Here is a 446,465-nt window from a genome sequence, read left to right as displayed (position 1 = left end):
AGGCGCAGATCGAGACGGTGGGGGTGGTGAGGGTTGCGGAACCGATCGCGGCCTGAGTGGGTGGACGCGGCGGAACTCGCCGACGTCCCGGACGACGAGGTGCTTCCGGCGGTGTCGACGTCGTCGGCGGCGTTCGCTGCGATCCTCGACGACCTCGTGCGCGTGGTGGGGGAGGCGGAGTCGTCGGAGGAGGATGCGCTGCCGGGGGCGGGCTTCGAGACCGCGGTTTCGGCTTCGGCTTCAGCTGGATCTTCGCCCACGCCTGCGCCTTCGGCGGCGCCTGAGCTTCCGCCCGAACTGGACGAGCGACTTCGCCAGGCGGCCGCCGAGCGGGCCGAGGCCACCTCGACCGCCGCGGCGACGATCCCTCTCGCGCCCGCCGCACCGCAGCCTCCCGCACGGCTGCGCGGCCGGGGTGACCTCACGCTCGTCGTCGGCCTCGGCGCGGACGCGGTCGCCGCCTCCAGGGTCCTCGCCGCCTCCACGGGCGACGCCGAGGTCCGGCCAGGTGGATGCTCGCACGCCGCAGCCCCGCGCATCGACGACCGCCGCGACGCCCTCCGCGCCCGCGCGGACGGCGTGCGCAGGGAGCGCCCGATCATCGCGGCCTTCGGCCTGGAGCGCGGTGCGGCCGACGTCGCAGCGCTCGCCGAGTCGCTCGCGGGCATCGCCCCCGACCAGGTCTGGGTGGCCGTCGACGCCTCCCGCAAGACGGAGGACACCGCATCCTGGGTGGCAGCAGTGGATGCGGTACTCGCGGTCGACGGCGTCGCGGCAACCGGTGCGGCGTTCACCGCGACCCCCGGAACGGTCGCGGCTCTCGGCTTCCCCGTCCTGTGGCTGGACGACGCGCCCCGCTAGGCTGAAGCAATGCTGGTATTGACGCGCAAGGTCGGGGAGCGGGTGCTCATCGGCGACGACATCGTCGTGACCATCCTGGATGCGCGCGGCGATGGAATCCGCATCGGCATCGACGCTCCGCGCGGGGTGCGCATCCAGCGCGACGAAGTGATCCGCGCCATCACCGAGGCGAACAAGCAGGCCACGGAGTCCGCGGCGAGCACCGACGACCCAGAGGCCGTCATCAAACGCTCCCTCGGGCTCGACTGACCTGGCGATGAGCGTCATCAGGACGGAGCGCGGCCTCGACAGGCTCGTCAACTTCTCCGACGCCACAGTCGCCATCGCGATCACGCTGCTGATCCTGCCGCTCGTCGACGCGTCCAGCGACGTCGGCCACCAGACGGTGGCCGAATTCGTCGGCCATCACTCCGGGGCGCTCATCGGCTTCGCGATCTCGTTCGTCGTGATCGCGCGGTTCTGGATCATCCACCACCGCCTGTTCGAGTGGGTGCAGGACTACTCGGTGCCGATGATCTGGGCCAACTTCCTCTGGCTCGTCTCCATCGTCTTCATCCCGTTCGCCACCAACCTGCTCGCCGAGAGCGACAGCGGCCGCGGCGACGTGGATGCGGTGTACATCGGCAACATGATCGTCGCGAGCCTCGCGACGCTGGCGATCGAGGTGACGCTGAAACGCAACCCGGAGCTGCTGCGCGAGGACGCACGGAACAACATCGACCTGCTGCACGGAATCTCCGCCCCCATCCTGCTGGCCGTGGCGCTGGTGCTCGCGGTGCTGTTCCCGCACATCGGGATGTGGTGGGTGCTGCTGCTGTTCCTCAGCCGCCCGCTCGACGCGCTGCTCACGCGGCTGTTCCGCCGGGGTTCACAGGGCACGGCCTGAGGGCTACGGTCGTGGGGACAGAGTCAGGAGAACCGATGCGCCCCAAGTTTGTGATCATCCTGGTGATCGCCGGAATCGCCTACGTCCTCGGCGCGCGCGCCGGGCGTGAGCGCTACGAGCAGATCACCACGGCTTTCAGCTCGTTCTGGAACGACCCGTCCGTGAAGAAGGCCCGTGGCGAGGCCAAGAAGAACGCCGACAAGGCGCGCAAGCTCGCCGCCAAGAAGCTCCGCTAGCGCGACAGCACTCGTGCGAAAAGTGCGGTCGCCAAGGCGCGCACCGCACTTTTCGCACGAATCGCGCGCCGGTCAGCGGTCGCGTTCGGTGTAGTCGCCCTGCTCCTCCTCTGCGGGAGTCTCGGGGGTCTCTTCGGTGTCGGTGTAGCTGCCCTTGGTCTCGGTCTCAGGGCCGACGCCGTCCGCCTCGGTGTACTGGCCGTGGACCGTGCGCTCGACGGGGCCTTCTCCGTCGACCTCGGTGTACGTGCCTTCGAGGTCGTCGCGGTCGGGCTCGCGCTCTGCCTGCTCGTTCGTGCTCATCGTGGCTCCTTCCGCCGCCGGCCGAGCAGACCTCGCTCGCCGTCGGCACGCTGTCGTGAGGCAGAGCCTACGCCCGCCGTGGATGCGCGGCTAGGGAGGCGGGGCGCACGTTCGTGCAGTGGCGAACCGGCGCCGGTGGCCGGATGCGCGTCAGTCCCGGGTGTTGGCGACGGCCGCACGCACGACGCCCGCGAACACCCTCCGCCACCGCAGTCGCACGAACCCGGCAGACCGCAGCGAGCCTGTCGCGCGCTGCACACTCTGCGCCGCGCCGCCCGGCCCGAACACCCCCACCGGCAGCCGTCGCCGGGTGAACACGTCGGCGAGCACGAGCACGCCGCCCGGCGCGAGCACGCGGGCGCATTCCGCGAGCCCCGCATCCTGATCCCGCCAGTGGCTGAAGGATGCCGAGCTCATCACCACGTCGAACGACGCATCCGGATGCGGCAGCCGCTCCGCCGCTGCGACCTCGAACCGCATTCGGGGATCGGTGCGCGCCGCCTCAGCGACCGCGATCATCTCCGTCGCAGGGTCCACACCCACCAGTTCCCGCAGCTCCGGACGGAGGCCTGCCAGCGCCCGCACCAGCGCCCCGGTGCCGCAGCCCACATCCAGCACGCGCGCCTCTCGTGGCGTCTCTCCGGCAGCGAGCACGGCGACGCGACGCACGATCTCACCGTGCAGTATCCCGCGCGGGCCGCGCTCATATCCGGAGGCGCGGTGCCCGTACGCGGAGACGTGCCGCTCGTCGTGACTGCTCACCTCTGCAGGCTAGCCCTCGCCGAGCGCGCGCGGCACCGACCATGCACGAACGGTAGACGACAAAACCTCACCCGGAGTAGTGTTCGCCCGTCACCAACGATGGGGCGGGCACGATGACCGATAGCACGCACGACACCGACGGGAACAAGCCGAGGCCCAACCACGTCCTCGAGTTGCGCATCCACGGGATCAAGAACACGCCCCCGGCGGAGATGCTCGGCATCGACAAAGCCGACCTGCGGCTGTACCAGGGCGACGAGAACGGCGGCTTCTGGATCGCCACCCGGCTCCCGGACCCCGACCCGGACGACGACACCCCCGACCCGGCCATCCCGCCACCGGATGTGCGCCGCGAAGCGTACTCGTGGGGCGCGATGGCGCGGTGCGGCGGGGGAGCGCTCGTCATCATCGGCCAGTTCTTCGTGCAGCTCGCCTGGTTGCTGCTGCTCCCGTTCGGGCTGACGAACAGCGCGTATTGGACCAGGACCATCCCGAACCAGAACGCGGGAGGGGAGTGGCGCGGCGGCGTCGGCGTGACCTCGCTGCGGGTGTTCGCCCTTGGCCTGACCCTGCTGTATGTCTGCGCGCTCGGGTCGGTGAGCCTCGACCTGATCGGCACCCAGTGCCTCGGCGGCGCCGCGTGCCCCGCGCTGCCGTCCGGCGTCCTCGATTTCCTCACCTCCGGCTTCCTGGCCGAGCGCGGACGGCAGCTCGCCGTGCTCTCGCTGTTGCCGATCGCGGGCGTCGTCGTGCTCTACCTCGTCTCGCACAGCGCGCGCCTCCGGTACGAGGCGGGCATCTTCAACACGGTGCGCCGGATGCGGAACGCCGACAGCCCGAAGCGCGCCACCGAGCGTCGGCCGCTGAGCGTCGAAGGGTTCTGGCAGCAGTCCCGCGTCGGCTCGCCGACAGAATGGCTGCACCTCTCCGGTGCGTTCTTCCTGATCGCGCTGCTGCTGGTCTGGGATCGCGTGTTCGCCGGTCTCCCCGGCTGCGGTCAGCTGCAGTCGTTCGGGCCCAGTGGATGCGCGGCCCACCTCTTCGGCACCGACCGCGGCCTCTGGTACTTCTCGGTCGCCGGCGTCGTCGCGGCGGCGGGCATCGTCTGGGTGGTGGTCCGCATCGTGCGCTCCTCCGACACGATCAACCACTCGGGCGAGGGACTGGCCGCGTTCCTCCGGGACGAGCAGCGCCGCCGGGAATCGGTCGCCGCCGTCACGCTCGCCGTCTCCGTGGTGCTGTACCTGTTCGTCGGCGTCGTCCTGTTCCTCAACGGCGCGTATCACCGGTCACCGTCGTTCGCGTTCCTCGGCCTGGTGTCGGCGCCGTCGATCATCCTGGGGGTGCTGGTCGCCATCTGCATCTCGGCACTCGGCTGGCGCAGGGGGGTGCCGCATCTCCTGTCGATCGTCATCATGGCGGTGGCGGGCATCGCCTTCCTGATCGGGGTGTCGATGAACCCGGCGGTGCTCGGCGGCCACCCTGGCGCGTTCCAATGGTTGTTCTACACGGTCGCCGGGGTTGGCGTGGTGGTGCAGCTCGTGCTCGTGGCGGTGTGGCCGCGCGTGCACGGCACCCGCGAGCGGTTCCGCACGGAGGGCTGGGCGGGCATGGGGCCCGGCGTGTGGATGCTGCTGTCGCTGGGGGCGGCGATGATCCTGTCGACACTGCTCGTGCTCGGCGTTCAGAGCTGGCTCGGCAGCGGCACCCCGGCCTGTGGATGCGCCGCACCGGTCGGACGGCCGCTCGACGCCCCGATCGCGTACAGCAACTTCGGCGACGTCCTTCCGATGATCGCCGTGCTGCTGCTCCTGTTCGTCGCCGGCATCGTGGTGCTCCGGATGCTCTGGGTCCCGAAGCTCACCACCCCGCCGACGCCGGGCGGCACCCGCCCGCTGCTCGAACCGGTGGACGAGTACAAGGACGGCGTCATCGAGCGAGGCAGGACCACCGACCGGCTCGCCATGAAGATGCTGCGCGCCCGCCGGTTCGCCGCGCTCTTCCACCGCGGGGAGCCCATCCTGGGTGTGCTCGCCGGGTTGCTGGCCGTGGGGTTCGTGGCGGCGCTCGCCGTGTCGAAGACCCAGTTCTTCGCCTGGATCGACGGGTTCGTCGCCCCGGCGCTCGGCCTGATCGCGGTCAGCGCCGTGGTGGCCATCGCCGAGAACGCGATCACCACGAAGGAGCGCCCGATCGGGGTGATGTGGGACCTGATGTGCTTCCTTCCGCGCGCCGGGCATCCGTTCGGCCCGCCCTGCTACGCCGAGCGCGTCGTGCCCGAACTGCGCGACCGCGTGGTCGACTGGCTCACCCACGACCTGAAACCGCCGCCAGGGCTGAGCGTCGCCGAGCAGCTGGCGTGGAAGGAGAAGCAGGAGGAGGACGCGCTCGGCCACGACCGGCCGTACCGCGTCGTCCTGAGCGCGCACAGTCTCGGCGCGGTGCTGGCGGTGTCGTGCCTGTTCACGCTGCGGCCCGACCAGCAGGATGCGCTCCGCAACGTCGGCCTGCTCACTTACGGCACCCAGTTGCGCACCTACTTCGGCCGCTTCTTCCCCGAGCTGTTCGGGCCGGGCCCGCTCGGGACGCCGACACAGCTCACACCGTCGCTGCGGCGTGCGGACCCCTGGTTCACCCAGGTCCAGGCGGACCACGGCGGCACCGACGTCCCGCCTCCGCCGTCCGACACCACCGACCCGACCCTGGTCGGCCTGCTCACGCAGCCGGACGGCGAGATCGCCTGGTTCAACCTCTGGCGCCGCACCGACTACCTGGGATTCCCTGTCTACAGCCATCGCCCGAACCCGGTCGACGGCGGCGCCGACGAGTTCGGCCCTCCCCGCTATCTCGTCAAGGTCGCCACCCACCCCGACTACCAGTCCACCCCGCAGTACGCCTCCAACCTCGCCCGCATCATCGCGCTCCTCTCCCGGTCCTCCCGTCCCTGATTGTCAGGAGACTCAAGGGATGCAGGAAAACCTAGTGTTGTAAGGTATTGCCAGGCAAGGGAAGCACCGTTCGAAGGAGAATCATGGTTGTCCGCGTGTCCGAATTGAGCACTGAAGAGAAGGCCGCGCTCACGAGCGGCAAGAGTTTTTGGGAGACGGAGGGCGTCGAACGCGCCGGCATCCCGTCGATCTACCTCACCGACGGCCCGCACGGGGTGCGCAAGCAGCGTGAGGGCGGCGACCACCTCGGCATCGGCGACAGCGTCCCGGCCACCTGCTTCCCTCCGGCCGTCGCACTCGGCTCCTCCTGGGACGCTGACCTGCTCGAACGGGTCGGCGCCGCACTCGGCGCGGAGGCGAAGGCGGAGGGCGTCGGCGTGCTCCTCGGCCCCGGCATCAACATCAAGCGGTCGCCCCTCTGCGGCCGCAACTTCGAGTACCTCTCGGAGGACCCCATCCTGAGCGGTCGTCTCGGCGCCGCCCTGGTGAACGGTCTGCAGTCGCAGGGCGTCGGCGGCTCGCTCAAGCACTTCGCGGCCAACAACCAGGAGACCGACCGGATGCGCGTCAGCTCCGACATCGACGAGCGCCCGCTGCGCGAGATCTACCTCCGCGGCTTCCAGCACGTCGTCACGCACGCCAAGCCGTGGACGGTCATGTGCTCGTACAACCGCATCAACGGCGTCTACGCCAGCGAAGACCCGTGGCTGCTCACCAGCGTGCTCCGCGACGAGTGGGGCTTCGACGGCGTCGTCGTCTCCGACTGGGGCGCGGTCAACAACCGGGTGGATGCGCTGGTCGCCGGCCTCGACCTGGAGATGCCGTCGAGCAACGGGGTCACCGACGCCCAGCTCGTCGCCGCCGTGAAGGACGGCTCGCTCGACGAGTCCGTGCTCGATACGGCCGCCGAGCGCGTCATCGACCTGGTGCAGAGGGCGCTCGACGGCGCGGACGCCTCCGCGACCTACGATCGGGATGCGCACCACGCCCTGGCCCGCGAGGTGGCCGCTCGCAGCGTCGTCCTGCTCAAGAACGACGGCGCGCTCCCGCTCTCCGCCGCCTCCGGTCGTCGCATCGCGGTGATCGGCGAGTTCGCCCGCACCCCGCGCTACCAGGGCGCTGGCTCGTCGCAGATCGTCCCGACGAAGCTCGACAACGCGCTGGACGAGCTCACGGCGCTCGCGGGCGATGCCACGGTGACCTTCTCAGCCGGTTACACACTCGGCTCTGACGGCGACGCCGCCGAACTCACCTCCGAGGCCGTCGCGGCCGCGCAGGCGGCGGACGACGTGGTCGTCTTCCTCGGCCTGCCCGGAGAGGACGAGTCGGAAGGCTTCGACCGTGAACACCTCGAACTGCCCGCCGCGCAGACCGCCCTCCTGGAGGCGGTCGTCGCGACCGGCGCCCGCGTCACGGTCGTGCTGTCCAACGGCGGCGTCGTGCGCGTCTCCGGCTGGGCGGACAGGGTGGCCGCGATCGTCGAGGGCTGGCTGCTCGGCCAGGCGGGCGGCGGTGCGATCGCCGACGTGCTGTTGGGTGTCGTGAACCCGTCCGGCCGCCTGGCGGAGAGCATCCCGCTGCGGTTGGAGGACACGGCGTCGTACCTCAACTTCCCCGGGGAGCACGGGCACGTCCGCTACGGCGAGGGCCTGTTCGTCGGCTACCGCGACTTCGACGCCAGGGAGGCGGCCGTCAGCTTCCCGTTCGGCCACGGCCTCTCGTACACCTCGTTCGCGTTCTCCGGCCTCGCGGTCGAGGCCGACGAGGACGGCATCTCGGTGTCCGTCGATGTCGCCAACACCGGCGACAGGGACGGCCGCGAGGTCGTGCAGGTCTACGTGGCTGTGCCCGGTAGCGCCGTCCAGCGCCCGGTGCGCGAGCTCAAGGGCTTCGCGAACGTGGCCGTCGCCGCCGGTTCGACCGAGCGGGCGACCGTGCGCATCCCGAACGAGGATCTCTCCTACTACGACATCGCGCAGCAGCGCTGGGTGGTCGAGTCCGGCGAGTACGAGGTGACGGTCGGCGCGTCGTCGCGTGACCTGCGCGGTACAGCGTCGGTCTCGCTCGCGGGCGACGCCGGTCTGCCGCTGCTCGCGTTCGACTCGACGGTCGGCGAGTGGCTGGCCCACCCGGTCGGCGGCCAGATCCTGATGGGGGCGCTCGCGCAGGCCGGTGGCGGCGGAGCGGTCGCCGGAATGCTCGACGACCCTGCGATGCGCCGCATGGCGGAGTCGATGCCGCTGAACAGGGTGGCCGCGTTCCCCGGAAGCCCGGTGACGGCCGAACAGCTCCACCAGCTGGTCGAGGCGGCCAACGCCGCCACCCTCGCGGCGGTGCCCGCGTAACGTACACCGCGGTCACAGCGGTCTGAACCCCCTTGCGAGAGCGAGGGGGTTCGGCGTTTGCTGGGGCGGAAGGCAGCGAGAGGAGCACAGGATGAGCGACACCAGCGGACTTCCCAACACCGACGACGAGGGTGTGCCGAAGGACAACGATCCGGAGCGCTTCGAGGAGACGAGCGACCGCGACGCCGACCGCGGCGGTCAGGCCGAGCCCGACCCGACGACAGGCTCGGACGCATCCGGAGGGACGGACGGCGCAGAGCCGCCGCCCGCCGAGTTCGACCCTGCGCAGAAGCCGTCCAACCCCGACCTGGTCGACACCTCGGAGGCGCCGGACTGAGGAGAGTCCCGCTGGCCCCCGACCGGGTCAGCGGGGCAGGCGGGTCCACCGCTGGATGCACACCGCACCCACCACACCGACGGCCGCAGCGACCAGCGCGGTGACGAACACGACGCCGACGCCCAGCGGGCTCAGTCCGGTGTCTGAGGCGAACGTGCTGCGGGTCGCCGCGAGCGCGAGCGCGACGGAGAACAGCACGAGCAGGAAGCTGGCGAGGTAGCCGGCGATCGCGTCGGTGCGCGCGCGGAACCGGATGCTGCGGTCGCTCATCGGGCCAGCAGCCCGTCCACGATGTCGGCGATGTTCGTGCCGTACTCGTCAGCGCGCCTCGCCAGTTCGGCGTATGCCTCCCGCGAGACGCCGACCAGCTCGTCTCCGTGCCGGGAGGTGGTGACCCGCAGCCGCCGGGGCACGGGAAGCTGCAGGAGGCGCTGCTCCCGCAGGAACGCCAGGTTGTCCGCCACGACGATGCCCATGCCGCCGTCGCGCCTCTCCAGCACGACGCGCCCGCGGTCGGCGGCGTCGGCGAGCTCCGGGTAGCGCATCCCGCACATTTGCAGCACCTCGGCGACGGGAAGGAACTCCGGCAGCTTGTCGAGGTATTCCTGCAGGACGACGGCCCGCAGCCGCCGTTGCCCGCGCTTGGCGCGGCCACGCACGCCGCTCAGGCCGCTCGCGCCTCCGACCAGGGTCAGGTGCCGTCCTGCCGTTTCGTTCGCATCCATCGGTCAGAGCCCGAGCGGCGCGAGCGTGGAGATCAGCAGCTTGCCGTAGAGCGCGTCCAGCACGGCCAGGCTGCCGAGGAACGCGGCCATGAGCACGATCCCTGCGACGGCGCTCACCACCACGATCGAGACCAGTGGATGCAGCCCTCGCGGCGCGCGGACGTCGTCGAGCATGGACATGGTCGGCCTCCCTCAGTGGACGGGATCGCGGGTGGGGCCCGACCGGCCCCACCCGCGGATGGGCGCCGTCACACCCGGTTCGGGCACCCACGAGAGACCGCTGAGGCGAGCACCTCGCGCGATGGGATGTCTCTCACAGAAGGAGACGGCGTTCCCCGCGAATCCTGACGCGGGACAGCCAGGAAATATCAGTCGGGACGCGTCCGGCGTCGGTTGGGTGTCGCTCAGGCGCCGGTCAGGGTCGCGGCTGGCGGGAGACGACCATCCACGCTGTACCCGTCGCCAGCCCGGCGATGCAGAACACGACGCCCGTGACGAGCACCGGCGACCCGCCGTTGACGCGGGGGAGCACCAGCCCGAGCACGAAAGCGATGACGCCGATGTTGAGCAGCACGGCCGACACCCACCCCAGGGTTGTACGCAGCGTCGCCTTCACGCTCGTATCGTAAGCCAGGACGGCGCGTTCAGGCCTCGCCCTGGTTGCCTGTCGCGCCCGGCGCCGGCTCGAGTGCCTCATTGATGAGGGAGGCGACCAGCATCTTCCAGTCCGACCCCTCGTGCAGCGTCTCGATGTGCCCGGGCGGGATCGCCCCGAACACGGGCTCGTGCTCCTCCCCCTCCCGCGACACCCGGATGAGGACCCCGAGTTCTGCGTGGGAGTCATCGAGTACGACCCATCGCCCCGGAGCCTGCTTCTCCACGTGGAAGATGCGGCTGCGATACGGGAATCGCACACTGGACATTTCGAGTTCGCTGGCGGACATTGCGTGCCCCTCTCATCGGATGCCTCAGGCAGCATCCAACGCCCGCACGGCCCGCGGCGCAAGAGTTTTCTGTCGCGGTCGTATGTTGGACCCATGATCAGCAGTGTCCACAACCTCGACGAAGCCATCGCCGCCATCGCCGAGCACTGGCAACCGCACAGGCTCACGAGCGTCAACGACTACGACGTGAAGGTCGTGAAACTGCTCGGCGAGTTCGTCTGGCACACCCACCCGGACACCGACGAACTGTTCCTCGTGCTCTCGGGCAGGCTGACCATCCAGCTGCGAGACGGGGATGTGCACCTCGGCCCGAACGACGTGTTCGTCGTCCCGCGCGGCGTCGAGCACTGCCCGCTCGCGGAGGAGGAGGTGCGCGCTGTGCTGTTCGAGCCGAAAGGGACCGTGAACACCGGGGATGCGCCTGGCGAGCGGACGAGCGCGCTGCGGGAGCTTCCCGAGGTTCTTCCCGGGTTCCCGGGCTCCCGGCCGGCGCGTAGCCGCTAGCTCTGAGGGTCGTACCCGAACTCGCGCAACTCCTGCGAGCAGCGGCAGCCGGTCGCGATCTTCCTCGCCCACTCGACGGCGTCCTCGCGCGTCGGCAGCTCCAGCACGGTGAACCCTCCGTCCAGCTGGCTGCCCGGATAGATCTCGGTGCTCACCGATCCGTCGGCGGACACGAGGACGGGGGCGACGGACTCGTCGATCCCTCCGCCGAAGACATAGACGCCGGCGGCCTTGGCCTCCTCGATCACGGCGTGGGATTCGGCGACGACCACCGGGAACTCTTCTGCGGTGAGCTGCATCGCTTCGCTGGGGAAGGAGATGAGGTATTTGGTCATGCCTCGATGGTCCGCCGTCTGCGCCGCGACGGCAAGAGGGCGTCGGACGGTGAGCGACCCGACCTCAGAGTATTGCGTCGAGGTTCCGCAGCAGCCCGGCCGGGTCGTCGTATACCGCGAACGCGCCGGCCTCGGCCAGCTCCCCAGCGCCGACGCCGCCGCTGAGCACGCCGACAGACCGCAGGTGCGCTCGTGCCGCGGCCGTCAGATCCCAGACCGAGTCGCCGACCATGATCGCGTCCGACGGCGTGGCGCCCGCCCGCTCGAGCGCCACCTCCAGGATGCCGGGGTCCGGCTTGGCCGTTTCGACGTCGTCGGCGGAGGTGGTGGCGTGGATCGCATCCGGAGCGTCGATGACGTCGAGGAGCATGGCCAGTTCGTCTTCGGGCGCTGAGGTGGCCAGCACGACGGCGATGCCGCGCGACGCGACGGCACGCAGCAGCTCCGGAACGCGGTCGAAGGCGCGAAGCCGCGGCGCGAGTTCCCGGTAGTAGCGGGAGTGCAGCTCAGACGCGTCGCTCATCCACTGCTCGTCGTGGTCGCCGGCGACCGAGCGGAGCAGGCGGTCGGAGTCCTGGCCGATGGCCCGGTGGATGCGCCACGCATCCGTCGGAGAGCCCAGCTCGGCGAGTGCACGCTGCCACGCGTCCACGTGCAGGAAGTTGGAGTCGACGAGCGTCCCGTCGATGTCGAACAGCACAGCGCTGACGGTCACTTCGGCAGCCTTTCTCTGGCGGTGCGCAGCCGTTTCTGCAGTCCGGGGACCGCGTCGGTGGGGAGTGCGTCGAGGTCGAACCACTCGACGGCTTCGCTCTCGTCGCTGACGGCGGTGGGCGCATCCCGGGGGGCTTCGGCGGCGAACAGCAGGTCGAGGTGGATGTCGCACACGCCGAACCGTTCGCCGAGCTGCTGCGCCTGCAGGTCGACGGCGTCGGACGAGAGCATCCGGAACGACCGCAGCCCGCTCTCCTCGGTCACTTCGCGGGCGGCGGCCGCCGCGATGTCGGCGTCCTCTGGCTCCAAGTGCCCGCCGAACTGCACCCAGAACCGCCCCTTGCGATGGAACGCGAGCAGCACGCCCGTGCGCGCGGGATCGAACACGGCGCAACTCGCGGTGACGTGCACGGGGCCCCCCTTGAACAGCAGTTCCTCGCCACTCCGGATGCGTTCGGAGACCGAGTCGAACAGGGCGCGCTCCGGGCGTCCGAACCACGGCGGCGCCGTCCTGAAAAACGTGGTGGCGATCGAGCTGTCCACGGTCCTCCTCGATGGCGGCGGTTCCGGTTACCTGCGACTCATTCGAGGGTAGCGCTCCGCGCACCCGGCGGGCAGGGGACAACTCCGCCGCCCGACGCGACGGGGGTTGAAATCGCGCGACGGGCGGCGGAGCCGCGGCGCCCGGACGACGCCGACCCGACGCTACGATCACACCCGCCCTGGAACCATCCCATTGACACGTGCGCGAGAAGTAGGTACCCGTCACCTATCCACAGCCCCGCGCTATCGACCGCGAGATGCCAGTAACTGTCGCGAAACGCCCGGGAATCCGCGCAGTTACTGGTGTTTCGCGGCCGGGCGGCGCCAGACCGTGAGGGGACGGCCGTCGATGTGCACGCCGGTGCGCGCGGGCGTGAACCCGCAGCGGGTCGCGACGGCCTCGCTCGCGGCGTTGCCGTCGAGCGTGCTCAACCACACGGCGGGCTCCCCCTGCGCATCGAGCCAGGCGATCAGCGCGGTGACCGTGGCCGTGACCAGGCCGCGGCCGCGGCCCTCCGGCTTGAGCGCGTAGAACACCTCGAAGCCGTCCTCGCCACGTCCGAAGCCGGCCGTCCCGAGCGGCACACCGCGCTCCTCCAGCACATACCGGATGCCCGTCCCCGCCTCCGCGCGCGCCACGTTCGCGACGGCGCGGGCCCGGGCCTGGGCCTCGGTGAGGTCGGCCGGGTACAGGGTCCAGGTCGGCACGTCCGGCACTCGGGCGAGCTCCAGCTCGATCGTCCAGTCGCTCGGTTCCAGTCGTCGCAGCACCACATCGCTGCGCGACCCCACTTCAAGAACCCCCGGGAATCTATCCACAGCCTCAAACTATCGACCGCGAGATGCCAGTAACTGTCGCGAAACGCCCGGGAATCCGCGCAGTTACTGGCATCTCGGCGTCAGGCGGGGCCAGGCAGGTCAGTCCGCGGCTCAGACCCGGGAGAGCGTGGGCACGGTGGCGACGGCGCGGGTGCGCGCGGAGTCGTAGGCGCCGAGGATGATGCCGAGCACATCGATGCCCTCCTTCTGGGTCTGGAGGGGGCGCGTGCCGTTCAGGATGCTGTCCGCGAAGTGCCCGAGCTCCTCGCCGAACTGGTCGACGGGCTCGAGTTCGAGGACCACGGGGTCGTGGCCGCGCAGGTGGTAGCTGAGCGTGGTTCCGTCGCTGGTCAGGCTGCCGAGCGAGCCGACGGCGGAGAAGCGCTCCGTGCTGTCCGCCGCGTCGTACGCCCAGCTGGTGACGACCGTTCCGAGCACGCCGTTGTCGAACCGGACGATCACCGTGGCCGAGTCCTCGCCCTCCATGAACGTGAGCCGGTGCGTGGCGAGCATCGCCGTCACCTCGACCGGAGCGCCGCCCGCGAGGTGCAGCAGGAGGTAGGTGGGGTGGTATCCGGTGTCGATGAGCTCGCCGCCGCCGCTGGTGGAGGCGTGGGCGCGCCATCCCATCGTCGACGGGTCGAAGTCGTTGTAAAAGCTGTCCGTCGTGCGCACTTCGAACACCTGGCCGAGCGTTCCGGACTCGATCAACTCCTTCGCCTTCGCGACGGCGGGGAGGAACAGCTGGTTGTGCGCGCACATCAGGGTGACGCCAGCCTCCTCGACTGCTGCGGAGACCTCGGCGGCCTCCTCGGGGGTGAGGCAGAGCGGCTTCTTGCACAGGATGTGCTTGCCGGCGCGGGCGGCGGCGACGATCGCGTCTTTGTGGAGGTGGTGGGGCAGGCAGATGTCGACGGCGTCGATGTCGGCGTCGGCGAGCATCTCCCGGTAGTCGGCATAGATGACGGCGCCGGTGTCGCCCGCGCGCGCTTCCGCGCTCGCGCGCACGGGGTCGGCGACCGCGGCGAACGTGATCGTGCCCGGGTTGAGCGCGTAGCCCGCGACGTGGGCGCCGGCGATGCCGCCCGCCCCGATCAGGCCGATGCGGACGGTGGAGGTGGGGGTGGATGCGTTGGAGGTCATGAGTGTCTTTCTGGGTGGAGACGAGGAAGAAGGGTGTGCGGAGGGGTCGCCGAAACGCCCCGAACAGGATGCGCCGGTCGCGTCAGGCGCCGACGCGTGCCGCGCGCGCAGCGACCGGCACGGCCGCGCCGCTCGCCGCCGACGCGTTCGACGCGGCGACGATCCTGGTCAGCGCGAGCGCGTGGTCCAGGTTCTCGTCGGCCGTCGTGCCGGTGCGGATGCGCTGCACCCACTCCGCGAGCGCGCCGTCCAGTGCATCCGGGACCGGAAGCTCGCTCCAGGCTCCGCCGCTCTCGCTGACGAGCAGCTTCTCGCCGCCGAACCCGTACAGCGCGACACCCTCTGTGCCGCGCAGTTCAATCGTGAACTGCCCGGGCGCCGACGCGACGCTCGCCTCGAACACGCCGAGCGCTCCGCCGGGGAACTCGGCCGTCACGACCGCGTTGTCCTCCACCGGATGCCCGGTGACCGACCCGTAGACCGCGCTGACCGACAGCGGCTCCGCGCGGTGGAACAGCCGGGTGAGGTATGCAGGGTGGCAGCCGAGGTCGGTCAGCGCTCCGCCGATCGCCTCCTGCGGGTTGCCGAACCGGTCGGGCAGCCAGCCGGCCACCCAGCCGTCGTGCGCGAGCCGCACGCGTGAGTACGTGAGCGTGCCGAGCGTGCCGGAGTCGATGAGCGCGTTCAGCGCCTGCGTGTACCCGTCGTAGAGGCGGGGCAGCGAGACGACGAGCGCGACGCCAGCGTCCGCGGCTGCGGCGACGATGTCCTCCGCCTCGTCGGCGGTGGGGGCGAGCACCTTCTCGGTGAAGACGTGCTTGCCCGCGGCGATGGCGCGCAGCATGACGTCGTGGTGCTGGTCGGTGGAGGTGGTGATGGTCACCGCATCCAGAGTGTCGCGGGCGAGCAGTTCGTCGAGGTCGGCGACGAACTCGACGCCGAACGACTCGGCCGCAGCTCTGCCGCGCTCCTCGTCGTCGTCCCAGACGGCGACGAGGGTGGTGTCCGGATGCTTCTGTGCCGCTTCTGCGTAGTCTCCGGCGTGCACGTGCCAGAAGCCGATCGCGGCGACGGTGAGGGGTTGGGGCATTGCAGTAGGCCTCCCTGCCTGTATTCGTTGCGCGCGAACACGACAAGCCTAGCCAGTTCGGCCCGCCGCTCGTCAACTTTTGCCGTATCCCGAGCGTAAGTCGGGGACGGCGGCTCGCCGGGCGCGTTCACGGAGCGTTCAGACTGCGGTGGTGGGATGTGGTGTGTGAAGACGCGAATCGCGGAGTACCCGCGGCCGGACCACTTCCTCGTGCACATCAGCGACACCCACCTCCTGGCCGGAGGTGGGAAACTCTACGACTCGGTCGACAGCGCGCAGCATCTTCGATCTCTGCTCGCCGAGCTGGAGGCGTCCGGAGGGCGTCCGGAGGCGATCGTCTTCACCGGCGACATCGCCGACAAGGGGCAACCGGATGCGTACTCCGCCGTCCGCGAGATCGTCGACCCTGTCGCCGCACGGCTCGGCGCCCGCGTGGTCTGGGTGATGGGCAACCACGACGAGCGCGGGGCGTTCCGCTTCGGGCTCCGCGACGAGCTTCCCGCCGGGGAGCCGGTCGACGACGTGTTCTGGTTCGGGGGTCTGCGGGTGATCGCCCTTGACACGTCCGTTCCCGGCCACCACTACGGCGAGGTGACGGACGCCCAGCTCGACTGGCTCGCCGCCGAGCTCGCGTCCCCTGCACCGGAGGGCACGATCCTCGCCATGCACCACCCGCCCGTCCCAAGCGTGCTCGACCTGGCCGTGTCCGTGGAGCTGCGCGACCAGTCCGGGCTGGCGGAGGTGCTCGACGGCAGCGACGTCAGGAGCATCCTGGCCGGACACCTGCACTACTCGTCGATGGCCACCTTCGCTGGCATCCCGGTGTCCGTCGCCTCGGCCAGCTGCTACACCCAAGACCTCAACGTGCCCGTCGGCGGCACCCGCGGCAGGGACGGCGCCCGCGCCTTCAACCTGGTGCACGTCTACCCGACGACGGTGCTGCACTCGGTGGTGCCGCTCGGCAGCTTCCCCGCCCTCGACTACATCGACCCGGAGGAGAGCGCCCGCCGCCTCGCCGACGACGGCATTCGCATCCCGCCCCGGCTGGTGGATTCGGCCGGTCGCCGCGACGAGACGCCGACCACGCCCATCCGGGTCATGGCCTGACCCGGACCGTCAGGCGTCGGTTCCCTCGCCGCGCTCGGTGCGCTCCCACGGCGCAGGGAACGGGAAGTACCGCTCCAGGAAGTCGGTGACCGTCCGCGTCCGCTCCTCTACGCTGATCTCCGGTTTGGAGCCGTCGTTGAGGCAGAACATGTCCTGGTCGCGGCGCTTGAGCAGCCGCCGCATCTTCTCGGCCGCCTCGTGCAGCGTCGTCTCGATGTACTGCACGCGCGCCTGCGTCTGCACCACCGCTCGCCCGCTCATCAGCGCGTAGTAGTGGTAGAGCGAGTTGGTCACGGAGATGTCGGTCGCCGACCGGAACGGGCTCGCCGCCGTGCGCGCGAAGTCCTCGGGGAACTCCCGCTCCATCTCGTTGAGCACGCTGACCCGTAGTGGAGCGGCGCAGTGTTCGAGGTGCCGGGTGGTGACGGCGCCGAAGCGCTCGTACAGCAGTCGTCGGTTGACGCGCGCGGCGTTCTCGAACCCGCTGCGCGCCGGATCGCTCTCGCCGAGACCGATCCGCGTGCCCGCTTCGACGAACTTCGTCACACCTCCTGGCGAGAAGAACAGGTCAGGCGAGATCGGCCGCCCGATGAACATGTCGTCATTGGAATATAAGAAGTGCTCGGCGATGCCGGGGATGTGGTGCAGCTGGCTCTCGACGGCGTGCGAGTTGTGCGTCGGCAGCGCGGAGGTGTCCGGGAAGAAGTCCTCGCTGCGCATGATGTGCACGCTCGGATGAGGTGCGAGCCACTCCGGGAGGGGCGAGTCGGTGGCGATGTAGATGTTGCGCACCCACGGCGCGAACATGTGCACGCTCCGCATCGCGTACTTCAGTTCGTCGATCTGGCGATAGCGCGCTTCGTTGTCGTCGCCGTCCCCGACCACGTACGACGCCTGCTTCTTCGCCCGCTGCCGCTGGAACTCGGCGCTCGACCCGTCGACCCAGGAGAACACGATGTCGATGTCGAACGCGATGTCGCTCGCCAGCGGGTCGAACATGTGCTCCAGCGTGCGCCAGGTGCGACCGTAGAGTTCGACGGACGCCTCGATCGCCTCGTTGCGAGGGAGGCGGGTGCGCATCAGCGCGTTGGGCATCGGCGCTTCGATCTCTTCGTCGCCGAAGCGCCAGAATTCGAGCTGCATGGCGGTCTCCGCGCCGTAGCGCAGCCGACCGATCGGTTCGAGTCGCGGCCGGTAGACCCGCAGCACGGACGCCTTCCTGCTCGACAGCCGGCCGTCGGCGATCAGGGCGTCCACACCATCCACGTCGACAGGGCGCGCATAGAACGGCTCATCGGCGAAGGCGGTCGCGAGCGCGGCGGTGATCTCCTTGCGGCGTCGGCGGTCGACGGCGATCACGCGCCGGTCGTCGTCACCGCGCACCAGCAGGTGCTCGATGCCCGCCGCATCCAGTGCATCCCGGACGGCAAGGAGGTCTTCGACCATCGACTCGCGGGGTGTGAACGGTCCGGAGATCAGGGTGAGAACACCCTTTCGCATCACGATGTCGTCGCGTCGAAGGGCCGGGATGCTCGTGAGTGATTCGCCGGAGACGACGACGGGTTCTGGCTGGTCGGACAGGGCTGGAGACGGGTGTTCTGCCATATGAGGCCCACTCTATGTCGTCCAGCGGGAAGTTCCAGTGCCGGTGCTCACGGAGTCGGCGACACATTGCATGCATATCGGGATCCGGTGCCGCCGTCAATCCCCCTGACGTGGAAGCTTGTTCCGGTGTTCGATAGTGGACAATGGCAACATGGGAAAACTGGTCTATGGCTCCGGACAGGAGTACGACCTCGACGATCGCGTGCTGAGTCACGTCAAACTCGCCATCGTGGCGAAGCTTCGTCGGCACAAGCTTTCTCCTCAACTGGGATGTGCCCGTCGAGCAAGGCTCCGGACGCGTCTCGCTCTGGATCAGCCGCGAGGTGCCGCTGTCCTTCCAGTTCAGCGGCAGCCGTCCGCCCGCGATCAACCCGCAGTGGCTCGAAGCGCTCATGCACACCTCGCAGCGCACGGGCGGCATGGTCGTGATGACCGAGGACACGGTCGAGCAGCACCTGCCCGGCTGACACCCCGGCCGGCGCCCCGGCTGACGCGGGCCGCGCGCTCTGTCAGTCGCGGATGGCGCGCAACGCCTTCTCGGCGTCCCTGAGCGCCGATTGCGCCTCCTTGATCCGTCGCCGCAGCTCTCGTTCGGCGGCACGGGACTCGGTGAGTTCGTCCTGCGTGCGTTCGAGCCGGCGGGCGAGCGCATCCCGTTCGGCTTCGAGGTCGGTGCGCCTGTCCACCTCCTCGTCGAGTTCGTCGTCCAGGGCATCGGCGTCGATGCGGGCGCGTTGAAGCGCTTTCTCCGCCGTCCGGAGGCGGCGCTCGCGCTCCCGGCGCTCGCTCGGCGACTCGGCGGCCTCCTCCGGTGCGGCAGTGGATGCGCCGCCAGTGGATGCGCGGCCGCCAGTGGAGGCGCGGGGCGCCGCCTTCGCCGACGCCCGAGGCCGGAGCGCGCCCGAAGCCCCCTCCACGTCAATGGGCAGCGCCACCGCGTCGGACACATCGACCTGATCCACCCCCGTCGACTCCAGCGACCGCACCAGCAGCCCGCTGCGCACCGCGGCCGCGGCCGCAGCGTCGATGACCGCGGCCTGCAGGGTGTCCTCGACCTCGCGGAGCACAGCGGCGCTCGCGCCGTCCGTGCTGCGCGTCGCGCTCTGCAGCAGCCGCTGCCGCTCGCCCGTCAGTTCGCGGATGGCCGTGCGGTCCCGTTCGGCGAAGGCCGCGCGCATCCTGTCGCCGACAGTCAGGATGGCGTCGACCACGTCCGGATGTTCGCGCACGAGCGTGTTCACCGCTGCGGCGGCCGCAGAGGGCTTCCGCAATCCGCGGATCTCGGCCGAGAGCGGTTTGTCTGCTCGGGCGGCCGCAGCGTTGCGCGACGCCGTGAACTCGGCGGCGGGCAGCGCGTAGAGCTCATCGGCCACCTCGCGCAGGTCCATGCCGTGAGTGTACGACGCCGCCGGTCGCGGGGTCAGGTGTGTCGCCGTGAGTGGTGTCGCGGTCGGTGGTGTCGCGGTCAGTGGTTGCGGAGTGCGCTGATCAATTCCTGCTTGGTCTTCCTGGAGTACCCGCTGAGTCCGAGTTCTTTGGCGCGCTTCTTGAGGTCGGGCACCGTCCAGTCGTCGTACGACCCGGACTCCCCACCCTTCCGGCCGACCGACGATCGTCCGCGCGCGGCGGCGGCGTTGGAGATGCGTGCCGACTTCTCCTTCGAGTTGCCCTCCTTGCGGAGTTCTTCGTACAGTTTCTGATCTTTCAGTTCCGGCTCGCTGCGTCCTGGCATCGACGGCTCCTTCCGTTCGCCGCGAAGGGTACGCCGCGTGCCGCGAGCGCGCTACCGGGCGTCCGTCGTCTTCGCTCGCACCTGGGCGAGCAGCATCGCGGCCACGGTGTCGAACGCGGACACGTCGCCGGTGGAGCGGCTGAGGAGCACCGCGCCCTCCGACGCGGCGAGCAGCAGTGTCGCGTACTGCTCGGCGTCGGCGGGCGCGAGTCCGCCTCGCTGCAGCAGCGCGGCGAGGTGATCGCGCCAGGTCTGGAACGCCGCGGCCGTCCTGGCGCGCAGCTCCTTCGAGTCGGTGTCGACGGTCACGGCGACGAGCGCGCATCCTGCCGCGAAGCCCGAGTGGGTCAGCAGCAGCCGCCAGGAGTCCAGGAACAGCTCGGCGACGCGCTCAGCCGACTCGCCGGCACGCCGGTCGAGCAGCGCGACGGCGTTGTCCGCCGAGCGGTCGATCGCCGCCGCGACGAGTTCGTCTTTGCCGCCGGGGAAGTGGTGGTAGATCGAGCCGCGCGGCGTCTCGGTGAGGTCGATGACCCCGGCGAACGAGGTTCCGGCGAGTCCGCGGGTGGCGAGCAGCCTGATCGCCCCGTCGACCATCCTGGTGCGCACATCAGCGGCCACGCTTGCCTCCCTCTCTTGACTATGACGACCGTCATAATCTATCGTCTATGCATACCATCATAATTTCGTGAGGAGCATCCCATGCCCATGATCGACGTCTACGCTCCGGCCGACCTCTTCCCCGCAGACGCGGACGAGCAGCTCGGCACCGAACTCACCCACGCCGTGCTCCGGGCGGAAGGCGTCGCTCAGCCCGGCCCGTTCCACCTCGACAACACCGCGGCGTTCATCCACCGGCTCCCCGCGACAGCCATCTCGACGGCGAACGCGCCGTCTGCCCGCACGGTGCGCATCCAGATCATCACCCCGCCCGGCTCGCTGAACCGCGACGGGCAGAAGCAGATCGTGCGCGAGGCGACGGAGATCGCCGCGCGCTTCGCCGGGGACGAGACGCAGTCTGCGCGCACCTGGGTCATCCTGCAGGAGGCCGCCGAGGGCGGCTGGGGCCTCGCCGGCACCGCGTTCGGCGTCGAGGAGTTCACCGCGCTCGCGAAGGCCGCGGCCGCCGCGCGCGCCTGACGCACCGGCGCGCCCAACCCCTGACGCCTTCCCGGGCGCCCAAAGACATCGAGTGGTCCCGAATTGCCGTGCGTCCCGAGCGCACGCGGCAATTCGGGACCACTCGTTTGCACGCACGCGGCAATTCGGGACCTCTCGTTCCGGGCGCACGCGGCGCCCCCGACAGCGAAGGGCCCCGGATGCACGCATCCGGGGCCCTTGGACGTTCGAGACGTTCTACACGGAACGTCGACCGCTGATCATGCGTACCAACCACACGATGATGGCGAACACCAGGAGGATGATTCCCACCCAGAGCAGCCAGTTGAGGGCCGACACGAATCCGCCGGTGAACAGGAGCACGATCGCAATGATCGCGATCACGATGAGCAAAATGTTCATTTTCCGTTACCTGCTTTCTTTATGCGGTCGACCATGACGACGACCGGCGCCCACAGTAGACCGGGGAAAGCAGAGTGTCGAGTCCCTCCGGCGAACTAAGCGCGCGGAGCCCGCGACGCCTTCACCGCAGCGAAGTACGCGGATGCGGGCTTCAGCCAGATGAGGATCGTGGCGACGATTGCCGCGATCACCTGCACGCCGCCGATGAAGAACACGCCCGCCAGGTTCAGCAGCGAGATCACGGTGAGGATCGTCAGGATGATGCGCGCCCAGTTGCGGCCACGACGCATGAAGACCGCGAACAGCACGAACACGAGCGCCCAGAAGATCAGGGTGACGATCGCCCAGACGATGCCGAACGTGATCGCGGCATCGGTGAGCGTCTTCGGGTCGAGGTTCCCGTTGGTCTGCGACCTGCTCAAGCTGTCGGTGATCTGCTGCTGGATGGCGACACGGTTGACGGACACCGAGATGGCGGTCACGATGCCGCTGATGACGCTGAGGACCGCCGCTGCGATGTAGAGCCAGAACGCGATCGTGATCTGCGACGGGGGCTCGGTCGGCGCTGCGACAGGGGCTGCCGGTGTCGCCGCGTAGGCGGGGAAGCCACCGGATGCGGCCGCGGACGGGTATCCGGGAGCCTCGGTGGGCGCGCCGTAAGCCGGGGGAACGGGCGCGGCAGGCGCTGCGGGTTCTGCTGCGGCCGGCGGCTCGGTCGGCTCGACCGGCGGAACGGGCGGGGCCGGCGGGACGGGGGGAACGGCCCCTCCGGCGTCCGGCACAGGGGGAACATTGCTGCCGGTCGGCTGCTCCGGCTTGCTGTCGTCGTTGGGAATAGTCATGCCGCGACCATACTGCGGCGCAGACCGCCCTGACTACTCTCTGGGAGGCGCGGCGTCATCCAGTGCGCCGAGAGCTGCGGTCGCCGGGCCTTCGAGCACCGTGCCGTCCGGCGCGAACCGGGAGCCGTGCAGCGGGCAGTCCCAGGACAGCTCCGCGTCGTTCCACCGCACGATCCCGCCCAGGTGGGTGCACACGGCGGAGAGCGCGCAGGTCACGCCGTCCACCGTCGACGCCGCCACCGGAGATGCGCCCCGATGACCCACGACCCCCGTCCCCTCGGCGGGCGGGGGCGCATCCACTGGCAGTTCTCGGCCGGTCTCCGCGCCTGCCCAGCTGGTCGCTGCCGCCGCGCCCACCCCGGCGTTGAATGCCACGCCGGCGCCGATGTCGATCGGATGCGTGACCCGGTGATGCAGCACGCGCGCCCATTCCAGGGTCTCGCCGGTGAGGTCCGCGGTGAGGCTGAGGGCGGCGGCCACCGCGTTGGTCATGCCCCACTTGTTGTATCCGGTCGCGAGGAACAGGCGACCGCGTCCGCGGGGAAGCCAGCCGACGAACGGCACCCGGTTGGCCGAGCGGTAGTCCTGTGCCGCCCACCAGTGCGTGCGCTCCGCGCCGGGGAACGTCGTCTCCGCCCAGGCCGTCAGCTCGGCGATGCGCTCGGCGGGGGAGTCCGCGCGTCCGGTGACGTGCCCGTTGCCTCCGACCAGGAGGAGCTCGCCGTCCGGGATGCTCGCCGTCCTGAGCGATCGGGTCGGCGCGTCGGCGGAGAGGTACATGCCGCGCGGCAGGTCTCCCGGCGTCCGGAAGGCCGTGACGTACGAGCGCACAGGCTCGGTCTTGGCGAAGTACAGTCCGCGGTCGAGGATGGGCGTTCCGCTCGCCAGCACGACGGTGCCGGCACGCGTGGTGCCGGAGGTGCTCGTCACCACCGCCGGCGCCCCGGCGGACACGGCCGACACCCGCTCGCCCTCCACGATCACACCGCCGAGCGCTCTGACGTCGGCCGCGAGGGCGGCGAGCAGCGGCATCGGGTCGAGTTGCGCCTGCGCGGGCAGCCGGAGCGCGCCCTCGACGGCGAAGGGCAGCTCGCCCCCACGCTCCACCGTCACTCCCAGCCCGGCGACGCGCGCGGCGGCGAGCTCCGCCTCCAGGCGGTCACTCCCATCCAGTGTCGTGGCATAGGTGTACGCGTCGCGCACCTCGTACGGGATGCTCCGCTCGTCCAGGTAGTCGAGCAGCCAGCCCTGCCCGGCCGCGTTGCCGTCGACGTAGGCGCAGAGCACCCGGTCGGTGGAGTGGCGGCGGATCTGCGACAGCGTCGTGCCGTGCAGCAGGCTGAGCTTGCCTGTCGTGTTGCCCGTCGTCACCGCACCGACGGTGCGGGCTTCGAGGACGGCGACGCGCATCCCGTGCCTGGCGAGCAGGAGCGCCGTCGTGAGGCCGGTGAGCCCGGCGCCGACGATCACGGTGTCGTATGCGGTGTCCGGGGTGAACGGATCGGTGGCGATCGGCGTCGCGCGATCATTCCAGAGGTCGTGCCACAGGGAGATCATGCCGGGCCTCCGGCCACTCAGTTGAGCGAGTCGAAGTCGAACCAGAAGGCGTCGTCGTCGTCTCCGCCGCCGTCGCCCGGGTCACGGGGGATGGTGGCCGTCTCGATCCTGACTTTCGTCTGACTGGTGACGAACACCTCGCTCGGCGGCCTGCTCGACTGCGTGATCTGCACGAAGTCTCCCTCCGCCCTGCTGGCCTCGACGACTTTGGTTTTCAGCTCCTCCACGGGGGCGCGGTCGACGAAGGTGAACCGGAGGTCGTCGATGTAGACGTGGAACACCTGCATACCCACTCCCGTATCCTTTGCTGTCTCGTCGCGATAGTACGCGGCCATCCAGGATGCGCCAGTGCATCGGGAGAAGTTTCGAAATCGGCGGGCTAGCATGAGCCTCCGTGAGCACGCCACACCCCGCCGAGAACGCCGTCGACCCCGACCCTGCCATCGTCGCCCGCCTCCGCGCGGCCGGCTGCGTCTTCGCCGAGGACGAGGCCAGGCTGATCGCCGAGGCGGCGTCCAGCCCGGCCGAGCTGGAGGAGCTGATCGCCCAGCGCGTCTCCGGCCTGCCGTTGGAGCCACTGATCGGCTGGGCGGAGTTCTGCGGGCTGCGCATCCGGGTAGCGCCCGGCGTCTTCGTTCCCCGGCATCGCACCGAGTTTTTGGTCGAACAGGCGGTGGGTCTCTGCCCACCGGATGCGGTGGTGCTGGACCTCTGCTGCGGCGCCGGCGCGATCGGGGCGGCCATCGCATCCAGGGTCGGCGACGGGGTGGAGCTGGTGGCGTGCGACATCGAACCGGCGGCCGTGCGCTGCGCCAGGGAGAACATCGAGCCGCGGGGGAGTGTCTACGAGGGCGACCTCTACGACGCGCTCCCCTCCTCCCTGCGCGGCCGCGTCGACGTGCTCGCGGTGAACGCGCCGTACGTTCCGACGGACGCGATAGCGCTGATGCCTCCGGAGGCCCGGCTGTACGAACCGGCCGTAGCGCTCGACGGCGGCGGAGACGGGCTGGAGGTGCAGCGCCGCGTCGCTGCGGGGGCGACCGAGTGGCTGGCGCCGGGCGGATCGCTGCTGATCGAGACGAGCGGGGAGCAGGCGGCGCGGACGGCCGAGCTGTTCGAGACGGCCGGGCTGCGCGTGCGGGTCGCGACCTCGGACGAGTACGACACGACCGTCGTGATCGCCACCGCGGGGTGAACACCGCGGGGTGACCGCCGCTGCGTGACCGCGCACCCCGTTGATGTCTAGCCCGGCTAGGCATATTGTGTGCCGCATGACGTCGACGTCCACCCGCACCGCGCACACCACCTCAGCAGTCGGCCGCCCAGCAGGTTCCGACCGAGTTCGTCAGGTCGCCGTGCTCGTCGGTGCGGTCGTCGCTCTCGCCGGGGCATTCGTCGGTTCCGGTGCGGCGGGTGGGACCCCCATCGCGCAGGCGGCGGGCGGAGCGCTCAGCGCCGACGCGACGATGCTCTCCCCGGCAAGCCCGGCGTTCGCCATCTGGACCGTGATCTACCTCGGCCTGCTCGGCTACGCGATCTGGCAGGCGTTCCCCTCCCAGGCCGCCCGGCCCAGACAGCGCAGCATCGGCTACTGGATGCTCGCCTCGCTCCTCCTCAACGCCGCCTGGATCCTCAGCGTCCAGTTCGGGATGCTCGCCCTCTCGGCGGTGCTCATCGCGGCGTTGCTCGCTGTGCTGATCGTGGCGTTCGTGCTGGTGCAGCGCATCCCTGGCGGGTCGATGGCGGACGCGATCCTGTTCGACGGGACCGTCGGTCTCTACCTCGGCTGGGTGATGGTGGCGACGATCGCCAACGTCACCAGCCTGCTCGTCGTCGCCGGGTTCGACGGCTTCGGCTGGAGCCCACACGCCTGGGGCATCGCGCTGGTGGTGGTCGCCGCCATCCTGGGTGCGGCCCTCGCGATCTGGGATAGGGGACGGCTGACCCCGGCCATCGCGAGCGCGTGGGGACTCGCCTGGATCGGGGTGTCCCGGCTGACCGGGACGCTCGTGTCCGCGCCGGTCGCCATCACGGCCATCGCGGCGGCGGTGCTGCTGTTGATGATCGCGGTGGCGGTGCGGGTCGGCGGGCGCGGCCGGACGGTCGCCCGGTCCTGATCGGCTCGGTCCTGGTCGGCGCGGTCCTGATCCGCTAGATCCTGATCCACCCCGCGGCGAGCGACACGATCGCCGCGACCGCCAGCAGCACCGCGATCACGCACAGCACCGCCTCGAACGGACGGAACACGCGCAGCGCGCGCTCGCGCCGGGCGGCGACGAACAGCAGCGTGCCCGGCGCATAGATGATGAACGTCAGCAGCAGATAGCCCGGCCCGGCCGCGACGATGAGGAACAGCGAGTAGACGGTCGCGATGATCGCCACCGTCAGGCCGCGGCGGCTCCGCCCGCCGGGGTCGTCGCCCGCGCCGGTCTCCAGCTTGAGCGCGTACCCGGCCGTCAGCACATATGGGATGAGCGCAAGCGAGCTGCACAGGCTCAGCATGAACTGGAAGGCGTTCTCCGAGAACAGGGTCACCACGAGCAGCGCCTGAACCAGCAGCGTCGTCAGCACCAGAGCCGCCACCGGCACCCCACGCGTGCTGACCTTCGCGAGGAACCTCGGCGCATCCTCGTTGCTGGCCGTGCTGAAAAGCACCTCAGACGCCATCAGCGTCCATGACAGGTATGCGCCGAGCACGGAGACGACGAGGCCGACGCTGATCAGCGTGTACCCCCACGGCCCGACGATCACCTGCAGCACGCTCGCGACCGACGGCTCCCGCATCCCGCCGATCTCCGCCCGCGGAGCCACCCCGAACGACAGCACGGTGATCAGGACGAACAGGCAGAGCACGCTGACGAACCCGAGCAGGGTCGCCCGGCCGACGTCGCGCCGGCTCTTGGCATACCGGGAGTAGACGGACGCGCCCTCGACACCGAGGAACACGAACACCGTCAGCAGCATCGTCTGCTGGATCTGCCCGAACAGCGAGGACACGTCCGGGCTGCCCGTGCCCCACAGGTTGAGCGTGAAGGTGTGCCAGTTGAAGCCGACGGCGATCACGATCACCAGGAACATCACCAGCGGCACCACCTTGGCGACGGCGACGATCGTGTTGATGAACGCCGCCTGCGGCACCCCGCGCCTGATTAGCAGGAAAAACCCCCACACGCCGACGGTCGACACAGCGACCGCGAGGACCGTGTTCCCCGCCCCGAAAGCCGGGAACAGGGCGCCGATGGTCGACCCGATCAGGACCCAGTATGTGACGTTCCCTGCGCATCCACTGGCCCAGTAGCCGAACGCGGAGAAGAACCCGACGTAGTCGCCGAACCCGGCCTTCGCGTACGCGTAGATCCCGGAGTCGAGCGCCGGCTTGCGCACGGCGAGCCGCTGGAACACGAACACCAGGGTGAGCATCCCCGCCCCGGCGATCACCCACGCGACGATCGCCCCGACCACGCCTGTCGCCTCGGCGAACGTGCCGGGAAGAGAGAACACGCCCGCCCCGACCATCGACCCCACAACCATGCCGGCGAGGACGAGAACGGGGAGCTTGCGCGTTTGAGTCACGTGCATACATATTACGTTTCCTTTCCGGGTGCGGCCGTCGCGGCCATCGCGGCCGTCACGGCGGCCGTAGGCTGGGGCGATGGGCGGAGTGGTGATCGGGTTCGCGATCATCGCGTTCGTGATCGCCGTCGGCTACGTCGTGGGGCGCGTCGGGATCGGCGGGCCGAACGCCGCGTTCGTGCTCAACCGCATCGCATTCTTCGTCACCAACCCGGCGCTGCTGTTCGTCACCCTGGCGCACGCCGACCTCGACGTCGTGTTCTCCGCGCAGGTGGTCGTGTCCGGGGTGGCGGCGATCGTGTCGGTGGGACTGTTCGTGCTGCTCTCGCGGCTGTTCTTTCGGCGTCCGGTGGCGGAGACCACCATCGGCGCACTCGGGGCGGGCTACGTCAACGCCAACAACATCGGCTTGCCAGTCGCGGTGTATGTGCTGGGCAGCGCCTCCTTCGTGGCGCCCGTGCTGCTGTTGCAGCTGATCGTGTTCGCCCCCATCGCGCTCACCGTGCTCGACGCGACGTCGCGCGGCTCGGTGTCCGTTCGCTCGATCCTCACGCAGCCGATCCGCAACCCGATGATCATCGCCTCGGTGCTGGGCATCCTGGTCGACATCTCAGGCGTCAAACTGCCGGATGCGGTCTACCAGCCGTTCGTGCTGCTCGGCGGCGCGGCGGTGCCCCTGGTGCTGATGGCGTTCGGGATGTCGCTGCACGGCTCCCGGCCGCTGCACGCCGACCACGGCCGCGTCGAGATCCTCACGGCCTCGGTGATCAAGGCGGCCGTGATGCCGCTCGTCGCGTTCCTCGTCGCGTGGCTCGGGTTCGGGATGCACGGCCACGCGCTGTTCGCGGCGGTGGCGCTCGCCGCGCTCCCGACCGCGCAGAACGTGTACAACTTCGCCGCCAGGTACGAGCGCGGGATGCCGGTCGCGCGCGACATCGTGCTGCTCACGACGCTGTTCGCGGTGCCGGCGCTGCTGCTCATCGCGGCGCTGCTCGCGCCGTAGTTCCACGTTCTGTCAGCGGAAGACGTCGACGACCGCGAGCACCGCTCGTGCAATCGCTGACGTGGTCCGCTCGAACCAGAGTCGAATCGTCCATCGTCCGGGCTTCGACATCATGGACTGATTGTCTCGCGAAGATCCAGAACGCTGCCGAATCCGTCGTCAGTCGGCGCCGCGGTCGAGCGAGTGCAGGTAGTCGGCGTTGCCGCGGATCGCGGCCTCGTAGCGCAGCAGGTCTTCGGTGCGGATGTGGTCGACCGCCAGTTCCATCAGCTCGGCGACGGCCGCGTCGCTGCGGCCGGCCGCGTGCAGCGACAGCGCGTGCCACATGCGCACCGATTCCGACTTCGCGTACAGCGCGAGCGCCTGGTCGAGCGCCGCGAGCGACTCGTCGAACCGGTCCAGGTTGCGGAGCGTGCTGCCGTACTGCAGCAGGCAGCGGCGGAGCGTGTCTCCGGTGAGTCCCGCATCCATCGCCTGCTCGTAGTAGCCGAGCGCCGTTTCCTCCTCGCCCGCGGTGTCGTACGATCCGCCCACGTCGTAGAGCACGTACGCGTTGCCCGGATGCTCGGTGAGCACCTCCAGGAAGGCGTCGATGGTCGGCTGCATGTTCTGCCGGTCGCGGCTGTCGAAGATGTCGCGCAGGCGCTGCTCGAGGTGCGGGGTGACGTGGGCGACCATCCGAGGTTCCTGTCGTGTCGGGTTGAGGCCACGATACCCGCGGGATGCGCGGCCGTGGTCAGCCGCGCGCGAGCAGTCGCAGAAGCGGCAGCGGCACCCGCTCGACCGGCAACGCCAGCACGAGCGCCCGCCCGTAGTGCTCCTTGCGCCCGGCAGTCGTGCCGAGGAACCGGTGCAGTTGCTGCTCGACCGGCCGCAGCCGCTGGGCCGGCTGCTGCTGGAACGTCCGGAACAGCCGCAGGTCGCCCTCGCTGTCCAGCACGTCCTCCACCCCTCCGACGCCGAGCGCACGGATCAACTCCCCCTCCAGGTCGGGGCGGCAGACCTGGATGTCGGCGTCCAGCATCCCCGCGCCGTGAAAGAAGCGCACCTCCCCGGCATCGCACAGGCCGCGCAGCGCGATCCGCATTCCCGCAGGCCCGAGCAGTGCCACGAACCTCCGGATGCTCATGGCGCCACCCATCGGAAGCACGCCGATCCCTTCCCCGGCCAGCTCGCGGCCGTGCAACTCGGCCAGTGCTTCGACGGCGGCGCGGTCGCTCGCGCCCTCGACCAGGATCGCCGCCTCGACGTCCGCAGCGGAAGCGGTCGGCGGGAGGGCGCCGCCGGACACCCAGTCCGCGACGGCGTGCTCGAACGCGCGCACCCCGGCGGTGCGGAGGCAGGCCTCGGAGGGCCGGACGCTCGACGGCTCCGTCACCCAGCCATTCTGGCACCGGAGGGCCGCCGCGTCTCGGGTCGCGCATCCACCCCCTTCCCATCGGGGGCGCAGCGCGTACGGTGCGTGGAACAGACACCACGGAGGTTCAACCGATGAAAGCGATTATTTTCCTGGCAGGCGCAGCGGTCGGCTTCGTGCTCGGCTCGCGCTCCGGGCGCAAGACGTACGACACCCTCAAGCGCCAAGTGAGCGGCATCACCCATTCCGAGCCGGTCCGCCAGGTGGCGGACGACCTGCGCGACCTGGCAGACAAGGCGGCCTCGGAGGTCGGCAACAAGGTCAGCGACGCCGTCGGAACCGCGAGCAGCAAGATCGACGACATCACCGGCAAGAGCGGGAACGGCAGCAGCACCACCGCCCAGTAGTCCGTTCGGTCACGCCCCCTGCGGCGGTTCGGTGAGCAACCCGACCCGCTCCGCGAGGTAGCCGTCGAACGCGACGACCGCATCCGGTGTCGTCGCGTTCCAGCGCACCAGCGCCGTCCCGTCGCGCAGGAACAGGGGGCCGATGGATGCGCGCAGGCTCGCCGCTTCCAGGTCGATGACCGTGGCGTCGTAGTTGACGGTCTCGCCGTCCGTGAAGTGCCCGCGCTGGGCCGCCGCCCGGTACGCCCGCCTGGTCTCGGCCGACTGGGACTGGTACGCAGGCCGGCCCGGCTCGGTGGCGCGGGTGATCGCGCCTGTCGCGCGCAGAACGCCGTCCGTGCCGAGCAGGAGGACGCCGATCCGCCACACCCGGCCGAGCGGACGGAGCACGGGCTCCCGCGTGATCAGCAGCTTCTTGTGGCGGGGAACGAACTCGGCGACGGCCTCATCGCGTGCGTGCGCCCCCTGGAGCCGCTGCACCGCGTCGGCGAGCAACGACCGGATGCGCGCAACGGCGGCGGCGTCAGCGGTGGCGGCGTCGTCGGCAGAGTCGTCGCGTGCGTCGCTGGGCTGGTCCACGGAACGAGGATACCGAGCGCGGCAGCGTCAGACTGTCAGCACGGGCGCGTCCGGTCCCGCCGCCGCCTCCGACGTCAGCGGCACAGGCTCGGCCACAGCCTCCTGCCGGATCGAGAACGAGTTGTCGTCCCTGATCAGCAGCAGTTCCACGCCCTGCTCGTGCCGCAGCACCACGAGGGCCGACCCGTCGGATTCGAGGACGCGCTCCACCTGGCGCAGGAAGATACGCGCCATCTCGTCGCTGACCGCGAAGTCGCGGCCGAGCGCGTGGACGATGTAGCGGGGCGCGGTCGGCTCACGCTTGTCGAGATGTGTCTCGGTGCGGAAGCGGTCGCAAGCGCGCTGGTCGTCGTGAGAGATCGACATCTTTTCCTCCTCCGTGGTCGGGACTCGAACGGTAGACCGGTCCTTGCGCTCGCTGTAGGGGTTGCGCGACGGTCGTGCTCATGCATCGCGCGCACGAGGCCGGGGCGGCGCAAGAATAGGGTCATGAAGACTTTCACGCTTCCGAACACCACCATCGAAACCTCGAACATCATCCTCGGCCTCATGCGGATCACCCCGCTGGACGACGAGCAGATCCGCACCCTGGTGCGCTCGGCCCGGGATGCGGGGATCACCATGTTCGACCACGCCGACATCTACGGGGATGAACGGCACGGCTGCGAGCGCCGGTTCGGCGACGCGGGCGCGATCCCGGCCTCGGAGCGCGAGCAGGTGCAGATCCAGTCGAAGGTGGGCATCAGGGACGGCTTCTTCGACTTCTCCCGCGAGCACATCGTGAACACGGTCGACGAGTCGCTGTCCGCCCTGAAGACCGATTACCTCGACCTGCTGCTGCTGCACCGCCCCGACACCCTGGTGGAGCCCGACGAGGTGGCGTCGGCGTTCGACGAGTTGTTCGAGTCGGGCAAGGTCCGCAACTTCGGCGTCTCCAACCAGACGCCTGGCCAGATCGAGCTGCTGAAGCGCTCCGTTCGTCAGCCGATCGTGGTCAACCAGGTGCAGCTGAGCATCACCCACTCGCCGCTCATCGCGCAGGGGATCGCGGCGAACATGGCGTCGCTCGACCAGTCCATCGACCGCGACAACGGCATCCTGGATTACAGCCGCCTCAACGACATCACCCTGCAGGCCTGGTCGCCGTTCCAGAAGGGCTTCTTCGACGGTGTCTTCCTCGGAGACCGCGAGCAGTACCCGGAGCTGAACGACGTCATCGACACGCTGGCCGCGAAGTACGACGTGCAGCCCGCAGCCGTCGCCGTCGCCTGGATCACCCGGCACCCCGCGAACATGCAGGTCGTCCTCGGCACCACCAACCTGCACCACCTGCTCGACTCCGCCGCCGGCAGCGACATCCCCCTCACCCGCGAGGAGTGGTACCGCCTATTTACCACCGCCGGGCACATCCTGCCCTAGTCCCCACACTGGGCTCGATGGCTCGGGAGGGCTCGCGCTCGCTGTCGGGGGCGTGGGAGGATCGGGGCGTGACCGGGCGAACGATGCTTCTGGACAGTGCCTCCCTCTATTTCCGCGGGTTCTACGGGGTGCCGGATACGGTGCGCGCGCCGGACGGCACGCCCGTGAACGCGGTGCGCGGGTTCCTCGACATCATCGCCAAGCTGGTCACCGACTTCGGGCCGGACGAGCTGGTGGCGTGCTGGGACGACGACTGGCGTCCCCGCTGGCGCGTCGACCTCATCCCGAGCTACAAGGCGCACCGGGTGGCGCGGGAGGTGCCGGGCGGCGTCGACGTCGAGGAGACACCGGAGGCGCTGGTGCTGCAGGTTCCGATCATCCGGAAGGTGCTCGGTGCCATCGGCATCCCGATCGTCGGGGCGGCGCAGCACGAGGCGGACGACGTGATCGGCACGCTCGCGACCGGGCAGAAGCACCCCGTGGACGTGGTCACCGGCGACCGCGACCTGTTCCAGCTCGTCGACGACGCCGCAGATGTGCGGGTCATCTACACGGCGCGTGGCATGAGCAACCTGGAGACGCTGACCGAGGAGGTCGTCGTCGGCAAGTACGGCGTGCGGCCGCAGCAGTACGCCGACTTCGCCGTGATGCGCGGCGACAGCTCGGACGGGCTGCCCGGTGTGGCCGGGATCGGCGAGAAGACCGCGACCGCGCTGCTCACCGAGTACGGCGACCTCGACGGCATCCTGGCCGCCGCCGCCGACCCGGCGAGCACCATGAAAGCTCCCATGCGCGCCAGGTTCGAGGCGGCCGCCGCCTACCTGGAGGTCGCGCCGCGCGTCGTCGAGGTCGTGCGCGATCTCGACCTTTCCACCGTGGATGCGCGCCTCCCGTCGCCGGACGCCGAGCAGCTCTCCGCCCTGTCGGAGAAGTGGGGTCTCGGGGGTTCTCTCGACCGCATCCTGGCGGCTCTCAAGAACGACCGCTAGGCTCATATGCAGTGGCCGGCGATCTTCTGGCCGTTTCTTCGCAGCGATCCGCTGCCGAACGGATGATCTCCGCACCACCTCCGCCCCGCCAGCGTCCGCGCCGCACCAGCCGCACGACCGCATCCAGGGGCCCACAATCTCGCGTGCACCCTCGACGGGTCCGCGCATCACCGTCCGCGTCACTGGCGCGGTCGACGGGTCGCATCGCGTGGCCCGCAACACGAATAAAGGAATGACGATATGGCCACCGGCACCGTCAAATGGTTCAACTCCGAAAAGGGATTCGGCTTCATCGCCCCCGATGACGGCACGAAGGATGTGTTCGCGCACCACAGCGCGATCGTCGGCGGCGACGCCGGACACCGCAACCTCGAAGAGAACCAGAAGGTCGAATTCGAGACCACCCAGGGCCCCAAGGGTCCGCAGGCCGAGAACATCCGCGCCCTCTAAGACGTTCGCGGGCAGGTCGGCTCCGGCCTTCCTGCCCGTCGTCTACTGCTCGCCCGGCTGCCAGCGCCACAGCTCGCGCTGGGCGAGCAGTGCCAGTTCGCGGAGTACGTCGAGATCCGTCTCCGACTCCGCAGGGTCACGCGCCGTCCGCCCGAAGACGCAGATCGCGCCGATGCGCGTGCCGTCTGGCGCCTCCACGGGGTATCCCGCGTAGAAGCGCAGGTGCGCAGGTCCCGTCACCATCGCGTTCTCCGAGAACCGTGGATCCTGTTCCGCGTTCGGCACGACCATGCCGTCGTCGGTGGCGATCGTGTAGATGCACACCGACTCCTCCAGCGGGAACTCCGTCAGCTGCGTCCCGCTCGACGAGAGATGCCACTGCTTCTCGTCGTCGAGCACCGAGAACAGCGCGATGTCCGACTGCAGCGTGCGGCGGGCGGTGCCGATCAGGCCGTCGAGTCGCGCATCCGGGCCCCGCTCGTACAGCCGGAGGCGGTTGATCGCCTCCACCCGGTCGACGGCGGGCGCCGGCCGGACGGCGGTGACGACCTCGGCGAGGCCTGGCCCGATCTCGTCAGCGATCTGCCGCGCCCAGAAGAGGTAATCCGCCGGCGTGCGGTGACTGGCGTTCACGTTGTGCGGCGGGGCGCCCAGCGGGATGAAGACGGTCAGGTCGGTGCTCGCACACACGGCGGCGGCGCGCGCGTTGAGGTCCGTCGCGCTGCGCTGCACGATGTCGCCGTATTCGTTGTCGTACGGGCGCACCGACCGGATCGGCTGCGAGCCCAGCCAGACGACGGTCGTGTCCGGCTGCGCCTGCGACCGAATGCGGTCGAGCACCGCGCGCATCCTGCGCTCCCACCGTTCGCCGGCGACCCTGTGCAGGGCGTCGGTCATGGTCACGCTGACGACGATCGCGGAGTAGCGGGTCAGGTCGGCGCGGTCGAGCATCGCGCCCACCGTGCGCACGCCGACGTCGGTGTCGGGGAGCACGTCGACCACGACGCCGCGGCCGGTGGTCGCGGCGACGGCGCGTGCGAGCGCGCCGGGCAGTGCGAGGTCGTGGCTGCCGACGCCCCAGCCGGCGGCCGGTCCCGAACCGACGATGAGCATCCGGATGCTGTCGCGTCCCGCCGCGTAGGCCTGCGGCGCGTCCTTCGGCCGGATCGTCCCTGACCGGGCGGAGGCGACGCGCAGCAACCACAGCCGCGACGCCAGGTTGCGGAGCGGAGACGGGAGGGAGTCGACCTGCACTCTTCGACGGTAGACCGCAAATGCACGTGATTCGACTCGTTCGCCCGGCGACACGCGCTCGCCCCGCGTGTCGCCGGGATCGAGGAGGGTTCGGCTGCGCGGATGCGCACCCGGTGCGACTCAGAGCGCGGTCGGGAGCCTGTCGATCGTCTGCGACCAGCCGCTCCGGCAGTCGATGCCGTTCCAGTACGCCGCCTGCTCGTCGGTGAGGTGCTGCGGCAGTTCCTGGTGGAGCCGCAACTCGGTGCGTCCATCGCCGGTGGAGGTGAACTCGACCGTCACGCGCGGCACGTCGACCTGGTCGCGGTGCGCCGCATCCGGTGGCAGTTCCGGCCATCCATCGACCGCTCCCCAGTCAAACACGATCCGCTCGCTGGGCACGAGCTCCCGGTAGACCCCGCCGGTCAGGTAGCTCGTGGTCTCGTCGACGTTCATGCGCTGACGCCAGGCGCCACCGACTCTCGCATCGACCTCGATCGGCTCGTCGACCTGGCCGTTCCCGCTGAAGAACCAGCCGAGCCTGTCCGGATCCGTCCAGGCGCGGTAGACGCGCTCCGGCGTGCTGTCCAGCGTTCTGATGATGGTGAAACCGTGTGCGCTGTCGTCCGTCTCGCTCATCGTCGCCCTCCGTCGTGGTCCTGTCCGATCCGAACACCGGATGCGCACTGCGTCAAGACCCGTGCTGTCGTGCAGCCCGAGTCGATAGGGTGAACGCTGACCCCCCTCTCGACCAGGAAGGCCACCTCGTGTCCGATCTCCGCCCGATCGCCGCAGCACCCAGCATCCTCCGCACCTCGTTCTGGCTCTGGATCGCGAGCGCCGCCGTGACGTTCCTGGCCGGGATCGTCGGCGTGATCTTCGCCGTGCAGGCCGGGGCGACCGGGTCGTCGGCGACCGCGGTGCTGGCCGGGTCCGTGGTCGGCGCCATCATCGGGGCAGGGCTCAGGATCGTGATCGCGTTCTTCCTGGTGAAGGGCGTCAACTGGGCGAGGATCATCCTCACGATCTTCGGCGGCCTGACCGTACTCACGTCGCTGTCATCGCTTTTCACCGGCGACCTGCTCGGGATCCTGGTCCTCGCGCTCACCGTCGCGGCCGGGATCACGATGTGGTCTCCCGCCGCGAGCGCGTATCTGCGCCGCCGGTACTGAGGCTGCGAACAGCTTCAGAAAACGTTTCGTCACGAATCGCGACCTGACCGGTCTCTCTCTGTGAGCTCGCTTGGGGGAGTTTGCTCCTGACCATTCGGGTGGTCAGGAAGGACCGGTGCATCGGGCGACGGTCCTTCTTCGGGGCGTCGATCCGTGTGCGGGCCGGCGCCCCGTCCTTCGTCGGGTGTCAGCAGCGGATCCACTGCCGTAGTCGTTAAGTCTTCGTGTCGCCGGAGGTTGTGCGCGGCCGCGTCGATCAGCGCGAAGACGTGGGCGTCGTGATCGTCGCCCACCCACGGACAGATCACGCACTCGGCGTAGAACTGGCCGGACACGTCTGCCACGGTCGCCATGGTCTCGGTCTCCACCTGGTCGAGCTGCACTCGGCACCTTCTCTCTGCGTTCGGTGAGGAGAGTCGGCGCGGCGTGATTCATGACTCGCTTTCGGCGTCATATTCCACGTAATTGCGAGTCTTCCACATGTCGGCGATCGAAGGGGAAGACGATCATGTCCCATACGACGAGTGGTATCGAGAGCGTGTCCTTCTACATGGAGCGCGCGCTCCGGATCCGCGCGAGAGAGGCATACCGTCGCACGGGGGCGGCAGAAGACAACCCGACCTGGTCGAGTTTCGTCGCGGCGGCCGTGCTCACCGAGGTGGAGCGACGCGAGGCGCTCTACAACGACGGCGGGCCGTTCTGCGGAACAGAGGAGCCGCTGCGGCCCGGCCGCTCCAGGGGGCGCCGCCCTGCGGTGGACTGACAGCCCCCGGGCGGTGGAATCGAGGCGGGGCCGTCACAAGTACGCCGTCTGCGCGTCTCTGAGATGGACGGGCGCAGTACGGCGCCCTCTTCATTCTTCAGGGGTGGCTCCACCCCTCAACCGACGGGACCAGCCCATGCTCACCGAGTCTTCCCCCATCGATCCCGTCGTCCCGCACGTCGAGCGGATCATCGCACCCTCCACGGGCAACGTCGTCCTGATCGGATGCGAGTGCCCGCTCGGCCGCGACCACACGTATGCCGACTGGCTGGCGCGGTTCGGCCGCGCCATGCCCGCCGCGCCCTGACCGCCAGCGCCCGCAGCGCCAGGAGCCGACCTGGTCGTCATCGAGCCGCCCACGCTCAATCGCGCACTGCACACTCATGTAACCCATAGCGGATTCGGGGGCCATTCTCCGGCCGCGTAATCTTCTGCGAAGAATCGCCTGGAACCGTGAGGTTCAGGAGGTTCAGACATGAGAACGACAGAGCAGGATCGTGCACCAGGTCGAAGAACGGCGGGGGTGCCCCTGGGTGCAGGCAGCTGGAGAAGCTGGCGCATCCTGCACAGGAGTGCCACATTCTCGATGCTCGGAACGGCGGCGGCGGTCGCACTGCTCGTGGGAATCAGCGGCCCAGTCCTTTCACCCGTGACCGCAACGGCACGGTCGGCGACGTCAACCGTCCCAGCCACCGGTTCGGAGCCCACGACCGGGCGGCCCCGCGACCAGGCTCTGACAGGTTCTCGCGACACCCCAGGCGGTCGGGGTGCTCCTGGTCGGCACATTGACGGTCCATCAGGCGGATCCGCGGTGGTCGCCGGTGACGGAGGAAGGCGGTGAGCGTCAGTGGCGCGGCCCCACGTGAGCGCGTCGGGAACCGTCGCATCGTCGCTCGGGGCCCCGCTCTCGCTGCGATTGCGTTCGGAGCGCTGGTGACGGCCGCGCTCGCCCTGGTGAGCGCACCGAGCCCCCTCGTGTTCGATGTCCCGTTCATCGCCCATCTGAGCGGTCTGCTCGCCGGCTACGGCGTCGCCGTCATGGTCGCCTTGATGGCGCGCGTTCCAGCGCTCGAATACGGGGTCGGTGCCGATCGTCTCGCTCGCTGGCACGGCCGCGGCGGCCGCCTGATCCTGGTGCTCATCCTCGTGCACGCGGTGTGCGCGATCGTGGCGTGGGCCGAGCTGCAGAGCGAAAACGCGCTCGACGCAACCTGGCAGGTGTTGCAGTTCCCCTGGTTGATCGCTGCCACGGCAGGCACGGTGTTGTTTATGGTCATCGGGGCGGTCTCCGCCCGCGCGGCACGGCAGCGCCTCTCCTACGAAACCTGGCATCTCATCCATCTCTGCACGTATGTGGCGATCGGCCTGTCATTCGCTCACGAGCTGGCCGGCCCCGACCTGGCGGGGCTCCCTGCCGTCCAGGTCTTCTGGAGCCTGCTCTACACGATCAGCTTCGGGCTGCTGCTCCGCTATCGGGTGTTGCACCCGCTGCTCCAGGCGTTGAGGCACCGACTTCGGGTCGATTCCGTGGTGCGAGAAGCGCCCGGTGTGACGAGCATCATCATCCGTGGTCGCCATCTGGACGAGCTCGAGGCGGAACCCGGACAGTTCTTCCGCTGGAGATTCCTCACCTCGACCACCTGGCGGACGGCGAACCCGTTCTCCCTCTCGGCGCCGGCGAGCGACCGCTTTCTCCGGCTGACCGTCAAATCCGTTGGCACGACGACAGCGGCCATCCAATCCCTCCAACCAGGAACCCGTGTGCTGGCCGAGGGACCGTACGGGGCCATGACCGCGCGCCGCACGAGCGGGCGCGGCGTTCTTCTCGTCGCCGGCGGAGTCGGCATCACGCCGATGCGCTCGCTCTTCGAGACGCTTCCCGTGCACGAGGCCGGCCTGACCCTCCTCTACCGGGCGTCGTCGGATGACGAGATCCTGTTTCGTGACGAACTCGACGCACTGGCCGTCCACCGCGGAGCGCATGTCGTCTATGTGGTCGGTCGTTCGTCGAATCCGGCGACCGCGATCACGCCGGAATCTCTCACAGCCGCGGCGCCCGGCTTGCCCGATCGAGACGTCTACATCTGCGCGTCGCCGCGCTTCTCTACAGCCGTGAGGACCACCCTCGCCGCTGCGGGTGTTCCGCGGGGGCGCATCCACCAGGAGGACTTCGCCTTCTGAGCCGAACGTCTCGGTGCCCGCGCGTTAAACGCAGGGCTAAATCGCGCCGTTTTCTCCGCACCGGCGATGTGGCGCATTCACCCGAAATACGCTCGAGTCGTCGAGTTCGGGCTCCGGCAGGGGCGGCCCCAGCCCGATGTCGGGTACAGGGCGGGCGGGAGGAATTCGGGTCCTCCCGCCGGCCATTCCCGCCGAATTCTCACGGCCGGCTCGGAGCTGTGAACGCTCCATACGCAGGTGGGCAACCGACCCGTCAGAGGGCATCGGACGCTCACCCCATTCTGTGAGGACCTCCCCCAAAACTGAGTATTCGTTGTATTCGGACGATTCTTCGGGCACAGAGCGTCACGATCCGGGGTCTTGCCGGTCTCTTGGGCGAAACGTGCGCATCCGCGACATGAGGCTTACCCGTTCTCTGTCGTTCCCGAATCGAATCCGCGTGCGGTTCACCCTTCTCAACCCGAACCCATGAGAGGCCCGATACCCATGGCCCGAACAGCCACGTCCCGGCGACCCGGCGCGCGCCACCGCGCGCCCGGCCGCGCCGCCGTCGGCGCTCGCCGTGTCGGCGGATTCGTCGCGTTCGTCACCGCCGCCGCCGTCGTCCTGTCGTCGCTCACCCTCCTGGCACCGGTCACGACCGCCGAAGCCACCGTGCCCGGCACTCCGGGCGTCGCGCAGCCCGGAACGACGGTGTCCAACGAGGACTTCGAGAACAACCCCGCTGCCGCCGCCGTCAACTACTCCACCTATTCGGGCACGACTCCGGCGGGCGAGACGTACACCGGCTCCCCGAAGTGGATCAACGGGGCCCGCTGCAACGGCGTCATCCTCGACTACGCGAACGCCACCACGCCTGCCTGGGCGCAGTCGGGCAGTTCGGCGGCGGACTCCGGCACGAACGGCCGGTGCGCCGATTTCTCCGGGGTCGAGAGCTATCAGTTCCTCCGGATGCTCGCGCTCGCCATGGGGCAGCAGTTCACGCCGGGCTCCCCCACCACCGACCATGTCGTGAGTTCGTACACCGAGTGCCCGTCGAGTTCCACTGGCGGCGGCACGTGCGACACCCTGCCGACCGGCTCCGCCGTCTCGACGGGTTCCGTCATGTTCAAGACGGTCCAGCCGCTGGCGACCATTCCCGGCCACTATTACGTCTTCGGCGTCAACACCGCGTACATGAACTGCTCGAACGGCCCGGCGTACGACCCCGGATACCAGTTCGCGACGGTCGACCCCGTCACCCAGGCCGTGACGAACATCGGCAAGCCGCTCGATGGCTGCCAGGCCACGACCGATCCGAACGTGACGGCGTACACGCAGAGCGTCACCAGTGCTGTCGGCGGTGTGTTCGGGACCGTCACCAAGACGGTGAACATCGACTCGATGACGACCAACCAGGCGTTCCAGGCAACTGGAACCAGCATGGGCCTGGAGATGTACAACACGAACGGCGCGACGTACGGCAACGACGGCGCGTTCGACAACGTGCGCCTCGTGGATGTGACGCCGCAGATCGATAAGGCGTTCAGCCCGGCGCTGATCGCGCCCGGCCAGACCTCGCAGGTCACCCTCACGGTGACGAACACCGCCGAGCTGGATGCGAAGAACGACTGGTCCATCACGGACACTCTGCCCGCCGGTGTCGTCGTCGCGCCCACTCCCGCGGTCGGCGGCACGTGCGCCCAGGTGACCGGTGCGGCGTTCGTGCGTACGGCGGTGGCGGGGACGGGCGTCTTCTCTGCCGCCGGGGGCGATCTCGCCGCCGGTCAGACATCGTGCACCCTCACGTTCTCCGTCACGGCGGCGGTCGAGGGCTCGTACACGAACGGCCCTGGCAACATCGTCTCCAACCTGAACCCTCCGGCGAATGCCGTCCTCGTGGTCCGCGCACCGCGCATCAGCCTGACCAAGGCGCTGGGGGCACCCCGCGAAGCGACCGGTGATCAGTTCACCGTGGCGCTCAAGACGGGCGGCGCATCCGGGACGACGGTCAACAGCATCGCCAATTCGACGACGTCGGGCAGCGGATCGACGGTGACGGCGGGCTCCGGCACGACCGGCACAGTCGTGGCCACGACCGGCACCCCGTACACGCTCACCGAAGCGGCCTCGGGGTCGACGTCGCTGGCGAACTACACGGCGACGATCACCTGCACCGACAGCTTCGGGCTGCAGACCGGCCTGCCGAACGGCGCGGCGTACGACCCGACGAACCCGCCCGCCATCACCCCGGTGGTCGGCGCGAACATCGCCTGCGTCGTGACGAACACGGCGAAGCCGATCATGTCGTGGAACAAGGTCGTCGACAAGGGTGCCGGAACGACGGTGAACCCGGGTGACACGCTGCGGTACACCGTCTCGATCAACGCCGGATCGGTGGCGAACCCGTCGTTCTCCGCCTTCGACGACCTGACGAACGTCGTGAACAACGCCACCTTCAACACCGGGTCGATCGTGATCACCCCGGCCGGGACAGGCGTGGCGAGCTACGACCCCGCCACCAAGCACCTCACCTGGACGGGACCGGTAGCGGCGAACACGACCGTGACGATTTCATACACGGTCACCGTGAACGCCGGCGCGTTCGGGCAGCTGAAGAACGCGTTCATCGACAAGTCGGTGGTCAACCCGATCGGCGCGAGCCTGCAGTGGCGGAAGATCGACGCGACCGCGGCGAAGAACGTGCTCTCCGGCGCCGCGTGGACGCTGACTCCGGTCAACGTGGCCGGTCAGCCCACCGGCGTTGCTGTGCCGGTCACGGACTGCGTGAGCTCGCCGTGCACAGGCGCGGACACCAACCCGGCCGGGGGGCTGTTCGTGATGAAGGGCCTGACCCCGGGCACCTACCAGCTGGTGGAGACGAAAGCGCCCGTCGGGTACGTGTTGAACGCCACCCCGATCTCCGTCACCGTCTCGGCCACGACTCAGACCACCGTCCTGGCGGATGTCGTGAACCAGCAGGCGGCGCCGATCGTGCTGCCGCTGACCGGCGGGTTGGGTACAGACGTGATCACCTACTGGGCGCTCTCGCTCCTGGCGGCCGCAGCGGTCCTTCTGGGCTGGCAACTGCGTCGGCGAATCCGGATTCGGCGGCAGCAATGACGTCGACCGCGCACCGGGGCGGAGGTCCGTGACTTCGCCCAGACACCCCCTCATCCCCCAACATCCCCACTTCATCACCCGAAAAGCACCAAGACAGGAAACATCACAATGAACACCAACTCTCGCTCGCCCCGCTTGAGGCGGCTGGCTGCCGTCGTCGGCGTCGGCGCACTCGCCCTGCTGGGAGTGGCGGCCTTCGCCGGTCCCGCGAACGCGGACACCACTGGCGGAAACGTCCCGGCCGGCCCGTACAACCTGACGATCACGAAACTGCAGAACCCGACGACCGGCGGCACCGCGACCGGTGACAACGGAAGCCAGCAGACCCCTCCGGCCGGTGCCACTCCGATCGCGGGGGTGGTGTTCAACATCGCGCCGGTGAACGGCGTCGACCTGACCACTCCCGCCGGTTGGACCACGGCGGCCGGGCTGACCGTGAACAGCAGCGGCGCGGTCGTCAACGGAGCCACGACATACACGACGGGCACGGCCACTGCGTTGCCGGCGACGAGCGCGACGGGTGTCACCACATACTCGACGTCCACGCCGAGTGTGTATGAGGTGACGGAGATCAGCGGCCCCGCGGGTGTTCAGCTCGGCGCACCGTTCCTGGTGACCCTGCCGCTGCCGCAGAGCAACAACTGGCTGACCAACGTGTACGTCTACCCGAAGAACACGGTGCAGAACGCGCCGGTGAAGACGGTCAACGACTCGGGCGCGAATGGTGTCGGGTCGACGATCACCTGGTCGATCGCTTCCACCGTGCCGAACCAGGCGGCGGGCAACCCGATCACCGGGTATACGATCACGGATGCTCTGGATGCGCGCCTCACTGCGCCGGCTGGATCTGCGGTGACGGTGACGGCGAAAACCTCGACGGGCTCCACCCTGACGATTCCGGCGGCTGACTACACGGTCACCGTCTCGGGTCAGACGGTGTCGGTGGTCTTCACCGCTGCAGGGCTGACCTTGCTGAACGCGAACCCGTCCGCTGTCATCACGGTGGGTATCCCGACCGTGGTGAACTCGGACGGCAACGGCACGATCCCCAACACGGCGAGCCAGCTCATCAACACGCAAGACGGGAAGTCGACCACGACGCCGACGAACACGGCGAACGACACGTGGGGCAACGTGACGCTGCACAAGGTCGACCCGAATGGGACCGCTCTCGCGGGTGCGCAGTTCCAGGTGTTCACCTCGCTGGCGAATGCCCAGAGCCTGACCAGCCCTGTCTCGGTCAGTGGCGCCACCACGTTCACCTCTGACGCTTCGGGCAACGTCGCGATCAACGGTCTGAAGGCGCAGAACAACGGAACCGGCGCCAACCTGACCTACTACATCGTTGAGACCAAGGCCCCGGCCGGGTACACGATCGCGACCGCGTTCCAGCAGTCGACCGGCGGCTACGCCGAGACCGTCGCCCCGGGCACTGCAGCGAACGCGACCGTCACGGTCACCGACCCGCAGGTCTCCCCGATCGCGCTCCCGTTGACGGGTTCCACCGGGACCGCGATCTTCATCGGTGGCGGGATCACCCTGGCGGCCGCTGCCATCGCCGTCGCGCTCCTGCTGGTTCGCCGCCGCCGTGCCGAGGCCGGCCTCGCCGTGCTGGACCAGCCGGCCGAGGTCTAACGATCACCACCCGGATTCAGGGTGGTGGGAGCGCACGCACCGGCTCCCACCACCCTGATCCTCTTCTTCCCCTGGAGCAGCCAGCATGACCACCCGCCGAAGCACGACCAACCCGACCGGCCCGGCCGCACCGCGCCGGCGGTGGCGGCTGTCTGCGTTGTCGATGGTGGTCGCCGTGGTGTGTCTGCTCGGTATCGGCGTCGCGCTGTACCCGGCGACCGCATCCTGGTTCAGTGCTGTTCAGGAAGCGCAGCAGGTCGCCCAATACGGCAACGACGTCAAAGTCATCGGACCGGCCAGTCGCGCCCAGGCGCTGAAACAGGCGCAGGCATACAACTCCCTCCTGGAGAGCGGTGCCGAGGTCAAGGCGAACGAGCGCATCCCGGTCGACACCGGTGCGACGCTCCCCTCCGGGTTCGACTACAACCAGCTGCTGGCAGCCAACCCGTACGGGCTGATGGGGCGCATCGTGATCCCCTCGATCAACGTCGACCTGCCCATCCTGCACGGCACCAGCGATGCCACCCTCACCGAGGGCGTCGGCCACCTGGAGGGCACCTCGCTGCCGATCGGAGGGGCAGGCACCCACGCCGTCCTGGCCGGTCACCGCGGCCTGGCCTCTGCCACCCTGTTCACGAATCTCGACAAAGTCGTCGACGGTGACACGTTCACCATCTATGTGTTCGGGGAAGCCCTCACCTACAAGGTCTTCGACATCAAAGTCGTCGACCCCGACCAGACCAAGACCCTGAATCCCGTGCCTGGCAAAGACCTCGTCACCCTCGTCACCTGCACGCCGATCGGCATCAACAGCCAGCGCATCCTGGTCACCGCCGAACGCATCCTGCCCACGCCCGCGTCTGCGGTCGCCGGGGCCGACAAGGCGCCCGCCGGGCCGGGCTTCCCCTGGTGGGCCCTCGAAATCGGAGGGACGATCCTCGCCGCCTCCGCATACGTCTGGTGGTCGGGCCGACCGGTCACTCCGCGTCGCAAGCGCGCCCATGCGCGCGCCCGTCGGATCCCGGTTGCCGGGCGGGTGGGGGTGTCCGATGCGTGACCGTCGCCGCGCCTCCCGAGCCATCCGGATCTCAATCGCGGGGCTCCTCGCCGCCGTCGCGGTCGTCGCTGGAGCCTGGACGGTGTCCACCTACGTCACCCAGCAGAGCTACCCCAAAGACATGCGCGGCACCCCCGTTCTGCTCCCGCAGCCGTCCAAGTCGGTGCAGGAACGAACTGATGCGGTGTCCTCCGCGAACGGCCTGAAACTCCGCGTCCCCTCGACCGGGCTGACCGTGCCGGTCGGAGCGTTGAACGAGGTCGATGGGGTCATCGACCCGCCGGGGTTCTCGTCTGCCTACCTCGTCCGGAACTTCGGGGCCACCCTGTCCACCCGCTCACAGCGGGACGGTGTTCGTCGTCATGCACTCCTGCCGAGGCGGAGCGGTCTGCCCGGGCAACTACCTCATCGACGTGGCCGCAGGCGCCGTCCGCCCTCACGCCCGGCGCCGACGTCTACGTCGGCGGGCTCCACTACCGCGTCACCGGATCGCAGAAGGTCTACAAACCCGACGTCCACGCCACGGCGGACATCTGGGCCAACGCGCCCGGTCGGCTCGTGCTCCTCACCTGCCTCCAGGTGCCCACACAGTCGGAGTCCACCGACAACATGGTCATCACGGCGCAACTCGGTTCGGGTGACCGACGGATCCACCGCCTCGATCAGCAGCGGCCAGTCCGCAGGTGCACCCGCGACGCGCCAGACCCGTACCTCCGAGCCGACGCCGGGCAGCTGCGGCTGCAACAGTCCGGCCGACCTCGCGGTCGGGCGGTGCCACTCGCCGCTGACCGTCTCGCCGTCCGCGGTGCGCACGGTGAGGGTGAACGTGTCGACGCGGCCGTCTTCGAGGGTCGAAACCGTGCGGTGCCCGACGGTGCCCATCCCGAGTTGGATGCGCCCGGCGGAATCGGCCCAGCGCTGACGAGCGATGGCGCGCAGGCGGCCGTCGGCGATGGCGCCGGCGTAGGCGAACCAGAGCGCGAGGAGGAGCCCGGCGACCATCACCGTGAACAGCAGCGAGAACCACCAGCCTGGCGTCTGCTGGGTCCAAAGCAGGACGATCCCTGCCGCCCCGACGATGGAGGCGACGAGCAGCAGCACTAGCAATGTCGTGACGGTCGCGGGGCGCATCCGGCCACGGAGGGGGAGCTCGGCGGGTGCCGCAGGCTCACCCCATCCGTCGAGAAGGCGGACCACCTGTCCTGTCGACGGTGCGGTCGGGTTCGCCATGCGGCAACGCTACCCGACGCGCGCTGCCGCGAAACGCCGTGGCCCGTTCGCGGTTCTCCCGTCATGGCCGAGGCCGGATAGAGTCTTTGATATCGGTGGGTTGCGTCTGGCGACAACGGCCGGCAACCCACCGCCTTCTTCGGCTCAGACGATCGCCGCAGCCGCCAGCCACACCGCCACGCCGGCGAGGACCAGCAGCCCGACGTTGATCCCGAGCTTGCTCGACTCCCCGCGGCGCACGTGCACGACGATCCCGCCGACCTGCACGAGCACCAGCCCGACGGCGGAGACGACGGTCAGCCACGGGGCGATGCCGGTCAGCGCGGGCAGGATGAGGCCCAGAGCGCCCAGGATCTCGACCAGGCCGATGAGTTTCACCGATGGCGATCCGAAGTCCTCGACGTAGGCCATGCCGGCGGCCTGCAGCTGCGCCTTCGGCCGCGCCACCTTGATGATCCCGGCGGCCAGGTAGACGAGGGCGAGCAGTCCGGCGACGATCCAGTACGCGACGATCACAGTGGTGTCTCTCTTTCGGGATGGCAATGGTTACGATGAGTAAGTAACCACATGATCAGTCATCGGGCGATCGCGTGCAAAAGGCACACCCGTGTGCGTGACGAACAGGAGGCGGCGGGGTGAGCGAATACGAAGACTCCTGCGGCGGCGGCCACGACGGAGGAAAAGCAGTCAGGGACGTCCTCGATCGGATCGGCGACAAGTGGTCTCTGCTGGTGATCGGCACGCTCAAAGACGGCCGGATGCGCTTCACCGAGTTGCAGCGCCACATCCCGGGCGTCTCCCAGCGGATGCTGACGCTCACCCTCCGCCAGTTGGAACGGGATGGCCTCATCTCGCGCACGGTTTACGCCGAGGTCCCGCCCCGCGTCGAATACGAGCTGACCGGGATGGGGTCCACTCTCATCGCGTCAGCCCTCGCTCTGGCCACCTGGGCCATCGAGCACTACCCGACCATCGAGGCGAGCCGTGCCGGCTATGACGCGCGAGCCAAGCGTGCCACGCAAGCCGCGCACGTCCCCGCCTAGCGGAGTCCCCCAACCAAACGAGTGGTCCCGAATTGCCGCGCGCGCACACGCCCCACGGCAATTCGGGACCACTGGTTTGTGCGCAGCGACGCATTCGTTATAAATCAAGCTTGTACAGTCAAGTTTGAATATGTTACGTTCGCCTAGCTAGTCCAATGACGGACTCGGCCAAGGAAGGAACCTGGATCCCCGTGACTATTCTTCTTGACAGGAGCGTGCGCCGCCGCGCCGCCGGCATCGCCGGGCTGCTCGCCGCCCTCCTCACCCTCAGCGCCTGTGCGCAGACCTCTGGCGCCGCCACGGAGCCCACCGGCGGCGGCAAGGGCGTCGTCGTCGACAAGGCGACCTGCGACCGCAACAAGGCCGCAGGCACCATCACCTACATCTCCGGCTACGGATACTCCGCCAGCGCCGGCCAGATGGATGTGTTCCTCGCGAAAGAGCTCGGCTACTTCGACGCCCTCTGCCTCGATGTCGAGATCAACGCATCCGGTGCCAATGGGCAGCAGCTCGTCGCCTCCGGGCAGGCGCAGTTCACAGCGCTCGGCTCGGCCTCCGACGTGATGCTCGCCGCAGCGAACAGCCACAACCTCACCGCCGTCGCCACCTACGGCGACACCTCGCCGTTCTCGATCTTCGCCAACGAGAAGGTCAAGAGTCTCAAGGATCTGGAGGGCAAGAAGCTCGGCTACTTCATCAACATGACGCCGATCGCCTCCGCCATGCTCGATAAGGCCGGGGTCGACGTGTCCAAGGTCGAACTGGTCAAGATGACCAACTACGACCCCACCGTCGTCACCCGCGGACAGGTCGACGCCATCGTCGGGTACGCCTCCAACCAGCCGGAGAAGCTGAAGTCGCTGGGGCTGCCGTTCAACCAGTTCGTGCCCGCCGACTACGACATCAAGGGCACATACAACGTGATGGAGGCCAACTCGACCTTCCTCAAAAAGAACCGCGCCGTCGTCTCCGACTTCATGCGCGCCGACCTCAAGGCCCTCAACTACTGTCTCGAGAACAGCGACAAGTGCGTCGACCTGATCAGCGAGCTGGCAGCCAAGAACAACCAGGGCTCCGCTTTCCCGAAGGACCAGCAGGCGCGCACCTGGGGCGTCGAGTCCGGCTGGGTGAAGAACAGCACCGTCGGAGCCCCCGGCGTGCAGACCGCCGCCGAGTGGCAGGCCGAGCACGAGCTGGTCAAGAAGTACGGCAACGTCAGCAGCATCCCGCCGCTCACGGACATGATGGACACGAAGCTCGTCGCCGACCTCTACAGCGGTGACACGCTCACCTGGCCGGGAAAGTAGGCCGGCCATGTCAACGACCACCCCCACCGCAACGCGCGCGGGCGTTCAGATCGCCGGAGTCTCGAAGAGCTTCGGCGCGGAGGGCGAGCGCACGCTGGTCCTCGACGACGTGTCCCTCTCCATCGGGATGGGCGAGTTCGTCTCGGTCATCGGCCCCAGTGGATGCGGAAAGTCGACGCTGCTCAAGGTCGTCGCCGGTCTCCTGGACGCCGACGAGGGCTCCGTCACGGTCGACGGCGAGACCGTCCTGTCGGCCACCAAGGACAAGCTGATCGGGCTCGTGCCCCAGTCGCCCGCGCTGCTGCCGTGGCGGACCGTGCTCGACAACGTCAAGCTGCCGACGCGGATCAACCGCAAGGCGAACACTGGACGCACGCTCCGCGACCCTGCCGAGCTCCTCACCTCGTTCGGGCTCGGCCACGCGATCGACAAGTTCCCGTCGCAGTTGTCCGGCGGAATGCAGCAGCGCGCCGCCATCGCCCGCACGTTCGTCTTCGACCCGAGTGTCCTGCTGATGGACGAGCCGTTCTCGGCGCTCGACGAGATGAACCGCGACCAGCAGCGGCTCGGCCTGCTCGAGTTCTGGCAGTCCAACCGCAAGGCCGTGCTGTTCGTCACCCACTCGGTGCCGGAGGCGATCATGCTGTCCGACCGGATCGTGGTGATGGCCGCGCATCCAGGCCGGGTGCACGAGGTGATCGACGTGAACCTGCCGAGGCCGAGGACGGCCGACGCATACGCGACGGACGAGTTCCGCGACCTCGAGGGGCGCGTGCGCTCGTCCCTCCAGAGTGTGATGGAGAAGAAGCATGTCTGAGTCCGGCACGATGGGCGCCTCCACGATGCCCGCCGCAGGGGTCGCCCGCAGCAATGGAGGCCCGGCCCGGCCCGGCCTACTCACGAAGGTGCGCTGGAAGCTGTGGGTGCCGACCGTGATCACCTTCGTGATCGCGGCAGCGCTGTGGCAGCTCGTCGCCCTCGCGAACCCGTACGTCATCCCGACACTGGATGCGATCTGGGGCAGCCTGATCGGCGATGCGGGGATGTACTGGTCCAACCTGCTCGTCACCGCGCAAGAAGTGGTGATCGGCGCCGCCGCCGGCATCATCGCGGGCTTCCTGCTCGCGGTGGTGATGGCGGAGTTCCAGCTGATCGAGCGGGCCGTGATGCCCCTGGTGGTCGTGGTCATGGTGACCCCGATCGTCGCCATCGCCCCTGCGCTGGTCGTCGCGTTCGGCTTCGGCATGACGCCGAAGTACATCGTGACCGGCCTGGTCGTGTTCTTCCCGATGCTGGTCAACTCGCTCGCCGGACTCCGCGACGTGGATGTGCGCGCGCTCGACGTGATGCGCACGCTGCACGCCAGCAAGTGGGAGATCTTCCGCGACCTGCGCTTCCCCGGCAGCATGCCGTACTTCTTCGCAGGGCTCCGCATCGCCCTCCCGCTCGCGATCGTCGGTGCCGCGGTCGCCGAGTTCGTCGCGGCCGGTCAGCAGGCGGGCCTCGGCTCGCTGGTGACCATCTCCGCAGCGCAGGCGAACCTGCCGGTCACCTGGGCCAGCATCGCCCTGCTGTGCGTGATGGGCGTGGTGCTGGTGTCGGCCCTGGCGCTCGTCCGCAAGAAGGTCCTGTGGTGGAGCGACGGTGAGATCGTCGGTCGCTGACCGGCTCTCGCGCGCATCCACCTGTCGTATCCGTAATCCCGTTGTGAAAGGTAACACCCCATGAAACAGCTCCGCTTCGGCCTGTTCGAGAACGCGCAGACCAACGACTCCGGCACCGCCACCTGGCGATACCCGGAGAACCAGCGCCACCTCTTCGACACGCTCGGATACTGGCGCGAGATCTCGGCGATCTGCGAGGACGCGAAGCTCGACTTCATGTTCCTGGCGGACGCGTGGGGCTGGGCGGACGTCAACGGCAGCCGTCCGGACATCTGCTCCGTCGAGGGGCTGGACCTTCCGCGACTCGACCCGGCGATCGTCGCGGCGGCCGTCCTCCCGCAGACCGAGAACCTCGGCCTCGTGCTGACCGGCTCCACCCTGCTGGAGCAGCCGTACTCGTTCGCCCGCCGCATGGCGAGCCTCGACCACCTCTCCGGAGGCCGCGTCGGCTGGAACGTCGTCACCACCGGAACCGCCGAGACGGCCGTCGAAGCGTTCGGCGTGCCGATGGTCCCGCACGACGAGCGCTACCGGATGGCCGACGACTTCATGGAGGTCGTCTACAAGCTGTGGGAGGGCGCCTGGGAGCCCGGCGCCCTGGAGAAGGACAAGCTGGGACGCTACGCCGACCCGGCCAAGGTGCACCGCATCTCGCACGACGGCCCGTACTTCCGGTCGCACGGCTACGGCAACACGTCGTACTCGCCGCAGGGCACGCCCGTGCTGTTCCAGGCGGGCACGTCGCCGGCCGGACGCCAGTTCGGCGGACGCCACGGCGAGTGCATCTTCCTCGGCGGCGGCACGGTCGAGAAGCTCGCAGAGAATGTGCGGCTGATCCGAGCGGAGGCGGTCGCGAACGGCCGTGCGCCCGACTCGATCAAACTGATGTCCGCGTTCGCGTGCGTCATCGGCGCGACCACCGACGAGGCGCACCGCAAGTACCAGGAGATCCTCGACTCGCAGCGTCCCGAGGTGGCGGTCGCGTCGTACGCCTGGTTCACTGGCCTCGACCTCTCGTCCTACGACCCGTCGACCCCGATGACCGACCTGCACACCGAGCTGTCGCAGACCCAGGTCTCGCGGTTCGCCGGCCTCACCGTCGGCGACGTGCTGAAGGACTGGCACGAGCACGGCGTTGGGGTGAAACCGTACGTCGGAACGGCCGAGGAGATCGCCGACCAGCTCTGCGCGCTCGCCGACGGCGCCGATCTCGACGGCTTCCTCCTCACCCCCGTGGTGCAGCCGGGCTCGACCATCGACTTCGTCGAGCAGGTCCTCCCGATCCTGCGCCGCCGCGGCGTCGCGGCCTCCGAGTACACCGCTCCGACCCTCCGCGAACGCCTCCTCGGCGGCGACGCGGCGACCCTCCCGTCCGACCACCCCGGCGCCGGTTTCCGCACCCTCGCCCCGGTCGGCTGACCGAGGCCGTCGGCATGGGTGTCGTGTGCGTCGTCGGCAGCGCCAATGTCGACAGGATGGTGCGGGTCGACCGCTACCCCGAGCTCGGTGAGACCGTGCTCGGGGAGGCGATCGGCCTGCATCCAGGCGGTAAAGGCTTCAACCAGGCCGTCGCCGCCCAGCGCTCCGGAGCAGTCACGCGGTTCTGCGGCCAGGTCGGCGACGATGGCGACGGTGCGTTCCTGCTGGATGCGCTGCATCGCGCAGGACTCGACGGCGGCGGCCTGCTGGTGTCACGCTCGCAGCCGACCGGATCGGCGCACGTCGCCGTGCTGCCAGGCTCTGGAAACAGCATCGTCGTCGCGCAGGGCGCCAACGGGACGCTGAGCCCGGAGGCCGCGACCGCGGCCGTCGACGCTGCGGCCGCCACGGTCGCCGGGGTGGACGTGGTGCTGGTGCAGCTCGAGATCCCCGCCGACGCGGCAGAGGCGGCGCTCGCCGCCGGGCGCCGGGCCGGTGCGCTGACGATCCTCAACGCGGCGCCGACCGAGGGGATGACTGCCGGGCTGCTGGGCGTCGCCGACATCGTGGTGGTCAACGAGACCGAGGCCGCCGCGCTCGGCGGAGCAGAACGCATCCTGAGTGCGGGCCCTGCTGCGGTGATCGTTACACTCGGCAGTCGCGGCGCGGTCTGGCTGCACCGCACGGACGGCACGCTCGACGTGGACGCGTTCCTGGTGGACGCGGTCGACACGACAGGATCGGGCGACGCGTTCTGCGGGGCGCTGGCTGCTGCGCTCAGCTCCGGCTCGGACATCCTGTCGGCGATGCTCCGCGCCTCCGCCGCCGGGGCGATCGTCGCGACGGCGCTCGGCGCTCAGACCGAACTGCTGTCACCGGATGCGATCGACCGGCTGGTGAGCGCCCGCTGAGGCTGCCCTATAACGAGTTTCAGGATTTCACGCAGAGTGGCGTCACGGATGGCTGACGGCGGGGTCTCACACCCTGTCAGTTCTTTCAGCTTTCCGGGGGATTCCTTTGCGGTTCGTCACCATTCCTGTCGCCATGCTCGCGGCACTCATCGTCGTCTTCGCCCCGTTGTCCGCGGCCGCCGCGCAGCCCTCCGCTGCCGCCGTGCATCCTGCAGCGGCAAACATCGCGAGGTGTCCGTCCGATCTTCTGATGCTCATCGTGGGCTGTGTAGCAACGCTTGCGGGCGTCGCCGCCGTGGTCTTTCGTGACGCAGTCGCGAAACGCAATCGGGAGAACATCGAGGCGAAGTTCGGGCCGAACTATCCTGCCGTAAAGCGGTCCTCGCCCGCGATGATGGCGTGGCTGGGCTGTCTACTTGCGTTTCTCGGATTGTTTCTCGTCGCGAAGTCAATATTCGGTTGGTAGGTGCAAACGCGGGGTCCGGCGGCGACGCTGTTGCATTCGGTCCGGCAATGATCGGGGTCGGTCCGGCGATCAGAGGCGGCGCGCGGGGACGCTCGATCACGCACCTCGCGTCGTATGCGGACTGGGGCGACCAGGACTTCGAAACAACCGGGTGGTCGTCGCCGGTCGGCTATACCGGTCCGCCGAGCGGAGATTCACTACGTGCGGAACACAATTACCGAGTGGTAGAGGTGGCGTCACTTGAGTTGCAACTTGGAGGAGCGCCTGACCTGAGCGAGATCCCCGGGGATCGACTGATCCGGAACTGGGGACTGCCCGCAGCCTCGAACAAGCCGCACTGGCCTGACTCAGTAGGCTGACGACGTGTCCGAACAATTTCCCATCGAATCGCGAACCCCGAGTGCCGCCCGACCCCGGATCGGGTTCGCCGTCGCGTCGATCGTTTTGGGCATCGCCTCGCTGCTGCTCGTGTGGGTCTTCGTGCTGGGGCTCCTCTTGGCGATCACGGCCGTCATCTTCGGGATTCTGGGCATTCGGCAATCGCGAGGACTGGCCGTCGCCGGGCTCGCAACCGGCGGGCTCTCCCTGGTCGTCGGGCTCGCTGTGCTCGTCTCCGTGCTGATCGCGTCAGCCCCGTAAGCGCTACACGCCCTATTCGGCGTCGGACGACACCTCGGCCGCAGCATCTACGGCAGCATCCACTGCCGCCTCCCCCGCGAACACGTACTCCCCGGCGATGAGGCGCTCGCGCAGGTCGCGCGCCCACTGCTGCTCGCCGCGCAACCGGATCGTGGACAGCTCGAAGATCTCGCGCACGTAGCGCGGAGTGGTGGACGAGCGGGCCGTGTCTTCGATGTTGTACGCGTTGGTGAGCGCGATGGCGTCGATCTTGGTGATGCGGTGATCGAGCGCCTCGATCACCTCTTGGCGGCTGAGGACGTGCATGAACGACGCGATCACCATCACCGGTTTCGTGTCGAACACTTCGACGTTCCAGAGGGCGCTGCGGAACATCCGGAGGAATTCGACCTCGCCTTCCGGGGTGATCCGGTAGGTGGTGCGGGCCGGGCGTTTGCCGTCGGACTCCGTTCCGCTCTCCTGCACGTAGCCGTCGTTTTCGAGGGAGCGCAGCGCGTTGTAGATGGAGCCGGGTTGCACGTTGGCCCATTCGTCGACGTGCCAGGTCATCAGTTCTCGGCGGAGGAAGTATCCGTGCACCGGCTGGAACTGGTGGACGGCTCCGAGGACGACGAGCCGGGTGGTGGACGACATGGTCCACAGCCTAAAGCACCGTCTGCGGTCCACGCCTTGTTTGCATGATCAAATCTGCATAGAATTTCCGGATATAGACAAAGTTGACTAATCGGGTCAACGACGACCAAAAGGATCAGCGATATGTCCAGCCAGCAGAACCTGCAGGATGCACCGCCCACCGTCGCGCTGCGGCGCGCGTTCTCCGTCTTCCCGACCGGCGTCGTCGCGATCGGGGCGGTCATCGACGACCGCCCGGTCGGGATGGCCGTGAACTCCTTCACCTCCATCTCGCTCGAACCGGCGCTCGTCGCCGTCAGCGTCGCCCGCACCTCCAGCACCTGGCCGGTCCTCGCCACCAGCAGCAGGCTCGGGATGAGCGTGCTCGGCTCGCATCACGAGGTGCTCTGCCGCCAACTCTCGGCGCGCATCCCGGATCGTTTCGAGGGCGCGGAATGGCATGAGGGCGAGAGCGGCGCCGTGCTCATCGACGGCGCGGCGCTCTGGCTGGAGTGCGAGGTGCGGGCGTCGTTCGACGGCGGCGACCACGAGATCATCCTGCTGGAGGTCGTGAACGCGGAGGCGTTCCCTGAGGTGGCGCCGCTGGTGTTCCACCAGAGCAGGTACCGCGACCTGCCGGCCCAGGTCTGAGCATCCGGATGCGGTTCGGCGGGCTCGTCGTCGCCGGGGACGGCCGGGGCAGGCACCTGGGCTTCCCGACGGCGAACATCGCGAGGGCACGGGACGGGGTCCTCCCGCCGGACGGCGTGTACGCCTGCCTCGTGCGGTTCCCGCCTTCCACCGTCGCGCACGGCGCGACCGTGAGCATCGGCGACAACCCGACGTTCGGCGACGTGGCCGAGACGCGGGCCGAGGCGTACATCCACGACCTCGACGCCGACCTCTACGGCCGCCGGATCGAGGTGGAAGTCGTGCAGCGCCTGCGCGACATGGAGCGCTTCGACGACCTCGACTCCCTGATCAGCGGCACGGCGGACGACGTGCTCCGCTCGCGAGCGGTGCTCGCTGGGCTCGCGGTGCTCGCCCACCCCGCGACCGGCGTCGCGTAACGCGCGAATCACGAACGAGTGGTCCCGAATTGCCGTGCGGGATGCGCCGGCACGGCAATTCGGGACCACTCGTTGGCGTCGCGGGCTAGGCGGCCGCCGCCACCGACTCCACCACGCGCCCGTCCACCACGGTGATCAGCTCGTCCAGGGCCGCGCTGTGGCCGAGGTCGTGCGTGACCAGCAGCGTCGCGGTGTCCCGCTCCCGGCTGAGGCGCGCGATCAGGTCCATGATCGCCGCCCCGCGCTCCTGGTCGAGGGCGCTCGTCGGCTCGTCCACCAGCAGCACGCGCGGGTCGCGCACCAGCGCGCGGGCGATGGCGACGCGCTGCCGCTGACCGCCGGAGAGCTGCGCGGGCCGCCGGTCGGCCTGGTCGATCAGCCCGACGGCGTCGAGGAGTTCGTCCACCCGGGCGCGCACCGAGCGGCGCAGGCCGCGCGAGCGCGGGTCGCCGAGCTCGCCCATCACCTGCAGCTGCTCGCGGGCGGTCAGGGACGGCAGCAGGTTCGACTGCTGGAACACGATGCCGATGCTGTTGCGGCGGAGAGCCGTCGCCTCCGTGCGGGACAGCCCGGCCGCATCCACGTCGTCGATGAGCACGCGGCCGGAGTCCGGGCGGATGAGCGTGCCGGCGATGGCCAGGATGCTCGACTTGCCTGAACCGGACGGGCCGGTGATCCCGGTGACGCGACCGGCCTGGCCGGTGATGCTGACCGCATCCACCGCTGTCACGCGGGAGGCGCCGTCAGGGAAGGTGAGGGTGACGTTGTCGAGGGTGATCATCTGTTGCTCCCGAGGGCTGTGAGGGGGTCCGCCGACGTGACGGTCCGGAGGGCGACCGCTGCACCGGCCAGGCCGAGCACCGCCATGGCGGCGGCGGGCACGATGGTCGTGAGCGGGCTGATCAGGAAGGGCAGCGCTCCGCCGGCGAGGGCGCCGAGGCCGACGACGACGGCGAGACCGATACCGATGCCGATGACGAGCACCACCAGGGCTTGCCCGAGGGCGTCGAGCACGAGCGATTTCGTCGTCGCGCCGAGCGCCTTCAGCACGGCGATGTCGCCGGAGCGCTGCATGGTCCAGACGGTGAAGAAGGCTCCGACGACGAGCGCCGAGATCCCGAACAGCATGACGACCATGAGGGCGAGCGAGCCGATCTCCGACTTGAAGGTCTCCAGCGCGGTGAGGCTCGACAGCGGTGCGAGCGCCGCCGTGCCCGTCTTCGCAGCGACCGCATCCCAGTCGGGATCGCCGGTGACGGCCAGCACCACGGCCGAGCCGTTCCCGCCGAGCCGCTTGTCCGCGGCTGTCGCGGCAGCCGGTGTCATGGCGATGACGGGGCTGTGGCTGTACCAGACGTCGCCGCCGACCGAGGCGACCCGGTAGGCGGTCCCCGCGATGGTCACGCTGTCGCCGGCCTTCGCGCCCAGGTTCTTCGCCGCACCGGCCGACAGCCCGATCTCGTCGTCCGACGACGGCACCATGCGGCTGATCTGCGAGTCCGCACCGGCGGGCATCCCGAACAGTGCGGCGCCGGACGTCGTGCCGTCGAACTGGGCGCGGGCCTGCTGGATGCCGACGGGAAGCGCCTCCTTCACCCCCGGCGCGTTCTGCCAGGCGCTCACCGTCTCCGGCGACAGCTCCGATTCGGAGAAGCTGGCCGAGGAGCCCTTCTCCTGCTGCAGCACGAGCCGGTTGCCTGGCAGGTCGAGCACCGCCGAGACGTTCTGGAACGCCAGACCGCCGGTCAGGCCGGCCAGAAAGCCGACGAGAATGGTGATGAGCGCGACGACGGCGCCGATCAGGATGAAGCGGCCACGCGCGAAGCGCAGGTCACGCCATGCGACGAACACGATGATTCCTTTCCGTTCCGGAGGAGTCTCCGGGCACTCATCCAGCCTCCTTTTCTCTGCGTCGCCGGTCATCGCCAAGGCTGTGGATGTTGCGCTCGAACTTTCGATGGATGCCCGGGAGGGCTCCGGGTCCGTACGCTGGAACGGACATGCCGCACAACACCCTCACCCCCGTCTTCGTCGGGCTGCGCACGGGCCTCCACCTGCTGGTGGTCGGCCTGCTGGCGCTCGTGCTGGTGCGGGTGTTCATCGTCGGGGGCCCGACGCTGCCGCTGTCGCTCCTGCTCACCGCGGCCTTTGCCGTCGTCTACGCGCTCGTCGGGTTCATGCGCTTCGTGCCGGAGCGACGCCGGGCGGCCGCCGGAGCGGTCTGGATCGCCGGGTTGTCCGTCATCTGGATCGGCCTGATCGTCCTGGTGCCGGAAGCCGCGTACCTCGTCTTCCCGATGTTCTTCCTCTACCTGCACGTGCTGCACGGTCTGCTCGGTCCCGCGGCGGTCGTCGCCGCGACCGGCGTGGCGATCGTGGCACTCGGAATGCACAGCGGCTTCACCATCGGTGGCGTGATCGGCCCCATCGTGGGCGCGGCCGTCGCCCTCCTGATCGGGCTCGGCTACCGGGCGCTCGCCCGCGAGGCCGTGGAGCGCGAAGCACTGCTCGCCGAACTCGTCGCCACCAGAGACCGCCTGGCCGAGAGCGAGCGCGAACAGGGGATGCTCGCCGAGCGTTCCCGGCTCGCCCGCGAGATCCACGACACGGTCGCCCAGGGCCTGTCGAGCATCCAACTGTTGCTGCACGCCGCCGAGCGCGCGGACGGCGACCGCCCGGGAGCCGAGTATGTGCGGCTCGCGCGCGAGACCGCCGCAGACGGGCTCGCCGACACCCGCCGGTTCATCCGGGAGCTGGCCCCGCCGTGGCTGGACGACGGTCTGGGCCAGGCGCTCGCCCGGCTGGGGGAGCAGCAGCAGGCCACAGACGGCGAGCTCCGGGTGGAGGTCGAGGCGTCCCAGACGGGGCATCTTCCGATGGCCGTGCAGACCGCTCTCCTGCGGATCGCGCAGGGCGCGCTGGCGAACGTGGTCCAGCACGCGAACGCGACGGTCGCGCGGATCGTGCTCGACGCGACGGACGGTCAGGTGACGCTCACCGTGTCGGACGACGGGGTCGGTTTCGCGCCGGAACTCGTCGGCGCGCGGGCGGCGGGCTCCGACTCGTTCGGGCTGAGGGCCATCGCGGAACGGGTGGAGCAACTCGGCGGCGACCTCGTGGTGGACAGTGCACCGGGCAGAGGGACCACACTGACGGTCACCATCCGGTTGGAGGAACAATGATCAGGGTCGTGATCGCCGACGACCATCCCGTCGTGCGCGCGGGCATCCGGGCGCTCCTGGACGCCGAAGACGACATCCAGGTGATCGGCGAGGCAGCGACACCGGATGAGGCGGTCGCCCTCGCAGAGTCGGCTGCGCCGGAGCTCGTGCTGATGGACCTGCAGTTCGCCGGAGGGTCGAGCGGCGCGGATGCGACCAGGCGCATCCGGGCGCTGGACGCCGCGCCGTACGTCCTCGTGCTCACCAACTACGACACCGACGGCGACATCCTCGGCGCTGTCGAGGCCGGCGCCAGCGGCTACCTGCTGAAGGACGCGCCGCCCGGAGACCTGATCGCGGCCATCCGGAGTGCTGCGGCGGGGGAGAGCGCGCTGGCCCCGGCTATCGCCGGACGGCTGATGGAACGTCTGCGGTCGCCGATGGTGAGCCTGTCCGCGCGCGAGATCGAGGTGCTCCAGCTGGTCGCGGACGGCGCGTCGAACGCCGAGATCGCGCGACGCCTCCATGTCACCGACGCCACGGTCAAGTCGCATCTGGTGCACGTCTTCTCCAAGCTCGGCGTCGCCTCGCGCACCGCGGCGGTGTCCACGGCGCGCTCCCTCGGCGTGCTGCGCTGAGCGTCCGCTGCGCGAGGGCTAGTCAGAACAGCGCACGGCGTCTACCGTCCGACACATGGATGCGATCCCCACCGACTTCTCGGCCCTCCGTGCCCTTTTCATCAACACCACGCTGACCCGGTCGCCGGAGGTCAGCCACACCCAGCGCCTGATCGACGTGAGTGCGGACATCATGGTCAAGCAGGGCGTGAGCGTCGACATGTTCCGCTCGGTGGACCACCCCATCGCGACCGGTGTATACCCGGACATGCGCGAGCACGGCTGGGCGGAGGACGCCTGGCCGGACCTGTTCCCGCGGGTCATGGATGCCGACATCCTGGTCGTCGCAGGACCGATCTGGCTGGGCGACAACAGCAGCGAGACCAAGAAGGTCATCGAACGCCTCTACGCCCTCTCGGGCGAACTGAACGAGCACGGCCAGTCGCTCTTCTATGGCAAGGCGGGTGGATGCCTGATCACCGGGAACGAGGACGGCATCAAGCACTGCGCCTCCAACATCCTCTACAGCCTCCAGCACATCGGGTACAGCATCCCGCCCGCGGCCGACGCCGGCTGGATCGGCGAGGCGGGCCCTGGCCCCAGCTACGGCGACGAGCTCGAGGACGGCACGCGCGTCGGCTACGACAACGACTTCACCAACCGCAACACCACCTTCGCCGCCTGGAACCTGATGCACCTCGCCTCGATGCTGAAGGCGGCGGGCGGGTTCCCCGCCTACGGCAACCAGCGCGGGGAGTGGGACGCGGGCGCGCGGACCGCGTTCGAGAACCCGGAGTACCGGTCGTAGTCCACAGGGTCGTCCGGAACGCCGCCACAGCGAGGGCGTGAGCAGCCCGTAGACGCGGGCCCCGCCGGCCTGCTATCGTCCTCAACGTCCCGTGACACGCCTGAGGAGGTGACACCCATGAACGCAGTTCACAGATGGTGCTCCCCCTCCGCCTCACGGTAGGGCGACCGACGCAGGTGTCGCCGGGAGCGCCGAAGACGGCTCTCTCGAAAGGCACCACCATGCACTTCATTTCTGACACCTTCTCCTCGTCCTCCTCCGCTCCCGGTGCGGTCGTCGAGCGCGAGTTCATCCTGGATGCGGTCCCCGGCGTGCTCTGGACGCCCGCCTCCCTCACCGGCCCGGCGCCGCTCGTGCTGATGGGGCACGGCGGCGGCCTGCACAAGAAGGCGGAGGGCCTGGTCGCGCGCGCCGTGCACCTGGCCGAGACCTACGGGTTCATCGTCGCGAGCATCGACGCGCCCGGCCACGGCGACCGGCCGCGGTCGGCAGAGGACCAGCGATGGGTCACGGCGATGTTGCAGGCGCGGGATGCCGGCGAGTCGATCGCGCCGATCGTCGCCGAGTTCAACGCCTCGCTGGTCGAGCGCGCCGTGCCAGAGTGGCAGGCGGCATTGGATGCGCTGCAGACCCTCCCCGAGATCGGCGTCGGCGGGCCGGTCGGTTTCGGCGGGATGACGCTCGCGTCCGCCATCGGCATCACGCTGACGGCCGTCGATCCCCGGATCGCCGCCGGAGTGTTCGGGGGCGTGCTCGTCTATCCGGCGCTGATGGCGGCGGCGCAGCAGGTCACGGTCCCCGTGCACTTCCTGCTGCCGCTGGACGACGCCGAGATCGACCGCGCCTCCGGGTTCGCCCTGTTCGACGCTTTCGGGTCGCAGGACAAGTCGCTGCAGACGACGCCGGGCGGCCACCACGAGGTGCCGTGGCACGTGGTGGAGGACACGGAACGCTTCTACGCGCGGCAGTTCACGAACGACGCCGGTTAACGAACGATGCGGAGGAGTAAGCTTCCCCCGCATTTCCAATATATAACACACCAGGGGGCTTGCCACAAGCCCCCTGGTCGGGCGGAGAATCGTCCATCGTGACTCTCTCGACCTCTGCCTTCGCCCTTCCCGAACGTCTCGCCGCCAAGCGCGACGCGCACCTGATCGCCCGCGACGAGGAACAGTTCGCCGCCATCGCCGTGAGCCTCGACGAGCAGATCGCCGACCTGGAGCAGCGCCTCGCCGCCGAACGCCTCGCCCCCGTCGGCGAGGGGCAGGCCGCCCTGGATCGCGACATCGAGATCCACCGGCTGACCGCCAGGCTGCGGGCACTGCGCCGATTCACGCTCGACCTCTGCCTCGGGCGCATCGTCGCCGACGACGGTTCGGAGCCGGTGTACATCGGCCGCCTCAGCCTGTCGGACAGCTCCGGCCGCCGCCTGCTCATCGACTGGCGCGCACCCGCCGCCGAGCCGTTCTTCGCGGCGACGCACGCGCATCCACAGGGCTTGGCGAGCCGCCGCCGCTACCGCTGGACCCGCGGCCGGGTCAGCGACTATTGGGACGAGGTCTTCACCGAGGACGGCCTGCTCGACGAGGCGGCGCTCGACGACCAGTCGGCGTTCATCGCCAGTCTCGGCAGCAGCCGGTCGCCCAGGATGCGCGACGTGCTCAGCACCATCCAGTCCGACCAGGATGCGATCATCCGGGCGGGGTCGCGGGGCGCCCTGGTGGTCGACGGCGGCCCCGGCACGGGTAAAACCGTCGTCGCGCTGCACCGGGCGGCCTACCTGCTCTACTCCGACCCGCGCATCTCCCGCGGCGACGACGGTGTGCTGTTCGTCGGACCGAGCCAGGGCTACCTCGCCTACGTCGACGATGTGCTGCCGAGTCTCGGCGAGGAGAGCGTGCAGATCTGCACCCTCCGAGACCTGGTCGGCGAGGGGGCGACGGCGGCGCAGGAGACCGACCGGCGGGTGGCGGCGCTCAAGTCGTCCTCCGCCCTCGTGCAGGCGGTGGAGGCGGCCGTGCGGTACTACGAGACGCCCCCATCCACTGGGCTGACGGTGGAGACGCCGTGGGCGGATGTGCGGCTGAGCGCCGCAGAGTGGGCGGAGGCCTTCGACACCCCCGACCCCGGCACGGCGCACAACGACGCGCGCGACCTGGTCTGGGAGGCGCTGCTCGACATCCTGATCGACCGGTTCGACGAGGAGGAGGTGCCCCCGCACCTGCTGCGGAAGGCGCTGCTTCAGAACGAGGATCTGACCAGGACGTTCGCGAAGGCCTGGCCGGTGCTCGACCCGGTGGGCGTGGTCGGCGATCTCTGGTCGGTGCCCGCCTACTTGCGGCTCTGCGCCCCCTGGCTCACTCCCGAGCAGGTGTCGCTGCTGCAGCGACAGGATGCGCGCGCCTGGACGGTCTCCGACCTGCCATACCTGGATGCGGCCCGCCAGCGCATCGGCGACCCGGAGGCGTCGAAGCGCGCGCGCCGACGGGCGGCCACCCTCGCTGCCGAGCGGGAGCAGATGGCGAAGGTCATCGACGACCTCATCGCGTCCGACGACTCGGAGATGCTGGTGATGTCGATGCTGCGCCGGCCGGACGCCCAGAACAGCCTGATCGACGAGGCCGCCCTGCCGAGCGCCGACCCCGACCTGTTGGCCGGCCCGTTCGCGCACATCATCGTGGACGAGGCCCAGGAACTGTCCGACGCCGAGTGGGACATGCTGCTGCGGCGCTGCCCGTCCCGCAGCTTCACGATCGTGGGCGACCGCGCCCAGGCCAGGCACGGCTTCACCGAGACCTGGCACGACCGCCTCGACCGGATCGGGCTGCCGCACGCGGAGCAGACGTCGCTGACGATCAACTACCGCACCCCGGAGGAGGTGATGGCGGAGGCCGAGCCGATCATCCGGGCTGTGCTGCCCGACGCGAACGTGCCCACCTCCATCCGGAGCAGCGGGGTGCCCGTGCAGCACGGCGCCGTGGCCGACCTGCAGCCGATCCTGGATGCGTGGCTCGCTGAGCACGAGGAGGGAGAGGGAATCGGCTGCGTGATCGGGGCGGAGCCGGACGGTGCCGGGTTGTTCGCGCCGTCCCCACGCATCCGGTATGTGACGCCGGAGCTGTCGAAGGGTCTCGAGTTCGACCTCGTGGTGCTGCTCGACCCGGAGGCGTACGGCACCGGGATCGAGGGGGCTGTGGACCACTACGTGGCGATGACGAGGGCGACGCAGCGGTTGGTGGTGCTCACGACGGACTAGCGGATCGTCGGGTCGCTCGACTGACGGATGACGAGGGTGGGGCGGAGCAGGATCTGCTGGGGAGCGAGCTGGGCGTCGCCCTGCACGCGCCGGAGCAACAGCTCGGCGGAGAGCCTGCCGAGCTGATACTTGGGCGGCGAGATCGCGGTGAGCGGCACGTCCGCGATGTCCGCATACTCGTTGTCGTAGGAGACGATCGCCAGATCGTGCGGCACGCGCACGCCAGCACGCCGGGCGGCGGCGAGCAGCAGGATCGCCTCCCTGTCGCCGAAACAGAGCACGCCGGTGACGCCATCTTCCCGGAGACGCGCGATGCACTGGTCGGCGCGTTCGGCCGTCCACTCGTCGCGGGCGGCCCCGTCGACCGATCCGACGAGCCCCAAGTCTTCGATCGCGCGATGGAAGCCCGACTCGATCGGACCTGCCGCCGGACCGAGGCTGCGGCGGACGGCGAGCGCGATCCGCGTGTGCCCGAGCCCGTGCAGGTGGCGCACGGCGTCGTACGCGCCGCCCTCGTGGTCCGTGCAGACGTGAAAGGTGTCGTCGGCCGGCCCAGCGCCGGCGAGGCGGCGCTCGACCATGACGGCGGGAACGGGAAGCTGCTCCAACCGGGCGAGTTCTGCGCGGGCGTTCTCGGCTCCGTCCTCCAGCAAGGGAACGTAGAGCAGCCCATCGATTCCCGCCGCGAGCAGACCCGCGAGCGCGTCGCGCTCGATGTCGGGATCGTACTGGGAGTTGGCGAAGACCAGTCGTGCGCCGTTCTCCGCGAGCACCTCTTCGATGCCCTGGATGATCGGCGGGAAGTACCACGTGGTGTCCGGCACGAGCACACCGATGACGGCGCGCGCAGGCGTTCGACTCATCGACTCCGCCACATACGTGCCGGAACCCTGGCGGCGCACGATGAGGCCGGCTGCCTCGAGTTCGTCGAACGCGTGGCGCACCGTCGTCAGCGAGCAACCCGTCTCGGTGGCGACCTCGCGCAACGTTGGGATCTTCGTTCCAGGAGGCCAGGTGGTGTCGAGGATGCGGCGGCGGAGCTCGCCGATCAGCCGCTGGTACTTGAGCTCCCGCGGGGCGCCGGCGAAGCTGAGCGCCGCGGCGGATCGGGCGCCGCGTCGCGCGCCGGTCGACGAGGATGTCACGCGCTCACCCCGAGCAGTCCCGGGTTCACGGTTCCGCGGAGAGGGCGGCCGTCGAGGAACCGGCGGATCTCGGAGACGGCGAACTCGCCGAGCGTCCGCAGTTCGGTCCCGCTCGCTCCGGCGATGTGCGGCGTGATGAAGACGTTGCCGAGCGTGAGCAGCGAGTGGTCTGCGGGCAGCGGCTCCGGATCGGTGACATCGAGCACGGCATCGATTCTGCCCGTCGAGCACTCGCGGGTGAGGGCGGCGGTGTCGACGAGGGCGCCGCGGGCCGTGTTCACCAGCACCGCGCCGTCCCGGAGCGAGGCGAGCATCCGGCTGTCCACCATGCCGGTCGTCTCCGGCAGCAGGGGCGCATGGAGGGTGACGAGGTCGCTGCGTTCGAAGAGCGCATCCATCGTCGTCAGCTCGGCGCCGATGGAGGCGGCGTCCGCTTCGCTCAGGTACGGGTCGGCGACCAGCACGGTGTTGCGGCCGCGCACGAGCTCCGCGATCACGAGGCGGCCTATGCGCGAGGCTCCGACGACGCCGATCACGCGATCGATCCCTCCGGTGTCCGGATCGGTCGTGTTGTCGAGCGGGGTGCCCTGTCGGTAGTCGGCCGCCAGGCGGAAGCCGCGCTTCAGCGCGAGCCGGATGACACTCACGGTGTATTCGGCGACAGGCTCGGCGTTCGCGGTCCCCGCCGACGAGACCGCGATGCCACGCTGCGTCAGCTCGGGGGAGATCAGCCATTTGACCGAACCCGCGGCGTGGAACACCCCGACGAGCCCGGGGGCGGCGGCAAGCTGCTCCGGTCCGAGCCTGGGCGCACCCCACCCTGTCAGCAGAAGGTCGAGCGAGCCGAGAAGGGCAGGGTCGGGAACGGCGAGGTCCCCGTGGCTCAAATCGACCACGTCGGCGAGTTCGCTCAGCTCGGTCCGGAGGTCGTCGGGCAAGACGTGAGGGAGCACGTCGTCGCGCATGACGATGCCCACCGATGGCCGGGGGCCGCCTGCCCAGGTCGAGGGGGCTGTCCCGGTCGGTTGTGTGAGTGACATTGTTACTTTCCGGCTCCGAGGGTCATGCCGTCGATGATGCGACGCGCGAGGAAGACGTAGGCGATGATCATCGGGACGACCACGATGGCGATCCCAGCGAACATGCCCGCCCAGTCCGCACCCGAGTACTGCATCGTCTGAAGGAAGTTGTAGAGCGCGAGCGGGAGGGTCTGCAGCGCGTGATCCTGGATGAAGACGAGCGCGAAGAACGTCTCTCCCCAGTGCTGGATGACGTTGAGGATGATGAGCGTGATGACCCCGGACCGCGCGAGCGGGAACATGATGCGCCAGTAGACGTACCACGGCGTCGCGCCGTCCAGGCTGGCGGCCTCCTCGATCTCGACGGGGAGGGAGCGGAAGAACGCGGTGAGGAAGAAGACGCCGAACGGCATCGACGTGGCGGTGTAGAGCAGCCAGAGCCCCCACAGGCTGTTCACCAGGCCGAGGCTGTTCATGACCGAGTAGAGCGGGAGGAAGATCGCGAAGCTGGGAACGCCGAGACCCATCGCGAAGAGGGCAGTCAGAGTGCCGCTCGCCCGGCTGGTGAGCCTGGTCAGCGCATATGCAGCCGGGGCGGCCAGCAGCACGGTCGCGAGCGCCGTGCCGATCACCAGCACGACGGAGTTGACCGTGGCCTGGGCGAAGTCGCCGCTGCTCCACGCTCGCGCGAAGTTGTCCAGGTGCAGCGCGCTCGGGAGCGCCCACGGGGTGGCGAGAATCGACTTGGTGTCCTTGAGCGACGAGACGAGGATCCAGATCACGATCGCGCCGTTGAAGGCGACGAGGAGCCAGACGATCGGAGATCCGATCGCACGCTGCAGACGAGAGGTGGTGCGGGCGGGGCCGCGGCGGGCGCGGGCCGGTTTCACTGTCAGGGAGGTCATGGGTTTCCTTTCGTGCGCCCGGTTCAGAACTCGATCGGGTCGCGGCGCATCAGGCGGCGGATACCCACCACCAGCAGCGCGACGAGTGCGAGGATCACGACGGAGCTGGCGGCCGAGCTGCCGTAGGCAGGCACGCCGCCTGTCGGGTACGCGGAGGCGTATGCGAACATCGCGGACGTCCAGGTGTTGATCGGAGGAAGCGACCCGCTCGCGCCGGCCATGGCGAGGATGAACTCGAAGGTCTTGACTGCGTTGATCGTCCACAGCACAGAGCAGACCCCGACCACATCCCAGGAGAGGGGCAGGGTCACGTTCCGGAAGACCTGCCAGGCGTTCGCACCTGCGAGTGCACAATCCTCATAGAAGTAGGCGGGGATGCGGTCGACGGCCGCCATCAGGATTGTCGTGTAGAAGCCGGTGCTCGTCCACATGATTCCGATGAGGATCATCGTGAACTGGTTGTCGCTCGCCAGCCACTGCGGTGGATACGCGACCCCCATCGCCCGCAGCATCGTGTTGACGAGACCGTCGGACTGGAACAGGAAGCCCCAGAGGATGGAGAGCACCAGCGCCGGCACGATCGTCGGGAAGAAGATCACCGCCCTGGCGAACTTCTTCCCCGGCAGTTCCCGGAGCAGGATCATCAGCAGAAAGCTCACGGCGAACGTGCCGACGCCTCCGACCACCAGAAGCAGGAGCATGTTCCCGAACGATTGCAGGAACACCGGATCTTCGAACAGGCGGGTGTAGTTGTCGAAGCCCACCCAGTGCATCGGGCCGCCGCCCGCCCACTTGTTGAGGCTGATGACGAACGTGCCGACGAGCGGAGCCAGCAGGAAGATCACGTAGAGCAGCAGCGCCGGAGCGACGAAGGGGAGGAATAGCCGGTTCCTGCTCCGCTCGAAGGAACTGCCCCGGCGGCGCGAGGTCATCGCGCCGCCGGAGGAGGATGTGGAGATCAGGCGGGGTGCGTCGGTGACAGTCACTGGTTGCGCTTCCAGTAGTCCACCGACTGCATGGTCACCTGGTCGATGAAGTCGGAGGCGCTGAGCTTGCCGGTGAGGAGCTTGTCGTTGAGAGGCTGGAACACCTTCGTGTTCCAGTCGGCGTAGTCGTTCGCGACGCTGTCCGTTGAGTTGTAGAGCACAGTGGCGTCGGCGAGGATCTTCGCGGGGTCCTTCATCGCCGGGGCGACCTCCACATCCGGGCGCGCGACGAGGGTTTTGGAGACCTGTGCGTAGTTCTCGATCTGCTTCTTGCCATACATGAATGCGATGAACTTCTTGGCCGCATCCTGGTGCTTACTCTTGGACGGCACCACCCAGCCAGCGATGTCGGCGATGGCCTGGTGGGCGCCCGTGTACCCGTTGTTCGGGAACGCCGCCGCTGCGAAGTCGAATCCTGCGTCGGCGTATGGCGCCACCTCCTGCGGCAGCCAAGATCCCATGAAGAGGAACTGGGCGGAATTGGCCGCCCATTTCTGCTGTCCGGCGGGGAATTTGGAGGCGTCGAAGCCGGGGAGGAGCGCGCCGCTCTTCTGGAGCTCGGCGACCTGCTGGGCTGCCTTCAGATAGCCGGGCTTGCTCCACGTCTTGCCCGTCTTGTCGCCCGCCGCCTTGTTGAACGCGCCGGCGCCGAGCTTGCTGACGACGAGCGAGGAGTACCAGAACTCGTTGTAGGTGGGGATGTCGCCGTCGAGTGCGATGGGGGTCGCTCCCGCGGCCTTCTGCTCGTCGAGGTAGGACGTGAAACCGTCCCAGGTCGCCAGGTCGTCCGCGGTGGGGTGCGTCTTCGCGGCGTTGTACCAGAGGGCGTAGTTGGTGACCGTGAACGGGATGATGTCGGCCTTGCCGTCGAACGTGCCGAGCTTGCGGTACTTCTCGGGGATCAGTTCGCCGACGGTCTTCGTCTCGCCGGGGACCTTACTGTCGTAGACGTCACTTAGATCGGCGGCGCCGTCGACGGGGACCATGATGGACTGCACGTTCGCCGTCGGTTGATCCACCAGGTCGGCGGCGGGCGTTCCGGTGAGCGTCGGCTGGAGCTTCTTGAGCACCTGTCGGCCCTGCCACTGCACGTTCACGGTGACGCCGGACTGCTTCTCGAATTCGTCGATCGACTGCTGAAGCGCCTTGGCGGGGGCTTCGTTCTGCTGCCACATCGACCAGTACGTGAAGCTGTCGCTGCTGCTTCCGGCCGATGAGCCGGATGAGCAGGCGGTGAGGGCTGTGCCGGTCAGGGCGATGGCCACCACTGCGGTGGTGGCGCGGCCCAGGAGGCGGTGTGATCTCCGCTGCATGTCAGGTCCTATCTTCGTCGTTAGGGGCGGGGGAGTTCCCGGTGAAGGCGTGAACTTCGGCGAGCCTACGAGCACAAAAAGGAACCAATAAAGACACACTTCACGGACATTCTCGCGCGTTCTGCCGCACGGCTGTGTCACGGTAACGTCCCCAGGAAACAACACCGGATTCCCGACCTCAAGGACACCCGCCATGCCCCTCGCGTTTTCCACCCTCGGCTGCCCGCACGCCTCCCTCGACCAGGTACTCGACCTCGCCGACGTTTTCGGCGCACGCGGGGTCGAGCTCCGGGTGGAGCCGGACGGCCCGATCGACCTCGCGCTGAGCAGGGCGGAACGCGCGCGCATCGCCGAGGCGTGTGCGAGCAGAAACGTGGTCGTGCTCGCCGTCGCCTCCTACCTCCGGGTGTGCTCACCGGTCCAGGACGACCGCGCGTTCCACGTATCGCTCGAGGAGCACCTCCGGCTGGCGGCCGACCTCGGCGCGCACACAGTGCGGCTCTTCCCCGGTGCGGGCGACGCGACAGCGGATGCGGACGAGCGGGCGATCCGCCGACTCGCCGGTGCCGTCCCAGCGGCCGCCGCGCTGGAGGTCGGGCTGGCGCTGGAGACGCACGACTCGCATCCACGGGGCGCGGACATCGCCCGGATTCTCTCCGGGCTCGACGAGGCGGCGCCCGGTCACGGGGTCGGCGCGATCTGGGATGTGCTCCACCCGTGGCGCGCCGGCGAGTCCCCGCGGGAGACCCTGACCGCCATCGAACCGTGGCTCGCGTACGTGCAGGTCAAGGACGCGCGATCGGGTCTGGACGGCGAGCTCACCCTGATCGGCGACGGCGACCTTCCGCTCGGTGAGATCGCCGCATCGCTCGACGGCCGCCCCGAGCTGTGGTGGTCGCTCGAATGGGAGAAGGCCTGGCATCCGGAGTTGCCTGACTTGCCGGAGGCCTGGGCGTCGCTGCTCGCGTGGCACGCGTCGCGCTGAGCAGCGCCCGCGAAGTTGTTCTTTATTGTGCCTCTCGGCGTCGTGCAGGCTCGCTGCAGCGATGGCCGCACGGTCACCGGGGACGTAGCCGATGGAGGCCAGCCATGCGAGACGACACCCAGCCGTTCGGTGCGGGGTTCACCCGACGACAGGTCGTGCAGGGTGCAGGCGCGCTCTCGGTGCTCATCGCTCTGAGCGCCGCACGCCCTGCCCCTGCGTCCGCGACCGGGTTGTCGGCGGCGGCGATTCCGACCGCTGACGACTTCTCGTCGGTGCGCGAGAACTGGTCGCGGTTGACGACCGGCGCTCCGTTCGACGCGGGCGATCCGGCATTCCGCCCGGCGCTCGACACCCTCTCGGCCGCCGCTGCCGCTGCCCTGGCCGGTCTCGACCGGTCGCCGGGGAGGGCGGCCCTCTTCCCCGATCTGCCGCTCGGTGCGAAGTCCGCCAATGTCACGTCGAGCTTCGGCCGGCTGAAAGACCTGGCGGTCGCGGTGGTCACGCCCGGCACCGCGTACTCGGGCGATCAGGCCATCGTCGCCGACGTGGCCTCCGGACTCGACTTCCTCGTGGCCGGTGCGTACAGCGCTGCCGCGGGCGACACCGGTGCGATGCACGGATACGACAACTGGTGGGACTGGCAGATCGGCTCACCGCAGCGGCTCGAAGACATCGCGGTGCTCCTCCATGACAGCCTGACGGCGGCCCAGCTCCAGAGCTACTGTGCGGCGATCGACTACTTCGTCGCGGATGCGGCTGTGCAGCAGGCGGTCGCCGGACCGCATCCATCGACCGGCGCCAACCGCCTCGACATGTGCAGGGTCCGCATCGTGCGCGGCGCCCTCGGAGACGACGCGACGGCCATCCAGCAGGCGGTCGCCGAGATCGCGCCGACGCTGGCGATCGTGGCTGCCGGCGACGGCCTCTACGCCGACTACTCCTGGATCCAGCACACGGCCGCGGGCGTCGGGGTGCCGTACACAGGCACATACGGCGAGGTCTGGCTCAAAGACCTCGCGCTCCTCGTCACCGTGCTGAGCGGATCGCCGTGGGCGATCGCCGCCCCAGGAATCCAGACGGTCTACGAGGCTGCCGTGCACGGCTTCGCGCCGTTCATCTACGACGGCGTCATGCTCGACTCCGTGCGAGGACGCGCGATCGCCCGTCCGGGAGAGCGCGGGTGGGACGACGGCATCGCGGCGGCGACCGACCTGATCATGTTGTCGCAGGCGACCGCTGACGACGCCACGCGCCTCCGACTCGCGTCGGCGGCCAAGGGCTGGCTGACCCGCACCCCGCGGCCGGTGGGCGACACCGGGTCGATCGTGAAGATCAGCCTGGCGTCGGCGCTGCTGGCGGACAGCTCGATCCCGGCTGCTCCGGAGCCGTCCGGTCACACCCTGTTCGCCGCGATGGACAGAGCGGTGCACAGACGGCCAGGATGGGCGTTCTCGGTCTCCCTCGCCTCCGAACGAACGGCATACTACGAGAACGGCGGAGGGGACAACCTCCGCGGTTGGCACACCGGCGACGGATTCACCGCCATCCATCTCACCGGCGACCCTGACCACTACGACAACGGCTTCTGGCCGACCGTCGATCCGTACCGGCTGCCGGGCACCACCGCGTCGCGACTCCCCCTCGCCGACGGGCAGGGCGGCACGTACGCGAACGTGAATCCATCGTCGAGCTGGGCCGGCGGAGTCACCGACGGACGGTATGCGGCGCTCGGGCAGGAACTCGTCGGCCCGTTCAGCACCCTCCGCGCGCGCACCTCCTGGTTCTGCCTGGACGACGCCATCGTCTGCGTCGGCTCGGGCATCACGGCGAAGGACGGCGCCGAAGTCGCAACCGTTGTCGACAACCGCATCCTCGACCTCGGCCACGACCACACGGTGCGCGTGAACGGTCACGCTGTCGCGGACAGCGGGTCGACCGGAGTGGCGTCCGCGCGCTGGGCCAGCATCCAGGGGCACTCGGCATACGTGTTCCCTGGTGGTGCGCCGCTGACCGTTCTCCGCGAGAGCCGCCACGGTGCATGGTCCGACATCGACGACACAGCTGCCGCACGCCTCGTGCCGCCCGTCGACCGCGACTACGCGACCCTCTCTCTGGTCCACGGCACGGACCCGGCCGACGCCTCGTATTGCTACCTGTTGATGCCGGGCGCGAGCGATCGCGCTGCGGCTGTGCGGGCGGCGCAGCCGCACTGGATGCGCACGCTCGCCGCCTCGGCGACAGCCCACGGCATCCAGGTGCCGTCGCTCGGGTTCACGGCGGTGAACTTCTGGACGGTAGGCTCCGCCGGCGCGCTCACCACCTCGGCCCCCGCGAGCGTCCTCATCCGAGAGGACGCCCGCGCGCGCACCGCCACCGTTGTGGTGTCCGATCCCACCCGCCACGTCACCGGGCTCGTCCTCGACTGGAACAGGCCCGTCCGCTCCGTCGTCAACGCACCATCGTCGGTGGTCGCGACGCAGACCGGTCGGCGACTGCGACTGACCTTCGGCGATCTCACCGGTCTGGCCGGCGCCTCGCAGACGATCACGGTGAGGCTTGCGTGAGCGTGCGACCCAACATCGTCCTGATCCTCAGCGACGATCAGGGCGCCTGGGCACTCGGTAGCGCGGGAAATGACGAGATCAGGACGCCGGTGCTCGACCGGCTGGCGGACGAGGGGGCAAGGCTCGAGAACTTCTTCTGCGTCTCACCGGTCTGCTCACCGGCGCGCGCGAGCCTGCTCACCGGCACGATCCCGTCGCGGCACGGCGTCCACGACTACCTGGACGGCCCGCACGTGGGACCGGACAGTGCCGACTATCTCGAGCTGCCGACCGTCACGGATGCGCTCGCTGCCGCCGGCTACCGGTTGGGGCTCTCCGGCAAGTGGCATCTGGGGGCGAGCGACCGTCCGCGTCGCGGCTTCGAACACTGGTTCGCGCTCGAGGGCGGAGGGTCGAGTTACTCCGAGGCGACGATGTACCGCGGGACGACGCGCGCGCCGGTCACCGGCTATCTCACCGATGTCATCGCCGACGACGCCATCGAGTTCGTGACGGGAGCTGCGGCAGGCGATGACCCGTTCTTCGCGGCGGTGAACTTCACGGCGCCGCACAAGCCGTTCGCCGGGCAGCATCCCGCCGAGTTCGAGGAGCTCTACACCGACTGCGCGTTCCTGAGCTGCCCGCAGCTGGAGCCGCATCCCTGGACCCCGATGGTCGACGGCGTGCCGATCGGGGGCGAGGCCGACCCGCGCGCTGCACTGATCGGCTACTTCGCCGCGGTGAGTGCGATGGATGCGGCGATCGGCCGGATCCTTGCCGCGCTCGACGACGCAGGCGCGACCGAGCACACCATCGTCGTCTTCCTGAGCGACAACGGCTTTAATTGCGGACATCACGGCATCTGGGGAAAGGGGAACGGGACGTTCCCGCAGAACATGTTCGACACCTCGGTGAAGGTGCCGGCGATCTTCCGCCACCCCGGCACGATCCCCGCAGGCACCGTGCTGCCCGCCCTGCTCTCCGGCTACGACCTGGCCGCCACTCTGCTCGCGCTCGTCGGACTCGATCCCGGCCCCTTCGAGGACGGACCGGGAAGGAGCTTCGCCCCGCTTCTCACGGGTAGTCAGAGTGACGGGCGGGAACGTCCCGTCGTGGTGTTCGACGAGTACGGACCCGTGCGAATGATCCGCACGGCCGACTGGAAGTATGTCCACCGGCATCCGCTCGGGCCGCACGAGCTGTATGACCTCGCACACGATCCGGAGGAGCGGGAGAACCTCGTCGAGCATCCCGAGCATGCCGCAACGCTGGCGGCACTGCGCGGCGAACTCCACCGCTGGTTCACCGAGCACGCGACGCCGTTCGCCGATGGCGCCGCGCTACCGGTCGTCGGGGCCGGCCAGCTCACGAAGCTCGGCGCTGATCCGCTCGGTGCGTTCGCCGGTCCTGGCTGGGATCACTGAGCGCAGGTCGGAGCGTGCGTCCTGCCGGACCAGGCGTTCGAGACCGGCACTGAAGTGGTTGACTCGTCTCGGCGGTCGTCGCCCGGGTCGGAGGAAGAGCATGGGTAGTGAGCTGGAGGGCCGGCGGGTCCTGGTGACGGGGGCCGCACGCGGACTCGGTCGGGCGATCGCGGTCGCGTGCGCGCAGGCCGGAGCGGATGTGGCGCTCGGTGTGCGCGACGAGAACGGCGTCTCCGGGCTGGTCGCCGAGATCGAGGCGATCGGCCGGAGGGCGCTGCCCGTGCGGATGGACGTGACCGATCTCGCGCAGAGCTACGCGGCGATCGACCGTGCCATCGCGGAGTTCGGCGGGCTGGACGTGCTCGTCAACAACGCGGGAGGCGGCGTCCCCGACCGGCCCATCGAGGAGTACACGGCCGACATCTTCGACTCCCTGATCGACCTGAACGTCAAGTCGACGTTCTTCCTCAGCCAGTACGCCGGCGCGCACTTCATCGCGAACGGTGGCGGCGCCATCGTGAACATGGGATCCCAGGCCGGAACCGTCGCGCTCCCGGGAGAGGCGGTGTACTGCTTGAGCAAGGCGGCCGTCTCGCAGCTGACCAAGAGCTTCGCGGTGGAGTGGGGCGTGAAGGGCGTGCGGGTCAACTGCGTCGCCCCCACGTTCATCCGCACGGACGGCACGGAGGAGATGCTGGCCGATCCGGAGTTCGAGGCGGACGTGATCGACCGGATCGCCGCGCTGCACCGCATCGGTGAGCCGCGGGAGGTGGCGGACGCGGTGGTGTTCCTCGCCTCCGACGCCGCCTCGCTGATCACCGGCCAGACCCTCCACGTCGACGGAGGCTGGACGGCGCGATGACCGACGCACTCCGTACGATGCTCGGGATCGACGTCCCGGTGTTCCTCGGGCCGTTCGGCGGGCTGTCCTCTGTCGAGCTGACCGCCACGGTGAGTGAGCTCGGCGGCCTCGGCGGCTTCGGGCTCTACGGCTACGACGCCGAACGCATCGAGCGGACGGCCGCCGAGCTGCGACAAAGGACGGCGCGACCGTTCGCGTTCAACCTGTGGCTCCCGCACGAGGAATCGGGGGAGGGCGGGGAGACGGACGCGGCGTTCGCTGCAGCAGTGGATGCGCTGCGCCCGATCTTCGAGGAGCTCGGCCTGGACGTGCCCGCCCAACCCGACCGCTACCTTCCGTCGTTCGACGAGCAGCTCGCGGCGGCGCTCGCCGCAGCGCCCGCAGCCGTCAGCTTCGTGTTCGGCGTCCCATCCTCCGCGGTGGTGGACGCGGCGCACGCTCGCGGGATCGCCGTGATCGGCACGGCGACGACGGTCGACGAGGCTGTCGCGCTGGAGGGCGGCGGCGTCGACGCCGTGGTCGCGACCGGGATGGAGGCGGCCGGGCATCGCGTCTCGTTCCTGCGCGCCTCCGAGGAGTCGCTGGTGGGAACGTTCGCGCTCATCCCGCAAACAGTGGATGCGGTGGGCGTGCCGGTGATCGCGGCCGGCGGCATCGCGGACGGTCGCGGCGTCGCGGCGGCCTTCGCGCTGGGCGCCTCCGGTGTGCAGGTCGGCACGGCGTTCCTGGCGACCACGCAGTCCGCGGCGACGGACTCGCACCGGCGCGCCATCGCGTCGACGCCCGCCGAACGCACCGTCCTGACCCGCGCGATGAGCGGACGCCTGGCGCGTGGTGCAGCCAACCGCGCGATCCGCGAGATCGAGGCGGCGGGGGCGATCGCGCCGTTCCCGGTGCAGAACTGGCTCACCGGCCGCTTCCGTGCTGAGGCCGGTCGCCTCGGCCTCGGCGACCTCCAGTCGCTCTGGCTCGGCCAGGCCGCGCCCCTCACACGCCATACCGACGCCAGCGCCGTCTTCGCCGACCTCGCCGCCGGCCTACCCCCTGAACCCCAGTTTTAGCGGCAATGACCCTGGGCTCGACGGCTGCTCAGACCAGGCGGTCGCGGGGCTGGATCGAGAAGAGCGTGCGGAGCGCGTCCGCGAGGCTGGGGAACGTGCCGAGCTGACGGTCGGCCCAGTCCCAGAGCAGGAAGCCCGCGGCGGTGCGCCACACACGTCCGGCGACGAGGAACGTCTCGTGCAGCTGGATGTCCCAGCGCCCCTCCCCGGCGTCGACGATGTCGAAAGCTTCTGTGTACGTCATTGGTCCACCTCCTGGTTCGTTCAGCGCACGCTACGCGCCGTCGGTGACATCCAGGCAAAGAGAAGGCGACATTTGTCCGCCGCTTCCGGCGGCGGCTGTGCAAAACTGGGCCTGCTGTGCAGGAAATCCGCCGAGGAGGCCCGCAATGCCGAAGAAGTCCAAGCTGGAGAAGACCGCGTCCGACGCGCTGAAGCGAGCGGAAGAGGCGCTCGCCGACGCGAAACAGGCCGCGAAGAAGGTCGACAAGAAGGCGAGGAAGAAGGCCGACGAGCTCGCCGCGGAGTTCCAGCGCCTGCGCAAGAAGTCGCCGGTCAAGAAGTCGCCGGTCAAGAAGTCGGCGGTTCCGAAGAAGTCGTCGTCCGCGGTGAAGCAGGCGGACGTGAAGAAGTTGGCGGCGAAGAAGTCGTCTGCGGCGACGAAGAAGCCGACTGCCGTGAAGCCGTCTGCCGTGAAGAGCCCGGATGCGACGAAGACTCCCGCGAAAAAGGCGGAGGTCGCGAAGTCTTCCGGGGTGAAGGCGGGTGCGAAGAAGTCTGCCGTGGCGGGGCCCACCGTGACGCAGGTCGCCGTGAAGCCTGCTGTGGTCCCTGCAGCCGCCAAACCCGCCGCGAAGCCCGCCGCGAAGGCACCGGCCGCGAAGCGTCCCACGGCCAAGGCGCCCACCAAACGTCCCGCCGCGAAACGCACCACCGCCGCCAAGCGCACCACCCCAACACCCCCTGTCGCCACCGTCACTCCCGCTCCCGCCGCCGAGGTCCTCGCCGATCTCACGGTGATCGAGTTGCGACGCCGTGCGCGTGGCCGCGTCGTCGGCTATTCGGCGATGTCCAAGGCGCGGCTCGTCGAGGCGTTGTCGGGGGTGAGCTGAGCGTCGTTCACCTCCCGGCTACTCCGAGCGGCTAGTTTCTGGTCTCCTCGACTTTCCGAACGGGAGTGACACGTGACCGAAGCTCGCACGGGCATCCTGGACCGCGGCGGCTTCGCTGCGGAGCCTCGCACCTTGCTGGATGTTCTGCGCGCGACCGCGTCAGCGCATCCGGATGCGTCGGCGCTGGAGGACGGCCGCGGCGCGCTCAGCTATCGCGAGCTGATGGCCGCCGTGGTGCGGGTGGCGGCGCGGCTGACGCTGTCGGGCGTGCAGCGCGGCGACCGGGTGGGGATCCGGCTGGCGTCCGGCACCAGGGAGCTGTACATCTCGATCCTCGCGGTCATCGCAGCCGGTGCCGCCTACGTCCCCGTCGACGCCGACGACCCGGAGGAGCGCGCCGAACTGGTCTTCGGTGAGGCGGGGGTCCGCGGCATCATCACCGGCGACGCCGAGTACGTTCCGAGCGAGCCCGCGGCCGAGAGCGTCCCTGCACCAACGTCCCCGGACGTGCCCGCCCAGCTTTTCGCGGGCGCCCCCGCGCATCCCAGCACCTCCACCACCCCGATCATCTCCGCCCCCACCCCCGCCGACGACGCGTGGATCATCTTCACCTCCGGGTCCACCGGCACGCCGAAGGGCGTCGCCGTCAGTCACCGGTCGGCCGCGGCTTTCGTGGATGCGGAGGCCAGGCTGTTCCTGCAGGACGAGCCGATCGGCCCTGGCGACCGCGTGCTGGCCGGACTCTCCGTCGCGTTCGACGCCTCCTGCGAGGAGATGTGGCTGGCCTGGCGGCACGGCGCCTGCCTGGTGCCCGCTCCGCGGTCGCTGGTGCGCAGCGGCATGGACCTCGGGCCGTGGCTGATCACGCGCGGCATCACCATCGTCTCCACCGTGCCGACGCTCGCGGCGCTCTGGCCGGCCGAGTCGCTGGAGAACGTCCGCCTGCTCATCTTCGGCGGTGAGGCGTGCCCGCCGGAGCTGGTCGACCGGCTCGCGGTCGAGGGGCGCGAGGTCTGGAACACCTACGGTCCGACCGAGGCGACCGTCGTCGCCTGCGGTTCGCTGCTGACACCGGGGGAGCCCGTGCGCATCGGGTTGCCGCTCGACGGCTGGGACTTGGCCGTGGTCGACGGCGACGGGCAGCCTGTGGGCGACGGCGAGGTGGGCGAGCTCATCATCGGCGGCGTCGGGCTGGCCCGCTACCTCGACCCGGCCAAGGATGCGGAGAAGTACGCGCCGTTCCCGACGCTCGGCTGGGAGCGGGCGTATCGCAGCGGTGACCTCGTGCGCTTCGACACAGCGGGGCTGCTGTTCCAGGGCAGGGCGGACGACCAGGTGAAGGTCGGCGGCCGCCGCATCGAGCTCGGCGAGATCGAGTCGGCGCTGCAGCAGCTTCCCGGCGTGTCCGCGGCGGCGGTCGCCGTGCGGACGACGGAGGCGGGCAACAAGATCCTGGTCGGCTACCTGTCGGCGGTCGACCACGCCGCATTCGATCGCGCCGCGGCGCTCGCCAGGCTGCGCGAGGAACTGCCGGCGGCCCTCATTCCGGTGCTCGCCGTGCTCGCCGAACTGCCGACGCGCACGTCCGGCAAGGTGGACAAAGCCGCCTTGCCGTGGCCGCTCCCGGCGGGAGACGCCCCGGGCGGGCTCGGCAGCCTCGGCGACGGTGCGACCGGCGAGACCGGCGATGCCGACGCAGCCGCGGCCGCCGCCCTCCGCGACCTCGCCGCCGACTGGCAGGCGGTGCTCGGCCTCCCCGTCACCGACCAGGCGGACAACTTCTTCGACCTCGGCGGCGGCTCGCTGTCCGCGGCGCAGCTGGTCACCCGCATCCGGGAGCGCGACCCGGAGTTCACCGTCGCCGACATCTACGCGCACCCGCGGCTCGGTGCGATGGCCGCCGAACTCGCGGCGCGTGCCTCCGGCGCGCACGAGAGTGTCGCCTCCACCCACGCCGTGCCGCCGACCCCCGCCAGGATGCAGTGGCTGCAGACGGTGCTCGGCGTTCCACTGTTCGTGCTCAGCGGGGTGCGCTGGCTGCTCTACGCGCTCACCGCCGCTGAGATTCTGCGCGGGTTCGACGGCTTCGGGTTCCTTCCGGCGACGAACTGGTGGGTGCTGATCGTCGGACTCCTGGTCTTCGTCACGCCGTTCGGCCGGATGGCCGTCTCCGTGGTCTGCGCCCGGTTGCTGCTCTCCGGCGTGCGCGCCGGAGACTACCCGCGCGGCGGCGGCGTACATCTGCGGCTCTGGCTCGCGGAGCAGGTCGCCCACCAGGTGGGCGCGGTCAGCCTCGCCGGTGCGCCGTGGATCTCGTACTACGCCAGAGCGCTCGGCGCCCGCATCGGACCGAACGTCGACCTGCACGCCCTTCCGCCGGTCACCGGGATGCTCCGCATCGGCGACGGCGCGGCCATCGAACCGGAGGTGGACCTCTCCGGCTACTGGATCGACGGCGACCTGCTGCGGATCGGCGCCGTGCGGATCGGCGCGAACAGCACCGTCGGCGCGCGGAGCACGCTGCTGCCGGGAACGCGCATCGGCAAGAACGCGCAGATCGCCCCCGGATCGTCCGTCTTCGGCCGGGTGCGATCCGGTGAGCGCTGGGCGGGCTCCCCCGCCGTGCGGGTGGGCGCGAGCGAGCCGTGGTGGGAGCCGGAGCGGCCTCCGCTGCGCAAGCGCTGGCTGGTCGCGTACGCGGTCGGCGGCGTGGTGGTAGCCCTGCTGCCGATCGTCGCGTTCGCCGCCGGCGGCGTGATCGTCGCCCTCGCCATGGCCGGGTCCGCCTCCCTCGGCGACGCGGCGCTGCGCGCGCTGGCCGCCGTCGTCCCTGCGACGCTGGTCGCCGGGGTGGTGCTGGCCGGACTGGTCCTGGTGATCGTCCGGCTGCTCGGTCTCGCTCTGAAGGAGGGTGTCTTCCCGGTGCGCAGCGTGGTCGGCTGGGGCGTCTGGGCGACCGAGCGCGTGCTCGACCTCGCCAGGACGCTGCTCTTCCCGCTCTACGCCTCGCTGTTCACCCCCGTCTGGCTCCGGATGCTCGGGGCCGACATCGGCAAGGACGTCGAGGCCTCCACGGTGCTGCTGATCCCGGCGATGACGCGGGTCAGAGACGGCGCGTTCCTCGCCGACGACACGCTCGTCGCTTCGTACGAGCTCGGCGGAGGCCGGGTGAGGGTGGCGCGCTCGGACATCGGAGCGCGGGCGTTCCTCGGCAACTCCGGCATGGCCGCTCCCGGCCACCGGGTGCCCAAGGACGGCCTGGTCGCCGTGCTCTCTGCTGCGCCGCGCAAGTCCAAGCCCGGCTCGTCGTGGCTCGGCTCCCCGCCCGTGCGGCTGCGGCGCACGGCGGCGAGCGGCGACGTGAACCGTACATACAGCCCGTCGACCTGGCTGCGCATCGCCCGCGCGCTCTGGGAACTGTGCAGGATCGTGCCGGTGTTCGTCACCTGCATCATCGGGCTCGGCGTGCTGTTCACGCTGATGGCTCTGGCTGCCGCGTGGGGCGTGTGGGCGGCGGTGCTGCTGAGCGGCGTGGTGATGCTGGTCGCCGGTGCGGTGGCCGCCGGCGTGAGCACGGTGGCCAAGTGGGCGCTGGTGCAGCGCATCCCGGTGGCCGAGCATCCGCTGTGGTCGTCATTCGTGTGGCGGAGCGAGGTGTCGGACGCGTTCGTCGAGATGGTCGCGGCGCCGTGGTTCGCGCAGGCGGCGTCCGGGACCCCGGCGCTGGTGTGGTGGCTGCGCAGCCTGGGGGCGCGGATCGGCCGCGGGGTGTGGTGCGAGAGCTACTGGCTGCCGGAGGCCGACCTCGTGCGGCTGGGCGACGCATCCACTGTGAATCGGGGCTGCGTGGTGCAAACGCACCTGTTCCATGATCGAATCATGAGCATGGACACCGTGACCCTGGAGACCGGGGGGACCCTCGGGCCGCACAGCGTCATCCTGCCGGCGGCCAGGATCGGGGCGCACGCGACCGTCGGTCCCGCGTCGCTCGTGATGCGCGGAGAGCTCGTCCCCGACCGGAGCCGCTGGAGCGGCAACCCGATCGGCCCGTGGCGCGAGGTCAAGGTCGCCGACTACCACGCGACGGTCTCGTGAGAGCCGCGGCAGGCTCCCGGGGGGTCGGCGACGACTACCTCCCGCACTCCGGCGACGGCGGATACGGGGTCGACCTGTACGACCTCGACCTGCGCTACCGCGTGGCCACCAACCGGCTGGATGCGCGGGCGGTCATCACCGCGACGGCCACCCAGGAGCTCGCATCGTTCAGCCTCGACCTGGTGCGGCTGAAGGCGGGGAAGGTCACCGTCGACGGCGGGCGGCGCACCCGCTTCCGCCAGGCGGCGTCGAAGCTGGTGGTCACGCCGGAGCGGCCGATCGCCGAGGGCGCGACGTTCACGGTGGACGTGGAGTATGCCGGGGCGCCAGCGCCGCGCCGCAGCCCGTGGGGGCAGGTCGGCTGGGAGGAGTTGACGGACGGCGTGATCGTCGCCGCGCAGCCGTCCGGTGCACCCACCTGGTTCCCGTGCAACGACCACCCGTCCGACAAGGCGCGGTACCGCATCCGGGTGTCGGCCGAGCAGTCGTACGCTGTCGTCGCGACCGGCGAGCTGACCGGCAGGAGCGTGTCGTCCGGGCGGGCGACGTGGACGTACGAGTGCGACGTCCCCACCGCCACCTACCTCGCCACCGTGCAGATCGGTCGCTACCTGCGCCGGGAGTCGCCGACCCCGGATGGTGTGATCGGCTTCGCGTATCCGGCCGAGCTGGAGCAGCGGGTCGCCGCCGACTTCGCGCAACTCCCGGCGATGGTCGGCTACTTCTCCGAGGTCTTCGGACCGTACCCGTTCGACGCATACACCGTGATCGTCACCGCCGACGAGCTGGAGATCCCGCTGGAGGCGCAGGCGTCGGCGATCTTCGGGGCCAACCACGCCGACGGCCACGGCGGCTCGGAGCGTCTCATCGCGCACGAACTGGCGCACCAGTGGTTCGGCAACAGCGTCGGACTGGCGGCGTGGAAGCACATCTGGCTCAACGAGGGGTTCGCCTGCTACGCGGAGTGGCTGTGGTCGGAGCGCGCGGGCAAGGAGCACGCGGACACGCTGGCACGCCGGTTCCACGCCGGCCTCCGCGGTCTGCCGCAGGACCTCCAGGTGAGCGATCCGGGAGCGGCGAGCATGTTCGACGACCGCGTGTACAAGCGCGGCGCGCTCACCCTGCACGCGCTGCGACTCACGGTCGGCGACGAGCCGTTCTTCGACCTGCTGCGCACCTGGACCGAGCGCTACCGGTTCGGGACGGTCACCACCGACGACTTCCGGGCCCTCGCGGCGGAGGTCACCGGTGCCGACCTCGACGCGCTGTTCGACGCGTGGCTGGATGCGCTGGACCTGCCTCAGCTGCCCCGCACCGGGGTCACCGTTCGATCGCGACGCTGACGATCAGGTCGTCGCCGAGGTGCGCCTCCCGCAGCTCGTAGCGGCGCGGGTCGCCGGGGGCGGAGCCGACCAGGAGCGTGTCCGTACTCTCGAACGCGACGGTCTCGAATTCGACGGTCTCCGGATCCACGCGCAGGCCGCGGCCGTCGGCCTTGAGGACGGCCTCGATCCGCGTCCAGCGGCGCAGCCCCGGAACCGCATCGGCAGCGTGCGGTCGCGGCTCGGCGTCGATACCGACCGCACCGCCAACGAGGGCGGCAGCCACCGTGACCCCTCCGGCGTGCGCGAGCGACACGCGCACGTCCGTCGCGGCATCCGGGGCCATCACCACCGGACGCCCGTGGTCGCCACCGCAGTCCGGGCAGCGTGCGACGATCCGGATGCCCGCCTCGGCGACGCCCGCCAGCTCGGCCACCAGCGCGCGCAGCAGGGCGCGGCCGTCGGTGTCCGTGCCGCGCCGGAGGAGGAGCTTGCCGGATCGCACGCGCCCAGTGTGCCACGCGATTCACAGCTTTTGGTCACCTGGCCGCGCAACGCTTCCCCCATGCCCGAGAAGAAGACCGAGCGCCAAGCGATCGACGACGTCATCAAGCGCCTCACCAAGAAATACCCGGACGTGTCCGAGAAGCACATCGAGAAGCTGGTCGAGGAGAACTACGACTCCTTCAAGAACGCCCGCCTGCGCGATTACATCGCAGTGCTCGTCGAGCACGGCGCGAAGTCCGAGATCCAGCAGGAGAAGCGCAAGAAGAAGTAGGTTTTCGCCCCTTCCGCCGCACGGCCGGGGCTCGCTACGCTCAGACCAGTCCGCGCCGCCGAGCGCCGACCCGAGAGCAAGGGTGTGGCATGAGCACTTTGACGCAATGGGAACTGGACGAGATCGCGAAAGCGAACGAGAGCGGGCGGCGGCCGGTGGTGTTCGTCCACGGGCTGTGGCTGCTGTCGAGCAGCTGGGCGCCGTGGCGCGCCCTCTTCGAGGACCAGGGGTATTCCACGATCGCGCCGGGCTGGCCGGACGACCCGGACAGCGTCGAGGACGCGCGGCGCGACCCGGAGGTCTTCGCCAAGAAGATGGTCAAGCAGGTCACAGAGCACTATCTGGAGGCCATCGACGCGCTGCAGCACGAGCCCGCAGTGATCGGCCACTCGTTCGGCGGACTGATCGCGCAGAAGATCGCCGGTGAGGGGGTCGCCGCGGTGACCGTCTCCGTCGACAATGCGCCGTTCCAGGGTGTGCTTCCGCTCCCGGCGTCCTCGCTCAAGTCGGCGGCTCCCGTCCTCACCAACCCCACGAACGTCGGCAAGGCCGTGTCGCTCACCTTCGAGCAGTTCCGCTACGGCTGGGCCAATCACGTGGACGAGGCCGAAGCGCACCAGCTCTACGAGACGTTCCACGTCCCGGCGGCCGGCGTCCCGCTGTTCCAGGCCGCGACGGCGAACTTCAACCCGTTCTCCGAAACCAAGGTCGACACCAAGAACCCCGAGCGCGGTCCGCTGCTACTGATCTCCGGCGACGGCGACCACACCGTGCCCCCGGCGATCATGGATGCGAGCTACAAGCTGCAGGCCCGCAACGAGGGCGTCACCCGCCTCGCACGCGTGCCCAACCGCGGTCACTCGCTCACCATCGACAGCGGATGGCGCGAGGTCGCCGACCTCGCGCTGGAGTTCGTGCAGGAGTTCGCTCCCGTGGAGGCGTGAGCTGACGTGGAGCTCGGACTCGACGGCAAACGCGTCATCGTCACCGGCGCGGGCCGTGGCATCGGCCTGGCCATCGCGCAGGCCTTCCTGGCGGAGGGCGCAACCGTTGTCGGCGCCTCCCGTCGCCCCACCGACGAGGTGTCAGCGCTAGCGGACGCGGACGACAGGTTCACCTTCTTCGAGGTGGACCTGTTCGACCCGCTCGGCCCGGCGGCGATGGTGGAGGCGTTCGACGGCTCCATCGACGTGCTGGTCAACAACGTCGGGTCCGCTCCGGTGCGTCCGGGCGGCTTCGACTCCATTGACGACGACGCCTGGGCCCAGACGATCGGGCTCAACCTGCTGGCGGCGGTGCGCGCCTGCCGGGCGGCGATCCCGCGTCTGGCGGAAGGCGGGAGCATCCTGAACATCGTGTCGGAGAACGCGATCCTGGCCGATCCCCAGGTGCTCGACTACAGCGCGGCCAAGGCGGCGCTGCTCAGCGTGACCAAGTCGTTGTCGAAGGAGCTCGGTCCGCGCGGGCTCCGGGTGAACTCGATCAGTCCCGGCCCAGTGGAGACCGCGCTCTGGCTGGGCGACACGGGCGTGGCGGCGACGGTGTCCAAAGCGCAGGGCATCGATCCCGCCGCTGTGCGGGCGGGCGCCGAGCGTCAGGCGGCGACCGGCCGCTTCACGCGCCCGTCCGAGGTCGCGGACCTCGCCGTCATGCTCTCCAGCCCGCGCCTCGGCAACCTCACCGGCGCCGACGTCGTCATCGACGGGGGCCTGCGCCCCACCATGTGACGCGCGCCTCACCGGCTCGATTGTTCAGGCGGCGAGGGAGGCGGCGGCGAGGGATTTGAGTTCGGCGAGGGCGGCGCGGACGTGAACGTCGATGGGGGCGGCGGGTGCGGCCGCGCCGCTCGCGGCGGCGAGGTCGGCGAGCCAGCGCTCGAAGCCGACCTTGAAGACGGTGACGGCGGACTCGGCGGCAAGGCTCGCCGCCAGCGCGGGCACCCCGCGTGCGCGGAGTGCGTCGGCGGCCGCGATGCCGAGCGTCGAGAGCTTGAGCAGTTCGCGCTCCTGCAGGCTCGCGTTGGCGGCGATCACCTGTGCGCGTAGCCGTGCGTAGTCCCGGCGCTCCTCCAGCATGCGCGACGCCAGGGCCAGCGCTTCGCCGGCGGCGTCGAGTGGCGAAGCATCGCCGGGGGCATCGGCGATCGCAGCGACCACGGCGTTCTCGAGCGTGTTCGACCCGTCGAACAGCACCTCGCGCTTGTCGGCGAAGTGCCGGAAGAAGGTGCGCTCCGTCACCCCGGCGCGTTCGGCGATGTCGGCGGCCGTCGTGCGGTCGTAGCCGCGTTCGGCGTACAGCTCGAGCGCGGCGCCTGCCAGGCGGCCGCGTGCATCCGGTTCCCATCGTCCCACGGGTCTGATTCTAGTGATGACAGTCGCTGTCATGTCGTGCTATGTTGATGACAGTTACTGACATCAGCGCTCGGCCTCGATGACCGGGCAGGAAAGAAGGACAGATCTCATGCGCGTTTTCGTCACTGGAGCATCCGGTTGGATCGGCTCGGCCGTGGTCCCCGAACTCCTCGCAGCCGGTCACGACGTGGTCGGCCTCGCCCGCTCCGACGCCTCCGCCGCAGCCCTCGCGGCCGCCGGGGCGCAGTCGCTCCCTGGCAGTCTCGACGACCTCGACAGCCTCCGTGCCGGCGCCGCGGACGCCGACGCGGTCGTCCACCTCGCCTTCAAGCACGACTTCTCCGACTACGTCGGTGCCGGACACACCGAGCGTGCGGCCATCGAGGCCCTGGCCGGAACGCTGGAGGGCTCGAACCGGCCGTTCCTGTTCGCCTCCGGTGTCGCTCTCCTCGCACCGGGCAGGCTGGCCACCGAACAGGACGTGTCCCCGTACGACGGCCCGGATGCGCCGCGCGGAGGGGCGGAGCCGTTCGCCCTCGCATACGCCGACCGCGGCGTGCGCCCGGTGGCTTTGCGCTTCTCGCCCACCGTGCACGGCGACGGCGACCACGGTTTCACGGCCGCCCTCGTCGGGATCGCGCGCCGAAACGGCGTCGCCGGATACGTCGGTGACGGTGCCAACCGCTGGCCCGCCGTCCACCGGCTCGACGCCGCGCACCTGGTGAAGCTCGCGCTCGACGCCGCGGGTCCCAGCGAGGACGCCCCGTCCATCGTCCACGCTGTCGCCGAGGAGGGTGTCGCCACTCGCGACATCGCCGAGGCCATCGGGCACGGGCTCGATCTTCCGGTCGCGTCCGTCGCGCCGGAGGATGCCGACGAGCACTTCGGCTGGCTCGGCCGGTTCTTCTCCGTGGACATTCCGGCGTCGAGCGCGCTGACGCGCGAGGCGCTCGGCTGGGAGCCGACGCATCCTGGGCTGTTGGACGACCTTGCTGCCGGGCACTACTTCCGGGCGCCCGCGGAGTCCCCGACCGCCTGAGTCCTGCCTGAGCCACCCTGGTACGCTTTTGGTAGCGCGTGGTATTACGCGTGTCTACATGCTGGGGAGGAACGATGGAAGCGGTCGGCACGACCCCCGCGGTGCTGGTCAACCACCTCGGCTACGAAACCGACGGTGTCAAGGCCGCCATCGTCGCCGCTCCTCCCCGGTCCACGGTCGAGTCCGTGCGCGTGCTCGACGATCAGGATGCGGTGGTCGCCTCCGCCCCGGGCGGCCCGCTCGTGCGGGTCGCCGGGTGGAGCGCCGCCGCCTACCTCCGGTTCGAGTTCACCGAGGTGACCGCCCCGGGCGCCTATCGGGTCGCCGCGACGGTCGACGGCGCCGAGGTGCGCAGCGAGCGCTTCACGATCGCCGACCACCGCATCCCCGCGCTGGTGGTCTCTGACGTCACCGCTTACTTCCGTTCTCAGCGGTCGAGCGGCGAGATCGACAGGAAGGATGCCGCGGCGCGCTTCTACGACGATGCCTCCGGCCGCACGGTCGACGCCCGCGGCGGCTGGCTCGACGCATCGGGCGATTACAGCAAGTTCCTCAGCCATCTCACGTATACGCGCATGATGAGTCCTCAGCAGATCCCGCTCTGCGCGTGGGCGCTCCTGACGGCGGGCCGCGAACTGCGGGAGGCGCATCCGGGGTTTGAGACCAGCCAGTATCCGCGGCTGCGCGACGAGGGGCTGTTCGGCGCCGATTTCCTCGTGCGGTTCCAGGCGCCGGAAGGCTACTTCTACACCGGCATCTTCGACGCGCTCACCAAAGACCTGGACGAGCGTGTCATCAACGCGCCCCTGCAGAACAGTGTGCGCACGCAGCGCTGGCAGGCCGCGTACCGGCACGGCGGAGGGCTCGCGATCGCGGCGCTCGCGCTGGCGTCGACCGAGAGCGTCTCCGGCGAGTTCGACGCGGACGCCTACTACGCCGCAGCGGTCAGGGGCTTTGAGCACCTGGAGGCGCACAACACCGAGTACCTGTTCGACGGCGCGGAGTCTGCTCTCGACGACTACTGCGCGCTGCTCGCGGCGGCCGAGCTCGCGCGGGCGGCGGAGCTGCGCGGCGACGATTCTGCGCGCGCCATCGCGGTGGCACGGCAGCGGGCGAGGTCGCTTGTTGCCCGGCTGCGGCACGACGAGCGCGGCGCGGCCTTCCTGGTCGGCGATGTCGACGGCCGGCCGTACTTCCACGCGGCCGAGTCCGGCCTGCCCGTCGTCGCGCTCCTGCGGTTCGCCGACATCGCTGATGCGCTTCAGGCACCGGATGCGACCGCCGCCGCCGACGCGCGCGCCACCGCCCTCGCGCTGATTCGCGGAACCCTCGCCAGGGTGGACGCCGTCGCCAACCCGTTCGGCCTCCTCCGCCAGCGGGTCCAGCCGACCGGCGGCGAGCCCACGGACTCGTTCTTCTTCCCGCACGAGAACGAGACGGGCTACTGGTGGCAGGGCGAGAACGCCGGGATCTCGTCGGTCGCTTACGCGGCGAGCCGCGCCTCCACGGTCGACGGTTGCGACGACGACACCAGGATGCGCCTGCGCCGGCTGTCCGCCGACCTCACCTCGTGGGTGGGTGGCCTGAACCCGTTCGATGCCTGCATGGTGCAGGGGCGCGGGCGCAACAACGTCGAATACTCGGGCGAGTACCAGAACAGCCCCGGCGGGATCGTGAACGGCATCACCGGCGGCTGGACCGCCGAGGACGACGTGGCGTTCCTCCCCGCCGACGCCCCGGGCGGTGAGGAGTGGCGCTGGGCCGAGCAGTGGATCCCGCACTCGGCGTGGTTCCTGCTGGCGGTCTGCGCGCAGCGTTAGCCGCACTGCGCGCATACCGGCGGCCGGTCAGGACGCGGCCGCTCCAGCGGGCGTCGACTCCTCCAGCAGCGGCGCAGGGTCCTCTTCCGAGAAGTCCATCACCGGCGGCTTGTGACGGAAGCCGCCCGTGATGATCGCGAGGATCGCCACGCCGACCAGCACCCAGATCCCGCCGGCGATGAACGTGGTCACCGAGAGGCTCGTCCACAGCCAGACGGTCAGCACGAAGCCGATGGCCGGGGCCACCACGTAGGCGAGCACCGCTTTCGCGCCACGCTGCTTGCGGTCGATGACGTAGTGCTTGATCACCGCGAGGTTCACGAAGCTGAACGCCACGAGGGCTCCGAACGAGATCACCGATGCCGCGATGTCGAGGGGGAGGAACAGTGCGCCGACCAGGCCGACGACCCCCACCACGATGACCGCGAGCCACGGCGTCTTGAAGCGTGGGTGCACCACGCCGAAGACGCGGCGCGGCAGCTGGCCGTCGCGCCCCATCGCATACAGGATGCGCGCCACGCTCGCCTGCGATGTCATCGCGGAGGCGAAGCTGCCGGCGATGTACGCGGCGGTGAAGAAGGTGAACAGGGCCGTGCCGCCGATGCGCGTCATCACGTCGAGCGGGGCGGAGTCGAGGTCGGTGAAGTTCTTGTAGTCGGGGAAGACCAGCCCGGCGATGTACGCGGTGACGATGAAGAGCAGGCCGCCGACCAGTGTGCAGAGCATGATCGCGCGCGGGATGGACTTCCTGGCGTCTTTCGCCTCTTCGGAGAGCGTCGAGACCGCGTCGAAGCCGAGGAAGGCGAGGGCGAGGATCGCCGAGCCCGCCGCGATCGACGAGAGCGGGGTGCCCGCCGAGAAGAACGGCGAGATGAGGTCGGGGATCTGCGCCACGCCGGTGAGGTAGGCGATGCCGGTGACCACGAAGACCGCGATGAAGACGATCTGCACGCCGACCAGGGCGAGGTTCGCGCCGGAGACCAGGTTGATGCCGATCACGTTCAGGATCGTCACGAGCAGCACGGACGCCACCACGAAGGCCCAGGCTGGCACGGCGGGGAAAGCGGCGTTCAGGTAGATGCCGATGACGAGGTAGTTGAGCAGCGGCAGTGCGAGGTAGTCGAGCAGCAGCGTCCAGCCGGTGAGGAAGCCGAGGTGCCGCCCGAACGACCGCTGCGTGTACGTGTACGCGGAGCCCGCCACCGGATACGCGCGCACCATGTTGGCGTAGCTGTACGCGGTGAAGAGCATGGCGATCGTGGTGACCAGGTAGGCGCCGGTGAGGTGGCCGTTCGTCGTGTCCGTGACGAGTCCGTAGGTGGTGAAGACGGCCAGCGGCAGCATGTATGCCAGGCCGAACAGGAGCAGGGCGGGCGTGCCGAGGGCGCGCTTGAGGCGGGGTGCGGAGGCGGTGGCGCCGGTCGCGGCGTTCGCCTGGCTGGAGGTTCGGGTCACGGGTGTTCCCTTCGTTGCGTTCACTCGTATCGATGTGGGAAAGCGTTTACCCGTGAATGTACACCTTTGGTACACGATTGGTTAAGCATTTCTTGAAAGTCCCCAAGTGGTATGAATGAGGCGTGCGTTGGGCCAGCGGAGGGTGTCGCCTGTGATCGAAGAAGCCGAGGACACGGCGGGGGCCGTCGCCGTCATCCGACCCGACTACCCGGAACCGCTCTGGATCCAGGCCGTCAACCTGATCAACCGCGAGATCGCGGCGGGCGTCCTCAAGCCGGGGATGCGCCTCCCGCCGGAGCGCGAGCTCTGCCAGCAGCTGAGCATCTCCCGCGTCACGCTGCGCAAGGCGCTCGGCAAGCTCGTCGAGGACGGCGTGCTCAGCGCCTCCCACGGGCGCGGCTGGTACGTCGCGGAGACGGCGGGGCCCGCCGCGGTGTCCGGCACCGAGTTCCCGAACAGCCTGGAGTCGTTCACCGAGACGGCCGCCAGGATGGGACTCTCCGCGGGCTCCCGGGTGCTGCGCGCCGAGACCAAGCCCGCGACGCTCGACCAGGCGGAGGAGCTCTCCATCGCGCCTGGCACCCCGCTGTTCCACCTGGAGCGCGTCCGCCTGCTCGACGATGTGCCGATCGCCATCGACGTCACGCGCATCCCGGCCCAGTTGGCGCCGTCGCTGACTGAGGCGGACTTCTCGGAGGATTCGCTGTACGAGAAGCTCGCCGAAGTGGGCATCGAGCCGCTCCGTGCCGACGCCACGATCGAGGCGCGCGAAGCAGACGCGACCGTCGCAGAGGAGCTGGACCTCGCGGTGGGCAAGCCGGTGCTCGTGATGCGGCAGGTCGCGGTCGACCGCAGCGAGCATCCACTGTTCGTGTCGACGATCACGTATGCGGGCGACCGCTACCGCCTCAGGACGTTCTTCGCCCGCTCACGCTGACGGCGCGAGTGACGACGGCGCGAGCGTCGCGAGCAGCGTCGCGACCGCCGGGTCGTCGTCCCAGGTGCGCGCCCAGTGCTCGCCGTCGGCGCTCTGGCCAGGGTCGCTCTCGGTGATGAGCACGTGCGGGGCGTCGCGGTAGCGTTCGGGGTCGACCACGAACGGCTCCGACTTCGGGTCGGGCGCCGCGCGCACCAGCAGCTGCGTGTACGGATGCACCGGGTTCAGGATGACCTCGCTCGACCCGCCGCGCTCCACGACGCGGCCGTTGCGAAGCACGACGATCTGCGATGAGAAGTGCCGCGCCGTCGCCAGGTCGTGCGTGATGTAGAGCACGGCCAGGTTGCGCTCCTTCTTGAGGTCGTCGAGCAGCTGCAGGATCTCCAGGCGGATCGACACGTCGAGCATCGACACCGGCTCGTCGGCGATCAGCACCTCCGGCCGGGGTGCGAGCGCCCGCGCGATGGCGATGCGCTGCCGCTGCCCGCCGGACAGCTCGTGCGGGTACTTCGCGAGCATCGCGTCGGCCGGGCCGAGGTTCACCGAGTCGAGCAGGCGGCGCAGCTCGCGCTCCTCCTCCTCCTTGTTCTTGACGATCCCGTGGATGCGCAGCGGCCTCGCCAACTGGTGCCGGATGGGCAGCGACGGGTTCAGCGACGAGAACGGGTCCTGGAACACCATCTGCACGCGCGACCGGTACCGCTTGGTCGCGCGTCGGCCCTTCCCGATTGCGTCGCCGTCGAGCGTGATGTCCCCGGCCGTCGGCTCCACCAGGCGGATCAGCATCTTGGCGATGGTCGACTTGCCGCTTCCGCTCTCGCCGACCAGGGCGACGGACTCTCCTGGACGCACGACGATGGAGACGTCGTCGACCGCGCGCAGGATCTTGTTGCGGAGGCCCGTGCCGCGGATCTCGTAGTTCTTGCGCAGGTGCAGCGCTTCGAGCGTCGTCATGCGGTGACCTCTTCTTCTCGGTCGACGTAGCGGGTTCCGGTGAGCGGCACGTCGCCGCGCAGGCTCGGGAACGACCGCAGCAGGTGCCTGGTGTACTCGTGCGACGGGTTCTCCAGCAGCACGTCGGGGGTGTCCTCCTCGACCAGCCGGCCGGAGAGCATGATCCCGACCCTGTCGCTGATCTCCAGCAGCAGGCCGAGGTCGTGCGTGATGAACAGCACGGCGAAGCCGAACTCGTGCCGAAGCCGGTTGATCTCCTCCAGGATGTTCCGCTGCACCACCACATCCAGTGCGGTGGTGGGCTCGTCCATGATGATCAGCCGGGGTCGCAGGGCGAGGGCCATCGCGATCATGACGCGCTGGCGCATCCCGCCGGAGAGCTCGTGCGGGTAGCTGCGCAGCCGGTCGGCTGGGATGCCGACGGTCTGCAGGAGCTCGGCGGCGCGCTCGCGGCGCTGCTTCCTGTTCAGGCCGGACTTGTGGTCTTTGAAGACGTCCTCGATCTGCGGCCCGATGCGGTGCACGGGGTTCAGCGCGTTCATCGCGCCCTGGAAGACCATCGAGATCTCCTGCCAGCGGAAGGCACGCAGTGCCGGACCGTCGAGGGTCAGGATGTCGGTGCTTCCGCCGTCCTCGCGCTGCCAGTCGATGGAGCCGCCGGTGATCTCGGCCGGAGCCTGCAGCAGACGGGTGATCGTGTACGCGAGCGTCGACTTGCCGCAGCCGGACTCCCCGGCCAGGCCGACGATCTCGCCCGGATGGATGTCGAGCGACACCTTGTTGACGGCGCGCACGGGGGAGGCGGTCTGATAGTCGACGGTGAGGTCGCGGATGCTGAGGAGGGGTGTGCGGTCGTCGGTCATCAGTGGGCGCCCTTCGCCTTGCGTGCCTGCTTGACGATCGCTGCCGTGCGCAGGCGCGGGTTGATCCGCTCGTCGATGCTGAAGTTGATGAGGCCGAGCGCCGCACCCAGGATGGCGATGCAGAGTCCGGGCGGAACGAACCACCACCACGCGCCGAGAGTGATCGCCTGCGCGTTCTGCGCGAAGAACAGGATGCTGCCCCACGACTTGCCGCCCGGAGCGCCGAGCCCCAGGAACGACAGCCCGGCCTCGGCGAGGATCGCGCCGAGCGCTCCGAAGACGAACTGCGCCGCGATGATCGGCATGAGGTTCGGCAGGATCTCGCGCAGCATGATGCGCCAGTTCGACTCGCTCGCCACGCGTGCGGCGTCCACGTAGTCGCGGGAGCGCACGGAGAGCGTCTGCGCCCGGAGCACGCGCGCAGCCCCCGCCCAGGAGACGAGCGCGATGACCACCGAGATCACGATGATGTCGCGCGACTCCACGTAGTCGGTGACGATGATCAGCAGCGGAAGGCCCGGGATCACCAGGAAGACGTTGCTGATCAGCGACGACGTGTTGTCCCAGATGCCGCCGAGGTACGCGCCGCCGATGCCGAAGAGCATCGACAGGACGACGGTGATCGCGCCGGCCACGACGCCGATGACCACGGAGCCGGTCGTGCCCGCGACCACCTGACCGAGCACATCCTGGCCGATGTTGGTGGTGCCGAACAGGTGGTCGAGCGACGGCGGCTGCAGGCCGACAGGGCTCGACTGGTTGGGGTTCGGCACCAGGAACGGCGCGACGATCGCGAGCAGCGCGAAGAACGCGCAGACGCTGATGCCCACCCAGAACTTCCAGCCACGGGAGGTGCGCGTCTTGCCGGTGCTGCGGCCGGCGGCCCGGAAGAAGCCGGTGCGCGGCGATCCGCCGTCCGCGAGGTCGGGCTCCGCCCCGGACAGCTCGGGGTCGGCGAGTTCTTGTTGCGTGAAGCTCATGGTGATCTCCTAGTCCGTCGCTCGTCAGTTCGCCAGCCGCGTGCGCGGGTCGATGAAGCCGTAGATCAGGTCCACGACCAGGTTCGCTCCGAGCACGGCGAGGGTGATGACGAGGAACAGCGCCTGCATCAGGGGGTAGTCGTTGTTCTGCACGGCGGTCAGCAGGGTGAAGCCGACGCCGGGGTAGCCGAAGACGCTCTCCGTCACGACGGAGCCGTTGACGATGAAGCCGAGCGACATCGCGAAGCCCGCGACCGACGGCAGCAGGGCGTTGCGCATCGCGTACGACCCGAACACTCTGCGCTGGCGGAGGCCCTTGGCGCGGGCGGTGACCACGTAGTCCTCGGCCATCGTGGAGACCATCATGTTGCGCGTGCCGAGCAGCTGCCCGGAGACAGAGGCGAGCACGATCGTGATGGCGGGCAGCATCCCGTAGAGGAGGACGGAGCCGATGAACTCGGGCGTGAAGCCGGGCGTGATCGTGAAGTCGTAGCCGCCGCTCACCGGGAACCAGTGCAGCACCGACCCGAAGATGTAGACCAGCACGAGCGCGAGCCAGAAGTACGGGATGGCGGAGAAGAACGTCGATGCGGGCAGGATCGCGTCTGTCCAGGTGCCGCGGCGCCAGCCGAGCCAGGAGCCGAAGACGATGCCGATCAGGTAGCTGATGACGGTGGCGAGGCCGACCAGGCCGACGGTCCAGGGCAGCGCCTGCATGACCACGTCGATCGCGGGGGTCGGGTAGTAGCTCACCGAGAGGCCGAAGTTGCCGGTGAAGAGGTTGCCGAGGTAGTGCACGTACTGCACGATCAGCGGATCGTGCGAGACGCCGAACTGCAGTTCGAGCGCGTGCCTGGCCTCCGGAGGCATCGGGGCGACGCCCTGGGTCTTGGCCAGGATGACGTCGACCGGGCTGCCTTTGACGAGCCTGGGCAGCAGGAAGTTGAGGGTGATCGCGATCCAGCCGGCGATCAGGTAGAAGCCGAGCTTGCTGAGGTAATAGCGCATTGGGGGGTGCTTTCCGCCGGTGTCCGGGGCGGGAGGCGACCGTGACGGCCGCCTCCCGCGCGCGAGTTACTTGACTGGTTTCAGCTGCTTGGCGATGAAGCCGATGTTGCCGGACAGCCAGTTGGACGGCGTGGCCCAGAGGTTGTCCGTCGTGGGCATCCCGGTGAAGAACTGGTCGCGGTAGGTGGTGACCGCTCCGTTCTGGCTCAGGATGATGTACGGCTGGTTCTCGGCGAAGTACGTGCCGAGCGCCTGGTATGCCGCGGTCAGCTTGGCCGGGTCGTTGGTGCTACCAGCAGCGGCGATGAGCTTGTCGACCTCGGGGTTGCTGAACCGGACGAAGTTGGCGTTCGCCGTCTGGCCGACCGGAGCCGACTTCGCGGAGTCCAGGCTGTCGCTGAACTGCTGGAACGGGTTGGGTCCGGTCGGGATGCGGTCGTCGAGCAGGTCGAACGTGCCGTTCTGGCGTTCGGTCGAGTACGCGCCGAGCGAGAGCTCCTCCGGCGTGGCCGTGACGCCGATCTTGGCGAAGTCCTGCACGAGCAGCTGGTTCGCGGTGATCGTGTCGGTGTAACCGGTGACCGTGGTGAGCTTGAAGGTGACCGGCTTGCCGTCCTTGCCGATGAGCTTGTCACCGGAGTACGAGTACCCGGCGTCGGTCAGGATCTTCTTGGCCTGGTCGATGTTCTGGTCGAGCGTCTTGCCCTTGTATGCGGCGGGGATGTACGCCTCGTCGCGGGGCTGCAGCAGGCTGGTCGGGTTGCCGGGGGTGTCCGTTCCGCCGAAGGCCTGCTTGATGATCGAGTCGCGGTCGATCGAGAGGCTGAGCGCCTGACGGAAGGCCACGTCGTTGAACGGCGCCTTGGTCAGGTTGGGCAACAGCGCCTTGATGTCGGCGGGGATCGACGTGTACTTGTTGTGCTTCGGGTCCTTGTCGACGAACGACTTCTGCACGTCCTGGAGAGCGATGCCCGCCCAGTCGATCTGGCCGGCGTTGAGCGAGTTGAGCGCGGCGGCGTTGCCGGTGGAGGTCACGAGGCGGATGCCGGGGATGGCCGGCTGGCCCTTCTCGTAGTAGTCCTTGTTGGCGACGAGCGTGACCGACTGCGGCGTGAACGCCCCGAACGAGAACGCTCCGGTGCCGATCGGCTTGGTGTTGGTGGTCTTCCCCGGGTCGGAGATCGTCTTCCAGATGTGCTCGGGGACGATGAAGGTCAGCCCGAGAAGGCGGTACTCGTTGGGGTAGTCCGGCTGGGTGAGGGTGATGGTGGCGTGCGTGTCGTCGACGGCCTTCGCCTCCGCGATCTTGAGGCCGTAGAGGTTGAGCGCCGGGTTCGCCTTGAGCAGGTTGTACGTGTACGCCACGTCCGCGGCGGTGAACGGCTTGCCGTCCTGCCACTTCACGCCGCTCTTCAGCGTGATCGAGTACGTGAGGCCGTCGGGGCTGACCGTGTATTCGGTGCCGAGCCAGGGCTGGGGCTTCTCGTTCTTCGCGGAGTTGAAGTAGAAGAGCGGTTCGTAGACCGCACCGAGGACCGCGCCGTTCGCTCCGTAGGCCACGTCGCTCACGAAGGGGTTGAAGTTGTCGGTCAGGTTGCCGGGGTTGCCGGAATAGACGTTGATGTACCGCGTGCTCGGCGAACTGGTTGCTCCAGTGCCGGAACAGCCCGTGATGATGAGCGTGGCGGCGGCCACGGTCGCGATCGCCGCGGCGACGCGCATCCGTAACGGTTTGCGTGGTTGCACTTCACTTCTCCTCTGAATTGCCCGATGGGTTGTGCTGTGGGTTGGTTCATGTGGCCGGCAGTGACGTATGCCCCAATGCAGACCGTGTGTTGACGAGAGAGTACATTGATAGACCAAGAGGTAGCAAGAGGTATTTGTTTCTGGAAGATTAATTCCGATTCAGTAGACCAATTGCGTACCACATGGCTACTATGTGGATCACGCTTCTGAAGGAGGAAAAGTGATTCGTGTCGGTCTGCTCGGTTCCGGGTTCATCAGTGACACCTATGCCGATGCGCTGCAGGATGTGCGCAACGCCGAGATCGTCGCCAACTACTCGCGCGACCTCCCCCGGGCCGTCGCCTTCGCGGAGAAGTGGGGGCCGATCCCGAACCAGTACGACTCGATGGAGGCGCTCTGCGCGAACCCCGATGTCGACCTGGTCGTGATCGCGCTGCCGAACGAGGTGCACGTCGAGGCCGTCCGCATCGCAGCTGCGGCAGGCAAGGGCATCGTCTGCACCAAGCCGCTCGCCCGCACAGGGGCGGAGGCCGCCGAGATCCTGAAGATCGTCACCGAGGCCGGAGTCTGGCATGGTTACGCGGAGAGCTCGGTCTTCTCGCCCAACATCGCCAAGGCGCACCAGATGGTCGCGGCCGGAGCCATCGGCGACGTGCTCACGATGCGCGCCCGCGAAGCGCACTCCGGGCCGCACGCCCCGCACTTCTGGGATGCGGAGACAGCGGGAGGCGGCGCCCTGCTCGACATGGGCTGCCACACCGTGGAGTCGGCCAGGCACTTCTTCGGCAAGGACAACCCGGTCACCGAGGTCTTCGCCTGGGGTGCCACGATGGCGCACGCCGACAAGACAACCGGCGAGGACACCGCCATCGCGCTGCTGAAGTTCGCGGGCGGCCAGCTCGCGCAGATCGAGTCGTCCTGGATCGAGAAGGGCGGGATGCAGCTGCGCCACGAACTCGTCGGCAGCGCCGGCCGGATCGTCACCGACACCTCGCAGACCCCGGTCTGGGGTTTCATCGAGAACCCGGCGGGCTACCTGGTCGAGAAGGCGGACGCCGAGACCGGCTGGGTGTACCCGGTGCCGGAGGAGGCGCGAGCCTACGGCTTCAGCCAGGAGATGCGGCATTTCGTCGAACGGTTCGCCGCCGGCGAGGAGCCGATTGAGACCTTCGGAGACGGCTTCATCGTCAACTGCATCCTCGACGCCTGCTACGCCTCGATGAAGTCCGGGGTGTGGGAGAAGGTGAGCTTCGAACGATGACCGCCAACCAATCGAGCGCACCTCCGCGGAGCCTCGGGGAGACCGGCCTCCGCGTCGGCTACCCCGACCCGCTCTGGGTGCAGGCGGCGGACGCGCTGCGCGAGCAGCTCGCCGCCGACGGGATGCGCCCCGGCTCCAGGCTCCCCCCGGAGCGCGAGCTGTGCCAGAGCCTCGGCATCAGTCGCGTCACGCTCCGCAAGGCGCTGCAAGCGCTGGTCGACGACGGTGTGCTGACCCCGTCGCACGGCCGCGGCTGGTTCGTCGCCGGAGCAGCCGAAGACCGCAACGAGTGGCCGAACAGCCTCGAATCGTTCAGCGAGACCGCCTCCAGGATGGGCCTCGTCGCCTCGAGCAGAGTGCTGCGATCCGAGGTCTCGCCCGCAAGTATCGACGAGGCGGAACAGCTCGCCATCGCGCCAGGCACCCCGCTCTTCCGCCTCGGCCGCGTCCGGATGCTCAACGAGGTCGCGATCGCCGTCGACCTGTCGCTCGTCCCGGCCTCCCTCCTCCCCGACCCGTCGCGCTACGACTTCCGCGAGCACTCGCTCTACGAGGCGCTCGCCGCGGCTGGGCACCAGCTCGCCAACGCCGAGACCACCATCGAGGCGCGCGAGGCGTCCGCCGAGATCGCCGAGCACCTGGATGTGGTCGCCGGTTCCCCGACGCTCGTCATGCACCAGCTCGTCAGCGGCCGCACCGAGCGGCCCGTCCTCGCCTCCACCATCCAGTACGCGGGCGACCGCTACCGGCTGCGCACATACTTCGCCCGCCACAACCGAACGGAGCTCCCGTGACCGACACCGCCGACACTGCCGTCCCCACCGCCGCATCCACTGCATCCACCGCTGCGTCCGCATCCACTGCTGCGTCGACCACCGCCGTCGCCGCCGCGCTCGGCTCGCTGCGCGCCGACGAGGTCGAGGCCTCGCGCGCCATCCTCGTGCGCGCCGGTCTCCTCGGCGCCGACACGCACGTCTCGTACTTCGGCCTGCTGGAACAGGACAAGCGCACGCTGCTCGCCCCCGGCGCCGTGCCCGAGGCGCGCCGGTTCCGCGCGATGCTCGTCGACCTGGCCTCCGGCGCGTCCCACGACGTTGTGGTCTGCCCGGACGAGGACCGCGTCGTCTCCGCCGTCGAGCTGGACCTCGCCGACGGCCACGTGCCGGTCGTCCTCGCCGAGTTCGGCCTGGTCGAGGAGATCGTGCACGAGGACGAGCGCTGGCTCGCCGCGATGGCCAGGCGCGGCCTCACCGACGTGAGCACGCTGCGGGTGAACCCGCTGTCTGCGGGTGTCCTCGCGCCGGACGAGGCCGGGCGGCGCATCCAGCGCTGTTTCACCTTCGTGCAGAAGACCCCGGACGACCTCGGCTGGGCGCACCCGGTGGACGGCGTGACCGTGATGGTCGACGTGGTCACCCGCGAGGTGCTCGATGTGATCGACTACGTCGAGTTCCCCGTGCCGCAGGAGGACGGCAACTTCCACCTGCCGGAGTGGGTCGGCCAGCCGGACCGGAAGGGCCTCAAGCCGATCGAGATCAGCCAGCCGGAAGGCCCGAGCTTCACCGTCGACGACGACGGCGTGCTCTCCTGGGCCGGCTGGAACCTGCAGGTGTCGTTCGACCAGCGCGAGGGCCTGGTCTTCCACAACATCTCCATCGACGACCAGGGCGTGCAACGTCCGGTCGTCTACCGCGCCTCCATCGCCGAGATGATGGTGCCGTACGGCGACCCGAGCCCGCAGCGCTGGTTCCAGAACTTCTTCGACTGCGGCGAGTACCTGCTGGGCGGGTTCGCCAACTCGCTCGAACTCGGCTGCGACTGCGTCGGCGACATCACCTATCTGGATGCGACCCTCGCCGACAACGCGGGAAACGTCCGCGTCATCCCGCAGGCCATCTGCATCCACGAGGAGGACACCGGCATCCTCTGGAAGCATTTCGACAACTGGAACGGGTCGAGCGACTCCCGCCGCAACCGCCGTCTGGTGGTCTCGTTCTTCGTCACGGTCGGCAACTACGACTACGGCTTCTACTGGTACTTCGGTCTCGACGGCTCGATCGAGCTGGAGGTCAAGGCGACCGGCGTCGTGTTCACCTCGGCCTACCCGGGCGAGGGCTACCTCTACGCCTCCGAGCTCGCGCCCGGCCTCGGCGCCCCCTACCACCAGCACCTGTTCAGCGCCCGCCTCGACATGATGGTCGACGGCACGGACAACGCGGTGGACGAGTTCGAGGCCGTGCTCGTGCCGCGCGGCGACCTCAACCCGACCGGGACCGGCATCACCCAGACCGTCACCCGCCTGCACACCGAGTCGGAGGCGCAGCGCGTCGCCGACAACGCCAAGGGCCGGGTGTGGCTGGTCTCCAACCCGAACGTGAAGAACCGGCTCGGCGGCAGCGTCGGCTACGTGCTCTTCCCCGAGGGCAAGCCGGCGCTGCTCGCCGACGAGCAGTCCGACATCTACGCCCGCGCGACCTACGCGGCCAAGCACCTCTGGGTCACGCCGTACGAACCGGCCGAGCTCTATCCGGCGGGGGACTTCGTCAACATGCATCCCGGAGGGGCTGGCCTGCCCGCCTGGACCGCCGCCGACCGCAGCGTGGACGACACCGACATCGTGCTCTGGCACACGTTCGGCCTCACCCACTTCCCGCGCATCGAGGACTGGCCGATCATGCCGGTCGACTCGGCCGGGTTCGTGCTCAAGCCGCACGGCTTCTTCGGCAGGAACCCCACTCTCGACATCCCGGCGACCGGGAGCGACCACTGCGCGCCAGGGCACGCGGGGCACGCGGAGCACGAGCACGGCCATCCCGAGCACGCCGCCGCCGGGCACGAGCCAGCAGCCCACGACCACGAAGGACAGCACTGATGACGACACCCGCGACCCCGCTGGGAGTCCAGCTCTACAGCGTCCGCGACGACATCGGCCCGGACGCGCTCCCCGCCACCCTCGCCCGCCTCGCCGCTCTCGGCTTCACGCACGCCGAGCCGTACGACATCCTGAGCGACACCGAGGGGCTGGCGGCAGCGCTGGAGTCGTCCGGCCTGCTGGCGACCACGGCGCACGCCAAAATCACCGAGCTCGACCAGGATGCGGTGCTCGCCGCCGCCGCCCGGCTCGGCGTCCGGACGGTCATCGTCCCGTACGTTCAGCCAGAGTCCATCGCGACCCGCGCCGGCGTCGTGGCGTTGGCGTCGGCGATCAACGCGGCCTCCGTCGCGGCGGCCGGCCACGGCATCCGGATCGGCTACCACAACCACGATTTCGAGTTCTCGCAGCTCATCGACGGCGTCCCGGCCTACGAGCTGTTAGTCGAACTGCTCGACCCGGCCGTGGTGCTGGAGCTCGACACGTACTGGGCGGCGGTCGGCGGGGCCGACGTGTACGAACTCGTCCCGCGCCTGGGCGACCGCGTGCGCTTCCTGCACGTCAAGCACGACGAGGCGAACCCGTTCGACATCGCCGAGGTGATCCCGTTGGCGCAGAGCCTGGAACTGCCGGTGGTGGAGGTCGTCGTGCACGAGGGCGACGTGTTCCCGCTGATCGAGGCGAACGCCGGATACTTCCTCGGACTGGTGAACGCATGAGCGGCGCCGGCATCGACGCACCGACCGGCGTCGGCATCATCGGCGCAGGGAACATCTCCGACGAATACCTGCGCTCGCTGACCACCTACCCGGATGTGCGGGTCGTCGGCATCGCGGACCTCGACCTGCAGCGGGCAGAGGCGCAGGCCGCGAAGTACGGCCTCCCATTCTCGGGGACTGTGGATGCGCTGCTCGCCCTCGACGACGTGCAGCTCGTCGTCAACCTGACCATCCCCGCCGCGCATGCCGAGGTGGGACTGAAGGCCATCGCCGCGGGCAAGCACGTCTGGGGCGAGAAGCCGCTGACGCTCGACCTCGCCAGCGCTCGGGCGCTGCTCGACGCGGCCGACGCCGCGGGCGTGGTGGTGGCCAACGCGCCGGACACCATCCTGGGCGAAGGCATCCAGAACGCCCACCGGCTGCTCGCGGACGGCGCCATCGGCACCCCGCAGACACTGCTCACGCTGATGCATGGCCCCGGCCCGGACTCCTGGCACCCGCGCCCGCAGTTCCTGTTCGCGCGCGGTGCGGGCCCGCTGTTCGACATCGGCCCGTACTACGTGAGCACCATGATCCAGCTGCTCGGCCCCGTGGAGTCCGTCGAGGCGATCGGTCAGCGTCCGCGCGCCGAGCGCGTGATCGGCTCCGGTCCGGACGCCGGCCAGAGCTTCCCGGTGGAGGTGAGCACCCACGTGAGCGTGCTGACCCGTTTCCGTTCCGGGGTGGTCGGCACCTCCATCTACAGCTTCGACTCCGCGCTCCGGCGGCAGACGTTCGAGATCACCGGCTCCGGCGGCGTGCTCGAGGTTCCGGTCAGCGGCTTCGACGGCCCCACCCGGCTGCTCGCGGGCGACGACCGCGAGACCGACTGGGTCGAGCTCCCGCCGCCCGGCGTCCACCGCGAGCGCGGCGTCGGCGTCCTGGAGATGGCCCGCGCCATCCGGGAGGGACGGCCGCCGCGCGCCAGCGGAGAACTCGCATACCACGCGCTCGACGTCATGCTCGCGATCGAGGAGTCGATCGAGACGGGCGGACCCGTCCGCCTCCGGAGCACAGCGGCAGCGGTCGAACCGCTCGCGGTCGACTGGGACCCGGCGGAGCGGACGGCGGAGCAGTCGACGGCCCGGGCGGCTCAGCGCGAGAAGACACCTGAACCAGCAGCATCAGCACCAGCAGCATCAGCACCGGCAGTACCAGCACTGAGGGGACCAGCATGAACGGGTACATCACTTTCGCGGAGGCACGCGCGACCCAGGCCGACGAGCTCGGCAGGGCGATCCCGCTGATCGCCGCGCAACTCGTCGACCGGCAGGCCGCGGGCGAGCTGGAGGGCCCCGGTCCCGTCTTCGTCGGCATCGGCGCCAGCCTCGCCGCTGCCTGCCCGGCCGTCTGGCAGCTGCGCACCAGGGGCATCCACTCGTGGCGGCTGGGAGCAGGCGACCTCCCCATCCCGTTCCCGGAGAGTGCGCACCCGATCGTCGGCATCTCGCAGAGCGGCCGGAGCGCGGAGACGCTGGCCGTGCTCGAAGCGACGCCGCCGCAGCTGCGCCTCGCGGTCGTCAACACCGAGCCGTCGCCCATCGCGCAGCTCGCCTCCACCATCTCGCTCGGCAGCCTGGCCGACAGCTACGCCTCCACCATCGGCTTCACCGCCACCGTGGCAGCACTCGGGATGCTCGCCGACGCCTGGGACGGCGGCACCATCGACCAGGGGTGGTTCACGCTGCACGAGGCGTTCGCGGAGGTCGAGGCGGAGCTGACCGACCGCGTGACAGCGCTGGCCGGACTCTTCCGCACGGTCGGCTCCAGCGACTTCGTCGGCGCCGGCCCTGCGGTCGGCTCGGCCGAGGCCGGCGCACTGCTGTTCCGTGAGGTCGCGCGCATCCCGGCCACCGGCATGAGCACGCGGCAGTACCTGCACGGCTCGATGGAGTCGGCAGGCGACGGCGTGCACGTCGTCCTGGGCGACAGCCGCGAGCTCGACCTCGCGACCACCCTCGCCGAGGCGGGCCACAACGTCATCCTGATCACCGCCGAACCGGTCGCGTCGACCGGGACGCTCAACGTCGTCCAGCTTCCCAAGCGTCCCGCCGCGCAACGTGCGGTGCTCGAAGCGCTCGTGATGCAGCTCCTCGTCGGAGCGGTCGCAGCCGTGCGCGGGGTCGAGATCGAGGAGTTCGTCTTCCACAACGCCGACACCAAGGTGCCGGTGGATGCGGGCGGTGCCGCATGACGGACGTGATCGTCGGCCTCGACGCCGGGGGCACGAAGCTCAGTGTGCGCGTCGAGACGCTGGACGGCGCCCGCGTCGCCGACGTCTCGCTGCCCGCGGAGGACTGGAGCGCGTCACCGCCCGAGAGCGCGGCGCGCTGGCTCGCCGAACGGGTCGGGCGCGTGGTGCCCGAGGGGCATCGCGTGGTCGCCGTCGGCGTCGGAGCCCAGGGACTCGACACCGCAGCGCACGCGCGCGAGCTGGCGGACGCGCTCGGGGGGCTCGGCTACCCGGCGGTCGCCGTGAACGACGCCGCGCTGCTGGTCGCCGCCGCGGGACTGGAGACGGGCATCGGCGTGATCGCGGGCACCGGATCCATCGCCGTCGGCCAGGACGCGACGGGTTCTCCGCTGTTCGCGGGCGGCTGGGGCTGGGTGCTCGGCGACGACGGCGGCGCGCCCGCGATCGTCCGCGAGGCCACCATCGCCGCGCTGACCGCGCACGACGACGGAGCGGACGACGACGGCCTGCTCGCCGCGCTGCTGCGCGCCTTCGGCGTCGACTCGGCCCCCGCGCTCGCCCGCGCGGTCAACGACACCCCCACGACGGAGAACTGGGGACCGCACGCGCCTGCCGTGTTCGCGGCGGCCGACGCAGGCTCCGCGCTGGCTCGGGGGGTGGTCGACCGGGCGGCCGACCACCTCGCCGGGCTGGTCACGCAACTCGTCCGCCGCGGCGCTGCCGGAAACGGTGTGGTCACCAGCGGCAGCGTGATCGTGAACCAGCCGCGGCTGTTCGCCGCGCTGTCCGCACGGGTCGCGGCCGCGCATCCACAGCTCACGGTGGTGCTGCTCGGCGACGCGCCCGTCGCGGGCGGGGTGGCGCTGGCGCGACGGGTCGTCGCAGCGTCGGCCGCCGCATCCATCGTCGCTACCGGGGTCTAGCCCCGCAGAACCACCAGACCCACCCGCACCACCCGCCACAGAACAAAGGAGTCAGCATGGCCATCGCCACCATCAACCCGACCACGGGCGAAACGCTCAAGACGTTCGAGTCGCACACGGCCGAGGACATCGAGCGCATCGTCGCCTCCGCCCACCAGACCTATCAGGACCTCGCCTCCACCACCTTCGCCCAGCGGGCCGAGTGGATGCGCGCCGCCGCCGACCTGCTCGACGCCGAACTCGACGAGGTCGCCACTCTGGTCTCCACCGAAATGGGCAAGACGATCGGCACCGCAAAATACGAGGTGTCGAAGTCGGCTCGCGGGATGCGCTGGTACGCCGACCACGCCGAGGAGTACCTGGCCGACGAGCATCCGGTGCAGCCGGGCGATGTGGGCGCCTCAGCGGTGAGCGTCCGCTACCAGCCGATCGGAACCGTGCTGGCCGTGATGCCGTGGAACTACCCGTTCTGGCAGGTGATCCGCTTCGCGGCGCCCGCGCTGATGGCCGGGAACACGGGCATCCTGAAGCACGCGTCGAGTGTCCCGCAGAGCGCGCTGTACCTCGGCTCGCTGTTCGCGCGGGGCGGGTTCCCGGACGGTGCGTTCCAGACGCTGCTCGTCGAGGGCGGCGCCGTGGCCCCGCTGCTCGACGACCCGCGCATCCGTGCTGTGACGCTCACCGGATCCGTCGGCGCAGGCGCGTCCGTAGCTGCCGCCGCCGGACGCAACGTCAAGAAGTCGGTGCTCGAACTCGGCGGGACCGACGTGTTCGTGGTCATGCCGTCCGCCGACGTCGCCGCCGCAGCAGCCGCCGGTGTCAACGCGCGCGTGCAGAACTCCGGCCAGAGCTGCATCGCCGCCAAGCGGTACTACGTGCACGAGGACGTCTACGACGCCTTCGAGGAGGCGTTCGTCGCCGGGATGCGCGCGCAGGTCGCGGGCGACCCGTTCGACCCGGCGACCTCGTTCGGCCCGCTCGCCACCGAGCAGGGCCGATGCGACGCCCACGAGCTGGTGGCCGACGCCGCCGCCAAAGGCGCGACCGTTCTGGCGGGCGGTGCGGTGCCGGACGGCCCCGGCTGGTTCTACCCGGCGACCGTCCTCACCGACGTGACCCCGGAGATGCGCATCTACCGCGAAGAGTGCTTCGGACCCGTCGCCTGCCTCTATAAGGTGTCGAGCGCCGAGGAGGCCATCGCCCGCTCCAACGACAGCGACTTCGGCCTCAGCTCCAGCGTCTGGACCAACGATGACGCCGAAGCCGAACTGTTCCAGCACGGGATCGAGGCGGGCGGCGTCTTCGTCAACGGCCTCACCGCGTCGTTCCCGCAGCTGCCCTTCGGCGGCGTGAAGGCGTCCGGCTACGGCCGTGAGCTCTCCGCCCAGGGCATCCGCGAGTTCACCAACGTGAAGACCACCTGGCGCGCGTGACCGCCACGCTCGTGCGAAACGTGCGGTCGCGGAGGCTCGCACCGCACTTTTCGCACGAGTCGTGGGCGGGCGCGCTCGTGCACGAGGCGGTGATGGTGGGCGTGATGGTGGCGATCATGGCCGCCGCCGCGGCCGTCGGGCACGGCGCTGCGCCGATGCTGGGGGCGGCGTTCGTGCTCGCGCTGGTGTCGTTCGGGTACGCGCCGCTGGCGCGCACGCGGGCGTGGGCGCGGGAGCATGTCGTCGACCTGTGGGCGATGCTGCTGGTGATGGGGGCGCAGGCGGTCGGCGCGGGGGCGTCTGGGCCGGGGATGGCCGCGTCCGGGATGGCGGGGATGGGTGGTCACAGCGTGACGGGGCATGGCATAGCCACCACTCCAACACTCACAGCCTCCGCGCTCATCACCCTCCCCGGCACCGCGGCGCCCACACTCCCCGCCACCGCAGCGCTCACCATCCCTGCCATCGCGGCGATCCTCCTCGCCTGGCTGCTCGCGCGCGTCCTGCTCGCCCGGCGGGTGTGGCGCATCCACTCGGCGGTGTCGCTGGCCGGTTGCGGCGCCTGTCTGCTCTGGATGCTCGTGGCCTGACCCCCGCGAACACGGCCCGGTATGCGCATTCCCGCAGCCTCCGGCGCCCGCTAGGCTGGGGCGGTGAGCGAGACGCAGAGCGACGCAGGGCCGCGCAGGCCGGTCACGCTCGACGACGTTGCGCGGCACGCCGGAGTCTCCCAGCCGACAGCGTCGCGCGTGCTCAACGGCAGCGATCGCAAGGTCGCCGAAAGCTACCGGACCCGGGTGCTGAATGCCGCGCGGGAGCTCGGCTACGCCCCCAACCTGGCCGCGCAGAACATGGCGCGGGGGACCTCCCGCACCGTCGCCCTGGTGATCAGCGGGATCTCCGACCCGTACTTCTCCGCGATGGCCGCCGCGATCATGCGGCAGGCCGAGGCCGCCGACCTGCGTGTGTCGATCGCGGTCACCGAGCGTCAGTCCGACCGGGAGCTCGACCTCGTGCGTGAGTTGCGCGGGCAGCAGCCGCGCGCGATCATCCTCGCCGGAACCGGCTACGTCGACCCTCCGTCGGTCAACGAGCTCGTCGCCGAGTTGCAGCGCTACGAAGAGACCGGCGGCCGCGTCGTGCTCATCAGCCGCACCGACCTGCCGTTCGAGACGGTCACCTTCGACAACCACGACGGCGCCCGCCGCCTCGCCGCCGAACTCGCCGGCCTCGGCTACCGGCGTGCGCTCGTGCTCGGCAGCGCCACCCCGCTGCTGTCGATGCAGCAGCGCGTCGAAGGCTTTGTGGACGGACTGACCGGCGCGGGCGTCGAGGGCGTCGAGACGACCGTGCGGCACCCGGAGTTCAGCTGGGAGGGCGCCCGCGACCTCGTACTCGCCCTCGACGAGCAGGAGCTGCGCCGCCTGCAACTGGTGTTCGCGATCACCGACGACATGGCGCTCGGTGCGATCGCCGGTCTGCGCGCCCGCGGCCTGCGCATCCCGGACGACATCGCGGTGGCAGGCTTCGACGACATCACGACGCTCCGGGATGTGGTCCCCCCGCTGACCACGGTGCACGTCGCCCTCGACACGGTCGCCTCCGAAGCCATCGCCCGCGCCATCGCCCACGACGGCGAGACCCGCACGGTGCCCGCATACCCGGTCATCCGGGCCAGCACCCCGCCGGTCGACGCACCCATCGACCTCGTTCGGTGACGTGCCCATCGACGCGAGCAACGACGCGCCCATCGCGCCCGCCCCTCTGTAGTGTTGTCCCGTGAGTGAGAGCGCGTCGACCCTGGCGCAGGTCGCCGCCCATGCAGGTGTGTCGCTCGCCACCGCATCCCGGGCGTTGAACGGCAGTGCCCGCAAGGTCAACCCGGAGTTGCAGGCGCGCGTCCTGGCCTCGGCGGCGGCGCTCGGCTACAGCGCGAACTTGCAGGCGCAGGCCGTGGCCCGCGGCACCAGCAACACGGTCGCGGTCGTCGTCGGCGACATCGCCGACCCGTACTTCTCCAGCATCGCCTCCGGGATCGTCCGGGTCGCCGACGAGCGCGGTCTGATCGTCACCATCAGTGCCACCGGTGCGGATGCGGCACGCGAGTCCGCGACGCTCGTCGCGCTGAAGGGCCAGCGGCCCCGCGTGGTCATCGTCGCGGGCAGCCGTCATCTGGGCGACGCAGACGGCGCGGCCGAGCTGGAGGCGATCGAGCGCGGGGGAGCGAGGGTGGCCCTGATCGGCGCGGCCGTGCCCGGCCTGCGGTCTGTCGCCGTGAACAACCGCGCGGGCGCAGCAGCACTGGCCGCCGTGCTGGCAGACCGCGACTACGGCGACTTCGTCGTGCTGGCCGGGCCGGAGAATCTGCTCACCGCCCGCGACCGCACGGCTGGCTTCCTCGACGTGATCCCCGGTGCGCGCGTGGTGCACGGGGCGTTCTCCCGCGACGGCGGCTACGAGACGATGGCCGCCCTGCTCGCGTCCGGGGAGCGGCCGGGTTGCGTGTTCGCCGTCGCCGACGTGATGGCCGTCGGGGCGATGGCCGCCATGCGCGACGCCGGTGTCGAGCCGGGCGCAGGCATCGCGGTCGCCGGGTTCGACGACATCCCGCTGGTGCAGGATGTGACGCCGTCGCTCACGACCGTCGCCCTGCCGCTGGCCGAGATCGGGGCGCGTGCACTAGAACTCGCCCTCTCCGAAGACGGCGACGCGTCAGCGCCCCCGTTCGACGGCACAGTGACCCTCCGCGCCTCCACCCCGTAGCGACGTTCGACGCCGAGATACCAGTAACTGCACCGAAAACCCCGGTTTCCTGTGCAGTTACTGGTATCTCGGCCTCAGGCGGCACCGCGGCCTGTGGAACGACCTGTGGATGCGCGCCGCCCTAGATCTTCACGCCGCCTGAGATCAGGTCGATCTTCCAATACCGCTGGAGCGACAGAAACAGGATCGCCAGCGGCACGATCGACACCAGCACCCCGGCTATCACGATCGAATACTGCGCCGCCTGCCCTCCGGTGATGATCATCAGTCCGTAGAGCCCGAGCGTCAGCGGGTACAGCTGGTCATTGTTGATCATCACGAACGGCAGCAGGAAGTTGTTCCAGATCCCGATGAACTGCAGCAGGAACACCGTCACCAGCGCCGGCATCATCAGCCGGGAGCCGACCGACCAGAAGATGCGCCACTCGCTGCCGCCGTCGATGCGCGCCGCCTCCATGATCTCGTCCGGCACCGACGCCTCCGCGTAGATCTTGCAGAGATAGATCGCGAACGGCGACACCAGTTGCGGGAGGATCACCGACGCGTAGTTGTTGGTCATCCCGAACTTGGCCAGCAGCAGGAACTGCGGGATGGCGAGCATGATCTGCGGCAGCAGCACGGCGGCGACGATCAGCCGGAAGATCCATTTCGAGCCGACGAAGCGGTACTTGCCGAGCGCATACCCCGCGGCACCGGCGACGACCGTGGAGAGGACGCCGCCGCCGATCGCGTAGATCACCGAGTTGAGCGCCCAGCGGCCGAAGATCCCGTTGTTGTAGGTGAAAAGAGCCTGCATGTTCGACCAGAAGCCGCCGTTGAACATCGGCAGGAACGGCGGGGACGAGAACAGTTCGTCATTCGTCTTCGTCGCCGCGATCACGATCCACAGCACCGGCAGCACGCAGTAGAGCGCGCCGACGATCAGGATGATCGTGGGCACGAGGTGCAGGCCGCTGCGGGTGCGCTTGGGGGGAGCATCCCTGGTCGCCGACCGGCCGGGGGTCTGGGTGAGCGTGGTCATTTGGTTTCCCTCCGGGCGACGCGCCGGCCGATGACGTTGACCAGCACGGTGGCCGCCACGGTCATGATGATGAGGATGAACGAGGTCGCAGCGCCCTCGTAGATGCTGTTGTTCACGAACGCGTCCGTGTACACGCGCATCAGCGGCACCCAGGTGGATGAGATGGCGTTCGCGAGCGGCTTGAGCGTGGTGGGCTCGTTGAAGAGCTGCAGCGCTCCGATGATCGAGAACAGGGCGACCATCGTGATCGCGGGGGTGATCAGCGGCAGTTTCACCCGCAGGGCGATCTGCAACTCCGACGCCCCGTCGAGTTCCGCGGCTTCGAACAGGTCTTTCGGGAGGCTGCGGACCGCGGTGTAGAGGATGATCATGTTGAAGCCGACCACGCCCCAGACGGCCACGTTCGCCACCGAGAAGAAGATGCCGGTGCTGCCGAAGTAGTTGATCACCTGGCCGCCGATGGGGCTGGTGGCAGGCAGGTACATGAACCCCCAGAGCAGGGAGGCGACCACGCCCGGCACCGCGTACGGCAGGAAGATCGCCAGACGGGTGAAGCCGACGAGCCTGGTCCGCTTGGCGTCGAGACAGAGCGCGAACACCGTGGAGAGCACGATGGTGAGCGGCACGCCGATGGCCGCGACGATGAGCATCCGGCCGAGGCTGGCCCAGAACTCCGGGTCGACGAGCGTCGAGACGTAGTTGGCGAAACCGGCGAACACCTCGACGGTGCCGCCGCCGCCGAGCAGACCGCCGCCGACCTTCACCTGCAGGAAGCTCAGCACGACGGCGTAGATCCCCGGCGCGATGGTGAACAGCAGCAACAGGATGACGGCCGGCGCCACGAGGAAGATCGGCAGCAGGCTGCCGCGTTTCCGGCGCGGGCGCCGCCGCCCGGGGGTGGGCGCTGGACCGGCAGGGACGCGGGATGCTGTCCCACGCGCCTGCTTCGGCGCGGTGCTGTCTCCGATGACGGCCATGGCGTGAACTCCTCGGAACGGACGGTGCGGATGTCGGGGGATGGGGTGGACGTGATGCGGCGGTGGTGCGGCGCCGGCGGCCGAGTCTCGCGCTCAGGCCGCCGGCGTCGGTCGTGGCCGGACTAGCCGGTGACCTTGAAGCCGAGCTTCTTCATGTCGGCCACCGTGTCCGTCTGCATCTTGTCGAGCGCTCCGGAGAGCTGCGTCTTGTTCTGCAGGGCAGCGGCGAACGCGTTGGAGTACGAGTCGAACGTGACGTTCGCGTTCGGGCCCCAGATGTCGAAGGTGCGGACGCCCTTGGCGACGGTCGCCATCAGCGTGTTGTAGTCCGGCTGGTTCGACATGAACGGCGGCGGGGTCTGCAGTGCGGGCAGCGACTGGTTCGGGATGCTCGCGGGGAAGACCTGCACGTTCTTGATCAGAGCGTTCACGCCGTCCTTGGAGGCGTTCATCCACTTGACGAACTTCGCGGCCTCCGCCGGGTGCTTCGAGTTGGTGGTCACCGCCTCGGTCTCGCCGCCCCAGATGCCGACGGTGGTGTCACCGGCGGTCCAGGCGGGGAGTGCCACGGCCTGCCACTTGCCTGCGGTGTCTTTGGCGATCGACGGGAGCTGGTTGGGTCCCCACTGCGCTCCGACCCAGCCGACCAGCGTGCCGTTGTTCATGTCGGTGTTCCACTGCGCCGACCAGTTCGGCTCGGGGCTGACGAGTCCCTTGTTCACCAGGTCGCCCCAGTAGTCGGCGACCTTCTTGCTCGGGGCGTCGTTGATCGCGACGGTCCACTTGTCGCCGCCGGAGGTGGTCCACCAGTTGGCGCCCGCCTGCTGGGCGAGACCGGCGAACCAGCCGGGGTCGGCCGCAGTGAAGTTGCCGATGTACTTCTTCGGGTCGGCCGCGTGGATGGCGGCGGCGTCGGCCGCGTACTCATCCCAGGTGGTCGGCGCCTTCAGGCCGAGCGAGTCCCAGAGATCCTTGCGGTAGAAGAACACCATCGGGCAGACGTTCTGCGGGACGCCGTACGTCTTGCCCTCGAACTGCACCTGCGCCAGCGTCGACTTCGAGAAGTCGCTGGACAGGTCGCCGACGTACTTGTCGATCGGGACGACGACGTTGTTCGCGATCAGGGCGGGAAGCGCCTGGTACTCGACCTCGGTCACATCCGGGTTGGTGCCCGCCTTGTTGTTGGTGATCAGCTTGTTGTAGAGGGTGTATCCGGTGCCGGACGGCTTGGTCAGCTTGACCTGGATGTTCGGGTTCGCCTTATTCCATTCGTCGACGACGGCCTGCATCCCTCCGTCCCAGTTGACGTAGTTCAGGGTGACCTTGCCGCCCGAGCTGGAGGCGTCTCCTGAGCCGGAACTGGAGCATCCGGTCAGGACGGTGGTTACGGCGGCGAGGACGCCGACGGTGGCGCCGAGGGTCCTCAGCGTTGTCTTTCTCACTGTGTGCATCTCCTTTGATGGTGAATGTGATCGGTCAGGCTTCCGCCCAGGCCGGGTATCGCGTCGGGGTGGTCTGGAGGCCGATCCATTGCCGGTTGGTGAAGCCGGCGAGCTGTCCCTCGCCGCCGTGCCGCGCGTAGCCGTCGTTGACGTGCACCTCGTTGCTCTTGACCTGTTCGGCGAAGGCGAGACCCCGCAGGGGGTCGCCGCTGAACACCGAGTTCATGAGCGTGCGGTGCCGGTTGACGAGGGCGAGCGCCTCGGCTTCGGTGTCGACCACGGTGATCGGCATCACCGGGCCGAAGATCTCTTCGGTGAAGACCGGCATCTCCGGGGTGACCCCGGTGAGCACGGTCGGCTGGTAGAACAGTCCGTCGAAGCCGCCGCCGACGGCGACCCTGGCTCCGGATGCGATGGACGGCTGCACGAGTCCGTCGTGGAACCGGCGCAGCTGGGTTTCGCTGATGATCGGGCCGAGGTCCACGTCGTCGTCGAGCCCGTTGCCGACCCGCAGCCTGCTCACGCGTTCGACGACGGCCTCGGTGAACGCGTCCGCTGCGCTGCGCAGCACGATGTGGCGTCCGGCGCTGATGCAGGTCTGGCCCTGGTACCAGAGCGCCGACCAGACGGCGCAGCTGGCGGCCTGGTCGATGTCGGCGTCGTCGAGCACGACGAACGCGTTGTCGCCGCCGAGTTCGGTGGCGACCGGCTTGAACGAGCGGGCGGCGAAGTTGGCGATCTGGTGGCCGACCTCGAACGATCCGGTGAAGTGCACCAGGTCGAGATCGGGATGCTCGGAGAGCGTGCGTCCGGTGGTGGGGCCGTCTCCGGGGACCACGTTGAACACGCCGTCAGGGACGCCGGCCGCCTGCGCTGCTTCTGCGAGGATCTGGCCGCCCGCGATCGGCGTGAGCTCGGCGGGCTTGAGCACGACCGCATTGCCGTAGGCGAGGCCGGGTGCCAGGGCGCGCATCGCGAGGCTCATCGGGTAGTTCCAGGGCACGATGAGGCCGATCACGCCGAGCGGCACGGCGCGGGAGAGCGAGATCTTGCCGTCTTTGTACGGCGGGAGGATCGCTCCGGCGTTCTCGGTGAGCTGGGTGGCGGAGTTGTTGAGCTGGGTGATCGCCTGCCCCAGTTCCTCCTCGGCCTTCTCGGCTGTGCCGCCCGTCTCGCGGATGATCAGGGTGATCAGTTCGTCGCGCCGCAGTTCGAGCTGGCGGCCGAAGTCGCGGATGATCTCGCTGCGCCGGTTGGCGTTCACCGCGCCCCAGGCGGGCTGCGCCTCGACGGCGGTGCGGACGGCGCGGTCGACCTGCGCCGCCGACGCGTTGCCGTACGTGCCGAACCGGGTGCCGGACGCCTTGTCGAGCACGGGAAGGTCGTTCCCGGCCTCCGGATCTTCGTAGCGGCCGCCGATGAAGACCTGGGCGGTGTAATCGCGGAGCTGGTGCATGGTCGCCTCCCGGCGCGGAATGGAATGGGGTCGGGTCTCAGTCTCTGTCACGTTCGCGGTGCGCTCGGCTGTGCGTTCGGCGGTGCGCTCGGCGGTGCGCTCGGCGGTGCGCTCTTCCGCCGCAGTCAGGTTCTCAGGCAACGGCGATCAGAGCTTCTTTCGTGACCGGATGCTCGGCGGGCTCGCCAGCGACGAACAGCTCGGCCTCGCGTCTCGCGCACTCGCCGAGCCTCCGCAGCTCGGTGCCGAGCGCGCCGGCCACGTGCGGGGTGAGGATCACGCCGTCGAGCGAGCGCAGCGGGTGGTCGGCGGGCAGCGGCTCCGGATCGGTGACGTCGAGGATGGCGCGGACGCCGCGTTCCCGCACGGCCGCTTCGAGCGCATCCTGATCGACGATGGGAGCGCGGGCGGTGTTGATGACGGTCGCGCCGTCCGGGAGGAGCGCGAGCTGGGCGGCGCCGACCATTCCGACCGTCTCCGGCAGCAGGGGCGCGTGGACGCTGACGATGCTGGACTGGGCGAACAGGTCGTCGAGGGCGACCTGCCTGGCGGAAGCGAGCACGGGGTCGCCCGCAGCGAGGTACGGGTCGTAGAGCAACACGTCGATGTCGAACGGCTGCAACAGCTCGATGACCCTCCTGCCCACCCGGGAGGCGCCGACGATGCCGACCGTGCGCTGGAAGTTCCCGATGGCCGGATCCGGCGACTCGTCGTAGAGCGCAGGATCGGCGGCGTAGCGGCGGATGTAGTCGGGGACGCGCTTGCCAGCCAGCAGGATCATCGCGAGCGTGTACTCGGCGACCGGGTATGCATTCGCGCTGGCCGCACTGGTGACGCGGATGCCGCGGTCCCAGGCCTCGTCGTCCAGGTGACCCTTGACGGTGCCCGCCGCGTGGATGATCGCGCCGAGTCGCGGCATCGCGTGCAGGGCGGCCGGACCGATCTGCGGGGAGCCCCAGCCGGTGATCAGCACGTCGATCTCGGCGAGGCGTTCGGGGGTGATGTCGGCGAAGTCTTCGATGGTGGTCGCGGTGTCGAGGTCGAGGATGCGGCAGAGGGCGGCGAGGTCGTCGTCGGAGAAGAGCAGTGCGGGCAGGTCGGGTCGCATGGCGAACGCGGCGACGGGGGTGCGTCGTGGTGTCATCGTCGACTCCTCTGGTGGCTGCTTTGCGACTGTTCCGGTAGCGGGATTGCGCATTCCCAGAATGCGCATTCCTCATCATGAATCCTCGAAGCGGATTCGTCAAGCACGGATTCCCGCGCGGGCGTGCTGCGGTGTGCCTGCCGGTTGTCATCCAGCCCGGAAGGCGCTTACCATCCGGGTATGGCAGACCACGACGCACCCGTGCCCCACGCGCTCATCCTCAGCGGCAATGGCCGGTACGACGACCCCTGGCACCCGTTCGCCGACACATCCGCCCGCCTGGCCGGCATCCTGCGTGGGGAGGGCTTCGAGGCCGAGGTCTCCGGCGACGTGGATGCGCAGCTCACCGCCCTCGGACAGAACCCGCCTGACCTCCTCGTCCTCAACATCGGAGACCCGGCGCTCACGGCTCCCGACGACCCGCAGCCGGAGGCGGAACGACGCGCGCGAGACGGGCTCCTCTCCTACCTGGCAGGTGGGCGCCCGCTACTCGCGATGCACGTCACCTCCACCTCGCTGCGCGGGGTGCCGGAGTGGGAGTGCATCCTCGGCGGCGTCTGGGTGCGCGGCACGACCATGCACCCGGACTACTCGCGGGCCCGGATTCGCGTGTATCCGGAGCGGCATCCGATCGTCTCCGGCCTCGCCGACTTCGAGGTCGACGACGAGCGGTACGCCTACCTGCGCACCGCGCCGGACATCGTGCCGCTCGCGACCCACGAGCACGACGGCCAGGAGTTCCCGCTGCTCTGGACGCGCACCTACGGAAACGCCCGCGTGGTCTACGACGCACTCGGCCATGACACCGCGTCGTACGACTCCGAGACCCACCGAGCGATCATCGCCGCCGCGGCCAGGTGGCTCGTCGGGAACTGACGCAGAGGCGGGCGCCCAACCCACGGTTGACGAACGCCACTCACGCGGCCTACGCTGGTAAGCGCTTTCCCATCGCATCAACAACGACATCCGCTTAACCGCACCACCGCATCCCGCGACAAAGGAGTTCCAGTGTCAGAGTCGACCATCGGTATCATCATGAACGGCGTCTCCGGCCGCATGGGTTACCGCCAGCACCTGCTGCGCAGCATCCTCGCCATCCGCGAGCAGGGCGGCGTGCTCCTGTCCGACGGCAGCCGAGTTCAGGTGGAGCCCATCCTGGTCGGCCGCAGCGAAGCCAAGCTGGCCGAGCTCGCCGCGAAGCACGACATCGAGCACTTCACCACCGACCTGGATGCGGCCCTCGCCGACGACCGCTGGCAGATCTACTCCGACTTCCTCGTCACTAAAGCCCGCGCCTCCGCCATCAAGAAGGCCATCGCGGCGGGCAAGGCCATCTACACCGAGAAGCCCACCGCCGAGTCGTTCGAGGAGGCGCTGGAGCTCGCGCGTCTCGCCGAGGCGGCCGGCATCAAGAACGGCGTCGTGCACGACAAGCTCTACCTGCCCGGGCTGCGCAAGCTGAAGCGGCTCATCGACTCCGGGTTCTTCGGCCGCATCCTGTCGGTGCGCGGCGAGTTCGGCTACTGGGTGTTCGAGGGCGACTGGCAGGCCGCGCAGCGCCCGAGCTGGAACTACCGGGCCGAGGACGGCGGTGGCATCGTCGTCGACATGTTCCCGCACTGGTCGTACGTGCTGGATAACCTGTTCGGCACGGTCGAGTCCGTCTACGCCCGCGCGGTCACCGAGATCCCGTCGCGGGTGGACGAGAACGGCCAGTCGTATGCCGCGACCGCCGACGACGCCGCGTACGCGATCTTCGAGTTGGAGGGCGGCATCACCGCCCAGCTCAACTCCAGCTGGACCACCCGCGTCAACCGCGACGAACTGGTCGAGTTCCAGGTGGACGGCACCCTCGGCAGCGCCGTGGTCGGCCTGTTCGGCTGCAAGATCCAGCCGCGCAACGCCACCCCGAAGCCGGTCTGGAATCCCGACCTGGCCGACGAGCACGACTACGACACCGACTGGATCGAGTCCCCGGCCAACGAGGTGTTCGAGAACGGTTTCAAGACGCAGTGGGAGGAGTTCATCCGCCACGTGGTCGACGACGGACCGAACGAGTACGACTTCCTGGCCGGTGCGCGCGGCGTCCAGCTTGCCGAGCAGGGTCTGATCTCGTCGCGCGAAGGGCGCCGCATCGACCTGCCGGCGGTCAGCCTCTGATGCCGGGGCTCGTCCTCCTGAACGGCGACGGCGTCACCAGCGCCGTCGATCTCGCCGCCGCTCCGTCGTTCGCGAAGCCGACGGCGCCGCTTTCCTCCCGCACCGCGTACGCGGCGGCGCACGTCGTCCCGAAGCCATGGGCGGAGAACGTGCCAGGCGCCCCGGCCGACATCGACTGGGATGCGACACTCGCCTTCCGCCATCACGTCTGGTCGTGGGGGCTCGGCGTCGCGGACGCGATGGACACCGCCCAGCGCAACATGGGCCTGGATGCGCGCGCCACGCGCGACCTCATCGCGCGCAGCGCCGCCGAGGCCCGCTCGGTGGGCGGCGCGATCGTGGTCGGGGTGAACACCGACCACGTCGAGGACGAGGTCATCTCTCTCGACGAAGTGATCGACGCCTACCTGGAGCAACTGCACTTCACCGAGGACGCGGGCGCCGGCGTGGTCCTGATGGCGAGCCGCCATCTCGCCCGCGTCGCCACCTCCGCCGCCGACTACGAGTGGGTGTACCGCGCGGTGCTGAGTGCCGCATCCACCCCTGTCGTGCTGCACTGGCTGGGCGCTGCGTTCGATCCGACGCTCGCCGCCTACTTCGGTTCGACGGACAGCGCGGTCGCCAGCGAGACGGTGCTGCGGATCATCGAGGACAACGCCGACCACGTCAGCGGCATCAAGATGAGCCTGCTGGATGCGGACGCCGAGATCGCGCTGCGCTCCCGCCTCCCGCAGACGGCCAGGATGTTCACCGGAGACGACTTCAACTATGTCGGCCTCATCGAGGGGGACGGGGGCGACGGCCACAGCGCCGGGGGCGCCCACGGCGACGGCGGCGCCCACTCGGATGCGCTGCTCGGCGCGTTCGCGGCCGTCGCGCCCAGCGCCTCCGCCGCCATCCAGGCGCTCGACGCAGGCGATGTGGATCGCTACCGCGCGATCCTCGGCCCGACCGAGGCACTGTCCAGGCAGGTGTTCGCTGCGCCGACCTTCTATTACAAGACCGGTGTCGCCTTCCTGTCCTGGCTGAACGGGCACCAGGAGTCGTTCACCATGATCGGCGGCCTGCACGCGGCGCGCAGCCTGCCGCACCTGTCCGAGATCGTCCGGCTGGCGAACGCGTCCGGTGCGCTGGAACGCCCGGAGCTCGCCGCCGACCGCTGGCACTCGCTGCTTCGACTGAACGGATTCACCGCATGACCGCGCCGCAGCCTCTCCCGCAGACGAAGCCCCATCCCCGGCTCTCGATCAACCAGGCGACCATCAAATACGCCGACCTCGACACCGCCCTGCGTGTCACGGCCGAGGCCGGCGTGCAGAGCATCGGACTGTGGAGGGAGCCGGTCGCCGAGGTCGGTCTCCGCGAGGCCGCCGCGCGGGTCGCCGACTCCGGCCTGCGCGTGTCGAGCCTGTGCAGGGGCGGGTTCTTCACCGCGTTCGATGGCGAGGACCGCCGCCGTTCCATCGACGACAACCGGGCCGCGATCGAGGAGACCGCGACCCTCGCCGCCGCGGGGGCAGACGGCTCCGCCGCCGTGCTCGTGCTCGTGGCCGGCGGCCTGCCCTCCGGCTCCACCGATCTGCGCGGCGCCCGCAACCGGATGCGCGACGCCGTCGCCGAGCTCGAACCGGATGCGCGCGCGGCCGGGGTCACGCTCGCCCTGGAAGCCCTGCATCCGATGTACGCCGCCGACCGCGCCGTGCTCTCCACGCTCGGCCAGGCGCTCGATGTCGCCGAGCAGTTCCCGGCCGAGTCTGTCGGGGTGGTCGTCGACACCTTCCACCTCTGGTGGGACCCGGCCGTCCTCGACCAGATCGCGCGAGCGGGCGCATCCGGTCGGATCGCCAGCTACCAGGTCTGCGACTGGGTCACCCCGCTCGCTGCCGATGTCCTGCTCTCGCGGGGCATGATGGGCGACGGGCACATCGACTTCGCCTCGCTGACCGCCGCCGTCACGGCTGCCGGTTACGCGGGCGACGTCGAGGTGGAGATCTTCAACCAGGCGATCTGGGATGCGGCACCGGCGTCGGTCGTCGAACGCACCGTTCGGGCGTTCGCCGAGCACGTGCCACTGTAGAGGCATGCCGCACACCGTCGTCGTCGCGCCGGACTCCTTCAAGGGGTCGGCGACGGCCACCGCCGTGGCGGAGGCGCTCGCCGCCGGCTGGTCGTCCGTCCGTCCGGACGACCGCGTGGTGCTCGCGCCGATGGCCGACGGCGGCGAGGGCACCCTGGACGCGTTCGAAGTCGCCGTCCCCGGAGCCGTCCGCCACGCCGTCACTGTGCTCGGCCCGGCCGGCGCGGAGGTGGAGGCGTCGTGGCTGTCCCTCCCGGACGGCACCGCCGTCGTGGAACTGGCAGAGACGAGCGGTCTCGCCCACATGCCGCAGCTCGCCCCGCTCGACGCTCACACCTTCGGCTTCGGCCAGGCCATCGCGGCAGCACTGGATGCGGGGGCGACCGCTCTGCTGCTCGCCCTCGGCGGCAGCGCATCCACGGACGGCGGCGTCGGCGCCCTCGCCGCCCTCGGCGCCCACTTCACCGACGCGGCAGGCCGCCCGATCCGCCTCGGCAACCGGGGGCTCGGCACGCTGGCCCGCGCCGACCTGAGCGGTCTTCCGCCGCTGCCGCCCGGCGGTGTGCGCATCCTGAGCGATGTGACCAACCCGCTGCTGGGCCCGACGGGAGCCGCGGCGGTGTTCGGCCCGCAGAAGGGCGCGACCCCGGAGCAGGTCGTCGGACTGGAGTCCGGCCTGGCGCGCCTTGCGCGCGTGCTTGGCGGCCCGCGGCCCTCCGCGTCCGCAGCAACCCCGCAGTCCCCGCCGACCCCGCCGACCCCGCATCGAGTGGTCCCGAATCGCCGCGACGCGGGCACGCCGCACGGCAATTCGGGACCACTCGTTGCGATTCGTCCCGCCACCCCCGGCGCGGGAGCGGCGGGCGGCACCGGCTACGGTCTGCTCGCGTGGGGCGCCGAACTCGCGCCCGGCTCGGCGGCCGTCGGCGACGCGCTCGGACTGCCCGCGCTCGTGGCGGCGGCCGATGTCGTGATCACGGGAGAGGGGCGCTACGACGCGCAGTCGGCGGCGGGCAAGGTCCCGGCATACGTGTCCGCGCTGGCCCAGGATGCGGGTGTGCCCGCGCTGCTCGCGGCCGGCGCGATCGAGGCGCCGGCGGACGCGTTCGCGGCCGCGGTGTCGCTGAGCGATCTCGCCGGAAGCGCGGGCGCCGCGATCGCCGACGCCACCCGCTGGGCGCGCGAGGCGGGGGCGGCGCTGGCGCGGGCCTACTCCGCCGTTGTCCCCAGGTCTGTCGTGCGCTGAGCGCGCCAGACTTCGTGCTTCTCCCATCCAGGAGGGGCGCCCAAGCTGGCTGTCGAGAGAGCACCGACAGGGAACAGTGCGAGGTGCGCGGCGAGTCGTTCGTTCCAGTCGCACTCCGCTTCGACAGTGCGTAAGAGGTAAGCCATGATCGCAAGGGCGTTGTAGACGCCGAACTGCCCTTTCGGTCCGGGCGTCTCAAGTAGATGATCAAGCAAAGGCACACGCCCGCTCATCGGTCTGCTCGGGGCCGCGACGAGCTTGCGATTGAAGAGGCGGGCGTGGTGTGCCGAGACGTTGCGTACATAGTTGACGCAGGCGATCCAACTGCCGAACATCTTCTTCGTGGGGACACCGTATGCGTTCGCGATGGTCGTCGCGATGTCGCCTTGCAACGCTCCGAACAGCCGCCCGAGGTGGCCGAGTTCCAGAATCTCCGTGAGCGCCCAGATCGGGAGAACACCGTCGTAGTGGTCGCGAAAATGGGCGACAAACGCTTCGTCGGATCCGTCCTGGCGCTTCTGAACGCGGTCGAGCCATTGTGTCAAGCCGCTCGGAACTGGATGCCCGGCCGCATCCATCGCCTCAACAGTGAACGAGGGAACGAAGTTCGCGGGATCGTGATGGGCAAAGCCCGAGCGGGCACCGAGTGTGTATCCGAGTTGCATTCGGAGAGAGATCTCGATCCGCTCGACGGCGTCAAGTACGAGCAGCCGGAGTGCACGGTCGAAGTCGATCAGCTGCGCGGCGTAGTCGATCGACGTTCCAGGTCGGTAGGCGGCAAGAACGCGCACGCGTTCTCTTCCCTGCTCGTCGACGAACGTCTCGGACGTCCGAAAAGGGTACAGATAGCCCGTCAGGCGGTAGTAACCGACCTGCTGCAGAAGATCCTTCGCGACCGAGGGTTCACCGATCTCGACTCCGCGGCGGCTGAGCTTGTCCATCTGTTCGTCGAGCGTCAGCCACGGTTTCGAATACTGGGACACAATCCTCCCGGTTAAGAAAATCAGCCCGAGCTGTTAAGCGAGCGGGCTGATCGTGATACTTCACATTACCACAGAAGGGCCGACGCTCACGCCCCGCGCAGCAACGTCACCCGGAACCCCCGCAGCTCTCCGCGCGCGAACCCTCCCGCGATCGCCGGGTCTTCCTCCATGAACGCCTGCGCCGCCGCCTCGTCGTCCGCTTCGAACACACAGATCCCCGTGTTCTTGTGCCCGAGCGTCGGCCCCACCAGGATCACGCGACCCGCCGCGAACTCGCGCTGCAGCCGCGCCCAGTGCCTGGCCCACGCCTCCTTCTCCGCGTCGGTCATGGTGGCGGCGAAGTCGTCGCGCGGGGGATGAAGGAAGTAGATCCACTCGCTCATGCCGCCATCATGCTCTGACTGTTCCCGTCGCGCATCCGGTGGAGGACAATCGGTGTCGGAAGGGAACGATCATGGACGATCTCACCGGAACCTCGACAGAACGCGCACACCGCCTTGCCCGCCTCGACGCGGACGGTCCACTGCCGCCGGAGTGGGTGCGGCGCCAGCTCGATCTGGTGCTCGCCGCGTGGGCGGACGACGAGAAGACACTGGATGTGGAGGCGGAGGGCCGAGAGGACTTCTGAGCTACGCCGAGCGGCCCGCCTACTCCCGCAGCAGGCCCGCCTACTCCCGCAGCAGCCCCGCCTACTCCCGCAGCACCCCGCGCAGCGCCTGGATCGTGTCCGCCTCCGCGGCGTCCTTGTCGTCGCGGTACCGCTTCACCCGCGCGAAGCGGAGTGCGATCCCGCCCGGATACCGGCTGGACCGCTGGACCCCGTCGATCGCGATCTCGACCACCGTCGTCGGCGTCACCCACACCGTCCCGGTCGTGCGGCGCACCTCGATCTGCTGGAAGTGCTCCGTCTGCCATTTCAGGATCTCGTCGGTGAGGCCTTTGAACGTCTTGCCGACCATCACATACCCGCCCGGCTCGCCGAACTCGCCGGCCGGGTCGAGCGCGCCGAGATGGAGGTTCGAGAGCCAGCCCTGTCGGCGGCCGGAGCCCCATTCGCAGGCCAGCACCACCAGGTCGTAGGTGTGCACAGGCTTGACCTTGATCCAGGACGATCCGCGTCGGCCCGCGGCGTATGGAGAGTCGATCGCCTTCACGACCACGCCTTCCTGCCCGGCGGCCAGCGCATCCTGTGCAATGCGCTCAGCGACCGCCGGGTCGTCGGTGACCTCGCCAGGGATGCGGTGCTCGCCCGCGATCCGCTCCAGTTCCGCTCTGCGCGTCGACAGCGGTTCGTCCAGGAGGTCGCGGCCGTCGACGTGCAGCACGTCGAAGAACCAGGGATGCAGCACCACCTCGCGTGCCGCCTCAGCGCCGAACCGTGACATCGTCTCCTGGAACGGCCGCGGTGCGCCGTCCTCATCGAGCGACAGCGTCTCGCCGTCGAGGATGACGTCGCGCACCGGCATCGAACGGACCACCTCCACCACCTCCGGCACGCGCCGGGTGATGTCGGCGAGGTTCCTGGTGAACACGCGCACTTCGTCGCCGAGCCGGTGCACCTGGATGCGCGCCCCGTCGAGCTTGTACTCGACCGACGCCTCCCCGGTCGTCGCGAGCGCCGCCGATGCGCTCGCCGCCGTCGCAGCGAGCATCGGCTGCACCGGGCGGCCGACCTGCAGGCCGACCGCGTCGAGTTCGGCGGCGGTGCCGGTCAGCGCGAGCCGTGCCGTCTCGCCGAGGTCTCCGGTCAGCATGGCGGCGCGCCGAACCGCGTCGCCCGGGCGGTCTGCGGCGCGTGCGATGGCGTCGGTGAGCACGCCCTCCAACGCTCCGGTGCGCATCTCGCCGAGCAGCGCTCGCGCGATGAAGTCTTGTTCCTGCGTCGTCGCGCGTTCGGTGAACTCCCGCAGTTCGCGGGTGCGGTCCCCGGCCGACCCCGCACCGGACAGCGCGGCGAGCCGGTCGATCAGCGCATCCACGTCGTCGACAGTGAGGCTGGGCTCGGCGGCGGGCGATCCCATCGCGGCGGACAGTCCGCGCCAGCCGACGCCGACCCTGCCCTGACGCGGCTTGCCGACGAGCAGCCCGACCGCCGTCGCGATCTCCTCCGGCGCGAGCTGCGCGAGCAGCCCCGCCAGCGCATCCACTTTCGCCAGCCGCGACCGAGTGGATGCGACCGCTTCCGACGTCTTGACCAGCTCATCAACCAGCACCCCCACATCCTCCCACCCACCCCCGACCCCGCCCCCAAGCAATCGAGTCGGGACTTATGCACGCGACACGCCGGGTGCAGGCGTACATAAGTCCCGACTCGATTGTTCCGCAGCGCTGTCACACGGGCGGCCTGGCCGGTGTCTCAGGGGTGTAGCGATCGAATGAAGGAGATCTCATGGCTCAGCACACCCGGGTCGTCGTCATCGGCGGTGGATACGCCGGCGTGACGGCGGCGAACCGGCTCACCGGAAACGACGACGTGGACGTGACCATCGTGAACGCGCGCCCCGTGTTCGTAGAGCGGATCAGGCTGCACCAGCTGGCGGGAGGTTCGGACGACGCGGTCGTCGACTTCGAGAAGGTGCTCGCCGACCGCATCCGGCTCGTGGTGGACACCGTGGAGCGCATCGACACAAGCGCCAGGACCGTACTGCTCGCCTCCGGAGCCACGCTCGACTACGACTACCTGGTCTACGCGCCGGGCAGCGGCCGCGCCGCGGTCGGCGTGCCGGGGGTCACCGAGTTCGCGCATCCCATCGCCGACCTCGACGACGCGCAACAGCTGCGGGATGCGCTGGCCGCCACCGAAGCGAGCGCGAGCGTCGGCGTGGTCGGTGGCGGCCCGCTCGGCATCGAGACCGCCGCGGAGCTCGCCGAGACCGGTCGACGCGTCGTCCTGTTCTGCGCGGGTCAGCTCGGTCCGTCGCTGCACCCGCGCGCTCGCCGTGTGGTCGCCGAACGGCTGGCGGCGCTCGGCGTGACCGTGGAGGACGGCCCCGGCTCGCGGGTGACCGCCGTGACCCCGGATGCGGTGGAGCTGGCCGACGGCAGGAGCATCCCGAGTGCGGTGACGATCTGGGCGGCCGGGTTCGGCGTGCCGGAGCTGGCACGGCGCAGCGGGCTGACCACCGATGCGCTCGGCAGGCTCGTCACCGACGAGACGCTGACGAGTGTCGACGACGACCGGATCGTGGCGGCCGGGGACTCGGCCGCACCTTCCGGCGTTCCGCTGCGGATGAGCTGTCAGGCGGCCGGTCCGCTGGGCGGCCACGCGGCCGACACCGTGCTGCGCCGCATCGCGGGGGAGCAGCCGACGCCCCTCTCGATGGGCTTCGTCGGCCTGTGCATCAGCCTGGGACGCGGCAGCGGCATCTTCCAGTTCGAGCACAGGAACGACACGGCGACGCGCGCATTCATCTCCGGGCGTGCAGGGGCGAAGGTCAAGGCGCTGGTCTGCTGGGGCACGGTCGAACAGCTCACGCTCGAGGCCAAGCGACCGGGGATCACGCGGCTGCCCGCCTCCTTCGGTGACAAGGAGCGTCGTCGTATGCTCGCAGAGTCGGGCGCGCTCGCTGCGTCCGGCGGAGGGGGACGGAAGTGAGCGACGACGCGCCGGACGATGCGACGGAGTTCTTCGTCGCCCACCGCAACCTCCTGTTCACGGTCGCCTACGAGATGCTCGGCTCCGCTGCCGACGCGGAGGACGTGCTGCAGGAGACCTGGCTGCGTTGGGTGAAGGTGGACAGGACGAACGTGCGCGACGAGCGCGCATACTTGGTGCGGATCACGACCAGGCAGGCGCTCAACCGGCTGCGCACCGTGCAGCGTCGCCGTGAGTCGTATGTCGGGCCGTGGCTTCCGGAGCCGTTGCTGACGACACCGGATGTGGCGGAGGACGTCGAACTCGCCGAGAGCGTCTCGATGGCGCTGATGGTGGTGCTGGAGACCCTCGGGCCGACCGAGCGGGTCGTCTTCGTGCTGCGGGAGGTGTTCGGGTTCAGCTTCGACGAGATCGCCGCCGCCGTGGAGCGGACGCCGGCAGCTGTGCGACAAATCGCCCACCGCGCCCGCGGGCACGTCGAGGCGCGGCGCCCCCGCGTCACCGTCACGGCCGACGAGGCGCGTGAAGCGCTCGAAGCGTTCAGGGTCGGCGTCGAGACAGGGAACGCGCAGGCGGTCCTCGCGGTGCTCGCCCCCGACGTCGTGCTCCTCAGCGACGGCGGCGGCGTGAAGCAGGCGGCGCTCCGCCCGATCCTGGGCGCGGACAAGGTGGTGCGCTTCATCACGGGCGCCATCAGCAAGACCGGCGCGGTCGTGACCGGGGAGGCGACGACGGTCAACGGCAACCCGGCCCTGCTGCTCAGTGTCGGCGGGGAGCTGGACGGCGTACTCACGGCGCAAGTCGCTGACGGCAGGATCGTCGGCCTGTACTTCGTCCGCAACCCGCAGAAGCTGACGCGGGTGGCGGAGGAGACGGTGCTGTCGCGGCGGTGACCTTCCCTTCCCTGGCGCTGATCCCCTATCGTCAGGTTCATGACCGATGCGCCGCACCCGTCCAGCGCCCGCTTCGGCGGCCGTGAGCGGATTCCCGCCATGTTGCTGCTGGTGCTCGGAGTGACGACGGCGATCGCCGGTGTCATCGGTGCTCTCGCCGCGAAGGGTGCGGCCGATCAGGCCATCTTCCGGGCCTCCATGCCGACGCTCCCCGTTCACGTGTACACCCAGTACACACAGCGCGCGTTCATGCCCGACTACACCGCTGTGGAGATCGGCCTGGCCGTTGTCGCGCTCGGTGTGCTCGTCGCCGTGATCGGGATCATCGTCACGGTGCGGAGACGGCGACTGGCCTGAAACGGGCGCGTCGCTAAAGCGGAGGGTCGACGACCCGCACGCCGGTGAAGTCTGCGACGTCTCGCACATCCCGGACGAGGGGCACGGACACCGGCCTCACCCGCACCAGGTCGGCGCCGGTGGGCTGCTCACCGCCCGACGAATCCAGCCAGGCCTGGTCTCCCACCCAGGGAAGCCTCCGCAGTTCCTGCACGAAGTTGACGACGTTCTCCGTCGCGCCGTCGATGACGAGCATGAACGAGTTGGACCCTTCGATGGCGAGTAGTACGGACGTGGGGTCGGGGATGTCGTTCGCGTCGACCGTGTATGGCTCGTAGCGACGGCCCTGTGGCACATCGTCGGGAGTGAGGATCGCGTTCAGAGCTGCCAGCGCCGCGATGATCGGTCCAGTGAAAAGGGCGGATGGCGGAAAAAGGAGTGCAGCGCCGATGGCTGCGAAGCTCAGGATCGCGAGGAGGCGATTCCTTCCCGCTTTCGACCCAGGGTTGACGGAGAACCTTGCGAAGAACGACCCGTTCCCCAGGTCGACGATCGTCAGCTCGACCCGGCCGATGTCGTCCTGCCGTTCCCACTCCTCCGCTCGGAACCGCTCTGGGTCGAGCGTCGCGACCGCGAGCGCTGCGGCATCCAAGCTCAACTGCAGGAGCTGCTGCACCGCGATGGCTGCGCGTGCGTCCTGGTTGTCGACGTGCACGACGATGTCGACGCCGTCGAACGGTGCGGTGTCTGGTGTTTCGAATGCGACCCGCTCGGCGACATCCAGTTCCATCAGTATCTGCGCCAGACCGGCCACGTCAGCCTGATAGGCCTCGGTGCTCACACGCGAAGGCTAGACCCGCATAGGGCCGCCGGACAATACCCGGCCCGGCGACCTCGCCTGTCACCCGCCCGTGAGAGGCTGAGTCCATGTCCGACACCCCCATCTCTGCCGGGTGGAAGGCGAGTGTCTCCGGTCTCACACGTCCCGTGGTGGCGACACCGGTCGGCGCGACCGCGATGGGGTTGCAGTTCGAGCTGCGGGAGCGGGTGCGCGCATCCACTGGCCGGTGGGATGCGCCGAAGTCGCACACCGCGAGCGCGGCGACCGCCGGTGGCCGCGCGAACGCGCTCCTGCGCCTGGGGGTGCGCCCCGTCGTGCTCAGCAAGACCGGCAACTGGGTGCGTGGTTCGCTGACCTGGTCGTCGCTGCCGCACCTGCTCAACAGGCTGGCGCTCGATCCCGCCCAGCACACCTGGTTCGGGCAGTTCGCTGCGCTGCATCGGGCTGGACGCGATGTGTATGTGCCCGGGGAGGCGGACTGGCTGTTCCTCGACGAGTTCACCGGGCCGCTGCTCTGGCCGCTGCTCGACGAGGCCGAACGGCTGGGGGTCTCCCTCGTCACGGGCAAACGCGAGACGAACGTGACGGTGACGCGCGGTGCCCGCATCGCGGTCGACGCGGACACGAGGCCGGACGGCGGTCTCCGCCTGCGGACTATCGCCGTGGTCGACGACGTGGCGCATCCGGCGTCGACGGCCGGGGCCATCGGCGACCACGGAATCTACCTCTGGACCCTCGAACCGGAGCCCGCCTTCACCCTGGCGCGCACGGCAGGGCCGCTGACCGCTGAGCAGCGTCGGCTGCTCGTCGCCGACGACACCATCCAGGTGCCGCCGGACGAGACGGCCGAATTCCTCGGGATGTACTACCCGCGGCTGCAGAGCGTCGTCGAGGTGGTGAGCACGGATTCGTCGGTGACGTTCCCCGAGATTCTGCCGCCCGTGCTCGTGCTCACCGTGACGTTCGGGGCGAACGACCGGCTCGACCTCGACTGGGCGTGGCTCTCCGCGACCGGCAGCGAGCCACTGGATGCGCATCCGGTGCCCGGCGGGATCGCCGACGCCCTTGGGCACCGGCCGCACGCCGCCGAGCTCAGTGGTCTCGACGCTGCCGAATTCTCCGCCACGCTCCTTCCCGCCCTCGAGCGGAGGACGGACCTGCGCGTGGACATCGTCGGCTCCCGGCCGGACTACCGGGAGCTGGTCGAGGCACCGAGACTCGTCGTGACCACGATGGAGACCGACAAGCGCGACTGGTTCGACCTGGGCGTGCTGGTCACTGTGGAGGGGCGCACGATCCCGTTCACCCCGCTCTACAAGGCGCTGTCGCAGGGGCGGCCGAAGCTGTTGCTGGTCGACAAGTCGTACCTCTCGCTGCAGCAGCCGATCTTCGACGAGTTGCGCGCACTGATCGACGAGGCGAAATCGCTCGACGAGTGGGAGCCGGGCTCGCTCAGGATCAGCCGGTACCAGGCGAGCCTCTGGTCCGAGTTCGTCGAGCTCGGCGACGAGGCGCACCAGGCCGATTCGTGGCGGCGGACGGCCGACGGGCTGCGGGCCATCCGCGACGGCGAGTCCCTGGACGACCTCCCCGTACCGGACACGATCCAGGCCACGCTGCGGCCGTATCAGGTCGACGGCTTCCGCTGGCTGGCGTTCCTCTGGGAGCACGGCCTCGGCGGGGTCCTCGCCGACGACATGGGCCTCGGCAAGACGCTCCAGACCCTCGCGCTGATCGCCCACGCCCGCACCACCAACCCGGATGCGCCTCCCTTCCTGGTGGTGGTGCCGACGTCGGTCGTGCCCAACTGGCTGTCGGAGGCCTCCCGGTTCGCGCCGGGGCTGACCGTTCGTGCCGTCACGGCGACGCAGGCGGCGAGCCGCCGCACGCTCCGGGACATCGCCGGAGGAGCAGACGTGGTGGTCACCTCCTACGCGCTGTTCCGGCTCGACGCCGCGCGCTACCAGGGTGAGGAGTGGGCGGGGCTGATCCTGGACGAGGCGCAGCTCATCAAGAACCACCGGGCGAAGGCGCACGAGGCCGCCCGCGATCTGCGCGTCCCGTTCAAGCTGGCGATCACCGGCACCCCGATGGAGAACGACCTCCTCGACGTGTGGTCCATCTTCCGCGTCGTCTCCCCCGGCCTGCTCCCACCCCGCTCCGCGTTCACGGACAGATACCTCAAGCCGCTCGCGGAGGGCGACAGACCAGACCTGCTCCTGCGGTTGCGGCAGCGCGTGCGGCCCCTCATGCTGCGGAGGACGAAAGAGGCCGTGGTCTCCGAGCTGCCGCCGAAGCAGGAGCAGGTGCTGCGCGTCGAGCTGGCACCGCGGCACCGCAAGCTCTACGACCTGGTGCTGCAGCGCGAGCGGCAGAAGATCCTCGGGCTGGTCGACGATCTCGACCGCAACCGGTTCATCGTGTTCCGTTCGCTCACGCTGCTGCGGATGATGGCGCTCGACGCCTCCCTGGTCGACGAGCAGTACGCGGGCATCCCGTCGGCGAAGATCGACGTGCTGCTGGAGGAACTCGACGACGTGGTCGCCGGAGGCCACCGCGCCCTGATCTTCAGTCAGTTCACCAGCCTCCTTCGCAGGGTCGCCGCGCGGCTGGAAGAACGAGGCATCGCGTACGCATACCTCGACGGGTCGACGCGGCGGCGCGGCGAGGTCATCGACGCCTTCCGCGACGGCGACGCCCCCGCGTTCCTGATCAGCCTCAAAGCGGGCGGCTTCGGGCTGAACCTGACCGAAGCCGACTACGTCTTCCTGCTCGACCCGTGGTGGAACCCGGCCGCCGAGTCGCAGGCGATCGACCGGACCCACCGCATCGGCCAGCGCTCCAACGTGATGGTCTACCGGATGATCGCCGACGACACCATCGAAGACAAGGTCATGGCGCTGAAAGACCGGAAGGCCCGTCTCTTCGACGCGCTGATGGACGACCCTGGTGGCGCGTTCGGCGCGACCCTCGGCGCGGAGGACATCCGCGGATTGCTGGGGGAGTGACGGGCGGTAAAGCATAATAACGGGCTCGTTATTATGCTTTAATGGTGCTAAAGCATAATAACGGGAACGGTATTACGGTTTATGGACGCATGGCCCGCGCACGGCAGTGAGGTGTTTCCTTGGCGCCAGGCGCAGAGGGGCGGTTCCCGCGAGGACCGGATGTTCACCGAGCTCACTGCGACCATCCCGCCGAACATCGCCGAACTCGACTACGACCCGTCGTTGGAACTCGTGCGCGACAGCGAGAGCGCCCTGCTGGCCGTGGCCGTGACCGACACCGTGGCGGCGGGCCACAGCGAAGCGATGTCCCGCTTCCTGATGCGCACCGAGTCGGTGGCGTCGTCGAAGATCGAGAGGATCAACGCGTCGGCGGAGGACTTCGCGCGAGCGCTCGCCGGGGGGAAAGGCAACACGAGCGCGACGAGCATGGTCGCCGCCTCCACTGCCCTGCACGCACTGGTGCGGGACGCAGGGGAGACCGGGACGATCACGCTCGCCGGGATACTCGCGGCGCACAGCGCCCTGATGGTGGACGACCCTCACGAAGCGCTCTACGCGGGTCGGGTGCGCGACATGCAGAACTGGGTGGGAGGAAGCGACCATTCGCCGCGAGGCGCCCTGCACGTTCCTCCCGCACCCGAGCGCATCCCGGAGCTGCTCGACGATCTGGTCGCCTACCTGAACCGCGACGACGTGCCGGTGCTGATGCAGGCATCCATCGCGCACGCCCAGTTCGAGTCGATCCATCCGTTCACCGACGGCAACGGCCGCATCGGCCGCGCGCTGATCAGTGCGGTGCTGCGCCGCCGCGGCGTCACACGGAACGCGGTCATCCCGCTTGCGAGCGGGATCCTCGCCCGCCGCGACGACTACTTCGACGCGCTCACCGCATACCGCGGGGGCGATCCGGCCGACATGATCCGCCTCATTGTGACGGCGACGCGGATCGCAGCGGTTGAGGCGCGCGTCTCCATCGACAGCATCTCCGCGCTCACCGATGATTGGCGTGACGACCTGGACGGACGCCAGGGATCGGCGGTGGCGAACCTCATCCCGGCGTTCTACGACCATCCGGTGATGGGTGCTGCCGAGGTCGAGCGGCTGTCCGGTTCGGGGGCGGTGCAGACCTACAAGGCCCTCGACCGGCTCGCCGCTGCAGGGATCATCCGGGAGATCACCGGGAGGAAGCGCGACAGGGTCTGGGTCGCCACCGACCTCATGGCCGAGCTCGACGAGCTGGATCGGCGCATTCAGGAGGAGATGCGTCTCACCCGCGCGAGGTGAGTCGCTGGGGTCACCAGCTGCGCCGGTGACCCCGTTCCGTCAGCGCCCCAGCGCCCCCACCGCGACCTTCGTCGCCGCGGCGATCAGCGCGTTGTCCGGTGTGGCGTCCGGCGTGCTCTTCCGCGTCAGCACCACCACGACGATCGGGGCACGACCCGCCGGGTAGACCACCGCGATGTCGTCACGCACCCCGTACTCGCCGGTCCCCGTCTTGTCGGCGACCGGCCACTCCGGCGCGACGCCTGCCCGGATGGTGTCGTCGCCCGTCGTGTTGTCGAGCATCGTGTTGCGCAGCAGCGTGCGGTCAGCGGTCTCCAACGTCGTGCCGAGCACCACCGAGCGGAGGTCGGACGCGAACTGGGCGGGCGTCGTCGTGTCGCGCGGGTCGCCGGGGACGGCTGCGTTGAGGTCGGGTTCGACGCGGTCGACGTTGGTGACGCGGTCGCCGATGCCGCGCATCCACTGTTCGACGGCGTCCGGGCCGCCGAGCCGGGCGACCAGCAGGTTGGCGGCGGTGTTGTCGCTGAAGCGGAGCATCGCATCCAGCAGTTCGCGCACGGTCATGCCGGTGTCGACGAACCGGCTCGTGATCGGTGCGTATGCCAGCAGGTCGGCCCGGGTGTAATGGACGACCGTGTCGAGGTCGGCGGCGGTCGCGCGCTGCAGGGTGGCGGCGGCGATGAATGTCTTGTTCGACGACGCGAAAGGGAATCGCTCGCCCGCGCGATAGCCGACCGTGCGGCCATTTCCCGTGTCGATCGCCGTGACGCCGAGCTGGGCGGCGTGCTCGCGTTCGAGGGCGGCGAACGCGCGGGTGGTGGCGGCGGAAGCGGACGCACCAGTGAGTGCGGACTGTGACGATGCGGAGGTGGCCGGCGCAGCCGACGCGAGCGACACCTGGCAGCCGGTGAGGACGGCGGCTGCTGCGACGGACACCGCCGCAGCGCGGAGGGCGATTCGTGTTCGAGTGTTCATGCCATCAGCCTCACCCGGCCGAACCATCCCGCAAAAGACCAGAACGCGCTGAACCATGCCCTAAACGCATGGGTCTAGGCTGCCAGGATGGATCTGATCGCCGCCTTCCGGGTGCTCGTCGAGATCGACGAGCGCGGCACGGTGACGCGCGCGGCGGCGGCACTGGATGTTGCCCAGTCGGTCGCGAGCCGTCGCATCCTGGCGCTCGAACGGCATTTCGGCGCCCCGCTCCTCGAACGGAGCGCCAGGCGAGCGGTGCTCACCGGGTTCGCGCGCGACCTCCTGCCGTCTGCACGCCGGCTGCTTCGGCTCGCCGACGAGGTCGAACTCGACGCGGAGCGCGCGCGGCTGCGGCCGGTGACGGTCGCGGTGCCGGTGGGATGCTCGACGCGCGACCTCGCCGTCGCCGACGCGGCGGGGCGCGCAGCCGGCCTCCGCCTCGAGTTCAGAGCAGAGCCTCCGGTGCGTCGCGCCGAGCTGGCGACCACGCTGGGCGTGCGCGTCGCCGTCCTCGCCGTCCCCGTGGACGGGGCGACCTGGGTGGCGGGGCTCGGCGCGGCAGGGCGTCGTCCGTCCGACCGGCCGCTCCGACTGGATGCGCTGCGGGTGAGCAGGGGCGGCCGGATCCGCGACGCCGACGCCGGGACGCGCATCCGGATCGGCCCGGAGGACGACCTGCCCCACCTGCGCGACCTCGTCACCAGGGCCGGGTACGCTGCCGGGCTCCTGCCGGGGCAGCTGCCGGTGGATGCGTCCACCACGGCCGCGCTCGCCGCGGTCATCGCCGACGGCGACCTGCTCCTGTGCACCAGGGCGGAGGCGGACGACCTCGGTCTGCACTGGCGCCCGTTTGTCGGGCTCGCCATCGCGCGTGGGTTCGCGCTCGCCGGGGACAGCGACCACGACGTGGATGCGGTGCGGGCGGCCGTCACGGACGAACTCGCGGCGGCGCTGGGGGCCGGTCGATGCCTGACCAGCGGCTGCTAGCGGACGTCCGCGCCGGGCTCGAAAGCGCTGGGTTGCGCGCATCCATCGTCGTCCGGGACATCGACTCCGGGCGTGAGGTCGCCCTCGACGGCGACGTCCAGACCCCGGCGGCGTCGCTCGCCAAGGTGCCGATCGCGCTGTCCGTACTCCTCCGTGTCGCAGACGGCAGGCTCGACGGCGGGCTGCCGGTCACCGTTCCACCCGGGGATCCGGCCGAGGGCACGCCGGGCACCGGCCGGTTCCGCCACCCGTCCACCATCGCCGTCGACGATCTGGTCTCGCTCGCGCTCACGATCAGCGACAACGGCGCTGCCGATGCCCTGCTCGCCATCGTGCCGCCCGCCGAGGTGATGGCCGATCTGGATGCGCTCGGTCTCCGCGGCATCGCGGTGCGGCATCCGTTCGCCGAGCTGTCCGACACCCCGCTCGAACGGTTCGAGCCCGGCGAGGCGCACCTCGCCCACACCCTCGCGATCCGCGGCAGCACTCCCGCCCACGGGCATCCGGTGCGCCAGCTCGACGTCGCGCGCACCAACACGGTCACCGCGCGCGGCTTCGCGGACCTGCTCGAAGCCGTCTGGCGGGAGCAGGGCATTCCCGCAGCCGTCTCCGCGCGGCTGCGAGAGCACCTGCTCGGCAACGCGATCCGGCACCGCCTCGCGCCGGACCTGGCTTCGGACGACGCTCGCTGGGCGTCGAAGACCGGCACGATCCTGAACCTGCGCCACGAGGCCGGCGTGCTCGAACACGCCGACGGTTCGCGCTACGCGATCGTCGCGTTGAGCGCGTCGAGTGTTCCTGCGTCTGTGCAGCCGGCGGCGGAGGCCGCGCTCGGTGCGGCGGCGCGCGCACTGTATGAGGGCCTGCGGAGGTGACTGCGGCTCGATGCGGTGGCACCGCGAGCAAATAGGACGGTTTGATCAATTCGCCGCGTCGCTGTGCTGGTGGACGCCGACGAATTCGACCGCCTGATCGAGCGGGTCGAGGATCTCGACGACGCGGAAGCAGCTCAGGCGGCACGGGATGAGCCGGAAGAGACGAGCGAGTTGCCGGTTCCGTGGGATGAGGTCAAGGCGGAGCTCGGGCTGGCGTGAGCTCTCAGTTGGAGTTCGCTCCGGCAGCCGTGCGACGACCGTCTCGTGGTCCTGGTACTTCAGGTCGGTGATCGCCGGGAGATCTACCGGTAGCCCGCCCTCCTCGACCTGGGAATCGCGTGCGCGCAAGTGAGCGCATACTCCGGTCACATCGCGTGGCAGACGATCTCGTCGATGTGCTTGAGGAGTTATTTATCGGTTTCTGAGGGATCCGAAGTGGTCCCGTGCAACTCCTGCGAGGCGGCTCGATCGAGCCGCCTCGCACGGCGGGAAGCATCGACCATGAGTCCGGCACACATCCCGAAACCGAGCACCACGAGCCCCCAACCGACACTGCCGGGCCAACCAGAGAGTGCCACCACGACGGCGACCACAGCACCAATCACGCCAGCTGTGGCGGCCATAATCCGTTCACCGGTGATGCTCATAGCGGCTAGCGTAGCGGCGGACGGTCGGACAGAGCCGGGCAGCGGGAGGAACATTCCGCACCGTGCGCGCCACCCTGCTGCCAATGCCGTCGCCGCTCCGGATGGCTCGACGCCTGTCACGAGTAGTCCGCCACGATCGTCTTCGCCGCGCCGTCCAGCTCGACCACCCCGCCGTACGGCAGGATCCACTGCGGACGCGTGTGGCCGAACGGCACGCCCGTGCACACCACAGCATCCGGGTTGCAGCGGGCGACCTCCTCGATCACGGTGTCGCTCTGCTCCGTCCGGTACGCCTGACGTTCCGCCGCGGACGGGATGAGCAGCTGCGTGCTCGACGCAGGCCGGGCGAGCAGGACGCCCGCGACAGCCGAGAGCACTCCGCGCTCGCCGAGAGCGCGCACCCAGCGGCGGACCACGACCGCAGGCGGCACCTCCTCGCTCGACTCGAGCAGGAGGATGCACCCGTGGAGGTCGTCGACGCGCGGCAGCCGGTCGGCGACGGCGAGCTGATCGACCACCTCGATGCACCCGCCCCACGTGCGGCCGGACACGCGGCGCTCCGGTCCTGCCCACCGCCACGGCTCGGTCGCTTCGCGCTCGCCGGAGCTGGTCAGCGCGAGCGGAGACAGCCAGTCGATCCCGAAATCTTCCGAGACGCCCGGGTCGGTCAACGCGATCCGTCCACCGTCGAGGAGCGCGGCACGGAGCGCCGCCAGGTGGATATCGTCGATGGCGGGGCCCGCGCCGAGTTGCACCTGGGTGGAGCCGCCGTAGTACGCCGTGATCCCGTGGCCCCACAGCCAGTTCAGGATGTTCGTATTGTCGCTGTATCCGAGGAAGATCGTGGGATTCGCGGTCACCAGCGACGGGTCGAGGTGAGGCACGACCGTGATCTGGTCGTCGCCGCCGATCGTCGCAAGGATCGCGCCGATGGCGGGGTCGGCGAACGCCGCGTCGAGGTCGGCCGCCCGCGCCTCCGGCGTCGCACCCAGGAGGCGGGTGGTCGGGTATTCGACGGGCACGAGACCCGTCGCCTCCCTGAGCCGCCGCATCGCCTGCTCGTGCACGTCCGGGGCGAACCCCGGTGCGGCGAACGACGGCGAGAGCACGGCGACCCTGTCTCCCGCGCGCAGCTTCGGCGGCGAGGTGAACGGGGGATCGCTGAGCTGCGGGGGTGTGAGCGGCGGCGCCATGGCCTCATCCAACCAGACGCACCCAGTCCACTTCGTCCATCAGCAGTTCGAGGCTGTCGCCGACCGGCGCGTATCCGAGGGCAGTGGATGCGGTGGTGTCGAGCACGATCGGGTTGGCGGACCGCCACGGGTGGTGTCCGCGCTCGTGGTCGCCTGGCTCGTCGGTGAGGTCGATCGTGCCGTCCCAGCCGACGTGCGCGCCGATCGCGTGCACGATCTGCTCGGCCGTCGGGGTGTCCGGATCGGCACTGTTCAGGATGCGGCGCCCCGGCAGCGTCGCGACCGTGCGGATCAGCGCGGCGGTGTTCGCGGCGGCGGTCAGGTGGTCGACCGACCGGCCGAGGTCGGCCAGTTCGATGCGCTCGTCGCCCCGGACCATGCGCTCGACGAAGCCGCGCGTCCTGGCGTTGCGCGCCCAGCGGCCGTGCACTTTCGACGGCCGGATCAGTGTGACGGGGAGTCCGCTGTCGAGCGCCGCGAGTTCCACGGCGACCTTCGACGGCGCGTACCCTTCGCGCGTGTGCGGGTCGACGTCGTCGGACGCCGGGGGAAGTGTCGGGTTGTCTTCGTGCAGCGGCACCGGGAATCGTGGTGGCTCATCGCCGTTGATGTGGTGACCGTCCGCATCCACATAGACCGCCCTGGTCGAGATGACGACGGTGTGCCCGGCGGTCGCCATGACCGGCAGCAGGCTTCGCACATCCGGTGCCGAGTAGGCCACCAGGTCGACGAGCAGGTCGGTGTCGTCGCCGACCAGCTGCCGGATGCGCGGCACATCGTCTCGAGGCAGGGCGTGAAACAGCACCCCGGCGCCGGACAGCTCGCGCGGCATCGCCGCCGCGTCGCGGCCGGTGACATCGACCGTCCAGCCGTGTCGTGCGAGCGCGTCCGCCGTCGCACCACCGATGGCGCCCGTGCCGCCCAGGATCACCGCGCGCATCTGCATCCCCCTGTTCGTTGACCGGTCTACAAAGCTACCGTGCGACGGTCGAGGGGCGGCTCACCGTTCCAGTTCGATGATCAGCGCCTGATGCGTCGCCACGCGCACCCCGGTCTGCACGAACCCTTCGTTCTCCAATGGCAACAGCCCCCAGTCGTCCGGTTTCGACGGCGTGCCCGCGTATTCGACGAGCCAGACGCGCTCGATCCCGGCCAGACGACCGCGTGCGTCGGCCTGCTCGACGGTGTAGACGCTGTCGTACCACGTGTAGTTCTTCTGATACGGCACTTTGAGCGTCACGTCTACCAGGCCGGCGAATCCGGCAGGGTAGGTGTGCATCGCGAGCCGTGGACGGCGCGACGGCCGCACGGACTGGTCGAAGATCACTCCGTCTCCGGCCTTCGCGTGGGCGCCGATCGCGGCGCTCACTTCGGCCCAGTCGCTGTTGTTCTTCGCGTACGGCGTGCGCTGGCTCAGGTACACCGGTGTGATTAGCGCCACCAGCACGGCGCCGGCGGCGATCCCGGCCCAGGCCCGCACCGTGAACAGCGAGCGGATGCCGCAGGCGACGAGGATGGCGGCGGCCGGGGCGCAGAACGAGACGTAGCGGCCGGTGAAGCTGGGGATCACGGCCTGGGCGGAGACGAGGATCACGGTCGGCACGATCAGCCAAGCCATCGCCACCATGATCAGCGTCGGCGTGGTCCGCGTCACCATCCAGGTGTCGCGGACGCGTGCCTGCCTGCGCCGCCACCACGGGATGCCGACCGCGGCCAGGATGAGCGCCCAGCACAGGCCGGCCACCCACCACGAGTCGAACCAGAGGGAACTGAACATCGTCTCGAACGACGTTTGCCCGGTAGTTGCCAGATAAGCGATCTGGTGGCTCTCGAGGAGCCCGACGATGCCGAGCGGCACGGCGGCGATCGCCGCTCCTGCGACGGCGATGCCCCAGCCGATGAGCGTCGCTCGGCTGGTGCGGACGGTCGCGAGGATGATGGCGTGCACAATGGCGAACAGGGCGACGTAGAGGAACACGTATGTGCCGACCGCGAGCAGAGCGCCGTAGGCGATCCACCAGGCCGTGCCGACCTCGCGCCTGCGCAGGATCTCGACGAGCAGTACGGTCAGCCACGCGACCGCCGCGGCGCTGAACGCGAACGAGCGCGCCTCCTCGCCCATGTAGGTCACGCGGGGCAGGGTCATGCACACGGCACCGGCCAGGAGTGCCATCCGGCGGCCGTCGAGCCGCCAGACGAGGACGACGACGGCCGCCGTCGTGAGCCCGACTGCGACAGCGCTGGGGAACCGCAGCGAGAACGGGGATGTCCCGAAGACGCTGATCCAGGCGTGCAGTCCCAGGTAGTACGTGCCGTGCACGGCGTCGACGTGCCCGAGCATGTGCGCCAGGGAGGGGAGTGACCGCTGCGCCGACATCACGCTCGCGGCTTCGTCGCCCCAGAGGGACGGAATCCACGAACCGGCCGCCGAGATCAGGGTCGCCAGAAGGCCGGCCAGGGTGGCGACGAACCAGCGCGCGTCGGTGAGGGCGCGGACGGGCGCCGGAGCACGGCTCGTTTCGATGACGGACATAGGGCGACCTCCCCTCGCGTGGGCGAACGGTTCGCGACCAGTTCAGTATGTTTTATCCCAGAAACCTCCAAGACAACGGAGAGCGTCGAGAACCTTAACGTCTTCGAACGACCCTGCCGGGAGGCTCACACCCCCTCGCCGCCTGGCGCGCGCAAGTGAACGCGCTCTCCCTGCACGCTGAGCAAACTCAGGATTTCCGCAGGTTCGAGCGACGCGCTGACCTGACCGTGCGGGGTGCGGGTGTCGAACTCGGCGGCCTCTCCCGGTTCGAGCAGGATCTCCTCACCGGCGAGGACGAGCCGCACCCGGCCGCTGAGGACGTAGATCCAGTCGAAGCCTTCGTGTGTGCGCTGCTCGACCGGCGCATCCGGATCGTGGCCGGGGAGCACCATCTTGAACGCGCGCACATCCGGGTTGTGCCTCGTGAGCGGGATGATCGCCTTCCCTCCCCGGTAGAACGGCTTGGGGTGGATGCGGGGGTCGGCGATCTGCGGGGCGCCGACGAGGTCGTCGAGGCTGGCGCGGTAGGCGGCGGCGAGCCGGATCAGCAGGTCGAGGGTCGGGCGCCTGAGCCCGGATTCGAGGCGCGAGAGCGTGCTGGTGGAGATGCCGGTCTCGTCGGCGAGCTCGGCGAGGGTCAGGCCTTTGCGCAGGCGGAGGGCGCGCAGGCGCGGGGCGACGCCGTCGAGCACGGCGTCCAGGTCGTCGGTCATTCGTCCTCCTCCGGCTGGTCGGTCGTCCGGTCCGGTCGGCCGTTGCGGTTTCGGCAAACAGGTTTGCGACTTCGGCAGGCTACTCCCACAGTAAAGGCATGGACACGAACTGGGATGCGGTGGTCGTCGGCGGCGGAGCAGCGGGGCTGAGTGCGGCGCTCATGCTCGCACGGTCACGGCGCAGGGTGCTCGTGCTCGACGGCGGGCGTCAGCGCAACGCGGTCGCCGCGCACATGCACGGCGTGATCGGCCGTGACGGCTGGTCGCCGCTCGACCTGGTGGCGACCGGCCGCAGCGAGGTCGAGCACTACGGCGGCGTCGTGCGCACCGCCGATGTCGCCGAGGCGACCAGGAGCGAGACCGGCGGGTTCGTCATCACTCTGACGACCGGAGAGCGCCTGAACGCCAGACGATTGCTGCTCGCCACCGGGCTGCTCGACGAACTGCCGCCCATCCCCGGGCTCGCGGAACGCTGGGGCAGCGGCGTCGCCCACTGTCCGTACTGCGACGGCTGGGAGGTCCGCGACCGGCGCATCGCCATCCTCGCCCGCGGTGAACGGAGCGTGCACGTCGCCCAGCTCGTGCGTCAGCTCAGCGAGACGGTGACGTATCTGACGAACGGGAGCCCGCTGTCCGCCGAGGCGCGCGCGGGGCTCGAAGCGCGGGGCATCGCGGTGGAGGAGCGCGACGTGGCGCGCGTGACCGGCGACACCGCGAGCATCCGGACGGTGGAGCTGGTCGACGGAACAGCGCTCGACATCGACGCGATCTTCGCCGCGCCCGTGCCCCTCCCGAACGACGGCATCGCGCTCGCTCTCGGCGCCGACACGGCCGAGGCGTTCGGCGACGGCCGCTGGGTGACGGTCGACGTCACCGGACGGACGAGCGTGCGGGGACTGTGGGCGGCGGGCAACGTAGTCAGCCCGGGCGCGACCGTGCCGCTGTCGGCCGCGGCAGGGTCGACGGCCGGCGCGGCGATCAACGCCGACCTGGTCGAGGAGGAGGTGAGGGAGGCGGTCGCATCCCTCACGCACTGACGTGGATACGCGGCCCGTCCTGCACGGGCAGCGTCAGCCGGAGCGCCGTCCCGTCCGCGCCCGTCTCGGCGACGTCGACACTTCCGCCGTAGCGGGCGGCCACGTCGCGGACCAGTGCAAGGCCGATCCCGAACCCCGGCCGGCCGCCGTCGTCGGCACCGGCCGGACGCGGCGCCCGCGCGAACCTGTCGAAGATCCGGCGCGGGTCGATACCCTGGATGCCCTGCCCCTGGTCGGCCACCGTCAGGGTCATCGTGCGCGCCTGCACCAGCACGGTAACGGTGATGGTGGTGTCGTCCGGCGAGTGCGCGAGTGCGTTGTCCACCAGCGCGGTGACGCAGCGCTGCAGACTCGCCGCGGGGACGGCCACGAGAATATCCGGGTCCGTCTGGGCATCCACCTGCACCCGGATGCCGCGCGGCTCGGCGAGCACGCGCATGGCATCGACGGCCCTGCTGACGGCCGGCACCACCTGGGTCGTCTGATGCGACGCATCCTGGATCGGCTCGGCGGCGAGCAGCAGGTCGTTCACGATGTCGATCAGGGCGCGGGTGTCCGTGCGGAGCTCCGCGACGACCGACGACGACGGATCGTCTGGCGGCAACGTGCGCTGCAGGATCTGCAGCCGGGCGTCCAGGACGGCCAGCGGGGTGCGCAGCTCGTGACTCGCGTCCTGCACGAACGCCCGCTGAATCTTCAGCGCCCGGCCGAGCGGCTGGACGGCGCGACGGGTGATGATCAGGCTCGCCGCCCCGGCGACCGCGACGGCGAGGACGCCGATCACGACGAACGCGATCATCGCCTCGGTGGTGTCGATGTAGATCTTGTGCTCACCCGGCCGCGGCTTCTCCTGCAGCTCCGACGGACGCAGCTGATCGAGGACGAAGAAGAACGCCAGCCCGATCGCCGCGACGACGAGCGCGCCGGACGCGATGGTGATCTGCAGACCGACCACCCTGGAGGCGCGGCGGACCTCCGTCGCATCCACGTCGGGTTCCGGGCGGTGTCTCACGGCTTGCCCAACCGGTATCCCTCGCCGCGCACGGTGGTGATGAGGTCTTTGTCGGTCTTGCGGCGTACGTAGTGCACGTAGGTGTCCACGGTGCCGGGCTGCTCGTCGCTCTCGAACACCTCGTCGAGGATCTGGCGGCGGGTGAACGTGCGCAGCGGGTTCTTCGCCAGAAGGCGCAGCAGCGCGCTCTCCCGCACGGTCAGCTGGATGCGGCCGTCGTACGGCGAGTAGATGCAGCGGCTCTCCGGGTAGAACTGCCATTCGCCGACCGGGAGCACAGGCCCTTCGCCCGTGAACGTGCGGGTGATGGCGCGGAGGCGGGCGAGCAGCTCGTCGAACTCGAACGGCTTCACCAGGTAGTCGTTCGCGCCGGCGTCCAGCCCGTTCACCCGGTCGGAGAGGCTGCCGAGCGCCGTCAGCATCAGGATGGGCGTGACGACCCTCCTGGCACGGAGCGTCTCCACGATGGTCACCCCGTCCATCCCGGGCAGCCTGCGGTCGACGACCATCACGTCGAACGTGCCCTCCAAGCCGACGCGCAAGCCGTCGTCGCCGTCCGACACCCGCGTGACATCGTAGGTCTCCGCGAGCACCTGCTCGATCAGCGGGCCGAGGCGCTGGTCGTCCTCCACCAGCAGCAGTCGTTGCCGTTCACGCTCCATGATCGCTCACCATACTGCTCGGAACGGGAAGACCGCACAGCGCGGTTCGACAGCACACGGCACCGTGCTCACGGCTCCGTGCTCATGGCTTAGGGCTTTCTGGGAGACGCCCTGCAAGAGTGTCCCAGTGCTGCGCAACAAAGTCCCCGAAGTGACCGCCCTGTTCTGGGTGGCCAAAGTGCTGACCACGGCGATGGGGGAGACCACCTCCGACTTCCTCGTGCACCAGATCGACCCGCCGGTGGCCGTCGCGGGAGCCGCCATCGTCCTGGCCGTGGCTCTCGTGCTCCAGTTCCGCGCCCGCCGCTACATCTCGTGGATCTACTGGTTCGCCGTGCTCATGGTCGCGGTGTTCGGCACGATGGTCGCCGACGTAATCCACGTGCAGTTCGGTGTGCCGTACCTGGTGTCGACCTCCGCGTTCCTGGTGATCCTGGCCGGGGTGTTCGTTCTCTGGCACCGGACGCAGCACACCCTCTCCGTACACACGATCAACACCCGTCCGCGCGAGTTCTTCTACTGGGCGGCCGTGATGACGACGTTCGCGCTCGGCACGGCGGTCGGCGACCTCACCGCGGTCACGTTCGGGCTCGGCTACCTGGCGTCCGGGCTGCTCTTCCTGGTGCTCTTCGCGCTGCCGGGTGCTGCATACCGCTGGTGGGGGCTGGGCGCCACGGCGGCGTTCTGGATGTCGTACGTGCTGACCAGGCCGTTCGGCGCATCCATCTCGGACTGGCTGGCGGTGTCGCACGCGCGCCACGGGCTCGGACTCGGCACCGCGCAGGTGAGCCTGGTGCTGTTGGCGGCGATCATCGTGGTCGTGGCGATCAGCAGCGGCAAGCGTCGTCCCCGCGGTCTCGTGCTCGCAGGGGAAACCCATAGGAATGCCTCAGCCCCTCCCCAGGAGAACTAAGAAACCAGCAAGAATGGCGAGCGATCGTTGATACATGGAGATCAGACCATGACAGCGATCGCGACACCGCGACGGGCCGCGCGGGCGGCCGGCCACACCGCCAGGACGCGCCGGTCGAGGACCGTGCGCCTCGTCCTCGCGGCGGGACTCGTCGGGGTGCTCTGGATGTGGTGGGCCACCGTGCCCACCGGGTTCACCACCACGCCGGCCAGCGTCGCCACCACCGTCGGCGAGCTGAGCGGGATGCTCGGCGGCTACCTCGTCTGCGCCCAGGTGCTGCTGATCGCCAGGGTGCCGTGGTTCGAGCGGGCCGTCGGTCTTGACCGGCTGGTGTCCTGGCACCGCTCGCTCGGCGCCTCCGTGGTCTTCCTCATCGTCACGCACGTGGTGTTCATGGTCGTCGGCGGCGAACTGATCGACAAGGCGTTGCCCTGGAACGAGTTCATCGCGATGCTGCAGAACTACCCGGACATGCTCACCGCGCTCATCGGCACCATCGCGTTCCTCGTCGTCGGGCTGAGCAGCGCGCGGTTGATCCGCTCGAAGCTGTCCTACGAGGTCTGGTACTGGCTGCACGTCACGACCTACGTCGCGATCTTCCTCACCTTCTTCCACCAGCTCAGCGGCGGAGCTCACTTCGTCGGTCAGCCGGTCAATCGCGTCCTCTGGATCGCGCTGTACCTCGGGACGGCCGCAGCCGTGCTCACCTGGCGGTTCGTGCTCCCGACGATGGATGCGTGGCGGCACCGGATGCGCGTCGCCGCCGTCGTCCCGGAGTCCGAGGGCATGTCCAGCGTCTGGCTCTCCGGGCCCAGGATGGACGAGCTGGGCGTGCGTGGAGGCAACTTCCTGAGCTTCCGCTTCCTCGCCTGGGGGCACCTACTCACGGCGCACCCGTACTCGGTGTCGCGGCTGCCGTCCGACGGCTACCTGCGGATCACGGTCGGGGCGCTCGGCGACCACTCGACCAGGCTCGCCGGACTCAAGAAGGGCACCCTCGTGTTCGCGGAAGGGCCGTTCGGGCACTTCACCGCCGACAGGGCGAGCAGGGCGCGCATCCTGCTGATCGCGGGCGGCGCGGGCATCGGCCCGATCCGGGCGCTCGCCGAAGAGCTCGTCGACCGCGGAGCGCAGCCCGTCGTGCTCTACCGCGCACATTCTCCCGCCCACCTGGCGTTGCTGCCGGAGCTGCAGGCGATGCGCGGCGTCACCGTCGTCCCTGCTCCCGGACGACGCAGCGAGCTCGGCTACGACCCGCTCGACGTCGCGCCGATGCAGAACTTCATCCCGGCGCTGCGCGACTGGGAGGCGTTCATCTGCGGGCCGCCCGGCATGGCCGACCGAGCGGAGGAGACCCTCCGCGAGCTCGGGATGCCCGCCCGTTTCATCCACCGAGAAGAACTGAGCATGTCATGAGACAGAAGAAATGGCGCGGAACCATCCTGTTCACGGTCATCGTCGTGGTGATGGGCGGAACGATCGGGCTGAAACTGTACGGGATCGGCGACCAGGGCGCGGCGACGACCGCGTCGGTCGTCGGGACGACCAGCACGGGGACGACGAGCTCGACGTCCACGGGGTCCTCTTCGTCCACACCCTCCACCAGCCCGTCCGCCACGCCCTCCCCGTCTGCGACCTCCACCCCGTCGACCGCGGCCGCCTCCGCGACCAAGGTCGTCACGGGGAGCACCGTCGACACCCGGTACGGCCCGGTCCAGTTGCAGGTCACGTTCTCCGGCTCGAAGATCACGGCCATCACGGCCCTGCAGACGCCGAACCAGGATGGACGCAGCGTCGAGATCAACCAGCAGGCCATCCCGATGCTCACGCAGGAGGCGCTCTCGTCCCAGTCGGCGAAGATCGACACGGTCTCCGGGGCGACGTACACCTCCGAGGGCTACATGCAGTCGCTGCAATCGGCGATCGACCAGCTGTGAGGTTCGTCGAGACGGTGATGGGCATCCCGATGTCGATCGACATCCGGGACGAGGCGATCCGGGATGCGGTCGACCCTGCCGACGCTGCTCGTCGCGCCTTCGAGGTGCTGCGGGAGGCGGACGCGCGGTTCAGCGTGTACCGGCCGGACAGCGAAGTGAGCGCTGCCAACCGCGGGGAGCTCGCACCGGCGGCGTTCAGCGACGAGCTGCTGGCCGTGATCGCGCTGGGCGAGGAGGCGGAACGCGCCTCGGGCGGGGCGTTCCGCATCCATCGGCCGGAGGGGACGCTCGACCTGGACGGCGTCGTGAAGGGCTGGGCCGCTGCCGGTGCGGCAGACGCGCTGCGTGCACAGGGCGTGCGCCGCTTCTGCCTCAACGCGGGCGGGGATGTGACGGTAGGCGACGGTCCCGACGGCGACCTGCCGTGGAACGTCGGCATCCGCACCCCGGCCGACCCGGCCGCGATGCTGGCCGTCCTCTCGCTGACCAACGCCGCCGTCGCGACCTCCGGGGCGTACGAGCGCGGCGCCCACATCGTCGACGGCCGCACGGAGACCCCGGCGGTCGGCCTGCTCAGCGCCACGGTCGTCGCCGACGACCTCACGACCGCCGACATCCTAGCGACCGCCGTCTTCGCGCTCGGGCGCCCAGGCATCGACTGGGCCGTCCTGCGCGGCGCCCGCGGCGTTCTCGCCGTCACCGAGAGCGGCAAACTGCTCGCCTCCGGTGTCCTCGACTTCGCGCAACCGCTGGCATGACCGCCGGCGAGCCAGGACCGGCCACCTATACTGCGACAGTGAACGGGACGCCCCGAGTGCTTGTGGCCGAGGACGACGCACGCCTCGCAGGGATGCTCACCGAACTTCTCAGCTCGGAGGGCTACGACGTGATCGTGGCGAAGGACGGCCAGCGCGCCCTCCACCTCGGACTGACCGAGGACGTGGACGTGATCGTCCTCGATCGCGGTCTCCCGGTGCTCGACGGACTCGACGTGCTCCGCCGTCTCCGCGAGAGCGGAGCGACCGTCCCCGTGCTCATCCTCTCCGCGCTCGGCAACGCCGCTCACCGCGTCGAAGGGCTCGACGGCGGGGCGGAAGACTACCTGGCGAAGCCGTTCGACATCGACGAACTGCTCGCCCGGCTGCGGGTGCTGAGGCGCAGGGGCGCATCCACTGCCGGCGCTGTGCGCTTCCCCGGAGGGATGCTCGACGTCGGCAACCGGACCGTGCAGACAGATCAGGGCGAGCGTCTCGTCCTCTCCGAACGGGAGTCCGCACTACTGGAACAGTTGGCCAGGCGGCCAACGCAGGTGTTCTCGCGGGCGGTGCTCCTGGAGAGCGTCTTCGCCGACGCCGACGATCCCGGCGTCGTCGACCTGTACGTGCACCACCTCCGCAAGAAGTTCGGCCGCGGGCTCATCGAGACGGTGCGCGGCCTCGGCTACCGGATGGGCGCAGCCTCGTGACCTCGCCGGAACGCCAGGAGGCGCGTTCGGCGGCGACCAGGCTCGCTGTGCAGTTCGCAGCGGTCATCCTGGTGCTGTTCGCGGTGCTGGGACTGGTCGTCTATCTGGTCGTCTCCGCCGGCCAGACCGAGGCGGCGAAACGGACGATGGCCGACGCCTCCATGGTCGACTCCGTGCACGACGCCCCGCGTAATCTGCTCGTCACGGTGATCACGCCGCAGGGCACGGACGCCTCGCAACAGGGCGCGGACAGTTCGCCGCAGGGCGTGACCAGCTCGCCGGGCGGCATGGACAGTTCGCCGCACATGCCGAACGGGCTGCCGGACAAAGCCGCCATTGCACGCGTCGCCGCCGGTGGACCGGCCGAGACGGCGACCATCCAGGCGGGAGGTGTGAACTACCTCACCGTCACCGACGTGCGTCGCGGCAAGGTGGTGCAGATCTCCTACGGGCTCGGCGAGCAGGCGGAGGAACTGCGCCGCCTCGTCACCGCGCTCGTGATCTCCGGCATCGTCGCGGCCGTCGCCGCGGCGCTGATCGCCGTCTTCATCGCCCGCCGCGCGATGCGTCCGCTGGCCGACGCGCTCGCCCTGCAGCGACGCTTCGTCGCGGACGCGAGCCATGAGCTGCGCACCCCGCTGACCCTGCTGAGCACGCGCGCGCAGCTGGTGCGCCGCCGGGCACGGGATGCGTCCCCCGCCGTCGACCCGGAGGTCAGGGCGGGCATCGACGAGATCGTCGACGACAGCAAAGCGCTGACCGAGATCGTCGAAGATCTGCTGATCGCGGCCGACCCCCGCCAGGCGGCGGAGTCGGAGCACGTGGACCTCGCCGCCGTGGCCGCCACGGTCGCGCGGGCGGCGGAGGCGCGCGCGGGCGAGCGCGGGGTGCGGATCGAGGTGGCGGATGGTGCGGGCGCCGAACCCGCCGCGGTGTCCGGCGCCCCGGTTTCGCTGCGGAGGATGGTGGTCGCGCTGGTCGACAACGCGGTCGATCACGCCGCATCCAGGGTGGTGGTCGACACGCGCCGCGACAAGGCCGCCGTTGTCCTGAGGGTCAGCGACGACGGCCAGGGCTTCGCGGACGGTGCCGACCGCCGCGTGCTCGAACGGTTCGCGTCCTCACGTGCATCCGGTGCTGCAGCCGACGACGGCACCGCGGAGGTCGCCCGCCACTACGGGCTCGGGCTCGCGCTGGTCGCCGAGGTGGTCGGCCGGCACGGAGGCACGGTCGCCGTGACCAATGACGGCATCGACGGCGGAGCGTGCGTCACGGTGAGGCTGCCCGCGTCGCAGGCCGTCGGTTCCGCGTCCGCGTCCTCGTCCTAGAACGCGAACATCTGGCCGAGCACGATCACCAGGATGAGGAACAGCGCGACGATCGCGCCGATCACCGCCAGCGAGCGGGTCGACAGCTTGGCGATCCCGAACCCGACCAGGAACGGCAGCGCCAGGCACATCAGCGCCAGGATCCACCAGAACGCCTGATATCCGGCCTGCGACGCCGACTCCAGTCGCCCGCCGAACAGCTTCTGCGTCGCCGGATGCGTGGCGAACGCGATGCACGCCGACAGCGGATACGCGATCAGCACCGCGACGATGAGCCCGGCGAACGCGCCCCAGTGCCCCCGTCCGCCCCCAGCGCCGATGTCGAGCGTCTCTTCCCGGTGGGGCCCCTGCTTGCTCTTCGTGCTCATGCGCACAGCATAGGGCCCGCCCACTTCCGCCCGCATCGAGTGGTCCCGAATTGCCGCACGCGCGGCGGCCGCACGGCAATTCGGGACCACTCGATGCCGGACGGCCGTGACACACACCGCACCACAGGATTAGGCTCCGAATCATCAGCACCGCGTCAGCCGTCACGATCGCATCGTCGAAGGAGGCCGGACATGGCTCTCGGCTCGAATCTTCACCATTCGCACGGACCGTTCTCCGACGGTTTCTTCCACAATCAGGATTTCGACTTCGACCTGCGCGTCGTGCTCGGTCACGCATTCTCGGGTGCCGCAGACACCGGTGAGGTGCTCGCCGCCGTCGAGTCGGTCGGTGAGCACGACCACCAGGCGTGGTTCGCGGCGTGGTCGGCGCTGGGTTCCCGCATCCGGGCAGAGGGCGACGAGCAGGCCGCCGCCGGGCACGACGTCAGCGCCTCCCGCTCGTACCTGCGGGCGTCCACCTATCTCGGTGCCGCGCTGAACGCCGTCGCGTCCCTCCCATCACCGGATGCGCTGGTCCCCACGTTCCGCGCCCACCGCGCCGCCTGGGATCGCTTCGTCGACACCACGCCGGTCTCCATCCATCGGGTGAACATCCCCTATGAGGGCACGACCCTCCCCGGCTACTTCTTCCGGCCGTGGGGAACAGCGGGCTCCGGGCGCACGCTCATCATGAACAACGGGAGCGACGGCGCCATCAGCACGATGTGGGCGAGCGGCGGCGCCGGCGCCCTGCAGCGCGGGTACAACGTCCTGATGTTCGACGGGCCGGGCCAGCAGTCGATGCTGTTCGAGCACGGAGTGCCGTTCCGTCACGACTGGGAGGCTGTGATCACGCCGGTCGTCGACTACCTGCTCGGCCGCGACGACGTCGACCGCGACAAGCTCGCGATCTACGGGATCAGCCAGGGCGGTTACTGGGTGCCGCGGGCGCTCGCGTTCGAGCACCGCATCGCCGCCGCCGTGGTGGACCCGGGCGTCGTCGATGTCTCGACATCGTGGACGGAGCACCTTCCCAAGAGCATGCTGAAGCTGCTCGCCGAGGGGGAGAAGGAGAAGTTCGACCGCGACATGGAGCTGGCGCTCAAGTTCTCCCCCGACCTCGCCCGCACCTGGTCCTTCCGGGCACGGCCATACCAGAAGGAAGGGTATTTCGACACGATCAAGGCCGTCCTCAACTACCGCCTCGACAACGTCGCGTCGTCGATCAGGACACCGTTGCTCATCACCGATCCGGAGGACGAGCAGTTCTGGCCCGGGCAGTCCCGCCGCCTCGCCGAGCTCACCCCCGGCGTCTCCAGCGTGGTGCCGTTCACCGCGGACGAGGGCGCGAACTTCCATTGCGAGCCGCTGGCGCGGTCCCTGGTGGACCAGCGGATGTTCGATTGGCTGGATGCGCGGCTCGGCTGAGCCCGAACGAAGCCGGACGCCTTACTCGAAGACGGGGCTGAGGAAGCGACGCTCGTAGCGGCGGATGCACCCGGTGTCGCGCGCGTACTGGAACGCTGCAATGCACTCGGGGTCCGTCGCCGCAGCCGTGCGGTACTGCTCGTACTCGGCCAGCGACGGGAACGTGAACAGCGCGAACGCCTCGTCGCTGTCCCCTTCGCTCGGCAGGAAGTATCCGTGGTGGACGCCGCCCAGCTTCTCCACCAACCGGATCCAGCGGCGGCCGTACTCGGTGAACTCCGCCAGCTTGGCGTCGTCGATCTCGTAGCGCAGGTGCACAGTGATCACGGTCGGTCTTCCCCTTCGTCGGCCGGTGGCGGCGCCAGCCTACAGTGGTGCGTGCCCGCGGCGATGCAGGTCGTCGTGTGAGAGTCGAACCGCTCATCCGCCTCCGTATGCTTGCATAACGCCGCTGCCTACTGTATACAGAATACAGATCAGGAGTGGCCTCGACCCGTGGCCCCCAATGCAAGAGACACTTCAAGGAATGAGGTAGGCATGTCTCGCGTCGACTCGAAGATGAGAAGGCTGGTGGCCGTGGGGGCGGCTGTGGCGATCGCACTCAGCATGGCCGCATGTTCAGGATCCGGATCGGGGGGATCGGGCAGCAAGACGGTCGTCTGGTCCACCTGGGGAACTCCGGAGGAGATCGCCCGGTACAAGGACTTCGACACCCAGTTCATGAAAGAGCACCCCGACATCAAGGTCGTGCTCCAACCGGTCGCCGACTACGGCGACTACCACACCAAGCTCCTCGCCCAGCTCGCATCCGGCACAGCACCGGATGTGTTCTACATCGGCGACGACAAGATCGGCCAGTTCGTCAATTCCAAGGCGCTCCTCCCGCTCACCACGCTGATGAACTCCAGCGCGAGCAAGACCAAGCCGGAGGACTTCGCGCAGGGCCTGTTCGGGGCGACCAAGAAGGGCGACCAGATCTACGCAGCCCCCAACGACTCCAACCCGGATGCGCTCTGGTACGACAAGGTCGCGCTCAAGGCGGCCGGCGTGACCCAGGACCCGGCCACCCTCGCCTCCGAGGGCAAGTGGACCACCGAGGCGTACCTCGACATGAACGACAAGCTCAAGAAGGCCGGGCTCACCGGCTCGATGTTCTGGAACTACTGGTCCACCCACTACAGCTGGATCTCGTCGCAGGGCGGCAAGGCGTTCGACGCCTCAGGCAAGTTCGTCGCGAACACCGACCAGACCAGCGTCAAGGCAATGGATGTGCTGGCCAAGAACTTCCAGAACGGCACCTTCGTCGTCGCTGACACCCTCCCGCAGGGCGCAGGAGCCGACAGTGTGTTCGTCACCCACAAGGCGGGCTTCTTCGTCCAGGGCCGCTACACGATCGGCACCATCAAGTCGGCCGGTGACCCGGAGAACTACGACGTCGCACCCTGGCCGACCCCGGACGGCAAGGCCGCTCCCACCGGCACGGCCGTGAGCTACCTGGCCATCAACGCCAAGACAAAGAACAAGGACGCCGCGTTCGAGTTCTGGACCAACTACCTCTCGGCGGCCGGTCAGACCGAGCGCCTGAAGGGCGGCGGAAACGCGGTCCCGTCGATCAAGGGCGCCGACTCCGTCGTCCTCGACGGCTACCCGAAGCACGCACAGACACTCCTGGACATGCGCGACATCGGCTTCGAGGACTACGCGACCGAGGCAGCCGTCCCCGGCCTCTCCAGTGACATCAGCGACAAGATGCTGGCGCTCTATGAGGGCAAGGCGTCGACGAAGGCGACGCTCGATGATGTCGCGAAGATGATCCAGGACAAGACGGGTAAGTAGGGATCTACGCGTGAGTGCAATCCGAGGGTCGCTGACCGACACCGCCGACCGGGCGGCGACGGCGAAACCCACAGGCACCGAGCCGGGCGGACTCCGAGGGGAGTCCGCCTGGCGGAGGCGCGACCGGCGCTGGGGCTACGTGTTCGTCGGCCCCCAGCTGATCGGCATGGCACTGTTCGTGGTGCTCCCATTCGCGGCGAGCGTGGTGCTCGCCTTCGCCCAGTGGGACGGTCTCAACGACCTCAGCTGGGTGGGCTTCGACAACTTCCGCAACCAGCTCGCCGACCCGCTGTTCGGCCGCGCGATCGTCAACACCCTGCTGATCGCGGTCATCACGGTGCCGATCGGCCTCGGCCTCGCCGTGGTGATCGCGGTGGCGCTGGAGAAGCTCAAGACCAAGACGCTGTACCTGATCCTGTTCTTCGCCCCTGTCGTCACCTCGTCGGTGGCGGTCGCGATGATCTGGCAGCAGCTGTTCCGCAAAGACGGCGTGATCAGCGGGTTCATCTCCAGCGTGTTCCACGTCCCTGCGCCGGACTGGCTCGGCGACCCGCACCTGGCGCTCATCGCCGTCTGCATCGTGTCGATCTGGTCGTCGCTCGGACTCAACGTGATCATCTTCCTCGCCGGGCTGCAGAACATCTCACCGGCGGTCATCGAGGCGGCCCGCATCGACGGGGCCGGTGCACTCACCCTGTTCTTCCGCATCCGGTTGCCGCTGTTGTCGCCGATCATGTTCTTCTCGTCGGTCATCGCGTTCATCAGCTCGCTGCAGACCTTCGATACCGTGTTCATCCTCACGGCCAACGCGGGCCCGGACAACGCCACCCGCACGATCGTCTACCACATCTACGATCTCGGCTTCGGCAAGTTCCAGTTCGGTCCGGCCAGTGCCGCGTCGGTCATCCTGCTGCTGATCACGCTCGTCATCACGGGCATCCAGTTCACGGCGCAGAAGAAGTTCGTCCACTACGAGGATGGTGCAGCATGACCACCACCGTCACCCCGCCAGCGTCCGCCCCTGCGGCGCCGGGCAGCGCGCAGCCGACCGGCTCCGGCAAGGCCGGCCGCGAGGGAAGGGCGGGCGCCCGCGTGCGCACGACCGCCCTGCACGTCGTCCTCGCGCTCGGCGGCCTCGCGATGGTCTTCCCGTTCGTCTGGATGCTCATCACCTCGTTCAAGACGCTGCCGCAGCTGCTCAACGATCCGCTGAGCTTCCTGCCGACGCCGTTCACGTTCCAGAACTACATCGACGCGTGGAACGACGCCCCGTTCGCGCAGGCGTACTTCAACAGCATCTACATCGCCGTGCTCGTCGTGATCGGCACACTCGTCACCGCCGCGATGGCCGGCTACGCGTTCGCGCGCATCAAGTTCCGCGGCAGCCGCGTGCTGTTCGTCGTGTTCCTGGCCACCCAGATGATCCCGATGCAGGTCACGCTGATCCCGTTCTACTTCCTGATGGCGAAGCTCGGCTGGGTGGACTCGCACCTGTCGCTGATCATCCCGGCGGCGCTGGCGAACCCGTTCGCGGTGTTCCTGATGCGGCAGTTCGTGCTGTCGCTGCCGAAAGAACTGGAGGAGGCGGCGCTGGTCGACGGCGCCGGACGCTGGCGGACGTTCTGGAGCATCGTCCTCCCGAACCTCCGCCCCGGTCTCGGCGCGCTCGCGATCATCGTGGCGCTCAGCACCTGGAACAACTTCCTGCTGCCCCTCGTGCTGCTCAACAGCCAGGACCTCTTCACCGTGCCGCTGCTGCTGCAGAGCTTCCGCGGGCAGTTCGGGTCGATCAACTACGGCCTGATCATGGCGGCGTCGGCGGTGGCGACCATCCCGATGCTGATCGCGTTCGTGATCGGTCAGCGCCGCATCCTGAACAGTATGGCGGCGAGCGGGCTGGGCGGCCGATGAGCGCGGAGGCACAGTCGGCAGTGGACGCGGCGGCAATGGATGCGGCACGGGATGCGGCAGCACGGGATGCGGCCGACCGCGCCGCGCGCTTCCTCGACCTCGAGAACGCGCCGTTCACCCTGCCGGGTTCGCGCATCCTGGTGCAGCGGGCGGACGGCGGCGTGACCGTGCGCCTCGCGGAGTACGAGCGACGGCTGGACGACTGCGTCGTCGTGCGCGCACTGCGCGTGTTCGGCGCGGACGGACGCGTGGCCGAGTTGCGCGACGTGCGCCCGGAGCGCATCGAGTTCGACGGGGGAGTGACGTTGACGTTCGACGGCCCGGAGACGCTGAGCGTCGGCGGAGCCGGCGAAGGCGGAGCCGGCGAAGGCGGCGGCGTCGGGCGCTGGACGGTCGAGCTCGTGCTGCCCGGCGCGCCCACCGCGTCCGGTGTCTGGGCGCCCGGCCTTCCCTCCGCCCCCGAGGCGTCCTGGCACGCGACCGGCGCCGACGACCTGCTGGGCCGGGAGGCGCCCGGCGGCGACACAGTCGTCCGCCTGTCGTTCGCGGGCGGTGACGGCGCTGGCCTGCGGATCGCGCTCGGCGCATCCACTGCTGCGGCGGGCGGTTCCCACGCCGGCTCCCACACCGACGCCCTCGCCCGCACCTCGCGCGTCTGGGCCGACTGGTTCGCCCGCACGCCTGCCGTGCGCGCCGACCTCGCCGACCTCACCGCATTCTGCTGGTGGGTGCTCGGCGCCAACGTCGTCACGCTTCCCGGGCGAGGGGACGCGCGCGCCGTCGTGCCGTCGAAGATCGGCTACGTCGGCCTCTGGCAGTGGGACGCGTACTTCATCGCCGCCGGCCTCCGGCACGGCGACCCGGAGCTGGCGCGCGAACAGCTCGCCCTCGCGTTCGGCTTCCCGACCGCCGACGGGCAGCTGCCCGACGTCGTGCACGACGAGGGCGTTCTGGCGTCGAGCGACGACCTTCCGCCGGGCGACCGCGACAACCTGCGCCGTGCCGGTTCGGCCATCGCCGACCCGACCGCGCCCATCCCGTTGACCAAGCCCCCGCTCGCCGCCTGGGCGCTCCGCGCGCTCGAAGGCCGGATCGACGACCCGGCGTGGTTCGACGACGCCTGGGAGACGGTCGCGCGCAGCCAGGAATGGTGGTTCGCGCACTCCGACCTCGACGGCGACGGGATGCCGGAATACGGACATCCCTACTCGTCCGGGCTGGACGACAGCCCCGTCTTCGACGGCGAGCTGCCCGTGGCGTCGCCCGACCTCGCGGCGTACCTGATCCTGCAGGACGACCTCCTCGCATCCCGTGCCCGATCGGTCGGAGACGCCGAGCGCGCCGAACGCCATGCCGCCCGCGCCGAGCGCACCCTCGCCCTGCTGGAGGGGATGTGGGACGACGACGCCGGGTTCTTCCGGTCGTTCGGCGGCGGAGTGCCGCTCCGTGCGGAGACGGCCGTGAGCCTGCTCCCGCTGCTGACCGGTCGGCTTCCGGGCCGCATCGTGGCCAGGATGCTCGAAGCGCTGGACGACCCGGACCGATTCGCGACGCCGTGGGCAGTGCCGACGGTCGCCGCCCGGGATGCGGACTTCTCCGCCGAGCGGATGTGGCGCGGCCCCGTCTGGGTCAACATCAACGCGCTCCTCGCCGAAGGGCTGGCCGTGTCCGGTCACGCCGAGCGCTCGCGCGAGCTGGTGGAGGCGACGCTGAGGCTCGTCCAGCACGCCGGAGGCCCGCACGAGTACTTCAACCCGCTCACGGGTGGGAAGGCCAGGACGGCGACGACCTCGTTCGGCTGGTCGGCCGCCCTCTGCATCGACCTGGCGGTGCGCACCTCGGGCTGATCCAGGCTGGAGCGGGTCACCCTCGGCTGGGCGGCTTGGCTCCTAGTGCCGCCATGTCATGTCTTTCAGCGACGCCGGTCTTCTTCTTGATGTTGCGTATGTGCGTCTCGACCGTCCGGACGCTGATCCCCAGCTCGCGTGCGATCTCGATGTTCCCCAGCCCGGTCGCCACGATCTGAACAAGCTCCACTTCTCTGTTCGAGAGCCCGAAACTCGCAACCGATCTGGCGGTGACCCCGGACGTAGGCGAATACGCGTCGGCCATGAGCTCTCGCACTTCCGTTCGCAGGGAGTCGGCCTTCTCCGTTTCGCCATCGTCACGGTAGAGCTTGATCGCTTGGGTGTAGAAACGCAGCGCTTCGTCGCCCGCTTGCTCGGAGCGCAGCACTCGAGCAGCCTCCGTGAGGCCACGTGGGTCGTCACTGGCCGCAGCTACTCGGCCATCGATATACGCAGCGTAAAGGGGTCCGCCGATTACCTCGGCGCGCGGACGAAATGCGCTGGCGAGGTCGTCATCGAAGTCGGCGATCAGCGACAACATTTGGGCTCCGTCCGCGGCAAGAACGTAGTTTCGATCCATCAGATCATGGGCCACCTTCAGGTACAGGGATGCGGCCTTGGTTCGGTTGCCGTCTGCACTTGTCGCTGCGGCGTCAATGAAGCCGAGATGGCCGAGAGGGAGTGCTTCGGTGCTCCCTCCGACCATGTCGGCGTGCTCGAGCATTCCCTTGGCCGCCGCGTTTCTCCCCATTCGCAGAGCGATGGTGGCCAGCAAGAACAAGGTGGGGCGATCTGGCGAGAACACGAGAGACGTTCCGCTCACGCTGGCGCTGAGAAGAACCTGGACCGAATCGATGGCTTCGTCGAAGCGGCCGAGTGAGGCCAGAGCAAGCAGGGGACACATAGGCATGGCCGGCTAAGGGCATGCGTTCAATCTCGGCTGTGCAGCTTTCGATGTGCGCTGAGGCCCACTCGACTGCCTGATTCAGTTGCCCGGACGCGTACAGGGCGAGGCCGAACGCTACGTCGTATTGGGCATTCAACTCTCGCTCTGCGTCACGGGGGCGCCTTTCCAGGAGCGGTATCGCTTCGGCGGCGCGGCTGCTCAGAATGTGCCCGTAGGCCAGAACGAGTCGCGTGATGTCACCGTTGATGCCAGCAATACCGGCCCCGGCGCCAAGCCTGGTGCGATAGTCACTCGGTATGTGATCCACCTCCATGGTTATTGCGCAGCTCAGTGCGTCAAGCGCGACCTTGTATTCGAAGTGGTCGCCTGTATCTCTCAACAGCGTCTCGATGATCTCCTCGAGCGGTTCTTCGTTCGCGATCGCCCATCGTGAACGCAAGTACCGGAAGGTGAGCTCCTCCCGTTGGTCTGCGCGATCGATTGACGTTTCACGGAGAACCTGGTCGATCGTGTCCGCATCTCGAGGCCCTGTGAGGTAGTAGTTCAACGCTCGATTGGCGCTCTCCACCGAGCGAGTCGTCGTCCAATTGTGCGTCGCGGCTGCCAACTCGATCGCGTAGGTTTCAGTGAACTGCCTGGCGATGAGGGGGACTCCTGGATGCCGCGGGCCACTGGATCACCTGGGGCGGGCAAAGTGCGCAGGAACAGCCGCACAGAATCCGTGTCGCCCGGTGCGTGAGCTGCAAGCGCATCACTAATGGTCTCGATCAAACGAAGGCGGCGGGCAGAGGACGGCTGACGTCGAAAATAGTCGCCGAGACCAGGTGGACTGATAGCAGCGAATGTTTCACGCTGAGTGCTGAAAGTGCTCAGGAAGGCATCCTCTTCCAGCGTTTCAATAAGAGGCTGCCCGATAAGGGCCCGGGCTGTGGGCAGGTCGACTGTCCCGACGAGGGCTAACGTCTCCACCGCTTCCCTCACAGGGACGGTGTAGCTCAGTAGAAGTGCCTCATACGCGCCGTTGAGGTCGGCGGACCAGAGATCGGGTTCATCCACCCACACCGTTCCTCGCAGACGGATAAGACCGTCCTCTGCGGCGGCGTCGGTGATCGCAATCACGAATCCCGGGATCCCAGCGGACTTCGTATGAATCCGGCCGCTCAGGGATGGTGCGACTGGTCCGCCCAAGCGGTCTTCGAGCATCGAGTGGACGACTTCGAGGCCGAGCGGTTGAAGTGGTATCCGCACAACTGGGTGAGCAAACCGGACAAGAGTGTTGTCCGCCATCGTGAGCGGACGCTTCAACGCGGCTGCAATGACGGTCACCCCCAGCGCCTTGTGCACGGTTTCGATGACCGCCCACGAAGCATCGTCGAGTTGGTCCGCGTCGTCGATCATGATGACCGACAAGTTCAGCGACGAAATCCGCTCGACGAGCGAGGCAGGGGACCCGGAGATTCTGGAACCCTCGGCCAGCGGCGGCAACGCGACGCGGATGGCCTCGATGGGGAGTCGCTCCCCTATCCCCCAACAAATAGCACCGCAAGTCCGGCGCGCTTGTATGCCTGATCAACGTGCCGGAGAACCTCGGTGCGGCCCGACCATCGAGGGCCGACGATTTCAACGCTCGTGCCCTCTGTCGACAGACGAAAGGCCTTGGTGGCTTCATGATCGCGGATGAACATCGAGGGACCTCCTGCGATTCGTGTCTGGCGCACATCGTCCTCGCTTGGTCGATGGTTTCGCAAGAGGAAGTCAGGTATCACTGGAGTTTCGTCTCTGTGTCGTAAAGACGGGGCCGACCCAACATGGCGGTCGGCCCCGGACGCAGTTGAACGCGCTCAACTACTTCTGCTTTCACAGCGTGCGCGACGCGAGTACCCGAACTTACCCGCAGATCTTGCGAGCACGACACTAGGCTACGTCTGCGCGATCGGACGCGAATGAATGCTTTCTACGGGCGGCCCGTACGCGGAATACGCGAATCGATACTGCGAGTGCGCCCGCTCCGGCGATCGCTACGCGCATGAGTCCCCCGAACGTGGGAATTCGCGCGCTCACCCCGCCAGACGCGGAGGATGTGGTCTCGACGAAGGTCGATGCCTCGCAGAGCGGCCGGCCTCGCCTCAGCCGGGCTTGCAGTGTCTTCGCCTGGCGGAACAACCGCTTCGGGCCCACCGCCGTGGGCACCTAAAGACAAGCGCTTCACACGTACCTTCACCACGACGCCACGTAGGTAACCCGATCCACATCCATGCTTTTTGGGCGGCCCCAGGATTTTTGTGGCCGTTATCACGTCAACCAAATCAGAGGACATGAACATTGGAACCCGAGAACGTATCTGCGCCAACCTCCCCCGCACGCAAGAGGAACAGCCGAAAGGTTCGGGCGATTCTTGCTGGCGGACTCATCGCAGGCGTCGGCATCGTGTCGACGCTCGCCACGTGGAACTCTGGCATCGTGGGTCGCACCAACATCGCTGGATCCGATTCGAGTCCGTCAAGAGACGGACTCCTCGAAGTCTTCAACGCTGACGGGAACTGGGTCAGCAGCAACGAAGCCGGCCAGGTTCACCTGCTGACGGCGCTGACACTTCCGTCAAAAGACGTCCACTACGATCGACTTCTCACCCACCAGAATGTTGGCAAAGTTCGCGTCACAGGCATCGACTCGAACGATGAATTCAAACTGGTTGGCTCGGTGGCTCCCGATAGCGACCGGCAGGAAGTGAAGGAGGCTGTAGCGGGAGGCCTCTACCTCACTCCCGGGGAATGCACCCCCGCAAACGACTTCCCCAAGTACTACTTCACCCGCGGTGACAATGGGCTCGTTGTCAAGTTCCTGGAAATGACCGAGCGTGAGCATTCGATGACGGGCCCGGTCGAGCTGAACGTCTGCCTCAGCGTCAAGGTTTCTCCGTCTTCGGTGCCCGATTTCGGGGCGGACGACTCGGTGTCCCTCGACTTCGCACTTACCGCGTCGCCAGACGCATAGAACCATTTGACCTGAACCGAAAGGGGACCCCGTGCGGGGACGCATCCTGAACACGGCCACCTGGATTGGCGCATGCAGCGGCGTTGCCTTCCTTGTCATCGCCTTGTTCTGCGTGTTATTCGGCTACTCAGTCGTCCTGTTCTCAACAGGCTCGATGGCGCCGACCGTGCCACGGGGTTCCCTTTCGTTGGTCAAATCGGTCCCGGCAGCTCAGGTGAACATCGGCGACATACTCACCGTCGAACGCCATAACAGCCCCCCACTCACGCACCGGGTCATCGAGATCCGCGAAACCAACGACTCCAACGAACGAGTCGTACTCATGCAGGGCGACGCAAACGCAAGTCCCGACCCGGAAAGCTACACCATCACGGAGGGAAGGATTCAGGTCTTCAGCATCCCCGGGTTGGCCTACCCGTTCCAGACGATATTCGGGAATCCCTGGGCAGCCATCGCCCTTTTCGTCCTTATCGGCTCCCTCTGCACGTGGGCTTTCTGGCCAGCGAAGCAACCCCGGCACGCCGGCTCCGCAGCCCTTCCGCAGAGGCTCGAACGGGCGAACTTCCTGGCTTAGCGCGCGGGACGCGGCGAGCGGGCGCTGCGGGCGTCAGCCCAGGCGCTCCCAGGAGATGCCGGCGTCGGCGAGCAGCCGCCGCATCCCGTTGGTCCAGTTGGCGGCCAGGGCCGCCTTCGCCGCGTCCAGGTCGCCGTCGACCAGATGGCGGGCGATGTCGGCGTGCTCGCGGGCGCTGCGTTCGACCATCACGTCGTCGGAGACCAGCAGCGACTCGTAGCGGTGGATGGCGCGGCGCACTCCGGCGATCTCGTCGAGGAGGCGCTTGTTGGGGCTGCTGCTCAGCATAAGGTTGTGCCACTCGTCGTCGCGGCGGTTCACCAGCGCGTGCTGGGCGACGTCGTCGTTGAACTCGGCGGCGAGCGTGGCGAGCTGGGCGCCGATCGCGGACAGCTCGTCCGCGGGGCTGAGGTCGAGCGCCAGGCTCTCCAGCGACACGATGATCGGGCAGAGCTCCTCGAACTCGCGGGCGCTGAGCGGAACGAACCGGAAGCCCTTGCCGTTCTCCGACTCGATCTGGCCTTCGCTCTCGAGGGCGATCAGTGCCTCGCGCAGCGGTGTGCGCGACACGCCGAGCTCGGCGGCGAGCTGCACTTCGTTGATGCTCTCGCCGGGGCGCACGTTGCCGGCGCGCATCCGCGCGATGAGTTCTTCGCGCACCTGGGATCGCAGATTCTTTCTCTCGATCACTGTGACCTCCTGGATGTTCGTCTGGCCTCGCGGCCGGCCGGCGTCGCCAGCTTAGGGGTTGACCCCTCGGCGGAATCGCTTTAGCGTTACTGTATACAGAATACAGTCGACGGTTGCCCGGTGTAAAGCACCGAAGCCCTGAACTGTCCGTTCGACCCTGCAACATCTCGACAGCATCACCTCGACCAGCACCATCGCAAGGAGACCAGTGCCGACCACCTCGCCGCGGAGCATCCGCCTCGACGCCCTCGCATACGGTGGCGACTACAACCCCGACCAGTGGCCCGAATCCGTCTGGGCCGAAGATGCGCGCCTCATGGTCGAGGCCGGCGTCAACCTCGTCACCCTCCCTGTGTTCTCCTGGCCGCTGCTCGAACCCCGTCCAGGCGAGTATGACTTCGCAGGCCTCGACCGCGTGATCGACCTGCTCTGGGAGCACGGCATCAGCATCGACCTCGCCACCGCGACCGCCACCCCGCCCGCCTGGCTGGTCCGCGGGCATCCGGAGGTGCTGCCGTGGAACGCCGACGGCGTGCGGCTGGAGTTCGGGTCGCGGCAGACATACTGCCCCAGCTCGCCGGTCTTCCGGGAAGCGGCCCTGCGCCTGACCCGCACGCTCGCCGAACGCTACGGCGCGCATCCTGCGTTGGCTCTCTGGCATGTCTCGAACGAGTACGGCGACCACGTGTCGCGCTGCTGGTGCCCGGAGTCGGCCCGGCACTTCCGCCGCTGGCTGCGCGACAGGTACGAGACCATCGACGGACTGAACGGCGCTTGGGGCACGAGCTGCTGGGGTCAGAACTACCTCGACTTCGAGCAGATCGAGCCGCCGCGCACCGCGACGGGCCCGATCAACCCGGCCGAGCTGGTCGACTTCGAGCGCTTCTCCTCCGACGCGCTCCTCGAACTGTTCCAGTCGGAGATCGACGTGCTGCGCGAGGTCACACCGGAGATCGCGGTCACCACCAACTTCATGAGCCTGTTCCGCGAGCTCGACTACTGGGACTTCGCCGACGCCGAGGACGTCGTCACCGACGACGCATACCCCGACCCCGCGGATCCGGATGCGCACATCGCCGCCGCGCTCAACTACGGCCTGATGCGCTCCCTCAAAGACGGCCGCCCCTGGCTGCTGCTGGAGCAGGCGCCGAGCGCGGTGAGCTGGCGCGAGGTCAACGTGCCCAAGGCGCCGGGCCAGATGCGCGTCGGCAGCATGCAGGCGCTCGCGCACGGCTCGGACGGCGTGCTGTTCTTCCAGTGGCGGCAGGCGAAGTTCGGGCCGGAGAAGTTCCACTCCGCGATGCTCGGCCACCGCGGTGAGCGCAGCCGGACCTTCCAGGAGACCAAGGCGCTCGGCGCCGAGCTGAAGACGCTCGCCCCGATCAAGGGAACACGCGTGCGCGCCTCCGTCGCCCTGGTCGCCGACTGGGACTCCTGGTGGGGCGTCAGCGAACCGGAGTCGCTTCCGTCGGTGCGCCTCGACTGGCTGAAGGAGGCGCGCGCGTGGCACGCCGCCGCGTATGCGCTCGGCCAGCCGGTCGACGTCGCGCGCGCCGCAGGCCCGTACGGCGATCACCGTGTGCTGCTCGTCCCCAACCTCTACGCCACGACCGGCGAGCAGGCGGAGGCGCTGGCTGCGTTCGTCGCCGCGGGCGGCCAGCTGGTCGTCGGGCCGTTCTCCGGCGTCGTCGACCACCGCGAGCAGATCCACGACGGCGGAGCCCCCGGCCCGCTGCGCGACCTGCTCGGCGTGGAGGTCGACGAGTGGTGGCCGCTGGCGGACGGGCAGACCGCGTCGGTGGACTTCGACGGCACCCGCCACGGCGTCCGTCACGGCACCCGCCATGCCGTCCGGGTCTGGAGCGAGTGGATCGAGGCCGCGGACGGCACCGAGGTGCTCGCGACCTACGCTGACGGCGACCTCGCCGGGCGTCCCGCTGTCACGCGCCGCGCCTCCGGTGCAGGCGCCGCCTGGTACCTGAGCGCCGGCCTCGACAGCGACGGGATGCGCGCCGTGCTCTCCGAGGTCTTCGCCGCCGCCGACGTGCCGGTCGCCGCAGACATCGACACCGCGCTCGAGGTCGTCACCCGCACAGACGGCACCACCGACTACACCTTCGTCCTCAACCACGGCCGCGAGCACCTGACGGCGCCGCCCATCCCGGGCGGCCGCGACCTCCTCACCGGAGCCGACGCCGACGCCGCCCTCGGCCTCCCGCTCGCCCCCTTCGGCGTCGCCGTCATCGCCCACCCCACCCACCACGTCCCGACCCCCGCCCCCAAGCCATCGAGTCCGGACTTGTGCACGCGACACGCCGAGGGCACCCGTGAATAAACCCGGACTCGATCATCTCCCCGACCACCACACCAGCGACCGCGAGGCAGACATGACCCAAGCATTCGTCCACCCGTACGTGCCGAACACGGCGCCCGCATCCCGTCAGGCGATGCTCGACGCCGTGGGGGCGGCCTCCGTCGAGGAGTTCTACGCCGACGTCCCGGCCGACCTGCGGCTCGGCCGCGCCCTCGACCTGCCGGAGCCGCTCGTCGCCGAGCAGGATCTTGTGCGTCACGTCGGTGGGCTGCTGCGCCGCAACCGCTCGGTCGAGCCCGGCCGTCTCTTCCTCGGCGCCGGCACATACCAGCACGCCGTGCCAGCGGTCGTCGACGAGGTCATCAACCGCAGCGAGTTCCTCACCGCGTATGCGGGGGAGCCGTACGAGGACCACGGTCGCTTCCAGGCCCTGTTCGAGTACCAGTCGCTGATGGGTGAACTGCTCAATCAGGATGTGGTCAACGTCCCCACATACGACGGCTTCCAGGCTGCAGCCACCTCCCTCGCGATGGCCGGCCGCATCACCGGCCGCCGCACCGTGCTGCTGGTGAGCGACGCGCATCCGGACAAGCTGTCGAAGGTCCGCGACTACATCGCGCCGACCATCGACCTCGTGCTGGTCCCCACCGTCGACGGCGTCGCCGATGTCGCCACCGTGACCGGGATGCTCGACGAGAGCACCGCAGCGATCTGGATCGAGACCCCGAGCTACACCGGCGCGCTGGAGACGGCCGTCGCCGAACTCTCGGGGGCAGCGCACGCCGTTGGCGCCGTGGTCATCGCCGGCACCGACCCGATCGGCCTCGGCGTGCTCACCCCGCCCGCCGACCTCGGCGCGGACATCGTCCACGGCGACATCCAGTCCCTCGGCCTGCATCCCTGGTTCGGCGGGGCGCACGCCGGTTTCATCGCCGTGCACGACGACACCCGCTTCGTGATGGAGCTGCCGTCGCGCCTGTTCGGCCTCGCCTCCACCGATGTGGAGGGTGAGTACGGCTTCGGCGACGTCGCGTACGACCGCACCTCGTTCGCCCTGCGCGAGGAGGGGAAGGAGTGGGTCGGCACCGCAGCAGCCCTGTGGGGCATCGCCGCGGGCGTCTACCTCTCCCTGATGGGACCGCAGGGCATGGCCGAGGTCGGCGAGACCGTCCTGGCCCGCACCGAGTACGCCGCCCGCGCCCTCAGCGCGCTCCCGGGCGTCGCGCTCGCCGACGGCGCCACCCACTTCCGCGAGTTCGTCCTCGACCTCACGGGAGCCGCGCTCACCGCACCCGAACTGGTCGCCGCGGGCCGCGCCTCCGGATTCGAGCCCGGCCACGCCATCGACGACACGCGCCTCCTGGTGTGCGTCACCGAGCAGAACACCCAGACCGACATCGACGACCTCGCCGCAACACTCGCCGACGCGCTCGGCGCAGCGCGCGCACAGAAGAAGGAGCAGAGCGCATGAGCCTCCCCATCGCCCCCAAGCCGGCCCTGCGGCGCTTCCACCAGGCGCGCTGGGACGAGCCCATCGTCTTCGAGCTGCACACGCCCGGCGAGCGCGGCGTGCTCGTCTCCCGCCCGGAGGCCGGGGTGCGCGACGCCGTCGGCGATGTCGTGGCAGCGTTGCCCGCCTCCCTGCGTCGCACGGCGAAGCCCGCGCTCCCCGAGATCGGGCAGATGCGCGTGCTCAAGCACTACCTGCGTCTCAGCCAGGAGAACCTCGGCGCCGACCTCAACGTCGACGTCGGCCAGGGCACCTGCACCATGAAGTACGCGCCCAAGGTCAACGAGGCCATCATCCGCACCCCCGACCTCACCGAGCTGCACCCGCTGCAGGATCAGGCGAGCGCGCAGGGCGTGCTGGAGATCATCTGGCACACCGAGCGGATGCTCGCCGAGATCTCCGGCATGAGCCGTGTCTTGCTGCAGACCAGCGGTGGCTCCGAGGCGATCTGGGCCAACATCTCGATGATCCGCGCCTACCACGCCTCCCGCGGCGAGGCGCAGCAGCGGGATGAGGTCATCACCACGATCTTCTCCCACCCGTCCAACGCGGCGGCGGCCAAGGCGGCGGGCTACAAGGTCATCACCATCCACCCGGATGCGGACGGCTACCCCGACCTCGACGCCCTCCGCACCGCGCTCTCCCCGCGCACCGCGGCGATCATGGTCACCAACCCGGAGGACACGGGCATCTACAACCCGCGCATCCGGGAGTGGGTGGAGCTGGCGCACGAGGTCGGAGCGCTCGCCTCGTACGACCAGGCCAACGCCAACGGCATCCTCGGCATCACCCGCGCCCGCGACGCCGGGTTCGACGTGTGCCACTTCAACCTGCACAAAACGTTCGGCACTCCGCACGGCTGCGGCGGTCCGGGCTCCGGCGCCAACGCGGTCTCGGAGGCGCTAGCGCCGTTCCTGCCCGGCCCCGTGGTCGAGCGCGACGGCGACCGGTACTACCTGGATGCGGACCGTCCGGACTCGATCGGCTCCGTCGCCCCGTTCTACGGCGTCATCCCGAACATCGTCCGTACATACGCCTGGATCAGCGCGCTCGGCGCCGACGGCCTGCGCGCCGTCGCGGAGACCGCCGTGCTGAACAACAACTACCTGATGAAGCGCATCCTGGAGATCCCGGGCGCCAGCGCACCGTATGCAACGGGTCGCCGTCGCATCGAGCAGGTGCGGTACTCCTGGCAGGAACTGTTCGAGGAGACCGGCATCAGCTCCGAGGAGATCGGCGTCCGCGCCGCCGACTTCGGGTTGCACTACTGGACCAGCCACCACCCGTACATCGTGCCGCAGCCGTTCACGCTGGAGCCGACCGAGTCGTACTCGATGGCCGAGCTGGACGAGTACGCGACCGTGCTCGCCGAGATCGCCCGCGAGGCGCGGGAGACGCCGGAGGTGGTGCGCACAGCGCCGCACAACCAGACCGTGCACCACACGCACCACGACGACCTGGACGACCCGGACCGCTGGGCCGTGACCTGGCGCGCGTACCAGCGCAAGTACTTCGGTGCGGGCGCGGACGCCGCAGGCGCTTCGTCCGAGTCCGCTGCGTCCGAGGAGGCCGCGGCCTAAATGTCCACCGTCCGTCAGCTCCGCCCGGCGATCGGGGTGGTCGTGAACCCCGTCGCCGGGATCGGGGGACCGGCCGGGCTCGTCGGCAGCGACGGCGCGGCCGTGCAGCGCGAGGCCCGCGCTCGCGGCGCGCACGCCAGGGCGACCGAGCGCGCGGCGGTTGCCCTCGCGGTGCTGGCGGCCGCGCATCCTGGGCTGGACGTGCTGACGGCCGCCGGGTTGCTCGGTGAGGACGTCGTGCGTGCGGCCGGGCTGCACCCGCGGGTCGTCTACACCCCCGCCCTCTACACTCCGGATGCGCCGATCGCCACGAGCGGCGACGACACCAGGCGCGCCGTGGCTGCCTTCGCGGCCGAGGGTGCCGGGCTGGTGCTGTTCGCGGGCGGCGACGGCACCGCGCGGGATACGGCACTCGGCGCGGGCGCGGAGGTCCCGCTGCTGGGCATCCCGGCCGGGGTCAAGATGTACTCCGGCTGCTTCGCCGTCTCGCCGGTCGCGGCCGGTGCCGTCGCCGCCGAATGGCAGACGTCCGGCGGCCTGCCGACCCACGAGGCCGAGGTGCTCGACCTGGACGAGAGCCTGTTGCGAGCCGGGCGCCCCGACCCGCGGCTGTTCGCGCTCGTCCGGGTGCCGACCTCGCGCGACCGCACCCAGGCGCGCAAAGCGCCGACTCCGACCAGCGAGGCCGACGCCGTGCGCCTCGCAGCCGCGGGAGCCGTCGCCGCCATGAAGCCCGGTGTGCGCTACCTGCTCGGACCGGGCGGGACGCTCGCCGCGGTCTCGCGCGAGCTGGGCATCCCGGGCACACCGCTGGGTGTCGACGTGGTGCAGGACGGCGCGCTCGTGGCGCGCGACGTGTCCGAGGCGCAGGCGCTGGCCGCCATCGCCGGACACCGCGCGCAGGCCGTCGTCACCGTGATCGGCGGTCAGGGCTTCCTGCTCGGCCGCGGCAACCAGCAACTGTCCCCCGCGGTGGTCGACGCCATCGGCCCCGACCCTCTGCTCGTGGTGGCGACCGAGCAGAAACTCATCGACCTCGCCGGCCGGCCGCTCCTGGTCGACACCGGCGACGCCGCCGTCGACGCGCGCCTGGCCGGCCACCTCCGGGTGATCACCGGCCCGTCGTCGTCGAGCATCTACCCTGTCAGTGCCGCCAGCAGCCCCGCCGCCGTCACCGACTCCACCGCCGTCAGTACCCCCGCCGTCAGTACCCCCACCGTCAGCACCCCCACCGCCGCCCGTGCGGCCACCACCGAAGGAGCGCCCTCATGCGTCTAGCCGACAAGTCCGCCATCGTCACCGGAGGAGCGGGCGGCATCGGCCGCGCCACCTCCCTCGCCTTCGCGGCGGAGGGCGCGCGCGTCGCCGTCGTCGACGTCGCCCCCGGCGCAGCCGAGGCCGTCGCCGAGGAGATCCGCGCGGCGGGCGGCACTGCCATCGCGCTGACCGCCGACGTGTCCAACGAGACCGACATCGAGCGCGTCGTCGCCGACACCGTCTCCGCGTTCGGCGGCGTGGACGTCGTCTTCAACAACGCGGGCATCATCCGCCGCACCACCGCCGTCGAGACCACCGCCGAGGAGTGGGATCGCGTCTTCGGCGTCAACGTCAAGGGCATCTTCCTGATGTGCAAGCACGTCGTGCCCGTCATGGCGGCGAACGGCGGTGGCTCCATCGTCAACACCGGCTCCGGCTGGGGGCTCAAGGGCGGCGGTCAGGCCATCTCCTACTGCGCCTCCAAGGGGGCCGTGGTCAACATGACCCGCGCGCTCGCCATCGACCACGGTCCGCAGGGCATCCGCGTCAACTCGGTCAACCCCGGCGACGTCAACACCGGGATGCTCCGCGACGAGGCCCGTCAGCTCGGCCAGGAGGCCGGGTCGTTCCTCGCCGAGGCCGCCGACCGTCCGTTGCAGCGGATGGGCGAGCCGCAGGAGATCGCGGCGGCCGTGGTCTGGCTGGCCTCGGACGAGTCGTCGTACGTCACCGGTTCCGCCCTCGTGGTGGACGGCGGCGGCATCGCCTGACCGAACGACCGAACCGCGAAGGGCGGCGACCTCGGCGCAGTACGCCGGCGTCGCCGCCCTTCGTGTCGCCGACCTGTGTGTCGGTCGGGTCGTTCGCCTGAGTCGGGTCGTTCGCCTCAGTCGAGGTCGTCGACGCCGAGGGCGAGCGCCTGCTTGCGGCTCTTGCGCCTCGACGGTGCGATCAGCGCCGCGACGATCGCCAGGACAGCCACTCCGGCGCAGACCCAGAAGCCGATGGTGAACGCGTCGTTGGACGGCAGGCCCTGCGGCGAGGCGTTCGAGGTGATCACCGCGGCGATCACGGCGGTGCCGATGCTGCTTCCGATGGTCCTGGCGATCGTGTTGACGCTGATCGCCTCACCGGTCTGCACGGCGGGGACGCTCTCGATGATGGCGTTCGACATCGACGCGAACGCCAGGCCGATACCGGCGCCGGTGAGCACGCCGGACGCGACCACCTGCCACAGTTCGCCGTGCGAGATGGCGGGCAGGATGAACGCGGCGGTCACCAGGATGCCACCGGCGATCATCGGCGGCTTCGGGCCGATCTTGCGCACCAGGATGCCGGCCACCGGTCCGAAGATGACCATCATCACCACGGTAGGCAGCAGGAACAGTCCGGCGGACGAGACGCTCTCGCCGAATCCGTAGCCGGTGAGCTTCGGCAGCTGCAGCAGGGTCGGGACGAGCACGAACGTTCCGAACATCGCGAACCCGAAGATCAGGGCGACAGCGTTCGCGGTCCAGACGCCGCGCATCCGGAACAGTCGCATGTCGATCAGCGGCTCCTTCACGCGCAGTTCGACGAACACGAAGATGATCAGGGCCACGGCGCCGAGCGCCAGCAGTCCGATCGTGCTTCCGGAGCCCCAGCCCCATTCCTCACCCTTGCTGATAGCGAGCAGGATCGACACGAGCGCCACCGACAGGATGAACGCGCCCACGATGTCGAGGCGCCCTGGTTTCCGGACGGACGACTCCGGCATCCCGAAGATCACACCGAGCAGTGCGATGGCGATCAGGATGCCCGGCAGCCAGAACAGCCACGGCCAGGACAGGTTCTCGATGATCGGACCGGCCGCCACGATGCCGATTCCGGCGCCGACGCCGAAGATCGCCGAGAGCAGTCCGATGGTCACGCTGACCCGCTCGTGCGGGAGTTCGTCGCGCACGATGCCGATGGAGAGCGGCATGACCGCTCCCGCTGCACCCTGCAGGGCGCGGGCGAGGATCAGCACGCCGAGGTTGGGCGCGAGGGCGGCCAGCACGGTGCCGACGAGGGCGAGCACGAGCACGACGATCAGGATGCGGCGCTTGCCGACCATGTCGCCGAGCCGCCCCAGGATGGGCGTCATGACGGAGGCGGCGAGCAGGTAGGCCGTGATGATCCAGCTCGCGTCGCTGGTGCTGGCGTTGAGGTCTTTGCCCATGGTCGACAGTGCAGGGGCGACCAGCGATTGGAGCACGGAGAACGCGAGGCCTCCGAGTGCGAGGTAGACGACGATGAGCGTTGCGCGGCTCTTCGGCGGCCGCGTCGCTGGGATGGAGCCGGTGATCGGCTCCTCGATGGTGTTGGACATTCTTCTCCGACGTGAAGTAAACAAGCGCTGACTTAGGAAGAATACTCACAACTCAGCACATGTCAACTCGCGTTTACTTAGGTTTCGGCAGCCGGTAATGTTGGCATATCGAAAGGACGACATGACCTCCGCCACCACAGCGCCCGTCGTCGACGACGAGACGGGCGCATCCGGTGCCACCAAGCTGCGCGACGCCGATCACACCAGAAGGCTGCTGCTCTCCTCGGCGCGACGCCGCTTCGCGCACTCCGGCTACGCCACCACGACCGTCCGTGAGATCGCCGCAGACGCCGGTGTCAACGTCGCTCTGATCAACCGCTACTTCACCTCCAAGGAGGGACTGTTCCAGGCCTGCCTCGAGCGGGCGGTCGAGGACCTCGACAGGACGATCCCGGCCACGGAGACGGTCGAGGAGACGGTGAACCAGATCGTCAAGCGGGTGACAGCATCGCCCACCGGCGAACATCACCTCCAGATGCTGCTCCTCCTGCGCACCTCCGGCGACGACGGTGCCGAGGTCATCCGCCGGAACACGTTCCGAAGCTTCGCGGAGCGCATGGCCAGGGTCTTCGGATGGCGGCCAGGAGACCCGGGAACGGAGCACATCATGCTTCGGGCGCAGGTGGCGATGTCCGCGGCGTTCGGCATCATCCTGCTGCAGTCGACGTCGGGCCTCGAACCCCTGACCTCCGCCACCGAAGACGACCTCCGGGGCCCGCTCGGCGACGTCATCCGAACGCTGCTCGCGCCCTGAGGAGCGCGCGCCGCATCCGATCGAGCAGGTTTCGAGAAGCGGGCGCTGTCCGGTCGTCATAGATTTGCCACAGTTCGCAGCTCGCGCAGACGACAGAAGACGGAAGAAGGGGACACCATGGCAACCACCACGTTCAGCAAAGAGGAGAAGGCCGCGATCAAGGCGGCCGTCGCCGAGAAGAAGGCCGCCCAGGAGGGTGCCGACGCGGCCGCGGCGTGCGACGCCGCCATCGCCGCGATGACCGGCACCGACAAGGAGCTCGCCGAGGCGTTCCACGCGCTCGTCGCCGAGAACACGTCGCTGGCCGCGAAGACCTGGTACGGGATGCCCGCATACGCGGACGCCGACGGCAAGACGGTCGTCGCGTTCAAGCCCGGGGCGAAGTTCAAGATCCGCTACGCGACGATCGAGTTCCAGCAGGCGGCGACCCTGGACGACGGCAACCTGTGGCCCGTCGGGTTCGCGGTGACCAGCATGGACGACGCCGATAAGAAGCGCGTCGGCGCGATCCTCCGGGCTGCTGTCGGGCGCTGACCGCGCAGTCGGCATTACGCTCGCTTCAACGGGTCACCGGATGAAGGGCGTATCGCATGGGGGATGACCTGCTCACGCACCCTCAGGTCGGGCTGTCGGATGCCGAGGTGGCCGAGCGTGTCGCGGCCGGGCAGGTCAACGCGTTCTCCGCCGCGTCGAGCAGGAGCGCGTGGAGCATCATCAGGGCGAACGTGTTCACCCTGTTCAACGGGATCATCGCCGCGTGCTTCCTCGTCCTCCTGTTCCTGGGCCGCTGGCAGGATGCGCTGTTCGGCGTGAGCGCGGTCGCCAACACGATCATCGGTTCGGTGCAGGAGTTCCGGGCGAAGGCGGCACTCGACCGGTTGGCGCTGCTGCACGCGCCGAGCGCGCGCGTCCGTCGCGCAGGACGGTCGCAGGAGCTCCCGGTCGCCGACGTGGTTCTCGGCGACCTGCTCGAGCTGCGCGCCGGCGACCAGGTGGCGGCCGACGCCGAGGTGTCGGAGTCGGCGCGGCTCCAGCTGGACGAGTCGATGCTGACCGGCGAGTCCGACCCGGTCGACAAGCAGCCGGGCGACGGGGTGCTCTCCGGCTCCATCGTCGTCGGGGGAGAGGGTGCGGCAGTCGTCACGGCGGTCGGCGCAGACTCGTTCGCGAACCGGCTCGCCGGGCAGGCCAAGAAGTTCTCGCTCGTGGCGAGCGAACTGCGCTCCTCCATCAACAGGGTGCTGCGCTGGGTGGCCTGGATCGTCGGACCGATCGCGCTGCTCGTCCTCAACGCGCAGATGGTCGTCTTCGGCGGCTGGCCGCACGCGCTGGAGACCGGGCAGTGGCGGCAGGCCGCGGTGAACACGATCGCCTCCGTCGTCGCGATGATTCCGCTCGGGCTCGTGCTGATGACCAGCATCGCGTTCGCGGTGGGCGCGGTGAAGCTGGCCAGGCAGCAGGTGCTCGTCCAGGAGCTCGCCGCCGTGGAGGGGCTCGCGCGCGTCGACATCGTCTGCCTCGACAAGACGGGGACGCTCACCGAGGGCGACATCGTGTTCGATGCGGCGCATCCGGCGGGCGACGACCTCCCGGCGGGCTGGGAGCTGGTGCTCGCCTGGTACGGCGCCGATCCGGATGCCAACGCGACTGCGCGGTGCCTGGTGGTGCCCTATCCGGGCGCGCCGGACGATGGGCCGGACTCGCGCATCCCGTTCTCGTCGGCGCGGAAGTGGTCGGCGGTCGCCTTCGAAACGGGCGAGCAGCGGGGAACCTGGGTGCTCGGCGGGCCGGAGATGGTGTTCCCCGCGCGGGCCGAAGGCGACACCGCGGCGGCGCTGAGGCGCGACGCGGTCGCCCTGGCGGCGACCGGACGCCGGACCCTCGTGCTCGCGCACAGTCGGGAGGCCCTCACAGCCGGGCAGGTCGCGGACGAGACTCTTCCCGCGACACTGCGGCCGGTGACCCTCCTGACCTTCCGCGAGAACATCCGCGAGGACGCGCACGCCACGCTCGCCTACTTCGCGGAGCAGGGTGTGGCCGTGCGGGTGATCTCCGGAGACAACCCGCAGACCGTCGCCGCCATCGCGAGGGAGGTGGGCCTCGACGCGCCGACCGGGTTCGACGCACGACAGCTTCCGGAGGGCGATGACGAGCTCGCGGCGGTCCTCGAACAGCACCTCGTGTTCGGGCGGGTGACGCCCGACCAGAAGAAGCGCATCGTCGAGACGCTGAAAGCGGCGGGGCACACCGTCGCGATGACGGGCGACGGCGTCAACGACGCGCTCGCCATCAAAGAGGCGGACATCGGCATCGCGATGGCGTCCGGCGCGGCGGCGACCAAGGCGGTCGCGCGCATCGTGCTCCTCGACGGCCGCTTCTCGCACCTGCCAGGGGTGGTGGCCGAGGGACGCCAGGTGATCGCGAACATCGAACGCGTCTCGATGCTGTTCCTCACGAAGACCGCATACGCCACCGGGCTCGCGATCGTCTTCGGCGCGTTCCTGCTGCAGTTCCCGTTCCTCCCGCGCCAGCTGTCCGTCATCGACGGGCTGACGATCGGCCTGCCCGCGTTCTTCCTGGCGCTGATGCCGAATGCGCGCCGCTACATCCCCGGCTTCCTCCGCCGGTCGCTCAGCTTCGCCGTGCCCGCCGGAATCGTCATCGCGCTCGCGCTGGCGTTCTACGCGGTCGCCGCCACCAACGCGGGGATCGGCGAGGAGGAGTTGCGGACAGGCTCCACGCTCATCCTGACCATCGTCGGGCTGTGGGTGCTGACCGTGCTGTCCCGGCCGATCGACGGCTGGAAGATCCTCATCATCGGCTCGATGATGATCGGCCTCATCCTGGTCTACTCGGTGCCGATCGTCCGGAACTTCCTCGTGCTGGTCGACCCGTCGCTGACCACGTCGCTGCTGGTGCTCGTGGTGTCGGTGTTGACGATCGCGGCGATCGAGGTCATCCGGTTCGTGCACCGCCGCTACGTGCGAAGAAGTGAGCGACGCGCCCTGTCCACAGCAGCACGATCAACCCGGCCGTGATCACCAGGTTGACCACCTGGATCCACAGATCGTCGGTGTCCACCAGCAGCACCAGGATGGCCAGCCCGAGCCCGAGCCCGACGCCGAACAGCACGGTGAGCCACAGCCGCGCATCCCGCCTGGCGCGCGTCAGCCCGGCCGCGAGCGAGATCACCAGCAGACCGAGCAGCACCGTGATCGCGCCGGTGACGGTGAACACGAAACGTTCCGTCGGGCTGAGGTCCGGAACGTAGCGGACGAAGATCATCAGGATCCCCAGCACGATCTGCGCCACCCCGGCGATGTACGACAGCACGACGGCGACGATCAACTCGGCGGGAGGCCGTGCCGGGGTGTCGTCGGTCATGCCCGCAGCTTAGTGAGTGGATCGGGTCATCGACACGTCGCCGGCACACGCCGCCGCTACACCCCGCCGCTACACCCCGCCGCTACACCCCGCCCCCGCCGCCTCCTCCGCCTCCGCCGCCGGAGAACCCGCCGCCTCCGGTTCCACCGGAGGACGAACTGCTGGCGATGGTCGTGCTGGACGAGATCCCGCTGACCATCTGGGAGAGGACGGCGGCGTTGAAGGCGGTCTGGCCCGAATACCAGACCGGCGTCTGCCCGGTCTGCTCGTAGAACCGTCCGAGCTCGGCCAGCCACTTCTTCTCTTCGCCGAACAGCACGGCCCAGGGCAGAAGGCGCTCGGTGAGCTTCAGCATCTCGCGCGGGTCGCCGACGGCGACGGGCACACGCTCCGCCCCTTGGGGCGACTGCAGGTACCGGATGCGGTCAGCCTCGGCGAGCTCCACGTACATCCGCAGTCCGTCCACGTACTCGCGGAGTGCCGTACCCGTGCTGGTGAGCGGCGATCGCGACGTGAGGATGGCCGTGGCGACGAAGAGCAGGACCGAGCCGATGAGGATTACGAAGGGCAGCGCGCCTCCATAGACGTCGACGATGCACATCACCGAACTGACCACGGCGAGCAATGCCGAGCCCAATGCGGTGAAGAACACCGAGCGGACCGCCGTGCGCGGTCCCGTCGTGCGGTAGCCGTAGCCGGTGGCATCCTTGTGCACCCTCTTGAGCAGTGCGGAGATGGCGCTCGCGACGCGCGAATTGGACGACCCGAGCTCGAGCGTCGCCCCCGGAACGAGTTCGTCGCCGAAGAGGGCCCGCAAGAACTGCAGTTCGTCCGCCGTCGGGTGCGGCTGGCGCAGTGCCTGGCGGCCGGTCGCCTCCGGCGAGACGAACTGGAGCGTGTATGCCGGGCGACCGAAGAATCCCGTGGTCTGCAATACGCGCACCCGGCCGGACACCGCGAGATCGAGTGTTTGCGCGGGGACCGCCTTGCCCGCGCGGCCGGTCAGGTCTGCCGCAAGGAGCAGTCCCTCCGCGGGCGGAACGTACTCGGGGATGATCGTGCCGCGCCCCGGTGCGTCGCGCAGCAGGCGCACGCGCACGATGATCGCGCCGACCGCCGCCAGGAGGCAGATCAGGAAGAAGGCGACGGCCGCGAACCCCCAGCCGGTGTCGAACAGCCCGTCGGCGCGCGCGGTGAAGGTGCCGGGAGCGAAGCCGATCGCCATCGTGAGGTTCTCCCGAGGGCCGAGCTTGTCGGCGCTGAACCGGAACCCGTCGTCGGTGCGTGCCACGGTGGCGGTCTGCGTGGAGCCCTGGCCGCCGCGATACGCGGCCGGTTCTCCGTGCAGCGCGTTGGCGAGGCCCGGCCCGAGGTGAACGGTGGCCGTCACCCGGTCGAAGGGCTGTGCCCATGCTGTTCCGTTGGTGTCCCAGTAGAACTCGTCGTCGCCGGTGTCGGCGAAGTAGCGCGTGACGTTCGTCTGCCGGTAGGTGATGACGTAGGTCTGGTCGCCGTGCACGTAGCCTTTCGCCGCGATCGTCAGCGAGAGGATCCCGCTGTCGGACTCACTGGTGTACGCACGCGGAGTGCCGTTCTCGTCGGTCACGGACGCGACAGTGAGGCCGGTCGGATAGCCGTCGTAATCCTCGACCAGTTCGCGCCGGATGCCATGGTTCTGGTCGGTCTCGGGAAAGCGGGCCACCAGCGTCTCGACGGTGGTCAGCGTCGAGTGCCCCTGCGCATCGCGCCCGAGCCGGTAGTCGCCGTCGAAGCTCGCGAAACTGAAGTCGTCGACGCCGGTGGGAGCCACGGCGGCGATCGGCGCGCGGTCCGCCGGGTGGGCCTGCGCGGGCGCGGCAGGTGCGCTCAGCACGCCGCCCGCCATGACGAGCGAGCCCAGCGCCACGGCGACGGTGATCGCGACGAGCCTCCGGCCCCAACCGCCCGGCCGCCTGCCCGTTGTGCGCACTCCCACCTGGCCCGCCGTCCTCCGCCCTGCTGGACGGTGCTCTCGGGCTGTCGACCCTCCGACAGCACGCGTCCCATCCTGACACGAAGGGTGTCTGTGGGTCGCGGTCCACGACCCACGCCATGGCAGCGCGCTCGCTCGGGCGTGCTCCGCTACGGCAGAGTCGAGAATCGACCGGTCTGCGCGCCGGCTTCTGCCCGAACCTCGCGGTGGTGTTTCCGCAGGGCCGAAAGAACGGCTCCGCGAATGATCGCCCAGAGGATGAGGAGAGTGATGATGACCGCCAAGAGCCAGACGGTGATGGAGAGGACGAGCATCAGGATGGGCGTCTCGGGCGTGGGCATGCTTCAGCGTATCTGGAGGTGCCAACTCGTGTGAATTCTTGAGCAACTCCAGACCTTCTCAGCTACTTGAGACCAGGCAGCAACTGGAGCCACGCCAAATCGAAGGCGGAGATCGTCTCAACCCACTTCAGACTTGTCTGTGCGGGCACAGAAAAGGGCGTCCGACCAGTTGGTCGGACGCCCTCGAGCTTGATGGTTACGGCATCGGTGGTTTTACGAGAATGCGGTCTTCCCGCTCACATTCGGTGCATCCACGTGAATGCCGTCGGTGCTGCACGGTCTGCCGGGTCGTGTGGCCGGCGGCGAGACACTTCCATGCGAACTTGTTGTCGCTTGGGAAGATTTCGTGGGGTTCAAGCACACCGTTGAGGTAGGGGTGGAATTCGAGGACCATGACCGGTTCGCGGCTGGCCAGGTCGTTCACCCCGGGCGTGAGACGGCGCCCCGCGCAGACCGGACAGCCGAGCCCAGCTGTCTTCCGTTCGATGCGCATCGGGTACTCATGATTGAAGTCGCATGTCCACCAGACCATCGCTCCTGAACCGTGAGTGTAGTGCTCGGGGCGCTTCTTCCCGTTACGCCACGGGTGCCAGTACTTGGCGACCGTTGGGTGGGTGACGGCGATGTTGCTGCCGTCCCGGGCGAGCTGCTCCTTGCTACATTCGGGGCACATGTCGAGTTTCGCTCGCGTGACGACTCGCATGATGTACGCGTGGCCATCGGCGCATTTCCATTGGACGGAGTCGTCGCTGTTCGCAGTGAGGTGCAGCGCACTCTTCCATGAGGCGAGTTCAAGCGCCACGTGGGGGTGGGTAGTGGTGAGGTCCGTAACGCCAGGAAGCACCCGTCCCCAGCACCAGGGGCAGCCGGTGTGGTTGAGCACACGGTTGTTGACGGTCGCCCAGTAGCGGTGGCCGAGACGGCACTTCCACGCGTACTCTCTCGATGACCCGCGACTGAGCTGCTGCGCGGTCTTCCGCGATAGGACCTCGTCGAGTTCGGCAGCGATGCGTGGGCACAGCGTGGCCAGGTCGTTGATGCCAGGGATGACGGTACGGCCACTGCAGACGCCGCATTCAGGCACGCGGCGGAGGAGGCCAGCCGTCCCCGCCATCGCGCGGACCACGGTGTGATGGCCTTCCGCGCATAGGAACGGCACAGTCAGGCGCCCGCTCACCTGCTCGTCGAGGTGGCGCGTCGCTTCGACACGGATGTCGTTGATGGTCTCCATCGTGTCGCCGGTGGCTGTGAGGTAGGCGCTGAACGAGCCTGCTTGGAACACCCGTACGGTTCTTGGGTCGTCGGCCTCGACGGAAGCATATGCATCGGCTACCAGCCGGGGCACGACGATGTCGTGCGGGAAGAACGGTTCGTAGGGTGTTTGGGTCAGCCACGCCCAGCGGAGGGCGGCGAACGTGGGGCGGAGGTACAGCCAGATGTGTCTGCTGACTGCGAAGGATTCGCGGCCGAGCACGTCGGCGACGGTGCTCTGGAGCGCCACCCAAGGGGTCTCATATTCCTTCCGGTGCCGGAAAAGTTCTGAGTGGAAGCTGTGGTCTGTGACCGCTCTCGCCAATGCGACCGCGTCGACGAACACCTCCTTTTCGCGCTCCTCGCCGAAAGCCCACTGCCTCTCGCGTACGAGAGCGTCGACGAGGAAGAGGTAGAGGCGCACGTCGACGCGACCTGCGCGACGGAGTCGTGTGAGGCGGATGGCAGCACGTACCTGCCCCTCGGTCGCCGGGCTTTGCGGGCCGCGGCTGATTCCGAGCCACCTTCTGTGGTGGATGCAGACGATGTCGTCGAAGTGTGGGCGTTGCCAGACTTCCTCTCCACGGGCGCAGAGTTCGCACATCCGTCGCAGGGGGATGCCGCGGTGGCAGTATCGGCAGACCTCGTTGTTGTCGTGAATGGTGTGGGTGCGGAGCGGGCTGAGCCGTTCCAGGTTCGGCCGGCCGGTCTTGGTCCGGAGGATATTCAGCCACGCTTCGTCGCGGTCACCGATTCGCATCGACGTGGTTGCGAGACGGATGAGGTGGTTGCGGTGTTCGACGGTTTCGCTGTTCGCTGCGAGTGCACGGTTGCCGAAGCTGTCAAGGGTTTCCCGGTGGTGGAGTCGGACAGGCATCGCGTAGCGACGGTTCAGCACGTTGTAGGTCATGCTGCCACCGCCTTGAGAAGCTCATTGAGTGAGTTCTTGCCCTTTCCTTTGGTGCTGCGACGTTTCTGGAGCAGTTCTGCGACGAGGTCGACCTTCTGGGTGGCGAGGAGCTCACGGGTGATGGTCTCAGGGTTCTTGTCGTCCTGGATGGCGGCGAAGGCGGCGCCGGTGAGCAAGCGGGTTAGGCTCCCGATGGAGCCGGAGGTTCGCTCGTAGAGGTATTTGTGCTCAGCGACGAGCGTGCCGGTCTCGTGGTGCCGGAGGGGGAGCTGAGCTTCGTAGACCTTGATGAAGGTTTTCCAGGCGCGGGTGTCGTCGAGGCTGCTGAGGTTGTATCGGCGGATGGGGACGGGAGTGAATCGGGCACCAATCTGTTCGCCCGCGCCACCGCTGAGCAGGTTCTCAACTCGGATGCCGGCGTAGATGAATGTCGCCGCCACCTGGTTGTGGAGGCTCTTGAGCATGTCGACCGCGTCGCGGTTGTTTTGGTTGTGGCCGAGCAGGTTGTGCAGTTCGTCGACGACGACCAGCTGCACCTTGTGCTTCCTCAGCTTCTCGACGACGCGGGGACGGATGTCGATTTCGTGCTCACTTTGCAGGACGGTCATACCGAAGAATTCGGCGAAGGCGACCATCAACGCACGCGCGCTGGCTCGCGCGGGAACCTCGATAAAGACCACGGGAACGACACCGTCATGGGCGAACTCGGGGTACTGGCAGCCGTAGTCGGTGTAGACGTCACGCATCACCGCTTTCAGGATGGTTGTTTTCCCGAGCGTTGAGCCGCCGTCGATGAGGACGCCGGAGTGGCCGCTGGTGCGGCCGACGTTCTCGGCGAATGCTTTGGAGAGCTCCTTGACGGTCTCGGTGTACCCCCGAGTTCCGATGGTGATACCGCCGGAGGTGTAGAGGATACGCGCCCGGTTGTAGGCGGCACGGGCGGGTGCGCCGAGTTGGGCGTAGTCGGCGTCGGAGAGGATGTTGGGTCGGGTCAGCGAGGTCGTCATCGCGGCGTTGAGCCCTTCGACTGTGCGGAAGTCGGCGGGACGGTCGGTGTCGTGGAACTGGAACATGGTGATGCCTTTCGGTTGGAGTGGGGTGCTGCTGGTTAGAGGACGGTCATGGTCGGGTCGAATTCGTCGTCGTCCGATGAGGGGTCGACGTTAGGGGAGGCGGGCAGAGCCGGAGCAGGCTCGGAAGCGGCGGCGAACGAGGTGTAGCCGCCGGCCTTCAGCGCGGAGTCGACCTCGGCGATGAGAGCCCGCTCGTCGTCCTCGTCCTCGGTCCATGCGTCGACGTAGACAACGTTGCCGTCAGCGTCGTAGACGACTTCGCCGTTGGTGTCGAGAAGTTCGATAAAGGGCTCGAAGACAAGCTCCCTGTCCTTGCTGACGCATTCAATCCACTCGCCGTCCGGGCCTTTCACCCACACGTACATGCCGTTGTACGGGTCGTAGTGGGTCTCCCACTTGCCCTTGTGGCGGGGGTCGTCGGACTTCGTTCCGCGGAGCGAGTTCAGCAGCGGGGTGTCATAGTCGCGGCCGTTGATGCGGACGCCGTGCATACCGATGACGACCCGCTTGAGCGGCATCAGCTGGATGTAGTCGTCCCGAGTGAGGGTCGCCGAGAGCTGACTGGTGACGTTCGTGCTGGCCACGTACGCCTGATACGGCGACAGCTTCACGGTCGGATACATCGGGTCAGAGAGACCGCCATGCGGACGGTGGTTCCAGACCCGGAGCAGCCAGTCGTCGAAGAGCTCATGCAGGGCGAAGACGTCGATGAGAGGCTGCTCGTCGACCTTGTAGCCGCGCTGTTCAGGTGAGCGGCCGAGGTAGCCGGCGGGGAGCGACTGCAGGAACATTTCCGAGATGGACCCGAAGTTCCGCTCAACAAGCGGCTTGGAGGTCGGCGTGTGCGGAGCGCTGAACCGGACTCCGATTCCGAACATCGCCAGCGCCGCCTGGAACGCGCCGCCAAGGAAGTCCGCGCCGTTGTCGATGACAATCTCCACCGGGCGGATGAACGGAGCGTTGGCGACATAGAACGCCCGCTCGGACTCGCTCATCAATTGAATGTTGGGGTTTCGCCGGCTGATGAGGTCGCGGAAGACCGAGCGCGACGGCTGGTTCTGACGTGGAGTCAGCGCCTGTGCAAGGAGCATGGCGTGGTCGACTGACTTCGCAGCCTGGAGCCGGAAGGTGTGGGCGATGACCATGCGGGTCGCTCGGTCGAAGAGAACGGTCAGTACGACTCGGACGGGCTTGCCCTTCGGTCCGCGAACCCAGATGTCCAGCAGCGTCGAGTCCACCTGGACCTCGCCACCGGCGAAGCCGTTCTGCCGCTTGCGGTAGGGTGCCTCCGGCCTGTTGCCGAGTGACATCTTGGTCTTCGCGGAGGAGTTCGTGAACGCGTGTTTGCCGTTGCCGAGGTGGTCGAGGAGTCGGTACCACCCGGCTCGGGACGGCAGCGGCACAGTGTCGGGGCCGAAGTCGCGTTCGAGCGCCATCTCGATGCTGTCGATGAAGGTCTTCTTGGTGACGTTTGAGTGATGCCTGCGGATTCGGAATTCGCGCTGCGTTGCTTCGACGAGGCGGTCGTCGAAGTTCGCCAGTGGTCCGTAGCGGCGGATGGTGCGCGGGTCGGCGAGACCGACAACGCCCTGTTCGCGGTAAAGCTTCAGGTAGCGCATCATGCTCGCCCGTCCGACCCCAAGTTCGTTTCCCTTGGACATGACGCGCGCATTCTGGGACCGCTTGGGGCTGTAGTCGAGTCGGCACACGTCGGTGTGGCGCGGGTGGATGCCGGTGAGCACCTCCTCGAGGTCGTCGGCGAGCTTGAGGACGCGGGCCTGCTCCTTTTCGGGGAGCTCACGCAGGTCGGGGGCCGACGGCGCCCATGACCGGGGGAGGCCGGCCGCGCGGCGGGACAGCTCGCCGATGTGCATGTCCGTGTAGCTACCGTCGACTTCGTTGCGGAGTCGGATGAGCGCGCCGCCGACCTCGGCAATGCGCCAGCTGCTGTTGTCGTCGAGGGTGACGGTCTCGTTTGGGTCCAAGAGTGCTAGGGTCATGCGCTCGCCTTTCCGATGAGAGTGGTGTCGTTGATGGGCTGGCCGAGGTCGAGGGTGAGCATGCCGGCCCAGACCAGGTGGAGGACCGCCGAGCGTCCTTCGGGCACCGTAGGGGGGCCGAGGGCGATAGCCGCTTGCGCGAGTGGGCGGGGCTCGGTCAGCCAGGCGAGCAACCGCTGCAGCTTTTCGTCGCCCGGGTGGTAGCCGGGGTTCTTGAAGTAGGAGAGCCGGTCGACGTTCACGGTGACCTGCCGGCTGGCTTCCCAGTGGATGTCGTAGTCCCACCCGACCGCTTTGCAGACGGCGTGCGTCTTCTCGAACTGGGTCATCGCGTCGGGCAGAAACTTTGCTGCCTTTACGTCGACGACGACCTGGCGATGGTCAGCCAGGTAGAGCAGAAGGTCGGGGATGTGGTGGGCACCGTCGGCGAAGTCGATGCGGAACGGTTGGCTGGCGATGGCGACGACGTCGCCGCGCATGTCGTATCGGCGCATAACGTGCGCTTCGAGTTCCGACTCATGCCACACGTGCTCGCAGGTGGACGCGAAGTACAGCAGGCCCTGAATGTTCTTCTGGAGTGGGTAGCGCTTTCGGAAGGCGAAAGGGTCAGCGTGGTGCAGTTCGAGGCTGAGCAAGTTCGGGGTAGCGAGCTCGGTGCGAACGCCCGCGCCAATGACGGGCAGACGCCAACTGATGGTGGCTGGGTTCGCGGCGGCCGCGGCATCCGCGCTGAGTGCATTGAAGTGGCCGCGGAACCCATCGAGCTGGTCGTACGCAGACCGCAGCCCACCGCGGACGCCACGGTCATCCGCGGGTCCCGGTGAATCGGTGGAGCGAAGCGGGGACATGGGCTGCGGTGCGGCGTTCAAGTCGACACGCCGTGGTATCGGATTAAATGCCGCGGGGGCGTTTCTGTCAAGAGGAGGAAAAGCATTCATGAAATCTCTATGTCCGTGTACCTCGTCTGAGGGTCGCTACGATGCTGATCCCTCGTCGAATTGCGGCTAGAGGCGCGCTTTTCAAGACGATTTCCGTAATTTGGTCGCCAAAGTTGCGCGAATGCGTGCTGGAAGCGCTAACATCAGGGTTCGATGAGTGATCCAAAGTTCCGCCCGCGGGAGTACATGATTGACGCGCCCGGCTTCGGACGTGTCATTGAGGCTAAGTTCGTCGAACCGTCGGGATCTGCCGCGGACGCAGTGCGGCTCCGCGCCTCGCGGTGGCAGCACAACTGGGCGTACCACACGCGGGACTATGCACGTGCGCGCGGGCTGAACCAAAAGGACCTCGCTGCTCGGATGCACATGTCATACGACCGGGTCTCACGCATTCTCCGCGGCGATGCACTATTGAAGCTCGAAGACATGGCCGCGTTCGAGCGGGTCCTCGGGGACGGTTATGCGTCGTGGGTGCTCCGGCGGATGTTTTAGAGCCCTTACGCGAGGCTGTTTGCGCGCGGTTGCGGCCCCCGCATTGGGTCCTGCGTTACGTGTACTGGCTGCCTAACCTTGGACGGTCTATGCAATTGCACTGACGGGATCGGGGGGAATATGCCTGCGAATAGAGATCAGCTCGAAGCGGTGGCCCGGGAGATCGTGCCAGACGGATCGTTTGTGGAGCATCTCGGTACCGGAGGATTCGCGAGCACGTTCCGTGTCGATGACGGTACTGGCGTCTACGCGTTGAAAGTGATCGACCCGGCGGTTGCGGAGGCGCGACGGGTGGAACGCGAGCTTGAAGCGCTCCGACGGGTCGACCATCCCGGTGTCGTCCGCATCATCGACAGCGGGAGCCACGACGACGGCACCGCATCGCACCAGTGGATCAAGATGGGTTTCGTCGAAGGGCGGAGCCTCCGCCAGGCGTTCGTGGCCGGGGAGGTGTTCGACCAGGCTGAGGCGGTCGACCTGCTGGCGAAGCTGGTAGGGGCCGCTGCCGCGATCTGGGAGCAGGGGACAGCTCACCGGGACCTGAGCCCCGGCAACATCATGATCACCCCGGACGGTGACCCGGTAATCGTCGACCTTGGGATGGCACGCCACGTCGACGATTCAACTTACACGGTGCTGCCGACGCCGGGGACACCTGGATGGATGAGCCCGGAGCAGGTGGGTTCCACCCCGGCGCACGGTGATTGGCGCAGTGATCAGTTCGTGCTTGGGGCGATCGGGTACCGGCTGGTGACGAACGTCCAACCGTTTTGGGCGCCGACGTTGATGGAATGCTGGGCCGCTCCGGCGACCGTTACCCCGCAGCCGCTTAGGTCGATCGACCCGACAATTCCGGCGGCCGTCGCCGACGTCATCCATCGAATGATGAACAAGCAGCCGCACCGCCGTTACCTGAAGGTTCCAGAGCTGCTCTCCGATCTTGAAACCGCGAGACGGGAGCTCGCCGCCGGTGTCGGTTCCGCGGCGGTGTCGAGGCTCGGCTTCTTCGTCAACATCAGCCATGTGAAGAACTTCGCGGAAAACGGGTTCCTCTCTCGCTTGTCGTCCGGTGGTGCGGTCATCGATGTTCAGGCTGGCGACCGGGTTACCGAGTTCGTGGATGTCGCCCGGGCCGCACAGCGGATGAGTGTCATCGACCCGGTGACGTCGTACGCTCGCAGCCCCCTTGTGGTCCGCCCGTCCGGGTACACGAAGCTCGACTACGGTAACGACCCAGTACTCACCGGGTTTGGCGACCCGGACGCCCGTGACGCCTGGTGCCGGACGGTCTGGAACGCGACGATCGACTTCGGTGCGGACGCGCTGATCTCGCCGTACTTCTATGCGGGGGAGGGGGAGTTGAACTGGATCCGGGAGAGCCTTGACTGCGCTGAGCTGTACCGCGGGTACGCCCCCCAGGCGGTTACCCCGCCGGCGATCTGGTCTGGAGTTCTCGTCCACGCGGCGTGGCTTTCGAACGACAACGCTCGCGACCAACTGCTGACTGCGCTGACCGGCCAGCCGGTCGAGACGTTGCACATCCTCGTGCACACCACCCAGCCGTCGTTCGGGCCCCTGGCGGACACGGCAGCTCTGCGCGGGTTCCGCGACCTATTCACGGTGATGCACGACGCCGGGTCCTCGGTCGTGGTCGGCCGGCGGGCGAGCAGTGGGCTGCTGCTGCTGGCGTTGGGCGCGGATGGGTGGACGACTGGCGTCCAGGGCGGGCTGATGAACGGTGCCCCACACCCGGAGGAGGATACCGGTGGTGGTGCTTCGCTGGATCGTGTGTACGTGCCCAGGCTGCTGAACATGGTCCGCTCCGAGACGTACGTGCTTATGCGGCAGGCGAGGCCCGACCTAGTCGCGTTGGACACCGACGAGGCAGCGGCGTTGTTCGCGACGAACCCTGATCTGGAGTCGCTGTCGAAGGAAGAGCGAGTGCTACTACGTCAGCACAACATCGTCGCTCAGGATCGGCAGGCGTTGGAGCTGATGAACATGCCCGCCGGTCAGCGGATCGCGCACGCACGCTCGTGGGTAACGGAGGCGAAGAACGCGTTCGCCGTGCTTCCCTTCGCCGCCAACGACGCTGGGGTGTCGGCGTTCCTTCCCGCCTGGGACGACGCGCTCGCGTGAAGGCGAGAGCCGGCGGCCGGGTCAGCTGGCCTGCCGGCTCAGGCTGGGGGCAGGGGCGCCCGCCTGACGGTCGGTGAGGGTAGCGCCGTGTAGGACCTTCTCGCTGGCGAGACGTCGTCGGCCTGCCGTCGCAAGTGAGGAGGGGTCCGGTTCGACGACCTCATCGACGTGACGTTGGTGCACCGCAAGCACGCCCACACCGTGTTCGCGTGCGCGCGCCATCACCTTCGAGGTCACTCGTTCCGCCGGGATCGCCAGGTACGACACGTCCGCAAAGACCCGATAGCTGAACGCTTGGAGAAGCCCTCGTTCGCTGCCGCGCAGCTTCAGCTCGACGGCGATGATCCTCTCGAACGGATCGCGGGGACGCCGGCGGGAGCGGACACCACGCGGGGTTTCAGCGAGAAGCCCGTTTGCAAGCAGCGGAGCAAGTGCCCGGGTGCGCAGCCCGGAGTAGCCGTGTGGCGCCCACTCTCGAAGCTCCCGCTCGGTACGGCTTGTCTGGCAGAAGTCCACGAGTGCGAGTTGAACGTGGTCGGGCAAGGCTGCCGCCTGCCGCCGCCGGTTTCGTAGATCCTTCGTACTGCCGAATCCGGCAACAAGGTCAGCGACACCGCTTCCAACGGCAACTTCCTGAGCGACGCAGCTCCCGCCGTTGTCACGCAACCACCGGATGACGGGAGCGCCGAGCTGTACTTCGGCTGCAAACAATCGGGCGCCTCCTCACCTTTCTGCGATCGCACGACGACGAACTGCTTCGTCGTCATGGCCGGTACGCTGCGAGCACGCGGCCTGGCTACTCACACCCTATACATGCGGCAACGCGGGTGGGAGCGCCCTGTTCCGGGCACGTCTAGGTCAGCAAATCGCGAAGCCGCTTTCGCGATGGTGCTGCTGATCGGGGCCGGCAATGACCGTGGCAGGAGTTCTGGGTTCGTCGCGGTCCCGAGGCTTAGCGTGAGTTAACGTCGGGCCCTAAGACCAACTGCTGAGTTCTTCAGTCACCGTCGGCGCGCCCTTGGCGAGCTGAGTTCGCCAGTCCAGGTCGCCTCGGTTCTGCAGCTGACCGACGACCACGATCGGATGAACGCCCGCTTTATGGGCACGTTCGACTACCCACTGTGAACGCATCTTGCCGACGGTCATGGGAAGACCTCCGGGTATCGCCCATTCGGCCGCTTGCCGGTCTGCCGATGTTTCATCGCCGAGGGTGTACGAGTCCTCATCGATTACGGGTTCCCCGGGCTTCACGTCTCCCTGTATAAGGTGCGCTAGTTCATGAAGAAGGGTGAAAAGGACGATGTCGAGGCGTTTCCCCTTCCCGGAAAGGGCAACTACCGGCTGATCGGGGTCGTCATCAAGCAAGAACGTTGCGCCGCTTAGTTTGCTTCCGGGAAGCGCCTCCACATAGACGAGGCGGATGCCTGCCGACGCGAAGATCTCGGGAAGACGTCGGAACGCGACGGGGTTTTTCGTGACCTGAGACAGAGTCTTGGCGAGATCCAGGGCTTGCGACTGGTCGTACCTGCCGGCCTGCAGGCGTCGGGCACGCCGGCGTGCTGCAGCGAGCCAGGACAGCTGTGTCGGCGTCAGCGGCGCTTCCGTATTGGAGCGACGTGCGGCAGCCTGGAGCGTGGGCTCCTGGTCCAAGTCGGACACTTCGAATAGTTCCTGCAGGCTCCGTTCCAGCTCATCGATCGTGTCGCCGTGAATTAGTCCGCGCCGGCGAAGCACGGAGATCGGAGCCCACTCGTTGAGGCGCGCACGCCGACGGACCTCGTCCAGCTGGCGCTGCGTCGTGCTGTTCTGACCTTGCTTCTCGAGTAGGTAAGAGTTCTGCATGTTCAGCCACAGCTCCGGGCTCTGGTCGAAGGCGGCGCCGATCTGGGCAGCCGACTCTCGGGTGATCTCCTTCTTCCCGGCGATGATTTCGGACACGAACTGAGTTGGGCGGCCAAGGATCTCCGCGAACTCCGCCTGCGACCAAGCTCTCTCTTGAAGTTCCATCGCGAGGAAGTCACCTGGCGGGAAAGCTTCGGCCAGTGACCTGTCCATGTATGCCATCTCCTTAGTCATCATCAAGAGCATCGACGATTTTGGCCACCGGTGGTATCTCAGTGACCTGCATAACCAGCCGCGGCCCACCGGCAAGGCGAACAGATACGTGATCCTGGGATTCGCTGGTCGAACGGCGGAACGCCAACGACTTCATGTTCATGAGGTCCCGAAGGTTGTGGGCGTTGTGGACGACGAACAGCGTCCTTCGGAACAGCGTCAGGCGCAGTGGCGACCAGCCGTGAGCGGTGGCGGTCGAGTCGTAGGCGAGGCGCTCGAGCGCTTCGTCGGCGAACTCCAACTTCATCGCGTTCCGTTCTTCACCCCTCCACTGATCGCATCAGTCTACCCCTGGCGGTAGCACCGACTCGCGATGCGACACGCCGAGTCTACTACCCGTCATCACCCCAAGGGTGACGACGGGTATACCATGACACATAGGGTCGAAAATATCGGCCAAGAAGGGTCACGAAGATGACTACGCAGGAAGCGGCAGCCACTGCCGAGAAGAAGCACCAGACGATCCACATCTCGATCGACTCGAAGCCCTACACCGTTCACGACAACACCTGGGAGGCGCGCGCGCTCCTCATGCTCGCCGGCCTTGATCCGGCCGAGTACGACCTGGCGCAGATCAAGCGCAACGGAACCCTGAAGCGGTTCAAGGACACCCACGTGGTGCAGGTCGATGAAGGCGACGAGTTCGAGTCGATCAAGCAGGACGGACCGGTCGCGTGACCGACGGAGTCGATGGCTTCATCGCCGACCTCGCAGGATGGGGAGTTACGGCGCGTATCGAGGGAGCAGTCGTCGTGTTCCCCGTGCGCGTCGTCGACGGCGCTAGAGCTGGCGAGATTACAGAGCGCGGGGTCGCGATTAACGAGCTCGGCGCGTGGCCGGCCGTTCCGCCGCATTGGGTTCACTTTCCCAGCAGCATCCCCATCCCCAACGTGCACCCTGATCAGTCCGACACCCTCCCCGGCTGGACCCGGTACTCACGTCAGATTGAACGCTGGGAGCAGGTTACCGAGCCGGGTCGGACTTGGCTGGGACATGTCCGGGCTGTGCTTTCGGAGGCGGTGTGAGTACGCCGTCGCCCACTCGGAGTGTGGCGATGCCGCAGGTCATCGCAGAGGAGCTTCGGATTCATCTGAGTAGAGCAGATGGGCAGGAGGACGTGTGCCTCGCGACCTACGCGGTGTCCACCGGCGCGACGCGGAGATCCGCGCTCGTTCGGCGGATCTACCTGCCAGCCGCTGGCGAACGGCACGTTCACGGCAACGCTTCATTCACGAGCGCCTATGTCTTCCGGGTGGCCGAGGAGGCTGCCAAGCGGGGTGAGGGACTCGTGCTACTGCACAGCCACCCGTCTGGTCGCTCCTGGCAGGCCATGAGTTCCACAGACCGGGAGACCGAGTCCGGCTATGCCGGACTCGCGGTCGCGGCAACCAAGTTGCCGATGCTCGGGATGACGCTCGCCACAGGTACGGGCAGCTGGTCGGCTCGTAGTTGGCTTTCACGCGAGGAGGTTGCGTCCTGCGAGACGGTGCGAGTGGTCGGCACCCAGCTCCGAATGGGGTTCAATCCGGAAATTCGTCCGGTACTCAAGGAGACGGGTGCGCAGCGACGCACCGTCAGCGCATGGGGTTCGGCTTTTCAGGCGGACATCGCCCGGATGCGGGTCCTCGTTGTCGGTGTCGGCAGCGTGGGGCTCGACGTGGCGCAGAGACTAGTCGCGTCCGGGGTTCAGACGGTGGGGGTAATGGACTTCGATGCCGTCGAAGCCCACAACCTCGACCGCATGATCGGCGCCAGACCCCTCGACGCGATCCTCGGCCGCGCAAAGGTGAACGTCGCCCGCCGGCTGCTCTCCTCCCAGGCAACGGCTGCAGAGCCTCGAATCAAGGTCCACGAGGCGTCTATTTGCGACCCCACTGGGCTTGCCCTTGCACTCGACTACGACATCGTCATCTCGTGCGTCGACCGCCCGTGGCCACGTGCGGTACTGAACCAGCTTGCCTATTCGGACCTGATCCCCGTCATCGACGGCGGGATCAACATCGAGCCGGACGAGATGGGTGGCCTGAACCGGGCATCTGCGCGGGCGCACACTCTCACCCCGGGCCAGCCATGCATGGTCTGTATCCGGCAGCTCAAGCCCTCGATGATCGCGCTGGATCGGGACGGTCTGCTTGACGACCAGACATATATCGCGTCGTCAGGGATCGACTTGGAACGAGCCGGGCAGAACGTAGCAACGATGTCAGTGACGGTGACGGCCATGCTGCTCGCGCAGTTCGTAAGCCTCGTAGCCATGCACGGTACGGCTGGGGTGCCGACGGCGCGATGCTTTCATTTCCGCCACCACATCCTCGAACCCCTGGATTGCGTGACTCTGCGCGGGTGCCGCTGGGAATCGAACATCGGAGAAGGTGACCGTCGTCTGCCACTGGCGACAGGTCACGCCGATGCTCTCGCCACGATCACCGCTCGGAACACCGCCGCCAGATCGCCGCGCCACTGGTTCGCAGTTGCAAGAGGTTTGCTGGACCATCGACGGGGGCGCAGCTGACGGTTGAGTGGTTGACCTGACGTCAATTGCGATATGTGCCGCGGCGTACTCATAATGCTTGGTTTCGCGGAAGTAATACGAGCCCGCAGGCACAAGCGACCGCGACACCCGCCTCCTAGTTCGGGGTCGAGCCGCTGTAGCTGTCTCGGATCTCCAGCACGAAGGTTGTGGTTCTCCGCGTCCACACCGCGTCCGGCCTAAGAGGCTCGACGTCGAACACCGCTCGGGAAGCCACCTCCAGCCGGATCACTCGTAGGAGCCGCAGCGTGTCCCCATCGCGCCGTAGCCCCGACGCTGGCGCGACCTCCGGATCGTCCTGCTCGTCTCGTCCGCGCACCCTGTTCAACGTCCAGTCGATCGTGTCGATGACGTACCGACTTCCCGACTCGGTGACAACCTCCAACACCTGCCCGAGCCATTTCTCAGGTGCGACCTTCGTTGCCTGAGTCGTTCGCAGTACGTCGGCGACACGTTTCGCTGCGGCGAGCTTGTCGTCGCCGGTTGCCGCTTTCATGTCGTCGAACTGCTGGCGGAGCGTGTCGGGTGACAGGCCGAACGTGACGGTGTTACCGAGGCGGACGGCGGCGGGGGTGACCACGTCCCGGATCCACTTGTTGAGTTCGTCGTCGTGTTCGTCGCTCATGAGTACCCCCGGTTGTCATCTCGCCACACCCACGCGGCTCTGCCGGCAGCGTTGACGACTCGTGTCTCCTCCCCGTCGCGGAGCAGCTCCCACGGCGGTCTGCCGTCTGCCCATTCCGCTGGGATTGTCAGCCACCGCCAGTGCAGTCGGGCGTCGTCGATCCCGTCGGCGAGCTCGCCGAGAACGCTCCGCAATCCCGGCAGCAGCTGCCCGTCGATAACCTGGAACGCCGGGTATTTCGACTCGGTGATGATCCGCAGGACGGTTCGGTCCTCCTCGAAGATTCGAAGCGTTTCCGGGCCGATGCGGAGACGTTCCAATAGTTCCGCCTCGCTGAGAAGAGGGCCGAGGTGCGGGGCTTCCTCGGATGGTTCCGTTCCAGGGACACCGACCTCGATCGTCCGGATCGGTTTGAAGTCGGCCGTCCCCTCCCTCGGGTTGTCGTCGAGGATCATGACTTTCCCGGCCTGGAAGTCGAAAACGAATCTCATGTTCGCGCCGACGGCGGCATGCCAGACACCGCCGCCAGTGAGTGTCAGCTGGAGTCGGACTTGTGGCTCAGCCATCGCGAGCCACCTCGTGGGCCGGGATGCAACATATGTCGCGGGCGCTTGCTGAGAGTGGCGCGGCTTGTACGTCGCCTGCGGTCGCGTCGATCTGGTTGAGCGGGTCGATGCCCGGGTGACCGATCCCGTGGGCAAGTGCTCGCTCTATCACTTCCAAGTAATGCCGCCAATGCACGGGTACTGAATCCAGAGCGTTCGGGAACGGACAATGGTCGAGCAGGCGCTGGCCACGGTCGTGGTAGACCACGACTCCTTCAATCGGTCCCCACTCGCTATAGATGCACATGTCGGGGTGTCGTCTAAAGTCGTCGGCGGTTCGGCACCCGCACGCGCGCCGGTAGTAGAGCTCGTTGATCTTCACCCAGCTGTCCGGTTGCTCGCCTCGGAAGGCGCGGATGAAGACCGCGACGATCGGCAGCGCGCCAAGGAACGCGGGCACGTCCACTTGCTCCTCGCCCATCACGGCTTTTCCGGAGGCGCGGCCGGCTGCCTGAGTTCTGGTTCGGACGTTGCCTCGATGATCGATACCACCGGAGTCGTGGTCTGCCAGTAGAAGTCGACGTCTGGATCGTTGGAGCGCATCGTCCAGAACCCAGTGTCGCCGACTGCACATGACTCGACTGTCCGCAGCGTACGGGCCCCGTCGTTGAGGCTCGGAGCCGAGCCGGGCACCGGGATTCGGGTCACCGTGAACCGCGCCCTGTCGAACAGATATCGCGTCCCGGAGGTCGTGGTGACTAGGAAACAGCCCGGCTTGTTCGGAAGGGACCGGTAGCTGGTGGACTTGTCGCTCTTGAAGGAATCCGGGTCGATCATCGGAGCTCGTCCGATGTAGCCCGACGGGATCCGGCGCCGCACGGCGCTGAGCACGGTCCGGCGTCGGTATCGACGACCGTGCAGCCGCGGGATGCCACCCATCTGCAACCTGGGCAGACCGCGTTGCGGGAGGGGTCGCCTGGCTCCGTCGTGAGCCGGCGCGAACACCGGCGGCAATGAACGCGGGCATTCACCTCCAAGCGCTTATTCAACGCGACCAACTCCGGCGACCAGGCGATCGCCTCGTCATCGAACGCGATCGACACGATGTCTTCCTGGGCGTTGAACCTGACAGCGTCGGCGAGTTCCGGCGTCGGCATGTCGCGAACGGTTGAGGCAACGAGGCGTGTCCAGCCGGCTGGCACTTCCGCGAACCGTTCGAAACTTTCGAGCGCACCCACGGCGTCGATCGCCGCTAGGGTCTCGTCGGGCAGTGGCAGGGACGGGGTGAACGGTAGTTCCGTCGCTTCTGGGTGGTTTGCGAGGTACCGGCAGGGGTCGCAGATCGCCAGCGCGATGCCGGGGCGTTGCATACCGGGACGGCCGCAGCTCGCGCAGGTGAGCGCTACCGTCTGGTCGGCGATCACCCAGGCGGCCGTCTGCGTGTCGAGCCGAGCGTTGCTAGAGATGACAACCCCGTCGAGCGCGTGGACCCGGACGCCGCCACCGGACAACTGCAGGTACAGCCGTACCCCGGGACAGGTAGCCCTGAGCGTCGTTGCGATGGCGAGGCAGGCGGGCCCCCAGCCGTACGGAGTGTCAGTTTCTACGCCGAGCTCGCGGAGGGTCATCGATGCGACCTCACATTCGGGCAACAGGCGAAGCTGCTTGTGCGCTGTCGTACTCATCGCCGCTCCTTGAGTTCGCTTCCGGATCGTCTATACATTGACCTTATGCGGATTATATGCCGCATTCGCGGATCGGGGTAGCCCCGATCAGAACGAAGGAAACCCGATGGCCAACGCGCATGACCAAGGAAGCCCACCAGGTTCCGACGCTGCCTGCAAGACAGTCAGCTGCTTCACTCACAATCTGCGGCGAGCTCTAGTTGGCCGGGATCTCGACGAGATCGCGGCGCGGTCACACATCGAGGCGTCAGTACTGCGGAAGGTGCTCTCAGGGTCAGTGCATCCAAGCGTCGATGTTGTCGCGGCTCTGGAGCACGCACTTCACGCCGACCTGTGGCCCCGACGGCGGTGAGAATGGACAGGAAGCCAAGCGAGCGCGGTGGAGGGTCGCGTTCACCGTTAGCCTCGTCCTATGAAGGAACGTGCGGCTCCAAATGAGGGGAACGTCAACTGGCCTGACGAGCCGTTTGACGATCCGCGCCGCGAGGTTGCGCGGCGCCTGGCGCTGAACCTTCAGGCCGCGATGGTCGGGCACAGTGCGCGCGAAGTCCAGAGACGCAGTGGTGTGGACGCTCGAACGGTCAAGAGAGTCATGGATGGTGCGCTGTGGTGCGACATCCTCACGCTCGCCCGTCTCGAGGCTTATTTCGACGTGGATCTTTGGCCTGGCCGTATCCGGGGATAGGTTGATCGCGATCAACGAACGCCAGGGTAATAGGGCTGACGATGACGGCGTCGCCGGAATGCCTGCGGCTGACATGTGTGAGATCGCCCGGTTGTTCTGCAACGCGCGGCACGTCCGGGCGACTGGCCTCGTCGTCAGTGACGACGCGTGGGAAACGCCACTCAAGCGACGCAGACGCGGGCCTCCTCGGCATGGTTTAGGAGCGCGACGGCGCCACATTTGGGTCACTCCGACCTCGGGCAGCGCCATTGCGCAGACGTCGTTTACGCATTCGATCTCGAGGAAGGCGGCTGCCGGAGTGGGGTTCCGGACGCATTCACCTTGGGATTTGCTAAAGCTGCGCTTCATGCGAACAGAACCACGCTGCATCGGCTTTAGCACGATGCATCCTTCTTGCGGCCCAAGAAGCGGGGGTGTCCTCCGTGTGGCCATACCAGGTTGGACTTCCCAGAGTGGCCGGGAAATAGCCGGGCCGCTCTCGCTAACGTTGCCCACGGCGGGCGACGGACGGAGGCGCCGGTCTACCAAGTATTCGATCCGTCTCAGCACTGCGAGAGCCGAACCGGGATCGTCGAGTGATCACAGAGGTGTTCGTCGAGAACGTCACCAGCCATGCAAATGGACGCTAAGAATCATTCCGACCATCGCTAACCGAAGCCGCGTCGGGTCGCTCTCGCTAAAAGCCAAAACGACCCTCGGCATCGGTTGCTGCCCTCAGCGGCCCCTGCCAAACTGAGCGGTGAAGGAGGATCCGAGCACCATGCATCTCCTCTACGTCGTTGACTTCCTCGTCGAATCGCCCGAGGGAGCCGATCCCTATCTCCGCTTGCTGGAACACACCGCCGAGTGGCTGAACCGTGGATCTGCGAGAGAGTATCCCCAGACGAGCTGGCGATGAGCGGGCAGGCGACTCTCCGCTCTGTCGCATTCGGCGGAGCCGAGGTCGAGCGCACGGTCGTCTGGGAGCGACTCGATACAGGTGCTGACACGGCGCTTCGGCTGTCGGTCCTGCAGACGCTCGACTCGGGAGTGGAACTCACGACCCGCGTGACGCTCGCGAAAGTGGACGGGCGAGTTCTATTTCGTGTAGGCATGAGCCGCGAATACACCGGGGGTGCGCTGACGCCAGTGGGTGAGACAAGCGTCTTCCAGCCCGGCATCATCGAGGCTGCCGCGCGCGACACTCTGCTCGTACTCAAGATCGACGGGCAGCAGGTTGACGAGCGGTTCCAGATGGTCAAGACGGCGCAAGAGGCGGCCGTGCTGGTCGAGGTGCTGCTGTCTCCGTCGCGGCTGCCGATTCTGCTCGTGCACAGCCGCACACTCGGCGGGCGTGAAGCGGCATACTACGCGTCCCGCAAACTTGTCGGTCTTGTGCGGGTCGTCACCTTGAATTTCGCAACGAGAGACATTGTGCAGCGAGCATTTCCTCGCCTAAGGGTTCCGTTCGGTGGTGCTCGCCTGGTCTGGTCGGATGTTGCCTCCTTGGGCATCGAAATTTCCGCCGAGAAAGTCGCGAGTGGCGGGCGCGAGTACCTCCGCAATACACTGATGCCCCTGCTCGCGCCCGTCTCTGCGCTCGTCCGTGGAGTCGATGACGGCTGGCGCGAGGTCCGCCAATCGGTCGCTCGCGCCGCGCGCGCTCAGGCCAACGAGCGAATCCATTTGGCGCAGCAGGCCGCCGACACGGGCGCCGAACTTGATGCTCTGCGAGAAAATGTCGCGCTGCTCGAAGCCGAGGTCAAGGAATCGCACGACCTGGCGCAGTCATATGCCGAAGACCTCGAGGGAGCGAAGTCTGCGACGCGTTCTGTTGAAGACGCGCAGGCGGAGGCCGACTATTGGAAAGGTCTCTACCTCGGGCGATTTACACCTTCGGACGAGCCGGAGGCGGCGGTGGACCCGTGGGACGAGATTCCGGTGTTGGAAGCGGGATCCGATCCGAGCGACACCTTCCTCGCACTCATGGACGCTTCCGAGAATAGGCTCGCGTTCACCGAGAACGCGGAGCGTTCCTGGCAGAAGATCTACTATCCAGACCCGGCCGATATGACCGATGCGCTCACGACGCTCGCTCGAGCCGCTTGCCAGCTCTACAGCGACGAACGCGGAACGATCGGGCACATCGACGACTGGTTCAAGACCAACTTCGGCATGAACGTCGCGACGTCGGACGACACGATCGAGAAGAGCAAGTCCATGCGCGACTTCGATTTCGAGGGCAGAACCTGGAACCAAAAGAACCACGTCAAGGTGCGCGACGGCGTCAAGCCGAACGAGGTCGGGCGCATCCACTTCGATTTCGATCACGAGGGCAAGCGGTTCATCGTGAATCACGTCGCGCTCAAGCTCTATAGCGTCTAACCCTCGCGACTATCGCTCTGGCCCAACTCGCAGCTGCAGTTCTGATGCAATACGGGGGGAAAGACCCCGAGGCGGCACACTGAGCGTGTGATCATACTCGGCAAGGTCGCGGCATTGAGCGGTCGCTATGACGACGGTGAGTATCCATGCACATTCCGGTGAATGCCTGACCCGTGTTGGGTGGAATGCGTTGCAACAGACACCGCTAGACGTAGGCCGCCCGAACGAGACCGAGCCCTGTAGCACTAAGTCGTTTCGGTAGGTTGAATCTGCCTACTCCGCGGGTCGCGATCTACGGGTCACCGGCGCCGATCTCCTTGGCTGACATTCAGCCCGGTTGATCACCGGCTTGGTGACAAGCCGACTCGGCGTCAGTTCGCTGTCGCGGGGGGCGTGTTTCAGGTCCGGTTGCGAGCAAGCATGAGCTGGACCCCGATCTGAACCACTGTCTGGATGTGAGGCATCGCTGCCACGAGTGTCTTGGTCAGGCGGCCGGAATTGGCCTGCTGCGCGAGGAACTGCTTGTTCGCGGTGTCCGTTGCAACCGCCATCTGACCGTTCTCGATCAGCTTCTCGACCAGAAAGCGCCAACGTTCGTCGCTGACGTTGTCTCTACTCAGTTCGCCGGTGATCGCCTCGCGGATTTGTGTCAGCGCTGCGAACGCCTGCTGAGTGCTGGAATCGTTCGACGCCAGCGACTCCGTCAGATTCTCCTCGACGGCAGTGATTGCCTTGAGGGCGTATCTCTGGAGCTCGGCGTTGGTCTTCATGAGATGCATCTGGAGGTCTTCGGGAATGTCATCAAAGAGCTCGACTATTCTCCGAAGCTTCGCCTCAGGGATGTTCTCCAGCGACGGCTCGCCAATAGCCTTGGCGATTTCGCCTTCATCGTCGAGAGTCATGTGGTTGATCCATTCGGTAGTCCTGTTCCCTGCTTCCCACGTTACCGCGCAGCTTGCCCACGCCGAGTTCCACTCGAACGCTGCGGCAGCGCCCGGCTTTTGGCAGTTCCACACCCGTACCGTCCGGCATGATCCTGGGATAGTGGGTTGAGGAGAAATCCGAAATGGAGCGCATCATGGCTACCGTCACCGCCTACCAAACCGCCAAGGGTCGACGCTTCCGGGTGCGCTGGCGCGACCCATCGCATCACCAGAGAGAGAAGCGCGGATTCCTAACGCAGCGGGAAGCCAAGAATTACGCCGCCACCGTTCACGTTTCGATGATGGGCGCGGTCAGCGCCGGGCCGGCCGAATCGAAGGTCACGGTCGGAGACCTGGCGGTCGATTGGCTTGCCAACAAGGAAGAGTGGTTGAGGCCGTCGAGCTGGTCGCCGGTTCGGACAGCATGGAGGGTTTACGTCGAGCCGCGGTGGGCGTTTACAAATATAGGAGCGATCCGCCCCTCCGCCGTTGAAACCTGGATTCGGCAGTTGAGCCAGGGTAAGGCGGTGACAGTACGAGTCCGCGCCGCTAACGCCGCGAAGGCTGGCTCGCCGAGCGTCGTGCTCAGAGCGGTCGGCATATTAGCGGGAGTGCTGGACGTGGCCGTGCGGGACGGGCTTATCCCCGCAAACCCGGCGCGGGGCGCAACGAATCTGCCTCGGAAAGCGTGGCACCCGCGGCGTCGCTATTTGAACAACCAGGAGGTCTTTCGACTCGCAAATCAGGCTCCCGACCAGCTAAGAAGCACTCTGATACTCCTCCTCGCCTATACCGGAATACGTTGGGGTGAAGCGGTGGCGCTCACCGTGGCCGATATCGACTTCGCGAGAAGGCGCTTGGCGATTCGCCGGACTGCGACAGAAGTTGATGGGGTCGTCCTCGTTGGGCCGCCGAAGAGCTGGCAGGAGCGGTCAGTGCCATTCCCCAACTTTCTGACCGACCGGCTTGAGGTCCTGAGTTTCGGACGCGATAACGGAAGGCTTGTCTTCCCGGGGCCAGAGGAGAAGTTCCTCGGGCGCCCCGACACGGCCCGGAGCCGGCACTCCTGGTGGCTGACTGCCGTCCGAAACGCGCGCCTTGAGCATCTGACTCCGCATGATCTCAAGCACACTGCCGCAAGTTTGGCCGTCAGCGCCGGCGCTCACATCTTGGTTCTGCAGCGAATGCTGGGACACAAATCGGCAGCGATGACGCTCGATACCTATAGCGATCTATTCGAGGATGATCTAGGTGTCGTCGCGGACCGGCTCAACGAGCGCGTCATGACCGAAAGCAATGGAGAGTTGTGGGCGCTAGAGGAGCATCTGGGTTCCTAGGCGGTGCCAGCCCAGCCGCTGAGGCGCTTCTAGATGCCGAACGCAAGGGGAGACGCCGCGACTACCGGTGCCGTAGCGCCGAACTGAGGCGCCGCGCGGTCGAGTCGGATGGTTGGCCACTAGGATAGGCAAACCGCCTCTGTAGCTCAGTGGAAGAGCGAGCGCGTCCTAAGCGCTGGGTCGGGGGTTCGAATCCCTCCAGGGGCACCGTCTCCATCCCAGGGAGGCTTGCGATGGTCCCAATGCGTTTTCCTTGACAGCCGATCTGGTTCACAGGGTGGTAGCGCGCCAGAAGCCCGGGGCCGGCCCGCCGCTGCGAGGGTCGGACTAATGCGTGAGCGCAATCGTCACCTGCAGTCGACGGCGGAAACTGATGCGAATCGTCCGCGGGCCGCTCCCGAGTTCACAAGATTTACTTCACAGGGTTGACACCCGCGTCCGTGATGTCCTAATTTGTTCACACAAGCTAGTTCACACCAAAGGGAGGCGGTAGAATGAACAACCGCGGGATTCACCTCATCGACATTGAAAACCTCGCTGGGCACTCGGCATTGACGTTCGCGTCCGCTTGCTGGGCGGCCGAAAGCTACGATCAGCAGGTCGAAATCGCGGCCGGGGATCAGGTCATTGTTGCGGCCAGTCACCGGAATGCCTTCGCGGCAGCGGCCGCTTTCCCGGGAGCACGGTTGCTTCTCGGAAGCGGCCCCGACGGCGCAGACCTCAAGCTCATCGAAGTTATGCGAACCGAGTCGCTCGCGACCCGATTCGACCGCCTCATCATCGGGTCCGGGGATGGCATCTTCACGACGGAGGCGTCCCGACTCGCCGCACGTATGCACGTTGCATCCATCGGCCTACCGGGGCACGTCGCGCTGATGCTTCGGATGGCGTGCCACACCACAATGTTCCTTGGTTCCGCCCACGACAACTTCAGGATGTCAGCATGACAAAGAGCGACCCGCAGAGATCCTTTGACGAAAACCAACTGGTCAGCCTGAGCTGGCTGGCCTCCACGGCGCTCGCGCGGGCCTCGACGGTGAGCAACTGGCGCAAGCGCGACCCGCAGTTCCCCCTGCCGGCGGGCGGCACGGACTCGCGCCCGCTCTTTCGTCGCGATGAGCTCCTTGAATGGGGAGGCCGTTCCGGTCGGTTCGACCCGTCCCTCGCAACGCCGGAGCGTTCGATCGTGGAGCGCGCCAGCGCAGTGCTCAACGTGTTCCGCGGCCGTGTTGCCGCGCGAGACTACATGGAAGCGGTGACGGCGGTTTTCGAGCGCCTGTACGCCGCGCCCGCGCCCGCGCCCTCGCAGTTCGTCACCGTCAGCAGCGGCGGCTTGAATGCTGATGGCCTCGAAGATCTCATCGCCAGTGCTCGCCCAATCATTGAGGGCTCGGAGCCATCGCAACTCTTTGAAGCAATCCTGCAGCAGGTCGCCACTAAAGGACTGGGCCGTGAAGAGCATCAGACGGCAGAGTGGATGGCGGAGTTCATGGCCGCACAAGTGGCCGGAACGGCCAGTACGGTCATCGACCCAGCTGCAGGGATCGGGACCCTGCTCGTTTCGGCGGCTCGCAACCTCGACGCATCCTCGGTGGTGGGTTATGACATCAACGAAGCGGCTCTTCGCGTGCTGCGAGTGCGTGCGATGCTATCCGGCATCGATGCCACGGTCGAAGCGCGAGACATTATTTTGGATCCGCCGGTGCCGCTCCCGCGAGCACAGGCGGTTCTACTGGACCCTCCCTTCGCACTTCGGTATTCCGGAAAGGAGCTCCTGGGGGACTCACGGTTCTCGGCGATCTCCGGCAGTTCCATCTCCGGTGACAGCATCTGGGCGCAAATCGCACTCTCCCACCTCCTCGACGGCGGCACCGCCGTGGTCCATATCATTGGGCCTGCCGCGTACGGTCCCCGTGATCGACAATTTCGCGAGGAACTGATTTCGTCGGGAGCGGTGTTGGCCGTGGTCGCGCTCAAGGGTGGTTCAGGTAAAAGCGGCCTGATTCGCTCGAACGTCTGGGTTCTCGGCACGCCGACGCGAACTCCATCAACAACGGTCCGGTTCGTCGAAGCAGAACGGGTTCCCCACCAAGAACTCGCTTCTCGGCTGGGCAACGTCCTCGAGCTCGAGCCGTCAGCTTCCTCTGATGACCTCAACATCGTTGACGTCAGCCGCCTCGAACTACTTCGTGCTGACTCGCTATTGACCCCTGCACGCTGGACGGCGAGTCACTATGAGGAGCAGCAGGCGCGGGCCGATTTGCATTTAGCGCAAGGGATGCTCACACAGATTCACGAAGATAAGCGGTTCCTGGGTGATCAAATACTGGACGCGACTCCCCGTATTGCTGGGCCTCCCCTAAGAACGACCACTTTACGAGAACTCCGAGAGCAAAAACTGGCCCGACGCCTTCGACAGCTCCCCGATTCGCTTCCCGCCGGCGATCTCGACCGAACGGAATCGCTCCCGGTAGTGACGAGCCGGGAACTGCGCGAAGGGTTCAGCGCTGACAACGCGCCCCGCGTTCCGAACTCGATTGTGCGAGACGAACTCTGCCGCGGAGACATTCTCTACGGCGAAGTCGGCGAGAACTCGCGGATCGCTGTCTGGTCAACGGAAGGCACGTGGGCTCTCGGCCGGGGCGTCGGCGCATATCGACTGAGCACCGGTGACCTGCTTCCCGATTACGTCGCAGCGTTGCTGACGAGCACGCAGGCGAGCGCCTTCAATACGGGGAGCACCATACCGAGACAGAACGTCGACCTTGTTCCGATCCCACTCGTGCCCCTTGATCAACAGCGCGAGGTGACCAGAGCCTTGGCGGGATTGCAGGACGCAGGAGACCGAGCAGCCAACATTAGCCGCCAACTCGCTGTTTTGCGGCAGAAGCTTGTCGATGTCGCCGCTGCTGGATACCTTTCAATCACACATGACGGGCGATCATGAGCAAGCGGGCGCAAGTCCCACGATCGCAGCCTGCACTCGCCTCAAATAAAAACCTGGTTATGAGCCGATTTGGGCACGATGAAGGATCGATTCGAGAAGCGAATGCTCCCGACGGCATGTTCCAGCGTGCGGCGCTCGCGATGAGTGTCGGCAACGACCGATACGTTGGATGCGAGCGTGACTACTACGAATCGCGCCACGCTGCGCAGGAGACGACACACATGACACCTAACACCAAAGAAGGCCAACGCGCTGAGCTGCACAAGACGATCTGGCGTATCGCCAACGACCTTCGAGGTTCGGTTGACGGTTGGGACTTCAAGTCTTACGTGCTCGGCATGCTCTTCTATCGGTTCGTCTCCGAGAACCTCACGGCCTATATCAACAAAGGCGAGCGCGACGCGGGAGACCCTGAGTTCGACTATGCCCGTCTCGCGGATACTGCCGCCGAGTTTGGTCGTGGTGAGACGGTGGCCGAGAAGGGGTTTTACATCCTCCCGTCTGAGCTTTTCGCCAATGTGCGGGAGCGTGCGGCTCGAGACGACAACCTCAACGAGACGCTGGAGCGAGTCTTCAAGAACATCGAAGGTTCGGCGCTCGGGACTGACAGCGAACACGATCTCAATGGCTTGTTCGACGATCTTGACGTCAACAGCAACAAGCTGGGCCAAACGGTGGCGAAGCGCAACGAGAGGCTCGTGAAGCTTCTCGACGCGATCGCCGACCTCCCGCTTGGCGACCTGCAGGACAACTCGATCGATCTCTTCGGAGACGCGTACGAGTACCTCATGCAGATGTACGCGGCCAACGCCGGGAAGTCCGGTGGAGAGTACTACACACCGCAGGAGGTCTCCGAGCTTCTCGCGCGGATCACCGTGATCGGCAAGGAGGCCGTGAACAAGGTCTACGACCCTGCGTGCGGTTCCGGGTCGCTGCTGCTGAAGTTCGGCAAGGTTCTCGGCAAGGAGAACGTTCGTCAGGGGTTCTACGGTCAGGAGATCAACCTGACTACTTACAACCTCGCGCGGATCAACATGTTCCTGCATGACGTCAACTACGAGAAGTTCAATTTGGCGCACGGTGACACTCTCATCGACCCTGCTCACTGGGACGAGGAGCCATTTGAGGCAATCGTCTCCAACCCGCCATACTCGATCAAGTGGGACGGCGACTCCAATCCGCTCCTCATCAACGACGAGCGCTTTGCTCCGGCCGGTGTGCTTGCGCCGAAGTCGAAGGCTGACCTTGCGTTCACAATGCACATCCTCAGCTGGCTTGCGGTGAACGGTACCGCGGCTATTGTCCAGTTCCCTGGAGTGCTCTACCGCGGGGGAGCGGAGCAAAGGATCCGGAAGTACCTGATCGACAATAACTACGTCGACGCCGTAATCCAGCTCCCTGCTGACCTCTTCTACGGCACGACGATCGCAACCTGCATCATCGTGCTGAAGAAGTCGAAGACTGACAACGCCGTGCTTTTTATCGACGCGTCGGCAGAGTTCAAGCGCGTCGGCAACAAGAACAAGCTCATGCCGGATAAGCAGCAGAGCATCCTGCGCGCCTACGAGAACCGCGAGAACGAGGACCATTTCGTAAGGCTCGTCCAGAACGCGGACATCGCATCCAACGGCTATAACATCGCCGTGTCTTCTTACGTGGAGCAGGAGGACACTCGCGAAGTTGTCGACATTGACGTCCTCGAACGGGACATCGACGGCTTCGTCGCGCGCCAAGCCGTCCTGAGAACAGAGATCAACGCCATCGTCGCCGAGCTTCGTGGATCACGGACAACCGGGGCTCGGCAATGAACGGGATCGTTGAGGTCGCCAGGCGTTTTCATTCGGACACGGAAGCGTGGGATCTGAAGTCCTACGTCCTCGGCGCGCTCTTCTACCGATTCCTGTCTGGGGACTTGACCGAGTACATCAATTTGGAAGAGCGGGCCGCCGGCGACGTAGAGTTCAACTACGCCGATCTCGACGACGACACGGCCGAACAGGCTCGCCATACGACTATCGATGAGAAGGGCTACTTTCTGCTGCCGAGTCAGCTGTTCGCCGCCATCCAGGACGGAGCCGGCGTCGACGAGAACTTGAACGAGACGCTCGCGGCTGTTTTCAAGAGCGTCGAGGCCACTGCGACGGGCATGCCGAGCGAAGGCGCGTACAAGGACCTTTTCAGTGCCTTCGATCCGAACGCACTTGTGCTTGGCGACACTGTGGAGGCGCGCAACAAGCGCTTGGCGGCTTTGTTGGCCTCTGTTGCCTCCTACGAGATGACGAACGCGGCAGATGACTTTGACGAGCTGCTGCGTTACTACGTCACGACCGCGGGCAAGAAGGGTGGCGATCACTTCACGCCGCCAACGATCGCGGAACTGGTGGCGGGACTCGCCACCCAGGCCAATCCTGAAGCTCGAAGCATCTATGACCCTGCCTTCGGGTCGGGGTCTCTCCTCATCAAGGTTCGTCAGCGGCTCGCTTACGATGCAACTGCGAGCGGCCAGGAGCTCGTGCGCACAAACTACAACATGGCGCGCATGAACCTTCTAGTACATAGGATCGAGTTCGGCTGGATCGATCTCGACGGCGGGGCCAGCACCCTGACCACCCCCTCGCATCGAGACGATGAGCCCTTCGACATCATCGTCTCCAATCCGAAGTGGTCGCAGAAGTGGGTCGGTAAAGACGATGCACTGCTGATCAACGACGATCGGTTCGCCCCGGCCGGAGTGCTTGCGCCCAAGAAGTACCACGACCTCGCCTTCACGATGCATGCTGCGTCGTGGCTTTCGACGGACGGCGTTGCGGTGCTCGTTCAGTTCCCTGGCACGCTCTACCGGGGTGCCGCGGAAGCGAAGATCCGCCAGTATCTGGTGACCAACAACTTGGTCGACGCCGTGATCCAGCTGCCGCCGGACTGGGGCTACGGTGTGACGGTCGCGGGCGTCATTGTCATTCTCCGCAAGGCGAAGCGCGACAACTGCGTTCTGTTCGTCGACGCCTCGAAGCAGTTCAAGCGCATCGGCAATAAGAACGAGATACTCCCGGAGAACCAGAAGATGATCCTAGACGCGGTCAGCGCGCGCCAGGATATCGAGCACTTCGCCAGCCTCGTGCACAACGAGGACATCGCGCGGGAGCAGTTCGACCTCTCTGTCACGCGGTACGTGCAACCAGTCGATGCGCGCGTCGCTATTGACATTCGATCATTGAACGTAGAAATCGCGCAGATTGTGCAGCACCAGATCGATCTTCGCCGTGGGATCGATGCGGTGGTTGCTGACCTTGAAGGAGTCGCATCATGAGCCGGATCGATGAGTTGCTTGCGGAGCTTGCGCCGCAAGGCGTCTCGCTTCGGCCGCTTGGTGAGCATGGCCAGTTCGTGCGAGGAAACGGGCTGCAAAAGTCAGAGCTGACCGACGAGGGGTTCCGAGCCATCCACTATGGACAGATTCACACTCACTACGGGATCTGGGCAGACTCGACCATATCGTTCACGACGCCGATACTTGCATCAAAGCTGAGGCATGCCCATCCCGGGGATCTCATTATTGCGACGACAAGCGAGGACGACAGGGCCGTTGCCAAGGCTACGGCTTGGCTTGGGCAGGAGGATGTCGCCGTCAGCGGAGACGCATACATCTACCGCCACGACCTGGACCCCAAGTTTGTCTCGTATTTCTTTGCGTCAGAACGATTCCAAGAGCAGAAGGCGCGGTTCATTACGGGCACCAAGGTGCGACGCATATCTGGCGAAGCACTCGCAAAGCTGCAAATCCCGGTGCCGCCTGCCAAAGTTCAGCGGGAGATCGTCAGAATCTTGGATCAGTTCCGAGAGCTGGAGGCGGAACTGGAGGCGGAGTTGGAGGCCGAGCTCGACGCTCGTCGGCAGCAGTATGACTGTTATCGAGACTTCCTAATTGGCACTGTTGATGGTCCACGCGTTGCGATGGGCGAGATCGGTAGCTTCGTCCGGGGGCGTCGGTTTACCAAAAATGACGTCGTAGAGGCAGGTATTCCGAGTATCCACTACGGCGAAATCTATACCGATTACGGGGTATCTGCTTCGCGCGCCCTTCGTGAGGTGCGTTCAGACATAGCTACACAGCTCCGCTTTGCACAGCCACGCGATGTGATCTTCGCGGGGGTTGGCGAGACCGTCGAGGATGTCGGGAAGGCCGTCGCGTGGTTGGGGGATCACCCGGTTGCCGTGCATGACGATACGTTCTCGTTTACATCTGATCTCAACCCGAAGTTTGTCGCCTACGCTGTCCAGACGAAGGACTTTCACGCTCAAAAGGCGAACTTTGTCGCGCGCGGGAAAGTGAAGCGGCTCGCTTCGGCTGGACTTGGGAGGATCACAATCCCGGTGCCTAGTGTCGCTGAGCAGGAGCGCATCGTCGCAGCCCTGGACAGCTTGGACGCCTTAGTCAGCGAGCTCAGCCTCGGCCTGCCGGCGGAGGTAACCGCTCGCCGTCAGCAATACGGGTACTACCGCGACAGACTGTTCACCTTCCAGGAGGCCACGGCATGAGCGACGCACCTGACCAGATACACGACCCGATCGCGGTTTCCGCGGAGAGCACCGTCGTCGCCGAGTACACACCGGACGCCTCCCAAGCGACGGCGTACCAGTCCGAGGCGGACCTCGAACGCGAAATGATCCGCCTGCTGCAGTCGCAGGCGTACGAGTACCTCCCAATCACGACGGAGTCCGAACTGGTCGCGAACCTTCGAGCGCAGATGGGAGCCCTGAACAGCATCACGTTCAGCGATAGCGAGTGGGATCACTTCTTCAAGAACAAGATCGCAAGTCAGAACGACGGCATTGTCGAGAAGACCACGCGCGTTCAAGAAGATCACATCCAGATTCTGACCCGCGACGATGGCTCGACGAAGAACCTCATGCTGATCGACAAGAAGAACGTTCATAACAATCGCCTGCAAGTCATCAATCAATACGAGATCGGGCGGGGTGAGGGCGGCGCGAAGTACGCCAATCGCTATGACGTGACGGTTCTGGTGAATGGGCTACCGATGGTGCACATTGAGCTGAAGCGCCGTGGCGTTGATATTCGCGAATCCTTCAACCAGATCAACCGCTATCAAGGGAATAGCTTCTGGGCCGGCTCGGGCTTGTTCGAGTATGTGCAGCTCTTCGTGATTAGCAATGGAACGCTAACGAAGTACTACTCGAATACGACGCGCAACCGTCACATCGACGAGGCCAAGAAGAGCGCCGGCAGTAAGAAGAAGACAAGCAATAGCTTCGAGTTCACCTCCTGGTGGGCAGATGCCCAGAATCGGCCGATCCAAGAGCTGGCCTCGTTCGTGAAGACCTTCTTCGCGAAGCACGCGCTGCTCAACATCCTCACGAAGTACTGCGTCCTCACGGTCGACCGCGACCTGCTCGTCATGCGTCCGTATCAGATCGTTGCAACCGAGCGCATTCTGCAGCGTATTGACATCGCCACCAACTACAGGCATCTCGGTACGGTCGAGGCCGGCGGGTACGTCTGGCACACCACGGGTTCGGGCAAGACCCTGACCTCGTTCAAGACGGCGCAGTTGGCGTCAAAGCTGCCGAGTGTAGACAAGGTGCTGTTCGTCGTGGACCGCAAGGATCTCGACTACCAGACCATGCGCGAGTACGACCGCTTCGAGAAGGGCGCAGCAAACTCGAACGCGTCGACGGCGGTGCTCAAAAAGCAGCTCGAGGACCCAGGCGCACGGATCATCATCACGACGGTCCAGAAGCTGTCCAACTTCATTCGTGCCAATAGGGGGCACGGGATCTACTCGGCCCACGTGGTGATCATCTTCGACGAATGTCACCGCTCGCAGTTCGGCGACATGCACACGGACATCACGCGGGCGTTCAAGCGCTACAACCTCTTCGGGTTTACCGGCACGCCGATCTTCGCGGCCAACGCGGGCAGCGGCGGAAACCCTAGCCTCAAAACCACCGAGCAGGCGTTCGGCGACAAGTTGCACACCTACACGATCGTGGATGCGATCACGGACAAGAACGTCCTGCCCTTCCGGATCGACTACATAAACACGGTCAAGGTCGGAACTCCTGACGACAAACAGGTCTCGGGGGTTGAATCAGAGAAAGCGCTCCTCGACCCGCGCCGCGTGGCGCAGATCGTCGAGTACACGCTGCAGCACTTCGACCAGAAGACAAGACGTGCTTCCAGCTACGAACACTCGATCGTCAGGAATGTCAGCGAGTCTGTTCGCACCCGTCGGCGCGCCGAGGTGCTCCGCGAGAAGAAGCGGGTCCGCGGCTTCAATGCGCTCTTCGCTACCGCTTCCATCGAGGCGGCCCAACGCTACTACCTTGAGTTCAAGTCCCAGCAGGTGGATCTCACCGCGGATCGTCGACTCAAGGTCGGGGTCATCTTCTCGTACGGCGCGAACGACGCGTCGGACGAGGACATCCTCGACGATGAAGCGTTCGACACTGAAGGACTCGGTGGCGATGCGCGCGAGTTCCTTGAGTCCGCGATCAAGGACTACAACGGGTATTTCGGCACAAGCTATGACACCAGCGCCGACAGCTTCCAGAACTACTACAGGGATCTGTCCCAGCGGATGAAGAACCGCGAGATCGACTTGGTCATCGTGGTGAACATGTTCCTGACCGGCTTCGACGCCACGACCATGAACACGCTGTTCGTCGACAAGAACCTGCGTTCACACGGCCTCATCCAGGCGTACTCGCGCACCAATCGAATCCTGAACTCCGTGAAGACCTACGGCAACATTGTCTCGTTCCGAAATCTTGAGGGCGCGACCAACGCGGCCCTCGAGCTGTTCGGCAACAAGGATGCGCGAGGCGTCGTCCTGCTGAAGCCGTTTCAGGCGTACTACGGCGACTACGTCGAGAAAGTCACGGAGCTGCTGGAGCAGTATCCGCTCGGCCGCCAGATTGTTGGCGAGTCGGCGCAAAAGGACTTCATCGCGCTGTTCGGGGCTATCCTGCGGCTCCAGAATATCCTGTCGTCGTTTGACGAGTTCGACGGACTTGATCCGGTCACCGAGCGCCAGGCACAGGACTACCGCAGCTTGTACCTCGACTTTTATGCGGAGTTCCGTAAGGACCGAAACAACGATAAGGAACTGATCAACGACGATGTCGTGTTTGAGATCGAGCTCATCAAGCAGGTTGAGATCAATGTTGACTACATCCTGATGCTCGTCGAGAAGTATCGCGCGACCTTCGGGGACGGCGATGACAGAGAGATTCGCGCCGAGATCTCCCGGGCGGTTGACGCGAGCCCGAGCCTGCGGAGCAAGCGCGACCTGGTTGAGGACTTCGTCGACTCCGTCTCGGTGAGCGGCGCGGTCGACGAACAATGGCAGGCGTTCGTTGCCGCTAAGCGCGAAGCCGAACTTGAGACACTGATCGTCGACCAGCAGCTGCAATCCGAGCAAACACGCGCTTTCATCGAGGTGGCCTTTCGTGACGGGCAGCTAAGGACGACCGGGACGGCCATCACCAAAATCCTCCCGCCAGTTTCACGGTTCGCCGCCGAAGGCGGACACGGTGAAAAGAAGCGTGCAGCCGTTGAGGCGCTCAGCCGTTTCTTCGAACGGTTCTTCGGGCTGGGGGCCGGCGTCGACGATAACGGCCTCATCGGTTCCGATTCTCGAGGAACTATCTGATGAGTGGTCTCAGTGTGTCCCAGAAGACATTCCTCGAGCCGGTGCTAGGGATGTCGAGCGGATATGTCCTGGACTTTACCAATGCATCATTCGCCAACTTCTTCCGAGATCTAAATATCGACATCTACGACGCAGAACGCTATTTAGGGTTCGGCGATTCCAAGGCAAATCGGCTTCGCGCGTTTTGGAAGAGTGGTACGAATGATGAAGTCGCGAGTGTCCTCAACGCCATCGCCGATTACATCGAAGCGAAGAAGCTGGCACCCATCTCGACGGTTGATGTGAGCGATGATCAGGTCGCGCGCATCCGCTCCATCGCGCTCGACGTGCTTCCGCCTACCGCGGCAATGGCAGCCGCCAGTTTCACCACAGAAGCGACCCTCAGCGCAAACAAGATCCAGATCGAGATTCACGAAGACATCTACAAGCACATTCGCCCATACCTCATAACCGAGGACTACTTCCACGCAGTTGAGGAAGCGTACAAGGTCGTTCGTGAGTCTCTCCGTGATAAGTCCGGCAGTGAGAAGGCCACGGACGCGTTCAAGCCAGACAACCTTCCGAAGATCTTCGGACACGCTCCGGCCGACGGCGTGGAGGCGGACTTCTTCGATGGAGTCAAGTATCTGAATATGGCGATCCAGTTCCTTCGCAACGAGAAGTCTCACACTCTAGCGACGCCGCTCGAGCGAAACCTCGCTCTGCACTACATCTCTCTCGCGAGCCTGTCGTATGACTTGGTAACGAGGTACGTCAGCGAGGACCTGATAAAGGGAATAGAAGACCTTGTCGCGACCACGCGTCGCAAGTATTCGGCGTCCCGTTTCTATCGTGTGTTCGAAGACGGCAGATGGATTGATGACCTGACGCTTCCCGCTGAGCTTGCGTCGTCATCGGTACAGAAGGTGTTGACGGTGAAGTGGCTGCAGGAGGCGGACTTCACTCGCTCGTATGATCACAGCAACATCATGCTGATGCGGCTTGAACTTGTCGTGGATGAACTAACCCGGGCGGACATAGATGCGCTGCTGGAGCGGCCGACGGTTGATCACCGGGGAAATAGCCAGGAAGCCGGAATGTTCCAGTTTCTTGAATTTGTCCAACAAAGGAACACGAACGCGATCTCGGAACGGGCCGTGGAGTGGATAGCCAGTAAACGGCGTGAGTATGACGAGGAATGATGTCACGAACCGCGACAACTCACAATGATGGGGACTGTCTTTGCCTTTGACGCTTGGCCCCATCCTGACCGACGCCGGGATACATCCTTCGCAAGCGCTCGTGATCCGTCACGCCTATGTGCGTGAGCACGAGGGCAGTGACATGCCTGGAATCCATTCGGACTCCACCGACGAAGAGATACTGGAATACACGCGGAATCAATCCGCGGATCGCAAGCGCTTTCCAGAGGTGCCCCCACGCTTTTGGGTGGTCTTCCGTCGCGAAGGCGGGGACCAAGCGCGCCTCTGGTCGGTCGTCGAGAACCTCGGTGAGATCTCCAGTGATGGCGGCCGCCGTATTTTCGACATGGTCGAGTCGGAACACATGGCGGACCTGCGGGGGAGGCTGGTTGTTGGGTGGCGTTCACCGCGCACGTGGTGGATGCGTGGCAGTACAGCTGCCAGCTACCCGGTGATGGGGATCGCCGATGCTGAGCCGATGCCCTTCCCGGGCTTCGATCGGCTCATACTCGACCACGCCCTGCTGCAGGTTGTCATGCGCGAATACCGCTACGCCTCATGGCGAACTGCGCTCTCATCCGTCGTCGGGATTTACCTGATCACCGATACGCGCGATGGGCGCAAGTACGTCGGCAAGGCTGACGGCGAAGAGAACATTCGCCAGCGCTGGAGTTCGTATGCGGCGAATGGACATGGGGGGAACGTTGAACTGCGAGGACTCGATCCCTCGACGTTTCGATATTCGTTGCTGCGAGTGTTCGATCCGTCGACACCAGCTTCGGTGATCGATCTGGCGGAGAGCCACTTCAAGGTCGCACTCGATAGTCGTCGGCACGGGCTAAATCGAAACTAGGCGCGCCGTGTGGTGTATGCGTGACTCGATAGGTGGCTCAGCGCCTCACACGGAACTACACCTAGCACACCTCGCCCTCCGGCAGAGTGAGTGAGAGCAGTCGGCATGGCGGTGCCTAGGTCACCTCGTACCGGTCCGAAGTGACCTGAGACAAGTCGCGACTAGCGTGAGAATTCACAACTCGTACCGAGCGCAAAGAGAGCGAGTGACGGGAATCGAACCCGCGCTATCAGCTTGGGAAGCTGAAGTTCTACCATTGAACTACACTCGCATGGCCCGCGATCCCAGCAAATCAGCGGAATTTGGGCTTCACCATAGAGTACCCGCTCAATAGTTTTTGGCCAAACTCACCGTTTACTCACCGCTTTGGGATTTGGCGCTCCTCGATCGCGCCCCCGATGTCGGATGAGCATGCGACTGATGTGCGACGTTTAGTGCACTAGCAATTGCTGGATCAAACCTGACGCTACTGCGGCTGCGGCAGCATTGGTTCCGGCGACAACGACTCCTCGTAGCGTTGTTAGGAGACCTCTCACGACAACGTGATTCGGCTCCTCTTTCACGAGTTCCGCTAGAAGCGTGGAACTTGCCTCTCCAGCTGCTGCGCGGTCGGAGGAATCGATGGAGGTGTCTGACTCGATCAATTCGAGGGCCTTCTTTACTGCACGTGCGAGATCTTCGTAGCCTTGCGTGACGGGTATCTGCTGCTGGACGGAGCCACCTCTCGTGGCCACGTTCACGTGATCGCCAGAGACAATGATCGCGTCGCCGTGGATGATCTGTTGTGCGGCTGCGCCGCGCGCGGGTGCAGGTTCCCTTTCGACGAAGCGCGCCTCGATGTGGCTCATCGAGGAAGACATTGCCCCACCTGCCTGATTTATCCGGACGTCAGTAATCCACACGATACGAGTTCCGCCGCGAGGGTCGGGAATCTCCATTCTGTCGCCCTCGTAGACCGGCGCAGCGACGTCGAAGAACGCCGCTTTCGCCTGAACCTGGGATTCGAGCTGATTGCGTTGCTCATCGCCATCGTCCTGCGGATGGATGACGACCACCTGCTGGGTTCCAAAACTGCTTCGCATGCGTTGAATGAACGACAATGAACGGCCCCTTTTAGATCTGGTGCATACCCCTAACGGCGATCAACCTAGCCAAGAACCAAATCGCTGCCGCTCGACACGCGCGTCGCGCCGCTAACAGCTAGTGTTGCCGACCTCTCGCTCGAGGCCCGCGTAATTCGAGCCTCATGACCGTGTCTGGCGATTCCGTGTCGAATTGCAGGTAATGTCTGTCCGATGGCGCTGGGAGCTATGACGATATGACTGCCGAATGGGACACCGCCTACGTCGACCCCAACGCGCTCGATGAAATCGAGGAAGAGCCTCTCGGCACCAAAGAGAAGTTCTGGGTTCAGAACCCCGACGATGGCTCTGCGTGGCTCTTTAAGTTCGCGCGTGAAGTTCACGGGCGGGTGATGGGGGAGGACTGGGCCGAATGGGTCGTTCACCAGATAGGTCGCGAGATGGGCGTACCTACGGCCGAAATTCGGCCGGCTGAATGCGCGGGTCGTCGCGGGATCGTTTCGAAGACTGTGGTGCCCGAGAACAGTCGACTTGTGCTGGGAAACAGTGTTCTTGTCGAGCACGACCCGCAGTACGACCCGGCGGCAGGTCGACACAACCCCGGCTACACGGTCGCCGCCATTCAGCAGGCTCTTGCGCCTATTGCCCCGCCGCCCGGATACCCCGAGTTGGCGTCTATGGGCGCCTTTGATGTCTGGGTCGGCTATCTCCTCATGGATGCACTAGTGGCAGGGCGCGACCGCCATCATGAGAATTGGGGCATTCTGAGCCGTTCGGAGAGTCGTTCCTTGGCGCCGTCGTTTGACCATGGGAATGCTCTGGGCTTCCAGGAGACTGACGACAAACGCGAACGTTGTCTCGAATCTCCGAAAATGATGCGTAGTTGGGCGAGTCGCGGTAAGAGTCATCACTTCGTTGGTCAGCCGGATTTAGTTTCACTCGCGTGCAACGCGGTTTCGAGTGGTGCGCCGGATGCCGCCGTCCACTGGCGTGTCGCTTTGGAACGCGTTTCTCGCGAGATGCTGCGGGATATCGTTGATTTGGTCCCGGAAACGATAATGTCGGCGGTTACACGTAGTTTCGTTGTTGAGTTGGTGGCTGTGAATCGAAGGAGGCTGTTGGATGCGTACCCAGATGGCTCATAGCACCAGCGCCGCGCAGTCAGCTGATGTCGCGAGACGGCTCTTGGTCGTCTGGCGGAACCCATCGTCACGTCGCTTTGCAGTAGTGGCTCATTTGGACCATCTCGTAACGGGCACCTACGTCTTCTCGTACGTTGAAGGGGTAGCTCAGGAGCCAGGTTTCTTCCCGATTGACGAGTATCCGCTGCTGGATGGAGCGTACGTTTCGGATGCCCTTCCGGTGTTCTTCGCTAATCGTGTGATGTCGTCCGACCGGGCCTCGTACGGCGAATACCTCGAACGCGTCGGTCTTGCGTCGTTCCGACCTGACGACATTCCAATGGAGTTGCTAGTCCGCACCGGTGGAGGCCGCGCGACCGATACCTTCCACATTGTCGAATCCCCGCTCGATGATGCAGATCATTTTGAGAGCCGCTTCTTCGTTTCTGGCATCAGCCATGTTGCGGGTGGTGCTGAACTCGTAAATCGGCTCCGCGATGGTGCCCGACTTGCGCTCAGGCCAGATCCTCAGAATGAGGTGAACCCTCGTGCCGTCTTGCTCGATGTCGAAGACGGTAGGCCGATCGGTTGGGTTCCTGACTGGCTTTGCGAGCAGGTTAGCGGGTTCATGGATGGAAGCTACGAACTAGAGGTCGTGGTAGAGCGGGTTAATCCCGACGCACCCCCACGGCAGCAGGTGCTTGCTCGGATCGACGCTACTCGGCGTTAGCTATCGAAACGCAGGAGCGCCGAGTTCAATGCGCCGGTTGTTCGATTAGACCGGCGCGACACGGAGGCATGGGACTCCCCCGAAACCGATCTACTCGAGTAGCGCGCGGATCGAGCCTTGGGCTCGCGCGGCCCTGCTACATAACGGGTGGCCGACGGCGGTTATGTGGCCCCACCGCCGTGTCGCGCCACGCGGGCGGCGGTGGGGCGGAATGTATCGACGTTTCGATGTCCGACGTCAATTGCTTGTTGTGGCGCTTCCGGTTTCGCCGGCGGCAGCAAGGATCCAGTTGCGGTACTCGACGGCGAAGTGCTCGAGATGCTGATCCATGACGTCGGGAGCGCACGTGGCGGGCAGCGTGACCGACAACCGGACGGTGAACCCGTCGGGCTCCTCCTGGAAGAGATTGGAGATCGATCCGACGACGGTGCCGTCATCGAGCACCATTCGGGAGCGGCGCGCATCCGACCCCTCCTCCGCGGCCGAACGCAGCTCTTCCTCGGTGGCCGCTGACGCGTCCCATCCCGCCATGAAGAATGAGCAGACCTTGTCACCGAGTGTCTCGACGATGTTGACCGACCCACCGGGCACGTTGTGGATCGAGTAGTGCTCCGGATGCGCGCCCAGAAGCACGTCCTCTCGCTCGAATGCCTGGGACAGCCAGCCGGTGAACTGTGCGGCGCTGATTCCGTGGGCGCGCAGAACCGTGGTGCCGGTCGCCTCCCGCCCGGCGGAACGAGCCAGGTGGTCGCGGAGAAAAGCATCGCCTGCAGCGATGTCGTCGCTCAACAGCTCCAGCAGACGCTCACGGCCGAGCCTGGACTTCAGCAACGTCAGTGCCCGGTGAGCGGAGAACAGCTCGAAGCCGTCGATGGTGCTGTCGCGGTCGTCACCGGCACGCCGCACCCAGCGTTGCTGTGCCGTGGCGACGATCGCGGCCTGGTCGGCGGTGGCGTCATTGCTCGTCGTCATTGGTTCACTCCCCGTGGTTGTCGGCGTCAGTGCTGCGCCAGGACGGGCAGCTGAAGGTATGAGGCGTGCGCGCCACCGGTGTGGATGACATGAGTTCCCTGGTTGGCGCCGACGTACTCGCGGATGCCGGGCATCAGGGTGCCGAGCAGGTTCCGGGAGCTGATCACAAAGCGCAGCTGCTCCCCCGGATGGAAGGCGAGTCCGACCGGGAACAGGTCGATCTCGATCTCGACGATCTGGCCTGCGCCGAGCTTCTCGACGCGGTCGAAGGTGTGCGCCGGCACCTCGTCAGTGCTCAGCGCCTCGTCGAGGTGACGCGCGGAGACGCGAAGACGCCCGTCCGAGCCCTTGTAGCGCAGGATGGTTGCGCCGTGATCGGTGAGGTCGTGCGCCATCGCAGACTGGTTCGGAACGGTGAACGCCTGCAGCGGTGTTCCGAACCGGTCGAGCTTCTGCACGAGTACGAACAGGTCCATGTCGTCGGCGTCGCGGGCTTCGACAAACAGGTGGACCTTCGGATAACCGACCAGCACGGTCTCGCTCTCGAAGCGGGTGAGGAAGGAGACCGCGTTCGGGTTCGCGTCGACGGCGTACGACGCCTCCGTCTCGACCTCGGGAGCGCTGGTGCCGAGCGTGCGCGTGCGAGCGTCGAGATAGAACTTCGTCGACATCACCTCGACCGGTGGGAATGATTCCGCCGGCACGTTCACCTCGTCCCCGCCTTCGAGGTCGAGTATCGAGTACCGCACGCGCGGGGTGGTCTCCCAGCCGTTGTCGGCACCCAGCAGGTAGTGGTCGAAGAAGCGGCGCAGGTCCTCGACGTTCGCCTCGTCGTAGTAGTCGGGCCACTCCTGGCCGTTGTGGATCCGCAACCACTTCTCGTCGGACGCGATCCGCCGCCAGGCCCGAAAGGTTCCGGCGGTGTGCAGCGTGTTGGAGTAGCTGGCGACGACGTACGCCGGAACGGTGATCCGTTGGAAGTCGGGGATCTTGTTCTGCCAGAGGTCGGTCATCAGCGGGTAACGCTCGACCTCCGAGAGGATGTCCTCCTTGCGGTTCTTGCCGAAGAAGCTGCCCTCCTGCAGCTGCTGCGCGAACCCAGTGTCGGGCATCCCGCCGCGCATCACCAGGTCGCGGTAGACGTCGCTGACTCCCTCCCACGGGTTGATCGCCACCAGGTGCGGCGGCTGCTCGGCGGCGGTGAACCACTGCGAGACGGCGAGGTAGGACGTGCCGCTCATGCCGACTTTGCCGGTGCACCAGTCCTGCTCGGCGAGCCATTCGATGACGTCGTAGCAGTCGCGGCCCTCCTGCCGGTCCCACAGCACGCTGTCGCCCTCGGAGTCGACGACACCCCGCACGTCGACGTTGCAGATCGCATACCCGCGAGCGCACCAGTACGCCGGGTCGGGGGCCTCGAACTTCTCCAGCCCGGACACGATCGAATTGTCGAGACCGACGAGACCGAACACTCCCATCACGCTGACCGAGGTGCCCTGGCCCTTGCCATACGGGCTCCACGCCACGATCACCGGGACCGGCTTGGTCCCGACCGGCCGGAAGACGTCGACGTGGACGGTGGTCCCATCGCGCAGCTGCATCGCCACGTCCTTTTCGAAGACGATGTCGGCCGGCAGCGGCTTGAAAGGCGGGGCAATCTGAAAGCCTGCCTCCAGGGTGCGGGTACCCGGCTCGAACGGGGTCAGCACGCCGGTCCGCGCCGCGGGCAGCGGATGGGACGGTACGAACATCATCTGGTTATCGCTCACGGCGAGCTCCTTCAGTCGGGCGAGTCCTGCACGGGCTCATGCGTCGGGGAAAGAGTACGTCGCACTCCAACAAAACTCAACACCTGTTGAGAAATGAATGGTAGATTGGTTGTATGACGGTGCAGATGAATCCCGCTCCGAAGACCCGCCGCGGCCGCCGACCTGGGGCTGGCAGTACGCGTCAATCCGTACTCGCTGCGGCGAGAGCTCGATTCGCCGTCGACGGGTTCGATGCCACCACCATCCGCCGAGTCGCATCGGATGCTGGCGTGGACGCATCGCAGGTAATGCAGTTCTTCCGGTCCAAGGACGAGCTCTTCGCCGCAGCACTGGCGGTTCCGCCCGCCGCGTTGGACCGTTTCGACACTGTCTTCCAGGGCCCGGGGGAGCACCTGGGGGAACGGGTCGTCGGCGCGTTCCTTGATGCGTGGGAGGGGTCTGCCGAGGAGTCGGAGCCGCTGCTGGCGATGCTGCGTGGCGCGATCGTGAATGAGCAGGCATGCAGCCAACTGCGCCAGTTCATCCAGTCCCGGCTCTTGCACGGCACCAGCGGCCGTGCGGACGGCGACGCGGCTCTTCGCGCGGGGATAGCAGCGGCGATGCTAGTGGGAATCGTTCTGAGCAGACAAGTCATTGGTGTGCCCGCGCTGGTCGGTGCCGACAGGGAGAAGCTGATCGCGACAGTGGCACCGGCAATCCAGCAGATTCTGACACGGTCATGACCGCGATCGACGGACGCATCTACGTCGGCGGCCACCGCACCGCGGCCCCCGACACCCTAGAAGCGACGGTCGACGCCCTCCGCACGGAGAACACTGTTGCCTGGATCGGTCTACGGAACGCGGATCCTGTCACGCTGACCGACGCCGCGAAACGCTTCGGCCTGCATCCGCTCGCCGTCGAAGACGCCCGCAAAGGACACCAACGCGCCAAGCTCGAACGCTACGGCGACACCATGTTCGTCGTGCTCCGCCCGGCGACCTACGACGACTCTGCCGAGCAGATCGAGTTCGACGAAATCCACCTGTTCATCGGACCCAACTTCGTCATCACGCTGCGACGAGGTGGCCGGCAGGACCTCGCCGCCGCTCGCACCGCTCTCGAAGCAGAACCCGCATTCCTCAGTACCGGCCCGGAGGCGATGCTCACCGCGCTCCTGGACCAGATCGTGGACGGCTACGCACCCGTCGTCTCCGGATTGGAAGAGGACATCGACCAGGTCGAGGACAACCTCTTCAGCAGCGGCCAGGTCGACCCCGCATTAGCCGAGCGCATCTACCGGCTGATCGAACAGGTGATTGCCTTCCAGCGGGCCATCGGCCCGCTTCCCAGCATGGTGGAGGGTCTGCTCCGCGGCGCAGACCGGTACGGCACAAACGAAGAGGTACAGAACCGGTTACGCAACGTTCTCGACCACGTCGTCCGGATCACCGAACGCGTCAACACCTGCCGGTCACTCCTAGAAAACGCACTCACCGTGCACTCGACCCTCGTCTCCCTCGAACAGAACGACGCAATGCGGCGCATGTCCAGTGCCAGCCTCGCCCAGGGCGAAGAGAGCCGGCGACTGGCGAAGGAGACAATCGAACAAGGCGAAGAAGTCAAAAAGATCTCCTCGTGGGCAGCGATCCTGTTCACCCCGACACTGGTCGCATCGGTGTACGGGATGAACTTCGACCACATGCCAGAGCTGCACTGGGTATGGGGGTACCCCTTCGCGCTCGCTTTGATGGTCGGGCTCGGGATCGGGCTGTGGGGGATCTTCAAATGGCGGCACTGGCTCTGATCAATGCTCCGCCACCATCGGTCCGGTTATGAAGTGCTCGTACCCGAGTCGTTGGCGCCCTTACCGGGACCATTGAGTGCGCTTGTCACTCGGCTCAGCAAACTCGAGAGTGTGCTGAGCTCGTCGGGCTTCATCAGGCCCAGGAACGCGGTACGCACGAGGGTCAGGTGACCGGGGAGAACACGCTCCCATGTTTCGCGGCCCTTGTCGGTCACGCGCGCGACCACTCCGCGCTCGTCGGAACCATCGCGTGAGCGGGTGATCAGTCCTGACTTCTCCAGGAGGCTCGCCTGGTAAGTCAGGCCGCTGCGCGAGACGATGAGCTGATCTGCGAGTTCGGCCATCCGGTACCCGTCCGGCGCGTTACAGAGCGCCGCGAGGATCTCGAATTGCACCTGGGTGAGGTCCGACTGCTGTTCGTGAAGGTTTTCGGTGATCGCGCGCTGCAGCAATGTCGAGGACGCCACGAGAGAGGCGTAAGCGTCATACTCCTGACTGTTCAGCGGTGCGTCCATGCGCCCATCCTAGTTGATTAAAATTCGAACTACATGTACTCTAGTCATTGTTCAAATTTTAACTACTTGGAGAACAATGAAAATCGTAGTCATCGGGGCAACTGGAAACGTCGGCTCGCACACCGTGGATGAAGCACTCGCCCAGGGCAACGAGGTTGTCGCGTTCGTGCGTCGCCCAGAAGCAGTCGCCGCCCGAGCCCACCTGACAATCGCCCAAGGCGACGCCGGCGACACCGCCGCTCTCGCCGCCGCGGCGACCGGCGCCGACGCTGTGATCGTGGCGATTAACGGCACCTTGAAGGATGCGACGTTCCTGCAGCGAACTTTGCCGAACATCGTCGAGGCCATCAAACAGGTTGGTGCCAGGCTCGTACTCGTGTCGGCCTTCGGCTCCGGCGACAGCGCGCCCAAAGCCTCAGGCATAGCGCGCCTGTTCTATCGCGTCCTGCTCGGCACGATCTTCGCCGACAAGGCCGCCTCCGAAAAGATCCTCCCCGATTCGGGGATCGACTACACGATCCTCTACCCCGTCCTGCTCAAGAAGGGCTCCGCACTGCCCGAGACAGCCGTGGTGCCCCTGGCCGAGGTTGCCAAGGTCCCGGGGATGCCCAGGGTTCCCTACGCGAACGTCGCCAAGACGCTGGTCAAGCTCGCCGGCGACACCACCAAGGCAGGAGCGCGGCTGCTCGTCACCACCTCGACAGGCTGGAAGGCTGCCTAGCGAAGCCAGTCGATCTCGCTGTGGATAAGCCGGTTGGGTGCGTCGGAGATCGACTGGAAACGCCGTGGTGCGCCAGCAATGGAGGGCTGATGGAGCCGCCTGCGGCGGCACTGTAGCCAGCGTGTTTGTGTGTCTCTCCGGCCGTTGATCGTAGCTCGTTCCGGTGCTTCCGTGCCGGGCTTTCGCGGCATATCCTCACTCGCTGCGCTCCCTCCGGTATTCCACGGTCCCCGCACTCCCGCACCGTCCACTCACCACAGATCCCCTTGCCGGAAAGGCAAACAAAACGATCAACACAGGGGAGTGGATCAACATGCGGGTATTCATCATCGACACCACCAACATGGGCCCAGAACTCGAAAGCGGACTCATCGGAGTGGTCGGGTCGACCATCCCGACCGTGGACGAGAAGCGGGAGTGCGTAAGCGCGGTCAGCCGGTACGCTCTGGACGGTTGGGGGGTCGCCGCCGACCCGTTGACGCCGTTCGGGCGGCTTGCTGCGCTCACCGCAGAGGCGGCATGCGTGCCATTCATACGCCTCGACGACCCTCGCCTGGTACAGCGGTCCGAGCGTACGATTGTTGCCAGGCGCCGTCCCAAGGGGGATTTCGCTGACCTCAATGGATCGCCGTCGCCCGCGCAGATGCCCGAGACCTGCACTAGCGGGGTCGGGCTGACTCGCTCTGGCGTCGAGAACGGGGGTCGGTGATGATGTCCCGTCCTCCGCTTGTCTCCGAAACCTGGGGCGCAGTCACTACGCGCATGCTCGCGCAAGGCCGTTGGGCCGCGCGCGCCCGCTACCGGGACGTCGATGGTCGTACGCGGCAAATCGAACGGATCGGCCGCACGAAGCAGAAGGCCGAAGCCCTCCTCCGCGAAGCCATGCGTGACCGCATCAAGCCGCTCGGCGAGGGCGAACTTGGCCCGGAGACTCGGCTGGCCGACCTGGCGATCGTCTGGTGGGATGAGTTCAGCCAGACCTCACGCTCAAACGGTACGCTTCGCCGATACGAGACAGTGCTGGACAAGTATGTCGTCCCGCAGCTCGGCGGCTGGATGATCCGCGAGGCTACGGTCTCCAAGCTCGATCGATTCATTAAACAGACGACGCGGCTGAACGGCTATTCGAACGCGAGCATTGCCACCGTCTTGCTCAAGGGAATGTTCGCCATGGCCGCCCGCCATGACGCGATCGACACCAACCCGATGAAGTCGGTCGCGCCCGTTGAAGTGCCGGACCACCAAGTTGTCACCTTCTCGCTCGAAGATGTCGCCGAGCTGCGGGAAATCCTGGTCCGCTGGGATGCCGGCTTGGACGCGTCCGGTCGTCGGCGGGGTACTGATCTGGCGGATCCCGTGGACTTCTTCCTCGGGACTGGCTGCCGGCCGGGCGAGGTATTCGCCCTGATGTGGGAGGACGTTGATTTCACGGTCCAGCCCTTCACCGTCGACATTCACCGGACGATGGCGAAGACCAGAGAAGGCCGCTGGACCGTTCAGAACAAGACGAAGACGGGCGCCGGGCGCCGGCTGTTCCTGCCTAAGTTCGTCGGGAAAATGCTGCTGCGCCGCCGCGTCGAAGCGTACTCGGAACTCGTCTTTCCGTCCTCGACGCTCACGCCGCGGATCCCGGACAACTTCCGTCTCCAGTGGCACATAGCGCTGAAGGGGACACGCTTCGAGGGGCGGGTGCCCAAAGAGTTCAGGGCTACCGTCGCCACCGCAATCCGCGATGCCGCCGGTCTCGAACGGGCGCAGCATCAGCTGGGGCACTCGACGTACGCGACGACGGAGCAGGTCAATGGTTTTTGGCCAAACTCACCGCTTTGAGAATTGAGCATGGTGGGAACGGTCGTGACCTCCAAGGTGAGGAGACGTTTGGTTGCTCGGGTTTGTGCGACGTACAGGTCGCGGATACCGGCTTCGTTGGCCGATTGAATGCCGTCCGGGTCGATGATGATCACAGTGTCGAATTCCAGGCCCCGCGCGTCGGGCGCGGCGATGACCGTGGCGTTGATCTCAGCGTCGAGAATGGCGGCGCGCTGCGCGGTGGCGACGACTCCGATGAGTTCGTCGGGGCGTGCCTTCGAGGTGCTCGCGATCAACTCACTGATCGCGTCCGTGATGTCGTCTTCGGGGACCGTGACAACGGTGGGTTGTTCGCCGTGCCGGATGGAGCGGGAGAGTCGCTGTTCGGGGGCGATGCGGGCGAGCAGGGACTTTGTAGCCTGCAGGATCTCCGTGGTGGTGCGGTAGTTGACCGTGAGGGTGTGATGGGCGAACCGCTCGTCGACGAAAGGTTCCAGCGCACCACCCCAGGTGCGGACGGTCGTGGTGGGACTCCCTTGGGCGAGGTCTCCCACGATTGTCATTGAGCGTTGCGGGCAACGACGCATCAGCATGCGCCATTGCATTTCGGAGAGCTGCTGGGCTTCGTCGACGACGATGTGCCCGTATGTGGTCTCGGGAAGTCCGTCGACGAGTTCACGTGCTTCATCCAGCAAAGCAAGGTCGGCGACACTCCACTGGGTCTGATCGAGGTCAGCGATGCGCGTGAGTTCCTTCGCTGAGACGTTGGGAAGGGCGCGGGCAAGCGCGGCGCGGTCTGTAAGAAGGCCGCGGACGGCGTCCTCGGCACGGAGTCGGGGCCAAACCCGGTCAATGGCCCGGTCGATAGCGGGATCATCAAGAAGCTCTTCACGGATCCGGTCCCAATCGATTTCCAGACGGTCCGCCGGTCCGTCCGCATCGTCGGAGGCGGTATGCCCTGGATCGCCGGCGAACATGCGATCGAGGTCGATGCCCAGTGTCTCCTTGATCTCGGCTTCGAAGTCCGAAAGTTCTTTCGCGGTCTGCTGTTCCAGTTCGTTCACCAGTTCATCGACGATGTGTTCGATGAACAGATCCCTGGCACGGTTGTGTCCGATGCCGCCCTGGAGGGCGCCCTGCCGTGCGGCGTCCACCCGGCCGGAATCGAGGACGACCGTCCCGTGTGCGGTCTGCAATGCAAGCGGTACGTCGTGAGGCTCCCGGGCCTGCACCCAGCGAGCGAGCCCGTCAGCGAGCTCGGCACGGCCCTTGATGCGTGCGAGGTGATCGGGGTCGGTTTTCGTTGCTTCCACACCGATCAGGTCCGGCAGCGTCGCCAACCGGACATCGTTCTCCCCAAGCGAGGGCAGCACGTCGGAGATGTAGATGAGGAATCGCCTGTTCGGGCCGAACACGAGGACACCGCGATCGGCGATCGAGGGGAACGCGTACAGGACGTACGCCGCCCGGTGCAGGGCGACAATCGTCTTACCGGTTCCTGGCCCGCCGTCGACCACCACGATTCCACGGTGCGGTGACCTGACGATCTCGTCCTGTTCCCTCTGCAGAGTCGCTGCCGCCTCTCGCATCCGTCCCGTCCGCGCGCCACTCAGCGCAGACACGAGAGGGCCATCGCCGATGACGTCTTCGACAGCCGGTGGGGTTCCGTCAAGGATTTCGTCACTGACATCGACGACTTTCCGATCATCCACGCGCAGGTGTCGACGCCGGCGCAGGCCCATGGGCGAGACCATCGTGGCAGAGTAGAACGGCCTCGCCGCCTCCGCTCGCCAGTCCACGAGCAATTGATCTCCTGCGTCTGTGCGCAACCCGATCCGGCCGACGTGCAGCGATTCCCCCTGCCGTACGCCATCGATACGTCCGATGCACAACGATCGCTCAGCCGAACGGAGCCGGCGAATGTTGTCTGCCAACCGCGAGACCTCCATATCCCTCGCAGAGAGGTCTTCTGACCCTTCACCAGGAGCAGCCGTCGCCCGCGCGTGCGCGGACTGGCTCTCACCCACAGCCGTGTCAAGACGCGCATACATCGCATCGATGAATCGCTGTTCTTCTTCGACCTGCTGCGCCTTGCCGGCACCCACATCCATGCGCATCGTTCTCCCTCATCCGGGGTCAACTATGGGGTGCGGATCCGGCAAGAACAACGTTGACTTTCCGCCAGAATTTTGGCCTTCCAGAAACGCTCAACTGCTCCAATCTGGGTTTCCGCAGTCCGTACACGATGCCCGCGGTGACCAGCAGGACGCCCGCAATCTCTCCGCCACTCACCGGCGCAATGCCGAGGGCGAGGGTGGTTCCCAGCGCTCCGACAGGGACCATGCCGGCGAACAGTCCGGTACGGTCGGGGCCGAGACGCCGGAGCGCGCTGTACCACAGGAGAAAGGCGACGGCCGTGACCACGACGCCGAGGTAGAGGAAGGCCGAGAGCTCACCGATCGCGGGCGGCTGCAGGGCGTCGACGCCGTCGATAGCGAGGCCTGCAACGAACAGCATGGGCACGGCGATCGCTGCGGGGTAAGCGGCCACGCGGGTGGGTCCGAGCTTGGGGAGCAACGGCACGGCGAGCAGTGAGAAGAGCACCTCGCAGACGAGGGCGCCGAGGGACAGGAGAAGGCCGGCCGGGTCGCCAGTGCCGAGTCCGGCGGCCACTGCTGTGCCGAGCGCGACGACGACGGCCGCGACGATGGTGCGTCGTTCCGGCTTTCGGCGTTGCAGGAGTGGGCCGGCGATGGCCAGTGCGATCGGCACGGCGCCGACCACCGCGCCGATCATCGCCGGACCAGCGTGACGGGTGGCTTCGACGAGGAAGAGATTGAACCCGACGAGGCCCGTGGTGGCGAGAGCGATCAAGAGCAGAATGTCGCGGAGAGTGAGCCGGGCGCGGGACGGACGCTGGAGTCGAACGACGGCCAGGAGGATCACCGCTGCGACCGTGAAGCGAAGTGCTTGCCCGATCAGCACGGGGTAGTCGGCGATGGTGGTGGCGACCGCTGCAGAGGTGCCTACGAGGAGCATCGCCGTAGCAGCGCCGAGCGCGGAGGCCGTGTTCACGCGACGACCTCCCTGGCTTCGGGGGTGTCATCCAGAACCGTTCGGGTGAGTCGTTCTGCGATGGCGGCGATGAGTGAGCGTGGACGACGCGGCATCAGATGTCCGCTCAGTGCGTTCGCGAGCCCGGGGGTCACGTATGCGCGGTCGCGGTCGAGAGCGCGCAGTGCGGTGCCCACCACACGCTCCGCGGAGAGCATGCGGCCGAATGACGCGGCTTTGCGGGTGCCGATGGTGTCGAAGAAAGCGGTCGGCACCGGGCCGGGACAGAGGGCCAGGACGCGGATGCCGCGCCGTCGGTACTCCTGGCGCAGGGCGAGGCTGAAGTTGAGCACGAACGTCTTGCCGGCGCTGTAGACGGCGAAGTACGGGGCGGGCTGAAACGCTGCCGTCGAGGCGATGTTGATGATGGAACCGCTGCCGCGTTCGACCATGCCGGGGAGCAGCTCACGGCTGAGGTCGACAAGGGCGACCACGTTGACCAGGAGTTGCTCGTGGTCTCTGGACGCGGGTATGTCCTCGAATCGCCCGCAGGTGCCGAAGCCGGCGTTGTTGACCAGCATGTCGATCTGCAGACCACGAGCGGCCAGTTCGATCCCGACGTGGTGTGCCGCATCCGGTTCGGACAGGTCTTGCACGATCACGTCGACGTGGGTGCCGTGGTCTGCCCGCAGGCGCTGGGCCAGGGCTTCGAGACGGGGGCCCGAGCGGGCGAGCAGCACCAGATCGTGTCCCCGAGCCGCCAGTTGGGCGGCGAACTCCGCGCCGAGTCCGGAAGACGCCCCGGTGATGAGAGCTGTGTTTGTCATCTGTTACTCCGTTTCCTTTATGTGGAACAAAGCTATACACGAACCGGGCATAAATGCAACAGCACTGACTTAGATAATGTGGATGCGTGCCCGCCGTTGTATCGTTTATTGCAACGGGGGAACGGGAGTGGATATGGAACAGGCAACGAAACGTCCCCTTCGGGCCGACGCCGAACGCAGCGTGCGAGCCATCCTGGAGGCTGCGGAGCGCGTGCTCGCCGCCGACCCCAGTGCGTCGATGGAGCAGATCGCTAGTGCCGCGGGTGTCGCCCGCACCACGGTCCACCGCCGTTTCGCGAATCGCCAAGCAGTCCTCGACGCCCTCGCGATCTCGGCTGCACGACAGCTCGTCCTGGCCGTCAACGACGGCCGGCCAGACACCGCCCCTCCGTTGGTCGCGATCCACAGGATCACCGCGAACGTCCTACAGGTCAAGAACGCCTGGACCTTCGCCCTGGGACTGCCGCCGGCAGTGGGCAGCGAAGCGGCTCGGCTCCACGATGAAGTCCAGCGCAGCTGCCTTGCGGTGCTTCAACGGGCCCGGCGGGACGGAATTCTCGCTGCCGACGCCGACCTCGAGTGGGCCCGAAGGGTCTACTACGCGCTCCTCAGTGAGTCATTGAACGGCGAGGATGCCTCCGCCGAACCTGACGCGCTCGCGGCACGCCTCGTCGAGACCTTCCTGCACGGCTTTGCGCCCCACACACACTCCGCAGGAGGCTGAGCGGCGGCACCCGACGATCGACATGGACCGGGCAGATCAGTGGTCGCCCCGAGCCGGCGATGACCGTAACTCGTCAGCTCCGGTGGCTCGAATCACGCGCTGAACGTGTGATTCGACCCATCCGGACTCGAAAGCTCGGGTGCGCAGTAGCCACCGGTGGAAGATTGGGCCCAGGAGGAGCTCTGCGGCCGCGTCCGGGTCAGCGGCGCCCCCTTGGCGCAGCCGGGCGGAGATCGCGTTGAACTGGGGAACCAGGAGCCGCTCGCGAAATTGAGCAGCAAGCTCCCTGTCGGTCTGGATATCGGCGGTGACAGCTCGCAGAAGGCCCTCCTGCGTCGGATCGGTCAGTTCTGCGATCGTCCCGGCGACCAAGGACTCCAGGTCCACCACCAGATCACCCGAGTTGGGCACCACGACAGTGCCGTCCTCGCCGAGACTCTGTGCCAGGAGCGCGTCGAACAGGATCGCCCCGGTCGATGGCCATGTGCGGTAGAGCGTCTGCTTGCTTACACCGGCACGGCCCGCCACGCCCTCCATCGTGATTCTCCCGAAGCGGTCCTCCTCCCTGGCGAGTGAGAGCACCGCTTCATAGACGAGTGTACGAGTTCGAGGACGAGCCATTCTCAAACAATACCGCCGAAACGAGACGGACCGTCCAGTTTTGGATAGGGTGGGGAAATGACTTCACCCCAAACTTGGATGATCACTGGCGCCAATCGCGGGCTGGGCCGCGCCATTACGCTTGCCGCCGTCGAAGCGGGTCACGCCGTAGTCGCGACGGTGCGCGGCGCACACTCGCTTCCGGAACACGAGCGTCTGGTTGTGCAGCAACTCGACGTTCGAGACCGGTCTAGTGCCTTCGACGCCGTTGCGTCGGCAGTAGCCGAATTCGGCCGGCTCGACGTGCTGGTGAACAATGCCGGATACGGCCTGATCGGCGCGATCGAGGAAGCCGGCGAGGAAGAAGCGCGTGCCATCTTCGACACGGATCTGCTCGGTCCGCTCTGGCTGAGCCAAGCCGCGATACCTGTCATGCGCGATCACGGGGGCGGGCATATCGTTCAGATCTCGACCGTGGGGGCCGTGGGGACCATGCCGACGCTGGGGCTCTACAACGCGGCGAAGTGGGGCCTCGAGGGTTTCAGCGCGGCAATGGCGGCGGAGGTCAGCCAATTCGGCATCCGCGTGACCCTCGCCGAGCCCGGGGAGATCGACACGGACTGGGCCGGCCGGAGTATGCGGTTCAGTGCACCGATTGCCGATTACGACCAGCTGCGCACCCAATTGTTCGGTACTCCAACCGTGCCGTGGCCGGCAGCGGAGGGCGGTGCGGGGACCTCCCCCGAGGACGTTGCGGCCGCGATTCTCGCCCACGTCGAGGACCGCGACGATTCGCGGCTCCGGCTGCTCATCGGCGAGGATGCTCCGGGGCAAGTGGAGGCGGCGCTGGAACTCCGTCACCAGGATTACGCCAAAGATCCGCGATTCCCCGGTCACTCGATCGAGAGCAAATGATCGTCACGCACACCTCAAATATGGAGGGCCTCGCCGTTCCCACTCGTCTGGGGCGTCTCTCCGTACGAGCATTCGGTCCTGCGGGCGGGCAGCCCACGGCTTTCTGGTCTTCGATGTTCATCGACAGCCGCACCTGGGACCGACTGCTGCCCACCCTGCGGCAATCAGCACCCGAACGCCGGTACCTTCTGATAGACCCACCAGGGCTCGGCCGCAGCGAACCGCTGCATCGCCGCAGCACGATCCCCGAGGCCGCCGCCGCCGCGCGCGACGCACTCGAGGCACTCGCGGTCTCGGAACCCGTCGACTGGGTGGGTAATGCCTTCGGCGGGCATGTCGGCTACGAACTCGCGACCGAGCCGGGAATTCTGCGATCGTTCGTCGCAATCAGCGCACCCGTCGAGCCGATCCCGCCAGCACTGCGCCGCAAGATCCTGTTGCTGAAGCCTCTGCTTCAGTCCTTCGGCGCAATCGGCCCCGTGCGCTCGGCCCTGGTCAAGGCGATGCTGACGGATGCCTCCGCAGCCGATGCGGGCATCCGTCGAATCGTGGTCGAAAGCCTTTCGAGACCGCCGAGGGCCAGCGTCGCGCTCGCCCTCCGATCGTTCATCCTCGACCGAGCCGATGTTTCAGCGCTCCTGCCCCGCATCGGCGTGCCGAGCCTCTACATCGCCAGTGATGATCGCGGCGACTGGTCCCCCGCCTCCGCCGAACGCGCGGCCGCGCTCGCCCCCGACGCGCGGGCGATCACCGTCACAGGAGCCCGCACGCTCGTACCGCTCGAGCAGCCCGAAGTCGTCGCCCGAGAGCTGCTCGCCTTCTGGGGCGCCGTCTAGGAACCGTCGATAGGGGAGGCACCGGCCATGCGATCTGAGAACTCACCGCTTCTCTCTGGCCGCGACATCGAGGCCGACTCCTCTGCGTCGATCGGGGGAATTGCCCAGGAGCCGTCGAAGTAGGCGGCACGCGGACGGTAGAGGCGAACGAGAAGGTTCCATCCCCGGGGGACGGGGATCGCATTCGGAATGCGCGTCGATGGGTCGTCCACGAAGCGCACCACCACCGAGCCGTCCCTCTCCCGCTCGGCGGTGATGCTGTTGATCGTGTAGCGGCCGGCGGGGTTGGGTTCAAAGTAGCCCTCCGCGTTGTAGACCGAGATCGACCAGAAGGCGTCGACCGGCGCATCCTGAATGCGCATCGTGAAGGAGCCGGGGGCGAGTCCGGGATCGACGCTCACGTAGACCGCTTCGGATTCGGGCAGGCCGCCCCAACCGGACGCCGTGCCGATCAGATGCCGTATTGGGAGAATCTCCTGTTCCGTGCCGAACATCCCTCGATAGTCGCCGACACCCTTGGCAAGCGTCAGGAGGGCGCTTCGCGTTTCGTCCAGGGATGCGGAATCGTAGTCGTCGAGCGCGTAAGGGGTCGCCGAGGTCGCGTCGACCGTGATGCCCTTCTGGAGTTCTCCGACGATCGCCAGATCGTCCGCGTCTTCCGGGTCGGCCAGAATGCGCACCGCCACGAGAGCGTATGGCGTTCCGAACTCCCGAGTTGTGAGCTCGAATGAGCCGGCCGCGTGGAAGATTCGGTTGACCAGGTGGTTCTCGTTGACGACCATCGCGGAGATGTAGCGGTCGCCCGCGTCGGGCAGTGTCAGCGTCGCGCCGGCGGAGATGTCGACGATGGCGAAGCTGTAGAGGGTGTCGCGGTTCAGGCGGACGACGGTCTGCTCGTCGATCGGCGCGGGGAGGGAGTTGTGACGAAAGGTGTTCACGCCCCCGGCCGCAGCTTGGAGCGCTGCGAACATTCGGGCCGTCTCGGCGACCACGAAGTTGTCGACGTTCACAGTAATGCTCATGCACGGCCCCCTGCTCGTTGTTGGGCCAACGCTAGTGGACTCCGCCCATAAGTGGGAGGGGCTCTCGCGACCTCGCCCGGTAGGCTGATCCCGTGCTTCTCTCTGACCGCGACATCAAGGCCGAGCTCGGCGCCGGCCGCATCGCTCTCGAACCGTTCGACCTGGCTATGGTGCAGCCGTCGAGCGTGGACGTGCGGCTCGATCGTTTCTTCCGCCTGTTCGACAACCACAAGTACCCGTTCATCGACCCGGCCGAGGATCAGCCGGAGCTGACCAGGCTGGTCGAGGTGGATTCCGACCAGCCGTTCATCCTGCACCCTGGCGAGTTCGTGCTCGGGTCGACGTTCGAGCAGGTCTCGCTGCCGGATGATGTGGCCGCGCGCCTCGAAGGCAAGAGCTCGCTCGGGCGTCTCGGTCTGCTCACGCACTCCACCGCCGGCTTCATCGACCCCGGATTCTCCGGTCACGTAACGTTGGAGCTGAGCAACGTCGCCACCCTCCCGATCAAGCTGTGGCCGGGCATGAAGATCGGTCAGATGTGCTTCTTCCGCCTGACCTCTGCGGCGGAGCGGCCGTACGGGTCGAGCGAGTACAGCTCGCGCTACCAGGGCCAGCGCGGCCCGACGGCGTCGAGGTCGTACCTCAACTTCCATCGCACGGACGTGTCGACGACGGAGGCAGGTCGCAGCGCAGGCTGATCGCGTCCGTCCCATCCACCAGGAGGGCAGAACCATGAGCGAGTCGACAGACGCAGCGTTCGCGCGGGCACTCGTGGCGTCGGGTCCGACGCCCGTGCGGCCGCGACAGATGCAGTTGTTCGGGCAGCTTGTGGGCAGTTGGCGCGCCGAATGCCGGTTCCTCGACGAAGAGTCGGGCGCATGGTCGGAGTTCACCACCGACTGGCTGTTCGCGTACACGCTGGGCGGCAGGGCCATCCAGGATGTGCTGGTCGCGCCGAGCGCGTCCGACCCGTCGATGACGGAGGCGAAGGGCACCACCATCCGGGTCTACGACGCGGTGCTCGGGTTGTGGCGGGTGAGCTGGTTCGGCGCTGTCGCCGGCGACTTCTGCACGCTTGTGGCGAGCGCCCACCACCGGGACGGCATCCGCCAGGACGGCACCCAGACCGACGGGCGCCCGATCCGCTGGAACTTCAGCGCGATCACGGCGGACTCGTTCACCTGGGACGGATGGGTCTCGGACGACGAGGGCAGCACCTGGTGGCTCGAACAGCACATCGAGGCGTCCCGCACCCACTAGCGCCAGCCGCTGGACGACCCGCGGCCGCCATGTGCCGATGCCGGAGACGGCATACGGGCTGCTAGTTATCCACAGTCAATTACACAGGTGGAAAATAATGAGTTCATTTCATTCTTCCGCCGCGCGGACTACCTGATCAGAACAGGCCGGACGCCTCGATGGCGCTGTCGGCATACAGTGCGGGCAGCTGGAGAGTGAGCCACGGGCTGAACGCCCACGGCGTCGCGTCGACGGCTCCGAGCAGGATGCGCGGGTCGACCCAGCGCCATTCCGCCACCTCGCTGGGCTCCGGCGAAAGGTTGCCGGAGATCGTGGCCGTGTACACCGGGCAGATCTCGTTCTCGACGATCCCACCCGCATCCACCGCCCGATAGCGGAAGTCGGGCAAGGCGACCACGAGGTTCTCGATGGCGGCGCCCAACTCCTCGCCGGCCCGGCGCGCGATGGCGTCCTCGAAGCTCTCGCCCGGCGCGGGATGCCCGCAGAACGAGTTCGTCCAGACGCCCGGCCAGGTCAGCTTGCCCAGTGCCCGCCTGGTGACCAGGATGCGCCCGTCGCCGTCGAACAGGTGGCACGAGAAAGCGAGGTGAAGGGGGGTGTCCGTCGTGTGCACGGTCGCCTTGTCGGCGACGCCGACAGCTGTGCCGTCCTCAGCGAGCAGAACGACCTCTTCGCGGGGTGGGGTCATGCTTCCATTCTCCCATCCAGCCATCGAGCCCAGGCTTTCTCTCGATAATCCTCGGACATAACGGGAAGAAGCCTGGGCTCGATGGCTGCGGGCTGGGCCGCGCCGGGGGTGCGGCCGGGCGGCTAGTTGGAGCCGAGCTGCTGCTTGTAGTCGGCGATCGCCTGGTCGGCCGTGGTGGTGGCGTCGGCGACGGCCTGCTTCATGGTCTTCGAGCCCGAGAACGCGGCCTGCATCTCCGGGATCACCGCGGCGCGGATGGCGCTGAACGCTCCCGTGAAGCAGCCGTGCGACGCCGGGACGTCCGTGACGTTCTTCACCTGGTCGATGGCGACCTGAGCGACGGGGTGGCTGGCGAGGTAGTCCTTGCGGGCCGCCGAGTTCTCGAGTGCGGTGTTGGCGGGGACGTAACCGGTCGCCTCGCTGAACGTGGCCTGCGACTTCGCGGACGCGAGGAACGAGATCAGCTTCCAGCCGGCCACCTGCGCGGCCGGGGTGGCCGTGTTGCTGAGCCACATCGCCGAACCGCCGACGACGGTTCCGGCCTTCGATGAGGGGGCGGAGAGCGGGAACGGCAGCGCCTCGTAGGCGAACGACGTGCTCTGGGCGACCGATGCTGCGACGGCCGACGAGTTGAACATCATCGCGGTCTTGCCCGCTGCGAACGCGGTGACCGCGTTGTTGTTGTCCGTGCCGACGTTGAGTCCGGCGCCGGCTTTGTAGAGGTCGGCCATCGTCGTGAACGCCGCCACCTGGCTCGCGTTGCTGAGGCTCACCTTATCGGCGCCCTTGCCGTCCCTGCCGTTGCCGGGGGTGCAGTACGGGTTGCCGCTCGTGGCAGACAGCTGCTCGAACCACCAGTCGTCGAACGCTTCGGCGATTCCGGGGACACCGGTGGCGGTCGTGATCTTCTTCGCGGCGTCGGAGAGTCCGCTCAGCGTGTTGAGCGACGCCGGGTCGACGTCGGCCTTGCTGAGCAGGCCCTTGTTGACGAACAGCAGCGGCGTGGACATGTTCATCGGCACGGCGACGAGCTTGTCATCGACGCTGTAGTAGCGCTTGCCGGCTGGGGACAGCTGACTGAGGTCGAGGTCTTTCGGGTTGGCCGCCGCCATCGCCACCGGGGAGACGCTGCGCTTGACGTCGTTGAGGAAGCCGGAGGAGATGTCGTTGCTGAGCGTGACGGTCGGCGTCGACTTGTCGCGCAAGGAGGCGGTGTACTTCGCGAGCAGGTCGGGGTAGCTGCCCTGCGCGCTGGTGTTGACGTGGATCTTCCCCGCGTTCTCGGTGTTGAACTCGTCGACGAGCGACTGCAGGGCCTGCGCGTTGATGCCGCCGAGTCCGTGCCAGAACGTGATGTCCGTCACGCCTTTCACGCTGCTCAGGGCGGAAGGGCCGGGGGCGCCCGCCGACGCCGCGGTGGTCGGCGCGGAGGAGCCGCCGGAGCTGCATCCTGCGATGGACAGCAGGACGAGCGCCGCTGCTCCGAATGCGATGGTCTTCTTCATGGCTGGTTCTTTCGTTCGGTGCGGATGGGGGTGGTCGGTTCGGGGGTTATTTGAGGACGCCGCGGGACATGCCGGTGAGCAGGAACCGCTGGCTGACGATGACGAGGATGACGGTCGGGATGAGCACGAGGGCGGTTCCCGCGAAGACCGCGGCGGGCGCGGTGGACTCGGACGACACCAGCTGCGAGAGGCCGACCTGCACGGTGCGGTTGGCTGGGGTGTCGGTGATGAGGAGGGGCCAGAAGAAGCCGTTCCAGGCGAACAGCGCGCTCCACATGATCGCGGTCGTGACCTGGCTGCGGCACGCGGGCATGACGACGAGCACGAGGGTGCGGAAGTCGCCGCAGCCGTCGAGCCTGCTCGCCTCCCAGATCTCGCGGGGCAGCGAGGCGAACGCCTGGCGCAGCAGGAAGATCGGGTACCCGATCGCGAGGTACGGGATGATGATGCCGAAGATGGTGTCCCTGAGCCCCAGGCTGCTGACGAGCTGGTAGTTCGGCACCACGAGGCTCTCGCCCGGCACCGCGAGGGTGGCGATGATCAGCGCGAACGCGATCCCCCTGCCGCGCCAGCTCGGGAACACGAGCGCGTACGCGGCCAGCGCCGACGTGACGAGCTGCGCGAACGTCTGCAGCACCACGACGATCATGCTCGTGAGGTATTGCTGCCCGAGCGGGATCGCCGAGAGGGCGGCCGTGAAGTTGTCGAGCGTGAACTCGCTGAGCGGCGGGAACAGGCCGCTCTTCACGAGCGCGCCGGTCCGGAAGAACCCGCTCACGAAGGTCATGTAGATCGGGAAGCCGATCAGCAGCGCGAGCACGATGAGCACGACGATGCGCACGATGTCGCCCGGGCGCAGGGTGCGCATCCTGGATCGGCGTCTGCGGCCGGCGGTGGCGGTGCGGCTGGCTGTGGCGGTGCCGGTGGCGGTGGCGGTCATACCGTGACCCTCCTGTTGATGAAGCGGAACTGGAGCCAGGTGACCAGCGCAACGATGAGCACGAGCACGATGGCGACGACGGAGGCGCGCCCGTAGTCAGGCGTGCCCTGGCCGAACGCGTACATGTACAGCTGGTAGACGAGTGTGGTGGTGCTCGACGACGGGCCGCCCGCGGTCAGGATGCGCACCTGGGTGAAGGTCTGCAGGCCGGAGATCGTCTGCGTGACGAGCAGGAAGAACAGGCTCGGGCTCAGCAACGGGATGAGGACGGACCAGGTGAACCGGAACCCCCCGGCGCCGTCGAGTTCTGCCGCCTCCATCACCTCCGGCGGGATGGTCCTGATGGATGCGGCGAGCACCAGGAACGCGAAGCCGAGCTCGTACCAGGCGGTGGTGAGCGACACGGAGAAGATCGCCCAGCCCGGTTGTTCGAGCCAGGGGATGGCGTTGATCCCGAGGTGCGCGAGCAGCTGGTTCACGACGCCGACCGACGGCGCGAGCAGCCCGGAGAAGATCGCGGACGCGCTCGCCGCCGAGTACGCGAACGGCAGCGAGAAGATCACGCGGAAAAGGCCGCCGGCCGGGATCCATTTGCGCAGCAGGATCACGGCGAACAAGGCGATGCCGACCGACATCGCCATCGACAGGAAAGCGATCAGCAGCGAGGTGCCGACGACGCGCTGGAACGATGGCTGAGCGAGCAGGGTGAGGTAGTTGTCGAGGCCGACGAAGCGGCTGGCGTTGCCGAAGAGGTCGGTGCCGAAGAAGCTGAGCTGCAGGCCGTTCAGCAGCGGCCGGTAGATGAAGACGGCGAGCAGGACGGCCGCCGGGACCACGAACCAGGGGCCGATTCCGGTGCGTAGGCGCGTGGGTCGTTTGCGCCGCGTCGGGCGCGCGGCCCCGGAGCGGCGCTCGCTCGGGGTGGGTTCGCGGCGGTCGGCCGTCGAGATGGTTGATGTCATGGTTCTCCTGCCCGCATCATCGCGGGAACGTTCCCGGTGTGCATGGAAAGTATCAGAGCCGCACATGACGCGCAAGCGATGCTGGGGTGAACGACGGATGAAGTCGGTGAGGTCGGGTGATATTGTTCAAGACATGACGGGAACGTTCCCGGTGACGAGACAGGGAGCGAATCGTGACAATCTCCGACAGCGGCCTCGAAGCTGCGCTGCACAGGGGCGCCGGGTGGCCGGCGATCATCGGCCACCGCGGCGCGAGCGGCTACCGCCCGGAGCACACCGCCGCCGCATACGATCTGGCGTTCGCGCTCGGCGCGGACTCCGTCGAGCCGGACATCGTCCCCACCCGCGACGGCGTGCTGGTCATCCGGCACGACGCCGAGATCTCGACGACCACCGATGTCGCCTCCCGGCCGGAGTTCGCCCACCTGCGCACGAGCAAGGAGATCGACGGGGTGCGGCTGTTCGGCTGGTTCACCGAAGACTTCACCTGGGACCAGCTCGCGACGCTCCGCGCCGTCGAAAGACTCGGCCGGCTGCGCCCGCTCAGCGCGTCGTTCGACGGCCGGTACCCGATCCTCCGGATGCGCGACCTGTTCGCGCTCACCGACGCAGCCGCCATTAGACACGACCGCGCGCTCGGCATCGTCGCCGAGATCAAGCACGCGACGTACTTCGAGAGCATCGGGCTGCCGTTGGACGAGCTGTTCGCAACGGAGGCGGCCGAGGCTGGCTGGGGGAACGCATCCACACTGGTGGTGGAGAGCTTCGAGAAGACCGTGCTCGGCCGGCTCGCAGCCCGGGGCGTCACCGCCGACTGGATCTACCTCATCGAGGCGCACGGTGCCCCCGCGGACCGGGTCGCCCGAGACGGGTCGGCCGCTCGCAGCTACGACGACGACGTCTCCGATGCCGGCCTTCGCGCGCTCGCGGCAGAGGAGGCAGGCCGCGGCATCGACGGGGTGAGCGTCGACCTCTCCCGTCTCCTCACGCGCGGACCGGATGGGGAGACGACGGTGACCGACCTGCCGGAACGGGTCGGCGCGCACGGCCTGCAGACCTACTGCTGGACCCTCCGCCCGGAGAACGCGTTTCTCTCGGACGACTTCCGGCACGGCCAGGCGGACTCCGGCTACGGCGACTGGTGGAACGAGTTCCAGCTCGTGCTCGGCAGCGGGGTGGATGCGGTCTTCGCCGACCATCCAGACCTCGCCGTCGCCGCACGGGATGCGTTGCAGCACGCGGAGGCCGCCCTCCTCTGATACCGTCCATTCGGACGACAGAGCGAAGGGGGCCGCCGTGGCTCAGGAGCGCGCGAAGGCGCCGACGATCATCGACGTCGCACGCCTGGCCGGTGTCTCGAAGTCTGCCGTGTCCCGTGCGCTGCTCGGGCAGGGCGAGGTGAGCGAGGACGCCAGGCAGCGGGTGCTCGATGCGGCGAACTCGCTCGGCTACGTGGCCAACGCGATGGCGAGAGGCCTCGTCTCCGAGCGCACCAAGACCCTCGGCGTCGTCCTGCACGACGTGACCGACCCGTTCGCCGGCTACCTCCACGTCGCGATGCAGACGCGGGCGACGGAACGCGGATACTCCGTCGTGACGGCGACGAACCCCGGCGAGCTCACCCTGGACAACGCGCTCACCGCGCTGCGCTCCCTGGTGTCGCTGCAGGTCGACGGCCTCCTGGTCTGCTCGGCCAGGTTCCCGTCCGATCAGGTGCTCCCGTTCGTCGACCGGCTTCCCGTGGTCGCCGCCGGCCGCCGCGAGAACGAGCCGGTGCTGTCGAGCGTCTGCGTCGACGACATCGATGGAGGCGAACAGCTCGCCGACCACCTGATCGAGCTCGGCCACCGGTCGGTGGCGGTGATCCTCGTCGACGGCGAATACTCGTACAGTCAGCATCTGCGCGGCGTCGCGATGATCGACAGGCTGACCGCATCCGGTGTTGCCGTGACGGTGCGAGAGGTCGGCACCAACGCCGACGCGGCGGGCATCCTGCCGTCGTTGCTGGCGGTCGACGGACTGACCGCGGTGATGTGCCCCAACGACCGCACGCAGGTCGCCGTCATGGAGCAGTGCGAGCGCGCGGGCGTCGCGGTGCCAGGGCGGCTCTCGGTGACCGGCTTCGACGGCATCGGTGCGCTGGCGACCCCGCTGCTCGGGCTGACGACGTTCCGCCAGCCCATCGAGGAGATCGGCCGAGTCTCGGTCGACCTGATGATCGCCGCCATCGAAGACGGCGTCCCCGCCGACAACCACCTCGTGATCCCCGGCGCTTTTGTCGCCGGCCGCACCACCGCGCCCCCGCCCGCTCTGTAACCGCCCGCCCTGTAGCCGCCCCTCGATTTTCTGGGGGTCAGTCTTCTGGGTCGGTGGGCCACCAGCGGGAGGCGACGACCTTGGGGTCGAGGCTGATCCGCTGGACAGCGCGTTCGAGAGTGCCTGGAACGCCGGGCTTCGTGGAGGTGACGCGGGCGAGGACAGTGACGTGAGAGTGCGGGCCCGGCTTGGTGTCGACCGAGCGGAGCATCAGGTCCGGCCGCGAGACGGCCTGGATGACGAGCGCCCTCACCCGGTTCTCGCTCTTCTCGGTCGTCTCGACCTCGAGGGCGAAGTCGTTGCTCTCCTCCGCCTCGTCCGGGTCGTCGGGGTGGTCGGCGAAACGACGGGTGCGCTTGTTGACGAAAGTGCTGACCGGGCGCAGGAGGGTGTTGGTCGCGACGATCGCGACGGCGCCGATCACGGCCATCCACAGGCTTCCGGCACCGGCGAGCGACCCGATCGCCGCTGCGCACCAGAGCGTCGCGGCCGTTGTCAGCCCCCGGATGTTCAGGCCGTCGCGCAGGATGACGCCCGCACCGAGGAAGCCGATCCCAGAGACGACCTGCGCGGCCACCCTGGTCGGGTCGGCGGTGGGGCCGTCGAGTCCGACCGACCCGACGATGACGAACAGCGAAGACCCGGCCGCGACGAGCGCGTTCGTCCGGATGCCCGCCGTGCGCAGTCGCCACTGGCGTTCGAGCCCGATCGCGGCGCCCAGCCCGATCGCGACCAGCACCCGGATGGCCAGGCCGAGGATGAGCACGGGGTCGTTCATGGCACCTGCTTCCCTCCCGGGCGGTGCCGGGAACGTTCCCGGAGGGAGTCTAGCCGGTGCGGGTGGGGTGCGACAAGGCGGGCGGTGTGACCGCCGCGCCTGTCGCCGCCGCGTTTGTCGTCGCCGTGCCTGTCGCCGAGCTCACTCGGCCGGGGTGGTCGGCGTGCGCCATCCCAGGTTGCGCGCCATCGCTTCGAGTGTGGCGACCGTGGTCGCGTAGTCCTCGTCGCTGATGCCGGCAGTCATCGACTCCCGCACACCCTGGATGCGCGCCAGAGCGGAGGCGTGCGCCTCGCGTCCGGCGTCGGTCAGCTCGACCAGCTCGTTGCGGTCGCCGGACACGGTGACCCAGCCGCGCTCCGCGAAATCGGCGATGGTCGCCTCGACGCGGGAGGTGCGGGGGTGGTGGTGCCCGTGGTCGCGGCGGGCGTCGGTCTGGTGCTCGTCGTGGTGGTGATGCGGGTGGTCGTGGTGCTCGTTGTGGCCGTGTTCGTGACCGGCGCAGTCGCCGTGCCCGTAGTGCTCGGGGCGACCGTGGTGCTCGGGGTGACCGAAGTGCTCGGGACGACCGTGGTGCTCTGGGCGCTGCGGGTGCTCGCCGGGGCCGTAGCCATGGGAGGCCCGCATTTCCTCGTAGCGCTGGCGCCGCTGCTCCCAGAACGCTGCGCGGTCGTCGTCCGACGAGAATCGCGGGCGACCGCCGAAGCCCTCGCCGCGCCCGAAGCCGTCGCCACGCCCGAAGCCGCGCCCGAACGGCCGGCCGCCGCGCATCCCGTGGCCGCGTCGCCCTGTGCCGCCGCGTCGGGGCGGCAGGGCCGTCTCGATGTCGTCGACGCTGGTCGCGCCGTCGGCGATGGTGTTGAGGACGCGCCAGCTTCCGCGGCGCAGGTCGAAGCCGGAGAGCTCATCGCGCATCCGGTGGCGGAGTTCGTGCTCGATCACGCCGAACCAGTAGCCCGGGGGTGTCGTCTGTGAATTCGTGTTGGTGTTCATCGTGGAACCCTTTCCTATTGCATGTACTGTTACAAGCAGTTGTATGATTACATACATGGAAATGGATGGTCAAGCCCCCGATCCCGATTCGCAGGATGCGGACATCGTCGCGCTGGTCGAGCAGTCGCTCCTGGCCGTCCGCCACGATCAGTCCCGGCGACGGATGCACGGAGGCCCGCCGAACCACGGAATGCCGGGCCGCGGCCCCTGGCCGGGCGGGTTCGCGCGCGGCCAGGGCTGGGGCGGTCACGATCACGGCGGCCACGGCGATCGCGACGATCACGCGGGCCATGGCGATCACGGCAGCCACGGAAACCACCCCGGCTTCGGAGCGCCCGGCGCGCACGACACGCAAGACGGCCCCGACGCCCCCGGCGACACCGACGCCCCCGACGACACCTCCGGTTCCACGCCGTTCCCAGGCTTCGGCGATTCCGCGCGTCATGGCCCCGGCCGCCGTGGTCGCCCCGACGGTTCGCTCGGCCGCGCCGCCCGCTTCCGGATGCTCGACGTGCTCGAGGCTGCAGAGCGCGACGGCACGACATACTCGATCAGCACCCTCGCCCCCGCGATCGGCGTCGACCAGCCGCGGGCGAGCAGGCTGGTGCAGGAGGCGGTCGACCGGGGGCTCATCACCCGGGTGACCGATCCCGCCGATGCGCGGCGCACGCTCATCCAGTTGACTGCGGCGGGCCGCAAGCAGATCGTCGAGGTGCGCAACCACCGGCGTTCGGCCGTCGAGCAGGCGCTCGCGACCTTCACCCCGGACGAGGCCAGAGCGTTCGCCGACCTCTTCGCCCGTTTCGTGCGGGCGTGGCCGCGGGACTGAGCCGAGCGGGAGCGGCCGAGCAGCAGCGCCCGAGCGCAACGGCCAAGCGCAGCGGGCGCCGAAGAAGATCTCCGGAAAACTTTCCGTCCCGGTGTCGATCGGGGGTCGCGCCGTTCGACCTCTGGGTGCAAAGGTCGGAGAGCGACCTCAGATCAAGGAGAAACCGAATGTCCAAATACATGCTCATCCTGCGGCCCACCGAGGCTGCTGCCGCGAACTTCGCCAACCTCGACTTCGAGGACGTCCTCAACGCGATGGGCGAGTTCAACGACGAGCTGATCAGGGCGGGCGTGCTGCTCGCGGCCGAGGGGCTCGCCGACCCCAGCGAGGGCGTCGTCGTCGACTTCAGCGGGGAGACCCCTGTGGTCACCGATGGCCCATACGGGGAGACCCGTGAGCTGTTCAACGGCTACTACATCCTGGATGTCGCCTCGGCGCAGGAGGCCGTGGAGTGGGCCAAGCGGGCACCGCTGACGGCGGGCAGCATCATCGAGATCCGCCGGGTGCCGTCCATCGAGGAGTTCCCGCAGGACAACGTCTGGATCAAGAAAGAGCGCGCGTGGCGCGAACAGACGGGGCAGCTCTGACAGGCACAGCCGCCCGCGCAGCCGTCGAGGCCGTCTGGCGCATGGAGTCCGCCCGCATCGTGGGCGCCCTCGCGCGCTACACCGGCGACTTCGCGCTCGCCGAAGATCTCGCCCAGGAGGCGCTCGCGGAAGCGCTCGTCTCCTGGGCGGTCGACGGTGTGCCGGCGCAGCCGACCGGCTGGCTGCTGACCGTCGGCCGGCGCCGCGCCATCGACGCGTTCCGCCGGAGGGCCGCCCGCGACGACCGGTATGCGCTTCTGGCCCGCGACCTGGAGGAGACGGAGCCCGGTGCCGACGCGCTTTTCGACCCTGGCGCGATCGACGACGACGTGCTGGCGCTGATGTTCGTCAGCTGCCATCCGGTGCTCTCCAAGGAGGCCAGGATCGCGCTGACGCTGCGGGTGGTCGGCGGTCTCACCAGTGACGAGATCGCGCGGGCGTTCCTCGTTCCGGTTCCGACCATCCAGGCCAGGATCACGCGCGCCAAGAAGACGCTCGCGGCGGCACGGGTGCCGTTCGCCGTTCCGGAGCCGGCCGAGCGCGGTGAACGACTCGGGTCCGTGCTGCAGGCGGTCTATCTGATCTTCTCCGAGGGTTCCTTCGCCTCCAGTGGCGACCAGTGGATGCGTACCGACCTCGCCGACGAAGCGCTCCGCCTCGGACGGGTGCTGGTGCGCCTCGCGCCGGAGCCGGAGGTGTTCGGGCTGCTCGCCCTGATGGAGTTGACGGCCGCGCGCTTCCCCGCCCGGATGGATGCGGATGGTGAGCCGGTGCTACTGGAGGACCAGGACAGGCGGCTCTGGGATGTGGCGGCGATCCGCCGTGGCCGCGCGGCGCTCGCGCACGCGGCGTCGGCGGGGCGCGGTCTCGGCGCTTACGGGCTGCAGGCGTCGATCGCGCAGTGCCATGCGGTCGCGCCGTCGGTCGCCGAGACCGACTGGAGGCACATCGTCCTCCTCTATGAAGCGCTGGCCCAGCTCACGCCGTCCCCGGTGATCGAGCTGAATCGCGCGGTCGCCGTCGCCATGGCGGACGGGCCGGCCGCCGGGCTGGCGCTCGTCGACGCGATGACCGAGCGCGGCGACCTCGCGGGCTCGTACCTGCTCCCGGCGACGCGCGGCGAGCTGCTCACCCGGCTGGGGCGACCGGATGCGGCCGTCGCCGCTCTGGAGGAGGCGCTCGTGCTGTGCCCGTCGGCGTCCGAACGTGCGGCGCTCGACCGCAAGCTCGACCGGTTGCGCGCCGGCTGAGCGCGAGGCGCTCGACCGCGGTCGAGCGGGCTGAAGCGCGGATTGAAGCGCGGGTCGAGGCGCGGGTTGAAGCGTCCGGCTCGCTACGCTCGACCTATGCAGCACCCCGTCATCACCGTCTCGGCCGTCGCGTTCGTCCGGGAGGACGGCGACATCCTCACCGTCCGCAAGCGGGGCACCTCCCGGTTCATGCTTCCGGGCGGAAAGCCGGAGCAGGGCGAGTCGCCCGCCGAGGCGGCCGTGCGCGAAGTGCGCGAGGAGGTGGGCATCGTCCTCGACCTCGGCGAGTTGTCGCTTCTGGGAGCCTGGGAGGCGGACGCCGCCAACGAACCAGGCCACACGCTCGACGCGACCGTGTTCACGGCCGCCCTCACGGGCATCCCGGTCGCTGCGGCCGAGATCGCCGAACTGCGCTGGTCGAGCCCCGTCGATCCTCTAGGCGACCTCGCCCCGCTCCTCCGCGACCACGTCATCCCCGCACTGACTCAGCTCCCCCAATAATCGAGCCGGGACTTATGCACGCGACACGCCGCGCCAAGCGTGCACAAGTCCCGACTCGATGGCTGCGCGACGCTGGATGCGCGGGACGAGCCAGCGTCGGCGGCGGAAGCGAAGCCGATGGCGGAGGCGGCGGCGGCGGTCAGCGGGTGGCGCGGACCGGGATGAGCAGGGCGAGACCGAGGGCGAGCACGAGCACGATGCCGAGGATGCCCCAGTACTGCGCTCCGCCGATCGCGACGAAGGTCGCGAACAGGAGCGGCGCGAGGAACGAGACCGCGCGTCCGGTCGTCGCGTACAGGCCGAACACTTCGCCCTCCCTGCCCGCTGGGGTGATCCTGGCGAGGAACGTGCGGCTCGCCGACTGAGCGGGCCCCACGAAGAGGCAGAGCACGAGGCCGCCGATCCAGAACGCCGTCGCTCCGAGGTCGTGCGCGAAGAACACGGCGAGCCCCGCGATCACCAGTCCGATCAGGGAGGTGACGATCACCGGCTTGGCGCCGAACCGGTCGTCGAACCGGCCGGACACGAACGTGCTGATACCGGCGACGACGTTGGCAGCGATGGCGAACAGGATGACGCCTCCGCTGCTGAACCCGAACGTGCCCTGCGCCAGGATGCCCCCGAACGTGAACACGCCCACCAGCCCGTCGCGGAACAGTGCGGACGCGATGAGGAACAGCACCGTGTTGCGGCTCTCCTTCCACAGCCGGCCGATGTCGCGCACTAGCACGCCGTACGACTGGAAGAACCCGACCCGCGGTCGCCGCGAGCCGATCGGCATCTCCGGCACGGCGATGAGCACGGGCAGCGAGAAGATGAGCGTCCAGGCCGCGGCGATCAGCGCAATGATCCGGATGTTGAGGCCCGCGTCCTCCGTGACGTGCAGCATCCCGCCGGTGCCGTCGTCGTTGCCGGTGACGAGACCGAAGTACACGATGAGCAGCAGGACGATGCCGCCGAGGTAGCCGGCTCCCCAGCCGAAACCGCTCACCCGGCCGACCGTCTTCGGGGTGGAGACCTGCACCAGCATCGCGTTGTAGTTGACCGTGGCGATCTCGTAGAAGATCGTGCCGATGGCGACCAGGATCACGCCGAGCAGGAAGTAGCTCGGCTCGCCGACGACGAAGAACATGAGCGCTGTGATCACCACGACGACGCCGGTGTTGATGCCGAGCCACAGCTTGCGGCGGCCCGACCCGTCGGTGCGCTGACCCAGTACGGGTGCGATCAGGGCCACGATGATGCCCGCGACGGCGAGCCCCCAGCCGAGCCCGCTCGACAGCGGTGCCTCGGCGGCGGTGACTGCGGCGTGGGCTGGTCCCTTGAGGTCGGTCTCCGCATCCCGTGCCGCGACCAGCGCCGGGTCGACGAACAGGCTGCCGGTCAGGTAGACGGTGAAGACGAACGTGGTGATGACCGCATTGAACGCCGCTCCTCCCCAGTCCCACAGCGCCCACGACACCACCTGTCGACGCGGGATGCGCCGCTCGGCCGAACTGTCCACGAACAGCGGGGATGCGGCGGTCACCAGGGCGTCGGTGTTCGCCGGGGCAGGCGCGGGCGTCGGCTGGTTGCTGCGGTCGGCGTCGTTGCCGTTCGCGCTCGGGTGAGTGCTCATGAGCACAGCGTATGGCGTCGCGGTTGCCGGAGGGTGAACCGCTGCGCCGTGGCGGGTGCGTCGCCCGGCGAGAGTTCCGTGCGCGCACGGATCCGGCCGTGTCGCGGCCGCGTATAGGCTCGCGCCGAAGGAGTTCCTGACACGCATATGTCCGGAGCGGCATACACGGCATGGAGGCTGAGATGACCACGATGGTGAATGAGGATCGACAGTACGGCTGGGTGCGGCACCTGCTGCCGCGTATCGTCATCGGCGCTCTGATCGCCGCCGCCCTGGTGGGCGTGTACGCCGTGCTGATCGGCCGGTTCGACGAGACCTGCTGGAGGCTCATCGGCACGATCGCTCTGCTCGTCTTCTTCTCGCTCGTCTCCTGGTACGACGCCGATGTGTCGGCGAGGCGCGCACCCTGGTTCGGGGCCGTGAGTGTGATCACGTCGGCATACCTGCTGCTGGCGGGCCTCGCGAAGATCTGGACGCCCGTGACGCACGACCCATACGCCGCGCACCCGTGGTGGGAGCCGGTCGCGTGGTTCGCCCTGGTCGCGGTGACCAGGCTCGGCCTGCTGCACATCCACCTGGTGCTGAACACGCAGCGGCGTTTCACTGGGCCGGTGATGAGCAAGGTCACCGTTGCGACGCTGACGCTCGTGGCCGTGCTCACGCTCGGCCTGTCGCTGCCGCTCGCGCTGCCGACGATCGACTTCGGCGAGACGTACTGGCGGGTGCTGGCCGTCGTCGCGATCCTGGATGCGCTGGGGACCATCCTGATCCCGCTCACCTACACGCTGTTCGGGCCGAAGACCGAGGCGCCGCCGCAGCCCTGGCCGGCGCCGGAGCCGTGGAGCCAGCCGGCGCCCGCGGCGTTCGCTCCTGCGCCGACGTTCGTGCCGACGCCGACACTCGCACCCGCTCCGACACAGCCGGCGGCACCGGCAATGGCGCCGCTCTCGGCCACGCTCCCCGCCGCCTCCGCGTACCCGCTCCTCGACGCCTCCGACGGGATGCGCCTGGAATGGCCGCGCTACATCAGCGGGCAGCCGCTGCCCGCGAGGGTGGACGGCTCCCCGGACTTCACGGGCGTGGTCGGCTACTAGATTGCAACCGGCAGCGTGTACTGGTTGCCGGCGGCTGCCGGGAGGGCGGCTGCCGGGAGGGCGGCTCGAAAGCCCGGGAAAATCAAATTCTGGAATATTCAAAACATCGCACGCCTGAAACGTAAACGAACTGAACACATCCCCTAAGTTGGTGAGGCCGGTTGTTCGACTCGGCACAGCTCAGCGGGGTGATCTCGGTCGGCAAGAAGTATGTGTCATGGGATACCGAGGGCCACAGGGGCGGTGTTTGGAAGATGGCGAGAAGCAAGTCAGAGCTTGACCAGAAGACAACTCGTGACGGCACATTCAACTTCGACTTGTCGCAGCAAGTGGGCAAATAGCGATGGATGAGCTGGAGTGGGGGGAGAGTTGGGGTCTCTCGTTTGAGGGTCTGACCCGACCTGGAGCTGAGGCGCTTGCGGCGTACGGGCAATCCCTCGGCTTTGATGGGGCGGCGGATGATCCCAAGCAGTGGTGCGCTGTGAGATGGGACCGGAAGACGGTCGAAATCGTTCTTAGGCTGTTAGAGGGCGGGCTCGTCGCGTGGGAGTCACGGGCGACTCCTAATTGGGTCCGGTGGGGCGGACAGAACCTGGCGGACGATCTCACAGAGTGGTTGAAGCGGGCCGAGGCTGTTGACGACGACGATTGCCCTAGCTCGGCCCCTGCTGCGTACACCGATCGCAGAGGCGCGGGTACCGGTGGTGAATGCTGGCATGTGGTCTTCTACGAATTGACCCAGTTTGGGGCCGAGGCGATAGTTGCGTACGCTCGTTTGCTCGGAATCGACGGCATAACCCTGCATCCTCGGCGCTTCTTCAAGATAGGCGCACCGCGTGGCAGCGTCGACATTGATGTCTTGTTCTTACGGGCGGGGCTCGTTGCGTTCGCGGGTGCGCTTTCGGAGCGGGACCGTCGTGTGGGGTCGGCTGTGCTCAGTGATTTCAGGAAATGGCTGAGTCAGGCTCCGCCGCTAGGCGCGCTTCTTCCTCGGCGTTCGGTGAGGCGGCCTCTTGACGGCGGGTCGTGGGGTCTTACGTTCGATGGGTTGACGGGCGTGGGGGCGGAGGCCCTGGTGTTGTTCGCCGAGTCGATTGGGTTCAGTGCGGAGGCGGCCGACCCGTCGCGGTGGTGTGAGATGCGGTTCGACAGGCGGCGGTCTGATGTCTTTGTGATGTTGGCTCGGGCTGGGCTTGCAGTGCACGAGGACGAGGGAGTCCGCAATTCCGCACGTTGGGATATCGACGCGTTTGCGGTTGGTTTAGAGGAGTGGTCGGTGGGGGCGCCGGTGGTCTCCGATGGCGAGGGGCCGGGGGTCTATGAGGTGGGTCGTGGGGCGGGTCCGTTGGATGACGGGTGGGGTGTCATGGTCGACGGTTTGTCGGAGTCGGGTGCGGAAGCTTTGGTCTCGCGCGCGCGGTCGATGGGTTTTGCGGCCACTGCGTGTCGTCCGGGGGGGGGGTGTATGCGAGTTTCGACGATAGGACGGCTGTTGAGAGCGAGTTCTATTTCGTGCGTGCTGGTCTGGCCGCGCGTTGGCGTGAGCTCTCGAGTGGCGACAGGTTGATCGGGCGGACGTTGGTGGGTGATCTTGAGGAGTGGTTGTTGCAGTCGCGGTTGTCGGGGGTTGTCGCTCCGGCGGTCGGTGTCGAGTCGTGGGGTCTTGCGTTCGAGGGGTTGACGGAGTCGCAGGCCAGAGGCTTGGTGGCGTTTGCGGAGACGATCGGTTTCGCCGGTAGTGCTGGTGATTCGGCGCATCGGTGGGAGGTTCGGTGGGAGCGGGAGGCGGTGGAGATCGTAATCGGCCTGGTGCGGTCGGGTCTCGGTGCGCTGGAGGGCCAGGTGTTGCCCAGTGGTGTTCGTCGTGCGGCGGTGGCGTTCTGCGATCGGCTTCAGGGGTGGCTGCGGCAGGCTGAGGCTGCTGGAGAGGGCGACGCCGGAGGGTGGGGCCTCCGCGATGTTGGTGTGAGGGTGCGGCCGGAGAACAGGAACTGGGGTGTGTCGTTTGCCGGGTTGACCGAGGCGGGTGCTGAACGTGTCCTCGTGGTGGCGAGGTCCATTGGTTGCGAGGGCTCAGTGTTGGATCCTCGGCGGACGTTCGCGGGCGGCGGAGACTGGGTCGATGGCGAGGTCGTACTGCGTGCCGTGCGTGCCGGGCTCTCTGCTCGTACGGGTGAGCTTTCCGGTCGGGAGAGTCACGTCGCGGAGACGGTGGTCAGCGACCTCACGGAGTGGCTGAAACGCGCGCCGATCGTCGAACTCGACTGACGAACGACGCTAGATCGCGACCGGCAGCGTGTACTGGTTGCCGCCGCCGGTGCCGCGCACCTGCCGGTGCAGGCTCTCCATCGTGATGTCGAGCTGGTTGGCCTTGACGGCGGCGTCGGTGAGGTCGCGGAGCAGTTCCTCCGGCACCTCGCCGTCGTACTTGTAATAGATCTTGTGCTCGGTGCTCGCCCAGAAGTCCATCGCGACCGTGCGGATCTGCACCTCGACGGGCACCGCGATCGGGCCGTCCGACAGGAACACCGGCACCTCGACGATCGCGTGCAGGCTCTTGTAGCCGTTGGGCTTCGGGTGGGCGATGTAGTCCTTGACCCGCAGCACGTTCACGTCCGCCTGCGCCGACAGCAGCTCGAACACGTGGTAGACGTCGGAGACGAAGCTGCAGACGATCCGGATGCCTGCGATGTCGGTGATCGACTCCCTGATCGCGTCGAAGGACGGGTCGCACTGCTTGCGCACGATCTTCTGCTCGATGCTCTCGGCCGACTTGAGCCGGCTGGTGATGTGCTCGATCGGGTTGTAGTCGTGCAGCTCGGCGAACTCTTCGCGCAGGATCGACACCTTGGTGGAGATCTCGTCGATCCCGAACTTGTACGGCATGATGAATCGCGCGAAGTCGGTGCGGAACGCCTGCACCTCGTCGAGGGTCGCTGCGTCGATGTTCTGCAGCGCTTCGATCGCGCGTGACGACAGCAGCGGGCCGTTGTGATCGTCGGGGAGGTGCTCCGAATCCATGTACAGCACGCTAGCGATGGTCCTTGTGGAGGCGGTGTGAATCTCAGCGAGACGTTCTTCCCGTACGAGTCGCAGTGGGGCGACCCCCGCTGCAACGAGGCGTTGATCGTGCACGGCGACGACCCGGCCGGACTGCACGACTGGGCGCAGGACGGCTACACCTCCGCCGAGGAGTACCGCTACTGGGCGCGCAACGTGTGCGGCCTGGCGTGCCTGCGGTCGGTGGTGCGCGGCTGGCGTCCCGCCGCGGCCGACGCGACGATGCGCGACCTGATCGACGGCGCCGTCTCGGCCGGGGCGCTGGTGCCGGAGGAGGGAACGGTGCGTGGCCTCTATTACCGGCCGTTCCTGTCGTGGATCGCGGACGAGTTCGGGCTGGGCGGGCAGGTCGTGGAGGGGACCACGGCGCGCGAGCATTTCGCATCCATCGGCGACGGCGTGGTCGCGTTCGCGTCGGTCACGCCGGAGATCCGTTTCCCGGAGCGCGGCAACGCGCGGGTCGGCGGGCACCTCGTGCTCGTCCACGGCTTCGACGGGGAGACCGTCACCTTCCACAACCCCTCCGGGATCGGGGAGACGGCGGCGGATGCGACGCTCCCCGTCGACGAGTTCCAGCGGTTCTACGCCGGCAGGGGGATGCTCGTCCTGGCGTGAGCTCTACGCATCGCCACCCGGCAGGAAGATCACCTCGATCGGCTTGCCGAACAGCCGGGAGATACGGAACGCCAGCGGGAGCGACGGATCGTATCTGCCCGTCTCCAGGGCGACGACGGTCTGCCGCGACACCTCCAGCCGTTCGGCGAGCACGGCCTGGGTCCAGCCGCGCTGTTCGCGTTCGGAGCGCATGATGTTGTCCATCAGCGGATGTTTCCCATCACCGGTTGTTCCCCATCATCGGTTGGGGGCGCCGACGATCAGGTTGGTGAACTCCCACGAGACGATCCCGGCAATGGCGATGATCCATCCGCCGTTCGGCACGTCGAACCCGGCCGTGCTGAAGGTGCCGAGCACGATCGACCCGAGCATCGCGACCGTGAACCCGACCGCCAGCCCAGGGAAGAACAGCTTGCGCTGGTACTCGTCCATCGTCCGCACGCGCCGGACGGTCGCGACCACCATCCACACGAGCGGCAGCAGCGGCAGTATCGCCAGCGGAACCCGCCACGGACTGTTCGCGTGACCCCAGGCGCCCAGCGCCACGTTGGCGAGCACGAAGCAGACGCCCGCGACCTGCATCTGGATGCGGAAGCTGCGCTGGCGCCGGCGTTCGGTCGGCGCCTCCTCCTCGGAGTCAAGGTCGCTTGTCATTCTTCGATCGTAGGAAGCCCACTAGAACGAGTCAAGGAAACTTGTCTTTTCTCGCAGAATCCGGGAATGAACAGGGCTTCTTCAAAGTTGAGTCTAGTGTGCTCAAGTTTTGGATCCCCGGCTTGACAGCCTCAACGACGGGATGCGACACTTGAGCCATCAAGACTCAACTCTTGATCCCAGAATTTTCAGCCACAGAGTCAGCAACAAAAGGAGAGAAGCACATATGTCACGTGCAGTAGGAATCGACCTCGGAACCACGAACTCCGTCGTCTCCGTCCTCGAAGGTGGCGAGCCCACCGTCATCGCCAACGCGGAAGGCTTCCGCACCACCCCGTCGGTGGTCGCGTTCACGAAAGACGGCGAGGTGCTCGTCGGCGAGACCGCGAAGCGCCAGGCCGTCACGAACGTCGACCGCACCATCGCGTCGGTCAAGCGCCACATGGGCACCGACTGGAAGGTCGATGTCGACGGCAAGAAGTACACCCCGCAGGAGATCTCGGCACGCATCCTCGCCAAGCTCAAGCGCGACGCTGAGCAGTACCTCGGCGACACGGTGACCGATGCGGTCATCACCGTCCCCGCGTACTTCAACGACGCCGAGCGTCAGGCCACGAAGGAGGCCGGTGAGATCGCGGGCCTCAACGTGCTCCGCATCATCAACGAGCCCACCGCCGCCGCTCTCGCCTACGGCCTCGACAAGGGTAAGGAAGACGAGCTCATCCTGGTCTTCGACCTCGGTGGCGGAACCTTCGACGTCTCTCTCCTCGAGGTGGGCAAGGACGACGACTTCTCGACCATCCAGGTCCGTTCCACCGCCGGCGACAACCGCCTCGGCGGCGACGACTGGGACCAGCGCATCGTCGAATGGCTCATCAAGCGCTTCAAGGACTCGACCGGTGTCGACGTCTCCAAGGACAAGATCGCGCTGCAGCGCCTCAAGGAAGCTGCAGAGCAGGCCAAGAAGGAGCTGTCGTCGAGCATGTCGACCAGCATCCAGCTGCCCTACCTGTCGCTCACCGAGAACGGTCCGGCCAACCTCGACGAGTCGCTCACCCGCGCCCAGTTCGAGCAGATGACCAGCGACCTCCTCGACCGCACCAAGAAGCCGTTCCAGGACGTCATCCGCGAGGCGGGCATCAAGGTGTCCGACATCGCGCACGTCGTGCTCGTCGGCGGTTCGACGCGTATGCCGGCCGTGAGCGAGCTCGTGAAGCAGGAGACCGGTGGTCAGGAGCCCAACAAGGGTGTCAACCCTGACGAGGTGGTCGCCGTCGGCGCCGCCCTCCAGGCCGGTGTCCTCAAGGGAGAGCGCAAGGACGTCCTCCTCATCGACGTCACCCCGCTGAGTCTCGGCATCGAGACCAAGGGCGGCATCATGACGAAGCTGATCGACCGCAACACCGCGATCCCGACCAAGCGCAGCGAGACCTTCACGACCGCGGACGACAACCAGCCGTCCGTCGCCATCCAGGTCTTCCAGGGCGAGCGCGAGTTCACCCGCGACAACAAGCCGCTCGGCACCTTCGAGCTCACCGGAATCGCCCCGGCCCCCCGTGGCATCCCGCAGGTCGAGGTCACCTTCGACATCGACGCCAACGGCATCGTGCACGTGTCCGCCAAGGACAAGGGCACCGGCAAGGAGCAGTCGATGACGATCACCGGCGGCTCGTCGCTGCCGAAGGACGACATCGAGCGCATGGTGCGCGAGGCCGAGGAGCACGCCGCAGAGGACAAGAAGCGTCGTGAGACCGCGGAGACCCGCAACACGGCGGAGCAGCTCGCGTACTCGATCGAGAAGCTGATCAAGGACAACAAGGACAAGCTCCCCGAAGACGTCAAGAACGAGGTCCAGGGCGACGTCGACGCGCTGAAGACCGCGCTCGCCGGAGACGACGAGGACGCAGTCAAGACCGCGTACGACAAGCTCAACGCGAGCCAGCAGAAGCTCGGCGAGGCGATCTACTCGTCCAGCCAGGCCGACGCTGCCGCCGGTGAGCAGGCGCCTGCGGGCGACCAGCCCGCCGAGGAGAACTCGGACGAGGACGTCATCGACGCCGAGGTCGTCGAAGACGAGGAGAAGAAGTAAACATGTCCGACCAGAACCCCAACGGGCAGGGCAACGACCCTGAGCGCGAGGAGCCGATCATCCGTGACAAGCGGAGGATCGACCCCGAGACCGGCAAGGTTCGGCAGCCGGACGGCCAGAACGGCGACGACCAGGTCGGCGACGGCCAGGACGCCGGCGCCGCATCCGGAGACGGAAGCGGTGCCGGCCCCGACCTCGCCCATGAGGAGCTCGTCGACGTCGGCCCTGCCGACGGCGAGAACCTCGGGTCGTTCCTGTCCGACGAAGACCTGGACGTGCTGAGCGGGCAGTCGACGTCGGACCAGCTCGCAGCCGAACGGCTCGCCGACCTCCAGCGGGTCACCGCGGAGTACGCGAACTATCGCAAGCGCACCGAGGCGAACCGCGAGGTCGAGCGGGAGCGCGCGGTCGGCGACACGGTGAAGGGACTCCTTCCCGTGCTCGACGACCTCGATCGTGCTGAGAAGCACGGCGACCTCGAAGAGGGCGGCGCGTTCTCGACCATCGCGGCCAAGCTCCGCACCACGGTCGAACGCCTCGGCCTCACGCCGTACGGCGAGAAGGGCGAACCGTTCGATCCGCAGATCCACGAGGCGATTTTCCAGCAGCCGACCCCCGGCGTGACGGTGGACACCGTCGCCGACGTGGTCGAGACGGGCTACCGGCTCGGCTCCACCACGGTGCGGGTGGCCAAGGTCGTCGTCGCGGTCCCGGCATAAATCACCGGATGCGCGTGACGCGTGAAGCGGCGGGATCTCCATCCCGCCGCTTCCGTGCCGTGCGCCACATCAGCATGCAGAATTCATACACACGACGACAGTCTTAGGAAGGAGGCGCCATGGCAAGCCAGGACTGGTTCGACAAGGACTTCTACAAGGTTCTCGGCGTCTCCAAAGACGTCACGCCGGCGGAACTCAAGAAGGTCTACCGCAAGCTCGCGCGCAAGTATCACCCCGACTCCAACCCGGGGGACCCGGCCGCTGAGGCCAAGTTCAAGGAGATCAGCGAAGCGCACTCCGTGCTCGGCGACCCTGAGCAGCGCAAGGAGTACGACCAGATCCGCGCGATGGGCTCCGGCGCCCGCTTCACCGCGCCGGGGTCGGCCGGCCAGGGCGGCTTCGACGACGTGTTCGGCGGGATGTTCGGCGGAGGCCAGCAGGGCCGCGGCTACTCGTACCAGCAGGGCGGCAACTTCGACGACGTGTTCGGCGGGCTGTTCGGCAACGGCGGGGGCGGCGGTTTCGGCTCGTCGAGCGGCGGGTTCCGCGGCTACGGCGGACCGACGCGCGGCCGCGACGTGACGGCACACACCACCATCGACTTCGTCACGGCCACCAAGGGTGAGACCATCACGCTGCAGGCTGCGGACGGCAAGCCGATCAAGGTCAAGATCCCGGCCGGCGTCGCCGACGGGCAGAAGATCAAGCTGCGCGGCAAAGGCCAGCCGAGCCCGGACGGCGGAGAGGCCGGAGACATCGTCCTCACCGTCACCGTGCGCAAGCACCCGGTGTTCGAGCGCGACGGCCTCAACCTGCGCGTGACCGTCCCCGTGACGTTCGCGGAGGCGGCCCTCGGTGCCACCATCGAGGTGCCGACGCTCGGCGGAGACCCCGTCAAGCTGCGCGTCGCCCCTGGCACACCGAGCGGCCGCGTGCTGCGGGTCAAGGGCCGCGGCGTGCAGACGGCCAAGGGCACCGGCGACCTCCTCGCCGTCGTGCAAGTGGCCGTCCCGTCGCACCTGACCGCCGAGGCACAGGAGGCGCTGAAAGAGTTCGCGGAGAAGCTCCCGGACGAGAACCCGCGCGAGGATCTGCTCGCGAAGGCGCGCAACTGACCATGGATGAGAACAGCCAGGTCTTCGTGATCTCGATCGCGGCCGAACTGGCGGGGATGCATCCCCAGACCCTCCGCCAGTACGACAGGCTCGGACTGGTGAGCCCGAGCAGGACGGCGGGCAAATCCCGCCGGTACTCGATGCGCGACGTGGCGAAGCTGCAGGAGATCTCGCGGCTGGGCGCCGAGGGCGTCAGCCTGGAGGGGATCCGGCGCATCCTGAGCCTGGAAGATCAGGTGGGGGCGCTGACCACGCGCGTGCGCGAGCTGGAAGACGGCGCTCGCCGACGAACTCCTCAACCGGCCGGGCCACCGCGTGTTCGCGGCGGGTTCGGCCGGCGAGGTGATCTCGCTGCGCGCAGGCACGCGCGTTCGCCGCAGCAACCAGGTGGTCGTCTGGCGTCCGCTCGACCGGGACTGATCAGGTGCTTCCACTGAGCGAGGAGCGCCGACGTGGCGATGTCACGGGCCGCCGGGCGGCGGGCCGGAGCGTCTAGGCTGTCAGCGGTGACGCCGCAGTCTCACGAGGGCCGCGCATCCCGAACTGCTTCACGAACCCCCACGAGGGGCCGTCCACAAGGAAGGTGGCGATGAAGGCTCTCTTCAAGAGCGAGGCCGGACCGGGTCTCGAACTGGTCGACGTACCGGAACCCGAGATCGGGCCGGAGGATGTCAAGATCCGCGTGCTGCGGACGGGCATCTGCGGAACCGACCTGCACATCCAGCGCTGGGACGACTGGGCGGCGTCGGCTGTCATCGCCCCGCTCATCCCCGGCCACGAGTTCTTCGGCGAGGTGGTCGAGGTCGGGCCGCTGGTGCACGACGTGTCGGTCGGCGACCAGGTGTCCGGCGAGGGGCACATCGTCTGCGGCACCTGCCGCAACTGCCGTGCCGGCCGCCGCCAGATGTGCATCCGCACCAAGGGCCTCGGGGTGCAGCGCGACGGAGCGTTCGCCGAGTTCCTGACCCTGCCGGCCACGAACGTCTGGGTGCACCACAGCACCATCGAGCCGGAGGTCGGCGCCCTGTTCGACCCGCTCGGCAACGCCGTGCACACGGCACTGGCGTTCCCCGTGGTCGGCGAGGACGTGCTGGTCGCCGGGTGCGGTCCGATCGGCCTGATGGCCATCGCCGTCGCCCGGCATGTGGGAGCTCGCTTCATCGTCGGGACGGACATCAGCGCCTCCCGGCTCGCCCTCGCAATGGGCATGGGTGCCGACTACACGGTCGACGTCTCGCAGGCGTCCATCCGGTCTGCCCAGGAGGCGCTCGGGATGCGCGAAGGCTTCGACGTCGGCTTCGAGATGAGCGGAGCGCCCGCCGCCCTGCCGCAGATGATCGAGAATATGAACCACGGCGGCCGCATCGCGATGCTCGGCCTGCCGTCCGCTCCGATCGCGATCGACTGGGGCAACGTGGTCACCCACATGCTAACCCTCAAAGGCATCTACGGCCGCGAGATGTTCGAGACCTGGAACGCGATGGGTGCGATGCTGCAGACTTCTGCGACGCTGCGCGACGCCATCGCCTCCATCGTCTCCGACCGGTTCCCCGCTCGGGACTGGGAGAAGGGGTTCGCCGCCGCCGCGTCGGCCGGCGGAGGCAAGGTCATCCTGGACTGGACGGAGGTCTGATGTACGGAACGTTCCGCGACACCGTCGCGACGCAGCTCATTGAGATCGAGGAGGCCGGGCTCACCAAACGCGAGCGCAGCATCCACGGTCCGCAGTCGGCGCAGATCGTCGCCGACGGGGCAGAGGTGCTCAACTTCTGCGCCAACAACTACCTCGGCCTCGCCGACCATCCTGCGCTTCGGGATGCGGCCAAGCAGGCTCTCGACGACTGGGGTTACGGCCTCGCCAGCGTGCGCTTCATCTGCGGAACGCAGGAGCAGCACCTGGAGCTGGAGCGGCGGGTGTCGCAGTTCCTCGGCACGGAGGCGAGCATCCTGTTCTCGTCGTGCTTCGACGCGAACGGCGGCGTCTTCGAGACGCTGTTCACCGCGGAGGACGCGATCGTCTCCGACGAGCTGAACCACGCCTCCATCATCGACGGCATCCGGCTCTCCAAGGCGCAGCGCTTCCGGTACAAGAACCGCGACCTGACCGACCTGCGCGCCCAGCTGTCCGCAGCACGGGATGCGGGTGCCCGCCACTCCGTGATCGTCACCGACGGCGTGTTCTCGATGGACGGCTACATCGCGCCGCTCCGCGAGATCTGCGACCTGGCGGACGAGTTCGGCGCCCTGGTGTTCGTGGACGACTCCCATGCCGTCGGCTTCGTCGGCGAGCACGGACGGGGTACGCCCGAGCTCTGCGGGGTCGCCGACCGGGTGGACATCTACACCGGCACGTTCGGCAAGGCGCTGGGGGGCGCATCCGGTGGCTATGTGGCGTCGCACCGCGAGGTCGTCGACCTGCTGCGTCAGCGGGCCCGGCCGTACCTGTTCTCGAACACGCTCGCGCCGTCGATCGTCGCGGGCACGATCGCCGCGCTCGACCTGCTGGAGCAGTCCGACCACCTGCGGGCGCAACTCGTCGCCAACGCGGCGCTGTTCCGCTCGCTGATGACCGAGGCCGGATTCGACCTGCTGCCGGGCGAGCACCCGATCGTGCCCGTCATGTTCGGGGACGCGGCTCTCACCGCGCGCATCGCCGACGAGATGCAGAAGCACGGCGTCTACGTGACGGCGTTCTCGTTCCCCGTGGTGCCGCGCGGCAAGGCGCGCATCCGGGTGCAGCTCTCGGCCGCGCACACCGAGGACGAGATCCGGCGCTGCGTCGCCGCGTTCACCGCCGCACGCGACGCGGTCGGCTGAACGCCCGCCGGTCAGTAGCCCGCCGGCCAGGTGAACGCGGCGGGGGCGGTGGGCTGCTCGCCGGACTTGGTCACGACGATGTCGATGTCCTCGTGGTCGGCGAGGGTGATCGCGGCGGGGTCGCCGGTGACGGGCTTGCCGCCCACGAACGTGGTGACCGTGTCGCCGGACGCCGCCGAGTACGAGCCGATCCGGCCGGAGGCGAGCGCCACATTCCACTCGGTGAAGACCTGGCCGAGTGTGAAGGAGGCCTTCACCGGCGACTCCACGTGGACGATCCCGGACTGGTCGTGCGTGTGCAGCGGCGAGATGGACGCGGCCTGCTCGTCGATCCCGAGCAGTGCGGGAACCTCGACCTTCGCGCCGTCAACGGTGACGCTCAGGTGCGAGTGGATGTGCTCGACCGTCCCCTCGCTGCTCAGCATCGTGAGGCCGGCGGCCTTCGCGCGGGCGGAGGGATCGGACGGCGCGTTCCACGGCGGTGCGGACTCCGCGCCGGAGGCGACCGTCGGTGCGACGGAGGGCACGGCGGCGGCGGCGGTCGGCTTGGCGCCGGCGTTCGCGACGATCACTGAGGTCACGACGCCCCCGACGAGGATCACGGCCAGCGCGCCGCCGCCCCAGACGAGCATCCGGCGCCTGCGGTCGCGCAGGCGCTGCTGCCGGAGCAGCTCGGCGGATTTCGCGCGAGCGGCCGCCTTGGATTCGCGGCTGCGCTCGTTCTTGGAGTTCGTCGACATACGCCCATCGTCGCCAGCGCACCCGTGAAACGCCTGGACCCCGTCCCCCGGCAATCGAATCGTCCAGGGGATGCGTTGGAATGTGGCTTTCGGAGGGGATTGGTCCAATTCTAGAATCCTCGATATGTCCGTCTCTGGTGCCCAGTTCCCCCTTCCCCCGATCCCGCTCGAACAGCGGGATCTTCCCGTCGCGGCGTGGAGCGAACCGGTCGAACTGCGGACGTACGAACCGGGGACGCCGGAACGGATGCCCGCCTTCCTGGAGACGCGCGTCTACCAGGGATCGTCCGGGCGGGTCTACCCGCTCCCGTTCATCGAATCGGTCAGCCACGAGCCGCACGACCGGCTCTGGCAGGCCATCCACCTCGAGAACGAGTTCCTCCGGCTGGCGATCCTGCCGGAGATCGGCGGGCGGTTGCACATCGCCGTCGACAAGGTCACCGGGCTCGACGTCTTCTACCGCAACAACACCATCAAGCCGGCCCTCGTCGGGCTGGCGGGTCCGTGGATCTCGGGCGGCATCGAGTTCAACTGGCCGCAGCATCACCGGCCGGGCACCTTCCTGCCGATGGACTGGACGATCGAGCGGGAGGACGACGGGTCCGTCACCGTGTGGTGTTCCGACCACGACCCGTTCGCCAGGATGAAGGGGATGCACGGCATCCGGCTGCGACCGGGGAGCGCGGTGATCGAAGCACGGGTGCGCCTGTTCAATCGCACCCCTGTGACCCAGACGTTCCTCTGGTGGGCCAACGTCGCCGTGCGGGTGCACGACGAGTATCAGTCGTTCTTCCCCTCCGACGTGCACATGGTCGCCGATCACGCCAAGCGCGCGATCAGCGCCTTCCCCAACGCCGACCGCCCGTATTACGGCATCGACTACCCGGCGCGCGCCGATGCGAACAGCCCGGAATACGCCGGTCCGGACGCCGACCGGCTCGACTGGTACCGCAACATCCCGGTCCCCACCTCGTACATGTGCGTCGCCAGCGACGACGACTTCTTCGGCGGGTACGACTTCGACTCCGAGCTCGGCTTCGCCCATGTCGCCGACCACCACATCGCGCCGGGCAAGAAGCAGTGGACGTGGGGCAACTCCCCGTTCGGCTGGGCCTGGGATGCGAACCTCAGCGACGGCGACGGGGCGTACGTCGAGCTGATGGCCGGCGTCTACACCGACAACCAGCCGGACTTCTCCTACCTCGTGCCTGGCGAGACGAAGACGTTCAGCCAGTTCTGGTTCCCGTACCACGGCATCGGACCGCTCAGTGAGGCGACGACCGAGGTGGCATTGAGCCTGCGCGTGCACGAGGGAAGCAACGGCGAGGGAAGCGACGGCGGCCAGGGCGGCCGCTCCGCGTCGATCGGCATCGCGGCGACGTCGCGCCGAAGGTCAGTGCACGTCCGGGTCGAGGATGCGTCGTCCACCGTTCTCTGGCAGACGGTCGCACCCATCGAGCCAGGCTCGCCGCTCATCGAGCGCATCCCGATCCCGGTGGACGGCGATCTCGACCTGATCGCGTGCGACGGAGACGGCGGGAGCGAACTGGCCCGCGCATCCACCAGGTACCGGGATGCGGCTCCGGAGGGGATCGAGCCCGCCACCGAGCCGCCGGCGCCGTCCGAGATCACCTCGATCGACGAGCTGTACCTGACCGGCGTTCATCTCGCGCAGTACCGGCACGCCACCCGCCTGCCGGAGCCGTACTGGCGCGAGGCGCTGCGGCGCGACCCCGGCGATGTGCGGTCGAACGTCGCGCTCGCGTCCAGGGCGCTCGCCGCCGGGTTGCTCGATGAGGCCGAGGTGCGTCTCCGCACCGCCATCGCGCGACAGACCGCCCGCAACCCCAACCCGGCCGACGGCGAGCCCGCCTACCTGCTGGGCGTGGTGCTCACCGCGCTCGGCCGGGACGCCGAGGCCGTCGACGCGTTCTCGAAGGCCGCGTGGAACGCCGCCTGGCGTGCGCCTGCTCGTCTCATGCTGGCCAGGCAGGCAGCCCGTTCCGGCCGCTGGGCGGAAGCGCTCGGCTTCGCGGAGCAGGTGACGCGCATCGACGCGGATCAGCTCCAGGCCCTGGCGATCCGGGTCTGTGCGCTGCGGCAGCTCGGGCGCGATGGCGAGGCCACCGAGCTGCTCGCCGACGCGCGCCGGCTCGACGCCCTCGACGCGTGGCTGGCCGACCTCGACGGTGCCGCCGCCCGCATGGATGCACGAACGATGCGCGACGTCGCGGGCGAATATCGTTCGCTCGGTCTTCTTGCCGACGCGCTCCGCACCCTCGACGCGGCTGCCGCATCGGAGCGCGCTGCCCCGGTCGCCGGTGCTGGCAACCCGCTCCCGCTGATCCACTTCGAGCGCGCAGAGCTGCTGGAGCGACTCGGCGATCCGTCCGGCGCCGCCGAAGCGCTGAGCGCCGCCCGCACGGTCGATGCCGAACGTTGTTTCGCCTCCGGCGTCTCCGACGCCCTGCTGCTGCAGCGCCGGATCGAGAGCACCGGCGACGCCAGGGCCCACGCCTTGCTCGGTCACTGGCTCTACTTCCACCGCCGCTACGACGACGCGATCGCGCAGCTGGAGCTGGCCGAGACCATCGCGCCTGGCGATCCCGTGGTGCTCCGCGGCCTCGGACTCGCCGCGCACAACGTCCAGCACGACCAGCAGCGCGCCATCCGGCACTATCGGGATGCGCTGCTCGCGGCCCCAGGGGACGCCAAGCTCCTCTTCGAGGCCGACCAGCTGGCCCGGCGAGCGGGGGTGAGCCCGGAAGAGCGGATCGCCGCCCTGGAGCCGCACCGCGATTCGATGGCCGAGCGCGACGACCTCGCGCTCGCCTACGCGGAGCTGCTGGTGCTCGTCGACCGAGAGGCCGACGCCATCCGGTTCATGAGCGCACGCAGGTTCAGCCCCTGGGAGGGCGGGGAGGGCGAGACCATCCGGGTCTGGTCGATGGCCCAGCGTGCCTCGGCGGCGCGCGCGCTCGCCGCCGGCCTGCCCGACGAGGCGCTCGCCGCTCTGCGTTCGACGATCGAGCTCCCCGCGTTCCTCGGCGAGGCCAGGCATCCGCTCGCCAACTGCTCCGACATCCTGCTCGCCATCGGCGACGCGGCATCGGCGGCGGGCAGGGACGATGAGGCCGCGGAGGCGTGGGGCGCCGCAGCGAACAGCGCAGGCGACTTCACCACGATGCTCACCGTGCCGCACTCGCCGATGACCTACTACTCGATCATCGCGGCCCAGCGCTTAGGCGATAGTGCTCTGGCGCAGCGCCTCACCGACGAGCTGAGCGAATACGTCGAGGTGAAGCGACGCGAGCGCCCGACGATCGACTACTTCGCCACGTCGCTGCCCACGATGCTGATCTTCTGGGACGACCTGGAGGCCATCCAGCGCGACCTCGTCGCCACGATGGATGCGCAACTCGCCCTCCTCGCGGACGAACCGGGGCGGGCTCGTGCGCACCTCCAACCGATCGCGCAGCACGACCCGGCGAACATGCTCGTGCGCCTGCTGCTGGCCGATGCGGAGCTCGCCGCCGTCGGCGGCTGACCGGTTTGCGGCCGACGGCGGCCCGCCCGCGCGCGGATGCCGCGATCAGCCCTTGTGCTGGTCGCGGTATTCGCGCGGCGTCACGCCGTGCATCTTCTTGAACTGCCTGGCGAAGTAGAACGAGTCCGGGTAGCCGACCTCCCCCGCGATGGCGGCGATCGTCGCGGACGTGATGTCCAGCAGTTCGCGGGCCCGCGCCATCCGGAGCATGGTCTGGTACTGCAGCACGGGATAGCCGACCTCGCGTTTGAAGAGGGCGGAGAAGTGCGACGGGCTCAGCGACGCCATCGCCGCGAGCTGGGGCACGCCGATGTGGTCGGCGATGTGGGTTCTGATGTATTCGACGGCGTGCTCGATCACGTCGCCGGAATCGTCGGATCGTGCTCGTTCGGAGGCGAGCTGGGTCAGCACGTGCCAGGCGGCTCCGGAGGCGGCCATCAGACTCGTCGTGGTCGAGTCTCGCTCCATCCACTGCAGCACCTCCGACATCAGAGAGACGATCGGGTAGAGGTCGCGCGGGCGGCGCACGGGATTCTCGGCGGTCATCCCCGCGACCCGCAGGAACGCGTCGAGGTCCGGTCCTGCTGCATGGAACCACCAGAGCGTCCACGGATCGTCCGCGTCTGCGCCGTAGGCGTGCGGCCGGCCGGGCGGGAGGACGACCACTTGGCCCTGCTGGACAGGGAACCGGCTCGCCTCCGTCTCGCACCAGCCTGCGCCGTCGACGCACGCGATGACGACCGCCTGCGGGATGGGCGTCACGCGTCTGCGGCCGTGCGAATCGGCCCGGGGGAAGTAGCCGCAGTCGGTCACGACGAGGCGCGTCGTTCCCTCCTGCTGCAGGAACTCGCGCACGCGTGGGCGGGGGAGCACCAGCATGCGCTGACCGGGGAATCCGTCGGGGATGAGCATCGCACGATTCTGGCTCAGCGTCGTCGGATTGTCCAGATACACCGACGATTTCTTCTACTTCGCGCCGAGCTGGCGACATATCGTAGAGGTCGTTCAGCCGTAGGATCATCCTTCGGCGCACCTCACAGCCCGTGCGATCACCTCACGAAATGGAGTCGAAGATGACCCGGAAACCCACTCGATGGCTTGCTGCACTCGGCAGCACCATCGCGGCGACGGCCCTGCTCGCAGGGTGCGTCTCCACCTCGGGGAGCGCGCAGTCGACAACGAGCGGCCCTGACGCCTCTGGACCGCTCGTCCTGCAGTCCCGCTTCACCGACGCGGAGAAGGGCGGCATCGAGGAGCTCGTCAAGAACTTCAACGCAAAGGGCGAGGGTACGGTCAAGCTCAACAGCATCCCGACCTCGACGTTCAACACGCAGCTGCCCTCGTACCTCACCGCCAAGAACCCGCCGGATGTCTACACCTGGTACGCGGGTCAGGCCACGCGCGACTTCGCCGATCAGAACCTGCTGCTCGACCTGTCGAGCGTCTGGAAGAAACACAAGGGCGACTTCCCGGATGCGCTGCAGAAGCTCAGCAAGGACTCCAACGGCAAGGAGGTCTTCGTCCCGACCGGCTACTACTGGTGGGGCGTCTACTACTTCAAGAGCGACTTCCAGAAGCTCGGCATCACGCCGCCGACCACGTGGGACGAGTTCCTCGCCGACAGCGCGAAAATCAAGTCGCAGGGCGTCAACCCGTTCACGGCGGGGCTGAGCGACAACGCCTGGCTCGCGTCCGCCTGGTTCGACTACCTCGACCTGCGCATCAACGGGGGCGACTTCCATCTGAAGCTGCTCTCCGGCAAGGCGTCGTACGACAGCCCGGAGGTGCGCAAGGTCTTCGCCGCGTTCAAGCAGGTGCTGCCGTACTTCGACCCGTCGGTGCTCGGCCTCACCCAGAACCAGGCGATGAGCGACTTCACCCAGGGTAAGTCCGCGATGTACCTGCTGGGCGCGTGGGCGCAGCCGTCGGTCCCCGCCGACAAGCTGAGCGACCTCGGCTTCTTCCAGTTCCCGATGATCGACCCGTCCGTCCCCGTGGCGGAGGAGGCTCCGACCGACGGCTTCATCGCCAGCGCGAAGACGACCAAGCCGAACCTGACCAAGAAGTTCCTCGACTACGTGGCCAGCGCTGATGCGCAGACCCAGCTCGCCAAGGGTCAGCAGGGCAGTGCGCTCCCCGCCAACGTGAACGCCACGCTCAACCTCGACGCGCTGTCCACGCAGGGCAAGAAGATGCTCGAGTCCGCCAAGCAGATCACCCAGTTCTACAACCGGGATGCGGGTGACGCCCAGCAGACGCCGGCCGACACCGCGCTGACCAGCTTCATCGCCCACCCGGAGAACCTGGACCAGATCCTCAAGGACTGGGATGCGGCCGCCAAGAAGGTCCGGGCGACTTCGTGACCACTGCTCCACTCAGACGCGTTCGGCGGCGGATCACCATTCCGCCGCCGCTCGTGTTCGCCCTCGTGCTCATCCCGTTCCTCATCGAAGCGGTCGGTGTGTTCTGGCCGGCCTTCCAGGGCATCGGACTGTCGTTCCTGCACTGGAACGGCATCGGTCCGGCCACCTCGGTCGGCGGCCAGAACTACGTCGACCTGCTCAGCGACCCGATCTTCCTGACCGCGCTCAAGAACACGGCGATCTGGATCGTCCTGTTCGGCGGCATCTCGTTCCTGGCCGGTCTCGGCGTGGCGCTCCTGTTCCAGTCGGAGCGCAAGGGCGTCGGCATCTACCGCACGGCCCTGTTCCTGCCGATCGTGTTCTCGCTGGTGGTCACCGCCCTGATCTGGGGCGCGTTCTTCCAGCCGAACGGCGTGCTCAACAACGTGCTCGACGCGGTCGGACTGCACAGCTGGACCAGGGTCTGGCTGGGCGATTCGAACACGGCGCTGTACGCGGTGATCGTGGCGGCCCTCTGGCGGGAGATCGGCTACGTCATGGTGCTGTTCATTGCCGGGCTGAAGGCGATCGACCCCTCGGTGCAGGAGGCGGCGCGCGTCGACGGCGCGACCCGCTGGCAGCGGTTCCGGCACGTCACCCTTCCTCAGCTGCGCAGTGTGAACCTCGTGGTGCTGTCGGTGCTCATCATCGACTCCCTCCGGTCGTTCGACATCGTCTGGGCCATGACGAAGGGCGGTCCGTATCACTCGACGGAGTTGCTCAGCACCTACATGTTCTCCACGGCGTTCGAGGGCCACGCGCTCGGCTATGCGTCGGCCATCGCCGTCGTGATCTTTGTGCTGGCGATCGCCGTGATCGTCTCCTATCTCGTCCGCGCGCTCTCCGAGGAGAAGGAATCATGACGACAGCCACCGCGAGCAGGACGGCCACGGCCACAGCACAGCCGACCGTTCGGCGCCGCAGCAGACGCAAGGCCGCCGCCACCTTCGGCTTCCACACCACGGGCATCCTGATCTCGCTGGCCTGGTTCGCGCCGATCCTCGTGGTGCTGGTGACCTCGTTCCGCACCTTCGACGATGTCTCGGCCAACGGGATCGCGAGTCTGCCGCACTCGTTCACCCTGCAGACCTATGTGCAGGCGTGGAACCAGGGCGGCCTGTTCCAGGCGCTCGTCAACAGCATGGTGGTGACGATCCCGACGGTGATCCTGTCCTTGCTGCTCTCTGCCGCCGCCGCGTTCGGTCTCAGCCGGTTCCGTATCCCGTTGCGGAGGACGATCCTCATCCTGATGCTCGCCGGCAACCTGCTGCCGGTGCAGATGCTGCTCATCCCGATCACCCGCATCACGCAGCAGATCGACATCTACGACACGCTCGGCGCGCTCGTCGCCGTGCAGGTCGCGTTCGGGATCGGCTTCTACACCTTCGTGCTCTACGGCTTCATGCGGACGATCCCGCACGAACTGCAGGAGGCGGCCACGCTGGACGGTGCGGGCACCCTCCGCATCTTCGTCCAGCTCATCCTCCCGCTGACCAGGCCGGCGCTCGCCGCACTCGGCGCCCTCTCGTTCACCTGGATCTTCAACGACCTGCTCTGGTCGATCACGCTGCTCCAGACCTCGGAGAAGCTGCCGATCACCGCAGCCGTCCTGTCCTTGCAAGGACAGTACGTGTCGAGCTGGTCTGTCATCGCGGCGGCCACCGTGGTCGCGGCGATCCCGTCCACGATCGTCTTCCTCGTCTTCCAGCGCAGTTTCATCGGGGGCCTCGCCCTCGGATCGGTTAAATCGTCGACATGCCCTCTTCTTCTCCCGTCAGCCACCTCCGCGCCGGAGGGACGAGCGTCGTCGTCTCCGTCGGCGACCGACTTCCGCGCATCCTGCACTGGGGCGAGGACCTCGGCGATCTCGGTCAGGCGGAACTCGACGCGATCGCGGCCACGGCGCTTCCCGCCGTCGGCGACAGCGCCGTGACGTATCCACAGCCGGTCCCCGTGCTCGCGCAGGTCGCCGAGGGCTGGCTCGGCCGACCGGGACTGACGGGCGACAGCGACGGGCGCCGCTGGGCGGCCCGATTCGTGACCGAAGCGTCCGACTCGCGGGAGACCGCTGACGGTGCGCTTCTCGTCGTGGACGCGGTCGATGCCGAGTACCGGCTCTCGCTCAGGATCGAACTCGAGGTGCTCGCCGCGAGCGGGCTGGTGCGGCAGCGCGCGACGCTCCGCAACGACGGAGCCGACCGGTTCAGGGTCGGCGGCATCGAACTCGCGCTCCCCGTCCCTGCGGAGGCGGACGAGATCCTCGACCTCACCGGGCGCTGGTCGCTCGAACGCGTTCCGCAGCGGCAGCCGTTCAACGTGGGCGAGTGGGCGAGAACCTCCCGCGGAGGGAAGCCAGGGCTGGAACACACACTGCTGCTCGCCGCCGGACGGCGCGGCTTCGGGTTCCGGTCAGGATTGGTCTGGGCGACGCACCTGGCGTGGAGCGGCAACCAGTCGCTCGTCGCCGAGCGCACCCCCGCGGACACGCGCCGGCTCGCCGTGCGCGAGGAACTCGTCGCAGGCGAGGTCGAGCTCGCGACCGGCGAGGAGTACGCGACGCCCTGGCAGTACGGCTCCTGGGGCGACGGGCTGGATGCGCTCGCTTCCCGGTTCCATCGTCACCTGCGCGCCTCGCCCGCGCATCCATCGTCCCCACGCCCCGTGCTGCTCAACACCTGGGAGGCCGTCTACTTCGACCAGGATCTGGACACGCTGATCGCCCTCGCCGAGCAGGGTGCGGCCATCGGCGTCGAGCGGTTCGTGGTCGACGACGGCTGGTTCCTCGGTCGGCGCGACGACACCACGTCGCTCGGCGACTGGGAGGTCGACCCGACCATCTGGCCGGACGGCCTGGAACCGCTCGCCACACGGGTGCGCGAACTCGGCATGGACTTCGGTCTCTGGTTCGAGCCCGAAATGGTGAACCTCGACTCGGAGGTGGCCCGCGCGCATCCCGAGTGGGTGTTCGACGCCGGGCACGGCGCGGGGCTGCCGTCGCGGCATCAGCATGTGCTCGACCTCGGGCATCCGGAGGCGTACGCGTTCGTGCTCGAACGCATGTCGTCGCTGATCGTCGAACTCGGCATCGCCTACGTGAAGTGGGACCACAACCGCTACCTGCTGGATGCGGGCCACACGCCGACCGGACGACCGGGTCTCCGTGAGCAGACCCTCGCCACGTACCGGCTCATGGCCGAGCTCGCCCAGCGGCACCCCGGACTCGAGATCGAATCGTGCGCGAGCGGAGGCGGCCGGATCGACCTGGGCGTGCTCGAGCACACCCAGCGGGTCTGGCCGAGCGACTGCAACGACCCGCACGAGCGGCTGGAGATCCAGCGCTGGACCGGGCTGCTGGTTCCGCCGGAGTTGCAGGGCACCCACATCGGGGCGGAGGAGTCGCACACCACGCACCGAGTGCATCCACTGGACTACAGGGCGGAGAAGGCGATCTGGGGGCACCTCGGCGTCGAGGTCAACCTGCTCGACGCGAGCGAGGAGACCGTCGCCCACGTCGCCGGCTGGATCGCGTTCCACACCGAGCACCGCGACCTGCTGCACACCGGAACGGTCGTGCACGCCGACGTGACCGACGAGGCTGTGCGGCTGGAGGGCGTCGTCTCCGAGGACGTGCGCGACGCCCTCTTTGCGTTCTCGCTCACGGAACGCCCGCGCACCTCGCCGGTCGGGCGCATCGGGCTCCCCGGCCTCGACGACACCCTCACCTACCGGGTGGATGCGGTGTTCCCCGGCAGCCCACTGCACGGCGCCCAGCCGCCGTGGCTCGCAGACGGGGTCGTGCTGAGCGGCAGGACGCTGCGGGCGGTCGGGGTGGAACTGCCGAGCCTCGACCCGGACCGGTCGGTGCTGCTGCGCGTCCATGCTGTCTGAGCTCCTTCGGCTTGACGCAGTGATCGACGGCCGCCCGATCCGGGCGGCCGTCTCGCCGCGCGGGGCGAGCATCCAGCGTCTCGTCGTCGATGGGACGCCCATCGTGCGCGGGAGCACGACCGCCGAGCCGGCGCTGGCGTCCGGCGTCGTGCTCGCGCCGTGGCCCAACAGGGTGCGTGGTGCGCGGTGGCCGCTCGGCGGGGAGGAGCAGCAGCTCGTCGCGACGGAGCAGCCGGCTGGCAACGCGATCCACGGCTTGCTCGCCGACGCAGACTATGCCGTCGTGCGCGCGGAGTCGGACCTGGTCGACCTGGCCGCCGCCATCCGCCGACCGCCCGGCTACCCGTTCGACCTCGAAATAGAGGTGTCGTACCGGCTCACCGCCGACGGCATCCACTCCACGATCGGGATGCGGAACACGGGAGAGGGGACGGCCCCGGTCGCCCTCGGCGTGCATCCGTACCTGCGGGTCGGCGACGCGTCCGCCGACGAGCTGAGCGTCGCCATCGACGCCACCGCGACGCTGCTCCTCGGACCCGACGACCTCCCAGTCTCGACGCTCGACGTGGCCGGCACCCGGTACGACCTCCGCCGCCCGGTCGGCGTGCGGCACGCGCCGGGGCACGCGAGCTTCACCGGGCTGGCCGTGACGGACGGCCGGATCCGGTTGCAGCTCCTCGCGGGCGCTTCGCGCGTGGAGGTGTGGGCGGACGAGCGGTTCCGCTGGGCGCAGCTGTATCTGACGGAGGACTTCCCCGGACTCGCGCCGGGCGAGCTGGCGGTCGCCCTCGAACCGATGACGGCCCCACCGGATGCGCTCAACAGCGGCACCGACCTGCGTTGGCTGGCGCCGGGGCGCCAGTGGTCGCGGGAGTGGGGCATTTCGCTCGTGTGCTGAGCGGCCGCCGTGACGCGGGGCGCACGGAAAGGAGGGGCGCGCGATCCGATCGCGCGCCCCTCCTGTTCTCCTTTTGCTTGTTACTTGCAGCTGATCAGCGGCGCCGCCCAATCTGCGCGGTCGTTGTAGCCGCCGTCGCCCGCGTCTCCGACGTGGAGGACGAGGTCGCGCACCGAGGTCAGGTCGACGGAGAACGGCACGGCGGTCCCCCGGCTGACGACGCCGCTGTCCCAGATCGTCTTCCCGTCCGCGACCAGCGCGAACGTCGCCGTCCCGCCGTCCGGGCCAACGGTGTTCACCACATCGTCGATCCCGACCGCCCCGGACAGCTTCGTGCACGCCCCACCGAGGTAGTACCGGATGTCCGACGGGCTGGCAACGCCGAGCCCAGTGTCGTAGACGGTGCCCGCGATCTTGATCGGGTTGCCGCCGCCGACGCTCTGGTCGACCGCCGGCTGCATCCAGCCGCTTGTCGCGGAGATCCACGGTTGGTGCGACAGTGCCTGGTCGGCGCCGGTCGGTGGCGCGGGAGCGATCGTCACCAGGAGGGGCGGCGACGTCACCGACTCTGTGCCCCGGATGCCGAGGTAGCGTACGGAGGCGGTCACCGACAGGTCGCCCTGTTGAGCGTTCGCCGGCGCGGACAGCGTGAAGGCGAACTGTGCGGACCGGCCAGGCAGCACGAGAGCGGGAGCCCGCCCCTGAGCGGTGGCCGTCCATCCGGTGGGCGCGTTCAGCGTCACCTTCGGGGCGGCGACCGGTGTGGTGCCGTCATTGCGCACGGTGACGCTCGTGGTGAGCGTCGACCCGGCGGAGACCAAGGCGTCGGTGGTCGGCGTCACGGATGCTCCGTCGATGGCAGTCACCGTGGGAGCAGCGGCGAGCACGCGCGGTGACTGTGGCAGCCCCTTCGACTTCGACACGACCAGGAGGCCGACGCCGTGGGCGGGCACCTCGGCGCGCACCTGCCCGGCGGCCTCGCTGACCGCGTGCGTCCAGGCGTCCTTCACGGTGACGCGTGCAGCGGAGACGCCCACGGCCGACGCGGTGGTCGCCACCTCGGCCGGGGTGTCGCCGCGGTTGACGAGCGCGACGGCCACCGAACCGTTCGCGAGCGGCTTCGCCCACGTCTCGGTGGTGCCGGCTGGGCCGACCCTGACCGCCTGCTTGCCCAGCGCATCCTGATCGATGGCGAGCACGTCGGGGTTGGTCAGAGCGCCGAGCGTCGCGGCATTGAGAGTGCGCGGGTCGCTGCCGATCACGAGCGGGGCCGCGGAGATCGACCAGAGCGCGAGCTGGGAACGGAACTCCTCATCCGTCATTCCGAGGCCAGGGCCGAGGTAATCCGGGTCGTTCCAATGTCCGGGACCTGCCGCTTCCGGGTGTCTGGCGTTCGCATCGAAGTTGCGCAGGACGTCGCTGTACTTGATCGAGTTCACGAAGCCGACGTCGGTGTATGTGCGCCAGGACTGGGCGATCTGCGGGGCGTACGACCACGAGTCGATCGACTGCTGCGACTCCGGATAGTTGCCCCAGTCCGGTGAGGTGACCGGGTTGCACAGGTTGAAGATGATCGGTCGCCCGCTGCTGTTGTGCCGCAGCGCGTCGGCGAACTGGGTGTACACGGTCTTCGGGTCGAGGCCCGCGGTGATCCCGCAGAGGAAGTCGACCTTCACCGCGTCGAAACCCCACGTTGCGAACGTGTCGGCGTCGGTCTGGTAATGCCCGTAGCTGCCGAGCCCGCAACTGCCAGGGATGTACGGGCCGGCGTCGGTGTAGATGCCGGCCTTGAGGCCCTTGGAGTGGATCGCGGCAGCGAGGGCGGCCATGCCCTGCGGGAAGCGCGTCGGATCGCCCTGCAGCTGCCCGTCCGCACCGCGCGGGGCGGACGACTGCCAGCCGCCGTCCAGCCAGACGATGTCGTATCCCGCCTTGGCCAGACCGCTGGAGACGAGGAAGTCGGCGACGCTCAGCACGCTGGTGGCGTTGTAGTCGCCGCCAAGACCGAAGTAGGTGTTCCAGCCCTGGTACGGGGTCTGGCTGAGCACGGATGCCGGTGCCGGTGTTGGCGCGGTGGTGGACGCCGATGCCGCTGGCGCTCCCTGCGCCGCTGCCGCTGGCGGAGCGCCGGACACGGCTGTCCCTCCCACGATGAGCACCGCTGCGATGCCCCACCCCACGAATTGCCTGATTGCCATCGAGTACTCCTGACGTCGTCGTCCACGTGCACGATCGGCGCAGAGCGGCCGACCACGTCAATGAAACTGCGATGCGGAGCGCCAGAGAATGCAGGGACCGACGGAAAACCAGGACATACCGACGACGGCAGCCTTGCTAGAGATGGCGAGGCGGCTGCGTGGACTCGCGGGGGACGACGTGCACAGGGGGAGCGTCCACGCGCTCGACGCGCCAGCCTGCGCGCATCCGGGTGTACGCGTCGTGCAGGGTGGTCGCGAGGGCGTCGGCGTCGAAAGTGACGGTGCTGAGGCGCGGGATGAAGTCGGCCCCGGCCGGGTGGTCGTCCGCCCCGATCACCGACACGTCGGACGGCACCCGGATGCCCGCGTCGACGAGCGCGCGGATGGCGGCCATGGCGAGGCGGTCGTCGTAGGCGACGACGGCGGTGGGCGAGTGCTGGTCGTACCGCCAGGCGTGCGCCCAGTCGCGGAGCGTCACGGACGACGCCCCGGCGTGCGCGACGGTGAGGGTAGCACCCGCGGCGAGTGCCGCATCCTGAGCGCCGGCGAGACGCTCGTTCGCCGTCGCTGCGGCGGACGGGTCGGTGGGCAGCAGGAAGACGATGCGCTCGTGTCCGAGGCCGGTCAGGTGCGCGACCGCCGCTTCGCCGAACGGGCGCTGCGGCACCACGAGCGTCGGGGCGTATTCGACAGGCTCCGGCCCGTGCACGATCAGCGCGCGCACTCCGGCGAGGCGGAGCAGTTCGGTGGCCACTGCGTCGCAGCGCGCTGCTTCGGCGAGGACGGCTTCCGGCCGGAGCTTCGCCCACTGCTGGCCGGCCTCGGCGCCGCGCAGCTCGGTGTCGGCGTGGCTGAGCGCATCCGTGCCGTCGTCGACCGTGCGGGCGAGCAGCCCGGCGAAGGTGCGTTCGAGGGTGGCGCCGTTGTCGCGTCCGGAGGCGGCGAACAGCAGCCCGGAGACGGCCTCGCCGCTCGCCAGCGAACGGGCTGCGGTGTTGGGGGTGTATCCCAGCAGACGGGCGGCTTCGAGCACCCGGTGCCTGGTGTCGTCGGAGACGCGAGAGTTGGGCTTGTCGTTGAGGACGAACGACACCGTGGCGCGCGAGACGCCGGCCGCGAGGGCGACATCGGCGCTGGTCGGGGCTTTGACCACTTGTGGGGTGAACATCCTGGTCCTCAGTCTAGGCCGGACAACGCATTCCGGTTACGCGGGTAACCAAAAACCGAGCAATGGCTTGTATTAAGGCGGCGACTGTTTTATGGTTACGCGTGTTAGCACGCAACGCCGCCTGCTTGAAAGGACACCTCCCCTTGACAACGCCGTCTGAAGACACCGCCGACCGGATCCCCGAACGCCCGGTCCAGCCCACCATCCCGTCGAACCTCACCGGAGTGCCGGAGAGCTCGTCGCTCGCCTCCACGATCACCACAGCAGGAAGCGCCTTCAGCGCCGCCCCCACCTCCGCCGTCTCTGCGCAGTCGCCCGCCAAGGTCAAGATCCGCGGCAAGCTGCTCAAGCTGATGCTCTCGATGATGGTCGGCAACGTCGCCATCTTCGCCATCTGGGGTGCCGTCCCGGGCGTCCTGCTCCCGTTGCAGGTGCAGGGCATCGTCGGCGTGCAGAACAGTGGACCGGTCTTCGGGCTGGTGGCGACCATCGGTGCGTTCGCGGCGATGATCGCGCAGCCGCTCGCCGGTCTCGTGTCCGACCGCACGCGCAGCCGGTTCGGCCGTCGTGCGCCGTGGATGGTGCTCGGCGTGCTGCTCGGTGGCCTGTCCCTCCTCTTCATGGGAGCGGCGAACGGCATCGTGCAGCTCACCATCGGCTGGGTCATGGTCCAGATCACCTTCAACTTCGCGCAGGGCCCGCTGAGCGCGATCCTGCCCGACCGTGTTCCGAGCGGCGCGCGAGGCACCTTCTCGTCGCTGTCCGGCCTCGGACTGATGGTCGGCTCGCTCGGCGGTTCCATCGCCGGCGCCCAGTTCGCCAAGGCGATCCCGGCCGGCTACCTCACCTTCGCCGGCATCGCGCTCGTCGTGATCGTGCTCTTCGTCCTCTTCAACCCGGACACGTCCAACAAGGGCGAGCCCAAGCCGCCGTTCAGCTTCCGCGCCTTCCTGCAGACGTTCTGGGTGAGCCCGATCAAGCACCCCGACTTCTTCTGGGGCTTCACCGGCCGACTGCTGCTTTACGCGGGCTACTTCATGGTCACCGGCTTCCAGCTCTACATCCTGCAGACCTACATCGGGCTGAAGGCCGACGCGATCACGATGGTGCCGGTGCTCAGCCTCATCAGCCTCGTCGGCATCATCATCACGACCCTCATCGGCGGTCCGATCTCCGACAGGATCGGCCGCAGGAAGATCGTCGTCATCATCGCCGGCTCCGTCATGGCCATCTCGCTGGTCTTCCCTTTGGTCATGCCGACCGTCACCGGCATGATGCTGTTCGCGTTCGTCTCCGGCCTCGGCTTCGGCGCGTACCAGGCGGTCGACACCGCGCTGATGAGCGAGGTCCTGCCGTCCAAGGACGACTTCGCCAAAGACCTCGGCGTCCTCAACATCGCCGCGACCCTGCCGCAGACGCTCGCACCAGGGCTCGCCGGACTGCTCGTCTTCGCATTCAGCTCGTACACCCCGCTGTTCCCCGTCGGGATCGTGCTCGCCCTCGTCGGCGCCTTCGCGGTGCTGCCGATCAAGTCCGTACGCTGATCCCGTCGACACCCGACCGAAAGTGAACCATCCGTCATGACTGACACCACCACGAACACCACCACTGACGCAACGGCCGACACCGACGCCGTCGTCGCCGGGCTCGTCTCCTCCCTCACCCTGGAGCAGAAGGTGCGCCTGCTCACCGGCGCCTCCTTCTGGACGCTGCACAGCGAACCGCAGATCGGGCTCGACACCATCGTCGTCTCCGACGGCCCTGCCGGCGTCCGCGGGCAGCTCTGGGACGAGCGGGACAGCTCGGCGAACCTTCCGTCGCCGACCGCGCTCGCCGCATCCTGGGACGTCGACCGGGTGTTCGTGCTCGGGCGGCTGATCGCGGCGGAGGCTCGCCGCAAGGGCGTCGGCGTGGCCCTCGGCCCGACCGTGAACATCCAGCGGTCGCCTCGCGGCGGACGCCACTTCGAGGCGTACAGCGAGGACCCGTGGCTGTCCGGCGTGGTCGGGACCGCGTTCGTGAAGGGCGTGCAGTCGTGCGGCGTCGGGGCGACCCCGAAGCACTACGTCGCCAACGACAGCGAGACCGACCGCATGACGGTCAACGTCAACGTGGACGAGCGCACGCTCCGCGAGGTCTACCTCACGCCGTTCGAGCGCATGGTCACTGAGGGCGGTGCCTGGCTGGTGATGTCCTCCTACAACTCCGTCAACGGCGTGACCATGACCGAGAACGAACTGCTGCGCTCTCCGCTGAAAGACGAGTGGGGGTTCGACGGCGTCGTGGTCTCCGACTGGATGGGCGTGCGCGACACGGTCGCGGCCGGTGCGTCCGCTCAGGATCTGGCGATGCCGGGCCCGGACGGGGTCTGGGGCGACGCGCTGGTCGAGGCCGTGCGCGCCGGGCAGGTCTCCGAGGCCGACATCGACGAGAAGGTGCTGCGCATCCTGCGGCTGGCGGGACGCCTCGGTGCGCTCGACGGCGTGGACGCGGCGACCCCGCTCGCCGAGCCGTGGGCTCCGGAGCGCATCGACGCACTGCTGCGCGAGGCGGCGGCGGACGGCATGGTGCTGGTGAAGAACGACGCGAGCACGACGGGCGCAGGAGCGGTCCTCCCGCTCGGCGCGACGCCGGGCACGGTCGCCGTGCTCGGGCAGCACGCGCGCATCGCCCGCAGCCAGGGCGGCGGATCAGCGACGGTCTTCCCGGACCACGTGGTGAGCCCGCTCGACGGCATCGCTGAGGCGTTCGGCGCCGATAAGGTGCGATTCGCGGCCGGGGTGCGCGCCTCCGACTCGCTGTTGCCAGTGGATGCGGGTGTCGTCGTCGACCCGGCGTCCGGCGAGGCGGGTGTGCACGTGCGCTTCCTCGACGCCGACGGCGCCGTGGTGCTCGACGAGCACCGCGGAAGCGGCCGTCTCACCTGGCTCGGCGATCCCGTGCTCGCGGACACGGCCGTCGTCGAGGCGACGACCACGTTCACGGCTCCCGCGGACGGCGAGTACGCCGTCGGCTTCGCCGGTCTCGGCATGTTCCGCTTCGAGGTGGACGGCGAGCTGAAGAGCGACGGCCTGTTCTTCCCGGACGGCACCGACCCGTTCATGGCGTTCCTCAACCCGCCCAAGCAGTCGTTCCCGATCGCGCTCACCGCCGGGCAGTCCGTCACCCTGCGCCTGGAGCACCGCCCGCAGCAGCAGGCGGGGCTTGCCGCGGTGATGTTCACCCTCGGCTACGAGGAGCCCTTCGGCTCAGCCCGGGATGAACTGGAGCGCGCGATCGAGCTGGCCGCCGCCTCCGATGTGGCCGTGGTGGTGGTCGGCACGACCGAGCAGCTGGAGTCAGAAGGCTTCGACCGCGACGGCCTGCGCCTGCCGGACGGCCAGGACGACCTGGTCCGCCGCGTGCTCGCTGTGAACCCGCGCACGGTCGTGGTGGTCAATTCGGGCGGCCCGGTGATCATGCCGTGGCTCGACGACGCCCCCGCTGTGCTCCTGACTTGGTTCCCCGGTCAGGAGATGGGTCACGCGCTCGCCGACGTCCTGAGCGGAAGGGTCGAGCCGGGCGGACGCATCCCCACCACCTGGGCGGCGGCCGAGGACGACGTGCCGGTCTGGCAGGTCGAGCCGGTCGACGGCCAGCTCTACTACGACGAGAAGCTGAACGTCGGCTACCGCGAGTGGATGCGCAGGGCGGCCGCGGGCGGACCGGCCCCGGCCATCCCGTTCGGCCACGGCCTCGGCTACACCGGATGGGAGCTCGGCGCGCCGACGATCGACGACCTGACCGTGAGCGTGCCGGTGACCAACGTCGGCGACCGGGCCGGCAAGCAGGTCGTGCAGGTGTACCTGTCACGGGTGTCGGACTCCGAGGTCGAGCGCCCGGTGCTCTGGCTGGCCGGGTACGCCGTGGTGCGTGCCGAGGCCGGAGAGGCGAGCGTCGCATCCATCGTCATCGAGCCGCGCTCGCTGCAGTACTGGTCGGTCGAAGACCACGCCTGGCGGACGGAGGCAGGCGTGTACGCGGTGCAGGTCGGCGCGTCGGTCGCTGAGCTGTCCGAGGCGGTGGAGTTCGCGGTCTGAGCATGGCTGTGCTCTGCGAGCGCCGCGTCGGGGGCCTCCCCGCCGCGGCGTTCGTGTTCATCCGCTCTGCCGGATCAGCGACCGCCCGGCCGCAGGTCAGCGGCCGATGCTGAGCCAGCCGTCGGGGTCGTCGGCCGTCGAGCCGCCAGCGCCTCCCTGGCCGTCCTTCTTCGCGTCCTTCATCGACTGCAGCTGACGCTCGATGTCCGCCCTGGTCATGCCCGCCGACAACTGCCGCGCGAGATCCGAGTCGGGGGGAGCGGTGAGGTCGTTGAGGGTTCCGCTGGCGATCAGCTCCTCGGTGGCAGCGGCGCGCGCCTGCATCTGTGCGACCTTGTCCTTGGCGCGGTTGAGGCTGGCGCCGGCATCGTTCAGCTGTGTGCTGATGCCCGCCGCCACCTCGTTCGCCCTGGCCTGAGCCTGAGAAGCTGTGTATGTGGCCTTCATCGTCTCCTTCTCGACGCGGAAGGCCTCGATGCGTTCGGAGAGACGGCGCTCGTTCTCCTGCAGCTGAGCCTGCTGCTTCTGCAGGGAGGCGTGCTGATCGCGCAGCGTAGCCACCTGATTCTCGAGCAGCGAGCGGCGCTCGAGGGCGGTGCGGGCGAGATCTTCGCGCCCCTGGTTCAGGGCCTCCTGAGCCTGCTGCGCGAGCCGCTGGTAGCGGGCGCCCATCTCCTGGCCCTGCAGCTCGATCCGCTTTCGGGCCGTCGCGACCTCGGCCAAGCCGCGGCGCACCTGCTGCAGCATCCGCACCTGCTGGTCGTAGCTGTCGTCGAGGGCCTCCCGCGGGTCCTCCATCTTGTCGAGCACGCGGGAGGTCTTGATGCGGAAGATGTCGCGCATCCGTGAGGTGTTGTCGCTCATGATTCGTTTCCCCTGTAGAGACGGTTGGTCGAAGTCTGGCGGCGCGGGTCGATCCGGCCGTCGGCGGTGTTGAGGGTGTGGAGCTCCTGCACTCCGGCGTGCAGCGCGGCGACCTCGCGGTCGACGTCCGCGTGCAGGGCGGCGAGCGTGTCGTCGCTCGAGCTGCTGAGTCCGGATGCGACAGCGGAGCGCAGCCGCCGCACGAGTGCTTCGACCTGCTGCACGCGGTCGCGCGCCGTCGCCAGCTCGGACGCGAGCACCTCCGGGTCCGTCTCGCTTTCCAACAGACGCAACTGCGCGCTCAGCGTCTCGCCCTCGTTCTGGATTCGCGTGAACAGCCGCGCGAGCTCGCCGCGCGGACCGTTACCGCGAGCAGCCAGGTCCACTGCTCCCCGACCGCTTTCGAGGCTGTTGCCGAGGCGCAGCCGCAGCTTGAGCACCTGCTGCTGCGGTCCCCAGGTGAGTGCCGCGCGGGTGCGGAGCACAGCACCGTTGACGGTGCGGTTGCGCCGGATGCGCCGGTAGAGCCAGCGCACGATGAGCACGCCGGTCAGGATGCCCAGCAGGGCGATCGCGAAGAGGCTGATCAGTATCCCGGCGATCACCGTCATGGCAGCCACCGTTCCGTCTGCGCTGCTGACTCGGGATGCTGAATCCGGGAGCACTGCGCCTTGTTCACGTCCATTTGTCCGCTTTCGTCGATCGGCTCGGGCGCTCGCCCGAGACGCGATGTATCGCGTTTCGGCCAAGATACGCTCATTGCCCACAAAATGCATGCGGCCGACAGAGACTGTCCAGGAAAGGGAGTCGCGCCGCGCCTTCCGTCTGCCCCACAATCGGGTACCGTGGCGGGAGCCTCACGGAAGGAGCCGCCATGATCGTCGACAACGCCGTCTACGTCGACGGGCAGCGCACCGCAGACCCCACCTCGCTCGAGGAGACGTTCGAGACGGTCCGCGACCGCGACGGTTTCGCCTGGATCGGACTGTACCGGCCGACGGAGAAGGAACTGGGGGCGGTCGCCGCCGAGTTCGAGCTTCCGGCGCTGGCCGTCGAGGACGCGCTGAGCGGGCATCAGCGGGCCAAGATCGAGAAGTACGGCAGCACCACCTTCGTCGTCCTGCGGCCTGCGCACTACATCGACGAGACGGAGAAGGTCGAGTTCGGCGAGGTGCACGTGTTCCTCGGCGAGCAGTTCGTCATCACCGTCCGGCATTTCGAGTGGCCGGACCTCGGCGCCGTCCGGCACCGGATGGAACAGGACACCGCGCTGCTCGGCAAAGGTCCGCTCGCCGCGCTGTACGGGATCCTGGATCAAGTCGTCGACGAATACGCCCCCGTCGTCGCCGGGCTCGAGAACGACATCGACGAGATCGAGGACCAGCTGTTCAACGGCGACCGCACGGTCTCACGCCGCATCTTCGAGCTGTCCACCGAGGTGATGACGTTCCAGCGCTCCGTCAGCCCGCTCGGCCCCGTGCTGCAGAGCCTGCGGGATGCACTCGCCTCCTCCGGCGAGGACCAGACGCTCCGCGAGGGGTTTCGCGACGTGCACGACCACGTCATCCGAATCACCGAGCGGGCGGAAGGCTTCCGGCAGGTGCTGCAGAACGCGCTGATGGTGCACACCACGCTCGTCGGCCAGGCCCAGAACGACGAGGTCAAGAAGATCTCCTCGTGGGCGGCGATCCTGTTCACCCCGACCCTGGTCGGAACCGTCTACGGCATGAACTTCGACCAGATGCCCGAGCTGCACTGGCTGTTCGGCTACCCCTTCGCGCTCGTGCTCATGCTCGCGATGGGCTTCGGCCTGTACTGGGCGTTCAAGCGCAAAGGCTGGCTCTGACGCGCTCGCTTGCGCTCGCGCGCTGCCGGTCGACTCGTGCGAAACGTGCGGTGCGCGCGGTCGTGACCGCGCTTTTCGCACGAGCCGGGCTGCGAGGATAGGGGGGTGTTCGAGTATGCGCGGTTGCGGCGGTGGCCGGACGTGGAGGGTGACAACCTGTTCGCGTCGGATGCGGCAGACCGGCTGATCGCCGATGTCGCACGGGATGCGGTCGGCGGCAACGCACAGGATGCGCCCGGCACGCTGGTGGTCATCGGCGACGCGTACGGCGCGCTCACGCTCGCGGCCGCCGATGGCGGTGCCCGCGGCATCCGCGTGCACCAGGACCCGCTGACCGGCAAGCGTGCCCTCGCCGCCAACGCGGCGGCGCTCGGCCTGGCGGAGGCGTACACCGTGCATCCACTGGACGCGTCGTTGGTCACCGGCGCCCGGGTCGTGCTGCTGCGGCTGCCGCGCAGCCTGGATGCGCTCGCCGAGATCGCCGCGCTGATCGCGGAGCATGCGCATCCGGAGGTCGTCGTCGTCGCCGGCGGGATGCTGAAGCACATGAGCGTCGCCATGAACGAAGTGCTCGGGAACGTGTTCGGCTCCGTCACTGCGTCGCTCGCGCGGCAGAAGGCGCGCGTCCTGACCGCGCGGGAGCCGCATCCGGTGGCCGCGATCGCGCTCGCTCGCTGGCCGGAGCGCGCGTACGACGAGGAGCTCGGCCTGTGGGTGTGCGCGCACGGCGCCGCCTTCGCCGGGACGTCGGTCGACATCGGCACCCGGTTCCTGCTCTCGGTGATCGACGACGCTGTCCCGGATGCGCGCACCGCCGTCGACCTCGGCTGCGGCACCGGGGTGCTCGCCACGGCGCTCGCCAGGCGAAGGCCGGGAATGCAGGTCACGGCGACCGACCAGTCGGCCGCCGCGGTGGCCTCTGCGACGGCGACTGCGGCCGCCAACCACGTCTCCGACCGGGTGACCGTCGTCCGGGATGACGGGCTGGCCTCCCAGCAGGACGCCTCAGCCGAGCTGATCGTCCTCAACCCGCCGTTCCACATCGGGGCGGCCGTGCACACCGGCATCGCGCACCGGATGTTCGCCGACGCAGGCAGGGTGCTCGCTCCCGGCGGCGAACTCTGGACCGTGTGGAACTCGCACCTCGGTTACCGCGCCGCACTGGAGCGCGCCGTCGGCCCGACGCGGCAGATCGCGCGCAATGCGAAGTTCACGGTCACCGCTTCGCGGCGTCCGCAGTGACCGCTTCGCGGCGCGGCGCGGAATAGCCGAAGCCGCGCCCGCGTTTTCGCGAGGGTGACGATCACCGCGACTTCCGCCCCCGCGACCCTCGACGAGGTGTTGTCCACACTCGACTGGCAGGTGGACGCGTCCCGCCGCGAGACGCTGGCCCCCGGCGCGCGCGTCGACGTCAACGGCGCGACGCTCGTCTATGTGATGAGCGGCTCCGTACGCGTACGAGCTGACGGCCCGAAGCCGGTCTCGTTGGCGTTCGTCGCGGGCGACGTCGTCGTCGCGACCGGCCGCCACAACGCGGACCTGCAGGCAGAGACCGCGAGCGAGATCATCGTCACCGAGCTGCGACCGCTCGGCGCCTCGCGTGCCGTCGACCTGCTCCCGGAACTGATCGGCGTGACCCGGCTGGCCGACCTCGATCCGGCGATCGCGCTGCTCGCCGCCCGGATGGGCTGCCCCGCCCAGGTGGATGCGCCCCGTCGCGCAGGCGACAGCGTGATCTGCGGGCGGATGGCGACCATGATCGTCGCCGTCGCGATCCGCGCCTGGGCCGAAGGGGACTGCGCGCCCGCAAACTGGCCGTCCGCCCTCGAAGACCCGTACGTCACCCGCGTGCTCGACGCGATGCACGAGGATCCTGGACACCCGTGGACGGTCGGGGACCTCGCCGCGGTCGGCGCGATGTCGCGCACCATCTTCGCCGAACGGTTCCGCACACAGGTGGGGAGGTCGCCCGCCAGCTATCTCGCGCAGGTGCGGATGGACGCGGCGATGACCTACCTCGCCGACGACGGTTTGACCGTGAGCGAGACGGCCAGGATGCTCGGCTACGAGTCGGACGCCGGGTTCAGCCGCGCGTTCAGGCGCCACACCGGGTCGGTCCCGTCGGTGTGGCGGCAGCGGGCAAGCTGACCCGCACGTGGCCGCCGGTGCGGGTGCGGCCGCGCTACCGGCTTCCGACCGCGTCGCGTGTCCCCGCGCTACGCGGCCCAGCGCTGCGCCGCCCAGCACTGCCGAACAGCACCACGCCGACCACCACGATCCCGGCTGCCACCACGTAGGTGGGTCGCACATCCACGGTGTCGACGAGGATCCCGCCGAGCCCTGCGCCGAGGGTGATCGCGAGCTGGAACCCGGCGACGACCAGGCCGCCCGCCGCCTCCAGCCGGTCGGGGATGTAGCGTCCGGCCCAGGTGTTGATGACCGCCGGCCACGCCCCGAAGCCGAAGCCCCAGACCGCGACGGCCACGGCGACGAGGATCACGGACCCCTGCCCGGCGACGGCGAGCAGGATGGCCCCGGCGATGAGCGCGGGCTGCAGGTAGCGCAGGAGCCCGAGGAACCGGTCGGCGAGCGCACCGACCACGAGGTTCCCGATCACGCCGCCGATCCCGAACACCACGAGGAGCGCCGCCGCGAACCCGGTGTCGAGTCCCGGCACCTGGTCGAGCGCGATCCGGATGAACGTGTACGCCATGAAGTGCCCGAACACGATCAGGATGTGCCCGGCGAGCCCCTGCCGCACGCCCGGCCGCAGCAGCGTGTCAGCGAGGATCCGCAGGCTCGACGCCTCGGCCGCCGCAATCGGCGGCAGCGCGATCCGCAGTGCGATCGCGACCACTGCCGTCAACGCCGCCGCGCCCAGGAACACCCCGCGCCAGTCGACGATCTCGGTCAGGTACACGCCGACCGGAACCCCGGCGACCACGGCGAGCGTCATCCCGGCGCTCACCACGGTCATCGCCCGTCCCAGTCTGTCCGGGCTGGCGAGCTGGGCGGCGACGGTCAGCGACATCGACCAGAAGCCGCTGATCGCAACGCCGATCAGGATGCGCGCCACGAGCAGCAGCCACAGCGACGGCGCCACGGCCACCGCGAGGTTGGAGACGGCCGCGAGGACGGCGACGAGCACGAGCAGCGTGCGCCTGTCCATCCGGGGCACCAGGATGCCGATGGTCGGTGCGGCGAGGAAGCCGATGAACGCGGTGACGGTGACCGTCTGGCCTGCCTGCCCCGGCGTCACCCCGAGCTCGGCCGCCATCGAGGTGAGCACGCCGGACGGAAGGAACTCGGCCGTCACGAGCACGAAGCTCGTCAGCAGCATGACGATGAGGGCGGTCCAGTGCGTGCGCGTGTGCGCGAGCGGCTGGGCGGCGGGCGAGGTCGCGCGGAGGGGAGAGGTGTCTGTCGTCACCGTTCCACTCTGGCAGCGGAGGCGGTGGGGGACGTGACTCTGCGTCCGGGGGACGCGACCGTGCGTCCGGGACGTGCGGGGGATCGGGCCGGGACCCTAACCCCGCACCATCACGACCCGCGGCCACGCCGCCAGCCCGTGCGCCTCCTCCTCGCGCACCCGCTCGCCGAGCGCGTCGCCCCACGCGTCCGCCGCCAGCGGCTCGAATCCCAGCCGCGCATAATACGGCGCGTTCCACGGCACGTCGGAGAAGGTCGTGAGTGTCAGCCCGGCCAGTCCGCGGGCCGCGCCCCAGCTCGCCGCCGCGTTGATCAGCCGAGCCCCGACGCCCAGCCGCGCGTGCGAAGGATGCACGGACACCTGCTCGACGTGGGCGCGCCTCCCGAGCGGCTCGACCAGCAGGTAGGCCACGGGGTGATCGGTGTCGTCCACCGCCACCAGGGCGCCGCCGCTCAGGATGCTGTCGGCCAGTTCGTCGGCGCTCGGTGGTTCGTCGTCGGCGATCGTCGCGAGTCCGATCCCCCTGAACGCCTCACCCGCCGCCCGTTCGATGTCCTGGATGGCCGGGATGTCCGTCGTGCGCGCCGCTCGAATGCTCACCGTTCGAGGGTATAAGACGAAGCCGGACCTCCGTCAGATCACGCCGTGCCCTCCGTCGAAGCGGCATCCCGTCGCCCGGCGAGGGTCCGCTCGCGCATCGCCAGGAACAGCGGCAGCGCGAACGCGAGCGCCACCAGCGGGATGAGGACGATGTACACCCAGACCCTGCGCATCCCGAGTCGGCGGCTCTCGATCACCATGAACGCGATCACGGCGACCGCCGCGATCAGCACGTCCACGGTGAGGGAGAGCACGGCGGGGCCGCTCTGCAGCCAGTCTCCGACGTAGTCGCGCCGCTGCGCGATCGCCGCGATGTTGAAGCTCCAGGTGCCGGCCAGTCCGATGAGCGCGAGGATGAGGAAGAGGATCGCTTTGCCGTTCCAGCCGCTCACGCCGCCGCCCTCCCGCTCAGCGCGGAGCGTCCCCGAGAGTGCGGCCGCGGCGCGGCCGGCCGGGACCGCCTCCCGAGGCCGACCACGATCGCCGCCGCAGCCACGCCGCCCACCACGATCAACCAGCCGCCCACCAGGAACACCCCGTCGGGCCGGACGATCGACTGCCCGGCCAGTGCCTGCGCGGTCACCAGCGCGACGACCGCGCCGTACGCCACTGTCGCGACGACCACGAGCCGGAGCCGCACCGTGTCGTCGGCGAGCGCCTGCCAGTGCCGCCCCAGCCAGCCGAGCGCGATGGCGAACAGCGGGAGAAGCTGGAGGGCGTGCATCCCGATGAAGTGCGGGATGCGCAGGTCGCCGCCGACGGTGCTCCAGCCGAGCAGAGGCAGTCCGGGGCCGCCGTCCGACAACCCCACCGTGTGGGCGCCGGCGATGCCCTGGAAATCGTGCAGCTGCGCGGCGGTCGGTCCGGTCATCAGATAGGCGAGGCCCATCCCGACCAGCGCGATCACCGCTCCCGCGCGCACCGCCAACGTGGTGGATGCGGTCGGCAGCCGCAGGAAGAACACCGCGAACGTGGTCAGGAAGGTCCCGACGTAGAGCACCGTGATCGACACGGCCATCACACCCCAGATCGCGGTGGCCAACCCGGTGGACACGTTGAAGTGGCTGGTGGTCCCTGCCGCAGCTGCGCCGACGATCGCGACCTGCTCGACGATCAGCGAGACGGCGATCACCGTGCCTGCGGTGTGCGCGATCCGGCGCCAGCGCGGCAGGTGGGCGATGAGCCACGCCCAGGTGACGCTGTAGAGCAGGATCGACAGGGAGAACTTGAGCGGCTTGAGCCAGGTGTCGGCGCCGAGAACCTGGCGCGGGTCGACGAGCAGGCCGATCAGACACACGATGGTGCTGACGACCATGAGGGCGGCGACCGTCATGAGGGGACGGTGCCACGCGAAGACGGACTTCATGAGAGCCTTCTCTCCGAGGTGGCGGCGGCCTGGGCGATGCGCCTCAGGCCGAGGGCGAGCGAGTCGCCGAGCACGGTCCCGACGACCATGAGCTCGGCCATCCTCGACGCGTCGGCCAGTGCCACGACGGTGCCGAGGTCGGCGTCGGCCGCCAGGCGGGCGGCCGAGGCGTATGCGTCCAGATAGCTGTCCGGAAGCGGGAACCCGGCGTTCGCGAACGCGTCGAGGACGCGTGCGGCGATCTGCGCGCCGATGTTGTCCTCGCAGCCGGACCAGCCCGCGCGCCCGATCAGGGCGTCGATGCGGGCGAGAGAGGCGTCGGTCGGTTCCGAGACGTCGGGGACGGCCGCTCGGGACAGCGCTTGTTGCGCGACGTCGAAGGTGTGCGCGATGGGCGCATCCGGATCGTCGAGCGCGACGAGCACCTGCGCCACCGAGCTGACGGAGAGGTGCCCGACTTCGAGCATCGACCTGATCAGCCGCAGCCGGTGGATGTGCGCATCGCCGTACTCCGTGCGGTTGCCGTTGAGTCGCTCGCCGCCCGGAAGGAGTCCTTCGCGCACGTAGTACTTGATCGTGGCGGAGGGGGTGCCGGTGGTCTCGGCGAGTTCGGTGATGAGCATGTGGTGATAGTAGCACTACCGGTAGCGTCACTACCAGTGTTGGCCCCATGCAGATTCCGCCGCGGGATCCGCCCGCTCAGAGGTCGTCGCGCGAGCGCTTCGACTTCGACGGCGCATCCTGCAGCGACAACCAGAACAGGATCGCCAGCAGGCCGAAGATCGCGAGCGACGACAGCAGGTCCCCCCACGAGAACGGCACCAGTTCGCCGTCGATCGACAGCACCAGGGCGCACTCGATGATGCCGAACACCAGGAAGAACGTCGCAAGCAGCACCCGCGTGGTCCGCACCGAGCGGCCGCGCCGGTGCAGCTCCAGCCGCCGCAGCTCCACCATCAGGGTCAGCAGCAGCAGCGGCAGGATCTGCGCGAGCGCCGCCGCCGTCGCGCTGTCCATCAGCACGATCCGCACATCCATCGGGTCGATCACGTCTCTATGGTGCACCCGTCTACGCGTTGCCGCCCTGCACCCGCGCCGAGATGACGGCGGCCGTGTCTCGGGCAGCGGCGACCACGACGTCCAGTGGATGCGCGCTGTACGACGTCCCGATGTACGGCACGGTGAGCGTCGCGACCGTCGCCCCCTGCGCATCCCGGATCGCGGCGACCACGTCGGTGACCGCATCCTGGACGGGATCCTGCCGGGTGATCACGTCACCGTCGCCTTCGCCGGTGAGCACCAGCCCGGCGGCCGTGTCGAGCGGGAACAGCGCACCCACCCGCACGACGTAACCGAAGTTCGCGGGCGACTCGGCCTGCGCGATCACGCGCACGGCGTCGCCGTCACGCACCCCGAGGTTGCAGGACTGCTCCACCGCGTCGGCGAGGTCGCGCATCGGACCCATCGCCAGCCGGATCAGCCCGCGCAGCGGAGGGTGCCGGTGGGCGAGCTCGAACAGGGCGAGCGACACCCCGTAGAGGCCGGACGCCGGGTCGCGATACAGGTAGCCGCGCCGCTCCAGCGTCGTCAGCACCCGGAAGATCTGGCTCACGCTGCGCCCGACCGCGTCCGCGATCTCGGTCTGCGACCGCTCGCCGGGCTCCGCGGCCAGGAACTCCAGGATGTCGAGCGCTTTGTCGAGGGCGGGCACTGCGTAGTCGGGCTGGGGCTGCGGTGTCGGTCGTTGCGCCATGCTCGTCAGTATGGTCGACCCGCGGCGTCGGCCGACGTACCGCCGATCAGCGGTCCGCCCCGATCGCGTCCAGGAAGCGCCGCGCGATCGTGCGCTCGATGTCGTCCGGCACCGGCTGGGCGCCCGCCTCCAGCGTCGAGGCTGCGGTCGCCACGCGCTCCAGCGACAGGGACTGCAGCAGGAACCCGAGGTCCATCGCCTCCAGGGAGTTGCCCTTCGGCTCGCGGCCGGCGAGGTTGACCATGCGCCCCTCGGCCAGCAGGATGATCGACCGGCCGTCCGGCAGGTCCACCCGCTCGATCGCCGCATCCAGGGTCGTCACCGCGGTCGCGGCACCGTAGAGCGCCACGGTGTCGATCTCCCACGGGAAGTGTCCGGCGTTCGCAAGCACGGCGCCGTGCGGGAGCCTGTCGATGATGTCCGGCGTCACGATGTCGGGGAAGCCGGTGGCGGTGATGAAGACCTCGCCCCAGTCGGCGAGGTCGGCGAGCGGCGCCACCCGGTAGCCGTCGAGCGCCGCCTCGAACATCTTCAGTTCGTCGATCTCCGCCACCGCCACCTTGCCGCCGAACGCCCGCAGATACTGCGCGATCCCACGCCCGCACCAGCCGTAGCCCGCCACGACGAACCGGCGGCCGGGAATCATCAGGTTCGTGATCCGCATGACGCTCTCGACCACTGACTGGCCGACGCCGTGCCTGTTTTCGCCGACGGCCTTGAGCATGCTGTCGTTGATGACGATGATCGGGAACGGCACCGACCCTGCGAGCTCGCGCCGCAATCGCACGCCGCCGCTCGTCGTCTCCTCCGTGCCGCCGACGACCGTGCCGGTCAGCCCGGCTTCGACGATTCCGGCGGCGAGGTCGGCGCCGTTGTCGAGCAGGATGGTGGGCTGCGAGGCGATCACGGCGGCGACGTTGGCGTGGTGCTCGTCGATGGTGTCGTCGCGGCGGCCGTGCACGGTCATCCCCTGCCCGCGGAGGAAGGCGACCACGTCATCCTGAGTGGAGCCGTGGTTGCCGGTCGCGACGATCTCGGCTCCGCCCGCTGCGAGGACTTCGAGGAGCACGGCTGTCTTGGGCTCCAGGTGCAGCGACATCCCGATGCGGTGGCCGGCGAACGGCTGCGATGCGGCGAACTCCGTCCTGGCGGCTGCGAGGAGCGGCATCCGGGAGCGGATCCAGGCGGTGCGGGCTGCTCCGCGGGCGGCGAGTTCGGACATGGGATCAACTTTCGTAGGTGAATGTGACTTTCATATAGGTTAGTCGGTTCGACCCGGATGGGGAAGGGCGGCACGAGCGACGTATCTCGTGACATTTGTTGCCCTGGACAGCGAACCGCGAAAGGATGAGCGCGACGGACCGAACGCCCACCGACCGGGCGCCCATCGTCGCGGGAGGGGACCCACAGTGGAACTGGATGTCGACGGCGTCGAGGAGCGGGTGTCCACCGGAGCGCTGCCGCCGTGGTCCGACGTCGAGTCGCTGGTGCAGGAGGCGCACCGGCGCAACGCCGCCGTGACCTCCGGAACCGTCGCCGACTACATCCCGGCACTCGCCGCCGCCGACCCTGCACTGTTCGGCGTCAGCGTCGCCGAGGTCGACGGCGAGGTGCACAGCGCGGGCGACGCCGACCACGCGTTCTCCATCCAGTCGATCTCGAAGGCGTTCGTCTACGCACTGGTCTGCGAGGAGCTCGGCCACGAACTCGCCCTCGAACGCGTCGGGGTGAACAACACCGGCCTGGCGTTCAACTCGGTGGTCGCCATCGAACTCAACGACGGGCACCCGATGAACCCGATGGTGAACGCGGGCGCGCTCGCCACCACCGCGCTCGTCCCCGGCGCGACCGCCGACGACCGGTGGCGGTTCATCCAGGATGGCCTCTCGCGCTTCGCCGGGCGCCGCCTCGAACTCGACGCGGACGTCTACGAGTCGGAGATCGCGACCAACCAGCGCAACCAGGCCATCGCCCGGCTGCTGCAAAGCTACGGCAGGATCACGGCCGACCCCGCCGAGGTGGTCGACGTCTACACCAAGCAGTGCTCGCTGCTCGTCACCGCTCGCGACCTCGCGGTGATGGGCGCCACCCTCGCCGACGGCGGGGTCAACCCGGTCAGCGGAGAGCGCGTCGTCTCCTCCCACGTCTGCCGCGACACCCTCGCCGTGATGGCGGCGAGCGGACTCTACGAGCAGTCGGGCGAGTGGCTGTTCGAGATCGGGATTCCGGGGAAGTCCGGCGTCGCAGGCGGTCTCGTCGCCATCGCGCCCGGCAAGGCGGGGATCGGGACGTTCTCGCCCCCACTGGATGCGGCGGGCAACAGCGTCAGAGGCCAGCGCGCCACGGCATTCCTGTCCCGCAGCCTCGGACTGAACGTGTTCGCGTCGGATGTGCACGACAACACAACGGAGAGGCAGGACCGATGAGTGCAGCAGCACCCGTGACCGCGGTGATCGAGAAGGCGTCGTGGAGGCCGATGATCGCGCTGTTCTGCGCGCAGATCCTGATGTCGTTCAACGTCGCCGCCCTCCCCGTTTCGCTCGGCGGGATGGTGGAGGAGTTCGGCGTCCCGCCGACCACGGTCAGCACCGCGATCGTCATGTACGGGATCGCCGTCGCAGCACTCGTGATGGTGGGCGCGAAGCTCGGGCAGCGCGTCGGCTGGGTGCTGATCTTCCGCATCGTGATCGGGCTGTTCGCGCTCGCCGAGGTGATGATGATCTTCGCGCCGACGGTCGGCTGGGTGATCGGGGCGCAGGCGCTCGCCGGTGCGTCCGCCGCGATCATCGTCCCGGCGCTCGTCGCCCTGATCGCCGAGAACTACCGGGGCACGCAGCAGGCAACGGCCATCGGATCGCTCGGCTCCGCCCGCGCGATCTCCGGGTTCAGCGCGTTCTTCATCGGCGGTGCGCTCGGCACGCTGGTCGGCTGGCGTCCGGTGTTCGCGATCCTGGTGGTGTTGGCCGTCGTGGTGTTCATCCTGAGCTTCTCGCTGCGGTCGGACCGCGGGGACAGCAGCGTCAAGATCGACGTGATCGGCGCCATCCTGATCGGTCTCGGCATCGTGCTGCTCACGCTCGGCTTCAACAACCTGAACGCGTGGGGCATCCTGGAAGCCAGGCCGGATGCGCCGTTCAACATCCTCGGGCTGTCGCCGGCGATCGTGTTCATCGTCATCGGGATCATTCTCGGGCAGTCGTTCTTCCTGTGGACGCGGCGTCGCACCAAGACGGGCAAGGTTCCGCTGATCGCGCTGAGCGTGCTGCGTTCGTCGCGGGAGCGCTCGGCGGTCTACGCGATGTTCATCATCGTGCTGCTCGAGGCGGCCATCAACTTCACCATCCCGCTGTACACGCAGATCGTGCAGGGCAGGACCCCGTTCGACACGTCGCTCGCGATGATCCCGTTCAACCTCACGGTGTTCGTCACGGCGACGCTGGTCGTTCGGTTCTACCGCCGGTTCAGCCCGCGCTCGATCGGCATCTTCTCGTTCGTGCTGACCACGGCGGCGCTGCTCTGGCTGTCGCTCGTCGTCACGAACAACTGGGAGACGTTCCCGACGATCCTCGGCCTGATCGTGTTCGGCATCGGGCAGGGCGCGCTCGTCACGCTGGTGTTCAATGTGCTGGTTACCGCCTCACCGAAGGAGCTGGCGGGCGACGTCGGCTCGGTGCGCGGGACGACGCAAAACCTCGCCTCGGCCGTCGGCACGGCGTTCGCGGGTGCACTGCTGGTCACCATCCTGGGGCTGAATGTGGGCCAGGCGGTCATCGCGCACCCCAAGCTGCCGGAGTCGCTCACCTCCCAGGTCGACCTCGACAACGTCAACTTCGTCAGCAACGACCGCCTCCGCGAGGTCCTCTCCAAAACCGACGCGACCCCCGCCCAAGTGGATGCGGCGGTCACCGTCAACGAGGAGTCCCGCCTCAACGCCCTCCGTCTCGGACTCCTCCTCCTCGGCGGTGTGAGCGCCATCGCGATCGTCCCCGCCGCGCGCCTCCCGCGCTACCGCCCCCACGAGATCCCCGACCCCTCCCCGTCGCCCGCCCGGGTCCCCGCCCCCTGAAAATCGAGCCGGCAGTTATGCACGCGACACGCCGGGATGTTGCGTGCATAACTCCCGGCTCGATTGCGGCGGAGCGCGGCGGGTCAGGTCGGCGGAACCACGAGGACCTGCGCGGCGTCGCGATAGACGATGAGGCCGGGGGCGTCGCTCTCGCGACGCGCGCACGGAATGCCGTGGGCGGCCAGGATGCGCAGGTACACCGGGATGCGTTCCAAAAGGTGCGTCGCATCGGCGCAGAACCAGCTCGCGGCGGCCGGGTGCCGCACGAACAACGCGCGGTCGACCGTCACGGGATCGGTGACGTGCGCGCTGAACCAGTCGTTCGCCGCGCGCCACTCGGCGTGCTCACGACCGCTCATCGCTCCGGATGCGGCCAGCCCGTTCGCCAACGCGAACACTCCCGGCCGAACGCCGCGCCGGTTAGCCGCCGAAGCCTCGAATCGCACGTACCGCATCCCCGATGGTTGCCCCAGGCCCGCCGGTCGCCCCACCCGACACACCGCGCCCAAAGCAATCGAGCCGGCACTTATGCACGCGACACCCCGGGGTGTCGCGTGCATAAGTGCCGGCTCGATTGCTTTGGGACCGCGGGGTCAACTGATCTTCTTGCGGTAGATCATGTTGGCGAAGCCGTAGGCGACGACCAGGATGCCGACCAGCCAGGCGAGGGCGACCCAGATGTCCGCGCCGACCGGCTGCTGCGCGAACAGCGCCCGGATGGTGTTGACGATCGAGGTCACCGGCTGGTTCTCGGCGAACCAGGCGACCGGGGCCGGCATCGACTCGGTCGGCACGAACGCCGAACTGATGAACGGGAGGAAGATCAGCGGGTAGCTGAACGCGCTCGCCCCGTCGACCGTCTTCGCCGAGAGCCCCGCGATCACGGCGATCCAGGTCAGCGCGAGGGTGAACAGGATCAGGATGCCCGCCACGGCGAGCCAGGCGCCGAATGATGCTCCGGTGCGGAAGCCCATGATGAGCGCCACTCCGATGACCACGGCGACCGAGACCAGGTTGGCCGCGACCGAGGTGAGCACGTGGCCCCAGAGCACGCTCGACCGGGAGATCGGCATGGACTGGAAGCGCTCGAAGATGCCGCCCTGCAGGTCGAGGAACAGCCGGTATGCGGTGTACGCCACCCCGGAGGCGATCGTGATCAGCAGGATGCCGGGGAGCATGTAGTTGATGTACGACTCGGTGGATCCGGTGTGGATGGCGCCGCCGAGGACGTACACGAACAGCAGCATCAGCGCGATCGGTGTGACCACGGTGGTGATAATCGTGTCCGGGCTTCGGAGGATGTGGCGCAGCGAACGACCGGTCAGGACGCGGGTGTCGCTGAGGACGTTGGTGGTCATCGGTTTGCCTTTCGTGTTGCCGCGCGGGAGGCGCGGTCGGTGTCGGACGTGCTTTCGGTGTCGTTCTCAGCCGACTCCTCCGCCGCTTCGCCCGTCTCGCCGACGAGGGCGAGGAAGACGTCTTCGAGCGACGGCTGCTTCTCCACGTATTCGACCTTCGCGGCCGGGAGGAGCTGCTTGAGTTCGGTGAGGGTGCCGTTCTGGATGATCGTGCCCTTGTGCAGGATCGCGATGCGGTCGGCGAGCTGTTCGGCTTCGTCGAGGTATTGCGTCGTCAGCAGGACGGTGGTGCCCTGGCCTGCGAGCTGCTTGACCGTCTGCCACACCTCGATGCGTGCCTGCGGGTCGAGGCCTGTAGTCGGCTCGTCGAGGAAGATGACCGGCGGGTTGCCGATCAGGCTCATCGCGATGTCGAGCCGGCGGCGCATGCCGCCGGAGTACGTGCCGGCGCGACGGCCGCCTGCTTCGGTGAGCGAGAAGCGGGCGAGCAGGTCGTCCGCGATCCCGCCGGGGTTCTTCAGGTGGCGCAGCTTGGCGACCAGGATGAGGTTCTCCCTGCCGGTGAGGACCTCATCCACTGCCGCGAACTGACCGGTGAGGCTGATCGACTCGCGCACGTCTCCCGGCTTCGCTGCCACGTCGAACCCGGAGACCGTCGCGGTCCCCGCGTCCGACTTCAGCAGCGTCGACAGGATGCGCACCAGGGTGGTCTTGCCTGCGCCGTTCGAGCCGAGGAGGGCGAAGATGGTGCCCGCCTTGACCTCGAAGTCGACGCCACGGAGCACGTGCAGGTCTTTGAAGGACTTCTCGATGCCCTGCACCCGGATGGCGGGTGCGAGCGTGCTGGATGCGGTAGTCATTCGTCCGTCTCCTTGATGCTCGGGTCGACGGTGCCGTTGACGGCGGCGTCGATGGACTTGGTGAGGCGGGCGCGCTCCTTGTCGATCCACTGCGTGCCCTGGTACGACGACGCGAACGTCTCGGCGAACTCCACCGGGTCGTCTCCGGTGATGTCGCGCACCGGGGTGCCGTCGATGGATGCGCGTTCCCAGAGGTCGGTGTGGTCGCTGATCATCGTGACCAGCGTGTCGCCGTCTGTGATGCCGCCGTAGTACATGAAGTACCGGTTGAGTGCCTTGGCAGAGCTGCGGTACGGCTCGGGGAGCGCGTCGACGCGAGCGATGGCCTGCTTGTACTGCTTCTTCTGTTCGAGCGAGCCGGTGAGGGCTTCGATCCACTTGGCAACCATGGTTACTCTCCTTCTGCTTTCGTCTGTTCGTGTGTCTGTTCGTCGGTGCGGAGCTGTTCCAGCCGTTCGGCCAGGAAGCTCCAGGTGCTCCAGAATTCGTCGAGGTACTCCCGGCCCTGCCGGTTGAGCGAGTACACCTTGCGGGGTGGACCCTTCTCGGAGGGGACCTTCGCCACATCCACGAGGCCGCGCTGCTCGATCCTGACGAGCAGGGCGTAGATGGTGCCCTCGGCGATGTCGGTGAAGCCTTGGTCTCGCAGCCAGGAGGTGATCTCGTAGCCGTAGGCCGATCGGCCGGCGAGGATGCTGAGGACGATGCCCTCGAGTGTCCCCTTGAGCATCTCTGTCGCTTGCTTGCTCATGACGCTCTCCTTACTACTCAGTGTTGCTTGGTACCAGTAGATAGTAACGCCGAGTACCGGTAGTTAGCAAGACTGAATAGCAAAGAATTTCGAGAGCCGCGCAACCCGCTCGAATTCCCTGGAATAAGGGGGTGCGAAACAAAGTTGAGCCTAGTAGACTCAAGTTTGCCCGGACGAGGAAAGGACACGAATGGCGAACATGCAAGGCGCGCCCTCCACTCAGGAGGAGCAGAAGAGCGCGCTCGAACAGTACGGCGTCAACCTCACGGAGATCGCCAAGAGCGGCAAGCTCGACCCGGTCATCGGCCGGGATGCGGAGATCCGCCGCGTCAGCCAGGTGCTCACGCGGCGCACCAAGAACAACCCGGTGCTCATCGGCGAGCCGGGCGTCGGCAAGACCGCAGTGGTCGAAGGGCTCGCCCAGCGCATCGTCGCGGGCGACGTCGCCGACTCACTCAAGGGGAAACAGCTCGTCTCGCTCGACCTCTCCGCCCTCGTGGCGGGCGCCATGTACCGCGGGCAGTTCGAGGAGCGGCTGAAGGCCGTCCTCAAGGAGATCAACGACGCGGACGGCGAGATCATCACCTTCGTCGACGAGCTGCACATCCTGATGGGCGCCGGCGGTGGAGAGGGCTCTGTCGCCGCCTCCAACATGCTCAAGCCGATGCTCGCGCGCGGTGAGCTGCGCCTGATCGGCGCGACCACGCTCAACGAGTACCGCGAGTTCATCGAGAAGGATGCAGCTCTCGAGCGCCGCTTCCAGCAGGTCTACGTCGGTGAGCCGAGCGTCGAGGACACCATCGCGATCCTGCGCGGGCTCAAGGGCCGGTACGAGGCGCACCACGGTGTCACGATCGAAGACTCCGCGCTCGTCGCCGCCGCATCCCTGTCCAACAGGTACATCACCGCCAGGCAGCTGCCGGACAAGGCGATCGACCTGATCGACGAGGCCGCGAGCAGGCTCAAGATGGAGATCGACTCAGCGCCCGTCGAGATCGACACGCTTCAGCGTGTGGTCGAGCGGATGAAGCTCGAAGAGTTCGCGCTCAAGAAGGAGAAGGACGACGCGAGCAAGGAACGCCTGGAGCAGTTGCGCGAGCGGCTGCGGCAGCAGGAGTCCGAGCTGGCCGAGCTGCAGGAGCGGTGGCGTGCGGAGAAGGCGTCGCTGAACCGCGTCGGTGAGCTGCGTTCGCAACTGGAGGAGGCCAAGACCAAGCGCGACCTCGCGCTGCGTGACGGCCGATACCAGGAGGCGTCGCGCATCGAGTACGAGACCATCCCCGGCATCGAGACGGAACTGGCAGCGGCGGAGAGCGCCGAGCAGAACCCCGACCAGCCGCGCATGGTCAACGAGCAGGTCACGGCCGACGACATCGCCGCCGTGGTCGCCGCGTGGACGGGCATCCCCGTCGACAGGCTCACCCAGGGCGAGACGGAGAAGCTGCTTCACCTCGAAGCGGAGCTCGGCCATCGCATCATCGGACAGAAGAAGGCCGTCGCCGCCGTGTCGGACGCGGTCCGGCGCACGCGCGCCGGCATCTCGGACCCCGACAGGCCCACCGGCTCGTTCCTGTTCCTCGGGCCGACCGGCGTCGGCAAGACCGAGCTGGCGAAGGCGCTCGCCGCGTTCCTGTTCGACGACGAGAAGTCGATGGTCCGCATAGACATGAGCGAGTACGGGGAGAAGTTCTCCGTCTCCCGGCTCGTCGGCGCGCCTCCCGGCTATGTCGGTTATGAGCAGGGCGGTCAGCTGACCGAGGCCGTGCGCCGTCGGCCGTACTCGGTGATCCTCCTCGACGAGGTGGAGAAGGCGCATCCGGAGGTCTTCGACGTGCTGCTGCAGGTCTTGGACGACGGGCGTCTCACCGACGGCCAGGGGCGCACGGTCGACTTCCGCAACGCCATCTTGATCCTCACCTCCAACCTCGGCAGCCAGTTCCTGGTCGACCCGACCCTGAACGACACCGAGAAGGAGGAGGCGGTGCTGCAGATGGTCCGCCAGGCGTTCAAGCCGGAGTTCGTGAACCGGCTCGACGACATCGTCGTGTTCTCCACCCTCGACAAGGAGGAGCTCGGCGAGATCGTGGAGCTCAACATCGACAGGCTGATGCGCCGGCTGGCGGAGCGCCGTCTCGAACTGGCGGTGACACCGGATGCGCGGCGCTGGCTGGCCGAGCGCGGGTACGACCCCATCTACGGCGCCCGCCCGCTGCGTCGCCTGATGCAGCGCGAGATCGACGACCGCCTCGCCACCGAGCTGCTCGCCGGCGAGATCCGGGACGGCGACCTCGTGCGCGTCGACCTCGCCCCCACCGGCGACCACCTCACCGTCGCGCCCGTGCGCGAGTAGCGACGCCCGAGTGGTGCCGGCTCAGGGGCGCGGCGGGAAGACGCCCTGCAGGGCGATGATGTAGTTCAGCGTGAGGTACGGCTGCATGTTGTTGTGCGGCATTGAGCCGCCGGCGACGCCGAACGCCGTGGGCGCGAGCGCCGTGGTCCCTGCCGCGGTCGTGTACATCGACTCGGTGAGGCGCCCGACGTGCGGAATCGCGAGCGAGGCGTTGGCCGGAACGCCCGTTGTGCCGGGCGCATCCACAGCGAGCACGTTGTGGGTGTGCGCCGGCAGCTCGGTCGGCAGGAGGGTCACGGTCGGCGACCCACCGGTCTGGCCTGGGTAGTACTGGGAGAGACCGCCCTGCCCGGAGCCCGCCCAGCCGACGGGCACCTGGCCCTGCAGGTCGGGAAGCGCGAACGTCGACTTGCCGTCACCGCCGTAGGTGGTGCCGAGCAGAGAGAACAGGGCTGTGTTCTGCGAGATGGGCATGAGCTGCCCCTGGCAGAACGCCCAGCCCAGGGGTGCGAAGTCGAACGGGACGAGTCGGATCTCGGCGACGAACGGGTTGGACATCTGTGCCTCAGTTTCGGCTCGGGAAGACGCCCTGCAGGGCGATGATGAACGAGATGGCGAGATACGGCGCCGTGTTCGCGTGGGCCTGGCCGCCGCCGACCGGGGTGACGCCGATCGCGGCCATGGCGGTGCTCGGGGTGGCCGCGAACGCCGCCTTCCCCGGTTGCGCGAGTCGCGCACCGACAGGGGACGCGGTGGTCGGCGCCCCGCCGATGGTCGCCCCGTGCGTGTGCATCGGCATCTCGGACGACGTCAGCGTGTGGGTGTACTCGCCCGCCGTCTGGCCGAGCGTGTAGCCCTGTCCACTGTTCAATCCGCTGCCGACGGGCACGCGCCCCTGCAGGTTGGGGAGCGCGAAGTTCGTCTGCCCGTTGCCGCCGTAGATGGTGCCGAGCAGCGAGAAGAGTGCTTGGTTCTGGTTGATCGGCAGCAGTTGCCCGTTGCAGAACGCCCAGCCCTTGGGGGCGAAGTTGAACGAGCTCAGCTTGATCTCGCCCATGAACGGCTCTGTCATGTGTGTGTCCTCGTCTCTGTTCCTGGTCGATTCACGCGGATCAGGTCGCGCTCGGAAACAGGCCGAACAGGGAGATGATGAAGGCTACCGCCAGATAGGGCTGCAGGTTCTCGTGCGGCTGCGAGCCGCCGGACTGCGCGAGCATCGGCGACAGCTGGGTGGTCGGGGTGACACTGCTGTTGCTGTACGGCGCGTCCTGCCACCCGGCGATCACGTTGCCCGCGGCGGTGGTCGTCGTGGCCGATGCGGCAGCGGCGATCGGGTGGGTGTGCTGCGGGACCTGCTGCGTGGTGACAGACGCTTGCTCGCTGCCCGCCACGTCGCCGATCTGGATTGTCGTACCGTCGGGCAACGTCCCCCGGTGCAGTGGGATGCGGCCACCGAGGTTGGGCACAGCGAAAGTGTCCTGGCCGTCTCCGCCGTAGGTCGTGCCGATCAGCTGGAACAGGGTCTCGTACTCGGAGATGGGGAGCACGGAGCCGTCGCAGAACGCCCATCCCGCCGGTGCGAAGTTGCCGGCGAACATCCTGATCTCTCCGACGTACGGCTGGCTCATGCGTGCTCCTTGCTGACGGTGAAGGCGGCTTCGAGGTCGAGCCCGTCGTCGTCGCGCCCGACGGGCACGAGGAAGACGGGCTCCGCAATACCGTCGCCGATGATCTCGTAGGTGTTCTGCTCAACGGGGAGGTCCGTTCCCGCACGGAAACGGAGCACGAACGAAACCCACTCGCCGCTCACTGTCGGTTCGCCGACCTCCGCCAATTGGATGCGGTACCGCGTCCCGTGGGCGTCCGCGGCAACCAGCTCGGCGCCCTCGAACGCGCTCCAGCGCGCATATGCCGTGTGCGTCATGCGTTCGGCTCCCTGCTCATCGACAGGTAGCCCGACTGCTCGGCGTCGACCAGGAATCCGAGCCGCTCATACAGCCGGATCGCGCCGACGTTGAGCGCCCACACGCTGAGTGTGAGGCGTCCGCCCGAGCGCACGACGCCGTCGATGACCCGCGAACCGATGCCTCGACCGCGGTACGCGGAGAGCACGGCGATGTCGACGAGGTGGGTTCCCCCATCCGGAGCGGTTCGGTCGAGCGTGACGGACCCGACAGGTTCTCCGTCGACGAGCACGACGGACGTGATCGCGCCGGGATGCCGCGTCGCGCGGTCGGCCGTCTGTGCCCGTCGCTGCAGGTCGAGCAGCGGCGCGAGCGCGTCGTCCCCGAGCCCGGCGAACTCGTCGCGTCGGGCGTCGGCGAACACGTCGCGGAGGAGGGGGTCGTCGGCCGGGGTGGCGGTGCGGAGCTCGACGGTCGCCGTCAGCATCACGCGTTCCGGCTGACGATCGCCTGCATCGGCCTGGTCAGCCCGCGCGGACCGATCGCGGTGAGGAAGAGCGTCGTGGTCGGAACGTTGTCGCAGCTGAGGGTGTAGATGCCGTCCTCCGCCGCGTATCCGGCCGCAGAGAACAACAGGCTGAACCGGTGCTCGTCGCCGGGGGCCGCGCTGCCGGCGATGTCCTCGATGCCGGTCAGGACGATCGGGATGCTGCGCGCGTCCGAGGCGGCGACGAAGCGGCGTCCGACGGCCGGCGTGTACAGCGAGCGGGTGAGTGCGACCTCGCCGGCCGGCACGGATTCGGCGGCAGCGGGTGTGCCGACTGCTCGGGATGCTCCACCCGCGAAGGCGGGAACGGCGGGTGTCGCAACGGCGACGGCTGCGACGCCGAGACCGCTCAGCGCCGACACCATGACTGTTCTTCGTGTCAGTTCCGGCACGAGAGGGTCCTTCCTGCGAGCGCACCGCAGCGTCGGGTCGCCGGCGGGGTCGACTGCGAGCTTAGGGCATCGTCGGTGTCGCGCTCTGACCCGCGAAGAGGGGGTCATGGCGGCTTGCCGCGACCCCGTCGCCCACGCCAAGCTTGCAGTGCCAGCGACCCGGGTTGGCAGAGGGAGCCCCCACCGCCCATGCCGTCTCAGCACGTGCGCGCTGTCGCGCTCGCCACCGCCGTCCTTCTGGCCTCGGCCGGAATCCTGACTTCAGCGCTTCCCGCGCAGGCCGCTCCGTCGAGCGTCCTGGTCACCAGCACGGCCGACACGGACGCGACGGGCGCCTGCCAAGGCGGCACCGCACTGGCCAGCCCCGTCACCCTGCGCAACGCGCTGTGCGTCGCCAACAACTCGGGCGGCGCCTGGAGCATCCAGCTGGCGAATGGCACGTACCAGCTCAGCACGGGCAACGGCGCTCTGGTCGTGGGGACCACATCCGGAACCAGCATCGCGCTGTCGGCGGCCGTCGGGGCGACACCTGCGATCGTCGGCGACACCGAGCACCAGGTGTTCACGCTCGATCCGTCCGTGGTCGGCGGCATCGATGTCACGCTCGACGGTCTCACGGTGCGTGGCGGCGTCGACAACGTGTACGGCGGTGGCGCGCTCATCGGCGGCTCCGGCAACGCCGGCACGGCGGACTCCCTGACCATCCGGAACTCGACCTTCGCCGACAACACGGCCAACAGCGCGAACGGCAACGCGACGACGAACCCGGGCGGCGCCGTCCAGTTCATGGGCGGCTCCCTCACCGTGACGGACTCGACCTTCACCGGCAACGGCGCCGGCGGCAGTGCCGGTGGCGCCATCGCCTACCAGGCGCAGGGCGTCGTGGCAGGGGAGGCGCTGTCGATCACCGGCAGCACGTTCACCGCGAACACCGCCACTGCGACCGACAGCAACGGCAACGGCGGGTCCGCCATCTCGGCGACCGATCTCTCCGGCACGGCTTCGATGGCGATCTCTCGCACGACTTTCTCGAACAACGCGGGCGCGGCGACCAACGGCCCGTTCCGCGGCGCGGTCTGGCTGAACGGCGGCTCGCTCGGCATCACGGGCTCGACCTTCCGGGGCAACACCGGGGCGAACGGCTCGGCGATCGCGGTGACCGGCGGCGCCCTGACCGCCCAGTACAACCGGATCACCATTAACACGTCCCCTGCCGTCGCCGTCACCGGAGGAACAGCGGTTGCGACCGAGAACTGGTGGGGATGCGCCGGAGGCCCAGGCGCCGGGGGCTGCGACGGGCAGACGGGCATGCCGTCAGCGGCATACACCCCGTACCTCACGCTCGGAGTCACGGCGAGCCCGGCTCAGGTCGTGCCGCCGGCGACGACCTCGAGTCTGGTCGCGAGCATGCTGAAAGACTCCGCGGGCGCGGCCGTCGACCCCGCGAAGCTCACCGCGTTCCAGAACCTGCCGGTCTACTGGGTGGAGGGCAGCCCGTCGACTCCACCGTCTCGCCCGTGATGTCGGGGCTCATCGGAGGGACCTCCTCCGCGACCTTCACCGCTGGAACGACCAGCGGCACCGGCACGGTCACCGCGCTGCTCGACGGCGCTGCGGTGTCCGCTGCCGTCGCCGTCTATGCGGCGCCGGCGTTCTCGTCGCCGGCCACTCTGGGTGCGATCGTCGGAGTGCCGACCTCGTTCACCGTCCGTACGACCGGATACCCCGTCCCGGCGATCGGCGCCGTCGGCGCGCTCCCCACCGGCCTGACGTTCGTCGACAACGGCAACGGCACGGCGACCATCTCCGGCACGCCGGCCCCCGGCAGCGCAGGCAGCTCCTCCGTCGCGCTCTCCGCCACCAACGCCGCACTGCCGTCCGGGGTCTCGCAGACCCTGACCATCTCGGTGCAGCAGGCACCGGCCTTCACCAGCGCCGGCTCCGCCGTCTTCCGGTCGGGCGCATCCGGCTCGTTCACCGTGACTACCACGGGCCGCCCCGCCCCTGACCCGATCAGCGCGGTGGGTACGCTTCCCACCGGCCTCACCTTCACGGACAACCACAACGGCACGGCGACCATCGCGGGCACGCCCGCGGCAGGCACGGGCGGGGCGAGTTCGCTCACGCTGCAGGCGACGAACGGCGTCGGCACCCCGGCGGTCCAGACGTTCGCCCTCACCGTGAACGAGGCGCCGAGGATCACGAGCGCTGCGACGTTGCCGACCACGCTCGGCGTCGCAACGTCCTTCACCGTGACCACGGCGCTCGCCTTCCCGGCGAACCCGGCGATCACCGTCACCGGAGCACTCCCCACCGGCCTCTCCTTCGCAGACAACGGGAACGGCACTGCGACCATCGCAGGCACCCCGACGGGACCGGGCGGGAGTTCGACGGTCACCATCACCGCCGCCAACGGGGTGAACCCGGATGCGACGCAGTCGTTCCAGATCGTCGTGAACGTCGCACCCGCGATCACCCTCCCCGCGGCCGACCAGACGGTGAACGTCGGCGCGACGGCCGGCTTCACGGCGGCCGCGAGCGGCTTCCCCGCCGCGACGGTGCAGTGGTGGGTCTCCAGCGACGGAGGGACGATCTTCACTTCGATCCCCGGAGCGACGTCCACCACCCTCTCTCTGACGGCGCGGACCATCGACGACGGTCGCATCTTCCGCGCGATCTTCACGAACGCGGGAGGCAGCGCGCATACGGACGCACACCTCACCGTCGGTGACGCTCCCACCATCTCCAGCCCCGCCGCCGCGTCGGCCGCCGCCGGGGCAGGCGCACGGACGATCGCGGTGACTACCTCGGGCTTCCCGAACGCCGCGTTGACGATAACGGGCCAGCTTCCCTCCTGGCTGACGTTCACGGACAACCACGACGGAACGGCGGCCTTCGTCGCCGACCCGCCGCCCGGATCCGGTGGGATGTACTCCTTCACGATCACGGCGAACAACGGGTTCACGCCCGCTGCGGCCCAGGCCTTCGTGCTCACGGTGACCGAGCCACCGGTGTTCGTGTCCCCCGCGAGCGTCGGACTGTCCGTCGGCAGCACGGGCGGCTTCAGCGTCATCACCACGCCGGGCGTCCCGGCCACGACGGCGCTCAGCCTGTCCGGCGCCCTCCCGTCCGGGGTCGTCTTCACCGACAACGGCAACGGGGTCGCGACCGTGTCCGGCACGCCCGATGCCGGGACCGGCGGTGTGTACCCGCTCGTCGTGACCGCGGACAACGGGGCGGGGACCTCGTCGCAGGCGCTGACGCTCACGGTCACGGAGGCAGCGGTCTTCACCAGCGGAGCGACCGTCGCCGTGACCCGCGGAGTAGCCGTGGACCAAACGGTGACGACGGCGCGTGCCTACCCGGCGGTCGGCTCGCTGACCGTGACGGGCGCCCTTCCCGCCGGGCTGACCTTCGCCGACAACGGTGACGGCACCGGACGCATCCAGGGCACGACGACGGATGCGGCAGGAACGCCGACCATCGTCGTCACCGCCGTCACCCCAGGCCGGCCGGATGTGACCCAGACGGTCACGATCGCCGTGACGGACGCATCCACTGTGCCGTTGCCGTTGCTGCCACCGACCGCGACCGCGCCGGTCTCCGGTGTCCCGTCCAGCGTGACGGCCGGGCAGAAGCTGACGCTGACCGCAACAGGCTTCGCCCCGGATGCGCCCGTCACCTTCGGCATCTACTCCAGCCCGCGGGTGCTCGCCGTGGTCGACGCGGACGCGACAGGCACGGCGACGGCGACCGTGACCATCCCGGCCGGGTTCACCGGTGCGCACTCGATCGTGGCGACCGGCATCGGACCGAACGGGGCAGCACGCTATCTGCGCACCGACATCGTGCTCCCCGGCACCGGAACGCCGGGAACACCCGGAACGCCGGGCACGCCGGGAACACCCGGAACGCCGGGCACGCCCGGAGCACCCGGAACACCGTCGACCCCCGCGGCTCCAGGCGCCGCGACGAGCGGCAACGGCACCGGCCTCGCCGCGACCGGCCTCGACGTCTCCGGCCTCGCGCTGCTCGCCGTCCTGCTCCTCGCGGCCGGCGCAGCCGTCGCCTTCCGCCGTCGCCCGGGCACCCACTAACCACAAACGAGTGGTCCCGAATTGCCGTGCGCCGGATGTCGGCGCGGCAATTCGGGACCACTCGATGCTCTAACCAGCCGCGGGATGCGCTAGGGCTGGGTCGACCATCCGTTGCGCGGCGGCGTCGGCCAGTGCGGACGCGTCGGGACGACCGCGGTGACGGCGCCCGTGGTCGGCGACAACAGCACCTCGCGCTGCTGCGGACGGAACCAGTCGAACATCCCACCGAGCGAACCGGCGCGCGTGTCGAAGCTCGCGTCGCCGATCCGGCCGGTCAGCCAGTTGTTCTCGATGAACCGCAGCACCGACGTCTGGTCGGTCGGCGTGTGGTCCACCTTGTTCTGTGCGGCGTACGGCGAGATCACGACGAGCGGGAGGCGCTGGCTCGGCCCGCAACGGTCGGCGTAGCCACCGGCCGTGTGCGAGACCGAGGTGCAGACCGCCGAGTCGACGGCGGTGTCCGACGACCCGTTGGTGACCTTCGGCGCGACGTGGTCGTACCAGCCGTCCGAGTCGTCGTACGCGAGCACGACGGCCGTGCTCGACCAGGAGCTCGACTTCTGGATGGCGTTGACCTCGTTGACGAGGAACTTCTGCTCGTCGATCGGGTCGGAGTACGACGCGTGACCGTCCTGCGCTTCCGGCGCCTTCAGGAACGACACCGACGGCAGGTTGTTCGACGACAGTGCTGCGTCGAACGAGGTCAGGTCGTACTGGTGGTTGGCCTGGTCGGTGTGCCCGATCGCCTTCGTCGAGGTCGGCGGGAGGTGGTGCGGGTTCGACGTGGACTTGTAGTACTGGAACGGCGAGTGGTGCGGCGAGTAGTCCTTCGGCGTCGCCCCGGCGATGTTCGCCGTGGTCGCATCGCACTTGGCGTAGTCGCCGGTCTTCCCGTCCCACGCGGTGGTCGGCGTGAAGCCGCCCTGGAACCAGCCCCAGGTCACTCCGCGGTTGTTGAGCAGGTCGCCGACGTTCTTACCGGCCATTCCGACGACCGCGGAGGTCGACGTGTGGTCGTTGTCCGAGCAGTCGTCGTAGGCGGGATCGGGGTCGCCGATCACCGTTCCGACACCGGATGCACTGGGCGACTGCACTGCGGTGGATGCGGTCAGCGTCGCCCCGGTCTTCGGGTCGTACGCGGTGCCTCCGTGAGTCTGACCGGAGATCAGGTTGAGCGCTCCCGGCGTGGACGGCCCGAAGGTGGTGTCCCAGCTGTTGTCGCTCATGGCGTAGTTCTGGGCGTAGTTCCACAGACCCGTGACGGTGTTGCCGTCGTAGTAGTCCATGGCGAGGCCCGGTGCTCCGAACTGCCCGCTGCAGGTGTCGGTGGAGGTTTTCTGGACGAAGAGGTCCATCTTGCCTGCGTCCACAGCCTGCTGCTCAGCTGCGTAGCTGTGGTTCTGGTCGCAGGTCACGGCCTGGGCGGGCGTGAGGCGCTTCGGCGGGTAGAGGTTGGGGTTGTTGGTGATGGCGCCCGAGGTCACCAGGTTGTTCACCTTCGGCGTGTTCTTCGCCGCCGTGAACGGGGTGCCGTCGGCGTTGGTCGCCTGCGGGTACGTGCCGAAGTAGTGGTCGAACGACACGTTCTCATTGAAGATCACGACCAGGTGCTTGATCGGTGTGAGGGTGAGAGAGGAGTGGGAGGGAGTGGCGGATGCCGGTGCGATGGACAGGACCCCGGCACCGACGAGCGCGACCGCGCCGACGGCGGCGAGGCCGATGCGGCCGATCGTCCTGGAGCGGCGCAGACGTGGTGGTCTGAACACGATTCCTTCTTCCTTTTGTGTGTGGTCGTCGGCACGGGGTGCGCCGAACGCTTGTGCGGCGTCAGGCGAGCATTGTTCTGCCCAGCCAGTCGCCGGAGTCTCGCGCGCCGGGTAACGCGAAGAAGTATCCGCCGCCGAACGGCGAGATGTAATCGGTCAGGGGCTCGTTCGCGAGCCGCTTCTGCACAGTCACGAACTGACGTTCGAGGTCTTGGTTGAAGGCCGTGAAGATCAGCCCCATGTCGAGGTTGCCGTTGGCGTCGATGCCCGAGTCGTAGTTGTATGCCCTGCGGAGCATGCGCTGGTCGTCGGTGGCCTTCGTGTGCGGGTTCGCGAGCCGGATGTGCGCATCCAGCTGGATCACGTCCCCGGTCGGGTCCAGCTCGTAGTGCGGGTCGTCGTGCTCGTTCGATCCGGTCAGCGGGGCTCCGGTGTCTCGCCGCCGGCCGATCATGTTCTCCTGCTCGTGCAGGTTGACCCTGTCCCAGAACTCGACGAGCATCCTGATCAGCCGCACGACGTGGTAGCTGCCGCCGCCCACCCAGGAGGGCTCCTCCCCGCTCGCCGCCGTCCAGACCAGCCCGCTCATCGTCTTCGCGTCGGTGGCGGCCGGGTTGGCCGTGCCGTCTTTGAAGCCCATCAGGTTGCGCGGTGTTCCAGACGGGCGCGGCGGCGAGCTGAAGCCGTCCTGACGCCAGCGCGGTTGCATCCCGCCCCTGGTCGCCCGGGTGATCTCGCGGACGGCGTGGGTGACCGCATCCCGGTCGGCGCCGCAGACCTGCAGGAGCAGGTCGCCGTCGCAGACCTCGCGCCGCAGCGCGTCGTTGGCGAAGTCCTCCATCGTGCGCAGGCGGGCGGGCTTGGCGGCTGCGAGGCCATACCGGTCGTCGAAGAGGGAGGCCCCGGCGGAGACGGTGACGGTGAGGCCGTCCGGAACGACGGTGGTGCCCAGGATGCCCGAGTCGCGCGGTGGCGCTGTGAGGCCGGGGTCCGGCGGAGTGCCGCCGGTGGCGAGGAAGCGGGCGCGTTCGGTGACCGTCTTGAGCAGGTCGGCGAGTTCTGCGCGGTTCGCGGCCGTGACGTCGAGGGCGACGAAGGCCGCGTTCCGCTGCGGCGGCGTGAGGATGCCCTGCTGGTGGGCGCCGTGGAACGGGTACTCGGTGCGCGTGGTGGCCTGGGCCGAACCGGAGGCGACACCAGATGGCGCACCATCCCCCGCCACAGCGCCCACTCCCGCCACGGTCCCGGCACCGACCGCGGCCCCCGCCGCCGCGGCCTGCAGGAACCCGCGCCTCCCGATGCCCGTCATGCTTCCCTCCGGATGTCGCAGATCGCCGCGACCGGCGCGAGCAGCTCCAGCGTCCGGTCCACGGACGCGTCGACGTGCTCCCGCTCGCTCCGGCTCAGTGACGCCAGAGGACGCCAACTTCCGTCCGCGGCGCGGAACGACTCGATCAGCCGTTGCGTCGCCGCGATCCCCGCCACCGTCTGCGGCAGCTGGTCGTACCGACTGCTCAGGATGCTCGCGAGCGGGTCGAGAGCGGCCGTCGCGCCGCTGAGGTTGGCGTCGACCGTCGCCAGCTCGGTTCCCGATGCGGCGTCGGCCTCGCCGGTCAGCTGGAATTGCAGTGCGTTCTCCACGATCTCGTGGGCGCGCAGCCCGATCGCGCCCGGGTCGATCTCCGTGTCGGCGATCGCTGCAGCGAGGGAGCCGACGGCGGTGGACAGCGCGCTCACCGCTGCGGAGACCTCCGCGGCCGGAGCACCCGACCACAACAGCGCCTCCACCTGGTGGAACCCGGTCAGCTTCGGGTCGGTCAGCGCTGTGGTGCCCGGCGCAGGCAGCCCGTCCACGGCGTCTCCCGCGGCGCCGAACGCGTCGTACGCGGCACCGAGGGTCTCATAGCTGAGGTGTGCGGTCAGCCAGTCGCGTCGCGCGGCCGATAAGTCGCCCTCCGCAGTGTCGGCGCCCAGGTCGGCCACCTGTTTCTGCAGGGCGGGGAGGCGCGACGCGACCCAGGTCGTGTACGTCTTCGCCACCGGGATGAGGTCGTTCCTGGTGACGGGCACGATTCCGGGGGTGAGCTGCGCGGACGGGGGAGCCGGCCCGACGGAGACGCTCGGCCCGTTCACCGGATCGGAGTCGGCGGGCAGGCAGATGAACCGATACCTCCCCGCGCCCAGTGAGACCCGCGCGGTCGCGTGCGCTCCGGCCCCCAGCCCCTCCAGGTCGAGGTACACCTTCTTCGTGTCGACGGCCTGCAGGTACACCTCCATGCCGGCGACCGTGCCGTTCGTGACGGTGAACGTCTGCTCGCCTCCCGCGACCGTCGAGCCGCCGTCCCCTCCGTCGCCTCCACCCCAGCCGTCCCCGCATGCATCCTGACCGGCGGCCACCGCATACGTCCCCGGATGCGCCGCCCCCGCGCTCGCAAGCCCGGGCCGCACGGCGATGGTCAGCACCACCGCGATGGCGATCAGCGCACCGATGGCGGCGAAGACCGCCGCGAGTCGGGAACGCTTCGACATTGCGCGCGGCCTCCAGCCGAGGGGTCAGGGGTGTGGCCGAACAGTCCGGCAGGAGCGATGTTAGAAGGGCGGCGCATCCGGTGGCTGGCGCTTCACCTGTTGTTCATCAGGCCGTCACCGTGCGTGCCCCGAACGAGGGGCATGACGTTTCGGTCATTCTCGCGGCGTAGGCTTCTCCCCATGCTTGCTACGGTCATTCACGGTGAACGAGACATCCGAGTCGAAGAGGTCGCCGACCCCGTCCTGTCCACGGGAGGCGACGCCATCGTGCGCGTCGTCGCCGCGTGCGTCTGCGGTTCCGACCTCTGGCCGTACCGCGGTGTGACGCCGACGAATCACGCGCACCGCATCGGGCACGAGTTCGTCGGGGTCGTCGAGGAGGTCGGGCCGGACGTGAAGACGATCGCGCCTGGCGACTTCGTCATCGCGCCGTTCTACGACTGCGACATGACCTGCGTCAACTGCAAGAACGGCGTCAGCACCTCCTGCCTCAACGGCGGCTGGTGGGGTTCCGACGACAAGATCGGCGGCTTCGCCGACGGCGGCCAGGGCCAGAAGGTGCGCGTTCCGCACGCCGACGGCTCGCTCGTCGCGACGCCCGAGTACCCGAGCGACGACCTCATCCCGAGCCTGCTGACGCTGTCGGATGTGATGGGCACCGGCCACCACGCCGCCGTCTCCGCCGGGGTCACCGATGGCAGCACCGTCGTGGTGGTCGGCGACGGCGCGGTCGGGCTGTGCGCGGTCCTCGCCTCCGCCCGTCTCGGGGCATCGCGCATCATCGCGATGTCGCGGCACGAGTCCCGTCAGGAGCTGGCGCGCGCGTTCGGCGCCACCGACATCGTCGCCGAGCGCGGCGACGACGGCGTCGCGGCCGTCAAGCAACTGCTCGACGGCATCGGCGCGGACTGCGTGCTCGAAGCGGTCGGCACCAAGGAGTCGATGGACCAGGCCATCCGCTCGGCCCGCCCCGGCGGGATGGTCGGCTACGTCGGCGTCCCGAACGGCGGCCCCGAGCTTCCCGTCCGCCCGCTGTTCAGCAACAACGTCGGCGTGAACGGCGGCGTCGCCCCCGTGCGCAACTACGTCGAGGAGCTGCTGCAGGACGTCTGGTCCGGCGCCATCGACCCCGGCCGCGTGTTCGACCTGGAGCTTCCGCTCTCCGAGGCCGCCGAGGCATACGCGGCCATGGATGAGCGCCGCGCCATCAAGGTGCTCCTGCGCCCCTAGCGTGTCGGGACGTCACTCGTCAGTTCTCCAGCGCGAGCCGACGTGGATGCACTCCACATCTCGTAGAGTTCCCCGCTCACGCCGGGCGCAGCCACGAGGATTCCGCCGCGCGCAGGAAACAACGCCGGAGCCCCGTCCTCGCCGAGGACGTCAGCTCCGGCCTCGCCTGCGATCAAACAGGCGGCCAGGTGGTCGACAGCGTTGAACCGATGGATGATCCCCCCTGCACCGCGCCCGGCTACGGGAGCGAGGAGGGCGAGAGTTCCCGAACCCATGACCCGAAGCGTGCAGTACGCGTCGGTCAGTGCATCCGCAAGGTTGCGCATTCCCGGCCACGCCCGGTGCCCGGCGAGTTCACTGCTCACCACGCCGCCGGTGAGAGTGGGCTTGTCGGTCATGGTGAGGGGGACGCCGTCCCGGCGGGCACCCGTCCCGGCGATCGCATCGAAGATGGTGCGCTGCCACGGTTCGGCGACGACTCCCACGAGAGGCTCATCGTCGCGGGCGAGGGCGAGGGAGAACGCCGTCCACGGAACCCCGTTCGCGAGGTTGGTGGTGCCGTCCACAGGGTCGAGGTACCAGGTGGGGACGCCCGGCGCGGCCTCGCCCCCGAATTCCTCGCCGACGAATGAGTGGTGGGGATACCGGGCGAGGATCTGCTTGCGCACATGCCATTCGATGTCGCGGTCGAGTTCTGTGACCAGGTCGGCGGGGTCGACCTTCGTGCTCACGGTCGTCACCCGGTGTGTTCGCGTCAGCTCCGCCGCCCAGCTGCCGAGCTCTAGTGCCAGGTCGCGGGCGGTCGTCAGTTCGTCAGGGCTCACAGTGCCATTCCCTCGCGTAGAGATGCTCGCAGCATGAGCATCGCTTGAAGCCGATCGAGTCGGTTGGTCGTGATGGCGTCGACGCCGAGAGCGAGTGCGCGGACGAAGTCGTCCTGCTCGTCCAGCGTCCACACGGTGACGGGAAGGCCGAGCGCGTGGACGCCGTCGACGAACGCCTCGTCGGCGATCGGGAACGGCACGTTGACCGTCACCGGCGTCAACTCGGCCAGCTCGTCTTCCGATGGCACCCGGAGGTGGTCCCAGGGCAACCAGAGTCGGGCGTTCGCGTCGAGGGAGCGCAGGATGCGCATCCCGTCGAGGTGGCCGCACCAGTCGACTGTCACCCCCGACGCGGCGGCGACGGCGTGCGCGGGCGATGCGAAGCGGGGGTCGTCCATGTCGATCACCAACCGGCTCGTGGTGTCGGCGAAGAGCGGAAGGACCTCGGCCAGCAGGGGAGGCCGGTCGTCCGCAGCGCCGAAGGCCGTCAGGTCGGAGGTGGGGACCGCGTCGATTGCACGGTCGTCGTTCCAGAGCCGTTCGAGCGTCGAGTCGTGCAGCACGACCACGTCGCCGTCCGCGGTCAGGCGCACGTCGATCTCGACGATGTCCGCGCCTTTCGCGATGGCCGATCGGACGGCGGGAAGGGTGTTCTCCCGGAACGTCGACGAGTCGCCGCGATGGGCTGAGAGACGCGGGATCATGCGACCACCGCCTCTGCGTGGTCGACCAGGCGACCGTCGCGGTACTGGAGAGCGGACTCGACCGTGGCGAACCCGACGCTGCCGAGTCGCGGCGGCACGCCGGTCACGTACGCGTTCAGCGTGACGTCGTCGCGGCGGAGCCGCAGCTCGTGGAAATGTCCGTGCGGCACGACCCGTTCGACGACGGCGCGCATCGCGCCAGGACCCGGATTCTGCGTGAACACGACGTCCTCCGGACGGATGCCGACGACGCCAGGTCCGTCGACGACCCTTGCCCCGTCGAACGATCCGTCGAACCGGTTGAGCGAGCCGATGAAGGTTGCGACGAACTCGGTCGCAGGGCGCGCGTACAGCTCCGTCGGCGTGCTGAACTGCTCGATCCGGCCCGCGTTCATCACCGCGACGCGATCGGAGATCGACAGCGCCTCCTCCTGGTCGTGCGTGACGATCACCGTGGTGATCCCGAGACGTTGCTGCAGGTCGCGGATGTCTTCGCGCACCTTCACGCGGAGCTTCGCGTCCAGGTTGCTCAGCGGTTCATCGAGGAGAAGCACGTCCGGCTCCTGCACCAGCGCGCGGGCGAGGGCGACGCGCTGCTGCTCTCCTCCGGAAATGCGGGGCGGCCGGGAGTCGCGGTGGTGCAGGAGGTTGACCAGCTGGAGCATCGCATCCACCCGCTCGGTCACCGCGGCGCGCGACAGGCGGCGCAACCGCAACGGGTATGCGACGTTCTTCGCGACGGTCATGTGCGGCCAGAGGGCATAGTTCTGGAACACCATCGCGCTCGGGCGCTTGTCAGGGCCGAGGCGCGTGACGTCCCGGCCGGCCATCGCGATGCTGCCTGCGTCCGGCGAGAGGAATCCGGCGATCATCCGGAGTGTCGTCGTCTTTCCGCAGCCGGACGGGCCCAGCAGCGAGACCAGCTCGCCGCGCTGAACCGTGAGGTCGAGGTTGTCGATGATGGTGCGGCCGCCCAGGGTCTTGCTGAGCTCGGCGAGGCGCAGGCCGTCAGAGCTGTCGGCGGCGTCGGCCACGTCGGTCGCGTCGGCAGGGGAGTTCACTGTGTTCTCCTTCATTTGAGTTGGAAGCCTTCGGCCAGCTGGCCGCCCATCACGTGCTTGCGCACGGCGAGCAGCAGCACTACCGACGGGATGGCGAGCAGGATCGAGAACACGGCAGCGACCTGTTTGGGGAAATTGAGGACGAGGCTGTACATCTCGGTCGGCATGGTGAGGATGTCCGGCGCCCCGACCAGGTAGGTTCCTTGCGCCTCGTCGAACGCCGCGAGGAACGCCATGACGGCGCCGACCAGGATGCCGGGGAGCGCCATCCGCAGCGTGACGGTGAAGAACACGCGAGCCCGGGATGCTCCCGCGTCGCGCGCAGCCTCCTCCAGCGCCCGGGGCACGGCGGAGAACGCAGCGGCGGGGATCCAGGTCATGAACACGATCGTGCCCAGCAGTTGCACCACGACCACGCCGGCGATCGTGTTCATCAGTCCGAGCGCGTAGTAGAGCGAGGCGAGCGTCGCGAACAGTCCCATCCGGGGGAAGGCGTTGGTCGCGAAGAGGCCGATCAGGAAGAGGCGGCGGCCGGGGAACTCGAAGCGGGCGAACGCGTACGCCGCCGGGAGGCAGACGACGGCCGAGACGAGAACGACGATCGGAGTGATCAGCAGCGAGTTCTGGATGGACGACCCGAGCGATGGGTCGTTGAACACGGTCGCCCACCAGCGCAAAGTCCACGAGTCCGGCAACAGGTGCGGGTAGGTCCAGGTGTCTGCAAACGCGTGCGCGCCCAGCCAGACGAGCGGGCCGAGGACGAACACCAGGAGCACGATCGCAAAAAGCGCTGCACCGGATGTGCGGAGGGCGGCGGAGACGGCGCGCGGCATCAGATCCTCCCTTCGCGGCGGGCGCTGCGGAAGTTCGCCCAGACGTAGAGCGCGCCAATGCCCGCGGCGGCGAGGAAGACCACGAACGCCATGACGAGCGACTGCTGCGGCTGGTTGTACGAGGTGAAGTAGCTCGCGAGGGCGACGCCGAGCATGGTCGGAGCGTTCGGGCCCGTGAAGTACGGCACCGTGTACGAGCCGATCACGCCGATGGCGGTGAAGGTGACAGCGATCACGATCGGCACGGCGCTCATCGGGAGCAGGATGGTCCGCACGATTCGGACGGTGCCCGCACCCGCATCCCGCGCTGCCTCGATCAGCGCGTCCGGCACAGACTGCAGCCCGGACACGATCATGAGCACGGCGAAGGGCAACGACGTCCAGGCGGAGCCGATGACGATCGCGACGGCGGAGTAGGCCCAGACGGGCCCGTCGATGCCGACCTGGGCGAGCAGGCTGCGCAGGAACCCGTCCGCCGAGTAGAACGTGAGGATCGCCCAGGATGCGATGACGACCGGGATGAACAGGGGCACGATCGCGATCGCGGAGAGGAGCCGGGCGAGCCAGCCGCCGCGCAGGCGGAGATACAGGCCGATCCCGCCGGCGAGAAAGACGACGATCGCCGTGCTGGCGACGGTCACCCCGATGGTCAGCCCGAGATCCCGCCAGAACGCCTCGGAGGCGAAGACGTCTCCGTACGCGGCGAACGTCGGCAGTGCACCGTCGGCGTGGTGGACGTTCTGGCCGACAGCGGCGATCACCGAGTTGAGGCCGCCGGTGAAGCCGACGCTGAACGCGAGGGCCAGCACGACAGGCACCCCGACGAAGAGGGCGATGACGACGACGGGTGGAAGGGCGAGCAGGAAGCCGGTCATCGCGGTCCGCCGCGCCGGTTTGGCGCTGCGGACCGCGACGGCTGCCACCAGGTCTGAGGTGGCGGTGGCCATTACTTGCCGGGGACGTTCTGTGCCCACGCCTTGTTCAGGTCAGCAGACACGGTCGCGAAATACGACGGTCGCAGGTTCGCGATGTCGGCGTCCTTGAACTCGGCCTGCACGGAGGCGGGGAGCTTGTCCAGCGCAATCACCGGGTAGCCGGCGATGCTGTCGGACACGAGCGCCTGGGCATCCGGGGTGAGCAGCCAGGAGACGAGCTTTTCAGCACCCGTTTTGCGCGGGGACGCGGAGGGGATGCCGAGGTAGCTCGCCCCGCCGGTCAGCGACGGGTCCGAGATCTGCGTGTACGCGATGTTCGCCGGGATCTGGCCATTCTTCTTGCCGGTGACGAACTGGTCGCTCCACACCGGGGCGATCGAGATTTGGCCGCTCGAGAGGAGGTCGAGCACCTGGTTGTTGCCGTTCGGGTACACGCCCTTCTGATACACGTACGGGTTCAGCCCGGCGAGCGTGGTGAACCCCTTGTCCCACGAGCTCTCGACGCTCGGGTCCGTGCCGGTGACCAGCTTCACCCGGTCGGCGGCGGAGACGTTCTGGTCGAGCACGGTGGTGACGAACGACTGCCCGCTGCCGCCGGTGTCCGGAGAGTTGTACGTGAATTTGCCGGGGTTGGCTTTGATCCACGCGAGCAGGTCGTCCAGGGTTTTCGGCGGAGTGGCGACGGTCTTCGTGTCGTAGGCGAGGACGACGCTGGAACCGCGGTACGGGATGCCGCCCTTGCCACCGGCGGTGACGAGGTCTTTCGGCACGTCCTTCAGGCCGGGCACCTCGGTGCTGGAGACGTTCTCGAGCAGTCCGGAGGCGGCGACCTGCGAGACGAACCCGGCATCGACGAGGTCGTAGCCCGGGTCCTTCTTCTGGATGGTCGCGGCGGTGAGCTTGGCGACCGTCTGCTGGTCGTGCAGACCGTGCAGGTCGAAATCGACGGAGACGGTGTATCCGGGGTTGGCCTTCTCGAAGGCCGGGATGAGCGTCTTCTGCCAGAGATCCTGGATGTTGGTGTCTGCGCTGAGGAAGACGGTGAGCTTCTTGTCGGCGCCGTCGGTGGACGACGCGGCCGAACTGCTCTGCGCGCATCCGGCGAGGGCGAGTCCGACAGCCGCGACCGCGGCGATCGAGCTGAGGAGACGGGCGGGTTTCAAGAGGGCCTCCAGGGGAAGGGTGAAATTCGGAGTTCGCCTGAGCTCAAGCGAGCACGATCAAACTATTTCTCCCTGCGCGTTTCTGGCAACAGTTGTGCTTTAGGTTTCAATTGCGCTTCACCCACCGTTAATATGAGCGTAAATGAGCACGGAATACTGGGTGTAGTCACCAGAGAGAGGCGCATATGCTTGCCCATCAGCGCGAAGCAGCGATCGTCGAACAGGTCCGCACGCTCGGCAACGTCACGGTCGAAGAGCTGTCCGCCTTGCTGTCCGTGAGCGGGACCACGATCCGTCGCGACCTCGAGAGGCTGGAGCACACTGGCAGCCTGCGGCGCGTACACGGAGGTGCGACGATCCAGGAAGCGGGCACCCGTGACGTCGGCGGCGTCGAGGGCGACGATGACGGATTCCACGACACCGACCCGGATGCGGCCGAGAAACGGGACATCGCCGAGGCGGCTGCCGCACTCATCCGTGACGGCGACGTCGTCCTCCTCGATATCGGCCACACGACACTCGCGGTCGCCAGGCACCTGCGCGATCGCCGCGTGACGATCGTCACCAACAATCTCTGGATTCTGCGCATCCTGGGCACCGCGCCCGTCTGCACGGTCATTCTGCTCGGTGGCACGGTCGGGTCCAAGCCGGGGACGCTCTCAGGTCCTCTCACAGAGCAGGCGCTCGATCTGATTCACGCGGATGTGGCCGTCATCAGCAGCGGCGGTGTGCGCCCAGACGGTTCGGTCGTCACGGACCTCAATCAGGAGGCGACCATCAAATACCGAATGTGCCGGGCGGCCGACCGAGCCATTCTCGTGGCCACCTCCCTGAAGTTCCCCGGAGCAGGGTCCTTCCGCATCGCTTTCCTGCAGGATTTCGACACCGTCGTCACGACATCGGCTGCTCCAGCCGATGTGGTCGAGGACATTCGGCTGAGGGGCGGCGAAGTCCTTTTCGCGGCTGAGGCGCGGCCTACTTGACCGCTTTACTGAACCCCGTAACGGGCTGGCTCTCGTCGAAGCCGGGCACACGTCGGCGGAAGCCGCGGGTGAGCACCAGCAGGTAGACGAAGCCGATCCCCATCCAGATGCTGCCGCCGATCAGGGCGTCCGCGTGGAGGTTGGCCCAGAGCAGCCCGGTCAGCAGCATCCCGATCACGGGAAGCACGATGAACGTGAAGATGTCGCGCGGGGTGTGTCGGCGTCCCTTGCGGATGGCGAACCACGCGATCACCGAGATGTTCACGAACGTGAACGCGATCAGCGCACCGAAGTTGATGAACGCCGCGATCGTCTCCAGTGTGAACGCCGCCGCCAGCAGGCTGATGGCGCCGACCAGGATGATGTTCAGCGTCGGCGTGTGCGTCTTCGGGTTGACGAAGCCGAAGAACCGGCGGGGCAGCACGTTGTTGCGGCCCATCACCAGCAGCATCCTCGACACCGAGGCGTGCGAGGCGAGACCGGAGGCGAGCGTCGCGCAGAAGCCCGCGGCCGTGAGCACGGCCTGGAGGGTCTGCCCGCCGACCTGGAGGCCGATCTCGGGGAGCGTGCTGTCCTCGATGGCCGCCGTGGGGAACACCTCGGACGACGGGAAGCGCAGCTGCGTGAAGTACGACGTGATGAGGAAGATCGCGCCGCCGATGATCACCGTGAACAGGATCGCCTTCGGCATGATCTTGGGCGACTTCGCCTCCTCCGCATACATCGTCACGGCGTCGAAGCCGATGAACGAGAAGCAGACGATGGTGGCGCCCATCAGTACAGCACCCATCGTCACCCCGTCGTGGATGAACGGTTGCACGGAGGCGACGGTGCCTGCGCCCTGACCCTGGGCGAGCTGCGCGATGACCAGGACGACGAACACCACCATCACCACGATCGCGAACACCAGCAGCAGCATGTTGATGTTGGAGGTGCCGCGCATCGTCAAGTAGATGATCGACGTGACGACGGCGCAGTAGATGACCACCCAGATCCAGCCCGGAATGCCGGGGAACAGCGCTTCGAGATAGCTGCGGATGATGAGGCAGTTGACCATCGGCAGCAGCACGTAGTCGATCAGCGACGTCCAGCCCACCAGGAAGCCGACGTTGGGATGGATGGACTCGCGCACGTAGGTGTACGCCGACCCCGCGCTCGGGATGGCGCCCGCCATCTTGCCGTAGCTGACCGCGGTGAACATCATCACCACGAGCGCGACCAGATAGGCAGACGGCACGACGTTGTCCGTGTCCCTCGCGACCATTCCGAACGTGTCGAACACGACGGTCGGGGTCATGTAGCCCAGGCCGAGGCCCACGATGGCCCACAGCCCGAGGTTTCGTTTCAGCTTCCCGCTGGTGGGCGTCGCTGTCGCGATCGGAGTCGTCATTGTCTCTCCTTCAGCGCGTGGACGCTGCGACTCTGCAACGACCCGCGACACTGCTTCGGCCGTCTGAGTCCGGCCATGTTCCCATACGCGCTCGGCGCACGGCAAACCGGCGACGGCCTCCGTCGCCAGCGCAGCGTCGCGCCCACAAAAAACGAGTGGTCCCGAATTGCCGTGGTGCACAGGTGCGCACGGCAATTCGGGACCACTCGTCGGGCAGGCGCCGGGCGCTCCCGGCCGATCGCCCTACGCGTTGACGAGGACGATGTCGCTCAGCGCCGCACGCGTGCGCGGTGCGAGCTCGCGCTCGCGCAGCGGGTCGGGCAGACCCTCCGGGTCGCCGAGCACGCCGACGGCGCTGACGGAGATGGGCGTGAACCGCTCGTCGATGTTGAAAGCGGTGCGCAGGGCGTCCACGTCGAACCCGCCCATCTGGTGCACGTGCAGTCCGTCGTGGTGCGCCTGCACGCTGAGGTGTGCGACGGCCTGACCGAGGTCGTACGTCGCCCAGCGGCGCTCCTTGCCGTCCTCGTCGATCACTTCGGCGATGGCGACGATGAGCACGCTCGCCGATCCTGCCCACGCCTGGTTGAACCCCATCAGCGCGGCGGCGACGGCGTCGAACTCGGCGCTTCCTCGGCGCGCGACGACGAACCGCCACGGCTGCGTGTTGTTGGCGGACGGCGACCAGCGGGCTGCCTCGAGAAGTGCCGTGAGGCTCTCCTCGGGGACGACGGCGCTCTGGTCGTATGCGCGGGGGCTCCAGCGCTCTGCGAGGGCGGGGATGAGGGGTGCTGCGGTCACGGCAGCGCGCGAGTTCAGCTCGGCGATGGACATGGTTCTCCTGTGTTTCAACGGCATGGATGCTGCATGGCTCCATTGCCAAGCTATAAACATGCAAACACATTTATGGCCGGGATATTCCGACGCCCTCCGAGACGGCCGACGCTAAGCCATCGGCATGCCGAGGTCAGGGAGGGTCGGAGCCGGCGGCAGGCGCCAGTTGTGTTCGCGTGCCACCCGTTGGGCGGCGTCCAGGACCGCATCGCGAGGTGAGACGGGGCCGTCGACGTCTACCGTCGCGACTCGCTCGGCGTGATATGCAAGTGCGATCGCCGATCCCCCGACGATCTGGATGCGAGCTGCGCGACCGGATGCGCGGAGGATCGCGACGACATCGCGGAGTCCCTCCACGATGTCGTCCCTGGTGAAGGTGAGTTGAGGGCCGGTGGAGGCCGAGGCTGCGCCGGTGGCTTCGCTCATACGCTCGTAAGCTCATCCGCCTCGATGAGCACCCCACGGTCACGCAGTGGCCTAGGCACGCGGTCCTGCCTCGGCGCGAGGGGCGCCACAAGTGAGGAACTGGGCGGCGACCATTGTGCGTCCGCGAGCCCGCGATTCGCGGTCACCCAGGCGGGCGATGGCAATTTGGCCTCCTTGAGGCGCCATTCGGTGACTCCGGCGATGGCCGCATCCCATTCCGGGCTGATCGGTGCCGGCGCATTCAGCGTCAGTAGGAATCGTGTGGCCGGATCGTCGGCGCGCAGGTCGTCGGCGACCTGGATCAGAGCGCGGTAGGCGGTTCGCGCATCGTTCCGTTTCAGGGCCGTGCCGATGGCATCTGCGCCGTCAGCGACCGTCGCGCGTCCTCCGAGGGGGGCCGCGATGAGACGCACGCCGATCGCGTCGGCGATGCGTTCGACAGTGCGGGCCGTCGGGTCGCGGCGCTCATTCTCGATCGCCGACAGGTTGGGCACGGCGATTCCGGATCGTTCGGCGACAGTGCTCAAGGTCAACCCGGATTGCCTGCGCTGCAGTCGTAAAGTCATGCCGATCACGACTCCTCCAAACTTATCGAATTCGATAATAACACCAGCTAGCCGTCCCTCCCTCCAAAGTGAACCGTTTGTTACAACTGTGTTAACTCTCCCCGGCTCCCACACGCCACTTTTCTACCCGCGTCCGGGGTACAAACCCCTCAGCCACCGGCACTCACCTCGTTCCCAGCTATCAGGCCTCCTGTCTGAACGATTGTTCATCTGACCTGCCGTTCCGCCTCCCCCGAATGGGGGCATGTCCGCCATTCTGCCGACAGCCGGATCGTGTCCGCGTGTCTGCGGACAGGGGCACGCTGGGGTCGACCGCCCGCCTCCGGAGCAGGCGCTCGAAGGCCACTTGCGAGATGTGAAACGTCGCAGATACAACTTGACCAACCCGACCGCCCAGATCCCCAGTGACGTGGATGCAATCCCTGAGATCCTCTGAGAGGTCCCGTCCGTGTTCATTTTCATTCTGCAAATCCGGCACATGCTGGAGGGTCATCCCGAGTTCTATCTGTTCGCCGTCTACTCCGCCTTCATCTGGGTGATCTGGATCATCAAGGTGGCCGTCTCCCGCCGTTACCGCCCGTACACCGAGGACTTCGAGGTGTCCACGAGCGTCGTCGTCCCCGTGGTCGACGAGCCGCTCGACCTGTTCCGCGATGTCATCGGCCGCATGGTCGAGCAGAAGCCGGGCGAGATCATCGTGGTCATCAACGGCGCCCCCAATCCCGGTCTCGTCGAGGTGTGCGAGGAGTTCGCGCCGCTGGTGCGCTGGGTGCACACCCCGATCCCCGGCAAGCGCAACGCCGTCATGATCGGCACCAGGATGTCGACCGGCGACATCACCGTCCTGGTCGACTCCGACACCGTCTGGATGCCGGACGCCCTCTCCGAACTGGTGAAGCCGTTCAAGGACGAGCGCGTCGGCGGCGTCACCACCAAGCAGCGCATCCTGGAGCCGGAACGCAGCTGGATCACCCGCTGGGCGGACTGGCTGGAGAACTCGCGGGCGCTGTACTCGATGCCGGCGCAAAGCGTCGTCGGCCAGATCGGCTGCCTCCCCGGTCGCACCATCGCGTTCCGGCGGTCCATCCTGATGCGCGTCATGGACAAGTTCATGACCGAGCGATTCCTCGGCGTCTTCCTCGAGGTCTCCGACGACCGCACCCTCACCAACCTCACCCTCAAGGAGGGTTACCGCACCGTCTACCAGCACACCAGCCTGGTGTACACGGATGCGCCGCTCAAGGTGAAGAAGCTGTTCAAGCAGCAGCTGCGCTGGGCGCGCGGCAGCCAGTACAACACACTCAGGATGCTGCCCTGGATGCTCGGCCACGCCCCGCTGCTTGCCTTCTTCTTCATCAGCGACATCCTGCTGCCGTTCGTGCTCGCGGGAGTCCTGGCCGGATGGATCTACCGGTCGATCACCGGCAACGGCTACAACTTCTACGAAGGGTTCCTGCAGGCGTACGGCGTCGGCGGCGGTGTCCTCACGGTCGTCGCCCTGATGGTCGCCTCCTCGGTGATCAGCATGTCGATCCGCCAGATCAGGCACCTCTCCGAGAAGCCGTCCGACTTCTTCCGGCTGCCGGTGTTCATCATCGTCTCGACGTTCTTCCTGATGCCGATCCGTCTCATCGGGTTCTTCCGCATGGCGCACGCCAGTGGATGGGGCACCCGCTCCGGTGCGTACTCCGGCGGCCCGAACGAGATCAGCAGCGACGACGAGATCGCCCTGGCGTCCGGCGAGCGGGATGCGCAGGCTCCTGACACGCTCGTCCTCCCGGAGTCCGTCGGCGGCGTCACCACGGCGACCGCCCTCGCCACCCGCGCAGAGACCCGCGCGGCGACGGCCACGAAGTCCAAGACCACGACCAAGACCAAGACCAAGACCGCTCGCGCTGAGCGGCGTCGGCTCAACCCGTACGCCGCCATCCCGTACCTGATCGGTATCGCGATCCTGACCCTGGAGGCTTTCTTCCTTGTCTAACAAAGCTGTTACCTGGTGGGCGCAGACCAAGTCGCGCTCCCTGATGACCACGGCCGCCTTCCTCGTGCTGAGCGTGGTGCTCGGCGGCATTTCCTACTACGTCTGGTCGTCTCCGACGAGCGCGGTCCGCACCGTGGTCGACGCGGCGGCGACCGCCGTGAACCCCCTGGCCGCGCAGAACGCCAGCCTGCAGAAGAATCTGAGCACCGCCAAGAAGACCATCGCCAGCCAGAACGGCAAGCTCACGTCGCTGCAGCAGAAGTCGCTGGCTGCGCAGGCCTCGACGGCGAAGCAGCTCGCCACGTCGCTGCAGCGTGCGGTGGCCGCTGAGCGGGCGCTCGCCCAGACGAAGGCGCAGCTCGCCAGCGCGAAGGGCGCTCTCGCAGCGAACACCGGCACGAAGGGCGGGTCGGGGACGGCTGGCGGAACGGGCGGCACCGGCAACGGTGGCTCCGGCAATGGCGGCACCGGAAACGCCGGAAACGGCGGCGGCACGGTCACCGAGCCGACTCCCATCACCGCCCCGACCAAGGCCGAACTGCTCCAGCCGGCGAGCCGCTACTACGGCATGTACACCGAGCAGGCGCCGTTCAACTGGGCGACGTTCGACGCGACCAGTGCCAAGGTCGGCGTGCAGCCGAACCTGGTCGGCTACTTCAGTGGATGGGACGAGACGTTCCGTGCCAACGCCGTCACCAGGGCGTGGGCCCAGGGCAGGATGCCGATGATGACCTGGGAGTCCAGGCCGATCGCCTCCGGCAACGACTCGGCTGTTGCGCCGGAGTACTCCCTCCCGAAGATCATCGGGGGCGACTTCGATGCCTACCTGCACCAGTACGCCAAAGACATCGTCGCCACCGGCCTGCCGCTCGGCATCCGGCTCGACCACGAGATGAACGGCATCTGGTACCCCTGGTCGGAGACCGACGGCAAGGGCAACTCAATCAACGGCAACAGCCAGGGCGACTACGTGAAGATGTGGAAGCACGTCCACGACATCTTCCAGGCCGAAGGGGCGAACAGCCTGGTGGTCTGGGTCTGGGCGCCCAACATCGTCAACAATCTGCCGGCGCAGCACAAGGTCGACGGCTTCCTGCCGGCGCTCTACCCCGGCGACGACTACGTCGACTGGGTCGGACTCTCCGGCTACCTGCGCCCGCCGTACAAGGCCGACCAGTCCTTCACGTTCGACTACACCTTCACGCCGAGCCTGAACCAGCTCCGCGCCATCACGAAGAAGCCGATCATCCTCGCGGAGGTCGGAGCTTCGGAGACGGGAGGACACAAGGCGGCCTGGGTCACCGACTTCTTCACCGCATTCTCGAGACCCGAGAACGCCGACATCATCGGCTTCTCCTGGTTCAACCTCGCGATCACCAGCTACGTCGAAGGAGTCAGGGCCACCAACGACTGGCGCATCGACTCCCGCGCCGACACGCTGTCGGCGTTCATCGCCGGCGTCACACGCCCCGAAGACCACTTCACACTCACCCCGGCGCAATGACCGGCCGGCAGAGCAGTTCCGCGAGCAGTTCAGCGAACACCCCAGCGAAAGGACCACGCGACATGACCACCAAGAAGGCCGCGAAGGATCAGCCGGCTCCCCGCATCAGCGTGATCGGCACCGGATACCTCGGCGCCACCCACGCCGCAGCCATGGCGGAGCTCGGCTTCGACGTCATCGGCGTCGACACCGACCAGAGCAAGGTCGACGCCCTCCGCGACGGCCGTGTCCCGTTCTTCGAGCCCGGTCTGCCGGAGCTCATCACCCAGCACGTCGCATCCGGTCGGTTGAACTTCACCACCGACATCGCGGAGGCGACGGCGCTCGCCGACGTGCACTTCATCTGCGTCGGCACTCCGCAGCAGTCGGGCAGCTTCGCCGCGAACCTCAGCTACGTGGAGGCGGCGGCGCGCTCGATCGCACAGAACATGACGCACGACGGCGTCATCGTCGGGAAGTCGACGGTTCCGGTCGGCACGGCGGCGCGGTTGCGTGCCATCGTGGCGGCCGAGCTCCCGGCGGGCGTCTCTGCCGAACTGGTCTGGAACCCCGAGTTCCTGCGTGAGGGGAAGGCCGTCGAGGACACCCTCTCGCCGGACCGCCTGGTCTTCGGCGGCACGTCGGAGCGCTCGGAGGCTGTCCTCCGGCGCATCTACGCCACCCCGATCGCGGCGGGCACTCCGGTCCTCGTGGCCGACCTGCCGACCGCCGAACTGGTGAAGGTGAGCGCCAACGCGTTCCTCGCCACCAAGATCTCGTTCATCAACGCCATCGCCGAGGTGTGCGACGCTGCGGGAGCCGACGTCTCCCTGCTGGCGGATGCGCTCGGCCATGACGTCCGGATCGGCCGCCAGTTCCTGAACGCCGGGCTCGGTTTCGGCGGCGGCTGCCTCCCCAAAGACATCCGCGCCCTGATGCACCGGTCGAGCGAACTCGGAGCGCACGCAGCGGTCGGGTTGCTGCAGCAGGTGGACGAGATCAACATGGGCCGCCGCCAGCGGGTCATCGACCTCGCTCTCGAAGCCTGCGGAGGCTCCGTGCTGAACCGCAGGATCGGCGTGCTCGGCGCCGCGTTCAAGCCGCACACCGACGACGTGCGCGACTCGCCGGCCCTCAACGTCGCCGCCGCCCTGCACCTCCGCGGAGCGCAGGTCGTCGTCTACGACCCGGAGGCGCGCGGCACCGCCCAGCGGATGTTCCCGACCCTCGGATACGCGGACTCCGTCGAGGAGGCCGTGAACGGCGCCGACGTCACCGTGGTCCTCACCGAGTGGCCGGAGTTCGTCGAGGCCGACCCGGTCGCCCTCGCCGCGCTCGTGCACGGGAAGACCGTGATCGACGCCCGCAACTGCCTCGACGCCCCCGCCTGGTCGCGGGCCGGCTGGTCCGTGCGCGTGATGGGCAGGGTGCCGGAGGGCGCCCCGCTCGCCGACGACCTCGCCGCGCTGGCCGGCGTGCGCTGACGCGCTGTCCGCGCTCGCCGCATCCACTGTTTCACCTCCCCGCAGGACCCCTCGAGAGGAACCATCATGACCAGTTACGTGACAAAGGCCGTCATCCCGGCCGCAGGGCTCGGCACCCGTTTCCTTCCCGCCACCAAGGCGATGCCCAAGGAGATGCTCCCCGTCGTCGACAAGCCGGCCATCCAGTACGTGGTCGAGGAGGCGGTCGGCGCAGGACTGAACGACGTCCTGCTGGTGACCGGCCGCAACAAGAACGCGCTGGAGAACCACTTCGACCGCAACACCGAGCTCGAAGACACCCTGGCCAGGAAGGGCGACCTCGACCGTCTGGAGAAGGTCAACCAGTCCACGGCGCTCGCCGACATGCACTACGTCAGGCAGGGCGACCCCAAGGGCCTCGGCCACGCCGTGCTGCGCGCCAAGATGCACATCGGGCACGAGCCGTTCGCCGTGCTCCTCGGCGACGACATCATCGACGCCAGGGACCCCCTGCTGACCAGGATGCTCGAGGTGCAGCACCGGCTCAACACCACCGTGGTCGCGCTGCTCGAAGTCGACCCGAGCCAGATCCACCTCTACGGCGCCGCTGCGGTGGTCGAGACCGACGAGGACGACGTGGTGCGGATCACCGGCCTGGTCGAGAAACCGGACCGCGAGAGCGCTCCGTCGAACTACGCGGTGATCGGGCGGTATGTACTCCGGCCGGAGATCTTCGACATCCTGGAGAAGACGGAGCCGGGCAAGGGCGGCGAGATCCAACTGACGGATGCGCTGCAGGGCCTCGCGACGGCGCCGGACTGGACGGGCGGTGTGCACGGGGTGGTCTTCTCCGGCCGCCGCTACGACACTGGCGACCGCCTCGACTACATCAAGGCGATCGTGCAACTCGCCGCCGCCCGCGACGACCTCGGCAAGGACCTCGTGCCGTGGCTGCGCGAGTTCACGGCGACGGATGCGGCTGGTGCACCGGATGCCGCTGGTGCACGGGATGCCGCTGGTGCACCGGATGCCGCTGCCCCCGCCGCTCCCGTCAAGGGGGCCAAGCCGGCGAAGCCGTCCGTGCCGGCAGCTGCAGCCCCAGCTGTGCCCGTCATCGAGTCCGCACCGCGCAAGCGCGACCTCGTCCCGGTCGCCGGAGCCTGACCGGTTCCGACCTGAAGGGTGGTCCCGCTCCGGCCGGGCCACCCTTCCGTGTCAGCGCAGGTGCGGTCAGTCGAGCCCGAGCCGCTTCAACGTGTGGTGCTCCCCGTGCCCGGGGTCGGACTCGATCTCGTCCACTGCGATCGGGATGCCCGGCCCGACGGCCAGCCAGACGAACCCGTCCCTGTGCACCAGAGGAACCAGATCGGTCGTGCCATCCTTGAGCAGCGTACGGACGCGCTTCAGCAGCGCATACCCCTCCGACGGCTTCGTCACGTAGGTCTTCCGCCGATAGTGCACGACGTGCGCGACCGTCTTCGCGCCCAGCCCTTCGACTTGGGAGTCTGTCAGCGTCTCTGTCATCTCTGGTCCTCTCGCGGGCACCGAGTCGGGTTCGCCCGGGCGATCACCGACGGTACGCCCGTCGCCGCCGGAGTCAACCGATCCCTGGACGCCGCCGCACACTGCTCGCGACCTGCGCTCCGAGGCTTCGCGCACGGAGACCGGAGGCGGAGGTAGCGTGGCCGTCATGCGTCCCCTCCCATCGCCCGCCGAACTGGACGCTCTCGCCGACCGCGGCTGGCCGTCCATCGAGCGCGAGTCCGTCGGGCCGTGGGTCCTCCGCTTCGCCGCGGGGGTCACCAACCGTGCCAACTCCGTGCTCCCGGCGGGACGGGTGGACGCGGCGACCCTGCCGTCAGCCGTCGACGCGGCCGAGCGCGCCTATCGGGACCGCGACCTTCCGACCGTGTTCCAGGTCAGTCCGGCCACGGAGCCTGCGCTTCCCGCCGCTTTGGAGGCACGCGGCTACCGCGAGCACTCGGCCACGAGCATCCTGGTCGCCGACCGAGTGGCGATCGCAGCGACTTCCGGCGAATGCGCGATCACCGTCGCGCCTGCTCCGTCCCCGGCCTGGATGGACCTCTGGTGGTCGGTCGACGGTCGCGGCGACGACGTGGCCCGCGCCGTCGCCGAGCAGATCCTCACCGGGGGGCCAGCGCTCTACGCGTCTTCCGGCGACCCGGAACGCCCCGATGCCGTCGCCCGCCTCGCGGTCGTGGGCGGCTGGGGCGGCCTCTTCGCCGTGGCGACCAGGCCGGAGGCGCGCCGCCGCGGACACGCCGCCGCCCTCATCCGGGGTGTCGCCGCCGCAGCGGGACCGCACGGCGTCGACCGTCTCTGGTTGCAGGTCATGGCCGACAACGCGGGAGCACTCGCTCTGTACGAGAGCCTCGGTTTCGTCGCAGCGTCCAGCTACACGTACTGGTCGGAGCCGGCCCGCTAGGACGCCGCGCTGCCGTCGCGGCTGCTGCTGCCGTCACCGTCACCGTCGCCGTCGCGCAGCGAGCGGACCATGCTCTGCAGGATCCGGAACGCGCCGGCCTGCTCGGCGTCGGTCATCCCGGCCAGCATCCTGACCTCGACCGACCGGACCGCCGCGGTCGCCGTCTCCAGGCTCCGCCGGCCGAGCGGCGTGAGCTGCGTCGGGAGCACCTTGCCGACCGGCGCCTCTGATGGCCTGGTCACGAAGCCGTCCCGCTCCAGGGCCTGCAGCAGCACGTTCATCGACTGCCGGGTCACGAAGGCGCCGCGGGCGAGTTCGGAATTCGACAGTCCTGGACGCTGCGACAGAAGTTCGAGGCATGAATAGTGCGTCACGGTCATTCCGAGCGGACGGAGCACGGCCTCCATCGCAGCCCGGAGAGCGCTTGACGCCTCTTTGAGCAGATAGCCCAGTGACGTCTCCAAGTCGATACCGGTTCTGTCTTGACTCATGTCAGTATTCTGACATAGATTGAGACGTGTCAGAAAACTGACACAGATTCCCGGCACGCACAACAAAGGATTCCCACCATGCCCGTCACCGGCCCCGACTTCATCTCCCTCCAGGCGAGCGACCTCGCCGCATCCCAGGCGTTCTACGAGCAGTACCTCGGCCTGGTCCGCTCGCAGGCCGGCCCGCCGCACGCCGTCGTCTTCGAGACGACGCCGGTCGCGTTCGCCCTCCGCGACATCGTGCCTGGCACCGATCTCGCCTCGGCCGCCCAGCCCGGCATCGGAGCCGCGATCTGGCTGCACGCCACCGATGTCCAGGCCATCCATGACGCACTCGTGGCCGACGGCCACCCCATCGTCGTCGCCCCCATCGACGGCCCGTTCGGCCGGACGTTCACGTTCGCCGACCCGGACGGCTACCAGATCACCCTGCACGACCGCGCCTGAACGGGCCTCGAACGAATGCCCGTTAAAGCCACGATGCCGGGTGCGTGAACCTAGGGAATCCACGCAGCCCGGCATACGTTCGGGGTTACCTTCGGAGGATATTCGGGTTCCTCCGCCGGCTATTACAGACTAGCGAAGAACTCACCCGTGTGGGTCAAATGGAGGACACGATTTGTACCCCAGTAGGAGTGTCATTCTGGCCCTCACTTGGGGTGTTCGAGCCTCTTGACGTCACAAACCCGACACTGTAACGCAAGAACTGAACTGTCTACGCCGCCAGTTCCTGCTTCAGAGCGGCCACGAACGCGTCGATGTCGTGCTCCGACGTGTCGAACGAGCACATCCAGCGCACCTCGTGCCGCGCGGCGTCCCAGTCGTAGAAGCGGAAGTGCTCGCGCAGCCGGTCAGCGACCCCGGCGGGCAGGGTGGCGAACACGCCGTTCGACTGCGTCGCCTGACTGAAGCCGACCCCGACGATGCTGCCGTCGGCGATGCCTGTCTCCAGCGAGGTGCGCAGGCGGTTGGCCATCGCGTTCGCGTGCGAGGCGGAGCGCAGATAGAGGTCGTCGCTGAGCAGAGCGATCAGCTGGGCGGAGATGAACCGCATCTTCGACGCAAGCTGCATGTTCAGCTTGCGCAGGTAGATCAGGCCGTCCGCCGCCTCCGGGTTGAGCACGACGATGGCCTCGCCGTAGAGCATCCCGTTCTTGGTCCCGCCGAAGCTGAGCACATCCACCCCGGCGTCGGTGGTGAACGCGCGGAGCGGGACGCCGAGCGATGCGGCAGCGTTCGCGATGCGGGCTCCGTCCATGTGCAGCTTCATGCCGAGCGAGTGGACGTGGTCGGCGATCGCCTTGACCTCGTCGACGCTGTATGCGGTGCCGAGCTCTGTGGTCTGGGTGATCGACACGACGAGCGGTTGCGCGCGGTGCTCGTCGCCCCAGCCCCAGGCCTCCTTGTCGATGAGGTCGGGGGTCAGCTTGCCGTCTGGCGTCTCGACCTGGAGCAGCTTGATGCCGGCCACGCGCTCGGGCGCACCCGCCTCGTCGGTGTTGATGTGAGCGGTCTTGGCACACACCACGGCGCCCCAACGCGGGATCATCGACTGCAGCCCGACCACGTTCGCGCCGGTGCCATTGAACACGGGGAACACCTGCACGCCGTCGCCGAAGTGCTCGGCGAACACCTCGTGCAACCGTGCGGTGTACACGTCTTCGCCGTACGCGATCTGATGGCCCTCGTTGGCCGCCGCGATGGCGTCGAGGATTTCTGGGTGGACACCCGCGTAGTTGTCGGAGGCGAAACCGCGCAGGTTGAGGTCATGGAGTTGTAGCGTCACGTATCCATCCTTGCAGGAGTGAGAGAGTCAGTTCGCGGCGTCGGCGGGAGGTGTGAGCAACTCGCGCGTGCCGTTGATTGTGGAGGGATCGGCCTCCCAGAGAGCGGCGACGGAGGCGCCGAGCTGCTCTTCGAGTCCGTCGAGCGACTTCACGACGAACACGACGGCCGCAGCGTTCGGGGCCTGCTTCGCGAAGCCCTGAGCGACGGCGCGCGTCCACGCATCCCCTGCCGCTTTCGCCGCAGCATAGTTCGCGCCGCCCGCGTACGGCTTCTCGACCGCCGTCGACGACACGATTGCGAGACGGCCTGCTGATGAAGCGACGAGGTCGTCGTAGAACACCCTTGTGGTGTTCCGCAGCGTGCGGAACGCCCGCTCCAAGATGTCCCAGTCTTCGTCGGACTGCCCGGCGATGCCCCCGCCACCGCGCCAGCCGCCGACCAGGTGGATGAGCCCGTCGATCGCACCGAATTTCAAGTGGATGCGCATGGCCAGCTCGGCCACCGCATCCCGGTCGGCGAGGTCGCAGACCCGGGTGTCGACGCCGGGGACGGCCGCGGCCAGGGCGTCGAGCGCCTCCGGCCGCGTGCCGACGGCGAGGACCGTCGCGCCCGCTGCGATGAGCGAACGCGCGACGGCCTCACCGCTGGTGCTGGTCGCCCCCGCGACCAGCACCAGCCGCCCGGTGAGGGGTAGACCTTCCGTCACCGCTCGTCCGACGTGGCAGTGATGCCGGCGGTGGATTCGATGACGCTGGCCATCTTCTTGTTCAGTGCTTCGTAGAACATCGAGAGCGGGAACTCGTCGTCCAGCACCTGGTCGGTGTATCCCTTCGGAACGCCGGCGAGGATTTCGTCCGGCAGCCCGCGCGCCCACTGGGAGGCGGGGTTCGGGGTGAGCGTTTCGGTGAGCATCTCGTATGCGGCCAGCCAGTGCGCCACCTTGGGCCGGTCGATGGAACGCCAGTACAGGTCGTTGATCCGGTCGCTGAGTGCCACGACCACCTCGGGCACGCCGTCCCAGTCGATGGTCAGCTGGGTGTCCGTCCAGTGCAGCACGTCGTGCTGGTGCATCCACGCGAACAGCAACTGGCCGCCGAGCCCGTCATAGTTGCGGATCCGGCTGCCGGTGATCGCGAACCGGAAGATCCGGTCGAAGATCACCGCATACTGCACCAGCTTCGCGTGGTGACGGATCTGACGCTGCGCCTCCGACAGCTCCGCCTCCGGCAGCGCCGACAGCTCGCGCTCCTGCCGCACCGATTCGCGGAACGCCGTCAGGTCGCAACGCAGCTCCTCCAGCGAGTAGAGGAAGAACGGCATCCGCTGCTTGATCATGAACGGATCGAACGGCAGATCCCCACGCATGTGACTGCGATCGTGGATCAGATCCCACATCACGAAGGTCTCCTCCGTCAGCGCCTGATCCTCCAGCATCGCCGCCGCATCCGCCGGCAGCTCCAGCTTCGTGATCTGCGACGCCGCCCGCACCACACGCCGGTAGCGTGCAGCCTCACGATCCTGGAAGATCGCACCCCACGTGAACGTCGGGATCTCGCGCATCGCCACTGTCTCGGGGAACAGCACGGCCGAGTTGGTGTCGTAGCCGGGCGTGAAGTCCACGAAACGCAGCGGGACGAACAGCTTGTTGCCGTAGTCGCCCGCTTCGAGCGCCGCGATGAACTCCGGCCAGATCACCTCCACCAGCAAGGCCTCGACGAGGCGATTGGTCGAGCCGTTCTGCGTGTACATCGGGAACACGACCAGGTGGCCGAGTCCGTCGACGCGGTGCTGCTGCGGCTGGAACGCGTTCAGCGAGTCCAGGAAGTCCGGGACACCCAGGCCGTCGTCCGCCCAGCGGCGGAAGTCGACGCGGAGCGCCTCCAGGTAGGCGGCATCGTGCGGGAAGTGCGGCGCGAGCTCGGCGATCGACGCGACGATCGCATCCACCTGCTGCACAGCCCCCGCCTTGTCGGCGTCCTCGGGAACCGAGCCGTCCTTGACCTGCACCTGCTGCAGTGCGACGGCAGCCTCTTTGAGGGCAAGCCACGCGGGATGCGTCGCCAGCGACCGCACGGAACGGGCGTCCTCGACGACCTCGGGCTCTCCGACAATGGCGTTTGCACTGAACTGGGAAACGAATTGTGACATGACGAACCTCCCGTCGTTGGTCGTCCGCGGCTGCGGCACTGGTTCGGGTGCCGAATGCACCCTCAATCGAGCCTATCCACTCGCATCCGAACATTTTTTGACCATCCGGTGTCGTCCCTTGCGCCAGATGGCTCGCACGCGCAGTTTTCCCGCGCCGATCGGGGTGGGTATGCTCGGCGGGGTGACGGCAGCCCAGGTGCGCGATGCGCTCGCGGAGGTCGCCGACCCGGAGGACGCGGTGTTCCTGCAGCGCTTCTTCAAGACGGGCCCCGGCGAGTACGGGGAGGGCGACGTGTTCATCGGCGTCCGCGTCCCGCGGACCCGTGCCGTCGCGAAACACTTCGGCGGGATGCCGCTGGGCGAGTTGCGCGCACTGCTCGACAGCGAGGTGCACGAGCACCGTCTCGCCGCGCTCGTGATCCTGAACAGTGACTTCGAGCTCGCGAGCAGGCCGCGCAGCCGCGATGACGCCCGTCGCGGGGAGATCGCCGCCTTCTACCTGGACGCCGTCCGCCGCGGCCGGGTGAACAACTGGGACCTCGTCGACGCGTCGGCCGAGTTCGTCCTCGGCGAGTTCCTCTGGGATCGCCCCCGCGACCTGCTGTACGAGCTGGCGGCCAGCGAGGTGCTCTGGGAGCGCCGCGTCGCCGTGCTCTCCACGTTCGCCTTCATCAAGCGCGGGGACGTGTCCACCACGCTCGACCTGGCCGCCAGGTTGCTGGACGACCGCGAGGACCTCATGCACAAGGCGGTCGGCTGGATGCTCCGCGAGGTCGGCAAACGTGTTGACCGGGAGGCGCTCACCGGCTTCCTCGACGAGTACGCACCCCGGATGCCCCGCACCATGCTGAGCTACGCGACGGAGCACCTCACCGTTGAGCAGCGGGCGGAGTACCGCGCCCGGCGGTGACAGGGGCGGCTGGGCGGGGCGGCTGAGAGGGCGGCGGCCTAGGCGGCTGGCAGCACTGGCCGACGTGGTGGCTCGCGACTTGGGATGATGGACCTATGACGAGAACGGTTCGGGGCGCACGAGTGCTGATCACGGGGGCTGCCTCCGGGATGGGGAAGCTGTACGCCGAACGTGCAGTCCGCGAGGGTGCGGCCGCCGTCGTCCTCTGGGATCGCGACGAGGATGCCCTCACCGCACTGACCGCCGAGCTGCGCGCGCAGGTGATGGACCAGCGCTCGGAGTCACCGTGGGGCGGCCCTGGTCGTTCGCCGAGTTCGTCGGCCGGGCGACCGACGACGACCGTGCATCCATATGTTCTCGACCTCGGGGAGCTCGGCGCCATCGCGCAGTCGGCGCAGGCGGTCCGCAAAGAGTTGGACGGCATCGACGTCCTCATCAACAACGCGGGGATCGTCCGAGGCAAATACTTCTGGGAGCACGACAACGGCGACGACACCAGGCAAACCATGCAGGTGAACGCCCTCGCGCCGATGTACATCACCCGCGAGTTCCTTCCGGCCATGATCGCGAGCGCGCGCGAGGCGCGCATCGTCAACATCGCCTCGGCGGCGGGAACGGTGTCGAACCCGCGGATGAGCGTGTACGCCGCCTCCAAGTCGGCCGTCATCGGCTGGAGCGACAGCCTGCGGCTCGAACTGAAGCAGCAGGGCTTCGGGCACGTGAAGGTCACGACAGTCGCGCCGAGCTACATCTCCACCGGGATGTTCGAGGGCGCGCGGGGTCCGCTGCTCACGCCGATCCTCACCCCGGAATACGTGACGGACCGCGTGTGGACCGCGATGCTCGCCGGTCGCCCGATGCTGCTGCTGCCGTGGACGGTCGGACTGGCGCGCACCCTCAGAGGGCTGCTCCCGCTCCGGGCCTGGGATGCGGTGGCGGGCAACGTCTTCGGCGTCTACTCCTCGATGGAGAACTTCACCGGCCGCAAGCGCTGAGCTGGCGCTGAGCGGGCGGTCGCGCACCGGTCGCGAGGGTATACAAGGATGTCGCGCCCTGTCCGGGTGACATTTCTGAGAACTTTCACATACAGTGGCTCTCACCCTCGACTGACAACGGAGCGATCGTGAGCAATCCATCCTGGACCCAGGTCATCAAGACCGCCGACACCGAACAGCCGGAGCTGAAACGGGCGCTCGGCCCTGGGCTACTGCTGCTCTTCATCGTCGGGGACATTCTCGGCACGGGCGTGTACGCCCTCACCGGCCAGGTCGCCGCTGAGGTGGGTGGCGCCGCCTGGCTGCCGTTCCTGCTCGCGTTCGCGGTCGCCACGGTCACGGCGTTCTCCTACCTCGAACTCGTGACGAAATATCCGCAGGCGGCTGGTGCTGCTCTCTACACGCACAAGGCGTTCGGCGTGCACTTCTTCACGTTCATCGTCTGCTTCATCGTGATGACGTCCGGCATCACGTCGGCGGCGACGGCATCCCGGGCGTTCGCCGTCAACTTGACGGTCGGCTTCGGCCTGCCGTCCGACAACACGGTCACACTGCTGATCGCTCTCGCGTTCATCGTGCTGATCATGCTCGTCAACCTGCGCGGCGTGACCGAGAGTGTCTGGCTGAACGTCGTGCTGACCATCGTCGAGCTGTCCGGGCTGCTGCTCGTCATCATGATCGGCCTGTGGGCGATGGCGGGAGGCAACGCGGACCTCTCCCGCGTCGTGGCGTTCGAGACGCCGGAGGACAAGAGCATCCTGCTGGCGGTGAGCACCGCGACATCGCTCGCGTTCTTCGCGATGGTTGGCTTCGAGGACTCGGTGAACATGGCGGAGGAGACGAAGAACCCGAGCAGGATCTTCCCGAAGATGATGCTCACCGGCCTCGGGATCACCGCTGTGATCTACGTACTCGTCTCGATCTGCGTCGTCGCGCTGGTGCCGATCGGCGAGCTGGCCGGCAGCGAGACGCCGCTCGTCACGGCGGTGCAGGCCGCGGCGCCGGACTTCCCGATCGCCGACCTGCTGCCGTTCATCTCGATGTTCGCCGTCGCGAACACGGCGCTCATCAACATGATGATGGCGAGCCGGTTGCTCTACGGCATGAGCAGGCAGGGCGTACTCCCCGGCTTCCTCTCGAAAGTGCAGCGGAAGCGTCGCACGCCGTGGGCGGCGATCCTGTTCACGAGCGCGCTCGCGCTCGGACTGATCGTCTACGTCTCCCTCGACCCGAAAGGGTCGATCGTCGCGCTGCTCGGCGGAACGACGTCGCTCCTGCTGCTCGCGGTGTTCGCCGTCGTCAACGTTGCCGTGCTCGTGCTGCGTCGGCAGCCGGTCGACCACAAGCACTTCCGTACGGGTCGCGTGCTGCCGATCATCGGAGCGGTCACCTGCCTCTACCTCGTCTTCCCATGGACCTCCGGCCGCCCAGGCGGTCAGTACGGCATCGCGCTCGTGCTCCTGGCGATCGGCGTGGTGCTCTGGGCCGTCGCCCGCGCGTTCACCCCCAGCGCCGGGCGGACCAGCGCTCGAAGAGGCCGAGCAGGGAGTCGCTGAGCTTGCCGAGGATGGCGAGCAGGATGATCGCCAGGAAGAGGCGGTCTGTGCGCCCGTTGTTGGCCGAGTCGTTCAGCATGTAGCCGAGGCCCATCGACGACGCGATGAGCTCCGCCGCGACGAGGAACAGCCACGACTGCGCGAGCGCGAGCCGCAGCCCGGAGATCACCGACGGCAGCACGAACGGCAGCTGCACGGTCGTGAACAGGCGCACCCCGCTCAGCCCGAAAGCGCGTCCGGCCTCGACGAGGTGGCGGTCGACGTGCTTGAGCGCGGCGGCGACGGTCGTGTATACGGGGAAGAACGCACCGATGGCGATCAGGATGACCTTGGATTCCTCGCCGATCTTGAACCACAGGATCAGCAGCGGAACCCAGGCAAGAGACGGCACCGCCCTGATGGCGCTGAGCGTCGAGCTGAAGAAGATGTCCCACAGCCTCGACAGCCCGACCAGCGCACCGAAAACCAGGCCGAGGAGCGCTCCGCAGGCGAACCCGATGAGCACGCGCTGCGTCGAGATCGCGATGTAGAGGCCGAGCAGGCCACGGTTGGCCAGGTCGACCGCCGCCTCCCACACCATGGCCGGCGATGGGAGCTGCGAGGAGTTGAACGCACCGGAGGTGGAGGCGATCTGCCAGGTCGCGAGCAGGATCAGCGGAAGCACGAAGCCTCCGACGACCCGGACGGACCGACGCGACAGGAACGGGACGCGCGCATCCGACTGCCCGATCGTGCGCCCACGGGCGCCTCGCCCTCGTTCGCCCGGCTCGTCGCCGCTGGAGCCTCCGGTGCGGGGGCCGCCGTCGCGGGCGACCGCCGTGCCGTACATGCTGACAGAGACGATGGCGCCGTCGCCCTCCGGTGCGTTCTGGTAACTCATGCGGTGTTTAGCCTCCGATGGCGCTCGGGTCGGCCTTCTTCGCGAAGGTCGGGTCGAGCAGCGTGTCGAGCGCCTTGTCGATGTCGGCCTGCGAGCGCACGTCGCCGGTCTGGACGAAGATCGGGCCGACCTTCTTCAGGACCTTGAGCTGCGCGTCGCCCGGGATGTTGGACACGTCGAGGTTGGTGCGCTCCGTGATGACGGTCGTCGCGACCGCCGGGTCGATCGAGGCGACGTCGGAGAGGATCGAGGCGGTCTCGGTCGGGTGCTTCAGCGCCCAGGCGCGGGCGTACTCGTAGGTGTTCACGACGGTCTGCGCCACGTCTGGCTTGTTCTTGACGAACGACTCCGTCGCGTTGAGGAAGCCGTAGGTGTTGAAGGCCACGTTGCGGTAGATCAGCTTGGCACCCGACTTCTCGGCGTTGGCCATGATCGGGTCGAGCCCGGCCCAGGCGTCGACCGAGCCGTTCTGCAGTGCCGACCAGCCGTCGGCGTGCTGCAGGTTCTGGATGGTCACGTCGTTGGCGGAGAGCCCGTTCGCCTCCAACGCCTGCAGGAGGAAGAAGTACGGGTCGGTGCCCTTGGTGGCGGCGACCTGCTTGCCCTTCAGGTCTTTGACCGAGGTGATCGTGGAGCCTTTGCCGACCACGATCGCAGACCACTCGGGCTGCGAGAAGATGTCGATGGTCTTGATGGCAGAGCCGTTGGAACGCGCGAGCAGGGCGGCGGAGCCCGCGGTGGAGCCGACGTCGATCGCACCGGAGCGGAGCGCCTCGTTGGCCTTGTTGGAGCCGGCCGACTGCACCCAGTTGACGGTGATGTCCTGCTTCTTGAGGGCCTTCTCGAGCCAGCCCTCCTTCTTGATCACCAGGCTGAGCGGGTTGTACGTCGCGAAGTCGATGTTGAGCGTTCCGCCCTTGGTGGTGCCGGACGTGCTCGCGGGGTCGGCGGCCGCCTGGCCTTCGCCGGCGACGCAGCCGGTGAGCATCAGGCTCGCGGCGGCGGCGATCGCGGCGACGGCGGTGACGATGGTGGATGTGCGGCGCATGATGCCTCTCAGGTTGTCGAACGGTGTGCTTCTGTGCTGTGGATCAGTACGGGAACGCGGGGATGGTGTTCGTCGACGGGATGCCGCGCGCCTGGCCGTGGCGGTCGATGCCTAGGCCGTGCAGCAGCTCCGCCCTGAGTTCGGCGAGTTCCGCTGAACCCCGGTCGCGCGGGCGGTTTCCCGGAACGGTGACGACCCGACGGATGGTCGCGCCCTCTCGTCCGTCTTCAGCGCCTAGCAGGATGATGCGGTCGGCGAGTTGGAGGGCCTCGTCGACGTCGTGGGTGACGAGGAGGATCGTGGTGGGGGCTGCGCCGTGCACGTCGAGGAGCAGATCCTGCATCTTCAGCCGGGTGAGCGCATCCAGTGCCCCGAACGGCTCGTCCAGCAGCAGCACCCCGGGATTGCGCGCGAGCGCCCTGGCGAGGGAGGCGCGCTGCGCCATGCCTCCCGACACCTCGCGCGGTCGCAGCCCTGCGGAAGCGGACAGCCCGACCAGATCGAGGAGCTGAGCGACGCGGTCGCGGCCGGCCGATCTGTCGATTCCGCGGGGGAGGCCGAGGGAGACGTTGTCGGCGATCGAGCGCCAGGGGAGCAGCCGGGGCTCCTGGAACCCGACGGCGCAGCGGGGGTCGATGCCGGCGACGGCCGTTCCGTCGATCAGGGCGGCGCCGGTGCTCGGGCTGTCGAGGCCTCCGGCGATGCGCAGCAGGGTGGACTTGCCGCAGCCGCTCGCGCCGAGGATCGCGACCACCTCGCCTGCCTGCACGGTCAGCGACACGTCCCGCAGCACGAGGCGCTGCTTCCCCGCCTTCGCTGTGCCGCCGCGTTCGCCCTTCACCCGCGGCGCGACGAAAGCGCGGGCGACGTCGACGAATTCGACGGGATAGGCGGACGGTGTGGACGGCATGGGCTCGCTCGACTCGAAACGATCACGGAACTGGTTCTCCGACGCTATCGGTCGCGCCGCGCCGACGCCGCGCCGCGTGAAACGCGGCGTAACGAAACCGTGCGGCCCGTTCGATTCCGCTGTATGGGAGACCTCTACGCCGGCGCTCCGAACCTCCGGCGGCTGCTCACGCGTCCTGTCCTGTCCGGTCCGCCTCCGTCGACGACCGCCAGGCTTTGCGCAGGCCCTGACGGGCGCGAAACGCCAGCATGGCTGCCGCCGAGGCCTTGATGGCGAAGATCTCGCCGATCTCCGCCGGGCTCAGGTCGTCCACCTCGCTGTACCAGAGCACCTTCCTCCAGCGTTCCGGCAGCGATCGGAACGCCTCGAATCCGGCGAGTCTGTCCAGCCGGTCGAGTCCGGCCGCGGTCTGCGGGAGCGCGTCGAGGTCTTCGAGGTCGTGGAGGGACAGCCGGGAGGCCTGTCTCGCCCATCCCACCGCGACGTTGCGCATGGTCACGATCAGGTAGGCGCGGAACGACAGGTCTGGGCCGCGCCCCACCTGAAGGGAGGAGAGCACCCTCGTGAACGCCTCGGAGGCGAGGTCGTCCGGGTCGAAGCTGGCGGTGATCCGTCTGGCCGCCGCGTGTGCGGCAGGGGAGTGTCGCTTCCAGAGCTCGGCGTACGACTGCTTGGCTCTGGCGCCTCCCGCGCGGACGAGCGCAATCAGCTGCTCGTCGTCGAGACCGTCGAGGCCGTCGACGCGAGAGCGCGTGTGCGCTTGGCCGGAGTACGGGCGCTCCGCGGGGCTGAGGGGGATCTCTCGGGTCATGGTCTGAGCATCAAACTCAGAGCCGAGAGGGGCGTAGTCATAAATGCCTAATCCGCTACCTCACTGCGTCATACCGCCCGCTCCTGAGGCGCCAGGCGACCACTTGGGTGCGGGAACTGAAACCGAGCTTCGCCAGGATGCGCTGAACATGGTTGTTCACCGTGCGCACCGAAAGCACGAGTCGGGCGGCGATCTGGCGGTCGGTCAGACCATCGGTGATGAGGTCGCACACCTCGGCCTCCCGTGCGCTCAGCTGACCGTCTCCGGAGTGACGCCTCGGTGGCGCCGGCTGGGGCGGGGGCTCACCGAGAGCCGTGCGGATGGCGTCGTCGACGGAGAGCCCGAGCCCTTTCGTGCGGCGCGCTTCGAGCAGTGCCGAACGGGTGGGCGAGCCGGTTGCGCCGTCATACGCGGAGACCGCGGTGGAGAACGGGCCGGGCTGGGGCAATTGCCCGGCTCCGCGCCAGGCTGCTTCCGCCACACCGAGGAACACGGGGCCGAGAGCAAGATCACCGGCGGAGAGGTCGGCGCGCCCGATCGCGTGCAGCGTGTGGGCGATGCCGAGAGGATTGGCCAGCTCCCGCTGCAGAACCAGCGAGCGCCGAGCGAGTGTCCGCGCCTGCGCGGCGTCGCCCCGCTGCAGGCTGATCGCCGACGCGTGGAGGAGCAGAGCTGCGCCTTCGTACCGCTCGCCGGTCGACGCGCCGACCTGCAGAACCTTCTCGCGGACGCTCACCGCCCGTTCCAGGCCGAGGCGGTCATACGTGAGAGCGAGACCGGCCAGGAAGAACGCTCCGTCTGCCGGTGAGCCCGGATACCGGTCGCCGGGGATAGGGTCGCCGCCAAGTGCGCGCTCGAAGAGACGGAGGGATTTCCGTGGGTCACGTTCCACAGTCGCGCGGGCGCCGTCGATGAAGGCGAGGGCGGAGCGATCGCCGAGTCGCGCGGCGATGGCGCGCGCCTCGTCGAAACGACTGGATGCGGCCGGCGCGCCTTGGAGGCCCGTGACCATCCCGTGGATCGCCGACCCGATAGCGCGCTCTGCCGTCAGGGCGCTCTCTGCGGCGAGAGCTCGTTCGAGGAGGCCGATGAATTCGGTGAGTCGTGTCTGCGTCCCCCACAGAATCCTCCACCCGGGGATCAGGATGGCCAGGGCCGACCCAGGGCCCCGTCTGTCCACGAGCGAGAACTCCACTGCCGCCGTGATGTCGGGGAGTTCGTCGGCGAACCGGCTCAGCCACGACGCCTGCCGTGCGCTGAGCCAGGTCTCGCTCGCTTCGATGAGCAGCTGCAGATACCAGTCGCGATGCCGCTGGCGCACCGCGTCGACGTCGTCGCGGTCGCCAAGCAGTTCACGGCCGAACCGTCTCGTCCCGTCCAGCATCGAATACCAGACCTGATCGTGCGACTCCACTCTGTCGACGATGGACTTCGACACGAGGGACTGCACCAGATCGAGGACGCCGACAGCGGACAGGCCGAGCGATTCGAGCACGGCGATTGTCGCATCCGGATGCCACCGTCCAGCGAATACGGACAGCAGCGCCCAGGCCTCTTGCTCGACAGGCGAGCACGTTTCGTAGCTCCAGCGCATCGATGCGCGCAGGCTGCGATGACGTTCGACGCCGTTCCTGTCCTGGCTGGTCAGCAGGTCCAGGTCGAGCCGCTCCAGGATGTCCCTCGCCGAGAGCACGACCCGGCGCCCGGCGGCGAGTTCGATGGCGAGAGGCACGCCGTCGAGGCGACGGCAGATGTCGGCGACGGACGTCAGATCCGGCCCACTGGTGTTGAGCGTGTCTAGATCGACCATCGAGCGATCGAAAACAGCTCGACCGACCCGGCCGCGAGCCGCTGCGGGTCGGCCGGGTCGTCGGCCGGAGGGGACAGCGGACGCACGATCTGGATGCGTTCCCCGGCTATCCGCAACGACTCCCGCGTCGTCGCGACGACCTTGACGCGGTCGCAGGCCTTGACGATCGCGAGTACGACTTCCGCGCACGCTCCCAGCACCCTGTCGCAGGTGTCGAGGATGATCAGCAGCTCAGCGTCCGCGAGGTGGGCGATGATCGTCGCGAGCGCGTCGGTCGAGTTCGAGGTCAGGCCGAGCGCATCCAGGATCGAGTGCAGCACGCCGGTCGCGTCGGTCGAATTGTCCAAGGCGACGAGGACGGCGCCGCCGGCGAACCTTCGCTTGACGTCGTGAGCGAGCCGGAGTGCGACGCGGGTCTTGCCGACGCCCCCTGTGCCGGTGAAGGTCAGGATGCGCGTCTCGCCCAGCGCGATGCGCGCAGCGGCCAGCTCCGTCTTTCTCCCGACGAGCCGGGTTGCCTCGGGAGGAAGGTCGCCTGACGTCATGATGCTCAGTTCTCGATCATGGTTCTCTCGGCGTCGGTCGTGCGCGGGAGCAGCCTCTGTGCTGGTTGGTTGGTCCAGTCAACCTCGGGATCGTTCCCGCCGATATCCACATTGCGTGCGCGCAGTATCCATTTCGCGCCAGCTTTCCCGAACGGGCCTTCCCTGGACAGAGCCCTTGGCGACCCGGAACGTGGCATCCCTCGGTGAGCCGCCGCGTTATCCCGCAGCTCCTTCGCGCTCTTAACCCACCGAACAGACCTCAAACGGCAGGAGACACATGACGATCGACGAGAGCGGGCTCATCGAACCATTGCGCACGTCCATGACGATCCGGCTGCGAGTGGCAGTGAAGAAGTGCGCAGAGACGGCCGTGCTCAGCACGGCAGGACACCTCGGCGGCTACGCATCGATGAACTCGCTCGTCGAAGCGGCGATCGAACGTGAGCTGGAGAGCCTGGCGACCCGGTTCAACGAAGGCGATCCGTTCCCGCCGAACGACGGCCGGTTCCGCAAGGGCCGTCCGGCCGGCACGACCACCAACGATGGAGACGACGCATGAGCAGCACTGATTCCGGTCGCACCGACCAACCCGAAGCGATCGCCGCACATTTCGAGAAGTCGATCAGCACGGTCACCGGGGAAGAGATCTTCCTCGAGTGCGAATGCCCGATCGGCGAAGACCACACCTACGCCGACTGGCTGGCCCACTTCACCAGGGCGGCGTTCTGATGCAGCGATTCGAAGCGGTCGTGGAGACCGACCAGCATCGCCGGTTCGTCGTCGAGGTCGAAGGAGCGGATGCTCTTGTCGTCACGGCGAAACTGCGCCGCGCGTTCGGCAGTGACGTCGTCGTGCTGGCCTTGAAAGAATCCCGCAGGCGCGTGTAGCGTTCAGGACTCCGTCACCTCGCTCGCGGCCGGGCGTCGCCTTCCGACGATCATGATCGCGATGAGCGCGAGAACATAGAGTCCGATCGCCGTCAACCCGAACGGCGTGCGCGCGGCCAGTGCGAGAGTGCCTACCCACGGGATGTGGAACAAGTACATCCCTGCCTGCGTCGTCGTGTACGGAAGAGGATCCTCGGTGGTGTTGGCGTCGCCTTTCAACCGGATCGTCGTCGTCGCTCCGGTGGTCTCCACGTTCACGACCCTGTGCGTGATGAGACCGGGCACGCCGTCCTGTCGCTGGGTGGTCACGATGTCGCCGACCTGAACCGTGCTCGCGGGAACCTCGTGCGCGAACACCATCGAACCGACGGGGAGCGTAGGCACCATCGACCCGGAGATGACCACCACAGGACGGATGCCGAGGAGGGCGCTCCCGGCGACGATGACGACGGCCACGACGCCGACGACCGCGGCCACCGTGAGCATGATCGAGCCGATCATGCCAAGCACTGTTTGCCTCGGGCGCGTCCGCCTACGGTGCCGTCGAGCCATCGAACACCACCTCCAGCGCTGAGGCTCCGCCGTTGTATGCGCTGGTCTCCGGTGTGTCCACGTAATAGAGGACCACTGTCAGGTCGCGCCTGCTGTCGGCTGCGCCCGCCACCCACTGGTCTCCGTCTGACAGCGGCGCGGCTGCGCGAGCACCCAGCCGACCGAGCGCTGCCGTCGCATCGGCGATCACCACGCCCTGCGACGGATCGGTCGCGCTGCCGCCGATCACCGGCTGGCCGGTGGCCGTGTCGATGGCCGTTATCCGGAGGAAGGGGGTGATGTTCGGCGCTGTGCCGGACTGACCGGTGCCCGCGGCATCCGAGGGGACGACCGACAGGGTGAGCGCGGCGGCGATGCCCGGTGAGTTGTTCGCGACCCCGATGACGACGGAGATGGACCGGCCGGGGACGAACGAGTCGTCTCCCGTCAGCGGAACGACGGCGGCCGAACCAGGGGCCGTGTGATGCACGGTGCCGTCTGGGTGGATCGTCAGGATGCCGAACGGCGCGTTCGATCCGATTCCAGCCGGGCCGAGGTTGAGCGACGCCCTGTCCGTCAGGGCGCTGACAGTGACTGTTGTTCCTGCGAGCGCGAGGGCGGTCGCGAGGACGACGCCGGTTGTCAGGGGCAGTGCTGTTCTGAGGCGCATGTCACACTCCCGGCGGAGTCATCGGGATGATGCCCTGAACGGCGTTGGACGCCGGCAGGGTTGGATACCACTGCCCCCTGATCGAGTTGTAGAGGTTGTTGTTGCCACCCTGTGTCCCGCCGCCCCAGGCCGTCAGTGTGCCGTCGGCCGTCAGCGCCGTTCCGGAGTACCCGAACCCCCCGAGGGCGGCGACCTGCCCGGAGAACGCGGTGATCGCGGTCGGGGTGACGAGGTTGGCCGTCGAGGCGGCGCCAGTGGCCGGGTCCGGCCCCCGGCCGAACGAGTATCGCCCGTAGATGTACACCGTGCCCGAGGTGCCGAGCACCTGGACGTAGTCGACGGTGACGACGACGGAAGCGACTGTGTCGCCGTTCGGGAGAGGGACGACCGCCGGGGTGGACGACTCCACTGCGCTCGCGTATGGGCGACCGGTGCCGTATTGGCTGCTCGCTCCCCAGGTCACGAGCTGGCCGTCCGATGTCACCAGCTGATTTCCGTAGTAGTGGCCGTTGAGGGTGCGGATCGAACAGCGATCGTCTGCCGAGCCCATGACGACGCCCACGGTGTCGCATCCACTTGTCGCGTATGCGGAGAGAGCCGTCGAGCGGGTGGGTGAATTCTGATTGGTGCCGATTCCGTCGCCGGAGGGATCGGAAGCGTAGTTGGAGCCGGCGTTCGCCCAGCCCCACCAGAACACCCCGGTCGTGGTGTCGCCGTCGGACGCATTGCCACGGATGGCCCAGCCGTTCCACATGCCGGACCCGATGCTGTGCACGCCGGACATGATGAGCGTCGGCGTCGCAGATGACGCCGACGCTGCGCCCTGTCCCGTCACCCCTCTGGCCTGCGGATACCCCCAGGTGTAGACGTCCCCCGTGTCGGTGAGCGCCATGTACACGGTGGCCGAAGAGGTGAGATCGACGACGGTGCCCGGGATGGAGACCAGTCCGGGCTGGGTGTACGGAGTCGGGGTCGCCGGGCGCCCCATCACGTTGAGGGCGTTGGTGCCTCCCCAGGTGTACACCTGGCCGTCGTCGGAGAGCGCGGCGAGACCGATGGTGTTGGCGTCGGTCGGGTAGTAGCCGTCGAGACTGGTGCCGGCGACCTTCACGATGTGACGGTGCCCCTGAGCGGCGTAGCCGTCGTTCGGGAGGATCACCGGGGTCGGTGTGGTGTTGACGTTGGCGACGTCCACGACGCCGGAGCCGGAGAGCCCGTTGCCGCGATAGCCCCACACCCACAGCGTGCCGTCGTTCTGGAGCCAGGTGATCGTGTTGGCGATCCTGGTCTGCGTCGGGAACATGCGTGCCGACTGCGTGGTGAGCGGCGAGTCCGTCTGCGACGTCTCTGCCGCCGACGTGTCCGTGTATGCGGCGGTGGTCGTCGGCGCGGCCGCTCCGAGCGAGGCGGCGAGCAGCCCGGTGGCGGTGAGGACGCCGAGGGAGGTTGCCAGGATGCGCGATCGGGTGATGCTCACTGCTGCTTCTTTCGCTTGCGTCTGGCCGCGATCAGGATGCCGCCTCCGGCGATCGCGGCGACGGCGACGGCGATGACTGCAGTCGCGATGGTCGATCCGGTGCCGGGGAGAGTGATCGGCGGCTGAGGCGATGGCGCCTCGATGGAGCTGAGCTGGAACACGATCGTGGCGCCGAGGCCCTGGAGATCGTCGCCCGCCTCCCGCGCCAGCGAGACGGTGCCACGAACGGTGAGAGCAGTCCCGGCCGCGATCGGGCCGACGTTCACCGGCGCACCGTCCAGCAGGTCTGCGACCGGTGTCTCGGGGATGACGATGCGGCCTGAGGAGAGGGAGACGGTCGTCGTCAGCAGGCCGCCGAACGCATCGACGGAGCCGCCAAGCGCTGTCACGCTGAGGTACGCATCCGTCGCTGATCCCCCTGGGTTCGCGACGCTGCTCGACCAGGACGACGAGTGGCCGGGTCCCGGCATGGCGACCTGAACGGTGGAGGTGGGCACGGCGTTCGCCTGACCGGCGGGGAGGAGTGCACCGCTCACGGCCAGCGTGGCCGCGATGCCGAAACCGGCAAGCCTGCCCATCGCGCGCCCGGTCACGAGGTGGCTCCGTCGAAGCGGAGTCCGAGTGCGAGCGACCGGTTGAAGACGTAGGCATTTCCGACCGCCATCGGCAGCTGTGTCGTGACCGTGATCGTCTTGGGGACGTTCGCTGCCCAGCCGCCGATGACGATGGCGGCGGCATTGACGTCCGCGGCGGTCTGCGCGGTGGAGACGGCTGTGCCGTCGACGCTGACCGTGTACAGCGCGACCGTGTACGGGTCGATGCCGGGGCCGGGGAATCCGGGGTCGCTCGTCCGGATGCCCTGGAAGGCGTTGTACAAAGACAGGTGCACCGGACCGGTCGCGGCGGTCGTTGTGACGACGCGAGTCTCGACGGTCGCGGTCGCCGTCGCATCGAGGGCGACTGTTGCCGCATTGGAGGTGTCGAGGATCAGCGCATCCGGGTCGCCCTGCACGACGGAGTCGTCCGGCGCGAGCTGCGCGATGTCGTACGACCCTCCGACGCTTCCGTTCGTGCCGAGGGCGCTGGCCGCTTGGTCGGTGAAGCTTGCCGAGGTGACGCCGACGGAGGCGATGGCCGCTACGGTCGCCGCGGTGAGGAGCGCGCCGATCACGACGGCCGGACGGATGCGATGGACGGCGCGTGCACGCGTGGCGTGTCTGGTCATTCGCTCACCCCGGTGAATCGGACGGTCACAGGCGTCCTCAGGCCTTCGAGCTCGTCCGTGGAGTCGGCGGGGAGGGAGATTGTCACGTCGAGCGTCCTGAACGCCCCGGACGGCGTCGGCCCGCTCAGCTCGATGGTCGCTGCCGTGGACGCGTCCACGTTGTTCGCGTAGACGTGCCCGGATTCGGCGATGGTGAATCGGAGCTGATCGAAGAGCGGGTTGGGGGTGGTGGGAGGCACCACGTGGAAGACGAGGAGTGCGCCGAGTCGCGGGCTGGCGTTCCGAACGGCGACGCGGGAGTGGATCGAGGTGCCCGGCCCGATCGTCGCGTCGCGGAGGACGACGACGATCGGGCTGGGACGACCCTGCTCCCACGACGCGGCGGACGGAATCCAGCCCGGCTCGTCGCTGCCTGTTGCCTGCAGGTCGAAGGTGTTCTCTGTGCCGTCGATCGCGACGGCCATCCGACCCCAGTCGACCGTGCTCGCGGCCGTGAGGCTGATCAGAGCGAAAGCTCCGACGCCGATGATCGAAGCGAACGCACGCAACGCGGTGGATCGCGTCGACATGCTGCACAGGTTCATGGGGCGAGTCAGACGGAGGTGCCGTTGAACTGCGCCTGGATGAATGCCTTGGAGCCGTTCAGCGAATTGTCGTCGAACGCCGCACCGGATTCCGCCTGGTCGAGAAGTCGCACCGTGATGGTCACGCTCGACTCTTCGCCGGCGGCGAGACCGTTGAGGGCGACCGCGTTCAGCTGGGCGTAAGTCAGGTCGGTGCCCGTGATGGCGGTTCCGTCGACCGAGGTCGCTGACTGGGAGTACGAGAACCGAAGGCTCGATAGGTAGTTCGGGTCGGTGACGTCGGCGCCGGCATCCGGAAGCTGCGCCAGGGAGAGCGTCAGGGTGGAGCCGAGCGAGGTGGACGCGTTGCGAACCGGGATGTCGACGCTGATCGGTGCGCTTCCGGGATAGAGCGTCTGCGCCCCGACGAGCTCGATCGGAGCGCCGGCGACCGTGTTGGCCTCTTGCCACTCACCGGGGAGCTGGGTGCCGGTGACGGGATCGGTGTCGACGACCTGGATGTTGTATTGGTCGGCGCCGATGCCGTTGGCACCGAGGTTGAGGTTGGCGAAGTCGGTGAAGGCGGCGGCGGTGATGCCTGCACCCACCGCGACGACGGCGCCGAGGGCGAGGAATGCCCGCTTGCGGCTCGAACGCCGGCGGGGCTGCGCATTCTCGTTGTTCATGCTGATCTCCTTGATGCGGGCAGACGTTGAGCCGTGGTTCCTCGGTTGAATCGCCACGCTGCCCTCAGACGAACATTGTCGCCTTGATTTGATGGTCACGCAATGCATTCTTTATTTCAGTGTAGGCCTCAGCTACTGAACAGCGACCAGTCCGAGATCGGGAGCACGATCCGGTCCGCGTCGATCTGCAGGAGCCACTGGCTGGAATTGTGCGCGACGTATTGGCCGCCGCGCACGTCGAAGGCCCAGCCTTGTCTGGTGCGTCGCCACGAGATGAGCGTGATCGTCTCCCCGGCCCTCAGGTGCGGGATTCCCAACCCGATCTGGTCGGTGCGCGCGGGGGAGGTATGAGGATTGGTGCTGTTGGCCATTCTCAAATACTGAACTAAAAGGGTTCAAAATACCAATATCAATGACGAGTCGATCTTTTGTGGATGGGTGCTTCTGTATCGGATTGCTACGCTCGTTGCGTGGGCGACGGAGAGCAGACACCGACGACGGCCCCCGAAATCGCGCTCTGGCCGCCCAGCGACCCCCGCTACCGGCGGTCGGAAGTGTCCGCCGCAATCGGCGTCGGCGACGCGGTGTGGCTGCGGGCGAGCGCCGACCTCCTCCGCTGGAGGGTGAAGACGGCGAGCGGATTCCTCGTCGGGTCCACCCCACGCGATGCGACGCCCCCGCCCGTTTCGCCGGGGGAGCGGCTGATCATCACGGCCACCGTGCTCGGCATCACGGTCACCGAGCCTGTCGAGGTCGTCCGAGTGGTCGACGACGCCGACCGGGTCGGGTTCGCCTACCGCACGCTCCCCGGGCATCCGGTGTCCGGGGAGGAGGCGTTCATCGTGGAGCGCCACGGCGACGCTGTGCGCATCGTGGTGCGATCACTGACTCGGCGTGCGCCGCAGCAGCCCTGGAAGGCGCTGTACCCGCTGCTGATGATCGCGCAGCGGATCGCCCGGCGCCGCTACCTGCGCGCGCTGCGCTGAGACCGGGCTTCCGGCTCCCAGAGCACGGACTACCCGAAGATCATCGGTCGATCGTCGTCGTCCTGCTCGACGCCGAGGTCGAGCTCGACGAGCACGGGCACATGGTCGCTCGGCGCCTCGCCTTTGCGCTCGTTGCGGTGGATGCTCGCCGACGTGACCAAGTCGGCGAAGGGCCGGGAGCCGAGGATGAAGTCGATCCGCATGCCCTCGTTGCGGGGGAACCGGAGCTGCTTGTAGTCCCAGTACGTGTAGCCCTCCGGCACCAGCGGCCGGACCACGTCGGTGAGTCCGATGGCCTCGAACGCAGTGAACGCGCTGCGCTCCGGCGGAGAAATGTGGGTGGAGACACCGGGGATGAGGCTCGGATCGCCGACATCGGAGTCGAGCGGGGCCACGTTCCAGTCGCCCATCAACGCGAGCGGCAGGTCGGGCTGCTCGGCGAGCCAGCGTTGCGTGTCGGCGGCGAGGGTGGCCAGCCAGTCCAGCTTGTAGTGGAAGTGCGGGTCGTCGAGCGCGCGGCCGTTCGGCACGTACAGGCTCCACACCCGGATGCCGCCGATGGTCGCACCGATGGCCCTGGCCTCTTTGGGCAGGTCGGGGCCTTCGTGACCCTTCAAGAAGCCGGGCATGTCCGGGAAGCCGATCTCGACATCCTCGATCGGGAGACGGCTCGCGATGGCGACGCCGTTCCACTGGTTGAGGCCGTGCAGGACGACCTCGTATCCGGCGTCCTCGAACTGCTGGAGGGGGAACTGTTCCGGCTTGCACTTGATCTCTTGCATGGCCAGCACATCCACGTCTTCGCGGACCATCCAGTCGACGGTACGGCCCACTCGGGTGCGGATCGAGTTCACATTCCAGGTCGCAACACGCATGGGTCGATCGTATCGGGCAGGGCCGACAGCGACGATCGGGCGGAGTCCTGTGGACAGCTCGCCTGGCGGACGGGCAGTGGGGGAGGCGTTTTCCCGCTCTTCCCCTCTAGAATCGGGGACGTGACCGACGTACGACAGCAGCTCATCGACTATATTTCGGCCGAAGCCGTGTTCCACGGAGACTTCACGCTCACGAGCGGCAAGAAGGCGACATACTACGTCGACCTGCGCAAGGTCAGCCTCGACCACCGTGTCGCACCTCTCATCGGCCAGGTGATGATCGACCTCATCGCGGAGGTTCCGGACGTTGTGGCCGTCGGCGGGATGACGATGGGTGCAGACCCGGTCGCCGCCGCGATCCTGCATCAGGGTGCGGCGCGCGGTCTCACCTACGATGCCTTCGTCGTCCGCAAGGAGCCGAAGGATCACGGCCGCGGCAAGCAGGTCGAAGGCCCCGACCTCGCCGGCAAGCGTGTGATCGTCCTCGAAGACACCTCCACGACGGGCGGCTCGCCGCTCAAGGCGATCGAGGCGCTCACGAAGGTGGGCGCGGAGGTCGTCGGCGTCGCCGTCGTCGTCGACCGCGACACCGGAGCCCGCGAGGTCATCGAGGCGGCCGGCTACCCGTACTTCGCCGCGATCGGCCTGAAGGACCTGGGGCTCGAGTAGTGACGGACGAACGCCACCCGGGCGACGGCGACGCCGAGGGCGACGAGCGCCCCGACGTGCCGGAGCCCGAGTTCGGCAGTTCGGACTGGCTTCTCCACCAGCTCACCGGCGGCCGGCGGGTCGCCCCGTCAGCTCCCGAGCCGCAAGAGCCGCAAGCGGCGACGGCAGAGACCGCCGAGCCGACGGATGGCGAAATCCCGGAGGCGGGAGCGGCCGAGCAGGCGGCCCCCGCTGCGGGTGTGACCGGTCAGGTGAACCCCGACACCGGTGCCAGGCACGCCGCCCCGGATGCGCCCCCGCCTGTCGATCACGGCGCGGCCGACCCCGCTCCCACGGTCGCGATGCCCGTCGTGCCGGAGACGCCGCTTTTCGTGCCGGAGACGCCGCCCGTCGACGACATCGATGAGCCCGGCCTACAGGTCGCGAACACCCAGGACACTTTCGAGCTCTTCCTCCACCCCACGGCCAACACGACCCAGGCCGAGTCGACGGCGGCGTTCGAGCCCGAGGAGCAGGCCGCCGCCCCGGCGGAGTCGGCGGAGGCCCAGCAGGGCTTCAGCTGGAACCTCACTCCCGGAGTCGGCACCGACCCTCTCGTCGATGCACCGATCGAGTCCGCCTCTGGCACGGTTTGGCATCTGGACGACACGAGCGCCGAGCACGTGGAACCGGCGCCCGCGCCGGAACCGGTGGCTCCCGTGGAGCCGGTCGAGCCGGTGGGTGCTTCTCCTGTTGCTGCTGTCGTTCCTCCAGTGATCCCCGTTCCGTCGTTCGATTCGTACGAGTCGACTTCGTCGCAAACGGGCGAACCGGCTGTCGCCGAACCCGCCACGCCTGCCACCACGGAGGCGGCCGCCGAGGCGATCAGCGGGCCGGCGCCCGAAGCGCCGCTGCCGGTGGAGGACCCCCGCGAACCAACGCCGCCGGACACCACCTCGTTCGAGCCGCCGAGCTTCTTCGAGGCTCTGCGTCTGCCGCAGCCTCCTGTCTGGAACATCGACACCGAACCGGCCGCCGACGTCGCCCCCAGCGAGCCGGAGCCGCCACTGTTCACGACGCCCGTCGCCGCTGCGCCTGTGCCTGCGCAGAGCGAGTCGACCGCCACTCCGGCGACGGTGACACCGCCGGTCGCCCAGGAACCGGCCGAGACGGATCAGGAACCCCTCGCAGCCGGCACCGAGGACGAGAGTCACGGACTCGCCGCGCTGCTCGGGTTCTTCGGCGACGACGACACCGAGGAGCCGGCCTCCACCAGTCGCTCGGTGATCGGGGACACAACGGGGATCATCCCCATCCTGCCGGGTGCCCTCACGCCGCCGGTGCTTCCTGCACCGCCGGAGCTTCCCCCACCGGATGCGTCTGCTCTGTTCGAGCCCGGGACCGCGTCGGAGCCCAGTTCGGCCGACGTTCCGACGACCAAACTCGACACCGCCGAGATCGCCGCGTTGCTGCGCGCACGGACAGGCGACCCGGACCCGGATGCCGAAAGCGCCGAAGCGCCGACTGGCTCCCTCCCTGCTGTCCCGCCTCCCGCGACAGTGCCGCCGATCGAGGAGGCGACCTTCCTTCTCGGGGCGCTGCCGTCGCCCGCCACGCAGCCGCTCGACGCCGAAAGCATCGGAGAGGCGAGCGAGCCGACGCCGTTCACCGGGTCGACCCTGGCAGCGGACGATGGCGCTCCATCGTCCACCTCCGCGGACGACGCGACGACCCAGACGGTGTGGACGCTCTCCGAAAGCGGCGACGCCGACCAGCCTGACCGGTCCGACGACGCCGACCAGCCCGGCGACACCGACTCTGAGCCCTCGGCCACGACCATCTTGTTCGCCGAACTCGCAACCCCGGCGACAGCGGAGACGATCGCGCTGACGCCGCCTGTCGCGCCTGCGTCCCCCGTGGCGCCGGCGTCAGCCACCGCGACTGCTCCCACAGCCGCGCAACCCGCCTCCCACGCCGCAGCGCTCTTCGCTGCACCGCCGGCCACCCCGACCACGCCGACCGCGCCGCCGGCCGGTCCCGCCACTCCGCCCAGCGGTCCGGGTGGCGGCGGGTCGCACCGCACGAACCGCATCTTGTATTGGGCCGCGGGCGGACTCGCCCTTCTCCTCGTGCTGATCGGCCTTTTCGCGCTCGGCACCCGCATCTCCCCGATCTTCGGGGCGGCTCAGCCTTCCGCCACGTCGTCCGCGAGTGCGAAGCCGTCAGCGACCCCCACCCCCACTCCGACGCCGACCGTCCAGGCCAAACCGGCCGGCCCGGTCGCGGCGGGGACGCACGCGTGGAACACGCTCGGCGGCGGGGAGTGCATCCAGCCGTACACGTCGCCATGGGCCGAGACGTTCGCCGTCGTCGACTGCGCTTCTCCGCACGCCGCGCAGCTGGTCTACACGAACCTGTTCTCGGCCGACATCAACGCGCCGTATCCGGGAGCGGACGCGCTCGCAGGGCAGATCAACGCGCTGTGCACCCGGCCGGGGATCGTCGATCTGGCTGCCGCCGCTGCGTATCCGAACCTGCAGTTGCAGGGCACCTTCCCCGCCACGGAGCAGCAGTGGAAGGACGGCCAGCGTTCGTACTACTGCTTCGCCAACCGGGCGGGCGGCGAGCCGCTGACTTCGTCGGTGGCAGGCCCGGGCCCGGCGGCGTAGCAACCACAAACGGACCCGCCGACGCGGCGGCCAGGGACGAACGCGCGAAGCGACGCCCCCGGACGAACCGTGCGAAGCGACTCAGAGGTCGGTCTCGTGCGGCTCTTTCGCGACCAGTTCGCTCACGCCGTTCAGGATCTCGTCCGGCCGGAACGGGTAGCGGTCGATCTCGCTCTGGTCGCTGATGCCGGTGAGCACCAGGATCGTGTGCAGTCCCGCCTCGATGCCGGCGACGATATCGGTGTCCATTCGGTCGCCGATCATGGCGGTGTTCTCCGAGTGGGCGCCGATGCGGTTCATGGCCGAGCGGAACATCATCGGGTTGGGCTTGCCGACCACATACGGTTCCATGCCGGTCGCTTTGGTGATCATGGCGGTGACCGCGCCCGTTGCGGGCAGCGGGCCGTCGGCGCTCGGGCCCGTCGCATCCGGGTTGGTCGCGATGAACCGCGCGCCCTTGCCGATGAGGCGGATGGCCTTGGTGATGGCGTCGAACGAGTATGAGCGGGTCTCGCCGACGACCACATAGTCCGGGTTGGTGTCGGTCATGATGAAGCCGGCCTCATGCAGGGCGGTCGTGATGCCGGCCTCGCCGATGACGTACGCGCTTCCGCCGGGGATCTGCGACTTGAGGAAGTCGGCCGTGGCGAGCGCCGACGTCCAGATCGACTCCTCCGGAACATCCAGACCGGATGCGCGGAGCCGGGCCGCGAGGTCGCGCGGCGTGAAGATGGAGTTGTTGGTGAGCACCAGGAACGGCGTGCCGTCATCCCGCCACTGCTGGATGAGCTGGGACGCCCCCGGCAGGGCGTGGTTCTCGTGCACGAGAACGCCGTCCATGTCGGTGAGCCAGCATTCGATCTCGTCGCGTCGCGCCACGCAATCCCCTTTCGACGTGCCCAGCTTATTCGCCGCATCCGACCCCCACGATCGAGCCCAGGCTTTTTCCCTGCAATTCGCGAGTTGAGCGGGAGAAAGCCGGGGCTCGATGGCGTCGGTGCGCAGGATACGGTTGGGGGGTGGAGGAGAGCGGAACGACGGCGGAGCCGGAAGCGAAAGCGGAGCAGGCCGGGACGGCGGAGTGGACGACGAACGGAGTCGGGCCGTGGGAAGGCGAGTTGCCGGAGGACGCGCACTACGATCCTGAGTTGCTGCAGCACGGCGACACCCGCAACGTCATCGACCGTTATCGGTACTGGCGGATGGACGCCATCGTCGCCGACCTCGACGAGCACCGGCACCCGTTCCATGTCGCCATCGAGAACTGGCAGCACGACATGAACATCGGGTCGATCGTGCGCAGCGCCAACGCGTTCGCCGCCGACACGGTCCACATCATCGGCCGCCGCCGCTGGAACAAGCGCGGCGCGATGGTCACCGACCGCTACCAGCACGTCTCGCACCACGAGGACGTCGCAGCGTTCGTCGCCTGGGCTCAGGATGAGGGCCTTCCGATCATCGCGATCGACAACGTTCCAGGGTCTGTCGTCATCGAGACGTTCGCGTTCCCGCGCGAGTGCGTGCTGCTGTTCGGTCAGGAGGGGCCGGGCCTGTCTCCGGAGGCGCTCGACGCGGCGGACGCGGTGGTGGAGATCTCGCAGTTCGGGTCGACCAGGTCGATCAACGCGTCGGCGGCCGCAGCCGTGGCGATGCACGCCTGGGTGCTGCAGCACGTGTCGTTCGCAGACTGAGTCTGCTCAGCGGTTCTCGCGCCGCCAGACGATCTTCAGCCCCGACCAGTCCGTGTCTATTGCGGCGACTTTCACGTCCACCAGACCGCGGTCGAGCGCCGCGTCGCGGATCAGGTTCTCATCGAGGTCGCTGACGTGACCAGCCGCCTTGCGCGGCCAGGCCGCCCAGAGCATCCCGTCCGGGCGGATGCGCTCTCCGATGCCGTCGAGTTCGGCAAGATAGCCGGTGGCGTGGCGGTAGAACGCGAGCACGAGTCCGGCCGGGCCGTCGTCGTCGGGTGCTAGCCAGACGATGCCGTCCTGGCCGTCGTCCAGCGGGCCGTCGAGCGGGATGCGCCAGCCGTCGTCGGCGTGAAGGACCTGGGCGCGCATCCCGGGCTTGAGGCCGAGCTTCTTCCAGAGCGGCGTTCCGGAGTATCCGGCAACGGGCGCCGGGCTCACGGGCGGGCCGCCCATCCCGACGTGCCGGCGATGCGGCGGATGTCGGCGGGGTCGAGGTCGTAGACGGTCTGGCCGTCGTCCGGCGCGGGGGCGGACACCATGTGGGCGCGGACAGGCCCGGCCACAGGAATCTGGACGACGGCGAAGCCGGAGCCGCGCACGGCTCGCTCGCGCTCGGGGGTCCACAGCACGTCTGTGGTGTTGGCCACGGCGGGCGCCACCACGACCGGGATGCGCTGCGGCCCCAGCTCGGTGACAAGCGAGTGGTGATAGTGCCCGGCGAGCACGAGGCGCACGTCGGCGGCGGTGCAGAGGTCGATGACCGCCTCCGGATCGACCAGGCGCAGCGTCTCGAACAGCCCGGTGGTCGGCGGGGCACGCGGGTGGTGCATGACGAGGACCGTTCCGTGCTCCGACGGCTCGGCGAGCGTGTCCCGCAACCGCGAGAACTGCGCGGCGTCGATCCGCCCGTACCCGGCGCGCGGCACGACCGTGTCGACGCTCACGATGCGGAAGCCGTCCACCGTTGTGACCGTCTCACGGGCGCCGAGCACCTGCTCGAACCCGGCGGCGATGTCGTGGTTGCCCATCGCGTAGACCACGCGCGCGTCGCGTTCGGACGCCCACGGTTCGAGCCGGCCGGCGAGCAGCCGGTACGACTCGGCGCTGCCGTCGTCCGACAGATCGCCGGACGCGACGACGACGTCGATGGATTCGAGCGTCGCCGCCCGGGCCAGCACCCGGTCGAGCGCGGCCAGCGTGTCGACCAGCCCGTAGTGCAGGCGGCCGTCGCCGTACAGGTGGGTGTCGCTCAGGTGCAGGATGCGCAGGGTGTCGCTCACGCGGTCACCATACCGCCTGGCACCGTCAGACCGGCGGCCCGATTTGACCTGCACGCAGGACGCCTATAAGTTAATCCCTGCAACATGTACCGTACAGAGTACTGTATTTCTTGCATCAAGAGTAGAATTTCAACTAAGGGGAGGCTTCACATGGGGCAGATCAGCGTTACACCGGAAGAACTGAAGCAGCAGGCTCAGGTCTACACGCGCTCGAAGGAAGAGATCGAGCAGGCGATCCAGAAGGTGAACCAGATGAACTCGACGATCGCCGAGGAGTGGAAGGGCCAGGCGTTTCAGGCGTATCTCGAGCAGTACAACCAGCTGCACGAGAGCGTGAAGAAGTTTGAAGAGCTGCTGGTGAGCATCAACGAGCAGCTGAACAAGTACGCCGACACCATCGCCGAGCGTGACGCTCAGGATGCGCAGAGCTTCGGCTTCTGATCCCTTTTCGAACGAAATAGACGATATGCGACTGTGGTCGCGCCTATTCATAGGCGGTGCTGTCTCGTGCACGCTTGCGGTGGCTGTGACCATTGGTGCGCCCGCCGCTTCGCTCGCTACCGGCACCACTGACGACAACGATGCCGGGCGTTTGGATCTGAATGCCAACGTCCTGGTCAACGAATCGGTCGGCAGTGGTGCCGCTGGCGATTTCGCTATTCGCGGCAGGCTCTTCTTAGAGGATCTCTCTGCCCGTGCTCTCGAGCACCGAGAGGCCAGCGCGGAGAGGCTGGATGTCGCGGGCGCCCTGACCTTCGAGCCGTCCGCGGTAGCCGATGAGTATCAGGTGGTGAGAGCTGCGCTGTTCGATGGGTACTCCTCAACGGTGATCTCCGAGACGCGCGAACCCCGCGAAGAGTCTCCGGTTCTCGCCCTGCTGGCGCTGGTGGTCGGTATCCCCCTCGTGCTGACGGGTGGCGTGTTGCTTGGGCGATTCTGGGCGAGAAGAAGGCGAGTGTCAGCGTGATCGAGATCACCCTCGAATTTCTGGGCAAGCAGATTGATCTCCTCGTGCCTGGCGAGGTCACGTTCGACCGGCTGCAGCGACTGATCGGGGAAGCGTTCGCTGCGAAGGGCATGGTGTTGCCGGACGGTTTCTCCTTGGTGCTCGACGGCAAGGCGCTCATCGTCAGCGGGTATGACGTCATCGCATCGTTCGGAATCGCCAATGGCGACCGCCTGCAGATAACGACGAAGAGTTGAGCAATGCGCATTGAAATAGACGGCACGGTCCTCGAGCTTGACGCCAGCAGTGGCGTCCTCCGTGTGGACGTGTCCAAGAACGGCTACGACGGGGCATGCCTCGACGTGATACTTCGCTACGCCGACGCGCGTGAAGCCGAAACCGGTCTCACGATCGACTACCCGCTCAACGACGGTGACATCAGCTTCGGAGAGGCCGTCAGCCGGTCAGCGACCCGGCTCGACCGGTTGTCTCTGGCGCAGAAGCTCGTGGCGTGCGTCAGCTATCGGGGCGGTTTCAGAGTTCCGGTGATCCATCCCGACAATGTGTATCTGGGTGGCGAGCTGGTGCGCGTGGTGCATTGCGGCCTGCAGGGCATGCTCGCGCCGATGGTGTTCGATGAGGCACTTTTCCTGCGATCGCTCCAGGCGATGGTGCTGCGGATCTTTCACCCGAAGCTCGCCTTCGAACAGATTCTCGACGGGGCGAAGGGGCTGAGGGATCAGTTCTCGACCTCAGTACGGCAGGCGGCCACGACGGACGAGCTCTTCGCGTTCATCGAGGTGCAGCTGAATGCCGAGAAGGCGCGAACGGCTGCGACCAAGGTCAGCGTCTCGAAGCGCCGCTATTCGTGGTATCGCGTCCTGGGAGTTGCGGGCGTCGCTGCCGGCCTGGCCGCCGGAGTGTTCGCCTGGCAGGCCGAAAGTCAGAATCGTGTCCAGACCGCCGTCGTCGCCGCTCAGGCGCGATTCCTGGCGAGCGATTTCGCCGGGGCTCTCGGCGAGCTGGAAAGCTATTCGGCGGCTTCGCTGCCGGCGTCCGCCAAATACGTATTGGCAGTGTCGAGCATCAACCTGGATGACCTCACGGCGTCGCAGAAGCAGGCGATTCTCAACAACGTCTCTGAGAAATCCGACGATGTCACTCTGAACTACTGGATCGCGATCGGCCGTGGAGAGTTCGAGCACGCACTCGATTTGGCGCAGAATCTCGGCGACGACCAGCTCACGCTGCTGGCCTATACCGACCTGTACCAGTCGACCAAGCTCAATACCCAGATGCCCGGGGATAAAAAGCAGAAACTCCTCGACGAGTACGCGAAAGCCATCGATGAACTCACGGCGAAGCTCGCGGGAACGGGCGACGAGGCGGCGCGGGGATGAGCGTCTTCGACACGGAGCAGAGTGAGGAAGCTCGGCAGGTCGCCCTTGACTCCCGACTCGACGCGAGCGAACTGCGGTATCTCGTCTATGCGCTTGATGGCCAGGGGGCGAGCAAACTCTCCCTCACCGAAGAGCGCCCCTTCGTCGATCATCACGGTCACAAGTTCAGCGTGATCAACGACGCGCTGTATGCGGACGGTGAACGGCTCGGCGATGGTCTGCAGACGGTGGGTGATCTCACCTGTCTGGTGGTCTCCGCCTCCGGCGCTCGCACCGAGTTCTTCACCATCGACCAGGGTGCGGAGTTCGTCATCGGCGATGCGCCTTACGCCGGGATCAGAGCAGCGGGCTCGCCGCTGCTCATCCTGCGTGCTGGATCACTGATCGTCGACGCGCAGGACCGGCTCGTGTATGTGAACGGCGCGGCGGTCAGAGGCCGGCAGACCTTCGAGATCGCTGCCGGGCTGGTCGTGCTGACGGAAGAGTTCCTGCTCGAGAAACGCCCAACGCAGTTCAAGATCACGCAGCTGGGTTCCGGCCTTGTGTTCGATCACGAGAAACTGCTGACCCAGCTCCCGGTGAGCGAGTTCCCTCCGGACTTCCCGGACTATCGACGCTCCCCGAAGATGAATCTCGAAGTCGAAAGCGCCGAGTTCACACTGCACGGTCCGGACAAGCCCGGTGCCAAGCCGAAGAACCGCATTGCGCGGATGCTGGTGCCGCCCTTCGGGATGCTCGCGGCGATGGGTATGACCACGATGATCGCGGGCAACAACCCGGTGATGCTCATCAGCATGGGGCTCGCGAGCGTGCTGACGGCTTCGTTCACGGTGTCGCAGTACGTCACGGAGAAGACGGAAGCCAAAGCCGCGACGTTGAAGGTCGAGGAGGACTATGCGCGGTATCTGGTGAGGACGGTCGCCAGCGTTTCGCGCGCGTACGACGCTGAGCGCGAGGTGCTGCTGTATCAACAGCCGGATCCGCAGGAGCTCGCCGAAATGGTTGAGCGGTATGACCCGAGAATCTACGAGCGCCAGCGGTTCAACAAGGACTTTCTCAGTGTCTCCCTGGGGTTGTCGGATCGCCCTTCCGCGCTGAAAGTGTCCTCGGACGTGACGGAGAAGGATGCCAGCGTGCAGGGACAGCACGTGTCGGACCTCGCAGCAGGGTTCCAGACGCAACGTGCTGTCCCGACGCCGATCAGTGTCTCCGGCCAGACGATCGGGCTGGTCGGGCCGCCCGATGTCGTCTCCGACTACCTCCAGTCGCTCCTGTTTCAAACCGCGTTCCTTCACTCGTATCGCGACGTGAACTTCGTCAGTCTGCTCTCCCGCGACGCATACGCGACGACGTGGAACACGTGGAGGATGCTGCCGCATTTCAAGGTGCACGAGCTCAACATGCGCGGCCTGATCCATACGGAGAAGCTGCGTGACGTCGCGTTGAACAGCTTCTACCAGCTCCTCCAGAAGCGTCAGCAGCTCGTGAAGGATGCCGGCACGCAGAAGCCGCAGTTCGCGCCGCACTATGTCTTCACGATCTCCGACGATCGGCTTCTCGCGGGTCACGGGATCAACGAACTCCTCGCCGAGGACATGAGCCACCTCGGGGTGACGGTGATCTGGTGCAGCGAAGACGCGAAGCTGCTTCCGGAGACGGTGACCGCGCTCATCCAGGCGCCGCACCAGGTGCAAGGCGAACTCGTCACGAACGACGACGTCTACGTTGCGACACCATTCGCGCCGTATCCGCTGCCGGACGACCTTGAACGTTCGCTTCGGAAATTGGCGAACCTGAACCATCTCGAAGTCGAGAAGAACGCGGTGCCAGAGGCGCTCAGCCTGCTTGAGCAGTATGAAGTGACCACCGTCGACGACTTGCAGATCGCCGGCCGGTGGGCTCGGGCCGAGCCGAACAAATCGATCGCTTCGCTGATCGGCTGGCGCGGCAAATCCGACCATGTGCACTGGGATCTGCACGAGCGCGCGCACGGCCCCCACGCCCTGGTCGGCGGAACGACAGGCTCGGGGAAGTCGGAGTTCCTGACCACCTACCTGATCGGTCTCGCGATCAACTTCTCTCCTGAAGACATCGGGCTTCTCATCATCGACTGGAAGGGCGGCGGTATCGCGAACACGCTCGACCGGTTGCCGCACTTCATGGGTGCCATCACGAACCTCGATGGTGCCGGCACGGCGCGCGCGCTCGCCAGCATCAAGGCGGAGCTCAACAAGCGACAGCGCGAGTTCGCCGTCTACGGCGTGAACAGCATCAACGCGTACATGACTCTGTACAAGCAGCGCCACGATCCGAAGCCCGACGTCACCTACCCCACGAAACCGTTGCCGCACCTGGTGCTCGTTTCCGACGAGTTCGCGGAGCTGAAAGCGAATGTGCCGGAGTTCCTCGACGAACTCACCTCGGTGGCGCGTATCGGCCGAAGTCTCGGCGTGCACCTGATCCTTGCGACGCAGAAGCCAAGCGGTGTGGTGAACGATCAGATCGAGGCGAACTCGACGTCGAAGATCGCGTTGAAGATGGCCGGCGAGCAGGACTCGAACGAGTTGCTGAAGACGACCGATGCCGCTCACATCACCAACCCGGGCCGCGGATACCTGAAGGTCGGGCAGAACGAGGTTTACGAGCTCTTCCAGAGCGGATATGCCGGTGTTCCATATGACCCTGATGCGGTGGTGACCGAGCGGGTCGATGAGCGCATTTACCGAATCAACGAGGTCGGCCAGTACGAGCTGTTCTACGATCCCGACGAAGACGTCGAGCAGGGGAAGGACACGAGTGATCTCCCCTCGCAGCTGGACGCGGTCATCGATACCATCGCGCAGCTCTTCCACGGCGATGACTCGTTGTCGACTCCTGATAAGCCGTGGCTTCCGAACCTGCCTGTGAGCATCCCCACGCCGGATCCGGGCCCCGGCGGCGGGTTGAGCGTTCCGCTGGGCATGCTCGACATTCCAGCCAGGCAGGCGCAGGAGGCCTACGAGTTCGATCTTGCACGGGCGGGGCACACCGCGTTGTTCGGCAGTCCCGGCTACGGCAAATCGACCGTGCTGCAGACGCTGGTGGTGAACCTTGCGAGGATCAGCACCCCCGAGCAGTTGCACGTCTATCTCATCGATTTCGGCAACAACGGTCTGCTGCCGCTCGCGGGGCTGCCGCACGTGGCGGATATCGTCACGCTCGAAGAAGCCGAGAAGCTCGGCAAGCTGCTCGAGTCGGTCGCGGGCTTGCTGGCTACCCGTAAGCAGCTGTTCAAGGAGGCCGGGGTCGCGAACCTGGAACAGTACCAGGCGAAGACACGGCGCAAGCTGCCGATGGTGGTGAACGTGCTCGACGGGTACGACAATCTCACCGCGAACGACCGGCGAAAAGAGACGATCGACTCCCTGCTGTTGCAGGTGCTGCGCGAAGGCGCGGCCCTCGGCGTCACCCTCGTGATGAGCGCGAGCCGTGTCGGCGCGGTCCGGGTGAACATGTTAGCAACATCTCGACCAAGCTGTGCCTCTATCTGAACGACGAGAGCGAGCTCGCGCAGCTCATGGGCCGGGAACGGGTGCTGCAGGCCGATATCCCCGGCCGAGGCCAGGTGCTCGTCGACGTGCCCACCGCGATCCAGTTCTACCTCCCCGCACCCGGTCAGGACGGCTCCGAGACGCTCGCAGCGCTCGAACAGCAGATCACGGCCCTCAGCGACGGCTGGACGGGCGCACGTCCGACGAAGATCCCGATGGTCCCGCAGGAGCTCACGCCGGAGGCGTTCCGAGATTTCGTGACGGTCGGCAGGATCGAAGAGGTCGGCGGCGTGGCGGTTGGGCTGTCCAAGGCGACCACCGGGGCGGTCGGGTTCCTCCCGGGAGCACAGCCCTTCTTCTTGTTCGCTCCGCGGGACGATGAGCAAGAGCTGCTCTTTCAGGAGGTTCTCCTCGCGCAGGGCAGCCGGGTGAAGGCGGAATTCATGGTTGTCGACTTCGACGAATCCTTTGGAGAAGCCCTCGACAAGAACCCGTTGCCGACGAATTTCAGCTACGTCACCAGCACGAATGATGCGAACCGGATCGTCGCCGGCATCGTCGCCTATCTCGGTCTCAACAAGCAGAAAGTTCACGGCGTCCATACGGTCCTCGTGATCGCGAACCTCGCAGATTTCATCGCCAAGACGGGGCTGAAGCCGGAAGATTTCGCGCTCGCGTTGAAGCACACCTCCAAAGCCGGACTCGACTTCATGATCTTCAGCCGCCACGAGTATGTCGCCAAGTCGTTCGATGCGGTGCCGAAGCTCATCAGGGAACTGAAGTTCACCGGAGTGGTCGGGGCGAAAGCCTACGACAGTCCGCTCGTGAAGACCGTGGGGACCTCGAACGAGGCCGAGCCGAGAATCGACGAGCCATTCTTCGTGCTGCGAGGCGGAAGCGTTTTCGAGACGATCAAGCTCCCTCAACCGAAACGAGCGGTCTCGTGAGTGAGGCTCCGACGCTGCTCCCGCTGGGGAGCGCCGTCCAGATTGAGGACGATGAAGGCACCTATGTCATCGTCGCGCGAGGATTTCAGAAATCAGTGGACGGGTTCCTGGCCGGCTACAAAGGAGTTCCACACCCGCTGGGCGCAGCCGCAGGTGTGAGGGAGATCGTGATCCGGCAGACGCAGATCACCGAAATTGTGCATCGCGGCTACGAGAGTCCGGACGACGTCGTGTTCGCAAAGAAGCAACTGGAGAACGCGAAGGCCCCACCAGTGCAGCGGCCAGCTGTCGCGGAACCGGATCTGACGGTTGATCTTTCGCGACCCTCCGCCGTCCCTCCTGCTGCGCCCCAACCTACTTCAGGTGAGGCGGTCCCTAGCGGCGTGGTGAGCGATCCGAGGGACCCATTCAGTGAGCTACGTAGGAAAGTTCAGTGAGCTACGTAGGAAAGGAAAACGGACATGACCGAGGAACAGCAAGCACAGGAGGAGAAGCGAGTGTTTCTCCCTTTGGGGAGCGTCGTCATTCTGAAGGGCTCGGTCAAAAAGCTCTTGGTCGTCTCCCGCGGCTCGATCGTTGAGGACGACTTCTTCGACTACGGCGCGTTCATGTATCCGGAAGGCATGATCGACACGAACATCGCCTACTTCAACCACGACGACATTCTCAAGATCGTGCACGAGGGCTTCACAGACGACGACAACGCTCTGGTGCTTGAGATCCTGGACGACGCGTATGCGCGGTTCCAGCAGCAACACGAAAGCGACGGCTCCACTCCCGTGTCCGCGAGCGTGGAGCCGGTGGCGTCGTCTGTGCAGGACGAGGATCTTTTCGCAGGCGTCCGCGATGTGGTGGGCGACGATGAGTGACGAGCAGGTCCTGGCAAAAGTTCGTGAGTTGGAAGACATCATTAGTCGACTCGCGAGCGTGCGCGACTCGGTGAGCGGGTTCAGCGTCAATTCGTACAAGGATGCTGGCGGCGGTCTGTGGGCGGGTCAGAAGCGGAACCTTTTCACAGGCCGCTTCGACACAGCCAAGTCCAGTCACTCACAGATCAGCGAGCAAATCGGTCAGGCGATCAGCGACTGCAAATCCAAACAACGCGGCCTCGCGTTTTCAATCAATCCGCTCGAACATCCCATCCTGTCGGCTCAGGCGATCACGATCGCCCTGAACTGATCGAGCTGTGGAGCAACGGAGGTAGACGATGACCACCAGAGGTATTCGAAAAGGATTCCACGAGGAAACGCAGAAGGTTTCCTCACTCACGTCTCATGTCGCCGACACGAAAGACGGGTGGACCAGAGGGGAACCTCTGAAGGTTCCCGGCGCAACGACCGTGTCGAAGATTTACGCGGATCTCTCCAGCTTGATCGCCACCTACGGCAGCTTGGCGCGAAAGGACACCAAGGAGTTCGACCAACTCGGTGTGAACATCGAGGTGCAGGATCGTGAGGATGCGTCCCGGTGAGTGTGGTTGAGTTTTCGGCTGATGCGTGGCAGGCGTCGTCGCCGGGGTTGCAGGAGGGGTTGGCTGGTCGGGTTGAGTCGGTGGCCCAGTTGGTGCAGGGGTTGGAGGTGCTGGCGGGGTCGGGGAGTATCAGCGGCAAGGGTGCTGATGCGATGCGGGCGTATATCCGTGAGGTGCATGTGCCGGTTCTGCAGTCGTTGCTGATCGGTTTGTCGACGTTCCAGACGGCGGTGGGCGTGTATTGGGATGGTTACGGCCAGGTGGATGCGGGTGGGGACTTCCGTTTGGTGGCGGATGAGCATGACGCGCACGTGGCCCAGTTGGAGTCCGGGATGGCAACGTTGCGGGGTTTCGGGGCCGAGTTGCGGCAGATCGCGGCGGATGCCTCGCACCTGGTGGCGTTGGGGGGTGCTGGTTCGCACGCGGTGGAGCAGACGGTGGAGGGTCTGCAGGGGATGCATCTGGTTGTGAAGGGGCAGAAGGAGACCTGGCAGGCGTATGAGGCGTCGGATCCGGGGTTCGCGCAGGTGCAGAACCTGATCGCCGAGCTGGGCAGCGTCCTGAACAATGTGGGCGGTCTGATGGTGGGGCGGGGGCGCACGTATCAGTCGGGGAGTTTCCGTCTCACCCTGCAGCAGTTGGGGGAGCTGAGTGGGGGGATGCTCGACTACTGCCGGGATAACCAGAAGGTTGCCACGGCCGGGTGGGAGAGGATGTTCTCCCAGTACGCGGACGACGTCGAAGCCGCCCAGCGGGAGAAAGCGGTCTGGGATCTGCTGGGGGACGGGTTACAGATCGCTATCGGTGCCCTGGTCACCGCGATCGGGGTCGGGTTGACCCCGTTCACCGGCGGGTTCTCCCTCGGCCTGACCGTGCTCGGCGGGGCGATGGTGATCGGTGGGGTCAACAGTGCGATCAACCATGTGTCGATCGCGACCACCGGGCAAGGACTCAACCTGATCGGGATGGCGGCGGAGGCGGTCGATCACTGGTATGACCTGCACGTCGCCCAACCCGCCGCCGACTCCGGCAGTTGGGGGTTACAACTCCTCGCCGGTGTCGGCTCCGGACTGGTCCAGGCGGCTGCCGGGGCGGCCCAGATGAACGTGCGAGAGATCGCGGACGGCGTTCAGACGCTGGCCACCGACGCGGACGCCCGGAACCAGTTGTGGAACCAGGTGACCGCGACCGCCGGGAAAATACTCAGCGGCGACGCGTATGCGACCGGACAGGTGGCCAGCGTCCTGATCCCCGGCGCCGCAGCGCTCAAGTTCGCTCGGGCAGGCACCTCCCTCACTGTGGCAGCGAGGTCCCTTGACGAAGTTCAGTCTCTGAAGAAGGGGCTGATTGACGCAACACGAGGGAGAGACCTCCCTGGCTACGACCCGACCGGTGGACTTGGCTGGGACCGCTTCCTGGACAAGTACTTGAGGGGATTCGACGACAAAGGTAGGCCACAGTGGAACTGGCCCTATGACCCGCCTCACAAGGATGGTTTCACCGACGGGATATCGAAGCCTTCAGATCTTGTACCCGGTGACACGCTCGAACGCATCGCGTTCAAGGCCGACGACGGTACTCCCATCGACGGGAACTTTGCGGCTCCCCCAGGAACGCCCTTTGACCAGCTGTCGCTCCCGCCTGATCGGCTCGGGCGTAATACGACAGTAGTGCACTATGAGGTCCTGAGGCCTCTACCCGATGACGTTCGCGTGGGAGAGATCGCGCGCGGATTCGAGCAACCAGGTCGTGGAACGCAGTATCACTTCCCGGAGGGAATTCAGGAGCTGATTGACTTAGGTTATGTGAAGGAGATTCCATGAATCACGAGCAATTCATTCAAAGGATGTCCGAGATCGGCTACTCGCGAGAGGGGGCTGAGGATATCGTCTGGATCCCAAAGGACTCTGCCAGCCTGGTCTTGCGAAGCTTCAATTTCGTGCCGACAGTTGATGGGCTCTATGAGATCTGGTTGTCGGGCGATCGAGACGGTTTCTTTCGGGTCGGAGCGCGCGGCAACAAGTTCCTCGGAACGCTGAGTGAGGCATATGAATATGTTTTTGAGGACAGGCGCAAGCGCCACGAAGAGATGACCCGCGCGCGGCACCAGCCCGAGTGAGCTTTGGTGTGACTCGGTCTGCTGCCTCCCGCCGAAGGGCAGCAGCAGGACATACGTCAAGGTCCACTTTCCCAAAGTATGGAGCGAACAGTGAACGCACTTGAGGAAACGATCTTACTGAGCGAGCTCGATGGCGAAATTCCACTCACCGCGATCGATGATTATGGGGCGCAATCGGAAAAGGACCCCGTGAGACGAAAGAGTTTGGTCTTGGATGCCGTGCGTTCATTGTTGACTCAGGGCTACATCATGTTGGGACATTTTTACAAGGTCACTGATGAGGAATCGGAATGGGTTGACGGGACGGGCACTATCGAGGAGCAGGTTGACAGGCTCGCCGAGGCATACACGCCCGAATTTGAGGACTGGGAATCATGGGGTTTCGTATGCTGGTTCGCCCACACCCCGGAGGGTGAGAAGGTCGCCGTAACGCTCAATGCCGACCGATCAGACGAATAAAAGCGCGAACCGCCATTTGAACCGCCACCCCGCCCGTTGCGAACGCCCCGTACGCGTGCGCTTGGCGAACGGTAAGGGGACGTAATAGTCGTGCGGTACGAAGTTCTGAAGCCGCAGCCCGAGAACGTTCGAACTCGGCTACGACTGGGACGGAATCAAGACGTGCCCCGGGCTGAAAGACGAAAACACGTTCGAGCTCTCCGTCCGGAAAGCTACGTTCGGGCGCTGGAGCGCAGCCGACCCGCCTAACGATATTTCGACACCGAGTTCAATGATCAGAGGAAGAAGGCGTGGACAAACTCAGAGATATTGAAGATTTGGCCAGCTTCGTTGAAACCGTCTTCGGCGGTAAAGTGCGAGTTCTGACCGTCAGCCCAACTACCGGACGCATCACATTTGTCCTCTACGACGCATTCGCCTTCAACGCCACGCTCGACCAACTCACTCACGTGTTCGGCATGTCGCTTCTGCTCCCAGGCAACTCATCGTTGATCACCCTCCTAGGACAAAAGCTTTCAGCGAACAACGATGCGGATTCGATCAAGAGAGCATTCGCTATCGCAGATGAGTATTGTCGCCTCAGACTCTCCGACAGGTACTTGGCTGCGTATGAGCGGGCGGAAGAGACCAACGTTGATCCGGAACAAGGTCGGCGCGATTACTAGCCCAGAACTCGACCTCGGCGTGCGGCAGGTATCTGGGCGTGCGCCATCGAGGCAAGAGCTCGACGATCTTCCCGGAACGGTGAGACGAGCTGCCCCATCTCTGTACGTCGGGCGATTTGCCTCCGACGATTTCTGGCGAGTGCGATGGCTGCGGGCGCGGCAAATCGAAGCGTGAATGCGTAGGTCCTCGATGCGGAACTAATGATCGCGAGAGGAGATTGTAAGACGATGAGCACAATTGACTTTCAACAGCTACCGCGACTCTTGCATGAACACTTCGGAAGCAGAGCTGACGTCATATCAGCAGACAGCGCGACAGGTGACGTCAAATTCATTCTGTATGAGTCGTTCCTCTTCACGTGCGGAATCGACTCACGCTATGGGCGCTTTGGTTTGGTCATGCTTCTAGACGGAATAGCAGTCCGAACCTTTTTCGGGAAGCGCGTCCCAATGGAGAACGATGAGGGCTCGATCCGCGCAAGCCTGGGCGATATCGACCGCTTCTGCCGTTTGCGTCTTCCTGAGGCGTTCCTCCGAGAATTCTCTGCGGCGACCGGAATTGAACAGGTATCGGGAGAGTCGAGCTAGGGCGAGCCCAACGTCCTGGAGCGGCCAGATGTGCGGAGGAACACGTTCAGTGGCGACGCCGACTGCGTGCGCCGCTCATCGCTTACGCGCCCGCGGGTTCAACCGCCGCCACAGGCCCCGCGCCGTTCGGTACAGCAGCAGGGCGGAGGCCGCCCACTATATCGGGGCCACGACCCAGAGCGGAATGGTGGACCCGTGCTTGCCGTTCAAGACCACCGCACTGAAGTCATACCCGTCGGCAAGTGGTAAGAACGGCGTCCCACCGAAGAGCAGTGCGCAGACCGTCGTCATCGCCACGAGGTGCCAGAACAGGGCTGGCGTGTTTCGTTCGTGCGCGAAAGCAGGCAGATAGCCATCTGCAATCGCGAACACGTGCGGAATCCAGGTGACGAACACCGCGGTTACTCCAAAGAAGAAGCAAGCCTGGAACATCGTCAGCCCGTCGTGGCGTTCCTGGCCCGCGAGCATCGGAAGTGCTCCGGAGAAGAACAGCGGCATGGCGAAACGCAGTGCGCCCCCGCTGAGCCACCACAGCGACTGCCAGTCCCTCGCACTGCGGCTGCGTCGTCGCCCCATCGGTGACATGCTCCTTACGCTGTGATTGCTCGAGCTGCACGGAGAAGAGTCCGAAAGGCGGTCAGCCGCGCCATAGGCCGTGCGACGAATCGTCGCAGGGGTTCAGGCGCTCTTCTTGCGGCTGAACGTGCGGCTCAGCACGGTGACCAGTACGCCGACCAGGAGGCCGCCGGCGAAGACGACCAGCCAGTCTGTCGCGAAGGTGCTGGGAACGGCGGCCCGAGCGGCGGTGATGTCTTTCGCGGCGATGGGGGCGGAGAAGAAGTCGTGGATCTTGGCGGAATCGACCCCCTGGGTTCTGGTGTTGGCCAGCACGGTCGCGAAGTTCTGGTAGTACTGCTGGTTCTTGTCCAGTCCGAGGTTTCCGGCGGACAGCACATCGTCGACGCCGTGATGGACGGCCTCGGCGCCGGTGAACGTGGCATTGGCGCTCTTCAGGAGCGCGTCGAACAGGGGGAGTTGTCGAGGACGGTCAGCTTGCTGCTGGCGACGGTGCTGCTGGCTTCCGCCGTCTGGGTCACCAGGTCTGCGATGCTCTGATGCAGTGTGTCACTGTTGTCGATGTATACCTCGGCGCTGTCCGGGTCGTAGCTGTTCCAATCCTTGACCTCGAGGCCGGCAACCGTGCTCGTTGTCAGCGCGGAACCTTGCACGGACGCCACAGCGTCGGCGAGCCACGCGTCCAAGTTCGTCAGCTGCGCATCGAACTGCGCAATCGGGACGTCGTCCGAATTCAGGGAATCTCTCGTCGTCGTGAGGGCTTCGATTTCTGCCTTGAGACCCTGGAGCACCACCGCGTTGAGCGTCGGGATCGCAGGAACGATCGGAACGGAGGGAACGGACGCCACCGGCGGATCGGTGGGGTCAAGTGGATCGGCAGGGGCGCGCGGATCGGCCGGGACGGGCGGATTGCCGGGGACAGGCGGAGTGGCCGGGAGCGTTGGTGGTTCGAAAAGTGCGGCGATAGCGGTCAGGTTCGCGATACTCGCGTCGAGGCTGTCCCGAAGGGGAGGGATGGCGCTCTGCTGGGCCTGGACGGTGTCGGCGTAGCCGGTGATCGCTTGTCGCAGCGAGCCGAGCTGACCGGCGAGGTGAGGGGGCCGCGTGCCCACTGGATCCGCGCAGGGTTCCGCGAGACCTGACGCGTCGACTCCGCTCAGCCTGCACAACGTGCCGACTCTCAGCCAATCGAATTGATTGCCGTAGAACTCCCGGTCGGCGGCAGCCTGACCGGTGAGTCTCGCGTTGGTGTTCGTCGCGTTGATCTGCGCGATCTCCTTCTGCCGATTCGCAGACTCAAAGATCTCCGGCAGCTTGCCGGACAACGCTTCGCTGCTGTCCGCGAGCATCTTCATGACCGCTTCGGCGAAACTGTTCTGAGCCTCGACCGTCGCGGCGTTCGCCTCGTTCAAGCCCGTGGCGCTCGAGACGAAGTTCTCGAAGTTCGGCATCGTGCCGGAGAACGGCTCCTCGACGTCTGACGTCAAGGCTGCGATGAGGGCTTCCTGGTTGCCGAAGGCGGCGTTCATGTAACTGTCGGCCTCCGCGATGTTGCCGGCGACCGAGGCGTAATACATCTTCACGACACCCTGATTGAATCCGTGCACGATGTCGACGATCTTGGTCTTCAGCAGCCGATCCGACTGCTCGTCGACCTGCGACCGCAGCTTGTACTCGACCGTCGCCTTCGTCGGGTCGAGGTCTTGGAGAGTCAGAATGTCGTGCGAGAACGACTGGGGCAGGTAGATGACCGCGTCGACGGACCCATCCTTGTAGGCCTTCTCGGCGATCGGCCGCGAGAGCACTGTCCAGTTGTATTCAGAGTCTTTCGAGACGCGGTCGACGAAGTTCGCCCCGAACACGTACGCCTTGTCGTTGAATTCGGCGGCGAGATCTTCGTTGACCAGAGCCACCGTGGGGTTGAACGCTGTGCCGCGCCGAGAGACTTCGTTGTTGACGACCATGAAGCCGAGTGCCAGCACCACGAGCAGCAGCGTTGCGGAGGTGAAACGTGCAACCCGTGACTTCCCGTTTTTGCCGCGCGACACGTTGACCATCGTGAATCTCCTTGAGTGGCTGCGTTCCTTGCCCAAGGTTTCATCATAATACATCTGATGGTTATATTCTGCCGATCGACCCTTTCGGAGGGGCTGCCGATCAGACGGCACTCACCCGATCAGACTCGGCCGCAGGTCGCGCAGCGTGCGGAAGTGGGTCATCCTCGTCACGCCGATGGCAGAGATCAGCAGCGCGATGAGCAGCCAGAGTCCCAGCACACCCGCATCGGCCCAGGCCGTGGCCGGGTTGCCGCCGTACATCAGCTGCCGGATGCCGTCGACCGCGTACGACATCGGCAGGACGTGGTGGAGTGCGGCGAGCGGGCCCGGCAACGTCTGCCAGGGGAAGGTGCCTCCCGCTGTCACGAGTTGCAACACCATCAGCACCAGTCCGAGGAACTGGCCGACGCTGCCGAGCCAGACGTTGAGTGCCAGGATGATCGCCGCGAACGTGAGCGACGCCAGGGCCATCAAGCCGTACATCCCGAGCGGATTGTCGATGCGGAAGCCGAGGGCTCCGGAGACGATCGCGAACAGGCCGACCATCTGGATCGCGCCGAGGAGGCCAGGGGTGAGCCAGCCGGCGAGGGTGATTTTCACCGGCGAGTGCAACGCCGTGATGGCGCGGCGGGAGACCGGCTTGACGATCAGGAACAGGGCATAGATGCCGATCCAGCCGGCGAGGGCGACGAAGAACGGCGCGAGGCCTGCCCCGTAGGTTCCCGCCGAGGTGATGGAGTCGTTCTTGAGGTTCACCGGGTCGGCGATGGTCGTCGCCTGCTTCTTCTGCAGCGACGGCGAGTTGTCCGGGATCTGCTTCACGCCGCTGGTGAGGCCGTCGCGGAGGGACGCCGTGCCGTCGTGCAGGGTCGTGAGGCCGTCGCGGAGCTGGGACGCGCCGGAGGCGGCCTGCTTGCTGCCGGTGGCGAGCTGGGCGGCCCCGCCCGCCGCCTGCGTCGAGCCGGAGGCCACCTGGGAGGCGCCGGACGACACCTGGTCGGCGCCGGCGGCGAGCTGGTTGACCTGCCCGACGAGGTTCTGCACCTGGGCGTTGCCGTCCTGCACCTTGGCGTCGATCTTCCCGAGAGCCGTGGAGACCTGGTCGAGTTGCGCCTGCGTCGCACCCGCCTGCTGGAGCTGCGCGAGCAGTTCCTGCCCGACCGCGGGGGCGTCCGTCGCGAGCTGTGCGGCCGCCGTTCCCGCCTGGGTCGCCTTCGCGGCGAGCTGGTCGTTGCCCGCGGCGACCTTGGCCGCGCCGTCGCTCACCTGGGCCGCTCCCCCGGAGAGCTGGGCCAGCGCATCCGACAGTTGCTGCGAACCGGTCGCCAGCTGGCTGGTGCCGTCGGCGAGGGTGGAGGCGCCGGACTGCGCGGTCTGGCTGCCGTCGACGAGCTTGTTCGCGCCGTCCACCGCCGTGACCAGGTTGGAGCGGATGTCGGAGAGTCCGAGCAGGAACTGCTCCGCTGCTTGCTGGTTGACCTTCTTGACGATGGAGGTGCGGATCTTCTCCGCGGCCTGCGTGCCGATGGTGGACGCGAGATAGCTGTTGGTGTCGTTGGTCGTGAGCGTCACCGTCGCGCGATGCGGGTTCGCTGTGGAGGCGGACGCGAGGGCTTCGGAGAAGGTGGAGGGGAAGGTGATGCTGAAGTCGTACTTGGAGTCGTCGACGCCGCTGGCCGCCGAGCCGGACTCCACGATGTGCCAGTCGAACGAGCCGTCGCTGATCAGCTCGTCCGCCACGTCGTGCCCGTAGTTGACGGCCTTGCCGTCGACGGTCGTGCCGGTGTCGTCCACCACGATGGCGGCCGGGATCTTGTTGAGGTTCGCGTACGGGTTCTGGTTGGCCCAGAGGTAGAGGCCGCCGTAGAGCACGGGGACGCACATCAGGGCGATGAGCGCCACGATCGACATGGGGCTGGCGGTGAGGCGGCGGAACTCCGCCGCGATCATCTGCGGGATCTTCATTCGGTTTCCTCTGCGCGTTCTGCCGCGCGGTCTTCTGTGCGCGATTCCGCGCGGTCTGCTGCGTGTGCGGGGGCGACGATCAGGTCGGGGAGCTCGTCGGTGTCGTCGCGGTACGGGTCTTCGTCGAAGGTGCCCGGGGCGGCCTGCGTGGCGGTCTCACCGAGGCGCGATACCAGGGTGGATGCGGCGATGGCGGCCGCCGAGGCGTCTCCCGCCACGATCAGCACGGCGATGTCGCGCGCGGCCAGGCCGCGGGCGAGCTCCCACCACTCGTTCGGGTCGCCTCCGTGCCGGTCCGGCGAGGTGATGACCAGACCCTCGACGCCCTTGCGCATCAGCGCGAGCTCGGAGAGCAACCGGATGCGTACGGTCGGCGGCACGTTCCCGATCGCGAACCGCGCGAACTCGGAGGCGCCGAGCTCGTTCAGCCGCCGGTTGACGGCGATGGGGTTGGAGGCGCGGCCGGCGAACATCAGTTCCTCCGCCACGATCCCGGCCACGGTGACGTCGGCGGCGGGTTCGCACACGTCCGGGGCGTCGATGAGGGCGATGCGCTTGCGCATGGCCGAGTAGTCGGTGGCTCCGTCGATGGTCACGGTGCCGGCGTCCGGGCGCATCCGGCCGGACGCGATGAGGCCGAGGACGGTCGGCCGCTGTTCGGTCTCCGCCCTGGCGAGCGTGACCTCTCCGGTCTGGAACGTCACGGTGGCGGGCGGGAGGGCGGCGTTGTGTGCGCCCTTGGCGACCCTGTCGAGCACGATCTTCACGCGGGGACCTCCTGGAAGGCGAGTTCGGGGGTGTCGGCGATCAGCGCGTCCGCTTCGCGCCAGCCGAGTCCGGCGGCGCTCAGCCCGGCGAGCATGACGAGCGTGTGCCCTGCTTCGTTGGACAGCTTGGCCCTGGTCGCCTCGTCGAGCACGGCGACGGCGGCGTTCTCCACCAGACGGGTGACGGTGTCCAGATCGAGGTCGGTGCGCAGCTGGCCGGCGGCCATGCCGCGCTCGACGGTGGAGCGCAGACGCTCGCGCGCCGGGTCGAGGGCTGCACCGACGAGCTGGCGGTGCGGGCCGCGCACCGCGAGGGCCGCACTGACGCGCACGTGCTCGACCTCGGCCCAGAGGGTGGCGCCGAACAGGGCGATCTCGACCCGCGCATCCGGATGGGAGACGGGCTCGAGGAGGGCGGCGAGGCGGGCGGCGCCGCGGGTGAAGACGTCGATCAACAGGTCGTCGCGGGTGGCGAAGTGGCCGTAGATGGCGCGGCGGCTGAGTCCGGCGCGGGCGGCGATGGTCTCGAGGGAGGCGTCGATGTCCTCGTTGAGGGCTGACGCTGCTGCAGCGATGATCGCCTCCCTGTTGGCGGCGGCGTCGCGCCGCGGAGCGCGGGTGGTGGGGGAGGGCATGTATTCGATCATACTCTTCTTGCACAGCCGTGTGCAAGATAAATCGAGCGGGCGGACCGCCTGCCGTACCCCGGAAGCGGGGCTTGATAGGATCGAGTGCGACGGTCGACCCGAGAGACGCCGGCGCGCTCATCCCATCGAGAGGACCGAAAAGTGCCCGCGATCGTGATCATCGGCGCCCAGTGGGGCGACGAAGGCAAAGGCAAAGCGACCGACCTCCTCGGCAGCCGCATCGACTACGTCGTGAAGTTCAACGGCGGCAACAACGCCGGTCACACGGTCGTGGTCGGCAACGAGAAGTACGCTCTGCACCTGCTCCCGTCCGGAATCCTCACCGAGGGCGTCACGCCCGTCATCTCGAACGGCGTCGTCGTCGACATCGAGGTGCTCTTCGAGGAGTTGGACGGCCTGATCGCCCGCGGCGTCGACGTCTCCCGGCTCAAGGTGAGCTCCAACGCGCACGTCATCACCTCGTACCACCGCACCATCGACAAGGTCACCGAGCGCTTCCTCGGCAAGCGCCAGATCGGCACCACCGGTCGCGGCATCGGCCCGACGTATGCGGACAAGATCAACCGAGTTGGCATCCGCATCCAGGATCTGTTCGACGAGAACATCCTGCGCCAGAAGGTCGAGGGAGCCCTCGACCAGAAGAACCACCTGCTGGTCAAGATCTACAACCGCCGCGCGATCTCGGTCGACGAGGTCGTCGAGCAGCTGCTCAGCTACGCCGATCGCCTGCGCCCGATGGTCGTCGACAGCTCACTGCTGCTGCACCAGGCGCTTGAGGCCGGTAAGTACGTCCTGTTCGAGGGCGGTCAGGCGACGATGCTGGATGTCGACCACGGCACGTACCCGTTCGTCACCTCCTCCAACTCCACAGCGGGCGGCGCGGCGACCGGCTCCGGCATCGGCCCGAACCGTATCGACCGGGTGATCGCGATCGTCAAGGCGTACACGACCCGCGTCGGCGCCGGTCCGTTCCCGACCGAGCTGTTCGACGAGTGGGGCGAGTTCCTCCGCGAGCGCGGCTTCGAGTTCGGCACGACCACCGGCCGTCCGCGCCGCACGGGCTGGTACGACGCCCCTGTGGCCCGTTACACCGCGCGCATCAACGGCGTCACCGACTTCGTGCTCACCAAGCTGGACACGCTCACCGGAATCGAGCGCATCCCGGTCTGCGTCGCCTACGACGTCGACGGTGTGCGCCACGACGAGGTCCCCGCGTCGCAGAGCGACTTCCACCACGCCCTCCCGATCTACGAGGAGTTCCCCGGCTGGACCGAGGACATCAGCGGAGCGCGCAGCTTCGACGATCTGCCGAAGAACGCGCAGGACTACGTGATCGCGCTCGAAAGGCTGTCCGGCGCGCGGATCTCGGCGATCGGCGTCGGCCCGGCGCGCGACGAGATCGTGGTGCGGCACGACCTGGTCGACTGAGGCTGGGTGCAACGTCCGAAGCCGCTCGTCCCTCCGGGGGCGGGCGGCTTCGTCGTTGTGCGAGCGGGGTGGGCGACCTCTCAGCGCCCGCTGAGCGCGTGCAGCAGGGGGAGCAGCGCATCTGGAGCTGTTGCGGCCGCCGGGGTGAAGAACTCGGTGTCCGCCGACTCGACCGCTTCGATGGCGGCGGCCGCCAGCGTGCGCCCGGCCTCCGTGGCGCGCAGCACTTTCGCGCGCGAGTCCGCCGGGTCCTGCTCCCGGTCGAGGAGCCCTTTCGCGATCAGGCGACGGACGACCTCGGAGGTCATTCGCGCATCCGACCCGGTGAACTCGGACAGTCTCGCCTGGTTCGGCCGTTCACCGGTGCCGTTCAGCCACCAGGTGGATGCGAGGATCACGAACTGCGCGTGGGTCAGGTCGAGCGGGGTGAGCGCCTCCGCCATCGCGCGCTGCCACCGGAGGGTGGCGTGCCAGAGCAGGAAGCCGGGGCTTGCGGTGGGGCCTTCGGGGAAGGCCGTCATGCTCGCCGCGCGGCCTGGTCGAACAGGGCGGCCATGGACTCGGGGAAGTCGTCGCTGATCTGCGGGCCGAGTTCAGGGCCGACCTCGTCGGCGCTCGGGCCGGTGATGTCGAGGCGGTGCGTGACGCTGGTGCCGGTCGGGGTGTCGACGAGGGTGTGCCGGAAGGTGAGGGTGAGGTCGCCGAAGTCGGTGCGGTCGGCGTAGGTCTCGCCGTCGATCAGGTCGACGATGGTCGAGCGGAACGGGTTCTGGCCGACCGGCGTGATGGTGAGTTCGGTTCCGACGGCGAACGGGCCGTCGAGCTCGAAGGTGTCAGCGCCCTCGTAGGTGAGGTCTCCCGTGTGCAAGTCGCGCAGGGCGGCCCAGACGGCGTCGCGGGTGAGCGTGGTCTCTTCGGTGTGTTCGGTGCTCCACATGATCGTGCCTTTCTGTCTAGGGGTAGATGATCTATGCATAGAGAATACGACTCGATGAAGGGATGCGCAAGCCCCGTGTGCGAGAGACCCGGCTCCATCCCGAGGATGACGCACGGCTGCCCACAATGAGGCTGTCGACCGATGTGCGGGCGGTGCCCCGCGAAGACGATGGATACATGACTTCCCTCCCAAGCGCTCAGCATCCCGCCCTTGCGGCCATCGGGCTCACCAAACAGTACGGTTCGGCCGTCGCGCTCGCCGGGGTCGACTTCCGGCTCGAGGCCGGGGAATCGGTCGCGATCATGGGGGCGTCCGGCTCTGGCAAGACGACACTCCTGCATGTGCTCGCCGGGATCGTGCGACCGGACACCGGCAGCGTGACCCTCGCAACTCAGCGCGGACCGCTCGATGTCACCGCGCTCGGCGAGAAGGACCGCTCCCGGCTGCGGCGCGAGTCGTTCGGCTTCGTCTTCCAGCAGGGCTTCCTACTGCCGGAGCTGACCGCGATCGAGAACGTCGCCCTTCCGCTGATGCTCGCCGGAGTGACCCGCCCTGTCGCCGAGCAGAACGCCGCGGGCTGGCTCGCCTCCCTCGGCCTCGCCGGCTACGAGGCGCGCCGCATCGGTCAGTTGTCCGGAGGCCAGGCGCAGCGGGTCGCGATCGCGCGCGCCCAGGTGACCGGCGCATCCATCGTCTTCGCCGACGAACCGACCGGCGCGCTCGACTCGCACACCTCCGTCGAGGTGATGGATGCGCTGATCGGGTCGACGACCGGCCGCGGCCGCTCCCTCGTCGTCGTCACCCACGACGAGGAGGTCGCCGCACGCTGCTCGCGCGTCCTGCGACTGGCGGATGGCCGCATCGTCGACGAGGCGGTCACCCGATGACGACGCTCCGCCTGGCCTGGCTGCTCGGCCGTCGCGGCGCGGCCGACCGGGGAACCGTCGTGCTGCCCATCGTCGCGTTCGCCGTTGTCACGGCACTGCTCGTGATCGTGGCGGGAGGTGCGCAGGCGTTCTTCTCCTGGACGGGCGAGACGGCGTTCCTGTACCAGCTGCTCGCTGTCGTCGCCCTCGCCCTGCTCGTGGTTCCGCTCGTGGCGCTCGGCGGTTCGGCTGCCAGGCTGTCCGCCCGGCGCAGGGATGACAGGCTGGCGAGCCTTCGCCTGCTCGGAGCCACCCCGGCAACGGTCGCGGCGCTGACGGTCATCGAGTCGACCGTCCTCGCCCTGATCGGCGCGGTCGCGGGCGTCGTCCTCTCGCTCGCCGCCGTGCCCCTGGTCGGTCTCATCCCGTTCCGCGGGGCTCCCCTCGGGTCCGCCGTTTTCCTGCATCCACTGCTCGTCGTGCTCGTCGTCGTCGCGGTCGGGGCGCTCGCCGCCGTGAGCGCGGTGGTGGGGCTCCGAGGCGTCATCCTCTCGCCGCTCGGCGTCCGCACCCGCCAGACCGCGCCCCGGATGCACTGGGTGCGTGTGGTGATCGGCGTGGCCGTCGTCGCGGTGACTTTCGCCGCCATGTCCGCCCTGCAGCTCGCCGCCGGTTTCGGGATTCTGTTGACGGTCCTGGCCGTCGGGTTCGGCGGAACGGTCGCCGTGCTCAACCTCGTGGGCCCGTGGGTGATCAGACTGGTCGCCTCCGGACAGGCGAAGCGGGCGACGACCGCCACCAAACTCCTGGCCGCCCGCAGCATCCTGGAGTCGCCGAAGGCCGCGTGGCGACAGGTGTCCGGTGTGGCGATGACGAGCTTCATGGCGGTGTTCGCGGGTGTCGGCGTCGCCCTCCTCGGTGCGGCGGACGGCGGTCGGAAGGACGCAGAGGCCCTGCAGCTGTTCGCCGACATCCGCACCGGCGTCGTCATCACGGTGGTGGCGTCGTTCCTGATGGTCGCGTGCTCGGTCGGCGTCAACCAGGCGTCGTCGGTCCTCGACCGCCGAGCCGTCTACGTCAGCCTCGACAGGCTCGGGATGCCCGTGGAGACGATGAACGCCGCCCGCTCCCGTGCTGTGCTCTCCCCGCTGCGCATCACGACGATCGGCTCGGCGGTGATCGCGGCCGTCGTGATCTTCCCGCTGACCGGCATCACCCTGCTGGTCGCCCCGGCGAGCCTGCTGATGATCGCGGGATGCCTGGCCGCGGGCATCCTGCTCGTGTGGCTGAGCCTGCGCGCGACGCGACCGGTGCTGACCAGGGTGCTGGCCGACCCGTCGCCGTCGCTGTGAGACGGATGGGTGGGGTGCGCAGCCCGGTCGGATAGGGTCGGAGCATGGGTCAGAACGAGGACGCAGCCGCAGCGCTCGAGCGGCTGCACAGCATCCGGCAGAGCATCGACAACATCGACGCGGCGGTGGTGCACATGCTCGCCGAACGCTTCAAGTTCACGCAACAGGTCGGCGCGCTGAAAGCCGAGCACGGACTGCCAGCGGCCGACCCCGAGCGCGAACGCGAGCAGATCCAGCGCCTGCGAGCCCTCGCGGAGGAGAGCCACCTCGACCCGGCGTTCGCGGAGAAGTTCCTCAACTTCATCGTCGCCGAGGTCATCCACCACCACGAACGGATCGCCACCGAGAGCGCCAGGTGACCTGGGACCCGACCGCCGTGCCGGACGCGCACGGCAAGACAGTCATGGTCACCGGCGCCAACGCGGGCGTCGGCTACTTCGCCTCCGAACAACTCGCGGCGGCCGGAGCGCACGTCGTGCTCGCCTGCCGCAGCCCGGAACGGGCGGAGGCGGCGGTCTCCGCGATCCGTCGCCGTGTGCCGGGAGCGAGCGTCGAGGCCACGCCGCTCGACGTCTCCGACGCCGGCTCGGTGGCCGAGGCGGCAGCGGGGCTGCGCTCGCGGGAGCACCTCGACGTGCTCATCCTGAACGCAGGCATCGTGCACCCACCAGCCGACAGGGCAGTGGATGCGCGGGGCAACGAGCTCGTGCTGTCCACGAACGTCCTCGGGCACTTCCAGCTGACGGCGCTCGCCCTCCCCGTCCTTGAGCGCACGCCGGGCGCCCGGGTCGTGACGCTCGGCTCGTTGGCGACACTGCTCGCCCGCTTTCCGGTGGACGACCTGCAACTCGACGGGTCGTACAACTCGTGGAACGCGTACGCGCAGTCGAAGATCGCAGCGCAGGTGTTCGGGTTCGAGCTCGACAGGCGACTGCGCGCCGCGGGCAAAGACATCGCGAGCGTGGTCGTGCATCCCGGGTACTCGACCTCGGGGCGCACCCCGGGCATCCGCGGCGTGAACCAGCCGTCGAAGGCGAAACGGTTCGCCGACAACCTGCAGGCGGCGTGGACGCAAGGCAAAGACCACGGCGCGTGGAACCCGGTGCGCGCGGCGCTCGACCCGGACGTGCGCGGCGGCGACTACCTGGGGCCGCGCTGGGTGACGAAAGGTGTGCCGGCGAAGGCGGTCGCGACGCGGACGTCGCGGGACGCGAAGGTCGGCGCGCGGGTGTGGGAGCTGCTGGAGGAGTACACAGGACAGCGGTTCGTGGTGGAGTCCTAGCGCTTTCGGGCACGAAAAAACCCGGCCCACGAGGGACCGGGTGAGTAATGGTTAGATTCTACAGCATGCGTAGCCGGGTTACCAAGCCGCGGGCCGGGTGAAGCTTCCTGCTGGGTTGGCGAGCTGATTGGCTGTGAAATGCGTTGGCTCAAGCTGGCGGAACCAGTGATTCCCGACGCCGTCGTTGGCATTCGCACGCAGTGCACCCGCCAGGAAACCTGAGCCTGGGTTCACGAGCCCGACGGGGATTTGCTGGCGCGCCATCTGAACCGGCAGCCGAAGATCGCTGTCGTTCGTGATGACGATTGCAGCGTCCACCCGCCCGATGAGGACGTCGGCAAGGAGGTGTGTCGCGACGTTGACGTCGCTGCCCTTCTCCTCGTTGTGGAGATACGACACCATGAATCGCGCGTCCGTGACTTTCGTGCCGTTCGAGTCCTGGATCATGACTGGCCAGTCGGGCGTCGACACGACAGGTCGCCCCTTTTTGTCTCGGGTTGCGAGAACGGACTGCTTGACCCTGGACACGTAGTTGCCGTACTCGATGTGGTCGACGCTCGTCGTGGCAACCAATGCTTTCAGGTATACGTCCTGCTCGGCTTGCCCGAGCGGGTTGGTCCGTCCGTCGATTCGGGCGGTGCAGTAGACGACGCGCTCCAGCCGGCCGTTGCTCCAGCCGGACTGTTCCTCTACGAGAGCCTCGGCCAGTGCCCTGATGTCCAGCCAGCGCCAGCCGGACGCGCCTCTCCCGCAGTGCTTCCGGCCCCCGTAGTACAGGTTGTAGCCGTCGACGTAGACACCGATTCGCATCTGGGCAGCGTAGCGAGCGCTCCAGCCATTGGACGCATGAACGGCCGCACGCGCGGCGTGATACTCCAACATGTCATCGCAGAACGTCGCCTAGCCACCCATACACCCACCCCCACCCGCACCCTCCCAGCGCCCGTTCAGAGCGCTGCTGTGTGCTGAAGGCATGGATATCGCTTACACCGCAATCGCGCACGCCACTGGTGGAGGACGGGACGGACACGTCCGCAGCGAGGACGACCTGCTCGACTTCGACACCCGGCCGCCGAAGGAGCTGGGCGGATCGGGTGAGGGCACCAACCCGGAGCAGTTGTTCGCCGCGGGGTTCGCAGCCTGCTTCCTCAGCGCAATCCACGCCGTCGGGCGCACAGAGAAGCTCGACACCAGCGACGCGGCGGTCTCGTCGAGCGTCGGCATCGGCTCGAACGGCGACGGCGGGTTCGCGCTGGCGGTCGAACTGGACGTCTACATCCCGCGTGTCGGGCGTGAGCAGGCCGACCTGCTGGCCGAGCGAGCGCACCAGGTCTGCCCGTACTCGAACGCGACCCGCGGGAACATCCCCGTCAAGGTGACGATCGTCGAATAGCAGGCGCGCCGGGCGGCGCCCCTCAGCTGGTCGCGACCCGGCCGACCTTCTCCGTCTTGTCCCAGCGCGCCTCCGCGTGGGCCAGCTCTTTCAGGTAGGAGTCGAACGTGATCGCGCACAGCAGCGACCCGTATCCGGCCAGGTAGATGAGTGCAGGCGACAGCCAGCCGCCGGCGCGCGTCCGGTCTGCCTTGCGTGCGAGCCAGGCGACGACCATCGAGAACGGGATCCAGATGTAGATCGCGAGCGTCAGCCAGAACAGCGTCGTCTCGGTCAGAGTCACGCCGAAAAGGCCGGGCAGCCATTCCAGCATCAGCGTGGGGAACAGCGCCGTCAGCATCACCAGGATGTTGACGATGCCGGGGAACAGCAAGATCTGCGGCAGTTCGCGTTTGCTGGTCGCGGCATCCGTCAATGAGCCCAGGATGAGGATGAACAGGTAGGCGAGTGCGGTGGAGATCCAGAGCGTCCTGAACACGTTGGTCGCGAACTCGGACTGCAGGAACAGCAGCCCGGCCAGCCCGATCGACGACGCGATCATGATCAGCGGCAGCAACCACAGGCTGAACCAGACGATGCCGAAGGTCCACGCCCCGAGGTTGTGCGTTCCGCTCGCGCGGAACCAGACCTTCTTGTAGCGGGCGGTCACGGTCACGTTGCCGCGCGCCCAGCGGAGGCGCTGCTTCCACAGCGCGTCGACCGACCGCGGCTCCTCGGCGAGCACGTGGGCGTGCGGCTCGAAGACGACCTTGCGGCCCTTCAGCTGGGTCTCGAACGTGGTGATGGTGTCCTCGGCGAGCGACGACGTGTCGATCTGGCCGCCGATGGCGAGCAGGTTCTCGCGGGTGTGCAGCTGCGCCCCACCGGCGAGGCACGCCTGTGCGCCGAGCACGTTCTGGGCGCGGCGGGCGGCGGGCTGCGAGAGCACGTACTCCACGCCGATGAACCTGGTGAGGTAGTTGCGGTCGGCGCTGCCCTCGCGGATGTACGCGGACACGGCGCCGACGTCCGGATCGGCGAAGTGGCGGGTCATCCGGCGCAGGGAGTCTGGCAGGTAGATGACGTCGGCGTCCATGATGAGGAGCGCCTCCATCCAGTCGTCCTTGAGGATCTCGCGAATGCCGTGGTTGAGGGTGTGCGCCTTGCCCTCGCCGCCCTTGTCGCGGCGCAGCAGCACCACGTTGCCGGGGTAGAGCGCCTCCTTCTCGCGCACCACGTCCGGGGTCTGGTCGGTGCTCGCGTCGTCGACGACGAAGATCCGCAGGGCCTCACGCGGGTAGTCGAGCTTCATCAGCCGGTCGATGGATGCGCCGATCACTGCGCCCTCGTTCCACGCTGGCACGACGATGGCGACCCGCGGAAGGTACGGCTTGGCCTTGCTGTAGTGGTTGATCCAGGCGTGGAAGGGAATGACGATGAACGTCGCCGCCGCGGCGATGACCGGGATGAGGCCGGTGAGCGCCAGGATCAGGCACACCCAGATGCCGATCGCTTGCAGTACAGCCACCACGTCCATGTATGCCTCCCCTTCGACGGCCACCATACCAAGAGTAGACAGGGCGGTCGGCACAGGCAGGCCCCGGATGCGCGGCCGGGCTGCGCGAAGGAGCAGGGGCGCGTCTCGCGCTGTGTCCGATTCGTGCGAGCGGACGTCGGTGGCGACCGGTAGCGTCGGACCGTGAAGGTCGCACTGCAGTTCATCGCCATGGGTCTCGTCTGGGGCGCCAGCTTCCTGTTCATGAAGGTGGGGCTCGAAGGCGTCAGCTTCGGGCAGGTGGTCTGGGCGCGGCTGGTGTTCGGCGCGGTCACGCTCGCGATCATCGCGATCATCACCCGCAGCAGGCTGCCGCGCGAGCCGATCGTCTGGCTGCACTTCCTGGTGGTCGCGCTCACATACTGCGTCATCCCCTACCTGCTGTTCGCCTGGGCGGAGCAGTACGTGTCGTCGAGCCTCGCGAGCATCTACAACGCGGTCACCCCGATCACCACGGCCATCCTGGTCACCGCGGCGTTCCGGGTGGAGAAGCTGAACCGCGACCAGATCCTGGGGGTGGCCATCGGCGTGCTCGGCGTGGTGGTCGTGATCGGGCCGTGGCAGATCGCCGCGCTCTCCGGGAGCGTCTGGGGCCAGCTCGCGTGCCTCGGCGCTGTGACCTGCTACGGGTTCAGCTTCGGCTACATCCGCAAATTCATCAGCCACAGGGCCATGCCGGCGACGACCATCGCCGTGATGAACATCGGTGTGGCCGCCGCGATCATGCTCGTGCTCACGCCGGTCGTCGCCTGGGGGCCGATCACGTTCAGCTGGCCGGTGCTCCTCAGCCTGCTGGCGCTCGGCGCGCTCGGCACGGGCGTCGTCTACATCTGGAACATGAACGTGCTGCGGGCGTGGGGGCCGACAGCCACCTCAGGCGTGACCTACGTGACGCCGGTCGTCGGGGTGGCTCTCGGCATCCTGGTACTGGGGGAGACGCTGAGCTGGAATGAGCCGGTGGGTGCGCTGGTGGTGCTGGCGGGCATCCTGCTGACGCAGCAGCGGGTGCGGCTGTTCACTCGGCGGCAGGTGGATCTGGTGGATAAGGCGGCGGTGTAGCGGTCTGACCGCGTAAATGCGCGACGGCCACGCGGGCGATGCCCGGTGGCCGTCTGAAGCGCTGTGCGCAGTGCGCCGCTACGCGACGACGGGGCCGAAATGCTCCGGGAGGGTCGAACGGTGCGTGCCGCGCAGCTCCTCCAGGCCGACCGTGAACTGGTCCTGCACCTCGAGGACCGGCTGCGCGCCGACCTCGGCGTCGGTGACGCCGATGCGCAGCGCGGGAACGCCACGGCCGTCGCAGAGTCCGCGGAACTTCACGTCGTCCTCGCGCGGGACCGACACGACCACGCGGCCGGTGGACTCGCTGAACAGGGCGGTCGCCGCATCCACGCCGTCGCGCTCGATGATCTCGCTGAGCCAGACGCGCGCGCCGACGCCGAAGCGCATGACCGACTCGGCGAGGGCCTGTGCCAGGCCGCCGTCCGACAGGTCGTGCGCCGAGGCGACCAGGCTTTCCAGCGACGCCGCGTGCAGCAGCTCGGCCAGGTTGCGCTCACCGGCGAGGTCGACCGTGGGCGGGAGGCCGCCGAGGTGGCCGTGGATGGTGCCGGCCCAGGCGGAGCCGTCGAGCTCCTCGCGGGTGACGCCGAGCAGGTAGATGTTGTCGCCCTCGTCCTGCCAGCCGCTCGGGATGCGACGGGCCACGTCGTCGATGACGCCGAGCACGCCGACGACGGGCGTCGGGAAGATCGGGTTGCTGCCGGTCTGGTTGTAGAACGAGACGTTGCCGCCGGTGACCGGGATCTCGAGTTCGAGGCAGGCGTCGGACAGGCCCTCGACGGCCTGCGAGAACTGCCACATGACCTCGGGGTTCTCCGGGCTGCCAAAGTTGAGGCAGTCGGTGACGGCGGCGGGCACAGCACCGGATGCTGCGACGTTGCGGTACGCCTCGGCCAGGGCGAGCACGGCGCCCTGCTTCGGGTCGAGCTGGCAGTAGCGGCCGTTCGCGTCGGTGGCGATGGCGAAGCCGAGGCCGCTCTCCTCGTCGACGCGGATCATTCCGGCGTCGTCCGGGAAGGCGAGCGCGGTGTTGCCGCCGACGAAGTAGTCGTACTGGTCGGTGATCCAGCCCTTGTCGGCCAGGTTTGCGCTGCCGAGCAGTGCGAGGAACTGGTCGCGCAGCTCGTCGCCCGAGGTCGGGCGGGCGAGGCGGGAGGCGCTGTCCGCCTGAAGGGCGTCGATCCAGGCCGGGTAGGCGACGGGGCGCTCGTAGACCGGGCCGTCGACCGCGACGGTGCGCGGCTCGACGTTGACGATCTCCTCGCCGTGCCAGTTGATGACCAGGCGGCCGGTGTCGGTGACCTCGCCCAGCACGCTGGTCTCGACGTCCCACTTCGCGGTGACCGCGAGGAATGCATCCAGCAGCTCAGGCTTGACGACGGCCATCATGCGCTCCTGGCTCTCCGACATGAGGATCTCCTCAGCGGTGAGCGACGGGTCGCGCAACAGGACCTTCTCCAGCTCGATGAACATGCCGCCGTCGCCGTTCGACGCCAGCTCGCTCGTCGCGCAGGAGATGCCGGCGGCACCCAGATCCTGGATGCCCTCGACCAGCTTGTCCCGGAACAGTTCGAGGCAGCACTCGATGAGCACCTTCTCGGCGAACGGGTCGCCGACCTGTACGGCCGGACGCTTGGTCGGGCCGCCGGCGGAGAACGTGTCGGACGCCAGGATGCTCGCGCCGCCGATGCCGTCGCCGCCCGTACGGGCGCCGAACAGGACGACCTTGTTGCCGAGGCCGGACGCGTTGGCGAGGTGCAGGTCTTCGTGGCGGAGGACGCCGACCGAGAGGGCGTTCACCAGGGGGTTGCCCTGGTATACCGGGTCGAAGTACGTCTCGCCGCCGATGTTCGGCAGCCCGAGGCAGTTGCCGTAGAACGAGATGCCGGAGACGACGCCGTGCACGACGCGCGCGGTGTCCGGGTCGTCGATGGCGCCGAAGCGCAGCTGATCCATCACGGCGACCGGACGGGCGCCCATCGAGATGATGTCGCGGACGATGCCGCCCACGCCGGTCGCAGCACCCTGGAACGGCTCGATGTACGACGGGTGGTTGTGCGACTCCACCTTGAAGGTCACCGCCCAGCCTTCGCCGACATCAACGACACCGGCATTCTCGCCCATGCCGACCATGAGGTTCTTCTTCATGGCAGGCGTGACCTTCTGGCCGAACTGCCGCAGGTACATCTTCGACGACTTGTATGAGCAGTGCTCCGACCACATGACGGAGTACATGGCGAGCTCACCGCTCGTCGGGCGGCGCCCCAGGATCTCCCGGATGCTCGCGTACTCGTCCTCCTTCAGGCCGAGCGCCGCAAAGGGCTGCTCGCGCTCCGGAGTGGCGATCGCATTCTCGACGGTGTCGACGACGTGCGTGGTGGTGGTGTCGGTCACGCTGGCACTCCAAAGAGGGACGGTGGCGGGGATGCGACCAGTCTACCGGGGGTGGAGGGGTGCAGCGGGCGGCGTCCCTGGTGACGGCTTTCGCAGGTTCCGAAGGTCGTGGAACCGGCGTTCCCGGTGTCATGCTGATCGTGTCGAAAGGACGGATCATGCAGATGCCGAAGGTGAGCGACGAGTCCAAGGCGCTGTTCCGGTCGGTGATCCCGGATGCGCCCGGCGTCGAGGTCAAGCCGATGTTCGGGAGTCTCGGGGCGTTCGTCAACGGGAACATGTTCGCGGGGCTGTTCGGCGCATCCATCGGGGTGAAGCTGCTCGACGACGGCTCGCAGCGCGAGTTGGCGGCGATAGAGGGGACGGGAGTGTTCGGGCCGGTTGAGCGGCCGATGGGCGGCTACATCGCGTTCCCGGCCTCGTGGGCGGATGAGCCGGAGCGGATGACCGAGTGGATTGGGCTCGCGCTGGAGCAGGTGTCCGCGCTGCCGCCGAAGGCACCGAAAGCGCGTCAGCCGCGGAAGGCGGGCTGACGGTGCCCGGATTCGCAGGGTGGTCGCGCGCCGCAGCCGACTTCTACCTCGGGCTCGAAGCCGACAACTCGAAGGCATACTGGACCGAGAACAAGCGCGTCTACGAGGACGAGGTTCTCGCGCCGATGCATGAACTCCTCGACCAGCTGGCCGAGGAGTTCGGCGAGAGCAAGGTGTTCCGGCCATACCGGGATGTGCGGTTCAGCGCCGACAAGTCGCCGTACAAGACGCACATCGGCGCGGTGCTCGAACGAGGGTACGTCCAGTTCTCCGCCTCGGGGCTGGGCGTGGCCGCCGGGTACCACGTGATGGCGCCAGACCAGCTCGACCGCTTCCGTCAGGCCATTGCCGACGACGACAGCGGTCAGGCCCTGGTGGATGCGATCGCCGAGGTCGAGCAGCACGGGATCGCGGTGACGAGCGGCGAGACCCTCAAGACCGCGCCGCGCGGCTACCCCAAGGATCACCCGCGCGTCGAGCTGCTCCGCCGGAAGAGCCTCGCTACCTGGAGGGAGTGGCCGGCCGGAACACCGTGGATCGCGTCGAGCGCTGCAGCGACGCACGTCGTCGAAGCGCTGCGTGCATCCCGCCCGGTCACCGAGTGGCTCGAGGCGTATGTCGGGGCGAGCGAGTTGGACGTTCGCGGCCGGTAGCCCCGATCATCGAGTCCGGACTTATGCACGCCTGGGAGCGGCGTGTCGCGTGCATAACTCCCGACTCGATGATCAGGAGGCGGGCGCGGGGTCAGGAGAGGCGCGGCGGGCCGATGGTGAGGAGGGTGGCCATGATCGCGACGATGAGAACCGCCAGGGTGACAGCGAGCACGGGGACGTGGTTGAGCATCCACCGGAACAGGCGGCCGATGGGCGTGTGATCGCGCGGGTCGTCGGTGGCAGCGGTGCGCCAGCTGCCGTCGAGGCGGCCGGTGCGGTCGGCCCAGAGGTCGAACGGGATGGTCGCGTACGGCACGATCGCCGACGCGACGGCCAGCACGATTACCGGGATGCGCCACCGCTGGTTCACGCCGACGAGCACCGCCGCGACGGCGTAGCTGATGAACACGAATCCGTGGATGGACCCGGCGACCAGCACCGGCCAGTCGCCCACCTGCGCCACGTACTTGAGCAGCATCCCGCCGATCAGCAGCGTCCAGGTGATCGCCTCAGCGATCGCGAGCGTCCGATACAGCACACGAGGGTTCATGCTTCCAGCCTCCCCTACGCGCCGCGTTCCCGAATCAACCGAAAGTTGGAAACGAGCTTGGGCTCGATTGCTTGGGGCGCGAGCGGCGGCTAGGCCTCGACGAGGGTGGAGCGGATGACGGAGGTGAAGAAGGTGAGGCCGTCGATGCCGGAGCGCATGGCGGCGTTCGTGTCCGGGCCGAAGCCGGGCTCGACTGCGTGCTCGGGGTGCGGCATGAGGCCGACCACGTTGCCGCGCTCGTTGCGGACACCGGCGATGTCGTCGAGTGAGCCGTTCGGGTTGACGCCCTTGTAGCGGAACACGACGAGGCCTTCGCCTTCGAGCCGCTTGAGTTCCTCCGCCGAGGCGATGAATCCGCCCTCACCGTTCTTCAACGGGATGACGATCTCCTGGCCGGCCTCGAACCCGTTGGTCCACGGGGTGTCAGCGTTCTCGACCGTGAGGTGCTGGTCGCGACGGATGAAGTTGCCGTGGTCGTTGCGGATCAGGCCGCCGGAGACGAGGTGCGCCTCGGCGAGCATCTGGAAGCCGTTGCAGATGCCGAGCACGGGCATGCCCTTGCCTGCCGCATCCACCACCTCGGTCATGATCGGCGAGAGGCTGGCGATGGCGCCGCAGCGCAGGTAGTCGCCGTAGCTGAAACCGCCGGGCAGCACCAGCGCGTCGACACCCTGCAGGTCGTGCTCGCCGTGCCAGAGGGCGACCGGCTCTGCTCCGGCCAGACGGATCGCGCGCAGGGCGTCGCGGTCGTCGAGGGAGCCGGGGAAGGTGACGACGCCGATGCGCATCAGGCGTCGACCTCGGCGGGGTAGTGGATGCCCACCACGTCTTCGATCACGGAGTTCGACAGGATCTCGCCCGCGATCTCCTCGACCGCGGCGCGCGTGGCGTCGTCGATCGGACCGTCGACGGTCAGCTCGAACCGCTTGCCGACCCGGACGCCGAACTGGCCTTTGCCCGTGCGCGCGAGAGCACCGGCGACGGCCTTGCCCTGCGGGTCGAGCAGCTCGGCTTTCGGCATGACTTCTACAACGATCGTTGGCAACGCTTCACTCCGCTCGCGTGGTCACAGGGGGATGCGACGATTCTACCGTGCCCCGAGCTGCTCATCCGCGCGGGCGGGAACGCCGCCGGCGACGGCAGACGCGTACGCGACGGCGACCGGTTCGAGCCGCGTGGTCAGCGCGGCGAACGCGGCAGCTGCCGAGGCGCCGGGCCAGTCGGCGGGAAGCGCGGCAGACGGGAGACCCGGGTCGAGGTACGGGATGACGCGCCACTCGTCGAGCGCGCGCACCCAGCGGGCGAACGCGGCCCTCACGTCAGCGTTCTCATCAGCGGTCTCGCCAGCGCCCGCGTGCACGCTCTCCTGTTCGTCGGCACCAGCCGATGGATGCGCGTGGTGCGCCAGGAACGCGTCGTACGCCGCGCGGATGCGCGCGAGGTCGTACCACCGCGGCAGGGCGGCACTGAGGTCGCCGAGCGCGACAGCGTGCGTGAACAGCACGGCCTGGTCGCGCATCCCGAGATCGGCGATGGTTTCGGTCAGCTCTGCTTCGAGTCGTGCCGGGGCGATCCAGAGGCCATCGGCGACCGTTCCGCAGCCGAGCGCGGAGAGGCGCCGCCGGAGTTGGTGGCGCCGGGCCCGCTGGTGCTCGGGGACGGAGAAAGAGACGAGGCACCAGGCTGCTTCCGGGGTGTCGGCGGCGGCCCCCCGTTCATCCACTGTCGCGCCGTGCGCACCCACTGTCGCGAAGATGCGGGCGTCTCCGCGCTCCAGCATCGGCAGCGCTGCCGGGTCGAGAGCGTAGCCGGCGGCGTCGCCGCGCGTCTCCCGCCTCAGCACGCCGCGCGCGCAGAGCCTGGCGAGGCTCGACCGCGCGGTGCTGGCGGGCACGCCGAGTGCGCCCAGCAGTTCGACGGCGCCGGACGCGCTCATCCATCCGCCGATCGGGCGCAGCACGCTGCCGACGATGGTGCGCAGCAGCGCCGTGGAGCTGCCGGTCCCCGCCTCCAGGTCTTCGCGCGCTGTCCCGGAGGGGGCCGGGTCAGTCATGCGTGAGTTCGCCGAGCACGTCCCGCACGGCGACGATGCCACGGTACGTTTCCTCGAAGCTCGTGCTGAGCGGCGAGAGGCCGAGGCGCAGCCCGTTCGGGTCGCGGTAGTCGGGGATCACGTCGCGCTCCCACAGGGCTGCGGTCGCCTGGCGCATCGCCGGGTGGTCGAGCGTCACGTGCCCTCCGCGCCGTTCGGCGTCCCTCGGGCTCACGACGGTGACGCCGAGCGGTGCCAGCCACTCGTCGGACAGCGCGATGGCGAACTCGGTGAGCGCCACGGATTTGGCGCGCACGGCGTCGATGCCGCACTCGGCGATCATCGCGATGGTGTCCTGCATGGCCAGCATCCCGACGATCGCCGGGGTGCCGCTGATGAAGCGCCGGATGCTCGGGGCGGGGCGATACTCCGGCCCCATCGCGAACATGTCCGCGGTCCCCATCCAACCCTGGATGGGCTGAACCAGGCTGTCCTGCAGCTCGGCGCGCACATAGCCGAACGCGGGAGAACCCGGCCCGCCGTTCAGGTACTTGTACGTGCATCCTGCAGCCAGATCGACGCCCCACGCGTCGAGCTCGACGGGGACGGAGCCGGCGGAATGGCAGAGGTCCCAGAGCACGAGCGCACCCGCGTCGTGGGCGATGCGGGTGATCGCCGGGACGTCGGCGAGGAAGCCGGAGCGGTACGCGACCTGGCTGAGGACGACGAGCGCCGTCTGCTCGCCGACGGCGGCGGCGACCTGCTCCGGAGTGACACCGGAGTGGGTGTCCGCTTCGATCCAGACGAGGGTGAGGCCGCACTCGCGGGCGATGCCGTCGAGCACGTAGCGGTCGGTGGGGAAGTTGTCGGTGTCGAGGACGATCTCGGTGCGGCCGGGCTGCGCATCCACTGCCGCACGCGCCAGCTTGTAGAGGACGACGGTGGTCGAATCGCCGACGAACGTCTGGCCGGGCGCCGCGCCGATCACGGAACGCCCGATGGCGTCGCCGATCGTGAACGGCAGTTCGAGCCACTCCTCGTCCCAGCCGCGGATGAGCCGGCCGCCCCAGCCGTCGAGCAGGAACCGGTTGATGCGCTCGATGCTCGCCCTGGTCGGGCGACCGAGCGAGTTGCCGTCGAGGTAGGCCACGACCTCGCTGGTGTCGTCGTCGATCCCGGCGAACCGGCTGCGGTACGCCGCGAGTGGGTCGGCCGCGTCGAGAGCGCGAGCCGTGGCGAGCGGGTGCGGCAGCGCGCTCGGGTCGTCGAAGTCGCCTGGCGTCGAGGGGGTGGGGAGGTCGGCGGGGGAGAACTGGTCGTCGGTCATGCGTGCTCCTCGGAGTGCTGGTGCTGGTGCTGGTGGAGTTTTGCGACGGTCAGGCCGCGCGCGGTGGCGAGCCAGGAAGGAAGAAGGGAGGGGACGGAGGGGTTCGGTTCGGGAGGCGCGGTGGGCAGCCAGGCGAAGCGGGGTCCGAGGGTGGAGGTGTCGATGGCTCCCAGCGCTCCGGGTGGACCCGCGATCGACGCCAGCAGGGCTGCGTCGTCGAGCCCGCACGCGGCGAGCGCCTCCAGCTCGCGCCGGTTGACCCCGACAGCGAGCGGACCGTTGCCCAGGTCGGTTCCGTAGAGCATCCGTCCGCCCAGCGCGACGAAGCGCCGGATGTTGTCCTGCGCCACCGCGAAGTCGGCGGTCGGTTCACCCCAGCCGTGGATGTCGATGGTCGACACCCAGGTCATCCCGGCGTCGGCGGCGCGCTGGAGGTCGGCGTCGTCGACCCGTTCGGAGAACGGCGCGTGCGCCAGCTGGTCTGCTCCGGCCGCGATCGCGCGCGCCACCTGGCCAGCCCCCTGCGCGTGGACGACGACGACGACACCGGATGCGCCGGCCTCCTCCACAATCGCGGTCAGCGTCGAGTTGTCCACCGTTGTCCCCGCGTCGGTGTTCAGCGCGACCTTGATACGGGAGGCTCCCAGCATGACCTGTTCACGAACCGCAGTCCTTGCATCCATCGGCCCCGTCAGCTCCACGCTCGCACCGGGCGGTGCCCAGCCGGAGTTCACCGGATACCCGCCGATGGAGGTGAGCAGAGCGCCCGCGATCGCGACGGCCGGGCGATCGAGGTCTCCCGCCAGCCAGGCCGAGGCGACCTCGGGGATCCAGCCGAGGTCGACGGCGTCGGTGATGCCGGAGGCGAACAGCTCCCGCTGGTCGGTGAGGCCGAGGTGGGTGTGGTGGTCGGTGAGGTGCGGGATGACGGTGCCGCCGAGGTGGATGGTGCCGCCGTCCGGTGAGGTGCCGCTCGCCGGTGAGGTGCCGCCGTCCGGTGAGGTGCCGCCCTCCGGCGCGGCGCCATCCTCCTGTGTCGCCTCGCGGAGCAGGTCGCCGTCGACGTCGTAGGCGACAGGACCACGGAAGGCCGTCCCCGTCCAGACGGCGTCGACGGCGATTCTCATCGCGGGGTGCCGATCTCGGTGCGCACGGCGAACAGCTCGGGGAAGAAGGTGAGTTCAAGGGCGCGCTGCAGGAAGCCGACCCCGGTCGAGCCGCCGGTGCCCGTCTTCATGCCGATGGTGCGCTGCACCGTCTTGAGGTGGCGGAAGCGCCAGAGCTGGAAGTTGTCTTCCAGGTCGACCAGCTCCTCGCAGGCCTCGTACTCGGCCCAGTTGTCCGCTGCGTTCTCGTAGATGTCGCGGAACACGGGCACGAGCTCCGGGGTGAACACGTATGCCTCTGTCACGTCGCGGTCGAGCACCGCCGTCGGCACAGGAAAGCCGGCCCGCGCGAGGTAGCGGAGGAACTCGTCGTAGATGCTCGGGGCGTCGAGAAGCCCGGCGAGCATCGTGTGCGCGACGGGGTCGTCCTCGAAGACGCTGAGCATCCTGCGGTTCTTGTTGCCGAGCACGAACTCGACCGCCCGGTACTGATACGACTGGAATCCGGACGAGTTGCCGAGGAAGCCGCGGAACTCGGCGTACTCGGTCGGCGTGAGGGTCGCGAGCACCGACCACTGCTCCGTGAGGGTCCGCTGAATGTGCTTGACGCGGGCGATCCGCTTGAGCGCCGGCGCCAGCTGGTCGGCGCGCAGGAGGTCGCGGGCGGACTCCAGTTCGTGCAGCACCAGCTTGAGCCAGAGCTCCGTCGTCTGGTGCTGGATGATGAACAGCAACTCGTCGTGATGCTCAGGGACGCTCACCGGCTTCTGGGCGCTGAGCAGCGTCTCGAGGTCGAGGTACGAGGCGTAGGACATCCGTTTCCGGAAGTCCGTGACTATTCCCGGATCGAACGCGCGCGTGTTGTCATCGACGGTCATGCTGCAATATTGCACCGGTCGTCACGATACTGCAACAAGTTCGCCACGGACGGCCGCTCCGTGTTCATCCAGCCGTAACCGGCGGTTGCCGCTGGCGTCGCCTCCCGCCCATAGCTTTCCAACGAAACACAGCAGCGTCGTTCGGCGTGCACGCACATCGCCGACACGTCAGCCATGCGACACCACACCACACCGTCACATCGCACCACCACCAGGAAGGTCTTCGATGAAACTGTCCATCACCAAGACGCTCGCCGTCGGCGCAGCACTCGTGCTCTCCCTCGGCCTCGCGGCCTGCACAGGGTCCGCCAACGCCAGCTCGACCGACGGCGCTTCGGCCGGGGCGTCCGCCGCGACCTTCGCGAAGGACTCGAGCACCCTCGTGTTCGGCGTCGTCCCCGACACCGTGAACACGCAGTCGAACTACCAGCCGATCGCCGACTACATCGCCAAGATCACCGGCAAGAAGGTGGAGTACCGGGAGTCGAGCGACTACACGGCGCTCATCCAGGCCGCCATCGCCGGACAGATCGACGTCGCCAGCTTCTCCGGATTCACCTACGTCACCGCCACCAACGGCGGCGCGAAGATCACGCCGTTCGCGTCGATCATCACCAAGGAAGGCCAGAAGCCGGGCTACTACTCCGAGGCGATCGTGCCGGAGAAGTCCTCGATCTCGTCGATCGACGACTTCAAGGGCAAGAAGGTCTGCTTCGTCGACCCGAGCTCCACGTCCGGCTACCTGTTCCCCACCTACAACCTGATGAAGGCGGGCATCGACCCGGCCAAAGACATCACGCCGGTGTTCGCAGGCAAGCACGACGCCTCCGCGCTTAAGGTCTCGCAGGGCGCAGAGTGCGACGCAGGCTTCGCGGAGGACTCCGCCGTCGCCGCACAGCCCGGGCTCAAGGTCGTCGCGAAGACGATGGTCCCCGGAGCGCCGATGGTGTTCTCGAACACCCTCCCTGACGAGATCAAGAAGGACCTCAGCGACAAGCTCTCGTCCGTGACGATCGCCGACATCCAGAAGGCGGGCATCAAGAACGCCGACTCGGACGGATTCAAGGCGACCTTCTTCGCGTTCAGCCCGGTCGACGACAAGTACTACGACCAGATCCGCGACATCTGCAAGGTCACCAAGGCCGCGCAGTGCGAGGTCAAGTAGTCCAGACCCGCTGACCAGCTACCAGCTCCACCAGCTCCACCAGCTCCATCGCGACCGCCGTCCACACCTCGTGGGCGGCGGTTCGCGCATCCTGGACAGGCTGCGCCGCCACGCGTCCACCCCGCTGCGCCGCCCTCCGTTCACCCGACGGTAACCGGGCGTTGCGGCGTCGGACGCCCCGGCTCCTACTGTTGCCGCAGGTTTCGGATGGCAGGGATGGATTGAAGAACATGAGCGAGGCAGCACGCATCGTCGAGGTGACACGGGTCACCAAGAGGTTCGCAGAGACGACGGCGCTCGACGACGTGACGCTGAGCGTCGCGAGGGGCGAGGTCGTGGTGCTGCTCGGGCTCTCCGGCTCCGGCAAGTCGACCCTGCTGCGCCACCTGGACGGACTGGAACGCCCGACCAGCGGCGACGTGACAGTGCTCGGCCAGTCGGTCCCGCAGCTCGGCGCGCGCCCGTTGCGGGCACTGCGCAGCCGCATCGGGTTCATCTTCCAGCAGTTCGAGCTGGTGGGCCCGCTGACCGTGCTGGAGAACGTGCTCACCGGTTCGCTGGCCACCCTGCGCGGGCCGCGGCTCGGCTCGTTCACCTACCCGGCGGCCCTCCGCCGCCGGGCGCTCGCGCACCTCGACAGGGTCGGGCTCGCCGACAAGGCGTACCAGCGGGCCGACACGCTCTCTGGCGGCCAGCAGCAGCGCGTCGCCATCGCCCGGGCGCTGATGCAGGACCCGGAAGTGCTCTTGGCCGACGAGCCCGTCGCCTCCCTCGACCCGGAGTCGAGCGAGCAGGTGATGGCACTGATCAGGGAGATCGCGGCCGACAACGGCCTCACCGTGATCTGCAGCCTGCACCAGGTGGACCTCGCCCTCGGCTGGGGAGACCGCATTGTCGGCCTCCGCCACGGCCGCGTCGTCCTCGACACCCCGACCGCCGGACTCGACAAGGCGCAGGTCATGGAGATCTATGGCAGGGTCGCCGCCACCACCCGTGAACTGAGCGTCATCGACGACGAGCTCGCCGCCGACCTGGATGCGGCTGCCGAGCTCGAACTCGCCGCTGCCGTCGTCGGCGCCACAGCGTCCGCCCCCGCCGTGTCCCCCGCCGCTCCGGCCACGGCCACCGCCACCGCCCCGCGCACCTGATGGCCACCGTCCAGCTCGCCGACGCGCGAGCAACCACTGCCGCCCTGCGTCGCCCGCGGCCGCGGCCGTCCCGCGTCGCGGCCGTCATCGTCCTGTTCGCCCTGCTGGCACTCGGCATCGCGGCGTTCCCCGTCCTCGGCGTCAGCTTCGACACGGTGACCCGCAGCATCCCGAAGGCGGAGGCGTTCTTCGCCAGGGTCGTGCCGCTGCGCCTCCCGCCGCCGGAGGTGCTGTGGCCGGCCATCGGCCAGACCCTCGGGATGGTGGTGCTCGGCACTCTGCTCGCGGCGATCATCTCCGTGCCTGTCGCCTACCTCGCCGCCGCGAACACCAGCCCCAGTCGTGCGGCGCAGTGGGCCGGCCGGTTCATCACGGTGATGACCAGGTCCATCCCGGATGTGGTGCTCGCCATGGTCTTCGCCGTGCTGTTCACGCTCGGCACGCTTCCCGGCATCCTCGCCATCGGCATCCACTCGGTCGGCATGATCTCGAAGCTGTTCGCCGACGCCATCGAGCAGATCGACGAAGGGCCGCGGCTCGCCATCCGTGCGGCGGGCGGGAGCAAGGCGCAGGAGTTCTTCTCCGGAGTCATCCCGCAGGTGGCGCCGAGCTGGGTGGCGACCGTGCTGCACAGGAACGACATCAACCTGCGCGGGTCGATCATCCTGGGCTACGTCGGCGTCGCCGGTCTCGGCTACGAGATGTGGAAGGCGCTCGCCACGCTCGACTACCGCACGGCGATGGCTCTCGCGCTGGTCATGTTCGTGCTCTGCGTCGTCATGGAGGTCGTCTCGTCGACCGTCCGGCGCGGGATGCTCGGCGGAGGCAAGACGCTGACTCTCACCGCCCGCCGCGTGCGGAACACGGTCACCTGGGTGCTCACGGCGGTGGTGATCGTGGGCGCGCTGGTGATCGCCCAGGTGCACTGGGCCGACTTCCTGACCTTCTGGCGCAACCTCCCGCTGATCAAATTCTGGCCGCCGACGTTCGAGCCGTACACGGTCGAGCAGATCGCGGTCGCGATGCGCGACACCGTGCTGATCGCGCTCGCCGCGACGGTGGTCAGCCTGCTGTTCTCGCTGATCGTCGGGTCGCTCGCCGCGCGGAACGTCGCGCCGAACGCACCGACCCGCGGGGTGTTCCGCGTGCTGCTCGTCGCCGTGCGCGGCGTTCCGGAGCTGGTGCTCGCGATCGTGCTCATCATCATCACCGGCCTCGGCCCGACAGCGGCGGTGTTCGCGCTGGCGTTCGGCGGCGTCGGGCTGCTCGGCAAGCTGTTCGCCGACTCCATCGAGGAGGTGCCCGCCGGGCCGCAGCGTGCGCTCACCGCTGTCGGCGCGCGCCGGCTGCAGGTCTACGCGTCGGCGACCGTTCCGCCGAGCGTCCCGGCGTTCATCGGCCACAGCTTCTACCTGTTCGACAGCAACATCCGTGCCGCGACCGTGCTCGGCGTCGTCGGAAGCGGCGGGATCGGCTTCTACCTGAACAACGCGGCGCGCGTGTCGGCCTGGAACGAGGTCTTCGCGTTCGTGCTGGTGATCATGGCGACCGTCTTCATCGTGGAGGGGATCGCGGTCTGGATGAGGAAGGCGCTGCGATGAGCGGCGGCTTCGGAAGGAAGGGCACAGCGATGGGCAGACACTACGACCTCGCGATCGTCGGAAGCGGCATCGTCGGGCTCGGGCACGCGGTCGCCGCGCTTCGGCGCGGGCTCACGGTCGCCGTCGTCGACCGCGCCTCCAGCGTCGTCGGGGCGTCGGTGCGCAACTTCGGGCACCTCTGCATCACCGGGCAGGAGGGGGAAGCCCGCGCATACGCCGAGCTGGCACGCGAGCTGTGGCTGACCCTCGCACCGGAGGCCGGGTTCTGGCTCCGTGAGAGCGGCACGGTCGTCGTCGCGCAGGCGAACGACGAACTGGCCGTGCTCGACGAGTTCCGGCAGCGCCGCGGCGGCGCGGACGTTCGCCTGCTGACGCCGGCCGAGGTGCGCGAGCGCATCCCGGTCGCCGACGGTGTCGCGGTCGGCGGAGCCTGGCTGCCGCGCGACCTGCAAGTGGATCCGCGCGAGGCCGCACCGGCGATCGTGCGCTGGCTGGATGCGCACGGCGTCGACTTCTACTGGCAGACCGCCGTGCTCGGGGTGCGGACGGGAACCGTGCACACCACGCGCGGCACGCTCTCCGCCGACGCGGTCGTCGTCGCGGTCAACCACGACGTCGACCAGCTCTTCCCCGGTCTCGCCGACGCCCACGGCATCGAGCGGTGCAGCCTCGACATGATGCTGGTGGACGCTGAGCTGGATCACCCGCTCAGCGCCCCGCTGCTCACCGGCTGGTCCCTGGTCAGGTACTCCGGGTTCGCGCACACGCCGAGCGCCGCCGCGCTCCGCGAGCGACTGGCCGAGGAGCATCCGGAGCTGGCCGCGCTGGACGTGAACCAGATGTACACGCAGCGGCAGGACGGCAGCCTCATCGTCGGCGACACGCACCACCGGGGCGCCGATGTGTCCCCGTTCCAGTCGGAGGCCGCGAACGACCTGCTGCTGGAGCGGGCGCGGCAGCTGTTCGGCACCGACCGCATCCGGGTGAGGGAGCGGTGGCAAGGCGTGTACGCGTCCGCCCCCGACGACTTCCTCGTCGCGGCTCCCGCTCCGGAGGTGCGCGTCGTCTCCGTGACCACCGGCATCGGGATGACCACAGGCCTCGGGCTGGCGGACCGGGTGGTGGACGAGCTGTTCTCGTCTGCGCCGGGCGTGCTCGCGACGGCGGGCGCCGCGCGAGCGGACTGACCAGCGCGGGTCGCGGCCACCGGACCCATCCACCAGCATCACCGATCCGACCGTTCCACTTGTTCCACCATAGAAGGGCACCGACCATGAGCACACACGACGGCATCATCACCAGCGAGTTCGACGATTTCTCTGCCACCGCACCCGGCGGCGCACCCGGCGGCGTCGCCGACGACCTCGCCGCCGACGAGGACTGGGAGGACGACGAGGAGTTCAGCGACGACGATCTCGACGACGCGGACGACCTCGACGCCGACCTCGAACTGGTCGTGCTGGACATGGCGGGAACCACCGTCGTCGACGACGGCCTGGTCGTGCGTGCGTTCGAGCGCGCGGCGGACGGCGCAGGCATCGGGAAGACCCAGGACGAGCGCGAGCAGGCGCTCGACTACGTGCGCGCCACGATGGGCCAGTCGAAGATCGAGGTCTTCCGGGTGCTCGCCGACGACGAGGACCAGGCGCAGCACGCCAACGCCCTGTTCGAGGCCGCATACGGAGAGCTCGCCGCGAGCGAAGGTCTGCAGGCGGTCCCGGTGCTGAGGCGCTCATCCGGAACCTGCGGGCGCTCGGCGTGAAGGTGGCGCTGACCACCGGGTTCTCGCGCCAGACCCAGGATGCGGTTCTGGATGCGCTCGGCTGGCGCGACCTCGCGGACCTCACGCTGAGCCCCGCCGAAGCCGGCCGCGGCCGTCCGTACCCGGACCTGCCGCTGACCGCGCTGCTGCGCACCGGCGCCACGAGCGTCGAGGGCATGGTGGTCGTCGGGGACACGGCGAGCGACATCGCCTCCGGGATCGCGGCGGGCGCTGGTCTCGTGGTTGGCGTGCTTACCGGAGCGCACGACGAGGAGACCCTGACCGAAGCGGGCGCCGACGCCGTCATCGCGAGCATCGCCGACCTCGCTGAACTGCTCGGCCTCGACGACACCGCCGGCCGATGACCGTGCGGGCGGTGACTCCGCGCGTGGTGGAACCTCCCGCGCGCCTGGGGAAAGGGGTCAGCGTCTATCCGTCCGCGACAGCGATGGTGTGGCAGGGGGAGGGGCACCTGCACGAAGCGGTGGCGGTGCCCGGCGTTCGGCTGTCGCCCGGCGACGCCCTGGTCGAGATCGAGTTGGCGACGGTGTGCGGCTCGGATGTGCACACCGTCCTCGGGCACCGGACGGCCCCGACGCCCCTGATCCTCGGGCATGAGCAGGTCGGTCGCGTCGTCGCCCTCGGGCGTGGGGGAGCGAAGACGACGGACGGGCACAGGGTCAGCCTCGGCGAACGCGTGGTCTGGTCGGTCGCCGTGCCGTGCGGCCGGTGCGCCCGCTGCCGCCGCGGTCTCCCGCAGAAGTGCCTGAACCTGCAGAAGTACGGCCACGAGCGGATGCGCCGCGGCTGGGAGCTGTCCGGCGGGTTCGCCACCCACGCGCACATCCTGGAGGGAACGCCGATGGTCGCGGTCCCGGATGACATCCCGTCGGAGGTCCTCGCGCCGGCGTCCTGCGCGACGGCGACGGTCGCCGCGGCGTTGGAGGCTGCGTCCGCGATCACGCCGTTGGAGGGTGCACTCGTGCTCATCGCCGGAGCCGGGATGCTCGGGCTCACCGCCGCAGCGATGGCGGCGGATGCCGGTGCCGACGTCGTGGTCAGCGATCCGATCGAGGAGCGGCGCGACGCGGCGCTTCTGTTCGGCGCCGCCGCCGTCACCGACCCCCGGCTGGCCGCTGACGCGCCGGGCGGCCTGACCGCCGCGCTGGCGAAGGCCGGCGGCAGAGGCGCGGCGCCCACGGTCGCGCTCGAACTCTCCGGCGCCCCGGCGGCCGTGCGCTCGCTCCTCGGCGCCGTGGACGTGGGCGGGGTGCTCGTGCTCGTCGGCTCGGTCTCCCCCGGACCCGACCTCTCCATCGCCCCGGAGCAGCTGGTGCGGCGTCTCCTCACGATCCGAGGCGTCCACAACTACGCGCCGCACCACCTCGACGCGGCCGTGCGCTTCCTCGCCGGGGCGTGGCAGCGCTACCCGTTCGCCGAGCAGGTCGGCGAGACGTTCCGCCTGGCCGAAGTGGATGCGGCGCTCGCCGCTGCAGGACGGCACCCGCGGGTGGGGTTGCGGCCCTAGCCCCTCCGGCCGCTGGCTGCGCGGCCGTCAGACGCGCTGCGGGAGGCGCTTGACGATGTATGGGGCGGCGAGGCCGTGCAACAGGATGCTGCCCACGACGGTGAGCACCGCCACGTCCCAGACGTCGTCACCCACCCCCGTCGGCAGCTTGTTGAACGCGAGCAGGCCGAAGACGATGGAGGCGGCTCCCCGGGGGCCGACCAGGCCGACGATGGTGCGCTCCCGCCAGGTGATGGATGAGCCGAGCGTCGCCAGGTAGACCGGAACGGCCCGGAACACCGTGAGTGCGAGCACGGCGATGAGGAGCAGCATCCAGTCGACGCCGCGGACGATCATCTCCGTGGTCATCGCGCCGAGCACGAACCAGACGAAATTGGTCGCGAAGCCGCCGACCTCCTCCACCAGCACCAGTTCCTCGTGCGCGATCGACCGCTGTTCCATCCGGCGGGTGCGGGCGAAGCGGAACATCACTCCCGCGACGAACGCGGCGACGAAGCCGTTGGCTCCGATTCCGTGCAGCGTCGCGATGCCATAGGTGAGCAGGGGTGTGATGAGCATGACCACGCGGATGCCCGACGCATTCGCGAGTCCCCTGCCGGACGCCCACCGCGTGAGGACGCCGATCGCCCCGCCGAGGAGGACGCCGACCAGGATGGCGACGATCGTCGCCGGCACGGCCCCGAGGAACGCGTTGACGAAGTCCTCCAGGTTCTTCTCGAGGTCCGCCTCGCTGGCGCCGGTGGGCTCGGTGCCGCTCGTCGCCACCTTCAGAAGCGTCGGCAACGCGACGGCGATCGCGAGGGACATGCCGAAGATCGGCGAGATCAGGCCGTCGTTGTATCCGCTCTCCACGTTGAGGATCTGGCGCACCCTGGCCGGGATGCGCGGAGAGCGCAGCAGCGCCGTAGCCGGTGCGAAGTCGGTCGGCATGATGACGCACGCCACGACGATGAGCACGAACAGGTTCGCCCCCGGCAGCAGCCAGAGCCCGGCGACGACCACCAGGGCGAGCGAGAGCGGCAACGCGATCAGCACCAGCCGGGCGATCATCCTGCCCTCGCCGCCGAAGACGCCGCCCTTCACTTCGCAGGCGTCGACGAACAGCAGCACCGCGAGGATGAGCTCCACGACATGCTCGGCGACGTCGCTGTCGACCGCCTCGACGAAGGCGTTGATGTCGAAGAGCACGACGAGCGAACCGACGACGGCGAGCACGACCGGCCCGGCGATCCCGCTGCGCTCGAAGCGGTGTGCCACCAGCGACCACAGCGCGATCGCGGCGAACCCCACGAGGATGATGGCCGGCATCCAGGACCCTTCGCTCGGACCTCCGCCCCGCGGGTGCGGGTGGGATCATTCTGCCCTGTCCGTCGCTGTCGAGCTATGCCCGGCGTGGTCGCACGCCGGAAACGCCACAGGCGTGGCCGGCTCCCGAGGAGCCGGCCACGCCTGTTCGTGCGTGCGTCGCAGTGGACGCTTACTTCACCGTGTACGTGATCGGCGCGGTGTGCGTCTCGACCCCGCCGATGTTCTGCACCACGGAGCCGACGTAGCCACCTGCGGCCAGCTCGAAGTCGGCGACCGCCGACCAGAGGCCGTCGCTTCCGACCGTCGCCGAGGCGACGGTGCGGCCGGAGCTGCCGCGGATGATCACCGTGGCGCCGGCTTCACCGGAACCGGAGAACGTCGGCAGCGGTCCTGCGACCGTGCCGCCGGCGACCGGGCTCACCAGGGTGACGCCGTAGGCGATGCGGTAGTCGAGCGCGCTGTTCGTGACTGCGCCGCCCGCGTTGTGCGAGACGTACCCGACGTACTGGCCCGGGGTGAGCGTCAGTGTGGAGGTCGCGGACCAGTTGCCTTTCGCATCCACGATGGTGCTCGCGATGACCCTGCCGCTGTTGCCGCGCACCTCGATGGTCGCGCCGACACTGCCGGTGCCCGTGTAGACGGGGATGGTGCTCCCGACGGAAGCGCCCGTGACCGGACCGGTGACCGCGAAGGGGAAGCCCGCGAATGCCGGTGCTTCGACAGCGACCGAGTATCGGACCGGCGCGGTGGTCTTCGAGTCGCCGAAGGTGTGCTCCGTCACTCCGACGTAGCCGCCGTTGCCCAGCGAGATGGCCGAGACGACGGACCAGTTGCCCGTCACGTCGACCGTGGTGGTTGCCAGGACCTTGCCGCTGCTTCCACGGACGACGACCGTCGCGCCGGGGTGGCCGGTGCCGGAGAACGTCGGCGTAGCCGTCGTGACGACCTCTCCGTCAGCGGGCGAGGCGAGCGTGACGGTCGCGACCGCCGGGGCCGGAGCCTGCGTCTGCACGCTGTACGAGATCGGCGCGGTGCTCACGTTGTCGGGTGCCGCCTGCGTGACGGTCGCCGTGTAGTCCCCGTCTACCTGGCTGGTGCTCGACACGAGGGTCCACTGACCGTTGTCGTCGACGAACGCGGTGCCGAGCAGCAGACCGCCGGACGACCTGACCTCGACGTATGCACCGGGGTGACCGGCACCCGCGAAGGTCGGCGTCGCCGTCGTGACGACCTCGCCGATGCCCGGCGAGGTCACGGAGACCGGGACGACGGGCGTCGGCACGGCCGGCGTGGTCGCGGTCTGGACCTTCCAGAACACGCTGCCGACCTGGGTGGCCTCGCTCAGAAGGGAGGGGTTGTACGAGACGGCCGAGCAGTCCTGAGGAGCGCTGGCGCTGGAGCTCGACGCCTGCGGCCAGACCACGAGCTTGTAATAGCCGGCGTCGTCGAGGGAGAACCGTCCCTCGTTCGCCAGCACGGCACCCTTGACGCCCGCGGGGTGGTTCGCGATCGAGAGCTGCTGCGGCGTGGGCGTGATGGAGGCTGCCTGGCCGTTGTCTCCGCGGACGAACTGGTAATAGATGGAGTCGGTGACGTCGCATCCGTTGGCGGCCGATCGGCCGGAGTTCAGCGAGTCGACGTGGAACTTGATGCCGAGGAGGCTGTCGCTGCTGTCGGCGGCGACGTAGTTGCCCCATCCGGTCTCGGAGTTGGGGCCGTAATATCCGGGAACCGCGGAGGTGGTGGTGCCCCAGGCCTGGACCGGTGAGGGGCGGCCGGTGGTGGCGCTTCTCCCGACGTTCTCGTATGCCATGCGCGTCGTGGTGGTGCCGTCGGGCATGACCACGCGGATTCCCAAGTCGTAGACGATCGAGTTTGCGGCAACCGGGACGGCGGAGTCGCCGCGGGCGCTGATGTACAGCACATCCGTGTCGCCGTCTGCGACGGTCTCGACGATCGAGTACACGCTCGCGGTGGACGCCTGAACGGAGGCGACCTCAGTCAGGTGGCCCCAGAATGCGAGCTCGTATGGAGCGTAGTTCCATTCGATGTCGGTCGGTTTGGTGCCGTGCGGGACGCGGACGGTGAAGTCGGCACGCCACTCGTCGTGGCCTGCGACAGTGCGCTCCGACCAGCCGAGCATGGTGGTGGGGGCGGAGCCGGTCTCCGGCAACGCCACGTGGGCGCTAGCGGGCGCAGCGAGGCCGACGGCCCCGATCGCGAGGCCTCCGAACGCGGCGATGGCACACAGCCGCACTCCGGTCCTGGACGGCTTCTGGGTCTTCGTTCGGCGCATTGAAATGCGGTTCCTTTCGGTACGTGCTTTTACGGCGCGGGGCAGCGCCTCACGGCGGCAAGCATCCCATATTTATTTCATAATGCCTAATATTTCCCTAGTTCGTATCCAATATTGGATTCGGCGTCGACGCGCGTGCGGAAGAATCGGCTCTGGTGCCCTGTGTCCCCGTCGGCGACCATGAAGAAGTGCACGACACCTTCTTCTGCCTCCTCCGCGCGGTTCCGGCGCCGCGCGACGCCGAAGCCCTGTACGGGGACGACGAGCTCGGGAGGCTCAGGGAGCGCAACCTGCGCCGCTACCTGGCGGCCGTGGAAGGCGCGACCGTCCTGCTGCTCGCCGAGGCGCCCGGCTGGCGCGGCATGACGGTCACGGGGGTGCCCTTCGTCTCCGCGCGCGAGGGGGCGGACGGGGGTCCTGCGGCCGCCGCGATTCCGGGGCTGGAGCTCCCCGCGCATCCACAGGCCGCGTGGGAGGCGTCGAGCCGGGTCGTCTGGGCGGCGCTCGCCGCCTGGCGCGGACCGCTCCCGCTGACCTGGCCGATCTACCCGCACCACCCGTTCATCGCCGGCGACCCGCGCACCAACCGCACGCCGCGGCCCTCCGAGGTGCGGGACGGGACGCCGGTGGCGCTGGAGCTGGCGCGCGCCTTCGGCATCGAGACGATCGTCGCCGTCGGCCGCAAGGCGCAGGGGGCGCTCGCGGCGGAGGGGGTGGAGGCACCCGCGGTGCGGCACCCGGCGCAGGGCGGGGCCAGAGCGTTCACCGAGCAGGTGCTCGCGCTGAACCGCGCAGCAGGCTGAGCGCACCCTGAGCCGTCTGAGCGTTCTCACATGTAACGGTCTTTAGGATTTCCCTGCCCGAAAACGTGAGGAAGCCCCCGTGACCGAGACTGCCCCACCCACCGCAGCGCCGACGCCCACCAAGCCTCCGGCCGCTCCCCAGCGCGCGATCAGCGCCCTGATCTTCTCGAGCCGCTGGCTGCAGGCGCCGCTCTACCTCGGGCTGATCGTCGCCCAGGTGATCTACGTCTACGTCTTCATGGTGGAGCTGTGGCACATCGCCTCCGACGTCGTCGCCCATCCGGGTGACATCGACGAGGCCGACATCATGCTCGCCGTGCTCGGCCTCATCGACGTGGTGATGATCGCCAACCTGCTCATCATGGTGATCATCGGCGGCTACGAGACGTTCGTCTCACGGGTGAACGTGGACGGCCACCCCGATCAGCCAGAGTGGCTTTCCCACGTCAACGCGAACGTGCTCAAGGTCAAGCTGGCGATGGCGATCATCGGCATCTCGTCCATCCACCTGCTGAAGACGTTCATCGCCGTCGCCGACATCGGTGCGGCGAAGGGCGGGACCCTCGGCGACGAGAAGTACACCAGCGAGGGCGTCTTCTGGCAGGTGGTCATCCACTGCGTGTTCATCCTGTCGGCCGTGGCGCTGGCCTGGATCGACAAGATGTCGAAGACGAAGTGACGGGGCCACGTCGCTGATCAGGCGAACGCGACAGCGCTCCAGGACACCGGGGGCAGCACGACGGTGAGCCGTCCGTCCTCGATCGCGGCCGAGGTGTTCGGAGTGAGGCCGACACGGGTCTGATCGTCGAGCGTGTTCGTGGCGTACGCGTCGTCGTCGGCGAGCGTGACCGCCTCCGTGACGCGGGTGGCGGCGAGGTCCCGGACGTCGATGCTGACAGTCCGGGATGCGGTCAGATCGCGGTTGACGAGGAACACTGCGCCGGTGCCGGCCTCCGCGTCGAAGGTCGCGACCGCGTCCAGGAGGGCTGCCTTGCCGTGGACGGCAGTCGTGTACGTCGGCGAGTCGATGACCGGCCGCAGCACCGTGCCCTGCGCGAGACGGCTGGTGACGGAGAACGGGAAGAAGCTGGTCTGCCGCCAGGCGTCGCCGCCCGGCTCCGTCATGATCGGCGCGATCACGTTGACCAGCTGAGCCAGCGATGCGGAGGTGACGCGGTCGCTGTTCTTCAGCAGGGTGATCAGTAGGTTGCCGACCACCACGGCGTCGGCGACCGAGTAGACGTCCTCCAGCTGGCGCGGGGCGACGCGCCACTCGTCGTTGATCTCGTCGCTCGCCTGGTGCTCGTCCAGGTACCAGACGTTCCACTCGTCGAAGGAGATGTTGATCTTCTTGGTGCTCTTCTTGCGGTAGCCGACGCTGTCGGCGGTCGCGACGACCGTGTCGATGAAGAACTGCATGTCCACCGAGGAGGCCAGGAACGAGCCGAGGTCGCCTCCGCGTTCCTGGTAGTAGGCGTGGGCGGAGATGTAGTCGACGTGGTCGTAGGCGTGCTCGAGCACGACGCGCTCCCACTCGCCGAAGGTCGGCATCCCGGAGCCGGAGGAGCCGCAGACGACCAGTTCGAGGTCTTTGTCCGCTGTCTTCATCGCCGCAGCGGTGCGGGCGGCGAGTTTGCCGTAGTCGTCGGCGGTGAGGTACCCGGTCTGCCACGGCCCGTCCATCTCGTTGCCGAGGCACCACATCCGGATGTCGTGGGGCTCGGGGCTGCCGTTGGCGATCCGCTGGTCGCTGAGCGCCGTGCCGGACGGGTGGTTGGCGTACTCGAGGAGGTCGAGCGCCGTCTCGATGCCGCGGGTGCCGAGGTTGACGGCGAGCATCAGTTCGGAGTCGGTGAGCTTCAACCAGCGGGAGAACTCGTCGAGGCCGACCTGGTTCGTCTCCAGCGCGTGCCAGGCGAGGTCCCGGCGCACCGGACGGCTCTCCCGCGGCCCGACCGAGTCCTCCCAGCGGAAGCCGGAGACAAAGTTTCCTCCGGGGTAGCGGACGGTGCTCGTGCCCAGTTCTTTGACCAGCTCGACCACATCCAACCGGAAACCGTCCTCGTTCGCGGTCGGGTGGCCCGGCTCGTAGATGCCGTCGTACACGCATCGTCCGAGGTGCTCGACGAACGATCCGAACGTGCGGCGGCGCACAGGGCCGACGGCGTTCGCGCGGTCGAGGATGATCGTGGAGTCAGTCATGGATGCGTTCCTTCGCGGCTTCTACAACGTTTACCTATAACGTTGTAGAAGTACTATCCGACAGGGAGCCCCGCCGTGTCAAGACGCGGAGATCAGCGCGCGGTCGACTCGCGCGCCACCAGTCGGAACGGCGCCTCGTGCTCCACGAACGGGCTCGTGGCATCGCCGCCGATCCGCGCGAGCAGGAGCCGGACGGCCGTCTCCGCGATGTCGTCCCTGCCTGGATCGATGGACGACAGCGCCGGGATCGAGTACCGCGTCTCATCCACGTCGTCGAAGCCGATCACGGCCACGTCCTCCGGGATGCGCCTCCCGCTGTCCTCGATGGCGCGGATCGCACCGAACGCCAGCGAGTCGTTGAACGCCACCACCCCATCGGCCTCTCCTCCGCCGGCGAAGAACGCGCGCATCGCCTGCGCTCCGTCGATCCTCTGCCAGTCGTCCGTCTCCAGAACGAGGTCGTCCCGGTATTCGGCGCCCGCCGCATCCAGTGCCTGGCGGTAGCCCGTGAGTCGCAGCGCGGCCGAGCCCATCACTTCTCCGCGATGCGCGCCGAGTGCGACGATCCTGCGGCGCCCGCTGGACAGCAGGTGCTCCGTCGCCGCGCGCGACGCTGCGACGTTGGTCATGGTGACGTGGTCGGCAGGGCCGTGGAAGATCCGCTCCCCGAGCAGCACGATCGGGGCCGGCGCCTCGATGAGCGAGGCGTCCTCCTGGCCGAGTCCGGCGACGCTGAACAGGATCCCGTCCGCCATCCGCATCTGCGGCCCGCGCAGGATCGCGAGCTCGCGCTCGCGGTCGCCTCCGCTCTGCTGGATGAACACGGCGATGTCGTGCGCGGCCGCCGCGCGCATGATCGAGTCGGCGAGCTCGGCGAAGTACGGGTTCTTGAGGTCGGGGATGACGAGGCTGATCGCGCCCGTGCGCCCGGAGCGGAGCCCGCGCGCCGACAGGTTGGGCTGGTATCCGAGGCTCTGGACGGCCGCCTCGACGGCGGTCCGGGTCGCATCGCTGATGTACGGATAGCCGTTGATCACATTGGAGACGGTCTTGATCGACACGCCCGCCGCTTCTGCGACCTCGCGAAGCGTCACGGCCACTGTCTGCCCCTCCTCCGGGATCGGGTCCGCGCCCGCGATCCCTGTCGAATGTTACAACGATGCAGGATGCGCAGGGGCTTGACATCGCGTTGCCCCGCGCCGTATATTCCTCAAGGAATAATCAGCCAGGAATAACCAGGATCACCGACACATGCCCTCCTCCACCACGCTCACGCCGCTCGGCATCGCAGCGCTCGCGCTGCTCCTCGAGCGACCGATGCACCCGTACGAGATGTACCAGACCCTGGTGCAGCGGTCGGAGGAGCGCGTCGTCAAGGTGCGTCCCGGCTCGCTTTACCACGCCGTCGACCGGCTCTCCGGTCAGGGGCTGGTGCGGGCCATCAGCACCGAGCGCGAAGGGAACAGGCCGGAGCGCACCACCTACGAGATCACCGAGCAGGGGAATTCCGTTTTCACTGCGCGCATCGCGGAGATCCTCGCCACCCCCATCAACGAATATCCCGAATTCCCGCTTGCCCTCGGCGAATCGCACAACCTGCCCGTCGAGTCCGTCATCCAGCTGCTCCGGAACAGGGTCGCGCTCATCCGGGCGGACCTCGCGGTGATGGATGCGGGCATCGACGATCTCGAGGCCAAGCGGCTTCCCCGCAAGTACTGGATCAACGTGCAGTACAGCCGGGCGATCAGCGAGGTCGAGGCGACCTGGCTGGAATCACTCATCGACGACCTCGAATCAGGCGTACTGTCCTGGTCCGAGGAGAAGCAACACTGACAGGAACACACTCCCATGGAAAAAGAACTGAAGCCGTGGCCGGCGCTGTGGGCGCTGGTCATCGGGTTCTTCATGATCCTGATCGACACGACCATCGTGTCGGTCGCCAACCCGGCGATCATGAAGGGCCTCGACCTCGGCACCGACTACAACGCGGTCATCTGGGTGACCAGCGCCTACCTGCTCGCCTACGCCGTCCCGCTGCTCATCACCGGTCGCCTCGGTGACCGGTTCGGCCCGAAGAACCTCTACCTCATCGGTCTCGTGATCTTCACCCTGGCCTCCGCCTGGTGCGGATTCTCCGGCGTCATGGCCGGCGGCGGCATCGGGATGCTCATCACGGCCCGCGTCGTGCAGGGTCTCGGCGCCGCGCTGATGACGCCGCAGACGATGGCCGTCATCACCCGCATCTTCCCGCCGGACCGCCGTGGTGCGGCGATGGGCCTGTGGGGCGCCGTGGCCGGCGTCGCCACCCTGATCGGCCCGTTGCTCGGCGGCGTGCTCGTCGACGGCCTCGGCTGGGAGTGGATCTTCTTCATCAACGTGCCGGTCGGCGTCGTGGCGTTCATCCTCGCCGCCCGCCTCGTCCCGAAGCTGCCGACGCACTCGCACAGCTTCGACATCATCGGCGTCATCCTGAGCGCCGTCGGCATGTTCCTGCTGGTGTTCGGCATCCAGGAGGGCGGCACCTACGACTGGGGAACCATCACCGGTCCGATCACCGTCTGGGGCCTGATCATCTCCGGCATCGTGGTGCTGATCGCGTTCGTCGTCTGGCAGGCGTTCAACAAGAAGGAGCCGCTGCTTCCGCTGAAGCTGTTCCGCGACCGCAACTTCTCCCTCTCGAACGCCGCGATCACCACCGTCGGCTTCGCCGTGACCTGCATGGCGCTGCCCCTGGTGTTCTACTTCCAGACGGTCCGCGGCCTGACCCCGACGGAGTCGGCTCTGATGCTCGCCCCGATGGCGATCTTCTCCGGTGTGCTCGCGCCGTTCGTCGGCAAGTTGATCGACCGGATCAACCCGCGCTACTTCGCCACGACCGGCCTGGTGCTGTTCGCGTTGTCCCTGTTCTGGTACTCGCGCCTGCTGACCCCGGATGTGTCGATCTGGTGGTTGCTCGCACCGAGCGCCCTGCTCGGCATGGCGATGTCCGGTGTCTGGGGTCCGATCTCCACCACCGCGACGCGCAACCTGCCGATGAACCAGGCGGGCGCAGGCTCCGGCGTGTTCAACACGACGCGCCAGGTCGGCGCCGTGCTGGGTAGCGCATCCATCGCCGCACTCATCTCCAGCCGCCTCACGGCCGACCTGCCCAAGGTGCCGGGGGGAGCAGCTGCCCAGGCGGGCACCGGAACGGAACTGCCGTCGTTCCTGCACGCCGGGTTCACCCAGGCGATGTCGGAGTCGCTGCTGCTTCCCGCAGCCGTCGCGTTCCTCGGCGCGCTCATCGTGGTGTGGTGGGAGCGGCCGAAGCCGCCGGCGTGGGGTCCGCGCGCCGATGCGGCCGCAGCCGATGCTGCGGCAGCCGCAGCAGCGCAGACGCACGGCTCGCACGCAGCACCGGTCCCGGTGGATGCGGTGACGCACGGCTCGCACGCCGCTGACGTTCCGCCCGTGACCGGGCTGGCGCCGGATGAGGAGCCGCCGCACGGCGTGCACGCCGCGCCGCTCGTCGACTGACGATCACTGGGATGCGTTCGCGCATCCGGTAGCCGCTCGCCCCTCCTCGGGGCGGGCGGCTTCGTCGTTCAGGAGACGCGTCGTTCAGGCGACGACGCGCACCGCGTTCGCCCACGGGTCGTCGAACGTGACGGACCGGCCGTCGTCGCGGGTCTGCACGCCGTAGTGCCGCATCCGCTCGGTGAGCTCGCCGAGGTCGTCGGCCGTCGGCACGTGGATCTCCACCTCGCCGAGGCCGAGCGCGAGGCGGCGGGGGCCGGCGCCTCTGCTGTTCCAGGTGTTCATCGCCATGTGGTGGTGGTAGCCGCCCGCGCTGACGAACAGCGCCTGATCGCCGAGTGCTGCGGTCGTCTCGAAGCCGAGACGGTCGACGTAGAACGCGCGCGCCGCCGCGACATCGCCGACGGAGAGGTGCACGTGGCCGACGACGGCGTCGCCGAGGCGCTCGTCTCCGGCGGTGTCTGCGATGGCTGCCGCCCGCTCGGTGAGGTGCTCGCCGAGGAAGCCGTTCGGGTCGAGGTAGAGGGTCGCCATCTCGACCTGGCCGTGGGTCCAGCTCCACTGGCTGCGGTCGCGGTCCCAGTAGAGTTCGACGCCGTTGCCCTCCGGGTCGGTGAAGTAGAAGGCCTTGCTGACGAGGTGGTCGGCGCTGCCGGTGAACGTTCCTGGGGCGCGGCGCGCAACGGAGTACACCGCGGTGGCCAGCGTCTCCTCGCTGTCGAACAGGATCGCCGTGTGGAACAGCCCGGCGTCGCGGGGTCCGGCGTGGCGGAGTTCGGGAGCGTGCTCCAGGATCACGATCGGTGTGTTTCCCGGCCGAGGATCGTCCGGCCGCCCTCCTGCGCGAGAATGCTGAGTGTGACGGCGTCGCGGTAGTAGGCGGTCATGGCGTCGAGGTTCGCGACCCTGAGGGTCACGGCCCCCATCGCGGAGTCGGAGGGGAGCAGGTCGGTCATACCTGTCTCAAACGCGGGGGACGGCTGTGATATTCCATAACATCACGCCCACATCCCGCGGTACTCGTCCGCAAGGATCGCGCGAGCGGCCGACGGCGTGAGCGCCGGATAGCGCCCGACCAGATGCGTGGCGAGTCCATCGGTGAGCGCCCGCATCCGGTCTGCCACCCGCCGGATGTGGTCGGGGTGCGTCTGGGCGGGTGCCGCGTCGGCGACGATCCCGTGGATGATCGCCAGCATCGTGGCGTCAGAGTCGCGCTTCACCGGCGCGAGCTCGTCATCGGCGAGAGCGGCCCCCGCGAAGACCAGCCAGACTTCCATCTCCTCCCGGCGCTCCGCGTCGAGCGGCAGGAACTGTTCGAGCAGCGACGCCCCGCTCGCCCCGTCCGGCCCCGCCTCGGCGACGATGGCCTGGATGCGCCCGGTCGCCCTCTCCATGACCAGCCGCATGGCGAACGCCACCGCGTCGGACTGCCGGGGGAAGTAGTGTCGCAGCGAGCCGAGCACCATCCCGGCCTCGGCGGCGACGGTGCGCGTGCTGACAGCGTTGATCCCGTCGCGGCGGACGATGCGCCAGACGGCCTCGGCGATGTGGCGGCGTCGCTCGTCGGGTGACTCCGTTGTGCGCATGCCCGCCACGCTAGTCCTCCCTGGCTGCAGGCGTGGGAGGTTGCGGCGGCTCGGCCGGTGGTTGTCGCCCCTGGCGGCGCGAGGGGCCGATCGGCAAGACTGGCGGCATGTCCCGCCTCTTCCGCTTGGCCCGCCGATACTGGGTCGTCACCCTGACCATCGTGATCGGGCTGGTCGGCATCGCGCTGGCACTCGGGGGCGCAGGCGCCGCCGTCCAGTGGCTGTTCAGCGTGTACGCGCTCGCCATCGCCGCGTGGCAGGCGGTCGGGATGGTGCGCGCGATGCTGCGCCGGGAGTTCGGCCTGGACATCCTCGCGGTGACGGCCATCGTGGCGACGGTGCTCACCGGCGAGTTCGTCGCAGCGCTCATCGTCGTGCTCATGCTCACCGGCGGCGAAGCGCTGGAAGACTATGCCAACCGGCGCGCCAAACGAGAACTGGATGCGCTGCTCAAGCGTGCTCCGCAGCTCGCGCACCGCGTCGAGGACGGCGGTTACGTCGACGTCCACATCGACGAGGTCGCCGCGGGCGACGTGCTGCTGGTGCGTCCGTCGGAGATCGTCCCTGTCGACGGAATACTGCTGTCGGAGGAGACGACCGTCGACCAGTCGTCCATCACCGGGGAGAGCGTTCCGGTCGAGAAGCACGCGGGCGACAGCATCCTGAGCGGTGTCATCAACGGGCAGGCGGCCGTCGAGCTGCGCGCGACGGCGACCGCGTCGGCCAGCCAGTATCAGCAGATCGTGGCGCTGGTCACGCAGGCGGCGGAGAGCAAAGCGCCCGTGGTGCGGCTGGCGGATCGTTTCGCCGTGCCGTTCACCGTCTTCTCCCTGGCGCTCGGCGCGGTCGCCTGGCTGGTCAGCGGCGACCCGGTGCGGTTCGCTGAGGTGCTGGTGCTGGCGACGCCGTGCCCGCTGCTCATCGCTGCTCCGGTCGCGTTCATCGGCGGCATGAGCAGGGCGGCGCGCAACGGCATCATCGTGAAGAGCGGAGGCGTGCTCGAAAGCCTGTCGACGGCGAAGACGGCCGTGTTCGACAAGACGGGCACGCTCACGCACGGGACGCCGGCGCTCACCGAGCTGAGGGTCGAAGAGCCGTTCACCGAAGACGAGCTGCTCTCGGCCGTCGCGAGTGCGGAGCAGTACTCCTCGCACGTGCTCGCGTCGGCGATGATCGACGCGGCCCGCGAGCGCGGCCTGCCGTTGGCTGAGGCCGACTCGGCGGAGGAGGCGGCGACGAACGGCGTCGTCGCGCGCCTCCAGGGAAGGGAGGTGGTGGTCGGCAAGTTCGCGTTCGTCGCCTCGCACGCACCGGATGCGCGGCGCACCGCGATCGCGCCGGGCGAACTGGCCGTCTACGTCGCCATCGACGGCCGGTACGCCGGAGCGATCCTGGCGCGCGACCGCCTGCGGGAGAACGCCAAGGCGACCATCGGCCGCCTCGCCGAGCTGGGCGTCACGCGGACGATGATCCTCACCGGTGACGCTCAGGAGACCGCCGCGCACATCGCGGCGGAACTCGGCATCACGCGGGTGCGCGCCGAGTGCCTGCCCGCCGACAAGGTGGCCGAGATCGCCGCGATCACCGAGCGGCCGGTGATCATGGTCGGCGACGGCGTGAACGACGCCCCCGTGCTCGCCGCCGCCGACGTCGGGATCGCGATGGGCGCGAAAGGGGCGACGGCGGCGAGCGAGTCCGCGGACGCCGTGATCCTGGTGGACGACATCGGCGGCGTCGCGCGCGCCGTGCAGTTCGGCAAGGACACGGTCCGCATCGCTCTGCAGAGCATCTGGCTCGGCATCGCGGTCTCCGTCGTCCTGATGGTGATCGCCGCGTTCGGCTTCATCCCTGCGACGGCGGGGGCGCTCATCCAGGAGGTGGTAGACCTGGTGACGATCCTCGCGGCTCTCCGTGCGATCGGCGGCCGACTGGATGCGGCAGAGGGCTACACCCCTGCTGTCAGCTCGCCTGATCCCACACGAAGCCGTCCGGGTCGGTGAAGGCTCCGGCGTCGCCGCCGATGGCGATGCGGTGCGAGCCGCTGCCCTCATCCGGAACGCCCGCGTCCTTGGCGAGCGCCGCCCGGCGGTAGAGGCCGAACCCCACGGTGTCCTTCGGGGTGGCGAACTGCACGTAGGTCTTGCCGAAGCTCTTGTCGACGGCCGACCCCTTGCCGGCGTAGAACGCCTTGCTCGCCACAATGTCGTCGGCGCCGATCAGCAGCACCAGCGACTCGAAGGCGCGCGTCGCAGGCCCAGTGTCCTTTTTGGCCGAGGTCGCGACCTTCCAGATGGTCCCGTCCGGAGCCTGGACGACCCCGCCGACGCCCCAGAGCGACTTGGCGACGGGCTTGAGGGTGGTCGCTCCGGCCGCGACGGCCGAGTCGATGAGGCTGTTCACGGTGGACGGCTGCGCGACGGTGAGCGAGAGGTGGAAACCACGGAACCCGCTGGTCGGCGCGTCGGACTCGCGGAGCCGGAGGAGCGACCCGAGTTCGAAGGCGGAAGCGTAGAAGCGTTCGGCGGCCGGAACGTCGGCGGCCTCGATGGTGATGTGTTGGATGCTGGTCATGTCGCCAGGCTACGAGCGGGCGGCACGGGGCCGCTTCTCGAAACCTGCTCGATCAGGAGGCGCGTTCGCTCGATCCAGCAGGAGCGTCCGCTCAGTCGCTGGTGAGGCGCTCCAGCAGTTCGCGGTAGCGCGCGGCCGTGCGCTCGACGATGTCGGCGGGCAGTGCGGGCGGCGTGCCCGTCTTGTCCCAGTTGGCGGTGAGCCAGTCGCGCACGATCTGCTTGTCGAAGCTGGCCATCCGCTCGCGCGGCGTCGTTCCCGCGGCGTAGGCGACCGCATCCCAGTACCGGCTGGAGTCGCTGGTCAGCACCTCGTCGGCGAGCGTGATCTCGCCCGTCGCGCGGTCGGCGCCGAACTCGAACTTGGTGTCGGCGATGATCACGCCGCGCGTCTCGGCGATCTCGGCGCCGCGCGCGTAGACCAGGAGGGAGAGCCGACGGAGCTCTTCCGCGACCTCCGGCCCGACGAGTTCGACGGTGCGCTCGAAGCTGATGTTCTCGTCGTGCTGCCCGAGCGGCGCCTTCCAGGCCGGGGTGTAGATCGGCTCGGGGAGCCGGTCGCCGTCGGTGAGGCCGGCGGGGAGCGGAACGCCGCACACGCTCTGCGTCTGCTGGTACTCCGCCCATCCACTGCCCGTGAGGTAGCCGCGCACGACGCACTCCACGGGGAACATGTCGAGCGGCTTGACCAGCATCGACCGCCCGGCGACCTCTGCCGGGATGCGCTCGACGGGGGTGTCCCCGTCGAGGAAGTGGTCGGCGATGAGGTGGTTCGGCACCTCGGTGAGCTGGTCGAACCACCACAGGCTGAGCGTGGTGAGCAGTTCGCCCTTGCTCGGGATGCCCGGTTCGAGCACGTGGTCGAAGGCGCTGACGCGGTCGCTGGCGACCACGAGCACGGCGTCGGTGTCGTCGAGGCCGGTGCGTCCGGCAGGCACGTAGAGGTCGCGGACCTTGCCGGAGTAGACGTGCGACCAGTCGGCCAGTGCGGGGGAGGAAGTCACGCGTCCATCGTACGGCTCGGCCGCAGTGCTCACGCCGCCTTGCCCCCGTCGACCGGCAGTACGACGCCGGTCACGTACGACGCGGCGGGCGACGCGAGCCAGCGCACGGCGGAGGCGACCTCGTCGGCCAGGCCCATGCGACCGAGCGGCATGTACCCGCCGATCCGGTCGCGCATGCTCTGTTCCAGCGCCATGCTCGGTCCGGACTCGATCGGCCCGGGAGCGACCGCGTTGACCCGGATGCCGTTGCGCGCCTCGTCGATGGCGGCCGTCCTGGTCAGGCCGACGAGCGCGTGCTTGGCCGCGGCGTACGCCGACATCCCGGGAGCGCCACTTGTCGCGGCGCTCGAAACCACGGTGACGATGGCGCGCGGTCCCTCGACTCCGGCCAGGGCGCGCAGCTCGGCGCGTAGCGCGACGGCGACGCTCCGGAAGGTGACGGCCATCACGGCGTCGAACTCGGCCAGGTCCATCGCGGCGAGCGGTGTCGGCCGGTGGCCACGGCCGACGTTGTTGACGGCGACGGAGAGGCCGTATTCGGCGGCGGTCGTGGCGACCGCCGCTTCGACGGCGTCGTCGTCCGTCGCGTCGAACGCGAACGTGCGCGGGCAGTCGACTCCGGAGGCGCGAAGCTCGGACGCCAGGCTCTCCAGGCCCTTCGCATCCCGGGCGGTGGGCACGATGGCGTACCCCTCCGCGCCGAGCTGGCGGCAGATCGCGTTGCCGATCAGGCCGTTCGCGCCGAACACGAACGCGACGGGAGCGGCGGTCATGCGCGAACCCCCTCGCGGTCGCGGTCGCGCACCTCGCGTCGATCCACGGGCAGGAGGAACCCGGCGACGATGAGCCAGGCGAGTCCGCCGAACCGGCCGATCGGCAGAAGGAACTGCAGTGGTTCGATCGCGAGCGACAGGAAGCTCAGCTCCGACAGGGCGGCGATGACGAGCCCCGTCCAGGCCAGCCAGCGCGGAAGAAGACCGAGGATCAGGGCCGGCACGGCGATCCCGGCGAGCAGCAACCCCATCCCCGTCACGAAGCCGACGCCTCCGGTGGCGAACGCGAGGAACGACAGCGTCAGCGCGACGGTGGCGTCGCTGGTGAGTTCAGGACGGCTCAGCAGGTAGGTGGCGAGCGCGGAGACCATCAGCAGGATGGACGCGGTCAGGCCGCCGGTGAACCCGATGGATGGGCCGGGGACCCGGACGCCGAGGCGTTGCAGTCTGGCGAAGGCGGTGGCGGCGAGGATGCCGAATGGGACGGCGGAGCCGAACTGCAGCATCGCGGTGACCCGGATGCTCGCCCAGTCGGCCTGGGCGTAGGCGGCGACAGCGTCCTTCCCCGCGAAGGGGGAGACGAACACGGTGCCGCCGGAGAGGGCGGCGCCGAGGAGGATGGCCCCGACGGTCAGCGCGGCGGCCACGATGGCGAGCACACCGAGGTGCGGGCCGCCGGGGCGCCGTGGCGGAGCAGTGTTTTCGTTCATGTGCAAAATGATTACACATTGTAATCGTTTATCGCAAGAGGTATTCTGAGCGAGTGACCGACGCATCCCAGCAGCGCAGAAGCCCGGCCGAGCAACGCGGCCGTTCGGCCGACGGCGTTCCTCCACGCACGGCGTTCCTCCTCGCCCAGCTCGGCGCCGCCGCGTCCGACCGGTTCGGCGAACGGGTGGCGGACCTCGGGCTGAGCTCCCGTGACGCCGGGGTGCTTCGCGTCGTCGGACGTGCCCCGGGGATCAGTCAGAAAGACCTCGCGCACCGGCTCGACACCGTCCCGAGCAGGCTGGTCGCCCTCATCGACGACCTCCAGGCGCGCGGGCTCGTCGAGCGCACCCGCAGCGAGTCCGACCGGCGCAACAACGAACTCGCCCTCACCGCAGAGGGAGAGCGGATGCTCGGCGAACTCCGCACGGTCGCAGAGGCGCACCAGGCCGACGTGCTCGCGCCGCTCGACCAGCAGGAGCAGCGCACGTTCGCCGCACTGCTCGGCAAGCTCGCCGGAGAATCCGGCATGTCAGCTGATGGGCATCCCGGATACTCGCGGCGCGGTTGACCCCGCTGAGGTGACGATCAGGCCAGCAGCTTGGCCTTCGCCGCCGAGAACTCGGCGTCCGACAGGATGCCCTGATCGCGCAGACCGGCGAGCTGCTGGAGTTGGCCCATCAGATCGGTGCCGCCACCGGCGGGCGCGGCCGCTGCGGGGGCTGGGGCGGCGAGCGCCTGTGCCTGCTGCTGCTGAGCGACGGCCTGCTGCGCAGCCGCATCCATCTGCGCCTGCTGCTGCTGGGCCTGGTATTCGGCAGCCTGCTGCTGCTCCATGGCGTTCTGCTGCTGGTGCCGCTGCATCCCGCCGCTGACAGCGGTGGCGGTTCCTGCGACGACAGCGGTGCGTGCGGCCAGCCCGAGCAATCCGGGGCGGCCTCCTCGACGTAATGGCATGATGTCTCCTACTCTTCGAACGCTTCGGCCAGGACGGCGTTGACCACGGGCGCGGGGATGCGCTCGGCGTGCACGACGCTTCCGCCCGCCGCGAAGAACTTGCTGGCGAGGTCCTTCGCCCAGAGGTGCTCGAGCACCAGGATCGCGCCGGACGTGCCGGGGAGGAGGAGGTCGGCGATGTCGTCGACATCTTCCGCGCCCGCGATGCCGCTCGCCTCCAAGGTGATCTCGGTGAGGCCGTATTCGTCGCCGACGTCCTCGAACTCGACGATGTCGATCTCGCCCTCGAGCGAGCGCGAGACGAACAGCAGGTCGAGGATGCGGACGCTTCCGGATCCGATCAGGTCGATGATGGCCTGGACGACCCCCGGCGACGGCCGATCGCCCTCGAATTGAGCGACGATGAACTCTGCGGGGCCGTACTCGAATTCGGCCATGGTGTGCTCCCTCCGTGCCGGCTCGTCCGACAAGCGTCACGCTACTCGCGGGGGTGAACCGCGCACAATGACTGCTTTTCTGTGGGAGGCGATTCGGGGCATCCTGGATTGGAAACTTTTCCTAATCCGGCGGCGACACTTTCGCGATGTGCACGTTCACACGGGTGTCAGACTGGACAGCGCGAGTGACGAGACCGGTGCAAGGAAGGACCATCGTGGACGAGACGAACTGGGCGGGGAACTACAGATACCGGGCGGCGACCATCGCGCGTCCTGAGACGCTGGACGAGTTGCGCGACCTCGTGACCTCGGCGGAATCGGTCCGCGCCCTCGGCAGCAGGCACTCCTTCAACGACCTGGCCGACGACGACCGCCTCCTGGTGAGCACCGCGGCACTGCCGCCCGCGATCCGGATCGACAAGGCGGCCTCGACCGTCAGTGTCGGCGGCGGCGTCCGCTACGGCGACCTCGCCCGCGAGTTGCAGAGTGCAGGATGGGCGCTGCACAACCTCGCGTCGCTCCCGCACATCTCCATCGCCGGCGCCATCGCGACGGCGACGCACGGCTCCGGCGACAGGAACGGCAACCTCGCCACGGCGGTCAGCGGGCTGTGCATCCTGCGGGCTGACGGAGAGTACGTCGACCTGCGCCGCGGCGACCCCGGATTCGACGGGGCCGTGGTCTCGCTCGGCGCCCTGGGCGTGGTCACCGAGGTGACCATCGACATCCAGCCGACGTTCGACGTGCGGCAGCGGCTGTTCGGCGGCCTGCCCTGGGAGGCGGTGACCGAGCGGTTCGACGAGATCACGTCCGCCGCATACAGTGTCTCCCTCTTCACCCACTGGGACGAGGACGCGGTCAGCCTCGCCTGGCTCAAGGAGCGCGCCGACCAGCCGACCGACATCGGCGACGACTTCTTCGGCGCGACGGCGCTCACAGAGGCCCGGCACATGATCGCGACGATGGATGTGCGCAACACCACGGAGCAGCTCGGCGTCTTCGGCCCGTGGAGCGAGCGGCTCGCCCACTTCCGGTTCGAGTTCACGCCGTCGAACGGTGCGGAGATCCAGTCCGAATACCTCGTCCCGCGCGCGAACGCGGTCGAGGCGATCCGCGCGGTGCGGGAGCTCGCCCCGCTGATCGCGCCGCTCCTCCTGGTGTCCGAGATCCGCACTGTGGCGGCGGACGACCTGTGGCTGTCGAGCGCGTCCGGCACGGATGCGGTCGGCCTGCACTTCACCTGGCAGCGAGACCAGGCCGGGGTCGAGGCGATCCTGCCGGCGCTGGAGGCCGCGCTGCTGCCGCTCGGAGCACGCCCGCACTGGGGCAAGGTCTACATCGACGCCGGCAACGTCGTCCCCGGCCTCTACCCGCGCCTCGACGCGTTCCGCGCCCTCGCCGACTCCTTCGACCCTTCCGGCGCCTTCCGCAACCCCTTCCTCACCCGCCTCCTCGCCTAACCCCCGCCCCCGGATAATCGAGTCGGGACTTATGCACGCTCGCAGCGGCGTGTCGCGTGCATAAGTCCCGACTCGATTATCGGGGGACGGGAGTGGTGCGGGTCAGTCGGCGACGCGGGCGGCGATGTCGGTGCGGTAGTGGGCGCCGGGCAGGTGGATGAGGGAGACGGCCTCGTATGCGCGGGCGCGGGCCTCGGCGAAGGTGGTGCCGCGGGCGACGACGCTGAGGACGCGGCCGCCGGTCGCGAGCAGCGCGCCGGTCTCCTCGTCGCGGGCGGTCGCGGCGTGCGCGATGGTCACCTCGGGGACGGCCGCAGCAGCCTCCAGCCCGGTGATGGGGCGGCCGGTCCGCGGCGCCTCCGGGTAGCCCTCGCTGGCGAGCACGACGGTGACCGCGGTGTCCAGCGCGAACTCCGGACGCGGGACTCCGGCCAGCGCACCGGTCGCCGCGGCGAACAGCAGCGTCGACAGCGGCGTGACCAGTCGCGGAAGGACCACCTGCGTCTCCGGGTCGCCGAAGCGTGCGTTGAACTCGATGACCCGGATGCCGCGGCTCGTCATGATCAGACCGCAGTAGAGCAGGCCGATGAACGGCGTCTGCTCCTTCGCGAGCTCGCGCACGGTCGGCAGCGCGACGGTGTCGATGACCTCGTCGACGAAGTTCTCGGGCAGCCACGGCAGCGGTGAGTACGCGCCCATGCCGCCGGTGTTCGGCCCTGCGTCGCCGTCGAGCAGGCGCTTGTAGTCCTGGGCGGGGGAGAGCGGGAGCACGTTGTGGCCGTCGCTCACGAGGAACAGCGACACCTCCTGGCCGTCGAGGAACTCCTTGATCAGCACGCTGCCGTGAAGGAGCCAGTGCGTTGCGTGCTCCACAGCCGCCTCCCGGTCGGAGGTCACCAGCACGCCTTTGCCCGCCGCGAGCCCGTCCGCCTTCACCACATACGGTGCGCCGAACGCGTCGAGCGCCTCCTCCGCCTCCACCAACGTGGATGCACGCACCGCGCGTCCCGTGGGAACGCCGGCCGCGTCCATGATCCGTTTGGCGAAGGTCTTCGACCCCTCCAGCTGCGCCGCGACCTTGCCAGGCCCGAACACCGGGATGCCGCGGGTGCGCAGCGGGTCGGCGACTCCGGCGACGAGCGGCGCCTCCGGCCCGATCACCACGAGCTCGATGCCGTTCTCGATCGCGTACTCGGTCACGGCTTCGCCGTCGAGCGGGTCCAGCCGTGGCTCGACCGCGACCTCAGCCGCGATCCCGGCGTTGCCGGGGGCGACGACGATGTGGTGTTCGGCCTCCTCGCTCAGCAGCGACGTGACGATGGCGTGCTCGCGTGCACCGGAACCCAGGACCAGAATCTTCACGCGACCAATGGTAGAGGCTGCGAGGATGGAGGCATGGCCAGAGCGAAGATCCCGGATGCGGAGGGCGGCCCCGCCGTCCGTGCTGCGCTGGCGGGCGGGGCGGACCGCAACACCACCGCGACGGCCGTGCGGTACCTGTTGCAGCTGCTCGCGGAGCGCGCTCCGGGCAACACGGTCGAGGTGCGCGTTCCTCCGTTCGGGGCGACCCAGTGCATCCCGGGGCCGCGTCACACCCGCGGCACCCCGCCGAACGTGGTCGAGATGGATGCGCCGACCTGGCTCGCGGTCGCGGGCGGCGGCACCTCCTGGGCGGACGCCGTCGCCTCCGGAGCGGTGCACGCGTCCGGTCAGCGCGCCTCCCTCGACGGGCTCGTGCCGCTGCGCTTCTGATCGGGCGGTTCTGATCGGGCGGTTCTGATCCGCCCGATGCGTTCCGACCTCACAGTAAAGGTGAGGGACAATGGATGCATGAGTCAGGAGAACGACGAACAGACCACGGTCACCGAGAGCTCGGTGCTCGTGCGGCGCTCGCCGCGCTACTTCCGGTTCATGCTGGCCGGCGCGATCCTGTTCGCGATCGTCGCCCTCATCCTCACGTTCGCCTTCCCGCCGAACCCGACGTACGATCGCGGCAGCGTCTTCGGATTCCTGCTGGCGATCGGCGTGGCCGTCGGGGTCACGATCGGTGCGGTCATCGCGCTGGTCCTGGACCGGGCGACGAACCGTCGGGCGCGCACCGTTCAGGCGGATAGAATCGACGTGCGTTCCACCCCCGGCGAACAGCCGGAGGACGGCGACGCAGGCACCCGCACATCCATCGAGAGCTAATTCCCTGAAGGGGGTTCCGGTTTGTCCGGAGGCGACGGTCTTCTCAGTCACGATCTACTTCCCGGCGAGAAGGGTCCGCAGGATGCCTGCGGTGTCTTCGGCGTCTGGGCACCTGGCGAGGAAGTCGCCAAACTCAGCTACTTCGGTCTCTACGCGTTGCAGCACCGCGGCCAGGAGTCCGCGGGCATCGCGACCAGCGACGGGTCGAAGATCCTCATCTACAAAGACATGGGTCTCGTCTCGCAGGTCTTCAATGAGAATGCGCTGAACTCGCTGCCCGGCCACATCGCGGTCGGTCACACCCGCTATTCGACGACCGGCGCCTCCAGTTGGCAGAACGCGCAGCCGACGCTCGGCAGCACAGCGAGCGGCACGGTCGCACTCGGCCACAACGGCAACCTGACCAACACCGCCGAGCTGATGCAGCTGGTGCACGAGCGCTACCCGGAGCACGACGGCGAGCTGACGCGCGGCAACACCACGGACACCGCGGTCATCACTGCCCTCCTCACCGGCGACCTCGACCACACGCTCGAAGCGACCTCGCTCGAACTCCTCCCGCGTCTGCGCGGCGCGTTCTGCCTGGTCTACATGGACGAGCACACGCTCTACGCCGCCCGCGACCCGCAGGGCGTCCGCCCGCTGGTCCTCGGCCGCCTGGAGCGCGGCTGGGTCGTCGCGTCCGAGACCGCGGCGCTCGACATCGTCGGCGCGAGCTTCGTGCGCGAGGTCGAGCCCGGCGAGCTCATCGCCATCGACGAGAACGGGCTGCGCAGCCAGCGGTTCGCGGAGGAGAAGCGCGCAGGCTGCGTCTTCGAGTACGTCTACCTCGCGCGTCCGGACACCACCATCGCTGGCCGCGGCGTCCACGAGGCGCGCGTCGAGATGGGCCGCCAGCTGGCGAACGAGCACCCCGTCGAGGCCGACCTCGTCATCCCGACCCCGGAGTCCGGCACTCCGGCGGCCATCGGGTACGCGCAGGCGTCCGGCATCCCGTTCGGCCAGGGTCTGGTGAAGAACTCCTACGTCGGCCGCACGTTCATCCAGCCGTCGCAGACCATCCGTCAGCGTGGCATCAAGCTCAAGCTGAACCCGCTGAAAGAGGTCATCAAGGGCAAGCGTCTGGTGGTCGTCGACGACTCGATCGTCCGCGGCAACACGCAGCGCGCGCTCGTCTCGATGCTCCGCGAGGCCGGTGCGGCCGAGGTGCACGTGCGCATCTCCAGCCCGCCCATCACCTGGCCGTGCTTCTACGGCATCGACTTCGCCTCCCGTGCCGAGCTCATCGCGACCGGACTGGGCGTGGACGAGGTGCGCCAGTCGATCGGGGCGGACAGCCTCGGCTACCTCTCCGAAGACGGCATGATCGCCTCGACCGAGCAGCCGCGCGAGCGCCTGTGCACCGCCTGCTTCACCGGCGTGTACCCGATCGAGCTCCCGGATGCGCACCACCTCGGCAAGAACCTCCTCGAACGCCCGGAAGCCCCGCGCGCCGAGGGTGAGGGTGCTGCCGCCGATGGATGCGATCCAGGCCCGGATGCGGAATTGGAGAGCGTGCTGCTTCCGACGTTCGGAGACCCTGGGCGTAAGGAGTAGCGGCTGCCCCCGGTTACGATTGACCCGTGACCGATCAGCCCGCATCCACGTCCGCCTCCTACGCCGAAGCAGGCGTCGACACCGCAGCAGGTGACCTCGCCGTCGAGCTGATGAAGTCGGCCGTCTCCCGCACGCACGGCCCGAGCGTCCTGGGCGGTGTCGGCGGGTTCGCCGGGCTGTTCGACGTGTCGTTCCTGAAGCTGTTCGACCGTCCGCTGCTGGCGACGTCGACGGACGGCGTGGGCACCAAGGTGGCCATCGCGCAGGCGATCGACAAGCACGACACCATCGGCCAGGATCTGGTCGGCATGGTCGTCGACGACATCGTCGTGGTCGGCGCGAAGCCGCTGTTCATGACGGACTACATCGCCTGCGGCAAGGTGGTGCCGTCGCGCATCGCCGACATCGTCGCAGGCATCGCCCGCGCCTGCGAGGCGACGGGCACCGCGCTGGTCGGCGGCGAGACCGCCGAGCACCCAGGGCTGCTCGGACCGGACGACTACGACGTGGCGGGTGCGGCCGTCGGCGCCGTCGAGGCCGACGCCGTGCTCGGAGCCGACCTGGTGCGGGACGGCGACGTCGTCATCGCGCTCGCCTCCTCCGGCCTGCACTCGAACGGGTTCTCGCTGGTCCGCCACATCCTGGCGAAGAACAGCATCGGCTTCACCGACCACTCCGACGATTTCGGCGGCACGGTCGGCGAGGCACTGCTCGAACCGACGCGCCTCTACACCGGCCCGCTGCTGCGGGTGCTCGGCGAGCCGTCGCTTGCGGGTGCCATCCACTCGCTGAGCCACGTCACCGGCGGCGGGATCGCGGCCAACCTCGCGCGCGTGCTGCCGGTCGGATCCTGGGTGGAGGTGGACCGCGCGAGCTGGTCGCCGAGCCCGGTGTTCCGCATCCTGAGCGACCTTGGCGGCGCCACCCTGGAGTCGAGCGAGGGCACCTGGAACCTCGGCATCGGGATGTTCGCGGTCGTCGCGGCCGAGGCCGCCGACCAGGTGATCGCGGCGATCGGCGTGGACGGCATCCCGGCCTGGCGCGTCGGTGCCGTCTCGACGTCCGCCCGCGACCTCGCGGGCTTCGAGCAGGGCGCGAAGGGCGTCGACGGCGGCGCGGTGCGCCTCGTCGGCGCGTACGCGAGCTAGCGCCGCGCGCCGCTGTCGCGCCGCGCGCCGCTGTCGCGCCGTCGCGCGGGCGCGCGCCGCGCGCCGCTGTCGCGCTGTCGCGCTGTCGCGCTGTCGCGCGGGCGCGCGCCGCACGACTCGTGCGAAACGTGCGGTGCGGAGCACCGCGACCGCGCTTTTCGCACGAGTCGCGCGTACCGTCCGTCTGAGGATTCGTGCGAAAGGTGCGGTGCAGGACGGGGCGACCGCACTTTTCGCACGAGGCCGGCGGCCGAGCGGGCGCGTCACCCGTTCTGGTAGACGCGGTGGTCCGCCCCCAGCGGATAGAGTTGCCGACGTGGCCGACAAGTATCCCAGTATCCGAAGGATGCTCGGTGTTGCCGGTCTCGTCGTCGCCGTGAGCGGCGGCGCGGTGCTCGCACAGGCGGTCACGGCGGGGGCAGCGACCGCGGAGACCGCGGCGACCGCAGCGACCGCGGCGACCGCAACTCCGTCCGCGCCGACGAACCCGACAGCCTCCCCCTCCGCCAGCGCGCCAGCGTCCACCAGCGGGCTCACGCCTATCGTCGACTGCATCGTGGATGCGCCCCTCGGCACCGCCGTCACGTCGCGCACCGTGCTCCTCGGCTACCGCAGCACGGCCGCCGAGCGCGTCACCGTCCAGGCAGGGTCAGGCTCCAACGACCTCGCGCCCGGCGGAACGACGCCTGGCCAGCCGACCTCCTTCGCGCCGGGGGAGCACCATGCGGTCTGGTCGCTGACCCTGGATGCGCTGACCGCTCCCACGGCGTCCTGGCGGCTCGGCACGGCAACGGCCGCCATCGACGCGACCGCGCCGTCGTGCGCGACCGTCTCCACCGTCGCCGTCTCCGCCCCGCGGGTCGTGGCCTCCGGCGGGATCGTCACGCTCACGGCGGCGGTCGGCCGGATGCTGCTCGCCGCGCCGACCGACGGCCGCGTCGAGTTCGCGTTCGAGGGGTCGGCGCCGACGAGCGTCGCCGTCGACGCCGCGGGTGTCGCCCGCGTCGACCTGCCCGCTCCGCCGGCCGGAGCGCACACCGTCACGGCCCGGTACGTCCCGGCCACCGGGTCGACGCTGCGCCCGTCGACGGCGTCCGCCGACCTCGCCGTCACCTCCGCGAGCGCCGCGCTCGGCGTGACCGGCACGAGCATCGCGGCGGACGGCGGCCACGCCACCATCACGGTGGGCCGCGCGTCCGGTGCCGGCGGCGCGACCGTCGACTACGCCACGGCCGACGGATCAGCGGTCGCCGGGGCCGAGTACCGCGCCTCCCGTGGCACCGCCGTGTTCCTCGACGGCCAGACCACGTCGACCATCGAGGTCCCGCTCCTTCCACGCGCGGCGGGGGCACCGGCGTCCACGTTCTTCGTGCTGCTGCAACGCGCGACGACCACCGTGGATGCGGCGTCCGCGTCCATCACGCTGCCTGCCGTCCCCGCCGCTCCGGCCGGCGCCGTGGTCACCGGGTCGTCCCCCACCAGCGGTGCCGGCGGGGACTCCCTGCTGCCGTCTGTCGACCCGACGAGCCCGGTGCCCGTCGCCCACGCGCAAGACCTGGCCATGCTGATCGGTGCTGCTCTGCTGACCGTTGGCGGCATCCTGGGCGTGGTCGGGCTGGTGCGCTTCGGCGGCTCGCGCGACGCGCGCGCCTGACCCGCGCGACTGACCGGTGCGCCTGGCCGGTGCGCCTGGCCGGCGCGACACCCTCCCAGCCGCCCGTGACAAATGTCACCCGGCTTCCCTGACATCCGCTCTGCGCGCCACCCTCTCCCGGCCGCCACGCTGAGAGGGTGAATCAGACACCAGCCATCCAGCTCACCGAGCTGCGCAAGTCGTTCGGCTCGTTGCAGGCCGTCAAGGGCGTGAGCCTCAGCATCGCCCCCGGCGAGGTCGTCGCCCTGCTCGGCCCGAACGGTGCAGGCAAGTCGACCACCATCGACCTCGCTCTCGGGCTCGCCCACCCCACCTCCGGCACGGCCGCCCTGTTCGGCGAGAACCCGCGCAGCGCCATCGAGCAGGGCCGTGTCGGCGCGATGCTCCAGGGCGGCGCGCTGCTGCCGACACTGACCGTCGCGCAATCCGTTGCTCTGGTCGCCTCTGCCCATCGGCACCCGCTGAGTGTGGAGGAAGCTCTCGAACGCGCGCGGTGCACCGAGATCGCCAAGCAGAAGGTCAGCAAGCTCTCCGGCGGCCAGATGCAGCGGGCGCGGTTCGCGGTCGCGGTGGTCTCCAACCCGGACCTGCTGTTCCTCGACGAGCCGACGGCAGCGATGGATGTGGAGGCCAGGCGCGCGTTCTGGCAGTCGATGCGCGAGTTCACCGACGAGGGCCGCACGGTCGTGTTCGCCACCCACTACCTCGACGAGGCCGACACGTACGCCGACCGCATCGTCATGCTCTCCCAGGGCGTGATCGTGGCCGACGGGACACCCACCGAGGTCAAGGCGGTCGTGTCCGGCCGCCGGATCAGGGCGAGCATCGAGTTCGCTTGGACCGACCAGGCACGGGATGCGCTGCTCGGACTCCCCGGCGTCCGCACGCTCGACCACCGCGCCGGTCAGCTCGCCATCGTCAGCGACGACTCCGACGCGACGCTGCGGGCCCTGCTCGCCGCGCACGCCGACATCCACGACATCGAGGTGACGGCGCACACGATGGACGACGCGTTCCTCGCGCTCACCGAGGGGACCGCATCCATCGGAGGAACCGCCTCCCTCGGAGACGCAGCGCCCGCAGCACCCGCACCCGCAGCATCCACCCCCGTCACGAACGGAGCACTCCGATGAGCATCGCCTACCTCGGGCTGGAATCCTTCCGCCAGCTGAAAAACGGCCGCTCGATGATCTTCACCCTCGCCGTCCCCCTGATCATGCTGGTCGCGTTCGGCGGCAGCTTCGGCGGCAGCGGTCAGGTCGACAGCGTCACGAAACTGCCCTGGATCGTCGTCACCACCATCCAGGTGGCCAGCTACGGCGGGATGATGGCGGCACTGTCCCAGGCGTTCAACATCGTCACCGAGCGCTCCATCGGCTGGAACAGGCAACTGCGCATCACGCCCCTCACCGGCACCGGCTACCTGGTCTCCAAGGTGATCACCGCCATGCTGATGGCGCTGGTGTCGATCCTCGTGATCTTCACCGTCTCCGAGCTGCTCTATCACCCGCCGCTCGCGCTCGGGAACTGGCTGACCGCCGGGCTCGGCATCTGGTGCGGGGTGATCCCGTTCGGGCTGCTCGGCATCCTGATCGGGCAATTCGCCAAGCCGGAGTTCGCGCAGCCGCTGTTCATGGCGGTGTTCATGGGCATGGCCGTGCTCGGCGGGCTGTGGGTTCCGCTGCAGATCTTCCCCGCCTGGGTGGGGAACGTCGCCCAGATCGTGCCGTCGTACTGGCTGAACAGGATCGGCCAGATGGGCGCCCACCAGAGCGGCGACATCCTGACGCCGGCGCTCGTGCTGGCCGGCTGGACGATCGTGCTCGGCGCGTTCATCATCTGGCGGTACCGCCGGGATGCCGCACGAAGCTGAGAGCGTGCGGCCTAGGCTGGTGAGCGTGCAGAGCACACAGAACGCGCGGGGAGCCGAGAGGGCGCAGCGCACCCGGAAGACGCAGGACTCCTGGAATGTGTCCGGCACAGAGAACCTGCGCCCGGTGGGCATCGTCCCCCGGCTCACCCATACGTCCGCTCGCCGCTGGTATCCGGGAGCTGTGATCGGGCTGCTCTACCAGATCTCCGTATTGATCGGCCTGTGGAGTTCGTCCGGCGCGCTCGCCACGAAGCTGGTCGCAACCGCCATCCTGGTGGTCGTCTACCTCGCGTTCCTGGTCCTCCCTCCGCTGCTCTGGTGGGAGGGGACGCCGCCAGGATGGCGGGAGTGCTCGGCTATCTGGCGTTCACCTGCCTGCTGTTCCCCTTCATCGGGCTTGCGACCACCTGGACCTGGGTGTACGTCGCCTGCGCCGCCGGGATGCTGCTGCGCCGGACGAGGACGGCGACCATCCTGATCGTGAGTATCGGCGCGCTGCAGCTCCTCCTCATCGCGCTGGTGGGCGACTTCGACGACAGCTGGTACATCGCCCTCGTCACGGTGTCCATCGGCGTGATGATGGCGGCGTTCTCGCGTCAGATCGAATCGCTCAGGGCGCTCCGGCAAGCGCAGGGCGAGATTGCACGGCTGGCGGTGATCGAGGAGCGCGCGCGGTTCTCCCGCGACATGCACGACGTGCTCGGCCACTCGCTCACCGTGGTGACGGTGAAGTCGGAGTTGGCGAGGCGTCTCGTCTCGATCGACCCCGCGAAGGCGGAGCAGGAGATCGCCGACATCGAACGTCTCAGCCGTTCGGCGCTCGCCGACTTGCGCGCCGCCGTCGCGGGCTACCGCGAGATGAGCCTGTCGACCGAGCTCGCCGCTGCGCAGGCGGCGCTCGCAGCTGCCGACATCGACGCCCATCTGCCGAGGAACGGCGACGGTGTCGACCCCGACCTGCGCGAGCTCTTCGGCTGGGTGCTGCGCGAGGGCGTGACGAACGTGATCAGGCACTCCGGCTCCCGCAACTGCTGGGTCACGGTGACGAGCGACAGGCTGGAGATCGACGACGACGGCAAGGGGATGGCCGGGGTCGGCGCGGTGGGAGGCGGCGCGGTGGCCGGCGGCCACTCTGCGGGAGAGGGCGGCCCGTTCGCCACCTCGCTCACCCGGGCGGGCGGCAACGGCCTCGACGGCCTGATCGCGCGCGCCCGCGAGGTGGGAGCCAGGGTGCTGGTGAGCGCCAGCCCGCGCGGCGGTGTGCGCCTCACGGTGCGGAGGGCGGACTTCATGACCGAACCCGGCGCGAACGAACCCGGCGGCGCGACCACGCCCATCCGGCTGTTGCTGGCCGACGACCAGGCGCTCGTGCGCGGCGCGCTCGCTGCACTGCTCGACCTCGAACAGGACCTGACCGTTGTCGCCCAGGTGGGACGCGGCGACGAGGTGGTGGATGCGGCCCGCGCCGCCTCGGCGCAGGTCGCGCTCCTCGACGTGGAGATGCCGGGCCTGGACGGGATCCAGGCCGCCGCAGCACTGCGGGCCGGGTTCCCGAGCTGCCGGTCGCTGATCGTCACGACGTTCGGGCGGCCGGGCTACCTGCGGCGCGCGATGGAGGCCGGGGCATCCGGGTTCGTCGTCAAAGACACCCCGTCCGGCCAGCTCGCGGATGCGGTGCGCCGGGTGGCTCAGGGGCTGCGCGTGGTCGATCCGACGCTGGCCGCCGAATCGCTGGCGTCCGGGACGTCGCCGCTCACGCCGCGGGAGACCGAGGTGCTCTCGGTGGCCGGGCGAGGGGAAGCATCTCGGACGTCGCCCGCGAGCTGCATCTCAGTGAGGGCACCGTGCGCAACCACCTGTCGAACGCGATCGGCAAGACGGGCGCGCGGAACCGCTCGGACGCCGCGGCGATCGCGGCGGCTCAGGGCTGGCTCTGAAGCGCTCCTGAGCATGCGTGGAGTCGGTCACAAACCGGCTCGGGGGTACGGCAAACGTCGCCGGGTGGTGTCAGACCAGAACCGCCAAGCGAGCCGTCAGGCGCGCTTCGGCGTCTCCTCGTCTTCGTAGTCGTCTTTGTAGCCCTCAGGCTCGTAGTCCGCCCACTTCTCGTACTGCTCGTCGTTGTGAGAGTGTCCCGTCAGCTCACGTTCGAGCGCGTCGTAGTTCACGTTCGGGCTGAATGACTTCAGCTCGCGCGCGATCTTGGTGTGCTTTGCCTTTTGACGGCCGCGCCCCATGCGTGACCCCCTTACGGTGCCAGGCCGGGTGGGAGATGAGCCACCCGGGAATCCGAACAGGAACAGTGAAAACTAGCGTCTAGTTTAGCATGTAGGACCTGAGTGGCCCTTACTTTGCGTACAGCGAGACATGATGGGATTGGCGGGTGACAACGACGAGGACCGACGCTCAGGTGGCGATCATCGGCGCTGGCCAGGCAGGCCTCGCTGTTGCATACTATCTTCGCCGATTCGAGCTCACTCCCGGCATCGATTTCGTCCTGTTCGACCGAGGGCCGTCGACCGGTGGCGCGTGGCAGCACCGCTGGGATGCGCTGAAGCTCGGCAGCGCCCACCACGTCAACGATCTGCCCGGCATGGCCGAGCTCGGCATCAGTTTCGAGACGGCGGACAGGTCGCTGCCCGCCAAAGACATCGTCGCCGGGTACTACCGCCGCTACGAGGAGCACTTCGGGTTCGACGTCCAGCGGCCGGTCACCGTGACGAGCGTGTTCGACCGCGGGGCCGACCTGATCGTGCAGCACACGAACGGCGAGACGGGCGCGCGGATGGTGGTCAACGCCTCCGGAACCTGGGGTGCGCCGTTCGTGCCGTACTACCCGGGCGTGAACGACTTCGCCGGACGCCATGTGCACACCTCCGGCTACCTGTCGGCAGAGGAGTTCGCCGGGCAGTCCGTCGTGGTCGTCGGCGGGGGCACGTCAGCGATCGGCTTCCTGCTCGAACTCGAGAACGTCGCGGCCGAGGCCGTCTGGGCGACGCGTCGGCCGGTCGAGTTCAAGGACGAGTCGGAGCTGACCATCGAGGGAGGGGTCGCCGCCGTCGCAGCACAGGATGCTGCGGCTCGGGCAGGCGAGGCGCTCCCGAGCATCGTGAGCGGCACAGGCGTTCCGCGCACCAGGCGCATCGCGGCGGGGATCGACAGGGGGCTTCTCGTTCCTCGGCCGATGTTCTCGGCGATAGAGAGTGACGGGGTGCGCTGGGACGACGGCTCGTTCACCAGGGCGGACGCGATCGTCTGGGCGACGGGGTTCCGCCCGGAGCTGCGTCACCTGGCGCCGCTGCGCCTGCGCGAGAAGTCCGGCGGCCTGACCGTCGCCTCCGGCGCGTCGTGGCAGGACCCGCGCATCTTCCTGGCCGGTTACGGGCCGCAGGCGAGCACGATCGGCGCCAACCGGGCCGGACGCGTGATCGCGCGTCAGATCATGGCGCAGTTGTAAGACCCTCGCTGCCGGTGTCGGTGTCGCTGCCGCTGCTGCGCACGGCGGCTTGCCGGGTGGCGCGCTCGGACGACGTGACCACGAGCCCCAGGATGAGCACAGCGAGGAGCGTGCTCAGCCAGGCAGGCACGACGAGCGCGACGCCGATGAGGATCAGCGGCAGCACGACGGCGGGGATCGCCCAGCGCAGCACGGCCGCCCAGGTGCGGCCGAACCGGCGGGAGATGAACGCGTTCGTCAGGAAGAACAGCGCGATGCCGCCGCCGAGCGACACCGCTGAGACGGCGGGCAATGGATGCTCGGGGTGCGCGATGGCGATGGCCAGCGCCCCCGAGATCACCGTGACGCCGCTGACGACGAGGTACGGCAGGAAGCCGACCGTGTCCCGGATCGCGCGGAAGTTGCCGGCGGCGCGGAGGGCGGTGAGCCCGGCTTCCATTGCTTCTGTGCCGTAGTGGAAGAACGACCAGGCGAGCAGGGATGCGACCAGCAGGGCGAGGGCCGCGGTGAAGCCGGACGGCCCGGTCCACGCGCTGTCGAGCGCATCCACGGTGGTCAGGACGGACTCGCCGAGCACGATGATCACCAGCAGCCCGAACCGCTCCGACAGGTGGGCGACGTTGATCCGGTCGATGGTCACTCCCGCCCAGCGCGACGCGCTCGCGACCAGCAGAGCGACCTCGATGGCGATGGCGAGCGCCCAGAGCGCGAAGTCGAACGGGTGCGGGAGGGCGATCGAGATCAGCCAGAGCGCGGCGGTTCCGCCGTTGTACGCCAGCACCCGGATGCGCGACGCCCCGCCCGTCGACCAGCTGCGGCGGATCCACAGCGCGAGCAGCACGAGTCGTAGCATCGCGTTCCCTGCGGCGAACAGCCAGGCGCGATCCCCGGTCGCCTCAGGAGCTGCGACGGCGATCGCGCCAACCGCGAACATCGACGAGAGCATCACGACGCCGAGCGCGCGGCGGGACAGCTCCGGACTGACGTTGACCGTGAACGTCAGGTTCACCCACGACCACCAGACCGTGGCGAACAAGGCCAGGAAGAGCACCAGCGTGCCGAAGGTGGGCTCGTGCGACAGTCCGTGCGCGAGCTGGCTGACGAGCGCGACGAAGATCAGGTCGAAGAACAGCTCCATCCAGTCGACGCGCGACGGATCGCGGTCGCGCGACGCGACAGGAGGCTGCGGGAGTCGTCTGCCCTGCTGCACGGTGCCTCCTCGCGTCGCTGTCGCCTCCGAACCTAGCGCGTCGGAGCTGCCCCCGCGCATCCATCGAGTGGTCCCGAATTGCCGCGCGCGATGGGGGCGTACGGCAATTCGGGACCACTCGATGGATGCGCGGGTGCGCGAGGCGACGCGCGCGGGTCAGCTCCGGGTGACGGAGCCCGCGTCGTCGACGGCGATGGCCACCGGCCGGCCGGCGAACCGGAGGCCGCTGACCTCGATGGCGCCGACACCCGGAACCGGCGCGACGTCGAGCGTTCCCGCCTGCGCGTCGGCCCGGAGGCCGAGGCGCGCGCCGAGCACGGCGACGGCCGCAGCGGCCGACCAGGCCTGCGGACGGCACGCGGCCGGGTACGGGATGGGTGTCGCCGTCTCGGTCGCCGCATCGCCGGAGTGCAGCTCGGGCATCCGGTAGCCGAAGCCGTCCGCGGCGGCGAGGAGGCCGCTCGCGAGCGCCTCCGCCTCTGCCGTGTGCCCGTCGCGGGCGAGCCCGGAGATGACGATGGCGGTGTCGTGCGCCCAGACGGAGCCGCCGTGGTAGCTGAGCGGCCAGTACCCGCCCGAGGCGGACGACATGGTGCGCAGGCCGTAGCCGGAGTTCAGCTCTGGGGAGGCGAGACGCCGCGCCACCAGTTCCGACTGCTCGGGGGTGAGGATGCCCGTGCCCAGCAGATGGCCGATGTTGCTGGTCACCGTGTCCACCTTGCGCTTGGAGCTGTCGAGCGCGATCGCCGGGTATGCGCCAGCCGGGTCGTCGATCCAGAACGACGCGGCGAACCGCTCCTTGAGGTCGGCGGCCCAGGTGCGCCACTCGTCGGCGCCGTCGCGGCCGAACGTTTCCAGCAGCTCTGCACCGCCGACGGCGGCCTCGTACGCGTACGCCTGCACCTCGCAGAGCGCGATCGGTCCGTCGGCGAGGGTGCCGTCCATCCACTGGATGGAGTCGCCCGAGTCTTTCCAGCCCTGGTTGGCGAGGCCGTGGCCGGTGGTGTCGACGTATTCGAGGAAGCCGTCGCCGTCGCTGTCGCCGTAGTCGCGCATCCACGCGAGGGCCGCTTCGAGGTGCGGCAGGAGCGCCTCGACCTCGCTGGCGGGCATTCCCCATTTCCAGGCGTCGTGCAGCAGCGTGACCCACAGGGCCGTCGCATCCACGGTGCCGAAGTAGAGCGGGGGGAGGACGACGCCCTCGCCGGGGATGGTCAGTGCAGCAGGCCGCAGCTCGTGCATGATCTTGCCGGGCTGCTCGGCCGTCTCGTTCACGGTCTGCGTGCCCTGCATCGAGGCGAGCACCCGCAGCGTGGAGGCGGCGATGTCGGTGCCGAGCGGCAGCAGCATCCTGGCGGCCCAGATCGAGTCGCGGCCGAACAGCGTGAAGAACCACGGGGCGCCGGCGGCGAGGAAGACGTCTTCCGGCCGGTCGGTGGTGGACATGCGGAGGGCCTGCAGGTCGCCGAGCGCGCGGTGCAGCCAGGAGGCGAGGCGCGAGTCGCCGGTCGCGGCGGTGAACGCTGCCCAGTCCGGCGACGGCTCCGCACCGGCGACGACCGCGGTCGGGTCGTCCACGTCGATGCGCCAGCTGAACGTCACCGCGTCGTGCGCGGGGATCTCGGCGCTCCAGGTGAGCGTGGCGGACGCGTCGCCGACCTCGACGGCCGCGGCGGGGGCCACCACCGTGGCCGTGACGACTCCGGAGGCGAAGGTCGCTCCGTCCGTCGTCGCTATCGCCGCAACCGGATGCTCGCTCCCGCTCAGTCCGGCCTTCACGACCTGCATCGGGCTGAAGTCTGCCAGCAGCGCAACCTCGACGGTGGGATGGATGGGCGTGGAGAGGGCGTTGCGGATGGTGATCGACTCGGTGAGCGACCCGGCCAGGACCTCCCTGGTGCGCTCGACGCGCACGCGCGGGTCGGCGGTGTGGTCGTCCAGGCCGCGCGCGAGCGACGTGAAGACGGCGGTCGCGGCATCCGGGGAGCCTGTCGCGATGTGCTCCGGCAGTGCGCCGTCGATCGTGAGCCCGATGCCGCCGAGGACGCGCAGGTCCGAGTGGTAGAAGCCGTGGATGCCCATACCGTCGACGGTGCCGTCCGCGGTCGACCAGGCTTGGCTGGGGGCGGTGAGCACCACGACACTGTCGTGCAGCAGGGGTTGGAGCGGCTGGGTCATCGTGGCGTTCACGTCTCCTCGGAGTGGGGGTGGTCGGTGGTGGTGAAAGTGGTGGAAGTGGTGTCGGTGCTGAGCACGCGCGGCTGGATCCTGCTCTCGCGAACAGCGGGGGTGCCGGGGGTGCCGGGGGTGACGGGGGTGACGGGGCTGCCGGGCTGGCCCGGCGTCGGCGCGCTGCCCGCCGAGGCGTCCCGCTCGACGCGCCAGGCGAACTGGCCTGGCCGCTCCGCGACGATGTCGACGACGTCCGTGCCCTCGTAGACGAGACCGACGCCTTCGTCGAGCGCGTAGCCGTCCGGCAGCGTCCCGTCCGCGACGGCCGCGCGGTGCGCGATCCTGCGGTTGGGGTCGGAGTCGTAGTGGACGCCGAGCGACTCCGGCAGCAGGCGCAGCCCGTCGGCGACGGCGTCGATCTGCGGACCGAACGAGGCGGTGGTGCCTCCGCTGTGCCAGCAGAGCGCACCCGCCGACCCTCCGGCGAGCACGACGCCCGCCTCCCACGCCTCGCGGAACACCGCCTCCAGCTGGTGGGCGCGCCAGACGGCGAGCAGGTTGACGAGGCTGCCGCCGCTCACCCACACCACGTCCTGCGCGAGCAGGTGGGCGCGCACATCGTCGACATTGGGATGCGGGAACAGGCGCAGGTGCGTGGCGTCGACGCCCGCGAGGCGCGCGGCCTCCAGCTCGGTGCCCTCGATCTGCCGCTGGTCGCCGCCTGCGGTGTTCACGTGGGTGATGCGGGGGCGCCTGCCTGTGACTCTCGCGAGCGAGACGGCGTGCTGGATGAGCGGGCCGTAGACCGCATCCGTCCAGGTTCCCGGATTGAGGCCGCCGCAGGTGGCGACGATGGTCGGCCTGGCGGCGGTCATTCCTTCACCGCCCCATCACTGGTGTTCATGATGCGGCGCTGGAAGATGAAGAACAGCACGGCCACCGGGATGGTCATGATGGCAGCCGCCGCCAGCTTGATCGGGTACTGGTTGCCCTGGCTCAACTGGCCGCTCGCGAGCCCGGCGACACCCTTCGTGAGCGTGGTGAGCGACGGATCCTGGGTCGACACGATGAAGTGCGCCAGCTCGTTCCACGACCCCTGGAACGACAGGATGATGATGGTGATGAGCGCAGGCCTCGCCATCGGCAGCACGATCGACCAGAACACCCGGAAGGTGCCCGCGCCGTCGATGCGCGCCTGCTCCTCGACGCTCGCCGGGATGGACTCGAAGAAGTTCTTCATGATGAAGACGCCCGCCGCATCCGTCAGCAGCGGGATGATCATGCCGGCGTACGAGTCGTAGATGCCGAGCTGGTTGATCACCAGGAACTTCGGGATGAGCAGCACCACCACGGGCACCGACATCACCGCGATCAGCCCGGCGAAGATCACGCCACGGCCGCGGAAGTGCAGGCGGGCGAGGGCGTAGCCGGCGAGCGAGTTGAAGAACACGCGCCCGAGGGTCACGAAGATCGTGACGATGGCCGAGTTCTTGAACCAGGTGGGGAAGTCGGAGCTGAGGAACAGCTTCGTGTACGCCGCCGTCGTCCAGGTCGTCGGGATCAGCGAAACCGGGTTGGCGGTGGCGTCCGCATCCGTCTTGAACGAGGTGGCCAACTGGATGAGGAACGGCGCGATGTAGACGACCGCGAGGACGACGAGGATCGCATACGTGATCGACCGCCCGACGACCGCGCCCGTCGACCGCTGCCTGCGGGGGTCCAGCGGGGGCTTCGCGTTCGCGAGCGCTCCGACGGCGAGCGTGTTGGCGGTTCCGCCTGCTCCTGTGCTCGATCCGATGCTCATCGGGTGCCTCCCGTGGTGTCGGTCGTCTCGGCGACCGCGACGGCCGACTGGTATGGGCGCATCCGGCGCTTGGAGACGCCGCGCTCGCGCAGCACCCAGCGCTGGAAGATCGTGAACAGCACGATGATGACGAACAGGATGAACGCGATCGCGGCGCCCTGGCCCCAGTTCTGGTCGATGAACGAGCTCTTGTACGACAGGTAGGCCGGGGTGAGCGTCGTCTTGCCCGGAGCGCCCTTGGTGCCGGTGTAGATGGCATCGAAGACCTGCCAGCAGCCGATCAGACCGAGGGTCAGGACCGTGAACAGCGTCGGCCGCAGCTGGGGGAGGGTGATCCGCCAGAAGCGCTGCCAGCCGTTCGCCCCATCCATCATCGCGGCCTCGGTGATGTCGCCGCCGAGGTTCTGCAGGGCGGCGATGAACAGCAGCATGAACGTGCCGCTCGTCGTGAAGACGGCCATGATCACGAACGCGGACATCGCGACGGACGGGCCTCCCAGCCAGTCCCACCAGGAGACGCCGAGCAGCGTGTTCTGGGTGAGGGCGGCCGGACCCTGCGTGATGCCGAACAGGCCGAGGAAGTTGTGGATGATGCCGTCGGGGTCGTTGAACCAGTTGGGTCCGTTGATCCCGAACCAGGACAGCACCTTGTTGACGGCGCCGGTGGTGCTGAACAGGAACAGCCAGAGCACCGTGATCGCCACCGAGCTGGTGACGGAGGGGAAGTAGAAGGCGGTGCGGAAGAACCCGCGACCGCGGAGGATCGCCCGGTTGACCAGCACAGCCAGCCCGAGGGCGACGGCGGTTTGGATGGGGACGACCAGGACCACATACCAGGCGTTGTTCTTGATGGCCATGCCGAAGTCCTGCTCGGCCAGCCCGCCTCCGGAGAGGATCGCCTGGTAGTTGTCGAAGCCGACGAAGTTGACGCCGGAGGAGAAGGGGCTGCCTCGGCCTCCCCAGTCGGAGAAGCTCACCCACAGTGCCATGAGCACCGGGACGACGAGGAAGACCCCGAGGAGGATGATGACCGGGGCGGTGAACAACCACCCCGAGGCGGCCTCGCCGCGCCGGATTCCGGAACGGCGAGACCGACTCGTGGTTTGCGACATTGTTCTGTGCTCTCCGGTTACTTGAGGAGCGCTTCGAGGTTCTTCTGCGTGGCGTCGAGGATCGTCTTCGGGTCACCCGTCGACAGCGACTCCAGCTTGCTGTTGAGATCGGTGACCACGTCGGCGGAACCCTTCGCGGTCGGCACGTTCTTGGCGTAGTCCGCAGCCGTCAGGAACGGGACGAGAGCCGGGTTGGCCGACTTCCAGGTGTCGGCGGCCGACTTGATCGACGGCATCGGGCCGAACGCCTTCGAGAAGGCGAGCTGGTCGTCCTTGCTCGTCAGCTTCTCGACGAGCTTGAGCGCGGCGGCCTGGTTGGGGCTGTCGGCTGCGATGCCCCAGCAGTTGGTGAACTGCAGGGTGCCCTTGCCGGCCGGACCCTCGGGAAGCTCGACGACCTTGTACTTGACGTTCGGGTAGTCGGCCGTCATGGCGCCGGTGATCCAGTTGCCCTCGATGGTCATCGCGGCGAGGCCCTTGCCGAACGCCTCTCCGCCCCATCCGGCGCCGAGGTCCTTGGCGTACTTGAGGTCGCCGGCGTTGAGGAGAGTCTTCACGTAGTCGAGCGCCTTGACGTTGGCGTCGCTGTTCGCGGTGGCCTTGGTGCTGTCGTCGTTCATCAGGTTGCCGCCGGCCTGCGTCATGAAGGAGCCGATGCGGGCGTACTCACCGGAGATGCCGAGGCCGACGTGGCCTGCACCGGTCAGCTTCTTGGACACGGCCTCGAGCTGGTCCCACGTCTTCGGGATGTCGCTGTCGGTGAGTCCCGCCGCCGACCACATGTCGGTGTTGATGATGAGCTGCAGCGTGGAGAAGTCCTTCGGCGCGCAGTAGAACTTGCCGTCGTAGGTGAACGACTTCACGAGGCTCGGGTAGAAGTCGCTCTTGTTGGCGAGCTGGTCGCCGTATGCCAGGAGCGAGCCGTTGGAGGCGTATCCGGGCAGCGCATCCGTCGACAGGTAGAAGACGTCGGCGGGCTTCTTCGCCGCGAAGCCCTGCGAGAGCTGCTGGTTGAGGTCGCTGGCCGCGATGACCGACGCCTTGGTGCCGTCGCTCGTGGACCAGTCGGCGACCGCGGACTTGACCGCGGCCGTCTCCGCGTCGCCCGACGAGCCGATCATGACGGTCAGGGCCTTGTCGGACGACGTGAGCTTGCCGGTCGAGGCGTCGCTGCTGCCGCCGCTGAAGCCGGAGCCGCAGGCCGTGAGGGCGAGGGCGGTCGCGACGGCGACAGCGCCGCCGGCGAGCCACCGGTGTGTTGGTCGTTGCATTGTTTTCTCCTTGGTGTGGGTGCGCCCGTCATCGGACGCACAGGGGGGTTCAGGTCGGGGAAGCTGTGGGGCGCGCGGCTGCGCCGCTGCGCGGCCGAGCGGCGTCGATTCGTGCGAAACGTGCGGTGCGAGCGTCGTGCACCGCACTTCTCGCACGAGTCGTGAGTGCGAGCGGCGCGGAAAGCGCGCGGAGCGCGCGGCGGGAACGACCGGCACGGGAGGGACGCTGCGCGATGAGGGCGGGCATCTGACCTCCTGTGGTCGTGGCGGTGCGTGGTACGCGGTTCGGGTTGTCCGGTTTGATCGTTCAAATTCGGTGCTGCTAGATTGTGTTTTGAACGATCAAATCGGGATGCAGCCAAGATAACCACCGCGTTCGGGACGTGTCAAGCCGCCCCCGCGCTAGGGTCTTATCCAGTCGACGGAGAGGAGTGGCATGGGCGCTCAGCCAACGGTCAGCGATGTCGCAGACGTCGCAGGCGTCTCGCGTCAGACCGTCTCGAACGTCCTGAACTCGCCGCAGCTCGTCCGTCCGGAGACCAGGGAGCGCGTCCAGGCGGCGATCTCCGAACTCGGCTACCGGCCGCACGCATCGGCGCGTCGGCTGCGCACCCAGAAGAGCTCCACCATCGGCATCCGGCTCGACCCGATCACCACCGACGGCATCTCCGGCAGCATCCTCGACCGCTTCCTGCACGCGCTCACCGAGCAGGCCGACCGGATGAACCTGCGCGTCCTGCTCTTCACCGCCTCCGGCCCGGAAGACGAGATCGAGCAGTTCCGTCGCCTCAGCGACGGCGCCGACGTGGATGCGTTCGTCCTCACCTCCACGTTCCACGGCGACCCCCGCACCGAGTGGCTCATCGCGCACGGCCAGTCGTTCGTGACGTTCGGTCGCCCGTGGGGCATCGACGACATGACCGACCCGCAGCACCTCTGGGTCGACGTCGACGGGTCCTCCGGCCTGCGCGACGCCACCACCTACCTCCTGGACGCGGGTGCACGCCGCATCGGATACGTCGGCTGGCCGAGCGGCTCGGGAACCGGCGACGACCGGCGCCGCGGCTGGCTGGAGGCCATGCGCGACGGCAGCGGGCTGTCCGACGCCGACATCGCCTCTCTCGAAGCGGTCGCGGAGGATGGCGTCACCTTCGGCGCCGACGCCATGCGCCGCCTCGAACGCGCCGCAGGAACCGTGGATGCGGTGGTCTGCGCCAGTGACTCCCTCGCGCTCGGCGCACTGATGGCGACGGCGGGGCGCATCCCGGTGGTCGGCTACGACAACACGCCTGTCGCCGCGTCGCTCGGCTTCTCCAGTGTCGAGCAGCCGCTCGACGACGTCGCGGCCGGGGTCCTCGACCTCCTGACGGGCGCGCACGGCGGCCGCGTGCATCCTGGATCGGCGACGGCTGACCCGATGCACAGGCTCGTCGCGCCGCACCTCGTGGTGCGCGACGGCCCCACCGTGATCGCGGCAGCGCGCTCCCTCGCCTGAAGCCTGCCGCGCAGCGACATCCAAGCATCCTGAAATGCGCGTGTAACGAATCGTCGGCGACACTGGAGGTATGCCTCCACAAGAGTCTCTGCTGGATGCGCCACAAGCGCGTCGCCTTCCCGTCACCGTTTCGATCACCCGTCGCGTCGACAGCACCCGTCTGCCGGATGTGACCCGCTGGGTGCAGTCCGGCGTGAACATCGCCAACTCCTACGAGGGTTTCCTCGGCTCCGGCTGGGTGCGCGCCGGCCACGACTCCGACGAGTGGCACATGCTCTACCGGTTCGCCGACGACGCAGCGCTCGACGCGTGGGAGGGCTCAGAGGATCGCGCAGCCTGGCTGTACGAGGGGCGCGAACTGGTCGAGCTGGCGCGGGTGGAGCGCCGCACGGGCATCGAGGGCTGGTTCGACCAGCCGCACCCGGCGACCGGTGTGACTGCCGTCCAGGATGCGTCTTCCGGCACGACCCAGGTCGTCCCGCCGCGCTGGAAGCAGGCCGTGACCATCTGGCTCGGCTTCTTCCCCCTCTCGCTCCTCTTCACCTTCCTGGTGACCACGTTCGTCCCGTTCTGGCACCAGCTCTGGCTGCCGGCCACTGTGCTGATCACGACGCTGTGCCTGACGCCGACGATGACGTACCTCCTGCTGCCGTTCGTCACGCGCATCCTGCACCCGTGGTTGCAGCGCCCGCGGCGGCGCTGACCGGCCGCGCCGCTGACCTCCCGCGCCGTCAGTCAGGGTCAACCCTGACCAGACCCTGAATCCGCATCCTTTTCACCAGAACGGGTTGCGCCCTCCGCAAACGCGATATATCGTGACCTTGTCAACAACGCGATATAACGCGATCACCGAGAGTCCGCCTCCGCGCGGCACCGAACAGGGGCGGCCGACGCAGCCCGCAGAAAACAGGAGCACCGCAATGACACAGGACAAGTGGCTGATCCAGCCAGGAGAGAGCAAGACCATCGACGTCGAGCTCGTCCGAACGCTCAAAGCAGGATTCATCGCCGGGCAGGTCGACATCATCGGCCATGACGAACAGGGCGCGAGGGTCGAGGTCCACTCGGTCAGCGGCCGCGACCTCAAGATCACCCTCGACGGCGACCGTCTCGAGATCGACCACCCGCAGCTGCGCTGGGACAACTTCATCGAGGTGTTCAAGTCGATGCGGTCCAACGCCAGGGCAGAGGTGAGCGTGCTCGTCCCCCGCGACGTCGCCCTCAAGCTCGGCGTCGTCTCCGCGACGGCGCTGGTCGCCGGCCTCAACACCGACGCCAAGCTGAGCACGGTCTCCGGCGACCTGGTCGTCGACGGACTCACCGGCGACATCGAACTCAACAGCGTCAACGGCGAACTGTCCGCCCGCGACCACACCGGCAAGATCTTCGCGCACACCGTCTCCGGTGACGTGACCGCCTCCGGCGCCATCCCGAAGTTCGCCGTCGACAGCGTCTCCGGCAACACGATGCTCGACGTCGCAGGCACCCCGGACGAGATCTCCAGCAACTCGGTCTCCGGCGACCTGACCATCCGCATCCCGGAGGCACTCGGAGCCCGCTACCGGGTCAACACGATCTCGGGCAAGGTGCAGCTCGACAACACGTTCATCAACGGTATGCCCGGCAAGACATACCAGGGAACATCCGGAACGCTCGACGGCACCTGGGTCGACGTGAACGCCAACTCGGTGTCCGGCAACGTCTACGTGCTCCGCAGTGGACCGGTCCACCCGACCGCTCCGTCCGCCGGGGCGACTTCGTCCGCCGGGGCGACCCCGTCCGCTTCCGCGGCCGACCAGGATGGGGCGCCCGAATGACCCCCGTGTTCGCGCATGGGAGTCTGCGCCTCTACCTCCTGAGCCTGCTCGCCGAGTCTCCCAAGCACGGCTACGAGCTGATCCTGGCCCTCAGCGACCGTTTCGGCGGCACCTACAGCCCGAGTGCAGGCACGATCTACCCGCGCCTCGCGAAGCTGGAGGAGGAGGGCCTTGTCACCAAGGCGGCGGACGGCAGGAAGACCGTGTACGCGATCACCGACGCCGGACGTGCGGAGCTCGCGGAGCGGGAGCACGAACTCGACGCGATCGAGGACGAGGTCACCGACTCCGTCCGCCGTCTGGCCGACGAAGTGCGGGCGGGAGTCAACGAGGCGATGCGGTCGCTGCGCGCCGATCTGGCGTCCGCAGCGCGTGACGCGAGCAGGGGTCCCCGCATCGACGTCCGGCAGGAGGCGCGCGACGCCGGCCGGGATGCGCGGCAGGCGGCGAACGCGGCGGCCCGCGACGCCGAGGCGCTGCTGAACGACTTCCGGCAGCAGCTGCGCACCGACTTCCGCTCGCAGGCGGCGAGGGGTGTCATCCCGGACGGAGTGATTCCGCAGCTGACGTCCGACCTCGCACGCGTGCGCGCCTCCGTCCTGCAGGCGTTCGGTCACTGAGTTCGACCGGCCCGGAAACCGCCTTCGCGACACGCCGGGGAGCCACGCACACAGCCACTTTCAGCGAAAGCGCGTCCGGCACTCAGGTGCGGGCGCGCTTCTGCGTGTTTCCGGCGTGTTTCCGCGGGTTTTGAATGCATTTCAGAACGCTGAACGTGCAGCCATAATCCTTTGCAGAACCGCAACCTCCCTAGGCCGCGACGCGCCGACTTGACAGCGGTTTGGCAGCGAGTAGTGTCGAGGCTCGTGACAAATGAGGGGAGATCCCCGAAGCGGTGGTTGATCGGCGACCCGCTTCCGAGCGAAAAGCTCGAAGGACAGCTACTCCCGAAGCACCTCGCCCTACCCATCTTCGCCTCCGACGCACTGTCGAGTGTCGCGTACGCGCCGCAGGAACTTCTGATGATCCTGCTGATCGGCGGGCTCGCTTTCCTGAGCTTCGCGCCGTGGGTCGCCGCGGCCGTCGTCGTGCTGCTCATCACCGTCGTCCTGAGCTACCGCCAGCTGGTCAAGGCGTACCCGTCGGGCGGTGGAGACTACGAGGTCGCCCACAAGAACCTTGGCGAGAAGGCCGGTCTGGTCGTCGCCTCCGCACTGCTCGTCGACTACGTGCTCACAGTGGCCGTGTCCGTCGCATCCGGCGTCGACAACATCATCTCTGCGCTGCCGTTCCTGTCGGAGTGGCGGGTCGAGCTCGCCGTGATCTTCGTCATCGTCATCGCCGCGGTGAACCTCCGCGGCGTGCGGGAGTCGAGCAAGGCGTTCGCCATCCCGACATACCTCTTCATCGGCAGCATCTTCGTGATGATCGTGACCGCCCTGGTCCGGACGGTGTTCGGCGACGCCCCCGTCGCCGAGTCCGCAGGCTTCCAGGTGCACGCCAGCAGCCTCACCCAGGCGGCGATGGTGCTGCTGCTTCTCCGCGCGTTCTCCAGTGGATGTTCGGCCCTGACCGGTGTGGAGGCCGTCGCCAACGGCGTCCCTGCCTTCCGCACCCCCAAGATCAAGAACGCCCGCAAGACCCTCGCTCTGATGGGCGGCATCGCGATCGTCCTGTTCGTCGGGCTGACCACGGTCGCCCTGATCAGCGGCGTGCACTACGCAGAGAACCCGTGCGACCTGCAGGGCTGGGCGCAGTGCGCCACGTCGCCGCAGCGCAGCCTCATCGCGCAGATCGCCGCCGCCACGTTCGGCAACAACACCATCCTGTTCTTCATCGTCCAGGCGGCCACCGCCGTGGTGCTGCTGCTCGCGGCGAACACGGCGTTCAATGGCTTCCCGCTGCTCGGCTCGGTCCTGGCCCGCGACTCGTACGCGCCCAAGTCGCTCAACACCCGCGGCGACCGCCTGGTCTACTCGAACGGCATGATCGTGCTGGCGCTCGCCGCCACCGCCCTGCTGGTCGTCTACCAGGCCAACCTGACCCAGCTCATCCAGCTGTACATCATCGGCGTCTTCGTCTCGTTCACGCTCGGGCAGTCGGGGATGGTCAAGCACTGGATCTCGCTGCTCCGGTCCGGAACGGTGCCGCCGAGCGAGCGGTCCAGCATCGTCCGCAGCCTCTGCATCAATGCGTTCGGCGCATTCCTCACCGCTGTGGTGCTGATCGTGGTCACGATCACCAAGTTCACCCACGGCGCATACCTCGTGTTCATCTTCATGCCCATCCTGTGGCTGCTCATGCTCGGCGTGAACCGCTACTACCGCGATGTGGAGAAGGAGATCGAGGTCGACCCCGTCACCACGTTCGGCAGCAGGGGCGATCACGCGATCGTGCTCGTCGGCAAGATGCAGAAGCCGGCGCTCAAGGCGCTCGACTACGCCATCGCCGCGCGGCACGACTCGATCGAGGCCGTGCACGTCGCCGTCGACGAGGAGTCGACCGAGAAGCTGCAGCAGCAGTGGATCCAGCAGAACATCCACGTGCCGTTGACCATCATCGAGTCGCCGTACCGCGAGTTCGGCCACCCGCTGATCAAGTACCTGAAGCACCGGCGCGAGGAGCACGGCTCCGAGGTCGTGACGGTCTACCTGCCGCAGTACATCGTTGGCCACTGGTGGGAGTCGCTGCTGCACAACCACCGGGCGCGGCGCATCCGGCAGCAATTGATGCTGTGTCACGGCGTGACCGTGGCGCTGGTGCCGTGGCTGCTGGACTCGTCGTCGCTGATCTACGGTCGCCGCTCGCGGCCGCTGCCAGGGCAGGACCGTCGCGGCGAGCCGATGCGGCCCATCGCGAGGCGACCGCTGGAGCCTGCATCGAAGCAGCACGGGCACACCCGTGGGCACGGGTCGCCCGCGTCCGCCGGGCAGTCGCCGACGCCGACTGCGGCTTCCGGCGCACCGGGAGACAACGGTCAGCAGCCCGCGCAGAGCCCGGCCGAGACCAAGAAGGTCCCGGCGCGCGCCAAGCGTTGATCGGCGCTTGACCTTGACGTAACGTCAACCTCTACCGTGGTGTTCGCACCCCACGAGAGAGAGGAGACGACGATGGACTGGTCCATCCAAGACATCGCACGGCTCGCCGGAACGACCAGCAGGACGCTGCGTCACTACGACGACATCGGCCTCCTCCCGCCCAGCAGGATCGGCGGCAACGGCTACCGGTACTACGACAGGGACTCCCTCGTGCGGTTGCAGCGCATCCTGCTGCTCCGCGACCTCGGTCTCGGCCTCCCGGCCATCTCCGGCGTGCTCGGCAACCAGGTGGATGCGCTCCCCGCCCTCGACGGCCACCTCACCTGGCTGCGCGACGAGCGGGAACGGCTGGCGCGGCAGATCGCGTCGGTCGAGTCGACCATCCAGGCACTGAGAGAAGGAGCAGAGATCATGGCGGAAGACATGTTCGACGGTTTCGACCACACGCAATACAAGGACGAGGTGGAGGAACGCTGGGGCACGGAGGCGTACGCGCGCTCCGACGCGTGGTGGCGCGGCAAGACGCCGGTGGAGCGCTCGGAGTGGCAGCGGCTGCAGAAGCAGCTGGCCGCCGACTGGATCGCGGCGTCCGCACGCGGCGCCGACCCGGAAGGCGAGGAGGGGCAGGCGCTCGCGCAGCGCCACTTCGACTGGCTGGCGTCGATCCCGGGAACCCCGGGCAGCGACGCGAGCGGCCCCACGGCCGCCTACCTGACGGGCCTCGGCGAGATGTACGTCGCCGACCCGCGCTTCGCCGCCAACTACGGCGGCATCGACGGCGCGACCTTCGTCCGCGACGCGCTCCGCGCCTACGCCGCCCGCGAGCTCTAGCCCGCCCGCGCCCCCTGCGCCCCCAAGCAATCGAGTCGGGACTTGTGCACGCGAAACGCCGCGTGTCGCGTGCACAAGTCCCGACTCGATTGCTTGGGGCGGGGCTACGCGCGGGCGCGGCGCGGGCGGCGGGTGGTGCGCGCCGTGAGGCGGTCGTCGAGCCAGTACGTCGCGACCGTGAGGGCCGGACGACGGGATGCGCGCGGCTCGCGCTCGCGCTCGACGGGCTCGCGGTCGGGCTGAACCGCGCCGACGAGGTTGCTGTCGGACCGGCGGTGGTCGCGCATCCTGGTGGCCGCGTCCGGTTCGAGCAGGAGGCCGTCGCGCACGTCGAACGCGACGTCCTCCTGCTCCCCGACGAGTCCGGCCGACTGTTCGGCCGTACCCTCGAGCTCGCTTTCCAGCGCCGCCGCAGTCGTTGCAGCGTCCTGCGGCAGACGGATCGCGAAGAAGGGGAGGGTGAGGCTGCAGAGCGGCCCGACGAGGAGCGCGAACGCGAGTGTCCCGACGCCGACGTTGCCTCCGAGGAACCAGCCGATGATGAGCACCGTCACCTCGATGCCGGTGCGGACGGCCCAGATCGGCCAGCCGGTGCGGGCGTGCAGCCCGGTCATGAGGCCGTCGCGCGGGCCAGGTCCGAGTTTCGGGCCGATGTAGAGCCCGGTGGCGACCGCGAGCAGCAGCAGGCCGCCGACGAACAGCAGCACCTGCGCCCACAGTTCCGTCTGCTGCGGGATGAACGCGAGTCCGAGTTGCGCGCTCGGCCCGACCAGCAGAACGTTCAGCACAGTGCCGAGCCCCGGCCGCTGGCGCAGCGGGATCCAGAACGCGAGGACCGCGACGCCGACGAGATTGGTGACGAGCCCGAACAGCAGGCCGGTCTTGAGTGAGATGCCCTGCGCCAGCGCGTCCCACGGAGACACCCCGATGCCGGCGCGCACCATCATCGCAATGGCGATTCCGTAGAGGAAGAGCCCGATGAGGAGTTGCGCGAGGCGTCTGGTGAGGAGGATGCGGCTGTTCACTCTCCCATCCAATGTGCCGATTGGCCTTTTATCAAGAAGCCAATTCGCTTAAGGTGGCCTTATGCCCGATGCGCAGCTCACCGCCAGATCGCTCGAATCCCTCCTCGGCGAGTGGCGAGGGGGAGGCGCCCACTACCAGGCGCTCGCCGACCGCATCCGGTTGCTGGTGCTCGACGGGCGCATCCCGATCGACACCAGGCTTCCGGCCGAGCGCGACCTCGCCTCCCGGCTGGAACTGAGCCGCACGACCGTCACGGCGGCCTATCGCGGCCTGCGCGACGCGGGCTTCCTCGACAGCGTCCGCGGCTCCGGCAGCGTGGCCAGGCTGCCAGGCCCGGTGCTCGTCCCTGCTCCGATCCCCGGCGGCGACGGGATGCTCGACTTCACCAAGGCCGCCCTGCCCGCCGCGGCATCGCTTCCAGCTGCCGCGCGGGCCGCAGCCGAGGAACTCCCGCACTTCCTCACGCACTCCGGCTACGACGACGTCGGCCTCCCGCACCTCCGCGAGGCCATCGCAGAGCGCTACCGGCAGCGCGGCCTCCCGACCGACCCGGACCAGGTGCTCGTGACGGTCGGAGCGCAGCAGGCGATCGCGCTCATCGCCCGGACGTTCCTCGGCCGCGGCGACCGCACGCTGATCGAGATGCCGACCTATCCCCACGCGACCGACTCGTTCCGACTCGCCGGAGCGCGGCTGGTCCCGATCACGGTCACGGTTCCGGGGGCCGACGCGCCGCATCCCATCGGCGCGGAGGACGACGGGTGGGACGCCGACGCGCTCGAACAGACCGTGCGCAGGGCCAATCCCGCGCTCGCGTACGTGATCCCGGACTTCCAGAACCCGACCGGCGCCTCCATGTCGCCGGAGACGCGCGAACGGCTGCTGGCGGTCACGGCGGCGCAGGGCACGATCGTCGTCGGCGATGAGACGACGGCCGACCTCGACATCGACAGGCTCGGTGAGCACCTGCCGCTGCCCCGCTACGGGATGCGCGAGGCCGGGGATGCGCCGGTGCTGCTGATCGGGTCGGCGAGCAAGAGCCTCTGGGGCGGCCTGCGCATCGGCTGGATCAGGGCGGAGCGTCCGCACCTGCAGAAGCTGATCGCCGCGAAGCCCGCCACCGATCTCGGCACGCCGCTGCTGGAGCAGCTCGTTGTGGCGAGGATGCTCCCGCAGATGGCGCAGATCCTGGAGGACAGGCGCGCCCAGCTGGCCGCAGGCCGCGAGCGGGTGCTGCGGATGGCGGCGGAGAACTTCCCCGACTGGGTGGTGCCCAGGATGCACGGGGGGCTCGCGGCGTGGATCGGGATCGGCGAGCCGGTCAGCTCGGCGCTGACGCTCGGCGCGCGCGCCGAGGGGCTGCTGATCGCGGCGGGGCCGCGTTTCGGGCTGGACGGCGCGTTCGAGCGGTTCGTGCGCATCCCGATCACGTATTCGGAGGAGGAGACGGCGCGAGCGTTCGCGGCGCTGTCGCGGGCGTGGCCCGGTGCCCTGCGCGCACCGGCGCTGTCTGGTCCCTTCCTAGACGGTGCCTCCCTCCCCAACGTGGTGTAGATGGTGGTGTTGTTGGTGGCGGTCGCGAGATACCAGTAACTGTCGCGAAACGCCCGGGATGCGTAACAGTTACTGGCATCTCGCGCTCGGCGGGGTGGGCCTGTGGAGAGATTTCGGCGCTGGGCGGCGGATTCGTGCAGGGTAGTGGGCATGATCGATCAGCGATTGCGCGGACGTCCGGTCTCCCTCCGGGAGGCGCGGACGCTCGGCGTCGAGCCTGCGCGGCTCTCGCGGCGCGAGCTCGTCGCACCCTTTCGGGGCGCCCGTGTCCCTGCTGAGCTGGCGGACGACTTCGTCGCGCGTTGCACCGCTCTCTGCGCCAGGCTGCCGGATGCGGTGCTGTCGCACGCGACGGCGGCGCGGCTGCTGGGGCTGCCGGAGGTGGGCGGGGCGCATGCTGCAGGTGCGCATCCGCCCTCCGAGGATGCGTCCCCCGCGGTCGGTGGGCGTCCGTCCACACCGGATACGCCTGCCGCGGCCGGTGGGCGTCCGTCCACACCGGATGCGCTTCCCGAACTGCACGTGACGGTCGCGCCACCTGCACGCGCGCCCCGGATCGCAGGGGTTCGGGCGCACGCCCGGCGCATCAGTGCGCGGGAGGTCCGCTTCTCGCGCGGTCTGCCGGTGACGTCGGCGGCGCGCACCTGGTCCGATCTGGCGGCGACGGCGAGCGTCCGGCAGCTCGTGATGCTGGGCGACGCCGTGATCGGCGGCCATGCGCCTCTGGCGTCTCGTGACGACCTGTGCGCGGCGCTCCCCGCAGCGGGAGCTCGGGGTGCGCGGCGCGCCAAGCGAGCCATCGAGCTTGTGAACGAGCGGTCGGAGTCTCCGCAGGAGTCGCTGCTCCGAGTCATCCTGGCCGACGCCGGCCTGCCGGAACCCGACGTCAACATCGAGCTGCGTGCTCCGGACGGGCGGGTCCTGGCACGACCGGACCTGCGATTCCGTCGGGAGCGCGTGATCCTCGAGTACGAGGGCGACCACCATCGCACCGATCCGCGGCAGTGGCGCAGAGACCTCACCAGGACCACGACGCTGCAGCAGCACGGCGAACTGGTGCTGAGGATCGGCGCGGAGCATCTGTGCGCGGAGAAGCGCCTGGTCGGGCTGGTGTTCCGCACGCTTACCTCGCGCGGGTGGGATCCGTCGTGAGCCGCCGCATCCAGTGCCGCCGCGTCCAGTGCCGCCGCATCCTGAGCCTGCAGACTCCCGCGGGAGTACCTCTCCACCCTGAAGTCGTACCAGGGCATGAGGAAATTGCACAGGCTGCAATGACATACTTTTCGGGCGGCGTCGGCGCCGCGTGTCTCGCATCCACTTTCTGCCAAGGGAAAAGACTGTGCATTTTCTTGCCGTCCTGAGTATGAAGAACCGCGCGCTCATCGCGCTCGTCACCATCGTGGCGGCGGTGTTCGGCGGCCTGGCGCTGACGAACCTCAAGCAGGAGCTCGCGCCCACCATCTCGTTCCCGCAGCTCGCGATCATCACGAGCTACCCTGGCGCATCGCCGGAAGTCGTCAACAACGACGTGAGCACGCCGGTCGAGACGGCCATCCAGGGCGTGCCTGACCTCGAGAGCACGTCGGCGGTCAGCAGCACCAACCAGTCGATCATCACGGCGAAGTTCACCTACGGCACAGACCTCGCCACGGCCGAGCAGAAGATCGACCAGGCGATCAACCGCATCAAGTCGACCCTGCCGAGCAGCGTCGACCCGCAGGTCTTCTCCGGCAGCATCGACGACTTCCCGGTGATCCAGCTCGCCGTCACCAGCAACCAGGACACCCGCACCCTCGCCGACAACATCACCAAGCTCGTCCTGCCCGACATCAAGAACGTGAGCGGCGTCAACGACGCGCAACTCGTCGGCCAGGTCGGTCAGCGCATCGCCATCACGACGGACAGCGCCAAGCTGGCCGCCAACGGCGTCACCAGCCAGTCGATCAAGGATGCGCTGCAGCAGAACGGCGTCCTCGTTCCCGGAGGTTCGATCACCGAAGACGGCAAGACGCTGTCGGTGCAGTCGGGCAAGAAGCTGGCGTCGATCGACGACATCACCTCCCTCCCGCTCATTCGGTCGGCGTCCGCCTCCGGTGCCGGCGCCTCCGGTGCCGGCGCATCCGGCGCAACGGGTGCAACAGGTGCGAGTGGAGCAACCGGTGCGACCGGTGCGAGCGCTGCCGCCGCTGCTGCGGCCGCCGCGGCAGCCACCCCGCCGACCATCGGCGACGTCGCGACCGTGCAGAAGACCGACGACCCCACCACCTCCATCTCGCGCGTCGACGGCAAGCCGGCGCTGACCATCGCGGTCACCAAGCTGCCCGCGGCCAACACGGTGGACGTCTCGCACGGCGTCAGCGCGCTGATCGACGACATCCAGACCAAGCTCGGCGACGGCGCGAAGGTGACCGTCGTGTTCGATCAGGCCCCCTTCATCACGCAGTCGATCAACTCGCTCACCGAGGAGGGCCTGCTCGGTCTGCTGATGGCGGTCATCGTCATCCTGATCTTCCTGATGTCGATCCGCTCGACGCTGGTCACGGCGATCTCCATCCCGACCAGCGTGCTCATCACGTTCATCGTGATGTGGGCGACCGGGTACACGCTCAACATCATCACGCTCGGCGCGCTCACCATCGCGATCGGTCGTGTGGTGGACGACTCCATCGTCGTGATCGAGAATATCAAGCGGCAACTCGTCGCCGGGGTGGACAGAGCGGCGACCATCATCAAGGCCGTGCGCGAGGTCGCCGGCGCGATCACCGCGTCCACGATCACCACCGTGGCAGTGTTCCTGCCGCTGGCGTTCGTCGGCGACGTGACCGGCGAGCTGTTCCGCCCGTTCGCGCTCACGGTGACCATCGCTCTGCTCTCGTCGCTGCTCGTCTCGCTGACGATCGTGCCGGTGCTCGCGTACTGGTTCCTGCGTCCGCCGAAGGCGCGCAAGCACGAGGGAGGCGCGGAAGGCGCCGACGCCGCGCACCTCTCCATCGAAGAGGCGATGGCGGCCGGAGACGACGAGCTCGAGCACCCGTCGGCGCTGCAGCGCGGCTATCTTCCGATCATCCACTGGACGCTGAAGCACTCGGTGTCCACGGTGCTGATCGCGGTCGTCGTGCTCGTCGGAACGCTGGCGCTCACCCCGCTGATGAAGACCAACTTCCTCGGCTCCACGGGCCAGAACACACTCACGATCACGCAGACGCTCGCCCCGGGGGCATCCTTGCAGGCCAAGGACGACGCCTCCAAGGTCGTCGAGCAGAAGCTCATCGACACCAAGGGGGTCGACACCGTCCAGGTCTCGATCGGGTCGAGCGGCGCATCGCTGCAGGCCGCG

General features: G+C 68.2%; 434 protein-coding genes, 2 tRNA genes and 7 pseudogenes (2 of these 443 only partly in view). 236 read left to right on the top strand and 207 right to left on the bottom strand.

What is annotated here, in order from left to right; translation table 11 throughout:
• The 5 genes in view from AC37TH_RS03435 to AC37TH_RS03415 are tightly spaced (at most 35 nt apart) and all read left to right on the top strand, a layout consistent with a single transcriptional unit that may run on beyond the window.
• Positions 1-56 carry the end of a flagellar biosynthesis protein FlhA gene (locus AC37TH_RS03435; RefSeq protein ID WP_490762957.1) on the top strand. 1,993 nt of this gene lie to the left of the window's left edge, so the window shows 56 of its 2,049 coding nt (coding positions 1,994-2,049); the start codon falls outside the window, past its left edge; its stop codon occupies positions 54-56.
• A 4-nt stretch (positions 57-60) separates the two neighbouring features.
• Positions 61-861: a hypothetical protein gene (locus AC37TH_RS03430; RefSeq protein WP_490762956.1), complete on the top strand. Its 801-nt coding sequence runs from the start codon at positions 61-63 to the stop codon at positions 859-861.
• 9 nt (positions 862-870) lie between these two features.
• Positions 871-1,110, top strand: a complete 240-nt coding sequence (gene csrA / locus AC37TH_RS03425) for a carbon storage regulator CsrA (RefSeq protein ID WP_490762955.1) — start codon at positions 871-873, stop codon at positions 1,108-1,110.
• A 7-nt stretch (positions 1,111-1,117) separates the two neighbouring features.
• Positions 1,118-1,747: a TMEM175 family protein gene (locus AC37TH_RS03420; RefSeq protein ID WP_490762954.1), complete on the top strand. Its 630-nt coding sequence runs from the start codon at positions 1,118-1,120 to the stop codon at positions 1,745-1,747.
• Between the two features lie 35 nt (positions 1,748-1,782).
• Positions 1,783-1,983, top strand: coding sequence for a hypothetical protein (locus tag AC37TH_RS03415; RefSeq protein ID WP_490762953.1), 201 nt, complete (start codon positions 1,783-1,785; stop codon positions 1,981-1,983).
• A gap of 72 nt (positions 1,984-2,055) precedes the next feature.
• On the opposite strand, the gene AC37TH_RS03410 is transcribed toward AC37TH_RS03415, so the two are convergent.
• Together AC37TH_RS03410 and AC37TH_RS03405 are read right to left on the bottom strand one after the other, a co-directional pair.
• A complete protein-coding gene (locus AC37TH_RS03410; protein WP_490762952.1) occupies positions 2,056-2,286 on the bottom strand; it encodes a hypothetical protein in 231 nt (76 codons plus the stop codon).
• A 150-nt stretch (positions 2,287-2,436) separates the two neighbouring features.
• Complete coding sequence (locus tag AC37TH_RS03405; protein WP_490762951.1) at positions 2,437-3,048, bottom strand: class I SAM-dependent methyltransferase; 612 nt, start codon at positions 3,046-3,048, stop codon at positions 2,437-2,439.
• 113 nt (positions 3,049-3,161) lie between these two features.
• Between AC37TH_RS03405 and AC37TH_RS03400 the strand changes: the two genes are divergently transcribed.
• The 3 genes from AC37TH_RS03400 to AC37TH_RS03390 all read left to right on the top strand — a co-directional run bounded on the left by AC37TH_RS03400 (position 3,162) and on the right by AC37TH_RS03390 (position 8,678).
• A complete protein-coding gene (locus AC37TH_RS03400; protein ID WP_490762950.1) occupies positions 3,162-5,996 on the top strand; it encodes a hypothetical protein in 2,835 nt (944 codons plus the stop codon).
• Between the two features lie 83 nt (positions 5,997-6,079).
• Complete coding sequence (locus tag AC37TH_RS03395) at positions 6,080-8,341, top strand: glycoside hydrolase family 3 C-terminal domain-containing protein (protein WP_490762949.1); 2,262 nt, start codon at positions 6,080-6,082, stop codon at positions 8,339-8,341.
• Between the two features lie 91 nt (positions 8,342-8,432).
• Complete coding sequence (locus tag AC37TH_RS03390) at positions 8,433-8,678, top strand: hypothetical protein (protein WP_490762948.1); 246 nt, start codon at positions 8,433-8,435, stop codon at positions 8,676-8,678.
• A 27-nt stretch (positions 8,679-8,705) separates the two neighbouring features.
• Here AC37TH_RS03390 and AC37TH_RS03385 read toward each other — a convergent pair whose 3' ends face one another.
• From AC37TH_RS03385 to AC37TH_RS03365, 5 genes are all read right to left on the bottom strand, one after another.
• Complete coding sequence (locus AC37TH_RS03385) at positions 8,706-8,948, bottom strand: hypothetical protein (RefSeq protein WP_490762947.1); 243 nt, start codon at positions 8,946-8,948, stop codon at positions 8,706-8,708.
• The gene (locus AC37TH_RS03380; protein WP_490762946.1) at positions 8,945-9,403 is read right to left on the bottom strand and encodes a hypothetical protein; all 459 of its coding nucleotides are present in this window, start codon (positions 9,401-9,403) and stop codon (positions 8,945-8,947) included. The genes AC37TH_RS03385 and AC37TH_RS03380 overlap by 4 nt, the downstream gene beginning before the upstream one ends.
• Before the next feature lie 3 nt (positions 9,404-9,406).
• The gene (locus AC37TH_RS03375; protein ID WP_490762945.1) at positions 9,407-9,583 is read right to left on the bottom strand and encodes a hypothetical protein; all 177 of its coding nucleotides are present in this window, start codon (positions 9,581-9,583) and stop codon (positions 9,407-9,409) included.
• 235 nt (positions 9,584-9,818) lie between these two features.
• The gene (locus AC37TH_RS03370) at positions 9,819-10,019 is read right to left on the bottom strand and encodes a hypothetical protein (RefSeq protein ID WP_490762944.1); all 201 of its coding nucleotides are present in this window, start codon (positions 10,017-10,019) and stop codon (positions 9,819-9,821) included.
• A gap of 28 nt (positions 10,020-10,047) precedes the next feature.
• On the bottom strand, positions 10,048-10,347 hold the full coding sequence (locus AC37TH_RS03365) for a hypothetical protein (RefSeq protein WP_490762943.1): 300 nt from the start codon (positions 10,345-10,347) through the stop codon (positions 10,048-10,050).
• Positions 10,348-10,440: 93 nt separating this feature from the next.
• Here AC37TH_RS03365 and AC37TH_RS03360 point away from each other — a divergent pair, with 93 nt between their 5' ends.
• The gene (locus tag AC37TH_RS03360) at positions 10,441-10,851 is read left to right on the top strand and encodes a cupin domain-containing protein (protein ID WP_490762942.1); all 411 of its coding nucleotides are present in this window, start codon (positions 10,441-10,443) and stop codon (positions 10,849-10,851) included.
• On the opposite strand, the gene AC37TH_RS03355 is transcribed toward AC37TH_RS03360, so the two are convergent.
• The 6 genes from AC37TH_RS03355 to AC37TH_RS03330 form a co-directional block, all read right to left on the bottom strand.
• The gene (locus AC37TH_RS03355) at positions 10,848-11,186 is read right to left on the bottom strand and encodes a YciI family protein (RefSeq protein ID WP_490762941.1); all 339 of its coding nucleotides are present in this window, start codon (positions 11,184-11,186) and stop codon (positions 10,848-10,850) included. The genes AC37TH_RS03360 and AC37TH_RS03355 overlap by 4 nt on opposite strands.
• Before the next feature lie 64 nt (positions 11,187-11,250).
• Positions 11,251-11,901, bottom strand: coding sequence for an HAD family hydrolase (locus AC37TH_RS03350; RefSeq protein WP_490762940.1), 651 nt, complete (start codon positions 11,899-11,901; stop codon positions 11,251-11,253).
• A complete protein-coding gene (locus tag AC37TH_RS03345; RefSeq protein ID WP_490762939.1) occupies positions 11,898-12,443 on the bottom strand; it encodes an NUDIX hydrolase in 546 nt (181 codons plus the stop codon). Before AC37TH_RS03345 ends, AC37TH_RS03350 begins: the two co-directional genes overlap by 4 nt.
• A 297-nt stretch (positions 12,444-12,740) precedes the next feature.
• The gene (locus AC37TH_RS03340; RefSeq protein WP_490762938.1) at positions 12,741-13,235 is read right to left on the bottom strand and encodes a GNAT family N-acetyltransferase; all 495 of its coding nucleotides are present in this window, start codon (positions 13,233-13,235) and stop codon (positions 12,741-12,743) included.
• 138 nt (positions 13,236-13,373) lie between these two features.
• Positions 13,374-14,405, bottom strand: coding sequence for a Gfo/Idh/MocA family protein (locus AC37TH_RS03335; protein WP_490762937.1), 1,032 nt, complete (start codon positions 14,403-14,405; stop codon positions 13,374-13,376).
• 82 nt (positions 14,406-14,487) lie between these two features.
• The gene (locus AC37TH_RS03330) at positions 14,488-15,495 is read right to left on the bottom strand and encodes a Gfo/Idh/MocA family protein (protein ID WP_490762936.1); all 1,008 of its coding nucleotides are present in this window, start codon (positions 15,493-15,495) and stop codon (positions 14,488-14,490) included.
• A 165-nt stretch (positions 15,496-15,660) separates the two neighbouring features.
• On the opposite strand from AC37TH_RS03330, the gene AC37TH_RS03325 reads away from it, so the two are divergent.
• Entirely contained in the window at positions 15,661-16,602 is a 942-nt protein-coding gene (locus tag AC37TH_RS03325) for a phosphodiesterase (RefSeq protein WP_490762935.1), read from the top strand.
• A gap of 9 nt (positions 16,603-16,611) precedes the next feature.
• On the opposite strand, the gene AC37TH_RS03320 is transcribed toward AC37TH_RS03325, so the two are convergent.
• Positions 16,612-18,207: a stealth family protein gene (locus AC37TH_RS03320; RefSeq protein WP_490762934.1), complete on the bottom strand. Its 1,596-nt coding sequence runs from the start codon at positions 18,205-18,207 to the stop codon at positions 16,612-16,614.
• A gap of 151 nt (positions 18,208-18,358) precedes the next feature.
• Here AC37TH_RS03320 and AC37TH_RS03315 point away from each other — a divergent pair.
• A pseudogene (locus AC37TH_RS03315) lies at positions 18,359-18,674 on the top strand (DUF7882 family protein).
• Between the two features lie 42 nt (positions 18,675-18,716).
• Here the strand turns inward: AC37TH_RS03315 and AC37TH_RS03310 are convergent.
• From AC37TH_RS03310 to AC37TH_RS03300, 3 genes are all read right to left on the bottom strand, one after another.
• The gene (locus AC37TH_RS03310; protein WP_490762933.1) at positions 18,717-19,595 is read right to left on the bottom strand and encodes a hypothetical protein; all 879 of its coding nucleotides are present in this window, start codon (positions 19,593-19,595) and stop codon (positions 18,717-18,719) included.
• Between the two features lie 77 nt (positions 19,596-19,672).
• On the bottom strand, positions 19,673-19,939 hold the full coding sequence (locus AC37TH_RS03305) for a DUF7218 family protein (protein ID WP_490762932.1): 267 nt from the start codon (positions 19,937-19,939) through the stop codon (positions 19,673-19,675).
• Positions 19,940-19,990: 51 nt separating this feature from the next.
• Positions 19,991-20,560, bottom strand: coding sequence for a TetR/AcrR family transcriptional regulator (locus AC37TH_RS03300; protein ID WP_490762931.1), 570 nt, complete (start codon positions 20,558-20,560; stop codon positions 19,991-19,993).
• 81 nt (positions 20,561-20,641) lie between these two features.
• Here AC37TH_RS03300 and AC37TH_RS03295 point away from each other — a divergent pair, with 81 nt between their 5' ends.
• Positions 20,642-21,079, top strand: a complete 438-nt coding sequence (locus tag AC37TH_RS03295) for a tautomerase family protein (RefSeq protein ID WP_490762930.1) — start codon at positions 20,642-20,644, stop codon at positions 21,077-21,079.
• A 216-nt stretch (positions 21,080-21,295) separates the two neighbouring features.
• Here AC37TH_RS03295 and AC37TH_RS03290 read toward each other — a convergent pair whose 3' ends face one another.
• From AC37TH_RS03290 to AC37TH_RS03275, 4 genes are all read right to left on the bottom strand, one after another.
• Positions 21,296-21,460: a hypothetical protein gene (locus AC37TH_RS03290; RefSeq protein ID WP_490762929.1), complete on the bottom strand. Its 165-nt coding sequence runs from the start codon at positions 21,458-21,460 to the stop codon at positions 21,296-21,298.
• A gap of 95 nt (positions 21,461-21,555) precedes the next feature.
• The gene (locus AC37TH_RS03285) at positions 21,556-22,302 is read right to left on the bottom strand and encodes a hypothetical protein (protein ID WP_490762928.1); all 747 of its coding nucleotides are present in this window, start codon (positions 22,300-22,302) and stop codon (positions 21,556-21,558) included.
• A 33-nt stretch (positions 22,303-22,335) separates the two neighbouring features.
• Positions 22,336-23,859, bottom strand: coding sequence for an FAD-dependent oxidoreductase (locus AC37TH_RS03280; RefSeq protein WP_490762927.1), 1,524 nt, complete (start codon positions 23,857-23,859; stop codon positions 22,336-22,338).
• Between the two features lie 17 nt (positions 23,860-23,876).
• Positions 23,877-24,146, bottom strand: coding sequence for a hypothetical protein (locus AC37TH_RS03275; protein ID WP_490763846.1), 270 nt, complete (start codon positions 24,144-24,146; stop codon positions 23,877-23,879).
• Positions 24,147-24,253: 107 nt separating this feature from the next.
• On the opposite strand from AC37TH_RS03275, the gene AC37TH_RS03270 reads away from it, so the two are divergent.
• Both AC37TH_RS03270 and AC37TH_RS03265 read left to right on the top strand, forming a co-directional pair.
• A complete protein-coding gene (locus tag AC37TH_RS03270; RefSeq protein ID WP_490762926.1) occupies positions 24,254-25,054 on the top strand; it encodes a putative protein N(5)-glutamine methyltransferase in 801 nt (266 codons plus the stop codon).
• 76 nt (positions 25,055-25,130) lie between these two features.
• Positions 25,131-25,976, top strand: a complete 846-nt coding sequence (locus tag AC37TH_RS03265) for a TspO/MBR family protein (RefSeq protein ID WP_490762925.1) — start codon at positions 25,131-25,133, stop codon at positions 25,974-25,976.
• Between the two features lie 34 nt (positions 25,977-26,010).
• Here the strand turns inward: AC37TH_RS03265 and AC37TH_RS03260 are convergent, their stop codons facing one another.
• Entirely contained in the window at positions 26,011-27,438 is a 1,428-nt protein-coding gene (locus AC37TH_RS03260) for a basic amino acid/polyamine antiporter (RefSeq protein ID WP_490762924.1), read from the bottom strand.
• 73 nt (positions 27,439-27,511) lie between these two features.
• Here AC37TH_RS03260 and AC37TH_RS03255 point away from each other — a divergent pair, with 73 nt between their 5' ends.
• Complete coding sequence (locus AC37TH_RS03255) at positions 27,512-28,435, top strand: AEC family transporter (protein WP_490762923.1); 924 nt, start codon at positions 27,512-27,514, stop codon at positions 28,433-28,435.
• Positions 28,436-28,594: 159 nt separating this feature from the next.
• Here the strand turns inward: AC37TH_RS03255 and AC37TH_RS03250 are convergent, their stop codons facing one another.
• Both AC37TH_RS03250 and AC37TH_RS03245 read right to left on the bottom strand, forming a co-directional pair.
• Positions 28,595-29,113 carry a tetratricopeptide repeat protein gene (locus AC37TH_RS03250; protein WP_490762922.1) on the bottom strand — a complete coding sequence of 173 codons (519 nt, stop codon included), beginning with the start codon at positions 29,111-29,113 and terminating at the stop codon, positions 28,595-28,597.
• A 58-nt stretch (positions 29,114-29,171) separates the two neighbouring features.
• Positions 29,172-29,813 carry a TOPRIM nucleotidyl transferase/hydrolase domain-containing protein gene (locus AC37TH_RS03245; RefSeq protein ID WP_490762921.1) on the bottom strand — a complete coding sequence of 214 codons (642 nt, stop codon included), beginning with the start codon at positions 29,811-29,813 and terminating at the stop codon, positions 29,172-29,174.
• A gap of 113 nt (positions 29,814-29,926) precedes the next feature.
• Between AC37TH_RS03245 and AC37TH_RS03240 the strand changes: the two genes are divergently transcribed.
• Complete coding sequence (locus AC37TH_RS03240; RefSeq protein ID WP_490762920.1) at positions 29,927-30,199, top strand: hypothetical protein; 273 nt, start codon at positions 29,927-29,929, stop codon at positions 30,197-30,199.
• A gap of 9 nt (positions 30,200-30,208) precedes the next feature.
• Here the strand turns inward: AC37TH_RS03240 and AC37TH_RS03235 are convergent, their stop codons facing one another.
• Both AC37TH_RS03235 and AC37TH_RS03230 read right to left on the bottom strand, forming a co-directional pair.
• Positions 30,209-30,778, bottom strand: a complete 570-nt coding sequence (locus AC37TH_RS03235) for a hypothetical protein (protein WP_490762919.1) — start codon at positions 30,776-30,778, stop codon at positions 30,209-30,211.
• A gap of 27 nt (positions 30,779-30,805) precedes the next feature.
• The gene (locus AC37TH_RS03230) at positions 30,806-31,144 is read right to left on the bottom strand and encodes a TetR family transcriptional regulator (protein WP_490762918.1); all 339 of its coding nucleotides are present in this window, start codon (positions 31,142-31,144) and stop codon (positions 30,806-30,808) included.
• A 123-nt stretch (positions 31,145-31,267) separates the two neighbouring features.
• Here AC37TH_RS03230 and AC37TH_RS03225 point away from each other — a divergent pair, with 123 nt between their 5' ends.
• The 3 genes from AC37TH_RS03225 to AC37TH_RS03215 all read left to right on the top strand — a co-directional run bounded on the left by AC37TH_RS03225 (position 31,268) and on the right by AC37TH_RS03215 (position 33,636).
• Entirely contained in the window at positions 31,268-32,197 is a 930-nt protein-coding gene (locus AC37TH_RS03225) for an aldo/keto reductase (protein WP_490762917.1), read from the top strand.
• A 68-nt stretch (positions 32,198-32,265) separates the two neighbouring features.
• Positions 32,266-33,186 (top strand): 5'-3' exonuclease, encoded by a 921-nt coding sequence (locus tag AC37TH_RS03220; protein ID WP_490762916.1) that lies wholly within the window; start codon positions 32,266-32,268, stop codon positions 33,184-33,186.
• A gap of 240 nt (positions 33,187-33,426) precedes the next feature.
• Positions 33,427-33,636, top strand: coding sequence for a cold-shock protein (locus AC37TH_RS03215; protein ID WP_490762915.1), 210 nt, complete (start codon positions 33,427-33,429; stop codon positions 33,634-33,636).
• A gap of 42 nt (positions 33,637-33,678) precedes the next feature.
• Here the strand turns inward: AC37TH_RS03215 and AC37TH_RS03210 are convergent, their stop codons facing one another.
• The gene (locus AC37TH_RS03210; RefSeq protein WP_490762914.1) at positions 33,679-34,890 is read right to left on the bottom strand and encodes a hypothetical protein; all 1,212 of its coding nucleotides are present in this window, start codon (positions 34,888-34,890) and stop codon (positions 33,679-33,681) included.
• Between the two features lie 120 nt (positions 34,891-35,010).
• Positions 35,011-35,508, bottom strand: a complete 498-nt coding sequence (locus tag AC37TH_RS03205; RefSeq protein ID WP_490762913.1) for an SRPBCC family protein — start codon at positions 35,506-35,508, stop codon at positions 35,011-35,013.
• Between the two features lie 128 nt (positions 35,509-35,636).
• Between AC37TH_RS03205 and AC37TH_RS03200 the strand changes: the two genes are divergently transcribed.
• Positions 35,637-36,041 carry a hypothetical protein gene (locus AC37TH_RS03200; protein WP_490762912.1) on the top strand — a complete coding sequence of 135 codons (405 nt, stop codon included), beginning with the start codon at positions 35,637-35,639 and terminating at the stop codon, positions 36,039-36,041.
• Between the two features lie 29 nt (positions 36,042-36,070).
• On the opposite strand, the gene AC37TH_RS03195 is transcribed toward AC37TH_RS03200, so the two are convergent.
• On the bottom strand, positions 36,071-36,424 hold the full coding sequence (locus tag AC37TH_RS03195; protein ID WP_490762911.1) for a hypothetical protein: 354 nt from the start codon (positions 36,422-36,424) through the stop codon (positions 36,071-36,073).
• Between the two features lie 125 nt (positions 36,425-36,549).
• Here AC37TH_RS03195 and AC37TH_RS03190 point away from each other — a divergent pair, with 125 nt between their 5' ends.
• The 6 genes from AC37TH_RS03190 to AC37TH_RS03165 all read left to right on the top strand — a co-directional run bounded on the left by AC37TH_RS03190 (position 36,550) and on the right by AC37TH_RS03165 (position 44,779).
• Positions 36,550-36,804 (top strand): ParB family protein, encoded by a 255-nt coding sequence (locus AC37TH_RS03190; protein ID WP_490762910.1) that lies wholly within the window; start codon positions 36,550-36,552, stop codon positions 36,802-36,804.
• A gap of 136 nt (positions 36,805-36,940) precedes the next feature.
• The gene (locus tag AC37TH_RS03185) at positions 36,941-37,111 is read left to right on the top strand and encodes a hypothetical protein (RefSeq protein ID WP_490762909.1); all 171 of its coding nucleotides are present in this window, start codon (positions 36,941-36,943) and stop codon (positions 37,109-37,111) included.
• Positions 37,112-37,737: 626 nt separating this feature from the next.
• Complete coding sequence (locus AC37TH_RS03180) at positions 37,738-38,985, top strand: ferredoxin reductase family protein (protein ID WP_490762908.1); 1,248 nt, start codon at positions 37,738-37,740, stop codon at positions 38,983-38,985.
• Positions 38,986-39,471: 486 nt separating this feature from the next.
• Positions 39,472-42,087 carry a DUF7933 domain-containing protein gene (locus AC37TH_RS03175; protein ID WP_490762907.1) on the top strand — a complete coding sequence of 872 codons (2,616 nt, stop codon included), beginning with the start codon at positions 39,472-39,474 and terminating at the stop codon, positions 42,085-42,087.
• A gap of 108 nt (positions 42,088-42,195) precedes the next feature.
• Positions 42,196-43,722, top strand: a complete 1,527-nt coding sequence (locus AC37TH_RS03170; protein WP_490762906.1) for a SpaH/EbpB family LPXTG-anchored major pilin — start codon at positions 42,196-42,198, stop codon at positions 43,720-43,722.
• A gap of 85 nt (positions 43,723-43,807) precedes the next feature.
• Entirely contained in the window at positions 43,808-44,779 is a 972-nt protein-coding gene (locus tag AC37TH_RS03165) for a class C sortase (protein WP_490762905.1), read from the top strand.
• Between the two features lie 405 nt (positions 44,780-45,184).
• Here AC37TH_RS03165 and AC37TH_RS03160 read toward each other — a convergent pair whose 3' ends face one another.
• Positions 45,185-46,009 (bottom strand): hypothetical protein, encoded by an 825-nt coding sequence (locus tag AC37TH_RS03160; RefSeq protein ID WP_490762904.1) that lies wholly within the window; start codon positions 46,007-46,009, stop codon positions 45,185-45,187.
• A 144-nt stretch (positions 46,010-46,153) separates the two neighbouring features.
• A complete protein-coding gene (locus AC37TH_RS03155; RefSeq protein WP_490762903.1) occupies positions 46,154-46,525 on the bottom strand; it encodes a DoxX family protein in 372 nt (123 codons plus the stop codon).
• Between the two features lie 119 nt (positions 46,526-46,644).
• Between AC37TH_RS03155 and AC37TH_RS03150 the strand changes: the two genes are divergently transcribed.
• The 8 genes from AC37TH_RS03150 (at position 46,645) to AC37TH_RS03115 (ending at position 53,458) form a co-directional block, all read left to right on the top strand.
• On the top strand, positions 46,645-47,052 hold the full coding sequence (locus AC37TH_RS03150) for a winged helix-turn-helix transcriptional regulator (RefSeq protein ID WP_490762902.1): 408 nt from the start codon (positions 46,645-46,647) through the stop codon (positions 47,050-47,052).
• 191 nt (positions 47,053-47,243) lie between these two features.
• Positions 47,244-48,359, top strand: a complete 1,116-nt coding sequence (locus tag AC37TH_RS03145; protein ID WP_490762901.1) for an ABC transporter substrate-binding protein — start codon at positions 47,244-47,246, stop codon at positions 48,357-48,359.
• Between the two features lie 7 nt (positions 48,360-48,366).
• Positions 48,367-49,176 (top strand): ABC transporter ATP-binding protein, encoded by an 810-nt coding sequence (locus AC37TH_RS03140; protein WP_490762900.1) that lies wholly within the window; start codon positions 48,367-48,369, stop codon positions 49,174-49,176.
• The gene (locus tag AC37TH_RS03135; protein WP_490762899.1) at positions 49,169-50,023 is read left to right on the top strand and encodes an ABC transporter permease; all 855 of its coding nucleotides are present in this window, start codon (positions 49,169-49,171) and stop codon (positions 50,021-50,023) included. The genes AC37TH_RS03140 and AC37TH_RS03135 overlap by 8 nt, the downstream gene beginning before the upstream one ends.
• A gap of 60 nt (positions 50,024-50,083) precedes the next feature.
• Entirely contained in the window at positions 50,084-51,442 is a 1,359-nt protein-coding gene (locus tag AC37TH_RS03130; protein WP_490762898.1) for an NtaA/DmoA family FMN-dependent monooxygenase, read from the top strand.
• Positions 51,443-51,456: 14 nt separating this feature from the next.
• Positions 51,457-52,353 (top strand): ribokinase, encoded by an 897-nt coding sequence (locus tag AC37TH_RS03125; RefSeq protein ID WP_490762897.1) that lies wholly within the window; start codon positions 51,457-51,459, stop codon positions 52,351-52,353.
• A 106-nt stretch (positions 52,354-52,459) separates the two neighbouring features.
• A complete protein-coding gene (locus AC37TH_RS03120) occupies positions 52,460-52,819 on the top strand; it encodes a hypothetical protein (protein ID WP_490762896.1) in 360 nt (119 codons plus the stop codon).
• Between the two features lie 363 nt (positions 52,820-53,182).
• Entirely contained in the window at positions 53,183-53,458 is a 276-nt protein-coding gene (locus AC37TH_RS03115) for a hypothetical protein (protein WP_490762895.1), read from the top strand.
• 12 nt (positions 53,459-53,470) lie between these two features.
• Here the strand turns inward: AC37TH_RS03115 and AC37TH_RS03110 are convergent, their stop codons facing one another.
• Positions 53,471-54,091: a PadR family transcriptional regulator gene (locus AC37TH_RS03110; protein WP_490762894.1), complete on the bottom strand. Its 621-nt coding sequence runs from the start codon at positions 54,089-54,091 to the stop codon at positions 53,471-53,473.
• 123 nt (positions 54,092-54,214) lie between these two features.
• Here AC37TH_RS03110 and AC37TH_RS03105 point away from each other — a divergent pair, with 123 nt between their 5' ends.
• The gene (locus tag AC37TH_RS03105; RefSeq protein ID WP_490762893.1) at positions 54,215-54,721 is read left to right on the top strand and encodes a flavin reductase family protein; all 507 of its coding nucleotides are present in this window, start codon (positions 54,215-54,217) and stop codon (positions 54,719-54,721) included.
• A gap of 8 nt (positions 54,722-54,729) precedes the next feature.
• A complete protein-coding gene (locus AC37TH_RS03100; protein WP_490762892.1) occupies positions 54,730-55,140 on the top strand; it encodes a riboflavin kinase in 411 nt (136 codons plus the stop codon).
• Between the two features lie 85 nt (positions 55,141-55,225).
• Here AC37TH_RS03100 and AC37TH_RS03095 read toward each other — a convergent pair whose 3' ends face one another.
• Together AC37TH_RS03095 and AC37TH_RS03090 are read right to left on the bottom strand one after the other, a co-directional pair.
• Entirely contained in the window at positions 55,226-55,921 is a 696-nt protein-coding gene (locus AC37TH_RS03095; protein WP_490762891.1) for an ABC transporter ATP-binding protein, read from the bottom strand.
• Positions 55,918-56,991: an ABC transporter permease gene (locus tag AC37TH_RS03090; protein ID WP_490762890.1), complete on the bottom strand. Its 1,074-nt coding sequence runs from the start codon at positions 56,989-56,991 to the stop codon at positions 55,918-55,920. Before AC37TH_RS03090 ends, AC37TH_RS03095 begins: the two co-directional genes overlap by 4 nt.
• A 149-nt stretch (positions 56,992-57,140) precedes the next feature.
• Here AC37TH_RS03090 and AC37TH_RS03085 point away from each other — a divergent pair, with 149 nt between their 5' ends.
• The 5 genes from AC37TH_RS03085 to helR all read left to right on the top strand — a co-directional run bounded on the left by AC37TH_RS03085 (position 57,141) and on the right by helR (position 62,982).
• On the top strand, positions 57,141-58,322 hold the full coding sequence (locus tag AC37TH_RS03085; RefSeq protein ID WP_490762889.1) for a sensor histidine kinase: 1,182 nt from the start codon (positions 57,141-57,143) through the stop codon (positions 58,320-58,322).
• On the top strand, positions 58,319-58,939 hold the full coding sequence (locus AC37TH_RS03080; protein WP_490762888.1) for a response regulator: 621 nt from the start codon (positions 58,319-58,321) through the stop codon (positions 58,937-58,939). Before AC37TH_RS03085 ends, AC37TH_RS03080 begins: the two co-directional genes overlap by 4 nt.
• 55 nt (positions 58,940-58,994) lie before the next feature.
• Positions 58,995-59,726: a flavodoxin family protein gene (locus tag AC37TH_RS03075; RefSeq protein ID WP_490762887.1), complete on the top strand. Its 732-nt coding sequence runs from the start codon at positions 58,995-58,997 to the stop codon at positions 59,724-59,726.
• A 134-nt stretch (positions 59,727-59,860) separates the two neighbouring features.
• On the top strand, positions 59,861-60,715 hold the full coding sequence (locus tag AC37TH_RS03070) for a dienelactone hydrolase family protein (protein ID WP_490762886.1): 855 nt from the start codon (positions 59,861-59,863) through the stop codon (positions 60,713-60,715).
• Positions 60,716-60,810: 95 nt separating this feature from the next.
• The gene (gene helR, locus AC37TH_RS03065; RefSeq protein WP_490763845.1) at positions 60,811-62,982 is read left to right on the top strand and encodes an RNA polymerase recycling motor ATPase HelR; all 2,172 of its coding nucleotides are present in this window, start codon (positions 60,811-60,813) and stop codon (positions 62,980-62,982) included.
• Here helR and AC37TH_RS03060 read toward each other — a convergent pair.
• Genes AC37TH_RS03060 through AC37TH_RS03040 form a run of 5 tightly spaced genes read right to left on the bottom strand, consistent with a single transcriptional unit; the run spans position 62,979 to position 68,350 of the window.
• On the bottom strand, positions 62,979-64,127 hold the full coding sequence (locus AC37TH_RS03060) for a LacI family DNA-binding transcriptional regulator (protein ID WP_490762885.1): 1,149 nt from the start codon (positions 64,125-64,127) through the stop codon (positions 62,979-62,981). The two genes, helR and AC37TH_RS03060, sit on opposite strands and share 4 nt — an antisense overlap.
• Positions 64,124-65,167, bottom strand: a complete 1,044-nt coding sequence (locus AC37TH_RS03055; RefSeq protein ID WP_490762884.1) for a hydroxyacid dehydrogenase — start codon at positions 65,165-65,167, stop codon at positions 64,124-64,126. The genes AC37TH_RS03060 and AC37TH_RS03055 overlap by 4 nt, the downstream gene beginning before the upstream one ends.
• Before the next feature lie 2 nt (positions 65,168-65,169).
• Positions 65,170-66,051, bottom strand: coding sequence for a carbohydrate ABC transporter permease (locus AC37TH_RS03050; protein WP_490762883.1), 882 nt, complete (start codon positions 66,049-66,051; stop codon positions 65,170-65,172).
• 23 nt (positions 66,052-66,074) lie between these two features.
• Entirely contained in the window at positions 66,075-67,037 is a 963-nt protein-coding gene (locus tag AC37TH_RS03045) for a carbohydrate ABC transporter permease (protein ID WP_490762882.1), read from the bottom strand.
• On the bottom strand, positions 67,034-68,350 hold the full coding sequence (locus AC37TH_RS03040) for an ABC transporter substrate-binding protein (protein WP_490762881.1): 1,317 nt from the start codon (positions 68,348-68,350) through the stop codon (positions 67,034-67,036). Before AC37TH_RS03040 ends, AC37TH_RS03045 begins: the two co-directional genes overlap by 4 nt.
• 193 nt (positions 68,351-68,543) lie before the next feature.
• Between AC37TH_RS03040 and AC37TH_RS03035 the strand changes: the two genes are divergently transcribed.
• From AC37TH_RS03035 to AC37TH_RS03015, 5 genes are all read left to right on the top strand, one after another.
• Positions 68,544-69,335, top strand: coding sequence for a sugar phosphate isomerase/epimerase family protein (locus AC37TH_RS03035; protein WP_490762880.1), 792 nt, complete (start codon positions 68,544-68,546; stop codon positions 69,333-69,335).
• A gap of 104 nt (positions 69,336-69,439) precedes the next feature.
• The gene (locus AC37TH_RS03030; protein ID WP_490762879.1) at positions 69,440-71,899 is read left to right on the top strand and encodes a polysaccharide lyase 8 family protein; all 2,460 of its coding nucleotides are present in this window, start codon (positions 69,440-69,442) and stop codon (positions 71,897-71,899) included.
• A complete protein-coding gene (locus AC37TH_RS03025) occupies positions 71,896-73,302 on the top strand; it encodes a sulfatase family protein (protein ID WP_490762878.1) in 1,407 nt (468 codons plus the stop codon). The genes AC37TH_RS03030 and AC37TH_RS03025 overlap by 4 nt, the downstream gene beginning before the upstream one ends.
• Positions 73,303-73,402: 100 nt before the next feature.
• On the top strand, positions 73,403-74,164 hold the full coding sequence (locus AC37TH_RS03020) for an SDR family NAD(P)-dependent oxidoreductase (protein WP_490762877.1): 762 nt from the start codon (positions 73,403-73,405) through the stop codon (positions 74,162-74,164).
• On the top strand, positions 74,161-75,225 hold the full coding sequence (locus AC37TH_RS03015) for an NAD(P)H-dependent flavin oxidoreductase (RefSeq protein WP_490762876.1): 1,065 nt from the start codon (positions 74,161-74,163) through the stop codon (positions 75,223-75,225). The genes AC37TH_RS03020 and AC37TH_RS03015 overlap by 4 nt, the downstream gene beginning before the upstream one ends.
• Positions 75,226-75,253: 28 nt before the next feature.
• Here AC37TH_RS03015 and AC37TH_RS03010 read toward each other — a convergent pair whose 3' ends face one another.
• The gene (locus AC37TH_RS03010) at positions 75,254-75,469 is read right to left on the bottom strand and encodes a hypothetical protein (RefSeq protein WP_490762875.1); all 216 of its coding nucleotides are present in this window, start codon (positions 75,467-75,469) and stop codon (positions 75,254-75,256) included.
• Between the two features lie 145 nt (positions 75,470-75,614).
• Here AC37TH_RS03010 and AC37TH_RS03005 point away from each other — a divergent pair, with 145 nt between their 5' ends.
• The 3 genes from AC37TH_RS03005 to AC37TH_RS02995 all read left to right on the top strand — a co-directional run bounded on the left by AC37TH_RS03005 (position 75,615) and on the right by AC37TH_RS02995 (position 81,775).
• Positions 75,615-76,337: a hypothetical protein gene (locus tag AC37TH_RS03005; RefSeq protein WP_490762874.1), complete on the top strand. Its 723-nt coding sequence runs from the start codon at positions 75,615-75,617 to the stop codon at positions 76,335-76,337.
• Between the two features lie 72 nt (positions 76,338-76,409).
• Positions 76,410-80,432, top strand: a complete 4,023-nt coding sequence (locus tag AC37TH_RS03000; protein WP_490762873.1) for a Pls/PosA family non-ribosomal peptide synthetase — start codon at positions 76,410-76,412, stop codon at positions 80,430-80,432.
• On the top strand, positions 80,429-81,775 hold the full coding sequence (locus AC37TH_RS02995) for a M1 family metallopeptidase (protein ID WP_490762872.1): 1,347 nt from the start codon (positions 80,429-80,431) through the stop codon (positions 81,773-81,775). Before AC37TH_RS03000 ends, AC37TH_RS02995 begins: the two co-directional genes overlap by 4 nt.
• On the opposite strand, the gene AC37TH_RS02990 is transcribed toward AC37TH_RS02995, so the two are convergent.
• Entirely contained in the window at positions 81,753-82,259 is a 507-nt protein-coding gene (locus tag AC37TH_RS02990) for a 4'-phosphopantetheinyl transferase family protein (RefSeq protein WP_490762871.1), read from the bottom strand. The two genes, AC37TH_RS02995 and AC37TH_RS02990, sit on opposite strands and share 23 nt — an antisense overlap.
• A 60-nt stretch (positions 82,260-82,319) precedes the next feature.
• On the opposite strand from AC37TH_RS02990, the gene AC37TH_RS02985 reads away from it, so the two are divergent.
• The 3 genes from AC37TH_RS02985 to AC37TH_RS02975 all read left to right on the top strand — a co-directional run bounded on the left by AC37TH_RS02985 (position 82,320) and on the right by AC37TH_RS02975 (position 84,259).
• Entirely contained in the window at positions 82,320-82,532 is a 213-nt protein-coding gene (locus AC37TH_RS02985; protein ID WP_490762870.1) for a three-helix bundle dimerization domain-containing protein, read from the top strand.
• 89 nt (positions 82,533-82,621) lie between these two features.
• A complete protein-coding gene (locus AC37TH_RS02980; protein ID WP_490762869.1) occupies positions 82,622-83,476 on the top strand; it encodes an alpha/beta hydrolase in 855 nt (284 codons plus the stop codon).
• Positions 83,477-83,482: 6 nt separating this feature from the next.
• Positions 83,483-84,259, top strand: a complete 777-nt coding sequence (locus tag AC37TH_RS02975) for an SDR family NAD(P)-dependent oxidoreductase (RefSeq protein WP_490762868.1) — start codon at positions 83,483-83,485, stop codon at positions 84,257-84,259.
• Positions 84,260-84,283: 24 nt separating this feature from the next.
• Here the strand turns inward: AC37TH_RS02975 and AC37TH_RS02970 are convergent, their stop codons facing one another.
• The gene (locus tag AC37TH_RS02970) at positions 84,284-84,883 is read right to left on the bottom strand and encodes a TetR/AcrR family transcriptional regulator (protein WP_490762867.1); all 600 of its coding nucleotides are present in this window, start codon (positions 84,881-84,883) and stop codon (positions 84,284-84,286) included.
• Positions 84,884-84,992: 109 nt separating this feature from the next.
• On the opposite strand from AC37TH_RS02970, the gene AC37TH_RS02965 reads away from it, so the two are divergent.
• Positions 84,993-85,922, top strand: coding sequence for an SDR family oxidoreductase (locus tag AC37TH_RS02965; protein ID WP_490762866.1), 930 nt, complete (start codon positions 84,993-84,995; stop codon positions 85,920-85,922).
• Between the two features lie 74 nt (positions 85,923-85,996).
• Positions 85,997-87,742 (top strand): cellulase N-terminal Ig-like domain-containing protein, encoded by a 1,746-nt coding sequence (locus AC37TH_RS02960; protein ID WP_490762865.1) that lies wholly within the window; start codon positions 85,997-85,999, stop codon positions 87,740-87,742.
• Between the two features lie 27 nt (positions 87,743-87,769).
• On the opposite strand, the gene AC37TH_RS02955 is transcribed toward AC37TH_RS02960, so the two are convergent.
• Positions 87,770-89,197, bottom strand: coding sequence for an APC family permease (locus tag AC37TH_RS02955; protein WP_490762864.1), 1,428 nt, complete (start codon positions 89,195-89,197; stop codon positions 87,770-87,772).
• A 151-nt stretch (positions 89,198-89,348) separates the two neighbouring features.
• Between AC37TH_RS02955 and AC37TH_RS02950 the strand changes: the two genes are divergently transcribed.
• Entirely contained in the window at positions 89,349-90,134 is a 786-nt protein-coding gene (locus AC37TH_RS02950; protein WP_490762863.1) for a GntR family transcriptional regulator, read from the top strand.
• Here AC37TH_RS02950 and AC37TH_RS02945 read toward each other — a convergent pair.
• From AC37TH_RS02945 to AC37TH_RS02925, 5 genes are all read right to left on the bottom strand, one after another.
• The gene (locus AC37TH_RS02945; RefSeq protein WP_490762862.1) at positions 90,126-91,088 is read right to left on the bottom strand and encodes an ABC transporter ATP-binding protein; all 963 of its coding nucleotides are present in this window, start codon (positions 91,086-91,088) and stop codon (positions 90,126-90,128) included. The genes AC37TH_RS02950 and AC37TH_RS02945 overlap by 9 nt on opposite strands.
• Positions 91,085-91,951, bottom strand: coding sequence for an ABC transporter ATP-binding protein (locus AC37TH_RS02940; protein WP_490762861.1), 867 nt, complete (start codon positions 91,949-91,951; stop codon positions 91,085-91,087). Before AC37TH_RS02940 ends, AC37TH_RS02945 begins: the two co-directional genes overlap by 4 nt.
• Positions 91,951-92,931, bottom strand: a complete 981-nt coding sequence (locus AC37TH_RS02935) for an ABC transporter permease (protein ID WP_490762860.1) — start codon at positions 92,929-92,931, stop codon at positions 91,951-91,953. Before AC37TH_RS02935 ends, AC37TH_RS02940 begins: the two co-directional genes overlap by 1 nt.
• 24 nt (positions 92,932-92,955) lie before the next feature.
• Complete coding sequence (locus AC37TH_RS02930; protein WP_490762859.1) at positions 92,956-93,939, bottom strand: ABC transporter permease; 984 nt, start codon at positions 93,937-93,939, stop codon at positions 92,956-92,958.
• A 66-nt stretch (positions 93,940-94,005) separates the two neighbouring features.
• The gene (locus AC37TH_RS02925; protein WP_490762858.1) at positions 94,006-95,685 is read right to left on the bottom strand and encodes an ABC transporter substrate-binding protein; all 1,680 of its coding nucleotides are present in this window, start codon (positions 95,683-95,685) and stop codon (positions 94,006-94,008) included.
• A gap of 220 nt (positions 95,686-95,905) precedes the next feature.
• On the opposite strand from AC37TH_RS02925, the gene AC37TH_RS02920 reads away from it, so the two are divergent.
• The 11 genes from AC37TH_RS02920 to AC37TH_RS02870 all read left to right on the top strand — a co-directional run bounded on the left by AC37TH_RS02920 (position 95,906) and on the right by AC37TH_RS02870 (position 107,889).
• Positions 95,906-96,946 (top strand): Gfo/Idh/MocA family protein, encoded by a 1,041-nt coding sequence (locus AC37TH_RS02920; RefSeq protein ID WP_490762857.1) that lies wholly within the window; start codon positions 95,906-95,908, stop codon positions 96,944-96,946.
• Complete coding sequence (locus tag AC37TH_RS02915; protein WP_490762856.1) at positions 96,943-97,740, top strand: GntR family transcriptional regulator; 798 nt, start codon at positions 96,943-96,945, stop codon at positions 97,738-97,740. Before AC37TH_RS02920 ends, AC37TH_RS02915 begins: the two co-directional genes overlap by 4 nt.
• On the top strand, positions 97,737-99,818 hold the full coding sequence (locus AC37TH_RS02910) for a primary-amine oxidase (protein ID WP_490762855.1): 2,082 nt from the start codon (positions 97,737-97,739) through the stop codon (positions 99,816-99,818). Before AC37TH_RS02915 ends, AC37TH_RS02910 begins: the two co-directional genes overlap by 4 nt.
• Positions 99,818-100,537, top strand: coding sequence for a sugar phosphate isomerase/epimerase family protein (locus AC37TH_RS02905; RefSeq protein ID WP_490762854.1), 720 nt, complete (start codon positions 99,818-99,820; stop codon positions 100,535-100,537). The genes AC37TH_RS02910 and AC37TH_RS02905 overlap by 1 nt, the downstream gene beginning before the upstream one ends.
• On the top strand, positions 100,534-101,754 hold the full coding sequence (locus AC37TH_RS02900; protein WP_490762853.1) for a Gfo/Idh/MocA family protein: 1,221 nt from the start codon (positions 100,534-100,536) through the stop codon (positions 101,752-101,754). The genes AC37TH_RS02905 and AC37TH_RS02900 overlap by 4 nt, the downstream gene beginning before the upstream one ends.
• On the top strand, positions 101,751-102,770 hold the full coding sequence (locus tag AC37TH_RS02895) for an SIS domain-containing protein (RefSeq protein WP_490762852.1): 1,020 nt from the start codon (positions 101,751-101,753) through the stop codon (positions 102,768-102,770). The genes AC37TH_RS02900 and AC37TH_RS02895 overlap by 4 nt, the downstream gene beginning before the upstream one ends.
• The gene (locus AC37TH_RS02890; RefSeq protein WP_490762851.1) at positions 102,767-103,693 is read left to right on the top strand and encodes a BadF/BadG/BcrA/BcrD ATPase family protein; all 927 of its coding nucleotides are present in this window, start codon (positions 102,767-102,769) and stop codon (positions 103,691-103,693) included. Before AC37TH_RS02895 ends, AC37TH_RS02890 begins: the two co-directional genes overlap by 4 nt.
• A 56-nt stretch (positions 103,694-103,749) precedes the next feature.
• The gene (gene aldh / locus AC37TH_RS02885) at positions 103,750-105,126 is read left to right on the top strand and encodes an aldehyde dehydrogenase AldH (protein ID WP_490762850.1); all 1,377 of its coding nucleotides are present in this window, start codon (positions 103,750-103,752) and stop codon (positions 105,124-105,126) included.
• Positions 105,123-105,716 (top strand): hypothetical protein, encoded by a 594-nt coding sequence (locus AC37TH_RS02880; RefSeq protein ID WP_490762849.1) that lies wholly within the window; start codon positions 105,123-105,125, stop codon positions 105,714-105,716. Before aldh ends, AC37TH_RS02880 begins: the two co-directional genes overlap by 4 nt.
• A 63-nt stretch (positions 105,717-105,779) precedes the next feature.
• The gene (locus AC37TH_RS02875) at positions 105,780-106,844 is read left to right on the top strand and encodes a LacI family DNA-binding transcriptional regulator (RefSeq protein WP_490762848.1); all 1,065 of its coding nucleotides are present in this window, start codon (positions 105,780-105,782) and stop codon (positions 106,842-106,844) included.
• A gap of 61 nt (positions 106,845-106,905) precedes the next feature.
• Complete coding sequence (locus AC37TH_RS02870; RefSeq protein ID WP_490762847.1) at positions 106,906-107,889, top strand: LacI family DNA-binding transcriptional regulator; 984 nt, start codon at positions 106,906-106,908, stop codon at positions 107,887-107,889.
• 121 nt (positions 107,890-108,010) lie between these two features.
• Here AC37TH_RS02870 and AC37TH_RS02865 read toward each other — a convergent pair whose 3' ends face one another.
• The 5 genes from AC37TH_RS02865 to AC37TH_RS02845 all read right to left on the bottom strand — a co-directional run bounded on the left by AC37TH_RS02865 (position 108,011) and on the right by AC37TH_RS02845 (position 113,929).
• A complete protein-coding gene (locus AC37TH_RS02865; protein ID WP_490762846.1) occupies positions 108,011-108,910 on the bottom strand; it encodes a carbohydrate ABC transporter permease in 900 nt (299 codons plus the stop codon).
• Entirely contained in the window at positions 108,907-109,887 is a 981-nt protein-coding gene (locus AC37TH_RS02860; protein ID WP_490762845.1) for a carbohydrate ABC transporter permease, read from the bottom strand. Before AC37TH_RS02860 ends, AC37TH_RS02865 begins: the two co-directional genes overlap by 4 nt.
• A 122-nt stretch (positions 109,888-110,009) precedes the next feature.
• Positions 110,010-111,329, bottom strand: coding sequence for an ABC transporter substrate-binding protein (locus tag AC37TH_RS02855; RefSeq protein ID WP_490762844.1), 1,320 nt, complete (start codon positions 111,327-111,329; stop codon positions 110,010-110,012).
• Between the two features lie 34 nt (positions 111,330-111,363).
• The gene (locus tag AC37TH_RS02850) at positions 111,364-112,926 is read right to left on the bottom strand and encodes an aldehyde dehydrogenase family protein (RefSeq protein ID WP_490762843.1); all 1,563 of its coding nucleotides are present in this window, start codon (positions 112,924-112,926) and stop codon (positions 111,364-111,366) included.
• Complete coding sequence (locus AC37TH_RS02845) at positions 112,919-113,929, bottom strand: hydroxyacid dehydrogenase (protein WP_490762842.1); 1,011 nt, start codon at positions 113,927-113,929, stop codon at positions 112,919-112,921. The genes AC37TH_RS02850 and AC37TH_RS02845 overlap by 8 nt, the downstream gene beginning before the upstream one ends.
• Positions 113,930-114,109: 180 nt before the next feature.
• Between AC37TH_RS02845 and AC37TH_RS02840 the strand changes: the two genes are divergently transcribed.
• The 5 genes from AC37TH_RS02840 to AC37TH_RS02820 all read left to right on the top strand — a co-directional run bounded on the left by AC37TH_RS02840 (position 114,110) and on the right by AC37TH_RS02820 (position 119,412).
• Complete coding sequence (locus AC37TH_RS02840) at positions 114,110-114,805, top strand: ThuA domain-containing protein (protein WP_490762841.1); 696 nt, start codon at positions 114,110-114,112, stop codon at positions 114,803-114,805.
• A gap of 159 nt (positions 114,806-114,964) precedes the next feature.
• Entirely contained in the window at positions 114,965-116,089 is a 1,125-nt protein-coding gene (locus AC37TH_RS02835; RefSeq protein ID WP_490763844.1) for a Gfo/Idh/MocA family protein, read from the top strand.
• Positions 116,089-117,288: a dihydrodipicolinate synthase family protein gene (locus tag AC37TH_RS02830; RefSeq protein ID WP_490762840.1), complete on the top strand. Its 1,200-nt coding sequence runs from the start codon at positions 116,089-116,091 to the stop codon at positions 117,286-117,288. The genes AC37TH_RS02835 and AC37TH_RS02830 overlap by 1 nt, the downstream gene beginning before the upstream one ends.
• Positions 117,285-118,166 carry a sugar phosphate isomerase/epimerase family protein gene (locus tag AC37TH_RS02825; RefSeq protein ID WP_490762839.1) on the top strand — a complete coding sequence of 294 codons (882 nt, stop codon included), beginning with the start codon at positions 117,285-117,287 and terminating at the stop codon, positions 118,164-118,166. Before AC37TH_RS02830 ends, AC37TH_RS02825 begins: the two co-directional genes overlap by 4 nt.
• Positions 118,167-118,170: 4 nt before the next feature.
• Positions 118,171-119,412, top strand: coding sequence for a glycerate kinase (locus tag AC37TH_RS02820; RefSeq protein WP_490762838.1), 1,242 nt, complete (start codon positions 118,171-118,173; stop codon positions 119,410-119,412).
• Here the strand turns inward: AC37TH_RS02820 and AC37TH_RS02815 are convergent.
• Both AC37TH_RS02815 and AC37TH_RS02810 read right to left on the bottom strand, forming a co-directional pair.
• Positions 119,376-120,395: an Abi family protein gene (locus AC37TH_RS02815; protein ID WP_490762837.1), complete on the bottom strand. Its 1,020-nt coding sequence runs from the start codon at positions 120,393-120,395 to the stop codon at positions 119,376-119,378. The genes AC37TH_RS02820 and AC37TH_RS02815 overlap by 37 nt on opposite strands.
• Positions 120,396-120,481: 86 nt before the next feature.
• On the bottom strand, positions 120,482-120,778 hold the full coding sequence (locus tag AC37TH_RS02810) for a YciI family protein (RefSeq protein WP_490762836.1): 297 nt from the start codon (positions 120,776-120,778) through the stop codon (positions 120,482-120,484).
• A 71-nt stretch (positions 120,779-120,849) separates the two neighbouring features.
• Here AC37TH_RS02810 and AC37TH_RS02805 point away from each other — a divergent pair, with 71 nt between their 5' ends.
• Positions 120,850-121,023, top strand: a complete 174-nt coding sequence (locus AC37TH_RS02805; protein ID WP_490762835.1) for a hypothetical protein — start codon at positions 120,850-120,852, stop codon at positions 121,021-121,023.
• A gap of 61 nt (positions 121,024-121,084) precedes the next feature.
• Here the strand turns inward: AC37TH_RS02805 and AC37TH_RS02800 are convergent, their stop codons facing one another.
• Entirely contained in the window at positions 121,085-122,608 is a 1,524-nt protein-coding gene (locus AC37TH_RS02800; RefSeq protein WP_490762834.1) for an ATP-dependent DNA ligase, read from the bottom strand.
• A gap of 176 nt (positions 122,609-122,784) precedes the next feature.
• Here AC37TH_RS02800 and AC37TH_RS02795 point away from each other — a divergent pair, with 176 nt between their 5' ends.
• Genes AC37TH_RS02795 through AC37TH_RS02785 form a run of 3 tightly spaced genes read left to right on the top strand, consistent with a single transcriptional unit; the run spans position 122,785 to position 125,240 of the window.
• Positions 122,785-123,990, top strand: coding sequence for an NAD(P)/FAD-dependent oxidoreductase (locus AC37TH_RS02795; protein ID WP_490762833.1), 1,206 nt, complete (start codon positions 122,785-122,787; stop codon positions 123,988-123,990).
• The gene (locus tag AC37TH_RS02790; protein WP_490762832.1) at positions 123,987-124,883 is read left to right on the top strand and encodes an RNA polymerase sigma-70 factor; all 897 of its coding nucleotides are present in this window, start codon (positions 123,987-123,989) and stop codon (positions 124,881-124,883) included. Before AC37TH_RS02795 ends, AC37TH_RS02790 begins: the two co-directional genes overlap by 4 nt.
• Positions 124,884-124,922: 39 nt before the next feature.
• On the top strand, positions 124,923-125,240 hold the full coding sequence (locus AC37TH_RS02785; protein ID WP_490762831.1) for a hypothetical protein: 318 nt from the start codon (positions 124,923-124,925) through the stop codon (positions 125,238-125,240).
• 13 nt (positions 125,241-125,253) lie between these two features.
• Here the strand turns inward: AC37TH_RS02785 and AC37TH_RS02780 are convergent, their stop codons facing one another.
• Positions 125,254-126,060 carry a hypothetical protein gene (locus AC37TH_RS02780; protein WP_490762830.1) on the bottom strand — a complete coding sequence of 269 codons (807 nt, stop codon included), beginning with the start codon at positions 126,058-126,060 and terminating at the stop codon, positions 125,254-125,256.
• A gap of 86 nt (positions 126,061-126,146) precedes the next feature.
• Between AC37TH_RS02780 and AC37TH_RS02775 the strand changes: the two genes are divergently transcribed.
• Positions 126,147-129,068, top strand: a complete 2,922-nt coding sequence (locus AC37TH_RS02775; protein WP_490762829.1) for a DEAD/DEAH box helicase — start codon at positions 126,147-126,149, stop codon at positions 129,066-129,068.
• Positions 129,069-129,227: 159 nt separating this feature from the next.
• Positions 129,228-130,352: a Fic family protein gene (locus AC37TH_RS02770; RefSeq protein ID WP_490762828.1), complete on the top strand. Its 1,125-nt coding sequence runs from the start codon at positions 129,228-129,230 to the stop codon at positions 130,350-130,352.
• A gap of 39 nt (positions 130,353-130,391) precedes the next feature.
• Here AC37TH_RS02770 and bla read toward each other — a convergent pair whose 3' ends face one another.
• Positions 130,392-131,327, bottom strand: coding sequence for a class A beta-lactamase (gene bla / locus AC37TH_RS02765; RefSeq protein WP_490762827.1), 936 nt, complete (start codon positions 131,325-131,327; stop codon positions 130,392-130,394).
• An 87-nt stretch (positions 131,328-131,414) separates the two neighbouring features.
• Between bla and AC37TH_RS02760 the strand changes: the two genes are divergently transcribed.
• The 3 genes from AC37TH_RS02760 (at position 131,415) to AC37TH_RS02750 (ending at position 133,408) form a co-directional block, all read left to right on the top strand.
• Complete coding sequence (locus AC37TH_RS02760) at positions 131,415-132,314, top strand: LysR family transcriptional regulator (protein WP_490762826.1); 900 nt, start codon at positions 131,415-131,417, stop codon at positions 132,312-132,314.
• Entirely contained in the window at positions 132,293-133,189 is an 897-nt protein-coding gene (locus AC37TH_RS02755) for a serine hydrolase (RefSeq protein WP_490762825.1), read from the top strand. The genes AC37TH_RS02760 and AC37TH_RS02755 overlap by 22 nt, the downstream gene beginning before the upstream one ends.
• Positions 133,190-133,258: 69 nt before the next feature.
• Positions 133,259-133,408, top strand: a complete 150-nt coding sequence (locus tag AC37TH_RS02750; protein WP_490762824.1) for a type II toxin-antitoxin system Phd/YefM family antitoxin — start codon at positions 133,259-133,261, stop codon at positions 133,406-133,408.
• Positions 133,409-133,596: 188 nt separating this feature from the next.
• Here AC37TH_RS02750 and AC37TH_RS02745 read toward each other — a convergent pair whose 3' ends face one another.
• The 5 genes from AC37TH_RS02745 to AC37TH_RS02725 all read right to left on the bottom strand — a co-directional run bounded on the left by AC37TH_RS02745 (position 133,597) and on the right by AC37TH_RS02725 (position 138,275).
• Positions 133,597-133,836 carry a hypothetical protein gene (locus AC37TH_RS02745; protein WP_490762823.1) on the bottom strand — a complete coding sequence of 80 codons (240 nt, stop codon included), beginning with the start codon at positions 133,834-133,836 and terminating at the stop codon, positions 133,597-133,599.
• Positions 133,837-133,952: 116 nt separating this feature from the next.
• On the bottom strand, positions 133,953-135,029 hold the full coding sequence (locus AC37TH_RS02740; RefSeq protein ID WP_490762822.1) for an LD-carboxypeptidase: 1,077 nt from the start codon (positions 135,027-135,029) through the stop codon (positions 133,953-133,955).
• Positions 135,030-135,033: 4 nt separating this feature from the next.
• Entirely contained in the window at positions 135,034-135,969 is a 936-nt protein-coding gene (locus tag AC37TH_RS02735) for an NAD-dependent epimerase/dehydratase family protein (RefSeq protein ID WP_490762821.1), read from the bottom strand.
• A gap of 60 nt (positions 135,970-136,029) precedes the next feature.
• Complete coding sequence (locus AC37TH_RS02730; protein ID WP_490762820.1) at positions 136,030-137,562, bottom strand: glycosyltransferase family 39 protein; 1,533 nt, start codon at positions 137,560-137,562, stop codon at positions 136,030-136,032.
• 125 nt (positions 137,563-137,687) lie between these two features.
• Entirely contained in the window at positions 137,688-138,275 is a 588-nt protein-coding gene (locus tag AC37TH_RS02725; protein ID WP_490762819.1) for a helix-turn-helix domain-containing protein, read from the bottom strand.
• A 98-nt stretch (positions 138,276-138,373) separates the two neighbouring features.
• Between AC37TH_RS02725 and AC37TH_RS02720 the strand changes: the two genes are divergently transcribed.
• Positions 138,374-139,312: an NAD(P)/FAD-dependent oxidoreductase gene (locus tag AC37TH_RS02720; protein ID WP_490762818.1), complete on the top strand. Its 939-nt coding sequence runs from the start codon at positions 138,374-138,376 to the stop codon at positions 139,310-139,312.
• Here AC37TH_RS02720 and AC37TH_RS02715 read toward each other — a convergent pair.
• Both AC37TH_RS02715 and AC37TH_RS02710 read right to left on the bottom strand, forming a co-directional pair.
• Positions 139,302-140,324 (bottom strand): sensor histidine kinase, encoded by a 1,023-nt coding sequence (locus AC37TH_RS02715; RefSeq protein ID WP_490762817.1) that lies wholly within the window; start codon positions 140,322-140,324, stop codon positions 139,302-139,304. The genes AC37TH_RS02720 and AC37TH_RS02715 overlap by 11 nt on opposite strands.
• Positions 140,321-140,986: a response regulator transcription factor gene (locus AC37TH_RS02710; protein ID WP_490762816.1), complete on the bottom strand. Its 666-nt coding sequence runs from the start codon at positions 140,984-140,986 to the stop codon at positions 140,321-140,323. Before AC37TH_RS02710 ends, AC37TH_RS02715 begins: the two co-directional genes overlap by 4 nt.
• Before the next feature lie 127 nt (positions 140,987-141,113).
• On the opposite strand from AC37TH_RS02710, the gene AC37TH_RS02705 reads away from it, so the two are divergent.
• The 6 genes from AC37TH_RS02705 to AC37TH_RS02680 are packed head-to-tail and all read left to right on the top strand — an operon-like array spanning position 141,114 to position 146,629.
• Positions 141,114-141,899, top strand: a complete 786-nt coding sequence (locus AC37TH_RS02705; protein WP_490762815.1) for a COG4705 family protein — start codon at positions 141,114-141,116, stop codon at positions 141,897-141,899.
• 48 nt (positions 141,900-141,947) lie between these two features.
• Positions 141,948-143,315, top strand: a complete 1,368-nt coding sequence (locus AC37TH_RS02700; protein ID WP_490762814.1) for a ferredoxin reductase family protein — start codon at positions 141,948-141,950, stop codon at positions 143,313-143,315.
• Positions 143,312-143,836 carry an FMN-binding protein gene (locus AC37TH_RS02695; RefSeq protein WP_490762813.1) on the top strand — a complete coding sequence of 175 codons (525 nt, stop codon included), beginning with the start codon at positions 143,312-143,314 and terminating at the stop codon, positions 143,834-143,836. The genes AC37TH_RS02700 and AC37TH_RS02695 overlap by 4 nt, the downstream gene beginning before the upstream one ends.
• Positions 143,833-144,594 carry an FAD:protein FMN transferase gene (locus tag AC37TH_RS02690; protein ID WP_490762812.1) on the top strand — a complete coding sequence of 254 codons (762 nt, stop codon included), beginning with the start codon at positions 143,833-143,835 and terminating at the stop codon, positions 144,592-144,594. Before AC37TH_RS02695 ends, AC37TH_RS02690 begins: the two co-directional genes overlap by 4 nt.
• Positions 144,595-144,632: 38 nt before the next feature.
• Entirely contained in the window at positions 144,633-145,301 is a 669-nt protein-coding gene (locus AC37TH_RS02685; protein ID WP_490762811.1) for a response regulator transcription factor, read from the top strand.
• Entirely contained in the window at positions 145,298-146,629 is a 1,332-nt protein-coding gene (locus AC37TH_RS02680) for a sensor histidine kinase (protein ID WP_490762810.1), read from the top strand. Before AC37TH_RS02685 ends, AC37TH_RS02680 begins: the two co-directional genes overlap by 4 nt.
• Here AC37TH_RS02680 and AC37TH_RS02675 read toward each other — a convergent pair.
• Positions 146,626-146,997, bottom strand: a complete 372-nt coding sequence (locus tag AC37TH_RS02675; RefSeq protein ID WP_490762809.1) for a hypothetical protein — start codon at positions 146,995-146,997, stop codon at positions 146,626-146,628. The genes AC37TH_RS02680 and AC37TH_RS02675 overlap by 4 nt on opposite strands.
• A gap of 192 nt (positions 146,998-147,189) precedes the next feature.
• Here AC37TH_RS02675 and AC37TH_RS02670 point away from each other — a divergent pair, with 192 nt between their 5' ends.
• The gene (locus tag AC37TH_RS02670; protein WP_490762808.1) at positions 147,190-148,425 is read left to right on the top strand and encodes an alpha/beta hydrolase family protein; all 1,236 of its coding nucleotides are present in this window, start codon (positions 147,190-147,192) and stop codon (positions 148,423-148,425) included.
• A 21-nt stretch (positions 148,426-148,446) separates the two neighbouring features.
• On the opposite strand, the gene AC37TH_RS02665 is transcribed toward AC37TH_RS02670, so the two are convergent.
• Complete coding sequence (locus tag AC37TH_RS02665) at positions 148,447-148,752, bottom strand: NIPSNAP family protein (RefSeq protein WP_490762807.1); 306 nt, start codon at positions 148,750-148,752, stop codon at positions 148,447-148,449.
• 210 nt (positions 148,753-148,962) lie between these two features.
• Here AC37TH_RS02665 and AC37TH_RS02660 point away from each other — a divergent pair, with 210 nt between their 5' ends.
• From AC37TH_RS02660 to AC37TH_RS02645, 4 genes are read left to right on the top strand one after another with little or no spacing between them, the layout of a single operon-like run.
• Complete coding sequence (locus tag AC37TH_RS02660; protein ID WP_490762806.1) at positions 148,963-150,261, top strand: ABC transporter substrate-binding protein; 1,299 nt, start codon at positions 148,963-148,965, stop codon at positions 150,259-150,261.
• A 10-nt stretch (positions 150,262-150,271) separates the two neighbouring features.
• Positions 150,272-151,252 carry a carbohydrate ABC transporter permease gene (locus tag AC37TH_RS02655; RefSeq protein ID WP_490762805.1) on the top strand — a complete coding sequence of 327 codons (981 nt, stop codon included), beginning with the start codon at positions 150,272-150,274 and terminating at the stop codon, positions 151,250-151,252.
• On the top strand, positions 151,249-152,172 hold the full coding sequence (locus AC37TH_RS02650) for a carbohydrate ABC transporter permease (RefSeq protein ID WP_490762804.1): 924 nt from the start codon (positions 151,249-151,251) through the stop codon (positions 152,170-152,172). The genes AC37TH_RS02655 and AC37TH_RS02650 overlap by 4 nt, the downstream gene beginning before the upstream one ends.
• Complete coding sequence (locus tag AC37TH_RS02645) at positions 152,169-154,019, top strand: amylo-alpha-1,6-glucosidase (protein ID WP_490762803.1); 1,851 nt, start codon at positions 152,169-152,171, stop codon at positions 154,017-154,019. Before AC37TH_RS02650 ends, AC37TH_RS02645 begins: the two co-directional genes overlap by 4 nt.
• A 16-nt stretch (positions 154,020-154,035) precedes the next feature.
• Here the strand turns inward: AC37TH_RS02645 and AC37TH_RS02640 are convergent, their stop codons facing one another.
• Complete coding sequence (locus AC37TH_RS02640; RefSeq protein ID WP_490762802.1) at positions 154,036-154,923, bottom strand: helix-turn-helix transcriptional regulator; 888 nt, start codon at positions 154,921-154,923, stop codon at positions 154,036-154,038.
• 127 nt (positions 154,924-155,050) lie between these two features.
• On the opposite strand from AC37TH_RS02640, the gene AC37TH_RS02635 reads away from it, so the two are divergent.
• On the top strand, positions 155,051-155,359 hold the full coding sequence (locus AC37TH_RS02635; RefSeq protein ID WP_490762801.1) for a hypothetical protein: 309 nt from the start codon (positions 155,051-155,053) through the stop codon (positions 155,357-155,359).
• A 110-nt stretch (positions 155,360-155,469) separates the two neighbouring features.
• Here AC37TH_RS02635 and AC37TH_RS02630 read toward each other — a convergent pair whose 3' ends face one another.
• The gene (locus AC37TH_RS02630) at positions 155,470-156,324 is read right to left on the bottom strand and encodes a hypothetical protein (RefSeq protein ID WP_490762800.1); all 855 of its coding nucleotides are present in this window, start codon (positions 156,322-156,324) and stop codon (positions 155,470-155,472) included.
• Between the two features lie 924 nt (positions 156,325-157,248).
• On the opposite strand from AC37TH_RS02630, the gene AC37TH_RS02625 reads away from it, so the two are divergent.
• Together AC37TH_RS02625 and AC37TH_RS02620 are read left to right on the top strand one after the other, a co-directional pair.
• Positions 157,249-157,920: a hypothetical protein gene (locus AC37TH_RS02625; RefSeq protein ID WP_490762799.1), complete on the top strand. Its 672-nt coding sequence runs from the start codon at positions 157,249-157,251 to the stop codon at positions 157,918-157,920.
• 31 nt (positions 157,921-157,951) lie between these two features.
• Positions 157,952-158,494 (top strand): signal peptidase I, encoded by a 543-nt coding sequence (locus tag AC37TH_RS02620; protein WP_490762798.1) that lies wholly within the window; start codon positions 157,952-157,954, stop codon positions 158,492-158,494.
• 33 nt (positions 158,495-158,527) lie between these two features.
• Here the strand turns inward: AC37TH_RS02620 and AC37TH_RS02615 are convergent, their stop codons facing one another.
• On the bottom strand, positions 158,528-159,184 hold the full coding sequence (locus AC37TH_RS02615; protein WP_490762797.1) for a GntR family transcriptional regulator: 657 nt from the start codon (positions 159,182-159,184) through the stop codon (positions 158,528-158,530).
• A gap of 208 nt (positions 159,185-159,392) precedes the next feature.
• On the opposite strand from AC37TH_RS02615, the gene AC37TH_RS02610 reads away from it, so the two are divergent.
• Genes AC37TH_RS02610 through AC37TH_RS02590 form a run of 5 tightly spaced genes read left to right on the top strand, consistent with a single transcriptional unit; the run spans position 159,393 to position 166,615 of the window.
• Positions 159,393-161,519 carry a beta-galactosidase gene (locus AC37TH_RS02610; RefSeq protein ID WP_490762796.1) on the top strand — a complete coding sequence of 709 codons (2,127 nt, stop codon included), beginning with the start codon at positions 159,393-159,395 and terminating at the stop codon, positions 161,517-161,519.
• Positions 161,520-161,571: 52 nt separating this feature from the next.
• On the top strand, positions 161,572-162,969 hold the full coding sequence (gcvPA, locus tag AC37TH_RS02605; protein ID WP_490762795.1) for an aminomethyl-transferring glycine dehydrogenase subunit GcvPA: 1,398 nt from the start codon (positions 161,572-161,574) through the stop codon (positions 162,967-162,969).
• On the top strand, positions 162,966-164,588 hold the full coding sequence (gene gcvPB, locus AC37TH_RS02600) for an aminomethyl-transferring glycine dehydrogenase subunit GcvPB (RefSeq protein WP_490762794.1): 1,623 nt from the start codon (positions 162,966-162,968) through the stop codon (positions 164,586-164,588). The genes gcvPA and gcvPB overlap by 4 nt, the downstream gene beginning before the upstream one ends.
• Positions 164,589-165,866 (top strand): ATP-NAD kinase family protein, encoded by a 1,278-nt coding sequence (locus tag AC37TH_RS02595; RefSeq protein ID WP_490762793.1) that lies wholly within the window; start codon positions 164,589-164,591, stop codon positions 165,864-165,866.
• On the top strand, positions 165,857-166,615 hold the full coding sequence (locus AC37TH_RS02590; RefSeq protein ID WP_490762792.1) for an SDR family NAD(P)-dependent oxidoreductase: 759 nt from the start codon (positions 165,857-165,859) through the stop codon (positions 166,613-166,615). The genes AC37TH_RS02595 and AC37TH_RS02590 overlap by 10 nt, the downstream gene beginning before the upstream one ends.
• A gap of 116 nt (positions 166,616-166,731) precedes the next feature.
• Here AC37TH_RS02590 and AC37TH_RS02585 read toward each other — a convergent pair whose 3' ends face one another.
• Positions 166,732-168,195, bottom strand: a complete 1,464-nt coding sequence (locus tag AC37TH_RS02585; RefSeq protein ID WP_490762791.1) for an MFS transporter — start codon at positions 168,193-168,195, stop codon at positions 166,732-166,734.
• Between the two features lie 121 nt (positions 168,196-168,316).
• Between AC37TH_RS02585 and AC37TH_RS02580 the strand changes: the two genes are divergently transcribed.
• The 3 genes from AC37TH_RS02580 (at position 168,317) to AC37TH_RS02570 (ending at position 171,987) form a co-directional block, all read left to right on the top strand.
• Positions 168,317-168,949 carry a TetR/AcrR family transcriptional regulator gene (locus AC37TH_RS02580; protein WP_490762790.1) on the top strand — a complete coding sequence of 211 codons (633 nt, stop codon included), beginning with the start codon at positions 168,317-168,319 and terminating at the stop codon, positions 168,947-168,949.
• A gap of 117 nt (positions 168,950-169,066) precedes the next feature.
• Positions 169,067-169,483, top strand: coding sequence for a hypothetical protein (locus AC37TH_RS02575; RefSeq protein ID WP_490762789.1), 417 nt, complete (start codon positions 169,067-169,069; stop codon positions 169,481-169,483).
• Between the two features lie 56 nt (positions 169,484-169,539).
• Entirely contained in the window at positions 169,540-171,987 is a 2,448-nt protein-coding gene (locus AC37TH_RS02570; RefSeq protein ID WP_490762788.1) for an HAD-IC family P-type ATPase, read from the top strand.
• Here the strand turns inward: AC37TH_RS02570 and AC37TH_RS02565 are convergent.
• The 7 genes from AC37TH_RS02565 to AC37TH_RS02535 all read right to left on the bottom strand — a co-directional run bounded on the left by AC37TH_RS02565 (position 171,905) and on the right by AC37TH_RS02535 (position 180,749).
• On the bottom strand, positions 171,905-172,333 hold the full coding sequence (locus AC37TH_RS02565) for a hypothetical protein (protein ID WP_490762787.1): 429 nt from the start codon (positions 172,331-172,333) through the stop codon (positions 171,905-171,907). The two genes, AC37TH_RS02570 and AC37TH_RS02565, sit on opposite strands and share 83 nt — an antisense overlap.
• 82 nt (positions 172,334-172,415) lie before the next feature.
• On the bottom strand, positions 172,416-174,308 hold the full coding sequence (locus AC37TH_RS02560) for a DUF2207 domain-containing protein (RefSeq protein ID WP_490762786.1): 1,893 nt from the start codon (positions 174,306-174,308) through the stop codon (positions 172,416-172,418).
• Between the two features lie 146 nt (positions 174,309-174,454).
• Positions 174,455-174,646 (bottom strand): hypothetical protein, encoded by a 192-nt coding sequence (locus AC37TH_RS02555; RefSeq protein WP_490762785.1) that lies wholly within the window; start codon positions 174,644-174,646, stop codon positions 174,455-174,457.
• Between the two features lie 196 nt (positions 174,647-174,842).
• Positions 174,843-176,807, bottom strand: a complete 1,965-nt coding sequence (locus AC37TH_RS02550; RefSeq protein ID WP_490762784.1) for a zinc-ribbon domain-containing protein — start codon at positions 176,805-176,807, stop codon at positions 174,843-174,845.
• Positions 176,804-177,814: a TniB family NTP-binding protein gene (locus AC37TH_RS02545; protein ID WP_490762783.1), complete on the bottom strand. Its 1,011-nt coding sequence runs from the start codon at positions 177,812-177,814 to the stop codon at positions 176,804-176,806. Before AC37TH_RS02545 ends, AC37TH_RS02550 begins: the two co-directional genes overlap by 4 nt.
• 101 nt (positions 177,815-177,915) lie before the next feature.
• Positions 177,916-179,880, bottom strand: coding sequence for a transposase family protein (locus AC37TH_RS02540; protein ID WP_490762782.1), 1,965 nt, complete (start codon positions 179,878-179,880; stop codon positions 177,916-177,918).
• Complete coding sequence (locus AC37TH_RS02535) at positions 179,877-180,749, bottom strand: TnsA-like heteromeric transposase endonuclease subunit (RefSeq protein WP_490762781.1); 873 nt, start codon at positions 180,747-180,749, stop codon at positions 179,877-179,879. Before AC37TH_RS02535 ends, AC37TH_RS02540 begins: the two co-directional genes overlap by 4 nt.
• 222 nt (positions 180,750-180,971) lie before the next feature.
• On the opposite strand from AC37TH_RS02535, the gene AC37TH_RS02530 reads away from it, so the two are divergent.
• Positions 180,972-181,310, top strand: coding sequence for a helix-turn-helix domain-containing protein (locus AC37TH_RS02530; RefSeq protein ID WP_490762780.1), 339 nt, complete (start codon positions 180,972-180,974; stop codon positions 181,308-181,310).
• Positions 181,311-181,460: 150 nt separating this feature from the next.
• The gene (locus AC37TH_RS02525; protein WP_490762779.1) at positions 181,461-183,449 is read left to right on the top strand and encodes a serine/threonine-protein kinase; all 1,989 of its coding nucleotides are present in this window, start codon (positions 181,461-181,463) and stop codon (positions 183,447-183,449) included.
• A gap of 21 nt (positions 183,450-183,470) precedes the next feature.
• Here the strand turns inward: AC37TH_RS02525 and AC37TH_RS02520 are convergent, their stop codons facing one another.
• From AC37TH_RS02520 to AC37TH_RS02510, 3 genes are all read right to left on the bottom strand, one after another.
• Entirely contained in the window at positions 183,471-184,160 is a 690-nt protein-coding gene (locus AC37TH_RS02520; RefSeq protein ID WP_490762778.1) for a hypothetical protein, read from the bottom strand.
• Positions 184,161-184,424: 264 nt separating this feature from the next.
• Positions 184,425-185,504, bottom strand: a complete 1,080-nt coding sequence (locus tag AC37TH_RS02515; protein WP_490762777.1) for a helix-turn-helix transcriptional regulator — start codon at positions 185,502-185,504, stop codon at positions 184,425-184,427.
• 13 nt (positions 185,505-185,517) lie between these two features.
• Positions 185,518-185,811, bottom strand: coding sequence for a type II toxin-antitoxin system RelE/ParE family toxin (locus tag AC37TH_RS02510; RefSeq protein WP_490762776.1), 294 nt, complete (start codon positions 185,809-185,811; stop codon positions 185,518-185,520).
• Between the two features lie 167 nt (positions 185,812-185,978).
• Here AC37TH_RS02510 and AC37TH_RS02505 point away from each other — a divergent pair, with 167 nt between their 5' ends.
• The gene (locus AC37TH_RS02505; RefSeq protein ID WP_490762775.1) at positions 185,979-186,242 is read left to right on the top strand and encodes a hypothetical protein; all 264 of its coding nucleotides are present in this window, start codon (positions 185,979-185,981) and stop codon (positions 186,240-186,242) included.
• Positions 186,243-186,618: 376 nt separating this feature from the next.
• Complete coding sequence (locus tag AC37TH_RS02500) at positions 186,619-188,076, top strand: ThiF family adenylyltransferase (RefSeq protein ID WP_490762774.1); 1,458 nt, start codon at positions 186,619-186,621, stop codon at positions 188,074-188,076.
• Positions 188,077-188,191: 115 nt separating this feature from the next.
• Here the strand turns inward: AC37TH_RS02500 and AC37TH_RS02495 are convergent, their stop codons facing one another.
• From AC37TH_RS02495 to AC37TH_RS02475, 5 genes are read right to left on the bottom strand one after another with little or no spacing between them, the layout of a single operon-like run.
• The gene (locus tag AC37TH_RS02495; RefSeq protein ID WP_490762773.1) at positions 188,192-188,719 is read right to left on the bottom strand and encodes a hypothetical protein; all 528 of its coding nucleotides are present in this window, start codon (positions 188,717-188,719) and stop codon (positions 188,192-188,194) included.
• Entirely contained in the window at positions 188,716-189,285 is a 570-nt protein-coding gene (locus tag AC37TH_RS02490) for a hypothetical protein (protein ID WP_490762772.1), read from the bottom strand. The genes AC37TH_RS02495 and AC37TH_RS02490 overlap by 4 nt, the downstream gene beginning before the upstream one ends.
• A complete protein-coding gene (locus AC37TH_RS02485) occupies positions 189,278-189,748 on the bottom strand; it encodes a hypothetical protein (protein ID WP_490762771.1) in 471 nt (156 codons plus the stop codon). The genes AC37TH_RS02490 and AC37TH_RS02485 overlap by 8 nt, the downstream gene beginning before the upstream one ends.
• Positions 189,745-190,101: a hypothetical protein gene (locus tag AC37TH_RS02480; RefSeq protein ID WP_490762770.1), complete on the bottom strand. Its 357-nt coding sequence runs from the start codon at positions 190,099-190,101 to the stop codon at positions 189,745-189,747. Before AC37TH_RS02480 ends, AC37TH_RS02485 begins: the two co-directional genes overlap by 4 nt.
• Positions 190,098-190,949, bottom strand: coding sequence for a hypothetical protein (locus tag AC37TH_RS02475; protein WP_490762769.1), 852 nt, complete (start codon positions 190,947-190,949; stop codon positions 190,098-190,100). The genes AC37TH_RS02480 and AC37TH_RS02475 overlap by 4 nt, the downstream gene beginning before the upstream one ends.
• Before the next feature lie 412 nt (positions 190,950-191,361).
• On the opposite strand from AC37TH_RS02475, the gene AC37TH_RS02470 reads away from it, so the two are divergent.
• The gene (locus tag AC37TH_RS02470; protein ID WP_490762768.1) at positions 191,362-191,634 is read left to right on the top strand and encodes a hypothetical protein; all 273 of its coding nucleotides are present in this window, start codon (positions 191,362-191,364) and stop codon (positions 191,632-191,634) included.
• Positions 191,635-192,528: 894 nt separating this feature from the next.
• Entirely contained in the window at positions 192,529-193,998 is a 1,470-nt protein-coding gene (locus AC37TH_RS02465) for a hypothetical protein (RefSeq protein WP_490762767.1), read from the top strand.
• A 398-nt stretch (positions 193,999-194,396) separates the two neighbouring features.
• Here the strand turns inward: AC37TH_RS02465 and AC37TH_RS02460 are convergent, their stop codons facing one another.
• Entirely contained in the window at positions 194,397-194,900 is a 504-nt protein-coding gene (locus tag AC37TH_RS02460; protein ID WP_490762766.1) for a hypothetical protein, read from the bottom strand.
• Positions 194,901-195,076: 176 nt separating this feature from the next.
• On the opposite strand from AC37TH_RS02460, the gene AC37TH_RS02455 reads away from it, so the two are divergent.
• The 10 genes from AC37TH_RS02455 to AC37TH_RS02410 all read left to right on the top strand — a co-directional run bounded on the left by AC37TH_RS02455 (position 195,077) and on the right by AC37TH_RS02410 (position 208,912).
• Entirely contained in the window at positions 195,077-196,258 is a 1,182-nt protein-coding gene (locus AC37TH_RS02455) for a site-specific integrase (RefSeq protein ID WP_490762765.1), read from the top strand.
• 135 nt (positions 196,259-196,393) lie between these two features.
• Positions 196,394-196,465, top strand: a tRNA-Arg gene (locus AC37TH_RS02450).
• Between the two features lie 287 nt (positions 196,466-196,752).
• On the top strand, positions 196,753-197,205 hold the full coding sequence (locus AC37TH_RS02445) for a hypothetical protein (protein ID WP_490762764.1): 453 nt from the start codon (positions 196,753-196,755) through the stop codon (positions 197,203-197,205).
• Entirely contained in the window at positions 197,202-199,205 is a 2,004-nt protein-coding gene (locus AC37TH_RS02440) for an N-6 DNA methylase (protein WP_490762763.1), read from the top strand. Before AC37TH_RS02445 ends, AC37TH_RS02440 begins: the two co-directional genes overlap by 4 nt.
• A 221-nt stretch (positions 199,206-199,426) precedes the next feature.
• Positions 199,427-201,013, top strand: a complete 1,587-nt coding sequence (locus AC37TH_RS02435) for a type I restriction-modification system subunit M (RefSeq protein ID WP_490763843.1) — start codon at positions 199,427-199,429, stop codon at positions 201,011-201,013.
• A complete protein-coding gene (locus AC37TH_RS02430; RefSeq protein WP_490762762.1) occupies positions 201,010-202,512 on the top strand; it encodes a type I restriction-modification system subunit M in 1,503 nt (500 codons plus the stop codon). Before AC37TH_RS02435 ends, AC37TH_RS02430 begins: the two co-directional genes overlap by 4 nt.
• Entirely contained in the window at positions 202,509-203,741 is a 1,233-nt protein-coding gene (locus tag AC37TH_RS02425) for a restriction endonuclease subunit S (protein WP_490762761.1), read from the top strand. The genes AC37TH_RS02430 and AC37TH_RS02425 overlap by 4 nt, the downstream gene beginning before the upstream one ends.
• Positions 203,738-206,878: a type I restriction endonuclease subunit R gene (locus AC37TH_RS02420; RefSeq protein WP_490762760.1), complete on the top strand. Its 3,141-nt coding sequence runs from the start codon at positions 203,738-203,740 to the stop codon at positions 206,876-206,878. The genes AC37TH_RS02425 and AC37TH_RS02420 overlap by 4 nt, the downstream gene beginning before the upstream one ends.
• On the top strand, positions 206,878-208,059 hold the full coding sequence (locus tag AC37TH_RS02415; RefSeq protein WP_490762759.1) for a TIGR02391 family protein: 1,182 nt from the start codon (positions 206,878-206,880) through the stop codon (positions 208,057-208,059). The genes AC37TH_RS02420 and AC37TH_RS02415 overlap by 1 nt, the downstream gene beginning before the upstream one ends.
• A gap of 100 nt (positions 208,060-208,159) precedes the next feature.
• Positions 208,160-208,912 carry a GIY-YIG nuclease family protein gene (locus tag AC37TH_RS02410; protein ID WP_490762758.1) on the top strand — a complete coding sequence of 251 codons (753 nt, stop codon included), beginning with the start codon at positions 208,160-208,162 and terminating at the stop codon, positions 208,910-208,912.
• Between the two features lie 200 nt (positions 208,913-209,112).
• Here AC37TH_RS02410 and AC37TH_RS02405 read toward each other — a convergent pair.
• A tRNA-Gly gene (locus tag AC37TH_RS02405) sits at positions 209,113-209,183 on the bottom strand.
• Between the two features lie 160 nt (positions 209,184-209,343).
• The gene (locus AC37TH_RS02400) at positions 209,344-210,012 is read right to left on the bottom strand and encodes a hypothetical protein (protein WP_490762757.1); all 669 of its coding nucleotides are present in this window, start codon (positions 210,010-210,012) and stop codon (positions 209,344-209,346) included.
• A 218-nt stretch (positions 210,013-210,230) separates the two neighbouring features.
• Between AC37TH_RS02400 and AC37TH_RS02395 the strand changes: the two genes are divergently transcribed.
• Positions 210,231-211,139, top strand: coding sequence for a HipA domain-containing protein (locus AC37TH_RS02395; RefSeq protein WP_490762756.1), 909 nt, complete (start codon positions 210,231-210,233; stop codon positions 211,137-211,139).
• On the top strand, positions 211,117-211,845 hold the full coding sequence (locus AC37TH_RS02390) for an HIRAN domain-containing protein (protein ID WP_490762755.1): 729 nt from the start codon (positions 211,117-211,119) through the stop codon (positions 211,843-211,845). The genes AC37TH_RS02395 and AC37TH_RS02390 overlap by 23 nt, the downstream gene beginning before the upstream one ends.
• A 237-nt stretch (positions 211,846-212,082) precedes the next feature.
• On the opposite strand, the gene AC37TH_RS02385 is transcribed toward AC37TH_RS02390, so the two are convergent.
• Together AC37TH_RS02385 and AC37TH_RS02380 are read right to left on the bottom strand one after the other, a co-directional pair.
• Positions 212,083-212,817, bottom strand: a complete 735-nt coding sequence (locus AC37TH_RS02385; protein ID WP_490762754.1) for a hypothetical protein — start codon at positions 212,815-212,817, stop codon at positions 212,083-212,085.
• Positions 212,818-212,843: 26 nt separating this feature from the next.
• A complete protein-coding gene (locus tag AC37TH_RS02380; RefSeq protein WP_490762753.1) occupies positions 212,844-214,586 on the bottom strand; it encodes a CocE/NonD family hydrolase in 1,743 nt (580 codons plus the stop codon).
• Positions 214,587-214,699: 113 nt separating this feature from the next.
• Here AC37TH_RS02380 and AC37TH_RS02375 point away from each other — a divergent pair, with 113 nt between their 5' ends.
• Positions 214,700-215,308: a TetR/AcrR family transcriptional regulator gene (locus AC37TH_RS02375; protein WP_490762752.1), complete on the top strand. Its 609-nt coding sequence runs from the start codon at positions 214,700-214,702 to the stop codon at positions 215,306-215,308.
• Complete coding sequence (locus AC37TH_RS02370) at positions 215,305-216,372, top strand: magnesium and cobalt transport protein CorA (protein WP_490762751.1); 1,068 nt, start codon at positions 215,305-215,307, stop codon at positions 216,370-216,372. The genes AC37TH_RS02375 and AC37TH_RS02370 overlap by 4 nt, the downstream gene beginning before the upstream one ends.
• Before the next feature lie 26 nt (positions 216,373-216,398).
• Here the strand turns inward: AC37TH_RS02370 and AC37TH_RS02365 are convergent, their stop codons facing one another.
• Positions 216,399-216,887, bottom strand: coding sequence for a MarR family winged helix-turn-helix transcriptional regulator (locus AC37TH_RS02365; RefSeq protein ID WP_490762750.1), 489 nt, complete (start codon positions 216,885-216,887; stop codon positions 216,399-216,401).
• A gap of 76 nt (positions 216,888-216,963) precedes the next feature.
• On the opposite strand from AC37TH_RS02365, the gene AC37TH_RS02360 reads away from it, so the two are divergent.
• Both AC37TH_RS02360 and AC37TH_RS02355 read left to right on the top strand, forming a co-directional pair.
• Positions 216,964-217,608 carry an NAD(P)-dependent oxidoreductase gene (locus AC37TH_RS02360; RefSeq protein WP_490762749.1) on the top strand — a complete coding sequence of 215 codons (645 nt, stop codon included), beginning with the start codon at positions 216,964-216,966 and terminating at the stop codon, positions 217,606-217,608.
• A 762-nt stretch (positions 217,609-218,370) separates the two neighbouring features.
• Positions 218,371-219,438: a tyrosine-type recombinase/integrase gene (locus AC37TH_RS02355; protein ID WP_490762748.1), complete on the top strand. Its 1,068-nt coding sequence runs from the start codon at positions 218,371-218,373 to the stop codon at positions 219,436-219,438.
• Here AC37TH_RS02355 and AC37TH_RS02350 read toward each other — a convergent pair.
• Genes AC37TH_RS02350 through AC37TH_RS02340 form a run of 3 tightly spaced genes read right to left on the bottom strand, consistent with a single transcriptional unit; the run spans position 219,369 to position 223,298 of the window.
• Positions 219,369-221,534: a HelD family protein gene (locus tag AC37TH_RS02350; RefSeq protein ID WP_490762747.1), complete on the bottom strand. Its 2,166-nt coding sequence runs from the start codon at positions 221,532-221,534 to the stop codon at positions 219,369-219,371. The genes AC37TH_RS02355 and AC37TH_RS02350 overlap by 70 nt on opposite strands.
• A gap of 19 nt (positions 221,535-221,553) precedes the next feature.
• Positions 221,554-222,492, bottom strand: coding sequence for a DMT family transporter (locus AC37TH_RS02345; RefSeq protein ID WP_490762746.1), 939 nt, complete (start codon positions 222,490-222,492; stop codon positions 221,554-221,556).
• Positions 222,489-223,298: an SDR family NAD(P)-dependent oxidoreductase gene (locus AC37TH_RS02340; protein ID WP_490762745.1), complete on the bottom strand. Its 810-nt coding sequence runs from the start codon at positions 223,296-223,298 to the stop codon at positions 222,489-222,491. Before AC37TH_RS02340 ends, AC37TH_RS02345 begins: the two co-directional genes overlap by 4 nt.
• Positions 223,299-223,431: 133 nt before the next feature.
• On the opposite strand from AC37TH_RS02340, the gene AC37TH_RS02335 reads away from it, so the two are divergent.
• Entirely contained in the window at positions 223,432-224,022 is a 591-nt protein-coding gene (locus tag AC37TH_RS02335) for a TetR/AcrR family transcriptional regulator (protein WP_490762744.1), read from the top strand.
• A gap of 36 nt (positions 224,023-224,058) precedes the next feature.
• On the opposite strand, the gene AC37TH_RS02330 is transcribed toward AC37TH_RS02335, so the two are convergent.
• On the bottom strand, positions 224,059-224,604 hold the full coding sequence (locus tag AC37TH_RS02330) for a TetR-like C-terminal domain-containing protein (RefSeq protein WP_490762743.1): 546 nt from the start codon (positions 224,602-224,604) through the stop codon (positions 224,059-224,061).
• 96 nt (positions 224,605-224,700) lie between these two features.
• Here AC37TH_RS02330 and AC37TH_RS02325 point away from each other — a divergent pair, with 96 nt between their 5' ends.
• Together AC37TH_RS02325 and AC37TH_RS02320 are read left to right on the top strand one after the other, a co-directional pair.
• Positions 224,701-225,537, top strand: coding sequence for an SDR family NAD(P)-dependent oxidoreductase (locus tag AC37TH_RS02325; protein WP_490762742.1), 837 nt, complete (start codon positions 224,701-224,703; stop codon positions 225,535-225,537).
• Positions 225,534-226,373: an alpha/beta fold hydrolase gene (locus AC37TH_RS02320; protein WP_490762741.1), complete on the top strand. Its 840-nt coding sequence runs from the start codon at positions 225,534-225,536 to the stop codon at positions 226,371-226,373. Before AC37TH_RS02325 ends, AC37TH_RS02320 begins: the two co-directional genes overlap by 4 nt.
• On the opposite strand, the gene AC37TH_RS02315 is transcribed toward AC37TH_RS02320, so the two are convergent.
• A complete protein-coding gene (locus tag AC37TH_RS02315) occupies positions 226,370-227,395 on the bottom strand; it encodes a DUF1214 domain-containing protein (RefSeq protein WP_490762740.1) in 1,026 nt (341 codons plus the stop codon). The two genes, AC37TH_RS02320 and AC37TH_RS02315, sit on opposite strands and share 4 nt — an antisense overlap.
• Positions 227,396-227,487: 92 nt before the next feature.
• Between AC37TH_RS02315 and dcd the strand changes: the two genes are divergently transcribed.
• Complete coding sequence (gene dcd / locus AC37TH_RS02310; protein WP_490762739.1) at positions 227,488-228,093, top strand: dCTP deaminase; 606 nt, start codon at positions 227,488-227,490, stop codon at positions 228,091-228,093.
• 34 nt (positions 228,094-228,127) lie between these two features.
• Positions 228,128-228,655: a hypothetical protein gene (locus AC37TH_RS02305; RefSeq protein ID WP_490762738.1), complete on the top strand. Its 528-nt coding sequence runs from the start codon at positions 228,128-228,130 to the stop codon at positions 228,653-228,655.
• 136 nt (positions 228,656-228,791) lie between these two features.
• Here AC37TH_RS02305 and idi read toward each other — a convergent pair whose 3' ends face one another.
• The 4 genes from idi to AC37TH_RS02285 form a co-directional block, all read right to left on the bottom strand.
• A complete protein-coding gene (gene idi, locus AC37TH_RS02300) occupies positions 228,792-229,343 on the bottom strand; it encodes an isopentenyl-diphosphate Delta-isomerase (protein WP_490762737.1) in 552 nt (183 codons plus the stop codon).
• A gap of 122 nt (positions 229,344-229,465) precedes the next feature.
• Positions 229,466-230,848, bottom strand: coding sequence for an extracellular solute-binding protein (locus AC37TH_RS02295; RefSeq protein ID WP_490762736.1), 1,383 nt, complete (start codon positions 230,846-230,848; stop codon positions 229,466-229,468).
• 46 nt (positions 230,849-230,894) lie between these two features.
• Positions 230,895-231,788 carry a carbohydrate ABC transporter permease gene (locus tag AC37TH_RS02290; protein WP_490762735.1) on the bottom strand — a complete coding sequence of 298 codons (894 nt, stop codon included), beginning with the start codon at positions 231,786-231,788 and terminating at the stop codon, positions 230,895-230,897.
• Entirely contained in the window at positions 231,785-232,750 is a 966-nt protein-coding gene (locus AC37TH_RS02285) for a carbohydrate ABC transporter permease (protein WP_490762734.1), read from the bottom strand. The genes AC37TH_RS02290 and AC37TH_RS02285 overlap by 4 nt, the downstream gene beginning before the upstream one ends.
• Before the next feature lie 173 nt (positions 232,751-232,923).
• Between AC37TH_RS02285 and AC37TH_RS02280 the strand changes: the two genes are divergently transcribed.
• Together AC37TH_RS02280 and AC37TH_RS02275 are read left to right on the top strand one after the other, a co-directional pair.
• A complete protein-coding gene (locus AC37TH_RS02280) occupies positions 232,924-234,009 on the top strand; it encodes a glycerophosphodiester phosphodiesterase family protein (RefSeq protein ID WP_490762733.1) in 1,086 nt (361 codons plus the stop codon).
• Positions 234,010-234,046: 37 nt separating this feature from the next.
• Positions 234,047-235,066, top strand: a complete 1,020-nt coding sequence (locus AC37TH_RS02275; RefSeq protein WP_490762732.1) for a LacI family DNA-binding transcriptional regulator — start codon at positions 234,047-234,049, stop codon at positions 235,064-235,066.
• A gap of 37 nt (positions 235,067-235,103) precedes the next feature.
• Here the strand turns inward: AC37TH_RS02275 and AC37TH_RS02270 are convergent, their stop codons facing one another.
• Together AC37TH_RS02270 and AC37TH_RS02265 are read right to left on the bottom strand one after the other, a co-directional pair.
• Positions 235,104-235,844 carry an MgtC/SapB family protein gene (locus tag AC37TH_RS02270; protein WP_490762731.1) on the bottom strand — a complete coding sequence of 247 codons (741 nt, stop codon included), beginning with the start codon at positions 235,842-235,844 and terminating at the stop codon, positions 235,104-235,106.
• 141 nt (positions 235,845-235,985) lie between these two features.
• A complete protein-coding gene (locus AC37TH_RS02265) occupies positions 235,986-236,837 on the bottom strand; it encodes a hypothetical protein (RefSeq protein WP_490762730.1) in 852 nt (283 codons plus the stop codon).
• Positions 236,838-236,892: 55 nt separating this feature from the next.
• On the opposite strand from AC37TH_RS02265, the gene AC37TH_RS02260 reads away from it, so the two are divergent.
• The 4 genes from AC37TH_RS02260 to AC37TH_RS02245 all read left to right on the top strand — a co-directional run bounded on the left by AC37TH_RS02260 (position 236,893) and on the right by AC37TH_RS02245 (position 240,004).
• Complete coding sequence (locus tag AC37TH_RS02260) at positions 236,893-237,666, top strand: MarR family winged helix-turn-helix transcriptional regulator (RefSeq protein ID WP_490762729.1); 774 nt, start codon at positions 236,893-236,895, stop codon at positions 237,664-237,666.
• A 167-nt stretch (positions 237,667-237,833) separates the two neighbouring features.
• Positions 237,834-238,253 (top strand): YciI family protein, encoded by a 420-nt coding sequence (locus AC37TH_RS02255; RefSeq protein ID WP_490762728.1) that lies wholly within the window; start codon positions 237,834-237,836, stop codon positions 238,251-238,253.
• On the top strand, positions 238,250-239,503 hold the full coding sequence (locus tag AC37TH_RS02250; protein ID WP_490763842.1) for an RNA polymerase sigma factor: 1,254 nt from the start codon (positions 238,250-238,252) through the stop codon (positions 239,501-239,503). The genes AC37TH_RS02255 and AC37TH_RS02250 overlap by 4 nt, the downstream gene beginning before the upstream one ends.
• Before the next feature lie 96 nt (positions 239,504-239,599).
• Positions 239,600-240,004, top strand: coding sequence for an NUDIX hydrolase (locus AC37TH_RS02245; RefSeq protein ID WP_490762727.1), 405 nt, complete (start codon positions 239,600-239,602; stop codon positions 240,002-240,004).
• A gap of 139 nt (positions 240,005-240,143) precedes the next feature.
• Here the strand turns inward: AC37TH_RS02245 and AC37TH_RS02240 are convergent, their stop codons facing one another.
• Entirely contained in the window at positions 240,144-241,622 is a 1,479-nt protein-coding gene (locus AC37TH_RS02240) for an MFS transporter (RefSeq protein WP_490762726.1), read from the bottom strand.
• Between the two features lie 182 nt (positions 241,623-241,804).
• On the opposite strand from AC37TH_RS02240, the gene AC37TH_RS02235 reads away from it, so the two are divergent.
• The 3 genes from AC37TH_RS02235 to AC37TH_RS02225 all read left to right on the top strand — a co-directional run bounded on the left by AC37TH_RS02235 (position 241,805) and on the right by AC37TH_RS02225 (position 244,984).
• On the top strand, positions 241,805-242,716 hold the full coding sequence (locus AC37TH_RS02235; RefSeq protein ID WP_490762725.1) for a hypothetical protein: 912 nt from the start codon (positions 241,805-241,807) through the stop codon (positions 242,714-242,716).
• Between the two features lie 188 nt (positions 242,717-242,904).
• Positions 242,905-243,057: a toxin C-terminal domain-containing protein gene (locus tag AC37TH_RS02230; RefSeq protein WP_490763841.1), complete on the top strand. Its 153-nt coding sequence runs from the start codon at positions 242,905-242,907 to the stop codon at positions 243,055-243,057.
• Positions 243,058-244,177: 1,120 nt separating this feature from the next.
• Positions 244,178-244,984: a hypothetical protein gene (locus AC37TH_RS02225; protein WP_490762724.1), complete on the top strand. Its 807-nt coding sequence runs from the start codon at positions 244,178-244,180 to the stop codon at positions 244,982-244,984.
• Positions 244,985-244,993: 9 nt separating this feature from the next.
• Here AC37TH_RS02225 and AC37TH_RS02220 read toward each other — a convergent pair whose 3' ends face one another.
• Complete coding sequence (locus AC37TH_RS02220) at positions 244,994-245,737, bottom strand: GTP pyrophosphokinase (RefSeq protein ID WP_490762723.1); 744 nt, start codon at positions 245,735-245,737, stop codon at positions 244,994-244,996.
• A 36-nt stretch (positions 245,738-245,773) separates the two neighbouring features.
• On the opposite strand from AC37TH_RS02220, the gene AC37TH_RS02215 reads away from it, so the two are divergent.
• Positions 245,774-246,391 (top strand): C39 family peptidase, encoded by a 618-nt coding sequence (locus AC37TH_RS02215; protein ID WP_490762722.1) that lies wholly within the window; start codon positions 245,774-245,776, stop codon positions 246,389-246,391.
• A gap of 3 nt (positions 246,392-246,394) precedes the next feature.
• Here AC37TH_RS02215 and AC37TH_RS02210 read toward each other — a convergent pair whose 3' ends face one another.
• Positions 246,395-246,595, bottom strand: a complete 201-nt coding sequence (locus AC37TH_RS02210) for a helix-turn-helix transcriptional regulator (RefSeq protein ID WP_490762721.1) — start codon at positions 246,593-246,595, stop codon at positions 246,395-246,397.
• Between the two features lie 33 nt (positions 246,596-246,628).
• Positions 246,629-247,045 (bottom strand): hypothetical protein, encoded by a 417-nt coding sequence (locus AC37TH_RS02205; RefSeq protein ID WP_490762720.1) that lies wholly within the window; start codon positions 247,043-247,045, stop codon positions 246,629-246,631.
• A 226-nt stretch (positions 247,046-247,271) separates the two neighbouring features.
• On the opposite strand from AC37TH_RS02205, the gene dnaK reads away from it, so the two are divergent.
• The 6 genes and pseudogenes from dnaK (at position 247,272) to AC37TH_RS02175 (ending at position 253,785) form a co-directional block, all read left to right on the top strand.
• Positions 247,272-249,134 carry a molecular chaperone DnaK gene (gene dnaK, locus AC37TH_RS02200; protein WP_490762719.1) on the top strand — a complete coding sequence of 621 codons (1,863 nt, stop codon included), beginning with the start codon at positions 247,272-247,274 and terminating at the stop codon, positions 249,132-249,134.
• A 2-nt stretch (positions 249,135-249,136) separates the two neighbouring features.
• Complete coding sequence (locus AC37TH_RS02195) at positions 249,137-249,853, top strand: nucleotide exchange factor GrpE (protein WP_490762718.1); 717 nt, start codon at positions 249,137-249,139, stop codon at positions 249,851-249,853.
• 119 nt (positions 249,854-249,972) lie between these two features.
• Positions 249,973-250,968, top strand: coding sequence for a DnaJ C-terminal domain-containing protein (locus tag AC37TH_RS02190; protein WP_490762717.1), 996 nt, complete (start codon positions 249,973-249,975; stop codon positions 250,966-250,968).
• Positions 250,969-250,970: 2 nt separating this feature from the next.
• Positions 250,971-251,388, top strand: a pseudogene (locus AC37TH_RS02185) (heat shock protein transcriptional repressor HspR).
• Positions 251,389-251,557: 169 nt separating this feature from the next.
• Positions 251,558-252,601, top strand: a complete 1,044-nt coding sequence (tdh, locus tag AC37TH_RS02180; protein ID WP_490762716.1) for an L-threonine 3-dehydrogenase — start codon at positions 251,558-251,560, stop codon at positions 252,599-252,601.
• Positions 252,601-253,785: a glycine C-acetyltransferase gene (locus tag AC37TH_RS02175; RefSeq protein WP_490762715.1), complete on the top strand. Its 1,185-nt coding sequence runs from the start codon at positions 252,601-252,603 to the stop codon at positions 253,783-253,785. The genes tdh and AC37TH_RS02175 overlap by 1 nt, the downstream gene beginning before the upstream one ends.
• A gap of 11 nt (positions 253,786-253,796) precedes the next feature.
• Here AC37TH_RS02175 and AC37TH_RS02170 read toward each other — a convergent pair whose 3' ends face one another.
• Entirely contained in the window at positions 253,797-254,525 is a 729-nt protein-coding gene (locus AC37TH_RS02170; RefSeq protein ID WP_490762714.1) for a hypothetical protein, read from the bottom strand.
• A gap of 124 nt (positions 254,526-254,649) precedes the next feature.
• On the opposite strand from AC37TH_RS02170, the gene AC37TH_RS02165 reads away from it, so the two are divergent.
• Positions 254,650-258,072: a DUF5107 domain-containing protein gene (locus AC37TH_RS02165; RefSeq protein ID WP_490762713.1), complete on the top strand. Its 3,423-nt coding sequence runs from the start codon at positions 254,650-254,652 to the stop codon at positions 258,070-258,072.
• A 45-nt stretch (positions 258,073-258,117) separates the two neighbouring features.
• On the opposite strand, the gene AC37TH_RS02160 is transcribed toward AC37TH_RS02165, so the two are convergent.
• Positions 258,118-258,984 carry an AraC family transcriptional regulator gene (locus AC37TH_RS02160; protein WP_490762712.1) on the bottom strand — a complete coding sequence of 289 codons (867 nt, stop codon included), beginning with the start codon at positions 258,982-258,984 and terminating at the stop codon, positions 258,118-258,120.
• 161 nt (positions 258,985-259,145) lie between these two features.
• Here AC37TH_RS02160 and AC37TH_RS02155 point away from each other — a divergent pair, with 161 nt between their 5' ends.
• The 5 genes and pseudogenes from AC37TH_RS02155 (at position 259,146) to AC37TH_RS02135 (ending at position 265,260) form a co-directional block, all read left to right on the top strand.
• The gene (locus AC37TH_RS02155; protein WP_490762711.1) at positions 259,146-260,435 is read left to right on the top strand and encodes an ABC transporter substrate-binding protein; all 1,290 of its coding nucleotides are present in this window, start codon (positions 259,146-259,148) and stop codon (positions 260,433-260,435) included.
• Positions 260,432-261,337 carry a carbohydrate ABC transporter permease gene (locus AC37TH_RS02150; protein ID WP_490762710.1) on the top strand — a complete coding sequence of 302 codons (906 nt, stop codon included), beginning with the start codon at positions 260,432-260,434 and terminating at the stop codon, positions 261,335-261,337. Before AC37TH_RS02155 ends, AC37TH_RS02150 begins: the two co-directional genes overlap by 4 nt.
• Positions 261,334-262,128: pseudogene (locus AC37TH_RS02145) on the top strand (carbohydrate ABC transporter permease); the annotation flags it as partial. The gene AC37TH_RS02150 and the pseudogene AC37TH_RS02145, both read left to right, overlap by 4 nt.
• Positions 262,129-262,229: 101 nt before the next feature.
• The gene (locus AC37TH_RS02140) at positions 262,230-264,362 is read left to right on the top strand and encodes an alpha-galactosidase (protein WP_490762709.1); all 2,133 of its coding nucleotides are present in this window, start codon (positions 262,230-262,232) and stop codon (positions 264,360-264,362) included.
• 19 nt (positions 264,363-264,381) lie between these two features.
• The gene (locus AC37TH_RS02135) at positions 264,382-265,260 is read left to right on the top strand and encodes an aldose epimerase family protein (protein WP_490762708.1); all 879 of its coding nucleotides are present in this window, start codon (positions 264,382-264,384) and stop codon (positions 265,258-265,260) included.
• 80 nt (positions 265,261-265,340) lie between these two features.
• Here the strand turns inward: AC37TH_RS02135 and AC37TH_RS02130 are convergent, their stop codons facing one another.
• Both AC37TH_RS02130 and AC37TH_RS02125 read right to left on the bottom strand, forming a co-directional pair.
• Positions 265,341-267,458: an NPCBM/NEW2 domain-containing protein gene (locus AC37TH_RS02130; RefSeq protein WP_490762707.1), complete on the bottom strand. Its 2,118-nt coding sequence runs from the start codon at positions 267,456-267,458 to the stop codon at positions 265,341-265,343.
• Positions 267,459-267,594: 136 nt separating this feature from the next.
• Complete coding sequence (locus AC37TH_RS02125) at positions 267,595-268,626, bottom strand: LacI family DNA-binding transcriptional regulator (RefSeq protein WP_490762706.1); 1,032 nt, start codon at positions 268,624-268,626, stop codon at positions 267,595-267,597.
• Positions 268,627-268,769: 143 nt separating this feature from the next.
• Here AC37TH_RS02125 and AC37TH_RS02120 point away from each other — a divergent pair, with 143 nt between their 5' ends.
• Both AC37TH_RS02120 and AC37TH_RS02115 read left to right on the top strand, forming a co-directional pair.
• Positions 268,770-270,170 carry an MFS transporter gene (locus tag AC37TH_RS02120; RefSeq protein WP_490762705.1) on the top strand — a complete coding sequence of 467 codons (1,401 nt, stop codon included), beginning with the start codon at positions 268,770-268,772 and terminating at the stop codon, positions 270,168-270,170.
• 36 nt (positions 270,171-270,206) lie between these two features.
• On the top strand, positions 270,207-272,705 hold the full coding sequence (locus AC37TH_RS02115) for a beta-glucosidase H (protein ID WP_490762704.1): 2,499 nt from the start codon (positions 270,207-270,209) through the stop codon (positions 272,703-272,705).
• 96 nt (positions 272,706-272,801) lie between these two features.
• On the opposite strand, the gene AC37TH_RS02110 is transcribed toward AC37TH_RS02115, so the two are convergent.
• Complete coding sequence (locus AC37TH_RS02110) at positions 272,802-273,569, bottom strand: PspA/IM30 family protein (RefSeq protein ID WP_490762703.1); 768 nt, start codon at positions 273,567-273,569, stop codon at positions 272,802-272,804.
• Positions 273,566-274,180 (bottom strand): hypothetical protein, encoded by a 615-nt coding sequence (locus tag AC37TH_RS02105; protein WP_490762702.1) that lies wholly within the window; start codon positions 274,178-274,180, stop codon positions 273,566-273,568. Before AC37TH_RS02105 ends, AC37TH_RS02110 begins: the two co-directional genes overlap by 4 nt.
• A gap of 263 nt (positions 274,181-274,443) precedes the next feature.
• Here AC37TH_RS02105 and corA point away from each other — a divergent pair, with 263 nt between their 5' ends.
• The 3 genes from corA to AC37TH_RS02090 all read left to right on the top strand — a co-directional run bounded on the left by corA (position 274,444) and on the right by AC37TH_RS02090 (position 277,563).
• Entirely contained in the window at positions 274,444-275,415 is a 972-nt protein-coding gene (gene corA / locus AC37TH_RS02100; protein ID WP_490762701.1) for a magnesium/cobalt transporter CorA, read from the top strand.
• 105 nt (positions 275,416-275,520) lie between these two features.
• A complete protein-coding gene (locus AC37TH_RS02095; RefSeq protein WP_490762700.1) occupies positions 275,521-276,657 on the top strand; it encodes a class I SAM-dependent methyltransferase in 1,137 nt (378 codons plus the stop codon).
• 96 nt (positions 276,658-276,753) lie between these two features.
• Positions 276,754-277,563, top strand: coding sequence for a helix-turn-helix domain-containing protein (locus AC37TH_RS02090; protein WP_490762699.1), 810 nt, complete (start codon positions 276,754-276,756; stop codon positions 277,561-277,563).
• A gap of 34 nt (positions 277,564-277,597) precedes the next feature.
• Here the strand turns inward: AC37TH_RS02090 and AC37TH_RS02085 are convergent, their stop codons facing one another.
• From AC37TH_RS02085 to AC37TH_RS02050, 8 genes are all read right to left on the bottom strand, one after another.
• Positions 277,598-278,845, bottom strand: coding sequence for an MFS transporter (locus AC37TH_RS02085; RefSeq protein WP_490762698.1), 1,248 nt, complete (start codon positions 278,843-278,845; stop codon positions 277,598-277,600).
• A 96-nt stretch (positions 278,846-278,941) separates the two neighbouring features.
• Entirely contained in the window at positions 278,942-279,445 is a 504-nt protein-coding gene (locus AC37TH_RS02080; RefSeq protein ID WP_490762697.1) for a GNAT family N-acetyltransferase, read from the bottom strand.
• A gap of 38 nt (positions 279,446-279,483) precedes the next feature.
• Positions 279,484-279,837: a DUF2834 domain-containing protein gene (locus tag AC37TH_RS02075; RefSeq protein ID WP_490762696.1), complete on the bottom strand. Its 354-nt coding sequence runs from the start codon at positions 279,835-279,837 to the stop codon at positions 279,484-279,486.
• A complete protein-coding gene (locus AC37TH_RS02070) occupies positions 279,834-280,811 on the bottom strand; it encodes a hypothetical protein (RefSeq protein ID WP_490762695.1) in 978 nt (325 codons plus the stop codon). Before AC37TH_RS02070 ends, AC37TH_RS02075 begins: the two co-directional genes overlap by 4 nt.
• Entirely contained in the window at positions 280,808-281,434 is a 627-nt protein-coding gene (locus AC37TH_RS02065; RefSeq protein ID WP_490762694.1) for a MerR family transcriptional regulator, read from the bottom strand. Before AC37TH_RS02065 ends, AC37TH_RS02070 begins: the two co-directional genes overlap by 4 nt.
• A gap of 76 nt (positions 281,435-281,510) precedes the next feature.
• Positions 281,511-281,861 carry a hypothetical protein gene (locus AC37TH_RS02060; RefSeq protein ID WP_490762693.1) on the bottom strand — a complete coding sequence of 117 codons (351 nt, stop codon included), beginning with the start codon at positions 281,859-281,861 and terminating at the stop codon, positions 281,511-281,513.
• A gap of 19 nt (positions 281,862-281,880) precedes the next feature.
• A complete protein-coding gene (locus tag AC37TH_RS02055; protein WP_490762692.1) occupies positions 281,881-282,564 on the bottom strand; it encodes an IclR family transcriptional regulator in 684 nt (227 codons plus the stop codon).
• 46 nt (positions 282,565-282,610) lie between these two features.
• Positions 282,611-283,786 carry an adenosylhomocysteinase gene (locus AC37TH_RS02050; RefSeq protein WP_490762691.1) on the bottom strand — a complete coding sequence of 392 codons (1,176 nt, stop codon included), beginning with the start codon at positions 283,784-283,786 and terminating at the stop codon, positions 282,611-282,613.
• Positions 283,787-283,973: 187 nt separating this feature from the next.
• Between AC37TH_RS02050 and glsA the strand changes: the two genes are divergently transcribed.
• The gene (glsA, locus tag AC37TH_RS02045; RefSeq protein WP_490762690.1) at positions 283,974-284,990 is read left to right on the top strand and encodes a glutaminase A; all 1,017 of its coding nucleotides are present in this window, start codon (positions 283,974-283,976) and stop codon (positions 284,988-284,990) included.
• On the top strand, positions 284,987-286,630 hold the full coding sequence (locus tag AC37TH_RS02040) for an MFS transporter (RefSeq protein ID WP_490762689.1): 1,644 nt from the start codon (positions 284,987-284,989) through the stop codon (positions 286,628-286,630). The genes glsA and AC37TH_RS02040 overlap by 4 nt, the downstream gene beginning before the upstream one ends.
• A gap of 83 nt (positions 286,631-286,713) precedes the next feature.
• Here AC37TH_RS02040 and AC37TH_RS02035 read toward each other — a convergent pair whose 3' ends face one another.
• The 5 genes from AC37TH_RS02035 to AC37TH_RS02015 all read right to left on the bottom strand — a co-directional run bounded on the left by AC37TH_RS02035 (position 286,714) and on the right by AC37TH_RS02015 (position 289,599).
• The gene (locus AC37TH_RS02035) at positions 286,714-287,076 is read right to left on the bottom strand and encodes a hypothetical protein (protein WP_490762688.1); all 363 of its coding nucleotides are present in this window, start codon (positions 287,074-287,076) and stop codon (positions 286,714-286,716) included.
• A gap of 147 nt (positions 287,077-287,223) precedes the next feature.
• Positions 287,224-287,988, bottom strand: coding sequence for an ABC transporter permease (locus tag AC37TH_RS02030; protein ID WP_490762687.1), 765 nt, complete (start codon positions 287,986-287,988; stop codon positions 287,224-287,226).
• Positions 287,985-288,848 carry an ABC transporter ATP-binding protein gene (locus AC37TH_RS02025; protein ID WP_490762686.1) on the bottom strand — a complete coding sequence of 288 codons (864 nt, stop codon included), beginning with the start codon at positions 288,846-288,848 and terminating at the stop codon, positions 287,985-287,987. Before AC37TH_RS02025 ends, AC37TH_RS02030 begins: the two co-directional genes overlap by 4 nt.
• Positions 288,845-289,237 (bottom strand): DUF1048 domain-containing protein, encoded by a 393-nt coding sequence (locus AC37TH_RS02020; protein WP_490762685.1) that lies wholly within the window; start codon positions 289,235-289,237, stop codon positions 288,845-288,847. Before AC37TH_RS02020 ends, AC37TH_RS02025 begins: the two co-directional genes overlap by 4 nt.
• 2 nt (positions 289,238-289,239) lie before the next feature.
• The gene (locus tag AC37TH_RS02015) at positions 289,240-289,599 is read right to left on the bottom strand and encodes a PadR family transcriptional regulator (RefSeq protein WP_490762684.1); all 360 of its coding nucleotides are present in this window, start codon (positions 289,597-289,599) and stop codon (positions 289,240-289,242) included.
• Between the two features lie 190 nt (positions 289,600-289,789).
• Here AC37TH_RS02015 and AC37TH_RS02010 point away from each other — a divergent pair, with 190 nt between their 5' ends.
• Positions 289,790-291,949 (top strand): ATP-dependent Clp protease ATP-binding subunit, encoded by a 2,160-nt coding sequence (locus tag AC37TH_RS02010; protein WP_490762683.1) that lies wholly within the window; start codon positions 289,790-289,792, stop codon positions 291,947-291,949.
• Positions 291,950-291,970: 21 nt separating this feature from the next.
• Here the strand turns inward: AC37TH_RS02010 and AC37TH_RS02005 are convergent, their stop codons facing one another.
• The 6 genes from AC37TH_RS02005 to AC37TH_RS01980 are packed head-to-tail and all read right to left on the bottom strand — an operon-like array spanning position 291,971 to position 294,792.
• Positions 291,971-292,507: a phage tail protein gene (locus AC37TH_RS02005; protein ID WP_490762682.1), complete on the bottom strand. Its 537-nt coding sequence runs from the start codon at positions 292,505-292,507 to the stop codon at positions 291,971-291,973.
• Positions 292,508-292,514: 7 nt separating this feature from the next.
• Entirely contained in the window at positions 292,515-293,021 is a 507-nt protein-coding gene (locus AC37TH_RS02000) for a phage tail protein (protein ID WP_490762681.1), read from the bottom strand.
• 40 nt (positions 293,022-293,061) lie between these two features.
• On the bottom strand, positions 293,062-293,577 hold the full coding sequence (locus AC37TH_RS01995; RefSeq protein ID WP_490762680.1) for a phage tail protein: 516 nt from the start codon (positions 293,575-293,577) through the stop codon (positions 293,062-293,064).
• Positions 293,574-293,873 (bottom strand): DUF6916 family protein, encoded by a 300-nt coding sequence (locus AC37TH_RS01990; protein WP_490762679.1) that lies wholly within the window; start codon positions 293,871-293,873, stop codon positions 293,574-293,576. Before AC37TH_RS01990 ends, AC37TH_RS01995 begins: the two co-directional genes overlap by 4 nt.
• Positions 293,870-294,340 (bottom strand): GNAT family N-acetyltransferase, encoded by a 471-nt coding sequence (locus AC37TH_RS01985; protein ID WP_490762678.1) that lies wholly within the window; start codon positions 294,338-294,340, stop codon positions 293,870-293,872. The genes AC37TH_RS01990 and AC37TH_RS01985 overlap by 4 nt, the downstream gene beginning before the upstream one ends.
• Positions 294,340-294,792, bottom strand: coding sequence for a DUF6916 family protein (locus tag AC37TH_RS01980; protein WP_490762677.1), 453 nt, complete (start codon positions 294,790-294,792; stop codon positions 294,340-294,342). The genes AC37TH_RS01985 and AC37TH_RS01980 overlap by 1 nt, the downstream gene beginning before the upstream one ends.
• A 189-nt stretch (positions 294,793-294,981) precedes the next feature.
• Between AC37TH_RS01980 and AC37TH_RS01975 the strand changes: the two genes are divergently transcribed.
• Positions 294,982-296,313 (top strand): hypothetical protein, encoded by a 1,332-nt coding sequence (locus AC37TH_RS01975; protein WP_490762676.1) that lies wholly within the window; start codon positions 294,982-294,984, stop codon positions 296,311-296,313.
• The gene (locus tag AC37TH_RS01970; protein WP_490763840.1) at positions 296,313-298,889 is read left to right on the top strand and encodes a beta strand repeat-containing protein; all 2,577 of its coding nucleotides are present in this window, start codon (positions 296,313-296,315) and stop codon (positions 298,887-298,889) included. Before AC37TH_RS01975 ends, AC37TH_RS01970 begins: the two co-directional genes overlap by 1 nt.
• Positions 298,890-298,978: 89 nt before the next feature.
• Here the strand turns inward: AC37TH_RS01970 and AC37TH_RS01965 are convergent, their stop codons facing one another.
• The 3 genes from AC37TH_RS01965 to AC37TH_RS01955 all read right to left on the bottom strand — a co-directional run bounded on the left by AC37TH_RS01965 (position 298,979) and on the right by AC37TH_RS01955 (position 303,184).
• Positions 298,979-300,655, bottom strand: coding sequence for a phospholipase C (locus AC37TH_RS01965; RefSeq protein ID WP_490762675.1), 1,677 nt, complete (start codon positions 300,653-300,655; stop codon positions 298,979-298,981).
• Positions 300,656-300,716: 61 nt separating this feature from the next.
• Positions 300,717-301,964 (bottom strand): iron uptake transporter deferrochelatase/peroxidase subunit, encoded by a 1,248-nt coding sequence (efeB, locus tag AC37TH_RS01960; RefSeq protein ID WP_490762674.1) that lies wholly within the window; start codon positions 301,962-301,964, stop codon positions 300,717-300,719.
• On the bottom strand, positions 301,961-303,184 hold the full coding sequence (locus AC37TH_RS01955) for an EfeM/EfeO family lipoprotein (protein WP_490762673.1): 1,224 nt from the start codon (positions 303,182-303,184) through the stop codon (positions 301,961-301,963). Before AC37TH_RS01955 ends, efeB begins: the two co-directional genes overlap by 4 nt.
• Positions 303,185-303,364: 180 nt before the next feature.
• Between AC37TH_RS01955 and AC37TH_RS01950 the strand changes: the two genes are divergently transcribed.
• On the top strand, positions 303,365-304,414 hold the full coding sequence (locus tag AC37TH_RS01950; RefSeq protein WP_490762672.1) for a zinc-dependent alcohol dehydrogenase family protein: 1,050 nt from the start codon (positions 303,365-303,367) through the stop codon (positions 304,412-304,414).
• Here the strand turns inward: AC37TH_RS01950 and AC37TH_RS01945 are convergent.
• Genes AC37TH_RS01945 through AC37TH_RS01920 form a run of 6 tightly spaced genes read right to left on the bottom strand, consistent with a single transcriptional unit; the run spans position 304,411 to position 309,934 of the window.
• Positions 304,411-305,238 (bottom strand): inositol monophosphatase family protein, encoded by an 828-nt coding sequence (locus AC37TH_RS01945; RefSeq protein WP_490762671.1) that lies wholly within the window; start codon positions 305,236-305,238, stop codon positions 304,411-304,413. The genes AC37TH_RS01950 and AC37TH_RS01945 overlap by 4 nt on opposite strands.
• On the bottom strand, positions 305,235-305,942 hold the full coding sequence (locus AC37TH_RS01940; RefSeq protein WP_490762670.1) for a glycerophosphodiester phosphodiesterase: 708 nt from the start codon (positions 305,940-305,942) through the stop codon (positions 305,235-305,237). Before AC37TH_RS01940 ends, AC37TH_RS01945 begins: the two co-directional genes overlap by 4 nt.
• On the bottom strand, positions 305,939-307,018 hold the full coding sequence (locus AC37TH_RS01935; RefSeq protein ID WP_490762669.1) for an ABC transporter ATP-binding protein: 1,080 nt from the start codon (positions 307,016-307,018) through the stop codon (positions 305,939-305,941). Before AC37TH_RS01935 ends, AC37TH_RS01940 begins: the two co-directional genes overlap by 4 nt.
• Entirely contained in the window at positions 307,015-307,836 is an 822-nt protein-coding gene (locus AC37TH_RS01930; protein WP_490762668.1) for an ABC transporter permease, read from the bottom strand. Before AC37TH_RS01930 ends, AC37TH_RS01935 begins: the two co-directional genes overlap by 4 nt.
• The gene (locus tag AC37TH_RS01925; protein WP_490762667.1) at positions 307,836-308,783 is read right to left on the bottom strand and encodes an ABC transporter permease; all 948 of its coding nucleotides are present in this window, start codon (positions 308,781-308,783) and stop codon (positions 307,836-307,838) included. The genes AC37TH_RS01930 and AC37TH_RS01925 overlap by 1 nt, the downstream gene beginning before the upstream one ends.
• Positions 308,783-309,934 carry an extracellular solute-binding protein gene (locus tag AC37TH_RS01920; protein WP_490762666.1) on the bottom strand — a complete coding sequence of 384 codons (1,152 nt, stop codon included), beginning with the start codon at positions 309,932-309,934 and terminating at the stop codon, positions 308,783-308,785. The genes AC37TH_RS01925 and AC37TH_RS01920 overlap by 1 nt, the downstream gene beginning before the upstream one ends.
• Positions 309,935-310,119: 185 nt before the next feature.
• Here AC37TH_RS01920 and AC37TH_RS01915 point away from each other — a divergent pair, with 185 nt between their 5' ends.
• On the top strand, positions 310,120-310,917 hold the full coding sequence (locus tag AC37TH_RS01915) for a DeoR/GlpR family DNA-binding transcription regulator (RefSeq protein ID WP_490762665.1): 798 nt from the start codon (positions 310,120-310,122) through the stop codon (positions 310,915-310,917).
• Here the strand turns inward: AC37TH_RS01915 and AC37TH_RS01910 are convergent.
• From AC37TH_RS01910 to AC37TH_RS01895, 4 genes are all read right to left on the bottom strand, one after another.
• The gene (locus tag AC37TH_RS01910; protein WP_490762664.1) at positions 310,910-312,307 is read right to left on the bottom strand and encodes an APC family permease; all 1,398 of its coding nucleotides are present in this window, start codon (positions 312,305-312,307) and stop codon (positions 310,910-310,912) included. The genes AC37TH_RS01915 and AC37TH_RS01910 overlap by 8 nt on opposite strands.
• A gap of 243 nt (positions 312,308-312,550) precedes the next feature.
• A complete protein-coding gene (locus AC37TH_RS01905; RefSeq protein WP_490762663.1) occupies positions 312,551-313,141 on the bottom strand; it encodes a nitroreductase family protein in 591 nt (196 codons plus the stop codon).
• Positions 313,142-313,252: 111 nt separating this feature from the next.
• Entirely contained in the window at positions 313,253-313,567 is a 315-nt protein-coding gene (locus AC37TH_RS01900; RefSeq protein WP_490762662.1) for a hypothetical protein, read from the bottom strand.
• A complete protein-coding gene (locus tag AC37TH_RS01895; RefSeq protein WP_490763839.1) occupies positions 313,564-314,133 on the bottom strand; it encodes a helix-turn-helix domain-containing protein in 570 nt (189 codons plus the stop codon). Before AC37TH_RS01895 ends, AC37TH_RS01900 begins: the two co-directional genes overlap by 4 nt.
• Before the next feature lie 448 nt (positions 314,134-314,581).
• Between AC37TH_RS01895 and AC37TH_RS01890 the strand changes: the two genes are divergently transcribed.
• The 4 genes and pseudogenes from AC37TH_RS01890 to galU all read left to right on the top strand — a co-directional run.
• The gene (locus AC37TH_RS01890; RefSeq protein ID WP_490762661.1) at positions 314,582-316,117 is read left to right on the top strand and encodes a glycosyltransferase; all 1,536 of its coding nucleotides are present in this window, start codon (positions 314,582-314,584) and stop codon (positions 316,115-316,117) included.
• Positions 316,110-317,621, top strand: a complete 1,512-nt coding sequence (locus AC37TH_RS01885; protein ID WP_490762660.1) for a glycoside hydrolase family 26 protein — start codon at positions 316,110-316,112, stop codon at positions 317,619-317,621. Before AC37TH_RS01890 ends, AC37TH_RS01885 begins: the two co-directional genes overlap by 8 nt.
• Before the next feature lie 62 nt (positions 317,622-317,683).
• On the top strand, positions 317,684-319,084 hold the full coding sequence (locus tag AC37TH_RS01880; RefSeq protein ID WP_490762659.1) for a UDP-glucose dehydrogenase family protein: 1,401 nt from the start codon (positions 317,684-317,686) through the stop codon (positions 319,082-319,084).
• Between the two features lie 66 nt (positions 319,085-319,150).
• A pseudogene (gene galU / locus AC37TH_RS01875) lies at positions 319,151-320,032 on the top strand (UTP--glucose-1-phosphate uridylyltransferase GalU); the annotation flags it as partial.
• Positions 320,033-320,293: 261 nt separating this feature from the next.
• On the opposite strand, the gene AC37TH_RS01870 reads toward galU, so the two are convergent.
• Complete coding sequence (locus tag AC37TH_RS01870; protein WP_490762658.1) at positions 320,294-320,587, bottom strand: hypothetical protein; 294 nt, start codon at positions 320,585-320,587, stop codon at positions 320,294-320,296.
• 166 nt (positions 320,588-320,753) lie between these two features.
• Between AC37TH_RS01870 and AC37TH_RS01865 the strand changes: the two genes are divergently transcribed.
• A complete protein-coding gene (locus tag AC37TH_RS01865) occupies positions 320,754-321,509 on the top strand; it encodes a GNAT family N-acetyltransferase (protein WP_490762657.1) in 756 nt (251 codons plus the stop codon).
• Here the strand turns inward: AC37TH_RS01865 and AC37TH_RS01860 are convergent.
• On the bottom strand, positions 321,506-322,000 hold the full coding sequence (locus tag AC37TH_RS01860; protein ID WP_490762656.1) for a MarR family winged helix-turn-helix transcriptional regulator: 495 nt from the start codon (positions 321,998-322,000) through the stop codon (positions 321,506-321,508). The genes AC37TH_RS01865 and AC37TH_RS01860 overlap by 4 nt on opposite strands.
• 78 nt (positions 322,001-322,078) lie before the next feature.
• Between AC37TH_RS01860 and AC37TH_RS01855 the strand changes: the two genes are divergently transcribed.
• On the top strand, positions 322,079-322,447 hold the full coding sequence (locus AC37TH_RS01855; RefSeq protein WP_490762655.1) for a VOC family protein: 369 nt from the start codon (positions 322,079-322,081) through the stop codon (positions 322,445-322,447).
• Positions 322,448-322,715: 268 nt separating this feature from the next.
• Here AC37TH_RS01855 and AC37TH_RS01850 read toward each other — a convergent pair whose 3' ends face one another.
• The 3 genes from AC37TH_RS01850 to AC37TH_RS01840 are packed head-to-tail and all read right to left on the bottom strand — an operon-like array spanning position 322,716 to position 325,936.
• Positions 322,716-323,786, bottom strand: a complete 1,071-nt coding sequence (locus AC37TH_RS01850) for a threonine aldolase family protein (protein WP_490762654.1) — start codon at positions 323,784-323,786, stop codon at positions 322,716-322,718.
• 27 nt (positions 323,787-323,813) lie between these two features.
• Positions 323,814-324,494 (bottom strand): SDR family oxidoreductase, encoded by a 681-nt coding sequence (locus AC37TH_RS01845; RefSeq protein ID WP_490762653.1) that lies wholly within the window; start codon positions 324,492-324,494, stop codon positions 323,814-323,816.
• Positions 324,491-325,936: a DUF6421 family protein gene (locus AC37TH_RS01840; protein WP_490762652.1), complete on the bottom strand. Its 1,446-nt coding sequence runs from the start codon at positions 325,934-325,936 to the stop codon at positions 324,491-324,493. The genes AC37TH_RS01845 and AC37TH_RS01840 overlap by 4 nt, the downstream gene beginning before the upstream one ends.
• A gap of 181 nt (positions 325,937-326,117) precedes the next feature.
• On the opposite strand from AC37TH_RS01840, the gene AC37TH_RS01835 reads away from it, so the two are divergent.
• The 3 genes from AC37TH_RS01835 (at position 326,118) to AC37TH_RS01825 (ending at position 329,397) form a co-directional block, all read left to right on the top strand.
• Positions 326,118-326,846 carry a DNA alkylation repair protein gene (locus AC37TH_RS01835; RefSeq protein ID WP_490762651.1) on the top strand — a complete coding sequence of 243 codons (729 nt, stop codon included), beginning with the start codon at positions 326,118-326,120 and terminating at the stop codon, positions 326,844-326,846.
• A 95-nt stretch (positions 326,847-326,941) separates the two neighbouring features.
• Positions 326,942-327,841 (top strand): SDR family NAD(P)-dependent oxidoreductase, encoded by a 900-nt coding sequence (locus tag AC37TH_RS01830; protein WP_490762650.1) that lies wholly within the window; start codon positions 326,942-326,944, stop codon positions 327,839-327,841.
• A 128-nt stretch (positions 327,842-327,969) separates the two neighbouring features.
• Complete coding sequence (locus AC37TH_RS01825; RefSeq protein WP_490762649.1) at positions 327,970-329,397, top strand: APC family permease; 1,428 nt, start codon at positions 327,970-327,972, stop codon at positions 329,395-329,397.
• Here the strand turns inward: AC37TH_RS01825 and AC37TH_RS01820 are convergent.
• From AC37TH_RS01820 to AC37TH_RS01795, 6 genes are all read right to left on the bottom strand, one after another.
• A complete protein-coding gene (locus AC37TH_RS01820) occupies positions 329,342-330,277 on the bottom strand; it encodes an ABC transporter permease (protein ID WP_490762648.1) in 936 nt (311 codons plus the stop codon). The genes AC37TH_RS01825 and AC37TH_RS01820 overlap by 56 nt on opposite strands.
• A 7-nt stretch (positions 330,278-330,284) precedes the next feature.
• The gene (locus AC37TH_RS01815) at positions 330,285-331,325 is read right to left on the bottom strand and encodes an aliphatic sulfonate ABC transporter substrate-binding protein (protein ID WP_490762647.1); all 1,041 of its coding nucleotides are present in this window, start codon (positions 331,323-331,325) and stop codon (positions 330,285-330,287) included.
• A gap of 43 nt (positions 331,326-331,368) precedes the next feature.
• Entirely contained in the window at positions 331,369-332,235 is an 867-nt protein-coding gene (locus AC37TH_RS01810; protein ID WP_490762646.1) for an ABC transporter ATP-binding protein, read from the bottom strand.
• A 166-nt stretch (positions 332,236-332,401) separates the two neighbouring features.
• On the bottom strand, positions 332,402-333,046 hold the full coding sequence (locus AC37TH_RS01805) for an RNA polymerase sigma factor (RefSeq protein ID WP_490762645.1): 645 nt from the start codon (positions 333,044-333,046) through the stop codon (positions 332,402-332,404).
• A gap of 55 nt (positions 333,047-333,101) precedes the next feature.
• A complete protein-coding gene (locus tag AC37TH_RS01800) occupies positions 333,102-334,856 on the bottom strand; it encodes an ATP-binding protein (RefSeq protein ID WP_490762644.1) in 1,755 nt (584 codons plus the stop codon).
• The gene (locus tag AC37TH_RS01795) at positions 334,844-335,401 is read right to left on the bottom strand and encodes an AAA family ATPase (protein WP_490762643.1); all 558 of its coding nucleotides are present in this window, start codon (positions 335,399-335,401) and stop codon (positions 334,844-334,846) included. The genes AC37TH_RS01800 and AC37TH_RS01795 overlap by 13 nt, the downstream gene beginning before the upstream one ends.
• Before the next feature lie 277 nt (positions 335,402-335,678).
• Between AC37TH_RS01795 and AC37TH_RS01790 the strand changes: the two genes are divergently transcribed.
• From AC37TH_RS01790 to AC37TH_RS01780, 3 genes are read left to right on the top strand one after another with little or no spacing between them, the layout of a single operon-like run.
• Positions 335,679-335,960: a ParB family protein gene (locus AC37TH_RS01790; RefSeq protein WP_490762642.1), complete on the top strand. Its 282-nt coding sequence runs from the start codon at positions 335,679-335,681 to the stop codon at positions 335,958-335,960.
• A complete protein-coding gene (locus AC37TH_RS01785; protein WP_490762641.1) occupies positions 335,957-336,130 on the top strand; it encodes a hypothetical protein in 174 nt (57 codons plus the stop codon). The genes AC37TH_RS01790 and AC37TH_RS01785 overlap by 4 nt, the downstream gene beginning before the upstream one ends.
• Positions 336,130-336,288: a hypothetical protein gene (locus AC37TH_RS01780; RefSeq protein ID WP_490762640.1), complete on the top strand. Its 159-nt coding sequence runs from the start codon at positions 336,130-336,132 to the stop codon at positions 336,286-336,288. The genes AC37TH_RS01785 and AC37TH_RS01780 overlap by 1 nt, the downstream gene beginning before the upstream one ends.
• 3 nt (positions 336,289-336,291) lie before the next feature.
• Here the strand turns inward: AC37TH_RS01780 and AC37TH_RS01775 are convergent, their stop codons facing one another.
• From AC37TH_RS01775 to AC37TH_RS01740, 8 genes are all read right to left on the bottom strand, one after another.
• Positions 336,292-336,789 (bottom strand): signal peptidase I, encoded by a 498-nt coding sequence (locus AC37TH_RS01775; RefSeq protein ID WP_490762639.1) that lies wholly within the window; start codon positions 336,787-336,789, stop codon positions 336,292-336,294.
• 31 nt (positions 336,790-336,820) lie between these two features.
• The gene (locus AC37TH_RS01770) at positions 336,821-337,489 is read right to left on the bottom strand and encodes a hypothetical protein (RefSeq protein WP_490762638.1); all 669 of its coding nucleotides are present in this window, start codon (positions 337,487-337,489) and stop codon (positions 336,821-336,823) included.
• Between the two features lies 1 nt (position 337,490).
• Positions 337,491-338,966, bottom strand: a complete 1,476-nt coding sequence (locus AC37TH_RS01765; RefSeq protein ID WP_490762637.1) for an RCC1 domain-containing protein — start codon at positions 338,964-338,966, stop codon at positions 337,491-337,493.
• Positions 338,963-339,559 carry an LAVTG motif-containing sortase-dependent surface protein gene (locus AC37TH_RS01760; protein WP_490762636.1) on the bottom strand — a complete coding sequence of 199 codons (597 nt, stop codon included), beginning with the start codon at positions 339,557-339,559 and terminating at the stop codon, positions 338,963-338,965. Before AC37TH_RS01760 ends, AC37TH_RS01765 begins: the two co-directional genes overlap by 4 nt.
• Complete coding sequence (locus AC37TH_RS01755; protein WP_490762635.1) at positions 339,556-340,191, bottom strand: hypothetical protein; 636 nt, start codon at positions 340,189-340,191, stop codon at positions 339,556-339,558. Before AC37TH_RS01755 ends, AC37TH_RS01760 begins: the two co-directional genes overlap by 4 nt.
• Positions 340,188-340,760 carry a hypothetical protein gene (locus AC37TH_RS01750; protein WP_490762634.1) on the bottom strand — a complete coding sequence of 191 codons (573 nt, stop codon included), beginning with the start codon at positions 340,758-340,760 and terminating at the stop codon, positions 340,188-340,190. Before AC37TH_RS01750 ends, AC37TH_RS01755 begins: the two co-directional genes overlap by 4 nt.
• Positions 340,761-340,783: 23 nt before the next feature.
• On the bottom strand, positions 340,784-341,440 hold the full coding sequence (locus tag AC37TH_RS01745) for a hypothetical protein (protein WP_490762633.1): 657 nt from the start codon (positions 341,438-341,440) through the stop codon (positions 340,784-340,786).
• 128 nt (positions 341,441-341,568) lie between these two features.
• Positions 341,569-341,811, bottom strand: coding sequence for a hypothetical protein (locus AC37TH_RS01740; protein WP_490762632.1), 243 nt, complete (start codon positions 341,809-341,811; stop codon positions 341,569-341,571).
• A gap of 99 nt (positions 341,812-341,910) precedes the next feature.
• On the opposite strand from AC37TH_RS01740, the gene AC37TH_RS01735 reads away from it, so the two are divergent.
• Complete coding sequence (locus AC37TH_RS01735; protein WP_490762631.1) at positions 341,911-342,426, top strand: DUF1990 domain-containing protein; 516 nt, start codon at positions 341,911-341,913, stop codon at positions 342,424-342,426.
• A 29-nt stretch (positions 342,427-342,455) separates the two neighbouring features.
• On the opposite strand, the gene AC37TH_RS01730 is transcribed toward AC37TH_RS01735, so the two are convergent.
• Complete coding sequence (locus tag AC37TH_RS01730) at positions 342,456-343,301, bottom strand: exodeoxyribonuclease III (RefSeq protein ID WP_490762630.1); 846 nt, start codon at positions 343,299-343,301, stop codon at positions 342,456-342,458.
• A gap of 120 nt (positions 343,302-343,421) precedes the next feature.
• Between AC37TH_RS01730 and pyrE the strand changes: the two genes are divergently transcribed.
• Positions 343,422-343,970, top strand: coding sequence for an orotate phosphoribosyltransferase (gene pyrE / locus AC37TH_RS01725; protein ID WP_490762629.1), 549 nt, complete (start codon positions 343,422-343,424; stop codon positions 343,968-343,970).
• Positions 343,970-346,618 (top strand): hypothetical protein, encoded by a 2,649-nt coding sequence (locus tag AC37TH_RS01720; RefSeq protein WP_490762628.1) that lies wholly within the window; start codon positions 343,970-343,972, stop codon positions 346,616-346,618. The genes pyrE and AC37TH_RS01720 overlap by 1 nt, the downstream gene beginning before the upstream one ends.
• 81 nt (positions 346,619-346,699) lie before the next feature.
• Here the strand turns inward: AC37TH_RS01720 and AC37TH_RS01715 are convergent, their stop codons facing one another.
• Positions 346,700-347,497, bottom strand: coding sequence for an HAD-IIA family hydrolase (locus AC37TH_RS01715; RefSeq protein WP_490762627.1), 798 nt, complete (start codon positions 347,495-347,497; stop codon positions 346,700-346,702).
• Between the two features lie 140 nt (positions 347,498-347,637).
• On the opposite strand from AC37TH_RS01715, the gene AC37TH_RS01710 reads away from it, so the two are divergent.
• Positions 347,638-348,309 (top strand): TrmH family RNA methyltransferase, encoded by a 672-nt coding sequence (locus AC37TH_RS01710; RefSeq protein WP_490762626.1) that lies wholly within the window; start codon positions 347,638-347,640, stop codon positions 348,307-348,309.
• Between the two features lie 6 nt (positions 348,310-348,315).
• On the opposite strand, the gene AC37TH_RS01705 is transcribed toward AC37TH_RS01710, so the two are convergent.
• Together AC37TH_RS01705 and AC37TH_RS01700 are read right to left on the bottom strand one after the other, a co-directional pair.
• Positions 348,316-348,750, bottom strand: coding sequence for a DUF3052 family protein (locus AC37TH_RS01705; protein ID WP_490762625.1), 435 nt, complete (start codon positions 348,748-348,750; stop codon positions 348,316-348,318).
• The gene (locus tag AC37TH_RS01700) at positions 348,747-349,592 is read right to left on the bottom strand and encodes a metallophosphoesterase (protein WP_490762624.1); all 846 of its coding nucleotides are present in this window, start codon (positions 349,590-349,592) and stop codon (positions 348,747-348,749) included. Before AC37TH_RS01700 ends, AC37TH_RS01705 begins: the two co-directional genes overlap by 4 nt.
• A 150-nt stretch (positions 349,593-349,742) precedes the next feature.
• Between AC37TH_RS01700 and AC37TH_RS01695 the strand changes: the two genes are divergently transcribed.
• The 14 genes from AC37TH_RS01695 (at position 349,743) to AC37TH_RS01630 (ending at position 361,129) form a co-directional block, all read left to right on the top strand.
• A complete protein-coding gene (locus tag AC37TH_RS01695) occupies positions 349,743-350,033 on the top strand; it encodes a WXG100 family type VII secretion target (RefSeq protein ID WP_490762623.1) in 291 nt (96 codons plus the stop codon).
• A gap of 79 nt (positions 350,034-350,112) precedes the next feature.
• Entirely contained in the window at positions 350,113-350,559 is a 447-nt protein-coding gene (locus tag AC37TH_RS01690; RefSeq protein ID WP_490762622.1) for a hypothetical protein, read from the top strand.
• Positions 350,556-350,795 carry an EsaB/YukD family protein gene (locus AC37TH_RS01685; RefSeq protein ID WP_490762621.1) on the top strand — a complete coding sequence of 80 codons (240 nt, stop codon included), beginning with the start codon at positions 350,556-350,558 and terminating at the stop codon, positions 350,793-350,795. The genes AC37TH_RS01690 and AC37TH_RS01685 overlap by 4 nt, the downstream gene beginning before the upstream one ends.
• A 3-nt stretch (positions 350,796-350,798) precedes the next feature.
• Positions 350,799-351,938, top strand: coding sequence for a type VII secretion protein EssB (gene essB, locus AC37TH_RS01680; RefSeq protein WP_490762620.1), 1,140 nt, complete (start codon positions 350,799-350,801; stop codon positions 351,936-351,938).
• A complete protein-coding gene (gene essC / locus AC37TH_RS01675; protein ID WP_490762619.1) occupies positions 351,935-355,468 on the top strand; it encodes a type VII secretion protein EssC in 3,534 nt (1,177 codons plus the stop codon). The genes essB and essC overlap by 4 nt, the downstream gene beginning before the upstream one ends.
• Positions 355,469-355,683: 215 nt before the next feature.
• The gene (locus AC37TH_RS01670; protein WP_490762618.1) at positions 355,684-356,415 is read left to right on the top strand and encodes a hypothetical protein; all 732 of its coding nucleotides are present in this window, start codon (positions 355,684-355,686) and stop codon (positions 356,413-356,415) included.
• Positions 356,412-356,852, top strand: a complete 441-nt coding sequence (locus tag AC37TH_RS01665; protein WP_490762617.1) for a DUF4176 domain-containing protein — start codon at positions 356,412-356,414, stop codon at positions 356,850-356,852. Before AC37TH_RS01670 ends, AC37TH_RS01665 begins: the two co-directional genes overlap by 4 nt.
• 24 nt (positions 356,853-356,876) lie before the next feature.
• Complete coding sequence (locus tag AC37TH_RS01660; protein WP_490762616.1) at positions 356,877-357,284, top strand: DUF4176 domain-containing protein; 408 nt, start codon at positions 356,877-356,879, stop codon at positions 357,282-357,284.
• Positions 357,277-357,594: a hypothetical protein gene (locus AC37TH_RS01655; RefSeq protein ID WP_490762615.1), complete on the top strand. Its 318-nt coding sequence runs from the start codon at positions 357,277-357,279 to the stop codon at positions 357,592-357,594. The genes AC37TH_RS01660 and AC37TH_RS01655 overlap by 8 nt, the downstream gene beginning before the upstream one ends.
• A gap of 28 nt (positions 357,595-357,622) precedes the next feature.
• Entirely contained in the window at positions 357,623-357,886 is a 264-nt protein-coding gene (locus AC37TH_RS01650; RefSeq protein ID WP_490762614.1) for a hypothetical protein, read from the top strand.
• Positions 357,883-359,709, top strand: a complete 1,827-nt coding sequence (locus AC37TH_RS01645; RefSeq protein WP_490762613.1) for a glycohydrolase toxin TNT-related protein — start codon at positions 357,883-357,885, stop codon at positions 359,707-359,709. Before AC37TH_RS01650 ends, AC37TH_RS01645 begins: the two co-directional genes overlap by 4 nt.
• The gene (locus AC37TH_RS01640) at positions 359,706-360,005 is read left to right on the top strand and encodes a hypothetical protein (RefSeq protein WP_490762612.1); all 300 of its coding nucleotides are present in this window, start codon (positions 359,706-359,708) and stop codon (positions 360,003-360,005) included. Before AC37TH_RS01645 ends, AC37TH_RS01640 begins: the two co-directional genes overlap by 4 nt.
• 90 nt (positions 360,006-360,095) lie before the next feature.
• Positions 360,096-360,464 carry a hypothetical protein gene (locus tag AC37TH_RS01635; RefSeq protein ID WP_490762611.1) on the top strand — a complete coding sequence of 123 codons (369 nt, stop codon included), beginning with the start codon at positions 360,096-360,098 and terminating at the stop codon, positions 360,462-360,464.
• Between the two features lie 290 nt (positions 360,465-360,754).
• Positions 360,755-361,129, top strand: a complete 375-nt coding sequence (locus AC37TH_RS01630; protein ID WP_490762610.1) for a hypothetical protein — start codon at positions 360,755-360,757, stop codon at positions 361,127-361,129.
• A 744-nt stretch (positions 361,130-361,873) separates the two neighbouring features.
• On the opposite strand, the gene AC37TH_RS01625 is transcribed toward AC37TH_RS01630, so the two are convergent.
• The 6 genes from AC37TH_RS01625 to AC37TH_RS01600 all read right to left on the bottom strand — a co-directional run bounded on the left by AC37TH_RS01625 (position 361,874) and on the right by AC37TH_RS01600 (position 367,717).
• Entirely contained in the window at positions 361,874-362,215 is a 342-nt protein-coding gene (locus AC37TH_RS01625; protein WP_490762609.1) for a hypothetical protein, read from the bottom strand.
• A gap of 180 nt (positions 362,216-362,395) precedes the next feature.
• Positions 362,396-362,671: a hypothetical protein gene (locus tag AC37TH_RS01620; protein ID WP_490762608.1), complete on the bottom strand. Its 276-nt coding sequence runs from the start codon at positions 362,669-362,671 to the stop codon at positions 362,396-362,398.
• 56 nt (positions 362,672-362,727) lie between these two features.
• The gene (gene esaA / locus AC37TH_RS01615) at positions 362,728-364,461 is read right to left on the bottom strand and encodes a type VII secretion protein EsaA (protein WP_490762607.1); all 1,734 of its coding nucleotides are present in this window, start codon (positions 364,459-364,461) and stop codon (positions 362,728-362,730) included.
• Complete coding sequence (locus AC37TH_RS01610) at positions 364,462-366,315, bottom strand: YhgE/Pip family protein (RefSeq protein ID WP_490762606.1); 1,854 nt, start codon at positions 366,313-366,315, stop codon at positions 364,462-364,464.
• Positions 366,312-367,082 carry a hypothetical protein gene (locus AC37TH_RS01605; protein ID WP_490762605.1) on the bottom strand — a complete coding sequence of 257 codons (771 nt, stop codon included), beginning with the start codon at positions 367,080-367,082 and terminating at the stop codon, positions 366,312-366,314. The genes AC37TH_RS01610 and AC37TH_RS01605 overlap by 4 nt, the downstream gene beginning before the upstream one ends.
• The gene (locus AC37TH_RS01600; protein ID WP_490762604.1) at positions 367,079-367,717 is read right to left on the bottom strand and encodes a TetR/AcrR family transcriptional regulator; all 639 of its coding nucleotides are present in this window, start codon (positions 367,715-367,717) and stop codon (positions 367,079-367,081) included. Before AC37TH_RS01600 ends, AC37TH_RS01605 begins: the two co-directional genes overlap by 4 nt.
• A 153-nt stretch (positions 367,718-367,870) precedes the next feature.
• Between AC37TH_RS01600 and AC37TH_RS01595 the strand changes: the two genes are divergently transcribed.
• Positions 367,871-369,157, top strand: coding sequence for an adenylosuccinate synthase (locus AC37TH_RS01595; protein ID WP_490762603.1), 1,287 nt, complete (start codon positions 367,871-367,873; stop codon positions 369,155-369,157).
• Positions 369,158-369,237: 80 nt separating this feature from the next.
• Here AC37TH_RS01595 and AC37TH_RS01590 read toward each other — a convergent pair whose 3' ends face one another.
• Both AC37TH_RS01590 and AC37TH_RS01585 read right to left on the bottom strand, forming a co-directional pair.
• The gene (locus AC37TH_RS01590) at positions 369,238-369,678 is read right to left on the bottom strand and encodes a MarR family winged helix-turn-helix transcriptional regulator (RefSeq protein ID WP_490762602.1); all 441 of its coding nucleotides are present in this window, start codon (positions 369,676-369,678) and stop codon (positions 369,238-369,240) included.
• Positions 369,675-370,094: an SRPBCC family protein gene (locus AC37TH_RS01585; protein WP_490762601.1), complete on the bottom strand. Its 420-nt coding sequence runs from the start codon at positions 370,092-370,094 to the stop codon at positions 369,675-369,677. The genes AC37TH_RS01590 and AC37TH_RS01585 overlap by 4 nt, the downstream gene beginning before the upstream one ends.
• A 176-nt stretch (positions 370,095-370,270) precedes the next feature.
• Between AC37TH_RS01585 and AC37TH_RS01580 the strand changes: the two genes are divergently transcribed.
• Genes AC37TH_RS01580 through AC37TH_RS01565 form a run of 4 tightly spaced genes read left to right on the top strand, consistent with a single transcriptional unit; the run spans position 370,271 to position 373,594 of the window.
• Positions 370,271-370,981, top strand: a complete 711-nt coding sequence (locus tag AC37TH_RS01580; RefSeq protein WP_490762600.1) for an ABC transporter ATP-binding protein — start codon at positions 370,271-370,273, stop codon at positions 370,979-370,981.
• Positions 370,978-372,312, top strand: coding sequence for an FtsX-like permease family protein (locus AC37TH_RS01575; RefSeq protein WP_490762599.1), 1,335 nt, complete (start codon positions 370,978-370,980; stop codon positions 372,310-372,312). Before AC37TH_RS01580 ends, AC37TH_RS01575 begins: the two co-directional genes overlap by 4 nt.
• Before the next feature lie 44 nt (positions 372,313-372,356).
• Positions 372,357-372,671: a chorismate mutase gene (locus AC37TH_RS01570; protein ID WP_490762598.1), complete on the top strand. Its 315-nt coding sequence runs from the start codon at positions 372,357-372,359 to the stop codon at positions 372,669-372,671.
• Positions 372,668-373,594, top strand: a complete 927-nt coding sequence (locus AC37TH_RS01565; RefSeq protein WP_490762597.1) for an SDR family NAD(P)-dependent oxidoreductase — start codon at positions 372,668-372,670, stop codon at positions 373,592-373,594. The genes AC37TH_RS01570 and AC37TH_RS01565 overlap by 4 nt, the downstream gene beginning before the upstream one ends.
• Positions 373,595-373,672: 78 nt before the next feature.
• Here AC37TH_RS01565 and AC37TH_RS01560 read toward each other — a convergent pair whose 3' ends face one another.
• Positions 373,673-374,404 carry an NYN domain-containing protein gene (locus AC37TH_RS01560; RefSeq protein WP_490762596.1) on the bottom strand — a complete coding sequence of 244 codons (732 nt, stop codon included), beginning with the start codon at positions 374,402-374,404 and terminating at the stop codon, positions 373,673-373,675.
• A gap of 163 nt (positions 374,405-374,567) precedes the next feature.
• Between AC37TH_RS01560 and AC37TH_RS01555 the strand changes: the two genes are divergently transcribed.
• Positions 374,568-374,987, top strand: a complete 420-nt coding sequence (locus AC37TH_RS01555) for an organic hydroperoxide resistance protein (RefSeq protein ID WP_490762595.1) — start codon at positions 374,568-374,570, stop codon at positions 374,985-374,987.
• 22 nt (positions 374,988-375,009) lie between these two features.
• On the opposite strand, the gene AC37TH_RS01550 is transcribed toward AC37TH_RS01555, so the two are convergent.
• Positions 375,010-376,530: a glycosyltransferase family 2 protein gene (locus AC37TH_RS01550; RefSeq protein WP_490762594.1), complete on the bottom strand. Its 1,521-nt coding sequence runs from the start codon at positions 376,528-376,530 to the stop codon at positions 375,010-375,012.
• Between the two features lie 135 nt (positions 376,531-376,665).
• Between AC37TH_RS01550 and AC37TH_RS01545 the strand changes: the two genes are divergently transcribed.
• Positions 376,666-377,580, top strand: coding sequence for a DMT family transporter (locus tag AC37TH_RS01545; protein ID WP_490762593.1), 915 nt, complete (start codon positions 376,666-376,668; stop codon positions 377,578-377,580).
• A gap of 78 nt (positions 377,581-377,658) precedes the next feature.
• On the opposite strand, the gene purL is transcribed toward AC37TH_RS01545, so the two are convergent.
• Positions 377,659-379,977 (bottom strand): phosphoribosylformylglycinamidine synthase subunit PurL, encoded by a 2,319-nt coding sequence (purL, locus tag AC37TH_RS01540; RefSeq protein WP_490762592.1) that lies wholly within the window; start codon positions 379,975-379,977, stop codon positions 377,659-377,661.
• Positions 379,978-380,135: 158 nt separating this feature from the next.
• Here purL and AC37TH_RS01535 point away from each other — a divergent pair, with 158 nt between their 5' ends.
• Together AC37TH_RS01535 and AC37TH_RS01530 are read left to right on the top strand one after the other, a co-directional pair.
• Positions 380,136-380,510 (top strand): TfoX/Sxy family protein, encoded by a 375-nt coding sequence (locus tag AC37TH_RS01535; protein ID WP_490762591.1) that lies wholly within the window; start codon positions 380,136-380,138, stop codon positions 380,508-380,510.
• A gap of 2 nt (positions 380,511-380,512) precedes the next feature.
• A complete protein-coding gene (locus AC37TH_RS01530) occupies positions 380,513-381,163 on the top strand; it encodes a DUF2461 domain-containing protein (RefSeq protein ID WP_490762590.1) in 651 nt (216 codons plus the stop codon).
• A 91-nt stretch (positions 381,164-381,254) separates the two neighbouring features.
• Here AC37TH_RS01530 and AC37TH_RS01525 read toward each other — a convergent pair whose 3' ends face one another.
• The 7 genes from AC37TH_RS01525 to kynA form a co-directional block, all read right to left on the bottom strand.
• Positions 381,255-381,713, bottom strand: a complete 459-nt coding sequence (locus tag AC37TH_RS01525) for a DUF3817 domain-containing protein (RefSeq protein ID WP_490762589.1) — start codon at positions 381,711-381,713, stop codon at positions 381,255-381,257.
• 89 nt (positions 381,714-381,802) lie between these two features.
• On the bottom strand, positions 381,803-382,501 hold the full coding sequence (gene purQ / locus AC37TH_RS01520) for a phosphoribosylformylglycinamidine synthase subunit PurQ (RefSeq protein ID WP_490762588.1): 699 nt from the start codon (positions 382,499-382,501) through the stop codon (positions 381,803-381,805).
• Positions 382,501-382,758, bottom strand: a complete 258-nt coding sequence (locus tag AC37TH_RS01515; protein WP_490762587.1) for a phosphoribosylformylglycinamidine synthase subunit PurS — start codon at positions 382,756-382,758, stop codon at positions 382,501-382,503. Before AC37TH_RS01515 ends, purQ begins: the two co-directional genes overlap by 1 nt.
• A 42-nt stretch (positions 382,759-382,800) precedes the next feature.
• The gene (locus AC37TH_RS01510) at positions 382,801-383,766 is read right to left on the bottom strand and encodes a PaaX family transcriptional regulator (protein ID WP_490762586.1); all 966 of its coding nucleotides are present in this window, start codon (positions 383,764-383,766) and stop codon (positions 382,801-382,803) included.
• Positions 383,759-385,072: a kynureninase gene (locus AC37TH_RS01505; protein WP_490762585.1), complete on the bottom strand. Its 1,314-nt coding sequence runs from the start codon at positions 385,070-385,072 to the stop codon at positions 383,759-383,761. Before AC37TH_RS01505 ends, AC37TH_RS01510 begins: the two co-directional genes overlap by 8 nt.
• Complete coding sequence (locus AC37TH_RS01500; protein WP_490762584.1) at positions 385,069-386,199, bottom strand: amidohydrolase family protein; 1,131 nt, start codon at positions 386,197-386,199, stop codon at positions 385,069-385,071. The genes AC37TH_RS01505 and AC37TH_RS01500 overlap by 4 nt, the downstream gene beginning before the upstream one ends.
• Complete coding sequence (gene kynA, locus AC37TH_RS01495; RefSeq protein ID WP_490762583.1) at positions 386,196-387,056, bottom strand: tryptophan 2,3-dioxygenase; 861 nt, start codon at positions 387,054-387,056, stop codon at positions 386,196-386,198. The genes AC37TH_RS01500 and kynA overlap by 4 nt, the downstream gene beginning before the upstream one ends.
• A 226-nt stretch (positions 387,057-387,282) precedes the next feature.
• Here kynA and AC37TH_RS01490 point away from each other — a divergent pair, with 226 nt between their 5' ends.
• From AC37TH_RS01490 to AC37TH_RS01460, 7 genes are all read left to right on the top strand, one after another.
• Entirely contained in the window at positions 387,283-388,221 is a 939-nt protein-coding gene (locus AC37TH_RS01490; RefSeq protein WP_490762582.1) for a phosphate/phosphite/phosphonate ABC transporter substrate-binding protein, read from the top strand.
• Between the two features lie 230 nt (positions 388,222-388,451).
• On the top strand, positions 388,452-389,369 hold the full coding sequence (gene phnC / locus AC37TH_RS01485) for a phosphonate ABC transporter ATP-binding protein (RefSeq protein WP_490762581.1): 918 nt from the start codon (positions 388,452-388,454) through the stop codon (positions 389,367-389,369).
• Positions 389,369-390,970, top strand: a complete 1,602-nt coding sequence (phnE, locus tag AC37TH_RS01480; RefSeq protein WP_490762580.1) for a phosphonate ABC transporter, permease protein PhnE — start codon at positions 389,369-389,371, stop codon at positions 390,968-390,970. Before phnC ends, phnE begins: the two co-directional genes overlap by 1 nt.
• Positions 390,967-392,157, top strand: a complete 1,191-nt coding sequence (locus AC37TH_RS01475) for a TIGR03364 family FAD-dependent oxidoreductase (RefSeq protein WP_490762579.1) — start codon at positions 390,967-390,969, stop codon at positions 392,155-392,157. The genes phnE and AC37TH_RS01475 overlap by 4 nt, the downstream gene beginning before the upstream one ends.
• Positions 392,158-392,243: 86 nt before the next feature.
• Positions 392,244-392,732, top strand: a complete 489-nt coding sequence (locus AC37TH_RS01470) for an HAD family hydrolase (RefSeq protein ID WP_490762578.1) — start codon at positions 392,244-392,246, stop codon at positions 392,730-392,732.
• Between the two features lie 2 nt (positions 392,733-392,734).
• Entirely contained in the window at positions 392,735-393,097 is a 363-nt protein-coding gene (locus tag AC37TH_RS01465; protein ID WP_490762577.1) for an HAD hydrolase-like protein, read from the top strand.
• 23 nt (positions 393,098-393,120) lie between these two features.
• Positions 393,121-394,260 (top strand): alcohol dehydrogenase catalytic domain-containing protein, encoded by a 1,140-nt coding sequence (locus AC37TH_RS01460; RefSeq protein ID WP_490762576.1) that lies wholly within the window; start codon positions 393,121-393,123, stop codon positions 394,258-394,260.
• Positions 394,261-394,287: 27 nt separating this feature from the next.
• Here AC37TH_RS01460 and AC37TH_RS01455 read toward each other — a convergent pair whose 3' ends face one another.
• Positions 394,288-395,568: a cation:proton antiporter gene (locus AC37TH_RS01455; protein ID WP_490762575.1), complete on the bottom strand. Its 1,281-nt coding sequence runs from the start codon at positions 395,566-395,568 to the stop codon at positions 394,288-394,290.
• A 169-nt stretch (positions 395,569-395,737) separates the two neighbouring features.
• Positions 395,738-397,864 (bottom strand): Ig-like domain-containing protein, encoded by a 2,127-nt coding sequence (locus AC37TH_RS01450; RefSeq protein WP_490762574.1) that lies wholly within the window; start codon positions 397,862-397,864, stop codon positions 395,738-395,740.
• A 188-nt stretch (positions 397,865-398,052) separates the two neighbouring features.
• On the opposite strand from AC37TH_RS01450, the gene AC37TH_RS01445 reads away from it, so the two are divergent.
• Positions 398,053-398,667: a uracil-DNA glycosylase gene (locus AC37TH_RS01445; RefSeq protein WP_490762573.1), complete on the top strand. Its 615-nt coding sequence runs from the start codon at positions 398,053-398,055 to the stop codon at positions 398,665-398,667.
• A gap of 79 nt (positions 398,668-398,746) precedes the next feature.
• A complete protein-coding gene (locus AC37TH_RS01440) occupies positions 398,747-399,346 on the top strand; it encodes a TIGR00645 family protein (RefSeq protein WP_490762572.1) in 600 nt (199 codons plus the stop codon).
• A gap of 17 nt (positions 399,347-399,363) precedes the next feature.
• On the opposite strand, the gene arfA is transcribed toward AC37TH_RS01440, so the two are convergent.
• Both arfA and AC37TH_RS01430 read right to left on the bottom strand, forming a co-directional pair.
• Positions 399,364-400,869: an arabinosylfuranosidase ArfA gene (arfA, locus tag AC37TH_RS01435; protein WP_490762571.1), complete on the bottom strand. Its 1,506-nt coding sequence runs from the start codon at positions 400,867-400,869 to the stop codon at positions 399,364-399,366.
• Between the two features lie 92 nt (positions 400,870-400,961).
• On the bottom strand, positions 400,962-401,969 hold the full coding sequence (locus AC37TH_RS01430; protein ID WP_490762570.1) for a LacI family DNA-binding transcriptional regulator: 1,008 nt from the start codon (positions 401,967-401,969) through the stop codon (positions 400,962-400,964).
• A gap of 151 nt (positions 401,970-402,120) precedes the next feature.
• Here AC37TH_RS01430 and AC37TH_RS01425 point away from each other — a divergent pair, with 151 nt between their 5' ends.
• A complete protein-coding gene (locus AC37TH_RS01425) occupies positions 402,121-402,702 on the top strand; it encodes a PadR family transcriptional regulator (RefSeq protein WP_490762569.1) in 582 nt (193 codons plus the stop codon).
• Between the two features lie 15 nt (positions 402,703-402,717).
• Complete coding sequence (locus tag AC37TH_RS01420; RefSeq protein ID WP_490762568.1) at positions 402,718-404,385, top strand: DHA2 family efflux MFS transporter permease subunit; 1,668 nt, start codon at positions 402,718-402,720, stop codon at positions 404,383-404,385.
• Between the two features lie 84 nt (positions 404,386-404,469).
• On the opposite strand, the pseudogene AC37TH_RS01415 reads toward AC37TH_RS01420, so the two are convergent.
• Positions 404,470-405,341: pseudogene (locus AC37TH_RS01415) on the bottom strand (VOC family protein).
• Positions 405,342-405,383: 42 nt separating this feature from the next.
• Positions 405,384-405,971 carry a TetR/AcrR family transcriptional regulator gene (locus AC37TH_RS01410; RefSeq protein WP_490762567.1) on the bottom strand — a complete coding sequence of 196 codons (588 nt, stop codon included), beginning with the start codon at positions 405,969-405,971 and terminating at the stop codon, positions 405,384-405,386.
• Between the two features lie 107 nt (positions 405,972-406,078).
• On the opposite strand from AC37TH_RS01410, the gene AC37TH_RS01405 reads away from it, so the two are divergent.
• The gene (locus AC37TH_RS01405) at positions 406,079-407,971 is read left to right on the top strand and encodes a heavy metal translocating P-type ATPase (protein WP_490762566.1); all 1,893 of its coding nucleotides are present in this window, start codon (positions 406,079-406,081) and stop codon (positions 407,969-407,971) included.
• Here the strand turns inward: AC37TH_RS01405 and AC37TH_RS01400 are convergent.
• The 4 genes from AC37TH_RS01400 to AC37TH_RS01385 form a co-directional block, all read right to left on the bottom strand.
• On the bottom strand, positions 407,931-408,542 hold the full coding sequence (locus AC37TH_RS01400; protein WP_490762565.1) for a VOC family protein: 612 nt from the start codon (positions 408,540-408,542) through the stop codon (positions 407,931-407,933). The genes AC37TH_RS01405 and AC37TH_RS01400 overlap by 41 nt on opposite strands.
• Positions 408,543-408,633: 91 nt before the next feature.
• Positions 408,634-409,545 carry a phosphoribosylaminoimidazolesuccinocarboxamide synthase gene (locus AC37TH_RS01395; RefSeq protein WP_490762564.1) on the bottom strand — a complete coding sequence of 304 codons (912 nt, stop codon included), beginning with the start codon at positions 409,543-409,545 and terminating at the stop codon, positions 408,634-408,636.
• 29 nt (positions 409,546-409,574) lie between these two features.
• The gene (locus AC37TH_RS01390; protein ID WP_490762563.1) at positions 409,575-410,318 is read right to left on the bottom strand and encodes an SDR family NAD(P)-dependent oxidoreductase; all 744 of its coding nucleotides are present in this window, start codon (positions 410,316-410,318) and stop codon (positions 409,575-409,577) included.
• Complete coding sequence (locus AC37TH_RS01385) at positions 410,315-411,028, bottom strand: hypothetical protein (RefSeq protein ID WP_490762562.1); 714 nt, start codon at positions 411,026-411,028, stop codon at positions 410,315-410,317. Before AC37TH_RS01385 ends, AC37TH_RS01390 begins: the two co-directional genes overlap by 4 nt.
• 53 nt (positions 411,029-411,081) lie before the next feature.
• Here AC37TH_RS01385 and AC37TH_RS01380 point away from each other — a divergent pair, with 53 nt between their 5' ends.
• Positions 411,082-411,597, top strand: a complete 516-nt coding sequence (locus AC37TH_RS01380; protein WP_490762561.1) for a MarR family winged helix-turn-helix transcriptional regulator — start codon at positions 411,082-411,084, stop codon at positions 411,595-411,597.
• Between the two features lie 17 nt (positions 411,598-411,614).
• Here AC37TH_RS01380 and AC37TH_RS01375 read toward each other — a convergent pair whose 3' ends face one another.
• Positions 411,615-411,983 carry an SHOCT domain-containing protein gene (locus AC37TH_RS01375; RefSeq protein ID WP_490762560.1) on the bottom strand — a complete coding sequence of 123 codons (369 nt, stop codon included), beginning with the start codon at positions 411,981-411,983 and terminating at the stop codon, positions 411,615-411,617.
• An 8-nt stretch (positions 411,984-411,991) separates the two neighbouring features.
• Positions 411,992-412,420 (bottom strand): DUF6325 family protein, encoded by a 429-nt coding sequence (locus AC37TH_RS01370; RefSeq protein WP_490762559.1) that lies wholly within the window; start codon positions 412,418-412,420, stop codon positions 411,992-411,994.
• Positions 412,421-412,635: 215 nt separating this feature from the next.
• Here AC37TH_RS01370 and AC37TH_RS01365 point away from each other — a divergent pair, with 215 nt between their 5' ends.
• On the top strand, positions 412,636-413,880 hold the full coding sequence (locus AC37TH_RS01365) for an FAD-binding protein (RefSeq protein WP_490762558.1): 1,245 nt from the start codon (positions 412,636-412,638) through the stop codon (positions 413,878-413,880).
• A 102-nt stretch (positions 413,881-413,982) separates the two neighbouring features.
• On the opposite strand, the gene purD is transcribed toward AC37TH_RS01365, so the two are convergent.
• Positions 413,983-415,242, bottom strand: coding sequence for a phosphoribosylamine--glycine ligase (gene purD, locus AC37TH_RS01360; RefSeq protein WP_490762557.1), 1,260 nt, complete (start codon positions 415,240-415,242; stop codon positions 413,983-413,985).
• Positions 415,243-415,275: 33 nt separating this feature from the next.
• Between purD and AC37TH_RS01355 the strand changes: the two genes are divergently transcribed.
• The 9 genes and pseudogenes from AC37TH_RS01355 to AC37TH_RS01315 all read left to right on the top strand — a co-directional run bounded on the left by AC37TH_RS01355 (position 415,276) and on the right by AC37TH_RS01315 (position 424,278).
• Positions 415,276-415,632: a sterol carrier family protein gene (locus AC37TH_RS01355; protein ID WP_490762556.1), complete on the top strand. Its 357-nt coding sequence runs from the start codon at positions 415,276-415,278 to the stop codon at positions 415,630-415,632.
• Between the two features lie 78 nt (positions 415,633-415,710).
• Entirely contained in the window at positions 415,711-416,070 is a 360-nt protein-coding gene (locus AC37TH_RS01350) for a hypothetical protein (protein ID WP_490762555.1), read from the top strand.
• A 21-nt stretch (positions 416,071-416,091) separates the two neighbouring features.
• On the top strand, positions 416,092-417,666 hold the full coding sequence (gene purF, locus AC37TH_RS01345) for an amidophosphoribosyltransferase (RefSeq protein ID WP_490762554.1): 1,575 nt from the start codon (positions 416,092-416,094) through the stop codon (positions 417,664-417,666).
• A 26-nt stretch (positions 417,667-417,692) separates the two neighbouring features.
• A complete protein-coding gene (gene purM, locus AC37TH_RS01340) occupies positions 417,693-418,814 on the top strand; it encodes a phosphoribosylformylglycinamidine cyclo-ligase (RefSeq protein WP_490762553.1) in 1,122 nt (373 codons plus the stop codon).
• Positions 418,815-419,130: 316 nt separating this feature from the next.
• Complete coding sequence (locus tag AC37TH_RS01335) at positions 419,131-420,468, top strand: Ig-like domain repeat protein (protein ID WP_490762552.1); 1,338 nt, start codon at positions 419,131-419,133, stop codon at positions 420,466-420,468.
• Positions 420,469-420,605: 137 nt separating this feature from the next.
• On the top strand, positions 420,606-421,601 hold the full coding sequence (locus AC37TH_RS01330; protein ID WP_490762551.1) for an ABC transporter ATP-binding protein: 996 nt from the start codon (positions 420,606-420,608) through the stop codon (positions 421,599-421,601).
• Positions 421,598-422,341 (top strand): ABC transporter permease, encoded by a 744-nt coding sequence (locus tag AC37TH_RS01325; RefSeq protein WP_490762550.1) that lies wholly within the window; start codon positions 421,598-421,600, stop codon positions 422,339-422,341. Before AC37TH_RS01330 ends, AC37TH_RS01325 begins: the two co-directional genes overlap by 4 nt.
• A gap of 339 nt (positions 422,342-422,680) precedes the next feature.
• Positions 422,681-423,145, top strand: a pseudogene (locus AC37TH_RS01320) (sensor histidine kinase); the annotation flags it as partial.
• 486 nt (positions 423,146-423,631) lie between these two features.
• Positions 423,632-424,278 (top strand): annotated as a pseudogene (locus AC37TH_RS01315) (response regulator transcription factor).
• A 96-nt stretch (positions 424,279-424,374) separates the two neighbouring features.
• Here AC37TH_RS01315 and AC37TH_RS01310 read toward each other — a convergent pair.
• Positions 424,375-424,578, bottom strand: a complete 204-nt coding sequence (locus AC37TH_RS01310) for a DUF3073 domain-containing protein (RefSeq protein WP_055898390.1) — start codon at positions 424,576-424,578, stop codon at positions 424,375-424,377.
• Positions 424,579-424,724: 146 nt separating this feature from the next.
• Between AC37TH_RS01310 and AC37TH_RS01305 the strand changes: the two genes are divergently transcribed.
• Positions 424,725-425,798, top strand: a complete 1,074-nt coding sequence (locus AC37TH_RS01305) for an NAD(P)-binding domain-containing protein (RefSeq protein ID WP_490762549.1) — start codon at positions 424,725-424,727, stop codon at positions 425,796-425,798.
• On the opposite strand, the gene AC37TH_RS01300 is transcribed toward AC37TH_RS01305, so the two are convergent.
• The 6 genes from AC37TH_RS01300 to AC37TH_RS01275 form a co-directional block, all read right to left on the bottom strand.
• Positions 425,782-427,008 carry a low temperature requirement protein A gene (locus tag AC37TH_RS01300; protein ID WP_490762548.1) on the bottom strand — a complete coding sequence of 409 codons (1,227 nt, stop codon included), beginning with the start codon at positions 427,006-427,008 and terminating at the stop codon, positions 425,782-425,784. The genes AC37TH_RS01305 and AC37TH_RS01300 overlap by 17 nt on opposite strands.
• A gap of 156 nt (positions 427,009-427,164) precedes the next feature.
• A complete protein-coding gene (locus tag AC37TH_RS01295; protein ID WP_490762547.1) occupies positions 427,165-429,198 on the bottom strand; it encodes a glycogen debranching N-terminal domain-containing protein in 2,034 nt (677 codons plus the stop codon).
• Positions 429,195-430,055 (bottom strand): Type 1 glutamine amidotransferase-like domain-containing protein, encoded by an 861-nt coding sequence (locus AC37TH_RS01290; RefSeq protein ID WP_490762546.1) that lies wholly within the window; start codon positions 430,053-430,055, stop codon positions 429,195-429,197. Before AC37TH_RS01290 ends, AC37TH_RS01295 begins: the two co-directional genes overlap by 4 nt.
• On the bottom strand, positions 430,052-430,984 hold the full coding sequence (locus AC37TH_RS01285; RefSeq protein WP_490762545.1) for a carbohydrate ABC transporter permease: 933 nt from the start codon (positions 430,982-430,984) through the stop codon (positions 430,052-430,054). The genes AC37TH_RS01290 and AC37TH_RS01285 overlap by 4 nt, the downstream gene beginning before the upstream one ends.
• Positions 430,981-432,096, bottom strand: coding sequence for a carbohydrate ABC transporter permease (locus AC37TH_RS01280; protein WP_490762544.1), 1,116 nt, complete (start codon positions 432,094-432,096; stop codon positions 430,981-430,983). The genes AC37TH_RS01285 and AC37TH_RS01280 overlap by 4 nt, the downstream gene beginning before the upstream one ends.
• Before the next feature lie 17 nt (positions 432,097-432,113).
• On the bottom strand, positions 432,114-433,367 hold the full coding sequence (locus tag AC37TH_RS01275; protein WP_490762543.1) for a sugar ABC transporter substrate-binding protein: 1,254 nt from the start codon (positions 433,365-433,367) through the stop codon (positions 432,114-432,116).
• 436 nt (positions 433,368-433,803) lie between these two features.
• Here AC37TH_RS01275 and AC37TH_RS01270 point away from each other — a divergent pair, with 436 nt between their 5' ends.
• From AC37TH_RS01270 to AC37TH_RS01245, 6 genes are all read left to right on the top strand, one after another.
• Positions 433,804-434,862: a LacI family DNA-binding transcriptional regulator gene (locus AC37TH_RS01270; RefSeq protein ID WP_490762542.1), complete on the top strand. Its 1,059-nt coding sequence runs from the start codon at positions 433,804-433,806 to the stop codon at positions 434,860-434,862.
• Positions 434,863-434,932: 70 nt separating this feature from the next.
• The gene (locus AC37TH_RS01265; RefSeq protein ID WP_490762541.1) at positions 434,933-435,565 is read left to right on the top strand and encodes an antibiotic biosynthesis monooxygenase; all 633 of its coding nucleotides are present in this window, start codon (positions 434,933-434,935) and stop codon (positions 435,563-435,565) included.
• 217 nt (positions 435,566-435,782) lie between these two features.
• Positions 435,783-436,679, top strand: coding sequence for a DUF4097 family beta strand repeat-containing protein (locus AC37TH_RS01260; protein ID WP_490762540.1), 897 nt, complete (start codon positions 435,783-435,785; stop codon positions 436,677-436,679).
• Positions 436,676-437,299, top strand: coding sequence for a PadR family transcriptional regulator (locus AC37TH_RS01255; protein WP_490762539.1), 624 nt, complete (start codon positions 436,676-436,678; stop codon positions 437,297-437,299). Before AC37TH_RS01260 ends, AC37TH_RS01255 begins: the two co-directional genes overlap by 4 nt.
• A gap of 279 nt (positions 437,300-437,578) precedes the next feature.
• A complete protein-coding gene (locus AC37TH_RS01250; RefSeq protein ID WP_490762538.1) occupies positions 437,579-439,717 on the top strand; it encodes an APC family permease in 2,139 nt (712 codons plus the stop codon).
• Positions 439,718-439,789: 72 nt separating this feature from the next.
• The gene (locus AC37TH_RS01245) at positions 439,790-440,548 is read left to right on the top strand and encodes a MerR family transcriptional regulator (RefSeq protein WP_490762537.1); all 759 of its coding nucleotides are present in this window, start codon (positions 439,790-439,792) and stop codon (positions 440,546-440,548) included.
• Between the two features lie 104 nt (positions 440,549-440,652).
• Here the strand turns inward: AC37TH_RS01245 and yczE are convergent, their stop codons facing one another.
• A complete protein-coding gene (yczE, locus tag AC37TH_RS01240; protein ID WP_490762536.1) occupies positions 440,653-441,573 on the bottom strand; it encodes a membrane protein YczE in 921 nt (306 codons plus the stop codon).
• A 61-nt stretch (positions 441,574-441,634) separates the two neighbouring features.
• Between yczE and yczR the strand changes: the two genes are divergently transcribed.
• The 3 genes from yczR to AC37TH_RS01225 form a co-directional block, all read left to right on the top strand.
• Positions 441,635-443,128 carry a MocR-like transcription factor YczR gene (yczR, locus tag AC37TH_RS01235; protein ID WP_490762535.1) on the top strand — a complete coding sequence of 498 codons (1,494 nt, stop codon included), beginning with the start codon at positions 441,635-441,637 and terminating at the stop codon, positions 443,126-443,128.
• A gap of 150 nt (positions 443,129-443,278) precedes the next feature.
• Positions 443,279-444,280, top strand: coding sequence for a hypothetical protein (locus AC37TH_RS01230; RefSeq protein WP_490762534.1), 1,002 nt, complete (start codon positions 443,279-443,281; stop codon positions 444,278-444,280).
• Positions 444,281-444,467: 187 nt separating this feature from the next.
• Positions 444,468-446,465, top strand: partial view of an efflux RND transporter permease subunit gene (locus AC37TH_RS01225; RefSeq protein WP_490762533.1) — the 5' portion only. It continues 1,440 nt past the right edge of the window; the window shows 1,998 of its 3,438 coding nt (coding positions 1-1,998); its start codon is at positions 444,468-444,470; the stop codon falls past the right edge of the window.

Source organism: Leifsonia sp. McL0627, from assembly GCF_058244615.1.
This window is presented reverse-complemented; position numbering and strand designations above follow the sequence as displayed.

Excerpts from the sequence above, each read along its gene's own strand:
- csrA (WP_490762955.1), top strand. The coding sequence starts at position 871 with ATGCTGGTATTGACGCGCAAGGTCGGGGAGCGGGTGCTCATCGGCGAC.
- AC37TH_RS03420 (WP_490762954.1), top strand. The coding sequence starts at position 1,118 with ATGAGCGTCATCAGGACGGAGCGCGGCCTCGACAGGCTCGTCAACTTC.
- AC37TH_RS03415 (WP_490762953.1), top strand. The coding sequence starts at position 1,783 with ATGCGCCCCAAGTTTGTGATCATCCTGGTGATCGCCGGAATCGCCTAC.
- AC37TH_RS03410 (WP_490762952.1), bottom strand. The coding sequence starts at position 2,286 with ATGAGCACGAACGAGCAGGCAGAGCGCGAGCCCGACCGCGACGACCTC.
- AC37TH_RS03400 (WP_490762950.1), top strand. The coding sequence starts at position 3,162 with ATGACCGATAGCACGCACGACACCGACGGGAACAAGCCGAGGCCCAAC.
- AC37TH_RS03395 (WP_490762949.1), top strand. The coding sequence starts at position 6,080 with ATGGTTGTCCGCGTGTCCGAATTGAGCACTGAAGAGAAGGCCGCGCTC.
- AC37TH_RS03390 (WP_490762948.1), top strand. The coding sequence starts at position 8,433 with ATGAGCGACACCAGCGGACTTCCCAACACCGACGACGAGGGTGTGCCG.
- AC37TH_RS03385 (WP_490762947.1), bottom strand. The coding sequence starts at position 8,948 with ATGAGCGACCGCAGCATCCGGTTCCGCGCGCGCACCGACGCGATCGCC.
- AC37TH_RS03380 (WP_490762946.1), bottom strand. The coding sequence starts at position 9,403 with ATGGATGCGAACGAAACGGCAGGACGGCACCTGACCCTGGTCGGAGGC.
- AC37TH_RS03375 (WP_490762945.1), bottom strand. The coding sequence starts at position 9,583 with ATGTCCATGCTCGACGACGTCCGCGCGCCGCGAGGGCTGCATCCACTG.
- AC37TH_RS03365 (WP_490762943.1), bottom strand. The coding sequence starts at position 10,347 with ATGTCCGCCAGCGAACTCGAAATGTCCAGTGTGCGATTCCCGTATCGC.
- AC37TH_RS03360 (WP_490762942.1), top strand. The coding sequence starts at position 10,441 with ATGATCAGCAGTGTCCACAACCTCGACGAAGCCATCGCCGCCATCGCC.
- AC37TH_RS03355 (WP_490762941.1), bottom strand. The coding sequence starts at position 11,186 with ATGACCAAATACCTCATCTCCTTCCCCAGCGAAGCGATGCAGCTCACC.
- AC37TH_RS03335 (WP_490762937.1), bottom strand. The coding sequence starts at position 14,405 with ATGACCTCCAACGCATCCACCCCCACCTCCACCGTCCGCATCGGCCTG.
- AC37TH_RS03330 (WP_490762936.1), bottom strand. The coding sequence starts at position 15,495 with ATGCCCCAACCCCTCACCGTCGCCGCGATCGGCTTCTGGCACGTGCAC.
- AC37TH_RS03320 (WP_490762934.1), bottom strand. The coding sequence starts at position 18,207 with ATGGCAGAACACCCGTCTCCAGCCCTGTCCGACCAGCCAGAACCCGTC.
- AC37TH_RS03310 (WP_490762933.1), bottom strand. The coding sequence starts at position 19,595 with ATGGACCTGCGCGAGGTGGCCGATGAGCTCTACGCGCTGCCCGCCGCC.
- AC37TH_RS03305 (WP_490762932.1), bottom strand. The coding sequence starts at position 19,939 with ATGCCAGGACGCAGCGAGCCGGAACTGAAAGATCAGAAACTGTACGAA.
- AC37TH_RS03295 (WP_490762930.1), top strand. The coding sequence starts at position 20,642 with ATGCCCATGATCGACGTCTACGCTCCGGCCGACCTCTTCCCCGCAGAC.
- AC37TH_RS03290 (WP_490762929.1), bottom strand. The coding sequence starts at position 21,460 with ATGAACATTTTGCTCATCGTGATCGCGATCATTGCGATCGTGCTCCTG.
- AC37TH_RS03285 (WP_490762928.1), bottom strand. The coding sequence starts at position 22,302 with ATGACTATTCCCAACGACGACAGCAAGCCGGAGCAGCCGACCGGCAGC.
- AC37TH_RS03280 (WP_490762927.1), bottom strand. The coding sequence starts at position 23,859 with ATGATCTCCCTGTGGCACGACCTCTGGAATGATCGCGCGACGCCGATC.
- AC37TH_RS03275 (WP_490763846.1), bottom strand. The coding sequence starts at position 24,146 with ATGCAGGTGTTCCACGTCTACATCGACGACCTCCGGTTCACCTTCGTC.
- AC37TH_RS03265 (WP_490762925.1), top strand. The coding sequence starts at position 25,131 with ATGACGTCGACGTCCACCCGCACCGCGCACACCACCTCAGCAGTCGGC.
- AC37TH_RS03260 (WP_490762924.1), bottom strand. The coding sequence starts at position 27,438 with ATGCACGTGACTCAAACGCGCAAGCTCCCCGTTCTCGTCCTCGCCGGC.
- AC37TH_RS03255 (WP_490762923.1), top strand. The coding sequence starts at position 27,512 with ATGGGCGGAGTGGTGATCGGGTTCGCGATCATCGCGTTCGTGATCGCC.
- AC37TH_RS03250 (WP_490762922.1), bottom strand. The coding sequence starts at position 29,113 with ATGGTCGCCCACGTCACCCCGCACCTCGAGCAGCGCCTGCGCGACATC.
- AC37TH_RS03240 (WP_490762920.1), top strand. The coding sequence starts at position 29,927 with ATGAAAGCGATTATTTTCCTGGCAGGCGCAGCGGTCGGCTTCGTGCTC.
- AC37TH_RS03230 (WP_490762918.1), bottom strand. The coding sequence starts at position 31,144 with ATGTCGATCTCTCACGACGACCAGCGCGCTTGCGACCGCTTCCGCACC.
- AC37TH_RS03225 (WP_490762917.1), top strand. The coding sequence starts at position 31,268 with ATGAAGACTTTCACGCTTCCGAACACCACCATCGAAACCTCGAACATC.
- AC37TH_RS03215 (WP_490762915.1), top strand. The coding sequence starts at position 33,427 with ATGGCCACCGGCACCGTCAAATGGTTCAACTCCGAAAAGGGATTCGGC.
- AC37TH_RS03205 (WP_490762913.1), bottom strand. The coding sequence starts at position 35,508 with ATGAGCGAGACGGACGACAGCGCACACGGTTTCACCATCATCAGAACG.
- AC37TH_RS03190 (WP_490762910.1), top strand. The coding sequence starts at position 36,550 with ATGTCCCATACGACGAGTGGTATCGAGAGCGTGTCCTTCTACATGGAG.
- AC37TH_RS03185 (WP_490762909.1), top strand. The coding sequence starts at position 36,941 with ATGCTCACCGAGTCTTCCCCCATCGATCCCGTCGTCCCGCACGTCGAG.
- AC37TH_RS03175 (WP_490762907.1), top strand. The coding sequence starts at position 39,472 with ATGGCCCGAACAGCCACGTCCCGGCGACCCGGCGCGCGCCACCGCGCG.
- AC37TH_RS03170 (WP_490762906.1), top strand. The coding sequence starts at position 42,196 with ATGAACACCAACTCTCGCTCGCCCCGCTTGAGGCGGCTGGCTGCCGTC.
- AC37TH_RS03165 (WP_490762905.1), top strand. The coding sequence starts at position 43,808 with ATGACCACCCGCCGAAGCACGACCAACCCGACCGGCCCGGCCGCACCG.
- AC37TH_RS03160 (WP_490762904.1), bottom strand. The coding sequence starts at position 46,009 with ATGGCGAACCCGACCGCACCGTCGACAGGACAGGTGGTCCGCCTTCTC.
- AC37TH_RS03140 (WP_490762900.1), top strand. The coding sequence starts at position 48,367 with ATGTCAACGACCACCCCCACCGCAACGCGCGCGGGCGTTCAGATCGCC.
- AC37TH_RS03135 (WP_490762899.1), top strand. The coding sequence starts at position 49,169 with ATGTCTGAGTCCGGCACGATGGGCGCCTCCACGATGCCCGCCGCAGGG.
- AC37TH_RS03130 (WP_490762898.1), top strand. The coding sequence starts at position 50,084 with ATGAAACAGCTCCGCTTCGGCCTGTTCGAGAACGCGCAGACCAACGAC.
- AC37TH_RS03125 (WP_490762897.1), top strand. The coding sequence starts at position 51,457 with ATGGGTGTCGTGTGCGTCGTCGGCAGCGCCAATGTCGACAGGATGGTG.
- AC37TH_RS03110 (WP_490762894.1), bottom strand. The coding sequence starts at position 54,091 with ATGTCGTCCACCACCCGGCTCGTCGTCCTCGGAGCCGTCCACCAGTTC.
- AC37TH_RS03105 (WP_490762893.1), top strand. The coding sequence starts at position 54,215 with ATGTCCAGCCAGCAGAACCTGCAGGATGCACCGCCCACCGTCGCGCTG.
- AC37TH_RS03100 (WP_490762892.1), top strand. The coding sequence starts at position 54,730 with ATGCGGTTCGGCGGGCTCGTCGTCGCCGGGGACGGCCGGGGCAGGCAC.
- AC37TH_RS03095 (WP_490762891.1), bottom strand. The coding sequence starts at position 55,921 with ATGATCACCCTCGACAACGTCACCCTCACCTTCCCTGACGGCGCCTCC.
- AC37TH_RS03085 (WP_490762889.1), top strand. The coding sequence starts at position 57,141 with ATGCCGCACAACACCCTCACCCCCGTCTTCGTCGGGCTGCGCACGGGC.
- AC37TH_RS03080 (WP_490762888.1), top strand. The coding sequence starts at position 58,319 with ATGATCAGGGTCGTGATCGCCGACGACCATCCCGTCGTGCGCGCGGGC.
- AC37TH_RS03075 (WP_490762887.1), top strand. The coding sequence starts at position 58,995 with ATGGATGCGATCCCCACCGACTTCTCGGCCCTCCGTGCCCTTTTCATC.
- AC37TH_RS03070 (WP_490762886.1), top strand. The coding sequence starts at position 59,861 with ATGGTGCTCCCCCTCCGCCTCACGGTAGGGCGACCGACGCAGGTGTCG.
- AC37TH_RS03055 (WP_490762884.1), bottom strand. The coding sequence starts at position 65,167 with ATGTCACTCACACAACCGACCGGGACAGCCCCCTCGACCTGGGCAGGC.
- AC37TH_RS03050 (WP_490762883.1), bottom strand. The coding sequence starts at position 66,051 with ATGACCTCCCTGACAGTGAAACCGGCCCGCGCCCGCCGCGGCCCCGCC.
- AC37TH_RS03040 (WP_490762881.1), bottom strand. The coding sequence starts at position 68,350 with ATGCAGCGGAGATCACACCGCCTCCTGGGCCGCGCCACCACCGCAGTG.
- AC37TH_RS03035 (WP_490762880.1), top strand. The coding sequence starts at position 68,544 with ATGCCCCTCGCGTTTTCCACCCTCGGCTGCCCGCACGCCTCCCTCGAC.
- AC37TH_RS03030 (WP_490762879.1), top strand. The coding sequence starts at position 69,440 with ATGCGAGACGACACCCAGCCGTTCGGTGCGGGGTTCACCCGACGACAG.
- AC37TH_RS03020 (WP_490762877.1), top strand. The coding sequence starts at position 73,403 with ATGGGTAGTGAGCTGGAGGGCCGGCGGGTCCTGGTGACGGGGGCCGCA.
- AC37TH_RS03015 (WP_490762876.1), top strand. The coding sequence starts at position 74,161 with ATGACCGACGCACTCCGTACGATGCTCGGGATCGACGTCCCGGTGTTC.
- AC37TH_RS03010 (WP_490762875.1), bottom strand. The coding sequence starts at position 75,469 with ATGACGTACACAGAAGCTTTCGACATCGTCGACGCCGGGGAGGGGCGC.
- AC37TH_RS03005 (WP_490762874.1), top strand. The coding sequence starts at position 75,615 with ATGCCGAAGAAGTCCAAGCTGGAGAAGACCGCGTCCGACGCGCTGAAG.
- AC37TH_RS02985 (WP_490762870.1), top strand. The coding sequence starts at position 82,320 with ATGCCCGAGAAGAAGACCGAGCGCCAAGCGATCGACGACGTCATCAAG.
- AC37TH_RS02980 (WP_490762869.1), top strand. The coding sequence starts at position 82,622 with ATGAGCACTTTGACGCAATGGGAACTGGACGAGATCGCGAAAGCGAAC.
- AC37TH_RS02965 (WP_490762866.1), top strand. The coding sequence starts at position 84,993 with ATGCGCGTTTTCGTCACTGGAGCATCCGGTTGGATCGGCTCGGCCGTG.
- AC37TH_RS02960 (WP_490762865.1), top strand. The coding sequence starts at position 85,997 with ATGGAAGCGGTCGGCACGACCCCCGCGGTGCTGGTCAACCACCTCGGC.
- AC37TH_RS02945 (WP_490762862.1), bottom strand. The coding sequence starts at position 91,088 with ATGACGACGCTCGAAGCGCTGCACCTGCGCAAGAACTACGAGATCCGC.
- AC37TH_RS02940 (WP_490762861.1), bottom strand. The coding sequence starts at position 91,951 with ATGACCGACGACCGCACACCCCTCCTCAGCATCCGCGACCTCACCGTC.
- AC37TH_RS02935 (WP_490762860.1), bottom strand. The coding sequence starts at position 92,931 with ATGAGCTTCACGCAACAAGAACTCGCCGACCCCGAGCTGTCCGGGGCG.
- AC37TH_RS02930 (WP_490762859.1), bottom strand. The coding sequence starts at position 93,939 with ATGCGCTATTACCTCAGCAAGCTCGGCTTCTACCTGATCGCCGGCTGG.
- AC37TH_RS02915 (WP_490762856.1), top strand. The coding sequence starts at position 96,943 with ATGACCGCCAACCAATCGAGCGCACCTCCGCGGAGCCTCGGGGAGACC.
- AC37TH_RS02905 (WP_490762854.1), top strand. The coding sequence starts at position 99,818 with ATGACGACACCCGCGACCCCGCTGGGAGTCCAGCTCTACAGCGTCCGC.
- AC37TH_RS02900 (WP_490762853.1), top strand. The coding sequence starts at position 100,534 with ATGAGCGGCGCCGGCATCGACGCACCGACCGGCGTCGGCATCATCGGC.
- AC37TH_RS02895 (WP_490762852.1), top strand. The coding sequence starts at position 101,751 with ATGAACGGGTACATCACTTTCGCGGAGGCACGCGCGACCCAGGCCGAC.
- AC37TH_RS02890 (WP_490762851.1), top strand. The coding sequence starts at position 102,767 with ATGACGGACGTGATCGTCGGCCTCGACGCCGGGGGCACGAAGCTCAGT.
- aldh (WP_490762850.1), top strand. The coding sequence starts at position 103,750 with ATGGCCATCGCCACCATCAACCCGACCACGGGCGAAACGCTCAAGACG.
- AC37TH_RS02865 (WP_490762846.1), bottom strand. The coding sequence starts at position 108,910 with ATGACCACGCTCACCCAGACCCCCGGCCGGTCGGCGACCAGGGATGCT.
- AC37TH_RS02860 (WP_490762845.1), bottom strand. The coding sequence starts at position 109,887 with ATGGCCGTCATCGGAGACAGCACCGCGCCGAAGCAGGCGCGTGGGACA.
- AC37TH_RS02845 (WP_490762842.1), bottom strand. The coding sequence starts at position 113,929 with ATGACACCACGACGCACCCCCGTCGCCGCGTTCGCCATGCGACCCGAC.
- AC37TH_RS02840 (WP_490762841.1), top strand. The coding sequence starts at position 114,110 with ATGGCAGACCACGACGCACCCGTGCCCCACGCGCTCATCCTCAGCGGC.
- AC37TH_RS02835 (WP_490763844.1), top strand. The coding sequence starts at position 114,965 with ATGAACGGCGTCTCCGGCCGCATGGGTTACCGCCAGCACCTGCTGCGC.
- AC37TH_RS02830 (WP_490762840.1), top strand. The coding sequence starts at position 116,089 with ATGCCGGGGCTCGTCCTCCTGAACGGCGACGGCGTCACCAGCGCCGTC.
- AC37TH_RS02825 (WP_490762839.1), top strand. The coding sequence starts at position 117,285 with ATGACCGCGCCGCAGCCTCTCCCGCAGACGAAGCCCCATCCCCGGCTC.
- AC37TH_RS02820 (WP_490762838.1), top strand. The coding sequence starts at position 118,171 with ATGCCGCACACCGTCGTCGTCGCGCCGGACTCCTTCAAGGGGTCGGCG.
- AC37TH_RS02810 (WP_490762836.1), bottom strand. The coding sequence starts at position 120,778 with ATGAGCGAGTGGATCTACTTCCTTCATCCCCCGCGCGACGACTTCGCC.
- AC37TH_RS02805 (WP_490762835.1), top strand. The coding sequence starts at position 120,850 with ATGGACGATCTCACCGGAACCTCGACAGAACGCGCACACCGCCTTGCC.
- AC37TH_RS02795 (WP_490762833.1), top strand. The coding sequence starts at position 122,785 with ATGGCTCAGCACACCCGGGTCGTCGTCATCGGCGGTGGATACGCCGGC.
- AC37TH_RS02785 (WP_490762831.1), top strand. The coding sequence starts at position 124,923 with ATGACCGATGCGCCGCACCCGTCCAGCGCCCGCTTCGGCGGCCGTGAG.
- AC37TH_RS02775 (WP_490762829.1), top strand. The coding sequence starts at position 126,147 with ATGTCCGACACCCCCATCTCTGCCGGGTGGAAGGCGAGTGTCTCCGGT.
- AC37TH_RS02770 (WP_490762828.1), top strand. The coding sequence starts at position 129,228 with ATGTTCACCGAGCTCACTGCGACCATCCCGCCGAACATCGCCGAACTC.
- bla (WP_490762827.1), bottom strand. The coding sequence starts at position 131,327 with ATGAACACTCGAACACGAATCGCCCTCCGCGCTGCGGCGGTGTCCGTC.
- AC37TH_RS02760 (WP_490762826.1), top strand. The coding sequence starts at position 131,415 with ATGGATCTGATCGCCGCCTTCCGGGTGCTCGTCGAGATCGACGAGCGC.
- AC37TH_RS02755 (WP_490762825.1), top strand. The coding sequence starts at position 132,293 with ATGCCTGACCAGCGGCTGCTAGCGGACGTCCGCGCCGGGCTCGAAAGC.
- AC37TH_RS02745 (WP_490762823.1), bottom strand. The coding sequence starts at position 133,836 with ATGAGCATCACCGGTGAACGGATTATGGCCGCCACAGCTGGCGTGATT.
- AC37TH_RS02740 (WP_490762822.1), bottom strand. The coding sequence starts at position 135,029 with ATGGCGCCGCCGCTCACACCCCCGCAGCTCAGCGATCCCCCGTTCACC.
- AC37TH_RS02735 (WP_490762821.1), bottom strand. The coding sequence starts at position 135,969 with ATGCGCGCGGTGATCCTGGGCGGCACGGGCGCCATCGGTGGTGCGACG.
- AC37TH_RS02730 (WP_490762820.1), bottom strand. The coding sequence starts at position 137,562 with ATGTCCGTCATCGAAACGAGCCGTGCTCCGGCGCCCGTCCGCGCCCTC.
- AC37TH_RS02725 (WP_490762819.1), bottom strand. The coding sequence starts at position 138,275 with ATGACCGACGACCTGGACGCCGTGCTCGACGGCGTCGCCCCGCGCCTG.
- AC37TH_RS02720 (WP_490762818.1), top strand. The coding sequence starts at position 138,374 with ATGGACACGAACTGGGATGCGGTGGTCGTCGGCGGCGGAGCAGCGGGG.
- AC37TH_RS02710 (WP_490762816.1), bottom strand. The coding sequence starts at position 140,986 with ATGGAGCGTGAACGGCAACGACTGCTGCTGGTGGAGGACGACCAGCGC.
- AC37TH_RS02700 (WP_490762814.1), top strand. The coding sequence starts at position 141,948 with ATGACAGCGATCGCGACACCGCGACGGGCCGCGCGGGCGGCCGGCCAC.
- AC37TH_RS02695 (WP_490762813.1), top strand. The coding sequence starts at position 143,312 with ATGAGACAGAAGAAATGGCGCGGAACCATCCTGTTCACGGTCATCGTC.
- AC37TH_RS02675 (WP_490762809.1), bottom strand. The coding sequence starts at position 146,997 with ATGAGCACGAAGAGCAAGCAGGGGCCCCACCGGGAAGAGACGCTCGAC.
- AC37TH_RS02670 (WP_490762808.1), top strand. The coding sequence starts at position 147,190 with ATGGCTCTCGGCTCGAATCTTCACCATTCGCACGGACCGTTCTCCGAC.
- AC37TH_RS02660 (WP_490762806.1), top strand. The coding sequence starts at position 148,963 with ATGTCTCGCGTCGACTCGAAGATGAGAAGGCTGGTGGCCGTGGGGGCG.
- AC37TH_RS02650 (WP_490762804.1), top strand. The coding sequence starts at position 151,249 with ATGACCACCACCGTCACCCCGCCAGCGTCCGCCCCTGCGGCGCCGGGC.
- AC37TH_RS02645 (WP_490762803.1), top strand. The coding sequence starts at position 152,169 with ATGAGCGCGGAGGCACAGTCGGCAGTGGACGCGGCGGCAATGGATGCG.
- AC37TH_RS02640 (WP_490762802.1), bottom strand. The coding sequence starts at position 154,923 with ATGTGTCCCCTGCTTGCTCTGGCCTCACTCGGCCGCTTCGACGAAGCC.
- AC37TH_RS02630 (WP_490762800.1), bottom strand. The coding sequence starts at position 156,324 with ATGATCGACGACGCGGACCAACTCGACGATGCTTCGTGGGCGGTCATC.
- gcvPA (WP_490762795.1), top strand. The coding sequence starts at position 161,572 with ATGACCCAAGCATTCGTCCACCCGTACGTGCCGAACACGGCGCCCGCA.
- gcvPB (WP_490762794.1), top strand. The coding sequence starts at position 162,966 with ATGAGCCTCCCCATCGCCCCCAAGCCGGCCCTGCGGCGCTTCCACCAG.
- AC37TH_RS02595 (WP_490762793.1), top strand. The coding sequence starts at position 164,589 with ATGTCCACCGTCCGTCAGCTCCGCCCGGCGATCGGGGTGGTCGTGAAC.
- AC37TH_RS02590 (WP_490762792.1), top strand. The coding sequence starts at position 165,857 with ATGCGTCTAGCCGACAAGTCCGCCATCGTCACCGGAGGAGCGGGCGGC.
- AC37TH_RS02585 (WP_490762791.1), bottom strand. The coding sequence starts at position 168,195 with ATGTCCAACACCATCGAGGAGCCGATCACCGGCTCCATCCCAGCGACG.
- AC37TH_RS02580 (WP_490762790.1), top strand. The coding sequence starts at position 168,317 with ATGACCTCCGCCACCACAGCGCCCGTCGTCGACGACGAGACGGGCGCA.
- AC37TH_RS02575 (WP_490762789.1), top strand. The coding sequence starts at position 169,067 with ATGGCAACCACCACGTTCAGCAAAGAGGAGAAGGCCGCGATCAAGGCG.
- AC37TH_RS02570 (WP_490762788.1), top strand. The coding sequence starts at position 169,540 with ATGGGGGATGACCTGCTCACGCACCCTCAGGTCGGGCTGTCGGATGCC.
- AC37TH_RS02565 (WP_490762787.1), bottom strand. The coding sequence starts at position 172,333 with ATGACCGACGACACCCCGGCACGGCCTCCCGCCGAGTTGATCGTCGCC.
- AC37TH_RS02555 (WP_490762785.1), bottom strand. The coding sequence starts at position 174,646 with ATGCCCACGCCCGAGACGCCCATCCTGATGCTCGTCCTCTCCATCACC.
- AC37TH_RS02550 (WP_490762784.1), bottom strand. The coding sequence starts at position 176,807 with ATGACCTACAACGTGCTGAACCGTCGCTACGCGATGCCTGTCCGACTC.
- AC37TH_RS02545 (WP_490762783.1), bottom strand. The coding sequence starts at position 177,814 with ATGACGACCTCGCTGACCCGACCCAACATCCTCTCCGACGCCGACTAC.
- AC37TH_RS02540 (WP_490762782.1), bottom strand. The coding sequence starts at position 179,880 with ATGACCCTAGCACTCTTGGACCCAAACGAGACCGTCACCCTCGACGAC.
- AC37TH_RS02530 (WP_490762780.1), top strand. The coding sequence starts at position 180,972 with ATGAGTGATCCAAAGTTCCGCCCGCGGGAGTACATGATTGACGCGCCC.
- AC37TH_RS02515 (WP_490762777.1), bottom strand. The coding sequence starts at position 185,504 with ATGGACAGGTCACTGGCCGAAGCTTTCCCGCCAGGTGACTTCCTCGCG.
- AC37TH_RS02510 (WP_490762776.1), bottom strand. The coding sequence starts at position 185,811 with ATGAAGTTGGAGTTCGCCGACGAAGCGCTCGAGCGCCTCGCCTACGAC.
- AC37TH_RS02505 (WP_490762775.1), top strand. The coding sequence starts at position 185,979 with ATGACTACGCAGGAAGCGGCAGCCACTGCCGAGAAGAAGCACCAGACG.
- AC37TH_RS02500 (WP_490762774.1), top strand. The coding sequence starts at position 186,619 with ATGCCGCAGGTCATCGCAGAGGAGCTTCGGATTCATCTGAGTAGAGCA.
- AC37TH_RS02495 (WP_490762773.1), bottom strand. The coding sequence starts at position 188,719 with ATGAGCGACGAACACGACGACGAACTCAACAAGTGGATCCGGGACGTG.
- AC37TH_RS02490 (WP_490762772.1), bottom strand. The coding sequence starts at position 189,285 with ATGGCTGAGCCACAAGTCCGACTCCAGCTGACACTCACTGGCGGCGGT.
- AC37TH_RS02480 (WP_490762770.1), bottom strand. The coding sequence starts at position 190,101 with ATGATCGACCCGGATTCCTTCAAGAGCGACAAGTCCACCAGCTACCGG.
- AC37TH_RS02475 (WP_490762769.1), bottom strand. The coding sequence starts at position 190,949 with ATGAGTACGACAGCGCACAAGCAGCTTCGCCTGTTGCCCGAATGTGAG.
- AC37TH_RS02470 (WP_490762768.1), top strand. The coding sequence starts at position 191,362 with ATGAAGGAACGTGCGGCTCCAAATGAGGGGAACGTCAACTGGCCTGAC.
- AC37TH_RS02465 (WP_490762767.1), top strand. The coding sequence starts at position 192,529 with ATGAGCGGGCAGGCGACTCTCCGCTCTGTCGCATTCGGCGGAGCCGAG.
- AC37TH_RS02460 (WP_490762766.1), bottom strand. The coding sequence starts at position 194,900 with ATGACTCTCGACGATGAAGGCGAAATCGCCAAGGCTATTGGCGAGCCG.
- AC37TH_RS02455 (WP_490762765.1), top strand. The coding sequence starts at position 195,077 with ATGGCTACCGTCACCGCCTACCAAACCGCCAAGGGTCGACGCTTCCGG.
- AC37TH_RS02445 (WP_490762764.1), top strand. The coding sequence starts at position 196,753 with ATGAACAACCGCGGGATTCACCTCATCGACATTGAAAACCTCGCTGGG.
- AC37TH_RS02440 (WP_490762763.1), top strand. The coding sequence starts at position 197,202 with ATGACAAAGAGCGACCCGCAGAGATCCTTTGACGAAAACCAACTGGTC.
- AC37TH_RS02435 (WP_490763843.1), top strand. The coding sequence starts at position 199,427 with ATGACACCTAACACCAAAGAAGGCCAACGCGCTGAGCTGCACAAGACG.
- AC37TH_RS02430 (WP_490762762.1), top strand. The coding sequence starts at position 201,010 with ATGAACGGGATCGTTGAGGTCGCCAGGCGTTTTCATTCGGACACGGAA.
- AC37TH_RS02425 (WP_490762761.1), top strand. The coding sequence starts at position 202,509 with ATGAGCCGGATCGATGAGTTGCTTGCGGAGCTTGCGCCGCAAGGCGTC.
- AC37TH_RS02420 (WP_490762760.1), top strand. The coding sequence starts at position 203,738 with ATGAGCGACGCACCTGACCAGATACACGACCCGATCGCGGTTTCCGCG.
- AC37TH_RS02415 (WP_490762759.1), top strand. The coding sequence starts at position 206,878 with ATGAGTGGTCTCAGTGTGTCCCAGAAGACATTCCTCGAGCCGGTGCTA.
- AC37TH_RS02395 (WP_490762756.1), top strand. The coding sequence starts at position 210,231 with ATGACTGCCGAATGGGACACCGCCTACGTCGACCCCAACGCGCTCGAT.
- AC37TH_RS02390 (WP_490762755.1), top strand. The coding sequence starts at position 211,117 with ATGCGTACCCAGATGGCTCATAGCACCAGCGCCGCGCAGTCAGCTGAT.
- AC37TH_RS02385 (WP_490762754.1), bottom strand. The coding sequence starts at position 212,817 with ATGACGACGAGCAATGACGCCACCGCCGACCAGGCCGCGATCGTCGCC.
- AC37TH_RS02375 (WP_490762752.1), top strand. The coding sequence starts at position 214,700 with ATGACGGTGCAGATGAATCCCGCTCCGAAGACCCGCCGCGGCCGCCGA.
- AC37TH_RS02370 (WP_490762751.1), top strand. The coding sequence starts at position 215,305 with ATGACCGCGATCGACGGACGCATCTACGTCGGCGGCCACCGCACCGCG.
- AC37TH_RS02365 (WP_490762750.1), bottom strand. The coding sequence starts at position 216,887 with ATGGACGCACCGCTGAACAGTCAGGAGTATGACGCTTACGCCTCTCTC.
- AC37TH_RS02360 (WP_490762749.1), top strand. The coding sequence starts at position 216,964 with ATGAAAATCGTAGTCATCGGGGCAACTGGAAACGTCGGCTCGCACACC.
- AC37TH_RS02355 (WP_490762748.1), top strand. The coding sequence starts at position 218,371 with ATGCTCGCGCAAGGCCGTTGGGCCGCGCGCGCCCGCTACCGGGACGTC.
- AC37TH_RS02350 (WP_490762747.1), bottom strand. The coding sequence starts at position 221,534 with ATGCGCATGGATGTGGGTGCCGGCAAGGCGCAGCAGGTCGAAGAAGAA.
- AC37TH_RS02340 (WP_490762745.1), bottom strand. The coding sequence starts at position 223,298 with ATGACAAACACAGCTCTCATCACCGGGGCGTCTTCCGGACTCGGCGCG.
- AC37TH_RS02335 (WP_490762744.1), top strand. The coding sequence starts at position 223,432 with ATGGAACAGGCAACGAAACGTCCCCTTCGGGCCGACGCCGAACGCAGC.
- AC37TH_RS02325 (WP_490762742.1), top strand. The coding sequence starts at position 224,701 with ATGACTTCACCCCAAACTTGGATGATCACTGGCGCCAATCGCGGGCTG.
- AC37TH_RS02320 (WP_490762741.1), top strand. The coding sequence starts at position 225,534 with ATGATCGTCACGCACACCTCAAATATGGAGGGCCTCGCCGTTCCCACT.
- AC37TH_RS02315 (WP_490762740.1), bottom strand. The coding sequence starts at position 227,395 with ATGAGCATTACTGTGAACGTCGACAACTTCGTGGTCGCCGAGACGGCC.
- AC37TH_RS02305 (WP_490762738.1), top strand. The coding sequence starts at position 228,128 with ATGAGCGAGTCGACAGACGCAGCGTTCGCGCGGGCACTCGTGGCGTCG.
- idi (WP_490762737.1), bottom strand. The coding sequence starts at position 229,343 with ATGACCCCACCCCGCGAAGAGGTCGTTCTGCTCGCTGAGGACGGCACA.
- AC37TH_RS02295 (WP_490762736.1), bottom strand. The coding sequence starts at position 230,848 with ATGAAGAAGACCATCGCATTCGGAGCAGCGGCGCTCGTCCTGCTGTCC.
- AC37TH_RS02290 (WP_490762735.1), bottom strand. The coding sequence starts at position 231,788 with ATGACCGCCACCGCCACCGGCACCGCCACAGCCAGCCGCACCGCCACC.
- AC37TH_RS02285 (WP_490762734.1), bottom strand. The coding sequence starts at position 232,750 with ATGACATCAACCATCTCGACGGCCGACCGCCGCGAACCCACCCCGAGC.
- AC37TH_RS02270 (WP_490762731.1), bottom strand. The coding sequence starts at position 235,844 with ATGAACGACCCCGTGCTCATCCTCGGCCTGGCCATCCGGGTGCTGGTC.
- AC37TH_RS02265 (WP_490762730.1), bottom strand. The coding sequence starts at position 236,837 with ATGAACACCAACACGAATTCACAGACGACACCCCCGGGCTACTGGTTC.
- AC37TH_RS02260 (WP_490762729.1), top strand. The coding sequence starts at position 236,893 with ATGGAAATGGATGGTCAAGCCCCCGATCCCGATTCGCAGGATGCGGAC.
- AC37TH_RS02255 (WP_490762728.1), top strand. The coding sequence starts at position 237,834 with ATGTCCAAATACATGCTCATCCTGCGGCCCACCGAGGCTGCTGCCGCG.
- AC37TH_RS02245 (WP_490762727.1), top strand. The coding sequence starts at position 239,600 with ATGCAGCACCCCGTCATCACCGTCTCGGCCGTCGCGTTCGTCCGGGAG.
- AC37TH_RS02240 (WP_490762726.1), bottom strand. The coding sequence starts at position 241,622 with ATGAGCACTCACCCGAGCGCGAACGGCAACGACGCCGACCGCAGCAAC.
- AC37TH_RS02235 (WP_490762725.1), top strand. The coding sequence starts at position 241,805 with ATGACCACGATGGTGAATGAGGATCGACAGTACGGCTGGGTGCGGCAC.
- AC37TH_RS02220 (WP_490762723.1), bottom strand. The coding sequence starts at position 245,737 with ATGGATTCGGAGCACCTCCCCGACGATCACAACGGCCCGCTGCTGTCG.
- AC37TH_RS02210 (WP_490762721.1), bottom strand. The coding sequence starts at position 246,595 with ATGGACAACATCATGCGCTCCGAACGCGAACAGCGCGGCTGGACCCAG.
- AC37TH_RS02205 (WP_490762720.1), bottom strand. The coding sequence starts at position 247,045 with ATGACAAGCGACCTTGACTCCGAGGAGGAGGCGCCGACCGAACGCCGG.
- dnaK (WP_490762719.1), top strand. The coding sequence starts at position 247,272 with ATGTCACGTGCAGTAGGAATCGACCTCGGAACCACGAACTCCGTCGTC.
- AC37TH_RS02195 (WP_490762718.1), top strand. The coding sequence starts at position 249,137 with ATGTCCGACCAGAACCCCAACGGGCAGGGCAACGACCCTGAGCGCGAG.
- AC37TH_RS02190 (WP_490762717.1), top strand. The coding sequence starts at position 249,973 with ATGGCAAGCCAGGACTGGTTCGACAAGGACTTCTACAAGGTTCTCGGC.
- tdh (WP_490762716.1), top strand. The coding sequence starts at position 251,558 with ATGAAGGCTCTCTTCAAGAGCGAGGCCGGACCGGGTCTCGAACTGGTC.
- AC37TH_RS02175 (WP_490762715.1), top strand. The coding sequence starts at position 252,601 with ATGTACGGAACGTTCCGCGACACCGTCGCGACGCAGCTCATTGAGATC.
- AC37TH_RS02170 (WP_490762714.1), bottom strand. The coding sequence starts at position 254,525 with ATGTCGACGAACTCCAAGAACGAGCGCAGCCGCGAATCCAAGGCGGCC.
- AC37TH_RS02165 (WP_490762713.1), top strand. The coding sequence starts at position 254,650 with ATGTCCGTCTCTGGTGCCCAGTTCCCCCTTCCCCCGATCCCGCTCGAA.
- AC37TH_RS02160 (WP_490762712.1), bottom strand. The coding sequence starts at position 258,984 with ATGCTCATCCCCGACGGATTCCCCGGTCAGCGCATGCTGGTGCTCCCC.
- AC37TH_RS02155 (WP_490762711.1), top strand. The coding sequence starts at position 259,146 with ATGACCCGGAAACCCACTCGATGGCTTGCTGCACTCGGCAGCACCATC.
- AC37TH_RS02140 (WP_490762709.1), top strand. The coding sequence starts at position 262,230 with ATGCCCTCTTCTTCTCCCGTCAGCCACCTCCGCGCCGGAGGGACGAGC.
- AC37TH_RS02130 (WP_490762707.1), bottom strand. The coding sequence starts at position 267,458 with ATGGCAATCAGGCAATTCGTGGGGTGGGGCATCGCAGCGGTGCTCATC.
- AC37TH_RS02125 (WP_490762706.1), bottom strand. The coding sequence starts at position 268,626 with ATGTTCACCCCACAAGTGGTCAAAGCCCCGACCAGCGCCGATGTCGCC.
- AC37TH_RS02115 (WP_490762704.1), top strand. The coding sequence starts at position 270,207 with ATGACTGACACCACCACGAACACCACCACTGACGCAACGGCCGACACC.
- AC37TH_RS02110 (WP_490762703.1), bottom strand. The coding sequence starts at position 273,569 with ATGAGCGACAACACCTCACGGATGCGCGACATCTTCCGCATCAAGACC.
- AC37TH_RS02105 (WP_490762702.1), bottom strand. The coding sequence starts at position 274,180 with ATGACGGTGATCGCCGGGATACTGATCAGCCTCTTCGCGATCGCCCTG.
- corA (WP_490762701.1), top strand. The coding sequence starts at position 274,444 with ATGATCGTCGACAACGCCGTCTACGTCGACGGGCAGCGCACCGCAGAC.
- AC37TH_RS02070 (WP_490762695.1), bottom strand. The coding sequence starts at position 280,811 with ATGAAGTCCGTCTTCGCGTGGCACCGTCCCCTCATGACGGTCGCCGCC.
- AC37TH_RS02065 (WP_490762694.1), bottom strand. The coding sequence starts at position 281,434 with ATGCTCATCACCGAACTCGCCGAGACCACCGGCACCCCCTCCGCCACG.
- AC37TH_RS02055 (WP_490762692.1), bottom strand. The coding sequence starts at position 282,564 with ATGGCGCAACGACCGACACCGCAGCCCCAGCCCGACTACGCAGTGCCC.
- AC37TH_RS02050 (WP_490762691.1), bottom strand. The coding sequence starts at position 283,786 with ATGTCCGAACTCGCCGCCCGCGGAGCAGCCCGCACCGCCTGGATCCGC.
- AC37TH_RS02040 (WP_490762689.1), top strand. The coding sequence starts at position 284,987 with ATGAGTGCAGCAGCACCCGTGACCGCGGTGATCGAGAAGGCGTCGTGG.
- AC37TH_RS02030 (WP_490762687.1), bottom strand. The coding sequence starts at position 287,988 with ATGACCACCAACGTCCTCAGCGACACCCGCGTCCTGACCGGTCGTTCG.
- AC37TH_RS02025 (WP_490762686.1), bottom strand. The coding sequence starts at position 288,848 with ATGACTACCGCATCCAGCACGCTCGCACCCGCCATCCGGGTGCAGGGC.
- AC37TH_RS02020 (WP_490762685.1), bottom strand. The coding sequence starts at position 289,237 with ATGGTTGCCAAGTGGATCGAAGCCCTCACCGGCTCGCTCGAACAGAAG.
- AC37TH_RS02015 (WP_490762684.1), bottom strand. The coding sequence starts at position 289,599 with ATGAGCAAGCAAGCGACAGAGATGCTCAAGGGGACACTCGAGGGCATC.
- AC37TH_RS02010 (WP_490762683.1), top strand. The coding sequence starts at position 289,790 with ATGGCGAACATGCAAGGCGCGCCCTCCACTCAGGAGGAGCAGAAGAGC.
- AC37TH_RS02005 (WP_490762682.1), bottom strand. The coding sequence starts at position 292,507 with ATGTCCAACCCGTTCGTCGCCGAGATCCGACTCGTCCCGTTCGACTTC.
- AC37TH_RS02000 (WP_490762681.1), bottom strand. The coding sequence starts at position 293,021 with ATGACAGAGCCGTTCATGGGCGAGATCAAGCTGAGCTCGTTCAACTTC.
- AC37TH_RS01995 (WP_490762680.1), bottom strand. The coding sequence starts at position 293,577 with ATGAGCCAGCCGTACGTCGGAGAGATCAGGATGTTCGCCGGCAACTTC.
- AC37TH_RS01990 (WP_490762679.1), bottom strand. The coding sequence starts at position 293,873 with ATGACGCACACGGCATATGCGCGCTGGAGCGCGTTCGAGGGCGCCGAG.
- AC37TH_RS01985 (WP_490762678.1), bottom strand. The coding sequence starts at position 294,340 with ATGCTGACGGCGACCGTCGAGCTCCGCACCGCCACCCCGGCCGACGAC.
- AC37TH_RS01975 (WP_490762676.1), top strand. The coding sequence starts at position 294,982 with ATGCCGTCTCAGCACGTGCGCGCTGTCGCGCTCGCCACCGCCGTCCTT.
- AC37TH_RS01970 (WP_490763840.1), top strand. The coding sequence starts at position 296,313 with ATGTCGGGGCTCATCGGAGGGACCTCCTCCGCGACCTTCACCGCTGGA.
- efeB (WP_490762674.1), bottom strand. The coding sequence starts at position 301,964 with ATGACGGGCATCGGGAGGCGCGGGTTCCTGCAGGCCGCGGCGGCGGGG.
- AC37TH_RS01955 (WP_490762673.1), bottom strand. The coding sequence starts at position 303,184 with ATGTCGAAGCGTTCCCGACTCGCGGCGGTCTTCGCCGCCATCGGTGCG.
- AC37TH_RS01950 (WP_490762672.1), top strand. The coding sequence starts at position 303,365 with ATGCTTGCTACGGTCATTCACGGTGAACGAGACATCCGAGTCGAAGAG.
- AC37TH_RS01940 (WP_490762670.1), bottom strand. The coding sequence starts at position 305,942 with ATGATCCCGCGTCTCTCAGCCCATCGCGGCGACTCGTCGACGTTCCGG.
- AC37TH_RS01935 (WP_490762669.1), bottom strand. The coding sequence starts at position 307,018 with ATGAAGGAGAACACAGTGAACTCCCCTGCCGACGCGACCGACGTGGCC.
- AC37TH_RS01930 (WP_490762668.1), bottom strand. The coding sequence starts at position 307,836 with ATGCCGCGCGCCGTCTCCGCCGCCCTCCGCACATCCGGTGCAGCGCTT.
- AC37TH_RS01925 (WP_490762667.1), bottom strand. The coding sequence starts at position 308,783 with ATGGCCACCGCCACCTCAGACCTGGTGGCAGCCGTCGCGGTCCGCAGC.
- AC37TH_RS01915 (WP_490762665.1), top strand. The coding sequence starts at position 310,120 with ATGCTTGCCCATCAGCGCGAAGCAGCGATCGTCGAACAGGTCCGCACG.
- AC37TH_RS01910 (WP_490762664.1), bottom strand. The coding sequence starts at position 312,307 with ATGACGACTCCGATCGCGACAGCGACGCCCACCAGCGGGAAGCTGAAA.
- AC37TH_RS01905 (WP_490762663.1), bottom strand. The coding sequence starts at position 313,141 with ATGTCCATCGCCGAGCTGAACTCGCGCGCTGCCGTGACCGCAGCACCC.
- AC37TH_RS01900 (WP_490762662.1), bottom strand. The coding sequence starts at position 313,567 with ATGAGCGAAGCCACCGGCGCAGCCTCGGCCTCCACCGGCCCTCAACTC.
- AC37TH_RS01895 (WP_490763839.1), bottom strand. The coding sequence starts at position 314,133 with ATGACTTTACGACTGCAGCGCAGGCAATCCGGGTTGACCTTGAGCACT.
- AC37TH_RS01880 (WP_490762659.1), top strand. The coding sequence starts at position 317,684 with ATGACCACCAAGAAGGCCGCGAAGGATCAGCCGGCTCCCCGCATCAGC.
- AC37TH_RS01870 (WP_490762658.1), bottom strand. The coding sequence starts at position 320,587 with ATGACAGAGACGCTGACAGACTCCCAAGTCGAAGGGCTGGGCGCGAAG.
- AC37TH_RS01865 (WP_490762657.1), top strand. The coding sequence starts at position 320,754 with ATGCGTCCCCTCCCATCGCCCGCCGAACTGGACGCTCTCGCCGACCGC.
- AC37TH_RS01860 (WP_490762656.1), bottom strand. The coding sequence starts at position 322,000 with ATGAGTCAAGACAGAACCGGTATCGACTTGGAGACGTCACTGGGCTAT.
- AC37TH_RS01855 (WP_490762655.1), top strand. The coding sequence starts at position 322,079 with ATGCCCGTCACCGGCCCCGACTTCATCTCCCTCCAGGCGAGCGACCTC.
- AC37TH_RS01840 (WP_490762652.1), bottom strand. The coding sequence starts at position 325,936 with ATGTCACAATTCGTTTCCCAGTTCAGTGCAAACGCCATTGTCGGAGAG.
- AC37TH_RS01830 (WP_490762650.1), top strand. The coding sequence starts at position 326,942 with ATGACGAGAACGGTTCGGGGCGCACGAGTGCTGATCACGGGGGCTGCC.
- AC37TH_RS01820 (WP_490762648.1), bottom strand. The coding sequence starts at position 330,277 with ATGAGTTACCAGAACGCACCGGAGGGCGACGGCGCCATCGTCTCTGTC.
- AC37TH_RS01815 (WP_490762647.1), bottom strand. The coding sequence starts at position 331,325 with ATGCGCCGCACATCCACCATCGTCACCGCCGTCGCCGCGATCGCCGCC.
- AC37TH_RS01810 (WP_490762646.1), bottom strand. The coding sequence starts at position 332,235 with ATGCCGTCCACACCGTCCGCCTATCCCGTCGAATTCGTCGACGTCGCC.
- AC37TH_RS01805 (WP_490762645.1), bottom strand. The coding sequence starts at position 333,046 with ATGACCCGAGAGATCCCCCTCAGCCCCGCGGAGCGCCCGTACTCCGGC.
- AC37TH_RS01800 (WP_490762644.1), bottom strand. The coding sequence starts at position 334,856 with ATGGTCGATCTAGACACGCTCAACACCAGTGGGCCGGATCTGACGTCC.
- AC37TH_RS01795 (WP_490762643.1), bottom strand. The coding sequence starts at position 335,401 with ATGACGTCAGGCGACCTTCCTCCCGAGGCAACCCGGCTCGTCGGGAGA.
- AC37TH_RS01790 (WP_490762642.1), top strand. The coding sequence starts at position 335,679 with ATGACGATCGACGAGAGCGGGCTCATCGAACCATTGCGCACGTCCATG.
- AC37TH_RS01785 (WP_490762641.1), top strand. The coding sequence starts at position 335,957 with ATGAGCAGCACTGATTCCGGTCGCACCGACCAACCCGAAGCGATCGCC.
- AC37TH_RS01780 (WP_490762640.1), top strand. The coding sequence starts at position 336,130 with ATGCAGCGATTCGAAGCGGTCGTGGAGACCGACCAGCATCGCCGGTTC.
- AC37TH_RS01775 (WP_490762639.1), bottom strand. The coding sequence starts at position 336,789 with ATGATCGGCTCGATCATGCTCACGGTGGCCGCGGTCGTCGGCGTCGTG.
- AC37TH_RS01770 (WP_490762638.1), bottom strand. The coding sequence starts at position 337,489 with ATGCGCCTCAGAACAGCACTGCCCCTGACAACCGGCGTCGTCCTCGCG.
- AC37TH_RS01755 (WP_490762635.1), bottom strand. The coding sequence starts at position 340,191 with ATGACCAGACACGCCACGCGTGCACGCGCCGTCCATCGCATCCGTCCG.
- AC37TH_RS01750 (WP_490762634.1), bottom strand. The coding sequence starts at position 340,760 with ATGTCGACGCGATCCACCGCGTTGCGTGCGTTCGCTTCGATCATCGGC.
- AC37TH_RS01745 (WP_490762633.1), bottom strand. The coding sequence starts at position 341,440 with ATGAACAACGAGAATGCGCAGCCCCGCCGGCGTTCGAGCCGCAAGCGG.
- AC37TH_RS01740 (WP_490762632.1), bottom strand. The coding sequence starts at position 341,811 with ATGGCCAACAGCACCAATCCTCATACCTCCCCCGCGCGCACCGACCAG.
- AC37TH_RS01730 (WP_490762630.1), bottom strand. The coding sequence starts at position 343,301 with ATGCGTGTTGCGACCTGGAATGTGAACTCGATCCGCACCCGAGTGGGC.
- AC37TH_RS01695 (WP_490762623.1), top strand. The coding sequence starts at position 349,743 with ATGGGGCAGATCAGCGTTACACCGGAAGAACTGAAGCAGCAGGCTCAG.
- essB (WP_490762620.1), top strand. The coding sequence starts at position 350,799 with ATGCGCATTGAAATAGACGGCACGGTCCTCGAGCTTGACGCCAGCAGT.
- essC (WP_490762619.1), top strand. The coding sequence starts at position 351,935 with ATGAGCGTCTTCGACACGGAGCAGAGTGAGGAAGCTCGGCAGGTCGCC.
- AC37TH_RS01670 (WP_490762618.1), top strand. The coding sequence starts at position 355,684 with ATGGTCCCGCAGGAGCTCACGCCGGAGGCGTTCCGAGATTTCGTGACG.
- AC37TH_RS01660 (WP_490762616.1), top strand. The coding sequence starts at position 356,877 with ATGACCGAGGAACAGCAAGCACAGGAGGAGAAGCGAGTGTTTCTCCCT.
- AC37TH_RS01655 (WP_490762615.1), top strand. The coding sequence starts at position 357,277 with ATGAGTGACGAGCAGGTCCTGGCAAAAGTTCGTGAGTTGGAAGACATC.
- AC37TH_RS01650 (WP_490762614.1), top strand. The coding sequence starts at position 357,623 with ATGACCACCAGAGGTATTCGAAAAGGATTCCACGAGGAAACGCAGAAG.
- AC37TH_RS01640 (WP_490762612.1), top strand. The coding sequence starts at position 359,706 with ATGAATCACGAGCAATTCATTCAAAGGATGTCCGAGATCGGCTACTCG.
- AC37TH_RS01625 (WP_490762609.1), bottom strand. The coding sequence starts at position 362,215 with ATGCCGCTGTTCTTCTCCGGAGCACTTCCGATGCTCGCGGGCCAGGAA.
- AC37TH_RS01610 (WP_490762606.1), bottom strand. The coding sequence starts at position 366,315 with ATGAAGATCCCGCAGATGATCGCGGCGGAGTTCCGCCGCCTCACCGCC.
- AC37TH_RS01600 (WP_490762604.1), bottom strand. The coding sequence starts at position 367,717 with ATGCCCTCCCCCACCACCCGCGCTCCGCGGCGCGACGCCGCCGCCAAC.
- AC37TH_RS01590 (WP_490762602.1), bottom strand. The coding sequence starts at position 369,678 with ATGACGGCCTTCCCCGAAGGCCCCACCGCAAGCCCCGGCTTCCTGCTC.
- AC37TH_RS01585 (WP_490762601.1), bottom strand. The coding sequence starts at position 370,094 with ATGTGGAGCACCGAACACACCGAAGAGACCACGCTCACCCGCGACGCC.
- AC37TH_RS01580 (WP_490762600.1), top strand. The coding sequence starts at position 370,271 with ATGACTTCCCTCCCAAGCGCTCAGCATCCCGCCCTTGCGGCCATCGGG.
- AC37TH_RS01575 (WP_490762599.1), top strand. The coding sequence starts at position 370,978 with ATGACGACGCTCCGCCTGGCCTGGCTGCTCGGCCGTCGCGGCGCGGCC.
- AC37TH_RS01570 (WP_490762598.1), top strand. The coding sequence starts at position 372,357 with ATGGGTCAGAACGAGGACGCAGCCGCAGCGCTCGAGCGGCTGCACAGC.
- AC37TH_RS01560 (WP_490762596.1), bottom strand. The coding sequence starts at position 374,404 with ATGCGAATCGGTGTCTACGTCGACGGCTACAACCTGTACTACGGGGGC.
- AC37TH_RS01555 (WP_490762595.1), top strand. The coding sequence starts at position 374,568 with ATGGATATCGCTTACACCGCAATCGCGCACGCCACTGGTGGAGGACGG.
- AC37TH_RS01550 (WP_490762594.1), bottom strand. The coding sequence starts at position 376,530 with ATGGTGGCCGTCGAAGGGGAGGCATACATGGACGTGGTGGCTGTACTG.
- AC37TH_RS01535 (WP_490762591.1), top strand. The coding sequence starts at position 380,136 with ATGCAGATGCCGAAGGTGAGCGACGAGTCCAAGGCGCTGTTCCGGTCG.
- AC37TH_RS01525 (WP_490762589.1), bottom strand. The coding sequence starts at position 381,713 with ATGAACCCTCGTGTGCTGTATCGGACGCTCGCGATCGCTGAGGCGATC.
- purQ (WP_490762588.1), bottom strand. The coding sequence starts at position 382,501 with ATGCGCATCGGCGTCGTCACCTTCCCCGGCTCCCTCGACGACCGCGAC.
- AC37TH_RS01510 (WP_490762586.1), bottom strand. The coding sequence starts at position 383,766 with ATGACTGACCCGGCCCCCTCCGGGACAGCGCGCGAAGACCTGGAGGCG.
- AC37TH_RS01505 (WP_490762585.1), bottom strand. The coding sequence starts at position 385,072 with ATGACCGACGACCAGTTCTCCCCCGCCGACCTCCCCACCCCCTCGACG.
- AC37TH_RS01500 (WP_490762584.1), bottom strand. The coding sequence starts at position 386,199 with ATGAGAATCGCCGTCGACGCCGTCTGGACGGGGACGGCCTTCCGTGGT.
- kynA (WP_490762583.1), bottom strand. The coding sequence starts at position 387,056 with ATGACCGTCGATGACAACACGCGCGCGTTCGATCCGGGAATAGTCACG.
- AC37TH_RS01490 (WP_490762582.1), top strand. The coding sequence starts at position 387,283 with ATGAAACTGTCCATCACCAAGACGCTCGCCGTCGGCGCAGCACTCGTG.
- phnC (WP_490762581.1), top strand. The coding sequence starts at position 388,452 with ATGAGCGAGGCAGCACGCATCGTCGAGGTGACACGGGTCACCAAGAGG.
- phnE (WP_490762580.1), top strand. The coding sequence starts at position 389,369 with ATGGCCACCGTCCAGCTCGCCGACGCGCGAGCAACCACTGCCGCCCTG.
- AC37TH_RS01475 (WP_490762579.1), top strand. The coding sequence starts at position 390,967 with ATGAGCGGCGGCTTCGGAAGGAAGGGCACAGCGATGGGCAGACACTAC.
- AC37TH_RS01470 (WP_490762578.1), top strand. The coding sequence starts at position 392,244 with ATGAGCACACACGACGGCATCATCACCAGCGAGTTCGACGATTTCTCT.
- AC37TH_RS01455 (WP_490762575.1), bottom strand. The coding sequence starts at position 395,568 with ATGCCGGCCATCATCCTCGTGGGGTTCGCCGCGATCGCGCTGTGGTCG.
- AC37TH_RS01450 (WP_490762574.1), bottom strand. The coding sequence starts at position 397,864 with ATGCGCCGAACGAAGACCCAGAAGCCGTCCAGGACCGGAGTGCGGCTG.
- arfA (WP_490762571.1), bottom strand. The coding sequence starts at position 400,869 with ATGACTGACTCCACGATCATCCTCGACCGCGCGAACGCCGTCGGCCCT.
- AC37TH_RS01425 (WP_490762569.1), top strand. The coding sequence starts at position 402,121 with ATGCCCTCCTCCACCACGCTCACGCCGCTCGGCATCGCAGCGCTCGCG.
- AC37TH_RS01420 (WP_490762568.1), top strand. The coding sequence starts at position 402,718 with ATGGAAAAAGAACTGAAGCCGTGGCCGGCGCTGTGGGCGCTGGTCATC.
- AC37TH_RS01410 (WP_490762567.1), bottom strand. The coding sequence starts at position 405,971 with ATGCGCACAACGGAGTCACCCGACGAGCGACGCCGCCACATCGCCGAG.
- AC37TH_RS01405 (WP_490762566.1), top strand. The coding sequence starts at position 406,079 with ATGTCCCGCCTCTTCCGCTTGGCCCGCCGATACTGGGTCGTCACCCTG.
- AC37TH_RS01400 (WP_490762565.1), bottom strand. The coding sequence starts at position 408,542 with ATGACCAGCATCCAACACATCACCATCGAGGCCGCCGACGTTCCGGCC.
- AC37TH_RS01390 (WP_490762563.1), bottom strand. The coding sequence starts at position 410,318 with ATGACCGCCGCTCCCGTCGCGTTCGTGTTCGGCGCGAACGGCCTGATC.
- AC37TH_RS01385 (WP_490762562.1), bottom strand. The coding sequence starts at position 411,028 with ATGAACGAAAACACTGCTCCGCCACGGCGCCCCGGCGGCCCGCACCTC.
- AC37TH_RS01375 (WP_490762560.1), bottom strand. The coding sequence starts at position 411,983 with ATGCCATTACGTCGAGGAGGCCGCCCCGGATTGCTCGGGCTGGCCGCA.
- AC37TH_RS01370 (WP_490762559.1), bottom strand. The coding sequence starts at position 412,420 with ATGGCCGAATTCGAGTACGGCCCCGCAGAGTTCATCGTCGCTCAATTC.
- AC37TH_RS01355 (WP_490762556.1), top strand. The coding sequence starts at position 415,276 with ATGGCCAGAGCGAAGATCCCGGATGCGGAGGGCGGCCCCGCCGTCCGT.
- AC37TH_RS01350 (WP_490762555.1), top strand. The coding sequence starts at position 415,711 with ATGAGTCAGGAGAACGACGAACAGACCACGGTCACCGAGAGCTCGGTG.
- AC37TH_RS01325 (WP_490762550.1), top strand. The coding sequence starts at position 421,598 with ATGAGCATCGCCTACCTCGGGCTGGAATCCTTCCGCCAGCTGAAAAAC.
- AC37TH_RS01310 (WP_055898390.1), bottom strand. The coding sequence starts at position 424,578 with ATGGGGCGCGGCCGTCAAAAGGCAAAGCACACCAAGATCGCGCGCGAG.
- AC37TH_RS01290 (WP_490762546.1), bottom strand. The coding sequence starts at position 430,055 with ATGACCGCCGCCAGGCCGACCATCGTCGCCACCTGCGGCGGCCTCAAT.
- AC37TH_RS01285 (WP_490762545.1), bottom strand. The coding sequence starts at position 430,984 with ATGAGCATCGGATCGAGCACAGGAGCAGGCGGAACCGCCAACACGCTC.
- AC37TH_RS01280 (WP_490762544.1), bottom strand. The coding sequence starts at position 432,096 with ATGTCGCAAACCACGAGTCGGTCTCGCCGTTCCGGAATCCGGCGCGGC.
- AC37TH_RS01275 (WP_490762543.1), bottom strand. The coding sequence starts at position 433,367 with ATGCAACGACCAACACACCGGTGGCTCGCCGGCGGCGCTGTCGCCGTC.
- AC37TH_RS01270 (WP_490762542.1), top strand. The coding sequence starts at position 433,804 with ATGGGCGCTCAGCCAACGGTCAGCGATGTCGCAGACGTCGCAGGCGTC.
- AC37TH_RS01265 (WP_490762541.1), top strand. The coding sequence starts at position 434,933 with ATGCCTCCACAAGAGTCTCTGCTGGATGCGCCACAAGCGCGTCGCCTT.
- AC37TH_RS01260 (WP_490762540.1), top strand. The coding sequence starts at position 435,783 with ATGACACAGGACAAGTGGCTGATCCAGCCAGGAGAGAGCAAGACCATC.
- AC37TH_RS01255 (WP_490762539.1), top strand. The coding sequence starts at position 436,676 with ATGACCCCCGTGTTCGCGCATGGGAGTCTGCGCCTCTACCTCCTGAGC.
- AC37TH_RS01245 (WP_490762537.1), top strand. The coding sequence starts at position 439,790 with ATGGACTGGTCCATCCAAGACATCGCACGGCTCGCCGGAACGACCAGC.
- yczR (WP_490762535.1), top strand. The coding sequence starts at position 441,635 with ATGCCCGATGCGCAGCTCACCGCCAGATCGCTCGAATCCCTCCTCGGC.
- AC37TH_RS01230 (WP_490762534.1), top strand. The coding sequence starts at position 443,279 with ATGATCGATCAGCGATTGCGCGGACGTCCGGTCTCCCTCCGGGAGGCG.